Genomic DNA, 449,041 nt, shown 5'->3' with positions numbered 1-449,041 from the left:
CGATCAAACGCAAGACCGGTGCCCGCGGCCTGCGTTCGATCCTCGAAGCCTCGCTGCTCGACATCATGTACGACCTGCCCACGCTGGAAAACGTGGAGAAGGTCGTGGTGGACGAGTCCACGATCGAGGAAGGCGGAAAACCCCTGCTGATGTACGCCGAACAGCAGAAGGTCTCGGGCGCCAACTGAACCGGCTCCGACCGCACGAACGCCCGTCTGGCGGCGGGTTCGCACCCCGTCGCTTGAATTTCCAGGTCACGCCCATACATGGGGGTGACCTTTTGCTTAAGGAAAGAAAAAATGTCGGGTCCTGCTGACCTCCCCAACGAAGCGATGGAAATGCCGCTGTTGCCGCTGCGCGACGTGGTGGTGTTCCCGCACATGGTCATCCCGCTCTTCGTCGGCCGCCCCAAGAGCATCAAGGCGCTGGAAAACGCCATGGAGGCGGGCAAGAGCATCCTGCTCGTCGCCCAGAAATCCGCCGCCAAGGACGAACCGGCGGTCGAGGATCTGTATGCGGTCGGTTGCATCGCCAACATCCTGCAGATGCTCAAGCTGCCCGATGGCACGATCAAGGTCCTGGTCGAGGGCGTGCAGCGCGCGCACATCGACAAGGTCGAGGATCTGCGCAGCCTGTTCGTCGCCACCGTGCGCCCGGTGCCGGTGGTCGAGACCGGCAGTCACGAACTGGAAGCGATGCGGCGCGCGATCATCGCCCAGTTCGACCAGTACGTTAAGCTCAACAAGAAGATTCCGCCGGAAATCCTCAGCTCGCTCGCGGGCATCGAGGAAGCCGGCCGCCTCGCCGACACCATCGCCGCCCACCTGCCGCTCAAGCTCGAGCAGAAGCAGGAAGTGCTGGAGATGTTCGACACCGCCGAGCGCCTCGAGAAGCTGCTCAGCCAGCTCGAGGGCGAGCTCGACATCCTGCAGGTCGAGAAGCGCATCCGTGGCCGCGTCAAGCGCCAGATGGAGAAGAGCCAGCGCGAGTACTACCTCAACGAGCAGGTCAAGGCCATCCAGAAGGAACTCGGCGAAGGCGAGGAGGGCGCCGATCTCGAGGAAATGGAGAAGCGGATCAAGACCGCGGGCATGCCCAAGGACGCGCTCGCCAAGGCCGAGGCGGAGTTCAAGAAGCTGCGCCTGATGTCGCCGATGTCGGCCGAAGCCACCGTGGTGCGCAACTACATCGACACCCTGATCGGCCTGCCGTGGAAGAAGAAGTCGCGCGTCAGCAAGGACCTGACCGAGGCCGAGAAGGTGCTCGACAAGGACCATTACGGCCTCGAGCGCGTCAAGGAGCGCATCCTCGAGTACCTCGCCGTGCAGCAGCGCGTCGACAAGGTCAAGGCGCCGATCCTGTGCCTGGTCGGCCCCCCGGGTGTGGGCAAGACCTCGCTCGGCCAGTCGATCGCCAAGGCCACCAACCGCAAGTTCATCCGCATGGCGCTGGGCGGCGTGCGTGACGAGGCCGAGATCCGCGGCCATCGCCGCACCTACATCGGCTCGATGCCGGGCAAGATCCTGCAGAACATGAGCAAGGTCGGGGTCAAGAACCCGCTGTTCCTGCTCGACGAGGTGGACAAGCTCGGCATGGACTTCCGTGGCGATCCGTCGTCGGCGTTGCTCGAGGTCCTCGACCCCGAGCAGAACCACACCTTCCAGGACCACTACGTCGAGGTGGATTTCGACCTGTCGGACGTGATGTTCGTGGCCACGGCAAACACGCTCAACATCCCGCCGGCGCTGCTCGACCGCATGGAAGTGATCCGCCTGTCGGGTTACACCGAGGACGAGAAGGTCAACATCGCCCAGCGCTATCTGCTGCCCAAGCAGATGAAGAACAACGGCCTCAAGCAGGACGAGCTGTCGGTGACCGAGGAAGCGCTGCGCGACATCGTGCGCTACTACACCCGCGAGGCCGGCGTGCGCAGCCTCGAGCGCGAGATCTCCAAGGTCTGCCGGAAGGTGGTCAAGCAGCTGGTGCTCAAGAGCCGCAGCAGCAAGATCGTCGTCAATGCCAAGAACCTGGACAAGTTCCTCGGCGTGCGCAAGTACAGCTTCGGCATGGCCGAGAAGGAAAACCAGATCGGCCAGGTCACCGGCCTGGCGTGGACCGAGGTCGGCGGCGAGCTGCTGACCGTGGAGGCGGTGCAGCTGCCCGGCAAGGGCAAGGTGATGACCACCGGCAAGCTCGGCGAGGTCATGCAGGAGTCGATCCAGGCCGCGCTGTCGGTGGTTCGCCGCCGTGCGCGTTCGCTCGGCATCGATCCGGACTTCTACCAGAAGAGCGACATCCACATCCACCTGCCGGAAGGCGCGATTCCGAAGGACGGCCCGTCTGCCGGCATCGCCATCTCCACCGCGCTGGTGTCGGTGCTGACCGGCATCCCGGTGCGATGCGACGTCGCCATGACCGGCGAGATCACGCTGCGTGGGGAGGTGCTGGCGATCGGCGGCCTCAAGGAGAAGTTGCTCGCAGCGGTGCGCGGTGGCATCCGCACCGCGCTGATTCCGGAGGAGAACGTCAAGGATCTCGCCGAGATCGCGGACAACATCAAGAACGTGATCGAGATCGTGCCGGTGAAGTGGATCGATCAGGTGCTCGAGCTCGCCCTCGAGCGCCGACCCGAGCCGCTGGCGGACGAGTCCGCACCGGCGGAGGCTGCCGTGCCTGCCGTCGCGGAGGAGGAGGGCGCGAAGCCGGCCCGCCGGCGAGCGCACTGATTCCGCGGGCGTAGCGCACGGTCGCCACGCCGGATGGGACGGGCCGCAATGCATCGAGGTGCATTGCGGCCTTTTTCATTCGGGGTCGCCCGTCGTTGACAGGCCTGAATTTGGCGCGCTATAAAAACATGAAGTTTGCAAGGCGTCTCCCACGCCGTCGAATCCCGAGCCCAAAGGCGGAGGTCGCGGAGTTCTTCCCATTGCAGTTCATATCCGGAGGGTTCAAGTGAACAAACAGGAACTGGTTGCAAGCATCGCGGAGAAGGCATCGATGACCAAGGCGGACGCGGCGCGCGCACTGGATGCGACGGTGGCGGCCGTGACGGAGGCGCTCAAGAGCAATGACACGGTGACACTGGTGGGGTTCGGGTCCTTCTACGTCGGGGATCGTGCGGCCCGTACGGGCCGAAACCCGCGCACGGGAAAGAACATCAAGATCAAGGCGGCCAAGGTTCCGAAATTCCGCGCTGGCAAAGGTCTGAAGGATTCTGTAAACTAACGGACTTTGCTGTTCCGGCCGTGGCCGGAGGCCAGCGCGGGTGCTTAGCTCAGTTGGTAGAGCGTCGCCCTTACAAGGCGAATGTCGGCGGTTCGACCCCGTCAGCACCCACCAGGATATTCCCGAAGCCCGGAGCGCGTCTCCGGGCTTTGTCGTTCACGGCTACGACCTTTCCACTCCGTGCAGTTAGCGCCCGAATCGCCGTTGTGCTGCGCGGCCTGGGCATCAACCGAAACTGCGAAGGCCCCATGTCGGGGATGTGCTTTCCCGCCCCGATAGATGCATGAATCGTCCTGGATCAATTTTTTGTTCGACGATTTTTAATATCATGCCTTGATGTTTTTCCGGAGCGCGTCATGGCCAAGAAATTTCCACTTCATCCCAAGAATCCCGAGCGCATCTGCTGGGGCTGCGACAAGTACTGTCCCGCGGATGCGCTGGGCTGCGGGAACGGCTCGGGCCGGACCCTGCACCCGGCGGAGATGCTCGGCGAGGACTGGTACACCTACGGGGACTGGGGCATCGACCCCGAAGATCCGGCAACACCGGGAAAGAAGAAGACCTCCTGAGGGGGCGCAAGCTCGAGCGGATCTGATCGGGGCATGCGCAGGTACACGGGCACGGGAAGGAGGCGGCGGTCTCAAAGCGAGTAAGACCCGTGTCCTCGCTGGCCTCGCGCCAAGAATGGTGCAGTGCACAAACTTGTTGACGTGCGGACGCGACACCGTATAATTCAGCCCATGCTGCAACGCAACAAGTCGGATCGATGCCGGGCTTCAGTGTGCAGCCAGACGATTCTTCGCAGTGCAACATCCATCTCAAGGAACGCCCGTCATGACCAAGATCCAGACCCCCGAGCAACTCGCCGCCGTCGGCCAAGCCAACCTCGAAACGCTGATGTCGCTGGCCACCAGCGCCATCGCTCGCGCCGAGCGTCTGGCCGAGCTGAACCTCAACACCGTTCGCTCGGTGCTGGAAGACAGCGTCGCCACCACCCGCAAGCTGGCCGAAGCCAAGAACCCGCAAGAACTGGCAAACCTGCAGGCCGAGCTGACCAAGCCGATGATCGACAAGGCCGTCGCCTACGCCCGCAGCGTCCAGGAGATCGCGACCGAAGGCCAGCACGAAGTGTCGAGCCTGTTCGAGAAGCAGATTGCCGAGCTGAACAAGAACTTCGCTTCGATGCTCGAGCAGGCCGCCAAGTCGGCTCCGGCCGGTTCGGAAGGTGTGTTCGCCGCCGTCAAGTCGGCGATGGACACCGCCAACAGCCTGTACGACAACGCCAGCAAGGCCGCCAAGCAGGCTGCTGAAGTGGCCGAGGCCAACATGACCGCCGCCACCGAAGCGACCGTCAAGGCGATGACCGCGACCCAGAAGGCCGCCGGCAAGAAGTAATCGTACTTCGCGCGGGCGGAACGTCTAGCCCGCCCGATGAACAAGGGGCCAGCCCGTGTCATGCGGACTGGCCCCTTGTTTTTTCGCGGCGCCCCGCGCGAGCCGTTGCTGCACGGGGTGATGTGCGGATGGCCATTCGGCGCTTGCGGTCATATGGCGGATCGGCAAGTCCGTGCGCCGTGCTGTTCTGTGCGACGTGCTTGACGTTATCCTGGCCGCCTTCTAAAATGCGGCCTCTTTTCTGGAGGGCGGTTAGCTCAGCGGTAGAGCACTGCCTTCACACGGCAGGGGTCACTGGTTCGATCCCAGTACCGCCCACCACGGCAAAATTGTCGTGGATACCTCCGGAAAACCGATTGCAGTGCGTGCACATGCAGATCGGGCGGTTAGCTCAGCGGTAGAGCACTGCCTTCACACGGCAGGGGTCACTGGTTCGATCCCAGTACCGCCCACCAAATTACGAAAAAGCCGGCCATCGAGCCGGCTTTTTTCATTCCTGCGCGGCGAGGATCTCGTCAACTCAGGGGGAAATTCCGGATGTCGCCGGGGGCCATTGACTCGTGATTTCGCTCGACATAACCCGGCTCAACGCCAGCCAAGCCAGCGCGGCCTGATCGGAACCGGCTCGCTCGCAGGTTGGCGCACGTTTGCGTTCATGTGAGCGGGCGGGAAGGGGTTGGGAACGAACTTGCCGAGCGCCTCGCGTTGGCTTGGGGTCAGGCGCCGGTCGCCGGTGGATTGCGTAATGATCATGGTCTTGCTCCTCGCCCCCTGTTGAGCCGGCGTGACCGGCCTCGCGGGGGCGAAGAGGCGGTGACGCTTTAGCCGGAATTTGTCATCCGCCCCGGCAAGTTGTCGTTAATGCCGGCGGAGGGATCGGGTACCGATCCCGGTACTGCAAACGCAAAGAACCCGTTGGCCATGCAGGCTCAGCGGGTTCTTGACCGTCCGCTTTAGCTGCATTTGTAACGCGCCCGCAAGCTGTGCTTCAAATCGGCGCGATGTCGGGATTGAAGCGGACGGGCAGGGCAGTTGTCAAGGCGTCATGTCCGGGACGGCGGGCATTGCCGCTGATACAGTCCTGTTCTTCCATCAAAGGAAACCTCATGCTCAACGTTCTGATCGCCGGCGCCTCGCGCGGCATCGGCCTGGGTCTGGTCCGTGCGTACTTGGGGCGCGGAGACCGTGTGTTCGCCCTTGCGCGCGATCCTGCTGCCTCCGCCGGATTGGCGGAGATCTTAGGCCGATATGGCCGGCGCCTGCAGCTGATCGCATGCGACCTCAACGCTGCGGCCGCCCCGGAACAGGTCGTCGCCACGGTCGGGGACTGCCATCTGGATCGCGTGCTGCTCAACGCCGGCATCCCCGGTCCGCACAAGCAGGACGTGGCGAGCGTCAGCGACGCCGACGTTGCCCAGCTGTTCCTCACGAACGCGGTTGCGCCGTTGCGCCTCGCCCGTGCGCTGCGCCCACTGGTGCGCAGCGGGGGCGTTCTGACGTTCACGAGTTCCGTGATGGGAAGCCTGCAACTGAGTGTCGGCGCGAGCATGCCTTTGTACTCCGCCAGCAAGGCGGCATTGAACAGTCTGCTGCTCCATTGGGCGGCGGAACTCGGTTCATCGCGCGATTTCAGCCTGCTTGCCCTGCATCCCGGCTGGGTACGCACCGACATGGGGGGCGATCAGGCGCCGCTGAGCGTGGAGCAGAGTGTCGCGGGACTCGTTGACGTCATCGAAGCCGCCGCCGGCCTTGACCAGTGCCGCTTCGTCGATTACGAGGGCAACGCGTTGCCCTGGTAGGCGAAACACGCTCGGCCCGGCCTCCCTACTCGCACAGTCAACGAAGACGGTGACGTGCGACATGCCTGAACTTGGTTGAACAATGATGCCGCCCGTCACGCTCTCTCCCGACGAAATCGAGATCACCGCGATCCGTGCGCAAGGCGCGGGAGGGCAGAACGTGAACAAGGTGTCGAACGCGGCGCATCTGCGCTTCGACATCGCCGCATCCAGCCTGCCCGCAGAGGTTCAGGAGCGGCTGCTGGCCTTGCGCGACCATCGCGTCAGCAAGGACGGCGTCGTGATCATCAAGGCGCAGAAGTTTCGCAGCCTGGCGAAGAACCGCACCGAGGCGCTGCGCCGCCTGGAAGAGCTGATCGAGAGTGTCATGGCAACCCCGAAAGCGCGTCGTGCAACGCGGCCGACGCGTGCGTCCGTCGCCCGCAGGCTGGACGGGAAGGCGCGGCGGGCGTCGATCAAGGCTGGGCGGGGTAGGGTGGCCGAGTGAGCGACGTCCCCGGTCGGTGATCAGTCGGCGTCCAGCAAGCGCGCGCATTCGTCCATCATCGAGCGCGCCAGTTCCGAGTCGTGGTTCGGATCGAGCGCTTCCATCATCTCGTGCGCGGTGTAGAGGCCTGCTTCCCGTGAGAGCGAGCCGGCGATCTGGCGCGCGAGGCCGTCGCTGAGCGCGGACAAGTGGCGTCGATCCGCCAGCGACAGGCTGCGCTCGCTGCGCCGGAGCCAGTCGGCGATGAAGCTCGCGCCCTGGGCCTCGGTCAGCCACTGGCCGTGCTCGTAGAAGATCGTCAGGCGTTCGGCCGTCAGGGCAAAGATCAGCGCGGCGCGTGTTCCCCGACTGTCTGCAGGCGGCGTCGGGCGAGCTTGTGCGGGCATGGGCGTGTCTGCCATGAGGCGTGAAGTGAGGTCCGCATGCTAGCAGTCCCTGGCGTGCGGGTCCGAGGGGATTGGCATCATCGCCACCCAAGCGGGCCTATGGATACGGTCTGGCCGGACTCATGGAGTGGGCTCGGAGACCGCACAATCGGCGCAGTGGTCGATCGTTGAAGAAAATCTAGTTGCTGCGAGATTGGCGTAAGCATTTGTTTTACAAGAGTCCACTGTTCCTGCCGTACCACTATTCCTTGCCTGCTGTCAGAAGTAATAGTGGAAAAATATGAAAGCGTGAACTAAAAGTAGAAATACACGCATAGCGGGGATTTGCGATCTGATGCGCAACCAAGAACAACGACGGTTCACGATGCCAGCCGACAACACGCGGCCCTTCAAGAGCCACCGCTACGACGTCTTCGGCGTCAAAATCGCAAGACGTCTCACACTCTTCGGTGATCAGAACCTCTCTGCATTTATCGCACTTGAAGCTGATCCGTCCGTCCTTGCGTACTGCGAACGCCCGCTAGTAATCAATGACTTAAAGCCCAAGCGCGTTGTCGACTTCTGGGTGGAGCGCGAAAGCGGAGAAGAGCTATGGTTGCTGCTTCGGCCCACCGAGCGCACATGGCGTTCAGAGCCAAATCTGCCGAACGCCGCCTTCAACGTCTGGGCTGCGGCGAACGACCTGTCAATCGTGCTGCATCTGCCGGAAGACCTTGGGTTGCCCGACGAAGCGCGAAGAAACTGGGGTGAAATTCTCCGGTATCTAGGCGCGAATTCTCGGTTTGTTCATGCTGAACTTTCCGATCAGATCTATCGCATGTGCGGGGACGGCCGCACAATCGACGAGATTCAGAATCTGTTGGATGACGAAGATCCGATTCTAGTCCGCACCGCGATTTTTCGACTTGTACACGAAGGCCGCATTCAGATCCCAAGCATTCTCACGTCCGCGATCGGTCTTGATACCTTGGTGGTTTCGAGATGAAAACCTTCGCCTTCGGATCGCTTCGATTTCAAAGAGAATCCATCCCCGTCGAACTAAGGGACTGGTCGGTGTGGCCCATCGTTGATGATCTGAGCCTCGACGACGAGCAACGAAAGGCTTATCAATGCCGCGAGAAAGCCATCCGTTATTTTGTAGGCAATCCAGAGATGCGGATCGCCGACATTTGTCGCGCAACCGGAGTCTCGACCTCGACCCTGTATAGACTATTCGAAAGATGTTGTGAAAAGCATCCGGATGGACGGATATATGGCTTTCGAGGATTAATTCGATATCAGCGAGTCGCTCGGTATAGTCGCACCAAGCCCATAGCGCGAAGCGGCGTTAAAGAGAAAGGAGGGGCGGCAGGCGCGTTCTCCATGTTATTGGATCGGTACCCGTCCTTAGAAGTTTTCCTTGTCAAAGAGCTAAAAAGGCGCATTCGTCGAATCGACGCAGCAGAGGAAGTGCGAAAATCAGTTAAGAAGATTCATAAGGGATTTTTAGAGAAATGCAGGGAACTCGGGATTGGAGTGGATGATTATCCGTTCAATCAAGATTATTGTGGACTTCGATCGCTTGCAACGCATCTAAAAAGACTGGCAAATCAGTCATTCGAATTAGCGTCGCGAAACTCTGGAGCCAGTTCGGTCGGCGCGCCGATGACATCGAGTGAGCGGCGCGCGGCGCCTGCTGCTTTGAATCCGTTTGAAGTCGTCGAGTTTGACGGCCACAAAATTGACTTGCGCCTCGTTCTGACGGTTCAAGATCCTTACGGTCTCGAGACCCGCATGGAGCTCGGCCGAATCTGGATATTGGTCGTGCTAGATATACTAACCCGTGCTGTGCTCGGGTATACGCTGGCCTACGGCAAGGAATATACAAAGGACGATGTTGCGGCGGCACTGCAGGCAAGTCTGCTCCCGCATCAGCCTCGGAAGTTGAAAATTCCTGGTCTTGCCATACGGGCGGGCGGTGGCTTTCCCTCTGACGTCATTCCAGAAGCTGCCTTCGCGTGCTGGGAATGGTTCAGATTCGACAATGCGCAAGCAAACTTAGCCTACGATACGTTGGAACGCCTGTGTGAAGTGGTTGGATGCTGGACAGATGTGGGCCCACCGGGACAACCTAACCAGCGGCCATTCATCGAGCAGTTTTTCCGCGTAATAGCAGCACATTTTGCTCACCGCATTGCCGGCACGACGGGAAGTCGTCCCGACGATATCGTGCGACAACTGGGAGATCCAGGTTCAAAGGCTGAGTTGCTGATGAGTCTTGATGAACTGGAGGATCTTATTGAGGTAGTACTCGCAAATTATAACGGGGAAGTTGGGGCAAGCGGTAGGTCGCCCTTGGAGGCGATGGCGCATCACATAGCAAAACGAAGAGGTTTCATACGTTCAATTCCGAGAGAACAACGCGGGAAAATACGTTTAATTCAACAGGCGCGAATTGTTACAATTCGCGGAAGCATCAAGGATGGAGTGCGTCCGCATGTTAATTTCGAGCACGTAAGATACACAAGTGATGTACTCGGCAACAATCCAGGGCTAATCGGAAAAAAAGTCAGAATTTACTTTAATCCGTTTGATATAAGATGTTTAACAGCCTTTTTTATGGACGGAGCAGAGCTTGGCGTACTGACCGCATCTCGTCCCTGGTGTTACACCCCACATTCGCTGCGTGTCCGCCAAGATATTCGCCGGCTTAGGGCCCTTGGAAAGATAAAGATAGGCGAGGACGACGATCCGGTTGAGGCCTGGGTCAAGAACAAAAGAGCGGAGGCTGCTCGAAGCAAATCGGCGCGGCATCAACTCGCAAAGCATCGTCAGTCAGGGTCTAAGTTGCCGCGGGAAACTAATCTCCCGCAAGCGCCTGTAGAACCGAGGCACAATAGTGCACCCTCGCACTCCAACGAAACGAATCGCTCGAAAGCTGGCGAAGGCGGTCAGTCTCTAGTTGAGCATCCAAAGCCCCAGCCAAAGTCCCTCAAGATAAAGCGAACCATCGTTTTTTAGGAGGCGCCGGTGTCCTACGTTCGTCCTATACCGTTTGACCGGCATCCATTGGTCGAGCAGAAGTATATTCTTCCGACGCCATCCATCGAGGAGCTTTATCAACGCGTCAAGAAAATAATTCGCCTGCGCACTCCTGGGGCCATCATCTATGCACACCCGAGGTTTGGAAAGACGTACAGCATAAGATATATCCTTCGTGTTCTGAAAATGGACATGCCTGGTATCGTTACTTTTAGCTTCGGATGTAGAAAGAGCAAGAGTCATTCCGAGGACATGTTCTTCGCGACACTTTTACGTGCGGTTGGACATCCGGCAGCTGAGTCCGGATCTATTGCTCGCAAGCGCAGTCGGCTTGTCGAGCGGGTTTCAGAGCTCGTCGAACGGTCGCGTTATAACCTCGTCATTGCATTCGCAGACGAAGCTCAGCGCTTGGATATTATTGAATACGAGTGGCTTCGTGATGTTCACGATGAATTGGAGCGCGCCGGAATTCGGATGATCACACTCCTCGTCGGGCAACCTCAGCTCATTAATCAAAAGAACGCATTTCGAGAAGCGCGTCAGACGCAGATTGTTGCTCGATTCATGATAGACGAGATGCCGTTCCGCGGCATTCAGAGCCCAGATGACTTGGCGACCTGCTTGGCCGGCTATGATGAAGCTTGCTATCCGTTCTCTTCAGATTGGACATATACGCGGTTCTTTTTCCCCTATGCATTTTCGGACGGTTTGCGGCTCGTCGATCAGACTGAGGCGCTATGGGACGCCTTTGACGCAGCCCATTCGGAAGCGCGGTTTGATTTTTGCCTAGAAATACCGATGCAGTATCTAGCGCGTACCGTGGAAATCGCATTCATAGAGTACGCCGCATCTGATGCTGCAGACTTCAGATTCTCAAGAGCGATTTGGGATAACTGTGTCGAAGAGTCTAATTACGTTTCGGCCCAAGAAGAGCTTAAGCTTGTTATGGGCGACGGTTTTTACGAAGAAATATGAGGCCGTTTGCGAGAATCGTTCTTGATGAACCGATGCTCCCAGAGGTATCGTGGTGTTGGCGCGATACGTGGTCAACTGAACTCGACTCAATTTATGGAATGCTGTCGAAGTTCGCTGTTCTTAATGCCATCGGCGTCAAAGAGCTAGTAGACCTCTTCATAAGAAATGATCTTGGGGTTAAGAAGGCGACTCAAATGGATCCATACATCGATTTGCGAGTTGTCGGACCGTTTGATGTGCGTCGGATTGCACAAGAGTTCCGGTCTTCCGAGAAGGCAGTGCTCGGCGGTTTTGTTCTTGAGCGATTTCCAAATGCCCAGGCCAAGGCGCTCACTGACCTAAAGTGGTGCGAACGGTGCATGTGCCATGGATTGCATATTCCGTTTCATCAGCTCGATTACATAGGGGCCTGTCCAGTTCATGGCGTTTCCTTGACTCGCGGATGCCCTAAATGCAAGAGTCAGATCCCATATCGGCTGAGCCGCGATGTCTTTCGTAGTCCCTTCGCATGCCCAAAATGTGGATACGAATTAGCTGGGGCAATCAAACGACAGGCAGAGCGAAGCATACAACTCTCGGATGATCAGAGAAACCGTATCGAGGACATCAATAGGATTCTGACGGAAGAAGATAGGGTGGTGACCCTTGCATACGAATTCGATCGAGAATCGCGAGTGAGCGGATGCTCGAGGTTCGCCGTTGGTCGGGTCGATGTATTGAAGTCTCATCTAGACTATACGGGCTTCGTCGCCGCGGTCATGGATCATCTCAAAATTGATCATTCGTCGCAAATCCCCTTAGCGCTTGAAGGAATCAATGCGGTAACGCGCGGGATACCGGTTACCTTGATCGATGTGAAAAATGAAATCAGGCGTAGGCGTAGGTGGGTGAAGGCTCCGCCCAGAGCGGATCCGCTGCAATGGACGACGAGGCTGGATCAATTGGAAGTCGTATACCGAGCGGTGCGGCGTCACTTGTGGAGAAAGGTGCTCCGTTGGCATCGTCGCTGCGTCGATTCAGCGTGTCGCACCCTATGGTGGGATCTCAATGGAGAGACCACAGCAGACTTCTGCTCACAGGCAATTGCGTTTATTCGCTGGCGAATGTACTGGGAGGGATTGGCGGCGCCTTCGGATCTTTTCCGTGAGCCGAAGCGTCGTCCAAATGGACTTGTGGCGTGGAATCAAGCGTCGGTATCAATCATACGCTATAACTGGTCTGACGAGGGAGCGCATTGGGTAATGCAACATGCGTTCGCCGTAAGTCTGTTTGCGCGATTCTATCAATGTCTCGACGATGCCGTGATTGCCCGCACTACCGGGAAAGTCAATTGGGAACGTTTGGATTTCTCAGACGGAGCAGGTTCTCATTGGGCGATCTCTGGAAATGACAGCAAGCGATTTCCCTTGACATTCTTCAGTGATGCTCGTGCTCAGGCGGATCGTCGGAATCTTAACTATATGAGCGAGGGGCCGGCAGAGCATTTCCGTTGGCACTTAGACCGTGTGGCGAAAATTATGCGTTAGATTCCTTTGCGCAATGATCTCAAGTTGCGGACGGTCTTGCCATCGACGATGAGCATGTCGCTTCCTACCGCTCGAACGATGCCGCCCACCCAGCGCCGGAAGGCGTCCTCGAAGGTGCGTGGATCGAGAATGTGGAGGACCCTGCTGAAAGTCTCGCGCTACGGGATGCCATACCCCTTTACCGGTCCTCGCCAGCGATGTGAGGCTATCGAGCGGTTGCGTGTGCTGAGTGGGCGATCTTTGGACAGGCCTCGGTGGGGTGGCTGCTTGGCCGCGAGTAGAGACTTTCTGAAATCGGGAAGATAAGTCGTCGGCCCTGCAAAACGCAACAGCGCGCTCCACGATAGGCTTTTCGCCGATCCCGACCCGTTGGGTTCCCCGAGAAAGTAAAATACAACCCACTGAAACCTGAGAGATTTCACTCCGCACGGCCATAGCCACCGACGATTTTTTCCGTGCTCGCCTCGACCAGATGATCGATTTGCGTCACCAGCTAGCAGTGCTTGCGCAACGCATGCCATGGGCGCAGATCGGGGCGGCCTTGGCCCCGTCGTTCGCGCGCGAGGTGCGGACCGGCTCTCGCACGGAAGACGTCGATCTGTTTGGCCCGCGCGTGGAGCTCGTGGGCGCGGGTGTGAGTAACCCGGGACGGCCTCGATTGCCGATCCTGCTCATGGCTGCGCGGCTCTACCTCAAGCACGCCTTCAACTTGAGCGACGAGGAGTTGGTCATTCGCTGGTCGGAGAACGTGGTCTGGCTGTCACTGACCGCCACAATAGAGCCACCGATGATCGGCATATAGAAGCCACTCGAACCGGGCTCTGACGGACGTCGTTGGGGGGTCAAGAATCGATGTTTTTCGGGGTGCTGGCAAGGGCGTTTTTCGCCCGATTCGGCCCCTGTCGCGGGGCGCGGTAAGAGGCCCCGTCGAGCGTGAGGCAATAGGCGTTGTGGCGCAGCCGGTCGACGGTGGCCGAGGCGAGCAGCCGGTTGCCGGGGAAGGCCTGATCCCACTCGGTGAAGTCGAGGTTGCTGGTGACGAGGGTGGCAGCGCGCTCGCAGCGCTCGGCGATGAGGTCGTGCAGATCCTCGTCGGCGGGGGCGCGAAGGGGTTTGAGGCCGAAGTCGTCGATGATAAGCACCGGCACACGGGCCAGTTGCTGCAGCTTGCGCTCATAGGTGCCGACCGCGCGGGCGGCGTTCAGGCTGGCGAGCAATTGCGCGCAGGAGGCGAAGATGACGTCGTGCCCCTGACGCACGGCGCAGTGCCCGAGCGCCTGCGCCAGATGGCTCTTGCCCGTGCCGCAGGGGCCGACGATCAGCACCGGGGCGCGCTCGTCGATGTAGCGCCCGGTCGCGAGGTCATGGACCAGGGCGCGGTTGGTCGAGGGCAGGCGGTCGAACTCGAAGCCTTCGAGCGTCTTGCTGGCGCGGAAGGCTGCACGGCGTAGCCGGGTGCCGAACTTCTTCTGCTCGCGGCGGGCGATCTCGTCCTGGATCAGCAGGGCGAGAAACTCCGTGCAGGCGAGCTTGGCATCGATGGCCTGGCGGTTGCGGGCGTCGAGCGAGTCGAGGATGCCGGAGAGGCGCAACTGCTTGAGCTGCGGCGCCAGTTCGGTGGCGGGGTTCATGGTGAGGCTCCTTGGGTGAAGTGGGCGCGCGCTGCGCCCGGGTCAGTGGAACGTGGGGCCGTCGTCTTCGAACAGCGACGCGGTGGCGCGCGCGAAGCGGGCACGGCCGGCATAGGGCTCGTGGGTGATCGTGCGCATCGGGGCGAGGTCGTGACCGCCGGCGAGGATAGTCTTGACGGTGCGGTAGTGCGGGCTGTCGTGGGCAATGGCCCGCTCGCACGCGGCCTCGAGGCGCGCGGCGCCGTACGGGTCCTTGAGCGCGAGAACGCCCTGGGCGGCCCGCAGGCGCTCGCTGATGCGGTCTGAGAGCAGTTGCCCGATCAGCTGCGCGCACGCGTCTCCGATCTCGCGGGCCTGCTGCAGACACCAGCTGCGGTCGTGCGCGAAGAAGCGCTGGGCGGCCGGCGGCAGATGATCCGAGACGGTGCGCCGCTCACCAGGGCGCCGCGCGCGGGCATGCGTGGCGACGGGCTTGAAGTCGTGATAGACGGTGACCACGGCGTCGGTGGCCCGCAGCCACAACGCCTTGCCCACCAGCGCAAACGGCACCGAGTACAGCGCACGCTCGAAGCTGACGTGACAGTCGCGATGCACCGTCACGGCGTGCCAGGTGCCCAGGTCCGGCGGCACTTCGGGGAGCGGCAGCAAGGTGCTGCGCTCGAGGGCGAAGGTGTCGAGCGGGCGCACGCGGGTGGTGCCGTGAATGCGCAGCCCGGCCTCCTTCAGCACCCACTCGCGCACCTGCGCGTTGAGATCGGCCAGATCGCGGAAACTGCGCGTGGGCAGGAAGTTGCCCTTCACGTATTTGACGCCGGCCTCGACGATGCCCTTCTTCTGCGGGTCGTGCGGCGGGCAGGCGTCGATCCGGAAGCCGTAGCCTTCGGCGCACTCGGCGTAGGCGCGCTGCACCTGCGGGTCGTGCATGCACGCGCGGGTGATCGCGCACTTGGCGTTGTCGATGATGAGCCGCGCGGGCACGGCGCCGAACCACTCGAAGGCGCGACGGTGGCAGCCGAGCCAGGTGCGCACGCTCTGGTCCCAGACGAACTCCACGTACTGGTGACGCGAGAAGCAGAGTGTCATCACGAACGCCCAGGTGCGGCGGATCTCGCCTGTGGCGGGATCGACCAGGTGGGGACCGGCGCCGAAGTCCACCTGCGCGGCCTCGCCCGGTGCAAAGGTGAGGCGCACCGTGGCCTCGGGGGGCTGCTCGCGGCCGATCTGTGCGATCAGCCGGCGCACGCTCGAGTAGTGCCCGGTAAAACCGTGCTCGCGCTTGAGCGTGGTGTGGATCACCACGCCGGAGACGCCCTGTGCAAGCCACTGCTCGACCAGCGGCCGGTACGCGGCAATCGAGGACTGGGCCGTCACCGGCAACTTCGGCCGCCCGAGCGCGGCGGCGATCTCGGCGTCCTCGGGCAAAGGCCGCTCAGGATCGAGCCAACCCTGGGCGCGAGCCAGCTCGCGGAACCGGGCCGCCTTGCTGCGCCCCATCAGTTTCGAGCGCGCGATCTCGCGCTCGGAGTCGCCCTGGCGCATGCGCATCAGGGCCTGGCGGTACTCGTACATCTCGATGCTCCTGCGGGCCACCGCCTACCTCCTGCCAAACAAAAAGGCAGCAGGGTAGCGAGGGACCGTTCAAGGTCGAGACGTCCGTCAGAGGGGAAGTGGCTCCATTACGCCGATCCGGCGCTGGCCTCTATGTGCCGATCCGCGACTGGCTCCTATATGCCGATCACGGACTGGCCTCAATGTGCCGATCACGCGGTGGCTCCATTGTGCCGATCATCAACTGGCTCTAATGTGCCGGTCGGTGACAGTCTGGCAGTATTTCAGCGGCATGGACTACTACACGCCGGCGCTGCCGTGCGACGCCACGCAGATCGGACGCTTTCGCAAGGCGATCGGCGAAGCGGGGGTGGAGGAATTGCTGCGGGCGAGGATCGATGCGTCTGTGCAGATGAAGGCGACACCAGGTTTCTACCCTGAAGTCGTTCGCCATGAGCGCCGAGCGTTATCTCCGGCTCTTGCAAGAAGGCGCCTCGAATCACGTCGCTGACATCCACATCACCGAATTCGACAAGGAACAGCTCACGAGTCTGCTCGCATCCGAGCATCCCTCGGCAGTTTTCGAACTCGAGCGGGCCATCGTCGTCGAGCCGCGTCAAGTGCCGCAGAATGTCGTCACGATGAACTCAAGGACTTTGCTGCAACTGGACGACGAGGAAATGGAAGTGGCGCTGGACTACCCGGAGGACGCGGATGACAGCGCCGGGAAATTGTCGGTTTGCTCCGACATTGGTACCGCGATCCTGGGCTACAAGGTGGGCGATGCCTTCGACTGGCGCATGACCTCTCGCGAAACAAAGTGCGGGGTAATTTCGCGTTTGGGCCGTATTGGCGGGCTCATTTTTGTGCGCAGGCAGCATGAACGCCATGGTGAAGGTGAAACGCCCTCCGCAAGCTGTCTCTGGCAAGTGAAGCAAGACCCGACTGCAGGAGGGCAATCCAGGCAGGAAGAAGGTGCGGAAACGCGAGCCGTGACGACGATGTGATTGTGGGATGGTCTCTTTACGCAGTCACTCAGTTCGCCGCGGCACTGGTGAAGGTGTCAGGCATCTGCAACGCGACAATCTCGCCCTTGGCCGTGGCGATGCCATCGGCGAAGACGGTCGCTTCGACCACGACCTTGCGGCCCTTTATTTCCTTCACCTGACCCCGGATCTCGAGTTCCGGGCCAAGCGGGGTGGGCTTGAGATAGCTTACGTGCAGTGACCCGGTCACGAAGCGGAACGGGGGCTGGCTATCCATCGCCCTGTTTTCGGCGCGATACATGGCTGCCGCGGCCGTACCCGTGCCGTGGCAATCAATGAGCGAGGCGAGCAGGCCGCCATAGACGAAACCGGGAATTGCGGTGTGCTCCGGCTTCGGCTGATAACGGGTCACCGTTTCGTCGCCATCCCAGAGGGTCTTGATCTGGTGCCCGTGCTCATTGTTGCGGCCGCAGCCGTAACAGTGGGCAAGGTTCTCGGGGTAGTAGTCCTGGAATGCCTTCATGTTGTTGTCCTCTCGAGACGTCTGTGGTGCCTCGATGCTATGCGGAACTCGCCTCGCCGCGGATTGCGGGCGCGGACAAGCTGCGTGCAAATTCCGCCAATGATGCATCTCGGCGGTCGTATATGGCGACCGCCACCGACGCCACACCGCTTCTCTCCCTTTGCTGTCAGACGTGGAGTGTCTGATACGCTCACGAAAGCGCGGTCCGGGCGTGGCAAACCTATGATCACGCCCGTGATCAAGAAGGCGCGACCTTGCTGCGCGATGCAGAAGAGGAGTGCCACTTGAGTCGGCGATCGGTTTTCTTATTACCGGGCGCCTCGAAAAACCTCCGTCTCGCCCGCCCTTGGTAAAATTACGACGCCCTGAACGCCGCAGGCTGCACCGATGAAACCGCGTAGCGCTATCAAGACTGACCTGTTCGCTGACGAACACCACCGCAAGAAGCTCGACTCGCTGGGCGACCCGCTGGCCGACATCGAGTCGCACATCGACTTTGTGGCGTTGGCGGCCGAGGTGGATGAGGTTGCGCCGCGCCCGGCGAGCGCGCAGGGCGGGCGTCCGCCGTACCCGACCGAGACGATGGTACGGATCCTGGTGCTCAAGCGTCTGTACAACCTGTCCGATGAGCAGATGGAGTACCAACTGCTCGACCGCATGAGCTACAAGCGCTTCTGCGGACTGGTGAACGCGACCCACGTGCCGGACCGCACCACGGTGTGGATGTTCGAGAACCGGATCGGTGAAGCGGGCGCCAAGGCGCTCTTTGACGGAGTCTCGGCGCAGCTGTTGAAGCAGGGTTTCATCGCGCGCGGCGGTCAGATCATCGACGCCACCTTGGTCCCCGCCCCCAAGCAGCACAACAGCCGAGGCGAGAAGGCGCTGATCGAGCAAGGTGCGATGCCCGCCGACTGGAAGCCTGCGAAGCGGCGCCAGAAGGACATCAACGCGACCTGGACGAAGAAGCACGGCAAGAGCCACTTCGGCTACAAGCTCTCGATCAACGTCGACAAGAAATACAAGATCATTCGCCGAATCGAGACCGACACGGCGAGTACGCACGACAGCCAGCACTTCGACAACGTCTTCGATGCGGGCAACACGAGTCGGGACGTCTATGCCGACCGAGGCTACCCGTCCGAGGCGCGTGAAGCCTGGCTCAAAGAGAAGGGCTTCCGGAATCAGATCCAGAGGAAGGGCAAACGCAACAAGCCGCTGTCCGAGTGCCAGCAGCGGCGTAACCAGCGCATCGCCAAAACGCGCGTCCGGGTCGAGCATGTATTTGCCGCCATCGAGCAGATGGGCGGCAAGTTGCTGCGCACCATCGGTCAGGCGCGGGCGAACTTTGCGATGATGATGATGGCCGCCTGCTACAACTTGAAGCGGCTGGTCTACTTCCGGAAGGCCGGCATCGAGGCCTTCTGACGCCCGAAATGGGCCGAATCGCCGATGCCCGGGACGATTCGAGGCAAAAACGAGGCAACCCCGCCGAGAAACGCGGTGGTTTGCCAAAGAAATTGGGTCGAATTCGTTCGCGGTCATCATTGCGCGGCGGGATTCACTGAAAACCTCGGGTTATTCGAGGTCCCCTACCGATCGTGGCGACGCTGCTTCTGCCCGGTCAGTCTGCCGTTGCGTCGGCTGAACTGGCACGGGCGAAATACTGCATGAACTGCCATGGGTTCGGCGCCATGATTGTGGGGCCAGGCTATAGGGACATCGCCGCCTGTCGTGCCGGGGAACCGGGTGCTCAAGAGTTGCTTGCTGGCCGCATCCAGCGCGGTAGCGCTGGCGAATGGGGGCCGGTTGCCATGCCCGCGAATGCCGTCAGCGATGAGGACGCCCTGGTGCTTGCTCGGCAGATCTTATCTCTGGCGCCACATCGTCCGGACGCTTCAAGCGAGCGACTCGAAGCGGGGCCGCAGGCTGTCCGCTAGCAAGCGCGGCCCTGCAGGCGCAGGGCTTTACGGCAAGGGTCGTTCTGTAGAAGGGGGCACGCAACGTATCACGCCATCGAGGGAGTCCTCACCTTCCATAAATGGCCGACCAGATCTGGCTTGAGCGTCGGCTTTCTGGGCTCCCAACCGGCCAGTTTCGCTTCCTTGCCGGCCGTGGCGCGAACATGCTGGAGTGCTTTCACCTCGCTGACCGTTGCGGCGAGTTTCCGGCCGGAGGGAGGGGGATCACTTTCATGGGCGAACCTCACCATCGGAGTCGATGATGAAGCCGCTGGATAGCTCAATGACATGCTGGTCGCTATAGACGCCGCAGGCGCGCTCAATCGAATCTTTCATTCGTCTATGCTGGCAATGCGAGCCTCCCGCCCGATGAACAGCTTCCACGCCAGCCGCAGCAGGGCAAGCAGTGTCGCCAACTGGATCAGTGCAAGAAGACCGATACCGGCCCAGTATGCGGCGCCGTACTTGTCCACGAGCCCGGTTTCGACCCAGGCCAGGTGCCACCAGAACATGCCCATGACGAAGAGGGCGACGCCGGGGCAGATGAGGCCGAAGCTCACCGGATCCCGCCCCTCACCCGACAGATGCAGGCGGAGATAGCCGTTGAGCTGCATCACGCGATAGCCGATGAGCATCACGCCGATCTGGAGCATGAAGAGGGCGGTGAGCATGTAGAACAGCTCGCCGCCGTCCTGCGGAGACGCGAAGTGATGGACGAGTCCGTGGCGCAGTCGGACCCATTCGATGCCCAATAGGGTGAGGATCGGCACCAGCATCCAAATGCTCGGCGTGGCTCTTGGCTGCAGGCCGTGGGTCATCATCGCGGCAGCGCCGCCCACCAGTACGATCACGGCCACGATCACGGCGAGGACGAAGAAGAGAATGGACACCGTCGCCGCCAGCGCGGAGACCAGTTTCACATGGGACATCGCTGCCGGCGCAGCGAACCCGACCGAGAGCATGGCGAAGGTGAACACCGCTAGCAGGGGCGACAGATGGTTGTGCTCGCTGTCGCGATAGCCGCCATCGACGAGGAAGCGCGACAGGTAGCGGCCGTAGATCTGTAGCGCATGCCAGCCGATCGCGGCAAAGGCGAGCAGGGCGAAGGGGAAGAGGTATTCCACCACCGACCAAAGGCTGGGCACGAACAGCGCTCCGAGCACTAAACCGACGTTGACCGTCATCGCCAGCGTCAGGGGTACCGCCATCAGTTGCACCTCGCCGGGTGATGCGCGCAGCGATGCGAGATCGCGCTGGCCGGCGGCCGAGCGGTGAGCGCGGATGTTCCACCACAGCAGCGCGAAGTGGAGCAGCGCGAGCAGGACCACGGCGCCGGTGGCGATGAATGCAATCACGCGCACGACGACCGGTATCGCGACTTCGCCCGCCAGTGCGCTCTGCAGGTGTTCCCAGGTCGGCATCGGCGAGTCCGGATGCGGCAACAGCCACATCAGGTACATGAAGAACGAGACGGAGAGCCCACCTGCGCCGAGCGCGGCAAGCCAGTAACTCGGGTGATAGGGGGAAGCGGCGTTCGTGTTCGACATGGTTCCTCCTCGAATCCGTCAGTGACTCCAACCAGGAGTCGGTCTGGCGGTGATCTGGCAGATATGGCTGCCATGTGCGACAGTTTTGGCACTGGGGGCCGCTGTCCATTGTAGTGGGCGGCTGGACGCCTCGTTTTCCTGTTTCCACGTGTTGCGCCGGCTTCAGGACTAAGATTCATCAATCGGTCGCTACAGGCATGCGGCTTGCGTAGATGAACCATGCCGGCTTGGTGGAATGCGTTAGCAGGTTCCGTTCCATACAAGCCGCTTCGATCAGGGGCATGAACATGGATATCGCCTTCGGACCGGTTCCGTCGCGTCGTCTCGGGCGCAGTCTCGGCATCAACAACATTCCGCCCAAGCACTGCAGTTACGCCTGCGTCTACTGCCAGGTCGGCCCGACGCCCGATCAGGAGATCACGCCGCAACCGTTCTATCCGCCGGAGGAGATCCTGCGCCAGGTGCGTGGGCGGCTCGAGGCGGTGCGTGCCCGTGGCGAGGGTCGATTACCTCACTTTCGTTCCTGATGGCGAACCTACGCTGGACAGCCGACTGGGTGAGTCGATCGACGCGCTGCGCGAACTTGGCCTGCCGATCGCGGTGATCAGCAACGCCTCATTGCTCTGGTATCCGGAGGTGCGAGTGGCGCTCGCCCGTGCGGATTGGGTCAGCGTCAAGATCGACAGCGTCATCCCGCGGGTGTGGGACCAGATCAACCGCCCGCACGGCGTGCTGCGCCTTGTCGACATCCTGAGCGGCATCCAGCGCTTCGCGGCGGAATTCCGTGGGCGTCTGGTGAGCGAGACGATGCTGGTCGAGGGGCTCAATGACGCGGCGGAAGACATCGCGGCGCTCGGTCGCTTCATTGTCAGTACGGGCATCGGACGGGCCTATCTCGCGATTCCACATCGTCCGCCGGCCGTGGCCGGGGTGCGCGGCCCGGACGAATCCGTCATCCTCGCCGCGTTCCGGACATTGGCCGGGCAGGGCCTCGAGGTGGAGCTGCTGACCGCGTACGAGGGAGACGTGTTCGCCTACGCCGGCGACTTGCGCGCCGAGATCCTCGCGATCAGTGCGGTGCATCCCCTGCGCACGTCGGCCATCCGTGCGCTGGTGGAGAAGGCGGGCGGCAGCATGGCCGCGGTGGACGCGTTGCTCGCCGCCGGCGAGTTGCACCGGCTTGAGCATGAGGGCGAAACCTTCTACATGCGACGGCTTGGTGGCAAGGGATGACCACCGACCGGTGTGGGAATGTCCTCATCCAATATCCTGGAGGACCACGGAATGAATCAGCTTAGCGAACGAGAAAGAGCAGTGCTGCTCGAGGCGCTGGACGACGAGTACCACGCGTGGGCGACCTACGATCAGGTGATTACCGACTTTGGCGATGTGGCTCCTTTCACGAATATCAGGGAGGCAGAAGCCCGCCACATCGAGGCACTGCTGTCCCTGTTCCACCTGTTTAGCCTTCAGGCGCCGCACAACAGTTGGCCGGGACGGGTCGAGCGATACCCCAGCCTGCTCGCTGCCTGCGAGGCCGGTGTTTCCGCCGAGGTCGCCAACGCTGGACTGTATGATCGGCTTCTAGCGACGACCGAGAGTCCGGAGATCGCTGTGGTGCTGCGCCGGCTTCGGGATGCGTCGCAGCAACGTCACCTTCCGGCCTTCAGGCGGTGTGTTGAACGTCAGCGAGACGGTGGCGTGGCACAACAGGGGTGTAATGAGGGTAGCGGCCGCAGGTGGCGGGGTGGAAGGCTCTGACGCCAGGACGGCGCGTCAGAGGCGTTCTTTCGGAGACACGTAATGTCCGGGACTGCTGCGTTCGATGTGCATGCCGCGCGCTACGACGAGTGGTTCGAGCATCATCCCGGGGTCTATCAGTCGGAACTCATGGCGCTGCGGGCATTTCTTCCGGTGGCGGGCTTCGGGCTGGAGGTTGGCGTGGGTGGGGCACGTTTCGCGGCGCCCCTGGGCATCGCCGTCGGCCTGGATCCGTCGATGGCCATGCTGCGTCATGCCTGGCAGCGGGGTGTCGAGGTCGTGACCGGTCGCGCGGAGGCGCTGCCTTTCCGTGCGGAGTGCTTCGACAATGTCCTGGTCGTGACGACGCTGTGCTTCGTCGATTCACCCGCGCGCATGCTGTGCGAAGCCAGTCGGGTGCTCAAGCCGCAGGGACGATTGGTGATCGGCTTCATCGACCGTGATAGCCCGGATCGGTCGGGGCTATCTGGCACATCAGGCAGAGAGCGTCTTCTACCGCGATGCGCGTTTTCATTCGGCCGTCGATGTCCAGCAATTGCTGCAGGAAACGGATTTCCGGATCCTCGGCTGGGGCCAGACCCTGGGTGCATCCTTGCAGGAGACGGTCGCGGTCGACGCAGTGGAGGGCGGCTATGGACGCGGCGCCTTCGTGGTGGTCGCCGCAGAGAAGGGGACAGGTCGGCCCGGGCAGGGAGAGGCGTGATGGGTGTCGGTAACTTCTGGCTTCCGTTCTGCACCAGCCTGGTGGCGGCTGCCTTGACCTCGCTCGGCATCTATACCATCCGCCGTTTCGCCAACTGGGGGCAGCAGAACACGAGCTACTTCATCTGCTTTGCTGCGGGGGTGCTGATTTCGGCGTCCTTCTTGCACATCATCCCGAAGTCCCTGTCGATGAATACCGGTGCGCCGGCCTGGCTGCTTGCGGGATTCCTCGCCCTGCACCTCTTCAACCGGTTCGTGACGGCCTTCGTCTGCGAACGCAGCCCGGACAGCAAGGACTACGTGATCGGCGTGATTCCGTTGCTGGGCATCGGTTTCCACTCGTTCATCGATGGTTTCATCTATTCGATCGCCTTCAACGTCAGCGTCCTCACCGGGTCGCTGGCGACGCTGGGCATGGTGCTGCACGAGTTTCCCGAAGGCATCGTCACCTACCTGCTGCTGTTGCGCGCAGGGTTCGGCGAACGCAAGGCCCTGCTGCTGGCGGCGATTGCCGCGGCAGCCACGACGCCGCTTGGAATGGTGGTGTCTTTCCCGTTCGTGCGCACGGTAGGGCCGGATGTGCTCGGTGCGCTGCTCGCGCTCTCGGCCGGGGCGCTCGTGTATGTCGGCGCGACCCACCTGTTGCCGCGCGCCGAGCGGGAGGCGAAACGCTTCAGCCTGCTGGCCCTTGGCGGCGGGGTGCTCGTGGCGGCCATCATTGTTGTGTCGAAAGCCTGAGGGGCATTTGCAGTCGGTCCTTGTCAGGAATACGCCGACTGTCATCCGTGGCATGCAGTGACGGTGGTGGCGAGTTGTGGCAGTCAATATTGCGTTGAGCCGCGGCAATCTTCTCGCGTAGATCCCACTGTTTTCGGGTGAATCATGGGGCTCATCGGGGTGGCGCGAGTTTTGCTGACTGTCTCGTATCCGCACTGTCTGCCATGACCAGGCACGACGGGCTGATATCAAGAGGGAGCGCCCGCGAGCGCTGTCAGCGTTTGCCAGATGCGAGCGATGAACCTCTTTGCCGATCTACCCTGACACACGAGGATTACCATGGATCAGACGACTTCGACCCGCCGCAAATTCATCAAGATGACCGGCGTGCTTGCAGTCATTCCGCTGGTTGCTGCTGCAGGTTCGGCGCATGCGGCCAGAAATAGCGCGATGCGCTCGGCGTTGAAGTACCAGGAGACGCCAATGGGCGAGAAGAAGTGTGCGACCTGCTATCACTTCGTACCCGGCGCGGATGCCAACAGCCTTGGCGGCTGTAAGATGTTCCCCGGCGATGACGAGGTGAGTCCCAATGCCTATTGCGCTGCCTGGGCGCTGAAGAAGTAAGGCTTGCCAAACGGGCTTGTTTGACTCAGCCCCAGCCCACTACGCAGTGTGGGCTGGGGGCTTAGACGTTTACTGCCAGGGATTCGGCTTCGGCGTCTCGTTGGACGACGGCGGCAGCAACGGCATCACGAAGGTCGGCTGATCGCCGGTCAGCGTCTTCAGGAAAGCGACGATGTCGGAGATTTCCTGTTCGCTGTACTTGCGACCGAGTTGCAGGCGGCCCATGAGCTCCACCGCCTGTTCCAGCGTCGCGGCTTCGCCGTCGTGGAAGTACGGGTAGGTGAGCTCCACGTTGCGCAGTGTCGGCACCTTGAAGTTCATGCGGTCTTCATCCTTGCCGGTGACGCCCGCACGGCCTTCGGCCGGGTTGTTCGTCTTGTACGGCTCGAACAGACCCATCTTCTGGAACGAGGTGCCGCCGGCCGCCGGACCGTTGTGGCAGGCCACGCAGCCGCTTTCCTTGAACAGGCCGTAACCGGCAAGCTCGCGGTCGGTCAGCGCCTTGTCGTCGCCCTTCAGCCACTGGTCGAACGGCGAGTTCGGCGTGACCAGGGTTTCCTCGAAGGCGGCGATCGCCTGGGTGATTTTGTCGATGTTGATGTCGGCCGAGCCGAATACCTCATTACTCTTCAAGCAGGCTACGCAGTATCCATGCCGTCTTTTCGTGAACCTCGATCCGCTGTGTCAGGACGTCTGCCGTGGGCTGATCGTTTGCACTGTCGACGACCGGGAAAAGCGCGCGAGCGGTCCGCGCTACGGTCTCCTGTGCCGAAATCAGCAGCCGAATCATCTCGGGCGCCTTGGGCACGCCATCGACCTCCTCGACCGAAGCCAGTCGGGCGAACTCCTTGTAGGTGCCGGGTGCGGGGAAGCCGAGCGCCCGGATTCTCTCGGCAATCACGTCCAACGCGTTCCATTGTTCCGTGTACTGCGTCATGAACATGTTGTGCAGGCTGTTGAACTGTGGTCCCGTCATAAATGCAGATCGATTCGATCTGACTTGATATGTCTTGGGTGCTCCCTATCGCCGGCGGGTCTGTCGTCGTTGGGGAGCGCCGGCTTGGCATGTTTTTTTGCCAGTATTTCCGATGTCTGGCAGTTGGCAATGCCATAGTGGCAGTCTGACAGATTCGGCCGCCCAGAGGTAGAGCGCCAGCGGTCGAATGCGCTCTGATTGATGCGTTGCAATCTGTGGCACAGAGTTTGCTGAGTCTCTCTCAGGAGGCGGGGTTTTCGGGACAATCAGGCTGGCCGTATCCCTCTTGCGGCCACTCCCCCTACTGATTCGGTCCCTGCGAAGTGTCGAAGCCCCGCCCCTTTTTTCCGTCGTCTCGACGGATCCGTGTCCAACGAGAGAGCACATCATGTCCGATACCCTGAAAGAGCGCCGTCGACTCCTGATCGCAACTTCCGGTGTCGGTGCAGTCGCCGCTGCGGCCACCGCCGTTCCTTTTGTCGCTAGCTTGACGCCGTCCGACCGGGCTCGCGCGGCGGGTGCGCCCGTAGAGGCGGATGTCAGCAAACTGGCGCCCGGTGAAATGATGACCATCGAGTGGCGGGGGAAGCCGGTATGGCTGTTGCGTCGGACTCCCGAGATGCTTGCAGCCCTTGAAGGCCACGAGTCGCGTTTAGCCGATCCTGCGTCGGCCGAACCTCAACAGCCCGATTACGCGGCGAACCGTCACAGGTCGATCAACGCGGAATTCCTCGTCGTAATCGGGATTTGTACGCACTTGGGATGTTCGCCGTCCGAGAAGTTTGCGCCGGGTGCTACCAGTGGGATCGGAGAGGACTGGCCAGGAGGTTTCCTGTGCCCTTGCCACGGTTCGATCTTCGATCTGGCGGGGCGAGTATTCCTGAGCCAACCTGCGCCGACCAACCTCGAAATTCCCCCACACAAATGGTTGAGCGATAGCCTGGTTTTGATCGGCGAGGACGATAGCGCTGCAGCTTGACGACACACTCTCACCTATCTTTTATTGACCAAGCATAGTCTTTGAAGAGCGCACAAGAATGAAGATCGCGGTTACGAGCCAGAATTTTCGCACGGTCACTGCCCATGCGGGCAAGACGCGTCGCTTTCTGATCTTTGACATCAGCTGTCCTTGCTCTCCGCGCGAGGTTGACCGCCTAGACTTGGGCAAGGAAATGTCGTTTCACGAGTTCAGGGGAAGTCTTCACCCGATCGATGGGGTGGCCGCGCTGATTACAGGTGGGGCAGGGGAGGGGTTCCGTGTCCGTATGGCACAACGTGGTATCGAACTCATCGTTACGGGTGAGACCGATCCGGTCCAGGCCGTCATCGATTACACGCAAGGTATCGTCAAGCCGGCGCTCCCTCACGACGAGCACGAACATCGTCACTGATCATTGCCTTTGAGCTCTCCAGTGCAACTCGATGCACACCGTTGGGCGTAGATCTTTGCAGGCTTTGCTCGCGGTGCTGCTTGAGGTGAAGCCCGGCCTTTCCTCGATACATCGAGGAAGGGCCGGGTTTTTTCGTTTACGCCCGCGCGTACAGTACGATTGCGCTACGCTAGGAGTCTGCGCGACAGAAGCCAATCCTCGGTGACGTGAGCACTCGGGGCGCGGTGTGGCTGGTAGGCTCTCGACATGACGAGCTATCTGCCCTATTGCCCGCGGCAGCAGATGCCGCTGCCCCAGGCGCTGCAGGAGTGGCTGCCCGAAGGCCACGTGGCGTACTTCATCAGCGACGCCGTAGACGGGTTGAATCTGGGCGTGTTCCACGCCCGGTGTGACGGAGGCGGACCGCGCAACCAGCCGTTTCATTCGGCCATGATGGTCAAGGTGCTCTTGTGCGGCTACGCCACGGGCGTGTTCAGCTCGGGCAAGATCGCGCGCAAGTTGCACGAGGATTTGGCCTTCCGGGTGCTGGCGTCCGGCAACCTCCCGTCCCACCGCACGCTGAGCGACTTTCGCGCTTTCCACTTGAAGGTGCTGAGCGAGCTGTTCGTGCAGGTGGTGCGGCTGGCCCGCGAGATGGGGCTTGTCAAGCTCGGGGCGTTGGCCGTGGACGGCGCCAAGGTGAAGGCCAACGCCTGCCGCCACAAGGCGATGAGTTACGGCCACATGGTGAAGGCGGAGGCAGAGTTGAAACGGCAGATTGAGGCGGGGCTGGCGGCAATTGCCGAGGCTCGGCTGCGGCTCGAGCAGCGCCAGCGCGAGGCCGATCAGGCGCGCGGCCGCAGCGACGATGACGACCGTCGCCCGCGCGGGGGCGACGGCAAACCGAAGGGTGGGCGCTACAAGCGCGATTTCGGGGTGCCCGAGGACCAAGCGCAGAAGAACTTCGCCGATCCGGACAGTCGCATCATGAAGCGCGCAGGCGGCAGTTTTGATCTGAGCTACAACGCCCAGACGGCGGTCGACGAGCCCGCCCACATCATCGTGGTGGCCGAGCTGACCAACAACGCCAGCGACGCCGGGCAACTGGCGGGGGTGTTGCAGGCCGTGCGCGACAACATCGAACAACGACCGCGCAGCTGCTGGCCGATGCGGGCTACCGTTCAGAACAGACCTTCAAGGACTTGGACAACTGCGGCACTGAGCTGATGGTGGCGTTGGGCCAAGAGGGGAAACGCCTGCTGAGCTTTGAGCGGCATCGCGATCGGCACACAGCACAGATAACCGACAAGCTCGACAGCGAACCGGGCAAGGCCGCCTACCTACGACGAAAGTGGATCGCCGAGGCGCCCAACGGCTGGATCAAGAACGTGGTGGGATTCCGGAGTTTCAGCATGCGAGGCCTGGAGCGCATCCATGTCGTGTGGAAGCTCGTTTGCATGGCACTGAACCTGCGCCGGATGTGCTCACTGAGTGCGGCGTCAAGGACGAAGGGCCAGAAAAACCATCCCTGCTCCACGAAAACACAGCCATTCAACGCTCGCCAAGCGGTGCAACAGGTCCCGCGACTCCTGCGCCCGACGCCCCGCTTGCTGATCGCGTAGCACTACATCTCTCACTACACCCCTCTTTACCGCTCTGCCGCGCAGAATCCTAGCCTCGGGGCGCATGCCCAGCGCTGCAGTTTCTTTCTCTCCGTCGTCTGGCCGCCGCCCGCAAGGATCGGCGGCATGTTCTTCATCAGGCGTTCGAGGAGGGCGGGGATGCTCCCATAGTCTGAATGGGTGATGACCAAAGGAGTTTGGACCGGTAGCGTGTTTCGCCAAATTCACCTCCTTCGAAAACAAGCATGACGAAGCATCTTGGGCAAGACTACGACGAAGGGAAGATCCGAAGAGCCTTTCGAGTCAGCGTGCCGAGTGCCCTTGCACTGGGCTTCGTCATGGTGTGCTGGCCGGTCTGGTTCTGGGCCTTGCTTGGCATCGACCTGGGTGATGCACCCTATCCCGCAATCCTCTATGGAAGCGTGATTCTGGGCGTCGGCCTGGCGAGCATCGGTGGGATGCGCGCGCCGCGGTCGCATCTCGGCTTGCTGTTGTTCCTTGCTTGCTACAAGGGCGCGGCGGTCGTATTTCTCCTGGGGCACGGTGTGCATGCGCTGCTCGAGGGTCGGCACGTGCCCGTCGCCGTGTGGATCATCGCCGCGCTGTGGCTGCAACAGGCAATCAGCAACGCGCGTCTCTATCCGTGGGGATTGCGGGAGTGATGAAACGCCCGGACGACGACGCGTATGAGGCTGGCGCAGTCCCGATCGTGCGCAGCGCATGGGTTGCGGGCGATGTTCGCGCCTGGCCGGCGCTGAAGTCGGATCTCGATGTCGATGTCGCCGTGGTCGGCGCCGGCGTGGTCGGCGCCTCGGTGGCGCTGCATCTTGCCGAGCGCGGCGTACGTGTCGCACTGATCGAGGCGCGACAGCCGGGCGATGGCGCTTCGGGCCGCAATGCCGGGCAGGTCCTGCCCTATCTCGGCAAGCTCGTTGATCGTGCGTCGTGGCCCGATCGGGGAGAGCGCTTGCTGGATTACTTCGTGCAGCATCGAAACATCGTTTTCGATCTGTGCGAGCGGCATGGCATCGACGCCGATGCGGCACCTTGCGGCATGGTCGGGGCCGCGTATCGCGAATATGCCTCGATGACGAAGAATGTTCGCTACTGGCGTGGGCTGGGCTATGACGTCGATGTCGTGGACCGCGGCCGCCTGCGCGAGTTGCTCGGTACCGATCGCTACAGTTTTGGTGTGCATTGGCGTGAGGGCGGGCGCGTCAATCCGCATCGTTTCACCAATGGCATGGTCGATGCGGCGGCAAGGTCCGGGGCGCTGGTCTTCGGCGATTCCCCGGTGGAAAGCTGTATGCCTGCCGGCCGTCGCTGGTGTGTTCGCACGCCGCACGGAGGCGTCACGGCTTCAACCGTGGTCCTATGCACGAACGGTCATGCAGACAACGCATTCTTTCCCGAGCTGGCTGGCACCCACTATCCGTTACTGGCCTGCGGCGTCGCCACCACGCCGCTCCCCAAGCCGTTGCTCGATGTCATCGACCCCGGGCGGGTAGTCATGTCCCAATATCCGCTGGGCCTCTTCCCGCTGGTTCTTGATGGAATGAACCGCCTCATCAGCGCGACCATTCCTGCGCCGGGGCGGGCGAACGATGCCGGGCGCTACTTCGGCTACCTGCTGAGGTACCTGAATCGCACTTGGCCCGAAACGCGGGACCACCCGATCGGGCTCGATGCATACTGGACTGGAATGACAGCCAACTCGGCGCCCGCCTATCAGGCTGGCAGTCCCCGTCTTTACAGGGTGGCCGACGGCGTGTTCGCGCTGTTGAACTTCGGTGCCGGCGGCAATGTGATCGGCCCGATGCTGGGCATGAATCTCGCGCACGCGCTCGCCGATGACCGTCATCAGGATCTCCTCCTGCCCGTGCAGACGCCCGTGAGCGTTGCATCGCCCGGGCGCTTCGAGTGGAAGATCCGCCATCTGATGATCCCGTTTGCGCGCTTCATCGATCGCCTCGGTGGATTGCGCATCTGAGGTTCGCGCTACATTCCGCCTGGCCGTTTCCACACCGTACCGCATGAACTGGTGCCACGGTCCCCTCATTCGGGCGCATGTCGCAACCTGGCCGCAATCGCCCGGTTCAGCGTGGATGATGCGTAGTCTCAACGGACGATGATGGCGCGGCCGCCTCTTCGCACAATGTCCCCACGTATCCGACCAATCCTTGGGGGCAGCAATGATTTCGATTGGCTGTGGTCGACCGCAGCGCCATCCCTGTGCGTAGTCGACGGGGAAGTCGCGAAGTATCTCCACTTCGTTAACGCGTTCGATGCCCTCTGCCAGGATTTCGATTCCCAGCCCTTTGAGGGTGGCCGTGCTCTGGGCCAGATCGGCCAGCAGCGCGGGGTTGCGGCCCAGGCTGCGGATGATGGTAATGCACAGCTTGACGAAGTCCGGTTGCAGGGCCTTCGCGGCTTCCAGATCCGCATAGCCGCAACCCGTATCATCCAAGGCGACACGGGTGCCGCCGGCGCGCAATTCATCTAGAAGGGGTAGCAGCGCGCGGGCATTGTTGAGCGGCAGGTGTTCGGTGATTTCGACAACGATACCTGGCCGGCGCCAAGGCGCGGCGCAGGGCGTCATCTGTGAGGCCAGCACTGGAGAGGTTGATGGTGAGCCAGTAATGAGGTAGCAGGGCCTTCCCTTGTTCCAAAGCCTGCCAGGCGCAGGCGATCTCCAGCTCCCGACTTAGGCCGCAGCGGGCAGCGGTGTCAAAGAGCTGGTCGGCACGTTCCAGCGCGCTACCTGCTGGGCCGCGGGTAAGTGCTTCGTAGCCGAGCAGTTGTCCGTCAGGAAAGCCGACGATCGGCTGCACGAGAGTGCGTAGCCCCCCTTGGTGCAGCAGCGTTTGCAACTGGACTTCGGCGGAGGTACACCCCAAGCGAGGGGCAGATTCCAGTGTTTGCAACACCTGCTGCAGATCGGGGTAGCCGGGAAACTGATGTACTCGAAAGCGTGCCAGCGCCGCCGTGGCACTCCCGAAGATATCCCGTGCCAGCTGGCCAGCTAGTTGGGTCGTCGCAGTCAGCACGGCGACGTGATGGTTTTCGGGGCGGCCTCCGAGCAAGCGGCCGTTAAGATTGTCCGGAGTATCAAGAGTACGGCTGCGATAGGGGATCAGCCATATTCCCGGGGGCAAGTCGCGAGGCAGAGGACTCCGTTCACTGCCGGACAAGACTTCCCCGATGATGCTGGCTACGCCCTGATCCAGCTCGCTCAAGGCGCCTGCGACGGCTGCCGCACCCATGCTCGCCTCCAGGGCCTCCAGCCCCGCCAGGTGAAAGACCAGGCAATGGACTGGCATTGCTCAACCCAGCTTGAAGCGGCCCACCTGCTGGCGCAGGCGGCTGGAGATCTGTTCGAGGTCAGCGACGGCGGCCGTGTTTTCCTTCATTGCGCCATGGGTTTCCAGAGACATCGCGCTGATCTTTTCCATTTGCTGGGCGAGGTCGGTAGCGGTGCTCGCCTGCTGGACCGTAGCCCGGACCACGTCCTGCACGTTCCTGAGGGAGTCCTGTGCCTGTCGAGTGATTTCTCCCAGCATGCCGCTTGCCTCATTGGCCAGGGCCAAGCCTTGCTGTACCTGGGGCGCGGCGGTGTCCATGGCGGCGACGGACTGCTCCGTTTCGTGCTGCACCAGCTCGATCATGCGGGCGATTTCGGCGGTGGAGTTGCGGGTGCGCTCGGCCAGCTTTCGTACTTCGTCGGCCACCACGGCGAAGCCGCGGCCGGCCTCTCCGGCCCGGGCGGCCTCAATGGCGGCGTTGAGGGCAAGCAGATTGGTCTGTTCGGCAACTTCCCGGATTACGCTGGCTATTCCTCCAATCTCCTGGGAGCGTTGTTGCAGGCTGCGGATCTGGGTGGTGGATTCGACCACGGTACTGGCGATACGGGCCATCTCCGCCGCAGCCTGCTGCACCAGCTTCACGCCCTGTTCGGACAGTTCGGCAGTGCGGGCCGAGTTGGCCTCGGTCAGGTGGGCGATCTGGGATACCTCATTGATGCTCGTGGTCATCTCCGCGATGCTGGCGGCGGAGGCGGCAGAAGCATCCGCCTGGTTGGCGGCGGCGTCGCGGGCATTGTGCGAGGCCTCTGCGACTTGTTCAGCCTTGTGGAAGAGCTCGATGGCGGCCTGGGCGATATCGGTGAACAGGTTGCGCAGGTCGTCCTGCATGCGGGAGACCGCCGCCAGCATGCTGGCCGGGTGTTGGGCTCGCACCGGCATGCTCAGGTCGCCGCTGGCGATGAGGGTGACCGCCTGGGCCGCCTGGTTAGGCTCCCCGCCCAGGGCGCGGCCCAGTTGCCGCGTGATCTGGAAGGCAATGACGGAGCCGATGACGATGGCGAGGCTGCACAGGGTCACCATGAACAGGGCGAATTGACCGGCTACTTCCCGGGCATGGGCGGTCGCGGCCTGGTTGCGTTTTTCCTGATAGTCAATGAAGGCGTTGATGCGGGTCAGCCACTCGCTGAGGGCGGGACGGGCCTCTGCGAGCAGCAGGGCCTGGGCGCCGGCGACATCGTTGTCCTGACGGGCTTGGATCACCCGCTGCATCAGCGGTTGGCTGAGCGCTTCGCCTGTCTGAATCGCTGCCAGCAACTGTCGTTCCTCCTGGCTGATCTCCGGGTCGCTGGCAAAGAGCTTGTCCAGCGCGGCCGCAGAGTCCTGATAGAAGGCGGTCAGCCGCTCGATATCCTGCAGGGCGGCGGTTAGGCCGGCGGCGTCGCGCACCAGCGTCACATCGCGGAGGCTGATGGCCCGGTCATGGACGCTCCCACGGAAGTTGATGGCGTAGCGCTGCTTCACCGCATTCACATCGGTGATTTCGGTCAGGGTGTTGTCGATCAGGTTCACCTTCTGGATACCGAAGGCGGTGATCCCGATCATCAAAGCCAGCACCAAGCCAAAGCCCATGGCCAGGCGTTGTCCTGTGGTGAGGGAGGAGGATGACATGATGAGTTTGGCGAATTAGTGAAAATTAACTTTAATTTCAGGTGGTATAGCTTTCAAATCGTTAATAGGTATGGTTTCTATAGGACAGCGCTATGAAAGGCGCTCTGCCGCGAAGGCGGGTGTCGAGGTGGCCGGCGCGTTTATTCACCCTGGAGGTCGGTAGGCCATCGGAAATTCAGTCCTGTCGAAGTTCGATCGTCCCGCCAGCGTTACCGCAGTTTGGAAAGTAGGGCATTCCGCCCACCTCGACGGACTTGGCAAAGCAAAGCCCGGCACAGAGCCGGGCTTGCTGGCACGGGCGCCTTCGCGGGGTCAGCGCGGGTCGACGCGGTGGATCTTGTCCGCGTTCATCCTGGACGACCACGGCAAGCCGCTGTTCTGCCAGCCGTTCTTGAGGCGGAAGCCGGCCTGCGGGCCGTCCTTGATCGCGTCGCCCTGAAAGCCGTTGATGACGTAGCGTGCGTTGGGGAAGCCGCTCTCGCGCAGGAGGGCGGCGCTCGGTTCGCCGCGCTCGCTGCCCGAACGGCACATGGTGATGATCTCGGCATCGGCACTCAGACCGCGCCGGGCGAGTTCCAGCTTCACCTGATTGACGAAGTCCGGATTGCGGTACAGGCGGAACACGCCCTTTTCGGCATTCCATTGCGTGCGGTCGACCAGCATGAAGGGCACGTTCGCATGCACCGCATCGCTGAAGCCGACGAACATGATCTCGATCGGGTCGCGGACGTCGATGAACAGCACGTTCGGTTCGGCCTTCTGGATCTTGGCATAGGTTTCTGCCGCCGAGAGGCCGATGTCGGTCGCATGGGCGGTGAGGCTGGCGAAGCCGATGGCGGCAGCGGTCAGGAGCTTCTTCATCTGATGGGTTCTCCGGTGATGGGTTGGGTTCAGGCCTTGCGGTGCAGGCTGGCGGCGATCGGCCAGGCCAGCGCGGCAGCGACCGCGCCGAAGGCGGCGGCGTAGAAGAACAGGTTCATCCAGTCCACCCAGTAGCCCATGTTGCCGAAGGACGACTTGGTCATGGCCGGGGTGATGAAGAAGGTGATCGCCGTGGCGATGAGGCCGGTGATGAAGGCCGGGGCGAGGGCCTTCGTCCAGCTGGCGCCGGGTCGGGTGGCGGCGAAGACCATCAGCGCCAGCCACAGCACGACGGTGCCGACGACGGCGGGCAGGTACTGCATCCCGAGTTCGAACAGGATGTTCAGGGTCAGCCAGATCTCGTACATGTCGTCTCTCCCCTCAGACCCGGCCCTTGGCCACGGCCATGTAGGCGGGCTTGAGCAGGCGGTATTTCATGACCCAGGCGAAGTAGCTGTCCTGCAGCGGATCGATCATCGGCAGCGAGGGTGTGAGGTTGTTCTCGTAGTCGAACTCGACCAGCAGCGCCGAGCCTTCGCGCAGCAGCAGCGGGCAGGAGGTGTAGCCGTCGAACACCAGTGACGGTTCGCGGCCGGCGATCACCTCGATCAGGTGCTGCGCCACGATCGGCGCGCTCTTCTTGACCGTCGCGGCGGTTTTGCCCTTGGCGGTGCCGTTGATGTCGCCGATGCCGAAGACGTTGGGGAAGCGGCGGTGGCGCAGGGTCTTGGGGTCGACCTCCAGCCAGCCGCCGGCGGCAAAACCGCCTTCCTTCCACGACAATGGGCTGTTCTTCACCGAGTCGGGCGCGCGCATCGGCGGCACGACGTGGATGAAGTCGTAGTCGATCTCGCTGCGTTCGCCTTCCGGGCTGGTCACGGTGGCGCGGCGCGCGCCGATGTCGACCGCCACCAGCTTGCTGTTGAAGGTGACCGGGATGTCCAGTTCGGCCCAGCGGCGCAAGACCTCCTCGTTGATGCGCGGCACGCTGAAGATGTTGCCCAGCGCGGAGTGGAAGTCGATCCTGGAGGCCTCGCGCGTGCCGGCCTGCTGCAGGCGGTCGGCGATCATGAAGGTCATCTTCAGCGGCGCGCCAGCGCATTTGAGTGGGGTGGCGGGCAGGGTCATCAGCGCGTGGCCGCCCTTCTGGCGGAAGGCGTCCATCGCCTGCCAGGTGGCTTCGGCGGCGGCCGGACTGGGGTAGACGCAGCCCAGGCCGTGGGTGCCGATGGCGGCGACGTCCATGCCTTCGACCTGGGCGAAGTCCAGATGCAGGCCGGTGGCCACCACCAGGTAGTCGTACTCGATGCGCTTACCGCTGTCGGTGACGACCGCGTTGGCCTCAGGGTCGAACTCCGCCACCATCTCGCGCACCCATTCCACGCCGGCGGGAATCAGCTCGGCGTTGCGGTCGCTGACCTTGCTCACCGGCCAGATGCCGGTCGCCACGAGGGTGTAGCCGGGCTGGTAGTTGTGGATCTCCTTGCGATCGATGATCGTGATCTTTGCGCCGTCCAGCTCGCGCGACAGGCGGCTGGCAATGGCGAGGCCGCCCAGGCCGCTGCCGGCGATGACGATGCGGGCCGAGGTCTTCAGTGAAGCCTGTGCTGATTGGGGGCCGATTGACAGACCGGCACCAGCGACGACCGGCAGGGCGGACGCGCCGAACAGCAGGCGACGTCGCGTCTTGTCGACGTCGGGTGCTACGCAGGGGGGGGCAGGCGTGTGGGACATATGTCTCTCCTTCCCGGGCAGGGGCCTGTGCGGTGCGCACGGCGCCGGTTTTATCGTTGCTGCCTTTTCAATAATATAAGTAAATACTTAAATATACACACTGCAAGCAGCGCTATGTAACCGAGGTCACATAGCGCCGCCCTGCAGGAAGGCGAGGCGTACGACGGCCAGGGCGATGCCCAGCAGGCAGGCGCCCCCCGAGAACATCAGTCGCCAGGCCCGGTGCCGCGGCACGAAGCCGACGCCGCGCACGAAGCCCGCGCTCATGGCCCAGAACAGCGCCATGGCGGCCCAGTGGTTCGCACCGCCCTGCGGACCGGAGAGGGCGGCGGGCCAGGCGGTGATGCCGAGCATGATCGCGATGGCGGCCAGCAGCGGCAGCAGGCGGATGCCACCGGTCGGCGCGGCGGCCGGGCCGGCGAGCTTCGTGTTCATCATGGCCTCCTTGCTGCGGTCAGTGCGCACCACTGCCGTTCGGGTCGGCGGGCGCAGCGTCGAGACGGGCCTGCCGCAGCGCCTCGGCACGCGCCTCTTCATTCTCGCCCCACAGGGCGTTCAGGATGGCCAGCAGCACGGCGAAGCCGATGCCCAGGACCCAGGCGAAATACCACATGTCGTTCTCCTTGTTCGGTTTGCGGACGTTCAGTACGCGGAGTGTTCGTTCTCGCGGATGTAGGCGGTCGTGACCTTGCCCGCCATCACCTTGTAGGCCCAGCTGGTGTAGGCGACGATGATCGGCATGAAGATCAGCGTGGCCCAGAACATGATGCCCAGGGTGCGCTGGCTCGAGACCGCATCCCACACGGTCAGGCTCGCCGAGGGCACGGTGGAGGAGGGCATCACGAAGGGGAACATCGACACGCCCGCGGTGCCGATCACGCCCACGAGGGCGAGCGACGAAGCGACGAAGGCGGCCAGGGTGCGGCCCTTCCACACCAGCCACAGCGCGGCGATGCCGCCAGCGTAGGCCAGCGCCGGCACCAGCAGCGTCAGCGGCGAATTGGCGTAGTTGGCCAGCCAGGCGCCGGGCTGCAGTTCGACCGTCTTGGCGAGCGGGTTGGGCAGCGCCGCGGTGTCCACCGCCGAGGTGATGGCATAGCCGAAGCTGCCGTTGGCGATCCATAGCCCGGCGGCGCTGAAGCCGATCAGCATCAGGACGCCGAAGATCAGCGCGGCAGTAGTCGCGCGGCGCTGGATGTCGCCCTCGGTGCGGTGGGCGAGATAGATCGCGCCGTGGAAGGTGATCATCGCCGTGCTCACCACGCCGGCCAGGAGCGCGAAGGGGTTCAGCAGGCCCCAGAACGAGCCGGTGTAATAGGGCACCAGCGAGTCGTCGAAGTGGAAGGGCACGCCCTGCAGCAGGTTGCCGAAGGCCACGCCGAAGATCAGCGGCGGCACCGCCCCGCCGATGAAGAGCCCCCAGTCCCAGGTGCTGCGCCAGGTGGCGTTGTGGATCTTGCTGCGGTAGTCGAAGCCCACCGGGCGGAAGAAGAGCGCCCACAGCACCGCCAGCATCGCCCAGTAGAAGCCCGAGAAGGCCGTGGCATAGACGATCGGCCAGGCGGCGAAGATGGCGCCGCCGCCGGTGATGAACCACACCTGGTTGCCGTCCCAGTGCGGGCCGACGGTGTTGATGACGACGCGGCGCTCCTCGTCGTTCTGGCCGACGAAGGGCAGCAGCGTGCCCACGCCCATGTCGTGGCCGTCCATGATGGCGAAGCCGATGAGCAACACGCCCACCAGCAGCCACCAGATGAATTTCAGGGTCGGGTAGTCGAAGATCATGATGTCCGCTCCGGGATCAGGCGTGGGCGTGGTGGGTTTCGTTCATGTAGCGGCCGGTGCCGAGACTCCCCGGGCCCTGGCGGGCGAACTTCACCATCAGGTACATCTCGACGATCAGCAGCAGGGTGTAGAAGCCGACGAAGCCCGCGAGCGAGCCGTACAGGCTTTCCACCGTCAGCGTGGACACCGACAGGTGGGTGGGCAGCACACCGTAGATCGTCCAGGGCTGGCGGCCGTACTCGGCGACGAACCAGCCCATCTCGCAGGCCAGCCAGGGCACTGGCAGGAACCACAGCGCCCACCGGAGCAGCCACGGCCGCTGGGCGAAGTCGCCCTTGATCGAGTACCACAGGGCCAGGCCGAACAGCGCCAGCATCGCGAAGCCCAGCGCCACCATGATGCGGAAGGTCCAGAACAGCGGCGCCACCTTGGGCAGCGTGTCGCGTGCGGCGCGCTCGATCAGCGCGGGGGTGACGTCGTCCATCGAGGCGACGTACTTCTTCAGCAGCAGGCCGAAACCGAGGTCGGCCTTGACCTTGTCGAAGGCCTCACGCAGCGCGGCGTCCTGCGGGTTCCTGCGCAGCGCCTCGAGCAGCTTCACCGCCTCCACGCCCACCGTCACCCGCTCGCGGTTCAGTGCGTAGATCTGGTTGAGGCCGGGCAGCTCCTTGTCCAGCGAGCGCGTGCCGATGAGGCCCATCACCCAGGGAATGTGGAGGGCGAAGTCGTTCTTCATCTCGGCTTCGTTGGGCAGTGCGATAACGTTGAAGCTCGCCGGCGCCGGCTCGGTCTCCCACATCGCCTCCATCGCCGCGAGCTTGGTCTGCTGCGCTTCGCCGATCGCATAGCCCGACTCGTCGCCGAGCACGATCACCGAGCAGATCGAGGCGAAGCCGAAGGCCGCCGCGATGCGGAATGAGCGCTTGGCGAACTCCACGTCGCGCCCGCGCAGCAGGTACCAGGCCGAGATCGACAGCACGAACATCGCGCCGGTCACGTAGCCCGCCGACACCGTATGCACGAACTTGCCCTGCGCCACCGGGTTGAACACCACCGCCCAGAAGTCGGTGAGCTCCATGCGCATGGTTTCAAAACTGAACTCGGAACCCACCGGGTTCTGCATCCAGCCGTTGGCGATCAGGATCCACAGCGCCGACAGGTTGGTGCCCACCGCCATCAGGATCGTCACCAGCAGGTGCTGCTGGCGCGACAGGCGGTCCCAGCCGAAGAAGAACAGGCCGATGAAGGTCGATTCGAGGAAGAAGGCCATCAGCCCCTCGATCGCCAGCGGCGCGCCGAAGATGTCGCCCACGTAGTGCGAGTAGTAGGCCCAGTTGGTGCCGAACTGGAACTCCAACGTGATGCCGGTGGTGACGCCCAGCGCGAAGTTGATGCCGAAGAGCTTGCCCCAGAAGCGGGTCATGTCCTTGTAGATCGTCTTGCCGGTCATGACATAGACGCTTTCCATGATGACCAGCATCCACACCATGCCGAGCGTGAGCGGCACGAAGAGGAAGTGGTACATCGCCGTGGCGGCGAACTGCAGCCGCGACAGGTCGACGAGTTGCTCACTGACCATGGGTTTCTCCAGATGTCGTGTGTTGTTTTACGGTGGCCGGGGCGAGCACCTGCACGGCCATCGCGCCGGCGTCGACCGCCACCTTCGCGTCGCGGATGAACGCCCACCACAGCGCGGTGATCAGCGCCAGCTTGATCACGATGGCAAGGGTGAGATGACGTAACAGGCGTTGGTCGGACGGCTTCATGGGCGGGTACCAGTTGTTTCTGATCTGTCTCATATCAAACATCGTGCCAACGTGATATCCGGGCGCTAGTGCCCGGTAAAGCCTCTGTTGCGCGGCTTATTACAAGTCGAGCTTGTGCGGAGCACTGCCGCGCGACCACAATGGCGGTTAATTACTGCCACTTCTGACAGCGTCATGACAATCGATCCCCGCCCGCTTCCTGAACTCATCTCCTTTCTGGAAACGCTGCCCGAGCCCCATATCCTTTGCGATCGTGAGTACCGCATCATTGCGGCCAATACCGCCTATCGCAGTGCGAACGCGGGCGGGCGCAGCGTGATCGGTCGCACCTGCTACGAGGTCTCGCATCACTACAGCGTCCCATGCGACCGTGCAGGTGAATCCTGCCCGCTGGCGCGCAGCCTGCAATCGGGCCAGCGCGAGCGGGTGCTGCATCTGCATCACACCCCGCGTGGCGAGGAGTACGTGAATATCGAACTTTCGCCGGTGCGCGATGAAGCGGGCGAGATCGGTTGGTTCATTGAGAAGATGGAGCCGATGCAGGTGGCCCGCGGCGTGGCCGATCACCGCGCCATGATCGGCCGCGCACCCGCGTTCCAGCGCATGCTTGAATTGGTCTCCCGCGTTGCGCCGTCCGAGGCCAGCGTGCTGCTCCAGGGAGAGTCAGGTACGGGTAAGGAACTGGTGGCCACGGCGGTGCATGAAGCGAGTCGCCGTGCGGACCATCCCTTCGTCGTGGTCGATTGTTCGGGCTTGCCCGAGACGCTGTTCGAGAGCGAAGTGTTTGGTCATGAGCGTGGTGCCTTCACGGGGGCCGTAGCACGCAAGGCCGGCTTGGTGGAGGCAGCGAGCGGAGGCACCCTGTTCCTCGACGAGGTGGGTGATATTCCACTCAGCATGCAGGTGAAGCTGCTGCGGCTCCTGGAAACAGGCACTTACCGTCGGGTCGGCTCCACCGAACTGCGTCGTGCCGATATCCGCCTCGTCTCGGCGACGCATCGGCCCCTGCAACAAATGATCATCGATGGCAGTTTCCGGCAGGATCTCTACTTTCGTATCAACACCTTTCCGATCCGCGTGCCGCCCTTGCGCGAGCGCGCTGAAGACCTGCCTTTGCTTGTAGAGGCGCTGCTTGATCGGGTTGCGCCCCGCCGTGGCTTGAGTCTGTCCTCGGGGGCCATGCGCGTGCTGTCTGCTTATGCCTTTCCTGGGAATATTCGCGAGCTTCGAAACGTCCTCGAGCGCGCCAGCCTGATGTGTGATGGTGATGTGATCGGCCCGGAGCATCTGGCGGAAGAGGTGACCATTAATGACAACACGGGCGGCACTCGGCTGGATGGAGCGGTGGGCCGGGCCGCCATGGACGCCCGCGAGGCGCTATCGAACGGAGACGGTGTGGTCGACCTTGACGAACTGCAGCGTCAGGCCCTGCTGCGCGCCGTGCGTAGCCATACCGGAAGCCGGCGTGAGCTGGCGCGTAAGCTGGGGCTTAGCGAGCGGACCTTGTACCGGCGCTTGCAGGCGCTTGGTGTGCACGTCCCAAGGACTGAGTGAAGGCGTTCGCGGTGATTGCTTGGTTGAGCGCGGGTGAAGTTGGCATGTCGTTTGCTCTAGTTTCTTCTCCAACCAGTTCATGCCCACTCGCGTGTCGCCCTCCGCGCCACGCACGAACACCCTCATTATGAAGAAGGTGACAACCATCCCGATCAGAGACCAATCAACTTGGGCTAAGACCTTTCGCCGTCTTGTGGGCGCGGTCCTATTCGCTTGCGTAGCCGGCGGGGCCTTGATGGCCTTTCGTGGCGAAACCGTCACGGTTGTTGAGGTGCGCCAGGGGGAGTTGCGCCAGTCGGTGGTGGCTAGCGGGCGCGTGCGCACGCCCCTGCGCATCGAGATGTCGGCGCAGATTGCCGGGCGCGTGACGGAGGTCGGAGTGCGCGAAGGCGATGCCGTTCAGCCAGGCCAGACCCTGATCCGCCTCGACGAGCGTGAGTGGGAGGCGACCGTTAATCAGGCGCGTGCTGCGGTCGTGCAGGCCGAATCCAGGCTGCGTCAGCTCCAGGAGTTGGGGCTGCCAGTTGCCGAGCAGGCACTGCGGCAGGCCGAAGCCAATGCGGTGCAGGCGACACGCAACTATCAGCGGGTCAGCGAACTCGTCACCCGCGGCTTTTACAGCCAGGCGCAACTCGACGATGCGCTGCGCGCGCGCGAGGTTGCCGACAGTCAGTTGCGCAGCAACCGCCTGCAACTGGCCAGCCAGCAGGCGGGGGGCAGCGAGAGTGAGTTGGCGAGAAGCAGCCTTGAGCAAGCGCGTGCCGCACTGGCGGTCGCCGAGGCGAGGCTGGGCTATGCCACGCTGCGTGCGCCGGTCTCGGGCACCGTTTTGACGAGAACCGTGGAGCCCGGGGACACCGTGCAGCCGGCCCGGGCATTACTGACGATCGCTCCGCTGGGCGAGACGGAGCTCACCGTACAGATCGACGAGAAGAACCTCGGCCTGCTCAAACTGGGCCAGCTCGCGCTGGCCTCGGCCGATGCCTACCCGGGCGAGCACTTTGCTGCCGAACTCATCTACATCGCACCCTCGGTGGATGCGTTGCGGGGCTCGGTTGAAGTGCGCCTGCGCGTGCCCGAGCCGCCGCCTTACCTGAAGCACGAAATGACCGTATCGATCGACATTGAGACGGCTCGCAGGGAGCAGACGCTCATCGTTCCTTCAGAGGTCGTGCGAGGACTTGACGAGGGGCACCCCTGGGTAATGGTGGTAAGAGATGGGCGCACACAACGCCAGGCGGTGCGCCTCGGGCTGCGCGGCACGGGCAGCGTGGAGATCCTTGAGGGCGTCTCACAGAGCGATACGCTGTTGCCATCGACAGACGACAAGCCGGAGGGCCGTGCAGTTCGGACGCGTGCCGCATCATGAAGTCCTGGCTGCCTTTTGAGTGGATTGCTGCCTTGCGCTTTCTGCGCGAGGGCCGAATGCAGTCGCTGCTGATTGTCGTAGGTGTGGGCGTGGGGGTCGCTGTGATCGTATTCATGTCGGCTTTGCTGTCGGGGCTGCAGGCCAATCTCGTGCGCCGCACATTGAGCTCACAGGCCCATGTCGTGCTTTTGCCCGCTGAAGAGGTCGCACGCCCCCAAGGCACGACGGGGGAAGAGGCAATCCGCCTGCAAAAACAGGCGCAGCGCCTGCGCTCCATCGACCAGTGGCAGCAGATTCGCGACCGGTTACATGACTGGCAGGAAATCGCGGCGGTGTCGCCGGTGGCCTCTGGGCCGGCCTTTGTCGTGCGCGGGGACGCGAACAAGGCGATCACCTTGATCGGTATCGACCCCGCGCACTACAACCGGGTCATCTCGCTTAGCGATCGCCTTACCGCAGGCCAGTTGCGGGTCGGCGCGGGCGAGGCGGTCATCGGCATTGAGCTGGCCAAGGACCTCGGCGCCGACGTCGGTGACAAGCTGCGTATTAGCAGTGCAGGCAGCGCGGCGGAGACCCTGACCATCACCGGGCTGTTCGATTTGGGTAACAAGGGTGTCAATGCACGCAATGTGTATGTTGGACTGCGCACCGGACAGACGCTGCTTGACTTGGTCGGCGGCGTGTCCAGTATCGAACTGGCCTTGTACGACCTTGACGAGGCCGAGCGCGTTGCCCAACGCATTGCAGCACAAACCGGTTTGATCGCCGATAGTTGGATTCGCACCAATGCCCAGTTCGTTACCGCGCTGACCTCGCAGCGGGTGTCGAGTAACGTGATCCGGTTCTTTGTCGGCCTGTCGGTTGCCTTCGGCATCGCCAGCGTACTGGTCGTGTCGGTCATCCAGCGCAGCAGGGAGATCGGGATCTTGCGTGCGATGGGAGCCACCCAGGCACAGATGCGGCGCATCTTTCTGTTGCAAGGCGGAATTGTCGGGTTTTGTGGGTCCTTGCTGGGCTCGGGCTTGGCCTGGAGCTTCTTACTGATGTGGCAACTGATGGCGCGTAATCCCGATGGCACGCCGCTCTTCGTGATCGCGTTCGAGCCGCTCCTTGTCGGGGTTGCCGCCGGTGGCGCCAGCCTGGTCGGCATCCTCGCAGCACTGCTTCCGGCTCGTCGCGCGGCCAGCCTAGACCCAGTGGTGGCAATCCGTGGCTGAGCCCGTCCTGCACCTTGAGGGGATTCGCAAGGCCTACGGCAGCGGCGATACCGAGTACGAGGTATTACATGGCATCGATCTGCGCCTCGAGCGTGGTGAGTTCGCAGCGCTCATCGGCCCGTCCGGTTCAGGTAAGAGCACGCTGCTCAACCTGATCGGCTTGCTCGACCGCCCCACTGCGGGTCGCCTGGTGATCGACGGTGAGGAGACCTCTGCGCTGGATGATACCGGCCTGACGCGCTTGCGCGGGCAGCGCATCGGTTTCGTGTTCCAGCACCATCACCTGATACCCGCTTTCACCGCCGAAGAAAACGTTGCCATGCCGCAGTTGGTCGCGCTTGGTTGGCCGAATGCGGCCATGTTTGCACGGGCAGGGGCGTTGCTCGCACGGGTGGGGTTGGCGGAGCGCAGGCAGCAGCTTGCCAATCGGCTATCCGGGGGGCAACAGCAGCGCGTCGCCATTGCCCGCGCACTGATGATGGCGCCCTCGCTGGTCCTGGCCGATGAGCCCACCGGCAACCTCGACACGCACTCGGCAGACGAGGTCTTTGCACTGCTGCGCGAGGTCAATGAGCAGCTGGGGACGAGCTTTCTGATCGTGACCCACGATCCGCGTCTCGCCAAGCGTTGTGATCGCGTCATCGAGCTTATCGACGGGACAGTCGTCGCCGATCGTCCGAACGCACTGCGATAGGTCATCGCCATTACGCAGCACCGACACCTTCTTGCTTCGAAACTGCCAATCATGCCAATTCTGCGCCAGAAGAAACTCAAAATGGCAGGCCGTCCCTTAGTCCTGCGAGGCGCGTGAGCCTCGTGTTGCCTCGAAAGCCATCAGCGACGCATGGTGAATGCTGTGAGCTGGTTATGGCGCGAGAATTGCTTCGGGTCCGCGAGCCGGACTGCGTTGCAGCATATCGAAGCAGCTAACGCGTCCGGGCTAAAAGCGAGCCGCGGACTGATAAGACGAACTTCAGTCGTCGGCCGTCTTTGCTGTCGTTAGGGAGAACCATGTCGTGCATTTCCAGGCGATCGAAGGTCGTGACACAGGGCTGATTGGTTACCTGCTGAGTGATCCGGACGAACGCGTCTCCGTCATCGTCGATCCGCCGCGGTCGTGTGTCGATGTGGTTCTCGCTCTGCTCGCGGAACACCGTTTCCGCCTGCTTCGGGTATTGCGTACACACGTCCATGAGGACGACAGGGATGATTGCACAAGGCTGTGTGTGTGCACGGGCGCCTTGCTTTCGCCTCACGTCAATGATGCTGAGACCATGCAGATTGTTTTCGGGGGAGAGGTGCTTCGACCTATGGCGACGCCGGGTCATACCCCACGCTGTGTCAGTTACCTGTGGCGTGATCGTCTTCTATGCGGTGATCTTTTTAACTTTGGCTCATGTATCTCAGCCGAGCACCAAGCCGATCTTGGGCGCCTCTTCGATAGTCTTACGCGGCGCGTCTTCACTTTACCGGATTCGACACTCGTTTTTCCCGCGCATCCGGTACGTGGTCGACATGTTGCGACGCTGGCGGAACTTCGACAGAGGTATGCATCGATCCTAAGCCGTGGAAGGGAGGCGTTCATGACCGAGACGGCCCAGCGTCATGGGGCGCGTGCGCGCCCGCCGGGTTTTCAGAAGCTCCCGTAAGACCTTGACGACAGCAGATTGAACCTGGTGGTGTGTATAGAATGAAAGATGATTCTTCTCAACTTGGGAGGCTGCGATGAAGACGCGACTACACGGCTTTGCTAGATCGCTTATCGTCATCGCGACGGTGGCTTTCGGATCCGTTGCCATGGCCGCCACCGGCACAGCAGACCACACCAAGTTCAAGGAACTGCAGGGCCCCTTCACGAGTGGCGAGGAAGTGACCGCTGCCTGTCTTGCCTGCCACACCGAGGCCGCCAAGCAGGTGATGGCGACGCGGCACTGGACTTGGGAATACGTAAATCCGGATACCGGCCAGAAGCTGGGCAAGAAAACCATGCTTAACGGCTTCTGCATCGGCGACCGCTCCAACGAACCTTTCTGCCAGTCCTGTCACATCGGTTACGGCTGGAAGGACGCGAGCTTCGACTTCAAGGACGAGAAGAAGGTCGACTGTCTTGCCTGTCACAACACAGGCGAATACCGGAAGTTGGCTGGCTTTGCCGGACATCCGCCTTATGAACGCACGGAGTTCCCGGCCAAGTCGGGCAAGTTCGTCGAGGCCGTCAATCTGGCAAAGGTTGCGCAAAACGTAGGCGCGACGTCGCGCCAGACCTGCGGCGCGTGTCACTACTATGGTGGGGGCGGCGATGGCGTGAAGCATGGCGATCTCGACTCTTCGCTCAACAAGCCGTCGAAGGAGCTCGACGTGCACATGGCAGTGGACGGACTGAACTTCACTTGTGCGAGTTGCCACAAGACCGACCAGCACAAGGTGGCCGGCAGCCGTATCAGCATGACCGGCGCCGATCCGCATGGCGCGATCATTCGCGGCGAGAAGACCGACCGTAACCCGGCGACGTGCCAGGCTTGCCATGGCGAGCGTCCGCACAAGGGCGGCTTCGCCCACGCCGAGCGGCTCAATGACCATACGCGCACGCTGGCCTGTCAGACGTGCCACATCCCCGAATTCGCGCGCGGTGGCGTACCAACCAAGATGGGATGGGACTGGTCGACCGCCGGCAAGCTGACACCCGAAGGCAAGCCCTTCCAGAACAAGGACGAGAAGGGCCACGTCATCTACGACAGCAAGAAGGGCGACTTCGTCCTCGGCGAGAGCGTCACGCCTGACTACCTGTGGTTCGACGGCAAGGTCAGCTACACGCAGCCCGACACCAGGATCGATCCCTCCAAGCGGGTCGAGGTCAACAGTTTCCACGGTACGCCGGGTGCGGCGGATGCGCGGATCTGGCCGGTCAAGACCTTCCACGGCAAGCAACCTTACGACACCGAACACCTGACGCTGCTGGTGCCCCACACGGCCGTGCCGGACGACACCGCATTCTGGTTCAACTTCGACTGGGCCAAGGCCCTGAAGGCCGGCGCGGAAGCGACCGGTCAGCCCTACAGCGGCAAGTTCGATTTCGTCGAAACCTCGATGCTATGGCCGATCACGCACATGGTGGCGCCGAAGGAGAAGGCGCTCGAGTGCGCCCAATGCCATGCCGACAACGGCCGCCTAGCAGGCGTGCCGGGCGTGTGGATGCCCGGTCGCGACCGCTCTGGCCTGCTCGACAGGCTGGGTTTCGGGCTGGCAGGTCTGATTCTGCTGGGCGTCGCGGGGCATGGCGGCCTGCGCTTCCTGACGCGCAACAAGCACGCCCACCGCAAGGAGCACTGAGATGAACGAGCGCCTCTACCTCTTCACCCGCTTCGAGCGCTTCTGGCACTGGGCGCAGGCGGGGCTGATCATCACGCTGCTGTTTACCGGCTTTGCGATCCACGGCAGCCATGGGCTGGTGGGGTTCCGGAAGGCGGTAGAGATCCACGAGATTGCCGCATGGCTGCTGATCGCACTCTGGATCCTGGCGATCTTCTGGCACTTCACCACCGGGCAATGGAAGCACTACATCCCGACCGTCAGTAACATCGACCGTATGGTGCGCTACTACGCCTATGGGATTTTCATCGGTGCGCCACACCCCTACAAGGTGACGCAGGAGCGCAAGCACAACCCACTGCAACGTCTCGCCTACCTAGGGGTGAAGCTGTTCATCAACCCGCTGGTGTGGATCAGCGGCCTGGTGTACCTGTTCTGGGGCTCCCTGCAGGGCAGCCTGCCCGCCGGCTTGGGCTTGCAGCAGGTTGCCACGGCGCACACGGTGGGCGCATTCCTGATGCTCGCCTTCCTGATCGTACATGTGTATCTGGCGACGGCCGGGCATACGCCGCTGGCCCACATCAAGGCGATGATCACCGGCTGGGAAGATGTGCACTAGGCCGAAAATGGGGTGTCTGCAGGCAAGAAATCAGCCGATTAACGAAGGGTCAGCCCTTAGTCGGTGGATCTCTGCGGGGCTGACCCGAGCACCGTGAACGCTTCGGCCTGGGTCATGAAGATGCGGCCCGACAGCCACACCGTCACCCCGGCCCGGTCCAGGCGGTCACGCACCGGACCTTTCAGTTCCGAGAAATGCAGCTGCAGGCCTTTGGCGCGCAGCTCGCGGTCGAGCTGCATCAGGACCTCGAGGCCGGTGAGGTCGATGCCGTTGACCCCGCTCATCATCAGCACCACGTGGCGCAGGTTCGGGCGGCGCGCCAGGGCTGACGACAGGGTCTCGGAGATCCAGCGTGAGTTGGTGAACACCAGACTCTCATCGACCCGGATCGACAAGACCTCCGGCAGCGTCTCCACCTCGAAGCGATTGACGTTGCGGAACACGTCGGTGCCGGCCAGGCGCCCGACTTCGGTCCAGTGGGGGCGGGCGGTGCGCTGCAGCAGTAGGCCGACGGCACCGACCACACCGGCGAGCAAGGCCTCCTTCACCCCCACCGTCAGCGTCAGCGCCGCCACCATCAGCATCAGGGCGAACTCGGTGCGCGAGTAGCGCCACGCCAGCACGAAGGGCGTAAAATCCACCAGCGACAGCACGGCGATGACGATGGTCGCGGCGAGTACGGCGCGCGGCAGGTAGTGCAGCACGTCACCCAGCAGCGCGATCGCCACCGCCAGGAAGAGCGCGGTCCATACGCCGGCCATGCGCGTGCGCGCGCCAGCGTCGAAGTTGACGATGCTGCGCGCGAAACCGCCGGTGACCGGCATGCCGCCGGACACGCTGGCCGCGGCGTTGGCCGCTGCCAGTCCGAAGAGTTCGCGCCGGGGCGACACCCTCTCGCCGCGGCGTGCGCCGAGGGCCTCGGCCACGGCGAGGCTCTCGACATACGCCACCAGTCCCAGCAGTACGGCCGGTGCAAGCAGCTCACGCCACACCGGCAAGGGCGCCGTCCACGGCATCGGGAAAGCCAGGCCCTCGCCAAGGCGGATGCCTCCGGACAGGGCGACGCCCTCATTCAGTTGCGGGAAGCCGGCGACCCAGGCGATCGACGCTGCGACCACGACGATGGGCGCGGTACGCGCCAGCAGCTGTGCGGTCCGGGGCCTGACGCCCAGTGCTTGCAGCACAGCGCTGCCGTGCCGGCGCAAGGCCCACAGCATCGCGAGCGCCAGCACGCCGATGAGTGCGGTGGTCCCATGGGGCAGCGGATGACTGGCGCCGGCGAGCGACTGCCACAGTGCGAGCACCGTGCTACCGCCGGCCTGCACCCCCAGCAGTGCGGGGAACTGGCCGATCGCAATCACCAGTGAGGCTCCGGTGATGAAACCGTGCAGCACCGGGGCGCCGAGCAGCGCCGCCAGCGTCTCGAGGCGGAACAGTGCGGCGACGAGGAACACCACCGCCATCTCCAGCGCCAGCACCAGCGCAGCCAGGTGCGGCGTGACCTGATGCGAGGCGGCGACGCCGCCGACCGCCTGCGCCGTCATCATCGCCAGCACCGCGACCGGCCCCACGGCCAGGCTGCTGCTGGAGCCAAAGGCGGCGTAGGCGACGATCGGCAGCAGGCTCGCCATCACGCCCACCACCGGCGGCAGGCCGGCGAGCATGGCGTAGGCCAGACTCTGCGGCACCAGCAGGATGGTGACGATCGCCGCCGCGATCAGGTCGTCGCCCAGTACGCTGCGTCGATAGTCGTGCCAGCGTGTGAGCAGGGTGCGGGAGGTCGCGGCAGTCGTTGCGGGCATCGGGTAGCGGGCCTACAACAGGTCGATCGGGATCTTCAGATAGTGCACGCCGTTGTCCTCGGCCGGTGGCAGGTTGCCGGCACGCACATTGACCTGGATCGCCGGCAGGATCAGCGTCGGCATGGCCAGCGTGCGATCGCGTGCGGTGCGCATGGCGACGAAGTCGGCCTCGGTTACGCCGTCATGGACGTGGATGTTCTTCGCCCGCTGCTCGGCCACGGTGGTTTCCCACACCGGGGCGCGGTCGTCGGGCGGATAGTCGTGGCACAGGTGCAGGCGCGTCTCGGGCGGCAGCGACAGCACCTTGCGGATCGAGCGGAACAGCGTGGCCGCATCGCCGCCGGGGAAGTCGCAGCGCGCGGTGCCGTAGTCCGGCATGAACAGGGTGTCGCCGACGAAGGCGTCCTGCCCGACGATGTAGGTCAGGCATGCCGGCGTATGACCGGGGGTGTGCATCACCTCGACGTCCAGCCCGCCAATGCGGAAGCGCTCGCCGTCCTCGAACAGGTGGTCGAACTCGGCGCCATGGGTGTTCATGTCCTTGGCGTTGAAGATGTCCTTGAACACGCCCTGCACCTGACGGATATGCGCGCCGATGGCGATCCTGCCGCCAAGCTGCTGCTTGAGGTAGAGCGCGGCCGAAAGGTGGTCCGCGTGGGCGTGAGTCTCGAGCAGCCAGTCGACGTGCAGTCCGGCGTCACGCACGAAGGCGATGACGACGTCGGCCGAGGCGCGCGAGGTGCGTCCCGACTTGGGCTCGTAGTCGAGCACGCTGTCGATGATCGCGGCGCGTGCTGTCGCAGGGTCGGACACCACGTGAGTGACGGTGTTGGTGGCGGCGTCGAAGAAGGACCGGATGTCTGCCTGTGGCATTGGAAAGCTCCTCATGTCGGTTCGTGGCTGAGTGGGCCCTCACTCGGGCACGCAGATCTGGCCGCGGCTGGCGGCCCGTAGGGTCTTGAAGGCCAGCAGCGCGACGACGCCGCTCAGCACCGCGAGCATCAGCCAGGACAGCCCTGCATAGAAGGCCTGGCCGCTGCGCGCACTCATCTCGAAGGTGGCGATCGTCATGGCCGCCAGCGGGAAGGAATAGGCCCACGCCGAGATGAAGAAGGGCAGGCGGAAGAAGCGCACCGCATTGCTCGCCAGCAGCAGGGTCAGGAACAGCGCGGTGAAGTAGAGCACGCGGGCGAAGGCGTCGACCTGGCCGGTGAGTGCGACATAGGCCAGGAAGCCGACCGAGGGCGGGGCGATCAGGATGAAGAGCGTGGGGGTCAGGCGCGCGGGCAGCGGCTCGTGGAAGAACAGCCGGTACAGCACGATCGTCATCAGCACCAGCCAGAACACCAGCCCGATGCTGAAGAAGAACCAGCTGATGTCCGCCGGGGCGAAGCGCACGCCGGCGATTGGCACGATGATGTTGCCCACCACCGGGATGAACCAGGCCGGGTTGGCGTGCTTGATGTCGTAGTGGGTGTGGTGGATCCAGCTGCTCATGGCGAACAGCGTGAACATGAGATGCACGGCGGCGCCGATGCCCCACATCCATTGTGCGACGGCCGGGGCGTCCTGCGCCCAGCTGATCGACAGCAGCAGCAGGCCGATGGAGATGGCGGGGAAGAAATTGAGCCGCACCGGATGGGCGCGATCGGCCTTCACCGCCCCGGGGTGTCGCAGCAGCTTGGCTCCGTACATCGCCAGCAGGAACAGGTACAGCGCACTCGCCAGCCAGCGCAGCGCGACGCCGACCTCGACCGGCACGCCGCCGGTGTGATGGGCCTTGAGCCAGGCAATGGTGAGGCCCGCCATGCCCATCACGGTGGAGAACAGGGCGACCGGGAAATGCGCGAGCCGTCCGCCATGCGCATCGTGCGCAGCGGCGGGCCTGGTGGAGGAGGCGGGGGCGTTCATCGTTCTTCCTTGCAGGGCTGTCAGTAACGGAGGTCGATGCTGATCCGGGCGGTGCCCGCACCGGCAGCTACTTCGAAGGCACTGTCCGCGAACGCGGGCGGGCCGGACACGGTGGGATTGTTCGAGAGGCCGTAGCCTTCGGTCGGGAACATGCCGAAGCGGCGATTGAGTTCGCCGTTACCGTCCTCGTCGTGATAGACCATGATCGCGTAGCGACCGGGCGGCAGCGCACCGAAGCTCACCGTCACCGTACCGGCGCTGGCCGGCACCTGCTGTATGGCGACGGCCTGCGCTTCCTTGCGGAAGGTTTTCGGGTCGGAATACAGCCCCACGCGCAGGCTTCCGCGATCATGCTGGATTCCAGCCAGACTGACTTCAAGTGCGGACTCTTGCGCCAACACCGTGGTGGCGGTTGTGGCAGAGAGGAGGAACACGAGCAGATGAGAGCTCATGGCGTGGGACTCCCGTTGATGATTAAGTGCGATAAATCGTCAGAAGCCAATGACCTTGCGGTTCGGCTCCAGCAGGGCGGCGCCCATGTCGGCCGGCTTGGCCGGCTTGATGCCGTCCTTGAGGTCTTCGGGCTTCTTGCCGCTGTTGGGCAGGTAGAGCGCGCACACCGAGGCGGTGGCGCCCTTCTTCAGCGCGCCGTCGAGTAGTTGCGCTGGTGTCACGTTGTTGGGTTTGAGCGCTGCGCCGCCGGCATCCTTGAGTGCGAGGTCGCCGGCGTGGTCACACAGCAGGATGTCGACCTGTGCGCCCTGTTCCTGCATCTGGTTGGCCAGCACCATGGCCATGCCCTGGGTCATCGGGCTCTGGGCATTGAGGACGACGGTGACGGCGGGCCTGTCGGCGAGCGCGGCGGTGGGACCGAAGGCGATGGCGAGGGCAACGAGGGCTTTCTTCATGGCAATGCTCCTGTGGAATGAGTGATGTGTCGATGAATCAGGTCTGCAATTCCGGATAGGCCTGGCGCAGCTTGTGATCGGCGAGAAATGCGCCCAAGGGCAGGAGGGCACCGAGGAGCAGTAAAAGCGCGAGGCCGGGGCGGAGGATTCTGCGTGCGAGCGCGCTCAGCGTTGCAGTCGCAAGGGACAGGAACAGAGCCCCGTGCAAGGGTCCCAGCAGCTTCACGCCAAGTGGCTGGTCGAGCATGTACTTGACCGGCACGGCGACGAACACCAGGGCGAGCAGTGCGATGCCGTCCGAAAAGGCGAGCCAGTAGAGGATCTTGCGGTGGGACATGCTAGGCGACTCAACGTCAGAGGTGCTCGACGGGCTTAAGCCCGATCGGGTAGGGGTTGAGGGGCGGCAACTGCGCGGCGATGTCCTGCAGCGCTGTCTGCAGCATCTCCTCGACTACGGGGTGGTAGAAGGGCAAGGCCAGCAGATCGTGCGCCGTCTCGCCGCGCTGTATGGCCCAGGCAAGCAGATGGGCGAGATGTTCACCACCTGTCGCGACCATCGCGGCGCCGAGCAGTCGGCCATCGGTCGCGTCGGCATAGACGCGCAGCAGGCTGTCGGTGGCGCCGAGGATGCGGGCGCGTCCGTTCTTGTCGCCGCTGCCGGTGCCGACCACGACCCCGTAGGTGGGCAGGGCGTCGAAGCGCATGCCGACCGCGGCGATGTCCGGGTCGGAGAAGGCGATGCCGAGTGGCACCTTGCGCCAGAAGCGGGTGGGGGCTTCGCGGGCAGCGTTGTAGCCGGCAATCGCGCCTTCGTCGGCAGCCTCATGCATTAGCGGCCGGTCTGCATTGGCGTCGCCGGCGATGAAGACCGGCAACTCGCCAACCTGCATGGTTGTCGGGTCGAAGCGCGGGGTGCCGCGTTCGTCGAGCGGGAAGCCGGCGGCTTCCAGGCCCAGGCTGTCGACGTTGGGGCGCCGGCCGAGGGCGGCGAGCAGCAGTTCGACTTCGGCCTTCCGTCCGTCCGCGTGCATGACAATGCCGGATGTGCTGCGCTCGAGCCGGGTCTGCGTGCCCAGCCAGAGTTCGATCTCCTGGCCAAAACGTTCGCGTGCGCGCTGGCCGAGTGCAGGATCGACGATGCCGCCGACGTTCGGCGCGAGGTCTGCCCCGACCACGCGGATGCCGAGGCGGGACAGCGCGAGCCCCATCTCGAGCCCGATGGCACCGAGTCCGAGAATACCGATGCTGCGCGGAAGCGCATCGAGTTCGAAGAGTGCGTCGGTCGAGATCACGCGATCGCGCACGTCGTCCAGCCAGCCGGGCATGACCGGGCGCGAACCGGTGGCGATGACGACGGCACGGGCGCGCACGCGCTGCAGGCCGGCAGGCGACGAGACCTCGATGAGCGTGGGTTCTAGAAAGTGCGCCGTGCCTTCGATGAGTTTGTCGCCGGCGGCGGCCCGCGCCTTGCTGGCACCGCTGCTGGCGAAGAAGTCGCGTTGTTCGCGCAGCCCCGCCCAAGTCGCGGCAAGGTCGATGGACAGGGCCTCGACGCCGCTTGCGCCGATCCCGGCCATGGCTTTGCGTGTCGCCCACTCCGCACCGGCATGCAGTGCGACCTTCGAGGGCATGCAGCCCACCCGGGCGCAGGTGGTGCCAAGCGGGCCGCGGTCGATCAGCAGGAAGTCGCGCCCGGCACGACGCACCTCACGCAGCGCATAGAGCCCGGCGCTGCCCGCGCCGATGATAGCGACATCGGTCTGGATTTCGTTGGTCATACGATTTCTGTCTCATACCGGCATGGATGCCCTGCAGCGGGCCAGGCTCGCTGCAGGGCGGGGCGGTTTACAGCGACTTGGTGGAGAAGTACCAATCGACCGTGTTGTAACCCTCGGAGGCGCGCTTGTCGGCTGCCTCGGCGGTCTTCGGCGGGGAGACGATCACGTCCTTTCCCGGGCACCAGTTCTCGGGCGTGGCGACGCCGTGCGTGTCCGAGGTCTGCAGCGCCTGCAGCAGGCGGACGAACTCGTCGATGCTGCGGCCGTTGCTCATCGGGTAATACACCATGGCGCGCAGGATGCCATTGGGGTCGATGAAGAAGGTCGCGCGCACGGCCTGGGTGTCGGCGGCACCCGGATGGACCATGCCATAGGCGCGGGCGACGTCCATCTTGATGTCCTCGATGATCGGGAACGGGATGTCGACGCCGAATTTCTCCTTGATGTTGCGTGTCCAGGCCAGGTGCGAGAACAGGCTGTCGATCGACAGGCCGAGCAGGTCGCAATTCATCTCGGCGAACTTGGGTGCTGCATTGGCGAAACCGATGAACTCGGTGGTGCACACGGGGGTGAAGTCTGCAGGATGCGAGAACAGGATCAGCCACTTGCCGCGATAGTCCTCGAGCGAACGTTCACCATGCGTGGTGCGGACGCTGAAGGCAGGGGCTGGTTCGTTCAGGCGGGGGAAGCTGAATTGCTGTGCGGTTTCCATGATCGTGCTCCTAGGGTGAGGGAGGTGTCTTTCGACGGTTAAACATTAGAGAATACTAATATTTAAGGCAACATTATTTGAGAAATAAGGTCAATAGCGAAATATCATCAAGGCTTGGATAAGCTCTGCTGCGTCTTATCAAGACATACGCAATCGGCGTGCCAACTCTGTCGAAATGGCCTTGCTGTTGAAACGTCAGCGCTGGGGCCACAATCGTGACAAACCGCAGAGGCGGGTTTGTGCCATGCACTGCCGTCAGTGGCAGTGCATGTTGTGTGTATGGCGCATCAGCAGCCTATTGAGCACCCCCAATTCGGAAGGCATCAAACGATGCGATGCGCCCCCTCTAGGACGTCTCATCGCGCTCGCCAAACGAGCTGTACCGCGTCCGGATGCGTCCGCCTATGACGCTGTGCCGCGCGGAACCGGCCAGTTGACTGGCGCATTGCAGCCGGACAAAAGGTTGGATGCCAACGACCGCTCAGGCCGAGAAGCAGCAGATCAAGAACTACCGGGACCCTAGGAACTCCTGTGTTGGTCAGCGGCTACCAACCAATCCGATGCTTTTGCTCGGTTTCCCTGTGACGATCATCGTCATCCGCATGCAAGTACTGGCTGGTGGTCTTCAAGGACTCATGACCCAAGTTGTCGCGGATGGAGCGCAGGTCAATCTGTTGGTCAGCCATATGGGAGCCCGCGGTGTGCCTTAACCAATGCGCGGACGCCCGTTCAAGCAGAACCGCTCGAGCAGCGTGTCCCTCACCACGTTGCCGCAGCCGCGACGCTGCGCCGTCGAAAACCTTCTTCACGACTGCGTGCAATGCGGCTCGGGTGAGCGGCGCCCGTGATTTACCAATGGGAAGCACCAGTGGTGTGTCTTCGGCGGGCGTGGGGTAGGGGGCCAACCCGCATTCACGCCGATACCGGGCGAGTTCCACGATCATCTCAGTCGTTGCCGGCACTAAACGTTCCTTGTCGCCTTTGCCGAGCACTTCCAGCCACCAACGCTCCTCACCATCCCGATCGCGGCGACATAAGAAGGCGCCCATTGTGTTGCAAGCGACCTCCGAGATGCGCAAGCCACCTAGGTAGAGGAGGGTGAAGAGCCAGCGGTTGCGAAAATAGTGCGCACGCTCCCGATCGGTCTCGCACGGCATTCCCTCGATGTAGGCCTTAACCTCCTGCCAGAGATCGACGTCGAGGTAGCGCGTGATGCGAGGTTTCGGCCGACGGGTACGATGTCGAGACAAGGACAGCGGATTGCCGGCCAGATAGCCTGCCTGGACGAGCCACGCGAACATGACGTTGAGGATCACCATCGCTTGCCGTTGGCTCGCCGGGGCCAGTGGTCCATAGAACGGGCGCCAACGCGGATCCCCCCGCGGATGCTTCCGGCCAGGGCCGGCGACCCATTTGTCGCGCGGCTGCGGGTCGGCAAGAAAGCGCTGGTACCCGAGGAAGTCCTCGTGCGTCAGCGACGAGATCGGGCGTCCGAGCTGGAACACGGCCCAGAGATACAGCCGCTCGGCTTCCTTGCGGTAGTTGTCGAAGGTTGTGCGCGTGTCGGCAAAGCGCGCGAGCCAAGCCTGGATGGCCTGCAGGTCATTGGCAGCCGCAATCTGGCCAACCTTGCCGACGGCACGGTTGTGGCCGTGGCTGCCGTCCAGATCCGATGGCAGCCGAAGGCCCTCGAAGGGACCGGGAACCAAAAGGGAGTCAGCCATTTTGCGCATCCTCGGAGCGACCCCGAGTCTCACTATCTTATAAGTACGAATGCGCGATATTTTTCAACATTATAAACATAATGTCAAATCTTTTAGTGATATATCAAGAACTCATATGTTTTACGTTGTATTATTATTCACTGGCCTGAAATCGCTGCCTTCCCTGTAAGCCCCAATCGCAGACATGAACGTTGAAACTGAAATCCGTGAGGCTATCGACGCACTGCGCGACACGACGGCGACCACGCAAGACTTGTATCGCGAGACGTGCGCACTGTTGTTCTTCCGCTACGGCATCACGCCGACCGCCAATAAGCTCTACCAGCTTGTCCGCAAGGGCAGCATGTCGGCGCCGGCGGAAGCCCTGGCGCGCTTCTGGGAGGAGCTGCGCGAAAAGAGCCGAGTCCGCATCGAACACCCCGACCTTCCCGATACTCTAAAAATGGCCGCGGGGGAGCTTGTTGGACGGCTATGGAACGAGGCCCAAGCGGCAGCACACGAAAATCTGAACGCTTTCCGCGAGGAGGCCGTCGCCCGCGTCACAGCCGCTGACGCCGAAACGCAGCGGGCAGAGCAAGACGCTCAGGCAGCCAATGAGGAACTCGAGTATTTGCAGGAGGCACTCGACCGCGCCTCGGAGCGCATCCTTTCGCTGGAACGCGTTTTGGCGGCGGAGCGTGCGGAAAAGGAGGTACTTGCCGGACAGTTGTCGGCAGCGAGGCGACAGCATCAGGCGCTCGAAGGGGAACTATCGGCAGCACGCAAGGACTTCGCGTCCGAGCTCGAAAAGCAGCGCGATGCCTTGCGGTGGGCGGAGGATCGCCATGAAGCGGCCGAGAAGCGTGCGTTGCTGGAAATCGACCGCGAACGCACGACCACTGCGAAAGCGCAGAAGCAACTGGCGCAAGTCCGGCAGTCGAATGCCGATCTTGCTCAACGGCAACGGGACGAACTGAGAGCCCTTCAACAGGAGCTGGGAGACGTCCGCCAAAGTCTGGGAGCTGCAGAAGGCAGCCTCATCAAGATGAGGGAGGGTGCGGAACAGCACCTCGCACAGATGAACGTTATGCGCGAGCAACTTTCACAACGGACAACCGAGGCTGCGCTCCTGCAGCGCGAGTTGGAGCTCCGTGACGAGAAGATAAAGGCTATGGCGCAGCAAATGCTGCCCGCGCGAGAACCGAGCGATGCACAGCCTAGCACGCCAAAGACCAAACTGCGGAGACGGAAATCTTCGCCGCCGGATGGAGCCGCGGGTGCTGTGGCCCCGAAAGCGCGCTAGATGAGGATCGCTGTGCGAGTGGCCGCGGACTTTCACTTTCACTTCACAGCTAAACGCCGATTCTTGGACGGCATTTCCGTTATTACTTCCAAATCAGTACCACTTTTCCTTCACTCATCGGTGGTAGCCGTTCGGAGAGATTGGCGCTCGTCTGTGGCGGTAGTTCACATAACGCAGATTCTCAGGTTTTTAGGGAGACCTCACATCAAGCCACTTTCCCTGCCACGCCGGCGCAGAGCCGGAACCGGACAGAAAAAAAGCATGAGCCCTTGCGGTTGCTCATGCCTGTGCTGTCTGGTGCGGGGAAAGAGACTCGAACTCTCACGCCTTGCGGCGCTGGAACCTAAATCCAGTGCGTCTACCAATTCCGCCATCCCCGCGTTGCTGCGTCGAAGCGGCGAGCATTATACACGCCCGCCGCACGAAGCCGCCCTCGTGCAGACGCGAACGCCTCTGCCGGAGCGGCGGGCCCGGGTCACTTCGTTCCGCGTCCGTAGGTATCCTCGAAACGCACGATGTCGTCCTCGCCGAGATAGCTGCCCGACTGCACCTCGATGATCTCGAGCGGAACCTTGCCCGGATTGGCGAGGCGGTGCGTGCGGCCGAGCGGGATGTAAGTCGATTCGTTCTCGGCGAGCAGGAAGGTCTTGTCGCCGCTGGTGACCTCGGCGGTGCCGCGGACCACGATCCAGTGTTCGGCGCGGTGATGGTGCATCTGCAGGCTCAGCTTGGCGCCGGGGCTGACGACGATGCGCTTGACCTGAAAGCGCTCGCCGGCGTCGATCGAGTCGTACCACCCCCACGGGCGATACACCTTGCGATGCGTCTGCGTCAGGCTGCGGCCTTCGGCCTTCAGTCGCGCGACGACCTTCTTGACGTCCTGGGTGTGATCCTTGTGCGCGACCATGACCGCATCGGGGGTCTCGACCACGACCATGTCCTCGCAGCCGACCGCCGCGACCAGCCGGCTGCCGGCATGGACCAGGGTGTTGTGGCTGGATTCGAACAGCACCTCGCCACGTGCGGCGTTGCCGTCGGCATCCTTCGTGGAGACCGCCCACAGCGCGTCCCAGGCGCCCACGTCCGACCACCCGGCGGCGAGCGGCACCACCACGCCCTGGCCGAGCTCCGGCGCCGCGGCCAGTCTTTCCATGACCGCGTAGTCGATCGAATCGCTCGGGCTGCGCTCGAAGGCTGCGGTGTCGAGGCGGATGAAGTCGGCGTCGTGATTGCGGCCGGCAATCGCCGCGGTGCAGGCGCCGGCCATGTCGGGGTTGAAGCGCATGATCGCGCGCATCCAGACCGAGGCCTTCATCATGAAGATGCCGCTGTTCCAGTAATACTCGCCGCTGGCGACGTAGCGTTCGGCGGTGGCGCGATCGGGTTTCTCGACGAACTCCTGCAGCACGCGGGCGCCCTCCCCGGCCTGCAGCGCTGCGCCGGCACGGATGTAGCCGTAACCGGTCTCGGGGTGATCGGGAACCACGCCGAAGGTGACGAGCGCCCCGTCTGCCGCAGCCCTGGCGCCGACCGCGATGGCATGCTGGAAGGCGGCGAGTTCGGTGATGACATGGTCGGCCGGCATCACCAGCAGGATCGGGTCGCCCTCCTCCGCCGCCACCAGCGCGGCGAGCGTCAGCGCGGGGGCGGTGTTGCGGCCGACCGGCTCGAGCACGATCTGCGGCGAACGCACGCCAATCTGGCGCAATTGTTCGGCGATGATGAAGCGATACTCCTCGTTCGTGACCACCAGGGGCCGCGGATCGACATCGACCGCCGCAAAACCCTTCAGGCGCGCTGCGGTTTCCTGCAGCAGCGAGTGGTCGCCGGTGAGCGGCAACAGCTGCTTGGGATAGCTTTCGCGCGAGGCCGGCCACAGCCGGGTGCCGGAGCCACCGGAGAGAATCACGCTCTTGATCGTCATGACGATGTCGTCCTTGTTCGCTCTCGCCGCTGCATGGCGGCAGGCAGGTTGGCCGGCTGGGCGGCTTCCGTTCGGGCTGGCCTCAGCTCAGGATCTCGCGCAGCATGCGCGCCACGCCGTCGCGCCAGTCGGGCAGATTGAGGTCGAAGGTGGTGCGCAGCCGGCGGGTGTCGAGGCGGGAGTTCAGCGGCCGCGATGCCGCGGTCGGATAGTCGCTGGTGGCGATCGGGGCGATCTCGGCCACCTTCAGCGCCACGCCCAGCTCGCGCGCGGCTTCGATCACGAAGCAGGCATAGCCGTGCCAGCTCGTCTCGCCATCGGCGACGAGGTGGTAGGTGCCGCCCAGCGCCGGCGCCGCGACGGTGGCGCGGATCGCGTGCGCACTGACATCGGCGATCAGCTCAGCGCCCGTCGGCGCGCCGACCTGGTCGGCGATCACGGTCAGGCGTTCGCGCTCGGCCGCCAGGCGCAGCATGGTGCGGGCGAAATTGCCGCCACGCGCCGCGTGCACCCACGAGGTGCGGAAGACCAGGTGGCGGCAGCCGCTGGCGCGGATCGCCTCCTCGCCGGCGAGCTTCGTGCGGCCATAGACCGACAACGGCGCGGTGGGCGAATCCTCCCGCCAGGGCTGGTCGCCGCTGCCGTCGAAGACGTAGTCGGTGGAGTAATGCACCAGCAGCGCATCCAGCTCCGCTGCAACTGCAGCCAGCACGCCCGGCGCCTCGGCGTTGATGCAGTGCGCGCGGGCGACATCGGTCTCGGCCTTGTCGACCGCGGTGTAGGCCGCGGCATTGACGATCACGTCGGGGGCGAGCTGGCGCACCGTGCGCGCGAGGCCGTCGAGGTCCTCGAGATCGCCCCGCAGCCCGTCCGCGCCGGCCCGGTCGAGCGCCACCAGCCCGCCGAGCGGCGCCAGTGCGCGCTGCAGCTCCCAGCCGACCTGCCCGTTCTTGCCCAGCAACAGGATCTTCATGGCTGCACCTCGCGTCCGCCGTAGTTGCGCGCAACCCAGTCGCGGTAGGCGCCGCTCTGCACGTTGGCGATCCAGCCCGGATTGTCCAGGTACCACTGCACGGTCTTGCGGATGCCGGTGTGGAAGGTCTCCGCCGGCCGCCAGCCGAGTTCGCGCTCGATCTTGCGCGCGTCGATCGCGTAGCGGCGGTCGTGGCCGGGGCGATCCTTGACGTAGGTGATCAGCCGGCCATAGCTGCCGGCAGCACTCGGGCGCAGCTCGTCGAGCAGTGCGCACACCGTGTTCACGATGTCGATGTTGGCCATTTCGTTCCAGCCGCCGACGTTGTAGGTCTCGCCGACGCGGCCGCGCGCCAGCACCTCGCGGATCGCGGCGCAGTGGTCGCCGACGTAGAGCCAGTCGCGCACGTTCTGGCCGTCGCCGTAGATCGGCAGCGGCTTGCCGGCGAGCGCATTGACGATCATCAGCGGGATCAGTTTCTCGGGAAACTGGTAGGGGCCGTAGTTGTTCGAGCAGTTCGTCGTGAGCACCGGCAGGCCGTAGGTGTGATGCCAGGCGCGCACCAGGTGGTCGCTCGCCGCCTTGCTTGCCGAGTACGGGCTGTTGGGCTCGTAGGCCTTGGTCTCGGTGAAGGCCGGGTCGTTCGGGCCGAGCGAACCGTACACCTCGTCGGTACTGACGTGCAGGAAGCGGAAGGCCTCGCGCTCACCCGCCGGCAGCGCGCTCCAGTGCGCGCGCGCGGCCTCGAGCAGGGTGAAGGTGCCGTCGACATTGGTGCGCACGAAGGCGCCGGGGCCGTGGATCGAGCGGTCGACGTGGCTCTCCGCGGCGAAGTGCACCACTGCGCGCGGCTTGTGCTCGGCGAACAGTCGCTCGACCAGGGCACGGTCGCAGATGTCGCCATGCACGAAGAGGTGGCGCGCGTCGCCCTGGAGGCGGGCCAGGGTCTCGAGGTTGCCGGCATAGGTCAGCGCGTCGAGGTTGATCACCGGCTCGTTACCGGCTGCGAGCCAGTCGAGCACGAAGTTCGCGCCGATGAACCCGGCGCCGCCTGTCACGAGAATCACGTGGGAAATCCTGTTCGGGTCTGGAAGGGTCGCATTATCGCACTCGCCGGCAAGAGCCGACGAGGGAGGACGGCGCGGGCGAGGACGGGCGCCCACCTGGAAGTGGCGGCGGCCGCGAATCGGTCGAGCGGTGGCCATGAGCATCGTCAGGTACGGGGGCGGGGTATTCGCGCCTTCCGGCGCTCCCACGGGCACATGCAGCCGTTCCCACGGCCACGTATCGGCGCGCCCTCTGGCTCCGGCACCCGGCGCGCCTACATGCGCAGGCGGTCCGCGTAGCCGGTCATCTCCAGATAGCCCTGACCGACCTCGCGCTCGCCGCCGCCGGACTCCGCTCCCGTCAGCTCGAGCAGGCGCACCGCGCCCTCCCAGTAGATCGCACCGGTGGACGCGCGGCTGTCGAGTTCCTGGTCGTCCATCAGGGGCTGCAGGCGGAAGCGGCGACCGTCGACAAGCCTCAGCGTCCATTCCACCGGGTACTCGATGCCGGTGCGCGGCGAGTGCCAGCGCCGCACCGGGGTGAAGCGCAGGTCCTCGGGGCCGAACACGGTCGTCTTCCCGGAGGCATCGCTGAGCGTGCCCGCGCCCCACATCGCCCTGCCCTCGCCGTCGCGCATCTGGAAGCCCATCAGCCCGCCGCCGCCGTGCAGGTTGATGCCGATCCAGTCCCAGCCGTGCGCATCTGCGGGCAGGATCTCGCTCGACCATTCGTGATCCAGCCAGGCATGCCCGGTCACCGCCTGCGCCGCGCCATCGACGCGCAGCGTGCCGCTCACCGCAAGCTGCGGACGGCTGTAGTAGTAGCTGGCATTGAGCGGATCCGGCGCCTTCTGGCTGAAACCCGCCTTGCCGTTGAGCACCGGCGGGCGGTCGGGCATGAACTCGAGCTCGAAGGCGAAATCCTCGGCCTCGACGCGGCTGCGATAGGGCGCATCCGGCGTCTCGCCGCCGCTCAGGAACCAGTCGTCGACACGCACCGCGGTGCGCCCCTCCTCGGCCTCGACCAGGCCCGGGTAGGCGCGTCCCGAACGCTCGGCATGACGCAGACGCCCGCTTGCCGGATCGGCGACCGCGGCATGGGCGAGGATCAGCTGGCGGGGGGCGAAGCGGCTGGGGTTGTCCTCGCCGATGCGGGTGCGCACGCGGAAGAAGGTGAGCTGGAAACCGCGCTCGACGCCGGCCGCGTCGCGCAGCCAGCCGGTGATGTACCACCATTCGGTGCGGTAGTCGTTATGGGCGCCGAAGTCCTGCGGGAACGCCAGGGTTCGTCCGGCGACGACCGGCGGGTAGTCGGGCGTGGCACCATCGGCCTGGACAGGCGCAGCGCCGAACAGCTGCAATCCGGCGACGAGCGCGAAAAGAAGACGCATGCACAGCGCAATCACCCCGCCACTGCGGGAGCGTCGGCAGCCGCGATGATCTGCCGGACCACCCACCTGATCCGCCCCTTTCGCTTGCGTCGAATCGCGGCCGCCGCCGCTCGCGTACAAGGACGGGGTGCGCTCGATGGGCGAGCGCCCGGGGCGATGCGTGATCTGCCCCGGCGTGTCGAATACGATCTTCATCTTCCTCACCAGTCCGCCTTCACCGCCAGCACCGCCGAGCGCTGCATCGCGTGCCGTCCGGCCAGCCGCGCCACCGCCGCGGCAAGCACGACCAGCGTGGCCGCGAACAGCGCTAGGGCCCCCCAGGGCACGGCGAGGTCCATGCTCCAGTGGAAGCTCTGGCGGTTGATGATCTCGATCAGCACCCAGGCCATGGCGCCGCCGGCGATCAGGCCGGCGAGCACGCCGAGCCCGGCGGTCAGCGCGCCTTCGACGGCGATCAGGCGGCCGATCTCGGCGCGGGTGAAGCCGAGGTGGCGGAGCATGCCGAACTCGCCCTGGCGCGTGGTGGCGAGCGCGGCGAAGGTGGTGGCGATGCCGAACAGGCCGATCAGCACGGCGACCGCCTCCATCAGGTAGGTGATCAGGAAGCTGCGGTCGAAGATCTCGAGGCTGAGCGCGCGGATCTCGCCCGGCAGCGCGACGGTGATGTGCTCGGCGCCGAAGCGCGCGCGCAAGGCCTCGGCGACCGCGGCCGGCGGCGTGCCGGGTGCGACGCGCAACGCGGCGTCGTTGACCCGCTCGTCGCCGGTCAGGCGCACGTAGTCACGGCTTTCGATCAGCGCGGCGCCATGCTGGCGGGCGTAGTCGCGCCACACGCCGGCCACCACGAAGGCCTGCACGCGCCCGCCCAGCGGCAATTCGAAGCGGCTGCCCAACTGCAGGCGGTGGCGGTCCGCCGCGGCTTCGGACACCCACACCGGCGGCAGGCCGCCGGCTGACTCCACCGGCGTCATCGATCCGCTCACCAGCGGCAGCCCCCAGTTGCCGCGCGCGGGTCGGGCCAGGACGCTGAACACCGGTTCTTCGTCGGTCAGGCGCAGATTGACCAGCCGCGTCGTATCCACCGAGGCCACGCCCGGCACCGCCCCGATCTGCGCCAGCGCCTGCGGATCGAGGTAGCCACTGCCGGCAGACGAGGATGCGCGGACGTAGAGATCGGCCGGCAGCACCTGAGTCAGCCATTCATCCACCGACACGCGGAAGGAGCTGACCATGATCGCCATCGACACCGCGAGCGCGACGCTGGCGATCACCCCGGCCCCGGCCACCACCGCCTGCCCGGGCGTCGCCGCCAGGCGCGCGTGCGCCAGCCGCCAGACCACGCCACGCCCGCGCCCGAGCAGCGGCAGCACCGCGCGTGCCAGCGCTGGCAGCGCCAGAACGGCGCCCGCGAGCACGAACACCACCGCGGCGTAGCCGCCCACCGGGATGCCGCCGAGCGGCGGCAGCTGGCAGGCAAGCACTGCCAGCGTCAGCAGCGCGCCGGCGTGGCGGATGCGTACCCCGCCCTGCGGGCCGGCGCGCTCACCCTCGCCCGCCCGCAGGGCGCGTGCCGGCGGCACCCGGGCGGCCGCACGCGCCGGCAGCCAGGTGCCGGCCACACCGGCGAGCACCCCGAGCAGCAGGTAGCCCAGGCTCAGCCAGGCGTCGAACCGCAGTTCGGGCCTCAGTCCGCGGAAGAAACCGGCACCCAGATCGCCGCCGACCAGCTGGAAGGCGCCGGCGGCGAGCAGGTGGCCGAGCGCGATTCCGAACGCGCCGCCGATCAGCCCGACCGCGGCGCCTTCCGAGAGCAGTCCGTGCATCAGCTCGCGCCGCTCCAGTCCGAGCGCGCGCAGCAGCGCGAATTCCCGCCGCCGGCGTGCCACCGCCAGCAACTGGGTCGAGAACACCAGGAAGCCGCCGGTCAGTAGCGCGATCGCCGCCAGCATGGTCAGGTTGACCCGGTAGGCGCGCGACAGCGTGCCCACCTCCCCCGCGGCCGCCTCCGGAATGCGCAGCGCCAGGCCGGGCGGCAGCAAGGACGCCAGGGCCTCGATGCCCGCCTGCGGTGTCACGCCTTCGACGAGCTTGAGGTCCACCCGGCTGAGCACGCCGATGCGATCGAAACGCTGCTGTGCCGCGCCGATGTCCATGACCCCGAGGACTCCAGATGCCCCCGGCACCCGCCCGGCGAGCCTCAGCTCGAAGCTCCGCACGCCGGACTGCACCCGCAGCCCGCCGTCGACCAGCGCCGGCGCCTGGACCTTGCCGTCCGTCCCGCGCTGCGCTTCCGCGAGCCGGGTGCGGGCCTCGTCGGCGAGGAAGATGTTGTCCGGCTGCAGCGCGGCCAAGCGCCCATCCTCCGTCCCCGCCGACTCGGTGAGCGGCACGAGGCCGGGTTGCACGCGCAGCACGCGGAACAGATCCACGCCCAGGATGCGCAGGCTGTCGTCGCGGCCGGGCAGGCGGGCCTCGATCTCCAGCACCGGGCTGGCGACCGCCACCTCGGGACGACGTGCGAGCTGCGCGAACACGGCCTCGTCGAAGCCCTCGCGCGCGCCGATCACCTGCAGGTCGGCCTCGCCGGCGAGCAGCCGCATGCCGCGCCCGAACTCGTCGAGCGCAGCGGCATGGATCAGCTGCACCGCCAGCCCGAGGGCCACGCCGAGCGCGATCGCCAGCAGCGACAGCGCGGTCGCCAGGCGACGGCGCAGCAGGCTGGCGAGGAAGACGCGGCGCAGCGTGGCCTTCATGTCCGCGCGGTGATGTCGTGCAAGCCGTCGGCGCGCAGCTCCAGCACGCGGTCGGCGCGCGCGGCCGCGATGCGCGAATGCGTGACCAGCACCCCGGCCGCCCGGTTGTCGCGGATCTGGGCGAGCAGCAGGTCGAGCACCTCGGTCGCGCGCCCCGGGTCGAGGTTGCCGGTGGGCTCGTCGGCCAGCACCAGATGCGGCCGGTGCACGAGCGCCCGGGCGATCGCCACCCGTTGCAGCTCGCCGCCGGAGAGTTGCTGCGGCGGATCCTCCGCGCGCGCGCCGAGGCCGACGTGTTGCAGCATGGCGCGCGCGCGGCTGGCCGCGACACCCTCGGCTTCGCCCAGCAGCCACAGGGGCAGCGCCACGTTCTGCAGCAGGTTCAGATGCGGCAGGATGTGGAAGGCCTGGAACACGAAGCCGAAATGGCTGCGGCGCAGCCGCGCCATCGCGTCGTCGTCGAGATGGTCGATGCGCGAGGGGCCGACCCGGATCTCGCCGCCGTCGATCGGCTCGAGACCGGCGATGCAGTTGAGCAGCGTGGACTTGCCGACCCCGGACTCGCCGACGATCGCCACGCACTCGCCCGCCTCGACGCGCAGCGACAGCCGGTCGAAAAGCACGCGCGGCGGCATGCCGGGCAGGGTCTTGCGGACTTGGTGGAGTTCCAGCATGTGAAGTGCATCCTTGGGGGCGGCGCAGGCTGCGGTGGCCGTAACGCAGCAGCACGTGCCTGAAGATGCGATTCTGTCATCGCAGCGGCCCGAAAGTTGCACCGTAGGGCGAGTTTCCGGGCAATTGCAGGAGCACCGCGCGCGCCGTGCGGTCCCTCGAGCGCATCGGCCCGACACGCTGCGACCCGAGCCCCGCGGGCAAGGACGCGCCGCGGTATACTCGCCGCCCTTGCGATGCATTCACCGGCCTGCGGTGAGGTCCGCACCACAGCCCCCATGCCGGTCGAGCACTACGAAAACTTCCCCGTCGCCTCCCTGCTGCTGCCGGCGCGCCTGCGCGAACCGGTGGAGGCGATCTACGCCTTCGCGCGCAGTGCGGACGACGTCGCCGACGAAGGCGACGCGCCCGCGATCGCCCGCCTCGCGCGCCTGCACGACTACCAGATCGCGCTCGAGGCCTGCGCTCATGGCCATCCGGTGCACGATGCCGGGCTCGCGCCGCTGTTCGCCCGCCTCGGGCGCGCGATCGCGGCCCATGGCCTGCCCCTGCAGCCGCTGCGCGACCTGCTCGACGCCTTCATGCAGGACGTCGGCAAGACCCGCTACGCCAGCATCGACGAACTCCGCGACTATTGCCGGCGCTCCGCCGACCCGGTCGGGCGGCTGATGCTGCATCTGTACGGCGCCGCCACCGCGGAGAACCTGCGGCGCTCGGATGCGATCTGCACCGCACTGCAACTGATCAACTTCTGGCAGGACGTCGGCGTCGACTGGAACAAGCGGCGCATCTACCTGCCGCAGGACGACATGGCCCGCTTCGGGGTCGACGAGGCCAGGCTCGACGCGCTGGTGCGTGGCGAGACGGCGATCGACGACGACTGGCGCGCGCTCCTGGCCTTCGAAGTGCAACGCGCGCGGGCGATGATGCTTGCCGGCGCCCCGCTCGCCCGCGCCCTCCCGGGCCGCGTCGGCTGGGAGCTGCGCCTGGTGGTGCTCGGCGGCCTGCGCATCCTCGAACGCATCGAGGCGGTCGGCTACGATGTCTTCCGCCATCGGCCCACGCTCGGCCGCCGCGACTGGCTGCGCCTCGGCTGGCGCGCCCTGACTTTCGGAAAAACCGCATGAATCCGCACGACTACTGCCAGGACAAGGCCGCCAAGAGCGGCTCGAGCTTCTACTACAGCTTCATGTTCCTGCCCGCCGAGCGCCGCCAGGCGATCACCGCGCTGTACGCCTTCTGCCGCGAGGTGGACGACGTGGTCGACGAATGCCACGACCTGTCCCTGGCGCAGACCAAGCTCGAGTGGTGGCGGCAGGAGGTCGGGCGGATCTACTCCGGCACGCCGACCCACCCGGTCGGCCATGCGCTGAAGGACGTCATCAAGGGCTTCCGCCTGCCGCAGGAGCAGCTGCTCGAGATCATCGACGGCATGGCGATGGATCTGGCGCAGACGCGCTACCTCGACTTCAAGGGCCTGCAGCTCTACTGCTACCGTGTCGCCAGCGTGGTCGGCCTGCTCGCCGCCGAGATCTTCGGCTACCAGGACCGCCAGACGCTCAAGTACGCGCACGACCTCGGCCTCGCCTTCCAGCTCACCAACATCATCCGCGACGTCGGCGAGGACGCCCGCCGCGGCCGCATCTACCTGCCGATCGAGGACCTGCAGCGCTTCAACGTGCCGGCCAAGGACATCCTCGAGGCGCGCTACTCCGACGCCTTCCGCGAGCTGATGGCCTTCCAGACCGAACGCGCGGAGCGCTTCTACGACCAGGCCTTCGCCCAGCTGCCGGCGGTGGACCGCAAGGCGCAGCGCCCCGGCCTGGTGATGGCGGCGATCTATCGCACCCTGCTGCGCGAGATCGCCCGCGACGGCTTCCAGGTGCTCGACCGCCGCACCTCGCTGACCCCGCTGCGCAAGGTGTGGCTGGCGGGCACGACCTGGTTCCGCGCATGAGCGCGCCCGCACGGCCGTCCGAAGGGAAGCGCGCTCCTCCCCCGGGGAGGATGTCGCGCAGCGACAGGAGGGTCGTCCCATGAGCGTACCCACGGTCGCCATCATCGGCGCCGGCTACGCCGGCCTCGCCTGCGGCGTGGAGCTCGCGCGCGCCGGCGTGCATGTGACCGTGTTCGAGCGCTCGCACACCCTGGGCGGGCGCGCGCGCGTGGTGCACAAGGACCACCACTGGCGGGTGGACAACGGCCAGCACATCCTGATCGGCGCCTACAGCGAGCTCACTCGCCTGCTGCGCCTGACCGGCTGTTCGCCCAAGCAGCTCGCCCACCTGCCGCTGACGCTGCACGTGCCGGGCCAGCTGCACCTGAAGGCGGCGGCGCTGCCCGCGCCCTTCCACCTCGCCGTCGGCCTGCTGCGTGCCAAGGGGCTGGGCTGGGGAGACCGGCTGGCCATGCTGCGCCTGATGCGCTGGCTGAAGAAGCGCGACTTCCGCCTGCCGGTCGCGGACATGACCGTGGCGCAACTGCTGGCCGAGACGCGGCAGACGGCGAAGCTGAATACGCTGGTGTGGGCGCCGCTGTGCGTGGCCGCGCTCAACACGCCGGTCGCGGCGGCATCGGCCCAGGTCTTCGCCAACGTGCTGCGCGACAGCCTGGCCGCGGGTGCGTCGGCAAGCGAGCTGCTGCTGCCGCGCACCGACCTGTCCGAACTCTTCCCGGTGCCCGCCGCGCGCTATCTCGCCACCCGCCGTGGCAAGCTGCGCACCGGCAACGCGATCGACGCCATCCGGCCGGTGCCCGGCGGCTTCCGGCTCGAGGGCGACCCCGGCAGCCAGCCCTGGCCGCATGTGGTGCTCGCCACCGCGCCCTACCATGCCGCGCCGCTGCTCGCTTCGACCGGCGCCTGCGAGCGACTGGCGGAGCGGATCGGGGCGCTCGAGCACGAACCCATCGTCTCGGTGTATCTCGCGCTCGGCAGGGGCCAGAGCCTGCCCGAAGCGATGATCGGCCTGGTGTCCGAAGGCCCCTCGGATCCGGCGCAATGGGTTTTCGACCGCGGTCAGCTCGGCGGACCGGAAGGCTTGTTCGCGTGCGTGATCAGCGCCCACGGACCGCATGAGGCGCTGGAACGCGAGGACCTGATCCTGGCCGTCCATGCCCAGCTCGAACGCCAGCTCGGCAGGCGGCTGCCGGCGCCGGAGTGGTCGCAGGTCATCGTCGAGAAGCGCGCCACGATCGCCTGCCGCCCCGGCGTCTTCCGCCCGGGCATCCGTACCCCGCTGCCCGGGCTGTGGCTGGCAGGGGACTACCTCGATTCCGACTACCCGGCCACGCTCGAATCGGCGGTGCGCTCCGGCGTGGCCTGCGCGACCGCGATCCTGGCCGAGCTCGGACGCAAGGGCTGATCGCCCCGCCTCAGGCAGGGCGGCCGCTCGAGCTCCGGGCCCGCGCTTCGTCGGCGGGCTTGCCTGGACCCCTCGGGCACCCGGTTGCCGGGTTCGCGGGCGCACCCGCTCCCACAAGGCCCCGTCGCGCGTCGGCTCGCCGCCTCTGCTAGCGAGCCTGCCCGGCCTCCAGATGGCGCAGGATGGGATTCAGCATCGCCGCCCCCATCCGCTTGCTGCGCGCGCCGTTCCAGCCCACCTGGCCGTCGGGCAGGATCGCGTTGTCCTTGAACGGCATCTCCAGGGTCAGCGATACGCAGCCGAAGCGGTTGGCGACCCACTTGCTTGCGAGCGTCAGCAGTTCCTCGCCGAAGCGGCCGGGCTTGTAGCCCTCCTCGGTCTGGAAGTCCGGACTCACCGCGCGGAAGGTGTCGACGAACTTCGCCTGCGCCGCGGCGGCCTCGGGCGTGAAGCCCGGGACCTCCTCGGCGGTGGAGAAGAACACGTAGGGCAGCGCCTCGTCGCCGTGGATGTCGAGGAACAGCGTGCAGCCCGTGCGTTCCATCTCGGCGCGCACCAGGAATACCTCGGGGCTGGCAACCGGGTCCGGCTCGCGCCATTCGCGGTTGAGGTTGCGCCCGGCTGCGTTGGTGCGCAGGTTGCCGCGCACCCCGCCGTCCGGGTTCATGTTGGGGACGATGTACAGCACCGCACGCTCGCGCACCTTGCGCGCGACCGGGTCGGCGCCGTCGAGCAGGCGCTCGAGCAGGCCCTCGACGAACCACTCCGCCATCGTCTCGCCCGGATGCTGGCGGGCGATGATCCACACCGGCACGCGGCCGGGGGCGTCGCGGCCGACCACCACCAGGTCGAGATCGCGACCGTCGACCGTGCTGCCGAGGTTGCGCACCCGGGCGTAGGGCGACAGCTCGGCGCGCGCGAGCAGGTCGAGGTGGCGTTCGTGCGAATAGGGCTCGAAGTAGGCGTAGTAGATGCTGTCGCGCTCGGGCGTGTGCTCGACGATCAGCTCGCCGTTCTCGTAGCGCGTGCCGGCGATGCGGAACCAGTTCTGGCGATCGTAGGAGGCGACGCAGCGATAGTCGGGCCATCCATCCGGATAGGCTGCCGTCCCCGCATTCTCGAACACCATCCGCAGCGGCGTGCCCGCCGCGCCCATCAGGCGGAAGTGGAACCACTGGTGGAAGTCCGCCGCGTTGTCCTTGCGCAGGCGCAGGCGGAGGTTCGCCGGGTCGTCGAGGCCGACGACCTCGATCGCGCCGGAGTCGAAGGCAGAGCTGATCTTCAACACGCTCACTCCTCGCGGCGGCGGAAGACCAGGGTGTCGGCCTCCGAAGCGTCGGCGGCGAAAGCGTAGCCCTCGCTGTCGAAGCCCTTCAGCGCTTCGACCTCGTCGATGCGACGGGTGATCGCGTAGCGGCTCATCAGGCCGCGGGCGCGCTTGGCGTAGAAACTGATGATCTTGTAGCGTCCGCCCTTCCAGTCCTCGAACACCGGCGTGACGATGCGGCCCTTGAGCTTCTTCGGCTTGACCGACTTGAAATACTCGTCGGAGGCGAGGTTCACCAGCACGCGCTCGCGCCCGGCCTCCTCCTCGCGTGCGAGCAGGCGATCGAGTTCGTCGGTGATGCGCTCGCCCCAGAATTCATACAGGTTCTTGCCGCGCGGGTTCGCCAGGCGGGTGCCCATCTCCAGGCGATAGGCCTGCATCAGGTCGAGCGGCCGCAGCACGCCGTACAGGCCGGACAGGATGCGCAGGTGGTCCTGCGCCCAGGCAAGTTCGACCTCGCTCAGACTCCTGGCGTCCAGGCCCTCGTAAACATCGCCGTTGAAGGCGAGCACCGCCTGCCTGGCGTTGTCGGGCGCGAAGGGACGCGACCAGCTCGCATAGCGCGCGACGTTGAGCGTGGCGAGCGGGTCGGACAGCGCCATGAGCTCGGCGATGTCGGCCGGAGACTTCTCGCGCAGGACCGCGATCAGCGCGCTGGCGTCGTCGAGGAAATCGGGCTGGGTGAAGCGGGCGGTGGTCGGCGGCGTCTCGTAGTCGAGTGCCTTGGCGGGGGAGATGACGAGGATCATGGGTTTCGTTGTGCGAAGCGGCGGACTCGCCGGAGCGGGCGATGTTAACGCGAATCCGCACCAGCGGCCCAGACGGCGGACGCGGCGCAGGCGGCACGGAAGGCGGCGGGACGCGCAATTGACAGCCCCGGAGCGTTTGCCCACCATGGGCGCCCGTTTCGTTCCGCCGCCCGCCCCATGACCTCCGCCGACGATCTGCTCGCCCGCTCGCTCGCCGCCGTCTGGCACCCCTGCACCCAGATGAAGCAGCACGAGATCCTGCCGCTGGTGCCGATCGTGCGTGGCGAGGGCCCGTGGCTGATCGATGCCGAAGGTCGCCGGCTGCTGGACGGCATCAGCTCGTGGTGGGTCAATCTGTTCGGGCACTGCAATCCGCGCATCAACGCGGCGATCAAGGCCCAGCTCGACACGCTCGAGCATGCGATGCTGGCGGGCTTCACCCATGAGCCGGTGGTGGCGCTCTCGGAGCGCCTCTCCGCGCTGACCGGACATCGCCTCGGCCATGCCTTCTACGCCTCCGACGGCGCCTCGGCGACCGAGATCGCGCTCAAGATGAGCGTGCATTGCTGGCGCAACCGCGGAGAGCCGGGCAAGACCCGCTTCCTGAGCCTGGCCGGCAGCTACCACGGCGAGACGGTGGGCGCGCTCGCGGTCACCGACGTGGCGATCTTCCGCGACGCCTATGCGCCGCTGGTGCGCTCCGGCACGACCGTGCCCACCCCCGACGCCCGCCTGGCGTCGGCGGACGAGACGCCCGTCGACCTCGCCCGCCGCGCCGCGGCCGCCCTGGAGGCCGAGCTCGAGGCCCGTCATCACGAGATCGCGGCCCTCATCGTCGAACCGCTGGTGCAGGGCGCGGCCGGCATGGTGATGTACGACGCAGAATACCTGCGGCTTGCGCGCGCGCTGTGCGACCGCTACCGCGTGCACCTGATCGCCGACGAGATCGCGGTCGGCTGCGGCCGTACCGGCAGCTTCTTCGCCTGGGAACAGGTCGCGGGCCGCGCCGACCAGCCCGACGCCGGGACCGGCTGGCCGGATTTCGTCTGCCTGTCGAAGGGCATCTCCGGCGGCTACCTGCCGCTGTCCCTGGTGCTGACGACCGATGACGTCTACCGGGCCTTCTACGACGACAGCGCCAGCCGCGCCTTCCTGCATTCGCACTCCTACACCGGCAACCCGCTCGCCTGCCGCGCGGCGCTGGCGACGCTGGACATCTTCACCGAGGATGGGGTGCTGGAGGCCAACCGCACCCGCGCGCGCTGGCTCGGCGACGCGCTGCAGGCGCGCTTTGGCGATCACCCCGCGGTCCGCCACCTGCGCCAGACCGGGATGATCGCCGCCTTCGACGTCGCCGACGCCCCGGCGGGCTTCGCACGCCGCTTCTTCGCTGCCGGCCTCGATCTGGGCGTGCTGCTGCGGCCGATCGGCGACACGGTGTATTTCATGCCGCCCTATGTGGTCGGCGAAACCGAGATCGCGCACCTGGTCGATGGCGCCGCCGCGGCCCTCGACGCGGCGCTGGCCTGAGTGCCGACAAGGATGCGACTCCTCGACGAACTGCGCGCCGGTCTCGGCCGCCTGGACGATGAGGCGCTGCGTCGTCGCCGGCGCAGCAACGCCCTGCCCTGCGCGCCCCGCGCCACGGTGGACGGCCGCGAGCTGACCGCCTTTTGCAGCAACGACTACCTCGGGCTGGCCGGCGACCCGGCGCTTGCCGCGGCGCTCGCCGAAGGGGCGTCGCGCTGGGGTGCCGGCTCCGGCGCCTCGCATCTGGTGAGCGGCCACTACGCGGTGCACGACGAGCTGGAGCGCGCGCTCGCCAGTTTCGTCGGCTACGACCGCGCGCTGTACTTCTCCACCGGCTACATGGCCAACAGCGGGATCCTGCCTGCGCTGGCCGGACGTGGCGATGCGATCTTCGCCGACCGGCTCAACCACGCGTCCCTGGTCGACGGCATGCTGCTGTCGCGCGCCACGGTCCACCGCTACCCGCATGCCGACGTCGCTGCGCTCGAGCGCATGCTCGCCGGCAGCGCGGCGCCGCGGAAGCTCATCGTCACCGATGCGGTGTTCAGCATGGACGGCGACGTCGCGCCGCTCGCCGAGCTGCTGGCGCTCGCGGTTCGCCATGACGCCTGGCTGGTCGTCGACGACGCCCACGGTTTCGGCGTGCTCGGGCCGCAGGGCCGCGGCGCGGTCGCCGAGGCCGGCCTCGACACCCATCCCGAGGCCTGGCGCATCGTGCTGGTCGGCACCCTGGGCAAGGCCGCAGGCGTCGCGGGCGCCTTCGTTGCCGGTCATGCCGACGTGATCGAATGGCTGGTGCAGAAGACGCGCACCTACATCTTCACCACCGGCGCTCCGCCGGCGCTCGCCCATGCGCTGCTCGCCAGCCTGCGCCTGATCGAGGCGGGCGAAGCACGCCGGCAGCGCCTGCAGTCCCTGATCGCAAGCTTCCGCACCCACACCCGGCTGCAACGCTGGCGACTGCTGCCCTCGCGCACCGCGATCCAGCCGGTGCTGATCGGCGACAACGCGGAGGCGGTGGCGGTCGCCGGTGCTTTGTTCGATGCAGGGCTCTGGGTCCCCGCGATCCGCCCGCCCACCGTCCCGGCCGGCACCGCCAGACTGCGCGTGTCCCTGACGGCCGCCCACGACGAGACCGACGTCGTGCGCCTCGCCGAGACGCTGACACGCCTGGAGCGGGCGGGAGGGGGCGGATGAGCGCGCGCCCTGTTCCCACGGGCGCCGCTGGCGGTGAAGAGGCCGCGCTCGTGCTGGTGCACGGCTGGGCGATGACCCCGGCGGTCTGGGCGCCGATCCGCACGCTGCTCGCGGACCGGCCCACGCTCGCGCCGGCACTGCCGGGGCACGCCGGCGCGCCGGTGGCGGCCGCTGCCGACCTCCACACCTGGGCCGAGCCTATCGCGGCGCAGATTCCCGCCGCGGCAACCGTGGTCGGCTGGTCGCTCGGCGCCCTGCTCGCCCTCGAGCTCGCGCATCGCTACCCGGAGCGTGTCGCGCGGCTGGTGCTGATCGGCGGCACGGCGCGCTTCGTCGCTGCGGAGCCGCCGGCCGAGCAAGCCTGGCCGGGGCTCGCCGCGGCGACGGTCGACGCCTTCCGCAGCGGTTTTGCGGACGATCCACGCGCGACGCTCAAGCGCTTCCTGGCCCTGCAGTGCCTCGGCGAGGTCGACCGGCGCGGTGTCCAGACCTCGCTCGCGCATGCTCTGACGGCGCTCGACGACGCACCGGGAGATGACCCTGCCGATATGTCCGCACCGAACGCGGCGAATCAGCCCGCAGCACCGAGAGGGCGCCGCAACGCAGCGCTCGCCGACGGACTCGCCCTGCTCGCCACCACCGACCTGCGAGCGATCCTGCCGCGGATCACGCAGCCCTGCCTCGTCATCCACGGCGAACACGACGCGCTGATGCCGGTCGCGGCCGCTGGGGCGATGGCGAAGGCCCTGCCCCGCGCCCGCCTCGAGATCCTGAGCGACAGCGGGCATGCGCTGCCATTGTCGCGCAGCGCGGAATGCGCGCGCCTGATCGGGGACTTCGCCGATGCGTGAGCACGCCCGGCCCGACACCCGGCTGGCCCCCGGGCCGGAGAACGCCCCGACCGCGATCGCCGGGGCGGAGCGTCCCGACCTCGATCCTCGCGCCCGCCGGGCAGACATCCGCAGGGCCTTCGACCGGGCCGCGCACCACTACGACGCGGCCGCCCATGTCCAGCGCGAGATATGCACCCGGCTCGGCAACTTTGCGATGAGTCAGGACCTGCAGGCGGCACTGCGGCCGGGCGCCCCCGTCCTAGATGCCGGCTGCGGCACCGGATTCGGTTTCGCCGAACTGGACCGCCTGTGCCCGGACGCGCCCCGCATCGCGCTCGACCTCGCCCCGGCCATGCTCGCCCAGGCGCGACGGCGGCACTGTGGCTTGATCGAGATGCAAGACCCGGCAACCGCGGACGTCTCCCAGGGGACCGCCGGTCGCAGCGTCTGCAATGACCCGACCGGCTTGCACGCGGTCTGCGGCGACCTCGAGCATCTGCCCTTCGCCGACGACCGCCTGGGGCTGATCTGGTCCAGCCTGGCGATCCAGTGGTGCGATCCCGGCCGCGCGCTGGCGGAATGCGCCCGCGTGCTGGCGCCCGGCGGTATCGCGCTGATTGCCACGCTCGGCCCGCGTACGCTGTGGGAGCTGCGCGAGGCATTCGCGCCGATCGACGGCGCCCGCCACACCATCGACTTCCATCCGGCCACGCGCTGGATCGAGGCCGCGCGGGCGAGCGCGCTGGTGCCGCTGGCGCATGAGGGCGCCGAGGTGCATGCCTGCGCACCGGATCTGCGCGGCCTGCTCCAGGACATCAAGCGCATCGGTGCCGCCACCGTCGATGGCGGACGCCGGCGACGGCCGCTCGGCCGCGCAGCGTGGAGCCGCCTGCAGGCCCATTACGAAAGGCACCGTCGCCCCGACGGCCGCCTGCCGGCCACCTACGACCTCATCCTGCTTGCCCTGCACAGGCCCGACGACCCCGACCGACTCCGATGACGCAACAGAAGCCCCCTGCCCGCGCCTGGTTCATCACCGGCACCGACACCGAGATCGGCAAGACCCACTCGACCTGCACCCTCCTCCACGCCGCACGCGCGCAGGGTCTCACCGCGCTCGGCATGAAGCCGGTCGCCGCCGGCGCCGAGCTGGTCGACGGCGAGCGGGTGAACGAGGACGTCGCCGCCTTGCGTGCGGCGAGCAGCTTCGATCCCGGGCTCGCCCTGCTCAATCCGTGGTGCCTCGCCAGCCCGGTCGCGCCGCACATCGCCGCGGAGGAGGAAGGGGTTCGCATCACGCCCGGACCGATCCAGGACGCGCTTGGCGTGCTGCGCCAGCGCGCGGACGTGGTTCTGGTGGAGGGCGTGGGCGGGTTCAGGGTGCCGCTGGCGGACGGCTACGACAGCGCCGATCTCGCCACGGATCTCGCGCTGCCGGTGATCCTGGTGGTCGGCCTGCGCCTGGGCTGCATCAACCACGCCCTGCTGACGGTCGAGGCCATAGAGCGTCGCGGACTGCTGCTCGCCGGCTGGATCGCCAACCGGATCGATCCGCACATGCTGCGCCCGGAGCAGAACATCGACAGTCTGCGTGCGCGCATTCCGGCGCCCCTGCTCGGGGTGCTGCCGTGGTGCGAGACACGCGACCCGGCGGCGCATGCCGAGCGGTTGCGCCTGCCCGACTGAGGCGGACGCTGCGGCCGCGCTCAGCCCGGCATCACCTCGAGCAGGCGGGCCGACAGCTCGTCGGCGCGCTTGCGGCCGATACGGGTCTCGCTGATCGAATGCAGCCACTCGTCGAACAGCGTGCGCAATTCGTCGGCGTGGGTGGTGGCGTGGATGCGTTTGACGAGGTCGAGCTTGCCGTAGGGGCCGTGGAAGGTGCGCAGGGTGTTCATCATGAAATCCTGCGCCAGGCCGAGACTCGCCTGTCGCCCGCTGTGTGCCGTGGGGGGCGGGGCCGATCGGGCCGCCGGCGCTGCGACGGCGGGCGGCGGGGCGGCGAGCGCTTCGATGAAGCCAGCATCGGCCAGTGTCCGCAGCGTCTCCTCGACCTGGGAGTCGCCGGCGAGGCGGCCGAGTTCTTCGCTGTCACGCTGCCCGTCGATCAGGATCAGCAGTCGCCGGGCACGCAGGCCCAGGCCGCCGGAGCGCTCGCTGATTTCCTGATGCCCCTTGGCGGTCTTGCAGTACTTGACCATCGATCTTCGTCTCCTTGCCTGCGCGGCCTGTGGCCGTCTGCGTATCGTGTGCGTCCGCAAGGCTGCGGACATGCGCGAAGCATGGAAGCGGAGCGCACCCCGGGTCAACAACGGGCACGATTGGGTCGTGAGGCTTTTAACGGCCGTGCGTCTGTCGCGCCTGCTCGAACAGACACACCGCGACCGCGGCGCCGACATTGAGCGATTCGATACCCTCGGCCATCGGGATGATCACGCGCTGGTCGGCGCGCGCCAGCAGCGCCGGTGACAGGCCCTGACCCTCGGCGCCGAACAGCCAGGCCACCGGCCCGGACAGGTCGAGGGCATAGAGCGAACACGCGCCCGGACCCAGCGCGGTGGCGAGGCAGCGTCCGGGATAGGCGGAGAGGCGCGCACCGGGATCGACGCCTTCCTCGATCTCGAGCATGAAATGCGCGCCCATGCCGGCGCGCAGCACGCGCGGTGACCAGGCCTGTGCGCAGCCGGTACCGAGCAGGACGCGTCGCACCCCGGCGGCGGCGGCCGTGCGCAGGATGGTGCCGAGATTGCCGGGATCCTGCACGGCGTCGAGCACCACCACGCTGCCGCTGAGCGGCTCGGCGGCAACGGGTGGCGGCAGGTCGATGATGGCGAGCACGCCCGAGGGCGCATCCACCGGACTCACGTGGCGGAACAGCGTGTCGGGGAGCTGGTAGCGCTGGACATCCGCGTCGAGCGCGTCGAGCAGGCGCTGGTGCTCCGCGCGCGCCAGGCCGCTTTCGGAGCACACGACCGCCTTCAGCGGCCAGCGCGCCTCGATCGCAGCCTGGAGCAGATGGGCGCCGTCGAGCACGGTCTCGCCGCGCTGGCGGCGCTCGCGGCCGGAGTGGGCGAGCGCATGCAGGCGCTTGACCAGCGGATTGTCGCGCGAGGTGATCGTCTTCATCGCCGCTTCACCGCCCCGCCCCGCTCGCCAGCAGCTTCTTTACCGGCGCGAAGCTGCGGCGGTGAAAGTCGCGCACGCCGTGCGCCGCAAGCGCGGCGAGGTGGGCGGCGGTCGGATAGCCCTTGTGCGCGGCCAGCCCGTACTGCGGCCATTGCGTGTCGAGCACGCGCATGGCCTCGTCGCGGGCCGTCTTGGCGAGGATGGAGGCGGCGGAGATGGCGGGTTCGGTCGCGTCGCCCTTGACGATGGCGCGCGCCGGATAGGGCAGCTTCGGGCAACGGTTGCCGTCGATCAGCACCTCGCCCGGTGCGACACCGAGCGCCATCACCGCGCGCTGCATCGCCAGCATGGTGGCGTGCAGGATGTTCAGGCGATCGATCTCCTCGACGCTGGCTTCGGCCACCGCCCACGCCAGTGCACGTTCGCGGATCTGGGGCGCCAGGCGCTCGCGGGCGGCTTCGCTGAGCTTCTTGGAGTCGTTCAGGCCGGCAATCGGCCGCGCCGGATCGAGGATCACCGCCGCCGCCATCACCGGGCCGCACAGGGGCCCGCGCCCGGCTTCATCGACGCCGCACACGAGCAGTCCGTCGGCGGGCGGTGGCGCGAACAGGTCGAGCGTCATCGGTCGGCGGTCAGCGCTCGGTCGCGCCGAGGTAGGGCAGGATGGCTTCGGCGGCCCGCCGTGCGGTGTCCTGCTTCAGGGTGAGGTGGAGTTCCATGAAGCGCGCCTCGGCCGCGGCCCGGCGCGGCGCATCCTGCAGCCAGCCCTCGATCGCCTCTGCGAGCTTCTCCGGCTCCGCGTCGTCCTGCAGCAGTTCGGGCACGATGCCTTCGTTGCACAGGATGTTGGGCAGCCCGACCCAGGGCAGGTAGGCCATGCGCTTCATCAGGCGGTACTGCCACTTGCCGATGCGGTAGGTGATCACCATCGGGCGCTTGAGCAGCGCGGCCTCCAGGCTTGCGGTGCCGCTCGCCACCAGCACCACGTCGGCGGCGGTCATCGCATCGACGGCGTGGCCGAAGAGCATGCGGATCGGCAGCTCGGTGGCCTCGTTGCGATGCAGTGCCTCCTCGAAGATCTCCCGCGTCTCGCGGGTTGCGAGCGGGACCAGGAAGCCGAGCCCGGGGTCGCGTTCGAGCAGACGGCGCGCGGTCGCGATGTAGGTGTCGGCGAGATTGCGCACCTCGGACTGGCGACTGCCCGGTAGCATCGCGACCACCCTGTGCTCGAGCGGAATCCCGAAGCGTTCGCGGGTGCCGTCGCGGTCCGGATGTAGCGGAAACACGTCCGCCAGCGGATGGCCGACGTAGCTCACCGGGACGCCGGCGCGCTCGTAGATCTCGGGCTCGAACGGGAACAGGCACAGCATGTGCGAGACCGAGCGCGCGATGCGCTTGATCCGCCCGCCGCGCCAGGCCCAGATCGAGGGGCTGACGAAATGGATCGAGGGCATGCCGGCGTCGCGAACCTTGCCTTCCAGCCACAGGTTGAAGTCCGGCGCGTCGACACCGATGAAGGCCGTCGGGCGTTCGCGGCGGATCTGCGCCAGCAGTTCGCGACGGATGCCGGACAGCTCTCGGTAACGCTTGAGGGCGTCGACGTAGCCGTGGACCGCAAGCAGCTCGCACGGCCAGCGCACCTCGAAGCCTTCGGCCTGCATTTTCGGACCGCCGATGCCGAAGAACTCGGCATCCGGCAGATGCTGGCGCAGCGCGCGGATCAGGTGGCTGGCAAGCAGGTCGCCGGAGGTTTCACCGGCGACCATCGCGATGCGGACGGTCATTGCGTGGCCACGGTCTCAGCGCACGATGCCACGGCCGGATTCGGCGATGAACTCGGAGAAGAGGCCCACCTCCGGCTCGGCGGCGGCGATCTCGGCGACGCGCTGGCGCGCCTCGTCGAGCGACAGGCCCGAACGGTACAGCGCGCGGTAGGCGCGCTTGATCGCGGCGATGCCGGCGGCCGAGTAGCCACGGCGCTTCAGGCCTTCGCTGTTGATGCCGTGCGGCTTGGCGGGGTTGCCCGCCACGGTCACGAAGGGCGGCAGGTCCTGCAGCAGCACGGTGCCGACGCCGCAGAAGCTGTGTGCGCCGACGCGGCAGAACTGATGCACGCCGGTGAAGCCGCCGAGGATCGCCCAGTCGCCCACATGGACGTGGCCGGCAAGCGTGGCGTTGTTGGCGAAGATGGTGTGGTCGCCGACCTGGCAGTCGTGCGCGACGTGCACGTAGGCCATGATCCAGTTGTCGTTGCCGACGCGGGTGACGTGCGCGTCCTGGCTTGTGCCGACGTTGAACGAGCAGAACTCGCGGATCGTGTTGCGGTCGCCGATCTCGAGCCGGGTGGGCTCGGCGTCGTACTTCTTGTCCTGCGGGCTGGCGCCGATCGAGCAGAACTGGAAGATCTCGTTGTCGCGGCCGATGCGGGTGTGGCCTTCGACCACGACGTGCGGACCGATGCGGGTGCCTTCGCCGATCTCGACATGCTCGCCGATCAGCGAATAGGCGCCGATGCTGACGTTCGCGGCGAGCTTGGCGCCCGGATGGACGATGGCGGTCGGATGGATCATAGGGTCTTGATCGCGCACATCAGTTCGGCTTCGGCGGCGAGCTCGCCATCGACGCTGGCGCGCGCCTTGTACTTGTAGATATTGCGCTTGGCGTGGGTGATCTCGACGTCGAAGATCAGCTGGTCGCCCGGCACCACCGGACGCTTGAAGCGCGCGTTGTCGATGCCGGCGAAATAGACTACCGAATTGTCGTCGGGCTTGACGCCGGTGCTCTTGAACGACAGCAGCGCGGCGGCCTGCGCCATCGCCTCGATGATCAGCACGCCCGGCATCACCGGATGGTGCGGAAAGTGGCCCGGGAAGAAGGGCTCGTTCATGGTCACGTTCTTCAGCCCGCGCGCGCGCACCCCGGGCTCGATCTCCAGCATGCGGTCGACGAGCAGGAAGGGATAGCGGTGCGGCAGGTACTGCAGGATTTCCTTGATGTCCATGATGGCTCAGCCCGGCGTGCGGTCCTCGGGACCGTCGCTCTGTTGTTCGAGTTGACGGACGCGCTTGGCGAGCGCGTCCAGGTGGCGCAGATGGGAGAAGTTCTTCACCCAGTCGCCATGGGTTTGCAGCGGCAGGTTGCCGGTGTAGACGCCCGGCCTGGTGATCGACTTGGCCACCAGCGTCCACGCGGAGACGACCACGTCGTCGGCGATGCTGAGGTGGCCGGAGATGCCGGCCTGGCCCCCGACCATGCAGCGCGCGCCGATCTGCGCACTGCCGGCCACGCCGGCGCAACCGGCCATGATCGTGTGCTCGCCGACGCGCACGTTGTGCGCGATCTGGATCAGGTTGTCGAGCTTCACGCCGTCGCCGATCACCGTGTCGTCCAGCGCGCCGCGGTCGATCGTGGTGTTGGCGCCGATCTCGACGTCGTTGCCGAGGATGACGCGTCCGGTCTGCGGGATCTTGACCCAGGCGCCGGAGCGCTCACGCGCGAAGCCGAAGCCGTCGGCGCCGATCACCACCCCTGAATGCAGGATGCAGTCGGTGCCGATCACGCAGTCGTGATAGACGGTGACGTTCGGGTAAAGCCGGGTGCCGCGTCCGATCCGGGTGCCGCGGCCGACGAAGCAGTTGGCGCCGATCACCACGTCCTCGCCGAGCTCGACGCCCTCTTCCACGCAGGCTCCGGGCCCGATCTCGACGCTGGCGGGGACATCGCAGTCCACCGCGGCCAGACGGTGCACCCCGGGACGCGGTGCGGGCTGCGGGTTGAACAGCTGGCCGACGCGGGCGAAGTAGAGGTAGGGATCGGCGGTGACGATCAGTGCCCGGTCGGCGAGCTGTTCGCGCGCATCGGGACCGACGATCAATGCGCTGGCCGCGCAATCCTTGACCTGCGAGAGGTACTTGCGGTTGGCGAGGAAGGCGAGATCGCCCTCTCCCGCCTTCTCCAGCGTGGCGACGCGGGCGACGGCGACGTTGCCGTCACCGTGGAGCTCCCCGCCGAGGCGATCGACCAGTTCTTGCAGTCGGAACATGCGCGCCCAGGCTTACTTGGCGTCCGACAGCGACTGGATCACCTTCTCGGTGATGTCGATGCGCGGGTTCGCGTAGACCGCTTCCTGGAAGATGATGTCGTAGTTTTCCTGCTCGGCGATCTGCTTGACCGAGCGATTGGCCTTGTCGAGCACCGAGGCGAGTTCCTCGTTGCGGCGCTGGTTGAGGTCCTCGCGGAACTCGCGCTGCTTGCGCTGGAAGTCGCGGTTGAGCTCGTTGAAGGCGCGCTCCTTGTTGCGGCGGTCGCTGTCGCCCATGGTCGGGCCGTTGCGCTCGAGGTCTTCCTGCATGGACTTGAGGTCGCGGGCGAGGCGCTGAAGCTCCTGGTCGCGCTTCTCGAACTCCTTCTCGAGCCGCTGCTGCGCGCGCACGGCGGGCGCCGCCTCGCGCATCACGCGGTCGGAGTTCACGAAGCCGATCTTGGTCTCGGCGATTGCGGCCTGGGACATGCCGAGCAGTGCGGCTGCCAGCAGGGAGAGGGTACTGACTTTCACTTATGCCTCCGGATGAAACTGGGTTGCCGGCGCGTCAGAAGACGCTGCCGAGCTGGAACTGGAATCGCTGGACTTCGTCGTTTTCCTTCTTGTTGAGCGGATGGCCGAAGCTGAACTTGAGCGGGCCGATCGGGGAGCTCCACGAGAACGCGAGGCCGGTACTGTAGCGCAGGTCGTCCAGACGGACATCCTGCTCGACGAACTCGCCGTTCGCCACCAGGGGCTGCTGGTCGTCGCCCCACACGTAGCCGGCATCGAAGAAGGCCGAGATGCGGAAGGAACGGTCCTTGCCCGCCCCCGGCATCGGGAAGTAGAACTCGGCGTTGCCGACCACCTTGCGCGTGCCGCCGGTCGAGGTGATGTCGCCGTCGGTATCGATGAACTTCGGGCCGATGGAACCCTGGTCGTAGCCGCGCACCGAACCGATGCCGCCGACGTAGTAGTTCTTGTAGAACGGCACCTTCTCGCCACCGAAGCCCTTGGCCCAGCCGAAATCGGCATTCAGCATCAGTGCGTAGTCACGACCGATCGGGAACCAGTGCTGGTACTGGTAGCCGAGCTTGCCGTAGCGGAGGTCGGCGACCGGCACGGTGACCTCGCCGTACAGGCGCTGGTAGCTGCCCGAGCGCGGATAGGTGAAGCTGTCACGGCTGTCGCGGGACCAGCCGACCGTGGCCAGCACGCTGCGCACCGTCACCTCGCAGGTGCCGTCGCCAGCCAGAGAGCCGCCATTCTCGTCACAGAAACGCTGATACAGGAAAGGACTGTTCGTATAGGTCGAGATCTCGGTCTGGTCCGCGGTCAGGCCGAAGTTGATCTGGTCGTCCTCGGCGATCGGCCAGCCGAGGCGGATGCCGGCGCCGGTCGACACCGTCTTGTACGGCGACACGCTGTCGAGTTCGTCGGCATCGTAGGTGCGGTGGTACAGGTCCCAGCCCAGGCTGACGCCGTCCACCGTGTAGTACGGGTTCGTGAATGACAGCGCCGCGGTGCGGCTGGACTGGCTGGTGTTCAGCGCCAGGGTCAGCGCATTGCCGCTGCCGAACAGGTTCTGCTGCGCGATCGACGCCGACAGCACGATGTTCTCCGCGCTGGAGAAGCCCGCACCCAGCATCAGGTTGCCGGTGGGGCGTTCCTTGACGGTGAAGTTCACATCGACCTGGTCGGTCGTGCCGGGTACGGCGGGGGTCTCGACGTTGACCTCGTCGAAGAAGCCGAGGCGGTCGATGCGGTTGCGCGAGCGGTTGATCGCCGCGGCGTCGTACCAGCCGCCTTCCATCTGGCGCATCTCGCGGCGCACGACCTCGTCGCGGGTCTTGGTGTTGCCACCGACGTTGATGCGGCGCACGTACACCCGGCGGCCCGGATCGACGAAGACGGTGAAGGCGACCTCGCGCTTCTCCTTGTCGACTTCCGGCGCGGCGTTGACGTTGGCGAAGGCGTAGCCCTCGTTGCCGAGGCGGTCGGTGATCGCCTTGGTGGTCTCGGTCAGCCGTTCGCGCGAGAACACCTCGCCGGGGCGGATCTGCGTCAGCGCCACGTACTCGGATTCGGGCAGCACGAGATCGCCGGTGAAGCGCACGCCGGTCACGGTGTACTGCTCGCCCTCGGTGATGTTGACCGTGATGTAGATGTCCTTCTTGTCGGGCGTGATCGAGACCTGGGTGGAATCGATGTTGAAGTCGAGATAACCCTGGTTCAGGTAGAAGGAACGCAGGGTCTCGAGGTCGGCCGACAGCTTCTGGCGCGAGTACTGGTCGTTCTTGGTGTACCAGGTCAGCCAGCCGGGCGTGGTGAGCTGCATCTGCTCGACCAGGTCTTCGGAGTCGAAAGCCTTGGCGCCGACGATGTTGATCTGGCGGATCTTGGCGACGTCGCCCTCCTCGACCGCGAAGTTGATGCCGACCCGGTTGCGCTCGAGCGGCGTCACGGTGGTGGTCACGGTGGCGGCGTACTTGCCGCGCGACAGGTACTGGCGCTTGAGCTCCTGCTCGGCGCGCTCGAGCAGCGCGCGGTCGAAGATGCGCGATTCGGCCAGGCCGACCTCGCGCAGGCCGGCCTTCAGCGCATCCTTGTCGAACTCCTTGACGCCGACGAAGGTGATGTCGGCGATCGCCGGGCGCTCGTCCACGACGACGACGATCACGTCGCCCTCGGTCTCGATGCGCACGTCGCTGAAGAAACCGGTGGCGAACAGCGCGCGGATCGCATCCGCCGCCTGCTGCTCGCTGAAGGTTTCGCCCACCCGGACCGGCAGATAGTTGAAGACGGTGCCCGCCTCGGTGCGCTGGATGCCTTCGACCCGGATGTCCTTGACGACGAAGGGGTCGAACGCGAATGCCGGCGCAGCGGCAAGGAGGGCCATGATGAGCCCGGGCAGGAGCTTGCGATTCATGCGGGAATTCAGCCGGAAATGAGACGATTGATGTCGTTGTAGAAGGCGAATGCCATCAGCATCACCAGGAGGACGAGACCGATCTGCTGACCGATCTCCATGATGCGCTCCGGAATCGGACCGCCCTTGATGATTTCGACCGTATAGTACAACAAGTGTCCACCATCCAGAACCGGGATGGGGAGCAGGTTCAGGACCCCCAGGCTGATGCTGATCAGGGCCACGAACTTGAGGTAATGGCTCAGTCCGAGCTGTGCCGTCTGGCCCGCATAGTCGGCGATCGTGACCGGTCCGGAGAGGTTCTTCCACGACACCTCGCCGGTGAACATGCGGCCGATCATCTTCAGGCTCAGCACGCTGGTTTCCCAGGTCTGGCGCACCGCCTTCACCAGCCCCTCGACGACGCCGTAGCGCACCTCGCCGAACATCGAGATGCCGCCGGGCGCGGGCTCGGCCACGCCGACGCCGATGCGGCCGATGCGCTCGCCGTTCTCGCTGGCTTCGTCCGGGGTGACCTGGAAAGTCAGGACCGCACCGTCGCGCTCCACCTCGAAGGGCAGGCTGCGACCGGAAGCCTGGCGCACCGCGAGCACGAGGTCGCTCCAGGCCTCGATCTCCAGCCCGTCGATCGCGATCACCTCGTCACCCGACTGCAGGCCTGCGCGGGCCGCCGCGCCCTCCTCCGAGATCTTGCCGATCACCGCGGGAATATGGGGCCGCCAGGGCTTGAGACCGATGCGCGCGATGAGGTCGGCATCACCCTCGTCGATGGCGATGCCGCGCAGATCGAGGCGGCGGAAGGCCTCCACCTCCTCCAGCGTGCGCACCTTCAGCACCAGCTCGCGATTGTCGAGGGCGTGCTGCAGCAGCACCCAGCGCAGATCCTGCCAGCTGCGCACCGGCTCCTCATCGACCGATACCACCAGGTCGCCGTCGCGCACGCCGGCGGCCTGCGCGATCGCGGGCGTGTCGGACAGCGCCAGCCGCGGCCGCAGCTCGTCGGTGCCGGCGACGAACAGGCCCCAGTACAAGGCTATGGCGAGCAGGAAGTTCGCGATCGGCCCGGCGGCGACGATCGCGAAGCGGCGATAGACGCTCTGGCGGTTGAAGCTGCGGTGCAGCTCGGCCGGCGCCACCGGCCCCTCGCGCTCGTCGAGCATCTTGACGTAGCCACCGAGCGGGAAGGCCGCCAGTGCCCATTCGGTACCGTCGCGGCCGGCGCGCCTGACGAGCAATGGCTTGCCGAAACCGATCGAGAAGCGCAGCACCTTGACGCCGCACCAGCGTGCGACGAGGTAATGGCCGAGCTCGTGCACCAGGATCAGCAGGCCGAGCGCGAGCGCGAAGGGAACGAGGTAGTCGAGAAGATTCATCTGCAAACCGGACGTCGGGTGATTTCGGCACGCGCCCATTCGCGCGCGCAGGCGTCGGCGGCGAACACCGCCTCCAGCGAATCGACCGTCTGCGTGCCGCTGCGTTCCAGGCAGGCGGCGATGATGGCGGGAATGTCCAGGAAGCCGATGCGATGCTCGAGGAAGGCTGCGACCGCCTCCTCGTTCGCGGCATTGAGCACCGCCGGCGCGGCCCCGCCGGCACGCAGGGCCTCGAAGGCCAGGCGCAGGCAGGGGAAGCGTTCGAGGTCGGGGCGCTCGAAGTCCAGGCGCGCGATCTCGAACAGATCGAGCGGACGCACGCCGGCCTCGATGCGCTCCGGCCACGCCATCGCATTGGCGATCGGGGTACGCATGTCGGGGTTGCCGAGCTGGGCGATCACAGAGCCGTCGGCGTAGTCCACCATCGAGTGGATCACGCTCTGCGGATGGACGACGACCTCGATGATGTCGGCCGGAGCACCGAACAGCCAGTGCGCCTCGATGACCTCGAGGCCCTTGTTCATCATCGTGGCCGAATCGACCGAGATCTTGCGCCCCATCACCCAGTTCGGATGGGCGCAGGCCTGCTCCGGCGTCACCGCTGCCAGCGCGGCCAGCGGCGCGGTGCGGAACGGACCGCCCGAGGCGGTCAGCAGCACGCGCCGCACCCCGGCCGCGACCGGATCGCGCGCGTAGTCGACGGGCAGCGCCTGGAAGATCGCGTTGTGCTCGCTGTCGATCGGCAGCAGCGTGGCGCCGCCGGCGCGAACGGCGTCCATGAACAGCTGGCCGGACAGCACCAGTGCCTCCTTGTTGGCGAGCAGCACCTTCTTGCCGGCACGGGCAGCGGCCAGCGTCGGGCGCAGGCCGGCCGCGCCGACGATGGCCGCCATGACCATGTCGACCGCTTCGGCGGAAGCGATGTCGTCCAGCGCCGCCTCGCCGCACAGCACCTCGGTGCGGCTGCCGGCGTCACGCAGGCCCGCGGCGAGCTGCGCGGCGGCGGTAGGGTCGCCCAACACCGCGTAACGCGGGGCGAACTGAAGACACTGGCCTAGCAGTTTGTCGTGCTGGCGCTGCGCGCTGAGCGCGAAGACCTCGAAGCGATCGGGATGGCGCGCGACGACGTCGAGCGTGCTCTGCCCGATCGAGCCGGTGGCGCCCAGGACGGTCAGGCGCCGGGGAGCGGAGTGAGCCATTTCGGTGTGTTCCAGGTCGAAAGCCAGCGGCGCTGGCGGGCCTCAGGCAGCCAGCGCGACCGACACCAGCGCCACCAGCGGAAGGGTCGAGGTCAGGCTGTCGATGCGGTCGAGAATGCCGCCGTGGCCGGGAAGGATGTTGCCGCTGTCCTTGAGTCCGGCCTGACGCTTGAGCAGGGACTCGAACAGGTCGCCGATGATGCTGATCGCGGTCCACGCCAGCAGCGCCAGGCCGATCGCGAGCGCCCCGCCCGGTTGCCGTGCGCCGAGCGCGACCAGCACGCCGAAACCGAACAGCAGCACCGCGATGGCGGCACCGACCGCGCCTTCCCAGGTCTTGCCCGGGCTGATGCTCGGCGCCAGCTTGTGACGGCCTAAGGCGCGGCCGGAGAAGTAGGCGGCGATGTCCGCGACCCAGACCACGGCCATGGTGCCGAGCAGCACCCACGGCCCGAGCGCGCGCAGGTGCATCATCGCCAGCGCAGTCGGGATCAGGACGACGAAACCGACCAGCGAAGCCAGCGTCGGGCTGGAGAGCGACCATTTGCGCGCCAGCCAGGCCGGCACGACGAACACCCAGAACAGCCCGCTGACGATGTACAGCGGCATCAGCAGCACGGCGCCCGACAGGCTGCCGTCGCCCAGTCCGGCCATGAAGCCCACCATCAGGCAGGTCACGCCGAACACGATCGCGTTCATCACCCTCAGCGGGCGCTCGAAACGCGCGAGTGCGCCCCACTCCCAGGCCGCCGCGGCGCAGAGCGCCGCGCACAGCAGCATCCAGCCCGCCGCAGGCAGCAGGAAGACGGCGCCGAGCACGCCGGCGAGCAGCAGGATGGCGGTGATGACGCGGTCTTTAAGCATCGCTGCCCTGCCCCGGTGCGGAGTTGAGTTGTTCGCTCGTCCTGCCGAAACGGCGCTCCCGGCCCTGGTAGGACGCGATCGCATCGGCAAGCGCGTCGGCGTCGAAGTCGGGCCACAGCACGTCGGTGAAGAACAGCTCCGTGTAGGCCAGCTGCCAGAGCAGGAAATTGCTGATCCGCTTTTCGCCGCCGGTGCGGATGAAGAGGTCGGGCTCGGGTGCGAAGCTCATCGACAGCTCGCTCGCCAGCTCGTCCTCGCTGAAGCCGTCGCGCCGCTCGGGATGGCGGGCCATCAGGCGCGACATCGCATCGAGGATGTCCCAGCGCCCGCCGTAGTTGGCGGCGACCGTCAGGTTGAAGCGCGTATTGCCGGCAGTGAGCACCTCGGCCTCGCGGATGACCTTGACGAGGTGGGGGTCGAAGCGCGCGAGGTCGCCGATGACGCGGAAGCGGATGCCGTTGTCGTGCAGGCGGGCGACTTCCTTCTGCAGCGACTTGAGGAAGAGCTGCATCAGGAACGAGACCTCGTCCTGCGGCCGGCGCCAGTTCTCGGAGCTGAACGCGAACACGGTCAGGTACTCGACGCCCTGCTCGATGCAGCCGCGGATGACCGAACGCAGGGCCTCGACCCCGCGCGAGTGGCCGGCGACGCGCGGCATCAGGCGCTTGCGCGCCCAGCGCCCGTTGCCGTCCATGATGATGGCGATATGCCGCGGCACCGCCGACACCTCGGGGATCTCCCGGGTGGAGCTCCTGAAACGACGGCCGGTCATGATCTGCCTCCTGTCGAGCCCATTACGGGAACAGCCGATCCGGGCAGGATCAGATCTGCATCAGTTCCTGTTCTTTCTGGGCGAGCAGCTTGTCGATCTCGGCGACGTACCTGTCGGTGAGCTTCTGGATCTCGTCCTCGGCGCGACGCTCGTCGTCCTCGGAGATCGCCTTGTCCTTCACCGCGTCCTTGAGCTGCTGGTTGGCGTCGCGGCGCAGGTTGCGGATCGCGACCTTGGCGGTCTCGCCTTCGTGACGGACGACCTTGGTGAGGTCGCGGCGGCGCTCTTCGGTCAGCGCGGGCATCGGCACGCGCAGCAGCTCGCCCATGTTGGCCGGGTTGAGGCCGAGGTCGCTGTCGCGGATCGCCTTCTCGACCTTGCCGAGCATCGGCTTCTCCCAGGTCTGCACGCCGATCGTGCGGGCGTCGATCAGGGTGATGTTGGCGACTTGGTTCACCGGCACCATCGAGCCGTAGTACTCGACCATCACGTGGTCGAGCAGGCCGGTGTGGGCACGGCCGGTGCGCACCTTGGCGAGGTCGGTCTTCAGAGCCTCGACCGACTTCTGCATCTTCTGTTCGGTGTTCTTCTTGAGTTCGGGGATCATGCGCGCATTCTCCAGGGTTCAGGAATGGACCAGCGTGCCTTCGTCTTCGCCCATCACCACGCGCTTCAGCGCGCCGGGCTTGAAGATCGAGAACACGTTGATCGGCAGCTTCTGGTCGCGGCACAGCGCGAACGCGGTCGAATCCAGCACCGCCAGATTGCGGCCGATGGCCTCGTCGAAGCTGATGCGGTGATAGCGCTGGGCCTGGGGATCCTTCTTCGGATCGGCGGTATACACGCCATCGACCTTGGTCGCCTTGAGCACGATCTGGGCACCGATCTCCGCGCCACGCAGCGCGGCGGCGGTATCGGTGGTGAAGAAGGGGTTGCCGGTGCCGGCGGCGAAGATCACCACCCGCCCCTCTTCCAGATGACGGATCGCCCGCCCGCGGATGTAGGGCTCGACCACCTGGTCGATGCGCAGCGCCGACTGCACCCGCGCCGGCACGTCCATGCGCCGCATCGCGTCGGCCAGCGCCATCGCGTTCATCACGGTGGCGAGCATGCCCATGTAGTCGGCGGTGGCGCGATCCATGCCGGAAGCCGCGCCCTTCATGCCACGGAAGATGTTGCCGCCGCCGATCACCACACCGACCTGGACCCCGAGACGCGTGATCTCGGCGATTTCGGAAACGATGCGGGTGACCACGTCCTCGTTGATGCCGTAGGCGTCGTCACCCATCAGGGCTTCGCCGGAGAGCTTCAGCAGGATGCGCTTGTAGGCGGCGGACATGTCCATCTCCTTACTTCTTGGCGGCAGCGGCGGCCTGCTCGGCGACTTCAGCGGCGAAGTCGGTGACCTTCTTCTCGATGCCTTCGCCGACGATGTACAGCGTGAAGCCGGCCACCGAAGCGCCCTTGGCCTTGAGCAGCTGCTCGATGGTCTGCTTGCCGTCCTCGGCCTTGACGAAGACCTGGGCCAGCAGCGTGACATCCTTCAGGAACTTCTGCACGGTGCCGTCGGCGATCTTTTCCAGCATCGCTTCGGGCTTGTTGTCGGCACGGGCCTTCTCGATCGCGATGCGGCGCTCGGCATCGATCAGATCCTGCGACACGCCCGAGGCGTCCAGCGCCTTCGGCTTGGACGCGGCGATGTGCATCGCGATGTCCTTGCCCAGCTGCTCTTCGCCACCGACCAGGTCCAGCAGCACGCCGATCTTGGCGCCGCCGTGGATGTACGAGAACAGCTTGCCCTTGGCTTCGACGCGGGCGAAGCGGCGGATGCTCATGTTCTCGCCGATCTTGCCCACCAGCGCGGTGCGGGTCGACTCGACGGTGCCTTCGCCCAGCGGCAGCGCCGACAGCGCGGCGACGTCGGCCGGGTTCTTGGCCGAGACCAGGCCGGCGCAGTTCTGCACCAGCGCCAGGAAGTCGTCGTTCTTGGCGACGAAGTCGGTCTCGCAGTTGACCTCGATGATCGAGCCGAGCTTGCCGTCGGCCGAGATGTCGATGCCGACCACGCCTTCGGCGGCGATGCGGGTTGCAGCCTTGGAAGCCTTGTTGCCGAGCTTGACGCGCAGGATCTCTTCGGCCTTGGCCATGTCGCCGGCAGCTTCGGCCAGCGCCTTCTTGCACTCCATCATCGGCGCGTCGGTCTTCTCGCGCAGTTCCTTGACCATGCTCGCGGTGATTTCCGCCATGCTAGCTCCTGAGTATCTTGGTTTAACGTTCAAGGTCGCGGCGCGCAATGCCTCGCGAGAGCGAGCACGGCGCCGGAGAATTCGGGGGTCGCCTGCATTTCACCGCAGCGGCGACCCGGATTGCAAACGGGGCCTCGCGGCCCCGTATGTCATCGATCAGGCCTGTTCCTGCGAGCCTTCCTCGACTTCGACGAATTCGTCGCCGCCGGCATCGACGATTTCCTGCAGCACCTGGCTGCGGCCCTGCAGCACGGCATCGGCCACGCCACGGGCGTACAGGCGGATCGCGCGCGAGGAGTCGTCGTTACCCGGGATGATGTAATCCACGCCTTCGGGCGAGTGGTTGGTATCGACCACGGCCACGACCGGGATACCCAGCTTCTGGGCTTCGGTGATGGCGATCTTGTGGTAGCCGACGTCGATCACGAACAGCGCGTCGGGCAGGCCGCCCATTTCCTTGATGCCCCCGATCGACTTCTGCAGCTTGTCGAGCTCGCGGCGCACGGTCAGGGCCTCACGCTTGGACAGGCGCTCGATCGAGCCGTCTTCCATCATCGCCTCGACTTCCTTCAGGCGCTTGATCGACTGCTTGACGGTCTTGAAGTTGGTCAGCATGCCGCCGAGCCAGCGCTCGTCGACGAAGGGCATGCCGGCGCGCTGGGCTTCCTCGGCGATGATCTCGCGGGCCTGTCGCTTGGTGCTGACGAACAGGATGTTGCCGCGGTTCGCAGCCAGCTTGCGCACGAACTCCATCGCTTCGTTGTACTTCGCCATCGTCTTCTCGAGGTTGACGATGTGGATCTTGTTGCGCTGACCGAAGATGTAGGGGGCCATGCGCGGGTTCCAGAAGCGGGTCTGGTGACCGAAGTGGACGCCGGCTTCCAGCATCTGACGCATCGTGACGGACATGTGTATCACTCCAAACTTGTATAAAGGGTTCAAACCTCCGCCCCGTGGATGCGTGAGCAAACGGCGCCATGCGCCGCTTCGCTCCGCGAATACGCCAGCCGGGACGCGCTCGACGGACCGGATTCGGTGCCGTCGTCGGTGCGCTCCGGATGGACCCTTTGCCACAGGACGTGCGGATTTTGCCTGCCAGTGCAGACAAGCCGGCGATATTAGCACGCGCAGATGACGCGACTCAAGGCATGTTCGGTCCCCGGTTTGCCCGCCGGGGGCCGCTTGCGATAGCCTTGGCGCTTTCCAGCCCCATTTTCGAACAAAGACAGAATGAGCATCGTCATCAAGACTCCCGAGGAGATCGAGCACATGCGCGTGGCCTGCCGGCTCGCCGCCGAGGTCCTCGACTACATCGAGCCCCACGTCAAGCCGGGCGTGACCACCGGCGAGCTCGACCGCCTGTGCCACGACTACATGGTCAATGTGCAGAACACCATTCCGGCGCCGCTCAACTACGCCCCGCCCGGCTACAGCCCCTACCCCAAGTCGATCTGCACCTCGATCAACCATCAGGTCTGCCACGGCGTGCCCGGGGACAAGGCGCTCAAGAAGGGCGACATCGTCAACATCGACATCACGGTGATCAAGGACGGCTTCCACGGCGACACCAGCCGCATGTTCATGGTCGGCGGCGATGCCGCGGCCAGCATCATCGCCCGCCGCCTGACCCAGATCACCTACGAGTGCATGTGGCTGGGCATCGCCGCGGTCAGGCCGGGTGGCCGCCTGGGCGACATCGGCGCCGTCATCCAGAAGCATGCCGAAGGCAACGGCTTTTCCGTGGTGCGGGAGTTCTGCGGCCACGGCATCGGACGCAAGTTCCACGAGGAGCCGCAGGTGCTGCACTACGGCAAGGCCGGCACCGGCCCGGAGCTGAAGCCCGGGATGATCTTCACCATCGAGCCGATGATCAATGCCGGCAAGGCCGCCATCTCGGAACTGCCCGACGGCTGGACCATCGTCACCAAGGACCGCAGCCTGTCCGCGCAATGGGAGCACACGATCGTGGTTACCGAGACCGGGGTCGAGGTGCTGACGCTCTCCGCGAAGGCCCCGGCTCCGCCCGCGATGGTCGCAGACCGGTTCGCCTGACACCGCGCGCCGGACCTCCGCCATGAACGACGCGCTGACCACGTCCCTGCAACCCCTGCTGGCGGACGCCCGCAAGCGCATGATGGCGGGGATGGCGCGCTTGCGCGCCGAGTACGAGGCGCGTCCGCACACGGCAACGGTGCTCAAGGGCCGCGCGACGCTGGTCGACGACGAGATCACGCGGCTGTGGTCGTCCTGCGGCATGCCGGCCGCCGCGGCCGTCGTCGCCGTCGGTGGCTACGGGCGGGGGGAGCTGTTCCCGGCCTCGGACGTCGACCTGCTGATCCTGCTTCCCGAGCGGCCCGACGAGGCCCTGCAGTCGCGGCTGGCCACCCTGGTCGGCGGCCTGTGGGACATCGGGCTCGAGGTCGGCCACGCCGTGCGCACGGTCGACGAGTGCCTCCTGGGCGCCGCGGACGACATCACCGTGCAGACCAACCTGCTCGAGGCGCGGCTGCTGACCGGCAGCGCCGCCCTGTTCGGCGAGCTGGCGAGCCGTTATCGCGACGCGCTGGACGTGCGTGCGTTCTACAAGGCCAAGCTGCTCGAACAGGAGCAGCGCTATGCGCGCTTCAACGATACCCCGTATGCGCTCGAGCCCAACTGCAAGGAAAGCCCCGGCGGCCTGCGCGACCTGCAGATGCTGGGCTGGATCGCGCGCGCAGCCGGGCTCGGGCGAAGCTGGCGGGATCTCGCCCGCCGCCGCCTGATCACCGGCAGCGAAGCGGGCGAACTGCGCAACGTCGAGCGCTTCCTGCAGCACGTGCGCATCCGCCTGCACTACCTGACCGGCCGAGCCGAGGACCGCCTGCTGTTCGATCACCAGGAGAAGATCGCGCGCGTGCTCGACATCGAGCCGACCGCGACGCGCCGGGCATCCGAGGTGCTGATGCAGCGCTACTACGTCACCGCGAAGATGGTGATGCAGCTGAACACCGTGCTGCTGCAGAACTACGGCAGCGTGATCTTTCCCGACCGTGGCGCGGCGATCGTCGTCAATGCGCGCTTCCAGGTGGTGCGCGAGCTGCTCGACATTCGCCACGACGACATCTTCGAGCGTCATCCTGCCGCGATCCTGGAATGCTTCCTGCTGCTGCAGCAGCGCTCCGAGCTCAAGGGCATGACCGCGCGCACCCTGCGCGCGCTGTGGATCAACCGCAACCGGGTGAACGCCGCCTTCCGCGCCCGCCCGGAGCACCGCGAGCTCTTCGTTCAGATCCTGCAGCAGAAGCGCGGCATCGTGCGCGTGTTCCGCAAGATGAACGAGTACGGCATCCTGTCGCGCTACATCCCGGCCTGGCGGCGGATCGTCGGCCAGATGCAGCACGACCTGTTCCACGTCTATACGGTCGACCAGCACATCCTGATGGTGCTGCGCAACGTGCGCCGGTTCACGATGGGCGAGCACGCGCACGAGTACCCGCTGATGACGCGGCTGATCATCGCCTTCGACCGCCACTGGCTGCTGTACGTCGCCGCCCTCTTCCACGACATCGCCAAGGGCCGCGGCGGCGACCACTCCACGCTGGGCATGGTCGATGCACGCGAGTTCTGCACCCAGCACGGGCTCGCGCCCGAGGATGCCGCCCTGGTCGTGTGGCTGGTCGAGCATCACCTGACGATGTCGCGCGTCGCACAGAAGGAGGACACCTCGGACCCCGAGGTCATCCAGCGCTTCGCGCAGGTCGTCGGCGACGAACGCCGGCTGATCGCGCTCTACCTGCTGACCCACGCCGACGTGCGCGGCACCAGCCCCAAGGTGTGGAACGGCTGGAAGGGCAAGCTGCTGGAAGATCTGTTCTTCGCCACCCAGCGCCTGCTGCGCGGTGCGACGCCGCAGGAGGCGCTCGGTCTCGACGACCGCCAGGAGGATGCGCGCCGGCAGTTGCGCTTCCACGGCCTGCGCCCGGGGGTGGAGGACGAGCTCTGGAACTGGCTCGATCCGGTCTACTTCATGCGCCATTCGGCCGAGGAGATCGCCTGGCACACCCGCGTGCTCTACTACCGTCCCACCACCGATGAGCCGGTGGTCAAGGCGCGGGTGGCGGACGACGCCGACGGGGTGCAGGTCATGGTATTCACGCGTGACCAGAAGGACCTGTTCGTGCGTCTGACCGGCTTCTTCGGCCGCATGGGCTTCACCATCCTCGACGCCAAGGTGCACACCACCCGCCACGGTTACGCGCTCGACAGCTTCATGCTGCAGGATCCCGGGCAGCAGGCGGTCTACCGCGACATCGTCACGTTGATCGAGCACGAGCTGTGCGCGCGCCTGCAGCAGGCCGGGGCGCCCGAGCGCCCGGCACGCGGCCGCATGTCACGCCAGGTGAAGCATTTTCCGATCAGTCCCGAGGTCAGCATCCGCCCCGACGAGGCAGGGCGCCACCACGTGCTGTCGCTCACTGCGGCGGATCGTCCCGGCCTGCTGTTCGATGTCGCGTCGGTGCTCGCCGACCACGGCATCCGCCTCCACACCGCGAAGATCGCCACCCTGGGCGAACGCGTGGAGGACACCTTCCTGCTCACCGGCCAGGTGCTGAGCCAGGATGCACAGGTGCTGAAGATCGAGCGCGAGCTGCTCGATCGGCTGCAGGTCTAGCGACTGCGGAAAGCGCTCCTGCCTCTGCCGCCGCCCTGGCGAGCGTCAGTGCCCCTTGCCGGCGAGGCGGTCCATGGCGGCGTAAAGCAGGCCGGAAAACAGGAAGGTCACATGGATGCCGACCATCCAGCCGAGCTGGCGGTCGCTCAGGTTGTGCGCGTTCATGAAAGCCTTCAGCAGCTCGATCCCGGAGATCGCCACGATCGAGCCGATCAGCTTGAGCTTGAGATCGGAGAAGCCGATGTGGCCCATCCATTCCGGGCGATCCTGATGCGCGTGCAGGTCCTCCATCTTGGAGACGAAGTTCTCGTAGCCGCTGAACATGATGATGATCAGCAGGTTCATGATCAGCGCCACGTCCACCAGCGAGAGCACGCCGATGATCAACTCGCCGCCCGAGGCCGACCAGATGCCGGCGAACAGGCCCACGAGCTCCTTGGCGAACTTCACCAGCAGCAGAACCATCGCCAGCACCAGGCCGAAATAGACCGGCGCCATCAGCCAGCGGCTGGTGAACAGCACGTGTTCGAAAGCGGATTCCAGACGTTTCATCGTTTCCAGCCTCAAACCTGACAAAGACACTCGAGCACGTTGCGCACCCGCACCATGGATTCCTGCAGCACCACCTCGATGTCTTCGAAGTGGATGCCGTGCTCGCTCGAGGAGCGCCCGGCGGCGTAATTGACCACCACACCGATCGCCGCGTAGGGCAGTTCGAGCTCGCGGGCGAGCGCCGCCTCCGGCATCCCGGTCATGCCGACGATGTCGGCGCCGTCGCGTTCGAGGCGGTCGATCTCCGCCGCCGTCTCCAGCCGCGGCCCCTGGGTGCTGGCATAGACGCCGCCATCGACCGCGCTGTCGCCGGCCGCACGGATCGCCGCCAGCAGGCGGCTACGCAGGGTCTCGTCGTACGGATGCGTGAAATCGATGTGGCGAACCGGTGTGTCGCCGCCGTCGAAGAAGGTGCTCTTGCGGCCCCAGGTGTAGTCGATGATCTGGTCGGGCACGATCAGCGTGCCGGGGGCGAGATCGGCGCGGATGCCGCCGACCGAGGCCACCGAGACGATGCCGGAGACCTTCGCCTCCTTCAGCGCCCAGATGTTGGCGCGGTAATTGACCAGGTGCGGCGGGATCGTGTGGCCGTAGCCGTGGCGCGCGAGAAAGACCACCGGCTCGTTGCACATCCGGCCGAAGGCCAGGGCGCCGGACGGCTCGCCGTAAGGCGTGCGCGCAACCTCGCGGCGCTCGATCTCCATGTTCGACAACTGGGTGAGTCCGCTGCCGCCGATGATCGCTAGCATTCCTGAACCTCTTCACGCTGGGCGGGCGATTCTAGCATGCACCCCGGAGTCGCCGAGAATTCCATGTTGCGCTGCCGCAGCCCGTGATAGAATCCCCGACCTTTCAAAGACTTCGCCTGCCCTCCTCCATGTCCCGCGCCATTCGCAACATCGCCATCATCGCCCACGTCGATCATGGCAAGACCACCCTCGTCGACCAGCTTCTGCGCCAGTCCGGCACCTTCCGCGAAAACCAGCAGGTCGCCGAGCGCGTCATGGACTCCGGCGACATCGAGAAGGAACGCGGCATCACCATCCTCGCCAAGAACTGCGCGATCCAGTACGGCGAGACCCACATCAACATCGTCGACACCCCGGGCCACGCCGACTTCGGCGGCGAGGTCGAGCGCGTGCTGTCGATGGTCGACAGCGTGCTGCTGCTGGTCGACGCCCAGGAAGGCCCGATGCCGCAGACCCGCTTCGTGACCCGCAAGGCGCTCGCCCTGGGCCTGAAGCCGATCGTCGTCATCAACAAGATCGACCGTCCCGGCGCGCGTCCGGACTGGGTGATCAACCACACCTTCGACCTCTTCGACAAGCTCGGCGCCACCGACGAGCAGCTCGACTTCCCGGTCATCTACGCCTCGGGCCTCAACGGCTTCGCGGTCGAGAACCTGGACGACGAGCGCAAGGACATGCGCCCGCTGTTCGAGGCCATCCTCAAGTACGTGCCAGCGCCCGAAGTCGACGCCGACGGCCCGCTGCAACTGCAGGTGTGCTCGCTCGACTACTCGACCTACATGGGTCAGCTCGGCATCGGCCGCATCAAGCGCGGCCGCATCCGTCCGAACCAGGAGCTGGTCGTCATGTACGGCGAGGAGAACCGCGGCAAGGGCAAGGTCAGCCAGATCCTGACCTTCGAGGGCCTGGAGCGCAAACCGTCGGAATCCGCCGAGGCGGGAGACATCGTGCTGGTCGCGGGCATCCAGCAGGTCAATATCGGCGTCACCCTGTGTGATCCGGACTGCCTCGAAGGCATGAAGCCGATCGCGGTCGACGAGCCGACGCTGACCATGAACTTCATGGTCAACACCTCGCCGCTGGCCGGTCGCGAAGGCAAGTACGTCACCAGCCGCCAGATCCGCGAGCGCCTGGAAAAGGAACTGCTGAAGAACGTCGCCCTGCGCGTCAACTACACGCAGGACTCGGACGTGTTCGAGGTCTCGGGTCGTGGCGAACTGCACCTCACCATCCTGCTCGAGAACATGCGCCGTGAAGGCTACGAGCTGGCGGTTGGACGCCCGCGCGTGGTGTACAAGGAAATCGACGGCGTGAAGTGCGAGCCGTACGAGATGCTGACCGTCGACGTCGAGGAAGACCACCAGGGCAGCGTGATGGAAGAGCTCGGCCGTCGCCGCGGCGAACTGCAGGACATGCAGCCGGACGGCAAGGGGCGCGTGCGCCTCGAATACCGCATCCCGGCCCGTGGCCTGATCGGCTTCCAGGGCGAGTTCCTCACCATGACGCGTGGCACCGGCCTCGCCAGCCACGTCTTCGACGACTACGGCCCGATGGCCGGTGCGATGGCCGAACGCCGCAACGGCGTGCTGATCTCGCAGAACGACGGTGACGCGGTGGCCTATGCGCTGTGGAACCTGCAGGACCGCGGCCGCATGTTCGTGAGCCCGGGCGACGCACTGTACGAAGGCATGATCATCGGCATCCACACACGCGACAACGACCTCGTCGTAAACCCGATCAAGGGCAAGCAGCTGACCAACGTGCGCGCTTCGGGTACCGATGAAGCCGTGCGCCTGATCACCCCGATCCAGCTCACCCTGGAGTCCGCGATCGAGTTCATCGCCGACGACGAGCTGGTCGAGATCACGCCGAAGAGCATCCGCCTGCGCAAGCGCCACCTCAAGGAAACCGACCGCAAGCGCGCGGCGAAGGCTGCCGAAGCCTGATCACCGGCGAACGGTGCAGTGCCGTCCGGGCCTGCACCGACGCCGAAAATGCCGAGGCCCCGCCGGGATCGTCCCGCCGGGGCCTCGTTCTTGCCGGGCGCGGCGCATGCCCGGCCCTTGCCGCGCGACCTTCTTCCGCCTGATGGCGTCGAAGGCCGCTCGAAGCGTATGTTTATTTCTTCTTGCCGCCGCTCGCTTCGCCGCCGAAACGGCCGTGCAGATACTGCGCGAACTCGGGCCCGGTCTCGGGGTGGCGCAGGCCGAACTCGATCGTCGCCTTCAGGTAGCCGAGCTTGGAGCCGCAGTCGTAGCGCACGCCGTCGAACTGGTAGGCCAGCACCGCCTCTTCCTTCAGCAGTGAGGCGATCGCGTCGGTGAGCTGGTATTCGCCGCCGGCGCCCGGCTTGAGCGCGCGGATGTGGTCGAAGATGCGCGGGGTCAGGATGTAGCGGCCGACCACGGCCTGCGTCGTCGGGGCTTCCTCGGGCTTCGGCTTCTCGACGATGCCGGTCATGCGCTGCACCTGGCCCTTGTCGGTCTCCGTGCTGACGATGCCGTAGCTGCGGGTTTCCTCGCGCGGCACGTTCATGGTGCCGAGCACCGAGCAGCGGTGGTAGTTGTACACGTCCACCATCTGCTTCAGCACCGGCGTGCCGTCCTTGTTGTCGAGCAGGTCGTCGGCGAGGATCACCGCGAAGGCCTCGTCGCTGACGACGTGGCTCGCGCAACGCACCGCATGGCCGAGGCCGAGCGCCTCCGACTGGCGGATGTAGATGCAGTTGACGCCCTTGGGCACCGTCTGGCGCACGATCTCGAGCAGCTGCTTCTTGCCGCGCGCCTCGAGCTCGGTCTCGAGCTCGTAGGCCTTGTCGAAGTGGTCCTCGATCGAGCGCTTGGTACGGCCGGTGATGAAGATCATGTCGGTGATGCCGGCGGCGACCGCCTCCTCGACCGCGTACTGGATCAAGGGCTTGTCGACGATCGGGAGCATTTCCTTCGGGCTCGCCTTGGTGGCGGGCAGGAAGCGCGTGCCCATGCCGGCAACCGGGAAAATCGCCTTGGTGACTTTCTTCATTTTTATTGCTCTCCCATGAATAGAGGGTGTTGCGACGCAGCAGCGGGGGCGATCATGCGCCGATCGGCGCCCGGCCGCATCAGCCGTTTGTATCCGTTTCGTTCAGCAGTGCGCGCAGCCCGTCCTCGTCGAGGATGCTCACGCCGAGCGCCTGCGCCTTGTCGAGCTTGGAGCCGGCCTCGGCGCCGGCCACCACGTAGTGCGTCTTCTTCGACACCGAGCCGGCGACCTTGCCGCCCCTGGCCTCGATCATGGCCTTGGCCTCGTCGCGGGTGAGCGTCGGCAGGGTGCCGGTGAGCACGAAGGTCTTGCCGGCGAGCGCGCCGGCGACCGTACCCTGCGGCTCGCCCTCGGTCCAATGCACGCCGGCCGCGCGCAGTTGCTCGATCACCTCGCGATTGTGCGGCTCGGCGAAGAACTCGGCGATGGATTTCGCCACGATCGGGCCGACGTCGGGGACCTGCTGCAGCGCGTCGACACCGGCCGCCAGCAGCGCATCCAGATTGCCGAAGTGGCGCGCCAGGTCACGGGCGGTCGCCTCGCCGACGTTGCGGATGCCGAGCGCGAAGATGAACCGCGCCAGCGTCGTGCTGCGGCTGCTCTCGATCGCAGCCAGCAGCTTGTGCGCCGACTTCTCGCCCATGCGCTCGAGGTTCGCCAGCGCGAGCACGCCGAGGCGGTAGAGGTCGACCGGCGTCTTGACTATCGCCGCGTCGACGAGCTGGTCCACCAGCTTGTCGCCCAGGCCCTCGATGTCCATCGCGCGCCGGCCGGCGAAGTGCAGCAGCGCCTGCTTGCGCTGCGCCGGACAGAACAGCCCGCCGGTGCAGCGCGCGACCGCCTCGTCCTCGCCGCGCACGACGTGCGAGCCGCACACCGGGCAGGTGGGAAACCTGTCCAGCAGCACGAAGCGCGGCAGCTCGCCGCTGCGGCGTTCGACAACTGGCGCCACCACCTCGGGGATCACGTCGCCGGCGCGGCGCACGATCACCCAGTCGCCGATGCGCACGTCCTTGCGGTCGATCTCGTCCTGGTTGTGGAGCGTGGCGTTGGTGACCGTGACCCCGCCGACGAAGACCGGCTCCAGACGGGCGACCGGGGTCAGCGCGCCGGTGCGGCCGACCTGGACCTCGATGTCGCGCAGCATCGTCAGCGCCTCCTGCGCCGGATACTTGTGCGCCACCGCCCAGCGCGGCTCGCGGGTGACGAAGCCCATGCGCTGCTGCAGCGCGAGCGAATTGACCTTGTACACCACGCCGTCGATGTCGAAGGGCAGCGTGTCGCGCAGCGCGCCGATGCGGGCGTGGAAATCGGCCAGGCCCTGTGCGCCCTGCACCACCGCACGGTGCGCGCACACGGGCAGCCCGAACGCGGCGATGGCGTCGAGCACTTCGCCATGGGTCGCGGGCGGCGTCCACTCGCCGGTGTCGCCGAGCCCATAGGCGAAGAAGGAAAGCGGCCGGCGCGCGGCGATGCCGGGGTCGAGCTGGCGGACGCTGCCTGCAGCGGCGTTGCGCGGATTGACGAAGGTCTTGTCGCCAGCCTCGGCCTGACGGACATTCAGGCGCTCGAAGTCGTCGCGGCGCATATACACCTCGCCGCGGATCTCGATCACCGGCGGCGCCTCGCCGCGCAGGCGCAGCGGGATGACCTTGACCGTGCGTACGTTGCCGGTGACGTCCTCGCCGGTCTCGCCGTCGCCACGGGTCGCGGCCTGCACCAGCACGCCGTCCTCGTAGCGCAGGCTGATCGCCAGGCCGTCGAACTTGAGTTCGGCGGCGTATTCGACCGGCGGGTCCTCGTCCTTGAGGCCGAGCTCGCGGCGCACGCGCGCATCGAAGGCGAGCGCCCCGCTCGCCTCGGTGTCGGTCTCGGTGCGGATGGAGAGCATCGGGATGCGATGGCGCACCGCCGGGAACTGCGCGAGCGGCTTGCCGCCTACGCGCTGGGTCGGCGAGTCGGGTGTGCGCAGCGCGGGATGTTCGGACTCGAGTGCCTGCAGCTCGCGGAACAGGCGGTCGTACTCGGCATCCGGGATCGTCGGCGCGTCGAGCACGTAGTAGGCATGGTCATGGCGCGCGATCTCCGCCCGCAGCGCGGCCGCGCGCACTTCGGGCGCACCCGCCCCTGCGGCCGATTCGGGTGAATCGCCCCCGATCGAATCGAACAGATCCATTCCTTAGAGCGCGAACAGGCGTTGTGCGAGCGGGCCGCCGGCCGGGATCCCGGCTTCGTCCATGCGGGCCTGGAACTGCTCGATCTGGCCGCGGATGATGGCCGCGGCCTCGGCGCCGAAGGGCGCGCGGTTGTCGTCGACCACGTCGCCACCGAGTTCGCCGGCGAGCTCGCCGGCGGTGTGCATCATGCGCTCGAACGCGGCGCCGCCGCCCGCCACCCGGGGGACGTCGATCACCAGGGTCAGGCCGCGGCTGACCATGCCATCGAGGTTGTCGGGGGCGAAGGCACCCGCCTCCAGGTTGGCGAGCGAGAACAGGCTGGCCTCGCCCTCGACTGCATGGAAGGCGCCGTCGTGGCCCAGGCGCAGGCCCAGGCGTTCGGCGGCGCGCCGGATCGAACGCCCGTCGAAATGCCCATCGCGGGCAAGCACGTTCACCCCGATCTGCACATCGACGTCCGCGCAGAAACGGTCGAGCTCGGTCGCCCGGTGCAGGGTCTCCGCGCGCAGCGGCAGCCCGGGCGGCAGCGCCATCACCGCATCGGCGACACGCTGGACGCCGCCGGTGAAGCGCATGAAGTCGGTCTCGCCGATCGAGCCCTGCCGATTGACCAGCTGCAGCGCGGCGCAGAACCAGTGGCAGGCGCCGGTGCTCTCCGGGCCGAGCGGCATCCAGACGTTGTCCGCGTCATTGAAGCCGAACCAGCGCACCGGCTTGGTGAGGCCGGCGAGCTGCTCGGCCTGCATCAACCACACGGTGCCCACGTCGAGGGCCTCGATCGCCTCGAAGCGGATCGCGCAGTCGGCACGGGCGTCGAGCAGGCGGGGCAGTTCGGGCGCGGTACGGCTCACCGGCGCCTCGTTGAAGCGGCGGGACTCTTCCTCTTCACCGCCGAATCCGGGCTCGCGGCGCTCGGACGACTCGGGGTCGGCACGCGGTTCGAGCAGCACGTCGCGGTGCTCCGAGCGGAAGGCCCGCTCGGCGTCGCGCCGATGCTTGCGCTCCTGCCATTTGTTGTAGCCGACGACCAGCACCACGGCCGCCAGGCCCGCACCGATCAACGCGATCTGAAGTTCGCTGTCCATTTCGTTTCCCGAATTCCTGCTTCTTGCCCGGTATCTCTCAAGCTGTCTTAGGCTGCGGCCGGCTCGGCCAGGCGCAGCGCCTCTTCGATATCCACTTCAACCACCCGCGACACGCCCTGCTCCTGCATCGTCACGCCCACCAGCTGCTGGGCGAATTCCATCGTGATCTTGCTGTGACTGATGAAGATGAACTGCGTCTGCGATGACATGCGCTTGACCATGTTGGCGTAGCGCTCGGTGTTCGTATCGTCCAGTGGTGCATCGACCTCGTCAAGCATGCAGAACGGCGCCGGATTGAGCTGGAACATCGAGAACACGAGCGCGATCGCGGTCAGCGCCTTCTCTCCACCGGACAGCAGGTGGATCGATGCGTTCTTCTTGCCCGGCGGCTGGGCGACGATCTGGATGCCGGCGTCGAGGATCTCCTCGCCGGTCAGCACCAGTTCCGCGCGACCGCCGCCGAAGAGCTGCGGGAACAGCGCGCCGAACTGGCGATTGACCGTATTGTAGGTGTCCTGCAGTTGCTCGCGTGTTTCGCGGTCGATGCGCCGGATGGCGTCCTCGAGCGTCTCGATCGCCTGCAGCAGGTCCTCGGTCTGCGCATCGAGATAGCCCTTGCGCTCGGTGGCGGTCCTGAGTTCGTCGAGGGCGGCGAGGTTGACCGCGCCGAGCTCGGCGATTTCCCGCGCCAGGCGGGCGACCTCGCGCTGCAGCGTGGTCTCCTTGGGGTCGGCGGCGAGCAGCGGCGCGAGCGCGGCCTCGTCGGCCTGGGCCTCCTGCAGGCGCTCCTCGAACTGGGCGACCGCCAGCTCGGCGGCCTGCACCGCCAGCCGCAATTCGGCCACGCGGGCGCGCACCGGCGCCGCCTCGTGCTCGGTGCGCAGCCGCATCTCCTCGGCCTGCTTAAGGGCCGCGGTCGCTGCTTCCAGCGCATCGCGACGGCCCGCCAGCGCGGTCTCGCGGTTCGTGCGCAAGGCGAGCGCGTCCTGCAGCGCGGCGTGGCTGCGGTCGTCGTCGGTGGCGTCGAGCTCGGCACGCCGCGTTTCCGTTTCGCTCAGGATGCGCGCCAGTTGCTCGGCGGCCAGCTGCTGGTTGCGGGCGATGTCCTCGAGCTTGCCCGCGCATTCGCGCTCGGAGAAGCGCGCCTCCTGCAGCTCGCGCGCGGCGGCCTGCTCCAGCGCGCGGGCCTCGCGCAAGGCCTGTTCACGCTCGCTCATCACCGCCATGGCGGCATCGAGCCGCTCGCGCTGCAGCTCGGCGAGCTCCATCGCGCGCGCCTGCTCCATCTCGGCGCGCGCCAGGTGTTCGCGCTCGGTCGCCTCCAGATGGACCAGGTCCTCGAGGTCGCGCTCGAGCTGGCCGCGGCGCTCGTCGGCTCGGCTGCGCGCCTGGCTGAGCTTGAGCACCTCCACCTGCTCGGCATGCACCTGCGACTGCACCGACTGCTGCTCGCGGCGCAGCGCATTGATGCGCTCGTTCAGCGTACTGGCGTCCGTTTCTGCCGCGAGCAGCGCATCGTGGGCCTCGTGCGCCGCCTCCTCGAGTGCGGCCTGCTCGCCCTCGAGCGCGTCGATCTCGCGCTGGCGCTCGATCACGCCATGGGTACGCGCGTCGGGGGCGTGATGGACCAGCGCGTCGCGGGTCAGCAGCTGCCCGCGCGGGCCGACGAGGCACACGCCGGCCGGCAGGCGGTCGCGGGCGTCGAGCCAGTCGTCGAGCTTGTCCACCGCCCAGGCACCGGCCAGGAAATCGGCGACCAGGGCCTGGAACTCCGGGGCGCGGACCGTGACGAGGGTAGACAGCGGACGCGGCGGGGCGCCGTCGGTCGAGGGGAGATGCGGGAGGATCGCGGCTGCCGCCGCTCCCACGGGGGCGGGGCTTTCACCGGCCATCGGGGTCTCACCGGCGAGCGGGGCGTGGCCGCTCCTTGCCGCAGCGGCGGAAGCCGTGGGCAAGGGGGCGAACGCCACCGCCACCGTCTCCGGCGGCGCTTCTTCCAGAACCGTCCGCGCCGCTTGGGCGGCCGCGGCCGCATCGGTCGTGGTCAGCGCCGAAAGCCGTTCGCGCAGCACCGCCTGCACCGCTTCGTCCCAGCCTTCCTCGACCTGCAGGTACTTCCACAGGGGCGGGACCTGGTCTAGACCGTGGCGCTTGAGCCAGTCGCCCAGCTTGCCCTGGGACTGCACCCGGGCCTGGAGCTGGACCAGCGCCTCGCGCCGGGCACGCAGCTCGGTCAGACGACGCTGCACGGCGCGCTCGTGTTCGAGCGCGGACTTCAGCGCCCCCTGGGCGGCGGGCAGGCTGGCCTGCAGCTCAGCCAGTTCGCACTGGCGGGCATCGAGCGCATCCTGCATCGCCTCCAGCCGTGCCTCGCGTTCGGCGACCTCGCGCTCGTCCGGGCCGACGATGGCGCCGCGCTCGGCCTCCAGGCGCCCGCGTCGCTGCTGCAGTGCATCGAGCGCGCGCGTCGCGCTGGCGCGGTTCGCCTCCTCGACGCGCAGCTGCTGTTCGGTGTGGGCGAGCTCGTGCCGTGCGCTCGCGACCGTGGTCTCCGCCGCCTGGCGCGCGCCGTCGAGCTCGGGCAGACGGTCCGAGATCTCGCCGTGACGGGCCTCGGCCTGCTCGGCGCGCAGCGCGGCGTTCTCACCCAGGGCCTGCCAGCGCTCGTGCTCGGCGAGCATCGCCTCGCGGCGCGCCAGCCAGTGCTCGCGGTCGAGTTCGAGCTGGGACAGACGGGCTTCGAGACGCCTGCGCGCCTCGCCGAGGTGCTGCAACTCGGTTTCCAGGCGGGTGACCTCGGCGCTCACCGCGAACAGCTCGCTCTGCGCGCCATGGACCGCCTCCGAGGCCTCGAAGTGCGCCTCGCGGCAGGTTTCCACCGCGCCCTCCAGCTCCTGCAGGCGGGCGCTGTCGGCCTCGATGCGGCGCGTGGCCTCGTTGAGTTCGGCGGACACCCGAGCATGTTCCGCGCGCGCGTCGTTGCGCTTGACCAGCCACAGCAGCTGCTGCTTCTCGACGTGCGCCGCGCTCAGCTGCTGGTAACGGGCGGCGACCTCGGCCTGGGCCTCGAGATGCACGATGCGCTCGCCCAGCTCCATGCGGATGTCGTCGAGGCGGGCGAGGTTGTCGCGTGCGTCGCGCAGCCGGCCTTCGGTTTCCTTGCGGCGCTCGCGGTACTTGGTGACGCCGGCGGCCTCTTCCAGGAAGCCGCGGATGTCCTCCGGGCGCGCCTCGATGATGCGCGAGATCATGCCCTGCTCGATGATCGCGTAGGCGCGCGGACCGAGGCCGGTGCCGAGGAAGAGGTCGATCACGTCCTTGCGGCGGACGTGGACGTTGTTGATGTAATAGGTCGACTCGCCGGAACGGTCGAGCACGCGCTTGACCGAGATCTCCCCGTAGCGCGACCACTGCCCGGCAGCCTTGCCCTCGCTGTTGTCGAAGACGAGCTCGACGCTCGCGCGCGAAACCGGCTTGCGCGTGGTCGAGCCGTTGAAGATCACGTCCTGCATCGACTCGCCGCGCAGCGCGGAGGCGCGCGTCTCGCCGAGCACCCAGCGCACCGCGTCGATGATGTTCGACTTGCCGCAACCGTTGGGGCCGACCACGCCGACGAGGTTGCCGGGAGTGAGTACGGTGGTCGGGTCGACGAAAGTCTTGAAACCGGCGAGTTTGAGCTTGGAAAGACGCACGTCGAAGAAGAACGAAGAAGCAGTGAAGCCGCGCGGCAGGTCGGCCGGGAACGGGAAGCGGGCAAGAAGTCGCGACGCGACTGCGGACCCCACCCGGCGGGCGAAGCCCCCGATCCCGCACGGAACACGGCCCGGCTGTCGAAAAGGCGCGCCATGATACCATTTCCGCCCTTCCCCACTTCGCCGCAGGCGCGCTTGCGCGCAGGCAATCCGTATCAAAGTGAATCCGAACCTCGCCCGTCTCCAGCCCTACCCGTTCGAGAAGCTGCGCGCGCTGTTCGCCGGCATCGAGCCGCCTGCGCACCTTAAGCCGATCCGCCTGTCGATCGGCGAGCCGCAGCATCCGACACCCGGCTTCATCCGCCAGACCCTGGCCGACAACCTCGGCGGCCTGTCGAGCTATCCGGCCACGCTGGGCACCGACGCCCTGCGCGGCGCGATCGCGCACTGGCTCGAACGCCGCTATGGCCTGCCGAAGATCGACCCCGCGAGCCAGGTGATCCCGGTCGCCGGTACCCGCGAGGCGCTGTTCGCCTTCGCCCAGTGCGTGGTCGACGGCACGAAGCCGGGCGCCAAGGTCCTGTGCCCGAACCCCTTCTACCAGATCTACGAAGGCGCAGCCCTGCTCGCCAATGCCGAGCCGATCTTCATCAACAACCTGCCGGAGAACGATTTCGGCTCCGATTTCGGCGCAATCGACGAGGCCACCTGGCGCGACGTGCAGCTCGTCTACGTGTGCTCGCCCGGCAACCCCACCGGCCGCCTGCTCAAGCTCGAGGAATGGAAGACGCTGTTCGAGCTATCCGACCGCTACGGCTTCGTGATCGCCGCCGACGAGTGCTATTCCGAGATCTACTTCGACGACGACGCCAAGCCCATCGGCGGCCTGGAAGCGGCCTGGCGCCTGGGGCGCACCGACTTCCGCAACGTGGTGATGTTCTCCAGCCTGTCCAAGCGCTCGAACGTGCCGGGCATGCGCTCGGGCTTCGTCGCCGGCGACGCGCGCATCCTCAAGGACTTCCTGCTCTACCGCACCTATCAGGGCTGTGCCCTGAACCCGGCGGTGCAGGCGGCCTCGGTGGCAGCCTGGAACGACGAGGTCCACGTCGAGGAGAACCGCCGCCTGTACCGCGACAAGTTCGCACGCATCACGCCGCTGCTGCAACCGCACCTGCCGGTCGCGCTCCCGGATGCCGGCTTCTATTACTGGGTGCGCACGCCGCTGCCGGACACCGAGTTCGCCCGCCGTCTGCAGGCTGAATATAATGTGACCGTCCTGCCGGGCAGCTATCTCGCCCGCGAAGCCCATGGCGTCAATCCGGGCGCCGGCTTCGTCCGCATCGCGCTGGTGGCCGACACGCACGAGTGTGTCGAGGCCGCCGAGCGCATCATCGATTTCTGCAAAACCCTCTGAGAGAGAACCCCCAATGCACGCTCTGCAACAGATCATCGACGACGCCTTCGAAAACCGCGCGAACCTGTCGCCCGCCTCCGCCCCGGCCGAGATCCGCAATGCGGTCGAGGAAGTGATCGCCGGCCTCGATGCCGGCACGCTGCGCGTGGCCGAGAAGAAAGACGGCCAGTGGGTGGTCAACCAGTGGATCAAGAAGGCGGTGCTGATCTCCTTCCGTCTGCGCGACAACGAAGTGGTGCAGGCCGGCGGCCTCAACTTCTTCGACAAGGTCGCGACCAAGTTCGGCGACTACACCCCCGAGCAGTTCCGCGAAGGCGGCTTCCGCGTCGTGCCGCCGGCGGTGGCGCGCAAGGGCAGCTTCATCGGCAGGAACGTTGTGCTGATGCCGTCTTACGTGAACATCGGTGCCTATGTGGATGAAGGCTCGATGGTCGACACCTGGGCCACCGTCGGCTCGTGCGCACAGATCGGCAAGAACGTGCACCTGTCGGGCGGCGTCGGCATCGGCGGCGTGCTCGAACCGGTGCAGGCCGGCCCGGTGATCATCGAAGACAACGTGTTCGTCGGTGCGCGCTCGGAAGTGGTCGAGGGCGTGATCATCGAGGAGAACGCCGTGCTGTCGATGGGCGTGTATATCGGCATGAGCACCAAGATCTACGATCGTGAAACTGGCGAAATCACCTATGGCCGCGTGCCGGCTGGCGCCGTGGTGGTGCCGGGCAGCCTGCCCTCGGCCTGCGGCAAGTACAGCCTGTACTGCGCGGTGATCGTGAAGAAGGTCGACGCGCAGACCCGCGCCAAGACCGGCATCAACGAGCTGCTGCGCGGCGCCTGATTCGCCGGGTGCGGCGTCTGTCGCGCCCATGCATTGTTCGATCCCGAGGAGTCCGAAGGCATGATTTTCGACAATCTGTTCCAGTTGATGGCTGAAAAGAAGGCCTCGGACATCTTCATCACCGCCGGCGCCGCGATCCACATCAAGATCCAGGGCCAGACCATGCCGATCAACCAGCAGGTCATGGACCCGCAGATGATCCGGCGCATGGTGGTCGAAGCGGTCACCCCCGCACAGATGGAGACCCTCGAGCGCGAGCGCGAACTGAACCTGTCCTTCGGCCGGCGCGACCTCGGCAACTTCCGCGTCAACATGTTCTGGCAGCGCAACTCGCTCGCGGTCGTCGTGCGCTACATCCAGAGCGAGATACCCACCATCAGCGAGCTCGGCCTGCCCGAGGTGCTGAACGAGGTCGTGATGGAAAAGCGCGGCCTGGTCCTGGTGGTGGGCGCCACCGGCTCGGGCAAGTCGACGACGCTGGCGTCGATGATCGACCACCGCAACCGCAACCGCGGCGGGCACATCCTCACCGTCGAGGATCCGATCGAGTACCTGTTCAAGCACCGCAAGTCGGTGGTGAATCAGCGCGAGGTCGGCATCGACACGCTGAGCTGGAACGAGGCGCTGCGCAACGCGATGCGCCAGGCGCCCGACTGCATCCTGATCGGCGAGATCCGCGACCGCGAGACCATGCAGGCGGCGATCTCCTACGCGCAGACCGGGCACCTGTGCCTGGCGACCCTGCACGCCAACAACGCCTATCACGCGCTCAACCGGATCGTTAACTTCTTCCCGCTCGAGAACCGCCAGCTGCTCTACCTCGACCTCGCGGTCGCGCTGCGCTGCATCGCCTCCCAACGCCTGGTGCGCAAGCCCGACGGCAAGCGCATCCCCGCGGTCGAGATCCTGATGAACACCCGGCACATCGCCGAGCTGATCGAGAAGGGCGAGCTCAACGAGATCAAGGAGGCGATGGAGCAATCGCTGGCGCCGGGGTCGCAGACCTTCGAGCAGGCGCTTTACCGCCTGCATGCCGAGGAGACCATCACCCTCGACGAGGCGCTCGCCAATGCCGATTCGCCGAGCAACCTGCACTGGCTGATCAACAACGCGCAGATCCGTGCGGCGGGAGAACAGCCGGCGAACAACAAGTCCACCCAGGTGATGGACTTCGAAGCCACCAATACGGAAGGTGCTTCCTTCCGCGAATTCACCCTCAACGTCGACCACCACTGAGCCGTCGGCCCGCGGGCCGGCGAAAGCCAGAGCACTCCCCCACATGACCACCGAAGCCACGCTGGCCCTGGCCTGCGAACTCATTGCCCGTCCCTCAGTGACCCCCGAGGACGCCGGCTGCCTGGACCTGATCGCCGAGCGCCTGCGCCCCCTCGGCTTCACCCTCGAACGCATCGACAGCGGCGGCGTCTGCAACCTGTGGGCAAGGCGCGGCAGCGCGGCGCCGGTGCTGTGCTTCGCCGGCCACACCGACGTCGTTCCACCCGGTCCGGCAGAGGCCTGGAATACCCCGCCCTTCGAACCGACGCTGAAGGACGGCGTGCTCTACGGCCGCGGCGCCGCGGACATGAAGTCCTCGCTGGCCGCCTTCGTCACCGCGATCGAGCGCTTCGTCGCCACCCACCCCGATCACGCCGGCAGCATCGCGCTGCTGCTGACCTCGGACGAGGAAGGCGTGGCCACCCACGGCACGGTCAAGGTCGTCGAGGCGCTGGCCGCGCGCGGCGAGCGCCTCGACTACTGCGTGGTCGGCGAGCCGACCTCGGTGAAGACCCTCGGCGACATGATCAAGAACGGCCGCCGCGGCTCGCTGTCCGGCACGATGCGGGTCAAGGGTCGCCAGGGCCACGTGGCCTACCCGCACCTGGCACGCAACCCGATCCACCTGTTCGCGCCCGCACTGGCCGAACTCGCCGGGATCACCTGGGACGAAGGCAACGAGTTCTTCCCGCCCACGACCTGGCAGGTGTCCAACATCCACGCCGGCACCGGCGCGAACAACGTGATCCCGGGCGTGTGCGAGGTGATGTTCAACTTCCGCTTCGCCTCGGTGACCACCGCCGAGGAACTGAAGCGCCGTACCTGCGAGGCGCTCGATCGCCATGGCCTCGACTATGAGATCGACTGGCACCTGTCCGGCAAGCCCTTCATCACCGGGCGCGGCAAGCTGGTCGGCGCGCTGTCGGCTGCCATCCGCGACACGCTCGGCGTGGACACGGAACTGTCGACCACCGGTGGCACCTCCGACGGCCGCTTCATCGCCGAGATCTGTGCCGAGGTGGTCGAGTTCGGGCCGGTCAACGCCTCCATCCATCAGGTCAACGAGTGCATCGCCGCCGACGCGATCGAACCCCTGTCCGTCGTTTACGAGCGCACCCTGCAGGCGCTGCTCGGCGCCGACCGCTGACCGCCCCCACCCATCGAACACCGAGAGATTGCAGCCCATGTCCCAGCACGAGCACGACGAACACGAGCACCACGACGACGATCACGAACACGAGCACGGCCCGCTGGTCGAGCTCGTCACCGTGCGCGACTGGCTGCGCTACGCGGTCACCCGCTTCAACCGCGCCGGCATCTTCTGCGGCCACGGCGTGCAGGACAGCTTCGACGAGGCGGTATGGCTGATCCTCGGCACGCTCGCGCTGCCGCTCGATCGTCTGGAGCCCTTCCTCGACGCCTGCATTCCGGGCGAGGAGCGCATCGCGCTGCTCGAAGCCATCGAACAGCGTGCCGACGAGCGCCTGCCGACCGCCTACATCCTGGGCGAGGCCTGGCTGGGCGACTTCCGCTTCAGCGTCGACGAGCGGGTGATCGTGCCGCGCTCCTTCTTCGCCGAGCTGCTCGAGGACGGACTGGCGCCGTGGGTGGAGGATCCGGATGCGGTCGGCAGTGTGCTCGACCTGTGCACCGGCTCGGGCTGCCTGGCGGTGCTGATGGCACACGCCTTCCCGAATGCCGGGGTGGTCGCGGCCGACCTGTCGGAGGACGCGCTCGAGGTCGCCCGCATCAACGTCGCCGACTACGGCCTCGAGGACCGCATCGAGCTGGTGCGCAGCGACGTGTTCTCGGCGCTGGGCGGGCGCCGCTTCGACCTGATCCTCAGCAATCCGCCCTACGTGACCGCCGAGGCCATGGACGAACTGCCGCCCGAATATCTCCACGAGCCGCGCATGGCGCTGGCGTCGGGCGACGACGGGCTGGACGTGGTGCGCAAGCTGATCGCCGAGGGCGCCGCCCACCTGAATCCGGACGGCGTGCTGGCGGTGGAGGTGGGACACAACCGCCACATCGTCGAGGCGGCCTTCCCCGACCTGCCCTTCAACTGGCTGTCGACCCGCGGCGGCGACGACATGGTGTTCGTGCTGCGGCGCGAGGACCTGCCGGGGGCATAAACACCGCCGGCGGGGCCGCTGAGCCGGCGGCCCCTGGGGGGAAGTTCAAGAACGTTCGCGGCTTCCGCCGCTCCCACGCTGGTGCATTCGCCTGGGCTGTGGGAGCGGCGGAAGCCGCGAATTTTGTTGCCGGCCAGGCGTATTGCCGGTCAGGCTGCGAGCGGCTCGGGGCAATCCCGCGCGCCTCGCCGCCCTGCCGAATCAGGCGACCTCGTCGATCCAGGCCTGCTGGATACCCTCGAGGATGCGCTCTCCGCAGCGCTTGGGATCGTCGTCGAACTCGGGCAGTGCCATGACCCAGTTCATCAGGTCGACGAAGTTCACCCGCGTCGGATCCACGTCGGGGTGGGCGTCGGCGAGCTCGATGGCGATTTCCTGAACCTCGGTCCACTTCATGTCAGTGCTTTCCTTCGCGGGCCATGTTGATCGTGTAGCGCGGGATCTCGACCACCAGCGGGGCCTCGGCGACCACCGCCTGGCAGGACAGGCGCGACTGCGGCTCCAGGCCCCAGGCCTTGTCGAGCAGGTCTTCCTCTTCGTCCTCGGCCGGGTTCAGGGAGGCGAAGCCTTCGCGGACGATGACGTGGCAGGTGGTGCACGCGCAGGACTTCTCGCACGCATGCTCGATGTCGATGCCGTTCTCGAGCAGGCTGTCGCAGATGGTGGTGCCTGGGGCAGCCTCGATGACGCTGCCGTCGGGGCAGAGTTCGACGTGGGGCAGGACGATGATCTGGGTCATTGGGTTCGGATTCAGAGTTCGAGTTCGTCCACCTTGTGGCCAGCCAGCACCGAGCGGATGCTGTTGTCCATGCGGCGGGCGGCAAATTCGTCGGTGGCGCGGCCAAGGGCATCGATGCCGGCCTTGATCGCGCGGTGGTCGCTGCCCGCACGCAGGCGGCGCAGTTCGGCGATGGCGGCGTCGATCGCAGCGCGTTCCTGCGCGTCGAGCAGGCTGCCATCCTTTTCCAGCGCGTGCTCGCTGGCCTCGATCACTCGATCGGCCTCGACCTGCTGCTCACGCAGCGCACGCGCCATCATGTCGTCGCCGGCGTGCTCGACGCCGGACTTCAGCATCTCGGCGATCTCGTCGTCGGACAGGCCGTAGGACGGCTTCACCAGCACGCTGGCCTCGACACCCGAAGACATCTCGCGCGCCGAAACCGACAGCAGGCCATCGGCATCGACCTGGAAGGTGACGCGGATGCGCGCCGCACCGGCGACCATCGGCGGGATGCCGCGGAGCTCGAAGCGTGCCAGGGAGCGGCAGTCCGACACCAGCTCGCGCTCGCCCTGCACGACGTGGAAGGCCATCGCGGTCTGCCCGTCCTTGAAGGTGGTGAATTCCTGGGCGCGCGCGATCGGCAGCGTGGAGTTGCGCGGCACGACCTTCTCGACCAGGCCGCCCATTGTCTCCAGGCCGAGCGACAGCGGGATGACGTCGAGCAGCAGCCAGTCGTCCTGCTCCGGGCGGTTGCCCGCAAGCACGTTGGCCTGCATCGCCGCGCCGAGCGCGACCACCTTGTCCGGATCGAGGTTGGTCAGCGGCTCCTGCCCGAAGTAGTTCGCCACCGCGCGCTGGATGTGCGGCATGCGGGTCGCGCCGCCGACCATGACCACGCCCTTGATCTCGTCGGGCGACAGCCCGGCGTCGCGCAGCGCCTTGCGCACCGGCGTCAGCGTCTTCTGCACCAGGTGCTTGGTCATCTCCGCGAACTCGTCGCGGGTCACGACCAGGTCGACCTCCTCACCCGAGGCCAGGCGCAGGTGGATCGGCGCTTCCTCGCAGGTGGTCAGCAGTTCCTTGGCCTCGCGCGCCTTCATCTGCAGGCGGCGGGCATCCTCCATCGACGGCGGCGAGATGCGCGCCCTGTCCAGGATCCAGCAGAACAGGCGGTGATCGAAGTCGTCGCCGCCCAGCGCTGCATCGCCGTTGGTGGACAGCACCTCGAACACGCCGCGGGTCAGCTTGAGGATGGAGAGGTCGAAGGTGCCACCGCCGAGGTCATAGACCGCATAGACGCCTTCGGCGGCGTTGTCGAGGCCGTAGGCCACCGCGGCCGCGGTCGGTTCGTTGAGCAGGCGCAGCACGTCGAGGCCGGCCAGGCGCGCGGCGTCCTTGGTCGCCTGGCGCTGGGCATCGTCGAAATAGGCCGGCACCGTGATCACTGCGCCGACCAGTGCGCCGCCCAGGCTGGCCTCGGCGCGCTCGCGCAGCTTGCGCAGGATCTCGGCCGAGACCTCGACCGGGCTCTTGATGCCCTGCGCGGTGCGCAGCCGCACCATGCCGGCGCTGTCCTCGAAGTCGTAGGGCATGGTCTCGATGTGCGCCACATCCTTGAGTCCGCGCCCCATGAAGCGCTTGACCGAGACGATCGTGTTGCGCGGGTCGACGGCCTGGGCCTTCATCGCCCCGAGGCCGACCTCGATCGTGCCGTCGGTGCCATAGCGGACGACCGAGGGCAGCATGGTGCGGCCGGTTTCATCGGGCAGGCACACGGCGATGCCGTTGCGGACGGTGGCGACGAGCGAATTGGTGGTACCGAGGTCGATACCCACCGCCAGCCGGTGCTTGTGCGGCTCGGCGGACATGCCGGGTTCGGCGATTTGCAGCAGGGCCATCAGGTCTTGTTCCGTGCTCTCTAGTTTTCGAGGGCCAGCAGGGCCTCGTCGATTTCTTGCTGGAGTTTGTCGATGAACATCAGCCGGCGCACGGTGTCGGCCGCTGCTTCGTAATCCCGTTCATCGTCGAGCTGGGCAGCGAGTTCGCCACGCACCTCGCGGGCGTGCGCAAGCAGGCGCCGGTGAAGGGCCTCGAGCTCATCGACCTCGGCGGCTTCGCGCGCCTCCTCCACCGCCTCGCGCCACTCCATCTGCTCCATCAGGAACTCGGGGGACATCGCGGTATTGGTTTCGAGCCCGGCATCGACGCCGGCGAGCTCGAGCAGATACTGCGCCCGCGCCAGCGGCTGGCGCAGGATACGGAAGCCTTCGTTGACGCGGGTCGCCCACTGCATCGACACCCGCTTCTCGGCGTCGGAGAGGTGGGCGTGGCGATCGGGATGCACCTGCGACTGCAGCTCGTGCCACGCCGCCTCCAGCGCCGACTCGTCGAGCGCATAGCGGCGCGGCAGCCCGAACAAGGTGAAGAAGTCCTGCTTGAGGTCGATGCTCATCGCGCGCGGATCAGACGTTGAAGCTTTCGCCGCACCCGCACTGATCCTTCACGTTCGGGTTGTTGAACTTGAAGCCCTCGTTCAAACCTTCCTTGACGAAGTCGAGCTCGGTGCCGTCGAGATAGGCCAGGCTCTTGGGGTCGATGACGACCTTGACGCCATGGCTCTCGAACACCAGGTCTTCCATTTCGGTGTGGTCCACGAACTCGAGCTTGTAGGCCATGCCCGAGCAGCCCGAGGTCTTGACGCCGAGGCGGATGCCGAAACCCTTGCCGCGCTTGGCGATGAAGTTCGAGACGTGCTTGGCGGCAGATTCGGAAAGACTAACGGCCATGTCTGCTACTCCTGTTCACAAAACGCCGCTCAGGCGTCGTGCTTCTTCTTGTAGTCGGCGACGGCAGCCTTGATCGCATCCTCGGCTAGGATCGAACAGTGGATCTTGACCGGCGGCAGTGCGAGTTCCTCGGCGATCTGGGTGTTCTTGATCTCGAGGGCCTGGTCGATGGTCTTGCCCTTGACCCACTCGGTGACCAGCGAGCTCGACGCGATCGCCGAGCCGCAGCCGTAGGTCTTGAATTTCGCGTCCTCGATCACGCCGTCCTTGCCGACCTTGATCTGCAGCTTCATCACGTCGCCACAGGCCGGGGCGCCCACCATGCCGGTGGCCACGCCTTCCTCGTCCTTGGCGAAGGAGCCGACGTTGCGGGGGTTTTCGTAGTGGTCGAGGACCTTTTCGCTGTATGCCATGTTCGTTCTCCAGGGGATGTCGATTGATTCTTTGTCGTTGTCAGTGCGCGGCCCACTGCACGGTGTCGAGATCGATGCCTTCCTTGTACATGTCCCACAAGGGCGAGAGCTCGCGCAGCTTGCCGATCTTCTTGTGCAGCAGGTCGATCGTGTAGTCGATCTCTTCCTCGGTGGTGAAGCGGCCGATCGTGAACCGGATCGAGCTGTGCGCCAGTTCGTCGCTGCGACCGAGCGCGCGCAGCACATAGGACGGCTCCAGGCTCGCCGAGGTACATGCAGACCCCGAAGAAACCGCGATGTCCTTGATCGCCATGATCAGCGACTCGCCTTCGACGTAGGCGAAGGAGATGTTGAGGTTGTGCGGAACACGCTGCTCGACGTCACCGTTCACGTAGGTGGCCTCGATGTCGGTCAGGCCGGCGAGCAGCCGGTCGCGCAGCTTCTGGATGCGCGCATTTTCCGTCGCCATCTCCTCGCGTGCAATGCGGAAGGCCTCGCCCATGCCGACGATCTGATGGGTGGCCAGGGTGCCCGAGCGCAGGCCGCGCTCGTGACCGCCGCCGTGCATCTGCGCCTCCAGGCGCACGCGCGGCTTGCGACGCACGTAGAGCGCACCGATGCCCTTGGGCCCGTAGGTCTTGTGCGCGGAGAAGCTCATCAGGTCGACCTTGAGCTTGTCGAGGTCGATGTCGACCTTGCCGGTCGCCTGCGCCGCGTCGACATGGAACACGATGCCCTTCTCGCGGCAGATCTCGCCGATCTCGGCGATCGGCTGGATCACGCCGATCTCGTTGTTCACGAACATCACCGACACCACGATCGTGTCGGGGCGGATCGCCGCCTTCAGCACCTCGAGGTCGATCAGGCCGTTTTCCTGCACGTCGAGGTAGGTCGCCTCGAAGCCTTCGCGCTCGAGCTCGCGCACGGTGTCGAGCACCGCCTTGTGCTCGGTCTTCACGGTGATGAGGTGCTTGCCCTTGCCCTGGTAGAAGTGCGCGGCACCCTTGATCGCGAGGTTGTTCGATTCGGTGGCACCGGAGGTCCAGATGATCTCCTTGGGGTCGGCATTGACCAGTGCAGCCACCTGCTCGCGGGCCTCCTCGACCGCCTTCTCGGCCTCCCAGCCGAACGCGTGCGAACGGCTGGCCGGGTTGCCGAATTGCTCGGTCAGCCACGGGATCATCTTCTGCGCCACGCGCGGATCCACCGGGGTCGTCGCCGAGTAGTCGAGGTAGATGGGGAACTTCAGCATTCAATCTCTCCGCAGAGTCGTTGTTCGTGTATCCGGGTCGGCTTCGGTGGGCCTGCGTCAGGCGGCCACCGAGGCCAGGTTCTTCAGTTCGCCCACCACGTGGGCGAAGGTTTCGATGAAGCGGCGCACATCCTCCGCCACCGTGTCGCGACCGAGGCTGACTCGCACCGCGCCGCGGGCGATGCCCGGCTCGACGCCCATCGCCAGCAGCGTATGCGAGGGCTCGGGATTCGCACTCGAGCAGGCCGAGCCGCTGGCGCAGGCGAAGCCGGCGCGGTCGAGCTTGCCGACCAGGGTCTCGCCGTCGATGTCGGGAAGCGCGAAAAACACGGTGTTCGGCAGCCGCGGCGCACCTGCCGAAAAGATGCGCGCACCGAGCGCTCCGAGCGCCTGCTCGACCTCGTCGCGCAAGGTGGCCAGGCGCAGTGCCTCGTTCGCACGGCGCGCGAGGGCGCGCTCGCAGGCGACGCCGAAACCGACGATGGCGGCGACGTTCTCGGTGCCCGAGCGCAGTCCGCGCTCCTGGCCACCACCTGCGATCAGGGGCGCCAGCTCCACCCGTTTGTCGATCACCAGCGCGCCCGCGCCGAGCGGGCCGCCGATCTTGTGCGCCGACAGGGTCATGCCATGAACGCCGAGGGCGCGGAAATCGACCTCGATCTTGCCCAGCGCCTGCACCGCATCGGTGTGGAACCAGGCGCCGGCCGCCCTCGCCTGCGCGGCGAGCGTGGCGATGTCCTGCACCACGCCGGTCTCGTTGTTGGCGAGCATCACCGACACCAGGCGCGGCCGCGCGCCCAGCACGGCCTGCCAGTCCGCGTCATCGATCCGGCCCTCGGCGTCGACCGCGATCTCGCGCAGGGTCCAGTCGCCGCGCTGCAGCTGCCGGGCCGGCTCGCGCACGCAGGGGTGCTCGATGGCGCTGACGGCGACCAGCGCCGGTTTCATCGTCGCCGCGGCGCCCTTCAGGAACAGGTTGTTGGCCTCGGAGCCGCCGCTGGTGAAGATCACCTCCGTGGCGTGCGCCCCCGCGGCGGCGGCCACCCGCGCCCGCGCCTCATCGATCGCCGCGCGCGCCTGGCGACCGTACTCGTGCCGGCTCGAAGCGTTGCCGAAGCGCACCGGCTCGGCGGCACCGAGCCAGGGCAGCATCGCCTCGCGCACGACCGGGTCGAGCGGCGTGGTGGCGTTCCAGTCGAGGTAGACCGGGGCGAAGCTCATCGCCTTGCCTCAGATCGCCGCGATCTCGCGCACGCTGGCCAGCGTGGCGCGGCGGCGGATGTTGCGCAGCACGGCCATGTCGGCATCGGGCTGCACGCGGCGGTTCACCAGCGCGTCCAGCGTGACCGAGTCGAGATAGGCGTACATGCGCTTGTTGAGGTTGGCCCACAGGTCGTGGGTCATGCAGCGGTGGGCGTCGTGGCAGTTCTCCTTGCCGCCGCACTGGGTCGCATCCAGCGGCTCGTCCACCGCGATGATGATCTCGGCGACGGTGATCTCGCCCATGTCGCGCGCCAGGCGATAGCCGCCGCCCGGCCCGCGCACGCTGCTCACCAGATCGTGGCGGCGCAGCTTGCCGAACAGCTGTTCGAGGTAGGACAGCGAGATCTTCTGGCGCTCGGCGATGCCGGCCAGCGTGACCGGCCCGTCGGCCTGGCGGGACGCCAGATCGATCATCGCCGTCACGGCAAATCGGCCCTTGGTCGTGAGTCTCATGCTCGCTCCTGGAGAAGGTGCTGAAGTCGGGAGTGCTGAATTCGGGTCGGCCGGGATCGCCATGCGCATCGACGCGCGGGCGGGACTTCGAAGCCGGCGCACGACGGGCAGCGAATACCCGAACGTTTCGCTCAACTATACTTATCCCGACAAAAACGGTCAACTACTGCCGCAGGCACATTCCCCAAGAATTTCCATGATCCAGCTCAAGAATCGCCGCCATCGTCAATCGACCAGCTTCGACAACTTGCCGGCGTCGAAGTCGTCGCCCGGCGCCACCGCCTCGTCGAGCTTGATGCCGGCGGCCTCCAGGCGGGCGATGATCGCCTGCAGGCGGCGGTCGGTCTCCACCGAATGGTCGAGCAGCCCGTGCAGGGCCTTCGACACCGGGTCGTCCATGTCGCGCGTCACGCCATAGGCGCTGAAGCCGATCTGCTCGGCCTTCTGCTCGCGCGCGGCGTCGCGTTCGGGATCGATGATGCGGGCCGGGTTGCCGACCGCAGTGGTGCCGGCCGGCACGGGCTTGACCACCACCGCATTGGAGCCGATCTTCGCGCCGTCACCGACGGTGAAGCCGCCGAGCACCTTGGCGCCCGCCCCCACCACCACGCCCTTGCCGAGCGTGGGATGGCGCTTGGTGCCGCGATAGAGCGAGGTACCGCCCAGCGTCACCGCCTGGTAGATGGTGCAGTCGTCACCGATCTCCGCGGTCTCGCCGATGACCACCCCCATGCCGTGGTCGATGAACACGCGGCGGCCGATCACCGCGCCGGGGTGGATCTCGATGCCGGTCAGGAAGCGGCTGAGGTGGCTGATGAAGCGCCCCAGCCAGTGCCAGCCGCGCTGCCATGCGCCGTGGGCGAGGCGGTGGAACATCAGCGCGTGGATGCCCGGATAACAGGTCAGCACCTCGAGCGTGGAACGCGCAGCGGGATCGCGTTCGCGAACGCTGGCAAGGTCTTCGCGCAGGCGGCTGAACATGCTCGGGGACTCCATCATGAAGGGCTGTGAAACGGGGCGGGTGAAACGGGATTCCGGCTCGCGGCAGGCGCCGGTCGGGCGTCCGCCGAATTTCCGAGCATTTTAATCGACTATGCGCGGTGCGACCAAGCTGCAGCGCCCGCGTCAGGACTCAGCCGCGGCGCTTGGGCGTCTCGAAGGTGGTCAGCATGCCGCGCAGGATGGCGACCTCCTCCTTCTCCAGCCGCACCCGGTTGAACAGCCGCCGCATCCGCGGCAGCAGGCGCTTGGGGTTGGCGGGGTCGTGGAAGCCGCTGGCGGTGACCACCCGCTCCAGATGCGCCATGAAACCTTCGAAGTCGGCATGCGTGGCCGGCTCGGCCTGGGCGTCGGCCGGTGCCGCGGCGGCCTCGCCGAGCGCGGCCATGCGCAGCTCGTAGCTGAGCACCTGCACGGCGGCGCCGAGATTCAGCGACGAGAAGTCCGGATCGGTCGGGATCGTCACGGGCAGGCTGCACAGCCCGACCTCCTCGTTGGTCATCCCGCTGGTCTCGTTGCCGAACACCAGCGCGACGATGCCGTCAGTACTGCGCCCGACCAGCTCGCGGGCGGCGTCGCGCGCCTGCATGCGCGGCAGGGACAGCTCGCGCCGTCTCGCAGTCAGCGCCGCGGAGAACACCGTGTCGGCCAGCGCCTCCTGCAGCGTGCCGACGACGCGCGCGGATTCGAGCACATCCACCGCCCCCGAGGCGCGCGCGGTCGCCACCTCGTCGGGAAAGGACTCCGGCGCCACCAGCCACAGGTCGCGCAGGCCCATGGTCTTCATCGCGCGCGCTGCGGCGCCGATGTTTCCCGGGTGGCTGGTACGTGACAACACGACCCGGATACGGTCGAGCGCGAGGGGGCGATTCATATTAAAATTCCGCGTTTTCCGAATTTGCCGGGCCGTCTGCCCGGAACGTGTGCAGCCGGGCCGCCGCATCGCTTGTCGACGGGGCGCAGATGGCGACGCGTCGCAGGCACCCGATTCTTTAACCGAGACCGACCCGCATGCATCCCACCCTGAACATCGCCGTCAAGGCCGCCCGTCGCGCTGCGACCGTCATCAACCGCGCCGCGAACCAGCTCGACCTGCTGACCGTGCAGTCCAAGTCGCCCAACGATTTCGTCACCGAGGTGGATCGCGCCGCCGAGCAGGCGATCATCGATGTGCTGCGCGACGCGTTCCCGGGGCACGGGATTCTAGCAGAGGAGTCGGGGGAGTCCGCCCCGCTCAATGGTCAGGAGAGCGAGTTCAACTGGATCATCGATCCGCTCGACGGCACCACCAACTTCATCCACGGCTTCCCGCAGTACGCCATCTCGATCGCGCAGACGAAGAACGGCGTGCTCGAGCATGCGGTCGTCTACGATCCCAACACCAACGAACTCTTCACCGCCTCGCGCGGCAGCGGCGCATTCCTCAACGACCGCCGCATCCGCGTGTCGCGCCGCACCCGCCTGAACGAGGCGCTGATCGGCACCGGCTTCCCCTTCCGCCAGTTCGACAACGTCGACGCCTACCTGGGCATGTTCAAGGAGCTCACCCAGAAGACCGCCGGCATTCGTCGTCCGGGCGCCGCCGCGCTCGATCTCGCCTACGTGGCCGCCGGCCGCTTCGACGGTTTCTGGGAGATGGGCCTGTCGCCGTGGGACATGGCCGCCGGCGTGCTGCTGATCCAGGAGGCGGGCGGCCTGGTGTCGGATCTTTCCGGCGAAGCCAACTTCCTCACCACCGGCAATGTGGTCGCCGGCACGCCGAAGATCTTCGGCCAGCTGCTGCCGATCATCCAGGCCTGGCGTCCGGCCAACATGCAGGCCTGATCCCGCCTTGGCAGCGAGCAAGATTTCCCGGGGCGAGGCCGCCGCCCGCCCCGAGGGCCTGAGCGAGGCGGAGATCGCCGCGCACACGCCGATGATGCAGCAGTACCTGCGGCTGAAGCAGCAGCACCCCGACACCCTGCTCTTCTACCGCATGGGCGACTTCTACGAGCTCTTCTTCGAAGACGCCGAGAAGGCCGCCCGCCTGCTCGACATCACGCTCACCACCCGCGGCCAGTCGAGCGGCAAGCCGATTCGCATGGCCGGCGTGCCCTTCCATGCGGTCGAGCAATACCTCGCGCGCCTGGTCAGGCTTGGCGAATCGGTAGTGATCGCCGAACAGGTGGGCGAACCCGGCGCGACCAAGGGGCCGATGGAGCGCGCGGTGAGCCGCATCGTCACCCCCGGCACGCTGACCGACGCCGCGCTACTCGACGACCGCCGCGACGCGCTGCTGCTCGCCGCCAACCTGCACCGCGGCGTGCTCGGGCTGGCGTGGCTGAACCTCGCAAACGGCGACTTCCGCCTGATGCAGTGCCCGTCGGACGCGCTGCAGGCGCAGTTCGAGCGCCTGCGCCCGGCCGAGGTGCTGGTACCCGACGGCCTCGCCCTGCCCTTGCTCGATGCGCTCGCCCCGGCGCAGCGCCGGCTGGCCGACTGGCAGTTCGATGCCGAGACCGGCACCCGCCTGCTCACCACCCACTTCGGCACCCGCGACCTCGCCGGCTTCGGCGTCGAGGACCTGCCGGTGGCGCTCGGCGCGGCCGCCGCCCTGTACGACTACGCCCAGGCTACCCAGCGCCAGACGCTGGCCCACGTCACCGGCCTCGTCGTCGAGCGCGAATCCGAATACCTGCGCCTGGATGCCGCCACCCGGCGCAACCTGGAGCTCACCGAGACCCTGCGCGGCGAACCCTCGCCCACCCTGCTGTCGCTGCTCGACACCTGCGTCACCAGCATGGGCTCGCGCTGGCTGCGCCATGCGCTGCACCATCCGCTGCGCGAACGCGCCGAGCCCGCCGCGCGCCATACGGCAGTGGCCGAACTGGTGGGCGCAGTCGAGGGCGAGATGGACGTCGCCGGCAGCCAGGGCGCAGGCCCCACCCTCGCGGGGCGCGACGGCCGCGTCGCCTTCGCGGTACGCAGCGCGCTGCGCGGGGTGGCCGACGTGGACCGCATCACCGCCCGCATCGCGCTGCGCAGCGCGCGCCCGCGTGACCTCTCGGCGCTGCGCGAGAGCCTCGTCCGCCTGCCCGAGCTCGCCGCCGCCCTCGCCCCCTGCCGCGCGCCGCTGCTGGCGGATATCGTCGGCGCGCTCGCCATCGCCCCCGAGCCGCTGGCGCTGCTGCAGCACGCGATCGCCGCCGAGCCCGCCGCGATGGTGCGCGACGGCGGCGTTATCGCCCCCGGCTACGATGCCGAGCTCGACGAGCTGCGCGGCATCCAGACCAACTGCGGCGAATTCCTCATGGCGCTGGAGGCGCGCGAGCGCGAACGCAGCGGCATCCCCGGACTCAAGGTCGAGTTCAACAAGGTGCACGGCTTCTACATCGAGGTCAGCCGCGCCAACGCCGACAAGGTGCCCGACGACTACCGCCGTCGTCAGACGCTGAAGAACGCCGAGCGCTACATCACCCCCGAGCTCAAGGCCTTCGAGGACAAGGCGCTGTCGGCCAACGAGCGTGCGCTGGCGCGCGAGAAGCTGCTCTTCGACCAGGTGCTGGACGTACTCGCCGCCCACATCCCGGCGCTGCAGCGCATCGCGCGCGCGCTGGCCCTGCTCGACGGCCTCGCCGCCTTCGCCGAAGCCGCGCTGCGCTACGGCTACGTACAGCCGCGCTTCGTCGATACCCCGGGACTGAACATCGTCGGCGGCCGCCATCCGGTAGTCGAACGCCAGGTCGAGAACTTCATCCGCAACGACGCCCGCCTCGCCGCCACCCGCCGCATGCTGATGATCACCGGCCCCAACATGGGCGGCAAATCGACCTTCATGCGCCAGGTGGCGCTGATCTGCCTGCTCGCCCACGTCGGCAGCTTCGTGCCGGCGGACGCCGCCGAGCTCGGCCCGCTCGACGCCATCTTCACCCGCATCGGCGCCTCCGACGACCTCGCCTCGGGGCGTTCGACCTTCATGGTCGAGATGACCGAGGCCGCCGCCATCCTGCACGGCGCCACCGAGCGCAGCCTGGTGCTGATGGACGAGATCGGCCGCGGCACCTCGACCTTCGACGGCCTTGCGCTCGCGTTCGCGATCGCCCGCCACCTGCTGGAGAAGTCGCGCTCGCTGACGTTGTTCGCCACCCACTACTTCGAGCTCACCCGCCTCAACGCCGACTACCCCGAGTGCGCCAACGTGCATCTGGATGCCGTCGAGCATGGCCATCGCATCGTCTTCCTGCACGCACTGGAGGAAGGCCCGGCGAGCCAGAGCTACGGCATCGAGGTCGCCGCGCTCGCCGGCATCCCCGCCACGGTGATCCGCGACGCCAAGCGCCGCTTGCGCGCGCTGGAGAACCGCGAGATCGACGCCGGCCCGCAGGCCGACCTGTTCGCCACCCTGCCCGAGCCGGAGGACGCGCCGCTGTCGCACCCGGTGCTGACCGAACTCGCCGACATCGACCCGGACGCGCTCAGCCCGCGCGAGGCGCTCGAACGACTGTATGCGCTCAAGCGCCTGGCCGGAGACGCCACCGCATGAATCCGCCCATCGACATCTCCGAAGAAGCCGGCGTGCGCTACCTGCACTTCGGTTCCGACTGGATCCAGGGCGCGATGCGCATCCGCAAGCCGCACGCGCTGGAACTCGCGTACACCCGCGAGATGATGGCCGGCCTGCTGCTGCGCGATGGGCTGGCCGCCGACGGCGCGCACTGGCCGCGCAAGGTGCTGATCATCGGCCTGGGCGCGGCCTCGCTCGCGCGCTTCGTGCATCACCACCTGCCGCAGGCGAAGATCCGCGTGGTCGAGATCGCGCCTGCCGTGGTCGCCGCCGCGCGCCAGTTCTTCAGGCTGCCGGCGGAGGATGCACGCTTCTCGATCCACATCGGCTGCGGCGCGCAGTACGTGCTGGAGCACGACGGACAATGGGACTACGTGCTGGTCGATGGTTTCGACCGCAACGCCCGCGCCGGCGTCCTCGACACCGAGCCCTTCCACCAGGCGGTGCGCGCCCGGCTGTCCGCGCGCGGGATCATGGCGGTGAATCTCTTCGGCCGCTCGCGCGGCTACAAGTCGAGCCTGGAGCGCATCGTGCGTGCCTACGACGATCGCGCGATCGCCTTCCCGTCCTGCGACAGCGGCAACGTGGTCGCCTTCGGCGCGGCCGGCGAAGCGATCACGCGTACGGTCGATGAATTGCGCGAGCGCGCACGCCAGCTCAAGGCGGAGACCGGCCTGGACCTGGGGCCCACCGTCAGCCGGCTGGAACAGTCCGGTAACCTGCCGGGTGGCCAGCTGCTGCTCTGAGTAACGCGCGCGTGGCGGAGGGGCGTGGTCAGAAACCCCCGGCACGCGCTATTGTCCACATTGAAACGATTTCCGCGGAGCTCGCGGTTCGAGGTGCATGCAAATGAACACTTTCCTGATCACCGTGATCGTCGTCGGCATCGTCATTGCCGCAATGGCCATCGGCGTCATGTTCGGCCGCAAGCCGATCGCCGGCAGTTGCGGCGGCCTGGGCGCGATGGGACAGGACTGCGAATTCGGCTGCAAGAAGCCCTGCTCGAAGCGCAAGGCGCGTCTCGCTGCCCAGAACCCCGAACAACAACACTGAAAGCACCGGGAGCCCCAACATGCTCAGTTCGCTGCTGGTCAAGGACTACATGGTCGGTGATCACCTCTCCTTCACCGCCGACACCAATCTGCTCAAGGCGGTCCATACGCTGCTCGAGCACGGACTGAGCGGCGCGCCAGTGGTGGACGCCAACAAGCGACTGATCGGCTACCTGTCCGAGAAGGACTGCCTGAAGGCCGCCCTCGACGCGTCCTATTTCCGTCGCGAGGAAGGCACGGTGCAGGATTTCATGAGCCGCGACGTGACCGCAATCGCGGGCGATGCCAGCCTGATCGACGCCATCCAGCTCTTCGTCAGCAAGCATTACCGCTGCCTGCCGGTGGTTGAAGGTTCCCGCCTGGTCGGCCAGTTGTCGCGCAGCGACATCCTGAAGGGCCTGGAAAAGCTCAGGCACGAAGCGCGCTGATTCCTTGCGCCGACCGGCGCGGTCGATTCGTGCCAAGCCCCGGCCCGCGCTTGCTGCGGGCCGGGGGAACATGCCGATCGCGCTCAGGCCGTAGGCGCGGGCTCCGGCGGACGCCACAGGCACAGGCCCTTGTTCGCCTTGACGATCTCATCGAGCACCGCTTCGTGCGCCAGCGTCTCGGCCTCGGTCGCACGCAGCACCTTCAGTGCGATGCGGGCCACCGGAGCCTCGCCACCTTCGGCCTCGCGCGTGGCCGGCTCTTCCTCGAGTCCGATCATCAGGCTCTCCTGACCACGCGTCATGGCCAGGTAAACCTCCGCCAGCAGCTCCGCATCGAGCAAGGCGCCGTGCAGTTCACGGTGCGCGTTGTCGATCTCGTAGCGGTCGCACAGCGCGTCGAGCGAGGCCTTCTTGCCCGGATTCTGTTCCTTCGCGAGCTTCAGCGTGTCGATGACGCCCGCGCACAGCCCGGCAAGCCGGCCGCGGCCCAGCCGTTCGAGTTCGCTGTCGAGAAAGCCGACGTCGAAGCTCGCGTTGTGGATCACCAGCTCGGCGTCGCGCACGAACTCTTCGAAATCGCCGACGACATCCACGAACTTCGGCTTGTCGGCGAGGAACTCCTCGGTGATGCCGTGCACCGCGACCGCCTCGGCGTCGATGCCGCGCTCGGGGTTGATGTAGACGTGGTAGTGGCGGCCGGTGAGGCCGCGGTTGAGCAGTTCCACGCAGCCGATCTCGATGACGCGGTCGCCGTTGCGCCAGTCCAGGCCGGTGGTCTCGGTATCGAGCACGATTTGCCGCATCGCTCCTCCCTCCTCAAGCCTGGACCGCGGCACCGCCGCGGCGCACGGCGTCGACGCCGCGACGGGCAAGCTCGTCGGCGCGTTCGTTCTCGGGGTGACCCGAATGGCCGCGCACCCAAAGCCATTTGACCTGGTGGCGGGCCGCCGCCTCGTCGAGCGCACGCCACAGGTCGGCGTTCTTCACCGGCTCCTTGGACGCGGTCTTCCAGCCGCGCGCCTTCCAGCCGTGGATCCACTCGGAGATCCCCTTCTGCACGTACTGGCTGTCGGTATGCACCCGGGCCGCGACCGGGCGCTTGAGCGCCTCGAGCGCGCGGATCACCGCGAGCAGTTCCATGCGATTGTTGGTGGTCGCCGGCTCGCCGCCCCAGATCTCCTTCTCGTGGGAACCGGAGCGCAGGATCGCCCCCCAGCCGCCCGGTCCCGGATTGCCGCTGCAGGCACCATCGGTATAGATATCGACTTCTTCCATCTACTGCGTCTTCCTCGTGCCGCCGTCGCGCTGGGCGACCGGCGAAAGTCTTTTCGACGTGGCCTTGCGGTCACGCCAGTGCGGAGTGATCAGGCGCATGCCCTGCACGCGCTTGACCCCGTGAAGCAGGTAGCTCGCCCCGAGCACCGGCCACCATCTGGCCCCTGCCCGATCCATGAAGCGCCAGCGCTCGAGCCAGTGCGGACTGGCGGCCGGCGGCGCATAGCAGCCGAAGCCGCTGGCCTGCACCTCGAAGCCGAGCAGCGTCAGCCAGTCGCGGATGCGCATGGCCGAACGGAAGTGCCCGTTCCAGGGCGTCGCCGCAGCGCGGCGCGCGACCAGCCTCCGCAGCCCCCACAGGCTGAACGGATTGAAGCCGCTGATCACGACGCTGCCTTCCGGTACCAGCACGCGCTCGACCTCGCGCAGCACGCGGTGCGGATGGGGCGAGAACTCGAGCACATGCGGCAGCAGGACGAGATCGAGGCTGCCGCTGGCGAAGGGCAGCTCGAAGGCGTTCGCGCGCACGTCGGCATCCTCGGGCGCGCAGTACAGGCGATGCGGCATCCGGTTCGCGCGCAGCAGCGGCACCTGCGCGAGCCCGACCTGCACCGCGTGGTAGCCGAACAGGTCCGCCACCATGCGATCGAATTGCGCCTGTTCCCACCCGAGCAGGTAGCGGCCCTGCGGGCTCTCGAGCCAGTCCTTGAACCGGAGGATTGACATCGGCACTCACGTCCTCACAATTCGCGGGATGCACATTATCCCCGTTCCCGCCTTCCGCGATAACTACATTTGGCTGATGCACGACGGCCGTCACGCGCTCGTGGTCGATCCGGGCGATGCGGCGCCGGTCGAGGACGCGCTTGCGCGCCTCGGGCTGCAGCTCGGCGCCATCCTGGTCACACACCACCATGCCGACCATGTCGGCGGACTGGCCCGCCTGCGCACGCATTCCGGCATCCCGGTCTACGGTCCGGCGGGCGAGGCGATCGAGGGCATCAGCCAGCCGGTGCTCGAGGGCGACGAGATCGCCGTCGCGAACCCGGCGCTGCGCTTCCGCGTACTCGACGTGCCCGGCCATACCGCCGGTCATGTCGCCTACGTCGCGATGGACATCGAGCCCGGCCTCGTGTTCTGCGGCGATACACTTTTCTCGGCCGGCTGCGGCCGGCTTTTCGAAGGCAATCCGGCCCAGCTCGCCGCCTCGCTCGGCAAGCTCGCCGCCCTGCCCCCTGACACCCGGGTGTACTGCACCCACGAATACACGCTGTCCAACCTGGCATTCGCCCGCGTGGCCGAGCCCGACAACGTCGAACGGGACGCCTACGCCAGGCATTGCGAGACCTTGCGCGCGCGCGGCGAGCCCACGCTGCCCAGCACCATCGGGCGCGAGCGCGCGATCAATCCCTTCCTGCGCTGCGACCACCCGAGCGTCGCCGCCACGGTTTCGGCCCACCTCGGCCGACCGGTGCAGGACGCGACCGACTGTCTCGCCGCCCTGCGCGCCTGGAAGGACGGCTTCTGAGTCCGAGACCATGCTTTCTTCACATCGTGGTGCCGTGCCCGGCGCCACCGCACTGCGCCGTGGACTGTTCGCCGCCTGGCTGAGCCTGTTCACCTTCAGTCCGTTCGCCCATGCCCAGCTCGATGCCGACGCCGCCCCCGCCGGCCTCGCCATGCCGGACGCCGCCGCCCCGAGCGGACCTGCGCTGCAGGCCGGAACGGTGGCCCAGCCCGAGCGCGTGCTGACCCTCGACCTGACCCGCGACGCCAACGACATCTGGGACCGCATCCGCCGCGGTTTCGGCATGCCCGACCTGGACAGCGAACGCGTGGTCGAGCTGCAGTCCTTCTACATCAACCGCCCGCGCTTCCTGAAACAGGTGTTCGAGCGCGGCGGGCGCTATCTCTACTACATCGTGGACGAGCTCGAGCGCCGCGGCATGCCGACCGAGATCGCCCTGCTGCCGATGGTCGAGAGCAGCTACAACCCGATGGCCTACTCGCGCGCCCATGCCTCGGGCCTGTGGCAGTTCATCCCCTCGACCGGCAAGCACTACAACCTCACCCAGGACCACTGGGTCGACGAGCGCCGCGACGTCATCGCCTCCACCAACGCCGCCCTCGACTACCTGCAGCGCATCTACGAGATGCACGGCGACTGGCATCTGGCGCTCGCCTCCTACAACTGGGGCGAAGGCGCAGTGCAGCGCGCGCTCAGGCGCAACGCCGAAGACGGCCTGCCGCTCGAATACAAGCACCTGCGCATGCCCGAGGAGACGCGCAACTACGTGCCCAAGCTGCAGGCGATCAAGAACATCGTCTCGCAACCCGAACTCTTCCACTTCGAGCTGCCCTACGTCGCCAACGAGCTCCACTTCGTGACCGTGGACGCACCGGTCGGGGTCGATCTCGCCACCGCCGCCCGCCTGTCGGAGATGCCGCTGGATGAATTCATCGCCCTCAACCCGGGGTTCAACCGTCCTGCGGTGACCACGCCGGGCCAGACCTTCATCGTGCCGACCGACCGCGCCGAGCAGCTGCAGGCGGGCCTGGCCGAGCTCGACGAGGACGATCGCGGCTGGCGCATGCACGTGCTCGAAGCCGGCGAGAGCATCGAGGCCGTCGCCGCACGCCACGGCCTGAGCACGGCGGAATTGCTCAAGCTCAACGGCCTCGCCGCAGGCAGCCGGCCGGGTGCGGGCTACGCGCTGCTGGTGCCCGACGGGGTCGACCCCGACGGCGCGCTCGAGGCGAGCGGCCTGCTGCCGCTGGCCGCTGCCGTCGTGCGCCAGCCCGGCCTCAAGCTCAATCCGCCGGGAACGAGCCGCAGCGAGCCGCGACTCAAGTCGCCGAAGGCCAAGACCCGCGCGGCCGACAAGCGCGGCACCAAACGCAAGAACGGCCGCGCGCGCTGAACCGCGGCGCGGCGGGGCTCGCCCTCAGCCCTGGCCGCTTCCGCGCGGGCGGCCGTCCACCTGCGGCCAGTGGCAGCGGACCCGGTGTCCCTGGCCGAGCTCGATGACGGGCGGGTAACTGGCACGGCAGACGTCGGTCGCCTGCGGGCAGCGCGGATGGAAGTGGCAACCCGCCGGTGGATCGAGCGGCGAAGGCAGCTCGATCGCGGCCCCGGGCCCGGCGCGCTCCGCCGCATGGTGTCGCCCGTCTTCCGCCCCGTCCGCGCCCACCTTCGGCACCGCAGCCAGCAGCGCCCGGGTGTAGGGGTGGGCACGGACGCCGAGCACGCGCTCCACCGGCCCTTCCTCGACGATGCGGCCCAGATACATCACCGCCACCTCGTCGGCCAGGTATTCGACCACCGCCAGGTTGTGGGTGATGAAGAGGTAGGCCAGGCCCTGCTCGCGCTGCAGCGTGCGCATCAGGTTGAGCAGCTGGGCCTGCACCGACACGTCGAGCGCACTCGTCGGTTCGTCGCACACGATCACCCGCGGCGACACCGCCAGTGCGCGCGCGACCGCGATGCGCTGGCGCTGGCCGCCGGAGAACTCGTGCGGATAGCGCCAGCGCATCTCCGCGGACAGGCCGACGCGCTCGAGCAGCTCGACGACGCGGGCGCGGCGTTCGCGCACGTCGGCGCCGATGCCGAGCGCATTCAGCCCCTCCTCGATGATCTCGCCGACGCGCATGCGCGGATTGAGCGAGGCGAAGGGATCCTGGAACACCATCTGCACCGCGCGCCGCAGCGGCCCGAGCGCGTGCTCGGCCAGCCCGCCGATGGGCTCGCCATCGAGGTACACCTCGCCGGCGGTGGGCTCGATCAGGCGCAGGATGGCCTTGCCGACGGTGGTCTTGCCGCAACCCGATTCCCCGACCAGCGCGAGCGTGCGCCCGGGTGCCAGGCGCAGGCTGACGCCGTCGACCGCCTTCACATGGCCGACGGTGCGCTTGAGCAGGCCCTTGCGCACCGGAAAATGCACCGCGAGCTCGCGCACCTCCAGCACCGGCTGCGCGCCGCGCTGACGATGCAGCGCCGCGGCCCCGGTGACCGGCGGCGTGAGCGGACGCGGCACGCTGACGCCTTCGTACAGGTGGCAGCGCACCGCCTGCGCGCCGACGCGATGCCAGGCCGGTGCCTCCTCGTCGCAACGGTCGAAGGCGGCCGGGCAGCGTTCGGCGAAGCGGCAGCCGGGGAAATGGCGGTCCAGCGTCGGCACGCTGCCCTCGGGGGCGTCGAGCGCCGCCCCGCGCTTGGCCGACTCGGGCAAGGCGGCGAACAACTTGCGCGAATACGGATGCAGCGGTGCCGCGAAGAAGGCGTCCCGCCCGCCCGTCTCGACGACCTCGCCCGCATACATCACGCCCACCCGGTGCGCCATGCGCGCCACCACGCCGAGGTCGTGGGTGATCAGCAGCATCCCCATCCCTTCCCTGCGCTGGATGCCGGTCAACAGGTCGAGGACCTGGGCCTGGATGGTGACGTCGAGCGCGGTGGTCGGCTCGTCGGCGATCAGCAGCTGCGGACGGCCGGCCAGCGCCATCGCGATCATCACGCGCTGCTTCATGCCGCCGGAAAACTGGAAGGGATAGTCCTGTAGCCGCCGCGCGGGATCGGGAATGCCGACCGCCTCGAGCAGGCGGACGGCCTCGCCACGCGCGGCTTCGCCGTCCACGCCGCGCTGCGCCAGGGCCTCGACGATCTGCGCACCGACCGTCATGACCGGGTTCAGGCTGGTCGAGGGTTCCTGGAAGATCATCCCGATCCGCCCGCCGCGCACCCGGCGCATCGCGGCTTCGGGCAGGGCGAGCAGATCCTCCCCGGCGAGCGTGACGCTGCCGCCCGCGATGCGACCGGCGTCCGGCAGCAGGCGGGTGAGCGCGAGCGCGGTCATCGACTTGCCGCAACCCGACTCGCCGAGCAGGGCGAAGGTTTCTCCCGCCCCGATGCTGAAATCGACCCCGTCGACCGGGCGGATCTCGCCCCCGGTGCGGGCGATCGCCACGCGCAGGCCCGTGACCTGCAGCAGCGCCATATCGTGGTGGACGGCGCCCGTTTCCAGGACAGGAAGATTCATTCGCGGGTTCGGCAAGACAACGGAAAAAGGGCCGCTAGCGCGGCCCCTGGCTTCGATCAGTGATGGTGGTGGCCACCCGGGCCATGGACGTGGCCGTGGGAGATTTCCTCGGCGCTGGCGGCGCGCACTTCGGCGATGGTGACGTCGAACACCAGCGCCACGCCGGCGAGCGGGTGGTTGCCATCGACCACGACCTTGCCGTCGGCGATGTCGGTGATGCGGTAGACGAGGTCTTCCTCGCCATCGTCGGAGACGCGCTCGAAGCTCATGCCGATCTCGATGTTGTCCGGGAACAGCTTGGCGTCCTCGACCAGGATCAGCTCCTCGTCGTAGTCACCGAAGGCGTCCTCGGGCTGGAGCTTGACCTGCAACTTGTCGCCGACCTTCTTGCCGTGCAGTGCTTCCTCCAGCACCGGGAAGATGCCGTCGTAGCCGCCGTGCAGATACACGAGCGGGTGGGCGCCGTCGTCGATCACCGCGCCTTCCGGGTCGCGCACGGTGTAGTTGAGCGTCACGACGCTGTTCTTGGCGATTTCATTTTGCATGCTGGGGTTCCAGTTCCTTGACCAGTTCAAAAATGGCGGCCGCATGGCCACGCGGTGTCACATCGTAGAGGGCGTGGCGGATCCTGCCCTGTTTGTCGATGACGAAGGTCGATCGACGCACGCCCATCTTCTTCATCCCGTCGACTTCCCGCTCCTGCCACACCTTGTACAGCCGGCACACGTCGGTGTCCGAATCGGAGAGCAGGCGGATCGACAGTCCTTCCTGGTCGCGGAACTCGGCGTGCGTCAGACAATCGTCGGGGCTCACGCCGATCACGATGCAGTCGTAACGGGCGAACTCGTCCTCATGGTCGCTGAAGTCGGCGGCCTGGAGCGTGCAGCCCGGGGTATTGTCGCGAGGATAAAAGTAGAGGACGACATTCTGCTTGCCGGCGACCGACGCGAGGTCGAACATTTCCATGTCGGCGTCGGGCAATGAAAAGGCGGGGGCGATGTCTCCGCTCTGCAGCATGTGGTCTCCCTGATGTGGGGCGGATTCTAGCCGAGACCCCCGGCGAACACTACCGCTGCGGGCACGGGTCTGGACTTCGGACGGATCGAGCATGCGAGCCTTTCTCCCTGGCTTGTGTCGGACGATCGGGTGCCGCCAGCCGACACCGTCATGAACCAATAGCCCAGATCGGGCGATGGCTCAAGACGCAGTGCATCATTGGCGCAATGCTTCGTCGTCGGACCATAGTGAGCGACACCCATGACCAGGCCCCTTCACCCCCCGCAGCAGCACGCACACCCCGCCACCATGCGCGCCATGGTGCTCGAGCGCCCCGGCACCCCCCTGCAACTGCGCGAGCTGCCCGTCCCCCGTCCGGCCGCAGGCCAGGTCCTGCTGCGGGTCGAAGCCTGCGGCGTGTGCCGCACCGATCTCCACCTCGTCGACGGCGAGTTGCCCGATCCGGTGCTGCCGATGATTCCCGGACACGAGATCGTCGGTCGGGTGGTCGACGTCGGCCCGGGCGTGAACGGCGTCAGACACGGTCAGCGCATGGGCGTCCCCTGGCTGGGCTGGACCTGCGGCCACTGCGGTTTCTGCGCCAGCCATCGCGAGAACCTGTGCGACAGCGCGCGCTTCACCGGCTACCAGATCCACGGCGGCTATGCGCAATACACGGTGGCCGATGCGCGCTACTGCTTCCCAATGGCCGAGGCGCTGGACGCCGCCGAAGCCGCGCCGCTGCTGTGCGCCGGGCTGATCGGTTACCGCGCGCTGGCGATGGCGGGCGATGCGCGCAGGATCGGACTCTACGGTTTCGGCGCCGCCGCCCACATCATCGCCCAGGTCGCCGCATGGCAGGGACGCGAGGTCCATGCCTTCACCCGCAAGGGGGATGCCGAGAGCCAGGCCTTCGCCCGCCAGCTCGGCGCGTGCTGGGTGGGCGCGGGCGACGAATGCCCGCCCCAAGCGCTTGAAGCGGCGCTGATCTTCGCGCCCGCCGGCGAGCTCGTCCCCGCCGCGCTGCGCGCCACCGCAAAGGGCGGCACGGTGGTATGCGCGGGGATCCACATGAGCGACATCCCGAGCTTTCCGTACAGCATCCTGTGGGGCGAGCGCCGCATCGTCTCGGTCGCCAACCTGACCCGCCGGGACGGCGAGGAATTCCTCGCCCTCGCGCCGAAGGTGCCGGTGCGTACCGAAGTCACCCGCTTCGCCCTCGAGGCGGCCAACGACGCCCTCGAACGCCTGCGCCGCGGCGCACTGCAGGGCGCCGCGGTGCTGCTGCCCTGAGGAGGTCACCAAACCGCTCCTGCCGGGCACGGGTGCTTGCTCTCGACGAATAACTGTTTAAAATTACAGCCATCCCATGGAGGCCGTCATGAGCGCCCGTAGCGAATCCCTTACCGCACGCCAGCAGGAAATCCTCGACTTCATCCGCGCCACCGTCGAATCCGAAGGCCGCCCGCCGACGCGCGCCGAGGTGTGCACCGCGTTCGGCTTCCGCTCGCCGAACGCCGCCGAAACCCATCTGCGCGCGCTCGCCGCCAAGGGCGCGATCCTGCTCGAGGAAGGCCGCGCGCGCGGCATCCGCCTGGCCGAGGCGCTCGGCCTGCCGCTGGTCGGCCGCGTCGCCGCGGGCAGCCCGATCCTCGCCGCCGAACACGTCGAGGCACGCTACCAGCTCGACCCCGCGCTGTTCTCGCCCAGGGCAGACTACCTGCTGCGGGTGCGCGGCATGAGCATGCGCGACGCCGGCATCCTCGACGGCGACCTGATCGCGGTGCATCGCAGCACCGAGGCGCGCAACGGCCAGATCGTGGTCGCCCGCATCGACGACGACGTCACCGTGAAGACCCTGCAGCGCAAGGGCACGGTGGTCGAGCTGCTGCCGGCCAACCCCGATTACGAACCCATCGTCGTCGACACCCGGCGCGCCCCGGTGGTGATCGAGGGCGTGATGGTCGGCCTGATCCGCAAGGACCACTGAGCGCACCGTCGCCCGGGCCACCGGCTCATGCCGCTTCCTCATGGCCACCTCCGCGCTCCGCATCGCCGACGATGTCCGGCATGACACGCCCGACATCGACCCTCGGCACTCTTTCCTGGCCGGCCTGCCCGCCGGCCGCATATGGCAGGCCGACCGTTTCGCGCAGCGTCCGGGCGCAGTGCTGCCGACCGGCTTCAGCGCACTCGACGCGGAACTGCCCGGTGGCGGCTGGCCGGCCGGCGCCCTGATCGAACTGCTGCTCGAACGCCCCGGGGTGGGCGAACTGTCGCTGCTGCTGCCATTGCTCGGGCGCACTCCCCCCGAGCAATGGATCGTCTGGCTGGCACCGCCGCTGCTGCCCTATGCCCCGGCGCTGGCCCGCGCCGGCGTGCCGCTGGCCCGCCTGCTCATCGTGCGTCCCGAGCATCCGCACGCCCTGCTGTGGGCCGCGCGCCAGGCTGCCGTCTCGGGCAGCTGTTCGGCCGTCCTGGCCTGGATGCCGCGGATCGACAACACCGGCCTGCGCCGCCTGCAGCTTGCGGCCGAGGAGAGCGCCACGCCGCTCTTCCTGTTCCGCCCCGACGCGGTCGCGGGCCAGCCCTCGCCCGCGCCATTGCGCCTGATGCTCAGCGCGCGCAGCGCACAGCTCGAGGTGCGCATCCTGAAGCGGCGCGGCCCGCCGGCAGCACGCCCCCTGCTGCTCGACGTGCGCGCAGGGGAACAGACGCTGTCCGAAGCCGGGAATCCGCAGGGCGTCGTCGGCATGCTTGGCGTTGTCGGCGACCGGACACGCTGACGCCACATTGCCGCCATGCTCTGGCTCGCCATCCATCTCCCGGTCCTGGCGCTGCAGGTCTTCACCCGCGGCGCGCAGGCCCCTGCGCCACTTGCGATCATCGCCCCGCCGCCACGGGCGACGGTCCTCGCGGCAACCCCCGATGCCGAGGCGGCCGGCGTCCATTGCGGGCAACGCGGCGCCAGCGCGCTCGCCCTGCTGCCCGAGTTGCAACTGAGGACGCGCGACCCGGATCGTGAGGCCGAAGCCCTCGCCGAAATCGCCATCTGGGCGGGGCGCTTCAGCCCGCGCATCAGCCTGTCTCCCCCCGATGCGGTGCTGCTGGAGATTTCCTCCTGCCTGCGCCTGTTCGGCGGCGCCGAGCGGATCGAACGGGCGGTGCGGGACGGTCTGGATGAACTGGGCTTCGCAGCCCGCACCGCCTGCGCGCCCACCCCGCTGGCGGCACGCTGGTTCGCCCGCGCCGGGCTGGGCATGGATGCCGGAAGCGAGGCGCATGAAGAGTCCGGCGACACGCCGCCCGCCCGCTGGCAGCCGACCGCGCCTTCCGCTGCCCCCGGCGCCCTTCCACAACGTGACTGGCAGACGATGATCGACCACCTGCCGCTGGAACTGCTGGGCGACGACGGCAGTTGCGATGCGCCCACGCTGGAACTGCTCGCCGGCCTCGGGCTGCGCACGCTGGGCGAGGTCCGCCGCCTGCCGGCCGCCGGCCTCGCCCGCCGCCAGGCCCAGGCCGCCGGCCGCACGCTGGCCCGCGCCTGCGGCGACATCGCCGATCCCCGGCCCTGGTTCGTGGCGCCGCCCCGTTTCGATCACGGCCTCGTGCTCCCCGTACCCACCGCTCATGCCGACGCCCTGCTCTTCGCCGCCCGCCGCCTGTTCGCCAGCCTGGCGGCCTGGCTGCAGGCCCGTCATGCCGCGGTGGATCTGTGCACCCTGGTGCTTGAACACGCCTCCCCGCCCCACACCGCGCTGACGCTAGTGTTCGGCGAACCCAGCCAGGACGAGGCCCGGTTCATGCTGATCGCGCGCGAGCGCCTCGCGGCGATACGGCTGGCCGCCGAGGTCGGCGCCCTGCGGGTGCAGGCCGCGCAGTCGGTCCCCGCCGCGCCCCGCAGCACGGACCTCTTCGGCGATCCGGCCGCCCGCGCGGATGCCGCCTTGCTGCTCGCACGCCTGCAGGCACGGCTGGGTAACGAGGGGGTCTATCGGCTTTCCGCGCAGGCCGACCATCGTCCCGAGGCCGCGTGGATGGTCTGCGAAGCCGGCGCCGGGTCGAGCCGCCCGACCTCTCGTCCGCGATACCCCGAGCGCGCCAGAAACTCCGCCGATCTCGTCGAAGGCCCGCGCCCACTGTGGCTGCTGCCCGAACCCAGAGCGGTCTCGCCGGCTCGCCTGTCCCTGATCGGCGAGGCCGAACGGATCGAAACCGGCTGGTGGGACGGTCGTGCAGTGCGGCGCGACTACTATCTCGCGCACGACGAGCACCAGGCCCTGTGCTGGGTCTTCCATGCGCTGGACGCACCGGAGAACTGGTTCGTCCATGGCTATTTCGGCTGAGGCATCGCCGGCGAAGGCGCCGGCAGCCCGCAAGCGACGTAGTACACTCGCGCCCTGATCAACCTCCAGACAAGGAAGACCGCAGCATCCGTGCTGCCCGCGCCCGATGCCCCAGACTGCCTCATCACAGCCCGCTAACCTTTCCTCCGGTCCGCAGGCCCTTTCGCCCGGCGACCGCGCCCGCCGCAAGGCCCTGTTCAGCCTCCTGGTCGGCCTCGTCGCCCTGCCCGCATCCTGGCTGCTGTTCTCGCAACTCGAGCGCCTGTGGCCGGAGATCGTGCGCATGGAGGGCATCGCCTTCATGGCCGCCGCCACCCTGCTCGGCGGGGCGATGGCGATCGGCCCGCTGGCCGCGGCCATCGGCCTCCTGCTTGCGATCTGGTTCGGGGTGGACAGCGTGTACAAACCGCGCAGCAAGCCTTCCCCGCTGCTCGACCGCGTGATCGTCGGCGCAGGCCTGCTGGTCTGGTTCACGCCCGCCCTCGCCGCCTTCGCCATGATCGGCCAGGCGCTCGCGAGCGGACGCATCCACTTCGTGCGCCCGCCCCGCGATTATTTCCTCGCCACCGATCCGATCGCCTTCTGGCAGGGCGTGGGCTTCTGGCTGATCATGGGCGGGCTGTTCGCCTTCCTCGCCTGGCGCTACTGGCGAGGCAAGCTCTTTCCGCGCAGCGCGGACGCGGAATGAAGCGCCCCGTGGGGCGCCTCCGGCGCGGGCTCACCGCCCGCCAGAGCCCCCTCAGGCGCCGAGCCAGCCCTTGCGCAGCTCGAGCGCTTCCGGCCGCGCACGCTCCGCGCGCTTGAGGCTGAACTTGTCCGCGGGCGCGGCGGCGGGCGCGAGACGGAAGCTCATCAGCTCATCGCGCCGGAAAACGTGCAGGGTGAGCTCATCGCCCGCACGCCGCCTGGCCAGCATGTCGTCCATCGCCTTCGCCCCCGCCACCTTCAGCCCGTCCAAGGCCACCACCACGTCGCCTGCCGACACCCCCGCCGCCTGCGCCGGCCCGCCGTCGTAGACGTTGAGCACCTTGGCCTCGCCGTTGCCGCCGAGTTTCCAGCCGAGCACCGGGCTCGTGCTCGCCGCCGCGGCTTCCAGCGTCACCGCCACGGCCTCGAGCAGGCGAGCGAGCGGAAGATCGTCGCGGCCCTCGACCGCGCGCTCCAGCCAGCGCGCCAGCCGGGCGCCGAGACCGTCGCCGCCGACTTCGCGCACCGCGGCGTAGATCCCGTCCTCGGGTACGCCGACGCCGGTCAGGCCATGGCGCTGCCACAGCAGGCGCATCACGTCGTCCAGGCTGGTACGCCCCGCGCTGCCCGCACGCAGCTGCAGATCGAGCGCCAGTGCGATCAGCGCCCCCTTGGCGTAGTAGCTGACGATGGCATTGGGCGCGTTCTCGTCCTGGCGGTAGTACTTCGTCCACGCGTCGAAGGAGGACTCCGCCACGCTCTGCTTGAGGCGCCCGCTGCCGCGCATCACGTTCGAGATCGTCTTGGCGAGCAGTTCTAGGTATTCGTCCACCCCGATCACCCCGCTGCGCACCAGGGCCAGGTCGTCGTAGTAGGAGGTGAAGCCTTCGAAGGCCCACAGCAGGCGGGTGTGATTTTCGCGGCCGAGGTCGTAGGGGGTGAAAGCGGCCGGCTTGATGCGCTTGACGTTCCAGGTGTGGAAGTACTCGTGGCTGCACAGGCCGAGGAAGGTCCTGTAGGCTTCGGGCAGTCCCTCCATGCCCTTCCACGGCAGGTCGCCACGGCTGCAGATCAGGGCGGTCGAGGCGCGATGCTCGAGTCCGCCGTAGCCGTCGCCGACGACCATGGTCAGGAAGGCGTAATAGTCGACCGGGGCGGGCTTGCCGAAGAGGCCGATCTGCCATTCGCAGATGCGCGCGAGGTCGGCGCACAGGCGATCGAGGTCGCAGTCGTGGCGGCCGGTCAGCGCGATGTCGTGCGGCACGCCCGCGGCCTCGAAGCGCGCAACGGTGAAGTCGCCCATTTCCACCGGGTGGTCGATGAGCTCGTCGTAGTCGGCGGCGCGAAAGCGTCCGAAACGGCAGGACTCGCCGGGACGGCCGTGTTCTGGCGGCAGCGCGGTGATCAGCTTCCAGTGCCGGCACGCGTCGGCGTCGGGCTTGTCGATGGTGACGATGCAGGGCTCCTCGGTACGTCCGGCCACCGCGAGGAACACGCTGGTGCCGTTGAAGAAGCCGTGCGTGGTGTCCAGGTGCGCCGAGCGCACCGACAAGTCCCAGGCATAAACCTCGTAATGCAGCGCCAAGGTCTTGGTGCCGGGCCGGGATTTTGCGCGCCAGGTGTGCTTGTCGAGCTTTTCCACCGCGCAGGGCTCGCCATCGGCCTGCGCGGACAAGCGGACGATGTTGCGCGCGAACTCGCGGATCATGTAGCTGCCCGGGATCCAGGCCGGCAGGCTGAGCACCTGCCCCTGTGGATCGGGCTCGTGCACGATGCAGCTCACCTCGAACAGGTGCGCACCCGGATTGGCCGGACGGATCCGGTACTCGACGGGCGGCGGTTTTCTCGACCGGGGGCTCCCGACCGGGAGACTGGCTTGGGCGGTAGAAACGAGGCGTGCGGACATCGGCTTGCTCACGAACGATGAAGCGTCCGGCCCATCCGGCAGGCCCCGCCGATCCCGCCGATGGCGATGATGCGCAGAAGCCGCCCGGGCCAGGGCAGGGAAAAAGGGAAGCCGAACTATAGCGCCGCACGGGTCCGGTGCGAACCGACCAGATCATTGTGGTCGCGCGCCGGCCCCCCATCTGCCGGATGAGCGTCAATCTCGCGCAGCGCATCCACATTGGCGCCAGGTTTAGCCGCGTCTTTCTCGGATCAAGCCCCCCGATTGAAACGCGGGATAATTATTCAATGTGGAGCTGGAGTTTCCTCATGGGGATTTTCCAGCGATTACCGTCTCGGGATGTTATTCTTTTACGCGACTCCATTACCGGGGTCTTTTTTGTTCGGACACCACGAGACATCGATGACCACACTTCAAGAACTCCTCGCTCAAAAAGAAGCCCTTGAACAGCAGATCGCCCAGATCAAGAAAGCCGAACGCGAGGACGCGCTCCGCAGCGCGCGGACTCTGATCGAGACCTACGATCTTGCCGCCGACGAGCTCTTCGGCAAGCCGAAAGCCTTCGGGAAATCCGTCGCAGCCAAATACCGCAACCCCGAAACAGGTGAAACCTGGACCGGTCGTGGCCGTGCGCCGCGCTGGCTGGACGGCAGGAACCGCGAAGATTTCGCGATCTGAAAGAAAGCCGGCCCGAAAGAAAATGCCCGGATGCGAGCAAACGCATCCGGGCATTTTCACGTGTGCTTCGCGAATCTTCTCCCGGATGGGCTCGAATAAGCGGCACAAGCCTTGACCCGGAGAGAGGTGGATAACACGGCATCCCGTGCTTCTGGTTGAGGAAGCGATTCCCTCCGGGGTATTTCACGCAATGAGGTTTACCGCGAGGCTTTCCCGCAAGACCGAAGTGGCCTGAGCCATTAATCCGGCACCGGCAGAAACCAGGCCGCTCCACCAGGCAAAAGGGCAAAAAGAAGAAAGATCAGCAAAGCCCATTCCCGCGCCCGGTGCATCGCCTCTAGCGGTTCGGCGAAGTGTCCGCTGTCCTCCCGGACACATGCCCACTTTCGTCCGCGGCGCCGCATCATGTACCGACCGTCCGCGCAAGCAGCTTCTGCAATTGCCCCTTCGGCGCGCGCTAGATCCGCCGCAGCAGGTCGACCGACACCTCGTGCACCTGGTGGTGCAGCCGCAGTTCTTCCTCCAGGCGCACCAGCAAGCTCGCGGCCATCTCGGCGTCGGCCAGCGCGCGGTGGTAACGCCCGGCGACGGGCAGGCGTGCGTACTCGACCAGCGCGCCGAGCCTGTGGCTGGGCGCAAGCGGGAAAAGCCGTCGCGACAGCAGCAGCGAGCAAACGAAATCCTGCGTCCGCGAGCGCTGGATGCGGGCGAGCTCGGCATCCCAGAATTTCGCGTCGAATGCCGCGTTATGGGCGACGATCGGGATGTCACCGATGAAGTCGGACACCTCGCGCATCACTTCGCCCGCCGGCGGTGCGCTGCGGATCATGGCGTTGGAGATGCCGGTCAATGCCTCGATGTACGCCGGGACGCGCACGCCGGCGTTCATCAGGCTCTGGTACCGATCCACCACCCGCCCGCCTTCCACGATCACCGCCGCGATCTCGGTCGCCCGATCACCCTGTGCGGGCGAGAGCCCCGTGGTCTCGAAGTCGATGACGGCAACAACTTCCATGTTCCACACACTCCCCATCCCGTCACGCAGCCGCCCCATGCGGCCACCGTCTTCACCATCCCGACACGAATATTAATCGCTGCCTCAGGATCGCATCGATCTGATCGGCGCCCATGGTCCGCTGAAGGGCCGCCAGGCCGGGCCTCGATCCGCACATTGCACCGACCCCGGTCATCCCGGTAACGTACATGCGTCCGGTTCAGCCCATCATCCTTCGCTCACGAGCCACGCCTTGACCCAAACTGCCCTGCTCCCCGCGCTCGCCCACCAGGCCGCGCGCTGGATTCGTGACGCCGACGCCTTGCTCGTCGCCGCGGGCGCCGGCATGGGCGTGGATTCGGGCTTGCCGGATTTCCGCGGCCGCGAGGGTTTCTGGCGCGCCTATCCGGCACTGGGGCGCGCCGGCCTGGCGTTCGAGGAGATCGCGAATCCGGCGGCGTTCGAGCGCGATCCGATGCTGGCCTGGGGATTCTACGGTCACCGCCTTGCGCTTTATCGCCGCACGGCACCGCATCCGGGTTTCGGCATCCTGCGCGCGCTCGGCGACGCGCTTCCCGGTGGGGTCTTCGTGTTCACCTCCAACGTCGATGGCCACTTCCAGAAGGCGGGGTTCGATCACCAGGGCGTGGTCGAGATCCACGGATCCATCCATCACCTGCAGTGCCTGCAAGACTGCCGGCGGGCGATCTGGTCCGCCGACGGCTTCGAACCGGAGGTCGATCGCGAGGCGTGCAGGCTGCTCAACGCCGCGCCGCGCTGCCCGCACTGCGGCGGGATCGCCCGCCCCAACATCCTGATGTTCGACGACTGGCACTGGCTGGGCAGCAGGACGGCCGACCAGCTCGCGCGTTTCGAGGCCTGGCGTCTGGATCGCGGATGCAGGCCGCTGACGATCGAGCTCGGCGCCGGACGGCACGTCATCACCGTACGCCAGTTCGCCGAGCGCAGCGGCGGGCGCATGATCCGCATCAACCCGGAGGCGGAAGCTGCGTCCGGACCGGATGTCCTGCACCTGCGTTGCGGCGCGCTTGAAGGCCTGACGGCGATTCGCGAGGCGCTCGTCGGCGAAGCTTCTTCGACGCTGGACGGAACCGCGCCCCTTCCGCATCCGCCCTCGCGCTGAGTCAGGTTCCAGCATGGTGATGCGCCCACCCCTCTGCTCCGCAGCCTATCCACGCCTGATCGCCGACATCGGCGGCACCAACGCGCGTTTCGCGCTCATCGAGCGGCCGGGAGGCGAGCTGCTCGCCCTGCGCAGCCTGCCCTGCGCAGGCTTCGACGGGCCGGCAGAGGCCGTGCGGGCCTGGCTTGCGGACACCGGCGCCGCCCTGCCGGCAGTGGCCGCGTTCGGCATCGCCACCCCGGTGGGCGGCGACGCGGTGGCGATGACCAATCAGTGCTGGCGGTTCTCGGTCGAGGCGCTGCGTGCGACGCTCGGGCTGCAATGCCTGCGCGTGATCAACGACTTCACCGCCCTCGCCCTGGCCCTGCCCGGCTTGTCCGAGGACGTGCTCGAACGTGTCGGTGGCGGCGAGGCGCGGCCCGGTGCGCCCATCGGCCTGCTCGGTCCGGGCACCGGGCTGGGCATTTCCGGCCTGGTTCCGGCACCCGGCGGTCCGGTGCCGCTGCAGGGCGAAGGCGGCCATGTGAGCCTGCCCGCATGCACGGCGCGCGAGGCACAGGTGGTCGCCTGGCTGGCCATGCGCCACGGCCACGTGTCGGCCGAACGGGTGCTCTCCGGACCCGGCCTGGTCGCGCTCCATGACGCGCTGCGCGCGCTCGACGGCGCCCCGGCCGTCCCCCTGTCGGCCGAGGAAGTCGGCGCGCGCGGCCAGGCTGCCGCCTGCCGGTACTGCATGGATGCGCTGTCGATGTTCTGTGCCCTGCTCGGCACCGTCGCCGGCGATCTCGCCCTGACCCTGGGCGCGCGCGGCGGGATCTACATCGGCGGCGGGGTCGTGCCGCGCCTGGGTGAGTTCTTCGCGCACTCCGCCTTCCGTGTCCGCTTCGAGGCGAAAGGCCGCTTCCAGCCCTATCTCGCGCAGATCCCGACCTGGGTGATCCGTTCGCCGCATGCCGGGCTCCTCGGCGCATCGGCGGCACTCGACGTCGGCTTCGAGATCGGCTATACCGCCTGCGCCACGCTCCCGTAGCACTCCATCCTTGATTCCGGATCCCGACGCCTCCCGCCGAGGCCAGCACACCATGAGCATCCAGACCGTCACCACCCGCCCCATTCCTGGCCAGCGCCCCGGCACTTCCGGCCTGCGCAAGAAGGTCACCGTCTTCCAGCAGCCGCACTACCTCGAGAACTTCGTGCAGGCGGTGTTCGACACCCTGCCCGGCCACGAGGGCCAGACCCTGGTGCTGGGCGGCGACGGGCGCTTCCACAACCGCGCTGCGGTGCGCACCATCCTGCGCATGGCGGCCGCCAACGGTTTCGCCAGGGTGCTGGTGGGCCGCGGCGGGCTGCTGTCCACGCCGGCGGTGAGCGCGGTGATCCGCCGCCGCGGCGCCTTCGGCGGCATCATCCTGTCGGCCAGCCACAACCCGGGCGGTCCTGACGGCGACTTCGGCATCAAGTACAACGCCGCCAACGGCGGCCCCGCCCCGGAGAAGCTTACCGAGGCGATGTACGCGCGCAGCCAGGAGATCGCCGAGTACCGCATCGAGGACGAAGGCGAGGACATCGACTTCGACACCCCGGGCACACGCACGTTGGGGGGCATGACGGTGGAGGTGATCGACCCGGTCGCCGACTACGCGGAGCTGATGCAGCAGCTCTTCGACTTCGACGCCATGCGCGCGTGGTTCGCCGCCGGCCACCGCATGCGCTTCGACGCGATGAGCGCGGTGAGCGGTCCCTACGCGCGGGCGATCCTGGAGGGGATGCTCGGCGCGCCCGTGGGTACCGTGGTCAACGGCGAGCCGCTGGAGGACTTCGGCGGCCACCATCCCGACCCCAACCCGGCGCACGCCGCCGAGCTGATGGCGGCCATGGCCGGCGCCGGCGCGCCCGACTTCGGCGCCGCCTCGGACGGCGACGCCGACCGCAACATGATCCTCGGCCGCGATTTCGTGGTCACGCCGTCCGACAGCCTGGCGGTGCTCGCCGAGCATGCCACCCTGGTGCCCGGCTATCGCGCCGGGCTGGCCGGCATCGCGCGCTCGATGCCGACCTCGCGCGCTGCCGACAAGGTCGCCGCCGCGCTCGGCATCCCCTGCCACGAGACGCCCACCGGCTGGAAGTTCTTCGGCAACCTGCTCGACGCCGGCCAGGCCACGCTGTGCGGCGAGGAGAGCTACGGCACCGGCTCCAGCCACGTGCGCGAGAAGGACGGACTGTGGGCGGTGCTGTTCTGGCTCGACCTGCTCGCAGTCACCGGGCGCTCGGTGGAAGAGCTGGTGCGCGCGCACTGGGCGCGCTTCGGCCGCCACTATTACTCGCGCCACGACTGGGAGGGCATCCCCACAGAGCGCGCCGACGCGTTGATGGCCGCGCTGCGCGCGAGCCTGCCCGCGCTCGTCGGCCGCGACTGCGGCGCCGGGCTGCGTATCGAGGCAGCCGACGACTTCGCCTACACCGACCCGGTCGACGGCTCGGTCAGCACCCGTCAGGGCATTCGCCTGCTGTTCGCCGACGGCAGCCGCATCGTCTTCCGCCTGTCCGGCACCGGCACCGAGGGCGCCACGCTGCGCGTCTATCTCGAACGCTACGAGGCCGACCCCGTCCGCCACGACCAGCCGGTGCAGCGGGCGCTGGGCGAACTGATCCGCATCGCCGACGAGATCGCCGGCATCCGCCGCCACAGCGGCATGGAGGCGGCCACCGTGGTGACCTGAGTCCAGTCGGTGTGGCGCCTGTCATGACACCCACACAGGGGATGGGGTCATAATGGCGGCATCTCCGCAGGCAACGATCGGGAGCCGCCCGTGGCCACACCAGAACTGGAACGCATCCTTGCACGACACCGCCGGGATCCGCTGCAACTCCTGCAGATCCTCATCGAAGTGCAGGCTCGTGAAGCCTGGCTGGCGCCGGCCACGCTGAGCGCGATCGCCGATGCGCTCGGCGTGCCACGCGCGCGCGTCGAGAGCACGGCGAGCTTCTACAGCTTCCTGCACACCCGCCCGGCGGGCGAATTCCGCATCCTGTTCTCCGACAACATCACCGACCGCATGCTGGGCAACCAGGCGCTGATGAAGTCGCTGTGCGACAAGCTGTGGCTGGAGCCGGGCAAGGTCTCGGAAGACGGCCTGGTGAGCGTCGACACCACCTCCTGTACCGGCATGTGCGACCAGGGGCCGGCGGCGCTGGCCAACGGGCGCACGATCACTCGCCTGACGCCCGCGCGCATCGACGAGATGGCGCACCTGATCCGCCGCCGCGTGCCGGTGGGTGACTGGCCGCCGGAGTGGTTCCATGTCGATGACAACATCCGCCGCCGCGACGTGCTGCTCGACCACGGCCTGGCGCCGGGCAACGCGCTCGCGGCCGCTCTCGATCGCGGCCCGACCGGGCTGCTGGGGGAGATCGAACGCTCCGGCCTGCGCGGCCGCGGCGGTGCGGGCTTCGGCAGCGACATCAAGTGGCGCTCCTGCCGCGATGCCTGGGGCGACGCGCACTACGTCATCTGCAACGCCGACGAGGGCGAGCCCGGCACCTTCAAGGACCGCGTGCTGCTCGCGAGCCACTTCGACCTGGTGGTCGACGGCATGTGCATCGCCGGCATGGCGATCGGCGCCAACAAGGGCTTCATCTACCTGCGCGGCGAATACCGCTACCTGCTCGACCGCCTGGAAACCCGTCTTGCCCAGCGCCGCGAACAGGGCCTGCTCGGGCGCAACATCCTCGGCCGCGGGTTCTCCTTCGACATCGAGATCCACCTCGGTGCCGGCGCCTACATCTGCGGCGAGGAGTCGGCGCTGATCGAGTCGCTCGAGGGCAAGCCCGGCAAGCCGCGCATCCGTCCGCCCTTCCCGGTCACCAACGGCTACCGGGGCCAGCCGAGCACGGTGAACAACGTCGAGACGCTCGCGCTCGCGGCGCTGATCGCCGTGCATGGCGGCGAATGGTTCCGCGCCATCGGCACCCCGGCCTCGACCGGGACCAAGCTGCTGTCGGTGTCGGGCGACGTGGAGCGCCCCGGCATCTACGAATTCCCCTTCGGCGTCACCGTCGCCGAGGTGCTCGAGGCAGCCGGCGCGCGCGACACGCAGGCCGTGACCAGCGCCGGTGCGGCCGGCCATTGCCTGGCGGCCGACGAGTTCGATCGCCGCATCGCCTTCGAGGACGTCGCCACCGGCGGTTCGATCATGGTCTTCGACCACTCCCGCGACATGTTCGAGGTCGCGCGCAACTTCCTGCATTTCTTCGCCCACGAGAGCTGCGGTTTCTGCACGCCATGCCGCGTCGGTACCGCGGTCAATGCACGCCTGATGGACAAGCTCGCCGCCGACCGCGGCTCGCCTTACGACCTCGAGGAGATGGCGAGGATGCACCGCCTGATGCAGGGCGCCAGCCACTGCGGCCTGGGCAACACGGCGACGATCGCGCTCGAGGACATCCTCGCCAAGTTCCGCCCGGCCTTCGAGCGCCGCCTGCATTCGCCCGAGTACGAGCCGGCCTTCGATCTCGACGCGGCGCTGACCCAGGCGCGCCGCATGACCGGGCGCGACGATGCCGGCGCCCACCTCGGCGACAACCGCGAAGCGCTGGCCGCGGAGCGCGCGCATGGGCAGGGCAACCCCGCCTCCGCCGAGCCCGCCTCGGCAAAGGATCTGCAGCCATGAACGATTCATTCCTGCTCGATGGCGAGGACATCCCCTTCACGCCCGGCCAGACCGTGATGCAGGCCGCCACCGCCGCGGGCAAGTACATCCCGCACCTGTGCTGGCATCCGGACTTCGCCGCGCACGGTTCGTGCAAGCTGTGCACGGTCAAGATCGGCGGCCGCTTCGCCACCGCCTGCACGGTACGTGCCTCGGCCGGCCAGGAGGTGGAGAACCGCACGGAAGAACTCGACGCCAAGCGCCGCACGCTGCTGCAGCTGTTGTTCGTCGAAGGCAACCACTTCTGCCCCTCGTGCGAGAAGAGCGGCGACTGCGCGCTGCAGGCCACCGCCTACGAGATGGGCATGCTGACGCCGCATTTCGACCACTTCTACCCGGACCGCCCGGTCGACGCCTCGCATCCGGACGTGCTGCTCGAATTCAACCGCTGCATCATGTGCGAGCTGTGCGTGCGCGCCAGCCGCGACGTGGACGGCAAGAACGTGTTCGCACTCGCCGGGCGCGGCACGAAGTCGCACCTGATCGTCAATAGCGAGAGCGGACAGCTGGCCGACACCGACTTCGCCGCCACCGACCGCGCGGCCGAGGTGTGCCCGGTCGGGGTGATCCTGAAGAAGCGTGTGGGCTTCGCGGTGCCGATCGGACGGCGCACCTACGACCTGAAGCCGATCAGCGCAGCAGGCACGGAAGGCGAGCGCGAGGATGCGGCGGACAAGACCGCGCTGCGCGAGAAGGAGGCCGGATGATGGATCAGCAGAACCTCAAGGATTCGCCGCACGCGAGCCCTGCAGCCCCGCCGCGCAAGCTCAAGGTCGCGACCGTGTCGCTGGCCGGCTGCTTCGGCTGCCACATGTCCTTCCTCGACATCGACGAGCGCCTGCTGCCCCTGCTCGAGCTCGTCGAGTTCGACCGCTCGCCGCTCACCGACATCAAGCACTGCGGCCCCTGCGACATCGGCCTGATCGAGGGCGGCGTGTGCAACGCCGAGAACGTGCACGTGCTGCGCGAGTTCCGCGCCAACTGCAAGGTGCTGATCGCGCTCGGCGCGTGCGCGGTCAACGGCGGCCTGCCGGCACAGCGCAACCACCTCGAGCTGGCCGACATCCTGCAGCAGGTGTACCGCACCGGCCACGGCCTCGCCGAGGGCAGTGCGATCCCCGACGATCCCGAGCTGCCGCTGCCGCTCAACCAGGTCCATCCGGTGCACGAGGTGGTGAAGATCGACTACTTCCTCCCCGGATGCCCGCCCTCGGGCGACGCCATCTGGGCCTTCCTGACCCAGTTGATCGAGGGCAAGGAGCCAGCCCTGGGCCATGGGCTGCTGCACTATGACTGAGGCCAGGGGGATCGCGGCTGCCGCCGCTCCCACCGAGCTGCCGCTGTGCCTGACTGTGGGAGCGGCGGTAGCCGCGATCTTCACCGCCCAAGCCATCCAGTCCCTTGCCCCCGCCGCATCCCGTACTCACGTACGCGAAGGACACATGCCATGAGCTTCGAACTCGAAACCGCCACCGTCGCCAGCGAGAACCTGCGCCGCGTCGCCATCGACCCCGTGTCGCGCGTCGAGGGTCACGGCAAGGTCACCATCCTGCTCGACGAGGACAACAAGGTGCATCAGGTGCGCCTGCATATCGTCGAGTTCCGCGGCTTCGAGCGCTTCATCCAGGGCCGGCCGTACTGGGAAGTGCCGGTCATGGTCCAGCGCCTGTGCGGCATCTGCCCGGTCTCGCACCACCTCGCCGCGAGCAAGGCGCTCGACCTCATCGTCGGCGCTGCCAAGGTGACCCCGACCGCGGACAAGATGCGCCGCCTGATGCACTACGGCCAGATCCTGCAGTCGCACGCGCTGCACTTCTTCCACCTGTCCTCGCCCGACCTGCTGTTCGGTTTCGACTCCGAGGTCGGCCGGCGCAACATCGTCGGCGTGGCGGAGAAATATCCCGAGATCGCGAAGAAGGGCATCCTGCTGCGCAAGTACGGCCAGGAGGTCATCCGCCTGACCGCCGGCAAGCGGGTACATGGCACCGGTGCGGTACCCGGCGGCGTCAATCGCGCCCTGAGCATCGAGGAACGCAAGGACCTGCTGAAAGACGCCTACCAGATGATCGCCTGGAGCCGCGAGGCGGTGCAGATCATCAAGGAGCTGCACCAGCAGAACCCCGCGCTCTACGACCAATTCGGCACTTTCCGCTCCAACTTCATGGGCATGGTCGCGCCCGACGGCAGCCTCGACCTCTACCACGGCGTGCTGCGCGCCAGGGACGCCGACGGCAGGATCCTGTTCGACCAGGTCGATTACCAGACCTACGACCGCCTGATCACCGAGGAGGTCAAGCCCTGGAGCTACATGAAGTTCCCGTATTTCACGGCCATGGGGCCGGAGCAAGGCTGGTACAAGGTCGGCCCGCTCGCCCGCGTGCAGAACTGCGACAGCATCCCGACGCCGTTTGCCGAGCACGAGCGCCGCGAGCTCGTCGCCTACGCGGGCGGCAAGCCTTTGCATGCCACGCTCGCCTACCACTGGGCGCGCATGATCGAGATGCTGTTCGCCGCCGAGACCATCAAGGAACTGCTGCAGGACGACGACCTCTCCGGCCCCGAACTGATGAGCACCGGCGAGCGCCGGCGCGAGGGCGTCGGCGTCATCGAGGCGCCGCGCGGCACCCTCTTCCATCACTATCAGGTGGGCGACGACGACCTCGTCACCATGGCCAACCTGATCGTCTCCACCACCAATAACAACCAGGCGATGAACACCGCGGTGCGCGAGGTGGCGAAGAAGTACCTCGACGGCCAGCAGATCACCGAGGGCCTGCTCAACCACATCGAGATCGCCATCCGCGCCTACGACCCCTGCCTGTCCTGCGCCACCCACGCGCTCGGCAAGATGCCGCTCGAGGTCACCCTGGTGGATGCAGAAGGCACGGAGCTGGACCGGAAGTACAAGGCGTGACCGCGCCGGTGCTGGTCTTCGGCTGGGGAAACCCCAGCCGCGGCGACGACGCGCTGGGGCCCCTGTTCGTCGAGGCCGTCGAGGCCATGAATCTGCCCGGCGTGGAATGCCTCACCGACTTCCAGCTTCAGGTCGAGCATGCGCTGGACCTGAAAGGGCGGGAGCGGGTGCTGTTCGTCGACGCCTCGGCGAATGCGCCGGCGCCCTACGCCATCGACCGCATCGAACCCGCCCGCGACGCCAGCTTCACCACCCACGCGGTGTCGCCGCAGGCCATCCTGCAGGTGTACCGCGAGGTCGAAGGCGAGGCCCCTCCTCCGTGCTGGCTGCTGGCGATCCGCGGCGCGGCGTGGGAACTGGGAATGCCGCCGGGCGCCAGCGCTCGCCAGAACCTGGTGGCGGCGCTGGATGGGTTCAGGGACTGGCTGTAGAGCTCCGTCAAGAGCGGCGGCAAGGGCAAAACACGGCCGTGATCTGCCCTTGCCGTGTGAAGGACGCAGGGTCTGCAGTTCGCGCCGCGGTAACGGGCTCCGCTAAAGGGAGCGCAGCTGCTCCAGCGCCTCTTCGACTCTTTCCACAGCAATCACATTCAAGCCCTCGATCGGGTGCTTCGGGGCATTGGCACGCGGCACGATGGCGGTATCGAAGCCGAGCTTCGCAGCTTCCTTCAGTCGCTCCTGACCGCGCGGCGCCGGGCGGATCTCGCCGGCGAGGCCGACTTCGCCGAATACCGCCAGACCGCGCTTGAGCGGGCGGTCGCGCAGCGAAGAGACGATCGCGAACAGGATCGCGAGGTCGGCTGCCGGTTCGGTGATCTTGACCCCGCCCACCGCATTGACGAACACGTCCTGATCGAAGCACACGATGCCGGCGTGGCGGTGCATGACCGCCAGCAGCATCGCCAGCCGGGTCTGCTCCAGACCCACCGACAGCCGGCGCGGGTTGGGGCTCTGCGAGGCGTCGACCAGAGCCTGGATCTCGACCAGCAGCGGGCGGGTGCCTTCCTGGGTGATCAGCACGCAGCTGCCGGCGACCTGCTGCGAGTGCTGCGACAGGAAGATCGCCGAGGGGTTGGAGACCCCTCGCAGGCCGCGCTCGGTCATCGCGAACACGCCGAGCTCGTTGACCGCGCCGAAACGGTTCTTGAACGCGCGGATCAGCCGGAAGCTGGAGTGGGTGTCGCCCTCGAAGTAGAGCACGGTGTCGACGATGTGCTCGAGCACGCGCGGGCCGGCGAGCGTGCCGTCCTTGGTGACGTGGCCGACCAGGATCAGGCTGGTGCCGCTCTGCTTGGCGAAGCGGGTGAGTTGGGCCGCGCACTCGCGCACCTGGGCCACCGAGCCGGGGGCGGACTGCAGGGTTTCGGAATAGACGGTCTGGATCGAGTCGATCACCGCCACCCGCGGGCGCGCCTCGCGCAGGGTGTGCAGGATGCGTTCGAGGTTGATCTCGGCGAGCATCTGCAGGGGCGACGGCGGCAGTTGCAGGCGCTGCGCACGCAGCGCGACCTGCTCGCCCGATTCCTCGCCGCTGACGTAGATGACGGTGCTGCCCTGCGATCCTGACGCCGAGCCGGAACCGCTTCGCGCCGAGGCACGTGAAGCCCGCTCGCCGCCAGCGCTTGCGACCATGCCGGCCAGGTTCGACAGCGCCTGCAGCAAAAGCGTCGACTTTCCGATCCCCGGGTCGCCGCCGATCAGCACCACCCCGCCGCCGACCAGCCCGCCGCCGAGCACGCGGTCGAACTCATCGAGACCGGTGGGCTGGCGCGGCTCCTCGCGCGGTTCCAGCGCGGACAGCGGCTGCAGGCGGCTGGTCTCGCCGGCGAGCGCGGCGAAGCGGCTGCCCGCGGCCGGCGCCGCGGGCTCCAGCACGGTCTCGACCAGGGTGTTCCAGGCCTGGCACTGCGGGCACTGGCCCTGCCAGCGCACCGCCTGTGCGCCGCATTCGGTGCACACGAAGGCGGTCTTGCTGCGGGCCATCAGTGCGGCCCGCCGACAACATCAACGATCAGGCACGCCAAGGACTCAGGCCCCTTCTTCCTCGCGGGCGATGCGCGCGAACTCCTCGCAGGCGTAGTCGGCGAAGGCGGTGATCAGTCGCGAGCGGAACTTGTCGCGCGGAACGATGACTTCGAGCGGCGTGTAGATGCGCGGCTGCAGCGGAATGGCGACCAGCCGGCCTTCCTCGACGTCGCGGCGGATGGCGCGCCGGGAGGCGATCGCGAAGCCGAGCCCGGCCGCAGCGAGCTGCTTGATCGCGGCCAGGCTGCCAAGTTCGGCGCACAGCGTGATCTCGCTGCCGGCCACGCCGGCGGCCTCGAAGAACTCGTCGGCGATCTGGCGGACGCCGTTGCCCGGGTCGCGGTCGATGAAGGGATGTCCGACGAGGTCGCGGGCGGTGACCTGCTTGAACTTCGCCAGCGGGTGGTCCGGGCTGCAGATCACCAGCAGTTCGTCGCGCGCTGCGGAGCGGCGTTCGATCGTGTGCTGCTCGGTGGCGATCTCGATCAGGCCGATGTCGAGGTCGCGCGCGGCGACGCGATCCTCGGTGAGCTTGGAGTTGCCCACCACGACCCGCGGCAGCACGCCCGGGTAGCGGCGCTTGAAACCCTCGAGCATCTGCGGCAGCCAGTAGGCGGCGATCGTGGTGCTGGTGCCGATCTTGAGCTGGCCGGCGAGCTCGTCGGTGAGCTCCGACACTCGGGAATCCAGCTCGGCCGACAGACCGAGGATCTTTTCGGCGTAGGCCAGCACCAGCTCGCCTGCGGGTGTCAGGGTGATCTTGCCGTGGCCGCGGTCGAGCAGGCGGGTGTCGAAGTGCTCTTCCAGCTGCTTGATCTGGAAGGTGACGGCCGGCTGGGTCATGTGGAGGTGTTCCGCGGCACGGGTGAAGGACCCGTGCTTCGCCACCGCGTGGAATACCTGGAGTCTGCGATCTGCCATGATGTGGATAAGTACGATTTATTTTTCGAATTAAAGCACAGTCTGGCCCATTTTTGGACTTCGTGAAACCACGCACCATCGGGGTGCCGGTCGATCCCGATCACACCCTCGCGAACCTGCCGCAAACGACCTCACGACGCGCCTGCGGCAAGCTCGCCGGTGCCGTGAGGAAGATCATAACGGCGCAAACGGCTTCATGTTATAAACCGCGCTCCACACCCATCATCCGACCCTCGCGATGCCGCTCGGCTTCTACATCATCATGGCGGCGCAGTTCTTCTCTGCGCTTGCCGACAACGCCCTGTTGATCATCGCGATTGCAATGCTGCGGGACATGGCGTCCCCGTCGGAATTCGAGCCCCTGCTCAAGCTGTTCTTCACGGTGTCGTACGTCGCGCTCGCCGCCTTCGTCGGCGCCTTCGCCGACTCGATGCCGAAGTGGCGGGTGATGCTGATCAGCAACACGATCAAGATCGGCGGCTGCCTGCTGCTGTTCCTGGGCACGCATCCGCTGCTCGCCTACGCGGTGATCGGCCTTGGCGCCGCCGCCTATTCCCCCGCCAAGTACGGCATCCTCACAGAGTATCTGCCGCACCGCCTGCTGGTGGTCGCCAACGGCTGGATCGAAGGCCTCACGGTGGCGGCGATCATCGTCGGCACCGTACTGGGCGGGATCATGATCCGCAACGACGTGACGGCCTCGCTGATGGGACTGGGCCTGCCGCTGGTCGATACGCCCTTCGAGGCCGCCGTGTTCGTGATCGGCACGCTGTACCTGGTGGCGGCCATCTTCAACGCCTACATCCCCGACACCGGCGTCGACCACAAGCCGCTGAAGAGCAATCCGCTCTACCTGATCCACGACTTCAACCATTGCCTGCGCCTGCTATGGCGCGACAAGCTCGGCCAGATCTCGCTCGCCGTCACCACGCTGTTCTGGGGCGCGGGCGCGACCTTGCAGTTCATCGTGATCAAGTGGGCGGAGCACAACCTCGGCATGAACCTCTCGCAGGCCTCGATGCTGCAGGGCGTGGTCGCGCTCGGCGTGGCCACGGGATCGGTGCTCGCGGCGCGCTACATCTCGCTGCGGCGGGCGGTGAAGGTGATCCCGCTCGGGATCGCGATGGGCCTGGTCGTGATGACGATGGTGGGCGTGACCGAAGCCTGGATCGCGATGGTGCTGATGGTGCTGGTAGGCGGCCTGGCGGGCTTCTTCGTGGTGCCGATGAACGCCCTGCTGCAGCACCGCGGCCATATCCTGATGGGTGCGGGGCACTCGATCGCGGTGCAGAACTTCAACGAGAACCTGTCGATCCTGGTGATGACCGGCACCTATGCGCTGCTGATCATGCTCGGGCTGTCGATCAACATCGTGATCGTGATGTTCGGCCTGTTCGTGGCCGGCACCATGTGGCTGGTCAAGCGCCGCCACGAACAGAACCAGCGCGAGTTCGACAACGTCGCCCTGCTCGAAGACAGGCTGCACTGAGCGTCGCCGGTGCGGTGACCTTTGCTCCGGGCTCCGGCCGGAGCGTCGCGCTAGGTCTCGCCCGCCATCACCCGGCGCGCGAAACAGAGATCTTCCCAGGCCTTCGCCTTGTCCTGCGGATTACGCAGCAGGTAGGCCGGGTGATAGGTGACCACGACCGGGATGCCCTCGCGCTCGAAGCGCTTGCCGCGTGCCGCCGAGATCGCGAGCTCGCGATCGAGCAGTGCCTGCGCGGCCGGGCGGCCGAGCGCCACCAGCAGGCGCGGCCGCACGAGCGTGATCTGGCGCTCCAGGTAAGGCAGGCAGGCCGCCATTTCGGCACGCTCGGGCGTGCGGTTGTGCGGCGGACGGCATTTGACCGCGTTGGCGATATAGACGTCCCTGCCCCGCTCCAGGCCGAGCGCGGCGAGCATGTTGTCGAGCAGGCGCCCGGCCTGGCCGACGAAGGGTTCGCCGCGCTGATCCTCCTCCGCACCCGGCCCTTCGCCGACGAACATCCAGCGCGCCCCGCGGTCGCCCACCCCGGGCACGGCCTGCTTGCGACGCTCGCACAATGCGCAGGCGCGGCAGGCGCGGATGTCGTCCTCGAGCGCGTCCCAGTCCAGGGTCTGGATGCGCGCGATGCGTTCGGCCTGGCCGGGCACATCCGCACGGGAAGTGGCGGGTTTAGCGGCCTGGGGAGACGGGGCGTCTCGCCTGGTCGTGACAGGCACGTCCGGACGGGGCGCAGGCCTGGGCGCGACGCTCGGTGCCGGCGGCGCAGGCGTCCCTGAGCTCGGATCCCGCGCATCGCCCCGCCGAACTTCAGCGGGAAGCGGCGCGGGGACCGCCGGCTCGGCCAGGTCGAGTGCTTCGGGCTGACGATCGCGCCGTCGCCAGATCGGCCCCAGGCCCATCTCGCGCAGCGCGGCGTCTCGCCAGGACGAGAGGCGTGCCGCCATCAGAGCGCAAGCCTCATCACGATCGCATCCTCGCGGCCGCCGACGGCCGGGTAGTAGCCGCGCCGCCGGCCGATCTCGGCAAAACCGCAGCGCTCGTAGAGACGGAGCGCCGCGACGTTGGAAGGCCTCACCTCGAGGAAGAAGCTCTCCATACCGTGCTGCCGCGCACGCGCGCACAGCCAGTCCATGAATGCGCGCCCCAGGCCTCTGCCCTGCTGGGCCGCGACCACGCCGATGTCGAGCAGATGCGCTTCGTCGAGGACGTTGAGCACGATCGCATAGCCGATCGCCTCATCCGCGCGGCGCATGATCCAGGCGTCGTTGCCGGCAGCGAGTGCATCGACGAAGTTGCCGCGCGACCAGGGGTGCGCGTGCAGTTCGGCTTCGCGCGCGGCGACCCAGTCGAGGTCGTCGGAACTCATCACCGCGAACGACAGCTCGGGCATCAGGCCCGCCCTCCGCGCGCCAGCCTCTCGGCCGTGGTCAATGCCACCTTGTCTCGAACGTAGAGCGGCGCAGCCAGCTCCGGAGGGATCAACTCGCCGCGCGCCACCGCCACCGCGCCGAGGCGTGCGACTTCCTCGGCGCCGGGCACCATGTCGGGCCTGCAGCCGGTCAGGCGCCCGAGGAAGCGCGCCTCCAGTTCCTGTGGCCAGACCTTGAATGCGGAGCCGGCCGCGAACCAGTCGCCGGCCGGCAGTTCCAGCGCCAGGGGAGCGCAGCAGCCCGCCGCCCCGACCGCCATCGGCACGCCCTCGGCGTCCTGCTCGAACGCCGCATGGTAGGCCTCGCCCATGCGCGCATCGTTGACGACGAAGACGCGCGCGGCACCGGCCTGCAGTGCCACCGCCTGGAGGCTGCCGACCGCGGCGACCCCGAGGTCCGCGGCGAGCGCGATGCCCTGCGCCACGCCGCAGGCCAGGCGCAGGCCGGTGAATGCCCCGGGCCCCGCGCCGAAGGCAACGGCGTCGAGCTGTGTGATCGCGATCCCGGCTTCGCCGAGTAGTTCGCGCAGGTCGCGCAGGACCGCCTCGGAGTGATTCGCCGCACCCTGGATGCGGCGCACGAGCAGCTCGCCGTCGTGCAACAGCGCGACACTGCCATGCTCGGTGGCGGTTTCGATGGAGAGGATGTTCATGGGGCCGGTATTCTACCGGCTGGCGCCGAAAGCGGTGGCGAGGTGTCGATCGGCAGCGCCCGCCGGTTCAGCTGCCTGCGGGATTCCGGCCTGCTCGGGGGCGGGACATGCCCGACCAGCGGTCAGCGTCGTCCCTTGCGCGGAGGGGCCTCGTCCCGGTAGGCGCCGCGGGCCGCATCGCGCAAATGTTGGCGGAAATTGCTGCGCTCTTCCTCGCTCATCTTGCGCCGCTTCTGCTCACGCTCGTCAGCACGCCCCTGCCCGTCCAGGGTGTTGCGCCAGTCCTTGCGCCGCAGCTCGGCGCCCGACCGTCCCTGCTCCTCGCTGGCGAACAGGCCGCGTCCGGGCTGCGCATGAGCGAGTGGCGCGGCGAGCAGTGCGACGCCGAGCAGCACGATCCCTGCACCCTTGACCGCGAAGCGCTGAACGAGCCCGCGTACCGAGGGCGGGTAGCCGGGAACGCCGGCAGGAGACGAGAGGAAACGCATCATCGACAACACAATCACCGCTTGAACTTGAAAGGCAATGAGAAGATCGCCTCGATCGGACGAACAGACACCCGGAACATACGGCAATCGACCGTGCGCCGGAAGATCGAAATCGCAAGCCGGACGGGGATTTGTAAGTCGATATTGCGTGCGCGCAACGCACTTACGAAGGGTTACCCGGAGCGCTCGCGGGCGCCCCATCGACACGCTGGCAAGGGCTCGCGTCTCAGGCTAGCATCTCGGACATGAACCAGAAAACACGCTACCGGATTCTCGTGGTGGACGATGACGCCCGCTTGCGCGAGCTCTTGTCCCGTTACCTGCAGGAGCAGGGATTCGCGGTCAAGGCCGTGGGCGACGCGCCAATGATGGATCGCGCGCTGCACCGCGAGCATTACGACCTGATCGTGCTCGACCTGATGCTGCCCGGTGAGGACGGCCTGGCGATCTGCCGGCGCCTGCGCGCGGCGGAGGAACAGATCCCGATCATCATGCTCACCGCCAAGGGCGACGACGTCGATCGCATCGTCGGCCTGGAGATGGGTGCGGACGACTACCTCGCCAAGCCCTTCAACCCGCGCGAACTCGTCGCCCGCATCCAGGCGGTGATGCGTCGCCAGCCGCAGACCCTGCCCGGCGCCCCGACTCCCGAGGACGAGATCGTCGTGTTCGGGCGGGTGAAGGTCAATCTCGGCACGCGCTCGCTGGTCCGGGATGGCGAGGAAATCCAGCTCACGACCGGCGAATTCTCGCTGCTGAAGGTGCTGCTGACCCATCCCCGGCAGCCGTTGTCGCGCGACAAGCTGATGGAACTCGCGCGTGGGCGGGAGTACGGCGTGTTCGACCGCGCGATCGACGTCCAGGTCTCGCGCCTGCGCAAGTTGGTCGAGGATGATCCGGCCAAGCCGCGCTACATCCAGACCGTGTGGGGCTTCGGTTACGTGTTCGTGCCCGATGACCACAAGGCCGCCGCCGATGCGACCGAGGGTGGGAACGGTAGCGCGACCGGAAGCGGCGACACCGAGGGCAACTGACTGAAACATCCAGCATGACGCAAGCCACGAAGGCCCCGCCCGGGCCTGCGTCCCCGCCGCCTGCCCGCCGCCGATCCTGGCTGCCGGGCACCCTGCTGTGGCAGACCTTCCTGCTGGTCGCGCTGCTGCTGATCCTCGCGCTCGGGATCTGGTCGCAGATCTTCCGCTATTTCCAGGAGCCGGCGCGCGCAAGAGACGTGGCGCAGATGGTGGTGTCGGTGGTCAACCTGACCCGCACCGCGCTGATCAACGCCGATTTCGATCGCCGGATCGACCTCCTGATCGACCTCGCCGCCCTCGAGGGGATCCGCATCTATCCGGCCGAGGCCACCGACGAGCTGGTGCCGCTGGACGACACGCGGCCGCTGCAGCTGTTGATGGGCGACGTGCGGCGCCAGCTCGGCGACCACACCCGCTTCGCCGCGCGCTGGAAGACGCTCGACGGCTTCTGGGTGAGCTTCCGTCTCGATCCCGACGATGCGAACGACGAGTACTGGGTCATGCTGCCGCCCGAGCGCATCGACAACCCGGACAGCTTCGACTGGCTGGCCTGGGGAAGCGGTGCCCTGCTCGCGGCGCTGCTCGGTGCCTATCTGATCGTGGCCCGCATCAGCGCCCCGCTGCGCCAGCTCGCACGCGCGGCGCGCATCGTCGGCAGCGGCGAGACCCCGCCGCCGCAGGAGGAAAGCGGCCCGCAGGAGATCGCGATCGTCGCCCGCGCCTTCAACCAGATGACCAGCAACCTCGCACGCATGGACGAGGACCGCGCGCTGATCCTCGCCGGGGTGTCGCACGACCTGCGCACCCCGCTCGCACGACTGCGCCTGGGCATCGAGATGTCCGGCGCACCCGACAGCGAGGTCACCGCGATGGTGACCGACATCGAGGAGATGGACCGCATCATCGGCCAGTTCCTGGACTTCGGTCGCGGCGATTCGCAGGAAGTGCTCGCGCCGACCGATCTTGCCGCCCTGGTGCGCGAGGTTGCCGAACCCTATCGGCTGCGGGGAGTGGAACTCCGCCTCGACCTGCCCGATGCGCTGGTCGCGCCGGCGCGCGCGCTGTCGATCCGGCGTGCAATCGCCAACCTGATCGACAACGCCTTGCGCTACGCCGGTACCGATCAGCCCCTGGACATCAAGCTCGACATCGACCGCGAGTTCGCCCGCATCGAGGTCGCCGACCGCGGCCCCGGCATCCCCGAGAACGAAGTCGAGCGCCTGCGCCGCCCGTTCACCCGGCTGGAGAAGGCGCGCACGAACACCAAGGGCGCCGGGCTGGGGCTGGCGATCGTGGAGCGGGTCATGCGTGGACACCATGGCCGCCTCGACCTGCTGCCGCGCGAGGGCGGCGGCCTGCGCGCGGTGCTCTGCCTTCCGGTCGCGGCCAAGGACGGCGAAAGCGATAGAATGCGCCGTCCAGCATCAGGCAGTCCGCGTAAATCATGAAATTCCTCTTCGACCTCTTGCCGGTCATTCTCTTCTTTGCCGCCTACAAGATCGGCGGCGCCAACCCGGAAGGCGCCCATGCGCTCGCCTCGAGCTGGCTCGGTGACGGCATCGCCGTATCGCAGGCACCGATCCTGATCGCGACCTTCGTCGCAATTCTGGCGACCATGCTGCAGATCGCGCTGGTGTGGGCGAAGCATCGCAAGGTGGACACCATGCTGTGGGTCAGCCTGGCGATCATCGTCGTCTTCGGCGGCGCGACCCTGTTCTTCCATAACCCCACCTTCATCAAGTGGAAGCCGACCGCGCTGTACTGGATGTTCGGTGTGGTGCTGCTCGGCTCGGCCTGGCTGCTGCAGCGCAACCTGATCCGCAAGATGCTCGAGGCGCAGATCAAGCTGCCCGAGCCCATCTGGAATCGTCTGAACCTGGCCTGGGCCGGGTTCTTCATCGCGATGGGCCTGCTCAACCTCTACGTCGCCTACAACTTCAGCGAGGAGACCTGGGTCAACTTCAAGATGTTCGGCGGCATGGGCCTCATGCTGGCCTTCGTGCTTGCCCAGGGCTTTTATCTTTCCCGTCACATGGAAGAGGAAAACAACTGATGTACTACGCACTGATCGGCGAAGACGCCCCCGGCGCGCTGGAAACCCGGCTCGCGGTTCGTCCCGAGCACGTCGCCCGTCTCGAGGCTCTGCGTGACGAAGGCCGCCTGCTGCTCGCCGGCCCGATGCCGGCGATCGATTCGCCCGACCCCGGCCCGGCCGGCTTCAGCGGCAGCCTGATCGTCGCCGAGTTCGACTCCCTCGCCAGTGCCGAATCCTGGCTGCGCGAGGACGCCTATGTGCGCCACGGCGTGTTCGCCCGCACCACCGTCCGCCCCTTCCGGAAGACCCTGCCGTGAGCGCGGAAACGGTCGCGCGCATCCGTGAAACCCTGGTCGCTCGCTTCGAGGTCCACGACCTGGAGATCCACGATGACAGCGCGCTGCACGCCGGACATGCAGGCGCGCGCGACGGCGGGGGCCACTACCGCGTATTTATTGTTTCTCCCGCTTTCGAGGGCTGCAGCAGAGTTCATCGACAGCGTATGATCTACGACGCGCTGGGCGACATGATGAAGAAGGACATCCATGCTCTCGCCATCCGCGCGCTTTCGGCCGTCGAGGCCGCCAAACAAGCACACTGAAGGAATCTCCATGAAACATTTTCCGAGCCGTCTCGCCGTAGCCCTGCTGACCGGTTTCCTCGCCCTTCCCGCCCTTGCCGCCGACCCGGTCGCCAAGGTCAATGGCGTCGACATCCCTTCGGCCATGGCCGAGGCGATGCTCTCCGAGCAGCGCGCGCAGGGCGTGCCCGAGAACGATCAGCTCAAGAACGCGGTGCGCGAGGAGCTCATCCGCCGCGAGGTCCTGAGCCAGGAAGCCAACAAGAAGGGGCTCGACAAGAAGGCCGAGGTGCAGGCGCAGATGGACATGGCCCGTCAGGCCATCCTGATCCGCGCCTACCTGCAGGACTACGTGCGTGCGAATCCGATCACCGACGCCGACCTGAAGAAGGAATACGAGGTGATCAAGAGCCGCATGGGCGACAAGGAATACAAGCCCCGCCACGTGCTGGTCGAGACCGAAACCGAGGCCAAGGCGGTCATTGCCCGCCTGCAGAACGGCACCGCGTTCGAGGAAGTGGCCAAGGAGTCGCGCGACCCGGGTTCCAAGGATCGTGGCGGCGAGCTGGGCTGGAGCAACCCCGGCATGTTCGTGAAGCCGTTCTCTGAAGCGATGGTCAAGCTGCAGAAGGGCAAGTACACGACGACCCCGGTCAAGAGCGATTTCGGTTACCACGTGATCCAGCTCGACGACGTCCGTGACGTTCAGGCGCCCCCGTTCGACGAGGTCAAGCCGCAGCTGCAGCAGCGCCTGCAGCAGCAGAAGGTCGAGCGCCATGTGCTCGAGCTGCGCGAGAAGGCGAAGGTGGAGTAAGCACCGCGACGCTTCGAGACGCCCGGAAATGCCCGGGCGTCCAGCACCGGCGATGCCGGCAGCGCATGAAAAAACCGCCGTCGGGCCGAGCCCCACGGCGGTTTTTCTCGTTCCACGCCACGGGCCCGACGCCGCAGCATCGGGCCCGGGACGCTCAGAACTGCGCTTCGCTCAGCGCCAGCGCACCCGCAGCACCGTTGGCCACGGTGTAGGCCAGCCCCGGCGCCTGCGCCAGCACGTGGTCGGCGTAGAAGCGCGCGGTGACGATCTTGGTCCTGTAGAAGTCGGCATCGCCCTCGCCGGCCTCCAGCTTGGTCCGGGCGACCAGGGCGGCACGCGCCATCTGCCAGCCGCCGGCGACGATGCCGAGCAGCTTGAGGAAGGGCACCGAGCCGACCGATGCCGCCTTGATGTCCTTGCCGTAGGTGGCGAGGATGTAGGCGACCGCCTCTTCCACGGCCGAGATGCCGGCCTTGAGCGAACGCGCGATGGCGACGAAGGCTTCGTCCTGCACGCCGGCCACTTCGGCCTCGACCGCGCGCATCGTCTGCACCAGCGCGGCAACGGTCACCCCGCTCTCGCGGGCGATCTTGCGGCCGATCAGGTCGTTGGCCTGGATCGCGGTCGTGCCCTCGTAGATCGTGGTGATGCGCGCGTCACGGAAGTGCTGGGCCGCCCCGGTCTCCTCGATGAAGCCCATGCCGCCATGCACCTGCACGCCGTCGGAGGTGACGTCGATCGAGTTCTCGGTGCACCAGCCCTTGACCACCGGGATCATCAGGTCGACGAAGGCCTGGTTCTGCGCGCGGACCGCCTCGTCCGGGTGGTTGTGCGCCTTGTCGAAGGCGGCGCCGACCACGTAGGCGAGCGCACGCATGGCCTCGGTCTTGCTCTTCATGTTCATCAGCAGACGGCGCACGTCGGCGTGATGCAGGATATTGACCTTCGGGCCCCCGCGGACGCCGGCATCCGTGCCCTGGATGCGGTCCTTGGCGTACTGCAGCGCGTGCTGGTAGGCGCGCTCGGACAGCGCCAGGCCCTCCATGCCGACCGCGAAGCGGGCCTCGTTCATCATGATGAACATGTACTCGAGGCCGCGGTTGGGTTCACCCACGAGGGTGCCGATCGCGCCGCCCTTGTCGCCGAAGGCGAGCACGGCGGTGGGGCTGGCGTGGATGCCGAGCTTGTGCTCGATCGACACGCAGTGCACGTCGTTGCGCGCGCCCAGGCTGCCGTCGGCATTGACCAGGAACTTGGGCACGACGAACAGCGAGATGCCCTTCACGCCTTCGGGCGCGTCCGGCAGGCGGGCGAGCACGAGGTGGACGATGTTGTCGGTGAGGTCGTGTTCACCGTAGGTGATGAAGATCTTCTGGCCGAAGATCTTGTAGGTGCCGTCGCCCTGCGGTTCGGCCTTGGTGCGCACCGCGGCGAGGTCGGAACCGGCATTCGGCTCGGTCAGGTTCATCGTGCCGGTCCACTCGCCGGCGATCATCTTCGGCAGATACATGTTCTTCTGCTCGTCGGTGCCGCGCAGCATCAGCGCCTCGATCGCGCCGCTGGTCAGCATCGGGCACAGCGAGAAGGCCATGTTGGCCGACTTCCACATTTCCATGACCGCGGTCGCGAGCAGCTTGGGCAGGCCCTGGCCGCCGAACTCGGGGTCGCAGGGCAGCGCGGTCCAGCCCGACTCGGTGAACTGCTTGTAAGCGTCCTTCCAACCCGGCGCGGTGGCGACCTCGCCATCGTTCCACTTCGCGCCTTCCTGGTCGCCGGTCCAGTTCAGCGGGGCGAGCACGCCGCTGGCGAACTTGTCCGCCTCTTCGAGGATCGCGTCCACCAGGTCGGCCGACACTTCCTCGTTTCCGGGAAGCTGCATGACTTCATCGAGACCGGCGAGTTCGCGCATCACGAACTGCATGTCGCGGATGGGGGCGTTGTAGTTACTCATTTGTCTTGGCGCTCCAGAAAAAAGTGGGTCGGACTTACTTGTCGAGGAGATAACGGCGATCGTCGAATGCGGCGACCCAGTCGGGCCGATACACCACAAGCAGCGTGATCACCGCGCCGCTGATCCAGGCCTCGGAAAACCCGAGCAGCAGGAAGAACGGCAGGTATTCGGTGAATAGAAATCCGGCGGAATAGGCTCCGGCCGCGACCATCACGGCGGACGCCAGCAGGCCCTGCGCCATCACCGTCAGGGCCGCCCCAGCGAAGCTGGTCACGAACACGAAGATGAAGAAGTGCGCCGGCAGCCAGCGCTCCACCGCACGCTGGAAGCCGTAGGCGAAGCCCACGGGCATCAGGACCATCAGCACGAAGTTGATCGGCCAGTCGGTCCATTGGATCGCCCCGTTCAGGGTGATGCCACTCAGTGCGATCCCCAGCGCCAGCACCGCGAACCGGGGTCCGAGGGCCAGCGTCGCGGCCATGGCGCCGAGCATGTGCAGGTTCAGGCCGGGCTTGACCCCCGCCCGCATGCTCCACATCAGCATCAGCCCCACCCCGAAGCCGAGCAGCAGGTTGAGCTGTGCCGGCGCACGCAGCCGCACCCAGGGCGCGCGGCGCAGGGTCAGGTACAGACCCAGCACCGCGAGCGCAAGCAGCACTCCCTGCCCTGCTTCGGAAAACAGCGTGGCGGGAAGATCCATGCCCGTGGGTGAGGCCGTGCGCGATCAGAGCGCGCCGGTCAGTTCCGGCACGACCTGGAACAGATCCCCCACCAGACCGTAGTCGGCGACCTGGAAGATCGGCGCCTCCGGATCCTTGTTGATCGCCACGATCACCTTGGAATCCTTCATGCCCGCCAGGTGCTGGATCGCGCCCGAGATGCCCACCGCGATGTAGAGCTGCGGGGCGACGATCTTGCCGGTCTGGCCGACCTGATAGTCGTTCGGCACGTAGCCCGCATCGACCGCGGCGCGCGAGGCACCCAGCGCGGCGCCGAGCTTGTCGGCCAGCGGCTCGAGCAGCTGGTGGTAGGCGTCGCCGCTGCCCAGGCCGCGACCGCCGGAGACGATGATCTTGGCGGCACCGAGCTCGGGACGCGCGCTCTTGACGATCTCGCGACCGACCAGCGCGGTCACGCCCAGGTCGGCGGCGGCGGCGACCGCCTCGATGGCGGCGGCGTTACCTTCGGCGGCAGCGGCGTCGAACGCGGTGGTGCGCACGGTGATGACCTTCACCGCGTCGGCGCTCTTGACCGTGGCCAGCGCGTTGCCGGCGTAGATCGGGCGCACGAAGGTGTCCGCGGCGTCGACCGCGACGATGTCGCTGATCTGCGCCACGTCGAGCAGCGCGGCCACGCGCGGCAGCATGTTCTTGCCGGCCGGGGTCGCCGGGGCGAGCACGTGGCTGTAGCCGCCGGCCAGGCCCTTGACCAGCTCGGCGACGTTCTCGGCGGTCTGCGCCTCGTACTGGGGCGCATCGCACACCAGCACCTTGGCCACGCCCGCGACCTTGGCCGCGGCCTCGGCCACCGCGCCGCAGCCGGCACCGGCCACCAGCACGTGGATGTCGCCCCCGAGCCTGGCCGCCGCGGTCACGGTGTTGAGCGTGGCGGCCTTGAGCGCCTGGTTGTCGTGTTCAGCAATGACGAGAATGGCCATGTTCAGATCACCTTCGCAACGTTCTTGAGTTTGTCGACCAGCTGGGCCACGTCGGCCACGCGCTCACCGGCGCTGCGCTTGGGCGGCTCGGAGACCTTGAGCGTGGTCAGGCGCGGCGTCACATCGACGCCCAGGTCGCCCGGCTTGACGGTGTCGAGCGGCTTCTTCTTGGCCTTCATGATGTTGGGCAGCGTGGCGTAGCGCGGCTCGTTCAGGCGCAGGTCGGTGGTTACCACCGCCGGCAGCTTCACCGCCAGGGTCTCGAGACCGCCGTCGATCTCGCGGGTGACCGCGGCCTTGCCGTCGGCGATCACGAGCTTGGAGGCGAAGGTCGCCTGCGGCCAGCCCGCCAGCGCGGCCAGCATCTGGCCGGTCTGGTTGGCGTCGTCGTCGATCGCCTGCTTGCCGCAGATCACCAGGTTCGGCTGTTCCTTGTCGCACACCGCCTTGAGCAGCTTGGCCACCGCCAGGGGCTGCAGTTCCACGTCGGTCTCGACCAGGATGCCGCGGTCGGCACCGATGGCCATCGCCGCGCGCAGCGTCTCCTGGCAGGCGGTGACGCCGCAGCTCACCGCCACGACTTCGGTGACCACGCCGGCTTCCTTCAGACGCACCGCTTCTTCCACGGCGATCTCGTCGAAGGGGTTCATGCTCATCTTGACGTTGGCCAGATCCACGCCGCTGCCGTCGGCCTTCACGCGAACCTTGACGTTGTAGTCCACAACGCGTTTGACGGGTACGAGAACTTTCACTCTGCCGCGCTCCTTATTAGTGCTGATTGTCTTGAAGGTCCGTTTTGGCGGACACCGGAATTATGTCACCGCCCCTCCCTGAAGGCACTGCTGCGGAGCAGCACGGCCATACGGGAAAGTATGTCGCATACGGTAGCGTATGGAAGAAGAATCGTCAATACTACGCCGTATGGAAAACACTGTAAAAAAACCGCGCACCCAGCTCGATCGCGATGCCTGGGTCGCAGGTGCCACCGAAGTGCTGGCCGAGGAAGGCATCGCCGGCCTGCGCGTCGAGGTACTCGCCAAGCGCCTGAAAGTGACCAAGGGCAGCTTCTACTGGCACTTCGCGGACCGCCGCGACCTGTTGCTGGCCGTGCTCAGCCACTGGAAGGAAGGCCGGATCCGCGACATCATCAAGCAGACCCGCGCCCAAGCCGGGCGCGAGCTCGAACAGATCTACCACGTCATCGACGTCTACAGCGCCAGCCGCAGCCGGCGCGGCATGATGATCGAGCTGGCGGTGCGCGACTGGGCTCGCCGTGACCCGGAAGCGGGGGCGATCGTCGCCGAGGTGGATGACGTGCGCCTGCGCTGCGCGCGCGAGCTCTTCCTCGCCTGCGGCGTGCCGATGGAAGAGGCCTCCAGCCGCTGCATGCTGCTCTACGCCTACGTGTTCGGCGTATCGCTGATGATCTACGAGAAGTTCGACACCGACGTCGCCCGCCTCAAGCGCGACATCGCCGATCTGATCGCGCGTTCGCTGTCGATGGCGCCCAAGAACGAGGCGGCCTGAGACTCAGCCAGGCGTCCACCCGCCGAGCACCTCGCGCACGTTGCGCCCGGTCGTCCCTACCACCTCCTCGAGGGAATTCCCGCGCAACTCGGCAAGCAGCGCGGCATAGCGCGCAAGGTTGGCGGGGAGGTTGCGCTCGCCCTGCCCCCACGCCGGGGCCATGTCGGGCGCATCGGTCTCGAGCACGATGGCCGACAGCGGCAGCGTGCGTGCCAGCTCGCGGATCCGGCTCGAGCCGGCGAAGCTCATCGCCCCGCCGAAACCGAGCCGGAAACCCAGGTCGATGAACATCTGCGCCTGCTGTCGGCTGCCGTTGAAGGCGTGGGCGATGCCGCCACGCACGCCGATGCGGCGCAGCTGCTTGAGCACCGCATCGACCGCCCGACGCACGTGCAGGATGACCGGCAGATCGTGACGGCGGGCGAGCCTGAGCTGGGCGACGAAGAAATCGAGCTGGCGCGCGGGATCGATGTCGGTAACGAAATGATCGAGGCCGATCTCGCCGACCGCCCTCGCCTCGCCGCGCGCCAGATGCTCGTCGAGTCGCTCCAGATCGTCCTCGTGCGCGTCCATCACATAGAGCGGATGGATGCCAAGGGCCGGACAGACGTCGCAATGCGCCGCTGCCAGCGCGCGCACCGCAGCGAAGCTGCCGCGGTCCACCGCCGGCACGACGAAACCCTGCACGCCGGCTGCGCGCGCCGCGCGCATGACCTCGTCGCGGTCCGGAGCGAACTCGGCGGCGTCCAGATGGACGTGGGAATCGATCAGCATCGCCAGTCACCAGCCGACCAGGCCGGACTCAGCGCCCCTTGAACTCCGGCTTGCGCTTGGCGATGAAGGCGTCGATGCCCTCTGCGGCGTCCTCGCACATCGCGTTGCAGGCCATGGTCTCGGAGGCGAGCTGGTAGGCGGCATCCAGCCCCATCTCGAGCTGCTTGTAGAACATCTGCTTGCCCATGCGGATCGCCACCGGCGACTTGGCGACGATGGCCGCGGCCAGGCCGGCCACCTCGGCGTCGAGCTGCTCGAGCGGGACCACGCGATTCACCAGACCACGACGCCGGGCCTCCTGGGCGTCGATGAAATCGCCGGTCACCAGCATCTCGAAGGCTTCCTTGCGCCCCATGTTGCGCGACAGGCCGACACCGGGCGTGGCGCAGAACAGGCCGACGTTGATGCCCGACACCGCGAAGCGCGCACCCTCCGCGGCAACGGCGAGGTCGCACATCGACACCAGCTGGCAGCCAGCCGCGGTGGCGATGCTGTGCACCCGCGCGATCACCGGCTGCGGCAGCTCGGTCAGCTTCATCATGAACTTGCCGCACAGGCGGAACAGGCGCTGCTGGAATTCCAGCGTGTGGTTGCCGCGCATCTCCTTGAGGTCGTGGCCGGCACAGAAGGCCTTGCCCTCGCCCGCCAGCACGACGACGCGCACGCTGTCGTCGCGCGCGATCTCGTCGACCGCGGCGATCAGCGCCTCGAGCATCTCGAAGGACAGCGAGTTGAACTGCTGCGGGCGGTTCAGCGTCAGTGTCGTCACGCCGCCTTCGTCGCGGCGCAGCAGGATGGATTCACGGGTATCGGTGGTGGTGCTCATGCGGTGGTCTCCTCGCGGTGTGCAGCGGGCATGGGAAAGCGGCCCGGCAATTCCAGTTAACGTTAACGTCAATCGACAATGGACGCCAGCCCCGCGTGATGCGCCGGGGAGTCGGCCTCCCCGGCGTCGCCGAGTCACTCGAACGAGGCGGCGGACTTCGCCTGCTCACGCAGCACGAACTTCTGGATCTTGCCGGTCGAGGTCTTCGGGAGCTCGCCGAAGATGATCCTCTTCGGTACCTTGAAGCCGGCCAGGTGCTCGCGACAGTGGGCGACGATCGCATCGGCACTCGCCTCGACGCCCTCGCGCAGCTCGACGAAGGCACACGGCACCTCGCCCCACTTCTCGTCGGGCAGCGCGACGACCGCCGCCGCCATCACCGCCGGATGCTTGTACAGGGCATCCTCGACCTCGATCGACGAGATGTTCTCGCCGCCGGAGATGATGATGTCCTTGGAGCGGTCCTTGATCTTGACGTAGCCGTCGGGCTGCATCACGGCAAGGTCGCCGGTGTGGTACCAGCCGCCGCGGAAGGATTCGGCGGTCGCGTCCGGATTCTTCAGGTAGCCCTTCATCACCAGGTTGCCGCGGAACATGATCTCGCCCATGGTCTCGCCGTCCCAGGGCACCGGCTCCATGGTGGCGGGGTCCATGACCGTGATGCCTTCCTGGGCGTGATAGCGCACGCCCTGGCGACCGTTCAGCGCCACCTGCTCGGCGAGCGGTAGCGCGCGCCATTCGTCGTGCTTGGCGCACACCGCGGCCGGCCCGTAGGTCTCGGTGAGGCCGTATACGTGGGTGATGTCGAAGCCGATCTTCGCCATGCCCTCGATGACCGCAGCCGGAGGCGGTGCCGCGGCGACCAGGCCGGAAACCTTGTGGTCGATCCCCTTGCGCCACTCAGCCGGGGCGTTGGCCAGCATCGAATGCACGATCGGCGCGCCGCAGTAGTGGGTGACGCCATGCTCGCGGATGGCGTCGAAGATCAGGCGCGGATCGACCCGGCGCAGGCAGACGTTGATGCCGGCGTTGGCCGCCATGGTCCACGCGAAGCACCAGCCGTTGCAGTGGAACATCGGCAGCGTCCACAGATACACCGAATGCGGCGGCATGCCCCAGGACACGATATTGGACATCGCGTTGAGGTAGGCGCCGCGGTGGTGATAGACCACGCCCTTGGGATTGCCCGTGGTGCCCGAAGTGTAGTTGAGCGAGATCGCCTCCCACTCGTCCGCCGGCTGCTCATAGACGAAATCGGGGCTGCCGGACGCGAGCAGCGCCTCGTACTCCAGCGTGCCGATGCGCTCGCCCGGGCCGGTGTATTCGGGATCGTCCACGTCGATGACGATCATGTCGGCGCGGCCCGAGAGCTCGACCGCCTTCTTCACCATGCGCGCGTACTCGCGGTCGGTCAGCAGCACCTTCGCTTCGCCGTGGTTGAGGATGAAGGCGACCGCCTCGGCATCGAGGCGGGTGTTGATGGTGTTGAGCACCGCACCGCAGGCCGGCACACCGAAGTGCGCCTCGAACATCTCCGGCGTGTTGTTGAGGATTGCCGCGACCGTGTCGCCCTTGCCGACGCCGAGCTGCTTGAGCGCGGAGGCCAGGCGCCGCGTGCGGGTGTAGCTCTCGCGCCAGGTGAAGCGCCGCGCGCCGTGGATGACCGCGACCCGATCGGGATAGATGTAGGCGCTGCGCTCGATGAACGTGAGCGGCGTCAGCGCCACGTAGTTCGCCGCATTCTTCTCCAGCCCCGCCGCATAGGGCGACTGTGCGCTTTCGCTCATGTTCGAATCTCCTCCTCGTCCTGGATTGCCGCCGCTAACGGCAGGCTGTTGGTATTGGGGACGCCGTTCGGGGGCCGCGGCATCCGCACGCATTCAACCCGCCGTCGCGTGCGCGGTCAAGCGCACGGGTGCGTTCCGCGGGCGCCACATCCGGATCACGGATGCGTGCCGACGAGGCCCGAGGGGAGACGATTCGACGCGGCCGGCGATCAGGCCGCCGGCGCGCGCACGCTCAATGCGCGGATGTACAGCGCACGCCCGAGCCCCTGCCACTGCCGGCGCTCCTCCTCGAGCGCGGCGGCGGTCAGCGGCAGCTTCTGCAGCCAGCCGGGCGCCGCCGTCACCGTGAAGCCGCGTCCCTCGCGCTGCATGGTGACCGGCGGCAGGCCGCGGGCGTCGCGCGCACGATGGATCACGACCGCCAGCCGCATGCAGGCGATGAGTAGCCAGTCCACGCTGCCCGGGTCGATCGAGGCCACCCGCTCCAGCTTGCCGCGGTGCGACAGCACCAGCCGCGCCAGGCGCGCCTGATCCATGCGCGAGAAGCCGGGCATGTCGGCGTTGGCCACGATGTAGGCGCTGTGCTTGTGATAGCTGGAATGCGCCACCGAAATGCCGATCTCGTGCAGCATCGCCGCCCAGCGCAGGAAGCGGTGGTCGATGTGCGCGGGATCGGCCATCTCCGGCTCGAGCTGGCCGAGCAGCGTGCACGCGGTGTCGGCCACCTGCTGCGCCTGGCGCAGGTCGACGTTGTAGCGCCGCATGAAGGCGCTGACCGTGGCGTCGCGCAGATCGTGGTGGTGGTAGCGCCCGAGCAGGTCGTAGAGCACGCCGAGCCGCAGCGCGCCCTCGGAGAACACCATGTGCTCGAGCTCGAACTCCTTGAACACCGCGCTCATGATCGCGAAGCCGCCCAGGATCACCGGCAGGCGATCGCCCTTCAGACCGGCGAGATCGACCGCATCCACGCTGCCCGCACGCAGCAGCGCCGCCTTCAGCTGCTCCAGCCCTTCGCGGGTGATGCCGCCGCGCGAGAAGCCGTTCTGCTCGAGGATTTCCACCAGCGCCTTGGCCGTGCCGCTCGACCCCACCGCCTCCTCCCAGCCCGCCTCGCGGTAGCTGGCGGAGATCGTCTGCAGTTCGCGGCGAGCGGCGAGCTCGGCCTCCTTCAGGCCGCGCTTGTCGATCCGGCCGTCGGGGAAGAAGCGCAGGCTGAAGCCGACGCAGCCCATGTAGCGCGATTCGAGCAGCAAGGGCTCGAAGCTCTTGCCGACGATGAACTCGGTCGAGCCGCCGCCGATGTCGACGATCAGTTGCTGCTTGTGCGGATCGGGGAGCGTGTGCGCGACGCCGACGTAGATCAGCCGCGCCTCCTCGCGCCCGGCGATGACCTCGATCGGGAAGCCCAGCGCAGCCTCGGCGCGGATCAGGAACTCCGGGGCGTTCTTGGCGACGCGCAGGGTGTTGGTCGCCACCGCCCGCACCCGACCGGCGGGAAAGCCGCGCAGGCGCTCCTGGAAGCGCTGCAGCGCCGCCACCCCGCGCTGCTGCGAGGCGAGATCGAGCTTCTTGTCCGGCGACAGGCCGGCCGCGAGGCGAACCGCCTCCTTCAGTCCGTCGAGGGGATAAATCTGGTCGTTGACGATGCGCCCGACCTGCAGCCGGAAACTGTTCGAACCCAGGTCAATCGCTGCAATCAGATCTTGCATCATCGTTTCGGAAGCTGACGCTCGATGCGCCGAGGGGAACGATTCTATCACCGGCACCGTTCCGGCCGCGGCGTGCGACGAAGCGCATCGGAACGCACGGACACCGCGCCGCTCAAGGCGTACACCGTCATCAAGCTGCAACGAAAGTGTCACATAATCATGAATGCCGCATCGCGCACAGGAATTCCAATGTACACGCCCCGCTCGCCGCTATCCTACCCGCCCGAACACTTCCTCAACCGCGAACTGACCCTGCTGCAGTTCCAGCGCCGCGTGCTCGCCCAGGCCGCCGATGCCACCGTTCCGCTGCTCGAGCGCCTGCGCTTCCTGTGCATCGTGTCGAGCAACCTCGACGAGTTCTTCGAGATCCGCGTCTCCGGCATCAAGGAGCAGATCCGCATCGGCAGCCGCAAGTCGGGCGAGGACGGCATCGCGCCGGCCGAACTGCTCGAGCGCGTCAGCGACGAGGTGCACGAGATCATTTCGGAGCAGTACGAACTGCTCAACGACGACATCCTCCCCGCGCTCGAAAAGGAAGGCGTGGTGTTCCTGCGCCGCAGCCTGTGGACGGAGGCGCAGCGCGCCTGGATCCACGACTACTTCATGCGCGAGGTGATGCCGGTGCTGACGCCGATCGGCCTCGACCCCGCCCACCCCTTCCCGCGCGTGCTCAACAAGAGCCTGAACTTCGCCGTCGAACTCGAGGGCCGCGATGCCTTCGGCCGCGACTCGGGGGCCGCGATCGTTCAGGCGCCGCGCGCGCTGCCGCGGGTGATCCGGCTGCCGCGCGAACTGTGCGCCCAGGAATACACCTACGTGTTCCTGTCCTCGGTGCTGCACGCCCACGTCGGCGAGCTGTTCACCGGCATGAACGTGCTCGGCTGCTATCAGTTCCGCGTCACCCGCAACTCCGACCTGTTCGTCGACGAGGAAGAGGTCAAGGACCTGCGCGCCTCGCTCAAGGGCGAACTGCAACAGCGCCACTTCGGCGACGCCGTGCGCCTGGAGGTTGCGGACAACTGCTCGGACGAGATGGCGAGCTTCCTGCTGCAGCACTTTCACCTGACGCCCGACGACTTGTACCGCACGCCGGGCATCGTCAACCTGGTGCGCCTGATGCAGGTGCCCGACTGGGTCGAGCGGCCCGATCTCAAATACACGCCCTTCGTTCCCGGCCTGCCCAAGGCGCTCGACAAGCGCCGCCAGATCTTCACTGCGATCCGCAGCGGCGACATCCTGCTCCACCACCCCTTCCAGAGCTTCGGCCCGGTGATCGAGCTGCTGCGTGCGGCCGCGGACGATCCCAAGGTGCTGGCGATCAAGATGACCGTGTATCGCACCGGCACCGACTCGGTGCTGATGGAGCACCTCGCCCGCGCCGCGCAGAAGGGCAAGGAGGTGACCGTCGTGCTGGAGCTGATGGCGCGCTTCGACGAGGAAGCCAACATCACCCTCGCCAACCGCCTGGAAGAAGTCGGCGCGCACGTCGTGTACGGCGTGTTCGGCTACAAGACCCACGCCAAGCTGCTGATGATCGTGCGCCGCGAGGACGACGGCCTGCGCCGCTACGTGCACATGGGCACCGGCAACTACCACCCGCGCACCACCCGCTTCTACACCGACTTCGGCCTGCTGACCTGCAACCAGGAGATCGGCGAGGACGTCGCCGCGGTGTTCAAGCAGCTGACCGGGCTGGGCACCGCCACCGAACTGCGCCACCTGTGGCAAGCACCGTTCACCCTGCAGCCCAACGTGGTCGCAGCCATCCGTCGCGAGGCGGAAATCGCCCGCGAGGGGCGGCGCGGCCGCGTGATCGCGAAGATGAATGCGCTGCTCGAACCGGAAACCATCGAGGCGCTATACGAGGCCTCGCAGGCCGGGGTCGAGATCGACCTGATCGTGCGCGGCCCCTGCGCGCTGCGCCCGGGGGTACCGGGTCTGTCCGACAACATCCGCGTGCGCTCGGTGGTCGGCCGCTTCCTCGAGCACCACCGCATCTTCCACTTCCATGCCGACGGCGAAGACCGGATGTACCTGTCGAGCGCGGACTGGATGGACCGCAACTTCTTCCGCCGCATCGAGATCGCCTTCCCGGTGCTCGACCCGCGCCTCAAGCGCCGCGTCATGAAGGAAGGCCTGCGCCCCTACCTCGGCGACAACTGCCAGGCCTGGGACATGCAGTCGGATGGCAAGTACCGCCGCAAGCACCCGCGCAGCATCCGCCGGGCGGCGCAGCTGATCCTGCTGAAGGAACTGGCGGCGAGCAGCTGAAGCCCCTGCCCCGCGGCCACGAAACAGCGGCGGCGCCCTCGGGGCGCCGCCGACTCGAATCGCGCCGGCGGGCGAGTGCCTACTTGCGCTGCGCGTCGATCACGCCCGACACCTCGCGGATCAGCGTGATCGCGCGCTGCACCTGCTTGATGCCGCCGACTTCCATCGTGAAGCGCATGTAGGCGGTGCCCTTCTTGGTCAGGGTATTGACCGCGATCACGTTGAGCTTCTCGCGCGACAGCACTTCCGAGATGTCGCGCAGCAGGCCCTGGCGGTCGCTCGCCTGCACGCTGATGTCGACCTGGTAGAGCGCGCTGCGGTTGTCATGCGCCTTCTCGCCCCACTCGGCGGGGATCACGCGCTCGGGATGCTTACGCGCCAGTTCCTGGAAGTCGGCGCAATCCACGCGGTGGATCGAGATGCCGCGACCGCGGGTCACGAAGCCCTCGATCGCATCCGGCGGCGCCGGCTTGCAGCAGCGCGACAGCGAGGTCATCAGCTTGCCGACGCCGACGATGAGGATCTTGTCCTGGTTGTCACCCGAGCGGCTGCGGCTGACCACGAACTCCGGCTGCACCTCGGCCGCCGGTTCCGGCGCATGGCCCTCGCGCAGCGCGGTCTGCACCGCGCGCGGCCCGACCTCGCCGCGCCCCGCGGCCAGGTACAGTGCTTCGGCGTTCTTGAAGCCGAGGCGCTCGGCCAGGCCGTCGATGTTGGCCTGGCCGTGGCCGTCGCGCTGCATCTCCTTGGTGACGAAGCTGCGCCCGCGATTCAGCAGTTCCTCTTCGTCGAGCTGGGCGAAGTACTGCTTGATCTTGGTGCGCGCACGCGAGGTCGCGACGTAGCCCTGGCGCGAATCGAGCCAGTCGCGCGAGGGCCCGCCTTCCTTGGCGGCGACGATCTCCACCGTCTGTCCGCTGTCGAGCCGGGTGTTGAGCGGCACCAGATGCCCATCGACCTTGGCGCCACGGCAGTGATGGCCGAGGTCGGTATGCAGGCGGTAGGCGAAGTCCACCGGCGTGGCGCCGCGCGGCAGGTCCACCACCTTGCCTTGCGGCGTCAGCACGTAGAGCGTGTCGTCGAGCGACGCACGCTTGAACTGCTCCATCCAGTGCGCCGAGTCGGTGACCTCGTCCCGCCACGACAGCAGGTTGCGCAGCAGCGCGATCTTCTCGTCGTAGTCGCCGCCGTCCTTCGCGCCTTCCTTGTAGCGCCAGTGCGCCGCGACCCCGAGCTCGGCGTGCTTGTGCATGTCGAAGGTGCGGATCTGCACCTCCAGCGCACGCCCGTCGCCCGCCAGCACCGCGGTATGCAGCGACTGGTAGTTGTTGCCCTTGGGCTTGGTGATGTAGTCGTCGAACTCCTGCTGGATCGGCTGCCACATCTGGTGGACGATGCCGAGCACCGTGTAGCAGTCCTTGATCTCGGGCACCAGCACGCGCAGCGCGCGGATGTCGAAGACCTGCGAGAAGTCGAGCCGCTTCTTCCGCATCTTGTTGTAGATGCTGTAGATGTGCTTGGCCCGTCCGGTGATGTCGGCCTCGATGCCGACCGCGGCGAGCTCGCGCTTCAGGCGCTCGATCGCGTCGTGGATGAACTGCTCGCGCTCGACGCGACGCTCGTCGAGCATCTTGGCGATGCGCTTGTAGGTCTCGGGCTCGATGAAGCGGAAGGACAGGTCCTCCAGCTCCCACTTGATCTGCCACACGCCCAGCCGGTTGGCGAGCGGCGCGTAGATGTCCAGGCTCTCGCGCGCCACATCGACGCGGCCCTCGCCCGGCAGCTCGGTGTAGTAGCGCAGGGTCTGGGTGCGCGAGGCCAGCCGCACCAGCACGACGCGGATGTCCTCCACCATCGCCAGCAGCATCTTGCGCAGCACCTCGGTCTGCGCGCGGATCTCCGGGGCCGAGGTGGTCGCGGTGAGACGGGTGAGCACGCGCAGGCCGTTGAGCTTGTGCAGGCCGCGAACCAGCCCGGCGACGGCGGCGCCGAAACGCGTGCCGATCTCCTCGTTCGGATCGTCGAGTTCGTCCCACACCGCGAACAGCAGCGCGGCGAGCCGCGTTTCGGCGTCCATGCGCAGCGAGGCGACGATCAGCGCCGCGCCCAGTGCGTGCGTCCAGGTCGATTCGCCTGTGCCGAGGACCTTGCCCTCGTACAGGTCGGCGATCCAGTCCAGGGCCTGCTCGATGCGCGCGCGCTCCTGCGGCTCCAGGCCGGCGGCGAGCAGGTCGATCGGGGGCGCGGTATCGCCCGGGGCGATGGCATGAGTGACGGAAACCATGGCTGCAATTATCCCACATCGGGCAGTCGCTCGATGCGGGCATCCGTCACCGCCGCGCGGTCGGCTGCGTGCGCCGGCGTTCCGCCACCACGTCCGCCCTGTGCGATGATCCCCGCACATCGCCGCCCATCCTGCCCCGCCACGCCGACTCCATCGACATCCAATGCTAGGCTTCGTCCGCCGCCTCCTGGGCCTCACGCCGACCGCCCCCGAAGTACCCGCCGAGCAATGGCGGCGGGTCGAGCGCACCCTGCCCTTCCTCGCCCGCTTACGGCCGGAAGAGCGCCAGCGCCTGCGCGAGATGGCGCTCGAGTTCCTGCGCCGCAAGGAATTCCACGGCGCACAGGGCCTGCAGCTCGACGACGACGTGCTGCTCGCGATCGCGCTGCAGGCCTGCCTGCCCGTCCTCAACATCGGCCTGCAGGCCTACGACGGCTGGGTCGGGGTCGTGGTCTACCCCGGTGACTTCGTGATTCCCCGCCGCACCGTGGATGAGGCCGGCGTGCTCCACGAGTACGACGACGAGGTGCTCGGCGAGGCCTGGGAGGGCGGGCCGGTGCTGATCGCGTGGTTCGACGAGGCGGATGGCCCCTCTGGGGTGAACGTGGTGATCCACGAGTTCGCGCACAAGCTCGACATGGAGAACGGCGGCGTCGACGGCCTGCCCCGCCTGCGCCCGGGCATGTCCCGCCAGGCCTGGGCCGAGGCCTTCGGCCGCGCCTACGAGGACTTCTGCGCCGAGGTCGACAGCGGCGTCGACACGGAAATCGATCCCTATGCAGCCGAACACCCGGCGGAGTTCTTCGCCGTGGTCTCCGAGGTGTTCTTCGAGGCGCCCGACCTGCTCAAGCGGCGCTTTCCCCAGGTCCATGCGCAGCTGAGCCTGCTCTACGGCCTCGACCTCGCCGCCCGGCCCCCAGCGGATCCGTTCTCCGACGAGGCCCCTTCACCCTCTCCGGGAGCGCCCTCATGAGCGAGCGCAGGCGCCTGCTGATCGTCTTCCACACCCAGAGCGGCAACACCGGACGGCTCGCCGATGCGGTGGTGAACGGCGCGCACCGCGTCGACGACGTCGACACCGTGATGAAGCGCGCCTTCGATGCCGGCACCGCGGACCTGCTCGCCTGCGACGGCCTGCTGCTCGGCACCCCGGAAAATTTCGGCTACATGTCGGGCGCACTCAAGGATTTCTTCGACCGCAGCTATTACCCCTGCGAGGGCAGGCTCACCGGCCTGCCCTACGCGGTGTTCGTCAGCGCCGGCAACGACGGCACCGGCGCGGTGCGCGAGATCGGCCGCATCGCCCGCGGCTATGGCTGGAAGGAAGTCGCCGAGGCACTGATCGTCCGCAAGGGGATCACGCCCGCAGACCTTCTGCACGCGGAGGAGCTCGGCGAGGGCTTCGCCGCCGGGCTGGCGATGGGTGTGTTCTGAGCCCGCTTGCATTTCGCGCAAGCCTGTTTCACAAAATGGAAACGAACGGGATTGGCAGACGCTACCGACCTGGCCTAAGCTGCAAGTGCTTCTTTCGCTCGAATGCATCGCGTCCGCAGCCGCGGACGAACCGATTGAAATCGAAAGGGAGATCTTTTATGGCCATTACCTGGATTCTGGTTGCCAACGCCAGCCTGGCAAAGTTGTACGAGAACATGGGTCCCAACAAGGGACTGAAGCTGGTCAGGGAACTGATCCATCCGGAAAGCAGGCAAAAGAACGGCGAGCTCGTTTCCGACCGCTCGGGCGCCATGGCGGCGACCGGGGCAGGAGGCGGATCGATGCAGCCGCAGACGATGCCGAAGCAGCACGAAGCCAAAGTATTCGCACAGGAGATCGCCCAGGCGCTCTACCAGGGCCGCACCAGCAACGCGTTCAAGCGCGCCATCGTGGTCGCCCCGCCCGCCTTCATGGGTCTGCTCAATGCGGTCATCGACGGCCCGACCGCGCAACTGATCACCGACCGCTTCGAAAAGGACTACACCAAGACACCCGAGAACGAACTCGGCGAACGACTCGGCTCCACGATCTTTCTCTGACCCGGGAGGACCTTTCGCAAGTGTTTCAGACCTGCCCTGACACTCGCCGAAGGCCGGATGGCCAGACGCAAAGGAGGACGTGTTTGAACGTAGCGCAGAGGATTGGACTGACCTGCTGAACGCAACACCAGATCAAGGATATCGTCTCCACTCGCGAGACCGGAGCGCCGGAAGGCGGCTCCAAAGAAAACGGGGCGCTGTGCGCCCCGTGCCCTTTTCAGGGCTTCAATCTCGGGCCGTTTCCGGCCTGCCATCGGCGAGAGCCCAGCGTCCAAGCACCCGATAGTGCGCGCCATCCGCGGAACGCTCGGATGCGACCAGCACGAAGCTCGCCACCGGCCAGCGCAGCGGCGGCGCCTCGGCGTGCCCGGGCGAACGCAAGGCATTGCGGACCAGGGTCACGTGCGGATTGAACGCACGCGCGTCGAGCTCGAACCCGGCTGCGCGCAGGCGCGCGGAAAGCTCCGCGGCCAGCGCCTGCAAGGGCGGCGGGACCGTCTCGCAGCCCGACCACAGGACACGGTGACCGTGCCAGCCACCCACCCGGTCAAGCTCGAGTGCGAAACGCTCACCGCGTACCGCGCCCGCGACCTCTTCGAGCACTTCCAGCCGCGCCGTGGCGACATCGCCCAGGAAGGCGAGGGTCATGTGAACCGTGTCGCGCCGCATCAGCCGCCCGCCGCATTCGGCCCGCAGGGCGCGTCCGCGCGCATGCAGGGCCGCCGCGGTGGCGGCATCGGGCCACAGCGCGAAAAAGGCGCGCATCCGCTCCGCCGGCATCGGACCCGATCGCAGCGCGGCGGGCGGACGCGCGTTCACGCCGCGCGCGCGAGCATCGCCACCACCTGGGCGGCGATGCCCTCGCCGCGCCCGGTGAAGCCGAGCTTCTCGGTGGTCTTGCCCTTGATGTTGATCGCAGCAGGATCCATCGCCAGGTCGGCGGCGATGTTGGCCACCATCGCCGGCGCATGGGGCAGCACGCGAGGCGCCTTGCAGATCACGGTCGCATCGATGTTGACCACCTGCCAGCCCGCCGCGCGCACGCGGGCGAAGGCCTCGCGCAGCAGCACGCGGCTGTCGGCGCCGGCATGGGCGGGATCGGTGTCGGGGAACAGGCGGCCGATGTCGCCCAGTCCGGCGGCGCCCAGCAGTGCGTCGGTGAGCGCGTGCAGCAGCACGTCGGCGTCGGAATGGCCGAGCAGGCCGTGCGCGAAGGGAATGCGGACGCCACCGACGATCAGCGGACGGCCGGGGACCAGGGCGTGCACGTCGAAGCCCTGGCCGATGCGGAACGGAAAACTCATCTGTCGTGTCCCTGGCGATGTTTGAGGATCCACTCGGCCAGATGCAGGTCGAGCGGATAGGTGACCTTGAGGTTGGTCGCGTCGCCCTGCACCAGGCGCGGACGCAGGCCGGCAGCCTCGATCGCGCTCGCCTCGTCGGTGACGTCCTTGGCGTGCTCGAGCGCGCGGCGCAGCATCACGTAGCGGAACATCTGCGGCGTCTGCGCCTGCCACAGGCTGTCGCGCGGCACCGTCTGGAGCACATGGCGGCGCTCGTCGGCGCGCTTGAGGGTGTCGGCGACCGGGACGGCGAGCAGACCGCCGACCTCGTCGTGCGCCAGCTCGCGCACCAGCGCCTCGATGTGCCAGTGCGCCAGGCACGGACGCGCCGCGTCATGGACGAGGATCCAGTCGGTCTGCGCCACCTCGCCGGCGATCGCGCGCAGGCCGCCGAGCACGCTGTCGGCCCGGGTGGCGCCACCGCAGAACAGCGGCCGCAGCTTGGGGCCGAGCATCGACCAGTCGTGCCGCGCCCACTCGGCATCGTCCACCGAAAGCACGACGAAGACCTGGTCGATCTCCGGCGCCGCGCACAGCACCGCCAGCGCATGGTGGATCAGCGGCCGCCCGAGCAGCGGCAGGTACTGCTTGGGTCGTGCCGCGCCCATGCGCGAGCCGCTTCCGGCCGCGGGCACGATGGCGAAATGTCGGGGCTGGAAGTTGTGCATGGGCGGCATTCTATCCGGGCACGGCCGGTGTGCGCCGCCTGCACGCCGGCGGCGAAGGCCTATAATGAATTCGTTCCCCGACAGGCTCCGTTTCGAGGCAAACCGATGGCGCTGGCTTCCATTCGTCCTCCGGCCGTGGCCGGGCAGTTCTACCCCGGCGACGACCGCGTGCTGCGCACGCAGCTCGCCGAGATGCTGAGCACCGCGGTCGCGCTCGAAGACGCGCCGACGCCCAAGGCGATCGTCGTGCCGCACGCCGGGTACATGTATTCCGGCCCGGTGGCCGCGAGTGCGTATTCGCTGCTCGCACCGATGCGCCACATCGTCCGCAGGGTGGTGATGCTGGGCCCGACCCACCGCGTGGCGATCCGCGGCTTCGCCCTGCCCGCGGCGCAGGTGTTCGCAACTCCGCTCGGCGAGGTGCCGCTGTCGCGCGCCGACTGGATGGCCCTGCAGGCGCGTGACGACGTCATGGTGGACGACCGTCCGCACGCCCTCGAGCACTGCCTCGAGGTACAGCTTCCCTTCCTGCAGATGACCCTGGAGCGCTTCGAGATCGTCCCGGTGCTGGTCGGCGACGCCCCGGCACAGGCGGTCGCAAGCCTGATCGAGCAGCTGTGGGGCGGCCCGGAGACGCTGATCCTGATCAGCTCGGACCTGTCCCACTACCTGAGCTATCGCGAGGCGCAATGGTCCGACCGCGCGACCGTGGAGCAGGTCCTCGAGCTGCGCCCCGGGCTGGATCACGAGCAGGCCTGCGGCGCGACGCCGATCAACGGCCTGCTGATCGCCGCCCGCGACCACCACCTGCGGCCGCACCTGCTCGACCTGCGCAATTCCGGCGATACCGCGGGCGATCGCTCGCGGGTCGTCGGCTACACCAGCATCGCCTTCTGTGAAGCGGAACCCTCCAACCATGCCCGACACTGAGCTCGGCCCCATCCTGCTCGGCCTCGCCCGCCGGGCGATCGCCCACCGCCTCGGTCGCGGTCCCGCACCGACGATCCCCGACGACCCGCGCCTGCGCGAGAAGGGCGCCACCTTCGTCACGTTGACCATGGACGGCGAACTGCGCGGCTGCATCGGCAGCCTGCGACGCTCGCGCGCACTTGGGGAGGACGTGATCCACAACGCGGTCGCCGCGGCGATGGAAGATCCGCGCTTTCCGCCGCTGTCCGCGGCCGAGTTCGACGCGGTGACGGTCGAGGTTTCGCTGCTGTCCGAGCCCGAGTTCCTCGATTTCTCCGGCGAGCAGGCGCTGCTCGCCCAGCTGCGCCCCGGCGACGACGGCCTGATCATCTTCTCCGGCTGCCGCAGCGCGACCTTCCTGCCCCAGGTGTGGGAGCAGCTGCCCGAACCGCAGCAGTTCCTCGCCGCGCTCAAGCACAAGGCCGGCCTGCCGACCAACCGCGAGGTGGCCGGGCTGATGGCCGCGCGTTACCACGTGCGGAAATGGAAGGAGACCGAGGCGGAGGCGTCATGACATCCATCGCTGCGCCCATCGCCGACATCGGCAGCCGCCATCCCGCGCGCTACTGGCACCGCCTCGACGATGGCCGCTACCAGTGCGACCTGTGCCCGCGCCTGTGCAAGCTGCACCCTGGCCAGCGCGGCGCCTGCTTCGTGCGCATGCGCGAAGGCGACGACATGCTGCTGACCACCTACGGGCGCAGCTCGGGCTTCTGCATCGACCCGGTCGAGAAGAAGCCGCTCAACCACTTCTACCCCGGCAGCAAGGTTTTCTCCTTCGGCACCGCGGGCTGCAACCTGGCGTGCAAGTTCTGCCAGAACTGGGACATCTCCAAATCGCGCGACCTCGACACGCTGATGGACCAGGCCTCGCCGCAGGAGATCGTCGACACCGCGTTGCACTGGGGCTGCCACAGCGTCGCCTTCACCTACAACGACCCGGTGATCTTCGCCGAGTACGCGATGGACGTCGCCGACCTGTGCCGCGAACGCGGCCTGAAGACCGTGGCGGTGACCGCCGGCTACATCTCCGAATGCGCGCGCACTGACTTCTTCTCTCGCATGGACGCGGCCAACGTCGACCTCAAGGGCTTCACCGACGACTTCTACGTCAAGCTGTGCGGCGCCCACCTGCAGCCGGTGCTCGACACCCTGGTCTGGCTGCAGCACGAGACCGAGGTCTGGGTGGAGCTCACCACCCTGCTCATCCCCGGACACAACGACTCGGACGCCGAGATCGCCGCGCTGTCCGCCTGGGTGCGCAAGGAGCTGGGGGCGGACGTGCCGCTGCACTTCAGCGCCTTCCATCCCGACTTCAAGATGGCCGACGTCCCGCCGACGCCGCCCGCGACGCTGAGCCGCGCACGCCGGATCGCGCTCGATGCCGGCCTGCACCATGTCTATACCGGCAACGTCCATGACACCGAAGGCGACACCACGCACTGCGCGCGCTGCGGCGAAACCCTGATCGTGCGCGACTGGTACGAGATCCGCCGCTACCGGCTGAACGCCGACGGCGCCTGCCCGAACTGCGGCGCGCACCTGGCGGGTCGGTTCGGCGCGGTGGGCGCCGCGGTCGACGACGCCTTCGGCGCGCGCCGCATTCCGGTCGCCATCCATCGCCAGGCGGGCGGAGACCGGCCGCAGCCCTGAAGCGCTGCGCGCGCCGTTTCAGATCAGTCGCGGAAGCGGACCCACGCCTCGAGCGGCTCGCGCTCGGTCCGCAGGCCGTTTTCCGGTGCGTCCGGGTCGGCGTAGCCGAGTGACATGCCGCAGATCAGCGTCTCGCTGTCCGGAATGCCGAGCTCCTGGCGGATGATGCGATGGAACTGGATCAGCGCGACCTGCGGGCAGGTGTCGAGGCCGCGCGCCTTTGCCGCCAGCATCACGTTCTGCAGGAACATGCCGTAATCGAGCCAGGAGCCCTGCTCCATCACGCGATCCACGGTGAAGATCAGCCCCACCGGCGCATCGAAGAAGCGGTAGTTGCGCGCGAACTGCTCGTGCATGCGCTTCGCGTCGCCCTTCTGGATGCCCAGCAGGCCGTAGAGCTGCATGCCCACCTTGCGCCGGCGGTCGATGTAGGGCGAGACCCACTGCTTCGGGTAGTACTGGTAGGGATCCGAGTGCGTCGCCGCCTCCTCCGGATCGTCGAAGGCCGCGAGCAGGCGTTCGCTGACCCGGGCCTTGGTTTCCCCGCTCAGCGCCCACGCCTTCCACGGCTGGATGTTGGTGCCCGAGGGCGCACGGGCCGCCACGGAGAGGATCTCGGCGACCGTTTCCCGCGCCACCGGCTGCGGCAGGAACGCGCGGCAGGAGTAGCGGCTGGTGATGACCTCATCGACTGTGGACTGGCGGGACGTCGTCATGTTCGAACCTTTCTGTCTGGGCCGGCTGCAGCGGCAGCCGACCGATGTGGGGGCGTCGAATGGTCGGTCGATGTGACGTTAACGTCAACGCCGCGAGACGAAACAAGCCCGCATGAGCGGCCAGCCGCTCTCCTATAATCGAGACCTTCGAACGCCGGACAGGCGCGCTTGTCTCCTGTGTCCGGCCGCGCTTTCCTCCCGCCCCATGCCCACTTCGCTCGATTCGCTACTCGCCCGGCTCGCCACCCAGAAGCCGCCCAAGCCCGGTGCCCGCCTCGACCTCGATGCCCTCGCCGGCTCCGCCGACGCGCTCGCCATCGCCCAGCTCGCCGCCCGCGGCCGCATGCTGGTGGTGATCACCGCCAACCCGCTCGACGCCCAGCGCCTGCAGGAAGAAATCGCCTGGGTCGCGCCCGGCCTGCGCGCGCACCTGCTGCCCGACTGGGAGACCCTGCCCTACGACAACTTCTCCCCCCACCAGGACCTGATCTCGGAGCGACTGTCCACGCTCTATGCGATCTCCCGCGGCGAGACCGACCTGGTGCTGGTGCCGGCCTCGACCGCGCTCTACCGCATGGCGCCACCCGCCTACCTCGCCGCCTACACCTTCTTCCTCAAGCAGGGCGAGAAGCTCGACGTCGAGCAGTTCAAGGCGCAGATGGCGCTCGCCGGCTACGCCCACGTGACGCAGGTGGTGAGCCCGGGCGAATTTTCGGTGCGCGGCGGGCTGGTCGACCTGTTCCCGATGGGTTCGCCGCTGCCCTTCCGCATCGACCTCTTCGACGACGAGGTCGAGAGCATCAAGACCTTCGACCCCGACACCCAGCGCACGGTGTATCCGACCAAGGAGATCCGCCTGCTGCCGGCGCGCGAGTTCCCGCTCGACGACAAGGGGCGCACGCGCTTTCGCAGCCGCTTCCGCGAGACCTTCGAGGGCGACCCGACACGGGCCTCGATCTATAAGGACGTCTCCAACGGCATCGCCCCGGCCGGCATCGAGTACTACCTGCCGCTGTTCTTCGACGACACCGCCACGCTGCTCGACTACCTGCCCGCCGAGACGCCGGTGCTGCTGCACCGCGACGTGCCGGCGGCGATCGCGGAGTTCTGGAAGGACACCCGCTCGCGCCACGACCTGCTCAAGGGCGATCGCACCCGGCCGGTTCTGGCGCCCGAGCAGCTCTTCCTGACCGACGAGGCCTTCTTCGTCGCGCTGAAGAACCTCCCGCGGCTGGCGATCGGCACCGAAGCCACCGGTGAGACCGCCGATGCCCTTGCCCTGCCCCCGCCCGAGGTCGCAGTCGAGCGCAAGGCCAGCGACCCGCTGCACAAGCTCAAGGCCTTCCTCGACGGCTTCGATGGTCGCGTGCTCCTGCTGTCGGATTCGCCCGGCCGGCGCGAGACCATGGCCGAGTTCTTCGCCGAATACGGCGTCAAGCCCGAGGTCAGCGCCGATTTCGGCGCCTTCCTGGATTCGGACGCGCGGCTCGCGCTCGGCGTCGCGCCGCTCGCGCGCGGCTTCGTGCTGCCCGCGGCGAAGCTGGCGGTGCTCACCGAGACCGAGCTCTACGCCGCCACCGCCCGCAGCCGCGCCCGCCGCGACGCGCGCAAGGCCGCCACCATGGAGGGCTGGCTGCGCGACCTGTCGGAACTCAAGATCGGCGACCCGGTGGTGCACGTCTCGCACGGCATCGGTCGCTACCTCGGCCTCATCCACATGAATCTCGGCGAGGGCGACACCGAGTTCCTGCACCTGGAATACAACGGCGGCGACAAGCTCTACGTGCCGGTGTCGCAGCTGCACGTCATCACCCGCTATGCCGGCGCCGACCCGGAAGCGGTCGACCTGCACCGCCTCGGCTCCGGCCAGTGGGAAAAGGCCAAGAAGAAGGCCGCGATGCAGGTGCGCGACACCGCCGCCGAGTTGCTCGCGCTCTACGCCCAGCGTGCCGCGCGACCGGGCCATCGCTTCGACTTCAAGCAGCACGACCTCGAAGCCTTCGCGGAAGGCTTCGGCTTCGAGACCACGCCCGACCAGCAAGCGGCCATCGACGCGGTGGTGACCGACATGAAGTCCGGTCGCCCGATGGACCGCCTGGTGTGCGGCGACGTCGGCTTCGGCAAGACCGAGGTCGCGCTGCGCGCCGCCTTCATCGCGGTGGCCGACGGCAAGCAGGTGGTGGTGCTGTGCCCGACCACGCTGCTCGCCGAGCAGCACTACCAGACCTTCGCCGACCGCTTCACCGACTGGCCGATCAGGATCGCCGAGCTGTCGCGCTTCAAGTCCGCCAAGGAGCAGGCCGAGGCCCTGCAGCAACTCTCCGAAGGCAAGGTCGACATCATCATCGGCACCCATCGTCTGCTGCAGAAGGACGTGGTGTTCAAGCGCCTCGGCCTGGTGATCATCGACGAGGAGCATCGCTTCGGCGTACGCCAGAAGGAGGCCTTGAAGCAGTTGCGCTCCGAGGTCGACATCCTGACGCTCACCGCCACCCCGATCCCGCGCACGCTGGGCCTGGCGATGGAGGGCCTGCGCGAGTTTTCGGTGATCGCCACGCCGCCGCAGAAGCGCCTGTCGATCAAGACCTTCGTGCAGCCCTCCAGCCGCGGCGTGATCCGCGAGGCGGTGCTGCGCGAGTTCAAGCGCGGCGGCCAGGTGTACTTCCTGCACAACGAGGTCGACACCATCGACAACATGCGTAACGACCTCGAGGAGCTGCTGCCCGAGGCGCGCATCGTCGTCGGCCACGGCCAGCTGCCGGAGCGCGAGCTCGAGCGCGTGATGCGCGACTTCACCCAGCAGCGCGCCAACCTGCTGCTGTGCACCACGATCATCGAGACCGGCATCAACATCCCCACCGCCAACACCATCATCATCAACCGCGCCGACCGCTTCGGCCTCGCACAGCTGCACCAGTTGCGCGGCCGCGTCGGGCGCAGCCACCACCAGGCCTACGCCTACCTGCTCACCATGCCCGGTGCCAAGCCCACCGCGCAGGCGCAAAAAAGGCTGGAAGCGATTGCGATGATGGAAGACCTCGGCTCCGGCTTCTACCTGGCGATGCACGACCTCGAGATCCGTGGCGCCGGCGAGGTGCTGGGCGAGAACCAGTCGGGCGAGATCCAACAGGTCGGCTTCAGCCTGTACACCGAGATGTTGAAGCGCGCGGTCAAGGACCTGCAGGCCGGCAAGGAGCCCGACCTGTCGCAGCCGCTGGAGGTCGTGTCCGAGATCAACCTGCACACCCCGGCCCTGCTGCCCACCGACTACTGCCCCGACGTGCAGGAGCGCCTGACCCTGTACAAGCGCTTGGCCAACTGCGACACCGAGGACGATCTGCGCGCCCTGCAGGAAGAACTGATCGACCGCTTCGGCGAACTGCCTGCGCAGACCGCCGCGCTGATCGAGACCCACCGCCTGCGCATGCTGGTCAAGGACTACGGGGTGAACAAGCTGGATGCCTCCGACGCGCAGATCAGCGTGCAGTTCGCCAAGGACGCGCCGATCGACCCGGTCAAGGTGATCTTCCTGATCCAGAAGGACCGCAGCACCAAGATGGCCGGCCCCGAGAAGCTGGTGCGCCGCGCCAGCCTGCCCAACCTCAAGGAGCGGGTGAAGGCGGTGAGGGACCTGCTCGACGCGGTGAAGGCATAAGCAACGGACGCCGACCATGCTCATCAACTGTACCGCCTACCAGCACGGCCGCAAGCTCGCCGACATCCCGGTCGAGGACATCAGCGACTACCTGCAGCAGCCCGACACCTTCGTCTGGGTCGCGCTCAAGGACGCGACAGCGGAAGAGCTGGCGGTGATGAAGGAGGAGTTCGGCCTGCACGAGCTCGCCGTCGAGGACGCCAACCACGGTCACCAGCGCCCCAAGGTCGAGGAATACGACGACGAGCTCTTCGTGGTCATGCACCTGATCGAGGAGCGCGAGGGCAAGCTCGAGGTCGGCGAGGTGCATGTCTTCGTCGGCGCCAACTACATCCTGTCGGTGCGCAACAACAGCGCGCGCGATTTCCTCGGCGTGCGTGCGCGTTGCGAGCGCGAGCCGAAGATGCTCGCCAAGGGCGCCGGCTACGTGCTCTACGCGCTGATGGACGCGGTGGTCGACCGCTACTTCCCGCTTATCGAAAAGCTGGAGAACGAGGTCGAGGCGCTCGAGGAGCGCATTTTCACCAAGGGCGCGGGCAACACCAATATCCGCCGCCTGTACCGCCTCAAGCGCAAGGTCACCGTGCTCAAGCACGCCGTCCTGCCACTGATGGAAGCCGCCGGCAAGCTGCACAGCGGGCGTGTGCCCGAGGTCTGCGCCAAGAGCCGGCACTATTTCCGCGACGTGTATGACCACCTGACGCGCATCAACGCCTCGCTCGACAGCATCCGCGAAACCATCGGCACGGCGATCCAGGTCAACATCTCGCTGGTCACCATCGACCAGACCGAAGTCAGCAAGCGCCTGGCGGCCTGGGCCGGCATCTTCGCGGTCGCCACCGCCTTCGCCGGCATCTGGGGCATGAACTTCAGCCATATGCCCGAGCTGGAATGGGAGTACGGCTATTTCGTCGGCCTCGGCGTCATCGTCGGCGCCAGTGCCTTCCTGTGGTGGCGTTTCCGCAAAGCCAGGTGGCTTTGAGCCGCAAGGCGACTCACCCGCGACACTCGCCTACAATCCGGCTTACGCCCGTAGAGCGGACAAGCCCATGAACTTCTTCGACGATCTGGCACGCAGCCTCGAACGTAATCGCATTACCCGCCGCCAGGCGATGTGGCTGATCGGGGCCGGGGCGGCGGCGGGCCTCTCCGGCTGCGCGACCTCGCCCGTCACCGGCGAAACCATCCTGGTCGGCATGAGCGAGGCCCAGGAGAAACAGGCCGACGCCCAGGTCGCGCCGCACCAGTTCTCGCAGGACCTCGGCGCCATCCAGGACGAGGCGGTGAACCGCTACGTCGCCGGGGTGGGCCAGCGCATGGGCGCACTCACCCATCGCCCGCAGATGCCCTACTCGTACCGGGTGCTCAACGCCAACTACGTCAACGCCTACACCTTCCCCGGCGGGGCGATGGGCGTCACCCGCGGCATCCTCGCCGACCTCGACGACGAGGCCCAGCTCGCCGCCCTGCTCGGCCACGAGCTCGGCCACGTCAACGCCCGCCACGCCGCCCAGCGCCAGGGCCAGAACCTGATCGCACAGGCGGCGCTCGCCGGCCTCAACGTGGCGGCGCAGAACGCCGACTGGGGCGGGCTGATGAACATCGGCGGGCAGATCGGCGCCAGCGCGCTGCTCGCGAGCTACTCGCGCGAGCACGAGCGCGAAGCCGACGCCCTCGGCCAGGAATACCTCGTCAAGGCCGGCTACCCGGCCACCGGCATGGTGCGCCTGCACCAGCTGCTGGTCGCCGAGGAAAAGACCGCGCCCTCGCTGCTGCAGACCATGTTCTCCACTCACCCGATGAGCAGCGAGCGCATGCAGGCCGCCCAGGCCGCCGCCGATTCGCGCTACCGCATCAGCAACAGCCTCGATGCGCGCCGCGAGCGCTTCATGGACAGTACCGCCAGCCTGCGCCGCATCCGCCCCACCATCGAGGCCTGCAAGAACGGCGAGACCGCGATGGCGGCCAAGCAATACGCCAAGGCCCAGGCCGAATTCCAGACCGCGCTGGCGAAAACTCCCCGCGACTACGCCAGCAACCTGCGCATGGCGCAGTGCCTGCAGGCCCAGGGCCAGACCGCGCGTGCCGTCTCCTACGCCGACAGCGCGCGCGAGATCTACCCGCAGGAAGCGCAGGCCTACAAGCTCGCCGGCGTGCTCGCCCTGCAGCAGCGTGACGCCGGCCGCGCCTTCCAGCACCTCGACCGCTTCGACCGCCTGCTGCCGGGCGACGCCGGCATCACCTTCCTCAAGGGCGTCTCGCTCGAAGGCATGGGTGATCGTCGCGCCGCCGCCCAGCACTACGCGGCCTATCTGCGCCAGAGCCAGCAGGGCAACGCCGCGCAGTATTCCTACAACCGGCTCAAGGCCTGGGGCGTGGTGAAATAGCGTGCGCCGCGCGTAATCGCCGGCGCAGCCGGCAAGCCCTTACGCCGGCTGCGAAACCGCCAGCTTCAGGCCGAAGCCCAGGAACACCACGCCGGTGAGCCGGTCGAGCACGGCGACCACCGATGGCTTCTGCAGGAAGTGCACCGAGCGCCGGGTGAGCGCGATCAGCAGCACGAACCACAGCAGCGACATCGCCACGTGGATCGAGGCGAGCAGGAAGCTGAAGCTCGCGACCTCGACTCCGGCCGGCACGAACTGCGGCAGCAGGGTCAGGTAGAAGATGCCGACCTTGGGGTTGAGCGCATTGGTCAGGAAGCCCTTGGCGAAGGCCGAACCGGCGGTCTCGCCGTGCGCCGCGCCCACGGGCGCATCGGCGCGTTCTCCACGGCTGCGCAACAGCAGCACGCCCTGCCACACCAGATAGGCCGCGCCGAGAAACTTCACCGCGGTAAAGAGCGTGCCGGAGGCCGCCAGCAGCGCCCCCAGCCCGGTCGCCACCACCGCACCCCACAGCAGGCACCCGGCCGCGATGCCGAAGGCCGCGCTCAGGCCGCGCCGGGCACCTGCCGGAATCGACATGCGCAGCACGAGCGCGGTGTCGATACCGGGCGTGGCCGCGAGCACGATGGCCGCCAGGGTGAAGGCTAGGAGACTCTGCGCGACGGTCATGATGTTCGGGGTCGGGTGTGAAGCGCCGGCGCGGAGTATAGCCCCGGCCGCAGGCTCAAGGCTGCGCCGCCCCCTGCGCGTCGCGAATCTCGCGATGGCGGAAGCAGTCCGCGACATGGTCATTCACCATGCCCACCGCCTCCATGAAGGCGTAGCACACCGTCGGCCCGACGAAGCGAAAGCCGAGGCGCTTCAGCTCGCGACTCATCGCCTGCGACTCGGCCGTCTCGGCCGGCACATCGGCCAGCGTCGCGCGTGCGCCGTCGCGCGGCGCTCCATCCACGAAGCGCCAGATCAAGGCATCGAGCGACCCGAAGCGCTCGCGCACCTGAAGCGTCGCGCGCGCATTGGCGATCGCCGCCTCGATCTTCAGCCGGTTGCGAACGATGCCCGGGTCGGCGAGCAGGCGCGCCACGTCCTCGTCCGTGTAGCGCGCGACACGCTCGGCGTCGAAGCCGTCGAAGGCCCGCCGGTAGTTCTCGCGCTTCCTCAGGATGGTGATCCAGCTCAGCCCCGCCTGCGCCCCTTCCAGCACCAGCATCTCGAACAGGTGGCGGTCGTCATGGTGGGGCACGCCCCACTCGGTGTCGTGATAGGCGACGTACAGCGGATCGTCGCCGCACCAGGCGCAGCGCTGGGGCATCGTCAGGCCGCCACGCTCGCCCGCGCCCGGTGCAGCTTCCTGTAGCTGTCGATCAGGCGCTGGTGCCGGTCGAGCCCTTCCAGCTTGATGCTGGTCGGCGTCAGCCCGTGGAAGCGCACGCTGCCATCCACCGACCCCAGCACCGCGTCCATCCGCTCGTTGCCGAACATGCGGCGGAGATTGGCCTCGTAGTCGTCCAGTTCGAGTTCCTCGTCCAGCACCACCTCAAGCACCACGTTCAGGGCCTGATAGAACAGCACGCGATCGACCGTGTTCTCGTTGTACTGGAGGAAGGCTTCGACGCGCTCCTTCGCCTCTTCGAACTGCTGCAGAGCGAGGTTGATCAGCAGCTTCAACTCCAGAATCGTCAGCTGCCCCCACACCGTATTCTCGTCGAACTCGATGCCGATCAGGGTGATGATGTCCGTGTAATCGTCGAGCTCGCTCTCTTCCAGGCGTTCGAGCAGCGCTTCCAGGCCCTCGTCGTCGAGGCGGTGCAGGTTCAGGATGTCTTCGCGGAAGCCGAGCGCCTTGTTGGTGTTGTCCCAGATCAGGTCCTCCACCGGATAGACCTCGGAATAGCCCGGGACCAGGATGCGGCAGGCGATTGCGCCGAGCTGGTCATGCACCGCCATGTACACCTCCTTGCCCATGTCCGCGAGGATGCCGAACAGGGTCGCGGCCTCGTCGGCGTTGGAATTCTCGCCGTGACCGGAGAAATCCCACTCGACGAAATCGTGATCGGCCCTGGCGCTGAAGAAGCGCCACGACACCACGCCGCTGGAATCGATGAAGTGCTCGACGTAGTTGTGCGGGTCGGTGACGACCGCCGTCTCGAAGGTGGGCGGCGGCAGGTCGTTCAGGCCCTCGAAGCTGCGCCCCTGCAGCAATTCGGTCAGGCTGCGCTCCAGCGCCACCTCCATGCTGGGGTGGGCGCCGAAGGAGGCGAACACGCCGCCCGTGCGCGGGTTCATCAGGGTGACACACATCACCGGATACACCCCGCCCAGCGACGCATCCTTCACCAGTACCGGGAAACCCTGACTTTCCAGCCCTTCGATGCCGGCCACGATGCCCGGATACTTCGCCAGCACTTCCTGCGGCACGTCTGGCAGCGCGATTTCACCTTCGATGATTTCGCGCTTCACCGCGCGCTCGAAGATCTCCGAAAGGCATTGCACCTGTGTTTCCGCCAGCGTATTGCCGGCACTCATGCCGTTGCTGAGGAACAGGTTGTCGGTGAGGTTGGTGGGGAAATACACCACCTCGCCGTCGGACTGGCGCACATAGGGCAGCGCGCAGATGCCACGTTCGATATTGCCGGAGTTGGTGTCGTACAAGTGCGAGCCGCGCAACTCGCCATCGGGGTCGTAGATCTCCAGGCAGTACTCGTCGAGAATTCCGGCCGGCAGCGCATCTCCCGGGCCGGGCTTGAACCAGCGCTCGTTCGGGTAATGCACGAAGGGCGCGTTGGCGATGTCCTCGCCCCAGAACTGGTCGTTGTAGAAATGGTTGAAGTTCAGACGCTCGATGTATTCGCCCAATGCCGACGCCAGGGCGCTTTCCTTGCTCGCGCCCTTGCCATTGGTGAAGCACATCGGCGAATGCGCATCGCGGATATGCAGCGACCACACGTTGGGAACGAGATTTCGCCACGACGCGATCTCGATCTTGATGCCAAGGTCCGCCAGCACCTTCGACATGTTGGCGATCGTCTGTTCCAGCGGCAGATCCTTGCCGAGGATGTAGGTGTGGGCGTCCGGATCCGGATTCAGCGTCAGCAAGGCCTGGGCATCGGCGTCCAGGTTCTCCACTTCCTCGATCACGAACTCGGGCCCCGTCTGCACGACCTTCTTGACCGTGCACCGCTCGACGGAGCGCAGGATGCCCTGGCGGTCCTTGGCGGAGATATCCTCCGGTAGCTCGATCTGAATCTTGAAGATCTGCTTGTAGCGGTTCTCCGGATCGACGATGTTGTTCTGCGACAGCCGGATGTTGTCGGTGGGAATGTCGCGCGTTTCGCAGTACAGCTTCACGAAGTAGGCCGCGCACAAGGCCGACGAAGCCAGGAAGTAATCGAACGGCCCCGGCGCCGAGCCGTCGCCCTTGTAGCGGATGGGCTGATCGGCGATGACCGTGAAGTCGTCGAACTTGGCTTCGAGACGAAGCTTGTCGAGAAAATTGACCTTGATTTCCATGAGGGAATGCAGACGTGGCGCTGAAAATGAATTGGGCGCCATTATCGTCGTTTTCCCGGTCGCAGAACCGCGCGGCTCCGACTGATGTCGCTGCGGCCCCTCGACCCCATTGCAGGCTTCAGCTCCCCAGACCTCATTGCCGTCGGGCTCGGTCCGGCGACACGTCAGGCCGCGCGAATCCACTCCGCGATCGTCGCCGCCGTCGGAATCCGTCCCGAAGAAACGAGCTTCTCGTTGATCACCAGGCCCGGCGTCTTCAGGACGTCGTAGGCGACGATCTGGCCCATGTCCGTGATCTTGGTGACTTCCGCCTCCACGCCGGTGGCGGCGAGCGCCTCGTGCACGATTTCTTCCAGCTTGCGGCAGTTGGCGCAGCCGGGACCGAGAACCTTGATGCTGAGCATGATCAGACTCCTTTGAGTGAAGAGGCAGTCGCACGGCGGCTGGCGACCGCCAGCAGCACCGCGAGCACGGCGATGAAGCCCGCCAGGTAGAGCGCGAGCGCGAACAGCGAGGCGCCGTCGATCCAGGCACCGTAGATGAGACCCGCGGCTGCACTGAACAGCGCGACCAGGCCGACGTAGGTGAAGGTCTTCCTGCGGCCGATGATCGCCGAGATGATCAGGATGCTCTGCAGCGACAGCTCGGGGTCGGACATCAGGTAGGCGAGCAGCGGGCCGCGGTGCATGCCGAGCTCGAGGAACATCTTGGCGATCGGCACCTCGACCAGGGTCGGGAAGTACATGAACACGCCGAACACCACGCCCGCCAGGTTGCCGGTGAGCGAGTTGGTGCCGGCCAGCATCTCGATCCATTCCGGGTGAATCAGCACCCGGATCATGCCGACCACGAACACGCCCACCACCAGCAGCGGAAAGATCTGCTTCACGAATCGCCACGACTCCCACAGCCAGTCGCGCAGTTCCTCCTCGTTCAGATGGTGGCGCACGATGAAGTGCAGCACGGAGAGTGCGACGGCCACGCCGAAGAACTTGCCGGTCAGGCCGACGCGCAGCCCGCCTTCTACCGGCTGCACCGACAGCGCAGCCACCAGCAGGGTCGCCGCGATCAGCGCCAGGCTGATCCAGGTCCATGCGTTGGCGCCGTCGGCGATGTTCTCCAGCCCACGCCAGGCGGCAAAGCCGATCGCGCCGAGCAGCCCGATCAGCACCACGCCCTGCACCGACACGCCCTCCTCGCCCCTGGCGGCGTCGTAGGGCACCAGGCGGTCGAGCGCGGCCTGCCAGCCTTGCGCGTCACCGAGCGGCAGCTCGAAATTGAGGTAGGTCCCGGTCAGCACGTCGAGCTTCAGCGTCCCCGCGAGCAAGAGCGCCACCCACACGAACAGGAACACCAGCGCCATGCGCCCCATCCCGGCACCCTGCGCACCGAAGGCCGTGTCCGTTGCGCGGTCGTGCGCGGCATCGTCGCTGCGGAAGATCAGCGCCATGATCAGGCCGATGCCGATCCCGAAGGTCAGCGAGAGCAGAAAGCGCGCGACCGCGAGATCGGGACCGATGATGCCGCCGGTGTAGACCAGTGCCAGGATGTTGGCCGCCGGCGCGAAGAACAGGAAGGTGATCGCAGGTCCGAGGCCGGCGCCCTTCTTGTAGATCCCGGCGAAGAGCGGAACGATGGTGCACGAGCACACCGCCAGCAAGGACCCGGCGGCAGCGGCAGCGGGGTACGACACCGCCTTGCTGGAGTTGCGACCGAGAAAGCGGGTGACGGTCTCCTTGGGGATCAGCGCCGACATCGCGCCGGCGATGAAGAAGGCCGGCAGCAGGCACAGCAGCACGTGGGCCGCGAGATAGGCGGCCAGATTGCCCAGCCCGCCGTGGAAGACCGGGAGAACCGCAGAAAGCAGGGTGTCCATGATGCGAACTCCGGCGAGAAAGGAGAAATCCTGCTGCCAAGCCTGAACCTGACCAAAGCTAGTGGAGAGTCTGTTCGACTACAAGCCATCTATCAATGAAGACGTTCGTGCGACGAAAAGGATGCAGGCGCGGACGGACGCCGAAGTCGCAGAAAGACCTTCCGGAGCTCCCCGAACCACAGGACGGTGCTGGCCATGGCGAGGCAGACGAGCCATTGCTCCGCCGACAGCGGCACCGTCCCGAACGCGCGGTTGAGCAGCTCGACATGCACGACCGCCCCCTGCAGGAGCGCGGATAGGCCGACCGCCGCCCACAGCCAGGGATTGGCGAAGGGCCGATGGAATGCGCTGCTTGTCGCAGAGCGCGCATTGAAGCAGTTGAACAGCTGGGCGAACACCAGCACCGTGAAGCCGGCCGTGCGGGCGGTTCCGATCTCGTACGTGCCCTGGATCAGCCCGCCGGGCAGGAACAGGTCGATCGTCAGCAAGGTGGCAACTGCCATCACCAGGCCCATCTGCACGACCCCGACCCACATCCGCGCGTCGATGACGCGTTCATCCGTCCGCCGTGGCGGGCGGGCCATCACGTCGTCGGCGTGCGGATCGACGCCCATCGCCATCGCCGGCCACGAGTCGGTGAGCAGATTGATCCAGAGGATCTGTGTCGCCAACAACGGCAATACCAGCGTCGCGCCGCCCGTCTGCAGGCCGATCACACCGGCGCCGACCACGCCGAGGAAGATCGTCAGCACCTCGCCCATGTTGGACGACAGCAGGTAGCGCAGGAACTTCTCGATGTTGTCGAAGATGCCGCGCCCCTCGCGCACAGCCGCGACGATGGTGGCGAAGTTGTCGTCGGCGAGGATCATCTTCGCGGCCTCCTTCGTCACCTCGGTGCCGGTGCGCCCCATCGCCACGCCGATGTCGGCCGACTTCAGTGCCGGCGCATCATTGACGCCGTCCCCGGTCATCGCGACGACGTGCCCGTCGGCCTGCAACGCATCGACGATACGCAATTTGTGCGCGGGCGCGACGCGGGCAAAGACGGACGTCGTCCTGACCGCCTCGGCAAATGCCGCGTCGTCCATCGCATCGATCTCGACGCCCGAGATCGCCTTCGCACCCGGGTGGGTGATGCCGAGATCGGCCGCGATGCGCGCCGCGGTGCGCGGATGATCGCCGGTGATCATGATCACGCGGATGCCCGCGCGCAACGCGTCGCCGATCGCCTGCTTCGCCTCCCCACGTGGCGGATCGATGATGCCGACCGTACCGACGAAGATCAGCCCCTGCTCCAGCGCCTCCCCGGCCTGCGCATCCTCGCCCGCGGCGAGTGGCCGATAGGCGACCGCCAGGGTGCGCAGGGCTGCATCGGACATTGCATCCACATCGGCCAGCAGACGGCTTCGGGTCTCGTCGTCGAGCGCCACGACATCGAGCCCGATCCGGGCCTGCGTACAGCGCCCCAGCAGCACATCCGGCGCGCCCTTGGCGATCACCACGAGGGTATCGTCGCGCTCGTGGTCGATTGCGATCACCGACATCATCTTGCGTTCGGACGTGAACGGCACTTCCGCGACGCGCTCGAAGCGGCGGTAGCGGCGCTCGTGCACGCCGAGCTTGCGCTCGGCGACGAGAAAGGCTGCCTCGGTCGGATCGCCCTGGATCTGCCAGGTGCCGTCCTCGGTCTGGCTCAGATCCGCATTACCGGCAAGGCTGCCGCCGGAAAGCACGACGACATGCTCGGCATGCAACGGGCCCTGCGACAGCGCCTCACCCGCCTGATGAACCTCGCCCTCGGGCGCATAACCGACACCGCTGACCTCGGTGGTACCCGACAGCGTGGCGACGCGCACGATCGTCATCTCGGACCGCGTCAGGGTGCCGGTCTTGTCCGAGCAGATCACCGAGGCCGACCCGAGCGCCTCGACCGAGGACAGCCGCTTCACGATCGCATTGCGCGCTGCCATGCGTTGCACGCCAATCGCGAGCACGATCGACAGGACCGCAGGCAGCCCCTCCGGCACCGCCGCGACGGCAAGCGACACACCGAGCAGCAGCACGTCGAGCAGGTCGCGTGCGCTGCGGATCTCGAACTCCAGCACCACCGACGCCACCACGATGAGCGCGATGATGAGCACCGCCGCGCCGAGCATGCGACCGATCCGCGCCATCTCGCGCTGCAGCGGGGTCGGATCTTCCTCGGTGCGCTCGAGCAAGGCCGCGATCGCGCCCATCTGCGTGTCCATGCCGGTCGCGGTGACCAAGGCGAGGCCGCTGCCCCGCACGACCCCCGTGCCCTTGAACACCATGTTGCGCTGATCGGCCACGGGCACTGTGCTGGCCAGCGTTGCCGCGTCCTTGAGCACCGGTTCGCTCTCGCCGGTCAGCGACGCCTCCTGTACGAACAGCGTCGCCGCGCGCACGAGGCGGGCATCGGCACCGACGGCATCCCCTTCGGCCAGCACCAGCAGGTCGCCGCACACCAGCTCAGTGCTCGGAATGCGCTGCAGATGACCATCACGGATGACGCTGACGATCACCTCGCTGAGCTTCGCCAATGCGGCAGCCGCATTCTCTGCCCGCGCCTCCTGCACGAAGCCCAGGATCGCGTTGAGCGCGACGATCACTGCGATCGCGATCGCGTCGAATGGCCAGCCCGCCTGCCCCTCGATCTCCCACACCACGAGCGTGACGACGATCGCGCCCAGCAGCAGGTAGATCAGCGGGTCGTGGAACTGCGCCAGCAGGCGCTTCCATGCCGGCGCCGGGGGCAGGCTGCGCAGCGCGTTGCGACCGCCCCGTGCAAGTCGCTGCTCGACCTCGGCCGAGCCCAGGCCATTCTCGCAGTCCGTGCGCAAGGCCGCCGCGATCTCGACGACGCCGAGCTGGCTGGCATCAGTGCAGGTGCATTCCCGGGCCATGATCGAGTGGGTTCTCCAGCGTCAGCGGGGACCATCGCACCCTTGTCGCTCGCCGCCAGCGAACCTTCCCGTCGGCGTAGGGCGCCTCACAATGATGACGCAGCGGGGACGGAATGGATGCACGAACTAGCCGGACTTCAGGCGGGGGGTGGCCTCGGCACGAAGCAACACACGGCGCCGGTCTCGTCGAGCTGTACCTGGCAGGACCGCAGCAATTGCGCTCGCAGCCGCTGCCGTGCGCGCTGAATGCGCGACTTTGCCCCGGGCAGCGACAAGCCCTTCAGCGCTGCGAAACACCCCTGGGTCATCCCGCCGAGATCGCAGAGTTCGATGGCTTCGCGATCCTCGTCAGCAAGCTCGCGCAGCACCCTCGGCAGGCAGGCCGACAACCCGTCGACCGCCGCGAGTTCGAACACGGGCGCCGCCAGATCTTCCGGCAGCGGCTCGCTGCTACGCGCCCCCCGTGCACGGTCGACGACGACGTTGCGCGCCACCTCGAACAGCCAGGCGCGCGGATTGTTCACCGCGCAGAAGCGCTCACCCTGGCGCAAGGCCTTGAGGAAAAGATCGTGCAGCACATCCTCAGCCTCCGACGGCGGGCGGACGTGGTGGCGCAGGTAGCGCAGCAGCTCGGCTTCGTGTGCCGACCAGGCGGAGAGCAGGCAGGGGACCGTCACCTTGGAGCGCTCACTTCGGGGCAATGGTTGTTGATCGTTCGCCAAGGAAAGCGGGGGCTGGGCCGTCGAGGTCAGATCGACGCCTGATTCACCCGCTTCGACAGTTCCCCGGCGCTCTCCTTGCGTTCACTGTAGCGGTCGACGAGGTGGGAGGCGATGTCGCGCGTGAGCAGGGTGAATTTCACCAGCTCCTCCATCACATCGACAACGCGGTCGTAATAGGCCGAGGGCTTCATGCGGTCGTGGTCGTCGAACTCGAGAAACGCCTTGGCCACGGAGGACTGGTTGGGGATGGTCAGCATGCGCATCCAGCGTCCGAGCACGCGCATCTGGTTGACCGCGTTGAAGGACTGCGAGCCGCCGCACACCTGCATCACCGCCAGCGTCTTGCCCTGGGTCGGACGCACGGCGCCCACCGACAGCGGAATCCAGTCGATCTGCGTCTTCATGATGCCGGTCATCGCGCCGTGGCGCTCGGGCGAGCACCACACCATGCCCTCGGCCCACTGCGTGAGCTCGCGCAGCTCGACCACCTTGGGGTGGCTGTCTGGCGCGTCGTCCGGCAGCGGCAGGCCGCTCGGGTTGAAGATCCGCGTCTCGGCGCCCATGGCGCGCAGCAGGCGGGCGGCCTCCTCGGCCAGCAGGCGGCTGAAGGAGCGCGCGCGCAGCGAGCCGTAGAGCAGCGCGATGCGCGGCGGATGGGTCGATGGCTGCATGGCGCGCAATTGCGCGGGATCGGGCACGCGGAACAGCGCGGGGTCGATGTTGGGCAGATCGGTGGCTTGCATACGCTGAGCGGACTCAGACACGACGCCCCTCCGCATCGACCACCTGCTCGCCGTCCTCCTTGGCGAAGGCGCCGCGCTGCGGCTGCGGCAGGATGTCCAGCACGACCTCCGAGGGCCGGCACAGGCGCGTGCCGAGCGGGGTGACGACGATCGGGCGGTTGATCAGGATGGGGTGCGCCATCATGGCGTCGACCAGCTCCTCGTCACTCTTGGCCGGGTCGGCGAGGCCGAGCTCGGTGAAGCGCGCCTCCTTCGCTCGCATGATGCCGCGCACGCCGAGGCCCGCTGCGGCGATCAGCTCGACGAGCCGTTCGCGGCTCGGCGGGGTCTTGAGGTATTCGATGACGGTCGGCTCTTCGCCGCTGTTGCGGATCATCGCGAGCGTGTTGCGCGAAGTGCCGCAGCGCGGGTTGTGGTAGATCGTGATGTCGCTCATCAGCGTGCCTCCTCTTTCATGACGCCCTGCCCTGCCGGGATGGCGGCGGGGACGAACCAGTGTCGCGTGCGGTTGACAATGGCCACCAGCGACAGCATCACCGGCACCTCCACCAGCACGCCGACCACGGTCGCCAGCGCCGCGCCCGAATTCAGGCCGAACAGCGAGATCGCCACCGCCACCGCCAGCTCGAAGAAGTTCGAGGTGCCGATCAGGCACGCCGGGCCGGCCACGTTGTGCGGCAGCTTCAGCGCCTTTGCGGCGACATAGGCGATCAGGAAGATGCCGTAGCTCTGCACGATCAGCGGCACCGCGATCATCGCGATCACCAGCGGCTGCTCGACCAGGGTGCGCGCCTGGAAACCGAACAGCAGCACCACGGTGGCGATCAGGCCGACGATGGACCACGGCTTCAGGCGCGCGACGAAATCGCCCACCGCCGTCGACGAACGGCGCTCCAGCGCATGCCGCGTCGCCATGCCGACCGCAAGCGGCAGCACGACGTAGAGCACGGTCGACAGCAGCAGCGTCTCCCACGGCACGGTGATGTCGGTGACGCCGAGCAGGAAGGCGGCGATCGGGGCGAAGGCGAAGATCATGATGATGTCGTTCACCGACACCTGCACCAGGGTGTAGTTGGCGTCACCCTTCACCAGCTGGCTCCACACGAAGACCATCGCGGTGCACGGCGCCACCCCGAGCAGGATCATGCCGGCGATGTATTCGCTGGCCGAAGCCGGATCGACCCAGGGCGCGAACACATAGTGGAAGAACAGCACGCCCAGCGCCGCCATCGTGAACGGCTTGATCAGCCAGTTCACCACCAGGGTGAGGATCAGGCCCTGCGGCTTCTTGCCGACGTCCTTCACCGCGTGCCAGTCGATCTGGATCATCATCGGGTAGATCATCACCCAGATGAACACCGCCACCACCAGGTTGACCTGCGCGAACTCGAGGCCGGCGATGGACTGGAAAGCGCCCGGCGCGACCAGCCCCAGGCCGACGCCGGCGAGGATCCCCAGCCCGACCCAAACCGTCAGATAGCGTTCGAACAGCCCCATCTCAGGCCTCCGCCGGCGTCTTGCCGATATGGTCGATCTCGTGCTTGATGGCCAGGCGGTCGAGCCTGGCCAGCGGCAGGCTCAGCAACAGGCGCAGCCGGTTCGCAATCTGATGCTGGACCTGGCTGAAGGCGTCGAGCTGGCGCTGCTCGCTGCCCTCGACCTTGACCGGATCGGCGAAGCCCCAGTGCGCGGTCAGCGGCTGACCGGGCCATACCGGACACACCTCGCCAGCGGTCTGGTCGCACACGGTGAACACGAAGTCCATCTGCGGCGCGTCGGGGCGCGCGAACTCTTCCCAGCTCTTGCTGCGCAGCGCGCTGGTGTCGTAACCCTGCCCCTGAAGCACCTTCAGCGTCAGCGGATGCACCGCGCCGCTGGGCTGGCTGCCGGCGCTGAAGGCGCGGAAGCGGCCCTTGCCGAGCTGGTTGAGCACGACCTCGGCGATGATGCTGCGCGCCGAGTTGGCCGAGCACAGGAAGAGCACGTTGTAGATCTTGTCGGACATGGGAGACTCCTTTGTCGTTATGAGCCCGATCGGGCGCTCGTTCAGTTCAGCAGTTCAGTCCCGAAGCGCAGGCGTCGACGCCGCACAGCTCGGGCATGCCACCACAGCATTCTTCGGTGAGGTAGGCGATCAGCTCGCGCATCAGCGCCATGTTGGCGCGGTAGCGCTGGAAGCGGCCTTCCTGCTCCGCCGACACCAGGCCGGCATGCGCCAGGGTCTTGAGGTGGAAGGACAGGTTGGTGGGCGGGATGTCGAGCGCGGTCGACAGCTCGCCTGCCACCATGCCTGCGGGGCCGACGCGCACCAGCAGGCGAAAGACGTCCAGACGGATGCCCGAGGACAGCGCTTCGAAGATCGGCAGTGCAGCGTTCTTTTCCATGTTCGTTCTCCAGGCCGTCGGCTCAGGGTGCGGAGCCGACGGCGTCGTGACGCGCCAGCGGCAAGGCCAGCGTCGCCAGCCAGCACAGCAGCAACATCACGGCCGAACCGACGAGCGCGTAAGACAACCCGCCCCACTGGTACAGCAGCCCCGACAGCAACGTGCCGATGAAGCGGCCGAGCGCGTTGGCGGCGTAGTAGAAGCCGACGTCCTCGGCCGCCTTCTCCGAGCCGGCATAGGCCAGCACCAGGTAGGAGTGCACCGAGGAGTTGACCGCGAATGCAAAACCGAACAGTCCGAGCCCGCCGACCACCACCCATTCCAGATTCGGTGCCTGCAGCCACACCGCGACCGCGAGCGCAGCCGGGATCAGCGCGAGCAAGGCCGACCACAGGCGCGCGGCCGGCACTTCACGGCTCAGGCCGTCGGCGCTGCGGCGCACGATGTGCGGCGCCAGCGCCTGCACCAGGCCGTAGGCGATGGTCCATACGGCGAGGAAGGTGCCGACCATGGTGAAGGTCCACCCCGCCGAATACAGGAACACCGGCACCCCGACCACGAACCATACGTCGCGCGCGCCGAACAGTACCACCCGCGCGGCGGCCAGCGCGTTGATGCCAGGGTTCTTGGCGAACAGCTCGCGCACCGACTTCGAGGCCTTTTTCTTCCCCATCATCGGCGGCAGCGAGGCGACAACGCCGATCAGCACCAGCGCCAGCAGCCCCGCCATCGCCCACAGCGCGCCGCGAAAGCCCAGGGTTTCCAGCAGCAGGCCGCCAAGGAAGAAGCCGATGCCCTTCATCGCATTCTTGCTGCCGGTGAACCACGCCACCCACTTGAAGAGCTGGCCCTGGCTTCCACCGTGAGCCTGCTCCTTCGCCTCGGCCTGGACCTGGGCCTGAGTGAGCTTGATCGCCGACTTGCTCGCGGTCTTGGTCAGGTCCTTGGCCACGCCGCAGATGCCCTGCGCCACCACCACCCACGCCACCGCCATCGCCGCCGTCCACCCGGGGTCCAGGAGCGAAAGCAGCACGAAGCCGATGATCTGCGTCACCAGGCCAACCGTGAGCATGCGCGCGATGCCGTAGTGCGTCGCCAGCCAGCCGCCCACCAGGTTCGCCAGCACGCCCGCCGCCTCGTACAGCAGGAACAGGAAGGCGAGCGTGAACGGCGAGTAGCCCAGCCGGTAGAAGTGCAGCAGCACCAGCATGCGCAGCGCGCCGTCGGTGAGCGTGAAGCCCCAGTAGGCGGCGGTGACGATGGCGTAGTTGCGCGCGGCGTGTTGCATGGTCTTCAGATGCCTGCGCTTTCCATGTGGCAGGCGAGGTCCACCATGCGGCAGGCGTAGCCCATCTCGTTGTCGTACCAGGCATAGACCTTGAGCAGCGTGCCGTCGGTGACCATGGTGGACAGCGCATCGACGATCGAACTGCGGGTATCGCGGGCGTAATCCACGCTCACCAGCGGGCGCTCCTCGTAGCCGAGGATGCCGGCAAGTTCGCCTTCCGCTGCCGCCTTGAACAACGCGTTCACTTCCTCCACCGTGGTCGCGCGCTGCAACTCGAACACGCAGTCGGTCAGCGAGGCGTTCAACACCGGCGCGCGCACGGCGTGGCCGTTTAGCTTGCCCTTGAGCTCGGGGTAGATCAGCGCGATCGCGGTGGCGCTGCCGGTGGTCGTCGGCGCCAGGCTCATCAGCGAGCTGCGCGCGCGGCGCAGGTCCTTGTGGGGCGCGTCTACCACCAGGTTGGTGTTGGTCGGATCGTGGATGGTGGTGATCTGGCCGTGGCGGATGCCCAGGTTCTCATGCACCACCTTCACCACCGGCGCGAGGCAGTTCGTGGTGCACGAGGCCGCGGTGACGATGCGGTCGCGCGCCGGGTCATAGAGCTCGTGGTTGATGCCGACCACGATGTTGAGCACGCCGCCGGTCTTGACCGGCGCGGCGACGATCACGCGCTTGGCCCCGCGGTCGAGATGGCCCTGCAGGGTCTCGGGCGTCAGGAACTTGCCGGTGCATTCCAGCACCACGTCCACACCCAGTTCGCCCCAGGGGATCTCGGCGGCGGTGGCGTGCGACGAGAACGACAGCTTGCGGTCGTCGATGCGGATCGTGTCCTCGCCCTCGGCGCGGATGTCGGCGCGCCACTTGCCCTGCACGCTGTCGAAGGCGAGCAGATGTGCCGTCGCCGCCGCGCCACCCTTAAGCTCATTGAGATGCACGACCTCCAGCCGGTTACCTGCGCGCGGATCGTCCGCCTGCCGCTCGGCCGCGCCCATCGCCGCCCGCAGCGCCAGCCGCCCGATGCGGCCCATGCCGTTGATCCCAACTCTCATGTCACGCCCCAACAAGGTGATATTTTTAGAAGTATTGAATTATAGAGCGCAAAATGTGAAGGAAAGATGAAGATGACGTGACGACACCGCTGCACCAGGCCGATCCAGGCGGCCTCGTCCACGCCCCGCTCTACTACACTGACGAAACTGCCGAACCCACATTTCGAACCGATGACATTTCCCATTCACGCGCTGACACGGCGCTTCGTCAGCCTCCTGCTGGTGTTTGGTCTCGGTTCGCCAGCGCTTGCCGACGAGGACTTCAAGCTCGCACACCAGGAGGTCACGCACGGCGTCCACGCCCTGATCGGCCCCACGGGCCCACGGAGCTACGAGAATCACGGTTTGAATGCGAACTTCGGGATCATCGACACCACCGGCGGCGCGGTGCTGATCGACAGCGGCGCATCGCAGCAAGGCGCCCGCCTGCTCGAAGCCGAGGCGTTCCGGCTGACCGGCAAGCCGGTACGCTGGGTCATCAACACCGGCGCCCAGGATCACCGCTGGTTGGGCAATGGGCATTTCCGCGATCGCGGCGTCCAGGTAATCGCTCACGCACTCACCGTCGCGACGCAGCAACGCAATGCCCGGGCGCAACTCGACAGCCTGCGCCCGGTGCTCAAGGAGCGGCTCGATGGCACCGAAGCGGTCACCGCCGACCGCCCTCTCGAAGGCGCACACACGAGGCTGAATCTCGGCGGCCGGCAGATCGAGATCCGTTACTTCGCCGATGCCCACTTCCCGGGCGATGTGGTCGTCTGGCTGCCGGAGGAGCGCATCCTCTTCGCCGGCGATCACGTCTACGTGGAGCGCCTGCTCGGGATCCTGCCGCAGAGCAACGCCGAGACCTGGCTTGCGGCCTTCGAGGCGCTCGCGGCGCTCGGTCCGCGACGGATCGTCCCGGGTCATGGCTCCGTAAGCGATCTGGCCAGGGCACGGGCCGACACCGGCGACTACCTCGCCTTCATCGTCAATGGCGTCAGGCCGCTCGCTGGCGACATGGTGGGTGTCGACGAGGCGGTCGCGCAGCTGGGCGACGCGACCCAGTTCGCGCGCCTCGCCAACTACGGCGAGCTCCATCGAGGCAATGTGAGCCGCGCCTACCTGCGCCTCGAAGCCGCGCAATAGGGACGAACATGGACGCGGGCGATTTCAGTTTCACCAGACAGGTCGGCGCGCGCCGGGTCGCGGAGGCGATCAACCGCGCCTGCGACTGCCGCAGCCTCGATCCGGAACGTCTGCGCCTGCAACTCGAGGCAGAGCCCAGCCTGTTCGGGCTGGCCGCAGAGATCGGACGCAGCCGTCCGCACCTGTTCTCGGCAACCGCCGTGTTCATCGCGCCCGAAACGCTCCGGTCGATGGCAGACATGATCGCCGCGATCGAATCGGTCCTCGCCCTGCCCGCCTATCAGGCCACGGCGCTCGATCGCGCGCCACCGATCGCCCGTATCGACCACGGGCCGAGATCTGTCTTCATGGGGTTCGACTTCCACCTGGGCGAAGCCGGCCCTCAGCTCATCGAGATCAACACCAATGCCGGCGGCGCCGTGCTCAACGGTGTCCTGGCGCGTGCGCAGAGGGCCTGCTGCGAACAGATCCGGCCCTTCCTGCGACCTACCGCCGAGCTCGAGGCGCTCGACCAGCGCTGGGTGGACGACTTCCTGGCCGAATGGTCGCTGCAGGGGCGCAGCGGCAGGCCCGCCCGTGTCGCCATCGTCGACGAGCATCCCGCTGCACAGTACCTGTACCCCGAGTTCCTGCTCTTTCGCCACCTGTTCCGCAACGCCGGCATCGAGGCCGTGATCTGCGACCCCGCCGAGCTCTCATTCGAATCGGGCCGCCTGATGCATGGCGGCGTACCGATCGATCTGGTCTACAACCGCCTGACCGATTTCTACCTCCAGACCGGGGCCTTGGCCCCCCTGCGCACTGCCTACGAGACGGGTGCGATCGTGCTCACCCCGCACCCGCGTGCCCATGCGCTGTATGCGGACAAGCGCAATCTCAGCGTGCTGAGCGATGCCGCGCGGCTTGCGGAGCTCGGCGTCCCGCAGCCCCTCATCGACCGCCTGCTCGCCGGCATTCCCCGCACGGTCGAGGTCACGCCAGCGCGTGCGGACGCCTTGTGGGCGGCCCGGCGCAGCCTGTTCTTCAAACCCTTCGCGGGTTTCGGCAGTCGCGCGACCTACCGCGGGGACAAGCTCACGCAGCGTGTCTGGCAGGAGATTCTCGCCGGCGGCTACGTGGCGCAGAGCCTCGCCCTCCCCTCGGAGCGACGGGTCGCGCTCGACGGACAGAGCAGCGACCTGAAGCTCGATGTCCGTGCCTATGCCTACGCAGGCGCCATCCGCCTGGTCGCGGCGCGGCTGTACAGGGGACAGACGACCAACTTCCGCACGCCCGGCGGGGGCTTTGCGCCGGTGTTCGTGGCCGGCACGAACGATCTCGCCACAGGAAGGAAGGGCGCTGCCGCATGAACCGCCGTCATGACGAAGTCCGCATCACGGGCACGTTGGCGCAGGCTGACGGGCGGATGATGGGCGGCAGCGTGCAGTTGGCCCCGGACTTCATCAAACACTGCCCGGTGCCACCGTCAGGCCGCGCGAACTCGGCGACCGCCTGCCGATCACAGGGCACAGTTCGAACACACGCACATCATCCGCCCGGACCGGTCCTCCGCCAGCGCTGCAGCGCCGCGCCTGCGGCCCCGCGCCGTGAATGCAAGGAAACCGAACCGCATAGCCCGCCTCCGACAGACAGACGACGCGCCCATGATCACGCTCACCGACTTTTCCGACCCGATGGAGATCGCGCGGTGGACACCGGTCGACGATGTCGTGATGGGCGGCAGATCGCGCAGTCGCCTCGCCTTCGACCCGGCAGGCCATGCCGTCTTTTCGGGTCACGTCTCGTTCGAGAACAACGGCGGCTTCGCATCCGTGCGCCGCGCACCCGACACACTGGGCAGAGCGCACGTGATCGCCTACCTGCTCGAGGTGTACGGGGACGGCAAGGCGTACAAGTTCAACCTGCGCACCGACGCCCGCTTCGACGGGATCAATTACCAGTGCCGATTCACCCCGCCTGCCGGGGCCTGGACGACGTGCCGACTGTCCTGCGCCGATTTCCTGCCGAGCCGGCGCGGCCGCGTCGTGGCCGGCGCGCCACCGCTCGACCCTGCCTGCGTCCGCCAGGCCGGCCTGATGATCGCCGACGGGCAGGACGGTCCATTCGCACTCGCGATCCGGGCGATCGGGATCGAGACTTCAGACTGACCACACGCCAGGAGCCCCCATGCCCAGACCCATTCCTAGACCCCTGCTCGCAAGCCTGCTCGCCTTGATTGCCCTCGGCCTCCCCGTGCCCTCCTCGGCATCCTCGGGCGCCGGCGCCGAACCCCTGACCACGATCGCCGCGCTGGACGTGCCGCGCTACATGGGCGAATGGTTCGAGATCGCGCGCTACGCGAACCGCTTCCAGCGCAAATGCGTCGGCGATACCCGTGCCGAATACAGCCTCAAGGAGAACGGCCGGCTGCGGGTGGTCAACCGCTGCCGCGAGGAGGACGGAAGCGTCTCCGAGGCCGTGGGCGAAGCCCGCCAGATCGGCGGCCCGACCTCGCCGCGGCTCGAAGTGCGCTTCGCGCCCGCCTGGCTCTCGTTCATCCCGGCGGTGTGGGGCGACTACTGGATCGTCGACCTCGACCCGGCCTACGGACTGGTCGCGATCAGCGAGCCGACGCGGACCTACCTGTGGGTGCTGTCGCGAAGCCCGCGGGTCGCCCCGGCGGACTACGAGGCGCTGCTTCAGCGCCTGCGCGCCAAGGGTTTCGACACCGACAAGCTGCTCAGGGCCGTGCACACCGGCGCATGAGGCCGGCGCCCCGCGGCCTGCGGGGCTGAACCCCACGGCCGCAGCCAAATCCGCAAGGACAGCGCCCAGCGCGGGCGTTACAATTGCGAGCTTTCCAGGCCGCAACCGGAGCCCCCAGCAATGCCGCTCACCCAGACCGAAAACCTCAACGTCCTCGCCTTCGACCACATGCCCTCCCCCGAGGAGATCAAGGCGCGCGTGCCGCTCACCGAGCGCGCGGCGGCTTCGGTGGTCGCGGGCCGCAAGGCGGTGATGGACATCCTCGACCGCAAGGACCCGCGCGTGTTCGTGGTGGTCGGGCCGTGCTCGATCCACGATCCGGTGGCCGGTCTGGACTATGCGCGCCGGCTCAAGAAGCTGGCCGACGAGGTCTCCGACACGCTGCTGCTGGTGATGCGCGTCTATTTCGAGAAGCCGCGCACCTCGACCGGCTGGAAGGGCTTCATCAACGATCCGTTCATGGACGACTCCTTCCGCATCGACGTCGGCATGGAGTGCGCGCGCAAGTTCCTGCTCGACGTGTGCGAGATCGGCCTGCCCACCGCCACCGAGGCGCTCGACCCGATCGCGCCGCAGTACTACGGCGACCTCATCGCCTGGACCGCGATCGGTGCCCGCACCTCGGAATCGCAGACCCACCGCGAGATGGCCTCGGGCCTGTCCACCCCGGTCGGCTTCAAGAACGCCACCGACGGCGACATGGACGTGGCGATCAACGCCATCATCTCGGCAGCCAGCCCGCACAGCTTCCTCGGCATCAACAGCCAGGGCCAGTCGGCGGTCACCCGCACGCGTGGCAACCCTTATGGCCACGTGGTGCTGCGCGGCGGCGGCGGCCGTCCGAACTACGACACGGTGTCGATCTCGCTCGCCGAGCAGGCGCTGGCCAAGGCCAAGCTGCCCAGGAACATCGTCGTCGATTGCTCGCACGCCAACTCGTGGAAGAAGCCCGAGTACCAGCCGCTGGTGATGAAGGACGTGATGCACCAGATCCGCGAGGGTAACCAGTCGGTGGTCGGCCTGATGATCGAGAGCAACATCGAGGCCGGCAACCAGCCGATTCCGGCCGACCTGTCGCAGCTCAAGTACGGCTGCTCGGTGACCGACGCCTGCGTGGGCTGGGACACCACCGAGGAGATGATCCGCAACGCCGCCGCCCTGCTGCGCGACGTGCTGCCCCGTGCGGAGCGGCGCGCATGAACCTGGTCGTGCTGGCCGCCGACGTCGACAGCGTCGCGCTGAAGAACGTCGCCAAGCTCACCGAGACGCGCGAGATCGAGCAGATCACCACGCGCTCCTTCCGCCTCCTGGGCGCCAAGCCCCACGAAGCGCTGGTCGCCACCTGCGCCGCGGGCGGGCTCGATCACGTGTGGTTGCCCGAGGGCCGCAAGCTGAGCGACTTCGGCCTCTTCGTCACCGACATGGACTCGACCCTGATCAACATCGAGTGCATCGACGAGATCGCCGACATGCAGGGCCTCAAGCGCGAGGTGGCGGCGATCACCGAGGCGGCGATGCAGGGCGAGATCGATTTTCGCGAATCGCTGACGCGGCGCGTGAGCTTGCTGGCCGGACTGCCGGAAAGCGCGCTCGCCGAGGTCTTCGACCACCGCCTGCAGCTCAACCCTGGCGCCGAGCGCCTGCTGCAGGGCCTGCAGCGCGCGGGCATCCGCAGCATGCTGGTGTCGGGCGGCTTCACCTTCTTCACCGAACGCCTCAAGGCCAGTCTCGGCTTCGACTACGCCTTCGCCAACGAACTCGAGGTCATCGACGGCAAGCTCACCGGCAAGGTGATGGGGGACATCGTCGACGGCGAGGCCAAGGCCGCGCATCTGCAGCGCGTGCGCGACGAACTCGGCCTCAAGCCGGAGCAGGTGATCGCGGCCGGAGACGGCGCCAACGACATTCCGATGCTGCGCGCGGCCGGTTTCGGCGTCGCCTTCCACGCCAAGCCGGTCCTGCGCGACGTAGCGCACTGCTGCCTGGATCACAGCGGGCTGGACGGGATCCTCGACATCTTCGGCTAGAGGGCGGCGACCAACGACTCCTCCAGACGGCCGGCGCTCATGCGCAGCACGCGCCCGCAACGGCGCGCCAGCGACTCGTCGTGGGTGACCAGGATCAGGGTCGTGCCCGCCTCGCGGTTGAGCGAGAACATCAGCTCGATGATCGCCTTGCCGGTCTCGGCGTCGAGGTTGCCGGTCGGTTCGTCGGCGAGCAGCACGCGCGGATCGGGCGCGAACGCACGCGCCAGCGCGACGCGCTGCTGCTCGCCGCCCGAGAGGTGCTTCGGATAATGGCGCAGCCGACTGCCGAGGCCGACGCGCTCCAGCCACTGGGTTGCGACCGCGCGCGCATCGGCGGCGCCCGCCAGTTCCAGCGGCAGCATCACGTTCTCCAGTGCAGTGAGCGCAGGCAAAAGCTGGAAGGACTGGAACACGAAGCCGATCGACTCGCCGCGCAGCGCCGCGCGCGCATCCTCGTCGAGGCCGAACAGATCGGTGCCCTGTAGCCGCACAGCACCCCGACTGGGAACATCGAGGCCGGCGAGCAATCCCAGCAGGGTCGATTTTCCCGACCCGGACGCGCCGACGATCGCCACCGACTCGCCCGCGCCCACCGCAAACCGGATGTCCTGCAGAATCTGCAGCTCGCCCTGGCCGTCGGCCAGCGTGACCTGCTTGCACAGGCCATCGACCTCGATGACCGGACTGGAGAGCTCAATGCCGCTGCGTTTCATCATTCCCTTCGTGTTCATGTTCTTCTTCGCCGCCCTCGCCCGCGCCGACACCATCCTGGTTTGGGGCGACAGCCTGTCGGCGGGCTATGGACTGCAGAAGGGCCAGGAATGGCCCGCCCTGTTGCAGACGCGTCTGCAGGCCGAAGGGTTCCGCCATGTGGTCGTCAACGGCAGTGTATCCGGCGAGACCTCGTCGGGTGGCAGGACGCGCCTGCCCGACGCGCTCGCCGAGCATGCGCCCAGGGTGGTGATCCTGGAGCTGGGCGCCAACGACGGCCTGCGCGGCCTGCAGCCCGGGCTGCTCGCCGACAACCTCAAGGCGATGGTCGCCGCGGCGAACGGCGCCGGCGCCCGTGTGCTGCTGGTCGGCATGCACATGCCGCCGAACTACGGCCCGGCCTACACCCGCCGCTTCAGCGCGGTGTATCGCGAGCTGGCCGAGCGCGAGGACCTGCCGCTGGTGCCCTTCCTGATGGAGGGCTTCGCCGACCGCCCCGAGATGTTCCTCGCCGACGGCATCCACCCGACGGCGGAGGCGCAGGGGCTGATCCTCGACAATGTATGGGTCGAGCTGAAGCCGCTGCTCGCCGCAGAAGGTGCGAAGTCGGCGCGCAAGTAAGCCCGGGCGCGCAATCCGGCTGCAGCCATCGCGGCTGCCGCCGCGCCCACAGGAAACGCGCCTGGGCCTGCGCTCAGGCGACCACCACGCGCGCCGGACCGGGCTGCATCGCGCCGACCACCGTGCCGGCCTCGCCCTGGAACTCGCGGATCGCGGCCTGCACCGCCTCGACCGTCTCCGCTGCGCAGGCGATCAGCAGGCCGCCCGAGGTCTGCGGATCGGTGACCAGCTTGCGCTGCCACTCCGGCGCATCCGCCGGCAGCTCGACCTCCGCGCCGTAGCTCGCCCAGTTGCGCGTCGACGCGCCGGTGGCGACACCGTCCTGCACCAGCGCGCGCGCCTCGTCGATCACCGGCAGCGCATCGAAGCGCACCGTACCGGTCAGACCGGCGCCGCGGCACATCTCGAGCAGGTGGCCGGCGAGGCCGAAGCCGGTGACGTCGGTCACCGCATGCACGCCGTCGATGTCGGCGAGCTTCGCGCCGACGCGGTTGAGCGTCGTGGTCCAGCGGATCATCTGCGCGTAGCCATCGGTCGACAAGCGGCCCTTCTTGAGCCCCGCCGACAGGATGCCGATGCCGAGCGGCTTGGTCAGGATCAGCACGTCGCCCGCCTTGGCGCCGGCGTTGGTGCGCACGCGGGCGGGGTCGACCACGCCCAGGCCGACGAGGCCGTAGATCGGCTCGAGCACGTCGATCGAGTGCCCGCCGGCGACCGGGATGCCGGCCTCGCGGCAGACCTCGGCGCCACCCTTGAGGATCTCGCCGATGACCTCGGGCGGCAGCTTGTCGAGCGGCATGCCGACGATGGCCAGCGCCATGATCGGCGTACCGCCCATCGCATAGACGTCGGACAGCGCGTTGGTGGCGGCGATGCGGCCGAAGTCGCGCGGGTTGTCCACGATCGGGGTGAAGAAGTCGGTGGTGGCGACGACGGCCTGGCGCTCGTTGAGCTTGTACACCGCGGCGTCGTCGGCGGTGTCGGTACCGACCAGCAGCTCGGGCGGCACGAGGCCGGCGGGCATGGTGGCCAGCAGATCGGAGAGCACGCCGGGGGCGATTTTGCAGCCGCAGCCGCCGCCGTGGGAGAATTCGGTCAGTCTGATTTCGTTCATGTTTCCGAGGGAGAAAAGCGACACGCGGCGCAAGTTGGCGCCGCGTGTCGTGTCAACATCATGCAAAAAGGCGTCGCGACCGTAGCACAGCTGTCCGGCTTTGACGAGATCATCGACGCGCGCACGCCCGCCGAGTTCGCCGAGGACCACATCCCGGGCGCGATCAACCTGCCGGTGCTCGACAACGAGCAGCGCGTCATCGTCGGCACCATGTACAAGCAGCAGTCGGCCTTCGACGCGCGCCGGCTGGGCGGCGCGCTGGTGGCGGCCAACATCTCGCGCCACATGCTCGAGGTGCTGAAGGACCGGCCGAAGAACTGGCGCCCGCTGATCTACTGCTGGCGCGGCGGCCAGCGCAGCGGCTCGTTCACCACCTGGCTGCGCATGGTGGGCTGGGACGCCTGCCAGCTCGAGGGGGGCTACAAGGCCTTCCGCCACCTGGTGATCGCCGAGATCGAACGCATCGTGCCCACCCTCGACCTGCGCATCGTGTGCGGACCCACCGGCAGCGCCAAGACGCGCGTGCTCGAGGCGCTCGCCGCGCAGGGCGCGCAGGTGCTCGACCTGGAGGATCTCGCCGCGCACAAGGGTTCGGTGCTGGGGGCACTGCCCGACCGTCCGCAGCCGGCGCAGAAGCACTTCGAGACCCAGCTGTGGGCGCGCCTGCGCACGCTGGATCCCGCGCGCCCGGTGTATGTCGAGGCCGAAAGCCGCAAGATCGGCCTCGTCTTCGTGCCCGAGCCGCTGATCATGGCGATGCGGCGCTCGCCCTGCGTCATGATCGACGCCAGCCGCGACGCGCGCCTGGAATTCCTGGTGCGCGATTACGCCTACCTCGGCGACGACGTCGCCGCGCTGCAGGACAAGCTCCACCGCCTGCGCGAGCACCAGAGCCACGAAACGCTCGCGCGCTGGAAGACGCTCGCCGCCGAGCATGCGCTACCCGAGCTCTTCGGCGAGCTGATCGACCTGCACTACGACCCGCTGTATCGCCGCTCGCAGAACGGCAACTACGCCGCCTACGCCGACGCCCCGCAGGTCGTCACCGACGACCTCAGCGAGTCGGGCATCGGGCGCCTTGCCGCCGCCATCCTGGCGCTGGAAGCGGCCTCCGCCGGCACGCCCGCCGCGACGAGCTGAGCGCGCGACCGGGTAGCGCGACGGCTCAGGGCAGGCGGGCCATGGCGTCGCCCTTCACCGCACACACGCGCTGCACCACCGCCGGGCGCGGCACGGCAACCTCACCCTGCTCGAAGGCGAGCGGCGTCCAGCCCGTGGGCAGACGCGCAAGCAGTTCGCCGGGCTGGAGCAGGAAGGCCGGGCTCGAGGGCTTGCCGAAGCGCTCGTTGCCGAGCATGAAGGTCTCGTAGATCAGCACGCCGCCCGGCGCCAGCAACGCCAGCAGCGCATCGAAGCGCGGCCGATGCAGATAGTTGGTGACGACCACCGCGTCATAGCGCTCGCCGGCGAGCGGCCAGCTCTCCCCCTCCAGATCCAGTTCGCGCACCCGCACGCCGTCCACGCCCCGCAGTGCGGCGAGCGCCGCCGGGTCGCGATCGACCGCATCGACCTGCATGCCCAGCCCGGCGAGCCAGCGGGCATGGCGGCCGCTGCCGCAGGCGTAATCGAGCACCCGCGCCCCCGGGACGAGCAGCGACGCGAAGCGCACGACCCAGGCGGACGGCGCGGGCAGCGCCTGGTGGGAGGCGTCGGACGCGTTCAGCGCGGACACGGGTGGAACGGAGGGAGTGGCGGGCATGGCAGTGGCCTCAGTTGCGGGATTTCGGCGGCGGGCGGAGAGCCTTCCCGGCAAGGGTGTGGATCGGGTTCGCCCCCACCGGCCCCGGAGCTGGACCGCATTTTATGCGCGGCAATCCCGCCATGGGCGTACGCTTGTCCTTTAGCGTCGACCACTGGCCTAAAATGATGGCATCGCGCGACGGCGCCGGCCGGCGCCAGGTGGCCAGTCGTTAGAAATTAACGGAAATGCTATAAATAGCACGCATGCAGATTGTGCACTGCAGTATAATTTTGATTTGATCCAGTAGACTGACGCGCCTCGTCGCGCTCTGCTGGCCGTACCGAATTCAACTAGCCAGTCGGGTTCCAATCATGAAAGACAAGCACTACCTCACTCCGCTTCTGGAACCGCGCTCCGTCGGCATCATCGGCGCCAGCGAACGCGAAGCCTCGCTCGGCGACGTGCTGATGCGCAACATGCTCAGCGCCGGCTACAAGGGCAAGCTGTTCGCGATCAACCCCAAGCACGACAAGGTGCACGGGGTGACCTGCTACAAGTCGGTCGAGGACGTGCCGCAGCGTCTCGACCTGGTGGTGATCGCGGTGCGCGCCGAGAAGGCCCCCGCCATCGTCGATGCCTGCGGCCGCGCCGGCGTCAAGGCCGCGATCCTGCTGTCCTCGGGTTTCTCCGAGGCCGGTCCGCGCGGCGCGCTGCTCGAGCGCCAGGTCATCGAGGCCGCCCACCGCCACCGCATCCGCCTGCTCGGCCCCAACTGCCTGGGCATCATGCGCCCGCAGCTCGGCGTCAACGCCACCTTCGCCCACGCCAGTGCGCTCAAGGGCAGCATCGGCCTGATCTCGCAATCGGGCGCGCTGTGCGCAGCCATCCTCGACTGGGCCAAGCCGAACAACGTCGGCTTCTCGGCGGTGGTGTCGCTGGGCTCCTCGTCCGACATCGACTTCGGCGAGGTGCTCGAATACATGATCTCGGACCCGCGTACCGAGAGCATCTTCCTCTACGTCGAAGGCATCCGCGACGCCCGTCGCTTCATGAGCGCGCTGCGCGGCGCAGCGCGCGTCAAGCCGGTGCTGCTGATCAAGGCGGGCCGCCACCCCAACGCCTCGCGCGCGATCCTTTCGCACAGCGGCGCGCCCCTGGGTGACGACGCGGTGTTCGATGCCGCGCTGCGCCGGTCCGGCGTGATCCGCCTGTACAACATGGGCCAGCTGTTCGCCGCCGCCAACGCGCTGTTCTCGCACTTCCGTCCGCGCGGCAACCGCCTGGCCATCATCACCAACGGCGGCGGACCGGGCGTCATGGCCGCCGACCGCGCCTCCGACATCGGCATCCCGCTCGCCGAGCTCTCCGAAGGCACGATCGAGAAGCTCAATGCGGTGCTGCCCAGCGGCTGGTCGCACAGCAACCCGATCGACATCCTCGGCGACGCCGATCCCGAGCGCTACCAGAAGGCCCTGCGCGCGGTGCTCGACGGCCCCAACGTCGACGGCGTGATGGTGATGCTGACGCCGCAGGCCATGAGCAACCCCACCGGCGTGGCCGAGGCGGTGATCGAGCTCGAGAAGACCGCCGACAAGCCGGTGGTCACCTGCTGGATGGGCGAGGAGCTGGTCAAGGAGGCACGGCAGAAGTTCAACCTCGCCGGCATCCCCAACTTCCGCACGCCCGAGCCGGCGGTCGAGCTCTTCAGCCACATCTCGGCCTACTACCAGAACCAGAAGCTGCTGATGCAGACCCCGGCCTCGCTGTCGCACCTGCCGCCGCCTTCGGTCGAGAGCGCGCGCCTGGTGATCGAGATGGCGCTGTCCGAGCGCCGCAAGAAACTCAACGAGATGGAGTCGAAGGCGCTGCTGGCCGCCTTCCGCATCCCGATCGCGCAGACCGTCATCGCCCGCTCGGCCGCCGAAGCCATGGTGCTGTCGGCCGAGATCGGCCTGCCGGTGGTGATGAAGATCGACTCGCCGAGCATCGTGCACAAGTCGGACGTCGGCGGCGTGCGCCTGAACATCCGCAGCCTGGCCGCGGTGCGCTCGACCTACCAGGAGATCCTGGACGAGGTGAAGCGCGTGCAGCCCGACGCGGTCATCAACGGCATCGCGATCGAGCCGATGATCCAGAAGCGCAATGGCCGCGAGCTTGTGGTCGGCGTCAAGCGCGATCCGGTGTTCGGCCCGGCGATCACCTTCGGCGAGGGCGGCAACCAGGTCGAGGCCAACAGCGACATCGCCGTCGCCCTGCCGCCGCTCAACAGTTTCCTGGTGGCGGACATGATCCGCTCCACCCACATCGCCACCCGCCTCGGCGAGTTCCGCAACATGCCGGCGGTGGACATGAACGCGCTCGAGCTGGTGCTGCTGCGCATCTCCGAGATGGTCTGCGAGCTGCCGTGGATCACCGGGATGGAGATCAACCCGCTGATCGTGGACGAGAACGGCGTGGTCGCGGTGGATGCCAGCATCACGGTGGATAACGTCTCGCCGACCGCGGACCGCTACGACCACATGGCGATCCACCCGTATCCGTCGCACCTGATCAACACGTGGACGGTGCCCGACGGCACCACGGTGACGATCCGCCCGATCAAGCCGGAAGATGCCGAGCTCGAGGTCGACTTCGTGCGCCGGCTGTCGGCCGAGACCAAGTACTACCGCTTCATGAACACCATGCGCGAGCTGCCGCCCGCGATGGTGGCGCGCCTGACCCAGATCGACTACGACCGCGAGATGGCCTTCGTCGCCACCCTCGACGTGGACGGCGTCGAGAACGAGATCGGCGTGTGTCGCTACGCGGTGAACCCGGACGGCGAATCCTGCGAGTTCGCGGTGGTGGTGGCCGACGACTGGCAGCACCGCGGGCTGGCGCGCAAGCTGATGGGCGTGCTGATCGAGACCGCGCGCAGCCGTGGCATCCAGTACATGACCGGAGTCTTCCTCGCCAACAACGAGCGCATGCTCAAGTTCGTGCAGAAGCTCGGCTTCGTGCTCAGCAACGACCCCGAGGACAGCTCGGTCAAGCTGGGCGTGCTCACGCTGCAGGACTGAGCGATGCCGGCGACGATCGAACACATCGACTTCCATGGCCTGCCCGCCCTGCGCCTGCGCACCGCGGGCGGTGCCGCGGCCGTGGTCAGCCTGTACGGTGCGCAGGTGCTGTCGTGGTCGCCGCCCGGCGGCGGCGAGCGCCTGTACCTGAGCCCGCAGGCCGTCTTCGACGGCAGGACGCCGATCCGCGGCGGCATTCCGGTCTGCTTCCCGCAGTTCGCCGATCTCGGTACGCTGCCGGCGCACGGCTTCGCCCGCACCGCCACCTGGTCGGTGGTCACCGAGCGCACCGGGGCCGATTTCGCGCTGCTGACGCTGGCGCTGAGCGACGACGCGACCACGCGCGCGGCCTGGCCCCACCCCTTCCGTGCCGAGCTCGGCATCCTGATCGAGGACAGCCGCCTCGATCTGGAGCTGGAAGTCGAGAACACCGGTGATCAGGCGCTGGCGTTCACCGCCGCGCTGCACACCTATCTCGCGGTGCGCGAGGTCGAGGAGTCCCGTCTCGAAGGCCTGCACGGCTTCGAGTACCGCGACAAGCTCGACGCCAACCGCATCAAGCGCGACAGCGGCGACGTGCTGCTGATCGAGGCCGAGACCGATCGCGTCTATCACGACGTCAAGCGCCCCCTGCTGCTGCGCGAATACGACCGCAGCCTGGGGATCAACGCCGACGGCTTCCCGGACGTGGTGGTGTGGAACCCCTGGGTCGAGCGCAGCGCCGCGATCGCCGACCTCCCCGACGACGCCTTCCGCCGCATGCTGTGCGTGGAAGCCGCCGCCGCGCATGAACCGGTGCGCCTGCCCGCCGGCGAAACCTGGTGGGGACGGCAGACGCTGGTGGCGCTGTAGCCCGAGCGCAGGACCATCGCGGCTGCCGCCGCTCCCACAGGCGCTCCCACAGGCGCCTCCCAGAGCCGCTCCGACAGCCGCCTCCGACAGCCGCCCCGACAGCCGCCTTCCACGGCCGCCTACGTCAGGCGCGCCCAGACAGCAGCCGCCGACAGGCGCCCCCGACAGACGCCTCCCGATCGGCCGCACGCTCAGTGGCGGCGCCCGCTGTGGGAGCGGCGGCAGCCGCGATTGCGTTCCGCCCCCGCCGCCTCCGTCCCGACGCGGGTTGATCTCGCCACGCGGCATGCTGCACTATCCGGCCCTTCCCTTTCGCAACACCGCCTCATCCTCATGCTCCCCCCGATCGAACATCGCATCGCCGAAGAGCTCGGCGTCTCGCCGCGCCAGGTCATCGCCGCCGTCCAGCTCCTCGACGACGGCGCCACCGTGCCCTTCATCGCCCGCTACCGCAAGGAAGTGACCGGCGGCCTCGACGACACCCAGCTGCGCAACCTCGAAGAGCGCCTCGGCTACCTGCGCGAGCTCGAGGATCGCCGCGCCACCGTGCTGGCCTCGATCGAGGAACAGGGCAAGCTCACTGCCGAGCTGCGCGCCGAGGTCGAGCACGCCGACACCAAGCAGCGCCTGGAAGACCTCTACCTGCCCTACAAGCCCAAGCGCCGCACCAAGGCGCAGATCGCGCGCGAAGCCGGCATCGGCCCGCTCGCCGAGGCGCTGCTGGCCGACCCGATGCTGACGCCCGAGGCCGAAGCAGCGAAATACCTCAACGCCGAGGCCGGCTTCGCCGACACCAAGGCGGTGCTCGACGGCGCGCGCCAGATCCTGATGGAGCACTTCGCCGAGGACGCCGCGCTGCTCGGCGAGCTGCGCAGCTACCTGCACGAGCACGGCCAGGTGCGCTCGGCGGTGATCGAGGGCAAGGAGAACGAAGGCGCGAAGTTCCGCGACTGGTTCGACTTCGCCGAGCCGATCGCCACCATGCCCTCGCACCGCGCGCTGGCGCTGCTGCGCGGGCGCAACGAGGGCGTGCTGCGCCTGACGCTGGATGTGGACCGCCCCGACCCCGACGCGCCGCATCCCTGCGAGGGCCGCATCGCCGTGCGCTTCGGCATCCGCAACCAGGGCCGCCCGGCCGACCGCTGGCTCGCCGAGACCGCGCGCTGGGCGTGGAGCGTGAAGATCTCGATCCATCTCGAGCTCGAGCTGATGAGCGAGCTGCGCGAGCGCGCCGAGGAAGAGGCGATCCGCGTGTTCGCGCGCAACCTCAAGGACCTGCTGCTCGCCGCGCCTGCCGGCACGCGCGCCACGATCGGCCTCGATCCCGGCATCCGCACGGGCGTCAAGGTCGCGGTCGTCGACGCCACCGGCAAGCTGGTGGATACCGCCACCGTCTACCCCTTCGAGCCGCGCCGCGACCGCGAGTCCTCGATCGCCACCATCGCCGCGCTGGCGAAGAAGCACGCCGTCGAGCTGATCGCGATCGGCAACGGCACGGCCTCGCGCGAAACCGACGCGCTGGCGGCCGAGCTGATCAAGCGCCATCCCGAACTGCAGCTGACCAAGGTCATGGTGTCCGAGGCCGGCGCATCGGTGTATTCGGCGTCCGAGCTGGCGGCGAAGGAGTTCCCCGACGTGGACGTCAGCCTGCGGGGCGCGGTGTCGATCGCCCGCCGCCTGCAGGACCCGCTCGCCGAGCTGGTCAAGATCGATCCCAAGTCGATCGGCGTCGGCCAGTACCAGCACGACGTCAACCAGGGCCGCCTGGCGAAGAGCCTGGACGCGGTGGTCGAAGACTGCGTGAACGCGGTCGGGGTGGATGTGAACACCGCCTCGGCGCCGCTGCTGGCGCGCATCTCGGGGCTCAACGCCACCCTCGCCGGCAACATCGTCGAGCACCGCAACGCCAAGGGCCCGTTCCGCAGCCGCGATGCGCTGAAGGACGTGCCGCGCCTCGGCCCCAAGACCTTCGAGCAGGCCGCGGGCTTCCTGCGCATCCCGAGCGGCGACAACCCGCTCGACGCCTCCTCGGTGCACCCGGAGGCCTACCCGGTGGTCGAGCGCATCCTCGCCCGGGTGCAGAAGAGCGTGCGCGAGCTGATGGGCAACGGCAGCTTCCTGAAGTCGCTGAAGCCGGTCGAGTTCACCGACGAGCGCTTCGGCCTGCCCACTGTGCAGGACATCCTCGCCGAGCTCGAGAAGCCCGGCCGCGACCCGCGCCCCGAGTTCCGCACCGCCAGCTTCCGCGACGGCGTGGAGACGCTGAAGGACCTGCAGCCGGGCATGCTGCTCGAGGGCGTGGTCACCAACGTCACCAACTTCGGCGCCTTCGTGGACATCGGCGTGCATCAGGACGGCCTGGTGCACATCTCCGCGCTGTCGAACACCTTCGTCAAGGACCCGCACAGCGTGGTCAAGGCCGGCCAGGTGGTGAAGGTCAAGGTGCTCGAGGTCGACATTCCGCGTAGCCGTATCGCGCTGACCATGCGCCTGGGCGACGAGCCCCCGCGCCGCGAGGGCGGTGCGCGCAACGAGGCCCGCGGCCCGCAGCCTGCCCGCGACGGCAACCGCGACCGCCGGCCGGCCGACGGCGCCCGGGGCAAGGGCAAGCCCGCCGTGCGGAACAGCCCGCCCGCCGGCGGCAACGCCCTGGCGGAAGCCTTCGCCCGTGCCCGCGGAGGGAAGTGAGCCATGCCCCCGACGATCTACGGCATCAAGAACTGCGACACCATGAAGAAGACCTTCGCCTGGTTCGAAGGCGCCGGTGTCGCCTACGGTTTCCATGATTACAAGAAGGCCGGCATCGATGCGGCCACGCTGGCGCGCTGGTGCGACACGCTCGGCTGGGAGGCGCTGGTCAACAAGCGCGGCACCACCTGGCGCAAGCTCGCGCCCGAGCAGCAGGCCGTCGCCGACCGCGCCGCCGCCATCGCGCTGATGCAGGCCCAGCCCAGCCTGATCCGCCGCCCGGTGATCGACTTCGGCGCGGGCGGACTCGTTGTCGGCTTCGACCCCGAGGCCTTCGCCGCCCGTACCGCATAGCGCCACCGCCCCATCTGGAACGAAAACGAATGAGCGACACCCTTCCCACCAGTTACGTCCAGCGCTTCCTGCTGGAAGATCTCGACATCCGCGGCGCCGTGGTGCGCCTGACCGACGTCTGGCAGGCCATGCAGGCCGGGCGCGACTACCCGCAGGTGGTGGCGCGCCTGCTCGGCGAGATGAGTGCGGTGTCGGCGGTGATCGCCGGCAACCTCAAGCAGCCCGGCCGCCTGACCTTCCAGATCACCGGCCACGGTCCGGTGAGCCTGCTCGTCGTCGACTGCGCCGAGACGCTGAACCTGCGCGGCTACGCCAAGGCCGACTCCGTACCGACCGGCAGCACCCTGGGCGAGCTCGTCGGCGACGGCCGCCTGCAGCTCTCGCTCGACATCGAGGGCCTGGACCAGCCCTACCAGAGCCTGGTGCCGCTCGAGGGCGACAGCATCGGCGAGGTCTTCGAGCACTATCTGGCGCAGTCCGAACAGCAGCCCGCCGGCCTGTGGCTGGCCTGCAGCCCGCAGGCTGCGGTCGCGCTCTTCGTGCAGAAGCTGCCCGGCGCCGACCTCAAGGACCTCGACGGCTGGTCGCGCGTGCAACAGCTCGCCCACACGGTGCGCGACGACGAGCTGCTCGGCCTGGATGCCGCGGAAATCCTGCGCCGCCTGTTCGCGGAGGAGAACGTGCGCCTGTTCGACGCCCGCGCGGTCACCCACGACTGGCCGGCGGATCCCGAGAAGGTGGCGGGCATGCTGCGCGCGCTCGGCGAGGACGAGGTGCGTGCGATCCTGGCCGAACACGGCGAGATCGTGGTGCACGACGACCTCTCCAACCACAGCTACCACTTCGACGCGGTCGACGTGGACGCGCTGTTCCGGCCGCCGACGCTGCATTGATCGTCCGCGCGGACGGCCTGGTCCATGCGCCTCGCGTGACGGTCGCCGCCCTTGCCCGATCGCCCGTCGATCAGTACACTTCCTTGATTTTGAAGACCCTTCCGCCCATGTCCGCCAACGCGTCCGCACGCCCGATCGAGTTCCGCAACACGACGCTTGGCGCAACCCTCGCCGTGATCCAGGCCGCCGAACCCACGACGCTGGCCGATGCGATGCACAAGATGCTCGGCGGCATGCCGGACTTCTTCAACGGCGAGACGGTGATCCTCGATTTCGGCGCGGTCGCCAGCATGCCCGAACGCATCGACTGGCCCGGGCTGCAGTCGCTGCTGCGGCGCTATCGCCTGCAGCCGATCGGCGTCATCCGCCTGCCCGAAGCGCATCACGAGTCCGCCCGTCGCGCCGGCCTCGCGTTGATCGATCCCGCACAGCTGGCTGCCCAGCCGCCGGCCGAAGCCCGTGCCAGACCCGTCGCTGCCACCGCTCCGGCCCCGGCGCCCGCCGCGCCGGAGCGCGCGCCGGCACCCCCGCCCGCCCCCGCAGCAGCAACGCCGACGATGTTCGTCGACCGCCCGCTGCGCTCGGGCCAGCAGGTCTATGCACGCGGCACCGACCTGGTGCTGCTCGGCGGCGTCAGCCCCGGCGCGGAAGTCATCGCCGACGGCAGCATCCACTGCTACGGCCCGCTGCGCGGCCGCGCGATCGCCGGCGCCCAGGGCGACCACGGCGCACGCATCATGGCCAGCAACTTCGGCCCCGAGCTCGTTTCCATCGCCGGTGTGTATCGCACCTTCGATCGCGGCATCCCGGAAGCCTACGCCGGCAAGCCTACCCAGGTGCGCCTGAACGGCACCGACCACACGCTCAACATCGACGTGCTGCAGCTCGACTGAGCCAGCCATACAGCATCAACAAGGGGAAACCGTGAAAGTCATCGTCGTAACCTCCGGCAAGGGCGGTGTGGGCAAGACCACCACCAGTGCGGCCTTCGCCTCCGGCCTCGCCCTGCGCGGCTTCAAGACCGCGGTCATCGACTTCGACGTCGGCCTGCGCAACCTCGACCTGATCATGGGCTGCGAACGCCGCGTCGTGTATGACCTGGTGAACGTGGTCAATGGCGAAGCCCGCCTGAACCAGGCGCTGATCAAGGACAAGCACTGCGAGAACCTCTTCGTCCTCCCCGCCTCGCAGACCCGCGACAAGGACGCGCTGACCGAGGAAGGCGTGCAGAAGGTGCTCGACGAACTCGAGCACATGGCCTTCGACTACGTGGTGTGCGACTCCCCCGCCGGCATCGAGCGCGGCGCGGTGATGGCGCTGACCTTCGCCGACGAGGCGATCGTCACCACCAACCCGGAAGTGTCGTCGGTGCGCGACTCCGACCGCATCCTCGGCATCCTGCAGAGCAAATCCAAGCGCGCGCGCGACGGCGGCGAGCCGGTCAAGGAGCATCTGCTGATCACCCGCTACTCGCCCAAGCGCGTGGACGACGGCGAGATGCTGTCGTACAAGGACGTGCAGGAACTGCTGCGCGTGCCGCTGATCGGCGTGATCCCCGAGTCCGAATCGGTGCTGCACGCGTCCAACCAGGGCACGCCGGCGATCCACCTCAAGGGCACCGACGTCGCCGAGGCCTATGCCGACGTGGTAAGCCGCTTCCTCGGCGAGGACCGCCCGCTGCGCTTCGTCAACTACGAGAAACCCGGCCTGATCAAGCGCCTGTTCGGAGGGAAGTGACATGTCCTTCCTGTCCAAACTGTTCGGCGAGAAGAAGAAGACCGCGGAGATCGCCAAGAACCGCCTGTCGCTGCTGATCGCCCACGAACGCGCGGGCGGAAGCCCGACGGCGGATTTCCTGCCGGCGCTTCAGCGCGAGCTGATCGAGGTCATCTCGAAATACGTCGCGGTCAACCCCGACGACATCAAGGTCCAGCTCGACAAGCAGGACAACTTCGAGGTGCTCGAGGTCAACATCGTGCTCCCCGAGCAGAAGCCCTGACTTTCCGGAAGCACTGACGCCCGACCGGCACCGCGCCCGGCGCCTCGCACCTCACGCCTGGCGCTCCCCGGCATTCACCGGGATCCAGAAGCGGAACACGCTACCTTCGCCGGGCGTCGAGCGCACCGTGATGCCGCCGCCCATCAGCTCGGCGAGTTCGCGACATAGCGCGAGGCCCAGCCCGGCGCCGCCGTGCTGCCGGGTTTCGAACGCATCCGCCTGGCGGAAACGCTCGAAGATCAGTTCATGCTGGCTCGGATCGATCCCGCAGCCGGTGTCGCTGACCTCGAACACGCAGTCGCTCCCTTCCCGCCCCGCCTCGACGCTGACCCGCCCGTGGTCGGTGAACTTCAAGGCGTTGTGCACCAGGTTGTTCAGCACCTGCGTCACCCGCGTGCGATCGCAATGCAGCGTGAAGGCATCCCTGGCCGAGTACACGAGTTCGACCCCCTTGCCCAGCGCGATCGGCCGGTAGGTCGAGCACACGTCCTCGACCACCGTCTTCAGCTCCACGTCGGCGGGCCGCAGACGCATCTCGCCCGCCTCCACCCGCGCCATGTCCAGGATGGAGTTCAGCAGCGCGAGCAGATGCTGGCTGTTCTCCACGATCACTTTCGCGAAACCGCGGTTGTCCTCGCTCTCCTGCGTCTCCGTCAACAGCTCGGCATAGGCGATGACGCCATTGAGCGGCGTGCGCAGTTCATGCGACACCGCGGCGAGGAACTCGGTCTTGAGCCGGTTGGCCGATTCCGCACGCGTCTTCAGGTCGTGCAGCCTGGCCGAAATGCGGCGCTGGCGCTGCAGCAGGCCGATTGCCAGCACGCTGAAGGCGACGATCACCGCACTCATGCCGGCCCCGAACGCGAGGTAGCCCTCGCGCCGCGAGCGCCATTCTGCGAGCGCCTCCTCGCGCTCGACACCCACCAGCACGACCAGGGGCAGGTCGCGCACCTTGCGGTAGCTCACCGAGCGCACCAAACCATCGACCACGCTGGCCCCCGAGTAGTAGCCCGCCAGCGACTCCGCCAGGCTGCGGAACAGCGGCCCCTGGGACAGGTCCTGCCCGATCGCGGTGGACTCTCCCGCACGACGCGCGCGCACCACGCCATCGAGGCCGACCAGGGTGACGACGCCCCGCTTTCCGATATTCACCTCGTTGTAGAAGCTGACGAAATAGAAGGGATCGACCGAGATCACCGCCACCCCGCCGAAGCTGCCGTCCGGGCGATTGATCCTGCGCGTCAGCTGGATCGACCACTTTCCGGTGGCGCGCCCCAGGACCGGCTTGCTGACGAAGACCTGCCCGGTGTCGGCCTCCTTGTGCACCCGGAAATGCTCGCGATCCTTCAGGTCGACACGGGCGAAGTCCGCCAGATTGGACTTGTGGTAGATGCCCTCGGCGTTGATGATCCCGACCTGGTTGAACAGGCTGTTGACGATCATGCCCTGCCTGACCGCCGATCCGATGTCGAGCGCGTCGCCGATCGCCTCGTACTGGAACTTCACGAACAGCAGCGCCTGATCCACGCTGGCCAGCGTACGGATGGTGTGCTCCTCGAACACCCGGGCCAGGCTCATGGTGCGTTGCCGGATCAGTTCCTCCTCGGCGGCGGCCTCGGAGGAGATCTTCAGGCTGACCGCGGTCCACAGGCTCACGATCAGCACCAGGCCGATCGCGGCGATCGACCACAGCGACCAGCGTCCGTCCGCGAACGACTCCTCGACGTACGCGGCGTTGCCGCGAGCGACCTCCGTGCCCTGCGACACCCTCGTGCCAGCCTCGTTCCGTTCGTTCGCGGCAGTCCCTGCAGAAGTCATCACGTTTCTCGATCAGTACGACGGTTCGCATCATATGGGCTTCGTCCATCAGCGGCCGTGGCATTTGCAACATCGGGACTGCCTTGTCACGAGCGGATCCGTGTGTGATGGATCACGCTCGCCGCTCGTCGCTCATTGCGTAAGTTTACCTTGAGCACGAGAATTCCAACACCAGTCTGCTGGCTGCAGACACCACCCACTCCATCCCCGCCGCCATGGACCTGTCCGACCTGACCCCGCACCCCGGCATCGCAGACGCACCCCACCACGGCCCCGTTTCGCGCCCGCACAAGGCGGGAAGATCGCACTGCCACGATCGCCCCCACGGACGCGCGCAGGCAAAGGAACTCAGCGCGGCCTATCTGCAGATGTTCCGCATCAGCAGCGACCTCAAGGCGCTGATCATGGAGCGCAACCGGGCACTGAAAGCGGTGCGTGCGGCACAGCGGCAGGCCATGCGCCATCTCGTCCTCGTCGCCGCGCAGCGGGAAGCCGGCGGTCTCGAACATTGCCTGCGCGTGGGGGCGATCTCCGCGCTGCTGGCAAGGATGCTGGGCAAGCCCGAGACCTGGTGCGACATGCTGTGCGAGGCTGCGGCCGCACACGACATCGGCAACCTGGCCGTCCCGGACGCGATCCTGCACAAGAAAGGACCGCTGACGGCGCGCGAATGGGCGGTGGTGCGCGACCACCCGATCGCCGGCGCAAGGCTGCTCGACAGCGCGCACAACCCGATCCAGCAGCTGGCGGCACAGGTCGCCCTCAATCACCATGAAAAATGGGATGGCAGCGGCTACCCGGCACGCCGCCAGGGCGACAACATTCCATCGGCGGCACGAATCGTCGCGGTCGCCGATTTCGTCGACTCCCTCGCCCTCGAGGCCCATGGCCGCAACGGCGTGGATGAGGAGCGCATCTTCGCCCTTTTGCGCCTTGCCAGTGGCGCGCAGTTCGACCCCCGGGTAGTCCGCGCGATGTGCAAGCTGCGTCCCCGACTGGCGCAGATCCGGGCGCTCGCGGCCGCGAACCGGAGCGCCTTTCCCGGCGAGGACGAAGCCTGCTCGTGGTGGCGCCAGATCGATCTGCCCGTCCGGGCGACGGTTCGCTCGCCGGAACGGGAGGCGAGAACGGCAGCCGCTCAGCGCGGGTGACCCGGCATCGGCCAGAAGCTCGGACGGCTTTGCTCGGGCGCCATGCGCCACACCTCGAACGCATCGACGAGTCCGAGGATCTGCATGGCCGTGAACGGCTTGATCACGTAGCCGTCGGCACCGAGCGCGCGCGCCTGCTCGCTCGTGCGCGGGTCGTTGTCGGCGGTGAGCATGACCACGACCGGGGCCGCCGGCTGCCCATTCCCCTTGAGCAGCGCGCACAGTTCGAGACCCTTTTGTCGCCCACCGGGTAGTCCGATGTCGAGCAGGACGACGTCGGGCATACGCTCGGCGACCTGGCCCAGAGCTTCTTCCGCGTCGGATGCGAGCCGCACGCTGCAGCCCTGTCTGGCCAGGATCAGCCGCAGCAACTCCCGAATTTCGGGAGCGTCATCGACCACCAGCACGGAAAGTTCCTGCCGATCGAGCTCTGAAGCCATGGCCATCTCCTTCGCACATGGGGTACCGCAGGCCATTGTCCGCCTTCATGCAGTATTTAACGGGCCGAGTGTCCACGCGTCGCTAGAATCCCGGCGTACGGATCGCCCCCATACGGATGCCTGATTTCGAAGGGACATTCGAAGGCATGATGCCGTAACATTACGCCGTTCCGATCGAAACCCGCAACCGTATCCCGAAAGCATGAAACGAATCATTCTCGTCGTCGAAGATCAACCCGAAATCCGCAAGCTGATCTGCATGACCATGGACTACGACGGGTTCGAGGTCCACGAGGCGGACAATGGCGAAGCCGCACTGAAGCTGATCACGGCACTGCGCCCGAACATCGTCCTGCTCGACGTGATGATGCCGGGCAAGCTCGACGGTTTTCAGGTCTGCGAGCGCGTGCGCGCCGATCCCGAGCTCGCCGACACGCCGATCGTGATGCTCACCGCGCGCGGCCAGCAGGCCGACATCGAGGCCGGGCGGCGGGCGGGGTGCTCGGCCTATCTGACCAAACCGTTCAGCCCGCTGCAACTGATCGAAACCGTCGAACGCCTCACCGGCACCACGCTGAGCTGAGCGCCTCGCAACACGATGCCCATGCCGTCGCCCCACCGCCGTGGAATCCTGCGGGCAGGATGTGCCGCGCTGCTCGCGCTCGGCCTTCCTCCCCGCGCCTTCGGCAAGGCGGCGCCGGTGCTGATCGGACTGGACGCGGAGTTCTCCGACCGCAACAGCACCGCGGACGACGGGATACGTCTGGGGATGCAGACCGCGATCGACGACATCAACGCCGGGGGTGGCGTGCTCGGGGGGCGACCGCTGCAGCTCGTGACCACCGACAACCGCAGCGTGCCGGCGCGCGGCCTCGCCAACGTGGAGTACCTGGCGGCCCTGCCCGACATGACGGCCTACCTGTGCAGCAGGTTCTCCCTGGTGGCGCTCGAGCAGTTGGCCCGCATCCATGACCTGCAGCTGCCGCTGCTCGCAGCCGGTTCGGCGGCCGATTCAATCGTCGACAACCATCGTTCGCCAAACTACGCCTTTCGTCTCGGTCTGCGCGACAGCATCGCCATCGAGGCCCTGCTGAAGGCGATCGCAGCCCGCGGCTTGCGCAGGATCGGGCTCATGCTCCCCGCCACGGCCTGGGGGCGGAGCTGCCTGTTCTTCGCCGAACGCCAGTTCGCCCGCGACCGGGGACGTGCGCTGGAGATGGTGGGCGTCGAATGGCATCGCTGGGGCAGCGAGCGGCTGATCGACGAAAGCTATCGAAGCCTGCACGCCAAGGGTGCGCAAGCCGTCCTGCTGGTCGCCAACGAGCACGAGGGGGCCGCCCTGGTGAAGTCCCTTGCGCAGATGCAGGTCGCCGACCGCCGGCCGATGTTCAGCCACTGGGGCATCACCGGTGGCGATTTCCCCGAGCTATGTGGCCCCGCCCTCGCGGAGGTGGATCTGGAAGTCGTGCAATCATTCAGCTTCGCCCGCGCGCAGGGTCCCCGCGGCGCACGCCTGGCACAGCTTGCGGCTGCGCATTTCGGTGTGGACGATCCACTCCAGGTGCCCTCGGCGACCACCATCGGCCCTGCGTACGACCTGGTGCATCTGCTCGCGCTCGCCATCGACCAGGCCGGCAGCACGCAGCGGCCGGCGATCCACGCAGCCCTCGAGAGCCTGCCCGCATACTCGGGCGTGGTCCGCCGCTTCGCCCCGGCGTTCACGCCCACCCGCCACGAGGCACTCGACATCGATGATGCGTTGATGTGCCGCTTCGACCCGAACGGCCGCCTCGTCCCCGGCAGGTTCAGGAGCTGATCGCCTTGGCCCTGACGCCATTCACCCGCTCCGGACGCTGGAAGCGCGCCGGCCTCGCTACCCGCATCACCATGCTGTCGGCACTGCTGACGGCGGTGGTCATGGTGCCGGTGCTGATCCTGTCCTACGCAGCGCTGCATTCGCTGATGCGCGACAAGATCGAGGCCAATCTGCGCGAATCGGCCACCGTGGCCCGTCTCGCCTTCGAGGCGCAGCTCGATGCACTCGTCGACAAGATCGCTTCCGCCTCGAAGCAGACGATCTTCAGCGACGCGCTGGCCGACTCCGGGGCGCGCAGTCAGTACACCCTGCCGATCCTGCAGGACATCTGCGACGCCTCACCCAAAATCACCGCGCTCGTGCTCACCGATTTCCGCGGACAGCTGCTCGAGGAGGGCTGCGACCGCGAACAGCGCTGGCATGCCGAGCAAGGTCTGCAATTGCAGCGGATCATCGAGGAGGGACGCTTGACCCTCACCCTGGCCCACCCGGATCACGCGCTGCACCTGAACCTGGCTGCACCGATCGTCTTTCTCCCGAGCGGCAGTTTCGAAGGCGCGCTCGTGGCCGATCTCGATCTCGAGTCCATGTTCGCGGCAGCGACGAAGGCAGTCGATGGACGCTACGCCTTTCGCCTGAAACGAACCGACGCGGGAGCAGGAAGCGGCGGCGCCGGCGAAGGCGACGAACTCGCCCATCTGGCCCCCCTGTTCGCCATCTCCGGCTGGAATCTACCGCTCGCCATCGAAGTCGCCATCGACCGCCAGCTCGCCAACCGCCCGATCTACTGGCTGATGGCCGCCTTCCTCGCCATCGGCGTCGGCATCTTCGCCCTGATCGCCTGGCAGAGTCGTCGCCTCGCTCTGATCGTCGCCGCACCGCTCAACGAACTCGAGCACACCGCAGCCCGGGTCGCAGCCGGCGAGCTCGACGCGCTGCCGGTGGTGGCCGAGATCCCTGGCGATGGGGACCGCTTCCGGCTGCTCACGGCCACGGTGTATCGCATGATCGCCGCGCTCCGCGACACCCAGCGCCAGCTCGCCGCTACACTCGAGGCGCGCACCATCGAGGTCGCGCACTCGGAACGCGAACGCGTGCTCAAGGAACAGGCGCTGGCGTCGACGGAAAGCGGCGTGCTGATCCTGCGCCAGGCCGATGACGGCCAGCGCGTGCACTACGCCAATCCCGCCTTCCTCCACATCACCGGCTTCGCCGCCGCCGCGGTGCTCGGTGCGCGCTGGCCCGCGGAGGTCTTTCCGGGCAGTGCCGGGGCGGCGATCGAGGCCGAACGTGCGCCCGGCGAGGCGGTGCTGTTGGCGCATCGGCGCGCCGATGGCAGCGAGGCGTTCATCGAGGTCTCGGTCTCGCGCGTGATGGTCGAGGACACGGCGCAGGCGCCGCACGCCATCGTCCTGGTCACCGACGTCACCCGGCGCCACGAGGCCAGCCTCGCCATCGCCCTGCGCGACCGGGCGCTGCAGGCGGTGCAGAACGGCATCGTCATCACCGACCTGCAGCAGCCGGACAACCCGATCATCTATGTCAACCACGCCTTCGAGAACATCACCGGCTACTGCTTCGCCGAGGTGGCCGGCAGGAATCCGCGCCTGCTCCATCGCGACGACCGCGAGCAGCCCGAGATCGCCCAGCTGGACGAGGCGGTGGCCACCCGCCAGCCTTGTTCGGTGACGCTGCGCAACTACCGCAAGGACGGCACCCTGTACTGGAACGAGCTGTCCATTTCACCCCTGGCCAATCCGCTCAGCGGCGAGGTGACGCACTACGTGGGCGTGCAGAGCGACATCACCGAGCGGCGTCGGACCGAGGATCTGCTGCTCGAGTGGTTGTCGCGTTTCGACGCCGTGTTCACCCTCAGCCCCGACCCGCTGATCTGTTTCGACAAGGACGGACGGCTCAGCTATGTCAACGCCGCCGCCGAACGCAGCTTCGGCACCAGCATCGGCGCACTCACGGGGATCACGCTCGCCGAATTCGGCGAGCATGTCCACGGCCTGCTCGAGAACGGCCACGGTCTGCTCCACCTTCCCGATCCCGCGCCCAATCCGGCCAGGAGCGGAGAAGACCTGGCCCAGGACTGCCTGCTGCGCCTCGCCCGGCCCAAGCCCTGCATGCTGCGCCAGACCTACCGCTACTGCGGCGCGAGCTCGGCCTCGCTGGTGCTCTATTACCGCGACGTCACCCGCGAAGCCGAACTCGACCGCATGAAGAGCGAGTTCCTGTCGACCGCGGCCCATGAACTGCGCACCCCGATGTCGAGCATCATGGGCTTCTCCGAACTGCTGATGATGCGCAGATACGACGAGGCCAAGACCCGGGAAGTGCTCGCCACGATCAACAGCCAGGCCCACCGCCTCACCGACCTGCTGACCGACCTGCTCGACCTCGCCCGAATCGAGGCAAGGCGCGCGGAGAGCTTCCGCTTCGACGACATGCCGCTGCGCCAGGCGATCGACGAAGCGCTTGCCGCCTTCCTGATCCCGGACCACACCCATCGGCTGGTGCTCGAACTGCCGGCGGAGCTGCCGACGATCCGCATGGACCGCGCGAAGTTCCAGCAGGCGCTGCTCAACCTGCTCTCCAACGCCTGCAAGTTCTCTCCCGGCGGGGGCGACATCGAACTCGCCGTCCACAGCGCGCATCCGGAGGGGCTGGGCTTCATCGGTGTGGCGGTGCGCGACCAAGGCATGGGCATGGATGCCGAGGAATGCAGCCACGCCTTCGAACGCTTCTATCGTAGCGATCGCTCGGGCCACATCCCCGGCACCGGCCTCGGCCTGCCGCTGGTCAAGGAGATCATGAAGGTTCACGGCGGCAGCGTGACCCTGGAAAGCGTTCCCAAGGTCGGGACCTGCGTTACCCTATGGTTCCCGCTCACCCCCGCACACACCGAAGACATGCGAGCCGCCCCCCCCGACATCCAGACCACCCCGTCCGCCTGATCCCGCATGGAAGCCCCTTCACCCCCTCCGGCCAACGATCTCGACCAGTCCCAGCTGCTGCGCTACGTGCAGGACATGCACCAGTTGCGCAAGCAACGGGAGCAGGCCTACCAGCGGCTCGCACATGCGCATCGGATCACCCTGTCGAAGCTGGCCCTCGCTGCCGAGTACAAGGACGGCGACACCGGCGCGCACATCGAGCGCATCGGCGCCCTGTCCGGCGCGATTGCGAAGGCGCTCGGACAGCCGGCCGAGTGGTGCGAACTGATCGCCCAGTCGGCACCGATGCACGACGTCGGCAAGATCGGCATCCCGGACGACATCCTCAAGAAGCCCGGTCCGCTGACAACCGACGAGCGCAGGATCATGGAAACCCACTCGCTGATCGGCGCCCAGATCCTCGGCGGCACCGACGTTCCCGTGCTGCGGATGGCCGCCGAGATCGCCCTCGGCCACCATGAGCGCTGGAATGGCACCGGCTATCCATCCGGGCTCCGTGCGCTGGAGATCCCGCTGTGCGCACGCATCGTTGCGGTCGCGGACTTCCTCGATGCGCTGATGATGGACCGCTGCTACCGCCCGGCACTCGGCGAGGATGAGGTGTTGGCCCTGATCAAGGCCGGCCGCGGCTCGCACTTCGACCCCGCCATCGTCGATGTCGCGGTCACGCTCTTTCCCCAGCTCGTGGCGCTGCGGAAACGGATCGACCAGCGCACGGCTGCGGAGCAACTCGACGGTGCCGCCGCCACCCCCTCCCAATAGACCAGGTATCCCGAACTCATGGACAGGCCGAGCACCGCAAGCGACCAACCCCGGGCCCTCGTGGTCGAGGACGATCCGCTGTACGCGACCTTCTACCGCGAGACGCTGCTCTCGGCGGTGCCCGGGATCAGCATAGCGAGCGCGGAGAACGGCTATGACGCCCTGCTCTACCTGGCGCAGAACTGGCCCGACCTCGTCATCCTCGACCTGCACATGCCGGGCTTCGACGGTTTCGAGTTTCTCGACATCGTCAAGCGCAAGTACGGCCTGGTCGAGGTGCCGATCCTGGTCGTCAGCGCGGCCAGCCACGAGAGCATGCGCCCGCTGCTCAATCTGCCGCAGGTCCACGTGTTCACCAAGCCCTTGCGGCCGGCGCTGCTGAAGAAACTCATCCGGCAGATCCTTCCGGAAGCCGGCGCCACGCCTTCCAAGCCGGCGCCCTCGGGCTTCGACGCCCCCTCCTTCGAGGCTTTCGTCGGCCCCGACTGGCAATTGCAGCGCGAGATCGCGCGCCAGTTCTACGAACTCGCCCCCGACCGCATCGCCAGGCTCGAGCTCGCCTCGCGCACCCTCGACCATCGCGACCTGCAGGCCTGGTGCCAGACCCTGACCGGCACCGCGGCCATGATCGGCGCCGACAGGCTCGACGAGTGCCTCGGGCGGCTTCAGCGCGCCCTCGATCGCCGGGACATCCACGCCATCCGTGCCGAAGTCGCCGCGACCACCGACGAGCTGCGCCACCTTTCGATCATTCTGGATCACGAGTTCGACCTCGACGATGCGAATCGATGACAACGGCCTCAGCCGGTTGGCCAACGCCGTAATCCTTCGGTAAATTGACGAAGCGCAGCGAAATCTTGACCTCGCGCGGGTCGCGATGCAGACTGGTTGCCAGCTCGACGGGCCCGCGCCGCAACGGCCGTCGGCTCGTCGTAGAGCCCACCTGAACTTCGGCGACCCAAATCGTCAAGACGGGCGTGCAAGCCCTCGATTCCCATGACCAATATTGTCGAAGACCCGGCATCGGCCACGACCGATGCGCAGCACCCGGAGTGGATGCCGGCGAGCGATCGCAAGCAGCTCCTGGAAAATCGGCGCCTCAACCTGATCATGCTGACGGGCGCACGCGGAACCAAGAACCGGCTCGCCCAACTGGCCGGCACCTCGGGCAGCCGCATCAGCCTGATGACCTCGGCACGCAAGCCGGTGTCGGACCCGTTCGCCGTCGCGATCGAGGACGGGCTGGGTCTGGTACGCGGCTGGCTGGATCAGCTACGCAGCGAAGGCGAGGTCCCCGAAGCGGTATGGCGAAGCCTGCGTGCCGACGGCGCCGCAGCGCCCGCCCAGCAGGCTCCGTCGGAGCAACGCGGGCAGGAATTCCGTCCGGCAGGCGGCGCGCAGGTACCGGCCGCGCGAACGACCGCCCACCGCCTGTTCGACAAGACCGCGGGGACCAGCGGCCCGATTGCCGAGGCGCTGGCCAAGACCATCCTCAACCTGTCCGCCGCCGACAAGCTCTCCGAGGAGAAGGCGTTCCAGCTGCTCGGCGAGCTGATCGCGGAAACGCAGCGGCTCGACTGAGCGCGCCGCTATCGTTCACTCCGGCCGTGCCACGGCGGAGATGACGAGCGGATGGTGGTGCCCGGGACGGGGGTCGAACCCGTAAGCCTTGAGGCGGCGGATTTTAAGTCCGCTGCGTTTACCAGTTTCGCCACCCGGGCAGCGGCGCGCATTGTACCGCGGCGGCGCCGCGAACACGCAGCGATGGCCGCAATCAGCCCGGGATGCGACAATTGGCGCGACTCATCCAGCCCGCACCCGAATGCCATGATCGTCCTCGACCTGTCCTGCGCCAACGAACACCGCTTCGAAGGGTGGTTCGCGTCCAGCGCGGCGTTCGAGGCCCAGCTGGCGCGCGGCCTGGTGAGCTGCCCGGTGTGCAATGGCACCGAAGTCCGCCGCCTGCCGAGCGCGCCCTACGTGCAGACGCGCAGCACGCCCGCGGCCGAGGCGCCATCCGGCCGCCCCTCGGTCGCTTCCCCGCAGACTGCGGCCGCGATCGCCGCATCGCCCTCACCCGCCCCGGGCACAGCCACGCCCGCAGCCGTTGCGGAGCTGCTCGGCGCACTGCGCCGGATGGCGAAGGCTGCGGAGGACGTGGGCGAGCGTCTGCCCGAGGAGGCGCGCCGCATCCATCATGGCGAAGCCGAGGCGCGCGACATCCGCGGCGCGGCCTCGCGCGACGAGATCGAGGAACTACTCGAGGAAGGCATCATGGTGCTGCCGGTGCCGCCGCTCGACGACGAACTGCACTGATCGCTGCAGCGCTCAGGTTCGCGCCACGATCAGGGGCACGAGCATCTCGTCGGCGCTGAGCCCACCGTGCACGCCGATCATCTCGTGCTGGGTCTCTCCCTCTACGTGATCGACGATCGTCCAGCCGGGCTCCATGAGCAGCACGTGGGTGCCGACGCGTTCGCGCAGCCGCGGATTCCGACTACCGGGGCCAAGCAGGCCGGAGTTCAGCACGGACTCGCCCGATACCACCACCGCCTTGCCCGCGAGTGCGTCGCCAGCCCAGGATTCGAACTCGCCCGCGGCGCCCTCCCTGAGCTTGCAGAAGGCGAGGCGACGCTCGCCGAACAGGGCCGCGGCCAGCATGCGCGCGACCTCGCCGTCGGGCGGCAGGTCCACGCAACGCGACGGATCCGCATCGGTGAAGCCATGGTCGGCGGTGACCACGATGCGCACGTCGCGCCCGGCAAGCGCACGCTGCAGGCGCACGAACAGGTCGTCGAGGCGACCGAAGCAGGTCCTGGTCGCGGCCGAGCGGCTGCCGTAGGCATGGCTCAGGGCGTCGAAACTGGCGTAATAGGCGTGGATGAGACCGCCGCTCCCGGCAAGCGCGTCGGCCATCGCGACGATGGCGGCGCCAAGTCCCTCCATCCCCTCGTAAGGCTCGATATGGGCGCCGCGGGCGTGGTGCAGGGAAAAGCGCGAGAACGCGATCTCTGCCGGGGAAACCACATTCACCGGCCGACAGGCATGGTGGAACATGGACGGCGCCGGACACAGCCTGGGCAGCAGGCGGAAGGCATCGAGCGCCGGGCCAGCGCGCTGCATCAGCGGCAGCGGCGCGATCACGCCGCCGAAGCGGTGATCGTGGATGAACCAGCCGTTGAGCCCATGGACGGCCGGCGCCACGCCGGTCAGCAGGGTCGTGACCGCGCTCGCGGTCGTGCTCGGGCATACCGAGGTCAGCGCACGCCGACGCGCGGCATGCAGCGCCGAGCCCTGCCCCTCGCTGGCGAGAAAGCGGTCCCCGAGTCCGTCGATGACCAGCAGCACGACCAGCGCCCGTTCGCCCGCAGCCACCTCGGCGAACGGCCAGGCCGCGCCGGGATCGTGCAACCAGTGGCGCAGGCTGCTGGCGAGGCCGTACAGGCCGTCGGCACCGTAATCGGGAAGGACCGTGCCTGTGGGGAGCGGAAAGCGGATATCGAGCATGGTGGGCTGCACGAACCGCGCTGCAGCGCCGGGCGGCGCTAGAAACAGCACGGTGAACGGAAAAGCCGGATGCGCACATTGTACGCATCCGGCTTCATGTTCTGGAGCGGGAAACGAGTCTCGAACTCGCGACCTCAACCTTGGCAAGGTTGCGCTCTACCAACTGAGCTATTCCCGCTTTGACGACAGGGCGCGAAATATAGCAACTTCCGCACCGCATCGCAACTACTTCAAAACCACTTTACTTCTGGAGGCGCGACTCGGAATCGAACCGGGGTACACGGCTTTGCAGGCCGCTGCATAACCACTCTGCCATCGCGCCACGACCGTTTCGGCCGGTTGCTCCGCTACCGCTGGAGCCTCCGGGCCAGGCATTCGCCTGACCTGCGAATTCTTGGAGCGGGAAACGAGTCTCGAACTCGCGACCTCAACCTTGGCAAGGTTGCGCTCTACCAACTGAGCTATTCCCGCTCGGGAAAGACCGCCATTATAGGCAAGAATTTTCGGGTGTCAACTTTTTTGATTATTTTCCGATCTTTCCCTGCAACAGCGGCATCGCACGATGCAGGTAGTAACCCATCGACCACAGCGTGAGCGCGGCGGCGACGTAGATCAGGATGTTGCCGAGGATGCGCAGGTCCACCCCGTACAGTGGCGCATTGAACAGCAGCAGCGGGATCGCGACCATCTGCGCGGCGGTCTTGAGCTTGCCGACATAGGCAACCGCCACGCTCGCCGACTGGCCGACCCGCGCCATCCACTCGCGCAGCGCGGAAATCGTGATCTCGCGGCCGATGATGACCACCGCGATCAGCGCATCGACGCGGGAAAGCTGGACGAGCAGGATCAGCGCGGCGGCCACCATCAGCTTGTCCGCGACCGGATCGAGGAAGGCGCCGAAGGCCGAGGTCTGCCCGAGCGCGCGCGCCAGATAGCCGTCGAACCAGTCGGTGACCGCCGCCGCGATGAAGATCAGCGTGGCGACCAGGTTCTTGGTCGCCATCGGCATGATCGCGTCAGGCAGGTAGAAGATGCCGACGAAGATCGGGATCAGGACGATGCGCGCCCAGGTCAGCGCATTCGGGATATTGAGCGGCATGCCGTTGCGCATCTCGCATGAATTCGGGAAAGCCGAGTATATATCCGCTCGCGCCTCCCGACCCGCACAGATGGTGCAGACAGGCCGGAAGGCTGTCTGTAACATCACGGTTCGACTGCGATCCATACCGCATCCTCCCGCCTCCTCCCCGTTCTACTTCCCCGCTTGCCCTCCGCGATGCACGACATCCTGCAATCGGCCGCCTGGACCGCCCTGTCGTCCCGGCGCGACGCCCTCCTCTCGACCACGCTGCGCGAACTGTTCCACACCGATCCGCTGCGTGGCCGGCACATGCAGGCGAGCGCCTGCGGGCTGACGCTGGACTACTCGAAGAACCTGCTGTGCGCGGACAGCCTGGGCTTGCTGCTGAAGCTCGCCGACGAGGCCGGACTGCAGGGGGCCATCGCCGCCATGTTCACGGGCGAGCGCATCAACACCACCGAGGAGCGCGCGGTGCTGCACGTGGCCCTGCGCTGCCCCCCGGAGACGCGCTGGCTGGTCGATGGCGTGGATGTCGGCGCGGAGGTGCATGCGGTACGCCGGCGCATGGCCGCCTTCGCCGCCCGGGTGCGTGCAGGAGAGTGGCGCGGCTGGCGCGGCGACGCGATCACCGACGTGGTCAACATCGGCATCGGCGGCTCGGACCTCGGCCCGGCGATGGTGTGCGAGGCGCTGAAGGACGAGATCCATCCAGGCCTGCGCATGCATTTCGTGTCGAACGTGGACGGCGTGCACATCGGCGACGTGCTGCGCCGCTGCCGGCCCGAGACGACGCTCTTCATCGTCGCCTCGAAGACCTTCACCACCCAGGAAACCCTGGCCAACGCCCGCACCGCCCGCGCCTGGCTGCTCGCGCATGCCGGCGACGAGGGCGCGATCGCCCGTCATTTCGTCGCGGTGTCGACCAGCGCCGCCGCGGTGCGCAGCTTCGGTATCGACACCGAGAACATGTTCGGCTTCTGGGACTGGGTCGGCGGGCGCTTCTCGCTGTGGAGCGCCATCGGCCTGCCGATCATTCTCGCGCTCGGGGCGGAGCGCTTCGACGCACTGCTCGCCGGCGCGCACGCGATGGACGAGCATTTCCGCTCCACGCCATTCGCTACCAACCTGCCGGTGCTCATGGCCCTGATCGGCATCTGGAACGTCGATTTCCTCGACGCCCCCAGTCAGCTGATCGCCCCCTACCACCAGCGCCTGCATCGCCTGCCCGCCTACCTGCAGCAGCTCGACATGGAGTCGAACGGCAAGTCGGTGCGCCACGACGGCAGCCCGGTGCCTTGCCGCACCAGCCCGATCCTGTGGGGCGAACAGGGCATCAACGGCCAGCATGCCTACTTCCAGCTCGTGCACCAGGGCACCCAGCGGGTGGCGGTGGATTTCATCGGCGTGCTCGACGCCGGGCGCGAGGACGAGCGCCTGCACCGCATTGCCTTTGCCAACCTGATCGCCCAGGCCGAGGCGTTGATGCGCGGCCGCAGCGCCGACGAGGCCGAAGCCGAGATGCGCGCCGCCGGCCTGCCCGAGGCCCGCATCCGCGCCCTGCTGCCGCACCGCATCTTCCCCGGCAACCGCCCGAGCAACACCCTGCTGCTCGAACGCCTGGACGCCTTCACCCTCGGCGCGCTGATCGCGGCCTACGAGCACCGCACCTTCGTCCAGGGCGTGATCTGGGGCGTCAACAGCTTCGACCAGTGGGGCGTGGAACTCGGCAAGCAGCTCGCCGCGCGCGTGCTGGACGAACTCGACCCGCAGGCAGCCCCCGTCGCCGAAGGCGTGCACGACAGCAGCACGCAGGGGCTGATCGAACGCTACCGCGCAGCGCAGCGCGAGGACTCGCTCAGGGCTTGAGCGCCACCCAGCCCGGGTGATCGTATTCGCGGCCGTAGAAGTTCAGGGTTTCGACCACGCGCAGGAAACCCAGGCGCTTGCCCGCCACGCGCGGGGCGGTGCGCATCAGCCCCGCGCCGTCGCCGATGTCGCCCAGCGTCCATTGCAGATGCCGCCCGGCGCGACTGTGGAAGTCGCGTCCGGCAGTGATCGCAGCGAGCTGGCGGTCGATCTCGGCGGCGAGCGCCACATAGTCCGCTTCCGCCATCGGCTGGGTCGCGTCGGCGCGCAGGCGGTCATCGACCGTATCGCGCAGCGCGCTCATCGCCGTGCGCAGCGCCTCGTCGGTCGGACGTGGCAGCTGATCGGCGGGCGACTGCAATTTCGGCGACGTACGCGCATCAGCGTCGGCAAGCGCCGGCACCGGGCCGGCGATGAGAGCGGCGAACGCCAGCGAGGCGGCAACAAGGGTGGAACGCATGCGGGGTCTCCGGACGGAAAATCGTACGGACCCCATGCTAGTCCCGCGCACGCCAGCCGGCATTGAAGTGGATCAAGCACGGGCGGATGCGTGGATCGTTCGCTGCCAACGGAACTTTATTGCTGCACCGCATCCCTTAAACTCCGTCCCGTCTTCGTGGCTGCATCGAGCGCGACACTGCTTGCCCCGGAATCACAGTTTCCAGCCGCGCATGCTCGCACCGCCACCCGACCGCACACACAACGCCAAAAATGGACTCAACGATGCCCCGAACGAAGTTCGCCACCCGTCTCGCCCTCGCCGCCCTGTCCGTCCTCATCCTCGCCGGCTGTTCCAGCGAAGTCGCCGACACTCATCCCGAGCAGCCCGTCACCAAGCGCCGGGAAGCCTTCAAGGCGATCCTGCGCAGCTTCGAACCGATGGGCACGATGCTCAAGGACAAGCGCTACGACGCCGACGCCTTCGCGCGGCTGGCGGACGAGTTCGGTCGCCTGCGCGACGCGCCGTGGTCGCACTTCGGCGCCGACACCAACTACCCCCCGACCAAGGCCAAGCCGGCCGTATGGGAGAAGCCCGCGGAATTCGATCAGCGCCGCCAGGCGTTCGCCACCGCCTCCGAGCGCCTGCTCGCCGCAGCGGCTGAACGCAACGAGGCCGCCGTGCGTACCGCCTATGCGGCCGCGCAGGACAGCTGCAAGGCCTGCCACCGCGACTTCCGCAAATAGGCGACTACGCTCTTCAGCCTGCGGGCGTGGCGAAGCGCGCGCCCTGCCAACTGCCGCGGCGGGCCAGTTCGGCGCTCAGCCGGGGCGCCAGCTCGGACAGGCGCATGTTCCATTGCGGCGCCAGCTTCAGGGTCGGCGGCACCTCGCTGCCCAGGCGCTGCAGCAGGATGTCGGGCGACAGGCGCTCCACGAAGTCGGCCAGCAGGCCGATGTAGCTCTCCTCGTCCAGCAGCGGAACGCTGGCCGGGTCGCGTTGCCAGTCGCGCGCCATCGCCGTCCCGCGCACGAGCTGCAGCTGGTGCAGCTTGAGCGCCTTGAGCGGCAAGGCCGACAGCCGCGCGGCGCCGTCGAGCATCGACTCCCGCGTCTCACCCGGCAGTCCGAGGATCAAGTGCGCCGTCACCGCCAGCCCGCGTGCCGCCGCGCGCTCGATCGCGTCGACGCTGCAGGCGAAGTCGTGGCCGCGATTCACGCGCTGCAGCACCGCGTCGTCACAGGACTCGATACCGATCTCGAGCTCGATGATGTGGCTGGCGGCGAGCTCGGCGAGATAGTCGAGCACGGTGTCGGGCAGGCAGTCCGGCCGCGTGCCGATCGCCAGCCCGCTGATCCGCGGATGCGACAGCGCCTCCTCGTAGCAGGCGCGCAGACGCGCGAACTCGCCATAGGTATTGCTGTAGCTCTGGAAATAGGCGATGAAATGCCGCGTTCCCGGATAGCGCCGGTCAAGAAAACCAAGTCCGGTGTCGATCTGGGCGTGGATGCCGTCGCGGCGATCGAGATAGCCCGGGGTGAAGCCGGCGTTGTTGCAGAAGGTGCAGCCACCGGCGCCGAGCGCGCCGTCGCGATTGGGGCAGGTGAAGCCCGCCGCCACCGAGACCTTCTGCACGCGCCCGCCATGTTGCCGCCGGACATGATCGTTCCAGGCGTTGTAGCGCCGCGCGCCGAAGGGCGATCCCGACGCCTCCGCCAAGGAGGTCGCGGATGGATGGTCGGATGGGCGGTCGGGGCGGACGAGCATGGTGGTCGGGCTGCGATGCGATGAATGCGGCGAAGGGCACGCAGTGTGCCCGACCGGAGCGCAACCGCCTTGACCCGGCGCAAACGTGGCTCAGCACGCCCACCTGAGGCAGGCGAATGGACCCCACGCGGCGAGACACCCGGCTGGCGCCGCACTGCAGACGGGGAAAAAGGCGAAGCGGGCCGGAGAGTTCCATCGCGCCGACACTGCCGGGGGCAAGACCGTTGAGGGGGGACGATCACGCAGCGTTCGCGACTCGACCCTGCTTCGCACATGGATCTTTAAGCAAAGGCCATGCCAGCCATTCCTACCCCCGCAGACAAGCCACTTCTGCTCCGCGCCCGGGCGCCATCCACTGCCATCGGCTGCCGGGTTGGACTTTTCTCTGCCAATCCGGCAGTCATGGCAGCCGCCCGCTCCGGGCGCGATCGCGGCGCCCGATCAGGGCTCCTTCACCCCCGGTGTCGCGCCGTCGGTCGCCGACCCGGCACGCCCCTCCACCAGCCCCAGTTCGCGAAGCCGGCGATAGAGGGTGCGCTCGCTGATGCCGAGCCGGCGGGCGAGTTCGCGACGGCTGCCGCGATGGGTGCGCACCGCACGCAGCAGCGCCTGGCGCTGCACCTCCTCGAGGTCGAACGGCTCGCCCTTCACCACGGCGCGGCCCGGCTGCCCGGCCATCGGACCGGAATCCTCGCAGCCGCCTAACTCCGGGTGCAGGATCTCCTCGGGCAGATGCTCGGGTCCGATGAGCTCGCCGTCGCACATCAGGCTGGCGCGTTCGAGCACGTTGCGCAGCTCGCGCACGTTGCCCGGGAAGGGATAGGCGCACAGCAGTCGCAGCGCCGCCGGCGACAGCGCCAGGCGACGCTTGGGCGCCACGCGTTCGAGCAGGGAGTCGATCAGCAGCGGCAGGTCGCCCTCGCGCTCGCGCAGGGGCGGCACGGCGATCGGGAAGGTGTTGATGCGGAAGTAGAGATCCTGGCGGAAGCCGCCCTCGGCGATCATGCGCTTGAGCGGGCGGTGGGTGGCCGAAACCAGGCGGATGTCGGCGCGGCGCAGCTCGGTCGACCCCACGCGCCGATAGGTGCCGGTCTCCAGCAGGCGCAGCAGCTTGACCTGCATTGCGAGCGGGATGTCGCCGACCTCGTCGAGGAACAGCGTGCCGCCGCTGGCCGCCTCGATCAGCCCGGGCTTGCGCGCGGTGGCGCCGGTGAAGGCACCGCGCTCGTGGCCGAAGACCTCGCTCTCGAACAGGGTCTCGGGCAGTCCGGAGCAATCGACCACCACGAAGGGCCCCTCCGCACGCCGGCTCGCTTCATGCACGGCGGTGGCGAGCAGTTCCTTGCCGGTGCCGGACTCGCCCTGCAGCAGCACGCTCGCGTCCGAGGGCGCCACGCGCGCGATCAGCTCGAGCATGTGCTGGAAGGCGGGCGAGCGCCCGATCAGGCCGCGATGGTCCGACACCCCACGAGCGACGTGCATCGGCTCCATCTTCTCGATGAACCATGCGATCTCCCCGCTCGCGTCGCGCACCGGGGAGAGCTCGATGTTCACATACTCCTTGCCGCGCGGCGTGTGATGCAGATGCAGCACGCGCTCGCGCTGGCCCGAAGCCAGGCTGCGCGCCAGCGGGCAGGACTCGCCCGCACGGTCGCACGGCACGCTGTAGTGGTGGCTGACGTCGTAACAGGTGCGCCCCACCACGTTGCGCCCGTCCGGCCACGACGCCCGGTAGGCGGCATTGGCGGCGATGATCCGGTAGTCGCGGTCGCACAGGATGTGGGGCTCGGACAGGGTCTCGAGAAAGGACACCAGCTCGGGCAAGGGGCGCGTATCGGGCGGCATGATCTGTCACCAATGGCGGACGTTCTGCCAGCAGTCTGTCGTGCTGACAGCACGCTCGTCAATGGCCTTGTCCAAGCCATTCGGAATCACCCGGCTCCCGGGCGACCCCGGCACTGGCCAGCAGCGCGGCGCGGCAGCCCGCAGTCGGATTTGCGCCGCGCCCGCCGTAGCACATGGCTACAACATGGCACGCCGATTGCGTCAGCTGCGTCACGGCCGATTTCGACCACGCCCCACGCGCTGCAACACAGCCCCTCCCATCCCGCACGCCGATCGCGACGACGCGCTGCATTCCCGCCTACCGACTCCCGAAGGACGCCACCATGAAGAAAACCCTCCTCGCCCTCGCCATTGCCCTCGGCTCCACCGCAGCGCTCGCCGACAAGCCCGAAGTCACCGTGGTCCTCAACGCCCAGAGTCCGATGACCCAGGGCATGGCCATGGTGCTGGCCAACCAGATGCAGGAACAGGGCGCACAGGTCGACATCCTGCTGTGCGATCACGCCGGCGACCTCGCACTCAAGGGTGCCGGCGGCGAAGCGCTCAAGCCCAACAACGTGACACCGGCGCAGTTGCTCGATGGCGCGCTGAAGAAGGGAGCCACCGCCTCGGTGTGCGCGCTCTACCTGCCCAACAGCGGCAAGAAGCCCGAAGACCTGAAGGACGGCATCAAGCCGGCCAAGCCGGCCGACATGGGCGCCGCCCTGCTGGAGACGAACCGCAAGGTCATCGGATTCTGATCAAACCCTCTATTGCAACTTTGTTGCTATAGAGGGCGCCTCACCCTAGAATGCGGCGATGTCCTGCGCCGCATCCGCGCCCCGGCCCCGCGCCGGGCCGCGTGCTTTCCTCCTGTCCCTTCCGCACCCCCGCCGACTCGCCCACGGCATCCGCGATGGTCACGCGCATGCCGGCCGGGCGCTGCTGCTCGTATTGGTGCTCGCGCTGCTCGCTCTGCAGATCGAGGTGCACGCGCACACCCTGTCCCACCTCCGCGGGCCAACCCAGGCCCTCGCGGACACGGTGGCGAACGGCGCGTCGCCTGGCGCAGAAGAAGAGCGCCAGGCCGACGCCGTCTGCCTCGAATGCCTGGCGCTCGCCGCGCTCGATCTTCCTGCGGCCGCGCCGAAGTCCTTCAGCTTCGACGACCACGGCGCCGCGTCCCCGCCCGTCGCCCTCCCTCCGGCCGCGTCGGCCTGCAGCCCACTGCGGCCGCGCTGCCGCGCGCCGCCCTCATCGGCCCTTCGCCACATCGCCCACTGAAACCGTCGGGTCCGTGACCCGGCATGCATGACGTCGTCCCGCCCGGTGCGCTTGCCCGGACGAAGGACGGCCCTTGCCTTGCGCAAACCAAACACGAAGGAAGAACACCGATGTCCAGGCTTCAAACCACCCCCACCCCGCTCATGCTGAGCCTCGCCCTCGCTTTCGGGCCCGCCGTCGCGTACGCGGACGACACCGCGCTTGCCCCGGTCACGGTCTCGGCCAGCGCGCTCGCGCTCGGCAGCGATCAGATGAGCACCCCGGTCAGCGTGCTCGCCGGCGACGAACTCGTGCGCCGTCGTGCCGCCACGCTCGGCGAGACGCTGGCCGGCGAACCCGGCATCGCCGCCAGCCACTTCGGCGCTGGCGCCAGCCGGCCCATCATCCGCGGCATGGATGGTCCGCGCGTCAAGCTGCTGTCGGACGGCAGCGAGATCATGGACGCATCCACGATCAGCCCCGACCACGCAGTGGCGCTCGAACCGATACTGAGCGAACAGATCGAGGTGCTGCGCGGCCCGTCCGCGCTGGCCTATGGCGGCGGCGCGATCGGCGGCGTGGTGAATGTGCTCGACAAGCGCGTCCCCACCGCGGTCCCCGAACGCGGGGTCGAAGGCAGCGTGGAACTGCGCGCCGACAGTGTCGCGAATGGCGTCGCCGGCGCGTTCGAAGTCACCGCGGGCAGCGGCAACCTCGCCTTCCACGCCGAAGGGCTCAAGCGCGACGCGCGCGACTACCGTGTCGGCAGCGGCTGGGACCACAGCCGGGTCGACGGCAGCCACAACCAGACCGAGACCAGCAGCCTCGGCGTGTCATGGGTGGGCGCACGCGGCTATCTCGGCCTCGCCTATACCCGTCAACAGAACGAGTACGGGCTACCCGGGCACAGCGATGAATACGAGGCCTGCCACCCGGACGGCGACCGTCTGCATTGCGGCCTCCACGGCGAGGAAGACGGGCACGAGCATGAACACGACGAACACGGCGCCACCCCGTACGTGAAGCTCGACAGCGAACGCTGGGACCTGCGCGGCGAACTGCTGGAGCCCTTCGCCGGCTTCACCCGCGCCCGCCTGCGCGCGTCCTACACCGATTACGGCCACGACGAGATCGAGCAGGACGAAGGGATCGACAGCGTCGGCACCCGGTTCCGCAGCAAGGCCAGCGATGCCCGCGTCGAACTCGAACATGCGCCGCTCGGCGGCTGGCGCGGCGTGATGGGCCTGCAGACGGGCCGCCGCGACTTCCACGCCGATGGCGACGAAGCCTATGTGCCCCCCACCGTGACGATCAAGCACGCGGCCTTCGTGATCGAGGAATACACCCTGGCCGACTGGCGCTTCGAAGCCGGCCTGCGTCACGAATGGCAGGACATCGAAGTTGACAGCAGCACCCAGCGCGACCGCAACCACCATGGCAACTCCGTGTCGCTGGGCGCGGTGTGGGACTTCGCCCCGCAGTACAGCCTGGGCATGACGCTGTCCCGCACCCGGCGCCTGCCGACGGCCGAGGAGCTCTATGCGCGCGGCCTGCACATGGCGACCAGCACCTGGGAACGCGGCACCCCCGAGCTGAAGGCGGAAACGGCCAACAACGTCGACCTGACGCTGCGCAAGCTCGCCGGTCCCACCACCTTCTCCGTCAGCGTGTTCCACAACCGCATCGACGACTACATCCACGCCCGCACGCTCGACGCCTACGAGGACTTCCAGCTCATCGAGTACGCCCAGCGCGACGCCAGCTTCACCGGCATCGAGGGCGCCATCCGCCAGCAGCTCGACGCCACCTTCGGCCTGACCCTGTTCGGCGACTACGTGCGCGCCAAGCTCGAGGCCGGCGACGGCGACCGCGACCTGCCGCGCATCCCGGCACATCGCGTCGGCCTGCGGCTGGATGCCAAATGGAACGCCTGGCGTGCCGAGGCCGAGGTCTATCGCGTCGGTCGCCAGGACGATATCGCCGAGTTCGAGCTTGAGACGCCAGGCTACAACATGGTCAGTGTCGGCCTGAGCTACGGCGGCCTCTACAAGGGCACGCCCTGGCAGCTCTACGTCAAGGGCAACAACCTCGGCAACCAGCTGGCCTACGCGCACACCTCGTTCATCAAGAACGCTGCGCCGCTCGATGGCCGCAACCTCACGGTCGGCGTGAAGCTCGCGTTCTGAGCAGGGGCGAGTGGCGGATGATCAAGGTCGCGCCGCCACTCGCGAGCTGACATGAATGCCACAGTCGGTGACGCATGGCAGCGCACAACCCGTCGAGGCAGGACTGAGGATCACCGAAGAGTACTTCCTTTCCACTGATTTTATTTAACTTTATTCGGCACTCTGGACATTGCCCGGCGATGGCACGTAGTTTGCTGCGCTCACTCCCATTGATAGGCCCTCTCGGCAAGGACGACGCATGCACGCCAACGCTTCCGCCACCTCGACCGCTACGACGTCGCATCACGTACGGCTGGCGCATTTCCCGGTCGCCCTGTTCTCCACCGTGATGGGCATTGCGGGCCTCACTATCGCCTGGCTCAAGGCCCATCACACCGGCGGCGTGCCGGTCGAGATCGGCGTCGCGCTGCGCTGGCTGGCGAGCGCGCTGTACCTGTTCCTGCTGCTGATGTACGGCGCCAAGCTGCTGCGACACCCCGAGGCGGTGAAGGCCGACCGCGCCCATCCGATACGCCTGAACTTCTTCCCCGCCATCTCCATCGGCCTGCTGCTGCTGTCGATCGGCTGGGCGCAGGATGCCCCGGCCGGCGCGCGATGGATGTGGGGCATCGGTGCCGCGGTGCATCTCATTTTCACGCTGTTCGCCATGAGCAGCTGGATCCATCACACCCACTACGACATCAAGCACGCCAACCCGGCCTGGTTCATCCCGGTCGTGGGCAACATCATCGTGCCGATCGCCACCTTCGAGATGAGTGCCCGCAGCGGCCAGGTGTTCTACGCGGGACTATCATGGCTGATGCTCGCGGTACTGAGCGGCGTCGTCGCGCTGCTGGCCTTCAAGACCCTGCTCGCCGCCAGCCGAAAACAGATCTGCGTACCCGAGTGAGCGCTGCACCCCGCCACGAGCCGACATGAGCAGCGCCCCCATGCCCCAGGCAGACATCCGGTCCTTCTTCGACGCGGCCACCAATACCGTCACCCACGTCGTGTCCGACCCCGCGACGGCGCGCGCCGCGATCATCGACAGCGTGCTCGACTACGATCCAAAGTCGGGGCGCACCTCGCGCGCCTCCGCCGACGCAGTCATCGCCTACGTGCGTCAAGCGGGGCTGCACGTGGACTGGGTGCTCGAGACCCACGCCCACGCCGACCACCTGTCGGCTGCGCCCTATCTGAAGCGACAGCTCGGCGGCAGGATCGCCATCGGCGTGCACATCCGCCAGGTGCAGGCCGTGTTCAAGGACGTCTTCAACGCCAGGGACATGAACAGCGATGGCGCCGAGTTCGACCACCTGTTCGAGGACGGCGAGCGCTTCCGCATCGGCGAGCTCGAGGTCGAGGTGATGCATACGCCCGGCCACACGCCGGCCTGCCTGACCTACGTCGTCGGCCAGGACGCCTTCGTCGGCGACACCCTGTTCATGCCCGACTACGGCACCGCGCGCTGCGACTTCCCCGGCGGGGACGCGGCCACGCTGTTCCGCTCGATCCGCAAGCTGCTATCGCTACCGCCCGAGACACGCCTGCACCTGTGCCACGACTATCCGCCCGACGACCGCGCGCCGGTGTGGGAAACCACGGTGGCCGAGCAGCGGGCGAAGAACATCCACGTCCATGACGGGGTGGCCGAGGCCGACTTCGTAGCCATGCGCACCGCGCGCGACCGCACGCTCGCCATGCCGACGCTGATCCTGCCGGCGATCCAGGTCAATGTGCGTGCCGGCAATCTGCCGCCGGCGGAGGACAACGGCGTCCGTTACCTGAAGATCCCGATCGACCTGCTGTAAGAGCGGCGCCCTGCGAGGTCGCGACCAGCCAAGACTTTGCCAACCAGATCTCGCGGGCAGTCTGGGCACGGCGAGACGAAGCCCTGACGACCGGAATCGCACGCTTTACCGGATGAGCTTCCCCTATCCCGCTGGGCTTTGTGACCACGGTCACAAAGCCCAGTCGAGCTTATGGCTATTTCAGAAAGTGCTCATATGATTTAACAAAGAGCACAAATGCAGAGGCCGTGAATCGAGCACCGCACCCACCCCGGGAAGGAGACGAACATGTCGCACATGCCTGAACACCCCGCCGCATCGCCCTCGACCGCGCCGCTCGCCCCGGCCGTATCGTCGGTGGACGCCGGACGCCGCCGCCTGCTGTTCGGGGCTTCCGTGCTGCCGGTCGTCGCCGGCACCAGCCTGACGGTCGGTGCAGCGCCCGCGCGGGCGGCACTGAAGACCTCCGCGCGCATCGTCATCGCCGGCAGCGGCCTGGGTGGACTTGCCGCGGCCAGCCGGCTCGCACGCGAGCTCGACGGCGCCCGGATCACGATCGTGGACCGCAAGGAGATCCACAACTACCAGCCCGGCTACACCCTGGTCGCCACCGGGATATGGCCGGTCGAGAAGGTCAGCGACCGCAATGCCGACCTGATCCCCGGGGGCGTGGAGTGGGTCAGGGAAATGGTCGCCGAGTTCGATCCCGAGGCCAACGCGGTCGTCACCGACAGCGGGCGTCGCATCGAATACGACTACCTGATCGTCGCCACCGGCCTGCAGATCGACTTCGGCCAGATCGAGGGCATGGACGTCGCGGCCATCGGCAGCAACGGCCTGGGTTGCGTCTATCCGAGCCCGCAGGCCGCCGAAGCCACCTGGCGGGCGATGGACGCGTACCGCCAGAAAGGCGGCAAGGCGCTGATGACCCTGCCCGCGACGCCGCTCAAGTGCGCCGGCGCGCCGCTGAAGATGACCTTCATGGTCGTGGACCGCCTCCGCCAGGCGGGCACGCGCGAGCGGTCGCAGGTGGAGTTCCACTCGGCGCTCGACAACATCTTCAGCGTGCCACGCATCAACCAGGAGGTGCTCGCACGCTGGGAGAAGCTGGGCGTGCCGGTCACCTTCAACAGCAAGCTGGTGGCGATCGACATCGGCGCCCGCCGCGCCACCTTCGCCAGTCCCGAGGGCGAACGCAGCGCGCTCGACTACGACTTCATCCACGTCGTGCCGCCGATGCGTGCGCCCGACGTGGTGAAGAACAGCCCGCTGTCGTGGAAGGAAGGCGGCTTTGCCGCGGGCGGCTGGCTCGAGGTGGACAAGGAGACCCTGCGCCACCGCCGCTTCCCCAACGTGTTCGGGATCGGCGACATCAACGGCACGCCCAAGGGCAAGACCGCGGCGACGGTGAAGAAGAGCACCCCGCTGGTGGTGAACAACCTGCTCGACGTCATCGCCGGCCGCGAGCCCACGCAGAAGTTCGACGGCTACACCTCGTGCCCGCTGCTGCTGCGCGAGGGCGCCGCGCTGCTGGTCGAGTTCGACTACGAGAACCGCCTCATCCCCTCGCTGCCGATGATCGATCCGCTGCAGGACAGCTACTTCGCCTGGGTCATGAAATACCGCCTGCTCAAGCCCGCCTACATGGCGGTGGCCAAGGGCCGGGTCTGAGGGAGGAAACGACATGTACGAGATCTGGCTGACCCTGAACATCCTTTTCGAACTCGCCCTGCAGTACTTGCCGGCGGTGGTCGGCACCGCGGTGCTGTGGGTGGCGTTGATGGGCCTCGCGGCGAGCCGCGGCAACGCGGGCTGGGGCAAGGCGCTGAAGCCGGCACTGGTGATCTTCGTGGTGGTGACCGCCATCACCTTCTTCATCACCCCCGCAATGACCAAGTCCTCCTTCGCCAACATGGGCTACTGGGTGGACTGGGGCAATCTCTTCCTCTATGCCGCCGGCTTCGGCGGTGTCGCCGCAGCGCTCGTCTGGCCCCTCGCCGCGATGATGCGCCGCGCCGGCTGAGCTGCACCATCAGGCGTCGCTGCGTCCATCGCGGCGCCGCGACCGTTCTCCGGTCACCCGGGGGCCGTGCCCCATCGCGCCCCAGGGCGCCTGCCGCCGCCAACGGTGTAGCTACGCGGGCGACGCAAGCCGCGATGGGCGCGCTCCGTCAGCGTCGGCTGCGGTAGACTCCGCCCCTGACCGGCGTGTCACACGCCCCCTTGAACACCGGCGCGGAGGCCCGCATCGCACGCCTCCCCAGCCCGATCCCACCGGAGACCCCGATGAGCCTGCTCGCCCAACTGAAGAAGGATTCCCTGCTTGCCCGCAAGGCCGCCGACGGCGTGCGCGCCACCCTGCTGTCCACGCTGATCGCCGAGGCCGAGATGGTGGGCAAGAATGCCGGCAACCGCGAGAGCACCGACGACGAGGTCCAGCAGACGATCCGCAAGTTCCTGAAGAACAACCAGGAAGCCGTGGCGGTGATCAAGGACGCCGACCGCCTCGCCGTGCTGGCGCAGGAATCGACGATCCTGACGTCCTACCTGCCGCCGATGGCGAGCGAGGCCGAGGTGAAGGCCTTCATCGCCGAGACCGTCGCCGGCCTGGCCGAGCGCTCGCCCAAGCAGATGGGCGCCGTCATGGGCGCGCTGAAGGCAAAGTACGGCAGCAGCTTCGACGCCAAGCAGGCCAACGCCTGGGTGAAGGAAGCGCTCGCCGGCTGAGCGAAGCTGGGGGGCGCGATCGCTCTCCGCCCCCCCGTGGGGGCGGGCTTGCCCGCGAACTGCCGGCGTTTCAGCGCAGCGCGGCGTGGATTTGCTCGGCGAGCTTGCGGCTGACCCCCTCGACCCGGCACAGGTCCTCCACCGTCGCCTCGCGCACGCCGTCCAGCCCGCCGAAGGCGGCCAACAGGTTGCGGCGGCGTGAGGGGCCGACGCCGGGGATGTCCTCGAGCTTGGAGCCCACCCGCGCCTTGCCGCGCTTGGCCCGGTGACCGGTGATGGCGAAGCGGTGGGCCTCGTCGCGGATCTCGACGATCAGGTGCAGCGCCGCCGACTCGCCGCCGAGCGCCAGGCCCTCGCGACCGTCTGGGAAGATCAGGGTCTCCAGCCCCGCCTTGCGCCCTTCGCCTTTCGCCACGCCCACCATCGCCACAGATTCCAGGCCGACCTCGGCGAGGATCTCGCGCGCCGCGCTGACCTGGCCCTTGCCGCCGTCGATCAGGATCAGGTCGGGGCATACGCCCTCGCCGGCCGCGACCTTGCCGTAGCGCCGCTCGAGCGCCTGGCGCATCGCGGCGAAGTCGTCGCCCGGGGTGATGCCGGTGATGTTGTAGCGCCGATACTCGGCGCGCTTCATCGCCCCGGCCTCGCACACCACGCAGGAGGCCACCGTGGCCTCGCCCATGGTGTGGCTGATGTCGAAGCACTCGATGCGTTGCGGCGCATCGTCCATGCCGAGCGCCTCGCGCAGGGCCTCCAGGCGCTGCTCGATGCGGCCGGTGTCGCGCGCGCGCGCCTGGATGGCGAGGCGGGCGTTCTTCTCGGCCATCTCCATCCACGCCTTTTCCGCCTCGAAGCGCGGCGACACCACGCCCGGCGGGCGCTCGGTGATCTCGGCGAGCGTCTCCCTGACCGCTTCGGGCGGCAGGTTCACCAGGATGCGTGCCGGGATCGGGTGCTGGCTGTAGTGCTGCTCGACGAAGGCGAGCAGGCTGTCCATCGCCCCCGAAACCGCCGCGCCGCTGGGGAACTGCGGACGGTCGCCGAGGTGGCGGCCGCCGCGCACCATGGCGATGTTCACGCAGGTGAGGCCGTCGGCCTCGATCGCCGCGAGGATGTCGACGTCCTCGTCCTTGCGGCTGTCGACGAACTGCTTGTGCAGCACGGCCTGCAGCACCCGTACCTGATCGCGGCAGGCAGCGGCCTCCTCGAAGGCGAGGCGCTCGGCGGCCGCCTGCATGCGGTTCGTGAGATCGTCGATGACCTCGCTGGCCTGGCCGTCGAGGAAGCGGGTGGCGAGCCTGACGTCGGCGGCGTAGGCCGCGGGTTCGACCAGGCCGACGCAGGGCGCGGTGCAGCGCTTGATCTGGTGCAGCAGGCAGGGGCGCGAGCGGTTGGCGAAGACGGTGTTCTCGCAGGTGCGCAGCTGGAAGGTCTTCTGCAGCAGGTGGATGCTCTCGCGCACCGCCCAGGCGTTCGGAAACGGTCCGAAGTAGCGCGCGCCCTTGGTGAAGGCGCCGCGGTGGTAGGCCAGGCGCGGGAATTCGTCGGCGGAGAGCTCGATGTAGGGGTAGGTCTTGTCGTCGCGGAACAGGATGTTGTAGCGCGGCGCCAGGCTCTTGATGAGGTTGTTCTCGAGGATCAGGGCCTCGGCCTCGGAACGCGTGGCGGTGATGTCCACACGCAGCACCTGGGCGACCATCATCGCGATGCGCGGGCTGGAGACGGTCTTCTGGAAGTAGCTGGACACCCGGCGCTTGAGATTCTTGGCCTTGCCGACGTAGAGCACCTTGTCGTCGGCGCCGATCATGCGATAGACGCCGGGCTCCTCGGTGAGGGTGCGCAGGAAGGGCTTGGGGTCGAAGGCGTTAGAGGACGTCGGATCGGTCATGAGTGATGATGCAGAATAGGGCTTGAAACCATCTATGCCTCCGAGCGGACACGGGGCATTCCTTCCATGGGCTGCGGAACTCGCTCGCTACGCTCACTCAGACAGTCCTCGCCCATTCCAGGAACGCCCCGCATCCACTCCAGCGCAGTTCATGCTCCACGGTCCGTAGGAAACGTCCTGTCGATTATCCGTGCTTATGGAGGACCTCGGTGCGCTGCTCGCCGATGGTGGCGGCGGTCATGGTGGGTGCGGCGCTGCTGTCGTCGGGGATGGCGGCGACGCGGTCGCGGGCGTGGACATAGGCGGCATGGAGTTCGAGCGCGAAGGGGTCGGCGAGCCAGGCTGGCTGCGGGGCGGAAGGCACGATCGCGGCGAGCCTTGCGAGATTGTCCGGATCGGGCGCGGGCGCCCAGCGGTCGAGCAGTTCGACGGCGAGGTCCGGGCGGTTGCACACCAGCAGCATGTCGCAGCCGGCGGCGTACGCGGCTTTCGCACGACCAACGATGTCGCCGGCGACGCGGGCGCCTTCCATGTTGAGGTCGTCGCTGAAGATCACGCCCTGGAAGCCGAGGCGGTCGCGCAGCACGTCCTTGAGCCAGAAGGGCGAGAAGCCGGCGGGCTGGGGCTCGGAGCTGGGGTCGGCGTTGGGGTAGATCACGTGCGCGGGCATCACCCCGGCGAGCTGGCGGCCGAGACGGTGGCGGTAGGGGGCGATGTCCTCGTTCCACACGGTGTCGAAGTCGCGTTCATCCACCGGCACGTCGTGGTGCGAGTCGGCCTCGACGAAGCCGTGACCGGGGAAGTGCTTGCCGACCGCGCCCATGCCCGCCTCCGCCATGCCGGCGACCAGTGCCTGGGCGAGTGCGGCGACGGTCTGCGGGTCGCGGTGGAAGGCGCGGTTGCCGATCGCGCGGCAGCAGCCGTAGTCGAGATCCAGCACCGGGGCGAAGCTGAGGTCGACGCCGTGCGCGCGCAGTTCAGAAGCGAGCACGAAGCCGGTGGCACGCGCCACGTCGAGCGCGGCGAGGTGATCCTGCTCCCACAGCGTGCCCAGGCTGCGCATCGACGGCAGGCGGGTGAAGCCGTCGGTGCGGAAGCGCTGCACCCTACCGCCTTCGTGGTCGACCGCGATGATCAGCGCCGGATCGCGCAGCGCACGGATGTCGGCCGTGAGCGCGCGGAGTTGATCGGAGCCGGTGAAGTTGCGCGCGAACAGGATCACGCCGCCGACCAGCGGGTCGAGCAGGCGCTCGCGCTCCTCGTCGGTCAGCGCGGTGCCGGCGACATCGATCATGACGGGGCCGCGGGGGCGCTTGGTGCTTGGGTTCATGTTGGAGATCTCGCTTTCAGAACGAGCGTTGAATCACCGCAATTTTCGCGGCGAATGAAGCCGCTAATCACCACAGCGCTCGATCAGTGCGAACGCGACGATGTGCTCGTCCTCGTCGCTGATGCTGAGGTGGGCGCGCAGCCCGTTGTCGCGCATGTGCGCCGCGAGACGCTCGTCATAGTGGTATTCGGGCTTGCCGCGCGCGTCGTGGCCGACGGCAACCGCGTGCAGCGTGGCCGGCACGGCGACGCCCGTACCGAGGGCCTTGCCGAAGGCTTCCTTGGCGGCGAAGCGCTTGGCGAGGAAACGCGCCTGGTCGCGATGGGCACGCCAGCCCTCGACCTCGCTCGCCGCCAGGATGCGCAGCGCGAAGCGCTCGCCGTGACGCTCGAGCGCCTCGCGCATGCGCCGCAGTTGCACGAGATCCGTGCCGATGCCGTGGATCATGCCTCGCCCTGCCCCGCTCCCTGGCCGCCGCTCATCGCCTGCGTTCCGTGCCCGCGCTGCTCAGGCCGCCTGCACCGCTTCGCGCATCAGGCGCTTCATCTCGGCCACCGCCGCGCGCAGGCCGACGAAGACCGCACGGCTGACGATCGAGTGCCCGATGTGCAGCTCGCGGATGCCGTGCAGGCGGGCGATCGGTTCGACGTTGTAGTAGTTGAGCGCGTGGCCGGCGTTGAAGCGCATGCCCAGGCTGCGCACCACTTCACCCGCCGTGCGGATCTTGTCCAGCTCGGCGAGCACCGCCGGCGCCTCGGCGTCGCGGCCGGCGGCGTGAAAGGCGTGGGCGTAGGGGCCGGTGTGGATCTCGCACACGCGCGCGCCGATGCGGGCGGCGGCTTCGATCTGTGCGGGCTCGGCGTCGATGAACACGCTGGTGACGATACCGGCGTCGGCCAGGCGGGCGATCACGTCCTGCAGGCGCGCCTCCTGCGACAGCACGTCGAGCCCGCCCTCGGTGGTGATCTCGTGGCGGCCCTCGGGCACCAGCATCGCCATCTGCGGCCTGGTGCGGCAGGCGATCGCGACCATCTCGTCGGTGGCCGCCATCTCGAGGTTGAGCTTGACCTGGGTGAGCTCGGCCAGCCGGCGCACGTCCTCGTCGCCGATGTGGCGGCGGTCCTCGCGCAGGTGGATGGTGATGCCGTCGGCGCCACCGAGGTGGGCCTCCACCGCGGCCCACACCGGATCGGGCTCCCAGGTGCGGCGCGCCTGGCGCAGCGTGGCGACGTGGTCGATGTTGACGCCGAGTTCGATCATCAGAGCTCCTGCAGTTCCTTGAGCACCCGGCGCGACTGCAAGGGCTGGCCGCCCAGGGTGTGGTTGATCAGCATGCGCAGCAACTGCTTGGACTGGGCCAGCGTCTCCGCGCGCGCGAAGTCGTCGGCCGCCATGTCAAGCAGGGTCTGGCCGGACACGAGGGGCTGGTCGCCGAGCGCGACCGCATCGGCCGCGACGCCCTGCCCCGCCATTTCATCTTCCAGCGTTTCCAGCCTGACCGGGCCGCGTTCGATTATATAAAGGTAGCGCCCGTCGGGCCGCACCGGCTGGCCGCTGTCCGCCTCATGATCGAGTCCGGCCTCGTAGCCGAGATCCTGCAGCAGGGCGAGTTCGAAGCGGCGCAGGATGGGCGACTCGGGCTCGCCGCGACCGAGTGCGCGCACCGCCCCGGCGTAGGCATCGAAGAGGCGCGGATGGGCGTCCTCGCGCGCGGTCAGGCGCACCAGCAGTTCGTTGAGGTAGTAGCCGCAGATCAGCGCGCGCCCGGTCAGCAGCGGCTGGCCGCCCTGCCACTCGGCGCGCACCAGGGTCTTGACCTCGCCGCCGCCCGACCAGTCCATCCACAGCGGCTGGAAGGCCATCAGCACGCCGCGCAGCTGCGAATGCGGACGGCGCGCGCCCTTGGCGACCAAGGCGACCCGGCCGTGGTCGCGCGAGAACACCTCGACGATCAGGCTGGTCTCGCGCCAGGGATAGGTGTGCAGCACCCATGCGGGCTGCTGCTCGACGCGCTGCTTGGCTCCCGCCATGACCCGGCGTCCGGATTACTCGTAGCCGAGGCTCTTCAGCGCGCGCTCGTCGTCTGCCCAGCCGCTCTTGACCTTGACCCAGACCTCGAGGAAGACCTTGCCGTCGAAGAGCTTCTCGAGCTCGACGCGGGCCTCGGAGGAGATGCGTTTCAACTTCTCGCCGCCCTTGCCGATCACCATCGACTTGTGGCCCGGCTTGTCGACGATCACCGCGGCATGGATGCGGCGCAGGTTGCCCTCGACCTCGAACTTCTCGATCTCGACCGCGATGCCGTAGGGCAGCTCGTCGCCGAGCAGGCGGAAGAGCTTCTCGCGCAGGAATTCGGAGGCGAGGAAACGCTCGCTGCGGTCGGTGATCTCGTCTTCCTCGAACATCGGCGCGGCGACCGGCAGCAGCGGGGTGGCGGCCTTGACCAGTTCCTCGACGTTGCGCCCCTTCTCCGCCGACAAGGGCACGATCTCGGTGAAGTCGCGCACCTGGCGCACCTGGTCGATGAAGGGCAGCAGGCGCGACTTGTCCTTCAACTGGTCGACCTTGTTGATCACCAGGATGAGCTTCGAAGACTCGGGAATCACCGCCAGCACCTTGCGATCGTCGTCGGTGAAGCGGCCGGCCTCGATGACGAAGAACACCAGGTCGACGTCGGCCAGCACCTGCGATACGGTGCGGTTCATCGAGCGGTTGAGCGCGTTGCGGTGATGCGTCTGGAAGCCCGGGGTGTCGACGAACACGAACTGCACGCCCGGCTCGGTGAGGATGCCGGTGACGCGGTGGCGAGTGGTCTGCGCCTTGCTGGAGACGATGCTGATCTTCTGCCCGATCAGGCGGTTGAGCAGCGTGGACTTGCCGACGTTGGGGCGGCCGACGATGGCGACGAAGCCGGCGCGGAAGCCGTCCGCCTCGTGCTCGCTGCCCGGCACGTCGTCGTGTTCGGGCATGGAAGGGATTTCGCTCATTTCTTTCTCACTGCGGCGAGCGCGAGCTCGGCCGACTGCTGTTCCGCGATCCGCCGGCTGGGGCCGCGCCCCAGCGTGCGCACGCCGAGTTTGGGGATGTCGCAGGCGACCTCGAATTCCTGCGCATGGGCTTCGCCCAGCGCCTGCACCATGGTGTAGGTCGGCACCGGCATCCTGCGCCCCTGCAGCCACTCCTGCAAGGCGGTCTTGGGATCCTTGCTCGGCTTGCGTGGATCGACCTCGGCGAGCAGCGGCACGTAGAGACGGTCGATGACCGCCTTCGCGGCGCCGAAGCCGGCATCGAGGAAGACCGCGGCGAACACCGCCTCCAGCGCATCGGCCAGGATCGAGGGTCGCCGGCTGCCGCCGGATTTCAGCTCGCCCTCGCCCAGCCGCAGGCAGTCGCCGAGCTCGAGCCCGAGCGCGATGCGGTGCAGGGCATCCTGCCGCACCAGCGAGGCGCGCACCCGCGACAGCTCGCCCTCGCGCAGTTCGCCGAAGCGCTCGAAGAGCGCGATCGACATCACGCAGTTGAGGATGGAGTCGCCGAGAAACTCGAAGCGCTCGTTGTTCGGCTGGCCGAAGCTGCGGTGCGTCAAAGCCTCCTGCAGCAGGCGCGCGTCGATGAAGACGTGCCCGATCCGGGTCTGGAGCTGGTCGACCGTCATCGGGTCAGCGTTGCTCGGTGCTCGGGTGCAGGTCGAAGAGCAGGCTGACGTTGGCGATCAGTGGCACGCTGCGGCTGTACTCGACCTCGATCACCGTCCGCGTGCCCGTGCGGTCGATGACCAGATCCGCCCCCTTCACGCTCGAGACGTCGTCGATCTGACCGCGGCGATCGAAGCTGCGGCGCAGCTCCAGCACCGGGGTCCCGTTGTCCGCCTCTTCGGCCAGGATGCCGATGATGCGCTTGACCGACATGTATTCGTTGATCACCGGCACGGTCCGAAAACCGACGACCAGCACGAATGCCGCCAGGGCGCCGACGACGAGTACGCCGAGCAGGCTCAGGCCGCGTTGGGATTTGATGCGCATGCGTGTCCCCCGATCTCAGTGAAAGCCGCCGATCCGCTTCATGTCGCCGAAGTTGAACCAGATGAAGAAGGCGCGACCGACGATGTTCTCTTCGGGCACGAATCCCCACACCCGGCTGTCGCTGCTCGCGTCGCGATTGTCGCCGAGGACGAAGTAATGCCCGTCGGGCACCGTACAGCTCACGCCGGAGTGGGTGTAAGTGCAGTTTTCACGCTGGGGGAAATTCAGCACCTGCGGCACGAAGGCCGGCGCGTCGCGCTCGATCAGCACCGAGTGCTCGACCTCGCCGAGCTTCTCGGTGAATTGCGGCGAGTAATACAGGCGGTCGGGGTGCAGGTAGGTGCCCGCTTCCGCGATCGGCACCGACTGGCCGTTGATGGTGAGGCGCTTGTCGATGTACTCGACGCGATCACCCGGCAGGCCGACCACGCGCTTGATGTAGTCCATCGACGGGTCCGCCGGGTAGCGGAACACCATCACGTCGCCGCGCTGGGGGTCATTGACGTCGATGATCTTGGCGTTGATCACCGGCAGGCGGATGCCGTAGGTCCACTTGTTGACCAGGATGAAGTCGCCCACGAGCAGGGTCGGGATCATCGAGCCGGAGGGGATCTTGAACGGCTCGACGACGAAGGAGCGCAGGCCGAACACGATCAGGATGACCGGAAAGAAGCTCGCGCCGTACTCCACCCACCACGGACTGGGCGCACCGGCCGGGCGCAGCTTGCGCGCGTGAAAGCGGTCGTAGAACCACAGCACGCCGGTGGCGATCAGCAGCAGGAACAGGGTCAGGGCGAAATTCATGCGGTATCCGTCGTCGGCCGGCCCCTCACAGCGGGCCGGCGGGTTCGATCACTTGCCTTCGTCGGTGCGCAGCACGGCGAGGAAGGCTTCCTGCGGGATCTCGACGTTGCCGACCTGCTTCATGCGCTTCTTGCCTTCCTTCTGCTTCTCGAGCAGCTTCTTCTTGCGCGAGATGTCGCCGCCGTAGCACTTGGCGAGCACGTTCTTGCGCAGCGCCTTGATCGTCTCGCGGGCGATGATGTGCGCACCGATCGCCGCCTGCACCGGCACGTCGAACATCTGGCGCGGGATCAGCCCGCGCAGTTTGCTCGCCAGCTCGCGGCCGCGGTACTGCGCGCTGGCGCGGTGCACGATCACCGACAGCGCATCGACCTTCTCGCCGCCCACCATCAGGTCGAGCTTGACCAGATCGGCCGTGCGGTATTCCTTGAAGTCGTAGTCCAGCGAGGCATAGCCGCGGGACACCGACTTGAGCTTGTCGAAGAAGTCCATCACCACTTCGTTCATCGGCAGCTCGTAGATCAGCTGCACCTGGCGGCCGTGGTAGCGCATGTCGATCTGGCTGCCACGCTTCTGGTTGCACAGCGTGATCACCGGGCCGACATAGTCCTGCGGCAGGAAGATGGTCGCGGTGATGATCGGCTCGCGGATCTCCTGGTACTTGCCGGGGTCGGGCAGCTTGGCCGGGTTCTCGATGCGGATGATCGAGCCGTCGTTGAGCACGACCTCGTACACCACCGTCGGCGCGGTGGTGATCAGGTCCATGTCGAACTCGCGCTCCAGGCGCTCCTGCACGATGTCCATGTGAAGCAGGCCGAGGAAGCCGCAGCGGAAGCCGAAGCCCAGCGCCTGCGAGACTTCCGGCTCGAACTGCAGCGAGGCGTCGTTCAGGCGCAGCTTCTCGAGCGAGTCGCGGAGCTGGTCGTACTCGGAGGATTCGACCGGATACAGGCCGGCGAACACCTGCGGCTTGATTTCCTTGAAGCCAGGCAGCGCCTCGGCCGCGGGGCGGTTGGCGAGCGTCACCGTGTCGCCCACCTTGGCGGCTTCGATTTCCTTGATGCCGGCGATGATGAAGCCCACCTCGCCCGCACGCAGTTGCTCGCGCGCCACCGAGCGCGGCGTGAACACACCGACCTGGTCGCACGGATACTGCAGGCCGTTCGACATCAGCAGGATGCGGTCCTTGGGCTTGAGCACCCCATCGACCACGCGCACCAGCATCACCACGCCGACGTAGTTGTCGAACCACGAGTCGATGATCAGCGCCTTCAGCGGCCCTTCGGGCTCGCCCTTGGGCGGCGGGATACGGGCAACGATGGCCTCGAGCACGTCCTCGACGCCCAGGCCGGTCTTGGCCGAGCACAGGATGGCCTCGGAGGCATCGACGCCGATCACGTCCTCGATCTCGCCACGGGCGTTGTCGGGGTCGGCTGCAGGCAGGTCGATCTTGTTCAGCACCGGCACCACCTCGACGTCGAGGTCGAGCGCGGTGTAGCAGTTGGCCACGGTCTGCGCCTCGACGCCCTGCGAGGCGTCGACCACCAGCAGCGCGCCCTCGCAGGCGGCCAGCGAGCGGCTGACCTCGTAGGAGAAGTCGACGTGTCCCGGGGTGTCGATCAGGTTCAGGTTGTAGACCTGCCCATCCTTCGCCTTGTAGTGCAGGGCCGCGGTCTGCGCCTTGATCGTGATGCCGCGCTCGCGCTCGATGTCCATCGAGTCGAGCACCTGCTCCTCCATCTCGCGCTCGGACAGGCCGCCGCAGAAGTGGATGAGTCGGTCGGCCAGGGTCGATTTACCGTGGTCGATGTGGGCAATGATGGAGAAGTTTCGGATGTGATTCATGCGAAACGAAAAGGGTGCCTTGCAGCACCCGTTTCGGAAAGAGTTCGGGGGTTCGGAGCCAGGGGTGGCCAGACCACCCCATCTGCGTCAAGCCCGTGATTCTAGCGGAAAACCACTGCAATAAGCGCGCACGGCCGCTTCGTCGAGGTGGTAGTGGCATAGTTCCTGATCGCCATGCAGCAGCACGGGCACCAGTTCGTCCCAGCGCGCTTCCAGCTCGGGATGCAGGTCGACATCGACGACCTCGATCTCCCAGCCGTGTTCGGCGGCGATCGGCTGCAGCGCCTCGACCAGGTCGTGGCACAGGTGGCACCACTCCCGGCTCATCACCGTGAAGCGCTTTCCGGCACCGGCTTCGCACTTCGCGCGCGTTCCGTCGCTCGTCGTCTTGCCGCTCATTTCGCCGCTCACTTGGCCGCCCGCAAGCTGACGTAGGACGTGGCATCGGCACGGCGGACCAGCAGCGTCACCTGTTGTCCCGGCGCGAGCTCCACAGCGATGCGCTCGAAATCCTCGACCTTGTCGAGCATGAGCTGCCGGCCACCGACCACAATCGCCAGCACGATGTCGCCCGGCACGATCTCGGCGCGAGCGGCGGCGCCATCGGCACGCTGCACCACCAGGCCGCGCTCGACGCCGCGCTCCCGGCGCTGCGCCGGGGTGGGCAGCGCGAGTTCCAGGCCCAGCCGGTTCGATGCTGCGGCGGCACCGACCGCGCGGCTCGCCTCCGGTTCGGCCTCCGGATCCTGCCACTCGCCGACGGCTACGCTCAGCTTGCGTACTGCGCCGCCGCGGTAGATCTCCACCGCGACCCGGGAGCCCGGCTGCGCGGCGGCGACGATGCGCGGCAGGTCGGCGGAATTCTCCACCGCACGGTCGTTGAAGCGCACGATCACGTCGCCCTGCTCGATGCCCGCCTGCGCCGCCGGACCGTCGGCCTCGACCGAACTCACCAGCGCCCCCGCCGCGCGCGGCAGGCCGAAGCTGTCGGCGAGGTCGCGCGTGACCTCCTGGATCGCGACGCCGATCCGGCCGCGCTCGACCCGGCCCTTGATGCGCAACTGCTGCTGCACGTCCATCGCGACGTCGATCGGGATCGCGAACGACAGCCCCATGAATCCGCCGGTGCGACTGTAGATCTGCGAGTTGATGCCGATCACCTCGCCCCGCAGGTTGAACAGCGGCCCGCCCGAGTTGCCCGGATTGATGGCGACATCGGTCTGGATGAATGGTACGAAATTCTCGTCCGGGAGACTGCGCCCCATGGCGCTGACGATGCCTGCCGTCACCGATTGCTCGAAGCCGAAGGGCGAACCGATCGCCAGCACCCATTCGCCCACCTTCAGCGCCTCGGGATTGCCCAGCACGACATGCGGCAGCCCGCTGGCCTCGATGCGGATCAGGGCGACGTCGCTGCGCGCGTCGGCACCGATCACCACCGCGTCGAACTCGCGCTTGTCGGCCAGGCGGACCTTGATCTCGTCAGCCTCCTCGACCACGTGCGCATTGGTCAGGATGTAGCCGTCCGCGCTGATGATGAAGCCCGAACCCAGCGACTGGTCATCCGGATCCGGCCCCGGATACTCGGGGGTGCGCGGGATGAACTTGCGGAAGAAGTCGAACATCGGGTCCGACTCGTCCAGCTCCGGAATCTGGAACGGTTGCCGCGCCGGTGTCCGGCGCGCCTGGGAGGCGCTGATGTTCACCACCGCCCTTCCCTGACGCTCGGCCAGCTCGGTGAAGTCGGGGAGCGTCACCGTGGCGGCATGGGCAGCGGACGCGATCACGCATGCCCACAGCAAGCCGACCAGGGCGATCAGGTAAGCACTCGCGGGCACGCGCCGGGCCGTCAGGGAGGAAATCATCGAAGGGTTTGAAGTGATTGCACGCATGCGCCCTCGGGCGCGAGTTCCATGCGCAGGCGATGCCGCCAGTTGCGGCTGCGCGGGAGCGCCCTGTTGATCGACCACGCCAGGGCAAGACCCGCGACCCCGCCGACGAGGCCGTAGAGATCCGCCCGCCCGTCGCCGCCCAGCAGGCTGCCGACCGCCGCCCCCGCCAGCAGCAGCACGGTGGCCAGCCCATACGCCGCGAGTGCCGCGGTCAGCGGCGCTCCGTCCGGAATGCTGATCACGACCTGATCGCCGGGCTTGACCGGAAAGCTCAGCGGCAAGGCGAAGACCTTCTCCGCTCCGCCGAAGGCATGGGCAAGCTGCATCGAGCGGCAGCCGCCCGGTTCATCGCAACGCCCGCATCCGCCGGCGACATCCGCAAGTTCGAGCCAGGCCACATCGTTCTCGACCCGCAGGATGCGCGCGCGCGCCTGCATCACCGCTCCACCGCGCGGATGTTGTCGCCGATCAGGCGTACCGCGCGCTCCGGCGCCTCACCGAGCGCGGTGACCAGGTGGCCGTTCACCGTGCGCTTGAAGATGTTGATCGCGCCGTTCGAGACCGGCCCCAGCCCGATCGCCGAGCCCTTGCCCACCGGCTCGATGAACACCGAGATCGCCGCCAGCCCGTCGCTGAACACCATGTGCACCGCCTGGCCGCGCTCGCGCCCCAGCGGCCGGCGCATCACCGAACTCAGGCTGTAGCCGGGGAGCGGCTCGGCCAGCACCCAGCCCACGTCATCCTCGGGCATGGCACTGCCGCGCGCATTCACCACGCGCCAGCCCTCGCCGGGCTCGAAGCGCGACTCCAGCAGTTCGGCGTCGACGTCGCCGCCGATGCGCACGTCGCTGAAGCTGAACTGCTCGATCAGGCCGCCCTTCTCGTCCATCATCCGCGCTTTGAGCAGCAGGCCGGTCTGCATTTCGGCCCACAACGTATGGCCATAGCGGAGATCGTCCTTCGGCTCCAGCACCAGTTCCTGCGCCTCGAAGCCCGCGACCCGGCTGATACCGCCCTTGCGGATGCGATAGCTCTCGGCCAGGCCGCTCAGCGATGCCGGCAGGCGCGCCGGGAAAGCCCTTCGGCCACCCGCTTCGTCGATGATGACGGTACGTTCGTCCGGCAGCACGCACTGCACTTCATTGCCGCGCCGGATCACCTCGCGCGGGCTGCCGTCGAGCACTTCCAGCCGCTCGTGCTCGCCGCTGGCATCGACCCGATGCGCGATGCGCGAGGTCTCGACATGCCCGCCCGACTGATAGACGAAGGTGCCCACGTAATTGAGCCGCTGCCCGGCCGAGGAGATCCGGCCAAGCCAGGACAGGGGATCGGAAGGCACTTCGGCAAAGGCAGGGCCCTGCGCCAGCAAGGCACAGAGCCCCAGCGCTGCAGCGAAAAACCTCATCGGCCGATACCCTGACGCTGATCAGACACCGTGCGAACGTACTGCACGCCCGCCGGCAGTGGACCACCGCGCGACAGGCCCTGGTGGGCGAACACGTATTCGCGCAGGACATCCTCGTTGCCCGGCTGGGCGACCGGGCGCACCGGCGCGGTGGCGCTCACCACCTTCACTGCGGGCGCCCCAGCCAGCACCTGCGGCGCCGGGGCCTCCTGCTTGTACAGCGTGGCCGCGACCAGACCGACCGCAGCGACCCCCATGACCGATGCAGCGATCGGCATCAGGGACTGCCACACTTGCCGCGTCGCCGAGGCCGGCGCGGCGCGCGGCGCGAGCACCGTCGGCTCGGCATCCAGATTGGCCATCACGCGGGAGACGAAATCGTCCGAACCCTCACGGTCGCCGCGCAACACATCGCCGATCAGGCAGTAGGCTTCCCAGTCCCGCCTCAAGTCCGGGTCGCGCCTGAGGCCGTCGAAGACCATGCGCGTTGCCTGTTCGTCGAGATCACCGTCGAGCAGCGCCGACACTTTGTCCTTCATGCTTGCCACCTACCAACGTTTGTCCGGGGCCGTATCGAGCAAGGGCCGCAGACGTTCTGCAATCGCTTCGCGCGCACGGAAGATCCGCGAACGCACCGTGCCAATCGGGCATTCCATGATGTTGGCGATCTCCTCGTAGCTCAGGCCTTCGAGTTCGCGCAACATGATGGCGGTTCTCAGTTCCTCGGGCAGCGCAGCCATCGCTTCATCGACGGTTTCTCCGATCTGTCGCGTCATCATCAGGCGCTCTGGCGTGTTGATGTCACGCAACTGATCGCCGTCCTCGAAAGTCTCCGCCTCTTCCGAATCGAAACTGGTCGAGGTCGGCGCCCTGCGCCCTTGGGATACAAGGTAGTTCTTCGCCGTATTGATGCCGATACGGTACAACCACGTGTAAAACGCACTATCTCCGCGGAACGAACCGAGTGCGCGGTAGGCCTTGATGAAGGTCTCCTGCGCAACGTCCTCGACTTCTGCGGAGTCGCGGATCAGCCTGGATAGCAAGCGATTCAGCTTGCGCTGGTACTTGGATACCAGCAGACCGAATGCCTGCTTGTCGCCGCGCTGGACGCGCTCGACGAGTTGCTGATCGATTTCACGATCGCTCATGGGATCTGGGTTCTTCCGGATATTCAAAAATCAAGACACCCGGATTATAAGCGACCGGCCGCAGCCACGACCGAAATCGAAGACACTCAAGAGACACGGGACCCCTGAAATAGTTCAGGGGGCGCCCCTGTCACGACGTGCTATATTCCCCCGCGTTCCTTCCGACACGTCAGGGCGACATCTTGCTGAAACAGTACGACGTACTCATCCTTGGCAGCGGCACGGCCGGCCAATCCATGGCGCTGCGCCTCGCCGACCATCTGCGCGTTGCCCTCGTGACCAAGCGCGAGCTCGCCGACAGCGCGAGCAACTGGGCGCAGGGAGGGATCGCGGCGGTGCTCGACACCGCCGACAGCGTGGAAGCCCACATCCAGGACACCTTCGTCGCCGGTGCCGGCCTGTGCAATCCGGAATCGACCCGCTTCGTGGTCGAGAACGGAAAGCACGCCATCGAATGGCTGATCGACCGTGGCGTTCCCTTCACCCGCGAGGCGGACTCCCAGCTCGGGTATCACCTGACCCGCGAAGGCGGACACTCGCATCGCCGCATCATCCACGCCGCCGACGCCACCGGCGCCGCGGTGCAGACCACGCTCGGCGAGCATGTGCGCAACCACCCGAACATCGACATCTTCGAACACCACATCGCGGTCGATCTGGTGATCGGCGACAAGATCGGCCAGCCCGGCGCAGGTTGCCTGGGCGCCTACGTGCTCGACATCGAGGCCGACAAGGTCGTCACCTTCGCCGCGCGCAACACCGTGCTCGCCACCGGTGGCACCGGCAAGGTCTATCTGTATACGACCAACCCAGACGTCGCGACCGGCGACGGCGTGGCGATGGCCTGGCGGGCGGGCTGCCGGGTCGGCAACATGGAGTTCATCCAGTTCCACCCGACCTGCCTCTACCACCCGCAGGCCAAATCCTTCCTGATTTCCGAAGCCGTCCGCGGCGAGGGCGGGCTGCTGAAGCTGCCTGACGGCACCCGCTTCATGCCCGAGCACGACCCGCGCGAGGAACTCGCCCCACGCGACGTCGTCGCCCGCGCGATCGACTTCGAGATGAAGAAGCGCGGCCTCGACTGCGTCTACCTCGACATCAGCCACAAGCCTGCCGACTGGCTGCGCGGCCACTTCCCGAACATCTACGCGCGCTGCCTGGAACTGGGCATCGACATCACCCGGGAGCCGATCCCGGTGGTGCCGGCGGCGCACTATTCCTGCGGCGGCATCGTCACCGACCTCGCCGCGCGCACCGACGTGCCCGGACTCTATTCGGTGGGCGAATCGGCCTTCACCGGCCTGCACGGCGCCAACCGCCTGGCGAGCAACTCGCTGCTGGAGTGCCTGGTATTCGGCGAGGCCGCAGCGCGCGACATCCTCGCCAAACCGCGCCAGACCGCCCCGGTGCTGCCCGACTGGGACGAGAGCCGGGTGACCGACGCCGACGAGGAAGTGGTCATCTCGCACAACTGGGCCGAGCTGCGGCGGGCGATGTGGGATTACGTCGGCATCGTGCGCACCACCAAGCGCCTGCGCCGTGCGCAGCACCGTATCCGCCTGCTGGCGCGCGAGATCCACGAGTTCTACTCGAACTTCCGGGTCAGCAACGACCTCATCGAGCTGCGCAACCTGGTGGTGACCGCCGACCTGATCGTGCGCTGCGCGCTCAAGCGCAAGGAAAGCCGCGGCCTGCACCATTCGAGCGACTACCCCGATACCCTCGTTCGCGCGCGCGACACCATCCTGCGCCCCCCGGCCAGGAGCGGGAAGGCACGCTGAGCCATCGCGAGCGGCGCGCGCTGCCCGGCAGCGAGCGCCCGACCTGAACGCTCAGCCGGGCTGGTCCGCCGCGTCAGCAGCACGGTCGGCACGGTGGCGCAGCCAGATGCGCAGCCGGCGCCAGTCGTCTCCGTCATGCGGTTCTTGAAAATCGCGTTGCTGCACGTTGGACGCCAGCAGCATCATGCCGGCCGGAACGCGCGCCCGAACAGCTGTCGCACCTGAGATATTTTCCAGCACCTGCAGGCTGAACCATACCGCCCGCGGCAGCACGACCGCCGAATGGGGACGGATGCGGCAGAGGACGCCCTGTTCCGCGCCTGCGGCGAACACCTCGACCAGCCCGTCTTCCTCCAGCCAGAGTATGAGGCCGTCCTTGGCCTGCTCCGCGCGCAGCGCGCGCAGCGCCGACAGCGCCAGCGCGGCCCAGGCCAGCACCGCGCCCAGCGAGCGCGCGAGCGACACCTCATCGCCCGCGGCAAACGCATGCAGCGCGGGGACATGAAAAAGCGCCAGTGCGGCCGCAACATGCGCGACCAGCACCGACGCCATCAGGATTCGGGACGGCTGCAGCCTCAGTTCAACCGGAAACCGCATGCCACGCCCGGGAGAGCGGGATCAGACGCGACGGAAAACCAGCGTGCCGTTGGTACCGCCGAAGCCGAAGTTGTTCTTCAGCGCCACGTCGATCTTCATCTCGCGCGCCACGTTGGCGCAGTAGTCCAGATCGCACTCTGGATCCTGTTCGAAGATGTTGATCGTCGGCGGCGAGATCTGGTTGTGCACCGCGAGGACGGTGAACACCGACTCAAGGCCGCCGGCGCCACCGAGCAGGTGCCCGGTCATCGACTTGGTGGAGTTCACCACCAGCTTGCGGGCGTTGTCCTCACCGAAGGCGAGCTTGATCGCATCGGTCTCGTTCTTGTCGCCGAGCGGCGTGGAGGTGCCGTGGGCATTCAGGTAATGCACCTGATCCGGATTCACGCCGGCGTTCTTGAGCGCGTTGAGCATGCTGCGCCGCGGGCCATCGGTGTTCGGGGCGGTCATGTGATAGGCGTCGCCGCTCATGCCGAAGCCGGACAGCTCGGCGTAGATCTTGGCGCCGCGCCTGACCGCGTGCTCGTACTCCTCGATCACCATCACGCCGGCGCCCTCGCCGAGCACGAAGCCGTCGCGATCCTTGTCCCACGGACGGCTGGCGGTCGCCGGATCGTCGTTGCGGGTGGACAGCGCCTTGGCGGACGCGAAGCCGCCGATGGCCAGGTTGGTGACGGTCGACTCGGCGCCACCGCACACCATCACGTCGGCATCGCCGTATTCGATCATGCGCGCGCTCATACCGATCGCATGGAGTCCGGTGGTGCAGGCGGTTACCACCGCCAGGTTGGGGCCCTTCATGCCGAACATGATCGACAGGTTGCCGGAGATCATGTTGATGATCGTGCCGGGAATGAAGAAGGGCGAAATCTTGCGCGGGCCGCCGCCGAGGAAATCGTCGTGCGTTTCCTCGATCATCGGCAGGCCGCCGATGCCGGAGCCGATATTGACGCCGATGCGGTCGGCGTTGGCTTCGGTCACTTCGATGCCGGAGTCGCGGATGGCCTGGATGCCCGCCGCCATGCCGTAGTGGATGAAGACATCCATGCGGCGCGCTTCCTTGGCGGAGAGGTATTCGGCAACGTCGAAGCCCTTGACCTCGCCGGCGATGCGGGCGGCGAAATTGCTTGCGTCGAAACGCGTGATCGGACCAATGCCGCTCTTGCCAGCGATCAGGTTTTCCCAGGCTTCGGGAACAGTATTGCCGACCGGCGAGATCACGCCGAGACCGGTGACGACGACTCTACGACGCGACACGGGCGACTCCGTCTAAATCATTGAAAAAATGAAGCCTGCCCGGATGCCGCAGGAAACTGCAGGCGCCGGACAGGGTACGCTGGAACAGCGCGGGATGCTTACTTCTTGAGGTGGGCGTTGACGTAGTCGATCGCCTGCTGGACGGTGGTGATCTTCTCGGCCTCTTCGTCCGGGATCTCGCACTCGAACTCTTCTTCCAGCGCCATGACCAGTTCCACGGTGTCCAGCGAATCCGCGCCCAGATCATCGACGAACGAAGACTCGGTCTTGATCTCCGATTCGTTCACGCCAAGTTGCTCAGCGACGATCTTCTTGACGCGCTGTTCGATGTTCTCCATGAACCAACTCCTTCCTGAGGGTGACAGGTGAATGTAAAAAGCCGGCGTATTCTACCAAAACGCCGCGGAACCGCTATCCCGACGCAAATCAGGACATGTACATGCCGCCATTGACGTGCAGGGTGGTCCCAGTCACGTAGGCGGCAGCGGGGGAAGCGAGGAACGCCACGGCGCCGGCGATTTCTTCCGGACGGCCGAGGCGACCCAGCGCGATGTTGCCGAGCAGGGCGTCGCGCGCCGCTTCGGGCAGCGCACGCGTCATGTCGGTGTCGATGAAACCGGGAGCGACACAGTTCACGGTGATGTTGCGGCTGCCCAGCTCGCGCGCCAGCGCGCGCGTCATGCCCGCCACGCCCGCCTTGGCGGCCGCGTAGTTGGCCTGGCCCGGGTTGCCGGAACTGGCCACCACCGAGGTGATGTTGATGATGCGGCCGTTGCGCGCCTTCATCATGCCGCGCATGACCAGCTTGCTCATGCGGAAGACCGCGCGCAGGTTGGTGTCGAGCACCACATCCCACTCCTCGTCCTTCATGCGCATGGCGAGGTTGTCGCGGGTGATGCCGGCGTTGTTCACCAGGACGCCGATCGCACCGAAGCGCTTCTCGACCTCGCCGACCAGCGCCTCGCAGGCAGCGGCGTCGGTGACGTCGAGCGCCAGGCCGGCACCCTTGATGCCGGCCTCGGCGAGCGCCTTGTCGATGTCGGCGGCGCCGGACTCCGAGGTCGCGGTACCGACCACGGTCGCACCCAGGCGACCCAGTTCCAGCGCCACGGCACGACCGATGCCGCGCGATGCTCCGGTGACCAGCGCGACCTGCCCTTCGAGCGAAAAACTCATGTCTTACCTCACTGCCGCAATGGCTTGTTCGAGACTGGCGGCGTCGTGCGCCGAGCCGCCTTCGACGTCCTTGGCGATGCGCTTGGTCATGCCGGCCAGCACCTTGCCCGGGCCGCATTCGATGACGGGGCTCATGCCGCGCGCGGCCATCGCCTGCACCAGCTCGATCCAGCGCACCGGCGAGAAGGCCTGGCGCACCAGCGCGTCGCGGATCTTCTCGGGATCGTCATACACGGCGACGTCGACGTTGTTGATGACCTCGATCTCCGGCTTGACGATGCTCACCCCGGCGAGGCGCTCGGCAAGACGCTCGGCCGCCGGACGCATCAGCGCGCAGTGGAAGGGAGCGGACACCGGCAGCAGCACCGCACGCTTGGCACCCTTGGCCTTGGCGATCTCGCTCGCGCGCTCGACCGCGGCCTTGGCGCCGGCGATCACGATCTGGCCGGGCGCGTTCAGGTTCGCGGCCTCGACCACGTCGCCCTGCGCCGCCTCGGCACAAGCTTCGCGCACCGCATCGGCCTCCAGGCCCATCACCGCAGCCATGGCGCCCTCGCCCGCCGGCACCGCTTCCTGCATCGCCTGCGCGCGGAAGCGCACCAGCGGCACGGCGTCCTTGAAGGCCATCGCGCCCGCGGCGACCAGCGCGGAGTACTCGCCCAGGCTGTGGCCGGCGACCATGGCCGGCTTCGGACCTCCCGCAGCCAGCCAGGCGCGGTAAGCCGCCACGCCTGCGGCCAGCATCAACGGCTGGGTGTTGACGGTGAGCGCGAGACGTTCGGCGGGGCCGTCATTGACCATCGCCCACAGGTCTTCGCCCAGCGCGTCCGAGGCCTCGGCGAAGGTGTCACGAATCACGGCCGACTCGCCGTAGGCGGCCATCATGCCGACCGACTGCGAACCCTGGCCAGGAAAAACCAGCGCAAATGCCATGCTGTTCTCCGCTTTGTCAGAAAAGATCTGGAATCAGAAATCGATCAGGGCCGCGCCCCAGGTGAAGCCGCCGCCGACGCCTTCGACGATGACGCGCTGCCCTTCGCGCAGCTTGCCGCTGCGGACCGCCTCGTCGAGAGCGAGCGGAATCGACGCCGCCGAGGTATTGCCGTGGTGATCGAGCGTGGTGATCACCCGCTCCATCGGCAAGCCGAGGCGCTTGGCCGTGGCCTGGATGATGCGGATGTTGGCCTGGTGCGGAATCAGCCAGTCCACGCTGTCGGCCGGGACGCCGGCCTGGTCGAGCACTTCCTGTGCGACCTCGCCGAGCACCTTGACCGCAAACTTGAACACCGCCTGGCCGTCCATGCGCAGGAAGGGATCGCCGATCACCTGGCCCGAGGCCACGCCGCCGGGCACGCACAGGATGGGGTGATGGCTGCCGTCCGCATGCAGCGCGGCGGCGCGGATGCCGGGACGCTCCGAGGCTTCGAGCACGACTGCACCGGCGCCGTCGCCGAACAGCACGCAGGTCGCGCGATCCGACCAGTCGAGGATGCGCGAGAACACTTCGGCGCCGATGACCAGCGCGCGCTTGTGGCTGCCCGAACGGATGAACTTCTCCGCCACCGTCAGCGCATACACGAAGCCGCTGCACACCGCCTGCACGTCGAAGGCCGGCCCGCCGTTGCGGATGCCGAGCTTGGACTGCACCAGCGCGGCGGTACTGGGGAAGATGTAGTCGGGCGTGGAGGTGGCGACGATGATGAGGTCGATGTCATCGGCCTCGCAGCCCGCCGCCTCGATCGCACGCTCGGCGGCGACGCGCGCCAGATCGCTGGCGCCGACGTCGGCGGCGGCGAGATGGCGGCTGCGGATGCCGGAGCGGCTGACGATCCATTCGTCCGAGGTATCGATCCCGCGCGCCACCAGGTCGTCGTTGCTGACTGGGTCGCCCGGCAGGCAGCTTCCGGTTCCCGCGATCCGTGCGTAGATCATGCCTTCACCTCGTTCATGCTGGCCATTCGTTCGGTAATGCGCTCGATCAGCCGGTTGGACGCCGCCTCGGCCGCACGCGAAAGCGCGTTCCCGAAGGCCACCGCATCGGCCGAGCCATGGCTCTTGAGGACCACGCCGCGCAAGCCGAGCAGCGGCGCCCCGTTGTACAGCCGGTGATCGACGCGCTGCTTGAAGCGCTTGAGCACCGGCAGGGCGACGACCGCCATCAGCCGCGTCAGCAGCGAGCGCTTGAACTCCTGCTTGAGGAAGGCACCGATCATCTGCGCCAGACCTTCCGAGGTCTTGAGCGCGACGTTGCCGACGAAACCGTCGCAGACGACGACGTCGACCGTGCCCTCGTAGATGTCGTTGCCCTCGACGTTACCGTAGAAGTTGAGACCGCTGTTGCGCAGCAACTCCCCCGCTTCCTTGACGACGTCGTTGCCCTTGATGACTTCTTCGCCGATGTTGAGCAGGCCGACCGACGGGCGCTCGGTGTGCTCGATCGCGGCGACGAGCATGGCGCCCATCACCCCGAACTGGAGCAGGTGTTCGGCGCTGCAATCGACGTTGGCACCGAGGTCGAGCACATAGGTGTGCCCCTTCATCGACGGCAGCACGGTGGCGATCGCGGGACGGTCGATCCCGGGCAGGGTCTTGAGCACGAAGCGCGAAATCGCCATCAGCGCGCCGGTATTCCCCGCCGAAACGGCGGCCGCAGCCTCGCCCGACTTGACCAGGTCGATCGCGACCCGCATCGAGGAGTCTTTCTTGTTGCGCATGGCGATCGCAGGCGGATCGTCCATGGCCACGACTTCGCTCGCCGCATGCAGGCGCAGGCGCGCGCCGAATTCGGCTGCCGCGTTGCCGAGCAGGGGTTGAATCGCTTCCGCGCGCCCGACGAGGATCGCACTCGCGTCGGCGTGCGTACGCAAAAAGGACAGCGTGGCAGGCACGGTCACGGCTGGGCCGTGATCGCCACCCATGCAGTCGATCGCAATGGTGACACCCATCGGCATCCTGCGTGATTTCTGGTTTTCGAGGTCGGAAAAAAGGCGGCGCAGGCGCATTGCGCCTTGCGCCGCCCTGATCTTCACGGGCCGCAGTATTACTCGCCCTTGGCCTTCAGCACCTTCTTGCCACGGTAGAAACCGTTGGGGCTGATGTGGTGACGCAGGTGGACTTCACCCGTGGTCGGCTCGACGGCCAGCGCCGGGCCGGTGAGGAAGTCGTGGGCACGGTGCATGCCACGCTTGGAGGGGGACTTCTTGTTCTGTTGAACGGCCATGAGTAAGACTCCTAAAACAAATATCGCGCCTATTTCGCGCTGTGACTGCCTCGCAGCGACGCCAGCGCAGCGAAAGGCGATTCTTCGGACACCCCGCCTTGCGGCTTTGGTGCCTCACAAACCTGGTGTCGCGGAGCGATCGGCAGTGCCAGAAGCACCTCGTCCTCGAGCAAGGCGAGCACGTCGAGCTCGCCGTCGATCTCGATCGCGTCGACCTCGTCGTCTTCGAGCTCGTCTTCCGGAATCGGCTGCCCGCTCCTGACCGGCTGCAGCAGCGTGTCGATCCGCAGCGGCCACTCCAGCCCGCCCAGACAACGCTGGCAGCGCAGGTCGAGCGTACCCTCGACCTGAAGACGCAGCCTCGGCTCCGAGCCTGCTGCACCCTCGACCATGAAACCCTCGAGCCGCCACCGCACGCTGCCATCCGAAGACGCGAGCGCATCGGACAGACGCAGCAAATCCGCCGCTACGAGCACCCCTTCGACCGAACGGGACTCTGCGGCAAACCGGAACGGGTCCGATACGACTCTGGACGGAACGCCTTGTTGCGACATAAGCCGCGCATGATATTATTTTTTCGAGTCGCGTGTAAAGCCTTCAATTGGCTTGAAAACGGACCCGCGCGCACCACCGAGCCTCCCTCCCCAGCCCGAACGCATCCCAACTGATGAAAGTCGTCCTCGCCTCGACCTCGGCCTACCGCAAGATGCTGCTCGAGCGCCTGCACCTACCCTTCGAGACCGATCGCCCCGAAACCGACGAAACCCCGCTGCCCGGCGAGGCGCCTGCGGCGATCGCCGAGCGCCTGGCCGCGGAGAAGGCGCGCGCCGTCGCCGCGCGCTGGCCGGACGCACTGGTCATCGGCAGCGACCAGGTCGCCTATCTCGGAGACGAGATCTTCGGCAAACCCGGCACCGAGGCGCGTGCGATCGCCCAGCTGCAGCGCATGCGCGGACAGACAGTGGTGTTCCACACCGCACTGGCGCTGCTGAACACCCGCAGCGGCCACCTGCAGGTCGAGGGCATTCCCACCCGTGTACGCTTCCGCGATCTCAGCGACGAAGAGATCCGCCGCTACGTCGCCAAGGAACGCCCGCTGGACTGCGCCGGCAGCGCCAAATCCGAGGGCCTCGGCATCACCCTCCTCGACGCCATGCCGGGCGAGGACCCGACCGCACTGATCGGCCTGCCGCTGATCGCGCTGTCGCGCATGCTGCGCGCCGAAGGCCTGCAACTGCCGTGACCTGGTCCGCGGATCACCACCTTCCCGGCCGCTGACGCGTCTGCCTGAAGACGACACCAACAACAAATCCGGAACCGCACACATGCAGCACGACAAGCGCGGCACGCTCTACCTGATCCCGGTCGCGCTCGGCGAAGCCACGCCCTGGGCGGCCTTCCTGCCCACCCAGGCGCAGGCTATCGCGGCAGGACTGCGCCGCTTCGTGGTCGAGACCGCGCGCGCCGCACGCGCGCACCTGAAGCAACTCGACTACCCGCACCCGCTGCGCGAGACCGACATCCGCGAACTGCCCGAGGACGGCCCCGGCGCGATGGCCGCGCTCGACACCCTGCTCGCGCCCGCGCTCGCCGGCGAAGACATCGGACTCATGTCGGACGCCGGCTGCCCGGCGGTGGCCGACCCCGGCGCCCGCCTGGTGGCGCGCGCGCACGCCCTCGGGATCCGCGTCGCACCCCTGGTCGGACCGTCCTCGATCCTGCTCGGCCTGATGGGCTCGGGGCTCAACGGCCAGAGCTTCGCCTTCCACGGTTACCTGCCGGTGAGCGAAGGCGAACGCGATACCGCACTGCGCGCGCTCGAGGACGAATCGCGCAGGCTCGGACGGACGCAGATCTTCATCGAGACGCCCTACCGCAACGAACGCATGCTCGAGGCCCTGCTCAAGTTGCTCAAGCCGGACACCCGGCTATGCGTGGCCTGCGAGCTCAACACCGCGAACGAAACCCTGCTCACCCGCAGCGTACGCGACTGGCGCAAGGCCGAGCGCCCGGCCCTGGCCAAGCGCCCCGCCCTGTTCCTGCTGCTGGCCTGAGGCCCGGCTCAGGCGTTCGCCAGCAACCAGCGCGCCAGCTCGCCCGGCGTATGCACGCAGGCGAGCGGCGACTCGGCCTCGAGCGCCGACACCGGATGCGCGCCGAAGCTGACCGCCAGCCCGGCGGTGCGCGCGTTCTTCGCCATCTGCAGGTCGTGCGTGGTGTCGCCGATCATCAGCGTGCGCTCGGGCACCGTGCCCAGCTCCTCCATCAGCTCCTCGAGCATCGCCGGGTGCGGCTTGGAGAAGCATTCGTCGGCGCAACGCGTGGCATGGAAATACGCCCCCAGCCCGGAATGGCCGAGCGCGCGATTCAGCCCGAGCCGGCTCTTGCCGGTCGCCACCGCGAGCAGGTGTCCGCGCTCGGCGAGCGCATCGATCATCGCGCTCACGCCGTCGAACAGCGTCAGCTCGTGATCCGACGACAGGTAGTGATGGCGGTAGCGCTCGACCATGCGCGGATAGGCCGACTCGTCCAGATTCGGCACCGCGTGACGCAGTGCATCACCCAGGCCGAGGCCGATGACGTAGCGCGCCCGCTCCTCCGGCGGCTCGGCCAGCCCGAGGTCGCGCGCTGCGGCCTGCATCGCGCGCACGATCGCGCCCGCCGAGTCCATCAGCGTGCCGTCCCAGTCGAACACGATCAGGTCGAAACGCTCAGCCATGTCTTTTCTCCCCGGCGTCGAGCCGGTCGATGAAGGATTGCAGGTCTTCCGGCAGCGGCGACGCGAAGGCCAGCGTCTCGCCGGTCAGCGGGTGAGCGAAGCTCAGCTGCGCCGCATGCAGGAACATGCGCTTCAGCCCCTCGCCTTCCAGGCGCTTGTTGAGCGCGAAATCGCCGTACTTGTCGTCACCGCACAGCGGAAAGCCGAGGTGGGTCAGATGCACGCGGATCTGATGGGTGCGGCCGGTCTTCAGTTCCACCTCGAGCAGGCTGTATTCGCGCCAGCGCCTGACCAGGCGCACGATGCTGTGCGCCGGCTTGCCGTCCTCGCTCACACGCACCCGGCGTTCGCCGTCCGGGGTCAGGAATTTGTGCAGCGCCGCCTTGACGTGCTGCAGCGGGTTCGACCAGCGCCCCGGCACCAGGGTGAGGTAGCGCTTCTCCACCCTGCCTTCGCGCATCATGTCGTGCAGCACGGTCAGCGCCGAACGCTTCTTGGCGACGATCAGCAGACCCGAGGTCTCGCGGTCGAGGCGATGCGCAAGCTCGAGCATGCGCGCGTCCGGGCGCTGCGCGCGCAGCTGCTCGATCACGCCGTAGCTGACGCCGCTGCCGCCGTGCACCGCCTTGCCCGAAGGCTTGTCGATGACCAGGATCGCATCGTCCTCATAGACGACCGGCAGCGCCTTGCCCACCGGCGCCGGCGCGCTGCGCGTGGGCTCGGCCACCCGGATCGGCGGAATGCGCACCTCGTCGCCTTCTTCCAGGCGGTAGGTTTGCTGCACCCGCCGGCCGTTGACCCGCACCTCGCCGCTGCGCAGGATGCGATAGACGTGGCTTTTCGGCACCCCCTTGGCGATGCGCATCAGGTAGTTGTCGATGCGCTGCCCGGCCGCGGCCTCGTCGATGCGCTCGTGCCGGACTGCAATGGCTTTGCCTTCAATGATCGTCATGAAATATACTTCTGCGCGGTTAAACCGGTCGCGGCCAGCCAAGTGCGGCACGTCGAACAATCCGTCAGGTCGAAACACCTGCTCCGGAGGACGCGCGCAGACTGCTGGCAAAGAGCCCTGAAGAGCGCTCCCGGTTCAACCGTTGCCCGCCATCCAAGGCCGAAAAGGCGCCGATGGTAACGCAACAGACCCCCTTCGACATACCCATCCAGCCCACGGGTTGGATTTTGATGCGCAAGCCACATACGCAGGATCAAATGCTCCGGCCCGAAGCCCACACGGCACGCCGGGCGGGAGCAAGAGAATTTCGACCAGCCGACCCATCACAGCCCGACAAACCCACCGGATGAAAGCAGCAGTCCTACCCAATCGCTCCTGATCCCGGAAAGCGCGATGGTGCGCGCCGTTCGTCCTGCCCGTGTGACTTCTCGCGGGAGAACGATCCAAATGAAGCGCATGCTTTTCAATGCGACGCAGGCCGAAGAACTGCGCGTCGCGATCGTGGACGGTCAGAAACTGATCGACCTCGATATCGAATCGGCCGCCAAGGAAGAACGCAAGAGCAACATCTACAAGGCGGTCATCACCCGCATCGAGCCCAGCCTCGAAGCGGCTTTCGTCGACTATGGCGCGGACCGTCACGGCTTCCTGCCGTTCAAGGAAATCTCCCGCTCCTACTTCCAGCCTGGCGTTGACGCCAGCAAGGCCTCCATCAAGGAAGCGCTGAAGGAAGGCCAGGAGCTGATCGTCCAGGTCGAGAAGGACGAGCGCGGCAACAAGGGCGCGGCGCTGACGACCTACATCTCGCTCGCCGGCCGCTACCTCGTGCTGATGCCGAACAATCCGCGCGGCGGTGGCGTCTCGCGTCGCGTCGAGGGTGACGAGCGCGCCGAACTGCGCGATGCGATGGACCAGCTCGACGTGCCGCAGGGCATGAGCATGATCGCGCGCACGGCCGCGATCGGCCGCAGCGCCGAAGAGCTGCAGTGGGACCTGAACTATCTGCTGCAGCTGTGGACGGCGATCGAAGGCGCGGCCCAGGGCCAGTCCGGTGCGTTCCTGATCTATCAGGAAGGCAGCCTGGTGATCCGCGCCATCCGCGATTACTTCCAGCCCGACATCGGCGAGATCCTGATCGACACCGACGACATCTACGAGCAGGCGCGCCAGTTCATGGCCCACGTCATGCCCGGCAACGTGTCGCGGGTGAAGCGCTACAGCGACGACGTGCCGCTGTTCTCGCGCTTCCAGATCGAGCACCAGATCGAGTCGGCCTACTCGCGCCAGGTGAACCTGCCCTCGGGCGGCGCCGTGGTCATCGACCACACCGAAGCCCTGGTGTCGATCGACGTCAACTCGGGCCGCGCCACCAAAGGCTCGGACATCGAGGAAACCGCCTTCCGCACCAACTGCGAGGCCGCCGACGAGATCGCCCGCCAGCTCCGCCTGCGCGACCTCGGCGGCCTGATCGTCATCGACTTCATCGACATGGAGTCGGCCAAGAACCAGCGCGAGGTCGAGAACCGCCTGCGCGACGCGCTGCGCCATGACCGCGCCCGCGTGCAGACCGGCAAGATCAGCCGCTTCGGCCTGCTCGAGCTGTCGCGCCAGCGCCTGCGCCCGGCGCTCGCCGAGACCAGCTACATCACCTGCCCGCGCTGCAACGGTACCGGCCACATCCGCAGCACCGAATCGTCCGCGCTGCACATCGTCCGCATCCTCGAAGAAGAGGCGATGAAGGACAACACCGGCGCGGTGCATCTGCAGGTGCCGGTCGACGTCGCCACCTTCCTGCTCAACGAGAAGCGCGTCGATATCGCCCGCATCGAGATGCGCCACAAGGTTCAGCTCATCATCGTGCCGAACCGCCACCTCGAAACGCCTGCGCACGAGATCATCCGCCTGCGCCACGACCAGCTCAACGCCGAGGACATCGCGCTGGCCAGCTACCAGATGGTGCAGAAGCCGGCCGAGGACGACGCCCGTCTGCCGTCCAAGGCCAACGAGCGCCCGGCGCGCCCCGAGGCTGCGGTCAAGGGCATCGCCCCCGCCCAGCCCGCCCCGGTCGCCGCACCCGAGGCTGCCCCCGCTCCGACCCCGGCCCCGGCGGCCCCGGCTGCGAAGGGCCTGTTCGCCCGCATCCTGAGCTGGTTCGGCGGCAGCAAGCCCGAGGCCGCACCGGCACCGGCGGCAGTCGTCGAGGAAACGCCCAAGCGCGAACAGCGCGGCCGTGGCGAGCGCAGCGGCGAAGCCCGGCGCGGCAACGGCAACCGCGGGCGTCGCGGCGAGCGTGGCGATCGTGAAGCCGACACCCAGCAGCAGGCCGGTCGCGGCGCACGCCCCGAGCGTGGCGAGCGTGCCGAAGGCGGCGAAAAGCCGCAGCGCGCCGCGGGCGAGCGTCCGGAGCGTGCCGAACGCGCGGAACGCGGCGAACGCCCCGAGGGCGGTCGTGGTCGTGGCCGCAACCAGCGCGGCAATCGCGCCGAGGAAGCCGGCGAACGCATCGAGAAGCCGGTCGAGGAACGCGCCGCAGCCGAAGAGGAACTGCTGAAGGCCGGTGCAGCGGGAGCCGCTGTCGTGGTGGCCACCGCCGCCGCTGTCGGCGAAGCCGGGGCTGCGGAAGCAGGTGCCACTACCGAAACCGCTGGCGAGGAAGGTGCGCCGACCGAGAAGCGTCGTCGCCGTGGCCGCGGCCGTGGCCGTCGCGCGGGCGAAGGCCAGGCCGCAGCGACCACCGACATGGAAGCGGGTGAAACCGGCGAGGAAGCGCGCGACGAGGATCTGACCCAGACCGCGGCCGATGCTGGCGCCGGCGAAGTCGCCGCACCCGAAGCCATCCAGCTCGCCGTCGAGACGTCAGCGGAAACCTCCGCAGCCGAGCTGCCGGTCGTCGCCTCTGCACCCGAGGCGGTGGAAGCCGCTCCGGCAGAGGCCATCGAGCAGGCGCTCGCGCCCTTGCCGGTCGCGACCGAGAGCAGCGTTGCCGAGACCGAATCCGTGCAGGCAGCGGTCGAAGCGCCCGCCGAGCCCGCGCTTGCGGCGATCGTCGAGGCCGTCGAAGCGTTCGAAACCGCGGTGAGCCTCACCGAGGCGGAAGCGGTCGAAACCACCGCCGCCCCGGTCGAGAGCGAGGCGGAAGCAGGCAGCGCGGCCGCTTCGGCGGCAACGAGCGAGACCCTTGCGGCCGCAGCGGAACCGGCTGTCGAGGCCGCGCCCGCCATCGCGCCGGCTCAGGAAACCGCAGGTGAAACCAGGCCCGAGCAGGCGCCGAGCGCACCGATCATCGTCTCCGCCCAGGACACGGGCAGCGACCTGATCAAGATCGAGACCGATCCGACGAAGCTCGCGCAGTTCAGCACCGGCGCCGTCGAGCCGCCGGCGCGCCTCGGCCGCAAGCCGCGGCCCGCCGCGGTGATCGCCGAAGAGCCGCTGCAGCAGGTCGAGACCCGCAAGTAAGACGCGGCGTCACCGATGAGAAAGGCCATCCCTCGGGATGGCCTTTCTCGTTTCCGCAGTATGTAGCGGCGTCCCCGGAAAACCGGGTCCTACGCCCGCACCGACACCGTTTCCAGCAAGCCCCGAACGCCGTGCTCGCACATGTCGAGCACCAGATCGAAGCCGCGCGGGCCACCGTAATAGGGATCCGGCACTTCATCCTCGAACTGCCCCGAGCCGTCGAACGCCATGAACAGGCGCAGGCGCGGCTGGTACACAGGCGGACACAGCCGCCGCATGGATTCCAGATGCCCGCGATCCATCGCCAGCAACAGGTCGAATTCCTGGAAATCGCGCACCTCCAGCTTGCGTGCGCGCAGCCCGGACAGATCGTAGCCGCGCAGCCTGGCCGCCTTCTGCGTGCGCGGATCGGGCGCCTCGCCGACGTGGTAACCATGCGTCCCGGCGGAATCGACCTCGACCCGATCGCCCAGCCCTGCGGTCGCGATCAGATGGCGCGCCACGCCTTCCGCGGTGGGCGACCTGCAGATGTTTCCGGTGCACACGAACAGGACTCTCGTCATCTTCCCTCTCCCCTGATCATCAGACACTGCCGTGCTGGTCTGCGCCAAACGCGCGCTGACGAAGCTTGAACAACTCGTCGCGCGCTGCAGCGGCCTTTTCGAACTCCAGATTGCGGGCGTGTTCCTGCATCTCCTTTTCCAGGCGCTTGATCGCCCGCGCCAGCGCCTTCTCGTCCATCACCGCATAGTCGGCGCCCTTCTCGGCCACGCGCGCCACGTCGCGCCTGGCCCCATCCGCATCATAGACCCCGTCGATGATGTCCTTGATGCGCTTCGTCACCGACTTCGGCACGATGCCGTTGGCCTCGTTGAAGGCGATCTGCTTCTGGCGGCGGCGCTCGGTCTCGCCGATCGCCGCCTTCATCGAATCGGTGATGCGGTCGGCGTAGAGGATGGCAGTGCCGTGCAGGTGGCGCGCGGCGCGGCCGATGGTCTGGATCAGCGAACGCTCCGAGCGCAGGAAGCCCTCCTTGTCCGCATCCAGGATCGCCACCAGCGACACCTCGGGAATGTCCAGGCCCTCGCGCAGCAGGTTGATGCCCACCAGCACGTCGAACTCGCCCAGGCGCAGGTCGCGGATGATCTCCACCCGCTCGACGGTGTCGATGTCCGAGTGCAGGTAGCGCACGCGGATGCCGTTGTCGGCCAAATAGTCGGTCAGGTCCTCGGCCATGCGCTTGGTGAGCACGGTGACCAGCACGCGCTCGTTCACCGCCAGGCGCTTCTTGATCTCGCCGAGCAGGTCATCCACCTGCGTCATCGCCGGGCGCACCTCGACCAGCGGGTCGATCAGGCCGGTCGGGCGCACCACCTGTTCCACCACCTGGCCCTGGTGCTCCTCCTCGTACTTCGCCGGCGTGGCGGAGACGAACACGGTCTGCGGCATCAGGCGCTCGAACTCGTCGAACTTGAGCGGCCGGTTGTCCAGCGCGGAGGGCAGGCGGAAGCCGTAGCCGACCAGGTTCTCCTTGCGCGAGCGGTCGCCCTTGTACATGCCGCCGACCTGGCCGATGGCGACGTGCGACTCGTCGATGAACAGCAGCGCGTCCTGCGGCAGGTAGTCGATCAGGGTCGGCGGCGGCTCGCCCGGACCGCGACCCGACAGATGGCGCGAGTAGTTCTCGATGCCCTTGCAGAAGCCCATCTCGTTCAACATCTCGAGGTCGAAGCGGGTGCGCTGCTCGATGCGCTGCGCCTCCACCAGCTTGCCCTCGCGCTGGAAGAAGGCGATGCGCTCCTTCAGCTCTTCCTTGATCGCCTCGATCGCCTGCAGCACGGTGGCGCGCGGGGTGACGTAGTGGCTGGACGGATACACGGTGAAGCGCGCCAGCTTGTGCTTCAGATGCCCGGTGAGCGGATCGAACAGCGTCAGGTGCTCGATCTCGTCGTCGAACATCTCGATGCGCACCGCGAGCTCGGCGTTTTCCGCGGGGAAGACATCGATCACGTCGCCGCGCACGCGGAAGGTGCCGCGGCGGAAGTCGATGTCGGCGCGGGTGTACTGCATCGCCACCAGGCGCTGGATGAGGTCGCGGTGCGCCATGCGCTCGCCCTCGCGCAGGTGCAGGATCATGGCGTGGTAGTCGACCGGGTCGCCGATGCCGTAAATGCACGACACCGTCGCCACGATCACCACGTCGCGGCGCTCCATCAGGCTCTTCGTCGCCGACAGCCGCATCTGCTCGATGTGCTCGTTGATCGACGAATCCTTCTCGATGAAGAGGTCGCGCGAGGGCACGTAGGCCTCGGGCTGGTAGTAGTCGTAGTAGCTGACGAAATACTCGACCGCGTTCTCGGGCAGGAACTCCTTGAACTCGGCGTAGAGCTGCGCAGCGAGTGTCTTGTTCGGCGCCAGCACCAGCGCCGGCCGCCCCATGCGGGCGATGACGTTGGCCATGGTGTAGGTCTTGCCCGAGCCGGTCACGCCGAGCAGGGTCTGGTACATCAGGCCGTCCTCCAACCCTTCGCACAGCAGGCGGATCGCCTCGGGCTGGTCGCCGGCGGGCGGAAAAGGCTGGTGCAGGCGGAAGGGGCTGCCCTCGAAGGAGATCACCGTCCCGCCTTGCTGCGGTGCATCGTTTGCGCCGCTATTGCCTTGACTCGTCATGCTAAAATTCCTGTTCCATTCCGGTGCGTCGCCACACGGCGGCACCGGACGAAAACGTCGATTATTTCCCAAATCGCGTGACAAGGCACGGCGCAAGTCCGTTCCCGCCACGCGCATCTACCGCTGCCCTACTGGAACGACTGGAGTCCTCATGTCCGCTTCGATCTTCGCCGCCGTCGAGATGGCGCCCCGTGACCCGATCCTTGGCCTGAACGAGGCCTTCGCCGCCGACACCCGCGCCGAGAAGGTCAACCTCGGCGTCGGCGTGTACTACGACGACAACGGCAAGATCCCGCTGCTCGCCGCCGTCCGCGCCGCCGAGAAGGCCCGCCTCGAAGCCATGCCGCCGCGCGGCTACCAGCCGATCGAAGGTCCCGCCGCCTACAACAACGCGGTCCAGGGCCTCCTGTTCGGCAAGGACTCGCAGCTCGCCACCAGCGGCCAGACCGTCACCATCGAGGCCCTCGGCGGCACCGGCGCGCTCAAGGTCGGCGCCGACTACCTCAAGCGCCTGGTGCCCGGCGCCACGGTGTACATCTCCGACCCGAGCTGGGAGAACCACCGCGCGCTGTTCGAGTCCGCCGGCTTCCCGGTCGAGAACTACCCCTACTACGACGCCGCCACCCGCGGCGTGAACTTCGCCGGCATGAAGGCCAAGCTCGACAGCCTGCAACCGGGCTCGATCATCGTCCTGCACGCGTGCTGCCACAACCCGACCGGCGCCGACCTGTCGGACGCGCAGTGGGACGAAGTGGTCGCCGTGTGCCGCGAGCGTGGCCTGATCCCCTTCCTCGACATGGCCTACCAGGGCTTCGCCGAGGGCATCGACGCCGACGCCGTCGCCGTCCGCGCCCTGTCGTCCAGCGGCCTGCAGTTCTTCGTGTCGAGCTCGTTCTCGAAGAGCTTCTCGCTCTACGGCGAGCGCGTCGGCGCGCTGTCCATCGTCACCGCCAGCAAGGAAGAAGCCGGCCGTGTGCTGTCGCAGGTCAAGCGCGTGATCCGCACCAACTACTCCAACCCGCCGATCCACGGTGGCGCCATCGTCGCTGCGGTGCTGAGCTCGTCCGAGCTGCGCCAGATGTGGGAAGACGAGCTGGGCGGCATGCGCGAGCGCATCCGCGCCATGCGCACCGGCCTGGTCGAGCAGCTCAAGGCCGAAGGCGTGGCGCAGGACTTCTCCTTCGTGATCAAGCAGCGCGGCATGTTCTCCTACACCGGCCTCACCGCCACCCAGGTCGAGAAGCTGAAGTCGGACTTCGGCATCTACGCCGTGTCGACCGGCCGCATCTGCCTGGCCGCGCTCAACTCCAAGAACATCGGCTACGTCGCCAAGGCGATCGCGCAGGTGGTCAAGGGCTGAGTCTCTTCCCGCGTCCGGGCGCAGGCGGCGGTCCTCAAAAAATTGCCGCCTTCGCCTTGACGCAAGCGCGTTCCCTGCCTAGAATGCGCGCCTCTGTTCCCCGATAGCTCAGTCGGTAGAGCGCCGGACTGTTAATCCGTAGGTCCCTGGTTCGAGCCCAGGTCGGGGAGCCAAGTTTCAGGACTTGGTGTTTCTCCAAGGAACAGCGAGTCGCAGCATGCGCTGCAAAAAGGTAATTCCCCGATAGCTCAGTCGGTAGAGCGCCGGACTGTTAATCCGTAGGTCCCTGGTTCGAGCCCAGGTCGGGGAGCCAAAACACGAAAAAGCCAATCCTTCGGGGTTGGCTTTTTCCGTTTGCCGGTCGGCTCCGCGTGGAGCCGAGTGCCTGCGCACAGCTCCGGTTCCCGTAGAAGGACGCGGCAATCGCGAATGCCGTCCGACGAGACCGCCCGCCTCCCCCGCCCCCTCCGCCTCAGTCGCACCGATAAACATCGGCCTCGGCAGGCAGGCGGGCCACCAGCCGGTCGAACACCAGCCTGATGCGCGCCGCGACCGGGCCACGCTGAGGCCGGTACACCGACAGGCTCCACGGCTCGGGTCGCAACTCCGGCAGCACCTCGACCAGGCGCCCCGCACGCAGGTGGGGCTGGGCGAGGAAGGCCGTCAGCTGGCCGAAGCCGATTCCCGCCACCACCGCGTCGGCCTCGGCCCGCGTGTCGTCGGTCGCAAAGGCTGGGGCGCGCGGCAGCCATTGCTGGCCGCGGGCGAGGAACCAGGCCCAGGGCTTGCCGGTGTTGGGGTCGATGGCGACGGTGCAGGGCCGCTCGGCCAGCTCCTGCAGGCTCCGCGGCGCCCCGCAGCGCGCAATCAGGGCGGGCGAAGCGACGATGTGGAACGGCACCTGCACCACCGCCCTGGCAACGAAACGACTGTCGCGCAGCGAGCCCAGGCGGATGCCGATGTCGATCTGCTCATCGACCACGTCGGCGAACTGGTCCGACAGGCGCAGGTCGAGTTGCAGGCCGGGGTGTTCGGCACAGAGCTCGCCAAGGACGGGCGCCAGCCAGCCGCGCTCGAGCCCGCGCGGCGCGGTGATGCGCACAAGCCCGGCCAGGGCCTCCTGCCGCACCTCGCTGCGCGCGCTGAACAGCGCATCCACGCCCTGCAGGCCGAGCCGCGCGCGCGCTGCGAACTGCTCGCCGAATTCGGTGATACGGGTGTGGCGCGTGTTGCGGTGGAACAGCAGCTCCCCGACGTGGGCTTCGAGCTCCTTCACCGCCCGCGTCACCGCCTGCGGCGACACCCCGAGCCGCGTCGCCGCCTCCTTGAAGTTGCGCGCCTCCGCCGCGGCGCAGAAGATCCTCAGCATTTCCAGACGGTTCAGCATTGCACGCCCCCGGCGCATGACGATCCCGCCATTATTCCATTCAACGGAATTCTGAAATCAAAAAGCATTCATTCCTTGGATCAATCACATTTGGAATACTGCACCCTGTCGCGCGCCTGCCGCGCCGTACCGTTCTGGAGTCTTCCTGCCATGACCATCAAATCCCGCGCCGCCGTCGCCTTCGGGCCGAACCAACCGCTGCAGATCGTCGAAGTGGACGTCGAGCCGCCCAGGAAGGGCGAAGTCCTGGTACGCATCGTCGCCAGCGGCGTGTGCCACACCGACGCCTACACTCTGTCCGGCGACGACCCCGAAGGCGTGTTCCCGGCCATCCTCGGCCACGAAGGCGGCGGCATCGTCGAAGCCGTGGGCGAAGGCGTGACCTCGCTGGAAGTCGGCGACCATGTGATCCCGCTGTACACCGCCGAATGCCGCGAGTGCAAGTTCTGCAAGTCGGGCAAGACCAACCTGTGCCAGGCGGTGCGCGCCACCCAGGGCAAGGGCCTGATGCCCGACGGCACCAGCCGCTTCTCCTACCAGGGCCAGCCGATCTACCACTACATGGGCACCTCGACCTTCTCCGAATACACCGTCGTGCCGGAGATCTCGCTCGCCAAGATCGACAAGGACGCGCCGCTGGACAAGGTCTGCCTGCTCGGCTGCGGCGTCACCACCGGCATCGGTGCGGTGCTCAACACCGCCAAGGTGGAAGAAGGCGCCACCGTCGCCATCTTCGGCCTCGGCGGCATCGGCCTGGCGGCGATCATCGGCGCCAAGATGGCAAAGGCTTCGCGCATCATCGCCGTCGACATCAACCCGGGGAAGTTCGACATCGCGAAGAAGCTGGGCGCGACCGACTTCGTCAATTCCAAGGACTACGACAAGCCGATCCAGGACGTGATCGTCGAGCTGACCGACGGCGGCGTGGATTACTCCTTCGAGTGCGTGGGCAACGTCAAGCTGATGCGCGCCGCGCTCGAGTGCTGCCACAAGGGCTGGGGCGAATCGACCATCATCGGCGTGGCCGGGGCCGGGCAGGAGATCAGCACCCGCCCCTTCCAGCTCGTGACCGGCCGTGTGTGGCGCGGCAGCGCCTTCGGCGGCGTCAAGGGCCGCACCGAGCTGCCGAGCTACGTGCACAAGGCGCAGAAGGGCGAGATCCCGCTCGACGACTTCATCACCCACACGATGCCGCTCGAGGACATCAACAAGGCCTTCGACCTGATGCACGAGGGCAAGAGCATCCGCACCGTCATCCATTTCTGATCACGGAGGCCGCCCATGAGTCTCGAAACACTCGGCACCCAGCGCTGCTTCGGCGGCTGGCTGCAGCGCCTGCGCCACCGCTCGAGCACGGTGGATTGCGACATGACTTTCGCCGTCTATCTGCCACCCCAGGCCGAAAGCGGTGAAAAACTGCCGGTACTGTACTGGCTGTCCGGCCTCACCTGCACCGACGAGAACTTCATGCAGAAGGCGGGAGCCCAGCGTCTGGCGGCGGAGCTCGGCCTGATCCTCGTCGCCCCCGACACCAGCCCGCGGGGGCCGGACGTCCCGGGCGACCCGGACGGCGCCTGGGACTTCGGCCACGGCGCGGGCTTCTACGTCAACGCCACCCGGGCCCCGTGGGCGCGCCATTACCGCATGCACGACTACGTGGTGCACGAACTGCCGGCCCTGATCGAAGCCCACTTCCCCGCCTCCGACCGGCGCGGCATCAGCGGCCATTCGATGGGCGGCCACGGCGCGCTGGTGTGCGCGCTGCGCAATCCGGGCCGCTACCGGTCGGTGTCGGCCTTCGCCCCCATCGTCAATCCGATGCGCTGCCCCTGGGGCGAGAAGGCCCTGTCGCACTACCTGGGCGAGGACCGCGAGCACTGGCGGCAATGGGACGCCTGCGCACTGCTTGCCGAGGCCACCGAACGCCTGCCGCTGCTGGTCGATCAGGGCGACAAGGACGGCTTCCTGGTCGAGCAGCTCAAGCCCGAGGCGCTGCAGGCCGCGGCCGACGCCGCCGGCCATCCGCTGACGCTGCGCATGCAGCCCGGCTACGACCACAGCTACTACTTCATCGCCAGCTTCATCGACGACCACCTGCGCCATCACGCGCAGGCACTCGCCGATCGGTAGCGAGGCGGAAGCCGCTCCCCGATCGGGGGCCGTGCACAACTTGCGCGCTTCGGCACTGGACTCGCGCCGGATCGAACGTAGCCCGTTAGAATCGAAGGCCAGCACCGCACCCGATCACGTGGGAGGCGTTCCATGAAGCTCAGCCGGATCCAGGCGCACTCGCTGCCGCTTGTCACCTGCCTGGTCGTGGCGGGGTGCTCGAGCGCGCGCATGGACAGCCAGTGGCTCGACCGAAGCTTCCACGACGGCCTGGCAGCCGGCGCGCGCGTGTTCGTCGCCTGCGAGACCGCAGTCGACAGCCTGCGCCGGCTGTGCGAAGACGCGTGGACCGAACGCATGCGCGCCGAGGGCATCGCGGTGGTGCGCAGCTATGGCGCCGCCACCCTCCCCGCGGACGCCGGCAACGACCCGGCGCGGATCGACGATGCCGCGCGTGCGACCGGGGCGAGCGCGGTGGTACGCATGAAGCTCGCACAGGGCAGCCATGCGGTGTTCCAGCCCGGCCCGCAGGTCGGATTCGGCATCGGTGGCGGCAGCGGCGGTTTCAGCTTCGGCGGCATCGGCGTCTCGCTGCCGATCGGCGGCGGTGGCGTGAGCCAGCGCCAGGAGATGTCCTCCAGCACCACGCTGACCGATCTCGGGCGCGGCACGGTGGTATGGGCGGGCAGCGCGCGCACCGAAGTCGATGGCGACGCCGGCGCGCAGGTATCGGCACTGACCAGGGTCACCGTCGAGGCGATGAAGGAAGCCGGAGTGATCCGCTGACATGAGCCTGCGCGTCGTCCTGCTGATCCTCGTCCTCGCCGCCCTCCTCGCCTCGGGCGTGGCCCCCCACGACCGCGGCGTGTGGTGGGCGGAGGTGATGCCGGTGCTGATCGCACTGCCGATCCTCGTCCTCACCGCGCGGCGTTTCCCGCTCACCCCGCTCACCTACGGCCTGATCGCCTTCTTCGCGCTGATCCTGATCCTGGGCGGCACCTACACCTATGCGCGCGTGCCGATCGGCTTCGTGGTGCAGGACTGGTTCGATCTCGCGCGCAACCCCTACGATCGCTTCGGCCATTTCTTCCAGGGCGTGACCCCGGCCATCCTCGGCCGCGAGCTGCTGCTGCGCACCTCGCCGCTGCGCCCCGGCAAGTGGCTGTTCGCGCTGCTCTCGCTGAGCTGCCTCGGCATCAGCGCGCTGTACGAACTGATCGAGTGGGCGTCGGCCGTATTCTGGGGCGGCGGTGCGGTGGAGTTCCTCGGCACCCAGGGCGACCCGTGGGACGCCCAGGCCGACATGCTGATGGCGCTGCTGGGGGCGATGCTGGTGCAGTTGCTGCTCGCCGGCACACACGACCGCCAGCTGGCGCGACTGACGCGGACGAAGGTCTCGCGATAGGGGCTGTGCGCTGGGTCGGCGCTGCCCGAACGCGGGGTACCGCAGGCGCCGAGTCCGATCGGCGTGCAGGTGACCCGGGTCGGCACCGACGGAAGCCACCTGCCCGCAGAGGAACATCGATCGTCGTCACCACCGGCACGAAATCGGCGCGTGCTGGTCTACTTTTCCACGGTGTGCCCGTGACCGGGCGTAACCGTGATGAAGAGGAGAACCGGGACACAAGGAGACGATCATGCATGTGCATAAGCTTCCCAAGATGCTGTACTCCTACAGCGAAGGCTGGTCCGACCTGATCAGCATCCACCCGTCGGTGACGAGGATGTTCACGATGTTCGTGATGCCGATGTCGCTGATTCCGCCGGCCATGTTCCTGTACTCGATGTACGTGACGCCCGGCGCCATCTTCCCCGCTGCGGTGCCACAGATCACCGGCTTCGAGGCCACCCTGCTGTTCGTCTGCTTCTACGCCGCGCAGCTGGTGATGGTGCCGCTGATGGCCTCGGTCATCCAGCAGCTCGGCGATGTCGCGAACGCACGCCCCGACTATCACGACGCCTTCATGCTCGCCGCGGTGGCACCGGCACCCTTGTGGCTGTGCGCGCTGGCACTGTTCGTGCCGTCGGCCTGGTTCGCCGTCGCGGCGATGGCCGTGGCCTGGGTGGCTTCGGCAGCGCTCATCTATCACGGCATCGAACCGCTGTTCAAGCTCGAAGACCATTCGCGCTCGCGGCTGCTGGGCAGCTTCGTGCTCACCACCGGCGTCGTCGCCTGGCTGGCGCTGATGGTGGTGCTCGCCCTGCTGCTGAGCATGATCGTCGGCCTGCGCTGAGGCCTTCACCGGCGGCGCCCGCCCTGCGGGGCGGGCGCCGGCTACACCCCGTGCCGCCGCCGATGCTGGCGCGAGCCGGCCGAGCCGTCGCCGTCGGCGTGGGCGTTGCGCGCCGCCGTCATCTCCGCCAGTACGGTGGCGACCTTGTGGTTGAGCGTGCCCTTCGGGATCACGCCCTTGGCGTCCGGCTCGCCAGCCTCGACGCCGGTCAGCACCGTCATCGCCTCGTCCACGGTCTGCACCGCATGGATGTGGAAACGGCCGTCGGCCGCCGCCTGGACCACGTCCTCGCGCAGCATCAGGTGGCGCACGCTGGCGGCGGGGATCACCACGCCATGCGATCCGTCGAGCCCGCGCGCCTTGCACAGGTCGAAGAAACCCTCGATCTTCTCGTTCACGCCGCCGATCACCTGCACCTCGCCGAACTGGTTCACCGAGCCGGTGATCGCGAAGCGCTGGCGGATCGGAATCTGCGTCAGCGCCGACAGCAGCGCGCACAGCTCGGCGAGCGAGGCCGAGTCGCCCTCGACCGGCGCGTAGGACTGCTCGAACACCAGGCTCGCCGACAGCGACAGCGGCTGGTGGCGGGCGTAGCGCGCGGCTAGGAAGGCGGACAGGATCAGCACGCCCTTGGAGTGGATCGCGCCGCCGAGCTCGGTCTCGCGCTCGATGTCGACCACGTCGCCCTCGCCCATGCGCACGGTGGCGGTGATGCGCACCGGATGGCCGAAGTGCTCGCCGGCGAGCTCGATCACTACCAGGCCGTTGATCTGGCCGGCGCGCTCGCCGTCGGTGGAAATCAGCGTCGTGCCTTCGAGGATGGACTCCAGCACCCGCGTGGGATAGCGGTTGGCGCGCCGCGCGCGCGCCGCCAGCGCGTCCTCGACCTCGGCGCGGCCGGTGGCGGCCAGGCCCTTCTGACGGGCGTGGAAATCGGCCTCCCGCATCAGGTCGGAGAGCGCGCGGGTGTTGAGCGACAGGCGGCCGGCGTCCTCGGCCAGGCGCGAGGCCTCCTCGACCAGGCGGGCGACGCCGCAGCGCGCCACCGGCAGCAGCTTCGCGCCGCGCGCGAGCAGCGCCATCAGGCGGGCGTACTCGCATTCGTTCTCGGGGGTGCGCGGCAGGTCGTCGTTGAAGTCGGCGGCGACCTTGAACAGATCGGCGAACTCCGGGTCGTGCTCCATCAGCAGGTAGTAGACCTCGCGGTCGCCGATCAGCACCACCTTCAGCTCGCTCGGCACCGCCTCCGGCTCCAGCGTCAGCGCCCCGCTCCAGCCCTGCGCCTCGGCCGGCGGCTCGATGCGGATCTCGCCCGCGCGCAGGGAGCGCTTGAGGCCTTCCCAGGCGAAGGGCTGCGACAGCAGGCGCTCGGCGTCGAGCACCAGGTAGCCGCCGTTGGCGCGATGCAGCGCGCCGGCACGGATGAGGTTGAAGTGGCTGACCTGGTTGCCCTGCTGCACGATGTGCTCGATGCGGCCGATGAGGTTGCCGTAGCCGGGGTTGTTCTCGAACACCACCGGCGCGCCCTGCGAGGCGGCATGGTCCACCAGCAGCTTGACCTGGTAGCGGTGGTAGCGGGTGTTCTCCTCGGGCTCGGGCGCCTCGTCGTCCTCCTCTTCCAGCATGGTGCCGCGCACCGCGCTGTCGATGACGTCGCGCTCGACCGCATCGAGGAAGGCGAGCACCTCGGGCAGGTCCTCGTGCGCCTCGCGCACCTCGCGCAGCAGGTGGGCCACCGCAGGGCCGAGCACCTCGCGCTCGGCGCGGTCGATCGACTCGCGCACCGACTTTCGCCAGCCGGGGAAGTCGTTGAGCAGATCCTCGAGGCGGTCGCTCCATTCGCCGATGCGCACCTCGATCGCCTTGCGCGCGTCCTCGGGCAGGGCCTCGAAGGCTTCCGGCGACATCGCCTCGCCATCCTTGGTGGGCGCGAACACGAAGCCCTCGGGGGTCTGCAGCAGCGCGATGCCTTCCGCGTTGCAGGCCTGGCCGAGCTCGCGCAGCGCGGCCTCCTCGCGCGCCTTGTGCGCACTCTGCAGGGATTCGACGCGCTCGACGTGGGCATCGCTGTCGAGCGCGGCGCCGAGCGCCGGGCCGAGGTCGCGGATGAAGGTCTGCATGCAGGTCCGCAGCGCACCGCCGCGCCCGGCGGGCAGAGTCAGCAACTTCGGCTTCAGCGCCTCGTCGAAGTTGTGCAGGTAACACAGGTCGGGCGGCACCGCCTCGCGCGCCGCACGCTCGCGCAGCAGACGGAAGGTGGTCGCATGCTTGCCGCTGCCGGCATCGCCGAGCACGAACACGTGGTAGCCGGTATGGCCCATCGCGAGACCGAAGCGGATCGCCTCGACGGCGCGCTCCTGGCCGAGGTCGCCGGCATGATCGACAAGGGATTCGGTGGTTTCGAAGCTGAAACAGGCGGGGTCGCAGCGCTTGCGCAATGCCGTCGCCGGCAGCGGCACGAGATCGGCCATGGAGTTGATCTTTCTTCTGGTGCCGGATCGGCAGGGAGCGCAATGATACACCCCGCCCCGGGGCACGATCAGAAACCCGCCCGCGCGAACCTCGCCTTGCGCCGCGCGGTCCACGAATCGATAATCCCCCAACCCCAACCCGCCGCCGAACATGAAAGTCATCCCGATCCAGCAGGCTGCGTCCGCCATCGCCACGCCCGACATGACGCTGCGCCCGCCCGCCGGCGAACTGCTGTTCGATCGCCGCGGCCGCAGCGTGCGCGATCTGCGCATCTCGGTCACCGACCGCTGCAACTTCCGCTGCGTGTATTGCATGCCGCGCGAGGTCTTCGGCGACGACTACGCCTTCCTGCCCCGGCGCGAACTGCTCAGCTTCGAGGAGATCGTGCGCGTGGCCCGCCTGTTCGTCGCCCGCGGCGTGCGCAAGATCCGCATCACCGGCGGCGAGCCGCTGCTGCGCAAGGATGTCGATCGCCTGATCGGCATGCTGGCCGCGCTCGACGGCGTCGAGATCACGCTCACCACCAACGGCGTGCTGCTGCCCAAGCTGGCGCGCCGGCTCAAGGACGCCGGGCTGCACCGCGTCACCGTCAGTCTGGACGCGCTCGACGACACCCTGTTCCGGCGCATGAACGACGCCGACTACCCGGTCGCCCGCGTGCTGGAAGGCATCGAGGCGGCCCGGGCGGTGGGCCTGGGTCCGATCAAGGTCAACATGGTGGTCAAGCGCGGCACCAACGATTCCGACATCGAGGCCATGGCCGGGCACTTCCGCCACAGCGGCCACATCCTGCGCTTCATCGAATTCATGGACGTCGGCGCTTCCAACGGCTGGAAGATGGACGAGGTGCTGCCCTCGCGCGAGGTCATCGCCCGTATCGACCGCCTGTTCCCGCTCGAACCCATCGATCCCAACTACGAGGGCGAGGTCGCCGAGCGCTGGCGCTACAAGGACGGCGCCGGCGAGATCGGCGTGATCTCCTCGGTCACCCAGGCCTTCTGCTCCACCTGCACCCGCATCCGCCTGTCCACCGAAGGCCAGATCTACACCTGCCTGTTCGCCCAGCACGGTCACGACCTGCGCAGCCTGCTGCGCACCGGTGCCGAGGACGAGGCCCTCGACGCGGCCATCGCCCAGGTCTGGCAGGCGCGCGAGGACCGCTACTCCGAGATCCGCACCGCCGACACCGCCGCGCTGCGCAAGATCGAGATGTCCTACATCGGCGGCTGAACGGCACCCGCGCCGAGCCGTCGCCAGGACGGACGCGGCGCTCGTCGCGGCTTCAGTCGCGCATCGCCTCGAGTTCGAAGCTGAGCAGCACCTCGTCGCCGACCATGCCGCGGTCGACCCCGTAGCTCATGCCCCACTGGCTGCGCAGCAGGCTGGTGCGAGCCGAGACCCCCAGCGTGTGCTTGCGATGGCCGAATGGGTAGGTCGCCGCCTTGTTCAGCGACACCTCCAGCGTCACCGGATGAGTCTGGCCGAGCAGTGTGAGCTTGCCGCTCAGGCGTCCGTCCAGCCGCCCATCGTTCTCCATCAGCAGCTCGAAGGCGGTGGCCTCGAACACGATCTCGGGATGACGGTCGGCATCGAGGAAATCGCTGTCCCGCACGTGCCGGTCGCGCGCCTTGTGGTTGCTGAACACGCTGTCCGCGGCCACCACCACGCGCCCGGATGACAGCGTGCGTGTCGCCTCGTCATAGACGAAGCTGCCGCTGCCCTTCAGGAACATGCCGATCACGTCCGCATAGCCCAGGTGCTCGACCTGGAAACCGATCGAGAAATGATCCGGATCGATCGTGTAGGTGCGTGGCTCGGCCCAGGCCGGGCCCGCACCGACCGCGGCCAGGGCCAGACCCGCGGCCAGCAGCCGGCGCAGGGCGGGAAAAGCGGTGGTTCTTGTGTTCATCGTGTCCTCCTCCTTGGCACTTCGTCGATTGGTCGGGCGTGACTCACCGCACCACCTCATCCGCCGCGCTTTCCCTCGGGGCGGCCGTTCACGTAGCGCCAGCGCACATCGACTGCGAACGACCACGCCAGCAGGCCGAGTGCGGCCGCCAGCAGCACCGCCGCCGACGTCGCATCGACGACCGGCAACAGGCACAGCAGCAGGCTGGCGACCTGCCAAACGCACACCAGCTTGCGCCGGCCGCTTTCGGGCAGCGGACCATCGAGCCAGGGCCACACCCGCATCGCGGCGACGAATCCATAACGCATCGCCCCGATCACCAGCACCCAGCTCCCCGCCTTGCCCATCAACAGCAGATGCGCGCACAGCACCAGGATCAGGAAGGCGTCGAGCTCCATGTCGAAGCGCGCACCGAAGGCACTGGCACAGCGCCAGCGGCGCGCCACCCAACCGTCCACACCATCGAGGGCGAGCGCGATACCCGCCACCACTGCGACCCAGGCCGCATGGTGCTGCGCCCACACCGGTGCCGCGAGCGTTCCGGCCACCAGCGCCACCAGCACCGCCCGCCCCAGCGTGACCCGGTTCGCCGGTCCCAGCGTGGTACGCGGATCGGGCCATCGGCTCAGCACCAGCGCGCACGCCGCCACCAGCACGCCAGCGGCCGCCCACATTGCCCGGCCGGGCAGCGCGACGAACGTCGCACCGAGCGCACACAGGCCGAGCAGCATTCCGAGTGCGGCCAGCAGCTCCAGCACCGCGACCGGCAAGGACCTGCGCCCCGAAGCCAATCCGCCTTCCTCGATCAATCCTCAGCCCTCGCCGCGTTGCCGCCCGGTCCGCAGCCCCGGATCCCGGGCCCCTGCTACCATGTCCGCTTCGATCATCCGCCGCGGCAAAGGGTTCGCACAAGCGCTGCGCGATCCACCACGCGGCGGCGCCGACACTCCGCCGGGCGCGCGGGCACCCCATACGCGCCGGGTTCGATCCGAGGACCACAGGATGGCCGACACCAATCTCGCCTTCTGGACCGTATGCCCCGGCCATGGCGAACTGCGCCCCGCGACCTTGCACCCGCCCGCTGCGGGCGAAGTCCTCGTGCGCAGTCTATACGGCGCGGTCAGCCGCGGCACCGAGAGCCTGGTCTTCCGCGGCGAGGTGCCCGAGAGCGAGTACCAGCGCATGCGTGCGCCCTTCCAGGAGGGCGATTTCCCCGGGCCGGTGAAGTACGGCTACATCAGCGTTGGCGTCGTCGAGGACGGCACCGGGGCCCAAGCCGCCGCGCTGCGCGGCCGCGTGGTGTTCTGCCTGCACCCGCACCAGACGCGCTATGTCGTGCCCGCGCGCGCCGTCATCCCGCTGCCGCCCGGACTGCCGCCGGCGCGCGCGGTGCTCGCCGCAAACATGGAAACCGCGCTCAACGCGTGCTGGGACGGTGCACCGGGAATGGGCGACCGCATCGCCGTCGTCGGCGCCGGCGTGGTGGGCAGCCTGGTCGCGTGGCTGTGCGCGCGCATTCCCGGCGCCGAAGTCGAGCTGATCGACATCGATCCCGGCCGCGCCCGGCTCGCCGACGCCCTCGGCCTCGGCTTCCGCCTGCCCGCGGCCGCCGGCGCGGAATGCGATCTCGTCTTCCACGCCAGCGGCCACCCGGCCGGGTTGGCCACTGCGCTCGAACTCGCCGGACAGGAGGCGACCGTCATCGAGATGAGCTGGTACGGGCGCACGGCGGTGAGCGTGCCGCTCGGCGGCGCCTTCCACGCCCGCCGGCTCGGCATCAAGTCGAGCCAGGTCGGTCACGTCCCGCCGCAGAAGAGCCCGCGGTGGACGTATCGCCGACGCATGGAACTTGCGCTGTCCCTGCTCGTCGATCCCCGGCTCGATGCGCTGATCAGCGGCGAAACCGCTTTCCAGGACCTGCCGGCGCTGATGCAGCGCCTCGCCTTCGAGCCGGCGGGCGCACTGTGCGAACGCATCCGCTACCCGGACGCCGGCACCCGGGACGACCCCACCACGAACTCCGGAGACGATTCATGTACAGCCTGACCGTCCGCGACCACATCATGATCGCCCACAGTTTCCAGGGCGCCATCTTCGGCCCCGCGCAACGCGTGCACGGCGCCACCTACATCGTCGACGCCTGCTTCCAGCGCGGCGAGCTCGACGCCGACGGCCTGGTGGTCGACATCGGCCTCGCCGGCGACACCCTCGAGGCGGTGCTCGCCGGACTCAACTTCCGCAACCTCGATGAAGAGCCGGCCTTCCGCGGCCGCAACACGACCACCGAGTTCATGGCGCGGGAAATCTTCGAGCGCCTGGCGGCGGCGATCCGCGACGGCCGGCTGGGCGGCGGCGCACAGGGCCTGGAGCGCCTGAAGGTCACCCTGCACGAATCGCACATCGCCTGGGCGAGCTACGAGGGCGCGCTGTGATGCAGGCGACGGCAGCCCCGGACCACGCGCTGCGCGCAGCGGCCCGGGCCGCCGGGGAGGACACCGCCCGTCGCGCGGGCGGCGCCTTCGCAAGCCCAGCGGCGTCGAGCGCATGACGCCGCGCCTCGACTTCATCGTGCCGGGCGACCCCGGCCAGCGCACCGGCGGCTATCTGTACGACGCCCACATCGTCGCCGAGCTGCGCCGGCTGGGGTGGACGGTCGATGTGCATGGCCTCCCCGGACGCTTTCCCGAGGACGATGCGGGCGCGCGCGCCGCCCTCGAGCGCACCCTCGCCGCACTGCCCGACGGACGCCAGGTGATCGTCGATGGGCTGGCCCTCGGCGGCCTCCCCGAGGTCGCGATCCGCCACGGCCACCGTCTCGCGCTCGTCGCCCTGGTGCACCACCCGCTCGGCGACGAACGCGGGCTGAGCGTGGCGCGCCGCCACTGCCTGCTCGCCAGCGAGCGCGCCGCGCTTGCGGCCGTCCGCCAGGTGATCACCACCAGCCGCTTCACCGCACGACGGATCGCCGACTTCGGCCTCCAGCCCGCCCGTGTGCGCACGGTCGAACCCGGGGTGACGCCGCTGCCGCTGGCCATGGCCGAGGGCGAGCCGCCCCGGCTGCTGTGCATCGGCACCCTCAGCCCGCGCAAGGGCCAGGACCTGCTGGTGCGCGCCTTGCACCGCGTGTGCGGGCTGTCCTGGCAGTGCGACATCATCGGCAGCCGCACGCGTGATCCGGATTTTGCCCGTGCGCTCGCGGCGCTCGTCACCGAAACCGGTCTCGACGAACGCATCCGGCTCCACGGCGAATGCGACGACGCGCGCCTGCGGGCGGCCTACACCGGCGCCGATCTGTTCGTGCTGCCCTCGCACTACGAGGGCTACGGCATGGTGGTGACCGAGGCGATCTCGGCCGGGCTGCCGGTCCTCACCACCACCGGCGGCGCCCTGGCCGAGACCCTGCCCACGGGCGCCGGGCTCGCCGTCCCGCCCGGCGACGTCGATGCGCTCGCCGACGCGCTGGCCGCCCTGATCAGGGACCGCGGGCGCCGCCACGCCCTGCGCGACGGCGCCCGCAGGGCACGCGCGGCGCTGCGCGACTGGCCGCGCGCCGGCGCCGAGTTCGCCGCCGTGCTGACCGCGCTGGAGCGCTCGCCGTGCTCCACCCCGAGCCGGCCCTGAACGCCCCGCAAGCCCGCACGAGTCATCCGATGAGCCTCAACGATCACGCCCAGCCTCACTCCGATGCCTGCTTCGACGCGAGCTGGCTCGCCCTGCGCAAGGCGGCGGACAGTGCTGCGCGCGCGCAGGAACTGGAGGCGCGCGCCGCCGACTGGCTGTGCCAGCGCCTGGCGGCCGCGCCCGCGGGCCAGGCGCTCCGCCTCATCGACCTGGGTAGCGGCGCCGGCGCCAACCCCTGCCACCTAGCCCCGCGCCTGCCCGGCCCCCAGGCCTGGACCCTGATCGATCACGATGCCGGCCTCCTCGCCCGGGCGCGCGCCGGGTGCGCCGTGTTGCGCGCTGCCGATGGCACAGCGGTCGATGTGATGACGCGCCACCAGGATCTTGCCCGGCTCGATGCACCGACGCTGGCCGGCGCGGACCTCGTCTGTGCGTCGGCCCTGCTCGACCTGGTGGAGGCCGCCTGGCTCGAGCGTCTCGCCGCCGCCTGCGCCGAGACCGGCAGCGCGGTGCTGGTGACCTTGAGCGTGGACGGGACCTGGCGCTTCCTGTCCGGCACCGCGACGAGCGCCGCAGAGGCCTCGCTCGTCAATGCCGACGACGACTTCGTGCGCTCGACCTTCAACGCCCACCAGCGCCGCGACAAGGGCCTGGGCGCCGCGCTCGGCCCGGACGCCGCGCCCGCGCTCGCCGCATGCCTGGAGCGGCGCGGCTTCGAGGTCCGGCTCGCGGCGAGTCCGTGGCGGCTTCGTCTGGCCGAACCCGCACATGCCGCACTCGCCCGCGCGCTGATCGACGGCTGGCGCGACGCCGCCTGTGCCCAGCGCCCGGACGCGCGTGCGCGCATCACGGCGTGGCACGCCCGGCGCATTGCGGACTGCGAGGCCGGCGGCGGTCCTCATGGCGGAGCCGGCGGCAGCACGCTCGAGGTCGGCCACATCGACCTGTTCGCCACCCCGCCCCACCCCGCGCGCTGAACCGGCGCGCACAAGCTCGGATGTCTTCGCCCACCCCCTCACCCACCACGTTGCCCACCTCTTTGCCCACGCCTGCGCAGCCTTCGTCGCGTTCGCCCGCTGCCGCCCCGCGCACCGGCACCCATCCGCCCATGGCCGCGCGCCGACTGAAGCGGGCCTTGCGTCCGGCCGCGAGCCTGGGCCTGCTGGCCGCGATACTGCTCTGGCTCGAGCCGCGAACGCTCGCTGCGGCCTTCTCCGCGCCGGAGCCAGCATGGCTGGCGGCGGCGCTGGCCCTGAGCTTTCCCCAGCTCGCCCTGTCCGCCTGGCGATGGCGGCTCACAGCCGCGCGCCTCGGGTCGCCGCTCCCCTTCGGCGAGGCGCTGCGCGAATACTACGTCGCCACCTTCCTCAACCAGATCCTGCCCGGCGGCGTCATGGGCGACGCCGCGCGCGCCTGGCGCCACGCCCGTCGCCCCCGGACCGAGGCGGAAGGCGGGACACCGGTCGGGATCGCGGCCTGGCATGCGGTCATTATCGAGCGCGCCTCGGGTCAGCTGGCCTTGCTGGCCGTGGTGCTGGCGACGCTGCCCTTTGCGCCCGCACTGCAGGCGGCGGGCGCAAGGCTGTTCGCCTCGTCCGCCGGCGGATCGGGCTCGTCCTTGCCGCTCGCGCTTGCGCTGCTGCCCGTGCTCGTCGGCGTGGCGCTGTGGCGGGGCCGGCGCCAGCTCGTCCGTCTGGGACAGGCGGTTCACCAGGCCTTGCTCGCGCGCGAGGTGCTCCTGCGCCAGCTGCTCGCCTCCTTGCTGATCGTGGCCAGCTATGTCGGCGTCTATCTGTGCTGCATGCGCATGATCGGCATCGACACCCCGGCGGCGACCGCGGCGCCGCTGGTGCCCTGGGTGCTGCTGGCGATGGCGATCCCGCTGTCGGTGGCGGGCTGGGGCATCCGCGAGGGCGCAGCCGCCCTGGTGTGGACGGCCGCCGGCCTCGACCCCGCGCAGGGCGTGGCGATCTCCATCGCCTACGGCGTGGTCGTGCTGCTGTCGAGCCTGCCGGGCGCGCTGCTGCTCCGCCACCCGGTCCGGCGCGCCCCACCCACTGAACGCGCCGCGCCGCGGCCCTAGTGCGCGCCCGTGCCGTCCGCGCCCTGCCCGGCGCTTCGGCGCAGGTCGAGATCGAACAGCATGTCCCCGCCACAGGCAAAAGTCCGCGCGGCCGGACGGATCGCCTCGCCCAGCGTATCGATCGGCGGCAATACCAGGCCGGGCCGACCCGAACCGAACAGCAGCGGCGCCACCATCACATGCAGACGGTCGAGCACACCCGCCTGCAGGAAACGCGACACGGTCACGCCGCCGCCTTCCACCAGCACCCGCCGGTATCCGGCCGCATGCAGCCAGCGCAGCACCGCCGCAGGTTCGAAGCCCCCGTCTGCGCAGGGCAGGACGCAATGCCGGACTTCCTCGGGAGACAACGGCGCGGGACGGACCACGGCAGGCGCCGGGCACGCGGGCACCGGCAAGTCATGCCGGCGCGCCCAAGCGGCGCCGGACGAAGGCATCGCAGCGCCCGTCGCGGCCGGTGCGTCCCCATCGTCCGCGACCAGATGCAGCGTGGGCGCGGCGCCGTCGCAAAAGACGCGCGCCCGCGCCATCGCCCGCCGCCGTGGATCGAGCACCACGCGCAGCGGATTGGCGCCGGGCACATGGCGCACGGTCAGCTGCGGGTCGTCCGCATTCACCGTGCCCACGCCCACCACCACCGCATCGACCAGCGCGCGCAGGCGATGCAGGTGCGTGCGCGCCTCGACGTCGTTGATGTAGTGCGACGCGCCGCTCTCGGTGGCGATGCGCCCGTCAAGGCTCTGCCCGAGCTGGGCGATCACCAGCGGGCCCGCCTGCGCCACCAGCGGCAGGAAGAGGTCGAGCAGCGCGGCCGTGTCCGCGGCCACCCCCGCGGCGCAGCGCCAGGCGCCGCCGGCCTGAATTTCGATCTCGACGCCGTCGACGATGAAACTTGTCGCGCGCCGCGCGGCCCAATCACTCCCATGCGCTTGCAGGATGCAGGCCCAGCCCCAATCTGGTAGAAGTCTTCCCGACATTCATCATTCCTTAAAATACGGTCTGCACCCGCGCAGCTCGCACCGAATGCACATCGCGCGCGGGCGACCGTACTCATCCCGACGGAGAAAAACAAATGCGCCAAGCCGAGCGTGCCCTCTTCGACCTGCGACGCGGACTTCCGGTCCTGCTTCGCCAACCCGCCGGCGACATCGTGATCCAGGCGGTCGAGGGCCTCGATGACGACGCGCTCGCCGCGCTCCAATCCCTGAGCGGCTCGCCCGCGCGGCTGGTGCTCAGCCAGCATCGCATGGCCGCCCTCGGCCACCGCGGCGCCCCCGAGGCGCGCGCGCTCACCCTGTCGCCGCTGCCCTCGGCCCAAACCCTGCGCGATCTCGCGTGGATGCGCGGTGCCACCCTGCCCGCCGGCAGCACCGAAACCCCGGCCACCGCGGCCGAACGCACCGCCCTGCGCCTGCTCGGCCGCGCCCAGCTCGTCCCCGCCGCACTCGCCTGCACCGTGGCCCCCGCGCAAGCCGAGGTCGTGGCCGCCGAGGTGGCCAGCGGCAACCTGCTCGCCGTCGGCGCCGCCGAGGCGCTGCGCTTGTGCGAGACCGGTCCGGGCGCCCTCACCCGCATCAGCGAAGCCCGCGTCCCGCTCGCCGAAGCCGAGAACAGCCGCTTCGTGCTCTTCCGCGAGGCCGACGGCGTGCACGAACACGTGGCGATCGTCATCGGCGACGCCACCCGCTGGCCCGAGGCGGTGCCGGTGCGCCTGCACTCGTCCTGCCTCACCGGCGACCTCTTCGGCAGCCTGCGCTGCGATTGCGGCGAGCAGCTGCGCCGCGGTGTGGCCGCGATCGACGCCCAGGGCGGCGGCATCCTGCTCTACCTGTCGCAGGAGGGCCGCGGCATCGGACTGGCCAACAAGCTGCGCGCCTACGGGCTGCAGGACGAGGGCCTGGACACCATCGACGCCGACCAGGTGATCGGCTTTTCCAAGGACGAACGCGACTTCCGCGTCGCCCACGAGATGCTCGACCAGCTCGGCGTGCAGAAGGTTCTGCTGCTGACCAACAACCCGAGCAAGGTCGAGGCCCTGCAGCACGCGGGCATCAACGTCGTCGCCCGCCAGGCGATCTACGGCGAGGTCACGACCCAGAATCAGCGCTACCTGCGCACCAAGGCCAATCGCCATGGCCACTGGCTGCACGAGCTGCTCTCGGAGCAGGACGAGCCGGCCTCGGCCGAACCCGAGCGCCTGCCAGCGCCGGGCGCCGCCAGCCACCTCTGAGCGTGCCGATCCGGCGGCGACCATGGTGATGCGGGAGCCCGGCGAAGCAGGCAGCGGAGCCCGCCGCACTGCCGCGTCAGCCTCCCGGCGCTGCACGCCCCGCGGCCGCGACCAGGCTTGCAAGCTCGAAATCGCGCGCATCCTCGATGACGCGCGCGAGGGTGCCCGCAAAGTGATCGACCAGACGCGCGCCGAGGACGGCATCGCCGAGGCGGGCGTCGCCGGTCGCGCCGCCCGCGTTCAGGTCCTGCGCCATCCAGCCGAAACCGGCCTCGCCCTCCGGCCCGAGCACGCCCGCCTGCGCGGCCATGTCGCGGCCGATCGACGCGAAGTCGGCGATCGCCTCGGTGCGCACCTTGTGCGGCGCGAGGTGCAGCATCATCGCCGTCTCCAGCGCGCCGCCATGCAGGCCGTGGCGCAGTTCGGCCGCGGGCAGCGCGTCGGGCGGGGGCGCGAAGCGGAAATAGTTCGCGCGCACCACCAGTATCCGGTGCGCCACGCGCAGCTTCAGGGCGGCGAGGTCGACGACGGCCTTGTTGCCGCCATGGCTGTTGAACAGCACCAGGCGCCGGAAACCCGCGCGCGCCACGCTGTCGCCCAGTTCCACCAGGCTCGCGAGCGCGGTCTCTGGGCTCAGGCTCAGCGTTCCCGCGAAGGCACAGTGCTCGAGGCTCAGCCCCACTGCGAGCGGCGGCAGCACGCACAGCGGCAGCCCCGGGCGGAGCTTGGGCAGGGCGGCCTCGAGCAGGCCGAGCGCGATGTCGAGGTCGGTGGACAGCGGCAGATGTTCGCCGTGCTGTTCGATGGCCGCCAGCGGCAGGATCGCGACACCGTCCGCATCGGCAATCCTGGCGATCTGGCGCGGCGTGAGGTCCTGCCACCAGGGCAGAGCAGTTTCGGCAATCATGCTTGCGGTTTCCATGCGAGGCTGTCGACGCCAGCGATCATAGCCTGCCGGCACCGCGGCGAACCGTGGCGCGCACGGGAAGCCGCATGAACCCCGCGCCGCGCTCGCGCCTCGGTCCGCTGGCCGGCGTCGCGCTCGCGTTGGGCGTGCTGAACCTCCTGCTGGCCCACGGCAACGCCTGGCCGACGCTGTGGCCTGCGCTGGAATGGCGGCTCGCGCTCGAGCTCGCGCCCGCGGTGGCGCTGATCGCCGCCTGGGCCGTGGTGCGAACGCGGGTGCCGCGCCGGCTGGAGACCTTGCTCGCGGTCATCGGCACGCTGTGGGTGGTGCTGCACTACCTCGACGTTACCGTGCCCGCCGTGCTCGGGCGCCGCATCAATCTCTACTGGGATGCACCCCACCTGGGCGCGGTCCTCAACATGAGCGGCAGCGCCGGCGCGACGGTCCAGGTGCTCCTGGCGCTGGCCGGCGCCGTCCTGGTGCTCGCCGCCCTGTACCTGATCGTGCGCCGCTGCGTCGCCCTCCTCGCCCGCGGCGCGGAAGGGCGACCCGGGCGCTGGCTGATGCTGGCCTTCGCGGGCGTCACCCTGGTGTTGTGGCTGGCGCAGGCCGTCAGCGGCCGACCGCAGACGCAGCTCTTCGCAGCGCCCGTCACCGCCATGGTGCTCGAACAGCACCGGCTGCTGTCGACAGCCCTTTCGCGCACCGCCGGCGCCGCGCGTCTCGGCCCCGGTCCGAATTTCGCCGGCACGCTCGCCGGGCTGCGCGGCGCGGACGTGCTGATCGTGTTCGCCGAAGCCTACGGTGCGGTGACCCTCGACCGCCCCGAGATCGCCCGCGAACTGGGCGGCCACCGCGCGCGGCTCGCCGCTGCGATCACCGCCAGCGGCCGCCAGGTGGTCTCCGCACGGCTGGTGTCGCCCACCTTCGGCGGCGCCTCCTGGCTCGCCCATGCCAGCCTGCTCTCCGGCCTCGACATGCGCGACCCGGGCGATTACCAGCTGCTGCTCACCACCGACCGCCCCACCCTGGTACGCCACTTCGCGGCCAACGGCTATCGCACCGTCGGCTGGTTGCCGGGGATCCAGCTAGCCTGGCCGGAGGGCGTCTTCTACGGCTTCGAGCGCTACGCCGACGCCGAACGCATCGGCTACCGCGGTCGGCCCTTCGGCTTCTGGCGCATCCCGGACCAGGCCTCGATGGCGCTGATCCATGCGCAGGAATTCGGCGGGGACTTCCAGACCACGTACGACGCGAACTCCGAGTCTGGTACTGGTGCGGCTGCGGGCAAGACAGCCGACGCGGACAAGGCCGACGAGTTGGCCGCATCCGGCCGGCGGACTGCGATCGCTGGCGGCCCCACACGTCCGCCGCGGCTGATCGTGTTTCCGACCGTCACCACGCACGCGCCTTTTCGCGCGCTGCCGCCTTTCCGCGCCGACTGGACGAGCCTGCTCGGCCCCGAGGCCTTCAGCGCCGAGGAGGTGGAGGCGGCCGAAGCGGAGCCGACGAGCTGGTCGAACCCGCTGCCCGCCTACATCGACTCGATGCGCTACCAGTTCGACTGGCTTGGGGACTATCTCGCCCGCCACGCGCCCGCAAACCTGGTGACGATCGTGATCGGCGACCACCAGCCGATCGGCACGGTGAGCGGCCCCGACCAGCCCTGGGACGTGCCGGTGCACGTCATCGCCGACAACCCCGCGCTGCTCGAACGCTTAGAAGCCGCCGGATTCGTCGCCGGACTGCAGCCGCCGGCCACCCCGCTCGGGCCGACCCATGCGCTGACGCCGATCCTGGTCGACGCCTTCGACCGGACCGATTGAAGCCTCGGCCCGGGCGCGCGGATGCGCTCAGCGCGCGACCGGCTTGACCCGGCTCGCCGCCAGTTTCGCGCGCTCGCGCGCCTCGGCGACATCCGCGCCATTGGCCACCGCGACGCCCATGCGGCGCTTGACGAAGGACTCGGGCTTGCCGAACAGGCGCAGGTCGCTGCGCGGCACCGCGAGCGCCTCGGCCACGCCCTCGAAGCGCATCGTCTGCGCATCGACGCCGCCATAGATCACCGCCGACGCCCCCGGCTCGCGCAGCGCGGTATCCACCGGCAGGCCGAGGATGGCGCGCGCATGCAGCTCGAACTCGGAGAAGCGTTGCGAGCACAGCGTGACCAGCCCGGTGTCGTGCGGACGCGGGCTGACCTCCGAGAACCATACCTCGTCGCCCTTCACGAACAGCTCCACGCCGAACACCCCGCGCCCGCCCAGGTTGCCGGTCACCGCCGCGGCGATCTCCTTCGCCCGCGCCAGCGCCGCCGGGCGCATCGCCTGCGGCTGCCAGGACTCGACGTAGTCGCCGGCGACCTGCACGTGGCCGATCGGCTCGCAGAAATACGTCCGGACCTCGCCGCCGGCGTCGCGCGCCCGCACCGTGAGCAGCGTGATCTCGTACTCGAAGTCGACGAAACCCTCGACGATGATGCGGCTCTGCGCCACCCGGCCGCCCTGCATCGCGTAGTCCCAGGCCTTCTTCACGTCCTCCGGCCCGCGCAGCATCGACTGCCCCTTGCCGGAGGACGACATCACCGGCTTGACGATGCACGGATAGCCGATGCCGCCATCGATCGCCGCCTGCAGCTCCTCGAGCGAATCGGCGAAGCGGTAGGGCGAGGTCGGCAGGCCGAGCGCCTCCGCGGCCAGGCGGCGGATGCCTTCCCGGTTCATCGTGAGCTGGGCGGCGCGCGCGGTGGGGATGACCTCGGCCAGCCCGGCGGCCTCGATCTCGGCCAGCATGTCGGTGGCGATGGCCTCGATCTCGGGCACGATCAAGTGCGGGCGCTCACGCTCGACCAGCGCGCGCAGCGCGGCGCCGTCGGTCATCGGGATCACGTGGGCGCGGTGCGCCACCTGGTGGCCGGGTGCGTTCGGATAGCGATCGACCGCAATCACCTCCACACCCAGGCGCTGCAGCGCGATGATGACTTCCTTGCCGAGCTCGCCGGCGCCCAGCAGCATCACGCGCAGGGCGGCCGGCGACAGCGGGGTTCCGAGATTCATCGAGGGTCTCCTTCCGTGCTTGTCGGTACAGCTCAGGTGGATTGTTCCGGCGGGTTGAAGCGGTAGAGCATGGTGTTGCAGCGGGCGCAGGAGATGATACGGCGCTCGTCCTTGCCGTGGGTCAGCCCCTCGTCCTTGAGTTCGGTCGCGTCGCAGGCGTGGCAACGCGCCTCGGTCTGGTTGTTGGCGTAGAGGTAGCCGTTGAGGTCGGGCAGCGATCGCTTCTTCTGCTCCAGGCGGTGGAACTTGCGCAGGATCAGCCAGAAGACGAAGAACACCGCCATGATGAAGAGGATCGGGAAGGGAATCGAGGACATCGGTTCGGGTATCTCGTGAAAAATTTCAAGGTTTCAGGACCATACGGAGGTCCGGCGCGCGCGTCCCTGTTCCCGGTCAAGTCTGGCGGTCGGTCGCCGGCAGCGCGTAATTCGCAGTCGCTTCGCCGCCCTCGATCGCCGGTGCGCCACCGGGCGTGTCGGCATCGTCCTCCTCCAGCTGCACCGACTCGATCTTGCGGAAGTGCGCGGTGATCTTGCGGCTGGAGGTGTGCACGTCCTGCACGTCGCGGCTGGCCTGCTCGATGTGGCGCGCCAGCGCCGCCATGCGTTCATCGAAGCGGCGGAAATCCTTCGCCAGCTTGCCGAGCGCGTCCTGGATGACGTGGATCTGCTTGCGCGTCTCGACGTCCTTCAGCACCGCGCGCGCGGTGTTGAGCACCGCCATCAGCGTCGTGGGCGACACGATCCACACGCGCCTGCCCTGCGCGTAGGCGACGACCTCGGGGTGGTAGGCGTGCAGCTCGGCGAACACCGCTTCGGCGGGCAGGAACATCACCGCGCCGTCCGAGGTGGTGCCGGGCAGGATGTACTTGGACGCGATGGCGTCGACGTGGCGCTTCACGTCGGCGCGGAAGGCCTGCTGCGCGGCGCGGCGGTCGAGTTCGGCCGCCTCGGTGTCGAACATGCGGTGGTAGTTCTCGAGCGGGAACTTGGCATCGACCGCGACCTTGCCGGTGGGGGCCGGCAGGGTCAGCAGGCAGTCGACGCGGGTGTTGTTCGGCAGCACCGCCTGGAAGGCGTAGGCGTCGGGCGGCAGCGCGTTCTGCACCAGGGCCTCGAGCTGGACCTCGCCGAAGGCGCCGCGCGCGCGCTTGTCGCCGAGCAGCTCCTGCAGGCTGACGACGTTGGTGGTGAGGCCGTCGATCTTCTTCTGCGCCTCGTCGATCGTCGCCAGGCGCGCCATCACGCTGGCGAAGGTCTCGTTGGTCTTGCGGAAGCCCTCGTCCAGGCGCTGGTTGACCTGGCCGGACAAGGTGTCGAGGCGGCCGTCGACGCTCTGCGTCAGCGCCTGCATGCCGCGCGACAGCTGCAGCGAGGCGGCGGTGAGGCCACGCTGCAGCAGCTCGCGGTCGGCACGCGCATGCTCGCCGATGCGGTCGGTCTGGCGGCCAAGGCCGTCGTGCAGGTCGCGCAGCAGTTCGCGGTGCTGGGCGGCGAGCTGCTGCTCCATCAGTTCGGAAAGTTCGTCGCCGAGCTGGGTCGTCAGCCGTGTCGTCAGCGCGCGCCCGCTGGTGTAGCTGCGCACCAGCAGCCACGCCAGCAGCACCAGCACCGCGGCCAGCAGGCCGGCGAGCAGCATCTCGGATGGGCTCAGTTGCAGCATGCCCACCCGTCAGCCCAGCGCACGCAGGCTCGCCAGCGGCGGCCGGTTCAGCAGCGCGCGCGTGCCCAGCCAGCCGCCCGCCACGACACCGGCCGCGCCCAGCACCACCGCCACCACGACCGGCAGCAGCGCCGGCACGTAGGCCATGCGGAAGACCTGTTCGGCGAGCACCCAGCCGATCGCGCTCGCGCCGATGCCGGCCAGCACGCCGGCCACCCCGCCGAGCACCAGGAACTCGGCGAACAGCGCCTGGCGCACCTGGCGGTTGCGCGCACCCAGCGTGCGCAGCATGGCGAGCTCGTAGTCGCGCTCGTCGTGCGTCGACTGCAGCGCGGCGTAGAGCACGACCAGCCCGGCGAGCACCGCGAAGCCGAACACGAACTGCACGATCACGATCAACTTGTCGGTCATCGCCTGCACCTGGGCGATCACCGCGGCGATGTCGATCACGGTGAGGTTGGGGAAGGCGGCGACCAGCCTGGTGGTGAAGTCGTGGCGCTCGGGCGGCAGGTGGAAGCTGGTGATCAGGCTCGCCGGGTAGTTCTCCAGCACGCCCTCGGAAGCGATGAAGAAGAAATTGACCCGCATCGAGTCCCAGTCGAGCTTGCGCACGCTGGTGATCGGCGCCTCGACGCGCCGGCCGGCGATCTCGAAGCTCACACGGTCGCCGACCGCGAGCCCGAAGGTCTGCGCCAGCCCGGCTTCCACCGAGAACTGGGGCACGGTCGCCTCGTCATGCCAGCGTCCGGCCTGCACCTCGTTGCCGGCGGGCAGCGCCGCGCCGTAGGACAGGTTGAACTCGCGCTCGGCGAGCCGGCGCGTGCGCTCGTCCTCGAACTGCGCGGGGACGACGGCCTCGCCGTTGATCGCCACCATGCGGCCGCGGATCATCGGCTGGATCGCCGGCACCGGCAGGCCTTCGGTGGCGAACGCGGCGGCGATGCCCGCGCGCTGGTCGGGCTGGATGTTGATGACGAAGCGGTTGGGCGCGTCCGGTGGCGCCATCCGCCGCCAGTTGTCGAGCAGGTCGGCGCGCACCAGGGTGAGCAGCAGCAGCGCGGTCATGCCGAGGCCGAGCGCGGCGGCCTGGATCACGCTGCTGCCCATGCGCCGGCCGAGCGCGGCGATGCCGTAGCGCCAGCCACCGCCGCGCAGGCTGCCCTGTCCTTTAAGCCGACCGGCCAGGCGCAGCACGCCCCAGGCCGCGAGCGCGAACACGCCGAGTGCGACCGCGAAGCCCGCTGCCACCATCGCCCCCAGGCGCGCATCGGCGGCGATCCAGAAGATCAACCCGAGCAGCGCCGCGAGGCCCAGCGCCCAGGCCGCGCCCGACACCGGCTCGGCGAACTCGAACTCGCGCCGCAGCACGCGCAGCGTGCTGACCTTGCCCAGGCGCAGCAGCTGCGGCAGCACGAAGCCGGCGAGCAGCGCCATGCCGACCACCAGCCCATGCGCCAGCGGCAGCAGCGAGGGCGCGGGCAGCTCGGTGGCGAGGATCTCGCGCAGCCCGCCCGCCAGGCCCCACTGCACGCTCCAGCCGAGCGCGCTGCCGGCGACCGCCGCGGCAAGGCCGAAGATCAGGAACTCGCCGACCACGATCCCGAGCACCTGCGCCTGACGCGCGCCCAGCACCCGCATTACCGCGCAGCCGTCAAGGTGACGCGCCATGAAGCGGCGCGCCGACAGGCCGACCGCGACCGCGGCCAGGATCACCGCGAGCAGCGCCGCCAGGCGCAGGAAACGCTGGGCCTGGTCGAGCGCGGCGCGCACTTCGGGGCGGGCGTTCTCGACCGTTTCCACGCGCTGGCCGCGGCCGAGATTGGCGCGCACCCATTTCTCGTAGCCCTCGACCGCCTGCGGCGTACCGGCGACATGCAGGCGCCAGGTGGCGCGGCTGCCCTCGGCGATCAGGCCGCTGCGCTCGAGATCGGCGAGGTTGAAGATCGCCCGCGGCAGCAGGCTGAAGAAGTTGGCGCCGCGGTCGGACTCGAAGCTGACCATCGCGCCGACGCGGAACTCGACTTCGCCCAACCCGACGGTGTCGCCGACCTTGACGCCGAGCTCGGCGAACAGGCGCTCGTCCAGCCACAGTTCGCCCGCCGCCGGCGCCCGCCCGGCAGGCGCGTCCGGCTGGTTGGGTCCGGGTGCGATGCGGATCGCGCCGCGCAACGGGTAGCCGTCTTCCACCACCTTGACCCCGCCCAAGGCCGCGGTTTCTGCGGTGCTCGCCATGCTGGTGAACAGCACCGTCTTCGCCGTCTGCAGGCCGCGTTCGCGCGCCGCGTCGACGAAGGCCTCCGGCCACGGGCGATCGGCGCGCAGCAGCAGGTCGCCGCCGAGCAGCTGATTGGCCTCGCGGTCGAGCGCGCGCCCGACACGATCGGCAAGGAAGCCGACGCTGGTCAGGCTCGCCACCGCGATCACGATCGCCAGCCCGAGCAGGTGCAGTTCGCCCGCGCGCAGGTCGCGCAGCATCATGCGCAGGGCGAGGCGCAGCGTTCGCATCATCGGCCAGCGCTCACTTCACGCTGCCCAGCAGGCGCTGCACCAGCGCGCACCAGTAGGCGACGCCGGCCGGCATCACCTCGTCGTTGAAGTCGTAGTTGGGGTTGTGCAGCATGCAGCCGCCCTCGCCCGGGCCGTTGCCGATCCACACGTAGGCGCCCGGCTTTTCCTGCAGGAAATAGGCGAAATCCTCCGCGCCCATGCTCGGCCGGCGGTCGGTGAACACCCGGTCCCCACCGACCACGCTACGTGCGGCCTCGGCGCACAGCGCGGCCTCGGCGGCGGTGTTGATGGTCGGGGGATAGCCGCGGCGGAACTCGAAATCGACCTGCACGCCGTGGCTCTGCGCGATGCCCTCGGCCACCTGGCGCAGGCCGCGCTCGAGGCGGTCCCGCACCTCGGCGGAGAAGGTGCGCACCGTGCCGCACAGCTCGGCGCGGTCGGGGATCACGTTGTAGGCCTCGCCGGCGTGGAACTGGGTCACCGACACCACCCCGGCGTCGATCGGGTCGAGCACGCGGCTCACCAGGGTCTGCGCCGCCTGCACGAAGGCCGCGCCCGCCACCACCGGATCCACGCCCAGGTGCGGCATCGCCGCGTGCGCGCCGACGCCGGTGAAGCGGATGTCGAAGCGGTCCGCGCTGGCCATCACCGGGCCGGCGTGGATGGCGAAGCTGCCCGCCTCCATGCCCGGCCAGTTGTGCATGCCGAACACCGCCTCCATCGGGAAGCGCTCGAAGAGGCCGTCGGCAATCATCGCCGGCGCGCCGCCCTCGCCTTCCTCGGCGGGCTGGAAGATCAGATAGACGATGCCGTCGAAGTCACGGCGCGCGGCGAGCGCCTCGGCCGCGCCGAGCAGCATCGTCGTATGACCGTCGTGGCCGCAGGCGTGCATGCAGCCCTGGATGGTGGACTTGTGCGCGAACTCGTTGCGCTCGGTGATCGGCAGCGCGTCCATGTCGGCGCGCAGCCCGATCGCGCGCAGGCCGCGGCGGCCGCGCACCACGCCGACCACGCCGGTGCCGCCGATGCCGCGATGGGTCTCGATGCCCAGCGCCTCCAGATGGCGCGCCACCAGTTCGGCGGTGCGGTGCTCCTCGAAGGCGAGCTCGGGGTGGGCGTGGATGTCGCGGCGGATGGCGGTCAGCTTGTCCTTGAGGGGGCGGACGCTTTCGATGAGGCTCATGGCTGCACCGTGTTGTCGTGTTCTGTGTCGGGGAGGTCGAGTGTATTACAGGCGGGCGGGGGTGGATCCTTCGGCGCCGGGAATCGGGGTGCTGCGGGCGGGCATCTCAGGCACGCCATTGCTGCGGGCGGCTGCAACACGGGCCAGGACGATGGCTTCCTGGCCACGTGCGCTGTCATCGCGACTTCCGTCGCTCCCACAAGCACCCGGATCTGAAGCGCGATGCCGCGCTAAGTTCCCGCCCCTCGGAAGGGCCGGTTCGCCCCGCCCGCGGAAAGTTTTGTGCGGCGGCTCTCGGATCAGGCCTGATAATTGCGCATGACCGAATTCACCGACACCTCCTCCCCGCGCCCCGCGCACACTCCGATCGACACCTTGGCGCAGCCCCCTGCGCCTGATCCCGGCCTGCCCTTCGACGGCCTTCCCCTCTCCGCGGCCATGCTGGACACCCTGCGCCAGCTCGACTACCGGACGATGACCCCGATCCAGGCCGCCAGCCTGCCGCTGGCGCTCGCCGGGCACGATCTCATCGCGCAGGCGAAGACCGGCAGCGGCAAGACCGCGGCCTTCGCCCTGCCGCTGCTCGCCCGGCTCGATGTGCGCAAGCTCGCCGTGCAGGCCATGGTGCTGTGCCCGACCCGCGAGCTCGCCGACCAGGTCACGCAGGAGATCCGCCGCCTGGCGCGCTTCGAGGCCAACATCAAGGTGCTGTCGCTGTGCGGCGGCACGCCGATGCGGCCGCAGCGCGAGAGCCTGGCGCACGGCGCCCATGTCGTGGTCGGCACGCCCGGGCGCATCATGGACCACCTCGAGCGCGGCAGCCTGGCGCTCGACGCCCTCGACACCCTGGTGCTGGACGAGGCCGACCGCATGCTGGACATGGGTTTCCACGACGACATCGCCTTCGTCGCCAGCCGTTGCCCGTCGGCACGCCAGACCCTGCTGTTCTCCGCCACCTACCCCGAGGGCATCGCGCGACTGGCCGCGCGCTTCCTGCGCCAGCCGCGGGAAGTGAAGCTGCTCGAGCAGCACGCCCACGGCAAGATCCGCCAACGCTTCTACGAGGTCGAGCACGCCGCGCGGCTGGAGGCGGTCGGACGGCTGCTGCGCCACTACCGCCCGCTCAGCACGCTGGCCTTCTGCAACACCCGCCAGCAATGCCGCGACCTCGTCGAGCTGCTGCGCGCCCAGGGCTTCGCCGCCCTCGCCCTCAACGGCGAGATGGAGCAGCGCGAGCGCGACCAGGTGCTGATCCAGTTCGCCAACCGCAGCTGCTCGGTGCTGGTCGCCACCGACGTCGCCGCCCGCGGGCTGGACATTGCCCGGCTCGAAGCGGTGATCAACGTCGACGTCACCCCCGATCCGGAAATCCACATCCACCGCATCGGCCGCACCGGCCGCGGCGACGAGGACGGCTGGGCGCTGAACCTGTGCAGCAGCGCGGACAGGCGCCGAGTCGCAGGGATCGCGCAGATGATGGGCTTCGAACCCGAGTGGCACGCGCTCGACGAGATGCAGGACGACGCCCCGCAGCCGCTGCTCGCGCCGATGGTCACCCTGCTGATCCTGGGCGGGCGCAAGGACAAGATCCGCCCCGCGGACGTGCTCGGCGCGCTCACCGGCGAGGCCGGCTTCGCACGCGAGCAGGTCGGCAAGATCACCGTCACCGACCAGCTCACCTATGTCGCCGTCGAGCGTGCGATCGCGCGCGATGCGGTGCGCCGCCTGTCGGCGGGCAAGCTCAAGGGCAGGAAGGTGAAGGTGCGCGCACTCGAGGTCTGAGCTTCGAAACTGAATGCCGCGCGCCGGGTCCCAAGGCGCGCGGGAACGAAGCGCCCGCCGACGCCCCCGCCGCCCCGAGCGGGCTCAACCGGAAGCCGCCCACCTTGAAGCTGTACTACGCCGACCATTTCGTCCTGCCCCTGCCCGAGGGCCATCGCTTTCCGATGGAGAAGTACTCTCGCCTGCGCGCGCGCCTGCTCGAGAGCGGCCTGTTCGCCGATGACGACTTCCGCGTCCCCGCCGCCGCCAGCGACACCGAGATCCTGCGCGCCCACGACGCCGGCTACCTCGCCCGCGTCGCCGGCGGCACGCTCGATGCCGCGGAAGTGCGGCGCATCGGTTTCCCGTGGAGCGCTGCGATGGTCGAGCGCTCGCGGCGCTCGGCCGGGGCCACGCTGGCCGCCTGCCGCAGCGCGCTCGAGCGCGAGGGCGGCAGCGCCTGCGCGGCCAATCTCGCCGGCGGCACGCATCATGCGCACCGCGATTTCGGCTCGGGCTTCTGCGTGTTCAACGACGCCGCCATCGCCGCGCTGGCGATGCGCGCCGAGGGCCGCGCAGGACGCATCGCGATCGTCGATTGCGACGTGCACCAGGGCGACGGCACCGCCACCATCCTCGCCGACACCCCCGAGGTGTTTACCTGCAGCCTGCATGGCGCCAAGAACTTCCCCTTCCGCAAGCAGGTGAGCGACCTCGACGTCGAGCTGCCGGACGACACCGGCGACGAGGCCTACCTCGCCGCGCTCGACGCGGCGCTCGACATTGTCTTCACGCGCGCCCGGCCTGAGCTGGTGATCTACCTCGCCGGCGCGGACCCCTACGCCGGCGACCGCCTCGGCCGCCTCGCGCTGAGCATCGACGGCCTGCGCCTGCGCGACGAACGCGTGCTCGGCGCGTGCAGCGCCGCCGGCGTGCCGGTCGCGGTGGCGATGGCCGGCGGCTACGCGCAGCCGATCGAGGACACGGTGACGATCCACTTCAACACCATCTGCAGCGCGGCGCGGGGCGCCGGTGCGCGCTGAGGGCCGCACCGCTTGCGCCGCATCGAGGAGCCCGGAATGAGGCCGCTGCTGTTCGGCGTGGACTTCACCTCCGCGCCCCGTCGCGCCAAGCCGATCACCGTCGCCCGCGGCCACCTGCAGGAGACACGCGTCGTGCTCGACGGCTTCGAGACCTGCCCGGACTGGCCGGCGTTCGAGGCCCTGCTCGCCCGTCCCGGCCCGTGGATCGGCGCCTTCGACTTCCCCTTCGGCCTTCCCCGCGAGGCGGTCGTCGACCTCGGCTGGCCAGGGGACTGGGCCAGCCTTGTCGGTCACTGCGCGCGGCTCGGCAAACCCGCCTTCCGCGCCGCGCTCGACGCCTATCGCGAATCTCGCCCGGTCGGCCGCCGCTACGCCCACCGCGCCACCGACCTGCCGGCGCGCTCGCACAGTCCGCTGAAGCTGGTCAACCCGCCGGTCGGGCTGATGTTCCTGGAAGGCGCGCCACGCCTGCTCGCCGCCGGCGTGCATGTGCCCGGGATGCATGAGGGCGATCCGCAGCGCATCGCCGTCGAGGCCTATCCCGGCCTGCTCGCGCGCACGATCAGCAGCGTGTCGTACAAGAGCGACGATCGCCGCAAGCAGACCGCGGCGCGACGGAGCGCGCGCCAGCGCCTGGTCCAGGCGCTGCTCGACGGCATCACCCCGGCGCGACTGGGCCTGCAGGCAAGCCCGGCGCAATGCCTGGCACTGGTCGAGGATGGAAGCGGCGATCTGCTCGACGCGACCCTCGCCCTGTTGCAGGCCGCGGCGTGCGCCACGCATGGCGCGCCGCACTACGGGCTGCCGCTCGACATGGATCCGCTCGAGGGCTGGATCGCCGGCTGCCCCACGCCCTGAAGCGGGCACGGCCGTCCAAGAACGCCCCCTCCGCGCGCGCCGGACGCATCGCACCGCGGAGCACGCTTGCACGACCTGGCACGGGAACTGCTTGATCATCGGGCACGCATTCGTTATATGCCCATAAAAATTACACATGCACGCCATCTGATTTTGGGCACAATACGAGCGCGTTTCTGCTTCACCCAAACACCATTCCCGATCACCCCGGAGATCCAGAGCATGAAGAGAACCGTCGTCGCAGTCGCACTGATGAGCATCGGCATGACCGCCGCCCACGCGGAAATGGTCGTCAAGCTGGGCGGGGCCGCCCCGCTGACCGGCAACCAGTCCCACCTGGGCAAGGATCTCGAGAACGGCAGCCGCCTCGCCATCGAGGAGGCCAACGCCAAGGGCATCACCATCGGCGGCAAGAAGGTGAAGTTCGAGCTGATCGGCGAGGACGACCAGGCCGACCCGCGCACCGGCACCACGGTGGCGCAGCGTCTGGTCGATGCGGGCGTCAAGGGGGTGATCGGCCACCTCAACTCGGGCACCTCGATCCCGGCCTCGCGCATCTACGACCAGGCAGGCATTCCGCAGGTGTCGCCGGCGTCGACCAACCCCAAGCTGACCCTGCAGAACTTCAACGGCGTGTTCCGCACCATCGCCAATGACGTGCAGCAGGGCGCCGGCCTGGGCAAGTACGCCACCGGGGCGCTCGGCGCCAAGCGCGTCGCGATCATCGACGACCGCACCGCCTACGGCCAGGGCCTGGCCGACGAGACCGCGAAGGCGGTCAAGGGGTCCGGTGGCGAGGTCGTGGCACGCGAGTTCACCACCGACAAGGCCACCGACTTCAACGCCATCCTGACCAAGATCCGCGCCACCAACCCCGAGGTGATCTTCTACGGCGGCATGGACGCCCAGGCCGGCCCGATGCTGCGCCAGATGAAGCAGCTCGGCATCACCGCCAAGTTCCTCACCGGCGACGGCGGCTGCAGCCCGGAGATGATCAAGCTCGCCGGCGACGGCATGTCGTCGAACGCCTACTGCTCGATGCCCGGCCTGCCGCTCGAGAAGATGCCCGGCGGCGCCGACTTCCGCGAGCGCTACAAGAAGCGCTTCAACGCCGACGTGCAGGTGTATTCGCCCTACGCCTACGACGCCGCGATGGCGATCATCACCGCGATGCAGAAGGCCGATTCGGTCGAGCCGGCCAAGTACCTGGCCGAGCTCAAGAAGAGCGACTTCCCGGGCGTGATCGGCAACGTCTCCTTCGACGCCAACGGCGACATCAAGGAAGGCGCGGTGACGATCTACAACTTCAAGGATGGCGCCTGGGTCCCGCTCTGAGCGTCCTGACCGCCTCCCGCGCCCCCTGAACGGGGCGCGGGAGGCGGTCCCAAGCACTTCGCCCACATCGGCGGACCAGGGATCGGTCCCGCGTCCGCCGCCGGCACACGCTCCCGCGGCCCCCGAAAACAAGAAGGCAGCATGGAAACCCTGATCCAGCAATTCATCAACGGGCTGGTGATCGGCAGCGTCTACGCCCTGATCGCGCTCGGCTACACGATGGTCTACGGCATCCTCGGCCTGATCAACTTCGCCCACGGCGACGTGCTGATGGTGGGCGCGCTGGTCGCGCTGCAGACCATGATGTTCCTGATGGGCATGGCGCCCGGCATGTCGCCGCTGGTGATGCTGGCGATCGCGCTCGCGGTGGCGATGGTGATCTGCATGCTGCTCGGCTTCACGATGGAACGGCTCGCCTATCGACGGCTGCGCAACGCACCGCGCCTGGCGCCGCTGATCACCGCGATCGGCGTGTCCTTCCTGCTGCAGACCCTGGCGATGATCATCTGGGGCCGCAACTACCACACCTTCCCGCAGCTGATCCCGACCACCCCGCTGCAGCCGATTCCCGGCGTGTTCGTGACCCCGGTGCAGATCACCATCGTGGTGGTGTCGGCGCTGCTGATGAGCGGCCTGCTGCTGCTCGTCAATCGCACCCGGATCGGGCGTGCGATGCGCGCTACCGCCGAGAACCACCGCGTCGCCAGCCTGATGGGGGTGGACACCAACGCGGTGATCGCCCTCACCTTCGTGATCGGTGCGGCGCTGGCCGCGGTGGCCGGGGTGATGTTCGCCAGCAACTACGGCATCGCCCACTACGGCATGGGCTTCATGCCGGGGCTCAAGGCCTTCACCGCCGCGGTGCTGGGCGGCATCGGCAACCTCGGCGGCGCCATGCTCGGCGGCGTCGTGCTCGGCCTGGTCGAATCCTTCGGCGCGGGCTACATCGAGCACCTCACCTTCGGCTTCCTCAACTCCTCCTACCAGGACATCTTCGCCTTCATCATCCTCGGCCTGGTGCTGATCTTCCGTCCCACTGGCCTGCTCGGCGAACGCGTGTCGGACCGGGCCTGAGCGAGCGCGCACCATGAACGAACTCGTCGCCGCCGTGCCCTGGCTGGGCAAGCGCAACCCCACCGCCGCGCGCTGGCTGATCATCATCGTCGCCATCGCCGCGCCCTTCATCGCCTGGCAGTTCGGCCGCAGCTGGGTGCGCATCCTCGACTTCGCGCTGCTGTACATGATGCTGGCGCTGGGGCTCAACCTGGTGGTCGGCTTCGCCGGCCTCCTCGACCTCGGCTACATCGCCTTCTACGCGGTGGGCGCCTACACTTTCGCCTTTCTGGCCTCGCCGCACTTCGACGTGCATCTGCCGTTCTGGGTGATCCTGCCGCTGGGCGCCGCCTTCGCCGCGCTCGCGGGCGTGATGCTGGGCTTTCCGGTGCTGCGATTACGCGGGGATTACCTCGCCATCGTGACGCTCGGCTTCGGCGAGATCGTGCGCATCTTCATGCTCAACCTGAACTACCCGGTCAACATCACCAACGGGCCGCAGGGCATCAACATGATCGACCCGATCAGCCTGTTCGGCTGGGACCTGTCGCGCAACATCCGCATCGGCGAGGACTTCACGATCAACTCGCTGTTCCTCTACTACTACTTCTTCCTGGCCGCGGTGGCCGCCTCGATCCTGTTCATCCAGCGCCTGCAGATCTCGCGCATCGGCCGGGCGTGGGCGGCGATGCGCGACGACGAGCTCGCCGCCAAGGCGATCGGCATCAACACCCGCAACATGAAGCTGCTCGCATTCGCCCTCGGCGCCACCTTCGGCGGCGTGGCCGGCGCGCTGTTCGGCGCCTTCCAGGGCTTCGTCAGCCCGGAGAGCTTCAGCCTGATGGAGTCGATCGCGGTGCTGACCATGGTGGTGTTCGGCGGCATGGGCAACATCGCCGGCGCGGTGGTCGGCGCCTTCGTGCTCGCCCTGCTGCCCGAGGTGCTGCGCGACGTCGCGGTGCCGCTGCAGCAGACGCTGTTCGGCCACGTGCTGCTCGACCCCGAGGTGCTGCGCATGCTGCTGCTGTCGCTGGCGATGATCCTGATGATGCTGCTGCGCCCGGCCGGAATGATTCCGGCGCGGGCACGCTACTGCCATGACCGCCACCTAAACCATCACCTGAGCAACACGCTGAAGCGGGAGGCCGCGAAGTGATCACCCTGCTCGAGGCCCGCAGCATCGGCAAGCGCTTCGGCGGCCTGCAGGCGCTCTCCGACGTCTCGCTGACCATCCGCAAGGGCGAGGTCTATGGCCTGATCGGCCCCAACGGCGCCGGCAAGACCACCTTCTTCAACGTGCTCACCGGCGCCTACACGCCCGACGGCGGCGAGTTCGTGTTCAACGGCAGCCTGCTGCCCACCGGCAAGCCGCACAAGGTCGTCGGCCGCGGCATCGCCCGCACCTTCCAGAACATCCGCCTGTTCCGCGACCTCACCGCGCTCGAGAACGTCATGGCCGGCCACCACATCCGCACCCGGGCCGGCGTGTGGGGCGTGCTGCTGCAGAGCCGCTTCACCCGCGAGGAGGAGCGCCTGACTACCGAGCGCGCCTACGAGCTGCTGCGCTATGTCGGCATCGAGCGCTTCGCCGACGTGGTGTCCAAGAACCTGTCCTACGGCGACCAGCGCCGGCTCGAGATCGCGCGCGCGCTCGCCACCGAACCGCAGCTGCTGGCGCTCGACGAACCCGCCGCCGGCATGAACGCCACCGAGACCGGGCAGCTCAAGCAGCTCATCCAGCAGATCCGCAATGACGGCATCACCGTGATGCTGATCGAGCACGACGTGAAGCTGGTGATGGGCCTGTGCGACCGCGTCGCGGTGCTCGACTTCGGCAAGAAGATCGCCGAGGACGTGCCCGCGGTGGTGCAGAAGGACGACGCGGTGATTGCCGCCTACCTGGGCGGAGGCAAGCATGCACACTGAACAAGGCACACCGCTGCTGCGCCTGCAGGGGCTGAAGATCGCCTACGGCGGCATCCAGGCGGTCAAGGGCATCGATCTCGAACTGCTCGCCGGCGAGACCGTGTGCCTGATCGGCGCCAACGGTGCCGGGAAGACGACCACGCTCAACGCCATCGCCGGCGTGCTGCCGATCGCCGGCGGCGACATCGAATACCGCGGCGAGCGCATCAACGCCCTGCCCGCCCACCGCCGCCTGCGCGCCGGCATCGCGCTGGTGCCCGAGGGGCGCGGCATCTTCACCCGCCTGACGGTGGAAGAGAACCTGCGCATGGGCGCCTACAGCCGCAACGACACCGCCGCCATCGAGGCCGACCTGGAGCGCGTCTACACTATGCTGCCGCGCGTCAAGGAACGCCTGCCGCAGGTCGCCGGGACGCTCTCGGGCGGCGAGCAGCAGATGGTGGCGATCGGCCGCGCGCTGTTGTCGCGCCCCCGCCTGCTGCTGCTCGACGAACCCTCCATGGGTCTGGCGCCGCTGGTGGTGGAGAAGATCTTCGAGGTCGTGCAGTCGGTCGCACGAGAGGGCGTGACCATCCTGCTCGTCGAGCAGAACGCCAACCTCGCGCTCGAGTTCGCCCAGCGCGGCTACGTCATGGAGTCGGGACGGATCACGCTCACCGGCACCGGCAGCGCCTTGCTGCAGGACCCGAAGGTGCGCGCGGCCTATCTGGGCGAGGAAGCATAGGCGGTCGCAGGGAAAGCCGATCTCCAACCGGGGAGCGCGCGGGGAGCACACGCGAAGGGAAAGCGCTAACATTGCGCACCTTTTTCCCGCGCCCTCCCCATGCAGAACCTCAAGTACTTCACCTGGTCGATCGGCTTCACCGTGCTCGGCCTCATCGGCGGCTACCTGGTCGACGGCTGGCCGGCCGTCTTCATCGTCGCCGTGCTCGCGGTGCTGGAAACCTCGCTGTCCTTCGACAACGCGGTGGTCAACGCCACCGTGCTGCGCCACATGGACGAGAAGTGGCGCCAGCGCTTCCTGCTGTGGGGCATCCTGATCGCCGTCTTCGGCATGCGCATCGTGTTCCCGCTCGCGATCGTCGGCGTGGTCGCCAACCTCGGGCCGGTGGCGGTGGTCGATCTGGCGCTGTTCAACCCGGACGAGTACGCGCGCATCCTCACCTCGGCACACCACGAGATCGCGGCCTTCGGCGGCGCCTTCCTGATGATGGTGTTCCTCAAGTTCTTCATCGACGTGAACAAGGACACCCACTGGCTCGCCCCGATCGAGGCCCCGCTGACCCAGCTCGGCCGCCTGGAAGCGGCGCAGATCATGTTCACCCTGCTCGCCATCCTCGCCAGTTCGGCCTGGCTCGACGGCGCCGAGCGGCGCATGGAGTTCATCGTTGCCGGCGTGTGGGGGCTGATCGTCTACATCCTCGCCGATGGCATCGGCGCGATCATGGGCGGCGAGGAAGGCGAAGGCGGCAAGGTCGTCGCCAAGACCGGCTTCGCCGGCTTCATGTACCTCGAGCTGCTCGACGCCTCGTTCAGCTTCGACGGCGTCATCGGCGCCTTCGCGCTGACCAACAGCCTGCCGATCATCGCCATCGGCCTCGGCGTCGGCGCCATGTTCGTGCGCTCGTTCACGCTGATGCTGGTCTATCGCGGCACGCTGGAGGCCTACCGCTACCTGGAGCACGGCGCCTTCTGGGCGATCGGCGCGCTGGCGGCGATCATGTTCATAGGCGTGCATGTGCACATCCCCGAGACCATCACCGGCCTGATCGGCGCGGTGCTGATCGGCGCCGCGTTCTGGAGCTCGATCCGCCACAACCGCGCCGCGCTCGCCCGCTGAACGCGGCGCGCACGACCGCCATGCTCGCCCCCGACCAGTTCCTCGCCTTCCTGCTCGCCGCGGTCGTGGTCACCGTCTCGCCCGGCCCGGACAACCTGATGGTGCTGGCGATGGGCATGGCCAGGGGACGCAGCCGCGGCATCGCCTTCGGCCTGGGCTGCGCGCTCGGCTGCCTGAGCCACACCGCGCTCGCGGTGATCGGCGTCAGCGCGCTGATCGCCGCCTCGCCGCCCGCCTTCACCGCGCTGCGGGTCGTCGGCGGGCTCTATCTGCTGTGGCTCGGCATCCAGGCCCTGCGCAGCACCGGCGGCGCGCAGGTCGGCCGCGCCGAGTTCACCGACCAGCCGCTGTCGGCGCTGTTCCTCAAGGGCGTGCTCGCCAACGCCGTCAACCCCAAGGTCGCGCTGTTCTTCATCGCCTTCCTGCCGCAGTTCGTCGTCCCGGCGCAAGGCAGCGTCGGCCTGCAGATGGCGCTGCTGGGCCTGGTATTCACGCTGCAGTCCGCCCTGCTCTTCGGCCTCCTCGGCTACTTCGCCGGCGCCATCGGCCAGTGGCTCCAGCGCAAGCCGCGCGTGGGCCTGTGGCTGGACCGCATCGCCGGCTCGATCTTCGTCGCGCTCGGGCTGAGGCTGATCGTCACCCGCTAGGCGGACCGCGATGCGCGCGGCCTGCACGCCGCGGCGCCGGGTCGCCCGCGCGCGTCAAGGGCAAGCTGATCAGGGCCGGCAGGGGCTTCGCGTAATCCGGCTTTCCGGCGATGGTGCCGAGCGAGGACATCGAAGGGCACGTCTTCGAGTCCGTGAAGCTCACGGAGCACCGGAAGACGCTGGGCGAATTCGAGGGTGCGGACTACGTGCGCGTGCTGACCAAGGCGACGCTGGACAGCGGCGAGGGGTGGAGGCGTATGTGTATGCGCTGGCGGCGGGGGAAGCGGGGGGTGAAGCAGGAGTTCGGCCTGACCCGACGCTCACCATCTGCCTCGACTCGCGATCAACGGCAGCTATGAGGATGCGGTTTCCAATAACGGCAGCCGGCCACCAGGCCGTCTTTCAATTCCCAAGCGTTCCTGTCGCCAGAATGGCAGCTTCGACCACGAACTTGCCGTAGAGCCCGTGCGCGTCGGGATGAGCAGTGCGCAAGCCTGTCGCACGTACGACCTCAAGCAACCGAGAGCGCGGCCTACGCATCACCATCCACCGCTTCACGTTTACCGGCACGAAGATTTTGACGCGGGCAATTCACACCAGCCGGGCGTATGATTCGCACCCGATGTGCGCTGTTTTTCCGCGCCGCAACATGACTCGAAGGATGGTGCGAATTGAAGATTCGCGAGGTCCAGCACCCGGCTCGTGTCGTTCCGCTCGCGTTCCTGATCACGGTCCTGATCGGAACCGGGCTGCTCATGTTGCCGATCGCTCGCGCAGATGCTGTCGCCACGCCTTGGCTTACCGCGCTGTTCACCTCGGTATCGGCGGTATGCGTGACGGGCCTGGTGACGGTCGACACCGGCACCTACTGGTCGTCGTTCGGGCAGTGGGTGATCATGGCGCTGTTCCAGATCGGCGGCTTCGGCATGATGACAGCCGCCACGCTGCTCGGGCTCATGGTCAACCGATCTTTCCGCTTGCGCTCGCGGCTCACCGCGCAGGCTGAAACACACGCCGTCGGTATCGGCGACATCACCAGCGTGGCCAAGCTCGTGCTGATCGTGACCCTGATCGTCGAGCTGTTTGCGGCGCTGACCTTGATGCTGCGTTTGCGCACCGCTTACGAGTTGCCCTGGGGCGATGCCGCCTGGAGCGGACTCTTCCACGCCGTGTCCGCTTTCAACAACGCGGGATTCTCGATCCACGCAGACGGGCTGGTGCGCCATGCGACCGACGTCTTCATCCTTGCCCCCATCATGCTGGCGATCGTGATCGGCGGTCTGGGCTTTCCTGTCCTGCATGACCTACGCCGGAAGTTCGCCAGCCCGCACCGCTGGTCGGTGCACACCAAGCTTACGCTCGTAGGCACGGCCGTGCTGTTGGTAGGCGGCGCGATTCTGCTGCTTGGCTTCGAGTGGTCCAACCCGCGCACGCTCGGCCCCATGGCCGCCGGGGACAAGCTGCTATCGGCGATCTTTGCCTCTGTCTCGGCACGCACCGCTGGCTTCAATGCAATCGACATCGGCGGGCTGACGCACGAAAGCCTCGGATTGCACTACTTCCTGATGTTCATCGGAGGGGGCAGTGCCGGCACGGCCGGCGGCGTCAAGGTGGGCACTGCAATGATCCTGGTGTTGCTGGTCATCGCGGAGATCCGGGGCCGGATGGACACGGAGGCCTTTGGTCGGCGGATCAGCCATTCGGCACAGCGTCAGGCCATCACCGTGCTCGTCCTCAGCAGCGCAGTGGTCGTGGCGGGCACCGTGTTCATCCTGCACACCACGGAGATCGCGACCGACAGGGTAATCTTCGAGGTGATCTCGGCTTTCGCAACCGTCGGCCTGTCTACCGGCATCACTGCCGAACTGCCTGAATCCGCCCAACTGGTGCTGGTCGTGCTGATGTATGTCGGCCGGGTTGGAACGATCACACTGGCCGCATCGCTTGCGCTGGGCGAGCATCGCATGCCGTTCCGCTATCCAGAGGAGCATCCCGTTGTTGGCTAGGCTATTTACAGAGCAGTTCGCCTTCTCGAAGGGCGATAGTGTCGTCGTGATCGGCTTGGGGCGCTTTGGTGGTGCCGTTGCTGACTCCCTGATGCAACTCGGGCACGACGTGATGGGCATCGACCGCGATGCCGAGCCGGTGCATGCATGGGCGGACCTGCTGACCCACGCAGTCCAGGCCGATTCGACCAACGCGATGACCATGCGTCAGCTCGGCGTGGCGGACTTCTCGCACGCCATCGTGGGTATCGGCGGCGATCTGGCCGCGAGCCTGATGACCGTGATGGCGCTGACCGAATTGGAAATTCCGGATATCTGGGTCAAGGCCATGACGCCTGAGCACGGCAAGATCGCCGAGCGCATCGGCGCACATCACGTGGTCTACCCGGAGGCGGACATGGGAGAGCGCGTCGCCCACCTCATCAGCGGGCGAATGATGGACTACATTGAATTCGACGACGGCTTTGCAATCGCCAAGATCCAGGCGCCGCCAGCGACGCACGACCTTTCGCTCGCCGAGTCCTTGGTGCGCGAGCGGTTCGGCGTCACGGTCGTCGGGATCAAGCGCGCGCACGAGGACTTCCAGCACGGCAAGCCGGGTAGCGTCGTGCGGCCCGGCGACCTGCTGATCGTCTCCGGGCCCACCAAGAAGGTGGAAGCCTTTGCCGCCAGTGGTCGCAGACGCTAGCCGGCCAACCCGTTGATGGGAGCAGACCCATAGTCCGACGACCCGTTCCATCATGTCGTCTCCCAAAAGGCCTCCGCGAAATGCTCAACTGGGTCCTGAGTCAATTCAAGCGACAGTCGGCTGAAGATCTCGAGCGGGCGCGAGAACTGGTCAAGGCTGCCGAGCCGCGAGGGGCACACGTGAACCTTGCGAAGGCACGTGAGCTTGCTCGGGCGCTCGGGATCGAAGTGGAGGCTCATGCAAGCGCCGACGAGGTCGTTCACGCAATCAAGCGTTACCTCAGTCATCACGGCGAGTTGTGAGTCTGGCAGTGCGTACCGCTGAATAAAAACCTGGGCGAGCAGCGCTGCGCAACTGCGCCTTGTCTTGAAGGTCGTCTCCGCTTAGAAACCCGCCGCTGCACCATCGAGATGACGAATGTCTCTTCCGGGTCGTTAGGGTGACTTGGGAATTTCGGCAACCGCTCATCCCTTTCGCATATGGCCGAGCGGAATCGAGCGACACCATTGGCCGATACGCGGCAGGTCGACAGCATTCCCTGCCCAGTGTCGACAAGCTCCATCACCCTCTGGGCAGACGCCCCTCCCCGCCTGGTTTATCCTCCACACGGCTCACGGCATTCGTCATGGCCCCCTGTGCCCACCCCTCACCCGACCCAACTCACCCCCATGCGCCATCAAGGACGAATCACCACCTGGAACGACGATAAAGGCTTCGGCTTCATCACGCCCAACGGCGGAGGTGAGCGCGTCTTCGTGCACATCAGCGCGCTGTCCAGCCGGCAGCGCCGGCCGCAGGGGAACGAGCTGGTGACCTACGAGTGCGTCACCGACGGCAAGGGGCGCGCGCAGGCGAAAGCCGTCGCCTTCGTCGGCGAGCGTGCGGTGGCACCGGCTTCTTCCGGGCGCAGCGCGCTGCCCGCGGTGTTTGCGATCGGCTTTCTGGCGTTCGTCGTCCTGAACTGTGCCGCGCTCGGCTGGCTGCTGTCGCCGGCCGGTGCGCGCACGCTTCAGTCGGTGCTCGGCGCCGCCTGAGGGCGGGCCGGCAGCTGCTCGGGCCGGTCGACGTCCATCAGCACGCCCGGATCATCGACCGGGCGCAGCACGAGCTGCGCGCGATGCGCGCTCAGGATGTCGCGGCCGCCATGGTCGCCGGTCAATGCGGACAAGGCCTCGCGCCACTGGCGGGCGAAGCCGACCGGGTGTCCGCGCTGCCCCTGGTACTGCGGGGCGGCAAGGCTGGCGCGGGCGCGCAGCGCGGCGGCGATCGCACGGTGGGTGGACGGCTGGATGAAGGGCATGTCGGCCAGGGCCACGATCCAGCCCGCCGCATCGGCGGTGGCGCGCACGCCCGCGGCGAGGCTGTGCCCCATGCCGCCGTCCGCCTCGGGACAGGCGAGGATCTCGCACCCCGCCTCCACCAGGCGCGCGGCCAGGGGGTGATCGGCCGCACGCAGCACGACCACCACCCGATCGCAGGCCGGGCGCAGATTCGCCGCGGCGGCCAGCGCCATCGTCCGGCCATCGGCCAGCGGGTGCATCAGCTTGTCGCTGCCGAAGCGCCGTCCCCTGCCGGCGGCGAGCAGGATGCCGACGATCTCGCCGCTGCTGGCGCCGCGCACCACCCCGCTCATGGGCAGGCGCCGACCGGCGCGGCTGCGGCCGGTCCGTCCGCCGATGAAGCCGGCGCCGCAACCGCGTGTGCGAAGGGCGTGCCGACGCCATTACGCACCGCGGTCATCTCGGCGAGGATCGCGACCGCGATCTCGGGCGGCGTGCGGCTGCCGATCTGAAGCCCGACTGGGCCATGCAGGCGATCGACTTCGGCCGGCGTGAGGTCGAAATACCGCAGCAGGCGCTCGCGCCGGCGCTGGCTGTTCACCGTGGAGCCGAGCGCGCCGACGTAGAAGGCCGGCGACTTCAGCGCCTCGAGCAGCATCATGTCGTCGAGCTTGGGGTCGTGGGTCAGCGCGACCACCGCGCTGTGCGGGTCGAGTCGGAGTTCCAGCACCGCGTCGTCGGGCATGCCGGGCACGATCGTGGTGCCGGGCACCTGCCACTCGGCCGCATACTCCTCCCGCGGGTCGCAGACGAAGACCTGGTAGTCGAGCGCCTGCGCCATCTGCGCCAGATAGCTGGAGATCTGCCCGGCGCCGACGATCAGCAGGCGCCAGGCCGGGCCGTGGGGCGTGCTCAGCGTCCGCCCGTCCCACTGCACCCGATCGCCCGCCGTGCCGGCCGCGATCCGGTTACCCGCCTCGCCGATCGTGACGCTGCGGCGCACCAGCTCGCCGCGGGCGATGCGTTCGGTCAGGGCCTGCAACGCGGCGACGTCGGGCTGCGGCTCGATCACCAGCTCCATCGTCCCGCCGCAGGGCAGGCCGAAGCGGCGCGCCTCGTCCTGGGTGAGGCCGTAGGCGTGCACGAGCGCTGCGCTCGACATGAACTCGCCGCCCAGCATGCGCTCGATGAGGTCGGTCTCGAGGCAGCCACCGGACACCGAGCCCTGTACCACGCCGTCCGCGCGCAGCGCCATCCACGCGCCCGGCGGGCGCGGCGCCGAGCCCCAGGTGCGCGCCACCGTGACCAGGGCGAAACGCTGCCCCGCCGCGGCCCAGCGGCACGCCGCGTCGAGCACTTGTCGGTCGGTGCTGTGCATGTGCGCCTCCTCAGCCGAGCTGGTCGCGGATCGGCAGGCTGCGGATGCGCTTGCCGGTCGCGGCGTAGATCGCATTGCACAGCGCCGGCGCGACCGGCGGCAGGCCGGGCTCGCCCACGCCGCCGAGTGGCGCATCGAAACCGGTGGGCGTCAGCAGATGGGTGCGGATCTGCTTGGGCGCCCCATCGATGCGGGTCACCGGGTAGTCGTGGAAGTTGCCCTGCACGACGCGTCCGGCCTTGAAGCTGATCTCGCCCTCCGTCGCCAGGCTGATGCCCTGGATCACCGCGCCTTCGAGCTGGGCGCGCACCCGATCGGGGTTGATCACCGCGCCGCAGTCGAAGGCGATGTCCACGCGCGGGATCCTCAGCCTACCCTCGGCATCGACCGCCGCCTCGACCACTACCGCTGCATAGCTGACGAAGCTGCGATGCGCGGCGATGCCCAGGCCGTGGCCTTGCGGCAGGCTGCGGCCCCAGCCCGCTTCGGCCGCCACGCGCTCGATGACGCCGCGCAGGCGCGCGGTGTCGTAGGCGTAGCGCTTCGGGTCCTCACCGTACAGCCACTGGTCGGACACCGAGGCGGGATCGATCACCCGGTCCGGGCCGAGCAGCTCGAGCAGGTAGTCCTTGGGGTCGCGCCCGGCGGCCGCTGCCAGCTCGGCGACAAAGCTCTGGATCGCGAACGCGTGCGGGATGTTGGACACCGAGCGGAACCAGCCGATGCGCGTGTGCGCGGGCGCAGGCGGGTTCTCGACGCGCACGTTGGGGATGGCGAAAGGCATGTCGACCGCGCCCATCGCCAGCTCGAAGGTCCCGGCCTGCTGCGCGTCAGGCACGAAGATCGACTGGATGGTCGGCGCCACCGTGCGGTGCAGCCAGGCCTGCGGCCTGCCACCGGCGTCCAGCGCCGCCTCCAGGCGCGCGACCGAGACCGTGTGCAGGTAGCCGTTGTGCAGGTCGTCCTCGCGGGTGAACGTTAGCTTGACCGGCCGCCCGTCCATCGCCCGCGACAGGATCGCCGCCTCGCTGGCGAAGTCCGGCTTGGACTTGCGCCCGAAGCCGCCCCCGAGCAGCAGCGTGTTCACGATCACCTTGTCGAGCGGCAGGCCGAAGCGCTTGGAGAGGTCGGCACGGATCGCCTCCTGGTTCTGCACGCTGCACCAGACCTCGCACAGGTCCGCGGTGACGCGGGCGGTTGCGGTCGGCGGCTCCATCGGTGCCTGGGCCAGATGCGGGATGTAGTAGCTCGCCTCGACGCGGCGGTCGGCATTGGCCAGCGCGGCATCGACGTCGCCGTTGCTGCGCACCACCTTGCCCGACTGGCGCGAAGCGGCTTCCAGCGCCTCGCGGTAGCGCGCCGAGTCGTAGCCGGCGTTGGGGCCGTCGTCCCATTCGATGTCGAGCAGCCCGCGGCCCTTGATCGCGGCGTAGGTGTTGTCGGCGATCACCGCCAACCCGCCGAGCGGCTGGAAGGCCGAGGGGATCGGCGTTTCCTCGATCGGCACCACCTTCAGCACCCCCGGCACCTGCAGCGCACGGGCGGCGTCGAAACGCCTGAGCCTGCCGCCATAGACCGGCGGACGCGCGATCACCGCGTAGGCCATGCCCTCGATGCGGGCGTCGATGCCATAGACGGCCTTGCCGGTGGTGATGTCGAGGTTGTCGACCAGTGCGACGCCGTCGCGGCCGATGTAGCGGAAATCCGCCGGCTTCTTGAACACCAGCGCGTCCGCGGCCGGCACCGGGCGCAGCGCCGCGGCGCGGGCGAGGTCGCCGAAGCCGATGCGCCGGCCGCTGGCCGCATGCACCACCTCGTGACGCTCGGCGCGCACCTCCGCGACCGTCACCTTCCAGCGCGCCGCCGCCTCCTGCTCGAGCATCTGCCGGGCGGCCGCGCCGATGCGGCGCAGGGCCTGGAAGTGATGGCGCATGCTGCGCGAGCCGTCGGTGTTCTGGTTGCCGAAGCGCGCCTCGTCGCCCGGTGCCTGCAGCACCTTCACCCGCGCCAGCTCGGCCTCGAGCTCGTCGGCCACCACCATCGCCCAGCTGGTGCGCACGCCCTGCCCCATCTCGGCGCGATGGCACAGCAGGCTCACCGTGCCGTCGTCGGCGATGGCGAGGAAGATGCGCGGGTCGTCCTTCAGGCCGCCGCTCATGGCCTCGGCGCCGTACCTGGTTTCCTGCGCGCGCGCGGGGCGGATGCCGGTCGCCAGCACGAAGCTGCCGGCCGCGAGGCCGCGCAGGAAGCCGCGGCGGCTCAGGCTCAGGTTGGCGATCCCACTCATGATGATGGCGCTCATTTCGCGGCTCCCTTGGCCGCTTGCCTGATCGCGGCACGGATGCGCGGGTAGGTGCCGCAGCGGCAGAGGTTGCCGCTCATCGCGGCGTCGATCTCGGCGTCGCTCGGGTCCGGGGTCTTCGCCAGCAGGGCCGCCGCCTGCATGATCTGCCCGCTCTGGCAGTAGCCGCACTGCGCGACGTTGAGTTCGCGCCAGGCTTCCTGCACCGGATGCATGCCGTCGGGCGACAGGCCTTCGATGGTGGTGATCGCCCGCCCTTCGAGCTCGCCCATCGGCAGCAGGCAGGCGCGCGCCGGCTGACCGTCGACCAGCACCGTGCACGTGCCGCACAAGCCCAGGCCGCAGCCGTACTTCGTGCCGGTCAGCCCGGCGAGGTCGCGCAGATACCAGAGCAAGGGCATCTCGGGGTCCCCATCCGCCTGATGGGTGCTGCCATTGACGATGAATTTGGTCATGACTCCTCCTTTGTCTCGTTGCCTGCGATGACCGCCCACATCCCGCCGACGCCGCCAGCATGCAAGGGTGCGCCCGGCGGGCAGGATGACGCCATCGGGTAAACACCTGTGTCGGGCTGGCCGCTCAGGGCCTCATCGACGCCGGTCTACTCCCTCGGGTCGGGAGGGCGGCGCCAGGAACGGATGCGCTCCTCTATTGACGTGCACGTCAACGCAGGGTGGAATGCAGCCTTCTCCAACAGCTTTCCCGCCCGACCAGGTCGAGTCCCCCCAGCCGAAGATGATCGCCACCAGCCCCCCGGTTCAGGATCACCGTATCGACACGCCGGATGGCGTTCTGTTCTGCCGGGTGTGGTCGCCGGCCGTTTCCGGCGCACGCGCGCCCATCGTCCTGCTGCACGACTCGCTGGGCAGCGTCGAGCTGTGGCGCGGCTTTCCGGAGGCCTTGTGCGCGGCGACCGGCCGCCAGGTCGTCGCCTACGACCGCCTCGGCTTCGGCAGGTCCGACGCCCATCCGGCGACGCTGGCGCTGGACTTCATCGCCCGCGAGGCCGAGAACGGTTTCGACACCGTGCTCCGCCACCTCGGCATCGAAGGCTTCATCCTCTTCGGTCACAGCGTCGGCGGCGGCATGGCGGTGAACTGCGCCGCCCACCACGCCGGGACCTGCGTCGGGCTGGTCACCGAGTCGGCGCAGAGCTTTCTCGAGGAGCGGACGGTGAAGGGACTGGAGGAGGCGCGCGAGTTCTTCAAGGATCCGGCCCAGATCGCCCGCCTCGAGCGCTACCACGGCGACAAGGCGCGCTGGGTCCTGGATGCCTGGATCGAGTCCTGGCTGCATCCCGAGTTCGAGACCTGGTCGCTGCGCGAGGTGCTGCCGCAGCTGCGCTGCCCCGCTCTCGCCATTCACGGCATCGAGGACGAATATGGCACCACGCGCCATCCGGAACTGATCGCCGAACTCAGCGGCGGGCCGACGCGGCTCGCCCTGATGCCGGACACCCGCCACGTGCCGCATCGGGAGAAGGAAGCGGAGGTGATCGCGATGGTCGCCGAGTTCGTGCGCGAACTGCCCTGAGCGCTCGCCCGCTCAGCGGCCGGCCTCCGCGCCGCTAGCCCGAGGCTTCCGCTCGCCCGGCGCGTCCATGACCAGGGTCCCCAGCGCCTCGTCGTACCAAGCGATCCAGCCCGCCTCGTACTGGATGCCGGCCTTCAGGATCAGGTGATGGATGCGGCGCTGGCGCGAGGCTTGGGCGCCGGACGGAAAATCGCGCGCCTCGATCGCGCGATAGGCGCGCAGCTTGTCGGCGTGCAGGGCGCGGCGGCGCTCGAGTTCGGGAATCAGGCCGAGCGGGCCGATGACGGCGTCGGCGCGCAGGCGGACGAGGAACTCGTCGCGCAGCTCGGCCAGCGGCGCGGATTCGCCCGCCCAGCGCATCAGCTCCGCCTCGCCCGCCGGCAGCACGCTGTAGCTGCGCTTGCGGCCGCGGCCGGCTTCGGGGTCGGGCTCTGAGCGGATCCAGCCGGCCTTCTCCATGCGCCCGAGCTCGCGGTAGATCTGCTGGTGGGTCGCCTGCCAGAAGTGGCCGATGGACTTGTCGAAGCGCCGCGCCAGCTGGTAGCCGGACGAGGGTTGTTCGAGCAGGGAAGTGAGCAGTGCATGGGCGAGCGACATGGCCCGAGTCTATCCGCGCCGCCTCGCACCATGCAACGCGTTGCATAGTTCGCAGCGATCTTCTACAGTACTGCAACTGGTTGCATAGTCGGACGCCGGCTCCTGGTCTGTCCGCCGGTCCGTGCGTATCTCCCTCCCCTCGCGCGCGCGGGCCGGCCACCCGCTCCGGCGGCCACGCCGGAGACACCCCCGCCGTCGTCCGGCCATGCGACCAGCCCCCATCAAGAATCACCCAGAACGACCGCGAGCGAGACGATGGCTACCTATCCGCACCTGTTCCGTCCCCTGGACCTCGGCTTCACCACCCTGCCCAACCGCTTCCTGATGGGCTCGATGCACGTCGGCCTGGAAGAAGTCGAAGGCGGCTTCGAGCGCATGGCAGCCTTCTACGCCGAGCGCGTGCGCGGCGGCGTGAGCCTGATCGTCACCGGCGGCATCGCCCCCAATGCCGAGGGCCGGCCGTGGAGCGGCGGCGCCACGCTGACCACCTCGGAGGAAGCCGCGCACCACCGCGTGATCACCGACGCGGTGCATCGCGAAGGCGGCAGGATCGCGATGCAGATCCTGCACTTCGGCCGCTACGCCTATCACCCCGAGCTGGTCGCACCCAGCCCGATCCAGGCCCCGATCTCGCCCTTCGTGCCGCGCGAACTGTCCGCGGCGGACGTCGAGCGCACGATCGAGGACTTCGTGCGCTGTGCGGAGCTCGCCCGCGAGGGCGGCTACGACGGCGTCGAGATCATGGGCTCCGAGGGCTACCTGATCAACGAGTTCATCGTCGCCCACACCAACAAGCGCAGCGACGACTGGGGCGGCGCCTACGAGAACCGCATCCGCTTCGCCACCGAGATCGTGCGCCGCACCCGCGAACGCCTCGGGCGCGACTTCATCATCATCTTCCGCCTGTCCCTGCTCGACCTGGTCGAGGACGGCTCGACCTTCGAGGAGGTGGTGCAACTCGCACAGGCGATCGAGGCCGCCGGCGCCACGCTGATCAACAGCGGCATCGGCTGGCACGAGGCGCGCATCCCCACCATCGCCACCTGCGTGCCGCGCGCCGGCTTCGCCTGGGTGACGAAGAAGCTCAGGGACCACATCCGCATCCCGCTGATCGCCACCAACCGCATCAACACGCCCGAGGTCGCCGAGGCCATCCTCGCCGAGGGCAAGGCCGACATGGTGTCGATGGCCCGGCCCTTCCTCGCCGACGCCGAATTCGTGCGCAAGGCTGCCGAGGGCCGCGGCGCCGACATCAACACCTGCATCGCCTGCAACCAGGCCTGCCTCGACCACACCTTCAGCGGCAAGATCACCTCCTGCCTGGTGAATCCGCGCGCCTGCCACGAGACCGAGCTGGTGATCGAGCCCGCCGCCACGCCGCGCACCATCGCGGTGGTCGGCGCCGGCCCGGCGGGCCTGGCCTTCGCGACGACCGCTGCCGAGCGCGGCCACCAGATCACGCTGTTCGAGGCCGGCGAACGCATCGGCGGCCAGTTCAACATCGCCATGCAGATCCCCGGCAAGGAGGAGTTCGCCGAGACCCTGCGCTACTTCGGCCGTCGCATCGAACAGACCGGCGTGACGCTCAGGCTCAACACCCGCGTCTCCGCCGCGGAGCTGGCCGGCCGGTTCGACGAGGTCGTGCTCGCCAGCGGCATCGTGCCGCGCGTGCCGGAGATCGAGGGCGTGGAGCATCCCAAGGTGCTCGGCTACCTCGACGTGCTGCGGGACAGGAAACCGGTCGGCCGCCGAGTCGCCATTCTGGGCGCGGGCGGCATCGGCTTCGACGTCGCGGAATACCTCAGCCACGAGGGCGTGAGCCCCAGCCTGGCGCCGGAAAAGTTCTATGCCGAATGGGGCATCGACGCGAAATACGCCCGCCGTGGTGGCCTGATGCCACCGCAGCTGGACGCCGCCCCGCGCGAGATCGTGCTGCTGCAGCGCAAGGCGAGCAAGGTCGGCGAAGGCCTGGGCAAGACCACCGGCTGGATCCACCGCACCGCACTCAAGAACCGCGGCGTGAAGATGATCCCCGGCGTGAGCTATCGCCGCATCGACGATGCCGGACTGCACGTGACGATAGCCGGCAAGGACGAGGTCTTCCCGGTGGACAACGTGATCCTGTGCACCGGCCAGGAGCCGCAGCGCGAACTGCAGGCCGCGCTGATCGAGGCCGGCATGCGGGTCCATCTGATCGGCGGCGCCGACGTCGCCGCCGAGCTCGACGCCAAGCGCGCGATCAAGCAGGGGATCGAGCTCGCCGCGAGCATCGAGAAGAGCGCCTCCGCCCCGGCCCTGGTCGCCGGCCAGCTCCCCGCCTCCCCCGGCGTCGCCGGCATCCCGCTGCCTCAGTTCGACACGCTGCGCATCGGCCTCGACGGCCAGGTCGCCGTCGTGACCCTGAACCGCCCCGACAAGGCCAACGCACTGAACATGCAGATGTGGCAGGACCTCCGCGCCGCGATGCAGTGGGCGGATCGCACGCCGGCAGTGCGCGTGGCGGTGGTGCATGGCGCGGGCGCCAACTTCTGCGCGGGCATCGACCTGCAGATGATGATGAGCATCCTGCCCACGGTGAAGGACAGCTGCGAGGCGCGGACGCGCGAGAACCTGCGCAACCTGATCCTCGACCTGCAGGACACGCTGAGCAGCCTGGAACGCTGCCGCAAGCCGGTGCTCGCCGCCATCCACGGCGCCTGCGTCGGTGGCGGGGTGGACCTGGTGGCCTGCGCCGACATGCGCTACTGCGCCGCGGACGCGTATTTCTCGGTCAAGGAGATCGACCTCGGCATGGTCGCCGACGTCGGCAGCCTGCAGCGCCTGCCGCGCCTGATCGGCGAGGGCATGGTGCGCGAGCTCGCCTACACCGGTCGCAAGCTCGGCAGCGCGGAAGCTGCGCGCGTCGGCCTGGTCAATCGCGTGTTCGACACGTCCGATGCCTTGATGGAAGGCGTGATGACCGTTGCCCGGCTCATCGCCACCAAATCGCCGCTGGCGATCCGCGGCACCAAGGACACGCTCAACCACGCCCGCGACCACAGCGTAGCCGACGGCTTGGACCGCGTCGCCACCTGGAACGCGGCGATGCTGATGTCCGAGGACCTGCAGGCGGCGATCCGCGCCGGGATCACCAAGCAGCCGGCGAAGTTCAGGGACTGAACGCGGCCGACATCGCGGCTGCCGCCGCTCCCACGGGAACCGGTGTGGCAGCCGGCGCGCGTGCAGCAACGGGCACGCCCGCCACCGCTCCTGCATGGCTCGAGAGCGCCGCAGCCTGCCGTGGGAGCGGCGGAAGCCGCGGACCCGACCCCTCCGCCCCCGCCGCAGCCCCTTGCCGCCGCGCCGCCCGGCGCTACACGCTCAGCTCTTCTTCACGAACTCCGACTTCAGCTTCATCGCGCCGATGCCGTCGATCCTGCAGTCGATGTCGTGGTCGCCCTCGACCAGGCGGATGTTCTTGACCTTGGTGCCGACCTTCACGACCAGCGACGAGCCCTTGACCTTGAGGTCCTTGATCACGGTGACGCTGTCGCCATCCTGCAGCACGTTGCCGTTGGCGTCCTTCCACACCTTCTGCGCCTCGACCGCCTCGGTGGCGGCGTGCTTAGGCCACTCGTGCGCGCATTCCGGACAGACGTAGTTGTCGCCGTCCTCGTAGGTGTATTCGGAGTTGCACGCAGGGCATCTGGGCAGGCTGGTCATCCTGTTTCCTCGTCGTGTTCTTTTCGGGTGGTATCGCGATCACTCGATCGTGAGCGTCATCGCCGGCGGGCGCAGGCCGCGGCGCTTGCGCTCGGCCGCGATCAGCTCGGCGATGTCGGTGTTCTTGTTCTGCAGCGCGAAGGCATCGGCGGACAGGCCGGTGTCGCTGAGCGCGTTGACATTGGTCTGCGCCACGGCCAGCAGGCGGCGGACGACGCCGATGTGGCCGTTGCGCGCGGCCAGCATCAGCGCGGTGGCCTTGTTGGGCGCCGGCGCATTGACGTCGGCGCCGGCGGCGAGCAGCCGGTCGAGAATCGCCTCGCGACCTTCGAACGCGGCGTAATGCAGCGGGGCCCAGCCCTCGTGGTTCACCTGCGCGCCGGCCTCGATCAGCTTCTGCGCCACCGCGTCGTGACCGCGCAGCACCGCGAGCATCAGCGCCGAATCGCCGGCGAGGTTGCGGTAGTCGAGCTTCGGACGGTATTTCAGCAGCGCCCCGACGGTGTCGAGCTGGCCCTCGCGCGCGGCGAGGATCAGCAGCGAGTTGCCCTGCCCGTCGACCGTGTTCGGGTCGATGCCGCGGTCGAGCAGGCCGGCGAGCTGGGAGGTGTCGCCCAGGCTGGCGGCGCCGAGCGCGTCCTCGTAGCTGCCGGCGATGGTGGCGCACGAGAACAGGGTGCTGGCCGCGACCACGGCGGCGGCCAGCACCTTGCGCGACGGCTTGGGCGACGGGCGGCGCGCCGTCGTCATTTCAGGCAGGTCTTTGTACATGGCGGAACAGGCGGAAGAAGTTGTCGGTGGTGGCCTGCTCGATGGCGGCCAGCGGCAGTTCGCGCAGGCGGGCGATTTCCTCGGCCACATGCACGACCCAGCCGGGTTCGTTGGTCCTGCCCCGGTGCGGCACCGGGGCGAGGTAGGGGGAATCGGTCTCGATCAGCAGGCGTTCGAGCGGCACGCGCCGGGCGACCTCCTTGAGATCCTTCGCGTTGCGGAAGGTGACGATGCCCGAGAAGGAGATGTAGAAGCCCTGCTCGAGCGCCGCCTCGGCCACATCCCAGCTCTCGGTGAAGCAGTGCATGACGCCGCCCGCCTCGCCGGCCCGCTCCTCGCGCATCAGGCGCAGGGTGTCGTGCGCCGCGCCGCGGTTGTGGATGACCAGCGGCTTGCCGGTCTCGCGCGCCGCGCGGATGTGGGTGCGGAAGCGCGCGCGCTGCCACTCCGGAGCGTCCTTCTGCCAGTAGTAGTCCAGCCCGGTCTCGCCGATCGCCACCACCTTGGGATGGTCGGCGAGCGCGACCAGGCGCGCCACGTCGGGCTCCTCGACGCCGTCGTTGTCGGGATGCACGCCGACGGTCGCCCACAGGTGGGCGTGGCGCTCGGCCAGGCCGAGCACGCGCGGAAAATCCTCCAGCTTCACGCCGATGCACAGCGCGGTGCCGACGTCGTTGGCGGCCATGGTGGCGAGGATCTCGTCCTCGCGCGCGGCGAGGTCGGGGAAATCGAGGTGGCAGTGTGAATCGACGAACATCCGGGTCCTGCGGGTTGGGGGCGAATCGTGGCGGGTCGAGGAATCAGAGCGTATGCGTGGGCCGGTTCGACCCCAGGTGCCCGGCCAGCACCTGCTCGATGCGGCTGCGCAGCACCTTGCTCGATTCGTCGGCGGAAAAATGCACCCCGATCCCCTGCGTCTTGCCACCCTGGGCGCCGTGCGGGGTGATCCACGCCACCGTGCCGGCCACCGGATGACGCGTCGGGTCGTCCATCAGCTGCAGCAGCATGAAGACCTCGTCGCCGATCCTGTAGGCCTTCGGGGTGGGCACGAAGATGCCGCCGTTGGCGAGGAAGGCCATGTAGGACGCGTAGAGCGCCGACTTGGAGTTGATGTTGAGCGACAGCACGCTCGGGCGGGCGACGGCGGGGCGGGCGGCTTCGGTCATCCTCGGGCTCCGGCAATGGCGCGGGCGTAGCGCATCAGCATGTCTTCGAGCACCAGCCGCAGACTGAGCGGATGGCGCGACACCTTGTGGATCTGGACGAGCTCATTGTAGCAGCCGCTCGCCGCCGCCACGGTCATGCGGCTGGCCAGCGCCGACAGCACGCCCTCCTGCGCCGGAAAGAAGCGCGTCCGGCCGCCCAGGCGCAGTGCGGCGAGATCGCCGACCCAGCGCAGCATCCAGTCGGAGAGCTCGGGCAGGCCGAAGCCGGCCGCGGCGGCCTCCTTGGATTTCAGCCAGGCTTCCCACTGCCCGGCCACGCGCAACGCGTCGGCCGCCTGCAGCCCGCCGATGTCGCGCACGAACCGCGCCAGCAGCGCGCCGCCGCCGGCCTGCGCCAGGCGCTCGGCCGCCAGCGGCATGCCGCCGCCGAGCGCCAGCAGGGTTTGCGTATCGCGGTCGGCCTGCGCCGTCCAGTGCGCGAGCTCGGCCTCGGCGGGGCGGGCGAAATGCCACTGCTGGCAGCGGCTGCGGATGGTGGGCAGCAGCCGGCGCGGCGCCGAGGACACGAGCAGGAAGACGCACCCGGCGGGCGGCTCCTCGAGCAGCTTGAGCAGGGCGTTGGCGGTGAACACGTTCATCGCCTCGGCGGGGTCGAGCACCACCACCCGGCGCGAGCCGTGGTGGCCGGTGATGCTGAGCGCAGCCTGCAGGTCGCGGATCTGCTCGATGACGATCTGCTCGGAGGCGGCCTTGGCGGGGGTCTCGCGCGCGGGCGTCTCGCTCTCGCCCGCCCCTTCGGCGGCGGCGACGAGCTCGGCCGCCGGCACCACGCGGATCAGGTCCGGATGGTTGCCGGTGAGCCGCCACTGGCAGGGTTCGCAATGGTCGCAGGCGTGGCCGTCGGGGCGCGGCGCATCGCACAGCAGGCGGGCGGCGAGCGCCTCGGCCAGCTCGCGCTTGCCCAGCCCGGCGGGGCCGACGAAGAGCAGCGCGTGCGGCAGGCGCTCGCCGAGTTCGACCAGGCGCTGCCAGGTCGGCTGCAGCCAGGCGTGGATCATGAGAAGAAGCGCTCGCGCACGATGCGCTCGATCTCGGCGCGGATGACTTCCGGCGGGCGGTCGGCGTCGATCACGCGCATGCGCTCGGGCGCACGCGTGGCGCGCTCCAGATAGGCCGTCCGCACGCGCACGAAGAAGTCGCGCTGCTCACGCTCGAAGCGATCGGGATCGACGCCGGTCGAGGCCACGCGCGCCGCGGCCACCGCCGGGTCGAGGTCGAACACCAGGGTCAGGTCGGGTTGCAGACCGGGATGGACCCAGGCCTCCAGCGCGTCGAACTTGTCGCGGTCGAGACCGCGGCCGCCGACCTGATAGGCGAAGGTCGCGTCCGAGAAGCGGTCGCACACCACCCAGCGCCCCGCTTCCAGCGCCGGCTCGATGCGCGCGGCGAGATGTTCGCGGCGGGCGGCGAACATCAGCATGGCCTCGGTCTCGAGGTGCATCGGCTCGTGCAGCAGCAGTTCGCGCAGGCGCTCGCCGAGCGCGGTGCCGCCCGGTTCGCGGGTCTGGTCCACATCGATGCCGGCCGCCTGCAGCAAGGCGACGGTGGCGGCGATCTGGCTGCTCTTGCCGGCGCCGTCGATGCCCTCGAAGGTGATGAAGCGGCCGCGTGCGGGTGCGAGCGCCGGCCGGGGTTCAGGATCACCCGCGGACGCGGGGGTGGTCGGATCGGTATGGCGCATGGGAAGGTCTGACAGGGGCCGGACGGGCGGCATCTTGCTCACTGGCCCCCTCCGTTGCGAATGAACTTGTTCACCGCGCGGTTGTGGTCGGCGAGATTCCGGGAGAACTCGCTGCTGCCGTCACCGCGGGCGACGAAATAGAGGAACTCGCTCTTCTCCGGCTGCACCGCGGCACGCAGCGCGGCCTCGCCCGGTATCGCGATCGGGGTCGGCGGCAGGCCGGCGCGCGTGTAGGTGTTCCAGGGATGATCGGTGTCGAGATGGACGCGACGCAGGCGGCCGTCGAAATCCGGCCCCAGGCCGTAGATGACCGACGGGTCGGTCTGCAGGCGCATGCCGATGCGCAGCCGGTTGGCGAACACCGAGGCCACCATCCGGCGGTCCTCCGGGCGACCGGTCTCCTTCTCGATGATCGACGCCAGGATCAGCGCCTCGTAAGGCGAGCCGAGCGGCGTCTCCGGGTCGCGCTCGGCCCAGGCCCGCTCCAGGCGCACATGCATCGCGCCATAGGCGCGCCTGAGCACGCCGAGCGCACCCGAGCGCTTGTCGAACAGATAGGTATCGGGGAAGAACAGGCCTTCGGGATGCTCCTCGCCGGCGCCGATGCGGGCGAGGATCTCGGCGTCGCTGAGGCCGGCGGTGTCGGGTTCGAGGTCGGGATGCGACTCCAGCGCCTGGCGCACCTGGCGGAAGGTCCAGCCCTCGGGCAGCAGCAGCTCCCCTTGCGAGACATCGCCGTCCGACAGCTTCAGGATCAGCTGCCAGGGAGTGATGCCGGCATGGACCTCGTAGCTGCCGGCCTTGATGCGATGGGCGCGGCCGCTGACGCGGGCGAACAGCGTGAGCACGCGCGCATCCACCGGCACGCCGGCACGCTCGATCAGGCCCGCGGCCTGGCGCATGCCCACGCCGCGCGGCACGGTGAAATCGACCGCCTCGGCCCGCAGCGCGAGCGGGCGATGCGCGTACCACCACCCTGCTCCGGCGACCAGCGCCGCGGCAAGGATCAGGAACAGCACGAGACGGAGGACAAGACGCTTCATCGGCGCTCGCAATCGACGGAAAATCCCTGCCGGCGCCATGGGCGACCGGGCTGCGGAGGGCGCTTATAATACTTCATCGCACCAACCCCCGAGCCCGAACCCCGATCATGACAGTCTGGACCGAACACCTCGCCCGCCTGGGCGCCACCCTTGGCGAAGCCTCCCTGCACTTCAGCGACGCGGCCAGCGAGGCCCGCGCCGCGACCGAGTCGACCATCGCCGTGCCGCTGCTGCACCTCGGCACGATCCGCTCCGTGGGCCCGGATTCCGCGGTTTTCCTGCACAACCTCGTGTCCAACGAGGTCAGGAAGCTCGAAGCCGACGCCGCGGCTTGGAACAGCTTCAACTCGCCCAAGGGGCGCATGATCGCCAGCTTCCTGATGTGGCCCGAGGCCGAAGGCCATGCGCTGGTGCTGTCGGCCGACATCCTGCCGGCCTTCCTGAAGAAGTTCTCGATGTACGTGCTGCGCAGCAAGGTCAAGCTGTCGGATGCCAGCGCCGACGTGGCCCTGATCGGCGTCGCCGGCCCGGACGCGGGCGCTGCGGTGCAGGCCGCCGGCGCCGAACTGCCCGCCGCGGACATGAAGCAGACCCTGGCCGCCTCCGGCCTGCGCTGCATCCGCCTCGGCGAGACGCGCTACGTGCTCGCCGTGCCGGCGGAGGCCGCGCCGTCCGCCTACGACGCCCTGCTCGCTGCCGGCGCCCAGCGCGCAGGCACCGCTGCCTGGCAATTGACGATGATCCGCGCCGGCCTGCCGCTGATCACCGCGCCGACGCAGGAAGAGTTCGTCGCCCAGATGCTCAACTACGAGCTGATCGGCGGGGTCAATTTCCACAAGGGCTGCTACCCGGGCCAGGAGATCGTGGCCCGCACCCAGTACCTCGGCAAGCTGAAGAAGCGCACCTACCGCGTCGCACTGCCGGCCGGCGTGGCCGCCGCCGCGGGCACGGACCTGTATGCACCGGACTTCGGCGAGCAGTCGGCCGGCAAGCTGGTCAACGTCGCCCCCACCGCCGACGGTGGCGCCGAGGCGCTGGCGGTACTGCAGTCGAGCAGCGCCGAAGCCGGCGACATCCGCCTCGGCACGCCCGACGGCCCGCGCCTGAGCCTGCTCGCCCTGCCCTACGCGCTGAGCTGAACGCCGGAGCGCTGCCGCCATGTGCCTGGTCGTGTTCGCGTGGCGGATGCACCCGCGCTATCCGCTGGTGCTCGCCGCCAACCGCGACGAGTTCCTGAACCGGCCGGCGGCGCCCGCGCACTGGTGGCCCGACGCCCCGGACCTGCTCGCCGGCCGCGATCTCGAAGCCGGCGGCACCTGGATGGGCTTCAGCCGCAGCGGACGCTTCGCCGCGCTGACCAACTACCGCGACCCCAGCCGCCACGTCGCCGGCGCGCCCTCGCGCGGCGCCCTGGTGCGCGGCGCACTGGAAGATCAGCGCGACGCCGCCGCCTGCCTGCACGCGCTGGCGACGCAGGCCGATGCCTACGCCGCGTTCAACCTGCTGGTCGGCGACGGCGAGCGGCTCGGCGTGCTGGAGAGCACGACCGGCACGGTGCGCATGCTGCAGCCGGGCGTATATGGGCTGTCCAACCACCTGCTCGACACGCCCTGGCCCAAGCTGGTGAAGGCGCGCAGCGGCCTTCAGCGCCAGCTTGCCGCCTGCGCGGAGACACCCGCGGCGGAGGGCGCAGCCGGCGAGGACGGGCTGATCGAGTCGCTGCTGCAGCTGATGCGCGACCCCACGCCCGCCGCCGATCCGCATCTGCCCGAGACCGGCGTCAGCCTGGAATGGGAACGCTGGCTGTCCCCCGCCTTCATCCGCGCCCCCGGCTACGGCACGCGCTGCAGCAGCGTGGCCGTGCACGGCGAGGCCGCGGGAACGCGTTTCGTGGAATGGACCTGGGACGCGCACGGCGAGTTGCGCAGCCGCGTCGAGCACCGCTTCAAGCCGGCCTAGATCCGGCGGTGCATGGCGCGGTGCGCGATCCCCGCCTCCATGAACACCGCGCCGTGCTCGACGAAGCCGTGGCAGCGATAGAAGTCGAGCGCATGCACCTGCGCATTCAGCGCCACCTCGCACAGCCCGCGGCGAACCGCTTCCGCGACCAGCGCCTCCAGCACCGCGCCGCCCACGCCCTTGCCGCGCATCGGCGCGAGCACCGCCATGCGCCCGATGTGGCCGTCGGGAAGCAGGCGCCCGGTGGCCACCACCGCACCCGTCCCGTCGCGCGCGATCGCGTGCCGGCTGAGGGGATCGAAGGCGTCGCGCTCGATCTCCTCGGGCACGCCCTGCTCGTGCACGAACACCGTCATGCGCACCGGCATCACCGGCGCCGCGGCCGTCTCCCAGTCGGCGATCTCGATCCGCAGGCCGGGGGCGCAAACCGGCGGCGGGACCTGCGCCCGACCTTCCCGCAGCGGGCTCATTCGACGATCTCCACCGGGGTGCCAACGGGCAGCAGTTCGAACAGCTCGATGATGTCGCGGTTGCGCATGCGCACGCAGCCGTGCGAGCGCGGCGCGCCCATCGGCTGGTCGTCGCCGGTGCCGTGGATGTAGATGTAGCGCCGCATCGAATCGACGTCTCCGCCGCGGTTGCGCCCGGGTTCCTCGCCGCACAGCCACAGGATGCGGGTCAGCACCCAGTCCCGGCCGGGATGAGCGGCAGCGAACGCCGGGTTCCACAGCTCGCCGGTCGGCCGGCGGCCGCGGAACACCGCGCCGTACGGCGCACCGGCGCCGATCCGGGCACGGATGCGGTGGCGTCCGCGCGGCGTGCGGTAGCTGCCGCTCTCCTCGCCCGCCCCGTTGGCCGCGGTCGATACCGGGTAGCGGCGGATGCAGGCGCCGTCCTCGCCGAACAGCGCCAGCACCTGCGCGCCGATGTCCACACGCACCCGCATTCAGGCCACCAGGGTCCTGCCGCGGCGCGCGGCGAAGAAGTTCGACAGCATGCTGCCGCATTCCGCGGCGAGCAGGCCGCCCTCGATGCGGGCGTGGTGGTTGAGGCGCGTCTCGGCGAACAGGTCGAGCACGCTGCCGGCCACGCCGGTCTTCGGGTCGCGGGCGCCGAAGACGACGCGGGCGACGCGCGCGTGCATGATCGCGCCGGTGCACATCACGCACGGCTCCAGGGTCACGTAGAGCTCGCAGCCGGGCAGGCGGTAGTTCCCCAGCCGCGCCGCGGCGTCGCGCAGGGCCATGATCTCGGCGTGGGCGGTGGGGTCGTGGCGGCCGATCGGCTGGTTGAAGCCGCGGCCGACGATCTCGCCGTCGAGCACCACCACCGCGCCCACCGGCACCTCGTCGCAGGCCCCGGCCTGGCGCGCCTGTTCGAGCGCGGCGCGCATGTAGTCTTCGTCGTTCATTGCATCAATCGTGTGCACGGGCCGCCAATTCTAGCCCGAACCGGCGCCGCGTCCCGCATGCCCTGCTCGCCGCCGCCGGCTTGGGCTAGAATCCGCGCGACCTGCCCCCGGCCCAGGGGGCGTTCTCGTTTACGGACTTGCGCATGAACGTCGATCCCACCCTCATCCGCCCCTACGCGCCGCTGGTGCGCCGCATCGAAGCCGAAGCCACCGTGATCGGCGACCAGATCCTGAAGATCGACCACTTCCTCAATCACCGCATCGAGCCCAGCTTCATCACCGAGATGGGCCAGGAGCTCGCCCGCCGCCTGGCGCACTTCGAGCCCACGGTGGTGCTCACCGCCGAGGCCAGCGGCATCGCCCCCGGCCTGGTGGTGGCGCAGGCGCTGAACGTACCGCTGGTGTATGCGAAGAAGTACGCGCCGCAGGTCGAGTCGCCGGCGATCGCGCGCGTGATCCCCTCGCCCACCAAGGGCGGCGAGACCAAGCTGGTGCTGTCGCAGCGCTACATCGTCCCGACCGACCGCGTGGTGATCGTCGACGACTTCCTGTCCAACGGCCGCACCGCGGTCGCGCTGGTGGAGATGGCGCGCGAAGCGGGCGCGACCGTGCTGTGCGCGAGCTTCATCGTCGAGAAGCGCTTCAAGAAGGGCCACGCCAGCATCGAGGCGCTCGACGTCCCGGTGTGCACCCTGGCCCAGGTCGAGGCGCTCGAGAACGGCCGCGCCGTGCTCACCCAGCCCTGAGGCCGCGCCGCGGTTCAGTCGCGCTCGTCGCGCAGATGCCGGCGCAGCGCCGCGGCGCACATCTCCACTGCCTGGCGCGCCTCCGGGAACACCTTGCCGAGCGTGAAGAAGCCATGCACCACGCCCGCGAAGGCGTGGTAGCGCACCTCGCCGCCCTCGGCCGCGACGCGGGCGGCGAAGGCCTCGCAGTCGTCCACCAGGGGATCGAACTCGGCGCCGATCACCAGCATCGGCGGCAGGCCCGCGAGCGAGGCTGCGCGCATCGGCGACGCGCGCCAGTCCTCGGTGTCGCCCGCCGGCAGGTAGCGCTCGAAGAACCACTGCAGGGTCTCGCGATCGAGGAAGAAGCCGTCGGCGTAGCGCTCCCGCGAGGGGCGTTCGCTGCGGATCTCGGTGCTCGGATAGACCAGCATCAGGAAACGCGGCCGGATCGCGGCCTCGCGCAGCGCGAGCGCGGTCACGATGGACAGGTTGCCGCCTGCGCTGTCACCGCCGAGCGCGATCCGCTCCGCATCGATCTCGAGCAGGTCGGCGTTGTCCACCGCCCACTCGAAGGCGAAGCGCGCATCGTCCGGCGCCGCCGGGAACGGGTGCTCGGGCGCGAGCCGATACTCCACCGACAACACCGCGCACCCCGAGTCATTGGCGAGCTCGCGGCACACCACGTCGTAGCTCGCGACGTCGCCGACGCACCAGCCGCCGCCGTGGAAATAGATCAGCAACGGCAGGCGCTCGCCGACATGGCACGCCAGCGGCCGGTAGTAGCGAGCCAGCAGCGCCGTGCCATCCGGCCGCGGCATCGGCACCTCGATGGTGGATGCGACCGCCGGCGCTTCCGGGCGGAAGGCGAACTGCAGCTTCTCGAACGAGTGGCGCGCCTGCGCCGCGGACAGGTGATGAAAGCGCGGCGCACCGACACGGTAGGCCATGTCCAGCAGGGAGCGGGCTTCGGGGGTCAGGGGCATGGGCAGCAGGGGGGACGGGACGAGGCCCGCGCGATGAACTGAATGGGGCGCAATTCTAGCGTTCCTTTGCGGCACGACGCGCACTCCCGCGGCGCGCGCCGTGCCCCCGCGGGCATCGGCCACGCGCCGCTCACCGCGCCCGACGCCGGGCACGGACGGCAGGATTACACTACGGGAACGCAAGAGGAGAACCGTAATGAGCAAGGCCGAAGACCTTCAAGCCCCCGCCACCGACACTGCGCAGACGCCTGCTGCCGGCGCGAAGAAACCACCGCGCAGGAAGCCCGCGAGCCGCCGTGCGCGAGACGGTGACACCGCGCCCGAGCTGAGCCCCGAAGGCATCGAGCACTTCGAGGTCGAGCAGGCCATCGCGGCCGCCGAGAGCTCCAAGCTCGTCGCCGTCTCCGACATCCTCAAGACCGAGACCGGGCGCGACCCCAGGCGCGCGGCACGCGCCCTCGACGCCATCCTCGCCGGCGCCTCGCCCGACGACATCCATGTGCTGCGTCGCGCGCTGATGCGCGCCGACACCGGCACCACCGGCGCCGTCGCCAACCCGGACGACGAGCTCGCGCCCGACTGGCGCCAGGGCGGCTACCCCTATCGCAACCTGATGTCGCGCAAGGCCTACGAGAAGCAGAAGTACCGCCTGCAGGTGGAGCTGCTCAAGCTCCAGGCCTGGGTCAAGGACACCGGCCAGCGCGTCGTGATCCTGTTCGAAGGTCGCGACGCCGCCGGCAAGGGCGGCACCATCAAGCGCTTCATGGAACACCTGAACCCGCGCGGTGCGCGTGTGGTGGCGCTGGAAAAGCCCTCCGAGATGGAGCGCGGCCAGTGGTACTTCCAGCGCTACATCCAGCACCTGCCCACCGCCGGCGAAATCGTGCTCTTCGACCGCTCCTGGTACAACCGCGCCGGGGTGGAGCGCGTGATGGGTTTCTGCACCAACGACGAGTACAACGAGTTCATGCGCCAGGTGCCCGAGTTCGAGCGCAACCTGGTGCGCAGCGGCATCCACCTGATCAAGTTCTGGTTCTCGGTCAGCCGCGAGGAGCAGCGCCGCCGCTTCAAGGAGCGCGAATCGCACCCGCTCAAGCAGTGGAAGCTGTCGCCGATCGACCTCGCCTCGCTGGACAAATGGGACGACTACACCAAGGCCAAGGAGGCGATGTTCTTCTACACCGACACGGCGGATTCGCCATGGACGGTGGTGAAGTCCGATTGCAAGAAGCGCGCGCGCCTCAACGCACTGCGCTACGTGCTGCACAAGCTGCCCTATGCCAACAAGGACATCGAGCGCATCGGCCCGCTCGACCCGCTGCTGGTCGGTCGCGCCAACGTGGTGTATGAGCGCGGCGAGAAGGACGCCGTTCCGCTGCTCTGAACGGCTTCACAGCCGCCACGAAACCTGTTTTTTCGCATCAATTCGCCGGCGCCGGTGACAAGACGTAAGCATGCAGCCGCCGGATGGCGGGGAATTGGCTAGACTGGCGTCATGCCGTCCGCTCGGGGCCGGCAGGACATGCAAGGGGAGAAACGAGATGGCCAAGCTTCGTTCGAAAACCATGACCGTCCTGGCGATGGCCCTGGCCGGTTCGCTGCTCGCAACGCCGGTGCTGGCCGAAAAGCCGCCACATGCCGGCGGAGGCAAGCCCGATCGCGTGCAGAACGATCGCGGACCCGGCGCGAAGGGCGAGCAGCGCAAGAACCAGCAGCGCGTCGACCAGCGCGAACGCGGCAGCGATGTCGACCGGCGCGACGGGCGCGACAACGACCGTGACCGCGACCGCGATCGGGATGGCGACCGTGATCGCGACCGCGATCGTGACCGCGACTACCGCGACGGCTCGCCACGCGCCGGCGCCTACTTCACCGAGCGCCACCGCGAAGTCGTGCGCAGCTACTACGGCGAGCGCTATCGCAGCGGCAGCTGCCCGCCGGGACTCGCCAAGAAGCGCAATGGCTGCATGCCCCCGGGCCTGGCGAAGAAATGGCGGATCGGCTATCCGCTGCCGCGCGACCTGGTCTATTACGATGCCCCCGGTGACATCGTGCTGCGCTTCGGCATGCCGCCCGAAGGCCATCGCTACGTCCGCGTCGCCGCCGACATCCTGCTGATCGCAGTCGGCACCGGCATGGTGGTCGATGCGCTCGAGGATCTGAACCGGTTCTGACCGGCCCCTGTCCGACCACGGCACGGCGCCCGCGGCCATCCCGCCGGCGCCGTTTCCTCATGGAACGCGAACCACCGCGCCCGCGGGCAGTCTATCGGGCAGCCTCGTCCGAACCTCCAGCGGAGATGACCGCAATGATTCGCCACGCCCTTCGACGCACCACCCTCCCCGCGGCCTTCGCCGCCCTCGCCCTGTGCGGCACCGCCGCCTTCGGCCAGGCGCAGACAGACGCCCCTGCCACCTCGACCAGCCGCCCCGGCGCCGAGTCCGCCGCCCTGTTCGATCACGCGCTGCGCCGCCTGCACGCCGACGAGGTCGTTCGCCTCGCCGACCGCTTCGCCGGGCAGCCGGTGCTGGTGGTCAACACCGCCAGCCACTGCGGCTTCACCCGCCAGTTCCGGGAACTCGAGGCGATCCACCAGAAGTACAAGGACCGCGGGCTGAAGGTCGCCGGCTTCCCGTCCGACGACTTCCGCCAGGAGGCCGACGACGAAGCCAAGACCGCCGAGGTCTGCTTCGAGAACTTCGGCGTCACCTTCGACATGTTCGCGCCCATCCCGGTCACCGGCGACAAGGCGCACCCGCTGTTCCGCGAGATCGCGCGCCAGTCCGCGGCGCCGGAGTGGAACTTCCACAAGTACCTGATCGACCGCAACGGCCGCGTCGTCGCAACCTTCCCGAGCCGGGTGAAGCCCGACGCCCCGGAGGTGCAGGCCGCGATCGAAAAGATCCTGTAAGCCCCTGCCCGCGCGGCACGCGGCCGGGCGACAATAGGGCCTTCGCGAACCCGGTGCGGCACGGGCGCGGCCTTGCGCCGCCGGAGCCCGACAGGATTGGAGCAAGGAATGAAGAACTACGATTACATCGCCATCGGCGGCGGCAGCGGTGGCGTGGCCACGGCCCGGCGCGCGGCGGAATACGGCGCCCGTGCGCTGGTGGTGGAAGCGGCGCGCCTGGGCGGCACCTGCGTCAACGTCGGCTGCGTGCCCAAGAAGGTGATGTGGTACGCCTCGAACATCGCGCAGGCGATGCGCGACGCGCCCGGCTACGGCTTCGGCGTGGGTGAGGTCCGTTTCGACTGGAGCACCCTCAAGGCCCGCCGCGACGCGTACATCGCGCGCCTGAACGGCATCTACGGCGGCATGCTGGAGAAGGCCGGCGTCGACGTGGTGCGCGGCTTCGCCCGCTTCGTCGATGCGCACACGATCGAGGTGAACGGCGAGCGCTTCAGCGCCCCGCACATCGTCATCGCCACCGGCGGCCGGCCGCTGGTGCCGGACATTCCGGGAGCCGAACTGGGCATCGACTCCGACGGTTTCTTCGCGCTCGAGGAGCAGCCGCGCCGCGTCGCGGTGGTCGGCGCCGGCTACATCGCGGTCGAGCTGGCGGGCGTGTTCAACGGCCTGGGCAGCGAGGTCAGCATGCTGGTGCGCGGCCCCCACCTCCTGCGCCCCTTCGACGCCATGCTGCGCGACGAACTGATGGCCCAGATGCAGGAGGACGGGGTTAAGCTGCACTTCGGCACCCAGGTGCGCAGCGTCGCCCGCCAGGCCGACGGCGCGCTGCGCGTCGAATGCGACGACGGCAGCACGCTGGAAGTGGACGCGCTGGTATGGGCCACCGGCCGCCGCGCCAACACCGATCGGCTCGATCTCGCTGCTGCGGGTCTCGCCGCCGACGACAAGGGCGTGATCAGCACCGACGCCTTCCAGAACACCGCCGTGCCCGGCATCTACGCCATCGGCGACATCACCGGCCGCGCCGAGCTGACGCCGGTCGCGATCGCTGCCGGCCGCCGCCTGGCCGCACGCCTGTTCCTCGACAGGCCGGACAGCAAGCTCGACTACGACAGCATCCCCACGGTGATCTTCAGCCATCCGCCGATCGGCACCGTGGGCCTGAGCGAGGACGAGGCGCGCCGCCGCCACGCCGACGTCAGGGTGTACAGGACCCGTTTCACCGGCATGTACCACGCCCTCACCGAACATCGCCCCAAGACCTCGATGAAGCTGGTGTGCGTCGGTGCGGACGAGCGCATCGTCGGCGCGCATGTGATCGGCGAAGGCGCGGACGAGATGCTGCAGGGCTTCGCGGTGGCGGTGAAGATGGGCGCGCGCAAGGCGGATTTCGACGACACGATCGCGATCCACCCGACCAGCGCCGAAGAATTCGTCACTCTGCGCTGACAAGGAGCGAGCGATGCCGATGACCTACGAACAGCACCTCGACGAAGTCGCCACCCTGCTCTACGAGCGCTACGACCAGAGCGAAGAGGCGGCCATCAAGCTGGTGATGGCCGCCCAGGCGGACGACTTCTTCAGCGGGCACGACGACGATCCGTCGATCTGCACGCTGGAACGCGCGCAGGCAGACGCCCGCGCGGTTTTCCGCAAGTACGGGAAGGCTTAGGAGCAGCAGCCGTGACCGCCACCGCCACCGCAGCCACCGCCGACGGCGGCAGCTGCGGCCGCGGGCGCACCCACGGCAGCCGGCGCGCCGAGCTGGATGGTGAAGTCGATGACGATGTTGCCCGGCTCGCGCGCAACATAGTTGATGCCGACCTGGTTGCCGTAGCGCTGCTGGATCTGGTTCAGCAGCGGCAGCGGGTCGTGGTCGTTGACGAAGCGCATCACCTCGCCGTCCTCGAGCGACTCGAGCGCACCGAAGATCGCGGCATGGCGGAAGCGCTTGGCGACGCCGCGCGCATCGAAGGGGTGAACAGCATTCTCGAACATCGTGGTCTCTTCCATCGGTTGGGCTCCGGTCTCGTTCTGCGGCCGGAATCGCAGCGTGTGGAGCTTATTTGCTGTCGCACCCCGAATCCTTGAGCAAGAACAAAAACGCCTTTCGCGCTGCTAGAGTGCGCCATATAACCACGGCATGAGCCGGAGGATCCCCATGTTCACGCCCCTCAGACGCTTCCCCGTCATCCTCGCCTTCACCGCCGCGCTCGGCCTGTCTGGCTGCGGCTACAACGACTTCCAGCGTCTGGACGAGCAGACGAAATCGGCCTGGGCCGAGGTCCTGAACCAGTACCAGCGCCGCGCCGACCTGATCCCCAACCTGGTGGAGACGGTCAAGGGCGAGGCGAACTTCGAGCAGGAAACGCTGAGCCGGGTGATCGAGGCGCGGTCGCGCGCGACCGCGATCCAGGTCACGCCGGAGATGCTCGACGACCCACAGGCGATGGAACGCTTCCAGCAGGCCCAGGGCCAGCTCGGCAGCGCGCTGTCGCGCCTGCTCGCGGTGTCGGAGAACTACCCCAACCTGAAGGCCAACCAGGGCTTCCAGGACCTGCGCGTGCAGCTCGAGGGCACGGAAAACCGCGTCACCGTGGCGCGCAACCGCTACATCGAGGCGGTGCAGGAGTACAACGTGCTGGCGCGCAGCTTCCCGACCAATCTCACCGCAATGGTCTTCAGCTACAAGCCCAAGGCGGGCTTCACGGTCGCCAACGAAGCCGAGATCTCCGCACCGCCGCGGGTCGATTTCGGTACTCAGGGCGGCCGTTGAAGCCCCCGATGCGGAACGCCGTGAGCGCGTCCTGCCGCATGGCACGCACTGCCGCTCCGCACGGGTGCTCATCGCGCCCCTTGCCGTCCCCGCTCGGGATCCGCACGCTGCTGATGTGGGTCCTGCTGTGGGCGTCGGCGCTGTTCGCCCCCGTCGTATGCGCCCAGTCCCTGCAGGCCGTGCCGCCGCTCAGCGCCCGGGTCATCGATCGCAGCGCGAGCCTGAGCACCGCCGAGCGCCAGGCGCTGGAAGACAAGCTCGCCGCGTTCGAAGCCGCACAAGGCAGCCAGATCGTCGTCCTGCTGGTGCCGAGCACGCAGCCGGAGGACATCGCCGCCTACGCCTTCCGCGTCGCCGACACCTGGAAGATCGGCCGTCGCGAGGTCGGCGACGGCGTGCTGATCGTGGTGGCCAGGGAAGACCGCAAGGTGCGGATCGAGCTCGCCCGTGCCCTGGAGGGCGCGATCCCCGACCTCGCCGCCTGGCGGATCATCGACGGCGCCATCACCCCCGCCTTCCGCCGCGGCGACTTCGCCGGCGGCCTGAACGCCGGCGTCGACGCGCTGAGCGCGCTGATCCGCGGCGAGGGACTGCCCCTTTCGGCGCCGGAGCGCGCCGCGGATCGCGGCACCAGCCTGGAGGATCTCGGCGCCCTGCTCTTCGTCGGCGTGCCGATGCTCGGCGCGGTGCTGATCGGCCTGTTCGGGCGCAAGCCGGGCTCGCTGCTGACCGGCGGCCTCACCGGCCTCGTGGTCAATGTGCTGACGGCCAGCCTGCTGCTCGCCATCGTCGCGGGCGTGCTGGCGGTGGTGTTCGTGCTCGCCCTCGGGGTCGGCAGTGGCGGTCGTGGCGGACCGCCGCACCGCGGCGGCGGGCCGCTCATCGGCGGCGGCGGTTTCGGCGGCAGCGGGGGGCGCGGTGGCGGCGGCTTCCGCTCGGGCGGCGGCGGCAGCTTCGGCGGCGGCGGCGCATCGGGAGGATGGTGATGAAGCGCCTGCTGCGTTGCCTGCGCCATCTGTGGCTGGATGCCGACGACGCGCGACGCGCCCTCGGCGACGACGCCATCGGTCGCCTCGAAGCCCGCGTCAGCGCCAGCGAACGCACGCACACCGGCCAGATCTGCCTGTGCGTAGAGGCCAGCCTGCCGCCAAGCTACCTGTGGCGCCACCTCGTGCGCGGCGAGACGATCGAGGACGTGGTGCGCGACCGCGCGCTCACGCTGTTCGGCAAACAGCGGGTATGGGACACCGAGTTCAACAACGGCGTCCTCGTCTACCTGCTCCTCGCCGAGCATCGCATCGAGATCGTCGCCGACCGCGCCCTCGCCCGCTGCACCGGCGAGGATCAATGGCGCGCGCTGGTCGAGCGCGTCGCCGCGGCCTGCCGCAACGGACGGATCGAGGAAGGGCTCGGCTCGGCGCTCGATGTCGTGCACACACGACTCGCCGAGCATTTCCCGCGCCCCCCCGAAGACGCCCCCCGACCCAGCGATGGCGGACTGCCGGACCGCCCCCTGATCCGCTGAACAGCGGGCTCGACGAGCGTCGTGGGTCGGGCCGCCAGGGCGGCGTATGCTATCGTATAAAAGGGATCGTGTTCCGCTGCACCGCATCTGCCCGATGAAGGCACGAGCGGCGGACGGCGGGTGCCTTCTCGAATCGAACCAGACAATCAATGAACGCGAGTGGAGAGGACCTTATGGCCAGCAAGCAAGAACAGTTGAACGAACTTCAGAAGAAGAACCTGGAGGCCGCGATGCGGCTGGCTCAGTTGTCCATCGAGAACTCGCAGCGCATCATGGAAATCCAGGTGAACACCGCCAAGCGGCTGTTCGAGGAAGGCGTCGAGAATGCCAAGGCGCTGTCGGCCACCAAGGATCCGAAGGACATGATGGATCTGCGCACGCACTACGCGCAGAGCACCACCGAGCAGATGCTCGCTTGCGCCCGTCAGATCGCCGAGATCACCGCCTCGACGCAGGCCGAATTCGGCAAGCTCATCGGCGAGCAGCTCTCCAGCGGCAGCACCGACATCTTCGAAGCCATGCAGAAGATGTTCAAGGGCATGCCGATCTCCGACCAGAACGCCCTCGGTGCGATGCAGACCGCGATGGACACCACCCGCGCGGCCTTCGAGCAGATGACGCGCGCCTCGACCGAGGCCTTCCAGGCCTTCACCCAGCAGGGCGGTCGCGGCCGTCGCTGAGCCACTGCCGGCTCGATGAGAAACGGCGCCGCAAGGCGCCGTTTGTGCGTTCACGGCACCGCAATCGCACCCTGCGGCACGGCGGTCCCTTCCGGTCCCGCTCAGCCCTGCCCGTCCGCCACGCCCTCGTCCCAGCGCGCCGCAGCCGAATCGTCGGTCTCGCGTGCGTCGACCCAGCGCGCGCCCTCCGGCGTTTCCTCGAGCTTCCAGAACGGCGCCCGCGTCTTCAGGTAGTCCATGATGAACTCGCAGGCGGCGAACGCGTCGCCGCGGTGGCTGCTGGCGACGCCGACGAACACGATGCGGTCGGTCGGCTCGAGCCGCCCGTAGCGGTGGATCACGCGCACGCCGAACAGCGCCCAGCGCGCCTTCGCCTGGTCGACGATCTCCTCGAGCGCGCGCTCGGTCATGCCCGGATAGTGTTCCAGGGTCATCGCATGCACGCCGCTGCCGTCGTTCACGTCGCGCACCAGGCCGACGAAACTCGCGATCGCGCCGACATCGCGCCGGCCCGCGCCGAGCCCGCCGATCTCGGCGCCGACATCGAAATCGGCTTCCTGCACACTCACCTCGGGATGGCGGTCCATGACTCAGCCCCCGGTGACCGGCGGGAAAAACGCGACCTCGTCGCCGGCCGCGACCGGCGCCTCGGCGCCGACCATGCGCTGGTTGAGCGCGGCACGCACGTTGCGCCCTGCATCCAGGGCCTGCCAGCCCTCGCCGCGTTCGGCCAGATGGGCGCGCAGCGCACCGACCGTGCTCACCCCCGCGGGCAGCGCGAACTCCTCGGCCGATCGCCCGACCGCCTCACGCAGGCTCGCAAAGTAGAGGACCTTCACCTTCGTCGTCATCGCTCGAACATCCACAGTCGATTTCCGGAACACATGGCCGCGAAGCGGCTCAGTGCATCAGCTCACCATAGGGCAGGAAGCGCACCGACTCGCCACGCGCGATCGCGGTGCCGGCCGGGATATCGACCAGGCCGTTGGCCCACACGGTCGAATTCAGCGCCGCCGAGCCCTGGTTGGCGAACAGCTCCACCCCACCCTGCGCATTCATGCGCGCGCGCAGGAACTCGCGCCTGCGGTCGGGCTTCGGCCAGTCGAAATCCGCACGCAGCATGATGGAGGTCGGTGCCACCTCGCGCACGCCCTGGGTGGCGAGCAGGAAGGGGCGCACCATCATCAGGAAGGTCACGAAGCTCGACACCGGGTTGCCCGGCAGGCCGATGAAGGCCGCGCCGTGCACATGGCCGTAGGCCAGCGGTTTGCCCGGCTTCATCGCGATCTTCCACATGTCGAGGCTGCCCTCGGCCTCCACCGCCGGCTTGACGTGATCTTCCTCGCCCACCGACACGCCGCCGCTGGTGAGGATCAGGTCGTGGCCGTGCGCGGCGCGGCGCAGCACCTCGCGGGTGGCGTCGAGGCGGTCGGGCACGATGCCGAAGTCCTCGACCTCGCAGCCCAGGTCGGCGAGCAGGCTGCGCAGCATGAAGCGGTTGGAGTTGTAGATGCCGCCCGGCGGCAGCGGCTCGCCCGGCATCACCAGCTCGGAGCCGGTGGAGAACATCGCCACCTTCACCCGGCGCAGCACCGGCAGCTGCGCCAGCCCGATCGAGGCGGCGAGCGCCACCGCCTGTGGCGTCAGGCGCTCGCCCGCGGGCAGGATCAGGTCGCCGACCGCGATGTCCTCGCCCGTCCTGCGCACCGCCTCTCCGACGCGCGGCACGGTGTTGACGATCACGTGCTCGCCGTCGTGCTCGCACAGCTCCTGCATCACCACGGTGTCGGCGCCCGGCGGCAGCGGCGCGCCGGTGAAGATGCGCGCGGCGGTGCCGGGTGCGAGCTCGTGGCCGACGCTGCCGGCCGGAATGCGCTGACTCACCGGCAGACGGGTGCCGGCGGCGGGCACATCGGCCGCGCGCAGCGCGTAGCCGTCCATGCCGGAGTTGTCCATGGGCGGCTGGTCGATGGTGGAGTGCTGGGCCACCGCGAGCACGCGGCCGGCGGCGAACATCGTATCCACCTGCTCGATCTCGCGCACCGGGCGCACGAAGCCGAGCAGCTTGGTGTAGGCCTCGTCGAAGGAAAGCATGTTGGGGTTCATCGGGTCTTCAGATAATCCAGGATGAAGTCGGCAATCGGTGCCGGCTCGTTGAGCGGCAGGCGCGGCAGCGGACAGTCGAGCCTCGCGCCCTCGCCGGCGTCGGTGGCCACCGCGACCACGTGCGGATTCTCCGGCCACAGCGGCGGCTTGCCGTGCGACGGGCGGTGGATCTCGATCTTGGGCACCGCGGCGGCCTTGTAGCCTTCGATCAGCACCAGGTCGCAGGGTTCGAGCAGGCGCAACTGCTCGTCCAGCGTTGGCTCGCGCTCGCCGCGCAGCTCGTGCATCAGCACCCAGCGCTCGTTGGACAGCATCAGCACCTGGGTGGCGCCGGCCTCGCGGTGGCGCCAGGAATCCTTGCCGGGCTTGTCGAGATCGAAGCCGTGGTGCGCATGCTTGATCACCGACACGCGCAGGCCGCGTGCGGTGAACTCGGGGATCAGCTTTTCCACCAGGGTGGTCTTGCCGGAGCCGGACCAGCCGGCGAAACCGAAAACTTTCATCGAAAAGCCGCTTCGGGTTCGGGTTGCGTGACCCGAGAGGATACAACAGAGCGCGCTCAGCCGCCCTGTCGCGGCGGCGGCAGGGATTCGAGGAAGGCCACCGCATCGGCCTCCACGCGGGTGCGGCGCATCGGCGGCAGGCTGCGCCACACCACCTTGCCGTAGGACTTGTCGATCATGCGCGGGTCGCAGATGCACAGCACGCCGCGGTCGCGCTCGGTGCGGATCAGGCGCCCGGCACCCTGCTTCATGTTGATCACCGTCTTCGGGAGCTGGTGATGCACGAAGGGACTCAGGCCCTGCTTCTGCATGTGCTCGACGCGCGCCGCCAGCACCGGATCGTCGGGCGGCGCGAACGGCAGCTTGTCGATCACCACCAGCGACAGCGCATCGCCAGGCACGTCGACGCCTTCCCAGAAGCTCTGGCTCGCCACCAGCACGGCGTTGCCCAGGCGGCGAAAGCGTTCGAGCAGTTCGGTACGCGAGCCCTCGCCCTGCAACAGCACCGGCAGCGCGTCGCCGCTCTGCTGCAACCCATCGAGGATCAGCTCGTGGATCCGGCGCATCGCGCGCAGCGAGGTGCACAGCACGAAGGCGCGCCCGCGCGCGGCGCGGATCAGCGGCAGTGCGACCCGGGCGACACGCTCGGTGTAGTCGGGTGAATTCGGCTCGGGCATGCCGGCGGGCGCGTACAGCAAGGCCTGCTCGGCGTAGTCGAAGGGGCTGCCCCACACCGCGGTGAGCGGCGGCGGGTCCATCCACGCCAGGCCCATCTCCCGGCAGTAGTGGCCGAAGTCGGCCTTGCCGACCGCAAGCGTGGCCGAGGTGAAGATCCACGCCCGCGGATGGCCCTCGAGCTGGCGCTTGAACACGTCCGACACGTGCAGCGGGGTGGCGTTGAGCGCGAGCGACTGGGTGAACACCTCCACCCAGCGGATCACGTCCTTGTCCTCGGGCTTGCGCCAGCTCGCCAGGCGCTCGGCCATCTCCTCGGTGCGGCGCAGGCAGTTGCCCAGGCCCTCGGAGCGCTCGGCCTGGGTGTCGAGCACCGCCTGGAAGTCGGCCAGCGCCTTCTCCAGCGCCTCGACCATGGCATCGAAGTTCTCGCGCTCGGCGGCCTGCGCGGCGGACATCCGCGCGCTCTCGCTGCCGAACACGAGGCGCAGGTCGCGCGCGGCCTTCTCCAGGTTGCGCGTCTGATCGATCATGGGCACGCAGTCGCGCGCCGCGGCCACGGTCTCGGAGCGCGTGTCGCGCGCCAGCTCCAGCACCTGCGCAGTCGATACGCTGTCGCCGAAGAACAGGCTCGCGGTCTCGGGCAGCTGGTGCGCCTCGTCGAAGATCACCGCGTTGCAGGCCGGCAGCAGCTCGCCCATGCCCTCGTCGCGCAGCATCACGTCGGCGAAGAAGAGGTGGTGGTTGACCACCACCACGTCGGCGTCCATCGCGTTGCGCCGCGCCTGCATCACGAAGCACTCCTCCTTGTACGGACAGTCCTGGCCGAGGCAGTTGTCGCGCGTCGAGGTGGCGGCCATCCAGGCTGGCGAATCCTCCCGCACGTCGGTGCATTCGGCCTTGTCCCCGCTCTGCGTGACCTGGGCGAAGCGGCCGATCGCGCGCAGGTCGGCGGCGTCCTGGGCGGTGAGGAAGCGCCCGTCGCGCGCATTGCGCTCGAGGTGGTAATGGCAGACGTAGTTGGCGCGGCCCTTGAGCAGCGCGATCGACACCGGCACCTTGAGCGCGGCCCGAACCGTGGGCAGGTCGCGGTTGAAGAGCTGGTCCTGCAGGGTCTTGGTGCCGGTGGAGATGATGACCTTGCCGCCGGCCAGCAAGGCCGGCACCAGGTAGGCGAAGGTCTTGCCGGTGCCCGTCCCCGCCTCGGCCACCAGCACACGGTTCTCACGCAGCGCCGCGGCGATCTGCTGCGCCATCTCGATCTGCTGCGGACGGGCGCGGAAGCCGGGGATCGCGGCGGCGAGCGGGCCGTCGGCGGCGAAGATCGGGGCGGGGTCGGACATCGACTCGGGGAAACGATGAAAACGCGAGAGTATAGCGCCCACCGGGTCACTACCGCCCGCTTCCGCAAATTCATTTGTCCTAGCACGCGGCATTGCTGGCGCGAGATCTTCACACGCCGGTCACGGAACTGAAATCCACAGCCGGGAGAATCCCGCTTCCCCTTCAGTCACCCGACCCGTGGAGCATCCAATGAGTCAGTTCGACCTCGACGACCTGCCCAGCAACCTTTCCGACAACGAGCACTTCCAGCACGTCGTGGATCGCGTCGTGTCGCGCCGCGGCTTCCTCAAGAGCGGTCTCGGCCTCGGCGCCGCCGCCTTCCTCGCCGCCCCGCTCGCCGCGCAGGCCGCCCAGCACGCCCATCAGCACATGGATGCCGGTTACGGCCACACGGGCGCCCACAAGGCGCCGAAGATCGGCTTCGCGCCGGTCGCGGCCGCGAGCGGCGATGCCATCGTCGTGCCGCCGGGCTACCGCGCGCAGGTCATCGCCCCCTGGGGCGACGCGCTGTTCCCCGACTCGCCGGCGTGGAAGCCGGACGGCACCAACACCGGCGCCGAGCAGGCCCGCCAGATCGGTGACAACCACGACGGCATGCACTTCTTCCCGCTCCATGGCAAGTCGAGCCAGGAAGGCCTGCTGGTGATGAACCACGAGTACTGCAACTACGAATACCTGTTCGGCGCCGAGTTCATGGAGCCGTGGACCGCGGACAAGGTGCTGAAGGCGCAGAACGCGCACGGTGCCTCGGTCATCCACATCCGCCAGCAGCGCAACAAGTGGGAGATCGTGCTCGGCTCGAAGTACAACCGCCGCATCACCGGCAACACGCCGATGCGGATCAGCGGCCCGGCCGCCGGCCATGCGCTGATGAAGACCCAGGCCGACCCCAGCGGCAGCACCGTCCTCGGCATGCTCAACAACTGCGCCAACGGCTTCACGCCCTGGGGCACCTACCTCACCTGCGAAGAGAACTTCAACGGCTACTTCGGCACCACCTCGGGCGTCGATGGCCGCGACGAGTCGATGAAGCGCTATGGCATCAGCGCCCGCGGCACCGTCTACCGCTGGGAAGAGTTCGACGATCGCTTCGATTACGCGAAGGAGCCGAACGAGTCCAACCGCTTCGGCTGGGTGGTGGAGATCGACCCCTTCGACCCCGAGTCGATGCCGGTCAAGCGCACCGCCCTCGGCCGCTTCAAGCACGAGAACTGTGCCTACGCCCTCACCGCCGATCGTCGCGTCGTGGTCTACATGGGCGACGACCAGACCAACGACTACATCTACAAGTTCGTGTCCGACGGCCGTTTCGTGCCGGGCAAGGACGCCGCCAACCGCCACCTGCTCGACCACGGCAAGCTCTACGTCGCGAAGTTCGGCAACGGCGCGAGCGCGGGCGACTTCATGGGCAACGGCGAATGGGTGCTGCTCGACAAGCAGGCCAACCCGGTGCTGGCTGCCGACGCCCGCTTTGCCGACCAGGCCGAGGTGCTGATCAAGACCCGTCTGGCCGCCGACGCGGTGGGCGCGACCAAGATGGACCGCCCGGAATGGATCGCCGTGCATCCGGCCACCAAGGAGGTCTACTGCGCGCTGACCAACAACAGCGGCCGCAGCGCCGCCGCGGTCGATGACGCCAACCCCCGGGCCGCCAACCGCTTCGGCCAGATCGTGCGCTGGCGCGAGGCCGGCAACGACGCCGGCGCGATGAGCTTCGACTGGGATCTGTTCGTGATCGCCGGCAACCCGAACGTGTATGCGGCGGGTGACCTCAACGCCGGCTCGGCGGCCATCGACACCTCGAACACCTTCAACAGCCCCGACGGCATCGGCTTCGACGCCGACGGCCGGCTGTGGATCCAGACCGACGGCAACTTCAGCAACACCGGCGTCTATGCCGGTCAGGGCAACAACCAGATGCTGTGCGCCAGCCCGGAAACCGGCGAGATCCGCCGCTTCCTGGTCGGCCCCGCGGGCTGTGAGATCACCGGCCTGACCTTCACCCCGGACGGCAGGACGATGTTCATCAACGTCCAGCATCCGGGCGAGGTCGGCAGCCACCCGAACCGCCCGGCGGTCCCCGCAGGCACCTCGATGGACGACTACATCGCCGCCAACCCGCTGGCCTTCAGCCGGTGGCCGGACGCCGCCGGCGGCCGCCCGCGCTCGGCGACCGTCATCGTCACCAAGGACGACGGCGGCGTGATCGGCACCTGAGTCTCAGGCGCTTCCCCGGGCCTGCGCAGCGGGCTCGGGGCCCTCGAGCAATCTCACGTGGGCCGACGGCGCCTTGCCGTGCTTGTCCTCGCCGAAATAGAGCGTCATGTGCGGGAACGGAATCTCGATGCCCGCAGCGTCGAAGTGGCGCTTGACCAGGCGGTTGTAGGCCCGGCCGACCGCGAACTGCGAGCCCGCCAGGGTCTTGATCCGCACCCGGACGTTGACCGCGCTGTCCGCCAGGGCGGTGACGCCGTGCACCTCCAGCGTGTCGCCGAGGATCTGTTCGCGCAGCGCCGGGTCCTGCAGCAGTTCGTCGAAGGCCGCGCGCAGGTGCACGATCGCCTCGTCGGTGTCCTCGCGGTAGCCGATGCCGTACTCGCCGACGTGGTAGGCGAAGTCGCGGTTGTAGTTCGATACCGTATCCACCGAGGAGAAGGGCAGCAGGTGATAGGTCCCCGACAGATCGCGCAAGCCCAGCGAGCGGATGGTCATGCGCTCCACGGTGCCGGTGATGCCACCCGCGGTGACGACGTCGCCGACGTCGATCGCGCGCTCGAGCTGGATGAAGACGCCGGTGATCACGTCCTGCACCAGCTTCTGCGCGCCGAAGCCGATCGCCAGGCCGAGCACGCCCGCCCCCGCCAGCAGCGGCGCGATGTTGATGCCGATCTCGGCCAGCACCACCATCGAGGTCACCACCACCAGCGCGATCGCCACCGCATTGCGGAAGATCGTGAGCAGCGTTCGCGCACGCGGGTTGGGCGCCGCGCCAGCGTCCGGGTTGAGGCGGAACTCGATCCAGCTCGCGACCACCAGCCAAACCAGCAGGGCCAGCACGACGATCAGCGCCACCGACAGCAGGCGGCCGATGACGCTCGCCCCTGCGTCCGAGCTCACCCAGGCGCCCAGGTCGAACGGCGTCCACGCATCGGCGATGAATGCCACCACGACACCAAGAATCGCGAAGCGAGCGATTTTCAGCGCGGTCGGCACATAGGCGTTGAGGCGCGACTCCAGCAGCGGGAACTTGGTGCGCAGCTCTTCGCCGAGGCGTATGCGGCGCAGGATCACCTGGGTCAGCAGGGCCGCGAGTGCGATGCCGACGACCACGGCGACGATCGTCTGTCCGGTCGCCGCGAGCATGAAGGGCAGCGCCTCCTCCGGATACAGGATCGCCGTCACCAGGATGGCGGCGAGATAGACGATGGCCGCGATGTGCCAGATGCGCGCGCCGATCGCCAGGCTCACACGCGCGAACGGCGAACCCATGCGCTCGCCCAGGGCCTCGAGCGCGGCGCGGACGCGCGCCCGGTTCTGCATCACGATCACTACCGCGCGCAGCAGCGCGCTGAGCATGATCACGATCGCGACGGTGCGCGCCAGCCCGGCCGTCACGAAGCGGTCCAGCATCGGCACGACCAGCATCAGCCCGTAGCCGAGGAAGAACACCATGCGCGATATCCACGCATACCAGTAGGCCTTCTCCTCTGCGGCAGGCGGCAGAATGCGCAAGTGCTCGCCATGGCGCGAGAGCAGGATGCGCAGCACGGCACGCAGACTCTCGACGACGAGGAAGGCATTGAGGAAGAGCGACGCCTCCGCGCGCAACTCGCCCGGCGCGCCGAGCACGAAGACCGCCACCGCATGACCGGCCAGCCATGCCAGCGCGATCGCCGCCAGGTCGCACAGCAGCGCCCCCGCGAGGCCGAGGCCGCGCCTCAAGCAGGCAAGCGCGCCCGGCCCGTCGGGGCGCGCCGCAAGACGGTCGAGCGCGCGGATGAGCGAGCCGGTCGCGGCCGACAGCAGGCGAAAGGCAAGCAGCGCCACTGCCATAAGCAGCACGAACTCCCCCACCAGCCAGGCCAGCACCTGGGGCTCGGCGGCGAGCAGGAGCTGCCAGGCGTCGCCGACCGCGTCGAGTGCATTGTGCGTCTCGCCCACCACCCCCTGCGCCACGCGCTGCGACAAGTCGGCGACGCGCGCGGCGAGCGAAGGCCCGGCGCCTTCGGCCGCGAGCGCGTCCGCGCTGTCCTGTTCGCCGAGCTTGCGCAGCTGCTCGATCAAGGCGGACCGGGCGGCATCGTCCTCGAGCAGATCGGCGAGGCGCTGGTGGCCGGGTTCGCCGGCGGCGCCCTGCGCGGCCGTCTCCGCGGCCGATGAAAAGGAGGGGAAGAGGCCTGCGAGAACGAACGCGAAGATCAACGTCCGGCAGGCCACGAGCGCATGCATCATGGCGGGGCTCCTGCAATCGGGATTGTCGGGGTACGGTACCCGAGGGTGGTACCGGGGCCGCACGGTGTCGCGGGGGCAACCTGCGCCGTGAAGCGCGACAGATTCACGATGCCCGTCCGCAGAACGCGGGCACCCGAAGCGTGCGGCATTTAGTTTTGGGCAATCATATCATGCCCGTCCGTCCCATTCCCGCCAGCGCCCGGCCCGCCGCCGGGCCGGCGCCCGCGTCCTCACTCGGTGCGGTGTGCTTCCGCGAGATAGTCGCGCGTGCGCATCTCCATCAGCCGGCTGACGGTACGCACGAATTCGTGGGCGTTGTGGCCCTCGGTGTAGAGCTCGTGGGCCTCGACCGCGGCGCTCATGATCAGCTTCACGCGGTGGTCGTAGAGCACGTCGATCAGCCAGGTGAAGCGACGCGCCTCGGAGGCGTTGCCGACGAGCATCTTCGGCACCTCGGAGAGGATCACGGTGTGGTGCTCGCGCGCGATCTCCAGGTAGTCGTTCTGCGAGCGCGGGCCGCCGCACAGCGTGGCGAAATCGAACCAGATCACGCCCGACGCCTGGCGCATGACCGGCAGGCTGCGGCCGAGCACCTCGACCGCGCCACCGCGCCCCTCGCTCGCCGCCAGGCGGCGGAAGTCCTCGGCCATCTTGCGCTGGGCGGCCTCGTCGTGCGGGACGAGGTACATCTCCATGTTCTCCAGCGTGCGCAGGCGGTAGTCGGTACCGTTGTCGACCTCGATGACGTCGAAGCGCTGCTTGATCATCGCGATCGTGGGCAGGAAGTTGATGCGCATCAGCCCGTTCGGGTACAGGCCGTCGGGCGGGTAGTTCGAGGTCATCACGAAGATGACGCCGCGCGCGAACAGCGCCTCGAGCAGCCGCCCGAGGATCATCGCGTCGGCGATGTCGGAGACGTGGAACTCGTCGAAGCACAGCAGCCGGGTCGCCCTGGCGATGCGATCGGCCACCTTCTGCAGCGGATCGGGCTCGTGGTTGTGGTCCTTGAGGTCGTTCTGCACTTCCTGCATGAAGGCGTGGAAGTGCACCCGGCGCTTGCGCCTGTAGGGCACGGCGTCGAAGAAGCAATCCATCAGGAAGCTCTTGCCGCGCCCCACCCCGCCCCAGAAATACACGCTGCGCGGCATCTGCGGCTTGTTGAAGAACTGCTTGATCCGGCTGCCCTGGCGCGCGGCCTTGAAGCCGATCAGCTCCGTATAGAGCCCCTGCAGGCGCTGGGCAGCGGCGCGCTGGGCGGGGTCGGACTTGAATCCGCGCGCCTTCAACTGGCTTTCGTAGGCGTCGATCATCCCGTGCTGGGGAACGTTCAGGATGCGGTGGGGCATGATGAGTCGATGGTCGGCTTTGATCGGGGGCAGCAGGTTAACGCAAGAAGGGGTGGGCGCGAGAATGCCTCGCGCCTCACCCCTCACGCTTCACGCGTCGCTCAGAAGTGCAGCGGGCGCTTGTCGCAGGCGAGCGCGGCCTCGTGCACCACTTCCGACAGCGTCGGGTGGGCGTGGCAGATGCGCGCCAGGTCTTCCGAGCAGCCGGCGAACTCCATCGCCACCACGGCTTCCGAGATCAGCTCGGAGGCGTTGGCGCCGATGATGTGCACGCCGAGGATGCGGTCGGTGGCGGCATCGGCCAGCATCTTGACGAAGCCGGTCGAGTCGCCCATGCCGAGCGCGCGGCCGTTGGCCAGGAACGGGATCTTGCCGACCTTGTAGGCCACGCCGGCGGCCTTGAGCTGCTGCTCGGTCTTGCCGACCCAGGCGATCTCCGGGCTGGTGTAGATGACCCAGGGCACGGTGTCGAAATTGCAGTGCCCGGCCTGGCCCGCCATCAGCTCGGCGACCATCACCGCCTCTTCCATGGCCTTGTGCGCCAGCATCGGGCCGCGCACCACGTCACCCACCGCCCAAACGCCCGGCAGGTTGGTGCGGCAGTGGCCGTCGACCTCGATCTGGCCGCGCTCGTTCACCTTGAGGCCGACCGCGTCGGCGTTCAGGCCCTGGGTGTTGGGCACGCGGCCGACGGACACGATCAGGCGGTCGGCGTCGAGCTTCTGGTCGGCGCCGTCCTTGTCCTTGTAGGCGATCGTGACGTTCTTCTTGCCGACCTTGACCTCGCCGATCTGCACGCCGAGGCTGATCTTGAGGCCCTGTTTGGTGAAGACCTTCAGCGCTTCCTTGGCCACGTCCTGGTCGGCAGCACCGAGGAAATCCGGCAGGGCTTCGAGCACGGTCACTTCCGCACCCAGGCGGCGCCACACCGAGCCCATCTCCAGGCCGATGACGCCGGCACCGATCACGGCGAGCTTCTTCGGCACCGCGTCGAGCTCGAGCGCACCGACGTTGTCGCACACCATCTTGTTGTCCACCGGGATGCCGGGCAGATGGCGCGGCGACGAGCCGGTGGCGACGATGACCTGCTTGGCGACGACGAGCTGGTCACCCACGTTCACGTGCCAGCCCGCATCGCCCTTGCCGGCGAAGGAACCGTGGCCGTTCAGCAGCGTCACCTTGTTCTTCTTGAACAGGCCCTTGATGCCACCGGTGAGCTGGTCGACGATGCCGGCCTTGCGCGCGATCATCTTCGGCACGTCGATCTTCGGGGTGCCGACGCTGATGCCCTGGCCTTCGAAGGCGTGCCCCGCTTCCTCGAACAGGTGCGAGGTGTGCAGCAGCGCCTTGGAGGGGATGCAGCCGACGTTCAGGCAGGTGCCGCCCAGACGCGGCTCACCCTTGGGGTCGGCATAGGGGTTGGATTCGCAGCAGGCGGTCTTGAAGCCGAGCTGCGCCGCGCGAATGGCGGCGACATAGCCGCCAGGGCCGCCGCCGATGACGAGGACGTCGAATTCTTTGGACATTCATCTCTCCCTACAGGAAAACGGGGCGCTGCCCCACCGCCCGGACGATGAGCCCGGCAGCGTGACGCGCCCCTGTGCGTTGTGATCAGACGTCGAGGATCAGGCGAGCCGGATCTTCCAGCGCTTCCTTCATCGTGACCAGGCCCAGCACCGCCTCGCGACCGTCGATGATGCGGTGGTCGTAGGACATCGCCAGGTAGTTGATCGGACGAACGACGACCTGGCCGTTCTCGACCACGGCACGATCCTTGGTGGCGTGAATGCCGAGGATGGCCGACTGCGGCGGGTTGATGATCGGGGTCGACATCATCGAGCCGAACACACCACCGTTGGAGATCGAGAAGGTGCCGCCCGACAGGTCGTCGAGCGACAGCTTGCCGTCCTTGGCCTTCTGGCCGAACTCGGCGATCTTGAGTTCGATCTCGGCGATCGACATCGATTCGGCGTTGCGCAGGATCGGCACCACCAGGCCACGCGGCGAACCGACCGCGATGCCGATGTCGATGTAGCCGTGGTAGACGATGTCGTTGCCATCGACCGAGGCGTTCAGGATCGGGAACTTCTTCAGCGCGGCCACGGCGGCCTTGACGAAGAAGCCCATGAAGCCCAGGCGCACGCCGTGGGCCTTCTCGAACTTGTCGCCGTACTGCTTGCGCAGGGCCATCACCGGCGCCATGTTGACCTCGTTGAACGTGGTCAGGATGGCGTTCTCGTTCTTCGACTGGATCAGGCGCTCGGCGATGCGGGCACGCAGGCGGGTCATCGGCACGCGCTCTTCCGCACGATCGCCGACCGCGGCGATCACGGCCGGGGCAGCGGCGGCGGCAGCCTTGGGCTGGGCGGCGACGGCGTCTTCCTTGGTCACGCGACCGCCACGGCCCGAGCCGGCGACGTCGGCGGCGGCGATGCCCTTCTCGTCGAGGATCTTGCGCGCAGCGGGGCTGGCGGCGCCGGCGGCCGACGATGCGGCGGGCGGCGGGGTCACGGCCGGCACCGGCTCGGCGGCCGGGGCAGCGCCGGCGGCGGCCTTGGCTTCGGTATCGATCTGGGCGATCAGCTCGCCGGAGGTGACGGTGTCACCCCCCTGCTTGATGATCCTGACCAGCACGCCGTCGGCCGGCGCCGGGGTCTCGAGCACGACCTTGTCGGTCTCGATGTCGATCAGGTTCTCGTCGCGCGAGACGGCTTCGCCTTCCTTCTTGTGCCAGGTGACCAGGGTGGCTTCGGACACGGACTCGGAAAGCTGCGGTACTTTGACTTCGATCAGCATGAATATCTCTCCCTAGTTGTCTTATCGGTTCGGGGACTGCGGGGTGGTGTCCTGGATCGGACCGAAGGCATTCTCGATGACCGCCTTCTGCTGTGCGTTGTGCACCGCGTAGTAGCCGACGGCGGGCGACGCGGCGGCCGGACGGCTGACGAGCAGCAGCTTGCGCTTGGTGCCGAGCACGTTGACCAGGTGCTGACGCGAGGCCAGCCAGTACCACGCACCCTGGTTACGCGGCTCTTCCTGGCACCAGACCACTTCCTTGGCGTTCGGGAACTGCTCGATCGCCTTGGCGAAGGCGTCGGCCGGGAACGGATACAGCTGCTCGATACGCACCAGCGCGGTGTCGGTGATCTTGTTCTCGCGGCGATGGGCCAGCAGCTCGTAGTAGATCTTGCCCTGGCACAGCACGACGCGCTTGACCTTCTTGGCGTCGAGCTTCTCGACCTCGGGGATCACGGTCTGGAACTGGCCGTTGGCGAGTTCGTCCATCGACGAGATCGCTTCCTTGTGACGCAGCAGCGACTTCGGCGTGATGATGATCAGCGGCTTGCGCAGCTTGCGCAGCATCTGGCGACGCAGCAGGTGGAAGATCTGCGCCGGCGTGGTCGGCACGCAGATCTGCCAGTTGTGCTCGGCGGCGTTGTTCATGTAGCGCTCGATACGCGCCGACGAGTGCTCCGGACCCTGACCCTCGTAGCCGTGCGGCAGCATCAGCGTCAGGCCGGACAGGCGGCCCCACTTCGCTTCGCCCGAGCTGATGAACTGGTCGAGCACGACCTGGGCGCCATTGACGAAGTCGCCGAACTGGGCCTCCCACACCACGAGCTGGTCCGGTTCGGTGGTCGAGTAGCCGTATTCGAAGGCGAGCACGCCCTCTTCCGACAGCACCGAGTCATAGCACTGGAAGCCCGCCTGGCCGTCCTGGATGTGCTCCAGCGGCTTGAAGATGCCCTCGTCCCAGCGCTCGCGCTTCTGGTCGTGGAGCACCGCGTGACGGTGGAAGAAGGTGCCGCGGCCGACGTCCTCACCGGAGATGCGCACGCCGTAGCCCTGTGCGAGCAGGCTCGCGTAGGCGAGGTTCTCGCCCATGCCCCAGTCGAGCGGGAGCTCGCCACGGCCCATCGCCGCGCGGTCGTCGATGATCTTCTTGACGCGCGAGTGGAGCGTGAAGTTCGCGGGCACGTCGGTCAGCCGCGCAGCCAAGCGCCTGATCTCCTGCACCGGCACGGTGGTGTCGCAGTCGTCGGTGTACGGCTGCTTGAGGTACGGCGACCAGTCGGCGGCGAACTGACGGTTGTGGCCGGACAGCACCGGGTTGTACAGCAGCTCGCCCTTGTCGAGGTGCTCGCGGTACTGGGCGATCATCTGCTCGGGTTCGTCGGACTTCAGCGTGCCTTCGGCGACCAGACGGTCGGCGTAGAGCTTGCGGGTGCCCGGGTGCTTCTGGATGGTGCGGTACATCAGCGGCTGGGTCACCATCGGCTCGTCCTGCTCGTTGTGGCCGAGCTTGCGGAAGCAGATGATGTCCACCACGACGTCCTTCTTGAACTGCTGGCGGAACTCGACGGCCAGCGCGGTCACGAAGGCTACGGCCTCCGGATCGTCGCCGTTCACGTGGAAGATCGGCGCCTCGACCATCTTGAAGATGTCGGTGCAGTACAGCGAGGAGCGATAGTCGCGCGGGTCGGAGGTGGTGAAGCCGATCTGGTTATTGACGACCAGATGCACCGTGCCGCCCGTGCCGTAGCCGCGGGTCTGGGAGAAGTTCAGCATCTCCTGGTTCACGCCCTGGCCGGCCACGGCCGCGTCACCATGGATCAGCACCGGCAGGACCTGGCCCTTGTCGGCGTCGTTGCGGCGAACCTGGCGGGCATAGACCGAACCTTCGACCACCGGGTTGATGATCTCGAGGTGGGACGGGTTGAAGGCGAGCGTCAGGTGCATCGGGCCGCCCGGGGTCATCACGTCGCTGGAGAAGCCCATGTGGTACTTCACGTCACCTGCGGTGAGGTCGGCCGCGGCCTTGCCCTCGAACTCCGAGAACAGCATCGACGGCGACTTGCCCAGGGTGTTGACCAGCACGTTGAGACGGCCGCGGTGGGCCATGCCGATCACCGTCTCGGCGACGCCCAGGCCGCCGGCGACGCGGATGATCTCGTCCATCGCCACGATCGCCGACTCGCCGCCTTCGAGCGAGAAGCGCTTCTGGCCGACGTAACGGGTGTGCAGGTAGCGCTCGAGGGTTTCGGCCGCGGTGGTGCGCTCGAGGATGCGCTTCTTCATCTCGACCGAGAACTTCGGCGTACCGCGGACGCTTTCCAGACGGCTCTGGATCCAGCGTTTCTGCGCGATGTCGGTCAGGTACATGTACTCGGCGCCGATCGAGCTGCAATAGGTCTGGCGCAGGGCTTCGAGGATCTCGCGCAGGGTGGCGCGCTCGGTGCTGAAGCCGTGGAAGGAGCCGACGTTGAAGCCCTTCGACAGGTCGGCCTCGGTGAAGCCGTAGTAGGACGGCTCGAGCTCGGCGATCTGCGGACGCTCGGTGCGCTTGAGCGGGTCGAGGTTGGCCCAGCGGTTGCCGAGGAAACGGTATGCGTTGATCAGCTGCAGGACCGAGACCTGCTGCTTGTCCTCGCCGCCGCCGGCGACGACGGTGCGGACCGGGCCGCGCTTGGCCATCTGCTCGAAGGCGGCGATGATCGGGCCATGGGCCACGTCGCGCTCCGCGGCGCCGGCCTGGCTCTGCAGCTTGTCGAAGTATTCGCGCCATTCGGCGGACACCGACGACGGGTCGGCGAGGTAATTTTCGTACTGCTCTTCGATGAACGGCGCGTTCGAGCCGAACAAGTGAGAAGTCTGTTCGAGTTGCTTCATCATGATGAAAGCCACCTGTTATGTGCTATTGCCCCGATTGGGGGGTGATGCGGTGTTCGGGAACGGCCTGGCGCCCCTCCGAAGGAAAAACGGGATGGCCACGCACGCGCAGCCACCCCGTATACCTCAGAGTCGGCGAAGCCTTCCTCCCCTCTCCATCGTCTCTTACGGACGCTGTGCGAGTGCCGGCACGTCGCGGCGCGCGGCGCCGACGTAGAGCTGGCGCGGACGGCCGATCTTGTACTCCGGATCGGTGATCATCTCTTCCCACTGGGTGATCCAGCCCACGGTGCGCGCGAGCGCGAAGATGCAGGTGAACATCGAAGTCGGGATGCCCAGCGCCTTCTGCACGATGCCCGAGTAGAAGTCGACGTTCGGGTAGAGCTTCTTCTCGACGAAGTACTCGTCTTCCAGCGCGATCTTCTCGAGTTCCTTGGCGAGCTTGAACAGGCGGTCGTTCTCGAGGCCCAGTTCGCCGAGCACGTCGGCGCAGACCTTGCCCATCAGCTTGGCACGCGGATCGAAATTCTTGTACACGCGATGGCCGAAGCCCATCAGCTTGAAGCTGTCGTTCTTGTCCTTGGCGCGCTTGATGTACTCGCCGACGCGCGACACGTCGCCGATCTCTTCCAGCATGTTCAGGCAGGCTTCGTTCGCGCCGCCGTGCGCCGGGCCCCACAGGCAGGCGATGCCGGCCGAGATGCAGGCGAAGGGGTTGGCACCGGAGGAACCGGCCAGGCGGACGGTCGAGGTCGAGGCGTTCTGCTCGTGGTCGGCGTGCAGCGTGAAGATGACGTCGAGCGCACGCACCAGCACCGGATTCGGCTCGTACTTCTCGCACGGCGTGCCGAACATCATGTGCATGAAGTTCGCGGTATAGTCGAGGTCGTTGCGCGGGTACATGAAGGGCTCGCCCTTGTTGTACTTGTAGGCCATCGCAACGATCGTCGGCAGCTTGGCGATCAGGCGGTTGATCGACACGCTGCGGTGTTCGGCGTCGGAGAAGTCCATCGCCTCGTGGTAGAAGGCCGACAGGGCACCGACCACACCGACCATGACCGCCATCGGGTGCGCATCACGACGGAAGCCCGAGTAGAACTTCGTGATCTGGTCGTGCAGCATCGTGTGGTTCTTGATCGTGCTCTCGAACGTGGTGCGCTGTTGGGCGTTCGGCAGTTCGCCGTTCTTCAGCAGATAGGCGACCTCGAGGAAGTTGCACTGTTCGGCAAGCTGCTCGATCGGGTAGCCGCGATAGAGCAGCTCGCCCTTGTCACCATCGATGAAGGTGATCTTCGACTTGCAGCTGGCCGTCGACAGGAAGCCCGAGTCGTAGGTGAAGAGGCCGGTCTTGCCGCCCAGGGTCCGAATGTCGATGACATCCTGGCCATGGGTGCCGGTCATGACCGGGAATTCGACGGTCTTGCCATCGACGGTGAGGGTTGCAGTGCGTTCAGTGCTCATAGATCGTCCCTTCTACTTGCCGGTTTAACTGCTTGTCGTCGTACTCCGACCGGAAGCGCTGCGTCAGCCCTGACGCAGCAATCCGATCATCTCCTTCCAGCGGTCGTTGTCGCATGCCTTGCTGCCATTGACCCACGCCCAGATGTCGTAGTCGTCGCAGCGCAGCAGGTCGTCCAGATCCGCCACCTGATCGTCGGTCAGACGATCGAAATGCCTTTCGAGAAAGCGCGTGAACACAAGGTCGAGCTCGAGCAAGGCTCGACGGCACTGCCAGCGCACGCGCCCCCTGTTGATCGTCATGCCGTCGGCCTGCCCTTAGACCGCGCGGCGGACCATCATGTCCTTGATCTTGCCGATCGCGCGGGTCGGATTCAGACCCTTCGGACAGACGTCGACGCAGTTCATGATGGTGTGGCAGCGGAACAGACGGTAGGGATCCTCGAGGTTGTCGAGGCGCGCATTGGTGTCCTGGTCGCGGGTATCGGCGAGGAAGCGGTAGGCCGCCAGCAGGCCGGCCGGGCCGACGAACTTGTCCGGGTTCCACCAGAACGACGGGCACGAGGTCGAGCAGCACGCGCACAGGATGCACTCGTACAGGCCGTTGAGCTCCTCGCGGTCCTCGGGCGTCTGCAGACGCTCGCGCTCGGGCGCCGGGTCGTCGTTGACCAGGTAGGGCTTGATCGAGTGGTACTGCTTGAAGAACTGCGTCATGTCGACGATCAGGTCGCGGATGACCGGCAGGCCGGGCAGCGGGCGCAGCGTGATCGGCTGCTGCAGGCTGTCGATGTCGGTCAGGCAGGCCAGGCCGTTCTTGCCGTTGATGTTCATCGCGTCCGAACCGCACACGCCTTCGCGGCAGGAGCGGCGGAAGGACATCGAATCGTCCTTGGCGCGCAGGCGGACGAGGGCGTCGAGCAGCTTCTTGTCGGAAGCCTCGAGCTCGACCGAGATGTCCTGCATGTAGGGCTTCTCGTCCTTGTCCGGATCGTAGCGGTAGATCTTGAATTGAACGGTACGCTTGGTCATGTGTGTTTCTCCCGGGCGCTCAGTAGGTGCGCTTGGCGAGCGCGATCGGCTCGACGTCGTCGGACAGCGGCTTCAGGTTCACCGGCTTGTAATCCAGGCGGTTGCCTTCGCTGTACCACAGGGTGTGCTTGAGCCAGTTGGCGTCGTCACGGCCGTTCGGGTTCTCGGCGGTATCCGGCGCGTCGTCGCGCACGTGGGCGCCGCGCGACTCCTTGCGGGCCTCGGCCGACACCATGGTGGCGCGCGCGACTTCGATCAGGTTGTCGAGCTCCAGCGCTTCCATGCGGGCGACGTTCCAGACCTTGGACTTGTCCTTGATCTCGGTGCGCTTGGCACGCTCGGCCACTTCGCCGATCTTCTGCACGCCTTCCTTGAGCAGGTCGTCGAAGCGGAACACGCCGGCGTGCTTCTGCATGGTGCGGCGCATCTCGAGACCGACGTCGAACACGCTCTCGCCGTTGGTCTGGCCCTCCAGGCGCGCCAGGCGGGCGAGCGACATGTCGGCGGCATCGACGGGCAGCGGCTTGAGCTTGAGCTGGCCGGACTTGAAGTCCTCGACCACGGTTTCGCCGGCGGACTTGCCGAACACCAGCAGGTCGAGCAGCGAGTTGGTACCGAGGCGGTTGGCGCCGTGCACCGAGGCGCAGGCACACTCGCCCGCGGCGTAGAAGCCGGCTACCGGGCTGTTCGGGTTGCCGTCCTTGGGCACCACGACCTGACCCTTGTAGTTGGTCGGAATGCCACCCATCTGGTAGTGGCAGGTCGGCACGACCGGGATCGGCGCCTTGATCGGGTCGACGCCGGCGAACTGGATCGCGATCTCGCGAATGCCCGGCAGGCGCTTCATGATGGTGTCGGGCGACAGGTGGGTGATGTCGAGCAGCACGTGATCCTTGTCCGGACCGGCGCCACGCCCCTCGTTGATCTCGGTGGTCATCGCGCGCGAGACGACGTCGCGCGAGGCGAGGTCCTTCAGGTTCGGCGCGTAGCGCTCCATGAAGCGTTCGCCCGACGCGTTGCGCAGGATGCCGCCCTCGCCGCGCACGCCCTCGGTGATCAGCACGCCCGCGCCGGCCACGCCGGTCGGGTGGAACTGCCAGAACTCCATGTCCTCGAGCGGGATGCCGGCGCGCGCCGCCATGCCCACGCCGTCACCGGTGTTGATGAAGGCGTTGGTCGAGGAGTAGTAGATGCGGCCCGCACCGCCGGTGGCGAAGATGGTGGCCTTGGCGTGGAAGATCGAGACCTCGCCGGTCTCCATTTCCATCGCGGTGACGCCGAGCACGTCGCCGTCGGCGTCGCGGATCAGGTCGAGCGCCATCCACTCGACGAAGAACTGGGTGTTCGCGCGCACGTTGCGCTGGTACAGCGCGTGCAGCATGGCGTGGCCGGTACGGTCGGCCGCGGCACAGGAGCGCATGACCGGCGCCTGGCCGTAGTTCATCGAGTGACCGCCGAACGGGCGCTGGTAGATCTTGCCGTTGTCGGTGCGGTCGAAGGGCATGCCGTAGTGCTCGAGCTCGACGACGACCTCGTTGGCCTTCTTGCACATGAACTCGATGGCATCCTGGTCGCCCAGCCAGTCCGACCCCTTCACGGTGTCGTACATGTGCCAGTGCCAGTTGTCCTCGGTCGAGTTGCCGAGCGAGGCCGCCACGCCACCCTGCGCCGCAACCGTGTGCGAGCGGGTCGGGAACACCTTGGTCAGCACGGCGGTCTTGAGGCCGGCTTCGGAGAGTTGCAGGGCCGCACGCAGGCCGGCACCGCCGGCGCCCACGATGACCGCATCAAAGGTACGCTTCGCGACGTTCACGCTTAGAGCCTCCACAGGATCTGGGCAGCCCAGCCGGCATAGCCGACGAGCAGGAAGAGGGTGACCAGGTGCAGCGCGAGGCGCACACCATCGGGCTTGATGTAGTCCATCCACAGGTCACGCACGCCGATCCAGGCGTGATAGAACACCGACAGGAAGAACAGGAAGCTGAGGAACTTGAACAGCCCGTGCGAGAACAGGCCCGACCACGACTCGTAGCTCAGCTCGGGCAGGCTGAACGCACAGAGCGCGAAGATGATCGTGTAAAGCGCCATGTAGACGGCGGTGGCGCGCTGTGCGATCCAGTCCTTAAGACCGTAATGCGCACCGACGACGATGCGTTGCTTCACCATAGTGTCACCCCAATGATCACGGTGAGCGTGAGGCTCACGGCCAGGACGATTTTCGAGGACTTGCGGGCGGGCTCGAGATCGACGCCCTTGTGCATGTCGAGGAGCAGGAAGCGGATGCCGGCGCAGAAGTGGTGCAGGTAAGCCCACAGCAGGCCGAACAGGACGAGCTTGATGAACCAGTTGTCGACCACGGCTGCGAAGGTCTCGAAGGTCTCCGGCGAGCCTAGGCTGCGGTCCAGCAGATACAGCAGGAAGGGCAGCATCAGGAAGATGCCCACGCCGCTGATCCGGTGAAGGATCGACACGATGCCCGGCAAAGGCAGCCGGATCTGATTCAAGGCCAGGTGCTTCGGCCTTTGTTTACGCACTGTCGCTTCTGACATGAAGACTCCCCTCTACATGTGCAACGGACACCCGTCGCTGACTTCGAAAAGACATAATTATAGCGCCGGAGATCGGCGGCGACTTACAAATGGATACGTCAGTTCAGCTCGTTCAGATAGAAATGCTCCGCGGTCGAATACAGTCCGCGCCGCCACTCCACCGGCTTGTCGCCATAGGTATAGGTCACGCGTTCCACCGACAACAGCGGCGTACCTTCGGAAACTTTCAGCGCCTCGCTCGCACCGCGGTCGGCCGCGACCGCGCGGATGCGCTCCTGCGCGCGGATCATGCGCACGCCGAAGCGGGTCTCGAACAGGCTGTAGAGGGAGCCGTTCCAACCCTGCAGGGTTTCTGCGCTGAGCCCCTGGAACACCTCTCCGGGAAGATAGATCTCGTCGATGACCACCGGCTTGTTGGCGAACTTGAGCAGGCGGCGGACGATGATGATCGGCGCGCCCGGCTCGATGCCGAGCATCCGCGAAGCCTCCTGCCCGGCCTTTGCCCGCCAGCAGTCGAGGGGTATGCTTTGCGGTGGCGACAGGTCGCCGTCGATCGGCGCCAGGCGCAGGAAGCGGAACAGCGCGCGCGGGTCGTTGTGCGAGGCGACGTAGGTGCCCTTGCCCTGCTTGCGCACCAGCAGGTTCTCGGCCGCCATCTCGTCGATGGCCTTGCGCACGGTACCCTGAGACACGCTGAAGCGCGAGGCGAGTTCCTGCTCGCTGGGAATGGCCTGCCCGGGACGCCATTCACCCGCCTCAAGCGCCTGAAGAATCAAGGCCTTGATCTGGCGGTACAGCGGGCTGAAGGTGGGCGACTCATGCGACATGCGCGCATTTGAGCATAAAAAATCACGAACGTCTATCACTCCTCTTATATCTTATATAAGACATAAGATGCCATTTGACACGATCACAGCGATTCTTTAGTATTCCCGCGCCTGATCGGGCCCCCTGGCACAAGCGGGTTCGGATCGCTGCAGGACATACACGGCGCGCGACAGAAGCATCCGCGGGCCGTGTCCTTCATCAATCAGGGCAGGATTCCAGCACATTAACGACCGTCTCACTCGAGGGAGTATCTACATGAGCAAAGCCCCCATGCGCGTCGCTGTCACCGGCGCCGCCGGCCAGATCGGCTACAGCCTGCTGTTCCGCATCGCCAGCGGTGAAATGCTGGGCAAGGACCAGCCCGTCATCCTGCAACTGCTCGACCTGCCCCAGGCGCAGAAGGCGGTCAAGGGCGTCATGATGGAGCTCGAGGACTGCGCCTTCCCGCTGCTCGCCGGCATGGTCGCCACCGACGATCCCAATGTCGCGTTCAAGGACGCCGACGTGTGCCTGCTGGTCGGCGCCCGTCCGCGCGGCCCCGGCATGGAGCGTGCCGACCTGCTGACCGCCAACGGCGCCATCTTCACCGTCCAGGGCAAGGCCATCGCCGAGAACGCCAAGGAAGACGTGCGCGTTCTGGTCGTGGGCAACCCCTGCAACACCAACGCCTACATCGCCCGCGCCGCCGCCATCAAGGTCGGCCGCACCAACCCGAACAACTACCACGGCATGCTGCGCCTGGACCACAACCGCGCGCTGTCGCAGCTCGCCGCCAAGTCCGGCCGTGAAGTGTCGTCGCTGAAGAAGATGGTGGTGTGGGGCAACCACTCGCCCTCGATGTACGCCGACTACCGCTTCTGCGAGTCGAACGGCGACAGCGTCAAGGCGCTGATCAACGACCACGCCTGGAACAACGACGTGTTCCTGCCCACCGTCGGCAAGCGCGGCGCCGCCATCATCGAGGCCCGTGGCCTGTCGTCGGCCGCCTCGGCCGCCAACGCCGCCATCGACCACGTGCATGACTGGGTGCTCGGCTCGAACGACTGGGTCACCATGGGCGTCCCGTCCGACGGCTCCTACGGCATCCCCGAAGGCGTTGTGTTCGGCTTCCCCTGCGAGTGCAAGGACGGCCAGTTCAAGATCATCCAGGGCCTGGAGATCGACGAGTACTCGAAGGGCAAGATCGCGATCACCCTCAAGGAACTCGAGGACGAGCGCGCGGCCGTCGCCGACATGCTGAAGTAATCCACGCGCAAGCGCGGCTTCGGGCCGCCTTCGCCGAGAGCCACGGGGGTAAAATCCCGTGGCTTTTTTCATTTCCCGCCCGCATCGCGCGGCGCCCATCGAGGAATCCGACATGCACCTGCACCCTGCCGAAGTCCTGTTCGCCGGCGAGAAGCCCTTCCCCGCCCTCCCCGCCGTCGATCACTACGCCGGCGCCGAGAAGCTGATGCTGAAGGCGCTCAGGCTGCAGCAGGAACTCGGCCCGGTGTTCGACATCACCTGCGACTGCGAGGACGGCGCCCGCGCGGGGGCCGAGGCCGAGCACGCGCAGATGGTGGTCGAGGTCGTCAATGGCGCCGAGAACCACTTCGGCCGCGTCGGCGCCCGCATCCACGACATCACCCACGCGCACTGGCAGCGCGACCTCGAGATCCTCGTCGGCGGCGCCGGCCATCGGCTGGCCTTCGTCACCATCCCGAAGGCGCGCTCCGCCGCCGATGCCGCCGCGCAGATCGGCGAACTGCGCCGCGTCGAGGCCGCCTGCAAGCTCGAACGCGCGCTGCCGGTGCACGTGCTGATCGAGACCCACGGCGCGCTGCGCGAGGCCTGGGAGGTCGCCGCGCTCGACGGTGTCGAGTCGCTCGACTTCGGCCTGATGGACTTCGTCTCCGGCCACCACGGCGCCATCCCCGGCAGCGCGATGAAGAGCCCCGGCCAGTTCGAGCATCCGCTGATCGTGCGCGCCAAGGCCGACATCGCCGCCGCCGCGCTCGCCAACGGCGTCGTGCCCGCGCACAACGTCACCACCGAACTGCAGGATGTCGCGGTGATCCGCCACGACGCCGAACGCGCCCGCCGCGAGTTCGGCTACCTGCGCATGTGGAGCATCCACCCCAACCAGATCCTGCCGATCATCGCCGCGATGCAGCCCGACTTCACCGAGGTCGAGGAAGCCGCCGAGATCCTGATCGCCGCCCAGGACAAGGCCTGGGGTCCGATCCAGCACAAGGGCCGCCTGCACGACCGCGCCTCCTATCGCTACTACTGGGAGCTGCTGCAGCGCGCGCGCAATACCGGCATGGAACTGCCCGGCGAGGCGAAGCAGCGCTTCTTCGCAGCCTAGGCCCGCGGCTGGGCGAGCGTCTCGATCACCTCCAGGAAGCCTCCGAGCAAGGGGGCAACCGGCCCCGCCGCGGTGGCCACCGCAAGGCGGAAGTGCGCCTCGGGATCGGTGAGCGGCAGGTAGCGCACCCGCGCCATGCGCACGGTCTCGAGCGGCGCCGGCAGCACCGCGATGCCCAGCCCCGCGGCCACCAGGCCGATCTGCGTCGTCGCCTCGCGCGCCGTCTGCACGATGCGCGGCTCGAAGCCGGCCTGACGACAGAAGCCGCGCAGCACCGCCGGCAGATCGGTGCCGACGTCGGCCGGAAAGCCGATGAAATCCTCGTCGCGCAGATCGGCGAAGGACACCGCCCCGCCCCCCGCCAGCCGATGGCCGGCATTGACCACCACGCGCAGCGGATTGCGCGCGATCTCGCGCAGCACGATGCCCTCGGGCGCGCGTCCGCCCTGCAGGCGCACGAAGCCGACGTCGAGCTCGCCGCGAGCGATCGCACCGAACTGCTCGGGCGTGAACATCTCGCGCAGATGCAGGCGCACCGCCGGATAGCGGCGGCGGTAGGCATGCAGCGCGTCGGGCAGCAGGTCGGTGAAGGGCAGCGAGGACGTGAAGCCCACCCGCAGCTCGCCCGACTCGCCGCGCGCCGCACGCTGCGCCTCGGCCACCGCCTCGCCGACGCCCGCGAGGATGCGGTAGGCGTGGTCCAGGAAACGCTGTCCGGCCGGCGTCAGCGCCACCCTGCGCTGGGTGCGCTCGAACAGCCGCACGCCGATCTCGCTCTCGAGGTTGCGGATCTGCATCGACAGCGGCGGCTGTCCGATGTGCAGCCGCGCCGCGGCCCGGGTGAAGTTCAGCTCCTCGGCCACGGCGACGAAATAGCGCAGGTGACGCAGCTCCATCAATCTCTTCCATATATCAATGTCACCTGTCGAATATATTGGACCGACACTCTGAGGGCAAATAAGATCGGTCCATCGCGGCACCCTCGTGAGAGCGGCGGCAGCCGCGACAACGCACGCCCCACACTCCACCCCGCCCTGGCAGCCGCCGCACATGCCCCCGCTCCTACCCTCGACCGCTGCCGACGCACCGTCCACCCATCTCGAGGCCGGCACGCCCGCCTACCGCCGCGCCAACCTGGCGATGTTCGTCGGCGGCTTCGCCACCTTCGCGCTCGTCTACAGCACCCAGCCGCTGCTGCCGCTGCTCGCCGGCGAGTTCGGGGTCAGCGCCGCCAGCGCCAGCCTCACCGTGTCGGCCACCACCGCCGGCCTCGCGCTGATGCTGATCCCGGGGAGCGTGCTCGCCGACCGGCTCGGGCGGCAGCAGGTCATGAAGCTGTCGCTGGCGATCGCCGCCGTGCTCGCGCTGGCGACCGCGTTCGCGCCCGACTTCCTCTCCCTGCTGGTGCTGCGCGCCCTGCTCGGCGCGGTGATCGCCGGCCTGCCGGCGGCGGCGATGGCCTACATCGGCGAGGAAGTCGCCCCCAACGCCCAGGCGCGCGCGATGGGTCTCTACATCGCCGGCAACGCGCTCGGCGGCATGAGCGGGCGCTTCGTCACCGCGCTGCTGACCGATCTCGGCTCATGGCGAACGGCACTGGCCGTGATCGCCGTCTTCGGGCTGCTGTCGGCGGTCGTGTTCTGGCGCCGCCTGCCGGATTCGCGCCACTTCCAGCCGCGCGCGGCCACGCCGGCGCGCATCCTGCGCGACACCGTCGCCATCTACCGCGATCCCGGCCTGCCCTGGCTGTTCCTGGTCGCCTTCCTGGCCATGGGCGCCTTCGTCGGCCTGTACAACTTCCTCGGTTTCCGCCTGCTGGCGTCACCCTACCTGCTCGGCCAGAGCGCGATCGGCGCGATCTTCCTGCTCTACCTGCTCGGCACCTGGGCGTCGGCCCTCAGCGGCCGGCTGGCCGAGCGCCATGGGCGGCAGAAGACGATGTGGCGAATGGTCGCGATCATGGGCACCGGCCTGGCGCTGACGCTTGGGCAGCCGCTGTGGCTGATCATCGCCGGCGTGGGCGTGTTCACCTTCGGCTTTTTCGCCGCGCATGCGCTGGCCAGCGGCTGGGTGGGACGGCGCGCGGGGGAACGCCGCGCGCTGGCCTCGGCGCTCTACCTGTCGAGCTACTACCTCGGCGCCAGCGTGATCGGCAGCCTCACCGGCACCGCGTGGACCGCCGGACACTGGCCCGGGCTCGCCGCGCTGCTCGGCGCCTGCGTGCTGGGAACCGGAAGCGTCGCGCTGTGGCTGCGCCGCCTGCCTACTTGAGGTTGCCGGACAGGAACTGACGCAGGCGCTCGCTCTTCGGCTGCCCGAAGACCTGCGCCGGCGGGCCGCTCTCCTCGGCCAGCCCCTGGTGCAGGAACATCACCTGGCTGGACACCTCGCGCGCGAAACCCATCTCATGGGTGACGACCACCATGGTGCGGCCCTCCTCGGCCAGGCCGCGCATCACCTTCAGCACCTCGCCCACCAGTTCCGGGTCGAGCGCCGAGGTCGGCTCGTCGAACAGCAGCACCGCCGGCTCCATCGCCAGCGCACGCGCGATCGCCACGCGCTGCTGCTGGCCGCCCGAAAGATGCGCCGGATAGCTGTCCTTGAAGCGGCTGATGCCGACCTTGTCGAGGTAGGCCATCGCGCGCTCGAGCGCCTCCTTCTTCGGCACGCCGAGCACATGCACCGGCGCCTCGATGACATTCTCCAGCACGGTCATGTGCGCCCACAGGTTGAAGTGCTGGAACACCATCGCCAGCCGGGTGCGCAGACGCTGCAGCTGCTTCGCGTCGGCCACCTTCAGGTGCCCGTCCTTGCCGCGCACCAGGCGGATCTCCTCGCCCGCGACGCTGATGCGCCCGGCATCGGGCTGCTCGAGGAAGTTGATGCAGCGCAAGAAGGTGCTCTTGCCCGAGCCGGACGAACCGATGATGGTGATCACGTCGCCGGCCTCGGCCGACAGCGACACGCCCTTCAGCACCTCGTGGTCGCCGTAGCGCTTGTGCAGGTCTTCGACGGTAAGCTGGGTCATGAAAACGAATCCTTGAAGCGGGCTCAGGCGCCCTTGCGCAGCGGCTTGCGCGGCTGCAGGTGGGCGAGCCAGCGCCGCTCGGCGATACGGAACAGGCCGACCAGCGCAAAGGTGATGGCGAGGTAGATCAGGCCGGCGAAGATGAAGGCCTCGAAGGGCGCGAAGAACTGCGAATAGGCATTGCGCGCGGCGCCGGTCAGGTCCACCAGGGTCACGGTGGACGCGATCGCCGTGCCGTGCAGCATGAAGATGATCTCGTTGCTGTAGGCCGGCAAGGCGCGGCGCAGCGCGCCCGGCAGCAGGATGCGGCGCAGCATGGTGAAGCGGCTCATGCCGCAGGCGCGCGCGGCCTCGATCTCGCCATGCGGCATCGCGCGCAGCGCGCCGGCGATGATCTCGGTGGTATAGGCGCCGGTGTTGAGCGCGAAGGTCAGCAGCGCACAGCCGTAGGGATCGCGGAACACCAGCCAGAAGCGGCTGCCCGCGTCCCACTGCGCCTGGATCCACTCGAACTGCCCGAGCCCGTAGTACATCAGCAGCAGCTGCACCAGCATCGGCGTGCCGCGGAAGAAGTAGCTGTAGGCCCACACCGGCCCCGACACCCAGCGATTGGGCGACACCCGCAGCACGGCGAGCGGAATCGCCAGCACCAGGCCGGCGATCAGCGACAGCGCGGTGAGCTGCAGCGTCAGCCACAGGCCGGACGCGTACGACGGCCAGCTCTCGGCGAACAGGCTCCACTCGATCATGCCTGCGCCCTCCGCACGCCCACCGAGTAGCGCCGCTCCAGCCAGTTGAACACCAGTCCGGACACCGCCGTCATCGCCAGGTAGAAGGCGCACACCACGGCATAGAACAGGAAGGGCTCGTGCGTGGTGCGGCCGGCCTGGTCGGCCAGCCAGGTGATGTCCGACAGGCCGATGATCGACACCAGCGCGGTGCTCTTCTGCATCACCTGCCAGTTGTTGCCCAGGCCCGGCAGCGCGTGGCGCAGCATCTGCGGAAACAGGATGCGATGGAACACCTGCCAGCGGCTCATGCCGTAGGCCCGCCCGGCCTCGAGCTGGCCGGCCGGTACCGCCATGAAGGCGCCGCGGAAGGTTTCGGTGAAGTAAGCGCCGAAGATGAAGCCCAGGGTCGCCACGCCGGCGACGAAGGGATTCACGTCGACGTACTCCATGCCAAGCGCGTCGGTCACCAGGTTGATGCCCACCTGCCCGCCGTAGAAGATCAGCAGCATCATCACCAGGTCGGGAATGCCGCGCACGATGGTGGTGTAGGCGGTCGCAGGCAGGCGCAGCAGGCGGTTGGGCGACAGTCGCGACGACGCGCCGAGCAGGCCGAGCACGAGCGCGAGCAGCAGCGAGAACAGCGCCACGCGCAGCGTCACCCAGGCGCCATCGAGAAGGGAAGGTAGATAACCGTGGAGCATCGGAAAGGCCGTGCGCTCAGCCGCGGCAGCGGCGATCGCGGCGTTCAGAAACATGACGGCGGCCACATGGCCGCCGACGCATCGGACGACGGGCGGACCGGACTTCGCCGTCCGCCCGCTCGCCGCACTCACTCACCGTAGATGTCGTAGTCGAAGTACTTCTTGCGGATCTCGTCGTACTTGCCGTTGGTGCGGATCGCCGCCAGCGCCTTGTCGAGCTTCTGCTTGAGCTCGGCGTCCTGCTTGCGGATCGCGATGCCCACGCCCTCGCCGATCACGCCCTTCTCCTCCGCGGTCCGGCCGTGGTATAGGCCGCCGACGAAGGCGTACTCGGCACCGGCCGGCTGCTTCAGGAAGCCGCCGTCGGCCACCAGCGCATCCGCCCACGCCGCGTCGATGCGCCCGGCGGACAGGTCGAGATAGGCCTCTTCCTGGCGCGCGTAGCGCACGACGGTCACGCCCTGCTCCGCCCAGAAGCGGGTGGCGAAAGTGTCGGCCACGGTGCCGCGCTGCACGCCGATGCGCTTGCCCTCGAGCACGCCCAGCTCGGGCACCAGGGGGCTGCCCTTCTTCGCCACCAGCGCGAGCGGGGTGGCGTAGTACTTGTCGCTGAAATCGACGCGCTTCTTGCGCTCCTCGGTGATCGACATCGAGGCCGAGATGGCGTCGAACTTGCGGCTCAGCAGCGCCGGGATCATGCCGTCCCACTCCTGCTTCACCCAGGTGCACTTCGCCTTCATCTCCTCGCACAACGCGTTGGCGATGTCCACGTCGAAGCCCTGCACCGCACCGCTGGTGTCCACGGTGTTGAACGGAGGGTAGGCGCCCTCGGTCGCGAAGCGGATGCTGTCCCAGTCCTTGGCCATCGCGCCCTGCGCGGCAAGGGCCAGCGCGGCGAGCATCAGCGTGCGTCGGATCATATCGAGTCCTCGGAATCTGAAAAATGTTGCAATTCTAACCGCAGCGCCGCGCGGCGCATGCGGATTTCGGCCGGCATGGTGATGCTGCGCCGCAATAAGCTCCTTGATTCAACGCAGCTTTTCGGCGAGCGCCGCGGCCAGCACCGCCGCCGCCGGCGGATGGAAGCGGAAGAACAGCTCGGGCTCGACCAGTTCGAGCTCCATCAGCCGGAAGCCCCCACCGCCATCGCGCACGAAATCCACCCGCGCATACAGCGGCAGGGACGGACAGGCGGCGACCGCAGCCTCGGCGAAGGCACGCTCGTCCGCGGATGGCGCATGCGCATGCACGGTGCCGCCGTGGTCGTCCTGCACCCGGAAGTCCCCCGCACGCGCGGTCTTGCGGATGGCGTGGGTGCTGCGGCCGTCGATCACGATCAGCGACAGCTCGCCGTCGGCGAGGATGCCGGGCTCGAAGCGCTGCACCATCATCGCCTCCTGCGCCAGGCAGCGCGCGAACACCGGCTCGTGCTCGGCCAGCGACGCCCGGTCCGCCCTGTAGGTCAGCCGCGCCGCGCCCGACACCACCGGCTTGAACACGATCTCGTCCCAGCCCTGCGCCGCCATGATGGACGCCAGGGTCGCCGCCTCGCCGCACGCCACGAAGCGCGTCGGCACGATCGCGACGCCGCGCGCGGCCAGGTCGGCGAGGTAATGCTTGTCGACGTTCCAGCGGACCAGGCCGGCGTCGTTGAACAGCCGGGTCTGCGCCGATACCGCGTCCAGCCACGGGGAGAACTCGGCGAAGCGGTCGAAGTAGTCCCAGGTCGAGCGGAACAGCAGACTGCGGCACCTCCCCCAGTCCATGTCCGGATCGGACCAGGAGCGCCGCGCCACGGCGAGGCCCAGCGCCTGCAGCGCATCGGCGACGAGGCCGTCCTCGCGCGCGATCTGCGCCTGGTACCAGTCGTCTAGGTCGGGACGGGCATAGCGATCCTCGGTCAGGATCACCACGTCGAATGGCTTGGCAGTCATCGGGGGGCTGTGGCGTAATGAAAGGCCGCGATTCTAGCAACAGGCCGATGTCCACTCCCTCCGTCCCGCTTTCCGTCCTCGATCTCGCCCCCATCACGCTCGGCAGCACCGCCGCCGACGCGCTGCGCAACACGCGCGAACTCGCCCAGCTCGCCGACCGCAACGGCTACACGCGCTACTGGCTGGCCGAGCACCACAACATGACAGGCATCGCCAGCGCCGCCACCGCGGTGGTCATCGCCCACATCGCCGGCGCGACCGAGCGCATCCGCGTCGGCGCGGGCGGCGTCATGCTGCCCAACCATGCCCCGCTGGTGATCGCCGAACAGTTCGGCACCCTCGAGTCGCTGTTCCCGGGGCGCATCGACCTCGGCCTCGGCCGCGCGCCCGGCACCGACCAGAACACCGCCCGCGCCCTGCGTCGCCGCCTCGCCGGCAGCGACGACAGCTTCCCGCAGGACGTGCTCGAGCTGCAGTCCTACTTCAAGCCCGTGCAGCCCGGCCAAGCGGTGCGCGCCGTGCCCGGCGCCGGGCTCGACGTGCCGATCTGGCTGCTCGGCTCCAGCCTCTACAGCGCGGAGCTCGCCGCCCACCTCGGCCTGCCCTTCGCCTTCGCCTCGCACTTCGCGCCGCGCTTCCTGCTCCGCGCGATCGAGCTCTACCGCAGCCGCTTCCAGCCCTCGGCGCAGCTCGAAAAGCCGTATGTGGCGGTAGCCGCCAACGCCATCGCCGCCGACACGGACGAGGCCGCGCACCACCTGATGCGCTCGCTGCGCCTGCGCTTCGCCGCCATGGCGCGCGGCGTGCGTGGCCAGCTGCCGCCGCCCGAAGCCTTCGTCGAGTCCGAATGGTCGCCCGCCGAACTCGCCTTCGCCGACGAGTCGCTGGCCTGCTCGGCCGTCGGCGCGCCGGACACCGTGCGCAGCCAGCTCGAAGGCCTGATCGCGCAGACCGGTGCCGACGAACTGATCCTCACGGCGCAGATCTTCGATCACGCGGCGCGGCTGAAGTCGTTCGAGCTCGTGGCGCAGGCGTGGGGGCTGGCGGGCAGCGGGACCGGCGCGGGCGGCTGACGTCCACAAGGCCCTCAGGAGGGCTGCCGCCCCGCCCAGCGTGCGACGATCTCCGCCAGCGCCGGCAGCCCCGCGCGGATCGCCACCGGCCCCGGTGCCAGGATCAGCGCCGACTTCACCTCGTGCAGCTCGCCGTCGCGCACCGCCGGAACGTTCTCCCAGCCTGCACGCGCGGCCACGCGCTCGGGGCGGAAGCGCTTGCCGCACCACGACCCCACGATGATGTCCGGCGCCCGCCGCGCCGCCTCCAGCGGATCGGCCAGGATGCGCTGCGCCGCGCCCGGATGGCGCGCACGCTCGGCGAAGACGTCCGCGCCGCCGGCGATCCCGATCAGCTCCGACACCCAGCCCACCGCGCTGATCGGCGGCTCGTCCCACTCCTCGAAATACACCCGCGGCCGCCGCGGCAACAGCGCCGCCCGCGCGCGTACCGCGTCCATCGTCGCCTCCAGCTCCGCCACCAGGGCCAGCGCGCGCGCCTCCGCCCCCACCAGCCGGCCGACGGTCCCGATCATCGCCAGGATGCCCTCGACGCTGCGCTGGTTGAACACATGCACGGCGACGCCCGCCTTGATCAGGTCGCGCGCCACATCCGCCTGCATGTCCGAGAAGCCCAGCACCAGGTCCGGCTCGACCGCGAGGATCTTCTCCAGGTCGCCGCTGGAGAAGGCGAACACCTTCGGCTTCTCCTTGCGCGCACGCGGCGGGATCACGGTGTAACCGCTGATGCCGACGATGCGGCCCTCCTCGCCCAGGGCGTAGAGGACCTCGACGGTCTCGGTGGTCAGGCAGACGATGCGGGAAGGGAGGCGGCGTGTAGTCATAGACGGATTATCCCCCATCCCCGCCGGCCCGCCTCCTGTGCGACCCGCCCAGCCCCCGTGGGAGCGGCGGAAGCCGCGAACCCCGGCCCTGAAACGAGGGCGACGTGTTCGGCAGCAGCGGTCGACGAAGCAGAAGAAGGCGCAGTCGAGACTGGCCGCCTGACGGCCGCCGCCGTGCTCGGCGCGCGAGGCTACGCCCTGCGCACCGAGCACGGCAACCCGGAATCAACCGATTACCTGATCAACTCCTTTGCACAACTTGACGCAGACAAATACGTGACCCGGCGTAACGAAAGCGTTTCATCTGCGAACCAGATTCTGAACCACCGTCACTGAAGCAGAGGCAGCGCACAACCGATAAGTAAGGACCCACCTGCCGGTTGGCGGCGTCCTCACTCGATCCCGAGGGCCTTGAAGGCGGCTTTGCGGGTAACGGGCTTGATGAGCACCGCATCGAACCCGGCCTCTTGAAACCCGCTCACAAGCTCGGGTTGAAGGTAGGCGGTGTAGGCGACGATCCGCATGTCGGCGTGTTCCGGCTGCTCGCGCAACTGCCGGCATACCTCTGTACCCGACAATCCCGGCATGCTCAGGTCCAGCAACATGGCGTCGTACCGACCGCCGCCGAGGCGCTCGAGTGCCTCGTACCCGCTACAGCACTCCACGGCCTCGTGACCTGCGTTTCTCAACCATGTGATCGGGAGCAGCCGGTTGACCGGATTGTCGTCGACCACCAGTACTTTCATGATTTTGGACCTCCCCGATTGTGCGGCAAGCAGAAGCGGAAAATGCTTCCTTCCCCCGGTGCGGAGCGGACGGTGACGGCCCCCCCCATCAGCGCTGCAAGCTCTCGACAGAGCGCGAGACCGAGCCCCGCGCCACCCTGCTGACGGGTCTCGAACGTATCGCCCTGACGGAAACGCTCGAAGATCTCCTCATGGAACTTCGGATCGATCCCGCACCCGCTGTCACTGACCTCGAACACGCAGTCCTCGCCCTCGAGGCGCGCCTCAACACCGACTCGACCACGGTCGGTAAACTTGAGTGCGTTGTGCACCAGGTTATTCAGTACCTGCACCACGCGCACCCGGTCGCAATGCAGGGTCACGTCGTCCTGCGCCGAGTACGCCAGGGCCAGATTCTTGCTCCGTGCGACGGGCAAATACGTGTTGCAGGCCTCCTCGACCACCGCGCGCAGATCGACATCCTCGAGCCGTAGGCGCATCTCGCCCGCGTCCACCCGCGCCATGTCCAGGATCGTATTCAGCAGCGCAAGCAGATGCTGGCTGCTATCAAAGATCACCTGCGCGTAGCCGCGATTTTCTTCGCTTTCGAGCGTCTCGCTCAGCAACTCCGCGTAGCCGATCACGCCGTTCAGGGGCGTACGAAGTTCGTGCGACACCGCAGCCAGAAACTCGGACTTGAGGCGATTTGCCGACTCGGCGCGTACTTTCAAGGTACGCAGGCGGGTAGAGATGGCACGTTGCCGCTGAACTAGACCGATCGCGAGCGCGCAGAAAGCCAGGATCACGACAGTCATGCCAGCGGCAAAGCCGAAATAGCCCCGGCGCCGAGACCGGTACTCGGCAAACGCCTCGCTTCGCTCTATGCCGACCGTCACCACCAGCGGCAAGTCGCGCACGCGACGGTAGCTCATCGAGCGCTGCACCCCATCAACTGGGCTCGTCGTTTGGTAGTGCCCAGTAGGAGCGTGAACCAACTCACGAAATAGCGTGGAGCCGGAAATATCCTGACCGATCGCCATCGAGTCGCCAGCACGGCGTGCCCGAACGACCCCGTCCAAGCCAAGCAACGTTATCGCACCCTGTGTCCCGACGTCGACATCGTTATAGAAACTCGTGAAATAGAACGGATCGATCGAGATCACCGCCACGCCGTCAAAGCTTCCATCAGGACGATTTATTCGCCGCGTCAATTGGATCGACCACTTGCCACTCGCCCGCCCGAGCACGGGCTTGCTGACGAACAAAGCCCCCGAATCAGACGCCTTGTGGAAGCTGAAGTGCTCCCGGTCGCTCAGATCCACCAGCGAGACATCAGGCAGGTTCGAGAGATGGTAGATCCCATCCGCGTTGATCACGCCAATCTGGTTGAACAGGGCGCTGTCGATCATGCCGTGGTCGACGGCTGAAGCGATGTCGAGCCGGTCACCAATCCCTTCATACTGGAACTTCAAGAACCGCAGCGCCTGATCGACGCCGGCGATCGTACGGATGGTGTGCTCTTCGAAGACGCGGGCGAGACTCATGGTGCGCTGCTCGATTGCCGCCTCCTCCGCAGCCGCTTCCCACGTCAGTTTGACGATCACGGCTGTCCATAAGGCGCCAATCAGCAGCAGGGCCGCCACTACGATCAACCAGGCCGAGCCACCGCCACCCGCGCAGGAGGTCTCGTCACCGTCGGCCGAATCGGGCACGGACACAGCGCTCCGGCGTCGCTCCTCAGCCCCGTCACGCGCGCGCGCGCCGAACCCGCGACGACTCATAAACCTCTCGATCAGCAATGGAAGGGACATTCTAAGGGCCGTCTAGATACGCTGATGGATGATTCGCAACATCGGCGAACGCCGGCATTCCATACATCGAAAGCGACTACATCCGCTTGTATGGCTCGCACCATTATGTAATCTTTACGTCTAGCACAGCAAGTATTCCCCACCGATGGTAGCGGGCCGGGCACCGCGTGCCCGAAAGTGCGAGATCATGCCTTTCAGACGACTCTTTGGCTGCACTCTCCTTGGCGCATCGCTGGCGATCGTTCATGCCACTGACGGACTATCAGGGCATGAAGCGGCACATTTCATCGCATGGTTACTGGTGGTCCCCTTTCTCGACACCGTGGCCACGGCTTACCAGAGTCGGCCACGAGACGCCCGCCAAAAGCGCGCACCGAACCAAGACCTGCGCGGCCTCCTTCTGGCTTGCGGGTACAGCCCTGCGCAAGGCAGCTGGATCAGGACGGCTATCTGCGTTCAATGTGCGCTTGCCGGGCTGGCGCTTTGGTATGCACGGGCGCCGGGCTGGGTATCCGTAGTCGGACTAACTCTTCTGAGCGGCCTTTATCTATTCTGGTTCACTCGGCGTCAACAAGCTCTCGAACAAGCATCGACACCGGACTGGGCCGGAAAAGGACCAAATAGATGCAACCCTACATTTCCGCAGGAAAAGTGATCATCGACGGCGAGCGCGAAGAGGCCCTGCGCGTGTTGGCTCCCAAGATGCAGCTCCCGCCGCCACCGCAGCGGACCCTCGAGACGATGCTGGTGTGGTTCGATACCGCCATCGCTCAGCTCGACCCCCTGGACGAAGACCATGCCCTGCGCTACATCGGCCTGGCGCTCGAAAAGCACCTCCTGCGCCTTGTCGAGGCGGGGCTCACCCCCTGCGACGGCGGCGGCATGAGCACGCCAGCGCCGTGCGACGCGACAGGGAAGCAATGATCGTCGTCACCACCACGGGGAGCGGGCGGAAAGTTCGCGCCTCTGCTGCGCCGCGCCGCATCATGTTTCTGAAGAATGGCGTGATGCAGACCTGGTGGCGTGAGTTCGAGCAGCCCAGGCCATCCAGGTCTGCCCCCGTCCGTGTCCAGGCCCCGACACCGGCTCAACGATCATGACTACAAATCGGCCAGAAGGCCGGCACACGTCTCGCCGGGCGCAGGCGCCAAGCGTCGAAAGCGTCCACCAGACCCAGAATCTGCGTTGGGGTGAACGGCTTGACCACATAGCCATCGGCGCCGAGCGCTCGCGCACGCATGATCGTTCGCGGATCATCATCGGCGGTCAACATGACCACCACGGGCAACGGGTCTTGGCTGTCAGTCTTGATTCTTGCGCACAGGTCCAGGCCCTGCTGTGCGCCCGGCAGCCCATTGTCGAGCAGCAAAAGATCGGGCACATCGCCGACGATAAGATCGAGCGCCTGCTCGACATCCTCGGCAAAGCGGACTCGGCAGCCCGTCTCCGCAAGGATCAAGCGGAGCAGCTCGCGAATCTCAGTGGCATCGTCGACGACGATAACCGAGAGCGGGCCTACCGAGGCGTCTTCGCCAGAGTAGCCCCCTTCCCCGTTTGCCGGCTGGCTGCTGAAGATGGTTACACAAGCCATATTTACCTCAACTGAGCTCAGCAAAACGCTAGAATAGTTACCATCGTCCGGTAGGCGCCTCGGCGCAGCCGGTCATAAAGCCTGACACACGGCGATGTGTAATTTTACTTTGAACCCCTTGATATCGGCAGCCGCCACCACGCGATCATGAAGAAGATCATTCTCGTCGTCGAGGACCAGCCTGAGATTCGCCAGCTGATCTGCATGACCATGGACTACGACGGCTTCGAGGTACACGAAGCCGACAATGGCGAGACCGGCCTCAAGATGGTCAACGCCCTGCGCCCGAGCGTCATTCTGCTGGACGTCATGATGCCCGGCCAACTCGACGGCCTTCAGGTTTGCGAGCGAGTGCGTGCCGACCCCGAGCTCGCACACACGCCTATCGTCATGCTTACCGCACGCGGCCAGCGATCCGACATCGAAGCCGGTCAGCGCGCCGGCTGCACCTCGTACCTCACCAAGCCTTTCAGCCCGCTGCAGTTGATCGAGACGGTCGAACGCCTGACTGGCTCGAGCCTGAACTGACCGACTTTGCCGCTCATGCACCCCGCGTCCCCCAGCCGCCGTCGCTTTCTCACGGCGGGCAGTGCCGGCCTTGTAGCACTGACCGTTCCATCGCATGTCTTCGGCAGCGCCCCTCCTGTCCTGGTCGGGCTCGATGCCGAGTTCTTCGACCGTACCAGCACGTCCGACGAGGCCGTGCAGCTCGGTGCGCAAACCGCCATCGACGATATCAACGCCATGGGCGGCGTTCTGGGTGGGCGCCCGCTCCAGCTCATCACCACCGACAACCGCAGCTTACCGGCGAGAGGCGTCGCCAACGTAGAGCAACTCGGCAACCTGCCTGACATGACGGCTTACCTGGGCGGCAAGTTCTCGCCGGTTGTTCTCGAGCAGTTGGCGCACATCCACGCCGTGCGCCTGCCCTTGCTCGCCCCGTGGTCGGCCGCAGACGCCATCGTCGACAACCAATACCGGCCCAACTATGCCTTTCGGGTTGGTCTCCGCGACAGCATCGCCATGGAGGCCTTGCTCGAGGCAATCGCCGCCCGCGGTCTGCAAAGGATGGGCCTCATTGCCCCGTCCTCCGCCTGGGGGCGCAGTTGCCAGTTCTTCATCGAGCGCCATCTGATCCACCGAACAGATCGATCGCTCGAGCTTGCCGGCGTCGAATGGCATCGCTGGGGCAGCGACCGACTGATCGACGAAGGCTACCGCGCCCTCGTACAAAAGGGTGCCGAAGCGATCGTGCTGGTAGCCAACGAACCCGAAGGCGCCACCCTGGTAAAGGCGGTGGCACAGCTCTCGGACGCGAACCGCCGCCCGATCTTCAGTCACTGGGGCATCACCGGCGGCCGCTTCACCGAGCTCTGCGGCCCCGCCCTGCAGGAGGTCGATCTGGAGGTTGCGCAGTCTTTCAGCTTTGCCCGCGTGAAGAGCCCCGAAGGCGTACGCCTCGCCCAGCGCGCCACGGAGCATTTCGGGGTCGATGATCCGCTCAAAGTGCCGTCGGCAACCGGCATCGGCCCCGCCTACGACCTTGTCCGCCTCCTCGGGCTCGCCATCGAGCAAGCCCGGAGCACCACGCGGGCTGCCATCCACGAAGCGCTGGAGCACCTGCCCCCTTACTCGGGGGTCGTGGGACATTTCGCCCCCGCCTTTACCCCCTTGCGCCACGAAGCACTCCGCGCTCGGGACGTGCTGATCTGTCGCTTCGATGCCGACGGCCGGCTCGTCCCGCGGAACATAGGGGGGTAATCGAGTTGTCCTTCAGCCTCTTGATCCAGTCAGAACGATGGAAACGTGCGGGCCTGGCGTCTCGAATCACCGTGCTGTCCTTGCTGCTCACGGTAAGCGTGATGCTGCCCATCCTCGGCATGTCTTACGCCGCGCTGCATTCCCTGCTGGCCGGCAAGATCGAAGCGGATCTATATGCCTCGGCCACGACGACTCGGCTCGGGTTCGAGGCGCGGCTCGCCGCCGCCGTCGACAAGATCACGTCGGCCTCCCGACAGACGATCTTCAGCAACGCCTTGGCCGATTCTGCCGAGCGCAAGCAATACATCCTTCCGATCCTGCGCGAGCTCTGCGACACCATTCCCTTCGTCGACACACTGGCCCTTGCAGATTTTCGTGGACGTCCATTGGAACGAGGGTGCAGGGACGTACGGGCGTGGACCAACGAACAGACCGATTCGATGCAAAGGTCGATCGACGACGGCAGGAGAATCATCACCGTAGTCGGCCCCGAGACCGCGCTGCGCATGAACCTGGCGGCGCCCATCGTCTATCTGCCCACGGCAAGTTTCGAAGGTGGCCTGACCGCAGAGCTCGACCTGGAGGCGATGTTCCGGAGCGTCGCCAAGGGTATCGACAGCCCATACGCGTTTCGCCTGCGCCACCTTGCTGCCAACGAATCCGGACAGGCCTCCACCCTTTACGACGCGCTCAGTCATGTCGAACCTCTGTCCATGATCGATGGCGACGTACTTCCCCTTGCAGTCGAAGTCTCGATCGACCGCCAGCTTGCCTATCGCCCCCTCTACTGGCTACTGATCGGGTTCTTGGCGATGGGGGCGGGCGTCCTCGCGCTTGTCGCCTGGCAAAGCCGACGGCTGGCGCGCATCATCGCGGAACCGCTTGCCGAGCTCGAACGCACCGCTGCCCGGGTTGCAACAGGCGATCTGGAGGCGATCCCGGTGCCGAGCGCCCCCGATGATGGCGACAGCTTCCAGGTGCTTACCACTTCGGTGCATCGCATGATCGCAGCGCTTCGTGACACCCAGCAGCGCCTCACCGCCACAGTCGAATTGCGGACTACCGAGGCAGAGCACGCAGAACAGGAACGCGTTCTCAAGGAACACGCGCTCGCCTCGACCGACAGCGGCATCCTCATCCTGAGGTGGAACGGCAACCGCCAGTACGTGCATTATGCCAACCCCGCCTTCCTGAGCATCACAGGACTCACGTCAAGCCAGGCGCAGGGCGCTCCCTGGCCCTGCAGTGTCTTTCCCGACAGTGTCGGCGGCTTGATAGAGGCTGGCACCGCGGGTAGCGAGCCGATCTCGTTCACCCACCGTCGAGTCGACGGAAAGTCCGTATATATCGAGCTTTCCGTCTCGCGCGTTGCCGAAGACGCCAGTCTGCCGCATCTGCACACCATCGTCGTGGTGAATGACGTCACCCGACGCGTGCACACCCTGCGCGCCCACAAGGCTCGCCTGGAGAGCCTGCGCGAAATTGTGTTCGAGCTCGATTGCGACCTGCGCTACGTGTTCCTCAATCGGTCGTGGGAGCGCATCACTGGCCATCCGGTCGAGACTACGCTGCGACAGGACCTGCGTACCTCCATCCACGTCGACGATCTGCTTCAACACCAGCCGCAGCTCGTGGCGCTGAGCCACGGAACCCTACAGGCATACGAAGCCGAGATACGCATTCACTGCCTTGACGGCAGCATCCGCTGGCTCTGGATCGACATAGCCACGATGCGGGACGACACCGGGCAGGTCACCGGCTACAGCGGCACCATGACGGACGTCACCGAACGACACGACGCAAATGTTGCGATCGCCCTGCGCGACCGGGCCCTGCAGTCCGTCACCAACGGGATCGTGATCACCGACCTGGAACAGCAGGACAACCCGATCATCTATGTCAACCCTGCCTTCGAGAGAATCACGGGCTACGCCAGCGACGACGTGATCGGCAAGAATTGCCGGCTGCTCTCGAAACACGACCGGGACCAACCCGAGGTGTCGATGTTGCGCAACGCCGTCGCTGCGCGAAAGCCCTGCACTGTCACCCTGCGTAACTGCCGCAAGGATGGCACCGAGTTCTGGAGCCAGATCTCGATCTCGCCGCTGATCAACCCGCTGACCGGCGCGGCGACGCACTTCGTGGGCGTACAGACCGACATCACCGAACGCAAGCGCAGTGATGACCTGCTGCTCGAATGGCTGTCCCGACTCGACGCGGTATTCACACTCGGCCCCGACCCGGTCGTCTGCTTCGACGACCAAGGCAGGCTCAGTTACGCCAACGTCGCAGCCGAACGCGTCTTCTCGACGACCATGGGGACACTGACCGGCATGAGCCTCGCCGACTTTGGCGCGCACTTGACAGGCATGCTGGACCGCACATGCGGGAGCCTCCGGCTGCCGCATGTGCTCCCGCAGGAAGACCAAGCGCCCAGCATGTCGGACGACGACGCCCAGGACTGCCTGATCCACCTCGCGCATCCCAAACCATGCACCCTGCACCAGACTTATCGCTACTGCGGAGCAAGCTCGTCCTCGCTGGTACTTTATTACCGCAACGTCACGCGAGAAATTGAACTCGACCGCATGAAGAGCGAGTTCCTGTCCACCGCAGCACACGAGCTGCGTACGCCCATGGCGAGCATCATGGGCTTCTCCGAACTGTTGATGTTGCGCAAGTACGACGAAGACAAGACGCGTGAACTGCTCGGCACGATCAATCGCCAGGCCCAACGCCTCACCAACCTGCTGACCGATCTGCTCGACCTCGCCCGTATCGAAGCGCGCCGCGCCGAAGGCTTCCACTTCGAGACCCTGCCCCTGCAGCAGGCGATCGACGAGGCTGTCCACGCATTCTTGGTGCCAGACGACACGCACCGGCTCGTGCTCGATCTGCCCGCTTCGCTGCCGCCCCTCCGCATGGATCGCGCCAAGATCCAGCAAGCCATGCTCAACCTGCTCTCGAACGCGTGCAAATTCTCACCGGATGGAGGCGACGTGGAAGTGACGGTACGTGCCGAACATCCGGAGGGCCTTGCCTTCATCGGAATTTCGGTCCGCGACCACGGAATCGGCATGGACGCCACGGAGTGCAGCCGAGCCTTCGAGCGCTTTTACCGCAGCGATCGCTCGGGGCATATTCCCGGCACCGGCCTCGGACTGGCGCTCGTGCACGAAATCATGAGGATCCACGGCGGTACCGTCACCCTCGAAAGCCAAGTCAATAGCGGCACCTGCGTCACCCTCTGGTTTCCGCTCGACCGTGCCACGGACGAGCGGACACGCTCTGAAACCACCGTCCCTCAGATACCCTAGCAGGCCCGAAGCCCCATGGACATCACTACGCCCACTGCCTCCAGCGATCTAGACCAGCGTCAGCTGCTCCGTTTCGTTCAGGACATGCACCAGTTGCGCCGCCAGCGCGAAGAAGCCTACGACCGCCTGAAACACGCCCATCAAATCACCCTCTCCAAGCTCGCGCTAGCTGCCGAGTACAAGGACGGCGACACCGGTACGCACATCGATCGCATCGGCATCCTCTCGGGCGAGCTCGCTCGGGTACTGGGCCAGCCTCCCGAATGGTGCGACCTGATCATCCAAGCCGCCCCGATGCACGACATCGGCAAGATCGGGGTACCCGACAGCATCCTCAAGAAACCGGGTTCGCTCACGTCGACCGAACGCCAGATCATGGAAACGCACCCGCTCATCGGTGCCCAGATCCTGGGCAACACCGATGTCCCCGTCTTGAAGATGGCAGCGGACATCGCGCTTGGGCACCACGAGCACTGGGACGGCGGCGGCTATCCGCGCAAGCTCGAAGGCGAGGCGATTCCCCTGTCCGCGCGCATCGTGGCGGCAGTCGACTTCATCGATGCCCTCATGATGGACCGCTGCTACCGCAAAGCGCTCAGCGAGGACGAGACGCTTGCCATGCTCAAGGTTCGCCGCGGCACCCATCTCGACCCCGAAATCGTCGACGCCGCAATCGCGGGCTTTCCGCGTCTCGTGGCGCTCCGGAAAATGATCGACGAGCGCAAGGTATCGGCGCGTGCCCTCGGCATGGGCACTTCCGATGTCGTCTCCCACTGAGCCGAAGGTCACGGCATCATGCAGGATCAACCCACTGACAGCACTCAGCCGCAGGCGCTCGTCGTCGAAGACGATCCCCTCTACGCGACTCTTTACCGCGAAATCCTGGTCTCGATGGTCCCCGGCATCGAGGTCATGGTCGCTGAGAATGGTTACCTTGCGCTGCTCCATCTCGCGCAACACCGTCCGGGCGTCGTCATCCTAGATCTGCACATGCCCGGTTTCGATGGCTTCGAGTTTCTCGACATCGTCAAGCGCAAGCGTACCTTGGTCGACGTCCCCGTCATCGTGGTGAGTTCGGCGACCGACACCGCGACGAAGCGGCTGCATGATCTGCCCTCGGTCCACGTCTTCGCCAAGCCCTTGCGCCCAGCGCTTCTGCAAAAGCTCGTCCGCCAGGTCCTGCCTTCAGCCGCTTCCGCAACGCCGCCTCGCCACATCCCGTCTGCCTTCGACGCCAGCCAGTTCGAGGCCTTCGTCGGTCCAGACTGGCATCTTCAACGCCAGATCGCACGCCAATTTTACGAGCTCGCTCCAGATCGCATCGCCAAACTCGAGCAGGACGCCCACAGGCTCGACTACGAAGCCCTGCTCGGCTGGTGCCACACGCTGACCGGCACGGCCGCCATGATCGGCGCCAACGCGCTCGGCGACTGCGTCGAGCGTCTCCACCATGCGGTCGAATGCCGCGATCCTGCTGCGATTCGGACCGAAGCGGACCTTGTCATCCGCGAGCTGCGCCATGTGGCTGTCGTATTCGATCACGACTTCGCCCTCGACGATGCTGACTCGTGACCTTACCTGACGGCCGACTGCTGGCCCGGCCCGTCGGCAGGACCGTGTCGTAATTCATTGGAAATTATTAGAAAACTTGACCTGCGTCCGCCAGCAATGCCAGACTCCTTACCAATCCATCAGGCATTCATCGGGACAATGATCGAACCATGGACAAAGCCGCGTTCAAGAAGGGCCGTTACCCCGCTGCGCATGGGGAAAAGGCATGCACGCCCCGATCGCGAGCCGGTGCGCGACGCGCCTGATCCACTTGCATCTTCCGATATCCGTACAACGGTAAAGCGACGGGAGATGCTCGCACGTTACATTGCAGAAGCCGGCCTCGACGTCGAACGGCTCGCCGTCCGCCTCATGCTCGCCCCGGCCCGCATCGAAGAACTGATCTCGGGCCGTTCGCCGATCGGGAACGAGTTGGCCACCCACATCGAGGAAATGCTGCGATTACCCGCCTCCTGGCTGGACCAAGGCGGTCCCCTCGTCATTGGAGATTCCACCATGACCCATCACTTGGACGACACGGCAGTGGCCACGGCCAATGCACAGGCCCACACACACACTCAGGCAACCGACCGTACGCAGGTCATGGAGAATCGACGCCTCAACCTGGTCATGCTCACCAGCGAGCGCGGCACCAAGAACCGGCTTGCGCAACTGGCTGGCACCTCGGGCAGCCGCATCAGCCTGATGACCTCCGCGCGCAAGCCGGTTTCCGACCCGTTCGCCTACGCCATCGAAGACGGCCTCGGTCTCCCGCGTGGCTGGCTGGACCAGCTTCATGTCGAGAACGAGGTACCACCCGCGGCCTGGCAAAGTCTGCGCGCGGCGGATGGCGCCGCGCCCGAGCATGCGCCGCGGGCCGCGCCACGTGCTGCGCCCGCCCCTCGCCCCGCGCGCCGCACGGCGGTCGCACCTGCAGCCAGCCAGAGCACGACAGTCGAGCCCGTCGGTACGGTGGCTACCTCCGGCCCCGTGCCCTGCACCGCGCACGCAAGCGAGGGCGGCGCAACCGGCCTGTTCGACAAGACGCCCGGAAGCTGCGGCCCCATTGCGGAAGCGCTCTCCAAGACCATCCGCTACCTGTCCGCGACGGACAAGCTGTCCGAGGCGAGGGCCTTCCAGCTGCTGGGCGTCCTGATCGCCAAAGCCGAGCGCCCGAACTGAATGAAGACCCCGTGCTCGGCTAACGGCGCCGAGCGCTCGCTCGCACCGCTTCAGAACAGCAAGAAGTGCTCGTCGTCGACGCTGTCGAACAAGCGCGCCGACGACCAGCCCCCGTCGCGCGACAGTGATAGTTCATACAAGTCCCTGATCGCGTTGGTGCGCGAGGCCAGATCGAAGGTCCTGGACACGACGATCAGGCTGAGTGCGCCCTCCGGCCTGATTTCCACGTCGTCGATCAACACCGCATCGCCCACCTCGAGTTCGCTGCGCTCGCCGGCGGTCAGCATGAACAGCGTCGGCGCATACACGCAGCTCAGCGCACCGACCAGGCGCCCGCGCACCCCGTAGTTGCTCAGCAGCCGCGCCATCGGAACGCGATGCAACTCGAGGATTGCACCATCGACCATCTCAGTCTGGCCGACGCGCTCGCCCTCGCGGAAAACATGCACGTATTGCAGCCACGCATGATCGGGATCGTTCGAACGGATGCTGCGGAACAGCCCGTGTGGCGGCGGTGTGAGATCGTGCCAGAGCAGCTCCACGCAGCACGCTGAAACATCCGCCACGAACCAGCGCTCGAAGCCGCCGCCGTTGCACAGGTCGAGCATCGCCAGCCGCGCCAGCAGCAGATCACGGCCTATCCAGCGCTGCTCAATGACCTGCTCCACGCTGTGGCGCCCCTCGCCGACAGCGACTGCAAGGGCTGGCAGCCCGGCCGCAGGCTCCCCCCCGTTCAGGCCGAACACCAGCCCACCATTCACCAGCGCTGGAATAGGCAGCGACCGGCACGGATCTGCCCCGTCGGGCCGCAAGCGCTCGCCCGCAGGCAACATCCGCGTGAGCCGAACGGGTCGTACCCCCGTGGCATCGACAAAGCCGATCTTCATGGCAATGGACCCTGGTGAAATAGGCGACCGAACGTGTGCGCACTGCAGACGCGTTCCGGGATAACATCGCCTTGTGCGACCGTGATTGATAACGTAACGTTACCTTAAAATCTAAGTTTACACACAACACCCCGACCTGGCCACAATCGCACCGGCCTGCGCTGCCTGCGCCCGATCCCCCACGGAGCCTGTCCGATGATTCTCCATCCATCCATCCTCGTGATCGAGGACGATCCGCTCTATCGCACGCTGTACAAGGGGAGGATCGGGCAGATCGTGCCCTACGCCCTGCTGCGCATCGCAAGCGACGGGGAGGAGGCGCTCGCGGCGCTCGCTGACGGCCGCCCCGAGCTCCTCATCCTCGACCTGCACGTGCCCGGCATCGACGGCAAGCGCCTGCTCGAACTCATCAGATCCGACCACGCCAATGACGGGATGGTGGTCCTCGTCATCAGCGCGTTCGACGAGGACCTGAGCGAGATCGGCCGCCATGCGTACCCGGACGTCTTCGCATTCGACAAACCGATGCGGGCCGACGAGTTCGAGCTCGCGCTGCGCCAGTGCATGGATCAGTTGAACGCCCTGCGCTACTCCCCCGCTCAACCGGCGGATTCGCCGGTCGATCACAGCCACATGCGCCTCTACATCGGCGACGACCTGCGACTGCACCGCGCGTTCGCCACTCAATTCCTGGACAACACCAAGGGCTGGACCGACGCGCTGCGCCAGCACCTCGAGGCCGGCGACCATGTCGCGCTCGGCGAGTGCGCACGCAATATCTGGGCCGCCGCGGCCACCATCGGCGCCCACGACGCAGCCAGGCTCGCGCACCGCCTCGAATTCGCCACCCGGGATCGCAATCGCGACCTGACCCAACGCCTGGCCGCGGAGCTCAACGGCGCGCTGGACAGCTACTGTGCCGCGCTCGCGGGCGCACTCATCTGAGCGAGCGCAACGCACGGAGCTCGAGCGCACAAAAAACCCGCTACGACTTGCGCCGTAGCGGGTAAAGCACCTCAAGTGTCAGTATGCAGTGGCGTGCCGATACTCACCAGAAGAGGAGCCTCCAAATTCATAATTACCCTACCTATTAAATTAATTACCGTCAAGCTGAGGGCCTTGGCTTCTACCCGTGCTGACGCCCGCCAGTCCGCCACTACGGCATATCGAGCATCCGCCCAACGCTCCGCAACAGCCTTCGGGTCTCGTCACTTACCCCTTTCACTCCGCCGTGGAGTTTGAGCCGATGGGCTATCGCCCTGGCGACCTGGGGCGACTCCACGCCGAGGCCGTGCGCCAGGACGAAGACGAGTTCCTCCAAGGCGTCAAGTCTTTCCAGAACCAGTCCGCACTCACAATCAGCACACATTCACGCTCCTTGCCGTCCGACGATCGCGCGCGAACCCTGCATTGAGCTCGCGGCATATGGAGAAGAAACCTACGCGCGCTAGTCAGGCACGTAGATTATCCAATTGGCGTTTTTTGTAATTGACGCGTAATCTTTGCATTCGACATTGCTGCCCTGAATCGCCACTCTCCCGGAGGCGGATAATGAACGTAGAGAAGCCTACCGAGCGCAACCGCCTTGCAACGTTTCCGTCTACAACGGCGGCACGCCAGAACCACAGTGTCCTGCTCAAGCGCAGCCGCCAGGTACGTTATGAATCGATCGGACGCGCAACCGGCCACGACAAGAGCTGGGTATCACGCTTCCTGTCCGGGTCGGCACTGATCTCCTTCCCGGAGCTTCTTGCCTGGCTGGATCTGTGCGATCTGCATCTGATATCCCCTGAGGGCGCGCACGAGTCCGGCGCAAGCCCGGAAGAGTGGGTCGAACGCCTCCAGCTGGCGATCGAAGCGCTCGACGTGATCCGCCTGGAGCTGGGTACCAAATCGCACGCCGAACACGAGCTCATCCTTGCGCTTATCGAGTTCGCCCGGATCGGACTTACGTCTCTGCTCGAACGACACACCCAGGCGGCTTACGACGTGGGGAGAGATGGCAGCGAGGAGCTTACCGCTCCCGATTCCGGGAAATAGGGTAAACTCTTACCTACTACTCACCGGAGGCGTCGCCATGTTCCCCGAATATCGTGAACTCATCACCAAACTGAAGACCACGGACCGCCACTTCCTGCAGCTCTTCGATCGTCACAACGAACTCGACCAACGCATCAAGAACTTCGAGTTGCATCTCGAGCACCGCACGCACGAAGAAATCGAGACCCTGAAAAAAGAAAAGCTGCACCTCAAGGACCAACTCTACGCAGTCCTTCAAGGTGCAGCAGCGCAGTCGCGCACAAGCGCCTGAACGCGTCCGTTCAATCAGGCGGGGCTGCGGCCGGCGTCGCACCCGGCTGTGTCCCCGCTCCCACTTTCCGCCAGTTCGAAGCGACAACGCTCGAAACCGCCCCATCACGCAGCCGCTTTCCGGGTTTGAACCGCACCACATAACGCGCTGGAACACTTACAGCCTCGCCAGTCCTCGGATTGCGTCCGAGCTTGCCGCCCAGACGGCGGACACGCAATGAGGCAAAGTCCCGCACCTCAATGCGACTTCCCTGCGCAAGCTGATTCATCATCGCCTTGAGGATGGTCGACACAGACGCCTCGACTTCCCTCCGCGTCAAAGCGGGAGAGCGTTCGATGAGCCGGTCGACGAGATCACTTTTTTTCATGAAGCACCCCCTGGTGAAATGAACACACCCGAACACCGCAGGTGTCGGAGAAGTTGCGTAATCAAACGAAAAGCGTGGATCCAACCCAGAAGCGGGGGGCACTATCCAAACGGCGGATGATCGTCGCCACACTCGGCTCGCGAACGAATAGGCACTTACGCCCCAGTGCGGTAAGCATCCGGCGAACCCACCTTCCCCCAGCCGCTTAGGCCATTGAAGATCGTGTCCATCAAAGTCGATGGCGGACACTATGGATGTGGTTATCCCGCGCCGAGGCCGGCGTACGCACAGCGAAGCCTTCAAGCGGTCGGTGGTCTCGGCGTGTTGTGAGCCAGGCGTCTCGGTGGCTGGGATTGCCTTGGCCAACGGCCTGAACGCCAATCAGGTCCATCGCTGGATGCGCGAGCGCGGCATCGAGCCGCCGAGCCGGCGCAAGGCTGACAGCGCAGCGCTCACCGCGACGGCTGAGCGGGGCTTTGTCCCGGTGCAGTTCGCCTCCGCAGTCGAGGCGCTGGTGATCCGCCTCGAGGCGCAGCGTGGCAACGGCCGCGTCAAGCTCGAGTGGCCGATCCAGGCGGCCGATGCCTGTGGCGCGTGGTTGCGCGAGTGGCTGGCATGATCCGCATCGAGGCGCTGTGGCTGTCGGTGGCGCCTTTGGACATGCGCGCAGGCATGGACACGTTGCTCGCGCAGGTGGTGCGCGTGTTCGGCGAGGCGCAGCCCCATCACGCCTATCTCTTCAGCAACCGGCGCGGCTCCCGCTTGAAGGTGCTGGTCCATGACGGCTTCGGGGTGTGGCTCGCATGCCGGCGCCTGAACCAGGGCCGGTTTCACTGGACCGAGGGCCAGGACGGTGTCGCACTCACCCGAGCGCAGTTCGACGCGCTGGTGCTCGGGCTGCCATGGCAGCGGCTGGGCGACGGCGGTGTGATCCGGACACTCTGAACACGCGCTATCGGCGGATGCCCCGATGGTGGCGGATGCGTGCAGCGGACATGATCGATTCATGCCGCTGCCCGCCGACCTCGATCAACTGGATGCCGACGCCTTGCGTCGCCTGCTCATCGAGCAGGAGCGCGAACTCGTATGGCGCCAGACCAAGATCGAGCGGCTCACGCATGAGCTGGCGCTGCACAAGCGTCATCGCTTCGGCGTGAAGGCCGAGCGCCTGTCCACCGAGCAGGTGCAGCTCTTCGAGGAGACCGCCGAGGCCGATCTTGCGGCGATGAGCGAAGAGCTCGAGCAATTGCAACCGGATACCAGCAAGAGCCAGCAGCCCAAGGGGCAGGCCCGGCGCAAGCCGTTGCCGCCCGAGCTGCCGCGCACCGAGATCCGTCACGAACCTGACTCGACCACCAGTGCCTGCGGCTGCCCGATGCGCCGCATCGGCGAGGACGTGGCCGAGAAGCTCGACTACACCCCGGGCCGCTTCACCGTCGAGCGCCACATCCGGGGCAAGTGGGCGTGCGCTGCGTGCGAAACCCTCGTGCAGGCGCCGGTGCCGGCGCACATCATCGACAAGGGCATCCCGACCGCCGGGCTGCTCGCCCAGGTGCTGGTGGCCAAGTATCAGGACCATCTGCCGCTCTACCGCCAGGAGGGCATCTTCGGTCGGGCCGGGTTGGCGATCCCGCAATCGACGCTGGCCCAGTGGGTCGGTCAGAGTGGCGTGCACCTGCAGCCGCTAGTCGATGCGCTCAAGGCCGACCTGCTGGCGCACCCCGTGCTGCACGCGGACGAGACTCCGGTGGCGATGCTGGACCCCGGAGCGGGCAAGACGCACCGCGCCTACCTGTGGTCCTACAGCGTCGGCGCGTTCGATCCGATCAAGGCGGTGGTCTACGACTTCGCCGACAGCCGCGCGGGCCGTCATGCCCAGGCGTTTCTGGGCGACTGGCGCGGTACGCTGATCTGCGACGACTACGCCGGGTACAAGGCGCTGATCGCCCAAGGGGTGACCGAAGCCGGCTGCATGGCGCACGCGCGGCGCAAGTTCTTCGATCTCGCTGCCCAGGGCCAGAGCCAGATCGCCGGCGAGGCGCTCGAGGCCATTGCCCAGCTCTACGGTGTCGAACGCGAAGCGGCTGAACTCGACATCGACGCCCGGCAGCGCTTGCGGGAAGCGAAAGCCCGCCCCATCCTCGAACGCCTGCATGCATGGCTGCTCGCGCGCCGCACCCAGGTCCCCAACGGCTCGGGCATCGCCCGCGCCATCGACTACAGCCTCAAGCGCTGGGCCGCGCTCACGCACTACGTGGGCGACGGTCGCGTACCCATCGACAACAACTGGATCGAGAACCAGATTCGGCCGATTGCGCTCGGGCGCAAGAACTGGCTGTTCGCGGGGAGCCTGCGGGCGGGCCAGCGGGCCGCTGCGATCATGAGCCTGATCCAGTCCGCGCGGCTCAACGGCCACGAACCATTTGCGTACCTGAAGGATGTGCTCGAACGCCTGCCGACGCAGCCCTACGGCAGGATTGGGGAGTTGCTGCCGCATCGCTGGCAGCCGGTCGCCTGCGCCTGAGCGAAACGGCAAGACGGGTTCGCCGGGTGCTTACCAAGCACAGCCAGCTGGTGCGGTACGAAAGCATTGGGCTCGCGACCGGACACGACAAAAGCTGGGGGTCCCGTTTCCTCTCCGGAACGGCCCTCGCCTCAATGCCCGAGCTTCTTGCCTGGCTGGATCAGTGCGATCTGCGGTTCGTAAGCCCTGAGGGCGAGGAAGATGTGCTGGGGGTGACCGATCAGGAGCGCATCGAGCGGCTTCAATCGGCGATCAACGCACTCGAGCTGACGCGCGGCGAACTGCGCACTGCGGCGAATATCAACCGCGAATTCATCCTCGCGCTAATCGAGATCGCGCGTGTTGGACTGGATGCATTGTTCGAGAAACACCTTACTCAGCCCGACAATTCGCACGACGACGACACGACCGCACGCTCCCTTGATGAATGATGTAACCTTACATAACTTTTCTCAGGAGGCACTCCCCATGTTCCCCGAGTACAGAGATCTCATCACTGAGCTCAAGCGCGCCGACCGCCACTTCCTTCAGCTCTTCGACCGCCACAACGAGCTCGACCAGCGCATCAAGAACTACGAAACGCACCTTGAGCACCGCACACACGAAGAGATCGAGACCCTGAAAAAAGAAAAGCTGCACCTGAAAGACCAGCTCCATGCCGTCCTTCAGCGTGCAGCGGCGCAGTCACGTACGAGCGCTTGAAGATATCTGCTCAAGCAGGCGGGGCTGAGTTCGGCCCCGCTCCCATCGACACGCCCAATCCCGGCCAGCTCGGCACCGCAACCTTCGAGATCGCGCCGGCTCGAAGCCGCTTGCCGGGTTTAAAGCGCACCACGTAGCGCGCAGGCACAACAACGGGCTCGCCCGTCCTGGGGTTGCGCGCGAGCTTGCTGTCCAGCCTACGGACACTCAAGGCAGCGAAGTCGCGCACCTCAAAACGCCGCCCCTGCGCAAGCTGGGTTGTCATGGCCTTGAGTATGGCCGACACGGACGCCTCCACCTCGCGTCGCGTCAAAACGGGCAATCGCTTGATCAGTTGGTCAATCAGATCACTCTTGTTCACTCACTAGCTCCGCGGAACTCAATACAGCTGCATGGCGCTGGCACCGTACAGCTGATAGCAGCCTGCCAATCGAAAGGACACGCTAACTTGACAATGATGAACCACGACCAGCCCGTGCCGCCTGAAGAGGACTTCCAACCAATCGGCCTGAGGCAGTTCCTCGAGCACCTGTGTCCAGCCATGCATCAGCTCGACCAGCCTGACGCACCGACTAAGAGAAGCGACCGGCAGAGCTGTCCGTTGCAGGAGATCCCTCCACCCGGCGCTGAGTGAGCCACGCCCTACTTGCCCAGCGACGCCGACGCGTTACGTGACGCCGGTAGGGCCTTTTGTCTTCGCGAAGAAGTCCGCCCAGTACGCAGTCTCATTACCGCCGACCAATCCCGCCACAGCGAGCGTGATAGTCCAGGCTTGCAGCAACCTTACCCGTTGCCGTCACAGGCTTACGGCGCAGACAGCGGTTTTCAACGGTAACGTGTATGCTCCTGTTCAAACGCCGTTCGGGGGCGACGGCGCCTTAGCACCAGCAATTCAGCGCTTGCGCGTGCGCAACCTTACCCTATTGACGAATCCATCATGACACTTCTGCGTTGTTATGGCCGCGCGGTTGGTGCGACTGTGCTCGCGGTATTCAGCGCCGTGGCGAGCGCCATCGACCTCACGCCAGGCGAGTTGGCGGCACCGCGTCCCGGTCTGAACATCATGCAGATTTCGTACCAGCTAAACACCCGTGGCGCACTTTATGCCGACGGTGAAAAAGTGGACGACAAGACCGAGCTTGCTTACCGCTACCTCCAGCTGCGCGTAGGCCGCACCTTCGCCCTGCGCGACACGCCCGGCATCTTTTATGTCGAGCAGCCGATCGGTTCGGTCCAGCCGGGTGGGCGCCTTGCGCCGCTCAAGGCCAGCGAAGGGCTGGCCGACACCACGCTGCTGCTCGCGTTGTGGCCCTATACGGACCGCGAGCGCGACCGCCATCTTGCCGTTGGCGGCTATCTCATTCTTCCCACTGGGCGCTACCGGCACGACCAGCGCATCAACCTGGGCAGCAACCGGTTCGGAGCTGCGCTGCAGTTGGGCTACCACATGGCACTGAGTCCGACGCTGTCGTGGTCTTCCGCATGGGACATGGTCGCGTTCGGGCCAAACGACGCCTACGGTCCGCTCAAGCGACGGCTCAAACAAGACCCCCTGTACACAGTGCAAACGGGTCTGCGGTATCAACTCAACAGCCGCTACGCGGTGGCGGCAAACCTCATCCACTCCGAGGGCGGGCGCACTAGCGTGGATCAGGTTCCGCGCCGCAACCGCATCAACGTGGATCGGTATCTACTCACCGCCAGTGCAGACACGGCGACCGGCCGCGTTTCGCTGCAATACGGACGCGACCTCCGCACCCGCAACGGCTTTCTGGAAGAGCAGCGCTTGCTGCTGAGGTACACAGTGCTCTTCTGAATCGCGCCCCGCGCGCGCAAGCGCCTACCAGTAACCTAGGCTTACCACCGCAGCGCCGTTGGGGGATCGGTGGACCTGTCGAGCGCTGCCGCACCCGCATCGCCCAGCGCTCCGCCATTATTCCCATTCCCGCCACCCGCCGCGCGGCGTTGGCGATCAAGCGCGGCCTGCCATTCGCCCTGAGTCGGTGTGTCGATCTGGAAGGCCTGCAGCATCCACACGCCGTCCACCCGGCGATAACCCAAATTGAAATGCACCACCCGCGGCTGCATCGGAAACACCCCGTTCAACAGCAGCGTGCCCTCTTCGTTGATCGTCGGCTGGCGCAGGAATTGCGGCTCGATCTGCGCAACGCCGGACATATCCAGGCCATTGCGCCGGAAGCCCGAGAACGCCTCGCTCAGCTTCTGCGGCGTCACACTCAGCTGCATCTGCGGCGTCAGGTGCTCGTGCAACTCTTCGTAATGATTAGTCTTGTTGTTACGGTTGAGCTTGCGCAGCGTCGTACGCACGATCGCGGTGAGCTCGCCGGCAGCCGGGATCGGCTGGGTGGCTCTTTTCGCAGCCTTAGCCGGTGGAGAGGATTGCGAAAGCGCAGACACGGGCACCGAAGACGCCATGATAAAGATGAGCGCGGCGAGGGCTGCAGGTGTTTTCAAATATCTGATCATGTCGGCTGTCAGCATCGAGCGCATTGCCGATGCCCTTATGAACGTTGTGACGGATTCTGCCGCGAGACAACTCGGGTGGCCCCGCCGCAGCGTGACCACCCTCACCGCTTACTTCACCGCGCGGTAAGACACCGAGGCCGCCGCACCGGTCGCCGCAACCGAGGCGTTGGTCCCGGCCGACAGGCTCGCCACCTGGATGCTGCCGGTGTTCGACACCGCGCCGCCGTAGTTGCTCGCGGACTGCGTCACGGCACCGATCGTGGTCCTGCCCAGCGTGCCGGAGTCGGCGATGCTGCTCACCGAGAACGACGCCGCCGCACCGGTCGCGCTGACCGAAGCCGAAGCGCCCAGCCCATCCAGCGATGCGACCGTGATGGTGCCGCTGTTGGTGATGTTGCCCACGATGCTGCCATCGGCCCTGCCGTTCGACGCGGTCTGGGTGACATCGTCGAATTGCGCACCCGGGTTCGTGCCAGCATCACCCGCCAGGCTGGAGTACGAGGTCGAGGCCACCGCACCGGAAGCACCGACAGACACGGAGGAGCCGATCGCGTAAAGGCTGTCCGCCTGGATCGAGCCGGTGTTGCTTACAGTCGTCAGGTTCGTATCGGCATTGCTCGCCGTCTGCGTGATCGCGCCGAAGCCGACCGGCGTTGCTGCCGAGGGCGATCCGCTCTCGGTCCAGGAGCTGCCCACCAGGCTGGCGCTGACCGAAGCCACCGCGCCCGTCGAGCTGATCGACGCCGAAGTGCCCGCACCCGACAAGGCCCCGGCCACGATGCTGTTGGCGCCCGTGTTGCTGACGTTGCCGTTGTTCGCAGAGGTCTGCGTGATCGCACCGCTCGTCGAGCCGGTGACCGCAACGTCATAGGCGCTGATACCGAACGAGGACACCGCACCGCTCGCGCTGATCGACGCCGACGCGCCAGTGCCGCTGAAGGCGTAGTCGGTCGTATCCGGGCTCGCGTCGATGCTGCCCGTGTTGGAGATCACCGCGGTGTTGGTCGCCGACTGCGTGGTCGCGCCGTAAGTGGGTAGCACCACTGAATCGCCATCACCCACAGCGCTTGTCGCCACCGACGCCACCGCACCGGTCGCGCCCACCGACACCGAGCTCGCCAGGCCGCTGAGCGCGCTCGGGTTGCTCTCCGCACCGTCGCCGCCAAGCGTGACTTGGCCAATGTTGGTCACCGCGGCACCATTGGTCACCGTCTGGCCCGTGGCGCCAAAGCTCAAGGTGCCGAGGCTGGAGTTGACAACGCTGGTGCTCACTGAGGCCACTGCGCCGGTCGCGCTCACCGAAGCGGAGGTGCCGGTACCGCTCAGGGCGCCGAGCGTGATGGTGTTGGCGGCGTCATCGGTCTTGTTCGCCACGGCGCCGGTGTTGCTGACGTCCTGCGTCACGGAAGCGACACTGGTGCCACCGCCGGTGATCGAGGTATCGATACCCGACACGGAAACCGAGCCCACCGCACCGGTGGCACTGATCGAGACCGAAGCACCCATGCCGCTCAAAAGGGCCGGCAATATCTCGGTCTCGCCGCTCGTTCCTCCGATATTGTCGTACCCCTCACCTTCGGCATAGGGCTGCGCCAGCTCTTCACCCCTTTGGCTGTAGGCAATCGTGGATGTCCCCTGCAACTCGATCGTGCCCGAGTTTGAAACGGAGCCGCTGTTTGAGACGATACCTTGCGTGACGTCGCCGATCTGCGGCACCACCAGGCTGTCCAGTCCCACACCAATACCACTGACACCCACCGAGGCGACCGCGCCGGAGGCGCCGATGCTCGCCGAGGCACCGTCGCCGCTGATGTCACCGAGTGTCAACGCGCCCTCGTTGCCGACGCTCCCCGTGTTGCTCGCTGCCTGGCCGACGGTGCCGACGGTGCTGCCGGTGAAGGTGCCGACATCGATGGACGACATGCTCATCGAGGCAACCGCGCCGGTCGCACTCACCGACGCGGAAGCGCCGCTACCGCTCAAGGCGGACGACATGGTCGTCTGCGTCCAGTAGTTGATCGTGGTTGCACCCGTCTCGCTAGCCACGTCCTCCCGTGCCCCTGTCACCGCAGTCGAGATCGTCCCGTCGTTCGACACCGCTACGTCGTTGGTCGAGCTCTGCGAGACGGCGCTGATGGCAGGCGAGCTCATCGCCGTGCTGCCAATGCCGCCGACCGAGACCGAGGATACGGCGCCAGTCGCGCTGACCGCAGCCGAGCTGCCTGCGCCCGAGATCGCCCCGCTGAGGTTGAGCGTGCCATCGTTACTCACGCTGCCACCTGCAAGGTTGCTGGTGGTCTGGCCCACCGGGCCGATACTGCCACCCGACATGTCGATGTTGCCCCCCGACACGCCCACCGAGGCCACCGCACCACTGGCGCTCACCGAGGTGGCTGCACCTGCACCCGACAGCGTGCCGATCGAGACCGTGCCCACGTTGGTGATTGCGCCGCTGTTGCTGACGGCGTCGAACGAGTCCCCTTGAGTGATGGCACCGATTGCCGGCGGGGTCATCGTCTGGGTGCCGGTGCCGACCCCCGAAACGGACACCGAAGCCACCGCACCCGTGGCGCTGACAGATGCCGACCCACCCGTGCCTACGCTGCCCGTGCCGGTGATGTCACCGTAGTTGGAAACCGCGCCAGCGTTGCTCACCTCGCTCGCATCCGCTACGACGTCGGCGTCCTGCGCGATGCTGGTGACCGAAAAGGTGTCGAAGCTCTGGTCTGTGTTGGTGGAGTCGGCCACACCCGACACCGACACCGAGGCGACCGCACCGACCGCGCTGTTGCTCACCGAGGCGCCTGCGCCGATGTTGCCACTGCCCAGGGTGATCGACGTCGGCGTAGCACTGCCACCGTTGCCCACGACGCCCGTGTTGATGGACGACTGCTTGACGTCGTTGAAACCCAATGTGACGGTTTCGGAGCCGAACGAGGGCACTGGCAGTTCGGTGTTGAAGGCGCTGACCCCCAAAGAGGCTACGGCGCCGCTTGCACCGGTGGATACCGACGAGGTCAGGCCGAGGTTGCCAGTAACGGTCACCGATGAGGAGCCACTCTCGAGGTTGCTCACTTGCGCGTCGTTGACGGCGCGCTGGGTCACATTACCGTCCTCCGGCAACGGATCTGCCAGCGCACCGGAGCTCAGTACGGCTATCACGGCCATCGCCACTGGCGTGCGCATAAGACAAGACTTTTTCATGATTGCTCTCCAGGGATCTGCTTTCGTAAGGTTGCGGTTGGGGGGGCACATCAGTTCTGCACATTGGGCTTTGGCTGCTGCGCAGTGGGCATCGGAACCGGCGTCAGCAAGTCGGCCACCAGCGGCTTGCACACCTCTCTTGCAACGGGAAACTCCTTCATCAGCACATCGACCACGCCGAGCGCCACCGGCCCGTTGAGCGCCTCGAACTGCAGGCGCTCCTGGTTCTGCATGCCGGCCTGGCCGGTGACCAGGTTGCCGTTGATCGACTTGCCGGCCGTCAAGCCCAGCTGCGAATAGCGCACCGGGCGCTGGATCATGCTCATCTGGCGGTTGAGCCGCGTTCCCGCCTCGTCGAGCTGGATCGACAGCGATAGCTGCGCCCAGCCGATCTGCACCACCGGGCCGATGCCGGCCACCTGCAGGTCGGCGTAATACGCGGTGCCGAAGTCCAGCGTGTTGAAGATGCCGTTGATCATGTACTGCGCGGGGGCCTGGATCGCCGGCGGCCCGAAGTAGGTCGAGATCACCCGCCCGCCCGCCTTGGCGATCGCGTCGGTGATGTAGGACGCGCTGCCGCCCTGCGGCACGAAGGCGCCGGTCGCGCCGTTCGCCACCGCGTTGATCTTGCCAGTGCTATCGGCGAACGGCCCCACCACAAAGGTCTTGCCCGCAAGCGCGCCGGTGCTACGCACGCACTCAAGGACCTGTTCGATGCGCGGATAGGGCTGCACCACGCTCGGCAGCCGGGCGATCGTCACCGGCACTTCAACAGCCCGGCCCTCACCCTGCATCGCACCTAACGTCGATTGGCAGCCGGGCAGGCTAAGCAGCGCGCCCGCAGCCAGCGCTGCCTGGCCCCATCTCATCAAAGAATTCGTCATCGCCCGCCACCCTCTCCCTGTGTGGTCTCGACCTGGCGCGGATCAGGCATCACAGCCCGATGTCGCTGATCGACACATCCCGCACACTTACATCACCCGTGTTCAGCGCGTCCTGCACCGCATCGACATCCACCGCGTTACCGTCGCCGATAATCGTCGTGCTGACGATCGTCTGCGCCCCGATGGCCTGCACTGAAATCGATGCGCCATTCAGGTAAAGGATTCCCTTCTTGGCCATCTCGACCGCTGCCGCGCTATCGCCCGCCAACTGGTGCATCTGCATGGAGGTGAGGTTGCTGCCACTGCTGCTTGTTGCCCACATGATCGAGGCCGAAACCGAACCGCCCGAGCCGTTCGTGCTCATCGACCCCACATAAGACGCACTCCCGGGCTGCGCCCAGGCTGTGGCCCCTGGCAAGGTCAGCGCAAGCGCGAGCGCAAGCTGTTGCCCTTGAAACAGTTGGCGACCCTGCACTTTCGAGTATTGAGGACGCGCATTCATAGTTCGCTCTCCCTGTCATGGTCTTGTCGGTATGCCGGCGCCGTGTTGCTACGCCTTGCAGGCAGATTCTCATCACCGAGTCGATGCATACATTTGCTAGAACGCGAAAATGTTTTGGAAAAATAAAAACTTTACGACCATCAACATTGATTACTAGCTAAATACTTACCTCGCTGGAACAATCGCACCCATGCTCAGCAGGCCACGCCCCCCTCTATCGGCACGCATTCTTCTGGTCGATGATCGCGAGGAGGATCGCCAACTCCTCGTCGACCTTCTACGCCGACAGGGTTATCGCCTTTACATCGGCACCGACGGTCATGACGCCGTCGAAAAAGCGCGCTACGTCCTGCCCGACCTCATCCTTATGGACATCCGCATGCCCGGCTGCGATGGCATTGCCGCCTGCCGCTTGCTCAAGGCCGATCCCACTACGGCCGCCATCCCGCTCATCTTCCTGACCGCTGCAGCGCTACCCGAAGAAAGGGTGCTCGGCCTGTCAGAAGGCGCCGTTGACTACATCACGAAGCCTTACCACTTCGATGAGGTGCGACTCCGCGTCGCCATCCACCTTGCCCCGCAGAGTCCAGATGCACGCCCTGCAAAAGGGTCGACGAGCGATGGGCAAATGACAGATCCGCAGAGTGGCAACGGGCAGTCCGCGTCATCGGTCGAGCACAGCGTGTACAGGGCCGCACAACGGCTGCTGCTCGCCGACCTGGCCGAAACGCCAGAGCTGTCGGAACTCGCGCGTGCTGTCGGCACCAACACGCGCAACCTCAACGAAGCTTTCCGCAAATTCACTGGCGTCACCGCGCTCAACTACCTGCGCGAGGTGCGCATGAAGGAAGCCGGCCGGCTACTGCGCGAGACCGGGCTGGACATACAGACCATTGCCACCGACCTTGGCTACGGCAATGCAGCCAACTTCTCCACCGCCTTCCGCGAGCGCTTCGGCATGCCGCCCCGCCAGTTCCGCAACGCCCGGCCGGAAGGCGCGGGCAGCCGCGACAAGGCCGGCAAGGACGCCGGCGACGATGTACCTTCGGAGGCGAAGCCAGCCGGCGGCCCCGGCCATCCGTCCGGCGCCGCGTGATGCGCCCCTTAACTCGCGGCACTTGGCGCACACCCAACCTTGCGCAAATCCTTGTGATCATCCTCTGCCTTGCCTGGCTTGCAAGCCCGCCTGCCCACGCGGCCAGCGTGGACATCAGCACCGTGACGCAGTCGAGAAATCTGCTCGGTGCGATGTCTGTTCACCGCGACGCCAGCGGCCAGTTCACCCCAGAAGAAGCCGCACGCCGTCCTGGTGTCGTTCCCGCCTCGCCACTCGCGCTGCGCTTCGGCTTCACGACTGCCACACTCTGGCTGCAGCTACGCGTCGGCAACGCATCTCGCGGTGCGGTAACGCGCTGGCTGTCGCTCGGGCATGCCCGCCTGGAATATGTCGATGTTTACCGCCTCGACGCCAGCGGCAGCCGCGTCGAAGCCTCGTGGCCCGGGGGCGTCGCCCGCCCACTCACCGCCCGCCCCATCCCCGGCAAGGAATCGCTGTTCCCGGTAACACTCGCCCCTGGCGAAGAGGCACTGCTCCTCCTGCGCATCCACGGGCGCACCCTGACAGCCCTGGATGTGAGCATCTGGGACCCCACCCACTACCGCGAACGGGAAGCCGCTGCAGACCTCCAGCTCCTCGTACCCGCGGGCGCCTTGCTCGCCGTAGCGATATACCTGCTGGTCAGCGCGCTCTACCGTCGCGACCTGCCCTTCATCATGCTCGCGCTGTGGATGTGTTCGGCCGTCGCATGCGAGCTTGCCATCAAGGGATACCTTTACCGCTTCCTGATTACTGCGGGTGGCGAGCCAGCAATCCGAGCACCGGTCTTCTTCCTGAACATGTCGCTGGGCTTGGCGGCGGCTTTCATCCACAGCTTCCTGGCCGCCGACAAAGCATCGGTCTTGGGCAAAGTCTTGCTTGGCATCAGCCTTGCAGGCTTCGCGCTCGCGCTTGGCGCTCCCTTCGGCGACGTACAGGTGCTGGCGACGGCCTTCCTCGGCTGCCTCACGGTGCTATGCTTGGCCTATCCCTTTCTACTCGTGTCGGCCTGGCGCAGGCGCCATCCGAACTTCGGGCTGTTCATCGTCGCCCTGAGCGGGCTGTGGGGGACCGTCCTGGCGCGCATGCTCGTCATGCTCGGCATCCTCCCGCCCAGCGAGATCTCCAACGTAACCCTGTCGATGGTGTATGCCGCGGGCCTGGGTTGCGCCGCGATGCTTGGTGTCGTCCGCCGCACCATCACCCAACACCAGGACACACTGAGTCGGCAAAACGCCCGCTTGCAAGCCCAGCAGAAGGAGCACGCACGGCTCGAGGCCGCCATCGAGCGCCGTACGCGCGCCCTGCAGAACGCCCTCATTGACGCCGACGAGGCCAACCGCGCCAAAAGCGACTTTCTCGCCCGCGTCAGCCACGATCTGCGCGCGCCGCTCACCGCCATCCTCGGCTACGCCGACCTCATCATTGGCAATGGCGGCGGCCAGGCCGACAACGGCCGCGTCATTCGCCGCAGCGCCCAGCACCTGCTCGGCCTGCTCAACGACCTCATCGACTACGCCCGCGGCAGCAGCCAGCCCGACGCCCTCCAGCCGCTCCCGGTGTACACCGCGAGCCTGCTCAACAGCATCGCCGCCGAGGGCGAATCACTCGCCCGCCGCACCCACAACCGCTTCGACTACCAGTTAAGCTGCGCGCTGCCGGCGGTCATCGAAGTCGACGAAAAGCGGTTGCGCCAGATCCTCATCAACCTGCTCGACAACGCCGCCAAGTTTACCCACCACGGCCACATCCGCTTCAGCGTGCAGTGCCAGGGCGAGGGCAACGCCGACGAGCCCCTGCCCATCGTTTTCATGGTTGAAGACACCGGCCCCGGCATGGCGCCCGGCGAGCTCGACCACATCTTCGAGCCCTTCCAGCGCCTCAAGGCCACCGAAAGCCACGAAGGCCTCGGGCTCGGCCTGGCCATCGCCAAGCAATGGGCAGACTGCATGAACGGGCACATCCAGGCCGAAAGCACGTCCGGCCAAGGCACGCGCATGCGCGTCACCATGCACATCAAGCCCGCCTCCGAAGATGCCCTCTCCTACCCCCACCAAACCTGCCGCGAAGACAACCTGCCCGAACTCGACGGCGATGGCCGCCGCGTCTGGGTCGTCGAAGACAGCCACGAGATCCGCAACCTGCTGTGTGTCGAACTACGCAGCCAGGGCTTCACCGCGCTGCCCATCGCCAACGGCCACGACGCCCTCACCCTGCTCGCCAACCCGGCCACGCCCGTACCGGACCTGGTGCTGACTGACCTCAAGATGCCCTTCGCCAGCGGCGAGGACGTGCTGGCCGGGGCGCGCGGGAAATGGCCCGAGCTGCCGGTCGTGCTGCTGACCGCGACGCCTGACGCGGCGATCGCCGCTGCCGCGTCGACGCTGCTGCAGACGCAATCGATGGACGCCGCGGCACGCACGGCCAGCTCGCCCGACGCCGCCAAGCCCGCACGCGAGCACTTCTCCGCCATCCTCTCGAAGCCGGTCAGCCTGCTGCTCTTGCGGCAGACCCTTGCCGACCTGCTCGGCCTCGAATGCGCCTCACCCGCATCCACCGCGGAAGACACTGCCGCCCTCGCGTACCCCGATGCAGCTCGCCTCGCCGAAGCGCTCGCCCTGGTCCGCATGGGCGCCATCTCCGATCTCATCGACTGGGCCGACACCCTCACCGCCGAAAACCCCGCCTGGTCGGACTTCGCCACACAAGCCCGCGCACTCGCCGAACGCGGCGAAATGCCCCGGCTGCTGAGCCTGTGCCAGCCCCTCCTGCCGGCCGCGCCCCCTTAGCCTCCCTGTAGGCGCGCCGGCAGGCGCGACCACGGCGGCCCGCCCTCAACCACGCGCCGCGCCCACGGGGCGGGCGTATCCATGTGGGAGCGGCAGCCGCGAACGGCGTCAGCTCAAAAGCGTCGGAAATTTTTACAGCCCGGCCCGCGCCCAAACCGCGAAAACCGGCCAACCCCTTGACCTAAAACACCTTTCAAAACACGGCATATCCCTTGCGTCGACGCGCTCATCACCCCCTCTTCGGTGACCCGACCGCTCGCGGCGTGCAAGCTGGCAACCTGCGCACCACGGGCAGCGGTCCCTCACCGCGCGCCCGATGCTCGCCAAACTCGCCGCCATCCTTGCTCCGCTCGCCCTCACCGTCCTATCCGCCTGCACCACCGTCGGCGCCCACCACCCGCCACTGCGCGACAGCCTCGACTTCGGCCCGGCCGAAGCGGTCCGCATCTGCCTTCAGGCCGACGACGGCATCAGCGAAGAGCAGGCACGGCGCATCATCGCTCCGGCCCAGGCCGAGTTCGCCGCCTACGGCATCGACATCACAGTCCCCTGGGTGCGCCCCTGGCGGCGCGAAGGCTTCGGCGCCGACGCCCTGTTCGCCGCCGTGGTCATGCAGCCGCTCGAAGCGCCCTGCGACCGCCAGCTCACCCTCGTTGGCCGCAATCTCGGCGACGTGCTGTGGGGCCTGGTTGGTGTGGAGGTGCTCGGCGCCGTCGATCTCGCCACCCATACTCGCGGCTACGTCGTTGGCCAGCGCGGCTCGCTCAACCAGCTGCTGCAGAGCCCCGCCCAGGTCGCCGTGCATGAGACCTACCACCTCCTCGGCTGCCACCACGACCTCGTGCTCTCCGACTGCTACCACCGCATCCGCGAGCTCAAGCGCCTCACCCGCCAGAACCGCGCGGCCGGCAACGACTTCTTCGCCGCCATCACCGTCGGCGGCAAGCCGATCCTCAGCCGCCACCGCGCCGACCAGCTCGCCCACAACGCCAACCGCACGCTCGCCGGCAACGCCACCCCCAAGCCCGCCAGCCCCTGCATCACCGCCGGCACTGGTACCGGCTGCTGAGCTGAGCGACCATTCGCGCCTGCCGGCGCTCCTACATACACCAACCACCTCCGGACCGAACCACGTCCGGGCCGCCCTGTAGGAGCGGCGGCCGCCGCGATCGGAGCGGTCCGGCAATCAACGTGGCCGACGCAGCCCACCGCCGCCGACGCAGCCCACCGCCCCAATCGCGCCTGCCGGCGCTCCTACATACACCAACGCGATCCGGGCCGAACCACCTCCGGGCCGAACCGTAGGAGCGGCGGCCGCCGCGATCAGCTCGGTCCAGCAACCACCGCCGCCAACGCAGCCCACCGCCCCAATCGCGCCTGCCGGCGCTCCTACACACACCAACGCGATCCGGGCCGAACCACCTCCGGGCCGACCTGTAGGAGCGGCGGCCGCCGCGATCAGCTCGGTCCAGCAACCACCGCCGCCGACGCAGCCCACCGCCGCCAACGCAGCCCACCGCCCCAATCGCGCCTGCCGGCGCTCCTACATACACCAAGACGTCCGGAGCGAACTGTAGGAGCGGCGGAAGGCGTGGTCGGCGCTCGCCGGACCGAACGTATCTGCCGCTGGGCATTGACGACCGCGTTGATGGTTCGCTCAACCCGCTCGACGCCGCTAACTCAACAACTCCTTGTACACCGCCAAGGTCCGTGCGATGACATGGCGTTCGTCGAACTCCGTCAAGGCCCTCGAGCGGGCTGCAGAGCCGAGTCGTTTGCGCAGGCCGGGATCGGCCTCGAGGCGCGCGATTGCCCGGGCAAGGGCCACCGCGTCCTTCGGCGGCACCAGCAGGCCGTTCGCCTCGTGGGTGACGACTTCACGGCAGCCCGGAGCATCGGTCGTTACCAGCGCCAGACCACAGGCCCCGGCCTCGATCAGTCCCTTGGGCAAGCCTTCGCGGTAACTCGGCAACGCCACCACGTCGACCGACGCAAAAAGCGCTGGCATGTCGTCCACATGCCCCAGCCACGTCAACACGCCGTCGGCCACCCAGCCACGCACGGTCGGCTCGGGCACGGCGGCCGGATTCCCCGGGTCCGGGTCGCCCGCGAGCAAGAACTCCACCGCCCTGCCCTCCGCACGCAGCAGCCGCGCGGCCTCGACGAACTCCGCTACCCCCTTGTCCCATAGCAACCTGGCCGGCAACAGCACGCGCAGGCGCGCGCCGGCATCGCGGACGACCTCAACATGCGGCGGCGCAAACCGGCGGCAGTCTACGCCCGACCCCGGGATAAGCCGCATCTGCTCACGCCGCACCAGCCCCGCGTCATCGAACAGCGCCACGTCGTCCGGGTTCTGCAGAATCAGCCGCGATCGCCTGCCTCCCAGGGCCACGCGCATCAGCGTGCGCACCAGCGGACGCAGCATGCGGGCACGGGTGTCGGCGCTGGTGAACACATAGCCCATGCCGGCCACCGCATTCACCCGCGCGCGCCCGGCGCAGCGCGCCGCCAGCGATCCATACACCGCACACTTGATAGTGAAGCCGTGCACCAAGTCCACACGCTCGGCCCGCACCAGGCGGTGCAGCCAGGCGACGAGCGCCAGCTCGCGCAGCGGATTCAGGCTGCGGCGCTCCATCGGCGCCGCGATCCAGCGGAAACCGAGCGCCTGCAGGCGCGCGCCATAGGGGCCGGGCGGCGACACCAGCAGCACCTCATGCCCCGCATCGCGCAGCGCCGCCGCCAGCGAGCGGCGAAAGTTATACAAATACCACTCGGTATTGGCGAACAGCAGCAGCTTCAAAGGGACGATTCCGGCAGAAACGTGGCGGGTTCGACACCCCGCGGGCTGCGCACGCGCGCAGTCAACGCACGGGGGCTAGACAAGCCCTTCCAGCAGATAGAAGCGGTACGGCACCCAGGCGTACGCGTGCGCGGCGTAGTTCAGCCACACGAACTGCACCACCGCGTAATACCCCAGCACCAAGGCCACCCAGCCCTGGTTGTTGGCTTTGGCCGTGCCGAACACGTCCGGCAGCTGCGAAAAAACCACCAGCTGCAAGGGCAGCAGATACAAGCCGATCCGGTCCAGTGCCGTGGTCGCCGGGCTCACGAACAGCAGCGCCATCAGCACCAGCGACAAGATCGCAAACCAGCGCCACAAGGCCCCATCCGCCCCTGAAAAACGGAAGCGCGGCCACCACAGCAGCAAGACCGCCGCCGGCACCGCATTCATCGCCAGCCGCACCAGCGCACCCTGCGACTGGTATTCCGCGTCGAGATAGTTCGTGATCAGCGCGTCCACCGCATCGGCCAGCAGCAGGAAATACGCCAGCAGCGTGATCAGCCCCACCCAGAACAGCGTCCATAACTTGTTGCGCGTGGCCGCCAGCGCCGCGATCGGCAGCAGCAGCACAGCCGACTTGTGAAACGTCGCCCCCAGCACCACCCACAGCACAAAGCCCGCCACGGACCCCCGCCGCAAGGCCACCAGGCCCAGCATCGCCAGCCCCAAGGCCACGCCCTGGCGCGAATACCCCATCGCCACCACGATCACCAGGTAAGGCACGGCAACCGCCAAGGCCAGCCACGGGCGCTGCAAGCTGCGGCAAAAGTGCAGCAGGCCCGCCGAGAACAACAGGCCGCTCACCACGTTCACCCCGAAGATGCCCCAGCCGAACTCCACGCTCAGCCAGTTCAGCAGGTGATAGCCCGGGTCGCCCATTGCCAGCACCTCATCGAGCGTGGCGCCGCGCACGCTGAAGAAGTTGCGCAGATAGTTGCCCCAGTCGCCGCCCACCTGGAAGCGGTAGCCAATCACCAGCGTCAGCAGGCACAGCAGCACCCCCCAACCCGCGCTCCAGCGCACATCCATGGCGCCCTGCGCCGCCGCACCGGGGCGGGCGGCATTAAGCGCCCCCAGTGCCGGAATCAGGAACAACAGCCAATAGGGCCACATCTCAGCGACTCGCCTCCAACCAGGCTTGAAACATCAACACGCTCCACAAACGCGCAGTCCAGTCGTATCGACCACTCAAGTGCTGCCGCCACGCCACCCCAATGGGGCGGGGATCCAGATAGCCCTGTTCGCGCAGCACACACTCGTCCAACAAGGCCTCGGCCCAGTCGCGCAGCGCCCCCCGCAACCACTGCCCAACGGGGATCGCGAAGCCCGCCTTCGGCCGCTCGATCAGCGCGCGCGGCACGTGCTCGTAGAGCACCTCGCGCAGCGCCCATTTCCCCACATCGCCGCTCAGCTTCGTGTGCATGGGCATGCGCCACACCAGCTCGGCCACCCTGTGGTCAAGAAACGGCGTGCGCGTCTCCAGGCTCACCGCCATCGCCGCGCGGTCCACCTTGCACAGGATGTCGTCAGGCAGGTAAGTCATCGCGTCGCGATACATCATGCGCGCCGCAGCATCCTCGATGCCGGCATCGGGCTGCGGCAACGGCAGGTCTGTAATCTTACCAGCCCCCAGCACCAATCCGTGCCCCGCCGGCCACTCGCTCACCAGATTGGCGTACAGCTCATCCACCGTGTTTGCGCCCTGCAAGGCACGCCCCAGCTTGTGCAGCTTCTCGCCCGGGCGCACCAGCCCTGCCCTGCTCAGCCACGCGTCCCACCGTCCGGGCGACACCGCCAGCAGGCCCCGCGCGCCCGCCTGGCGCAGCCCATGGGGCCACGCCCCCACCCGCTGCCAGATCCGCGGCCCCCAGAAATAGCGGTTGTAGCCACCGAACAACTCATCCCCGCCGTCGCCGCTCAAGGCCACGGTCACCTGCCGGCGCGCGGCCTGGCACACCAGGTAGGTCGGGATCTGCGACGAATCCGCAAACGGCTCGTCGAACATCTGCGGCAGCAGCGGAATCACCTCGCGTGTCTGCGCGGCGGCCACGAACAACGCCTGGTGATTCGTCCCCAGATGCTGCGCCACCGCGCGCGCATGGGGCGACTCGTCGAAGCCCGCCTCCTCGAAACCGATGGTAAAGGTCTGCACCGGCCGGCTCGCCTGCGCCTGCATCAGGGCAACGATAGTCGCCGAATCCACCCCGCCGCTCAGGAAGGCCCCCAGCGGCACATCGGCCAGGCTCTGCAGGCGCACGGCCTCGCGCAACTGCGCCGCCAGCGCAGGCACGGCCTCGGCTTCGGCCAGCGGCGCGCGCGCGCCATCGGACACCGCGCGGGCTAGCGACCACCAGCGCTGCAGCGCCAGCGTGCCGTACTCCTCGCCGGGCAACAGCGGCGCGTCCGGCCCCTGCCCTGGCGGCGCATCACGCAGCGTCAGCAGGCAGCCCGGCTGCAGCTTGTAGATCCCCTGGTAAATGCTCAGCGGCGCCGGCACGTACATCAGCCGCAAATACTGCGCCAGCGACTCGCGGCACACCCCCGCATCGAAGCCCGGATAGGCGCGCAAGGCCTTGAGCTCGGACCCGAACACGAAGGCCCGCTCCGCCCCCCTACCCGCCCAGCCGTAATACAGCGGCTTCTCGCCGAAGCGGTCACGTGCCAGCGTCAGCGTGCGGGCATGCACGTCCCACAGCGCGATCGCGAACATCCCCACGCTGCGCTCGAGCGTGCCCGCCACCCCCCAGTGCTCGAAGCCCGCCAGCAGCGTCTCGGTGTCCGAATGCCCACGCCAGGGCGGCGCCGCCCCTGCCGCCTGCAGCGCGGCGCGCAACGCGAGGTGGTTGTAGATCTCGCCGTTGAAGGCGATCACATACCTCCCCGAGTCCGACGCCATCGGCTGGTGCCCCGCCGGCGACAGATCCAGAATCGCCAGGCGCACGTGTCCCAGTGCCACCCCCGCCTGCTCGTCCGCCCACGCACCCGCATCGTCCGGCCCGCGATGCCGCAGCGCCGCCGCCATGGTCGCCGCCGTCGCGCGCAAGCGCGCCCCGCTCATGCCCGCATGCGCGAGCACAAACCCGGTCATTCCACACATACGCGCAATTTCCTCTAGCTGCCGGACGGTGCGAAGCGCCCCGCCAGCAGGCCCACGATCTCCTTCATCGCGCGTGCGCTGGCCTGCAGCGCGCCGGCATCCGGCACGATGCGCAGCACATCGAACGGCACGTCGATCACCTCGAAGTCCGTCGGGGCCGGGAGGATCCTCAGGCCTGCGCGCTCGAAGGCCTGGCGGGCGCGCGGCATGTGCAGGGCCGAGGTCACCAGCACCGCGCTATCGATGCCCTGCGCCAGCAGCAAGCGCGCGGTGTGGGCCGCGTTGGTGGCGGTGTCCTCACTCGCCGCCTCGATGAGCAGCGCCGCATCCGGCACCCCCAGATCGAGCAGAAAGGCCCGCATCGCCTCGGCCTCGCTGCCGTCACCGGTACGCACCGTACCGCCCGACAGCACCAGCGCGGGCGACTTGCCCGCCCGGTACAGGCGAGCGGCGTGCCACATGCGGTCGGCGGACGCCCCCAGGTCCGGGTGGGGCCGCAGGGGAAGCCGCGGCCCGCTCACGCCGCCCCCCAGCACCACGATCACCGGCGCCGTGGCCACCGCATCGATATCACGTGGCCCGGCCTTCGCCTCGATGGCGCCTCGCAGCGCATCGCTCACCAGCGGCGTCGACCACAACCACAGCCAGGCCAGCGCCACGACGCCCAGGCCCATGCCCAGCCTTCGCCACGCGGCACGGCCGGCGCAGGCCAGGAGCACGGCGCACAAGAGCCCCAAGGCCAGTGAGGTGCCGAGGGGCGAAATGAAGGCTGCCAAGAGTTTTCCGAACATCGAGATTTCCTGTTGCCGGCGCTCCCACCGGGGGCTGTTATCGCGGCTGCCGCCGCTCCTACAGAGTAGAGCTGCCTCCCCGGTGGGAGCGGCGGCAGCCGCGATCCTTGCCACATGCGGGAACACCAACAGCCGCGATCCCGACGAACTGTAGGAGCGGCGGCAGCCGCGATCCTTGCCACATGCGGGAACACCAACAGCCACGATCCCGACGAACTGTAGGAGCGGCGGCAGCCGCGATCCTTGCCACATGCGGGAACACCAACAGCCGCGATCCCGACGAACTGTAGGAGCGGCGGCAGCCGCGATCAGGGCGGTTCAGCAACCTCCTCGCAGCGACTGTGACCGAGACCTGCATTGCGCCGGTGTGAGCCCACCCGAGCACCGCATAAACCTTGATGAACCTTTCGTCGATCTCGACCGTTTCAAACGCTTCTGCCACCGCCTGCAGCACACCAGCGTCACCAAATCCCTTCAGCGGCTTTGCTTGCCCCTGCTTCTTTCCCGATCGTAATTATACCCATCCAGGTACATTACCAAACTGATCACCGCACCCTGCGGCGTACCCCCCGGTCGGCCTCCAACCCGAAGACCGCGAGCGCGGCCTGGAGGCCGACATGAACGACCACATCGCCAAACCGATCATGCCGGCGGCGCTGGCGAAAACGCTCAAGAGCGGGCTACCGCAACGGTCGACACCAGCAAGGCCCGCCTGAGCGACAGAATCCATACCTTGTCGAAACCCTCGCGCGAGCGCACGCCTGAACGCAGGCGACCGCCACCGCCCCAATCGCGCCTGCCGGCGCTCCTACACACAACAACGCGATCCGGGCCGAACCACCTCCGGGCCGAACCGTAGGAGCGGCGGCCGCCGCGATCAGCTCGGTCCAGCAACCACCGCCGCCAACGCAGCCCACCGCCCCAATCGCGCCTGCCGGCGCTCCTACATACACCAATCACCTCCGGGCCGACCTGTAGGAGCGGCGGCCGCCGCGATCAGGGGTTCAGCCGGCGGTCGGTATCGTCACGCGTGCGACATGACCCATCCCAACCGCAACCCCGCTACACCCACACCGCGTCCCAATGCGGATAATCGCCCACCCTCCGCACCAAACCCGCGCGCATCGGGTTGGCAACGATGTACCGCGCCAACGCCGCGAGGTCTTCCTCCCGTCGCACCGCATGATCATGAAACCCGCGCTGCCACCGCTGCACCCCGGTCACGCCCAGTCTCCGATTCACAGCAGCGGCAACGCTGGCCTTGAACTGCCCGACCAACCCCGACAACTCGCCCGCACGCAGCTCGACCAGCCAATGCAGGTGATCGGGCATCAGCACAAATGCAAGGGTCCTGCATCGTCCACTGTGGTCGCTGCAGCGCAGCTGCTGGACGGCGGCACGAGCCAGATCGAAGTCCGCGAATAGGCGGGCGCGACGGTGGGTTACCGTCGTCACGAGATAAATCCGTCCGCTCTCGGAAAATCTGCCGGCTCGCAGTGCGTGGCCATTTCTCTTCATGCGATTAGCATATATCGCGGCGACGCCCCTGAAAAGGGCGACGCTCGAATCAAGCGCCCAATCGCGCCTTCCGGCGCTCCTACACGACCCATCAAGCCCTGCCGCCCCCTGTAGGAGCGGCGCCAGCCGCGATCACAGCCGCTCCGCACGCAACGCCCGCCGGCCGGCCCCCCAACCGCCCCAATCGCGCCGTCCGGCGCTCCTACACGACCCACCCCGCCTCGCCGCCCCCTGTAGGAGCGGCGCCAGCCGCGATCACAGCCGCCCCGCACGCAACGCCCGTCGGCGGGCCCCCAAGCGCCCAATCGCGCCTTCCGGCGCTCCTACACGACCCATCAAGCCCTGCCGCCCCCTGTAGGAGCGGCGCCAGCCGCGATCACAGCCGCCCCGCACGCAACGCCCGCCGGCGGGGCCCCAAGCGCCCAATCGCGCCGTCCGGCGCTCCTACACGACCCACCCCGCCCCGCAGCCCCCTGTAGGAGCGGCGCCAGCCGCGATCACAGCCGCCCCGCACGCAACGCCCGCCGGCCGGCCCCCCAAGCGCCCAATCTCGCCGTCCGGCGCTCCTACACGACCCACCCCGCCCCGCAGCCCCCTGTAGGAGCGGCGCCAGCCGCGATCACAGCCGCCCCGCACGCAACGCCCGCCGGCCGGCCCCCCAAGCGCCCAATCGCGCCATCCGGCGCTCCTACACGACCCATCAAGCCCTGCCGCCCCCTGTAGGAGCGGCGCGCGAGGTCGATCACCGTGGGAGTCACTTCCACCCGCGGCGTGCCGGCGCGGCACCCGTGGGCGAGCGGCCCCACCACGTCTCATTTGCTTCACCCAGACACCCTGGCTCGGTGACGCGCTAGAATCAAACTCCTTACTTCATTACTTTCGGAGACTGCCATGCTGGCCAAGCGCACGAGCAAAAACCAGGTCACCTTGCCCAAGGCCATCGTCCAGAGCGCCGGGGAAGCGGATTACTACGACGTCACCGTTCAAGACGGCAAAATCGTGCTGACCCCGGTCCGTTTGCAGCAGGCGGATGCGGTACGCGCCAAACTGCAAGAGTTGGGCATCACGCAAGACGATGTGGACGACGCGGTCACGTGGGCGAGAAAAGGCGCATGAGCCTTCCGCACGTTGTCCTCGACACCAACTGCCTTGTCTCCGCCCTGATCTTTTCGCGGGGCAGGTTCGCCTGGCTGCGGCACGCCTGGCAGACCAGGCGCTTCATCGCCCTGGCCAGCCACGACACGGTCAGCGAACTGCTGCGGGTTCTTGCCTACCCCAAGTTCAAGCTCACGCGTGACGAGCGGGAAACGCTACTGGCCGACTTCCTGCCTTACGTCGAGACCGTCAAGATCGACCAGACACCCGAGGGCTTGCCCGACATCCGCGACGCGGACGACATCATTTTCCTGGTGCTCGCTGACGTTGGCCGTGCCGATGCGTTGGTGAGTGGCGACGGTGACATTCAGGCCGTTCGGGATCAGTTCCACATTCCAATCCTGACCGTTGCGGAATTTGCCGATTGGCTGCTTGCGCACTGACGACCACGCTCCAGCCGACCTGTAGGAGCGGCGCCAGCCGCGATCACAGCCGCCCCGCACGCAACGCCCCCCGGCGGGGCCCCCAAGCGCCCAATCGCGCCGTCCGGCGCTCCTACACGACCCATCAAGCCCTGCCGCCCCCTGTAGGAGCGGCGCCAGCCGCGATCACAGCCGCCCCGCACGCAACGCCCGCCGGCGGGGCCCCCAACCGCCCCAATCGCGCCGTCCGGCGCTCCTACACGACCCATCAAGCCCTGCCGCCCCCTGTAGGAGCGGCGCCAGCCGCGATCACAGCCGCCCCGCACGCAACGCCCGCCGGCGGGGCCCCCAACCGCCCCAATCGCGCCGTCCGGCGCTCCTACACGACCCATCAAGCCCTGCCGCCCCCTGTAGGAGCGGCGCCAGCCGCGATCACAGCCGCCCCGCACGCAACGCCCGCCGGCGGGGCCCCCAACCGCCCCAATCGCGCCGTCCGGCGCTCCTACACGACCCATCAAGCCCTGCCGCCCCCTGTAGGAGCGGCGCCAGCCGCGATCACAGCCGCCCCGCACGCAACGCCCGCCGGCGGGGCCCCCAACCGCCCCAATCGCGCCGTCCGGCGCTCCTACACGACCCATCAAGCCCTGCCGCCCCCTGTAGGAGCGGCGCCAGCCGCGATCACAGCCGCCCCGCACGCAACGCCCGCCGGCGCGCGCCCCAACCGCCCCAACCGCCCCAATCGCGCCTTCCGGCGCTCCTACAACCCCCCCATCACCCCCGCACCACCGCCACCACCTGCGCCCCCGTCACCTGCACGCAATACCGCGCCTCCACCTTCTTCCTCCCCGCCTTCCCCAACCGCCCACCCAACCCCGCATCCCCCTTCAACCGCACCAGCGCCACCACCCACTCACCCGCGTCGCGCGCCAGAAACCCATTCGCCCCGTCCTCCACGATCTCGGCATTCACCCCCACCGGCGAGGCCACCACCGGCAGGCCGCAGGCCATGTACTGGATCAGCTTGAAGCCGCACTTCCCGCGCGCCCAGGGCTCGTCGGGAAGCGGCATGATGCCGACGTCGAAGCCGCGGATCTCATCCACCTCGGTGTCCTCGTCAGTAGCCTTGAAACAAGAAATCCAGAGCGGCCATGATCTGGTCTTGCTGCTGGGTTAACGAGGTCACGGGCGCCTTCAGTAACCGCTGGGGCACGGCGCCCATCTTCGGAGTTTCAAGCAAAAAGTCCTCACCTTCGATCGTGAAGATGGGCGTCAAGCGAGACGATAACTTCACTTTCGGAAATGTTTTAAGGCTGCGCAGCGGGACCACCATCCGGCTATCCAGGCCATCGAGCAAATCGCTTTGCACATCCAGCAAGTACGGTGTCGTGGCGGCGTGACTTCCCGGGTTGGCATAGACATCAAAGCGTGCCATCAGAAGCTTCTCCACTCGGCCAGTGGCAGTCCTTCGGCTTCAATGGTGGCGTTGTAGGCAGCAATGAAATCGGCGTGATCCTCTCGCCATTTGCGTTCCTGCTCACGGCGCACCACCTCGCGCAGATAGTTATCGCAGATCTGCGAAATGTTGATGTCCAGTTGCTTGGCGGCATCCAGCACATCGCTGCTCAGACTTAGATTGATGGCGCGTTTACCGGGAACGCCAGTGCGTGTACGGCGGACGGTCTGTGTGGCTGGCATAGCACCCTCAATGCGCATTTAAGTGTGCGCATATTTTAACCCGCATTGATTCCTGAGTCGATGGCCGAACGCAAGCTCTCCATCCGCCCCGCTGACAAAGACCTCTACCCCGTCCAGCCCGGCAGTACGGTGGCCAGCTGGATGCGGATGCGCTCGCACTCCATCACCGAATTCCCGCTGCCCATCGTCTGCATGGTCAACGGCCAGCCCCAGCGCAAGCGCCAGCCGCGCCTCGCCGCCCGCCGCTCGCCGACAGCGCCGGCGCTCCTACACGACCCACCCCGCCCTGTAGGCGCGGCGCCAGCCGCGATCACAGCCGCCCCGCACGCAACGGCCGTCGGTGCGCCCCCAAGCGCCCAATCCCGCCGTCCGGCGCTCCTACACGAACCACCCCGCCCTGTAGGAGCGGCGCCAGCCGCGATCACAGCCGCCCCGCACGCAACGGCCGTCGGTGCGCCCCCAAGCGCCCAATCGCGCCGTCCGGCGCTCCTACACGAACCACCCCGCCCTGTAGGAGCGGCGCCAGCTGCGATCACAGCCACCCCGCACGCAACGCCCGTCGGCGGACCCCCAAGCGCCCAATCGCGCCTTCCGGCGCTCCTACACGAACCATCTCTACCGCATGCAGGACCGTGGCGCAGTTTCAAGAACCGCGCCACTTTCCGGGTCAAATTTGGCGCCGTTTGATAAACGACGCCATAATATGCGCCACATGAACCTAGAACGGCGCCACAACGCGATGTCGTCTACAACAGACTTACTGAACAGCATCCGGGCATCCGAGAACGGATTGACGCTGGCCGGACTGCTGACCGCGCACCCTCACATTGCCAGGCGAACAGCACAACGCTTGATCGCGAGGCTGATTGAGAGCGGGCAAGTCGCTGCGACGGGTGAAGGTCGCGCCCGTCGCTATTTTCGTACAGATGCCCAACCTGGCAGCCGTGTCCTGGCCACCAGAGGGGATCGCTTCCCGTCTTTTATTCCCCTGTCTGCTGACAGCCAGGACATCCTTGCCTATATCGATCAACCGCCGGAGGCACGCAAGCCGGTAGGCTATCAGCGTGATTTTCTGGATGCTTACCGCCCCAATGAGACCTGGTATCTGTCGGAATCGCTGCGCCGCCAATTACACAAGATGGGCAGAACCACTGACGTCGACGAACCAGCGGGCACCTACAGCCGCGCCATTCTCAACCGACTGCTAATCGACTTGTCATGGGCATCAAGTCATCTGGAGGGCAACACCTACTCCCGGCTCGACACGCGTGAACTCATCGAGCATGGCAAAGCCGCACGAGGCAAGGCGGCCATCGAAACACAGATGATCCTGAACCATAAGACGGCGATCGAATTGCTGGTCGAAAACATCGACAGTGCGGAGTTCAACCGCTACACGCTGATGAACTTGCACAGCGCTTTGGCGGAAAACTTGCTGCCCAATCCAGCCGATGAGGGGCGAATTCGCCAGCACGCCGTCGATATCGGTAAAAGCGTTTATCGCCCGCTCTCAACACCACAACAAATCGAAGACGCGTTGGAAGCGCTTCTGGGTAAAGCTAACCAGATTGGAGACCCGTTTGAGCAATCCTTCTTCATGATGGTGCATCTGCCCTACCTGCAGCCCTTTGCCGACATCAACAAGCGCACATCACGATTGGCCGCGAACCTGCCGCTGTTTCGTGCGAATCTTTGTCCGCTGACTTTTCTGGATGTGCCGGAGCAGGCCTACAGCCGGGCTACCCTCGGCGTGTACGAAATGACCCGCGTGGAGCTGTTACGTGACCTTTACGTTTGGGCCTACGAGCGTTCTACGCAGGAATATCTGGCGATCAAGCAAGACTTGGCAGAGCCCGACCCCCTTCGCTTGGCGTGGCGTGACTTCATCAAGCAGACGATCCGCGAAGTCATCACGCATCCGGAACTTGAGCCGCTTTCCTGTATTCAGCGAGCCGTGGCAGAGCGTGTACCTGAGGGTGAACAAGCAAGCGTACAGGCACTGATTGTCGAAGAGCTCCGCAGGCTGCACGAGGGTGTGCTGGCACGCTACGGTTTGCGACCGTCCGAGTACACAGCCTGGAAAGCCGTTTACGGGCATTGACCAGCTGGAAGTGAACAGTCTGCTGTCGCAACGTATTGAAAAATGGGCGAAAGAATTCCAGGCCGAGGGTGAGCGGAAGGGCCGTCTGGAAGGCCGGCAGCAAGGCCGTCAGGAAGGCCGGCAGCAAGGCCGTCTGGAAGGCGAAGCCCGTGTGCTCGAACGCCAGCTCACGCGCCGTTTCGGCGATTTGCCCGCGTGGGTTCGCGAGCGCCTCGGCTCGGCCACTGAGGCTCAGCTCGAAACCTGGACCGAGGCCGTGCTCGATGCCGCGATTCTCAGCGCGATTTTCGGCGCGCGCTCAACCGCCCCAATCGCGCCTGCCGGCGCTCCTACAAAAAACCGACCAGGCCTGGTGCCCCCTGTAGGAGCGGCGCCAGCCGCGATCACAGCCGCCCCGCAAGCAACGCCCGTCGGCGTGCGCCCAACCGCCCAGATCGCGCCTGCCGGCGCTCCTACACAAACCATCCCGCCCCGCAGCCCCCTGTAGGAGCGGCGCCAGCCGCGATCACAGCCGCCTCGCAAGCAACGCCCGCCGGCGTGCGCCCAACCGCCCAGATCGCGCCTTCCGGCGCTCCTACACAAACCATCCCGCCCCGCAGCCCCCTGTAGGAGCGGCGCCAGCCGCGATCACAGCCGCCTCGCAAGCAACGCCCGCCGGCGTGCGCCCAACCGCCCAGATCGCGCCTGCCGGCGCTCCTACACAAACCATCCCGCCCCGTAGCCCCTGTAGGAGCGGCGCCAGCCGCGATCACAGCCGCCCCGCACGCAACGCCCGCCGGCGCGCGCCCAACCGCCCCAATCGCGCCTTCCGGCGCTCCTACACAAACCATCCCGCCCCGTAGCCCCCTGTAGGAGCGGCGCCAGCCGCGATCACGGCCGCCCCGCACGCAACGCCCGCCGGCGCGCGCCCAACCGCCCAGATCGCGCCTGCCGGCGCTCCTACGGCGCGGCTCAGGTAGGCGATAGGAATATTCATATAGAATGCAGAGCCCAGCCTCCCGCACCCCCCCGCCCACATGCCCGCCCATCACGACACCGGCTACAAGCTGCTCTTCTCCGACCCGCTGATGGTGCGCGATCTGTTGCTCGGGTTCGTCGATGACCCGTGGCTGGCGCGGCTGGATTTCTCCACCCTCGAGCTCGTCAACAGCCACTACGTCAGCGAAGACCTGCGCAACCGCGCCGATGACGTGGTGTGGCGCGTCCGCGCCGACGAGCGCTGGGTGTACCTGTACCTGCTGATCGAATTCCAGAGCAGCGTCGACCGCTTCATGGCGCTGCGCATGCTGGTCTATGTCGGCCTGCTGTACCAGGACCTCGTGCGCCGCAAGCAACTCGGCCCCGACGGCTTGCTGCCGCCGGTGCTGCCGATCGTGCTCTACAACGGCGAGCGTCGCTGGAAAGCCCCGGTCGAACTCGAAGCCCTGCTGCCCAAGGTCCCCGTCTTTCTTGCCCCGCTGCAGCCGAAGATGCGCTACCTGCTGATCGACGAAGGCGCGCAGTCGGCCGAGACCTTTGCCCGCCTGCCGCGCAACCTGGTCGCGGCGATCTTCCAGCTCGAGCAACCACAGACGCTCGAGGCGGTCCAAACCATCGTCACCGAGGTCGAGTCCGCCACGCGCAGTCCCGAATACGCCACCGCACGTCGGCTGATCGCCATCTGGCTACGTGCCGCCTTGCGGCGCAACCGCAAATCCCCCATCCTTCTCCCCGAGCTCGATGACCTGCAGGAACTGAACAGTATGCTGTCGCAACGTATTGAAAAATGGGCGAAAGAATTCCAGGCCGAGGGCAAGCGGAAAGGCCGTCTGGAAGGCGAAGCCCGTGTGCTCGAACGCCAGCTCACGCGCCGTTTCGGCGATTTGCCCGCCTGGGTTCGCGAGCGCCTCGGCTCGGCCACCGAAGCGCAGCTCGAAACCTGGACCGAGGCCGTCCTCGACGCCCCGAGTCTCAGCGCGATTTTCGGCGAGCCCCCCGCACCGCATTAATCCGCCCGGCAGCCCCGGGCGCGCCGGTTTCGTGTAGGAGCGGCGGCCGCCGCGATCACAGCCTTCCCGCACGCACCACCCCCCGGCGCCCCCAACCGCCCAATCGCGCCTTCCGGCGCTCCTACACAAACCACCCCGCCCCGCAGCCCCCTGTAGGAGCGGCGGCAGCCGCGATCACAGCCGCCCCGCACGCAACGCCCCCCGGCGCCCCCAACCGCCCCAATCGCGCCTGCCGGCGCTCCTACACAAACCATCCCGCCCCGCAGCCCCTGTAGGAGCGGCGGCAGCCGCGATCACAGCCTTCCCGCACGCACCACCCGCCGGCGTGCGCCCAACCGCCCAGATCGCGCCTTCCGGCGCTCCTACAAAACCCCCATCACCCCGCCGACATCGCCCCCCGCACCACCTCCACCACCTGCGCCGCCGTCACCTGCAGGCAGCCGCGGATCTCATCCACCTCGGTGTCCTCGCGCCAGGCCACCACCCCCACCGGCACGCCCGGCAGGTCCACCGGCCCCGAGCCCACGAGGCGCACCCACGGGTTGGGATGCGCGTCGTACTGGTGGAAGAGGGCGACGTCTCGCCGGCTCAGGCATGTACGAACTCACTGTTTGCGCAATGTAGCACCGAAGTGCTACATTGACTTTCGGTGCCACACTACGGAGGTTGCCATGCCCACGACCACCATTCGCCTGCCGGATGACCTGAAAGCCCGACTTGCAACTGCTGCAAAGCACGCCGGAATGACGGCTCATGGCTTCATTCTCCAAGCGATCGTCGAGAAGACCGAGCAAGCGGAACGTCGTGCTGATTTCGATGCGGTAGCGGAAGCTCGCTATGAACGCATTGTGGTCACCGGTAAGACCATCCCGTGGCAGGAAATGCGCGGCTATCTGGAAGCGCACATGGCCGGCAAGGCAGCGAAGCGCCCCGTTGCGCGCAAACTGGCACGCTGAAGGTGTCCTGCATCGAGTTGGCGCCGGAGGTTGCAGAGGATTTTGATCGTATCCTCGATCATCTGACCAACCACGAGGTAGAGGATCCTGGGCAGCGCATTGGCGAAATCATTGCTGCCTTGGAAATTCTGGTGCAGAACCCGTTGATCGGTCGTCTGGTGGCGAATGCCAAGCGCGAGCTGGTGATTGGCCGTCGTTCGCATGGGTATGTAGCCTTGTATCGCTATGTGCCCGAGATTGATACGGTGTTCGTGCTAGCGATACGAAGCCAGCGTGAGGCCGGGTACGCCGAGCGGGATTCTGCCGGGTAATACGCTTGCCACCGTAAGCCGGTCGGCGGCCTCGACGCTGTCCCCGGCGATGAACAGCCACCGCCGCCACGCCCCGCCCCACCTGCAGGCTATGGATCACGTCCCTGCCAGCCCGCCTATCCACGTTTTTCACCCTCGCCATCCGGTTCTCGCCCAATCGCGCCTTCCGGCGCTCCTACACAAACCATCCCGCCCCGCAGCCCCTGTAGGAGCGGCGCCAGCCGCGATCACAGCCGCCCAGCACGCAACGCCCGCCGGCGTGCGCCCCAACCGCCCAATCGCGCCTTCCGGCGCTCCTACACAAACCATCCCGCCCCGTAGCCCCCTGTAGGAGCGGCGCCAGCCGCGATCACGGCCGCCCAGCACGCAACGCCCGCCGGCGTGCGCCCCAACCGCCTATCCACGTCTTTCACCCTCGGCATTCGCCTCTCGCCCATTCGCGCCTGCCGGCGCTCCTACGGCGCGGCTCAGGTAGGCGATAGGAATATTCATATAGAATGCAGAGCCCAGCCTCCCGCACCCCCCCGCCCACATGCCCGCCCATCACGACACCGGCTACAAGCTGCTCTTCTCCGACCCGCTGATGGTGCGCGATCTGTTGCTCGGGTTCGTCGATGACCCGTGGCTGGCGCGGCTGGATTTCTCCACCCTCGAGCTCGTCAACAGCCACTACGTCAGCGAAGACCTGCGCAACCGCGCCGATGACGTGGTGTGGCGCGTCCGCGCCGACGAGCGCTGGGTGTACCTGTACCTGCTGATCGAATTCCAGAGCAGCGTCGACCGCTTCATGGCGCTGCGCATGCTGGTCTATGTCGGCCTGCTGTACCAGGACCTCGTGCGCCGCAAGCAACTCGGCCCCGACGGCTTGCTGCCGCCGGTGCTGCCGATCGTGCTCTACAACGGCGAGCGTCGCTGGAAAGCCCCGGTCGAACTCGAAGCCCTGCTGCCCAAGGTCCCCGTCTTTCTTGCCCCGCTGCAGCCGAAGATGCGCTACCTGCTGATCGACGAAGGCGCGCAGTCGGCCGAGACCTTTGCCCGCCTGCCGCGCAACCTGGTCGCGGCGATCTTCCAGCTCGAGCAACCACAGACGCTCGAGGCGGTCCAAACCATCGTCACCGAGGTCGAGTCCGCCACGCGCAGTCCCGAATACGCCACCGCACGTCGGCTGATCGCCATCTGGCTACGTGCCGCCTTGCGGCGCAACCGCAAATCCCCCATCCTTCTCCCCGAGCTCGATGACCTGCAGGAACTGAACAGTATGCTGTCGCAACGTATTGAAAAATGGGCGAAAGAATTCCAGGCCGAGGGCGAGCGGAAGGGCCGTCTGGAAGGCCGTCTGGAAGGCCGGCAGGAAGGCCGTCAGCAAGGCCGTCTGGAAGGCGAAGCCCGTGTGCTCGAACGCCAGCTCACGCGCCGTTTCGGCGATTTGCCCGCGTGGGTTCGCGAGCGCCTCGGCTCGGCCACCGAAGCGCAGCTCGAAACCTGGACCGAGGCCGTCCTCGACGCCCCGAGTCTCAGCGCGATTTTCGGCGAGCCCCCCGCACCGCATTAATCCGCCCGGCAGCCCCGGGCGCGCCGGTTTCGTGTAGGAGCGGCGGCCGCCGCGATCACAGCCTTCCCGCACGCACCACCCCCCGGCGCCCCCAACCGCCCCATTCGCGCCTTCCGGCGCTCCTACAAAAACCGACCACGCCTGGCGCCCCCTGTAGGAGCGGCGCCAGCCGCGATCCCGGCCGCCCCTCACCGCCCCCCCATCGCCCCCCGCACCACCTCCACCACCCGCCCCCCCGTCACCTGCAGACAATACCGCGCCTCCACCTTCCTCCTCCCCGCCTTCCCCAGCCGCCCACCCAACGCCGCATCCCCCTTCAACCGCGCCAGCGCCGCCACCCATTCACCCCCGTCGCGCGCCAGAAACCCATTCCCCCCGTCCGCCACGATCTCGGCATTCACCCCCACCGGCGACGCCACCACCGGCAGGCCGCAGGCCATGTACTGGATCAGCTTGAACCCGCACTTCCCGCGCGCCCAGGGCTCGTCGGGCAGCGGCATGATGCCGACGTCGAAGCCGCGGATCTCATCCACCTCCGTCTCCTCGCGCCAGGCCACCACCTCCACCGGCACGCCCGGCAAGTCCACCGGCCCCGAGCCCACCAGGCGCACCCGTGCGCGTCCGTCGCGGCACACCTGCGCCAGCGCCGGGGCGATGTCGCGCAGGTAGCGCGCGGTGCTGGGCGAACCGATCCAGCCGATGGTGAACACCCCCGATGCGTCCGCCGCGTCCTTCACCGGGTAGCGCGCCAGGTCGATCACCGTGGGAATCACCGCCACCCGCGGCGCGCCGGCGCGGCGGGCGTAGTCGGCCAGATAGGCGTTGCCCGCCACCACGGTATGCGCCAGCCGCATCACGGTGGCGATCTTGCGCCCGAGCAGGCGGCGCACCCACGGGTTGGGATGCGTGTCGTACTGGTGGAAGAGGGCGTCGTCGTAGTCCACCACCATCCGGCACCCGCGCCACGCCAGCCAGCGCTCGAGCACGGCGGGGAACCAGGGCAGCAGCTCGTACTCGATGACCACCACCGCCGCGCGCGGCACCGTCAGCACCGCCCACAGACGCCGGGCGAAGGCGCGCAGCACGTCGCCGATGCGGGCGCGGCCGTGGGCGTACTTGTGCGCGAGGTAGGCGGCGTCGAAGAGCGGCGAGACGGTAAAACGCAGGCCGGCGGCTTCGAGGGCGGGGAGGTACTGGAAGCTGCGGTAGCGGCTGCTGGCGCCGGCTCGGGTGTATTTGGGGAAGATTAGGAGGGGCAAAGCTCGGGGTTGATCGGCGTTTAGACTAAAGCCGATCTATTAGGTTAGGGTAAAGGAGTGGCTCGAAGCGGTTTCCACTGGAAACGGCATAGAGCCGCGCAAGGTCGGCGTCAGCTTCGGGCGGTTCTACCACCTACCGTCATGTTTGTTGAGAAGTCAATTTCCACTGGAAACGGCCTAGAGCCGGCCAGCGGGTCGCCCAGCGAGTCGATCTTATTGTGGTGATGCTCGTCAGCGAACGGGTCAGTCTTGATAGCGCTACGCGGTTTCATCGGTGCAGGCTGCAGGATTCAGGACGTCGTAATTTTGCCAAGGGCGGGCGAGGCGGAGGTTTTTCGAGGCGCTCCAAAGGCTTAGTCAAAGGCTGCGATTCAGGTGGCAAGCTTCATCGTGGTGCCTTGAGCTACTAATTAATCTTACTGCTTTGATGAAATAGCTGTCGTCCGAGAATTGAGTTGTAAATAAATCGAGGTATGGATTCCTCGAAAGGCGGTTTAGGCACTTGTCCAATAAATTGAATTTTATTCCCTGAAAGTGAAACTTCGTACGTGATTGAGTCATCTTTTAAGTGAACATTCAAAGTTTGCCGATCATTCGAAGATGAATACAAAACGAAGTTGGGCGGTTGAGGTTCATGAACAAGAAAATTGCCTGTCGGTTCGTTCCAGCACCACTCCAAGCCCATCGCAGTGAAGACGCTAGGTAGGACATCAAGCTGTGAGTAGTTCCCGTTCGATACGCGCCCAAATTTGTTCATCCCGATTAAAATTCCAGGAACTAATGAAAAGCTTTTTCTGCCGTATCTTGAGTATTCCTCTTTTGAGATTGGAGTCATGGCACGATGATCGCCGGTAATAAAGAGAGCGCCATTCTTGAAGAAGTTGCGGCTTTCCAGCCCCTGAACGAAGTGAGTAAGGGCACTGTCAGCGTATTCAAAAGCTTCTCGTTCGGTCGTTCTTCCTTGTCCAGGAACAATGAATGGTGGGTGAGTCGTGATGGTCTGGATGACTGAGAAATTTCTTGAGTAGTATGCTGAATTGCTGTCATACCAAGTGAGAAACCGGTTGAACAAATGGTAGTCACCAGGATCTCCACTTGCCCCACCGCGCCCGCGAGGCAGGCCATCATAGTATGAGTTCTCGGGACCCTCGATATAATTGAAACCGATTGCTTTAACCCACTCGCCAATCGAGTATGTTCTCAAATTTTCCGAGGTAAAATATTGTGTATTTATTTTCTCGGCGCGCAATCGAGATATCGGCCCTAGGAAATTCGCTTCGGTATTTGGCGAAATTTTTTCTATATCTACAATCCCGTGAATAGGCTGTCTTCCAGTGAGAAGGGCATACATCCCCGCAAATGTATTAGCTCCATTCGCGTGAAAGCTTTCTATTGTTAGGTTATTCTTAGAAAGTTGTGCAAGCCCCTGCATTAAAGGAGGGGCTTCAGGGTTATTTGGGAATACATGCGTATGAGACAAGGATTCAATAATTACTAAAATGAAGTGATCGATTCTTTCTTCTCTTGCCTCAAAACAGCGGGCTGGTGCCTTGGCGTCGAATGCCAGATTTGCATCGGTGTCGAATTTATTCATCCGATTAAGCAAGTGCCTGTAATTATTTGAGGCGATGTTACGGTAGTAGCCTTCATGTACAAAGTGAGGCTCTTCAAGTGTTAATGAAATAAGAAATAGTGGTGATGCAAGCACTATGGCAGTAGATGGTTCGGCTTTAGGGAGAATCCGCGCCCAGGTAGTGACTGTCGCTACGATCGCGACAAGCAAAGCGATTCCGGTGGGGGAGGAAAGAAAAGGAAATCCTATTTCTCGTATTCCATCAATATCCCTAATATAGAAAAATAGATCATCTAAATAGAGTCGTTGCTTAAGTGTCGCCGTTACGCCTATGTCAATAGCGTAAAAAATTAAGTATGTGGAGCCCGCAGCAAAAATGATCGTGGAAATAAACTTTTGTTTAATGAATTTTGAGGTTAATAAAAGAGAAAGTAGTAATCCAGTAAGAGGGAGGTCGGCTTTAATTACGCCAATGTCGAGGCAGTCATAGCATCCGGTATAAGTGCCAATTGACTCTCGAGTGACATGTATCCTAAGAAAAAGAAGTAAAAGTGTTAGTGTTAAGAATATTAGGCCGTACCAGTGGCTAATATTAATCTTAAGACTGAGTTTGGAGAGGTTCATCGCAATTCACTATTCTCGGTCGGCGCCCAATTCGGTGATCGTAGAAGGCGCCTCTACTCGCGCCACCCAATCATTGCTTTAGGCAAGAGGCAGGCATAGCAGCGGCGTTTTCTTTATGGGCAGGACCTGCGCGGCGCCGCGGAGTTATTTTTAACAAACAGTAAATACTATCGGTAACTTAATGGTGGCATTCATTTTTTACACTGCCAGACAAAAACGCTGCCTTTTGTGCACGAGCCGACCTTTGCGTCGAATACTGTTATTAGTTCCGTTTTTAATCTGCGGGTCCAGCCGTTAAATATTGTTTGTGGGACCCGGTCGCCGAAGTCTGGGAAATAAGAGTTTAGTTAAGTGTTGCTTAACGTACCCGCAGCTTTTAAGGTTGTTCTCTCGAAAAGGCTAGAGAAAGCTAACCTCTGCTGCTCTTGTTGTGAGGAATGGGGGTGAGGAGTGTCAAATAATGAGGCTAGTGCGGCAGAAGTTCCGCCTAAAACCACAAAATTTGCGCACAAATTTGACGTTCTGGAGAGGCTCTATGCCGTTTCCAGTGGAAACGGCTCAGAGCCTCGGGGCGTTGTCACCGATCACACGGTTTGTTGTTGAGTCTACGGCTGCGAAGCAGCCGTTGCGCTCCATGGCTTTGTTAGGGATTCTTGCTTCTTATCTTAACCAGATGCTCGATGGTTTCGACCACTGTAAGGGCCTTGTACACGATACCGAGATCAATCATCTCCTTCGACAGCGCAACCGCCCTCTGGTTGTTGGTCGGGATGGGAATGCTCACGATGTCATGGACATCGTTGCGGAAAAACACCGCCGCAACGACACCCACGAACAGCAATCTTGTGCCGACAGTCGTGTTTCCGCTCTTGGAGAAGTACATGCCCGGGTTGTACAGGAAGACCGGGCTGCCGCTGGAACCTGGGAAAACCGAGGCATCCATCAGAAACGTAGGTTGGCCCTCAAAGTCTAGGGCAAGCGGTGTGCCGGTAGTTCCAGTACGCATCACTGGCAATAAGTTCTTCTTGTCCCAGATGCCGTTGGGATAGCCGATGAAAACCAGCTCCTCGAAGGCATCCAGTTCCTCTAACTGCTGCGCGCTCGGAACAATGTCTGGCGAGACAGCCTTGTAGAACACCTGAACGCCCATCTGCTCGATATGGCTTTCCAGCGGAGCCAAGGGGATGACCGCAACATCAACGGCAAGATCCGGATGGCCCGTCCATGCATTGGAAAAATCCTCGATATCGAGCCGGAAGCCATGTCCAAGCTTTGGTTCTTGGCCTTCCCGGACCGTGAAGGTGATGCTGCCTTTTGGGAAGCCTTGAACGACATGCTTGTTCGTGACAATTACTGGGATGTGTTGGTCGCCGGCCTTATGCACATATACGAATCCGGTACCTGAGCCGGACTGGCCGTCGGCGGTCTTCGTATCGATTCGCACCGTCGTGTACAACAGATTTTCGGCTAGCGACTGAACTTTCATTCGACGACTCCAAAGTCTCTAACGTTAGACGTCACCAGACGGCAAAAAGCGCAGCTTTTTGATGGTCCGTTTAACGGATTTGTTATATGCGTTTACCCATGCCATTGATTCACAGTGACGGAAAATTGAATTCGCGAAACAGCTTGCTCAGATGTGGCAAGTTTCCCACCGAGATCGACTTCTACCACCGCCAACTTGACTTTAGTGCCGCCTTTTCCTTCACTTTCCATTTGTGATGTTATTGCAACATCGAAATGAACTCCATTGCCTTGCTCTTGCTTTTTTCCCGGAGAGAGTAGATAGAGCTTCGGCAACTCTGTCCCATCATCTTTTTCTCGGCTTGGTGCTAGCACCTCGTTTGCAGACTGGATCCCGTTCGAGATCTGAACGAGTGCCTCTTTTATAAACGCGTCAAGCTCCATTAGTGCTCCGTCCTTGCATATAAGGGCACCTCGAATACCTTAGGTTTGAGCAGCTGCGCCGAGACACCGCCAAAGAGCGCCTTGGCGACCACGATCCGCACCATCGTCTCGGTCGGGTACGGAGGACGCCCGCCCTGCGCGCTCACCGGGCGCGGCGCAACCGTATCTGAATCGCCCCGGGTTTCGAGGAGGCCGGTTGGTTTAAGTTAAGACTGCGGTCTCTGTCTTCTCGGCGAGTTGCCGGAAGTAGTTTGCCTCAGCTTCGGCCGGTGGAATATAACCAATCGGCTCGAGCAGTCGGGTGTGGTTGAACCAGTGCACCCATTGCAGGGTGGCCAACTCCACCGATTCCCTGCTCTTCCAGGGCGCGCGGCGGTGAATCAGCTCAGTCTTGTACAAGCCGTTGATGGTCTCGGCCAGTGCGTTGTCGTAGCTGTCGCCACGACTGCCCACCGACGGTTTCACGCCAGCCTCGGCCAGCCGCTCGGAGTAGCGGATGGACAGGTACTGAGCGCCTCGGTCCGAGTGATGAACCAAGCCGTTGGCATCGGGCCGCCGTTCGTACAAAGCCTGCTCCAGCGCGTCGAGGACGAAATCGGTCTGCATGGTGCGACTGACGCGCCAGCCCACGATGCGCCGGGCGAACACGTCGATGACGAAGGCGACATACAACCACCCCTGCCAAGTCGAAACGTAGGTGAAGTCCGACACCTACAGCTCATTGGGGCGGCGGGCCTCCTCAAAACCCGGGGCGATTCAATCCACCTCGGCCGCCAACGACCCAAAGTCGATGTGCGACTCAATGTCGGCCAGCGGGTCGCCCATCGAGTCGATCTTCTTGCGGTGATGCTCGTCAGCGAACAGGTCAGTCTTCATAGCGCTACGCGGTTTCATCGGTGCAGGCTGCAGGGTTCAGGACGTCGTAATTTTACCAAGGGCGGGCGAGGCGGAAGTTTTTCGAGGCGCCCCTTATTGAAAGATTAGTATTGAAAAGTTAGTAAGAGGTTTGACTAGCTGTTGAATACGGTCACTGCAACTCTCGGTTTTGGCTTGATGCATAAGCGCCTAAAAATTGTACGCCATAAGGGGCGGCGAGAATCAATAACAGATCAGGGATAAGCATGTATCTTATTTCAACATGAACAAAATGCAATGCGAAAAGAGCTGAAAGAGCAAACCAAGTACAGAGGAATGCTAAAGCAGCGCTGCGAAGCTCATTGTCTTTTTTAGAAAGCAAGAAAATAATTGCTGCTATTCCAAGGATTAAAACAATAAATCTATATGCGTATAGAACTCTATGACTTAAGCGTGGATCATTTTCTATGTTTCCTACGAAAATCTTGGCGACGGCTTCGATGCGAGTTTGTAGAAGACTAATTAACGGAAGTTCGCTCCAGGCCAGTCGCGTTAGATCTTGAAAGCGACTGATAACTTCATCGGTGCAGTCAATCTCGTAAACTCGATTGCGCTCAACGCCTCTGAGGGACGTGAAGCTTGCACCACATTCGTATGCCAGATTCGAAGCCGAATCTATCGCTTGTTTATGTTTTTCAACAAATTCCTCATGCCTGCTGAGCTGTAGTGTGCCCTCGTGAGCGACAGCACTTCGGTAAGGAGTGACGTTCTGATCGAACAGATTAACGAAGCGCTCAAATGCTTCGAAGTCTCGACCTACGTATATGATGCCTGTGCTCTCGCCCCGACTGATTATCAACTCGCCAGAAACGATGTAATTCCTAAGTATCCAGGGTGTTAAGATTGAAGCCAAACCAAACCCCAAGGCTCCTATCAAAAAAGCCTTCTGTTTGATTCGCCAATTGCGAAGCAGAATAAACGTGATCGGGAAAATCGCTAGCAGGATCATGTATTGTTTCGTGAGGAACAATATGCCCGCTAGGGCGCCTAAGCATAAGCACGAAAGCCACTTTTTGTGGCCTAGGCCGAGGGAGATATAAATTATCAATAAGGTAAGGTGTGCAATAAGCGCTTCAACGTAAAGAATTGGTACCCATACAATAAGAAACGGATAAGTTGCGTAAATTGCACATCCGAGAATCGAATAATTGAAGCTCTTTGTTAGCTTTCGCACTATCAGGAAAGATAGCAAGCAACTGGCTGTGTCAATTAGCACCTGAGCCAAAGCAGCAATGCGCTCGTAGTTTTCGGTCAGAAGGTAGAAGAGCCCAAGGAAAAGCGGGTAACCAGGTGGGCGAAAGAATCGTGAATCAGGTTCTTGTAGATCAAACTGATAACTGCCTAGGTGCCACCAGTTCTTGAAAGAGTCTAGATAGGTGTACGTGTCTTTCCACGTGTGAACAACTTCGCCAAAGTAGAAACGCGATCCGTCAAGAGCAAAATAAATGCGAATTGAGAGCGCAGCTAAGATTAGCGCTCCTAGTATTTTTTGCTCCTTTGATGGTTTTGTTAGTTTAAAAATCATGGCGTGCTTTGTTTTATTATTTAGAGTTGTATTGATCAAATATTAATTAAAATTGGCTCGGGCGATTATTAATCAGTAGATCTCAAGTCGTTTCGGTATTTTCTGACTGACTCAATGATGTAAAGAGGGCGATTTTTGGATTCGCCAAAAATCCTCCCGATGTACTCTCCAATAACGCCAATAAACATAATTTGCAGTCCGCTGAGAAATAGCAAGCTTACGATTAGCGTTGGGTAGCCCTGAACTACCTCGCCCCAGTACAACGTTTTAAATATTATCCATATTCCCGCGAGGAATGAAAAAAAGGCTAGAAAGAACCCTATATATGAAGCCATTTTTAAAGGCGCTGTGGTGAAGGAGGTAATGCCTTCGAGTGCAAAATTCCAAAGCTTAAAGTAATTAAATTTCGTTGTACCGGAAATGCGTGGGTCGCGGACGTATTCAACAGCTATCGCTGGGAAGCCCACCCAAGCAAATAGGCCTTTCATGAATCGGTGATGCTCTCGGAGCTTGATAAGCTCGTCAACAACCCTTCTGCTCATTAGACGGCAGTCGCCAGTGTTTGGTGGAATCGAAACATGCGAGATCTTTGCGATCAATTTGTAGAACAGTGTGGCCGTTGTTTTCTTGAGCCACGTTTCTCCCTCCCGGCGAGTTCTTTTCGCGTAGACGGTGTCGTAGCCTCTCTCCCAGTGCTCAACAAACTGAATTAGTAATTCAGGGGGATCTTGGAGATCAACGTCAAATATTGCAACCGCATCACCTTCAGCGAAGTCCAAGCCTGCCGACATTGCAGCTTCTTTGCCAAAATTTCTCGAAAGGTGAATAGCGCACACTCGTTTATCTTGCTCTAAAAGTCTATTTATAATCTGCCGTGTCGAGTCAGAGCTTCCGTCGTCGATAAAGAGGAGTTCAAACTGATAATTTGGGATCTGTTTCATGACCTCAGAGACTCGAAAATAGAACTTTTCGATGGTTGTCTCTTCGTTGTAGGCCGGCACAATTATCGATATCAGCTTTTGGTTGTGTTTATTTATTAAAGATGACATTTTTTGATACCAGATAATTGAATATAAAACTAGTTGCTGTAGCTATTACCTGTGCGAACCAAGCGGAAAGCTTAAATGTGTCTGTTAGCAGGTAGACCACAGTCGCGTTTATCATGAATCCGGTTGCGACCATTAGAAAAAAAATAAAAATTGTATGGCTATGTTGTTTTCTGCTCTTAAATGTGTAGTGATAATTAGTGATGTAACTACAAAAAGAGCCTGTAAGATAACCAAGTGATGATGCCGCTGCAGGGTGAAATGGTGTAGCCACTAGCATAGACCAGTAGATAAAATAATGAATGCCGGTCGATAGTGCGCCTGATAGGATAAATCTTTTTAAATACTGGTTCTTGAGGTGTGAGATCAATTTTATGGAGCGAGAAACCGAGTAAGTTATATTTATAATTTAAAGTTAGCTAAGCTCTTAAGTCGTATATAGAATTTCAGTGCTCGGCTAAGCTGACCTCGCCGCAACCAACTCCGCACCAGAATCCTCCGTATCCTTCGATACAGATACGCTAGATCCTCGGCCGTAGCCTCCTCAAGCAACCGGCAGCGCCCGTACAAATACAAATACCCGCTCTCCAGCCCCTCCAGATCACTCATCGCCGACCCCGCCCCCGTGCGATACAAATACACAGCCTCATCCACTGCCCCATAAACCCAGTCCCTTTTGTTGGCTGCCTCCAACAGAAACAACAAGTCCTCGCAGTGACTCAATCCGTTCTCAAAGCGTGTCGTCCCAATGGCTGCCCGGCGAACCATCACGGCCACACCAAAGAACACCGACGAATCCAGCCGGATAAGCCGCGAAAAATAAGGGCCCCGATTGCCGCCAACCCGTTCGCGCAGCGTCGTCGCAAGCGCCGCATCCTTGATCGTGATCCGCCCATCCACAACGGTCACTTCGGGATGAGCATCGAGATAGCGCACTCGCACCGCCAGACTCCCCCGCGGCAGTGCGTCATCCGCATCCATAAACGTCACGAACGCCCCCCGCGCACACTCCAGGCCCGCATTGCGCGCGCGGCTCACGCCCCCATTCTCCTGATGGATAACGCGAATCCTGGGGTCGGTCAGGGTGTCGAGGTAGTCGCGCGTGGCGTCCGTACTACCGTCGTTGATGATGATCAGCTCCCAGTTCTGGAAGCTCTGTTCGATCACAGAGGCGACTGCCTGCGGAAGGTAGCGCGCGGCGTTGTATGCAGGGGTGATGATCGAAACGCGTGGCGCGTTCATGTCCGGCGCAGCGGTCGAATCAGGCGGCACACAGCTCCCGCGCGACCAGGTTGCGGATCTCTTCCACGCTCAGCCACTGCTCGTTGCTGCCCGAGTCGTATTCGCGCTGCGGGTCCACCGCAACGGCGCCAGTCGCAGCGGCAAACTCCGGTGCCTTCCAGCGCCCGCTCACGGGCGAGATCACCACGTAACGGCCGAGGCGCACGGTGTTGGGCGCCTCGACCAGGCTGTACATCGCCTCGTGCTTCTTCTCGCCAGGCCGTGCGCCGATGATCCGGTGCTCGGCCTCCGGGGCGATCGCCATCGCCATGTCGGCGACCCGGTACGACGGGCACACCGGACACACGATGTCGCCGCCCCAGCCCTGCGTCAGCGCATGCATGATCAGGTCCGTGCCTTCGCGCATGGTGATCGAGAAGCGCGTCATCGTCGGGTCGGTGATCGGCAACACGCCCGTGGTGCGCAGGCGCAGGAAGAGCGGCGCGACCGAGCTGCGGCTGCTCAGGATGTTCGCGTAGCGCACCATCGAGAACCGGGTGTCGCCCTCGCGGTCCGCCTCGATGAGCAGCCGTTCCATCAGGAACTTGGTCGAGCCATAGGCGGTGGTGGGGGCCACTGCCTTGTCGGACGAGATCCCGACCACCTTTTTCACGCCCGCCTGCTTTGCCGCGCGGATCAGGTTCCGCGTGCCTTCCACATTCGTATTCACGCACTCGAACGGGTTGGCTTCTGCAGCGGGCACCAGGCGCATTGCAGCCGTGTGGATCACGGCATCCACACCACTCAGCGCCTCGGCGATGCGCGCAGGGTTGCGGATGTCGCCAATCACGAAGCGCAAGCGCGACGCATACGCACCCAGCTCCTGCGCCATATCCGTCTGCTTGTGTTCGTCGCGCGAAAAGATCGTGATGCGCTCGACCTCGGGGTGCTCCTCGAGCAGGCGCACGATCATCGATCGGCCAACCGAGCCCACGCCTCCGGTAACCAGGATATGCGGAAAATTGACGTGCATTGTTTCTCTATTCCTTTACCAGTTCGTCGATAGCCGACTTGAAGATCGGGTTGAGCGAGGAGAAACCCCGGTACTCAACCCCGAAGGTGCGGCAGCGGGCACGGCGCTCGTCGCGATCCAGCTGCAGATAGCGCTGGATCTCCGGCCAAGCGGCGCGAATCGAGCGCTCGCTGAAGTCGTCCACCACCACACCCACATCCCGCTCGCGCGCATGCAAGTAATCTTCCGACACCCCGGTCGGCGTCAGGAAAGGCATGCCCGCGCAAAGGTACTCGCCCACCTTGATGCTCGACCGGAACTTCTGGCCCGGTCCCGGCGGAATGGTGATCAGCCCCAGGTCGCCCGCAAAGTAAAAGCGCTCGATCTGGTCGTAGGCGCTGTGGCACACCGAGTAGTGCGCCTGATCGACGCCCGCGCTGGCAAAGAGGCCATGCACGTAGGCGTCGTCGTTGGGCGTCACAATCAGCAGGTGCAGATTCGGGTCGTACTCGCGCAGCCAGGCAAATGCACGGGCGATCTCTTCGGCGTAATACAGCCCGCCGAACTTGCCGGTGTAGAACAGCACCGGTTGTTCGTGCCCGATGCCGAGCTCGGCGCGCACCTGCTGGCCGACCGCTGCGTCGAAGTGGAACTTGTCCTCGTTGACGACGGTGGGGATGCGGAAGAAACGCGCGCGCACCCCCCACTCGTCATGCAGCCGCTCGCCCATGAAGCGGGTGCCC

General features: G+C 67.2%; 425 protein-coding genes, 10 tRNA genes, 8 pseudogenes and 1 riboswitch (2 of these 444 only partly in view). Of the genes and pseudogenes, 206 read left to right on the top strand and 237 right to left on the bottom strand.

What is annotated here, in order from left to right; genetic code table 11:
- The 8 genes from clpX to CKCBHOJB_RS10610 form a co-directional block, all read left to right on the top strand.
- Positions 1–188 carry the end of an ATP-dependent Clp protease ATP-binding subunit ClpX gene (clpX, locus tag CKCBHOJB_RS10645; protein WP_281048644.1) on the top strand. It extends 1,081 nt beyond the left edge of the window, so 188 of the gene's 1,269 nt are visible here — the last part of the coding sequence; its start codon lies beyond the left edge, outside the window; it ends in the stop codon at positions 186–188.
- A gap of 111 nt (positions 189–299) precedes the next feature.
- Positions 300–2,726 (top strand): endopeptidase La, encoded by a 2,427-nt coding sequence (gene lon, locus CKCBHOJB_RS10640; protein ID WP_281048643.1) that lies wholly within the window; start codon positions 300–302, stop codon positions 2,724–2,726.
- Positions 2,727–2,952: 226 nt separating this feature from the next.
- Positions 2,953–3,225: an HU family DNA-binding protein gene (locus CKCBHOJB_RS10635; protein WP_281048642.1), complete on the top strand. Its 273-nt coding sequence runs from the start codon at positions 2,953–2,955 to the stop codon at positions 3,223–3,225.
- 38 nt (positions 3,226–3,263) lie between these two features.
- A tRNA-Val gene (locus CKCBHOJB_RS10630) sits at positions 3,264–3,339 on the top strand.
- 242 nt (positions 3,340–3,581) lie between these two features.
- Positions 3,582–3,794 (top strand): DUF3079 domain-containing protein, encoded by a 213-nt coding sequence (locus CKCBHOJB_RS10625; protein WP_281048641.1) that lies wholly within the window; start codon positions 3,582–3,584, stop codon positions 3,792–3,794.
- A 265-nt stretch (positions 3,795–4,059) separates the two neighbouring features.
- Positions 4,060–4,620, top strand: coding sequence for a phasin family protein (locus tag CKCBHOJB_RS10620; RefSeq protein WP_281048640.1), 561 nt, complete (start codon positions 4,060–4,062; stop codon positions 4,618–4,620).
- 246 nt (positions 4,621–4,866) lie between these two features.
- Positions 4,867–4,941 (top strand) — tRNA-Val (locus CKCBHOJB_RS10615).
- A 59-nt stretch (positions 4,942–5,000) separates the two neighbouring features.
- Positions 5,001–5,075, top strand: a tRNA-Val gene (locus CKCBHOJB_RS10610).
- Positions 5,076–5,205: 130 nt separating this feature from the next.
- Here CKCBHOJB_RS10610 and CKCBHOJB_RS10605 read toward each other — a convergent pair.
- The gene (locus CKCBHOJB_RS10605) at positions 5,206–5,373 is read right to left on the bottom strand and encodes a hypothetical protein (protein WP_281048639.1); all 168 of its coding nucleotides are present in this window, start codon (positions 5,371–5,373) and stop codon (positions 5,206–5,208) included.
- A 179-nt stretch (positions 5,374–5,552) separates the two neighbouring features.
- Positions 5,553–5,630, bottom strand: a riboswitch (SAM riboswitch).
- 96 nt (positions 5,631–5,726) lie between these two features.
- Here CKCBHOJB_RS10605 and CKCBHOJB_RS10600 point away from each other — a divergent pair.
- Positions 5,727–6,419 carry an SDR family oxidoreductase gene (locus CKCBHOJB_RS10600; RefSeq protein ID WP_281048638.1) on the top strand — a complete coding sequence of 231 codons (693 nt, stop codon included), beginning with the start codon at positions 5,727–5,729 and terminating at the stop codon, positions 6,417–6,419.
- A gap of 82 nt (positions 6,420–6,501) precedes the next feature.
- Positions 6,502–6,906 carry an alternative ribosome rescue aminoacyl-tRNA hydrolase ArfB gene (arfB, locus tag CKCBHOJB_RS10595; protein WP_281048637.1) on the top strand — a complete coding sequence of 135 codons (405 nt, stop codon included), beginning with the start codon at positions 6,502–6,504 and terminating at the stop codon, positions 6,904–6,906.
- 20 nt (positions 6,907–6,926) lie between these two features.
- Here the strand turns inward: arfB and CKCBHOJB_RS10590 are convergent, their stop codons facing one another.
- Positions 6,927–7,292, bottom strand: coding sequence for a hypothetical protein (locus CKCBHOJB_RS10590; RefSeq protein ID WP_281048636.1), 366 nt, complete (start codon positions 7,290–7,292; stop codon positions 6,927–6,929).
- A 334-nt stretch (positions 7,293–7,626) separates the two neighbouring features.
- On the opposite strand from CKCBHOJB_RS10590, the gene CKCBHOJB_RS10585 reads away from it, so the two are divergent.
- The 4 genes from CKCBHOJB_RS10585 (at position 7,627) to CKCBHOJB_RS10570 (ending at position 12,814) form a co-directional block, all read left to right on the top strand.
- Positions 7,627–8,277, top strand: a complete 651-nt coding sequence (locus CKCBHOJB_RS10585) for a hypothetical protein (protein ID WP_281048635.1) — start codon at positions 7,627–7,629, stop codon at positions 8,275–8,277.
- Positions 8,274–10,292 (top strand): hypothetical protein, encoded by a 2,019-nt coding sequence (locus CKCBHOJB_RS10580; protein ID WP_281048634.1) that lies wholly within the window; start codon positions 8,274–8,276, stop codon positions 10,290–10,292. The genes CKCBHOJB_RS10585 and CKCBHOJB_RS10580 overlap by 4 nt, the downstream gene beginning before the upstream one ends.
- A 9-nt stretch (positions 10,293–10,301) precedes the next feature.
- Entirely contained in the window at positions 10,302–11,288 is a 987-nt protein-coding gene (locus CKCBHOJB_RS10575; RefSeq protein ID WP_281048633.1) for an ATP-binding protein, read from the top strand.
- A 98-nt stretch (positions 11,289–11,386) separates the two neighbouring features.
- Positions 11,387–12,814, top strand: a complete 1,428-nt coding sequence (locus CKCBHOJB_RS10570) for a hypothetical protein (RefSeq protein WP_281048632.1) — start codon at positions 11,387–11,389, stop codon at positions 12,812–12,814.
- A gap of 26 nt (positions 12,815–12,840) precedes the next feature.
- Here CKCBHOJB_RS10570 and CKCBHOJB_RS10565 read toward each other — a convergent pair.
- A pseudogene (locus tag CKCBHOJB_RS10565) lies at positions 12,841–12,984 on the bottom strand (ISAs1 family transposase); the annotation flags it as partial.
- Positions 12,985–13,286: 302 nt separating this feature from the next.
- On the opposite strand from CKCBHOJB_RS10565, the pseudogene CKCBHOJB_RS10560 reads away from it, so the two are divergent.
- Positions 13,287–13,571 (top strand): annotated as a pseudogene (locus CKCBHOJB_RS10560) (transposase); the annotation flags it as partial.
- 85 nt (positions 13,572–13,656) lie between these two features.
- Here the strand turns inward: CKCBHOJB_RS10560 and istB are convergent.
- On the bottom strand, positions 13,657–14,445 hold the full coding sequence (gene istB / locus CKCBHOJB_RS10555) for an IS21-like element helper ATPase IstB (protein ID WP_281048631.1): 789 nt from the start codon (positions 14,443–14,445) through the stop codon (positions 13,657–13,659).
- 42 nt (positions 14,446–14,487) lie between these two features.
- The gene (gene istA / locus CKCBHOJB_RS10550) at positions 14,488–16,014 is read right to left on the bottom strand and encodes an IS21 family transposase (protein ID WP_281051675.1); all 1,527 of its coding nucleotides are present in this window, start codon (positions 16,012–16,014) and stop codon (positions 14,488–14,490) included.
- A gap of 250 nt (positions 16,015–16,264) precedes the next feature.
- On the opposite strand from istA, the pseudogene CKCBHOJB_RS10545 reads away from it, so the two are divergent.
- Together CKCBHOJB_RS10545 and CKCBHOJB_RS10540 are read left to right on the top strand one after the other, a co-directional pair.
- Positions 16,265–16,414 (top strand): annotated as a pseudogene (locus tag CKCBHOJB_RS10545) (transposase); the annotation flags it as partial.
- A 31-nt stretch (positions 16,415–16,445) separates the two neighbouring features.
- On the top strand, positions 16,446–17,000 hold the full coding sequence (locus CKCBHOJB_RS10540; protein ID WP_281048630.1) for a GreA/GreB family elongation factor: 555 nt from the start codon (positions 16,446–16,448) through the stop codon (positions 16,998–17,000).
- Between the two features lie 28 nt (positions 17,001–17,028).
- Here the strand turns inward: CKCBHOJB_RS10540 and CKCBHOJB_RS10535 are convergent, their stop codons facing one another.
- On the bottom strand, positions 17,029–17,502 hold the full coding sequence (locus tag CKCBHOJB_RS10535) for a PaaI family thioesterase (protein WP_004291330.1): 474 nt from the start codon (positions 17,500–17,502) through the stop codon (positions 17,029–17,031).
- A gap of 387 nt (positions 17,503–17,889) precedes the next feature.
- Between CKCBHOJB_RS10535 and CKCBHOJB_RS10530 the strand changes: the two genes are divergently transcribed.
- Entirely contained in the window at positions 17,890–18,927 is a 1,038-nt protein-coding gene (locus CKCBHOJB_RS10530; protein WP_048709013.1) for an IS5 family transposase, read from the top strand.
- Between the two features lie 865 nt (positions 18,928–19,792).
- Here the strand turns inward: CKCBHOJB_RS10530 and CKCBHOJB_RS10525 are convergent.
- The gene (locus CKCBHOJB_RS10525) at positions 19,793–21,007 is read right to left on the bottom strand and encodes a hypothetical protein (protein ID WP_281048629.1); all 1,215 of its coding nucleotides are present in this window, start codon (positions 21,005–21,007) and stop codon (positions 19,793–19,795) included.
- Positions 21,008–21,288: 281 nt separating this feature from the next.
- On the opposite strand from CKCBHOJB_RS10525, the gene CKCBHOJB_RS10520 reads away from it, so the two are divergent.
- The 5 genes from CKCBHOJB_RS10520 to CKCBHOJB_RS10500 all read left to right on the top strand — a co-directional run bounded on the left by CKCBHOJB_RS10520 (position 21,289) and on the right by CKCBHOJB_RS10500 (position 24,811).
- The gene (locus tag CKCBHOJB_RS10520; protein ID WP_281048627.1) at positions 21,289–21,534 is read left to right on the top strand and encodes a hypothetical protein; all 246 of its coding nucleotides are present in this window, start codon (positions 21,289–21,291) and stop codon (positions 21,532–21,534) included.
- A complete protein-coding gene (locus CKCBHOJB_RS10515; protein WP_281048626.1) occupies positions 21,500–22,240 on the top strand; it encodes a radical SAM protein in 741 nt (246 codons plus the stop codon). Before CKCBHOJB_RS10520 ends, CKCBHOJB_RS10515 begins: the two co-directional genes overlap by 35 nt.
- A gap of 51 nt (positions 22,241–22,291) precedes the next feature.
- A complete protein-coding gene (locus CKCBHOJB_RS10510) occupies positions 22,292–22,768 on the top strand; it encodes a hypothetical protein (protein WP_281048625.1) in 477 nt (158 codons plus the stop codon).
- Between the two features lie 42 nt (positions 22,769–22,810).
- Complete coding sequence (locus tag CKCBHOJB_RS10505) at positions 22,811–24,208, top strand: ZIP family metal transporter (RefSeq protein WP_281048624.1); 1,398 nt, start codon at positions 22,811–22,813, stop codon at positions 24,206–24,208.
- 318 nt (positions 24,209–24,526) lie between these two features.
- On the top strand, positions 24,527–24,811 hold the full coding sequence (locus CKCBHOJB_RS10500) for a high-potential iron-sulfur protein (protein WP_281048623.1): 285 nt from the start codon (positions 24,527–24,529) through the stop codon (positions 24,809–24,811).
- Between the two features lie 69 nt (positions 24,812–24,880).
- Here CKCBHOJB_RS10500 and CKCBHOJB_RS10495 read toward each other — a convergent pair.
- Positions 24,881–25,462, bottom strand: a pseudogene (locus CKCBHOJB_RS10495) (cytochrome c peroxidase); the annotation flags it as partial.
- Positions 25,434–25,787: pseudogene (locus tag CKCBHOJB_RS10490) on the bottom strand (DNA starvation/stationary phase protection protein); the annotation flags it as partial. The pseudogenes CKCBHOJB_RS10495 and CKCBHOJB_RS10490, both read right to left, overlap by 29 nt.
- A 388-nt stretch (positions 25,788–26,175) precedes the next feature.
- Between CKCBHOJB_RS10490 and petA the strand changes: the two are divergent.
- From petA to CKCBHOJB_RS10460, 6 genes and pseudogenes are all read left to right on the top strand, one after another.
- Positions 26,176–26,766: a ubiquinol-cytochrome c reductase iron-sulfur subunit gene (gene petA, locus CKCBHOJB_RS10485; protein ID WP_281048622.1), complete on the top strand. Its 591-nt coding sequence runs from the start codon at positions 26,176–26,178 to the stop codon at positions 26,764–26,766.
- Positions 26,767–26,824: 58 nt separating this feature from the next.
- Positions 26,825–27,178, top strand: a complete 354-nt coding sequence (locus tag CKCBHOJB_RS10480) for a NifB/NifX family molybdenum-iron cluster-binding protein (protein WP_004291335.1) — start codon at positions 26,825–26,827, stop codon at positions 27,176–27,178.
- A 246-nt stretch (positions 27,179–27,424) separates the two neighbouring features.
- Positions 27,425–28,656, top strand: a pseudogene (locus CKCBHOJB_RS10475) (IS1182 family transposase); the annotation flags it as partial.
- Between the two features lie 368 nt (positions 28,657–29,024).
- On the top strand, positions 29,025–29,441 hold the full coding sequence (locus CKCBHOJB_RS10470; RefSeq protein ID WP_281048621.1) for a hypothetical protein: 417 nt from the start codon (positions 29,025–29,027) through the stop codon (positions 29,439–29,441).
- Positions 29,441–30,769 carry an FAD-dependent oxidoreductase gene (locus tag CKCBHOJB_RS10465; RefSeq protein ID WP_281048620.1) on the top strand — a complete coding sequence of 443 codons (1,329 nt, stop codon included), beginning with the start codon at positions 29,441–29,443 and terminating at the stop codon, positions 30,767–30,769. The genes CKCBHOJB_RS10470 and CKCBHOJB_RS10465 overlap by 1 nt, the downstream gene beginning before the upstream one ends.
- 165 nt (positions 30,770–30,934) lie before the next feature.
- Entirely contained in the window at positions 30,935–31,282 is a 348-nt protein-coding gene (locus tag CKCBHOJB_RS10460; protein ID WP_281048619.1) for a hypothetical protein, read from the top strand.
- Here CKCBHOJB_RS10460 and CKCBHOJB_RS10455 read toward each other — a convergent pair.
- From CKCBHOJB_RS10455 to cydP, 10 genes are all read right to left on the bottom strand, one after another.
- A complete protein-coding gene (locus tag CKCBHOJB_RS10455; protein WP_281048618.1) occupies positions 31,275–32,042 on the bottom strand; it encodes an EAL domain-containing protein in 768 nt (255 codons plus the stop codon). The genes CKCBHOJB_RS10460 and CKCBHOJB_RS10455 overlap by 8 nt on opposite strands.
- Before the next feature lie 60 nt (positions 32,043–32,102).
- A complete protein-coding gene (locus CKCBHOJB_RS10450; RefSeq protein ID WP_281048617.1) occupies positions 32,103–33,749 on the bottom strand; it encodes a methyl-accepting chemotaxis protein in 1,647 nt (548 codons plus the stop codon).
- A 312-nt stretch (positions 33,750–34,061) separates the two neighbouring features.
- On the bottom strand, positions 34,062–34,610 hold the full coding sequence (locus tag CKCBHOJB_RS10445; RefSeq protein WP_281048616.1) for a rhodanese-like domain-containing protein: 549 nt from the start codon (positions 34,608–34,610) through the stop codon (positions 34,062–34,064).
- A 29-nt stretch (positions 34,611–34,639) separates the two neighbouring features.
- Entirely contained in the window at positions 34,640–34,978 is a 339-nt protein-coding gene (locus tag CKCBHOJB_RS10440) for a hypothetical protein (RefSeq protein WP_281048615.1), read from the bottom strand.
- 13 nt (positions 34,979–34,991) lie between these two features.
- Positions 34,992–36,344, bottom strand: coding sequence for an FAD/NAD(P)-binding oxidoreductase (locus CKCBHOJB_RS10435; RefSeq protein WP_281048613.1), 1,353 nt, complete (start codon positions 36,342–36,344; stop codon positions 34,992–34,994).
- A gap of 126 nt (positions 36,345–36,470) precedes the next feature.
- The gene (locus CKCBHOJB_RS10430) at positions 36,471–36,782 is read right to left on the bottom strand and encodes a cyd operon YbgE family protein (RefSeq protein WP_281048612.1); all 312 of its coding nucleotides are present in this window, start codon (positions 36,780–36,782) and stop codon (positions 36,471–36,473) included.
- A gap of 16 nt (positions 36,783–36,798) precedes the next feature.
- Positions 36,799–36,957, bottom strand: a complete 159-nt coding sequence (gene cydX / locus CKCBHOJB_RS17980; protein ID WP_048706801.1) for a cytochrome bd-I oxidase subunit CydX — start codon at positions 36,955–36,957, stop codon at positions 36,799–36,801.
- A 29-nt stretch (positions 36,958–36,986) separates the two neighbouring features.
- A complete protein-coding gene (gene cydB / locus CKCBHOJB_RS10420; RefSeq protein WP_281048611.1) occupies positions 36,987–38,129 on the bottom strand; it encodes a cytochrome d ubiquinol oxidase subunit II in 1,143 nt (380 codons plus the stop codon).
- A 16-nt stretch (positions 38,130–38,145) separates the two neighbouring features.
- Positions 38,146–39,708, bottom strand: a complete 1,563-nt coding sequence (locus tag CKCBHOJB_RS10415) for a cytochrome ubiquinol oxidase subunit I (RefSeq protein ID WP_281048610.1) — start codon at positions 39,706–39,708, stop codon at positions 38,146–38,148.
- Positions 39,698–39,895, bottom strand: coding sequence for a cytochrome oxidase putative small subunit CydP (gene cydP, locus CKCBHOJB_RS10410; protein ID WP_281048609.1), 198 nt, complete (start codon positions 39,893–39,895; stop codon positions 39,698–39,700). The genes CKCBHOJB_RS10415 and cydP overlap by 11 nt, the downstream gene beginning before the upstream one ends.
- A gap of 174 nt (positions 39,896–40,069) precedes the next feature.
- Between cydP and CKCBHOJB_RS10405 the strand changes: the two genes are divergently transcribed.
- The 6 genes from CKCBHOJB_RS10405 to CKCBHOJB_RS10380 all read left to right on the top strand — a co-directional run bounded on the left by CKCBHOJB_RS10405 (position 40,070) and on the right by CKCBHOJB_RS10380 (position 47,963).
- On the top strand, positions 40,070–41,449 hold the full coding sequence (locus CKCBHOJB_RS10405; RefSeq protein ID WP_281048608.1) for a sigma-54-dependent Fis family transcriptional regulator: 1,380 nt from the start codon (positions 40,070–40,072) through the stop codon (positions 41,447–41,449).
- A 235-nt stretch (positions 41,450–41,684) separates the two neighbouring features.
- Positions 41,685–42,818, top strand: a complete 1,134-nt coding sequence (locus tag CKCBHOJB_RS10400; RefSeq protein WP_038012283.1) for an efflux RND transporter periplasmic adaptor subunit — start codon at positions 41,685–41,687, stop codon at positions 42,816–42,818.
- Positions 42,815–44,035, top strand: a complete 1,221-nt coding sequence (locus CKCBHOJB_RS10395; RefSeq protein ID WP_004291418.1) for an ABC transporter permease — start codon at positions 42,815–42,817, stop codon at positions 44,033–44,035. Before CKCBHOJB_RS10400 ends, CKCBHOJB_RS10395 begins: the two co-directional genes overlap by 4 nt.
- Positions 44,028–44,729 carry an ABC transporter ATP-binding protein gene (locus CKCBHOJB_RS10390; RefSeq protein WP_281048607.1) on the top strand — a complete coding sequence of 234 codons (702 nt, stop codon included), beginning with the start codon at positions 44,028–44,030 and terminating at the stop codon, positions 44,727–44,729. The genes CKCBHOJB_RS10395 and CKCBHOJB_RS10390 overlap by 8 nt, the downstream gene beginning before the upstream one ends.
- Before the next feature lie 1,031 nt (positions 44,730–45,760).
- Positions 45,761–47,365: a tetrathionate reductase family octaheme c-type cytochrome gene (locus CKCBHOJB_RS10385; RefSeq protein WP_281048606.1), complete on the top strand. Its 1,605-nt coding sequence runs from the start codon at positions 45,761–45,763 to the stop codon at positions 47,363–47,365.
- A gap of 1 nt (position 47,366) precedes the next feature.
- Positions 47,367–47,963: a cytochrome b/b6 domain-containing protein gene (locus CKCBHOJB_RS10380; protein WP_004291414.1), complete on the top strand. Its 597-nt coding sequence runs from the start codon at positions 47,367–47,369 to the stop codon at positions 47,961–47,963.
- Between the two features lie 56 nt (positions 47,964–48,019).
- Here CKCBHOJB_RS10380 and CKCBHOJB_RS10375 read toward each other — a convergent pair whose 3' ends face one another.
- The 9 genes from CKCBHOJB_RS10375 to CKCBHOJB_RS10335 all read right to left on the bottom strand — a co-directional run bounded on the left by CKCBHOJB_RS10375 (position 48,020) and on the right by CKCBHOJB_RS10335 (position 56,798).
- Complete coding sequence (locus tag CKCBHOJB_RS10375; protein WP_281048605.1) at positions 48,020–49,765, bottom strand: SulP family inorganic anion transporter; 1,746 nt, start codon at positions 49,763–49,765, stop codon at positions 48,020–48,022.
- A gap of 12 nt (positions 49,766–49,777) precedes the next feature.
- Positions 49,778–50,638, bottom strand: coding sequence for an MBL fold metallo-hydrolase (locus tag CKCBHOJB_RS10370; protein ID WP_281048604.1), 861 nt, complete (start codon positions 50,636–50,638; stop codon positions 49,778–49,780).
- A 39-nt stretch (positions 50,639–50,677) separates the two neighbouring features.
- A complete protein-coding gene (locus CKCBHOJB_RS10365; RefSeq protein WP_281048603.1) occupies positions 50,678–51,676 on the bottom strand; it encodes an SLAC1 anion channel family protein in 999 nt (332 codons plus the stop codon).
- 20 nt (positions 51,677–51,696) lie between these two features.
- On the bottom strand, positions 51,697–52,128 hold the full coding sequence (locus CKCBHOJB_RS10360; RefSeq protein WP_281048602.1) for a DUF2141 domain-containing protein: 432 nt from the start codon (positions 52,126–52,128) through the stop codon (positions 51,697–51,699).
- 39 nt (positions 52,129–52,167) lie between these two features.
- Positions 52,168–52,584: a hypothetical protein gene (locus tag CKCBHOJB_RS10355; RefSeq protein WP_281048601.1), complete on the bottom strand. Its 417-nt coding sequence runs from the start codon at positions 52,582–52,584 to the stop codon at positions 52,168–52,170.
- A 37-nt stretch (positions 52,585–52,621) separates the two neighbouring features.
- Positions 52,622–52,921: a DUF3817 domain-containing protein gene (locus CKCBHOJB_RS10350; RefSeq protein WP_281048600.1), complete on the bottom strand. Its 300-nt coding sequence runs from the start codon at positions 52,919–52,921 to the stop codon at positions 52,622–52,624.
- A gap of 16 nt (positions 52,922–52,937) precedes the next feature.
- Entirely contained in the window at positions 52,938–54,362 is a 1,425-nt protein-coding gene (locus tag CKCBHOJB_RS10345; protein ID WP_281048599.1) for a dihydrolipoyl dehydrogenase, read from the bottom strand.
- A 67-nt stretch (positions 54,363–54,429) separates the two neighbouring features.
- Complete coding sequence (locus CKCBHOJB_RS10340; protein ID WP_004291406.1) at positions 54,430–55,074, bottom strand: peroxiredoxin; 645 nt, start codon at positions 55,072–55,074, stop codon at positions 54,430–54,432.
- 545 nt (positions 55,075–55,619) lie between these two features.
- Complete coding sequence (locus CKCBHOJB_RS10335; protein WP_281048598.1) at positions 55,620–56,798, bottom strand: tyrosine-type recombinase/integrase; 1,179 nt, start codon at positions 56,796–56,798, stop codon at positions 55,620–55,622.
- A 184-nt stretch (positions 56,799–56,982) separates the two neighbouring features.
- Between CKCBHOJB_RS10335 and CKCBHOJB_RS10330 the strand changes: the two genes are divergently transcribed.
- Complete coding sequence (locus CKCBHOJB_RS10330) at positions 56,983–58,080, top strand: DNA-binding protein (RefSeq protein ID WP_281048597.1); 1,098 nt, start codon at positions 56,983–56,985, stop codon at positions 58,078–58,080.
- 295 nt (positions 58,081–58,375) lie between these two features.
- Here CKCBHOJB_RS10330 and CKCBHOJB_RS10325 read toward each other — a convergent pair.
- The 7 genes from CKCBHOJB_RS10325 to CKCBHOJB_RS10295 form a co-directional block, all read right to left on the bottom strand.
- Positions 58,376–58,460, bottom strand: a tRNA-Leu gene (locus CKCBHOJB_RS10325).
- A gap of 95 nt (positions 58,461–58,555) precedes the next feature.
- On the bottom strand, positions 58,556–60,004 hold the full coding sequence (locus CKCBHOJB_RS10320) for a mannose-1-phosphate guanylyltransferase/mannose-6-phosphate isomerase (RefSeq protein ID WP_281048596.1): 1,449 nt from the start codon (positions 60,002–60,004) through the stop codon (positions 58,556–58,558).
- A gap of 82 nt (positions 60,005–60,086) precedes the next feature.
- Positions 60,087–60,977: a dTDP-4-dehydrorhamnose reductase gene (rfbD, locus tag CKCBHOJB_RS10315; protein WP_281048595.1), complete on the bottom strand. Its 891-nt coding sequence runs from the start codon at positions 60,975–60,977 to the stop codon at positions 60,087–60,089.
- The gene (rfbB, locus tag CKCBHOJB_RS10310) at positions 60,974–62,044 is read right to left on the bottom strand and encodes a dTDP-glucose 4,6-dehydratase (RefSeq protein ID WP_281048594.1); all 1,071 of its coding nucleotides are present in this window, start codon (positions 62,042–62,044) and stop codon (positions 60,974–60,976) included. The genes rfbD and rfbB overlap by 4 nt, the downstream gene beginning before the upstream one ends.
- 254 nt (positions 62,045–62,298) lie before the next feature.
- Positions 62,299–63,414 (bottom strand): carotenoid 1,2-hydratase, encoded by a 1,116-nt coding sequence (locus tag CKCBHOJB_RS10305; protein ID WP_281048593.1) that lies wholly within the window; start codon positions 63,412–63,414, stop codon positions 62,299–62,301.
- 200 nt (positions 63,415–63,614) lie between these two features.
- Positions 63,615–66,167, bottom strand: a complete 2,553-nt coding sequence (locus CKCBHOJB_RS10300) for an ABC transporter permease (protein ID WP_281048592.1) — start codon at positions 66,165–66,167, stop codon at positions 63,615–63,617.
- Positions 66,164–66,841, bottom strand: a complete 678-nt coding sequence (locus tag CKCBHOJB_RS10295; protein ID WP_281048591.1) for an ABC transporter ATP-binding protein — start codon at positions 66,839–66,841, stop codon at positions 66,164–66,166. The genes CKCBHOJB_RS10300 and CKCBHOJB_RS10295 overlap by 4 nt, the downstream gene beginning before the upstream one ends.
- 276 nt (positions 66,842–67,117) lie before the next feature.
- Here CKCBHOJB_RS10295 and hpnC point away from each other — a divergent pair, with 276 nt between their 5' ends.
- The 3 genes from hpnC to hpnE all read left to right on the top strand — a co-directional run bounded on the left by hpnC (position 67,118) and on the right by hpnE (position 70,201).
- Positions 67,118–67,966 carry a squalene synthase HpnC gene (gene hpnC / locus CKCBHOJB_RS10290; RefSeq protein ID WP_281048590.1) on the top strand — a complete coding sequence of 283 codons (849 nt, stop codon included), beginning with the start codon at positions 67,118–67,120 and terminating at the stop codon, positions 67,964–67,966.
- Positions 67,963–68,796, top strand: a complete 834-nt coding sequence (gene hpnD, locus CKCBHOJB_RS10285; protein WP_281048589.1) for a presqualene diphosphate synthase HpnD — start codon at positions 67,963–67,965, stop codon at positions 68,794–68,796. The genes hpnC and hpnD overlap by 4 nt, the downstream gene beginning before the upstream one ends.
- 79 nt (positions 68,797–68,875) lie before the next feature.
- Positions 68,876–70,201 carry a hydroxysqualene dehydroxylase HpnE gene (hpnE, locus tag CKCBHOJB_RS10280; RefSeq protein ID WP_281048588.1) on the top strand — a complete coding sequence of 442 codons (1,326 nt, stop codon included), beginning with the start codon at positions 68,876–68,878 and terminating at the stop codon, positions 70,199–70,201.
- 148 nt (positions 70,202–70,349) lie between these two features.
- Here hpnE and CKCBHOJB_RS10275 read toward each other — a convergent pair whose 3' ends face one another.
- On the bottom strand, positions 70,350–71,486 hold the full coding sequence (locus CKCBHOJB_RS10275) for a M14-type cytosolic carboxypeptidase (RefSeq protein ID WP_281048587.1): 1,137 nt from the start codon (positions 71,484–71,486) through the stop codon (positions 70,350–70,352).
- A gap of 5 nt (positions 71,487–71,491) precedes the next feature.
- Complete coding sequence (yaaA, locus tag CKCBHOJB_RS10270) at positions 71,492–72,277, bottom strand: peroxide stress protein YaaA (protein WP_281048586.1); 786 nt, start codon at positions 72,275–72,277, stop codon at positions 71,492–71,494.
- 177 nt (positions 72,278–72,454) lie between these two features.
- Between yaaA and bioA the strand changes: the two genes are divergently transcribed.
- From bioA to bioD, 5 genes are read left to right on the top strand one after another with little or no spacing between them, the layout of a single operon-like run.
- Positions 72,455–73,807, top strand: a complete 1,353-nt coding sequence (gene bioA / locus CKCBHOJB_RS10265; RefSeq protein WP_281048585.1) for an adenosylmethionine--8-amino-7-oxononanoate transaminase — start codon at positions 72,455–72,457, stop codon at positions 73,805–73,807.
- Between the two features lie 12 nt (positions 73,808–73,819).
- Positions 73,820–75,004: an 8-amino-7-oxononanoate synthase gene (gene bioF / locus CKCBHOJB_RS10260; protein ID WP_281048584.1), complete on the top strand. Its 1,185-nt coding sequence runs from the start codon at positions 73,820–73,822 to the stop codon at positions 75,002–75,004.
- Positions 75,001–75,855, top strand: a complete 855-nt coding sequence (locus tag CKCBHOJB_RS10255; protein ID WP_281048583.1) for an alpha/beta fold hydrolase — start codon at positions 75,001–75,003, stop codon at positions 75,853–75,855. The genes bioF and CKCBHOJB_RS10255 overlap by 4 nt, the downstream gene beginning before the upstream one ends.
- Entirely contained in the window at positions 75,848–76,837 is a 990-nt protein-coding gene (locus tag CKCBHOJB_RS10250) for a methyltransferase domain-containing protein (RefSeq protein ID WP_281048582.1), read from the top strand. The genes CKCBHOJB_RS10255 and CKCBHOJB_RS10250 overlap by 8 nt, the downstream gene beginning before the upstream one ends.
- Positions 76,834–77,523, top strand: coding sequence for a dethiobiotin synthase (bioD, locus tag CKCBHOJB_RS10245; RefSeq protein WP_281048581.1), 690 nt, complete (start codon positions 76,834–76,836; stop codon positions 77,521–77,523). Before CKCBHOJB_RS10250 ends, bioD begins: the two co-directional genes overlap by 4 nt.
- Positions 77,524–77,543: 20 nt before the next feature.
- Here bioD and CKCBHOJB_RS10240 read toward each other — a convergent pair whose 3' ends face one another.
- From CKCBHOJB_RS10240 to rpsB, 17 genes are all read right to left on the bottom strand, one after another.
- Positions 77,544–78,038 (bottom strand): hypothetical protein, encoded by a 495-nt coding sequence (locus CKCBHOJB_RS10240; protein ID WP_281048580.1) that lies wholly within the window; start codon positions 78,036–78,038, stop codon positions 77,544–77,546.
- A gap of 136 nt (positions 78,039–78,174) precedes the next feature.
- Positions 78,175–78,963, bottom strand: a complete 789-nt coding sequence (locus CKCBHOJB_RS10235; RefSeq protein ID WP_281048579.1) for an RNA methyltransferase — start codon at positions 78,961–78,963, stop codon at positions 78,175–78,177.
- 7 nt (positions 78,964–78,970) lie between these two features.
- A complete protein-coding gene (gene rnhB, locus CKCBHOJB_RS10230) occupies positions 78,971–79,585 on the bottom strand; it encodes a ribonuclease HII (RefSeq protein ID WP_281048578.1) in 615 nt (204 codons plus the stop codon).
- Positions 79,586–79,595: 10 nt separating this feature from the next.
- Positions 79,596–80,747, bottom strand: a complete 1,152-nt coding sequence (lpxB, locus tag CKCBHOJB_RS10225; RefSeq protein WP_281048577.1) for a lipid-A-disaccharide synthase — start codon at positions 80,745–80,747, stop codon at positions 79,596–79,598.
- A gap of 15 nt (positions 80,748–80,762) precedes the next feature.
- Positions 80,763–81,533 carry an acyl-ACP--UDP-N-acetylglucosamine O-acyltransferase gene (lpxA, locus tag CKCBHOJB_RS10220; protein ID WP_281048576.1) on the bottom strand — a complete coding sequence of 257 codons (771 nt, stop codon included), beginning with the start codon at positions 81,531–81,533 and terminating at the stop codon, positions 80,763–80,765.
- Positions 81,530–81,967: a 3-hydroxyacyl-ACP dehydratase FabZ gene (gene fabZ, locus CKCBHOJB_RS10215; protein WP_346765770.1), complete on the bottom strand. Its 438-nt coding sequence runs from the start codon at positions 81,965–81,967 to the stop codon at positions 81,530–81,532. The genes lpxA and fabZ overlap by 4 nt, the downstream gene beginning before the upstream one ends.
- Positions 81,968–81,970: 3 nt before the next feature.
- Positions 81,971–83,005 carry a UDP-3-O-(3-hydroxymyristoyl)glucosamine N-acyltransferase gene (gene lpxD, locus CKCBHOJB_RS10210; protein WP_281048575.1) on the bottom strand — a complete coding sequence of 345 codons (1,035 nt, stop codon included), beginning with the start codon at positions 83,003–83,005 and terminating at the stop codon, positions 81,971–81,973.
- A 12-nt stretch (positions 83,006–83,017) separates the two neighbouring features.
- Positions 83,018–83,518 (bottom strand): OmpH family outer membrane protein, encoded by a 501-nt coding sequence (locus tag CKCBHOJB_RS10205; protein ID WP_281048574.1) that lies wholly within the window; start codon positions 83,516–83,518, stop codon positions 83,018–83,020.
- Positions 83,519–83,552: 34 nt separating this feature from the next.
- Positions 83,553–85,913, bottom strand: a complete 2,361-nt coding sequence (bamA, locus tag CKCBHOJB_RS10200; protein ID WP_281048573.1) for an outer membrane protein assembly factor BamA — start codon at positions 85,911–85,913, stop codon at positions 83,553–83,555.
- A gap of 8 nt (positions 85,914–85,921) precedes the next feature.
- Positions 85,922–87,286 (bottom strand): RIP metalloprotease RseP, encoded by a 1,365-nt coding sequence (gene rseP, locus CKCBHOJB_RS10195; RefSeq protein ID WP_281048572.1) that lies wholly within the window; start codon positions 87,284–87,286, stop codon positions 85,922–85,924.
- Positions 87,283–88,485, bottom strand: a complete 1,203-nt coding sequence (gene ispC / locus CKCBHOJB_RS10190) for a 1-deoxy-D-xylulose-5-phosphate reductoisomerase (RefSeq protein WP_281048571.1) — start codon at positions 88,483–88,485, stop codon at positions 87,283–87,285. The genes rseP and ispC overlap by 4 nt, the downstream gene beginning before the upstream one ends.
- A gap of 42 nt (positions 88,486–88,527) precedes the next feature.
- Positions 88,528–89,349, bottom strand: coding sequence for a phosphatidate cytidylyltransferase (locus CKCBHOJB_RS10185; protein ID WP_281048570.1), 822 nt, complete (start codon positions 89,347–89,349; stop codon positions 88,528–88,530).
- A complete protein-coding gene (gene uppS, locus CKCBHOJB_RS10180; protein WP_281048569.1) occupies positions 89,342–90,121 on the bottom strand; it encodes a polyprenyl diphosphate synthase in 780 nt (259 codons plus the stop codon). Before uppS ends, CKCBHOJB_RS10185 begins: the two co-directional genes overlap by 8 nt.
- Positions 90,122–90,170: 49 nt before the next feature.
- Positions 90,171–90,728 (bottom strand): ribosome recycling factor, encoded by a 558-nt coding sequence (gene frr / locus CKCBHOJB_RS10175; RefSeq protein ID WP_281048568.1) that lies wholly within the window; start codon positions 90,726–90,728, stop codon positions 90,171–90,173.
- Between the two features lie 18 nt (positions 90,729–90,746).
- Positions 90,747–91,460, bottom strand: coding sequence for a UMP kinase (pyrH, locus tag CKCBHOJB_RS10170; protein ID WP_281048567.1), 714 nt, complete (start codon positions 91,458–91,460; stop codon positions 90,747–90,749).
- A gap of 10 nt (positions 91,461–91,470) precedes the next feature.
- Positions 91,471–92,367 (bottom strand): translation elongation factor Ts, encoded by an 897-nt coding sequence (gene tsf, locus CKCBHOJB_RS10165; RefSeq protein ID WP_281048566.1) that lies wholly within the window; start codon positions 92,365–92,367, stop codon positions 91,471–91,473.
- 156 nt (positions 92,368–92,523) lie between these two features.
- Complete coding sequence (rpsB, locus tag CKCBHOJB_RS10160) at positions 92,524–93,276, bottom strand: 30S ribosomal protein S2 (RefSeq protein ID WP_281048565.1); 753 nt, start codon at positions 93,274–93,276, stop codon at positions 92,524–92,526.
- Positions 93,277–93,597: 321 nt separating this feature from the next.
- Between rpsB and map the strand changes: the two genes are divergently transcribed.
- Together map and CKCBHOJB_RS10150 are read left to right on the top strand one after the other, a co-directional pair.
- Positions 93,598–94,419, top strand: a complete 822-nt coding sequence (gene map, locus CKCBHOJB_RS10155; RefSeq protein WP_281048564.1) for a type I methionyl aminopeptidase — start codon at positions 93,598–93,600, stop codon at positions 94,417–94,419.
- Between the two features lie 22 nt (positions 94,420–94,441).
- The gene (locus tag CKCBHOJB_RS10150; RefSeq protein ID WP_281048563.1) at positions 94,442–97,018 is read left to right on the top strand and encodes a [protein-PII] uridylyltransferase; all 2,577 of its coding nucleotides are present in this window, start codon (positions 94,442–94,444) and stop codon (positions 97,016–97,018) included.
- A gap of 45 nt (positions 97,019–97,063) precedes the next feature.
- Here the strand turns inward: CKCBHOJB_RS10150 and CKCBHOJB_RS10145 are convergent, their stop codons facing one another.
- Together CKCBHOJB_RS10145 and CKCBHOJB_RS10140 are read right to left on the bottom strand one after the other, a co-directional pair.
- Positions 97,064–97,570, bottom strand: a complete 507-nt coding sequence (locus CKCBHOJB_RS10145; RefSeq protein ID WP_281048562.1) for a TIGR00645 family protein — start codon at positions 97,568–97,570, stop codon at positions 97,064–97,066.
- An 11-nt stretch (positions 97,571–97,581) separates the two neighbouring features.
- Positions 97,582–98,319 (bottom strand): S-methyl-5'-thioinosine phosphorylase, encoded by a 738-nt coding sequence (locus CKCBHOJB_RS10140; protein WP_281048561.1) that lies wholly within the window; start codon positions 98,317–98,319, stop codon positions 97,582–97,584.
- A gap of 128 nt (positions 98,320–98,447) precedes the next feature.
- Here CKCBHOJB_RS10140 and typA point away from each other — a divergent pair, with 128 nt between their 5' ends.
- Entirely contained in the window at positions 98,448–100,265 is a 1,818-nt protein-coding gene (gene typA / locus CKCBHOJB_RS10135) for a translational GTPase TypA (RefSeq protein WP_281048560.1), read from the top strand.
- Between the two features lie 172 nt (positions 100,266–100,437).
- Here typA and galU read toward each other — a convergent pair whose 3' ends face one another.
- From galU to CKCBHOJB_RS10115, 4 genes are all read right to left on the bottom strand, one after another.
- The gene (gene galU / locus CKCBHOJB_RS10130; RefSeq protein WP_281048559.1) at positions 100,438–101,340 is read right to left on the bottom strand and encodes a UTP--glucose-1-phosphate uridylyltransferase GalU; all 903 of its coding nucleotides are present in this window, start codon (positions 101,338–101,340) and stop codon (positions 100,438–100,440) included.
- A 79-nt stretch (positions 101,341–101,419) separates the two neighbouring features.
- Positions 101,420–103,516, bottom strand: a complete 2,097-nt coding sequence (ligA, locus tag CKCBHOJB_RS10125) for an NAD-dependent DNA ligase LigA (RefSeq protein ID WP_281048558.1) — start codon at positions 103,514–103,516, stop codon at positions 101,420–101,422.
- A 3-nt stretch (positions 103,517–103,519) separates the two neighbouring features.
- On the bottom strand, positions 103,520–104,602 hold the full coding sequence (locus CKCBHOJB_RS10120; protein ID WP_281048557.1) for a cell division protein ZipA C-terminal FtsZ-binding domain-containing protein: 1,083 nt from the start codon (positions 104,600–104,602) through the stop codon (positions 103,520–103,522).
- Between the two features lie 47 nt (positions 104,603–104,649).
- On the bottom strand, positions 104,650–108,294 hold the full coding sequence (locus CKCBHOJB_RS10115; protein ID WP_281051674.1) for a chromosome segregation protein SMC: 3,645 nt from the start codon (positions 108,292–108,294) through the stop codon (positions 104,650–104,652).
- Between the two features lie 220 nt (positions 108,295–108,514).
- Between CKCBHOJB_RS10115 and dapC the strand changes: the two genes are divergently transcribed.
- The 5 genes from dapC to prmB are packed head-to-tail and all read left to right on the top strand — an operon-like array spanning position 108,515 to position 113,953.
- Complete coding sequence (gene dapC, locus CKCBHOJB_RS10110) at positions 108,515–109,708, top strand: succinyldiaminopimelate transaminase (protein ID WP_281048556.1); 1,194 nt, start codon at positions 108,515–108,517, stop codon at positions 109,706–109,708.
- Between the two features lie 13 nt (positions 109,709–109,721).
- A complete protein-coding gene (gene dapD, locus CKCBHOJB_RS10105) occupies positions 109,722–110,543 on the top strand; it encodes a 2,3,4,5-tetrahydropyridine-2,6-dicarboxylate N-succinyltransferase (protein WP_281048555.1) in 822 nt (273 codons plus the stop codon).
- Positions 110,544–110,603: 60 nt separating this feature from the next.
- Positions 110,604–111,779: a PilT/PilU family type 4a pilus ATPase gene (locus CKCBHOJB_RS10100; RefSeq protein ID WP_281048554.1), complete on the top strand. Its 1,176-nt coding sequence runs from the start codon at positions 110,604–110,606 to the stop codon at positions 111,777–111,779.
- 43 nt (positions 111,780–111,822) lie between these two features.
- Positions 111,823–112,965 carry a succinyl-diaminopimelate desuccinylase gene (gene dapE, locus CKCBHOJB_RS10095; RefSeq protein WP_281048553.1) on the top strand — a complete coding sequence of 381 codons (1,143 nt, stop codon included), beginning with the start codon at positions 111,823–111,825 and terminating at the stop codon, positions 112,963–112,965.
- Between the two features lie 37 nt (positions 112,966–113,002).
- Positions 113,003–113,953 carry a 50S ribosomal protein L3 N(5)-glutamine methyltransferase gene (prmB, locus tag CKCBHOJB_RS10090; protein ID WP_281048552.1) on the top strand — a complete coding sequence of 317 codons (951 nt, stop codon included), beginning with the start codon at positions 113,003–113,005 and terminating at the stop codon, positions 113,951–113,953.
- 201 nt (positions 113,954–114,154) lie between these two features.
- On the opposite strand, the gene iscX is transcribed toward prmB, so the two are convergent.
- The 11 genes from iscX to CKCBHOJB_RS10035 all read right to left on the bottom strand — a co-directional run bounded on the left by iscX (position 114,155) and on the right by CKCBHOJB_RS10035 (position 122,714).
- Positions 114,155–114,349 (bottom strand): Fe-S cluster assembly protein IscX, encoded by a 195-nt coding sequence (gene iscX / locus CKCBHOJB_RS10085; RefSeq protein ID WP_281048551.1) that lies wholly within the window; start codon positions 114,347–114,349, stop codon positions 114,155–114,157.
- A 1-nt stretch (position 114,350) separates the two neighbouring features.
- Positions 114,351–114,692: an ISC system 2Fe-2S type ferredoxin gene (gene fdx, locus CKCBHOJB_RS10080; RefSeq protein ID WP_281048550.1), complete on the bottom strand. Its 342-nt coding sequence runs from the start codon at positions 114,690–114,692 to the stop codon at positions 114,351–114,353.
- An 11-nt stretch (positions 114,693–114,703) separates the two neighbouring features.
- Complete coding sequence (hscA, locus tag CKCBHOJB_RS10075; protein ID WP_281048549.1) at positions 114,704–116,572, bottom strand: Fe-S protein assembly chaperone HscA; 1,869 nt, start codon at positions 116,570–116,572, stop codon at positions 114,704–114,706.
- Between the two features lie 20 nt (positions 116,573–116,592).
- Positions 116,593–117,126 (bottom strand): Fe-S protein assembly co-chaperone HscB, encoded by a 534-nt coding sequence (hscB, locus tag CKCBHOJB_RS10070; protein ID WP_281048548.1) that lies wholly within the window; start codon positions 117,124–117,126, stop codon positions 116,593–116,595.
- Positions 117,127–117,136: 10 nt separating this feature from the next.
- Complete coding sequence (gene iscA, locus CKCBHOJB_RS10065; protein WP_281048547.1) at positions 117,137–117,460, bottom strand: iron-sulfur cluster assembly protein IscA; 324 nt, start codon at positions 117,458–117,460, stop codon at positions 117,137–117,139.
- A 29-nt stretch (positions 117,461–117,489) separates the two neighbouring features.
- A complete protein-coding gene (gene iscU, locus CKCBHOJB_RS10060; protein ID WP_281048546.1) occupies positions 117,490–117,873 on the bottom strand; it encodes a Fe-S cluster assembly scaffold IscU in 384 nt (127 codons plus the stop codon).
- 40 nt (positions 117,874–117,913) lie between these two features.
- Positions 117,914–119,122 (bottom strand): IscS subfamily cysteine desulfurase, encoded by a 1,209-nt coding sequence (locus CKCBHOJB_RS10055; RefSeq protein WP_348634868.1) that lies wholly within the window; start codon positions 119,120–119,122, stop codon positions 117,914–117,916.
- 60 nt (positions 119,123–119,182) lie between these two features.
- Positions 119,183–120,346 (bottom strand): cysteine desulfurase family protein, encoded by a 1,164-nt coding sequence (locus CKCBHOJB_RS10050; protein ID WP_281048544.1) that lies wholly within the window; start codon positions 120,344–120,346, stop codon positions 119,183–119,185.
- A 9-nt stretch (positions 120,347–120,355) separates the two neighbouring features.
- Positions 120,356–120,841 (bottom strand): Fe-S cluster assembly transcriptional regulator IscR, encoded by a 486-nt coding sequence (gene iscR / locus CKCBHOJB_RS10045; RefSeq protein WP_281048543.1) that lies wholly within the window; start codon positions 120,839–120,841, stop codon positions 120,356–120,358.
- A 225-nt stretch (positions 120,842–121,066) separates the two neighbouring features.
- Positions 121,067–121,822 carry a serine O-acetyltransferase gene (gene cysE / locus CKCBHOJB_RS10040; protein WP_281048542.1) on the bottom strand — a complete coding sequence of 252 codons (756 nt, stop codon included), beginning with the start codon at positions 121,820–121,822 and terminating at the stop codon, positions 121,067–121,069.
- 151 nt (positions 121,823–121,973) lie between these two features.
- Positions 121,974–122,714 (bottom strand): RNA methyltransferase, encoded by a 741-nt coding sequence (locus CKCBHOJB_RS10035; RefSeq protein WP_281048541.1) that lies wholly within the window; start codon positions 122,712–122,714, stop codon positions 121,974–121,976.
- Positions 122,715–122,851: 137 nt separating this feature from the next.
- Between CKCBHOJB_RS10035 and CKCBHOJB_RS10030 the strand changes: the two genes are divergently transcribed.
- From CKCBHOJB_RS10030 to CKCBHOJB_RS10010, 5 genes are all read left to right on the top strand, one after another.
- Positions 122,852–123,664, top strand: coding sequence for an inositol monophosphatase family protein (locus tag CKCBHOJB_RS10030; protein WP_281048540.1), 813 nt, complete (start codon positions 122,852–122,854; stop codon positions 123,662–123,664).
- Between the two features lie 91 nt (positions 123,665–123,755).
- Complete coding sequence (gene mutS / locus CKCBHOJB_RS10025) at positions 123,756–126,362, top strand: DNA mismatch repair protein MutS (RefSeq protein ID WP_281051673.1); 2,607 nt, start codon at positions 123,756–123,758, stop codon at positions 126,360–126,362.
- On the top strand, positions 126,359–127,129 hold the full coding sequence (locus CKCBHOJB_RS10020) for a fused MFS/spermidine synthase (protein WP_281048539.1): 771 nt from the start codon (positions 126,359–126,361) through the stop codon (positions 127,127–127,129). Before mutS ends, CKCBHOJB_RS10020 begins: the two co-directional genes overlap by 4 nt.
- A gap of 103 nt (positions 127,130–127,232) precedes the next feature.
- Positions 127,233–127,436 carry a (Na+)-NQR maturation NqrM gene (gene nqrM / locus CKCBHOJB_RS10015; RefSeq protein WP_281048538.1) on the top strand — a complete coding sequence of 68 codons (204 nt, stop codon included), beginning with the start codon at positions 127,233–127,235 and terminating at the stop codon, positions 127,434–127,436.
- A 19-nt stretch (positions 127,437–127,455) separates the two neighbouring features.
- Positions 127,456–127,863 (top strand): CBS domain-containing protein, encoded by a 408-nt coding sequence (locus CKCBHOJB_RS10010; RefSeq protein WP_281048537.1) that lies wholly within the window; start codon positions 127,456–127,458, stop codon positions 127,861–127,863.
- Positions 127,864–127,946: 83 nt separating this feature from the next.
- On the opposite strand, the gene dnaQ is transcribed toward CKCBHOJB_RS10010, so the two are convergent.
- Genes dnaQ through CKCBHOJB_RS09995 form a run of 3 tightly spaced genes read right to left on the bottom strand, consistent with a single transcriptional unit; the run spans position 127,947 to position 129,864 of the window.
- Entirely contained in the window at positions 127,947–128,666 is a 720-nt protein-coding gene (gene dnaQ / locus CKCBHOJB_RS10005) for a DNA polymerase III subunit epsilon (RefSeq protein ID WP_281048536.1), read from the bottom strand.
- Positions 128,667–128,679: 13 nt separating this feature from the next.
- On the bottom strand, positions 128,680–129,138 hold the full coding sequence (gene rnhA / locus CKCBHOJB_RS10000) for a ribonuclease HI (RefSeq protein ID WP_281048535.1): 459 nt from the start codon (positions 129,136–129,138) through the stop codon (positions 128,680–128,682).
- Complete coding sequence (locus tag CKCBHOJB_RS09995) at positions 129,139–129,864, bottom strand: class I SAM-dependent methyltransferase (protein ID WP_281048534.1); 726 nt, start codon at positions 129,862–129,864, stop codon at positions 129,139–129,141.
- A 28-nt stretch (positions 129,865–129,892) separates the two neighbouring features.
- Between CKCBHOJB_RS09995 and gloB the strand changes: the two genes are divergently transcribed.
- Together gloB and CKCBHOJB_RS09985 are read left to right on the top strand one after the other, a co-directional pair.
- Positions 129,893–130,666 carry a hydroxyacylglutathione hydrolase gene (gene gloB, locus CKCBHOJB_RS09990; protein ID WP_281048533.1) on the top strand — a complete coding sequence of 258 codons (774 nt, stop codon included), beginning with the start codon at positions 129,893–129,895 and terminating at the stop codon, positions 130,664–130,666.
- A gap of 10 nt (positions 130,667–130,676) precedes the next feature.
- Complete coding sequence (locus CKCBHOJB_RS09985) at positions 130,677–132,059, top strand: transglycosylase SLT domain-containing protein (protein ID WP_348634840.1); 1,383 nt, start codon at positions 130,677–130,679, stop codon at positions 132,057–132,059.
- Between the two features lie 24 nt (positions 132,060–132,083).
- Here CKCBHOJB_RS09985 and CKCBHOJB_RS09980 read toward each other — a convergent pair whose 3' ends face one another.
- From CKCBHOJB_RS09980 to CKCBHOJB_RS09970, 3 genes are read right to left on the bottom strand one after another with little or no spacing between them, the layout of a single operon-like run.
- Entirely contained in the window at positions 132,084–134,174 is a 2,091-nt protein-coding gene (locus CKCBHOJB_RS09980) for a dipeptide ABC transporter ATP-binding protein (RefSeq protein WP_281048532.1), read from the bottom strand.
- A 56-nt stretch (positions 134,175–134,230) separates the two neighbouring features.
- On the bottom strand, positions 134,231–134,719 hold the full coding sequence (locus CKCBHOJB_RS09975; RefSeq protein WP_281048531.1) for a peptidylprolyl isomerase: 489 nt from the start codon (positions 134,717–134,719) through the stop codon (positions 134,231–134,233).
- Positions 134,709–135,191 (bottom strand): peroxiredoxin, encoded by a 483-nt coding sequence (locus CKCBHOJB_RS09970; RefSeq protein ID WP_281048530.1) that lies wholly within the window; start codon positions 135,189–135,191, stop codon positions 134,709–134,711. The genes CKCBHOJB_RS09975 and CKCBHOJB_RS09970 overlap by 11 nt, the downstream gene beginning before the upstream one ends.
- Positions 135,192–135,431: 240 nt before the next feature.
- On the opposite strand from CKCBHOJB_RS09970, the gene CKCBHOJB_RS09965 reads away from it, so the two are divergent.
- The 5 genes from CKCBHOJB_RS09965 to CKCBHOJB_RS09945 all read left to right on the top strand — a co-directional run bounded on the left by CKCBHOJB_RS09965 (position 135,432) and on the right by CKCBHOJB_RS09945 (position 140,207).
- A complete protein-coding gene (locus tag CKCBHOJB_RS09965) occupies positions 135,432–136,463 on the top strand; it encodes a zinc-dependent alcohol dehydrogenase family protein (protein WP_281048529.1) in 1,032 nt (343 codons plus the stop codon).
- A gap of 88 nt (positions 136,464–136,551) precedes the next feature.
- Positions 136,552–137,160, top strand: a complete 609-nt coding sequence (gene lexA / locus CKCBHOJB_RS09960) for a transcriptional repressor LexA (RefSeq protein ID WP_281048528.1) — start codon at positions 136,552–136,554, stop codon at positions 137,158–137,160.
- A gap of 40 nt (positions 137,161–137,200) precedes the next feature.
- On the top strand, positions 137,201–137,956 hold the full coding sequence (gene imuA, locus CKCBHOJB_RS09955) for a translesion DNA synthesis-associated protein ImuA (protein WP_281048527.1): 756 nt from the start codon (positions 137,201–137,203) through the stop codon (positions 137,954–137,956).
- Between the two features lie 15 nt (positions 137,957–137,971).
- Entirely contained in the window at positions 137,972–139,519 is a 1,548-nt protein-coding gene (locus CKCBHOJB_RS09950) for a DNA polymerase Y family protein (RefSeq protein ID WP_281048526.1), read from the top strand.
- A 106-nt stretch (positions 139,520–139,625) separates the two neighbouring features.
- Positions 139,626–140,207, top strand: a complete 582-nt coding sequence (locus CKCBHOJB_RS09945; protein WP_281048525.1) for a hypothetical protein — start codon at positions 139,626–139,628, stop codon at positions 140,205–140,207.
- Between the two features lie 51 nt (positions 140,208–140,258).
- Here the strand turns inward: CKCBHOJB_RS09945 and CKCBHOJB_RS09940 are convergent, their stop codons facing one another.
- Positions 140,259–142,112 carry a M61 family metallopeptidase gene (locus CKCBHOJB_RS09940; RefSeq protein WP_281048524.1) on the bottom strand — a complete coding sequence of 618 codons (1,854 nt, stop codon included), beginning with the start codon at positions 142,110–142,112 and terminating at the stop codon, positions 140,259–140,261.
- Positions 142,113–142,514: 402 nt separating this feature from the next.
- Here CKCBHOJB_RS09940 and CKCBHOJB_RS09935 point away from each other — a divergent pair, with 402 nt between their 5' ends.
- Positions 142,515–142,790 (top strand): H-NS histone family protein, encoded by a 276-nt coding sequence (locus CKCBHOJB_RS09935; protein ID WP_281048523.1) that lies wholly within the window; start codon positions 142,515–142,517, stop codon positions 142,788–142,790.
- Between the two features lie 457 nt (positions 142,791–143,247).
- Here CKCBHOJB_RS09935 and CKCBHOJB_RS09930 read toward each other — a convergent pair whose 3' ends face one another.
- A complete protein-coding gene (locus tag CKCBHOJB_RS09930; protein ID WP_281048522.1) occupies positions 143,248–143,805 on the bottom strand; it encodes a 3'-5' exonuclease in 558 nt (185 codons plus the stop codon).
- A gap of 232 nt (positions 143,806–144,037) precedes the next feature.
- On the opposite strand from CKCBHOJB_RS09930, the gene CKCBHOJB_RS09925 reads away from it, so the two are divergent.
- From CKCBHOJB_RS09925 to CKCBHOJB_RS09890, 8 genes are all read left to right on the top strand, one after another.
- Positions 144,038–144,928 (top strand): Sir2 family NAD-dependent protein deacetylase, encoded by an 891-nt coding sequence (locus tag CKCBHOJB_RS09925; RefSeq protein WP_281048521.1) that lies wholly within the window; start codon positions 144,038–144,040, stop codon positions 144,926–144,928.
- 19 nt (positions 144,929–144,947) lie between these two features.
- Positions 144,948–145,958 carry a glucokinase gene (locus tag CKCBHOJB_RS09920; RefSeq protein WP_281048520.1) on the top strand — a complete coding sequence of 337 codons (1,011 nt, stop codon included), beginning with the start codon at positions 144,948–144,950 and terminating at the stop codon, positions 145,956–145,958.
- Positions 145,959–146,010: 52 nt separating this feature from the next.
- A complete protein-coding gene (locus CKCBHOJB_RS09915; protein WP_281048519.1) occupies positions 146,011–147,648 on the top strand; it encodes an alpha-D-glucose phosphate-specific phosphoglucomutase in 1,638 nt (545 codons plus the stop codon).
- Between the two features lie 90 nt (positions 147,649–147,738).
- A complete protein-coding gene (locus CKCBHOJB_RS09910; RefSeq protein WP_281048518.1) occupies positions 147,739–149,598 on the top strand; it encodes an NAD(P)H-dependent oxidoreductase subunit E in 1,860 nt (619 codons plus the stop codon).
- Positions 149,595–150,344, top strand: coding sequence for a 2Fe-2S iron-sulfur cluster-binding protein (locus CKCBHOJB_RS09905; RefSeq protein ID WP_281048517.1), 750 nt, complete (start codon positions 149,595–149,597; stop codon positions 150,342–150,344). The genes CKCBHOJB_RS09910 and CKCBHOJB_RS09905 overlap by 4 nt, the downstream gene beginning before the upstream one ends.
- Positions 150,341–150,934 carry an NADP oxidoreductase gene (locus tag CKCBHOJB_RS09900; RefSeq protein ID WP_281048516.1) on the top strand — a complete coding sequence of 198 codons (594 nt, stop codon included), beginning with the start codon at positions 150,341–150,343 and terminating at the stop codon, positions 150,932–150,934. Before CKCBHOJB_RS09905 ends, CKCBHOJB_RS09900 begins: the two co-directional genes overlap by 4 nt.
- A 150-nt stretch (positions 150,935–151,084) precedes the next feature.
- Complete coding sequence (locus CKCBHOJB_RS09895) at positions 151,085–152,551, top strand: Ni/Fe hydrogenase subunit alpha (RefSeq protein WP_281048515.1); 1,467 nt, start codon at positions 151,085–151,087, stop codon at positions 152,549–152,551.
- Entirely contained in the window at positions 152,548–152,982 is a 435-nt protein-coding gene (locus CKCBHOJB_RS09890) for a hydrogenase maturation protease (RefSeq protein WP_281048514.1), read from the top strand. The genes CKCBHOJB_RS09895 and CKCBHOJB_RS09890 overlap by 4 nt, the downstream gene beginning before the upstream one ends.
- Before the next feature lie 102 nt (positions 152,983–153,084).
- On the opposite strand, the gene radA is transcribed toward CKCBHOJB_RS09890, so the two are convergent.
- Positions 153,085–154,533, bottom strand: coding sequence for a DNA repair protein RadA (gene radA / locus CKCBHOJB_RS09885; RefSeq protein ID WP_281048513.1), 1,449 nt, complete (start codon positions 154,531–154,533; stop codon positions 153,085–153,087).
- A 45-nt stretch (positions 154,534–154,578) separates the two neighbouring features.
- Positions 154,579–155,496, bottom strand: a complete 918-nt coding sequence (locus CKCBHOJB_RS09880; protein WP_281048512.1) for a LysR family transcriptional regulator — start codon at positions 155,494–155,496, stop codon at positions 154,579–154,581.
- 238 nt (positions 155,497–155,734) lie between these two features.
- On the opposite strand from CKCBHOJB_RS09880, the gene lplT reads away from it, so the two are divergent.
- Positions 155,735–156,985, top strand: a complete 1,251-nt coding sequence (gene lplT, locus CKCBHOJB_RS09875) for a lysophospholipid transporter LplT (RefSeq protein WP_281048511.1) — start codon at positions 155,735–155,737, stop codon at positions 156,983–156,985.
- A 50-nt stretch (positions 156,986–157,035) separates the two neighbouring features.
- On the opposite strand, the gene CKCBHOJB_RS09870 is transcribed toward lplT, so the two are convergent.
- From CKCBHOJB_RS09870 to CKCBHOJB_RS09855, 4 genes are all read right to left on the bottom strand, one after another.
- Positions 157,036–157,926, bottom strand: a complete 891-nt coding sequence (locus CKCBHOJB_RS09870; protein ID WP_281048510.1) for a uracil-DNA glycosylase — start codon at positions 157,924–157,926, stop codon at positions 157,036–157,038.
- Positions 157,926–158,372, bottom strand: a complete 447-nt coding sequence (rimI, locus tag CKCBHOJB_RS09865; RefSeq protein WP_281048509.1) for a ribosomal protein S18-alanine N-acetyltransferase — start codon at positions 158,370–158,372, stop codon at positions 157,926–157,928. Before rimI ends, CKCBHOJB_RS09870 begins: the two co-directional genes overlap by 1 nt.
- On the bottom strand, positions 158,372–159,064 hold the full coding sequence (tsaB, locus tag CKCBHOJB_RS09860; RefSeq protein WP_281048508.1) for a tRNA (adenosine(37)-N6)-threonylcarbamoyltransferase complex dimerization subunit type 1 TsaB: 693 nt from the start codon (positions 159,062–159,064) through the stop codon (positions 158,372–158,374). The genes rimI and tsaB overlap by 1 nt, the downstream gene beginning before the upstream one ends.
- A gap of 122 nt (positions 159,065–159,186) precedes the next feature.
- Positions 159,187–159,555, bottom strand: coding sequence for a hypothetical protein (locus tag CKCBHOJB_RS09855; RefSeq protein WP_281048507.1), 369 nt, complete (start codon positions 159,553–159,555; stop codon positions 159,187–159,189).
- A gap of 242 nt (positions 159,556–159,797) precedes the next feature.
- Between CKCBHOJB_RS09855 and ompR the strand changes: the two genes are divergently transcribed.
- Genes ompR through CKCBHOJB_RS09825 form a run of 6 tightly spaced genes read left to right on the top strand, consistent with a single transcriptional unit; the run spans position 159,798 to position 164,015 of the window.
- On the top strand, positions 159,798–160,586 hold the full coding sequence (gene ompR / locus CKCBHOJB_RS09850) for a two-component system response regulator OmpR (protein ID WP_281048506.1): 789 nt from the start codon (positions 159,798–159,800) through the stop codon (positions 160,584–160,586).
- 14 nt (positions 160,587–160,600) lie between these two features.
- Positions 160,601–162,034, top strand: coding sequence for an ATP-binding protein (locus tag CKCBHOJB_RS09845; RefSeq protein WP_281048505.1), 1,434 nt, complete (start codon positions 160,601–160,603; stop codon positions 162,032–162,034).
- On the top strand, positions 162,031–162,639 hold the full coding sequence (locus CKCBHOJB_RS09840) for a septation protein A (protein WP_281048504.1): 609 nt from the start codon (positions 162,031–162,033) through the stop codon (positions 162,637–162,639). Before CKCBHOJB_RS09845 ends, CKCBHOJB_RS09840 begins: the two co-directional genes overlap by 4 nt.
- Positions 162,639–162,938 (top strand): YciI family protein, encoded by a 300-nt coding sequence (locus CKCBHOJB_RS09835; protein ID WP_281048503.1) that lies wholly within the window; start codon positions 162,639–162,641, stop codon positions 162,936–162,938. The genes CKCBHOJB_RS09840 and CKCBHOJB_RS09835 overlap by 1 nt, the downstream gene beginning before the upstream one ends.
- On the top strand, positions 162,935–163,222 hold the full coding sequence (locus CKCBHOJB_RS09830; RefSeq protein ID WP_281048502.1) for a BolA family protein: 288 nt from the start codon (positions 162,935–162,937) through the stop codon (positions 163,220–163,222). Before CKCBHOJB_RS09835 ends, CKCBHOJB_RS09830 begins: the two co-directional genes overlap by 4 nt.
- A 10-nt stretch (positions 163,223–163,232) precedes the next feature.
- A complete protein-coding gene (locus tag CKCBHOJB_RS09825) occupies positions 163,233–164,015 on the top strand; it encodes a peptidylprolyl isomerase (protein WP_281048501.1) in 783 nt (260 codons plus the stop codon).
- A gap of 154 nt (positions 164,016–164,169) precedes the next feature.
- Here the strand turns inward: CKCBHOJB_RS09825 and CKCBHOJB_RS09820 are convergent, their stop codons facing one another.
- Genes CKCBHOJB_RS09820 through CKCBHOJB_RS09805 form a run of 4 tightly spaced genes read right to left on the bottom strand, consistent with a single transcriptional unit; the run spans position 164,170 to position 168,375 of the window.
- Positions 164,170–165,966 (bottom strand): acyl-CoA dehydrogenase, encoded by a 1,797-nt coding sequence (locus CKCBHOJB_RS09820; RefSeq protein ID WP_281048500.1) that lies wholly within the window; start codon positions 165,964–165,966, stop codon positions 164,170–164,172.
- A gap of 34 nt (positions 165,967–166,000) precedes the next feature.
- Complete coding sequence (locus CKCBHOJB_RS09815) at positions 166,001–166,666, bottom strand: energy-coupling factor ABC transporter permease (RefSeq protein WP_281048499.1); 666 nt, start codon at positions 166,664–166,666, stop codon at positions 166,001–166,003.
- Between the two features lie 24 nt (positions 166,667–166,690).
- Positions 166,691–167,623 carry an FAD-binding protein gene (locus tag CKCBHOJB_RS09810; protein ID WP_281048498.1) on the bottom strand — a complete coding sequence of 311 codons (933 nt, stop codon included), beginning with the start codon at positions 167,621–167,623 and terminating at the stop codon, positions 166,691–166,693.
- A gap of 2 nt (positions 167,624–167,625) precedes the next feature.
- Positions 167,626–168,375, bottom strand: coding sequence for an electron transfer flavoprotein subunit beta/FixA family protein (locus tag CKCBHOJB_RS09805; protein ID WP_281048497.1), 750 nt, complete (start codon positions 168,373–168,375; stop codon positions 167,626–167,628).
- A 169-nt stretch (positions 168,376–168,544) separates the two neighbouring features.
- Here CKCBHOJB_RS09805 and CKCBHOJB_RS09800 point away from each other — a divergent pair, with 169 nt between their 5' ends.
- Positions 168,545–169,150, top strand: coding sequence for a TetR/AcrR family transcriptional regulator (locus tag CKCBHOJB_RS09800; RefSeq protein ID WP_281048496.1), 606 nt, complete (start codon positions 168,545–168,547; stop codon positions 169,148–169,150).
- A 3-nt stretch (positions 169,151–169,153) separates the two neighbouring features.
- On the opposite strand, the gene CKCBHOJB_RS09795 is transcribed toward CKCBHOJB_RS09800, so the two are convergent.
- From CKCBHOJB_RS09795 to ppx, 4 genes are all read right to left on the bottom strand, one after another.
- Positions 169,154–169,924 (bottom strand): TatD family hydrolase, encoded by a 771-nt coding sequence (locus CKCBHOJB_RS09795; protein ID WP_281048495.1) that lies wholly within the window; start codon positions 169,922–169,924, stop codon positions 169,154–169,156.
- 28 nt (positions 169,925–169,952) lie between these two features.
- A complete protein-coding gene (locus tag CKCBHOJB_RS09790) occupies positions 169,953–170,750 on the bottom strand; it encodes an enoyl-CoA hydratase (RefSeq protein WP_281048494.1) in 798 nt (265 codons plus the stop codon).
- Between the two features lie 134 nt (positions 170,751–170,884).
- Complete coding sequence (locus tag CKCBHOJB_RS09785) at positions 170,885–172,537, bottom strand: acyl-CoA synthetase (RefSeq protein ID WP_281048493.1); 1,653 nt, start codon at positions 172,535–172,537, stop codon at positions 170,885–170,887.
- A gap of 209 nt (positions 172,538–172,746) precedes the next feature.
- Positions 172,747–174,249, bottom strand: a complete 1,503-nt coding sequence (gene ppx, locus CKCBHOJB_RS09780) for an exopolyphosphatase (protein WP_281048492.1) — start codon at positions 174,247–174,249, stop codon at positions 172,747–172,749.
- A gap of 186 nt (positions 174,250–174,435) precedes the next feature.
- Between ppx and ppk1 the strand changes: the two genes are divergently transcribed.
- On the top strand, positions 174,436–176,517 hold the full coding sequence (gene ppk1, locus CKCBHOJB_RS09775; RefSeq protein WP_281048491.1) for a polyphosphate kinase 1: 2,082 nt from the start codon (positions 174,436–174,438) through the stop codon (positions 176,515–176,517).
- Positions 176,518–176,596: 79 nt separating this feature from the next.
- Here ppk1 and CKCBHOJB_RS09770 read toward each other — a convergent pair whose 3' ends face one another.
- The gene (locus CKCBHOJB_RS09770; RefSeq protein ID WP_281048490.1) at positions 176,597–178,801 is read right to left on the bottom strand and encodes a bifunctional (p)ppGpp synthetase/guanosine-3',5'-bis(diphosphate) 3'-pyrophosphohydrolase; all 2,205 of its coding nucleotides are present in this window, start codon (positions 178,799–178,801) and stop codon (positions 176,597–176,599) included.
- A gap of 163 nt (positions 178,802–178,964) precedes the next feature.
- Here CKCBHOJB_RS09770 and CKCBHOJB_RS09765 point away from each other — a divergent pair, with 163 nt between their 5' ends.
- The 3 genes from CKCBHOJB_RS09765 (at position 178,965) to CKCBHOJB_RS09755 (ending at position 180,834) form a co-directional block, all read left to right on the top strand.
- Positions 178,965–179,774 carry a M90 family metallopeptidase gene (locus tag CKCBHOJB_RS09765; RefSeq protein WP_281048489.1) on the top strand — a complete coding sequence of 270 codons (810 nt, stop codon included), beginning with the start codon at positions 178,965–178,967 and terminating at the stop codon, positions 179,772–179,774.
- A complete protein-coding gene (locus CKCBHOJB_RS09760) occupies positions 179,771–180,235 on the top strand; it encodes an NAD(P)H-dependent oxidoreductase (RefSeq protein WP_281048488.1) in 465 nt (154 codons plus the stop codon). The genes CKCBHOJB_RS09765 and CKCBHOJB_RS09760 overlap by 4 nt, the downstream gene beginning before the upstream one ends.
- A gap of 158 nt (positions 180,236–180,393) precedes the next feature.
- Positions 180,394–180,834 (top strand): host attachment protein, encoded by a 441-nt coding sequence (locus CKCBHOJB_RS09755; protein WP_281048487.1) that lies wholly within the window; start codon positions 180,394–180,396, stop codon positions 180,832–180,834.
- Positions 180,835–181,059: 225 nt separating this feature from the next.
- Here CKCBHOJB_RS09755 and thpR read toward each other — a convergent pair whose 3' ends face one another.
- Genes thpR through ispD form a run of 3 tightly spaced genes read right to left on the bottom strand, consistent with a single transcriptional unit; the run spans position 181,060 to position 182,845 of the window.
- Positions 181,060–181,599 (bottom strand): RNA 2',3'-cyclic phosphodiesterase, encoded by a 540-nt coding sequence (gene thpR, locus CKCBHOJB_RS09750; RefSeq protein WP_281048486.1) that lies wholly within the window; start codon positions 181,597–181,599, stop codon positions 181,060–181,062.
- Positions 181,600–181,649: 50 nt separating this feature from the next.
- Positions 181,650–182,138 carry a 2-C-methyl-D-erythritol 2,4-cyclodiphosphate synthase gene (gene ispF, locus CKCBHOJB_RS09745; RefSeq protein ID WP_281048485.1) on the bottom strand — a complete coding sequence of 163 codons (489 nt, stop codon included), beginning with the start codon at positions 182,136–182,138 and terminating at the stop codon, positions 181,650–181,652.
- Entirely contained in the window at positions 182,135–182,845 is a 711-nt protein-coding gene (ispD, locus tag CKCBHOJB_RS09740) for a 2-C-methyl-D-erythritol 4-phosphate cytidylyltransferase (RefSeq protein ID WP_281048484.1), read from the bottom strand. The genes ispF and ispD overlap by 4 nt, the downstream gene beginning before the upstream one ends.
- A 105-nt stretch (positions 182,846–182,950) precedes the next feature.
- Between ispD and amrB the strand changes: the two genes are divergently transcribed.
- The 3 genes from amrB to amrS are packed head-to-tail and all read left to right on the top strand — an operon-like array spanning position 182,951 to position 185,467.
- Complete coding sequence (gene amrB / locus CKCBHOJB_RS09735; protein WP_281048483.1) at positions 182,951–183,775, top strand: AmmeMemoRadiSam system protein B; 825 nt, start codon at positions 182,951–182,953, stop codon at positions 183,773–183,775.
- A complete protein-coding gene (gene amrA, locus CKCBHOJB_RS09730) occupies positions 183,762–184,328 on the top strand; it encodes an AmmeMemoRadiSam system protein A (RefSeq protein ID WP_281048482.1) in 567 nt (188 codons plus the stop codon). Before amrB ends, amrA begins: the two co-directional genes overlap by 14 nt.
- The gene (gene amrS / locus CKCBHOJB_RS09725) at positions 184,325–185,467 is read left to right on the top strand and encodes an AmmeMemoRadiSam system radical SAM enzyme (protein ID WP_281048481.1); all 1,143 of its coding nucleotides are present in this window, start codon (positions 184,325–184,327) and stop codon (positions 185,465–185,467) included. The genes amrA and amrS overlap by 4 nt, the downstream gene beginning before the upstream one ends.
- Positions 185,468–185,490: 23 nt before the next feature.
- Here amrS and CKCBHOJB_RS09720 read toward each other — a convergent pair whose 3' ends face one another.
- Entirely contained in the window at positions 185,491–186,183 is a 693-nt protein-coding gene (locus tag CKCBHOJB_RS09720) for a nitroreductase (protein WP_281048480.1), read from the bottom strand.
- 205 nt (positions 186,184–186,388) lie between these two features.
- On the opposite strand from CKCBHOJB_RS09720, the gene mfd reads away from it, so the two are divergent.
- The 3 genes from mfd (at position 186,389) to CKCBHOJB_RS09705 (ending at position 192,225) form a co-directional block, all read left to right on the top strand.
- Positions 186,389–189,838 carry a transcription-repair coupling factor gene (gene mfd, locus CKCBHOJB_RS09715; RefSeq protein ID WP_281048479.1) on the top strand — a complete coding sequence of 1,150 codons (3,450 nt, stop codon included), beginning with the start codon at positions 186,389–186,391 and terminating at the stop codon, positions 189,836–189,838.
- Between the two features lie 16 nt (positions 189,839–189,854).
- On the top strand, positions 189,855–190,820 hold the full coding sequence (gene corA, locus CKCBHOJB_RS09710) for a magnesium/cobalt transporter CorA (RefSeq protein ID WP_281048478.1): 966 nt from the start codon (positions 189,855–189,857) through the stop codon (positions 190,818–190,820).
- Positions 190,821–190,887: 67 nt separating this feature from the next.
- Positions 190,888–192,225 carry a M48 family metalloprotease gene (locus CKCBHOJB_RS09705; protein WP_281048477.1) on the top strand — a complete coding sequence of 446 codons (1,338 nt, stop codon included), beginning with the start codon at positions 190,888–190,890 and terminating at the stop codon, positions 192,223–192,225.
- 39 nt (positions 192,226–192,264) lie between these two features.
- On the opposite strand, the gene CKCBHOJB_RS09700 is transcribed toward CKCBHOJB_RS09705, so the two are convergent.
- The 14 genes from CKCBHOJB_RS09700 to CKCBHOJB_RS09635 all read right to left on the bottom strand — a co-directional run bounded on the left by CKCBHOJB_RS09700 (position 192,265) and on the right by CKCBHOJB_RS09635 (position 206,721).
- Positions 192,265–192,894, bottom strand: coding sequence for a LysE family translocator (locus tag CKCBHOJB_RS09700; RefSeq protein WP_281048476.1), 630 nt, complete (start codon positions 192,892–192,894; stop codon positions 192,265–192,267).
- Between the two features lie 55 nt (positions 192,895–192,949).
- Complete coding sequence (locus tag CKCBHOJB_RS09695) at positions 192,950–193,537, bottom strand: DNA-3-methyladenine glycosylase I (RefSeq protein ID WP_281048475.1); 588 nt, start codon at positions 193,535–193,537, stop codon at positions 192,950–192,952.
- A 2-nt stretch (positions 193,538–193,539) separates the two neighbouring features.
- Positions 193,540–195,735, bottom strand: a complete 2,196-nt coding sequence (locus tag CKCBHOJB_RS09690; protein ID WP_281048474.1) for an OsmC domain/YcaO domain-containing protein — start codon at positions 195,733–195,735, stop codon at positions 193,540–193,542.
- Positions 195,736–195,899: 164 nt separating this feature from the next.
- Positions 195,900–196,139, bottom strand: coding sequence for a thioredoxin family protein (locus CKCBHOJB_RS09685; RefSeq protein WP_281048473.1), 240 nt, complete (start codon positions 196,137–196,139; stop codon positions 195,900–195,902).
- 2 nt (positions 196,140–196,141) lie between these two features.
- Complete coding sequence (locus tag CKCBHOJB_RS09680) at positions 196,142–197,611, bottom strand: permease (protein WP_281048472.1); 1,470 nt, start codon at positions 197,609–197,611, stop codon at positions 196,142–196,144.
- A 92-nt stretch (positions 197,612–197,703) separates the two neighbouring features.
- Positions 197,704–200,535 carry a cation-translocating P-type ATPase gene (locus tag CKCBHOJB_RS09675; RefSeq protein WP_281048471.1) on the bottom strand — a complete coding sequence of 944 codons (2,832 nt, stop codon included), beginning with the start codon at positions 200,533–200,535 and terminating at the stop codon, positions 197,704–197,706.
- 137 nt (positions 200,536–200,672) lie between these two features.
- Positions 200,673–201,212 (bottom strand): sigma-70 family RNA polymerase sigma factor, encoded by a 540-nt coding sequence (locus CKCBHOJB_RS09670; RefSeq protein WP_281051671.1) that lies wholly within the window; start codon positions 201,210–201,212, stop codon positions 200,673–200,675.
- Between the two features lie 71 nt (positions 201,213–201,283).
- Positions 201,284–202,000, bottom strand: a complete 717-nt coding sequence (arsH, locus tag CKCBHOJB_RS09665) for an arsenical resistance protein ArsH (RefSeq protein WP_281048470.1) — start codon at positions 201,998–202,000, stop codon at positions 201,284–201,286.
- A gap of 13 nt (positions 202,001–202,013) precedes the next feature.
- Entirely contained in the window at positions 202,014–202,436 is a 423-nt protein-coding gene (arsC, locus tag CKCBHOJB_RS09660; protein ID WP_281048469.1) for an arsenate reductase (glutaredoxin), read from the bottom strand.
- Complete coding sequence (arsB, locus tag CKCBHOJB_RS09655) at positions 202,436–203,497, bottom strand: ACR3 family arsenite efflux transporter (protein WP_281048468.1); 1,062 nt, start codon at positions 203,495–203,497, stop codon at positions 202,436–202,438. Before arsB ends, arsC begins: the two co-directional genes overlap by 1 nt.
- Before the next feature lies 1 nt (position 203,498).
- The gene (locus CKCBHOJB_RS09650; RefSeq protein WP_281048467.1) at positions 203,499–204,005 is read right to left on the bottom strand and encodes an arsenate reductase ArsC; all 507 of its coding nucleotides are present in this window, start codon (positions 204,003–204,005) and stop codon (positions 203,499–203,501) included.
- Positions 204,006–204,051: 46 nt separating this feature from the next.
- A complete protein-coding gene (locus CKCBHOJB_RS09645; RefSeq protein WP_281048466.1) occupies positions 204,052–204,384 on the bottom strand; it encodes a metalloregulator ArsR/SmtB family transcription factor in 333 nt (110 codons plus the stop codon).
- 22 nt (positions 204,385–204,406) lie between these two features.
- Complete coding sequence (gene arsJ / locus CKCBHOJB_RS09640) at positions 204,407–205,672, bottom strand: organoarsenical effux MFS transporter ArsJ (protein WP_281048465.1); 1,266 nt, start codon at positions 205,670–205,672, stop codon at positions 204,407–204,409.
- 5 nt (positions 205,673–205,677) lie between these two features.
- Positions 205,678–206,721 carry an ArsJ-associated glyceraldehyde-3-phosphate dehydrogenase gene (locus tag CKCBHOJB_RS09635; protein WP_281048464.1) on the bottom strand — a complete coding sequence of 348 codons (1,044 nt, stop codon included), beginning with the start codon at positions 206,719–206,721 and terminating at the stop codon, positions 205,678–205,680.
- Positions 206,722–206,892: 171 nt separating this feature from the next.
- Here CKCBHOJB_RS09635 and CKCBHOJB_RS09630 point away from each other — a divergent pair, with 171 nt between their 5' ends.
- The 6 genes from CKCBHOJB_RS09630 (at position 206,893) to serB (ending at position 212,621) form a co-directional block, all read left to right on the top strand.
- Complete coding sequence (locus tag CKCBHOJB_RS09630) at positions 206,893–207,849, top strand: MBL fold metallo-hydrolase (protein ID WP_281048463.1); 957 nt, start codon at positions 206,893–206,895, stop codon at positions 207,847–207,849.
- An 8-nt stretch (positions 207,850–207,857) separates the two neighbouring features.
- Complete coding sequence (locus CKCBHOJB_RS09625) at positions 207,858–209,198, top strand: hypothetical protein (protein ID WP_281048462.1); 1,341 nt, start codon at positions 207,858–207,860, stop codon at positions 209,196–209,198.
- 294 nt (positions 209,199–209,492) lie between these two features.
- Positions 209,493–209,996, top strand: coding sequence for a CIA30 family protein (locus CKCBHOJB_RS09620; protein ID WP_281048461.1), 504 nt, complete (start codon positions 209,493–209,495; stop codon positions 209,994–209,996).
- Between the two features lie 19 nt (positions 209,997–210,015).
- Positions 210,016–210,594 carry a lipocalin family protein gene (locus CKCBHOJB_RS09615; protein ID WP_281048460.1) on the top strand — a complete coding sequence of 193 codons (579 nt, stop codon included), beginning with the start codon at positions 210,016–210,018 and terminating at the stop codon, positions 210,592–210,594.
- 120 nt (positions 210,595–210,714) lie between these two features.
- On the top strand, positions 210,715–211,794 hold the full coding sequence (locus CKCBHOJB_RS09610; protein WP_281048459.1) for a 3-deoxy-7-phosphoheptulonate synthase: 1,080 nt from the start codon (positions 210,715–210,717) through the stop codon (positions 211,792–211,794).
- Positions 211,791–212,621, top strand: coding sequence for a phosphoserine phosphatase SerB (serB, locus tag CKCBHOJB_RS09605; RefSeq protein ID WP_281048458.1), 831 nt, complete (start codon positions 211,791–211,793; stop codon positions 212,619–212,621). Before CKCBHOJB_RS09610 ends, serB begins: the two co-directional genes overlap by 4 nt.
- Here serB and CKCBHOJB_RS09600 read toward each other — a convergent pair.
- A complete protein-coding gene (locus CKCBHOJB_RS09600) occupies positions 212,618–213,334 on the bottom strand; it encodes an ABC transporter ATP-binding protein (protein ID WP_281051670.1) in 717 nt (238 codons plus the stop codon). The genes serB and CKCBHOJB_RS09600 overlap by 4 nt on opposite strands.
- Between CKCBHOJB_RS09600 and CKCBHOJB_RS09595 the strand changes: the two genes are divergently transcribed.
- Positions 213,318–213,953: an arylesterase gene (locus CKCBHOJB_RS09595; RefSeq protein ID WP_281048457.1), complete on the top strand. Its 636-nt coding sequence runs from the start codon at positions 213,318–213,320 to the stop codon at positions 213,951–213,953. The genes CKCBHOJB_RS09600 and CKCBHOJB_RS09595 overlap by 17 nt on opposite strands.
- 73 nt (positions 213,954–214,026) lie before the next feature.
- Here CKCBHOJB_RS09595 and selD read toward each other — a convergent pair whose 3' ends face one another.
- On the bottom strand, positions 214,027–215,067 hold the full coding sequence (gene selD / locus CKCBHOJB_RS09590; RefSeq protein WP_281048456.1) for a selenide, water dikinase SelD: 1,041 nt from the start codon (positions 215,065–215,067) through the stop codon (positions 214,027–214,029).
- Between the two features lie 60 nt (positions 215,068–215,127).
- Between selD and mnmH the strand changes: the two genes are divergently transcribed.
- Positions 215,128–216,207 (top strand): tRNA 2-selenouridine(34) synthase MnmH, encoded by a 1,080-nt coding sequence (gene mnmH / locus CKCBHOJB_RS09585; protein ID WP_281048455.1) that lies wholly within the window; start codon positions 215,128–215,130, stop codon positions 216,205–216,207.
- Between the two features lie 25 nt (positions 216,208–216,232).
- On the opposite strand, the gene CKCBHOJB_RS09580 is transcribed toward mnmH, so the two are convergent.
- Positions 216,233–216,826 carry a class I SAM-dependent methyltransferase gene (locus CKCBHOJB_RS09580; protein WP_281048454.1) on the bottom strand — a complete coding sequence of 198 codons (594 nt, stop codon included), beginning with the start codon at positions 216,824–216,826 and terminating at the stop codon, positions 216,233–216,235.
- 353 nt (positions 216,827–217,179) lie between these two features.
- Between CKCBHOJB_RS09580 and CKCBHOJB_RS09575 the strand changes: the two genes are divergently transcribed.
- The 8 genes from CKCBHOJB_RS09575 (at position 217,180) to minE (ending at position 226,653) form a co-directional block, all read left to right on the top strand.
- The gene (locus CKCBHOJB_RS09575) at positions 217,180–219,867 is read left to right on the top strand and encodes a GNAT family N-acetyltransferase (protein ID WP_281048453.1); all 2,688 of its coding nucleotides are present in this window, start codon (positions 217,180–217,182) and stop codon (positions 219,865–219,867) included.
- A 3-nt stretch (positions 219,868–219,870) separates the two neighbouring features.
- The gene (locus CKCBHOJB_RS09570) at positions 219,871–220,719 is read left to right on the top strand and encodes a D-hexose-6-phosphate mutarotase (protein WP_281048452.1); all 849 of its coding nucleotides are present in this window, start codon (positions 219,871–219,873) and stop codon (positions 220,717–220,719) included.
- 333 nt (positions 220,720–221,052) lie between these two features.
- Positions 221,053–223,407 (top strand): Tex family protein, encoded by a 2,355-nt coding sequence (locus tag CKCBHOJB_RS09565; protein ID WP_281048451.1) that lies wholly within the window; start codon positions 221,053–221,055, stop codon positions 223,405–223,407.
- Between the two features lie 3 nt (positions 223,408–223,410).
- A complete protein-coding gene (locus CKCBHOJB_RS09560; RefSeq protein WP_281048450.1) occupies positions 223,411–223,761 on the top strand; it encodes an ArsC family reductase in 351 nt (116 codons plus the stop codon).
- Between the two features lie 29 nt (positions 223,762–223,790).
- Entirely contained in the window at positions 223,791–224,654 is an 864-nt protein-coding gene (locus CKCBHOJB_RS09555) for an Hsp33 family molecular chaperone HslO (protein WP_281048449.1), read from the top strand.
- A 107-nt stretch (positions 224,655–224,761) separates the two neighbouring features.
- A complete protein-coding gene (gene minC / locus CKCBHOJB_RS09550) occupies positions 224,762–225,547 on the top strand; it encodes a septum site-determining protein MinC (RefSeq protein ID WP_281048448.1) in 786 nt (261 codons plus the stop codon).
- 31 nt (positions 225,548–225,578) lie between these two features.
- Positions 225,579–226,391, top strand: a complete 813-nt coding sequence (gene minD, locus CKCBHOJB_RS09545) for a septum site-determining protein MinD (RefSeq protein ID WP_281048447.1) — start codon at positions 225,579–225,581, stop codon at positions 226,389–226,391.
- Position 226,392: 1 nt separating this feature from the next.
- On the top strand, positions 226,393–226,653 hold the full coding sequence (gene minE / locus CKCBHOJB_RS09540; RefSeq protein ID WP_281048446.1) for a cell division topological specificity factor MinE: 261 nt from the start codon (positions 226,393–226,395) through the stop codon (positions 226,651–226,653).
- Positions 226,654–226,704: 51 nt separating this feature from the next.
- Here minE and CKCBHOJB_RS09535 read toward each other — a convergent pair whose 3' ends face one another.
- Entirely contained in the window at positions 226,705–228,420 is a 1,716-nt protein-coding gene (locus tag CKCBHOJB_RS09535; protein ID WP_281048445.1) for an ATP-binding protein, read from the bottom strand.
- Between the two features lie 266 nt (positions 228,421–228,686).
- Here CKCBHOJB_RS09535 and CKCBHOJB_RS09530 point away from each other — a divergent pair, with 266 nt between their 5' ends.
- Positions 228,687–229,622 (top strand): HD domain-containing phosphohydrolase, encoded by a 936-nt coding sequence (locus CKCBHOJB_RS09530; protein ID WP_281048444.1) that lies wholly within the window; start codon positions 228,687–228,689, stop codon positions 229,620–229,622.
- Here CKCBHOJB_RS09530 and CKCBHOJB_RS09525 read toward each other — a convergent pair.
- Complete coding sequence (locus CKCBHOJB_RS09525; protein WP_281048443.1) at positions 229,610–230,062, bottom strand: response regulator; 453 nt, start codon at positions 230,060–230,062, stop codon at positions 229,610–229,612. The two genes, CKCBHOJB_RS09530 and CKCBHOJB_RS09525, sit on opposite strands and share 13 nt — an antisense overlap.
- Before the next feature lie 202 nt (positions 230,063–230,264).
- Between CKCBHOJB_RS09525 and CKCBHOJB_RS09520 the strand changes: the two genes are divergently transcribed.
- From CKCBHOJB_RS09520 to CKCBHOJB_RS09495, 6 genes are all read left to right on the top strand, one after another.
- Positions 230,265–230,645, top strand: a complete 381-nt coding sequence (locus tag CKCBHOJB_RS09520) for a response regulator (protein ID WP_281048442.1) — start codon at positions 230,265–230,267, stop codon at positions 230,643–230,645.
- Between the two features lie 21 nt (positions 230,646–230,666).
- Positions 230,667–231,878, top strand: coding sequence for an ABC transporter substrate-binding protein (locus CKCBHOJB_RS09515; protein ID WP_281048441.1), 1,212 nt, complete (start codon positions 230,667–230,669; stop codon positions 231,876–231,878).
- A 5-nt stretch (positions 231,879–231,883) separates the two neighbouring features.
- A complete protein-coding gene (locus CKCBHOJB_RS09510; protein ID WP_281048440.1) occupies positions 231,884–234,838 on the top strand; it encodes a PAS domain S-box protein in 2,955 nt (984 codons plus the stop codon).
- Between the two features lie 6 nt (positions 234,839–234,844).
- Positions 234,845–235,600, top strand: coding sequence for an HD domain-containing phosphohydrolase (locus CKCBHOJB_RS09505; protein ID WP_281048439.1), 756 nt, complete (start codon positions 234,845–234,847; stop codon positions 235,598–235,600).
- Positions 235,601–235,618: 18 nt separating this feature from the next.
- Positions 235,619–236,392: a response regulator gene (locus CKCBHOJB_RS09500; protein ID WP_281048438.1), complete on the top strand. Its 774-nt coding sequence runs from the start codon at positions 235,619–235,621 to the stop codon at positions 236,390–236,392.
- Between the two features lie 204 nt (positions 236,393–236,596).
- On the top strand, positions 236,597–237,181 hold the full coding sequence (locus tag CKCBHOJB_RS09495) for a hypothetical protein (protein ID WP_281048437.1): 585 nt from the start codon (positions 236,597–236,599) through the stop codon (positions 237,179–237,181).
- Between the two features lie 55 nt (positions 237,182–237,236).
- On the opposite strand, the gene CKCBHOJB_RS09490 is transcribed toward CKCBHOJB_RS09495, so the two are convergent.
- A tRNA-Leu gene (locus CKCBHOJB_RS09490) sits at positions 237,237–237,321 on the bottom strand.
- Positions 237,322–237,427: 106 nt separating this feature from the next.
- Between CKCBHOJB_RS09490 and CKCBHOJB_RS09485 the strand changes: the two genes are divergently transcribed.
- Positions 237,428–237,916, top strand: a complete 489-nt coding sequence (locus tag CKCBHOJB_RS09485) for a DUF1178 family protein (RefSeq protein ID WP_281048436.1) — start codon at positions 237,428–237,430, stop codon at positions 237,914–237,916.
- Positions 237,917–237,928: 12 nt separating this feature from the next.
- On the opposite strand, the gene CKCBHOJB_RS09480 is transcribed toward CKCBHOJB_RS09485, so the two are convergent.
- The 5 genes from CKCBHOJB_RS09480 to pgsA form a co-directional block, all read right to left on the bottom strand.
- Positions 237,929–239,107: an alkaline phosphatase family protein gene (locus CKCBHOJB_RS09480; RefSeq protein ID WP_281048435.1), complete on the bottom strand. Its 1,179-nt coding sequence runs from the start codon at positions 239,105–239,107 to the stop codon at positions 237,929–237,931.
- 102 nt (positions 239,108–239,209) lie between these two features.
- A tRNA-Gly gene (locus tag CKCBHOJB_RS09475) sits at positions 239,210–239,285 on the bottom strand.
- A 70-nt stretch (positions 239,286–239,355) separates the two neighbouring features.
- Positions 239,356–239,429 (bottom strand) — tRNA-Cys (locus tag CKCBHOJB_RS09470).
- A 73-nt stretch (positions 239,430–239,502) separates the two neighbouring features.
- Positions 239,503–239,578, bottom strand: a tRNA-Gly gene (locus CKCBHOJB_RS09465).
- 52 nt (positions 239,579–239,630) lie between these two features.
- On the bottom strand, positions 239,631–240,206 hold the full coding sequence (pgsA, locus tag CKCBHOJB_RS09460; protein ID WP_281051669.1) for a CDP-diacylglycerol--glycerol-3-phosphate 3-phosphatidyltransferase: 576 nt from the start codon (positions 240,204–240,206) through the stop codon (positions 239,631–239,633).
- A 177-nt stretch (positions 240,207–240,383) separates the two neighbouring features.
- Here pgsA and pgi point away from each other — a divergent pair, with 177 nt between their 5' ends.
- Entirely contained in the window at positions 240,384–242,054 is a 1,671-nt protein-coding gene (pgi, locus tag CKCBHOJB_RS09455; protein WP_281048434.1) for a glucose-6-phosphate isomerase, read from the top strand.
- Here pgi and CKCBHOJB_RS09450 read toward each other — a convergent pair.
- Positions 242,044–242,514, bottom strand: coding sequence for a hypothetical protein (locus CKCBHOJB_RS09450; protein ID WP_281048433.1), 471 nt, complete (start codon positions 242,512–242,514; stop codon positions 242,044–242,046). The genes pgi and CKCBHOJB_RS09450 overlap by 11 nt on opposite strands.
- Before the next feature lie 263 nt (positions 242,515–242,777).
- On the opposite strand from CKCBHOJB_RS09450, the gene CKCBHOJB_RS09445 reads away from it, so the two are divergent.
- Complete coding sequence (locus CKCBHOJB_RS09445; protein ID WP_281048432.1) at positions 242,778–243,239, top strand: cytochrome c; 462 nt, start codon at positions 242,778–242,780, stop codon at positions 243,237–243,239.
- Between the two features lie 13 nt (positions 243,240–243,252).
- Here CKCBHOJB_RS09445 and CKCBHOJB_RS09440 read toward each other — a convergent pair whose 3' ends face one another.
- The gene (locus CKCBHOJB_RS09440; protein ID WP_281048431.1) at positions 243,253–244,128 is read right to left on the bottom strand and encodes a TIGR01212 family radical SAM protein; all 876 of its coding nucleotides are present in this window, start codon (positions 244,126–244,128) and stop codon (positions 243,253–243,255) included.
- A gap of 573 nt (positions 244,129–244,701) precedes the next feature.
- Positions 244,702–246,105: a sigma-54-dependent Fis family transcriptional regulator gene (locus tag CKCBHOJB_RS09435; protein WP_281048430.1), complete on the bottom strand. Its 1,404-nt coding sequence runs from the start codon at positions 246,103–246,105 to the stop codon at positions 244,702–244,704.
- Between the two features lie 323 nt (positions 246,106–246,428).
- Between CKCBHOJB_RS09435 and CKCBHOJB_RS09430 the strand changes: the two genes are divergently transcribed.
- From CKCBHOJB_RS09430 to CKCBHOJB_RS09395, 8 genes are all read left to right on the top strand, one after another.
- Positions 246,429–246,845 carry a hypothetical protein gene (locus CKCBHOJB_RS09430; RefSeq protein ID WP_281048429.1) on the top strand — a complete coding sequence of 139 codons (417 nt, stop codon included), beginning with the start codon at positions 246,429–246,431 and terminating at the stop codon, positions 246,843–246,845.
- A gap of 58 nt (positions 246,846–246,903) precedes the next feature.
- On the top strand, positions 246,904–247,368 hold the full coding sequence (locus CKCBHOJB_RS09425; RefSeq protein ID WP_281048428.1) for a hypothetical protein: 465 nt from the start codon (positions 246,904–246,906) through the stop codon (positions 247,366–247,368).
- Between the two features lie 110 nt (positions 247,369–247,478).
- Positions 247,479–249,533, top strand: coding sequence for a TonB-dependent receptor (locus CKCBHOJB_RS09420; protein WP_281048427.1), 2,055 nt, complete (start codon positions 247,479–247,481; stop codon positions 249,531–249,533).
- A 238-nt stretch (positions 249,534–249,771) separates the two neighbouring features.
- A complete protein-coding gene (locus CKCBHOJB_RS09415; protein ID WP_281048426.1) occupies positions 249,772–250,422 on the top strand; it encodes a hypothetical protein in 651 nt (216 codons plus the stop codon).
- A gap of 25 nt (positions 250,423–250,447) precedes the next feature.
- On the top strand, positions 250,448–251,323 hold the full coding sequence (locus CKCBHOJB_RS09410; RefSeq protein WP_348634837.1) for an MBL fold metallo-hydrolase: 876 nt from the start codon (positions 250,448–250,450) through the stop codon (positions 251,321–251,323).
- Positions 251,324–251,590: 267 nt separating this feature from the next.
- The gene (locus tag CKCBHOJB_RS09405; RefSeq protein WP_281048425.1) at positions 251,591–252,973 is read left to right on the top strand and encodes an FAD/NAD(P)-binding oxidoreductase; all 1,383 of its coding nucleotides are present in this window, start codon (positions 251,591–251,593) and stop codon (positions 252,971–252,973) included.
- Between the two features lie 13 nt (positions 252,974–252,986).
- Positions 252,987–253,325, top strand: a complete 339-nt coding sequence (locus CKCBHOJB_RS09400; RefSeq protein ID WP_281048424.1) for a hypothetical protein — start codon at positions 252,987–252,989, stop codon at positions 253,323–253,325.
- 263 nt (positions 253,326–253,588) lie between these two features.
- Complete coding sequence (locus CKCBHOJB_RS09395) at positions 253,589–254,029, top strand: GatB/YqeY domain-containing protein (protein ID WP_281048423.1); 441 nt, start codon at positions 253,589–253,591, stop codon at positions 254,027–254,029.
- Positions 254,030–254,099: 70 nt separating this feature from the next.
- On the opposite strand, the gene uvrC is transcribed toward CKCBHOJB_RS09395, so the two are convergent.
- From uvrC to rpoE, 16 genes are all read right to left on the bottom strand, one after another.
- Complete coding sequence (gene uvrC, locus CKCBHOJB_RS09390) at positions 254,100–255,917, bottom strand: excinuclease ABC subunit UvrC (RefSeq protein ID WP_281048422.1); 1,818 nt, start codon at positions 255,915–255,917, stop codon at positions 254,100–254,102.
- A gap of 184 nt (positions 255,918–256,101) precedes the next feature.
- Positions 256,102–257,247, bottom strand: coding sequence for a beta-N-acetylhexosaminidase (gene nagZ, locus CKCBHOJB_RS09385; RefSeq protein WP_281048421.1), 1,146 nt, complete (start codon positions 257,245–257,247; stop codon positions 256,102–256,104).
- A gap of 63 nt (positions 257,248–257,310) precedes the next feature.
- On the bottom strand, positions 257,311–257,694 hold the full coding sequence (gene acpS / locus CKCBHOJB_RS09380) for a holo-ACP synthase (protein WP_281048420.1): 384 nt from the start codon (positions 257,692–257,694) through the stop codon (positions 257,311–257,313).
- Between the two features lie 60 nt (positions 257,695–257,754).
- Positions 257,755–258,507, bottom strand: coding sequence for a pyridoxine 5'-phosphate synthase (locus tag CKCBHOJB_RS09375; RefSeq protein WP_281048419.1), 753 nt, complete (start codon positions 258,505–258,507; stop codon positions 257,755–257,757).
- On the bottom strand, positions 258,507–259,277 hold the full coding sequence (recO, locus tag CKCBHOJB_RS09370) for a DNA repair protein RecO (protein ID WP_281048418.1): 771 nt from the start codon (positions 259,275–259,277) through the stop codon (positions 258,507–258,509). The genes CKCBHOJB_RS09375 and recO overlap by 1 nt, the downstream gene beginning before the upstream one ends.
- 15 nt (positions 259,278–259,292) lie before the next feature.
- The gene (era, locus tag CKCBHOJB_RS09365; protein ID WP_281051667.1) at positions 259,293–260,216 is read right to left on the bottom strand and encodes a GTPase Era; all 924 of its coding nucleotides are present in this window, start codon (positions 260,214–260,216) and stop codon (positions 259,293–259,295) included.
- A 14-nt stretch (positions 260,217–260,230) separates the two neighbouring features.
- Entirely contained in the window at positions 260,231–260,902 is a 672-nt protein-coding gene (rnc, locus tag CKCBHOJB_RS09360) for a ribonuclease III (protein WP_281048417.1), read from the bottom strand.
- Between the two features lie 4 nt (positions 260,903–260,906).
- A complete protein-coding gene (locus tag CKCBHOJB_RS09355; protein WP_281048416.1) occupies positions 260,907–261,269 on the bottom strand; it encodes a DUF4845 domain-containing protein in 363 nt (120 codons plus the stop codon).
- A 15-nt stretch (positions 261,270–261,284) separates the two neighbouring features.
- Positions 261,285–262,073, bottom strand: a complete 789-nt coding sequence (gene lepB, locus CKCBHOJB_RS09350; RefSeq protein ID WP_281048415.1) for a signal peptidase I — start codon at positions 262,071–262,073, stop codon at positions 261,285–261,287.
- Positions 262,074–262,121: 48 nt separating this feature from the next.
- Positions 262,122–263,918 (bottom strand): translation elongation factor 4, encoded by a 1,797-nt coding sequence (gene lepA, locus CKCBHOJB_RS09345; RefSeq protein WP_281048414.1) that lies wholly within the window; start codon positions 263,916–263,918, stop codon positions 262,122–262,124.
- Between the two features lie 87 nt (positions 263,919–264,005).
- Positions 264,006–264,317, bottom strand: coding sequence for a glutaredoxin family protein (locus CKCBHOJB_RS09340; RefSeq protein ID WP_348634836.1), 312 nt, complete (start codon positions 264,315–264,317; stop codon positions 264,006–264,008).
- Between the two features lie 8 nt (positions 264,318–264,325).
- Positions 264,326–265,783, bottom strand: coding sequence for a DegQ family serine endoprotease (locus CKCBHOJB_RS09335; protein ID WP_281048413.1), 1,458 nt, complete (start codon positions 265,781–265,783; stop codon positions 264,326–264,328).
- A complete protein-coding gene (locus CKCBHOJB_RS09330; RefSeq protein ID WP_281048412.1) occupies positions 265,780–266,247 on the bottom strand; it encodes a SoxR reducing system RseC family protein in 468 nt (155 codons plus the stop codon). Before CKCBHOJB_RS09330 ends, CKCBHOJB_RS09335 begins: the two co-directional genes overlap by 4 nt.
- On the bottom strand, positions 266,247–267,215 hold the full coding sequence (locus CKCBHOJB_RS09325; RefSeq protein WP_281048411.1) for a MucB/RseB C-terminal domain-containing protein: 969 nt from the start codon (positions 267,213–267,215) through the stop codon (positions 266,247–266,249). Before CKCBHOJB_RS09325 ends, CKCBHOJB_RS09330 begins: the two co-directional genes overlap by 1 nt.
- Positions 267,212–267,754: a sigma-E factor negative regulatory protein gene (locus tag CKCBHOJB_RS09320; RefSeq protein ID WP_281048410.1), complete on the bottom strand. Its 543-nt coding sequence runs from the start codon at positions 267,752–267,754 to the stop codon at positions 267,212–267,214. The genes CKCBHOJB_RS09325 and CKCBHOJB_RS09320 overlap by 4 nt, the downstream gene beginning before the upstream one ends.
- A gap of 9 nt (positions 267,755–267,763) precedes the next feature.
- Entirely contained in the window at positions 267,764–268,363 is a 600-nt protein-coding gene (rpoE, locus tag CKCBHOJB_RS09315) for an RNA polymerase sigma factor RpoE (RefSeq protein ID WP_281048409.1), read from the bottom strand.
- Between the two features lie 182 nt (positions 268,364–268,545).
- On the opposite strand from rpoE, the gene nadB reads away from it, so the two are divergent.
- Positions 268,546–270,144, top strand: coding sequence for an L-aspartate oxidase (gene nadB, locus CKCBHOJB_RS09310; RefSeq protein ID WP_281048408.1), 1,599 nt, complete (start codon positions 268,546–268,548; stop codon positions 270,142–270,144).
- A 51-nt stretch (positions 270,145–270,195) separates the two neighbouring features.
- Here nadB and CKCBHOJB_RS09305 read toward each other — a convergent pair whose 3' ends face one another.
- From CKCBHOJB_RS09305 to CKCBHOJB_RS09265, 9 genes are all read right to left on the bottom strand, one after another.
- The gene (locus CKCBHOJB_RS09305) at positions 270,196–270,696 is read right to left on the bottom strand and encodes a hypothetical protein (RefSeq protein WP_281048407.1); all 501 of its coding nucleotides are present in this window, start codon (positions 270,694–270,696) and stop codon (positions 270,196–270,198) included.
- Positions 270,697–270,762: 66 nt separating this feature from the next.
- The gene (gene fabF / locus CKCBHOJB_RS09300; protein ID WP_281048406.1) at positions 270,763–271,998 is read right to left on the bottom strand and encodes a beta-ketoacyl-ACP synthase II; all 1,236 of its coding nucleotides are present in this window, start codon (positions 271,996–271,998) and stop codon (positions 270,763–270,765) included.
- A gap of 98 nt (positions 271,999–272,096) precedes the next feature.
- Entirely contained in the window at positions 272,097–272,336 is a 240-nt protein-coding gene (gene acpP, locus CKCBHOJB_RS09295) for an acyl carrier protein (RefSeq protein WP_002930040.1), read from the bottom strand.
- Between the two features lie 88 nt (positions 272,337–272,424).
- Complete coding sequence (gene fabG, locus CKCBHOJB_RS09290) at positions 272,425–273,174, bottom strand: 3-oxoacyl-ACP reductase FabG (protein ID WP_281048404.1); 750 nt, start codon at positions 273,172–273,174, stop codon at positions 272,425–272,427.
- Positions 273,175–273,177: 3 nt separating this feature from the next.
- Positions 273,178–274,107: an ACP S-malonyltransferase gene (fabD, locus tag CKCBHOJB_RS09285; protein WP_281048403.1), complete on the bottom strand. Its 930-nt coding sequence runs from the start codon at positions 274,105–274,107 to the stop codon at positions 273,178–273,180.
- Between the two features lie 33 nt (positions 274,108–274,140).
- Positions 274,141–275,106 carry a beta-ketoacyl-ACP synthase III gene (locus CKCBHOJB_RS09280; RefSeq protein ID WP_281048402.1) on the bottom strand — a complete coding sequence of 322 codons (966 nt, stop codon included), beginning with the start codon at positions 275,104–275,106 and terminating at the stop codon, positions 274,141–274,143.
- Positions 275,103–276,119, bottom strand: coding sequence for a phosphate acyltransferase PlsX (plsX, locus tag CKCBHOJB_RS09275; protein ID WP_281048401.1), 1,017 nt, complete (start codon positions 276,117–276,119; stop codon positions 275,103–275,105). Before plsX ends, CKCBHOJB_RS09280 begins: the two co-directional genes overlap by 4 nt.
- 95 nt (positions 276,120–276,214) lie before the next feature.
- Entirely contained in the window at positions 276,215–276,394 is a 180-nt protein-coding gene (gene rpmF, locus CKCBHOJB_RS09270) for a 50S ribosomal protein L32 (RefSeq protein ID WP_281048400.1), read from the bottom strand.
- A gap of 29 nt (positions 276,395–276,423) precedes the next feature.
- On the bottom strand, positions 276,424–276,948 hold the full coding sequence (locus tag CKCBHOJB_RS09265) for a YceD family protein (RefSeq protein WP_281048399.1): 525 nt from the start codon (positions 276,946–276,948) through the stop codon (positions 276,424–276,426).
- A 113-nt stretch (positions 276,949–277,061) separates the two neighbouring features.
- Here CKCBHOJB_RS09265 and CKCBHOJB_RS09260 point away from each other — a divergent pair, with 113 nt between their 5' ends.
- Together CKCBHOJB_RS09260 and CKCBHOJB_RS09255 are read left to right on the top strand one after the other, a co-directional pair.
- Complete coding sequence (locus tag CKCBHOJB_RS09260) at positions 277,062–277,637, top strand: Maf family nucleotide pyrophosphatase (protein ID WP_281048398.1); 576 nt, start codon at positions 277,062–277,064, stop codon at positions 277,635–277,637.
- An 82-nt stretch (positions 277,638–277,719) separates the two neighbouring features.
- Entirely contained in the window at positions 277,720–278,448 is a 729-nt protein-coding gene (locus CKCBHOJB_RS09255) for an SAM-dependent methyltransferase (protein WP_281048397.1), read from the top strand.
- A gap of 8 nt (positions 278,449–278,456) precedes the next feature.
- Here CKCBHOJB_RS09255 and CKCBHOJB_RS09250 read toward each other — a convergent pair whose 3' ends face one another.
- Entirely contained in the window at positions 278,457–279,113 is a 657-nt protein-coding gene (locus CKCBHOJB_RS09250) for an HAD-IA family hydrolase (protein ID WP_281048396.1), read from the bottom strand.
- Entirely contained in the window at positions 279,106–280,065 is a 960-nt protein-coding gene (locus CKCBHOJB_RS09245; RefSeq protein ID WP_281048395.1) for an RluA family pseudouridine synthase, read from the bottom strand. Before CKCBHOJB_RS09245 ends, CKCBHOJB_RS09250 begins: the two co-directional genes overlap by 8 nt.
- Positions 280,066–280,512: 447 nt before the next feature.
- Here CKCBHOJB_RS09245 and CKCBHOJB_RS09240 point away from each other — a divergent pair, with 447 nt between their 5' ends.
- Positions 280,513–283,521, top strand: a complete 3,009-nt coding sequence (locus CKCBHOJB_RS09240) for an Rne/Rng family ribonuclease (protein WP_281048394.1) — start codon at positions 280,513–280,515, stop codon at positions 283,519–283,521.
- Positions 283,522–283,610: 89 nt separating this feature from the next.
- Here the strand turns inward: CKCBHOJB_RS09240 and CKCBHOJB_RS09235 are convergent, their stop codons facing one another.
- Positions 283,611–284,084, bottom strand: a complete 474-nt coding sequence (locus CKCBHOJB_RS09235; protein WP_281048393.1) for a low molecular weight protein-tyrosine-phosphatase — start codon at positions 284,082–284,084, stop codon at positions 283,611–283,613.
- Positions 284,085–284,103: 19 nt separating this feature from the next.
- Positions 284,104–286,191, bottom strand: coding sequence for an excinuclease ABC subunit UvrB (uvrB, locus tag CKCBHOJB_RS09230; protein ID WP_281048392.1), 2,088 nt, complete (start codon positions 286,189–286,191; stop codon positions 284,104–284,106).
- 151 nt (positions 286,192–286,342) lie between these two features.
- On the opposite strand from uvrB, the gene CKCBHOJB_RS09225 reads away from it, so the two are divergent.
- From CKCBHOJB_RS09225 to CKCBHOJB_RS09215, 3 genes are all read left to right on the top strand, one after another.
- Positions 286,343–287,551, top strand: a complete 1,209-nt coding sequence (locus CKCBHOJB_RS09225) for an amino acid aminotransferase (protein WP_281048391.1) — start codon at positions 286,343–286,345, stop codon at positions 287,549–287,551.
- Between the two features lie 97 nt (positions 287,552–287,648).
- Positions 287,649–287,724: transfer RNA gene (locus tag CKCBHOJB_RS09220), tRNA-Asn, on the top strand.
- A gap of 64 nt (positions 287,725–287,788) precedes the next feature.
- Positions 287,789–287,864: transfer RNA gene (locus CKCBHOJB_RS09215), tRNA-Asn, on the top strand.
- Positions 287,865–288,023: 159 nt separating this feature from the next.
- On the opposite strand, the gene CKCBHOJB_RS09210 is transcribed toward CKCBHOJB_RS09215, so the two are convergent.
- On the bottom strand, positions 288,024–288,938 hold the full coding sequence (locus CKCBHOJB_RS09210; RefSeq protein WP_281048390.1) for a LysR family transcriptional regulator: 915 nt from the start codon (positions 288,936–288,938) through the stop codon (positions 288,024–288,026).
- A gap of 150 nt (positions 288,939–289,088) precedes the next feature.
- Here CKCBHOJB_RS09210 and CKCBHOJB_RS09205 point away from each other — a divergent pair, with 150 nt between their 5' ends.
- The 5 genes from CKCBHOJB_RS09205 to CKCBHOJB_RS09185 all read left to right on the top strand — a co-directional run bounded on the left by CKCBHOJB_RS09205 (position 289,089) and on the right by CKCBHOJB_RS09185 (position 293,281).
- Positions 289,089–290,204 (top strand): S-(hydroxymethyl)glutathione dehydrogenase/class III alcohol dehydrogenase, encoded by a 1,116-nt coding sequence (locus tag CKCBHOJB_RS09205; RefSeq protein WP_348634835.1) that lies wholly within the window; start codon positions 289,089–289,091, stop codon positions 290,202–290,204.
- Positions 290,205–290,219: 15 nt separating this feature from the next.
- On the top strand, positions 290,220–291,068 hold the full coding sequence (gene fghA, locus CKCBHOJB_RS09200; protein WP_281048389.1) for an S-formylglutathione hydrolase: 849 nt from the start codon (positions 290,220–290,222) through the stop codon (positions 291,066–291,068).
- Between the two features lie 132 nt (positions 291,069–291,200).
- Positions 291,201–291,833 (top strand): hypothetical protein, encoded by a 633-nt coding sequence (locus CKCBHOJB_RS09195; RefSeq protein ID WP_281048388.1) that lies wholly within the window; start codon positions 291,201–291,203, stop codon positions 291,831–291,833.
- A gap of 1 nt (position 291,834) precedes the next feature.
- Positions 291,835–292,452 (top strand): DUF2238 domain-containing protein, encoded by a 618-nt coding sequence (locus tag CKCBHOJB_RS09190; protein ID WP_281048387.1) that lies wholly within the window; start codon positions 291,835–291,837, stop codon positions 292,450–292,452.
- 232 nt (positions 292,453–292,684) lie between these two features.
- A complete protein-coding gene (locus CKCBHOJB_RS09185) occupies positions 292,685–293,281 on the top strand; it encodes a Yip1 family protein (protein ID WP_281048386.1) in 597 nt (198 codons plus the stop codon).
- Positions 293,282–293,322: 41 nt separating this feature from the next.
- Here CKCBHOJB_RS09185 and CKCBHOJB_RS09180 read toward each other — a convergent pair whose 3' ends face one another.
- Positions 293,323–295,752 carry an AAA family ATPase gene (locus CKCBHOJB_RS09180; RefSeq protein ID WP_281048385.1) on the bottom strand — a complete coding sequence of 810 codons (2,430 nt, stop codon included), beginning with the start codon at positions 295,750–295,752 and terminating at the stop codon, positions 293,323–293,325.
- 151 nt (positions 295,753–295,903) lie between these two features.
- Between CKCBHOJB_RS09180 and moaA the strand changes: the two genes are divergently transcribed.
- A complete protein-coding gene (gene moaA, locus CKCBHOJB_RS09175) occupies positions 295,904–296,983 on the top strand; it encodes a GTP 3',8-cyclase MoaA (protein WP_281048384.1) in 1,080 nt (359 codons plus the stop codon).
- A gap of 52 nt (positions 296,984–297,035) precedes the next feature.
- On the opposite strand, the gene CKCBHOJB_RS09170 is transcribed toward moaA, so the two are convergent.
- On the bottom strand, positions 297,036–297,662 hold the full coding sequence (locus tag CKCBHOJB_RS09170; RefSeq protein ID WP_281048383.1) for a YceI family protein: 627 nt from the start codon (positions 297,660–297,662) through the stop codon (positions 297,036–297,038).
- Positions 297,663–297,718: 56 nt separating this feature from the next.
- Positions 297,719–298,453: a CDP-alcohol phosphatidyltransferase family protein gene (locus CKCBHOJB_RS09165; protein ID WP_281048382.1), complete on the bottom strand. Its 735-nt coding sequence runs from the start codon at positions 298,451–298,453 to the stop codon at positions 297,719–297,721.
- 211 nt (positions 298,454–298,664) lie between these two features.
- Here CKCBHOJB_RS09165 and CKCBHOJB_RS09160 point away from each other — a divergent pair, with 211 nt between their 5' ends.
- The 5 genes from CKCBHOJB_RS09160 (at position 298,665) to CKCBHOJB_RS09140 (ending at position 303,366) form a co-directional block, all read left to right on the top strand.
- Entirely contained in the window at positions 298,665–299,708 is a 1,044-nt protein-coding gene (locus CKCBHOJB_RS09160; protein ID WP_281048381.1) for a zinc-binding alcohol dehydrogenase, read from the top strand.
- Positions 299,696–300,094, top strand: a complete 399-nt coding sequence (locus CKCBHOJB_RS09155; protein ID WP_281048380.1) for a 6-carboxytetrahydropterin synthase — start codon at positions 299,696–299,698, stop codon at positions 300,092–300,094. The genes CKCBHOJB_RS09160 and CKCBHOJB_RS09155 overlap by 13 nt, the downstream gene beginning before the upstream one ends.
- A gap of 112 nt (positions 300,095–300,206) precedes the next feature.
- Positions 300,207–301,283 (top strand): glycosyltransferase family 4 protein, encoded by a 1,077-nt coding sequence (locus tag CKCBHOJB_RS09150; protein ID WP_281048379.1) that lies wholly within the window; start codon positions 300,207–300,209, stop codon positions 301,281–301,283.
- Positions 301,284–301,312: 29 nt separating this feature from the next.
- Entirely contained in the window at positions 301,313–302,260 is a 948-nt protein-coding gene (locus CKCBHOJB_RS09145; RefSeq protein WP_281048378.1) for a class I SAM-dependent methyltransferase, read from the top strand.
- A 131-nt stretch (positions 302,261–302,391) separates the two neighbouring features.
- Entirely contained in the window at positions 302,392–303,366 is a 975-nt protein-coding gene (locus tag CKCBHOJB_RS09140; RefSeq protein WP_281048377.1) for a lysylphosphatidylglycerol synthase transmembrane domain-containing protein, read from the top strand.
- Here CKCBHOJB_RS09140 and CKCBHOJB_RS09135 read toward each other — a convergent pair.
- Positions 303,363–304,343: a dihydrofolate reductase family protein gene (locus CKCBHOJB_RS09135; RefSeq protein WP_281048376.1), complete on the bottom strand. Its 981-nt coding sequence runs from the start codon at positions 304,341–304,343 to the stop codon at positions 303,363–303,365. The two genes, CKCBHOJB_RS09140 and CKCBHOJB_RS09135, sit on opposite strands and share 4 nt — an antisense overlap.
- Positions 304,344–304,438: 95 nt before the next feature.
- On the opposite strand from CKCBHOJB_RS09135, the gene ribA reads away from it, so the two are divergent.
- Positions 304,439–305,596 (top strand): GTP cyclohydrolase II, encoded by a 1,158-nt coding sequence (ribA, locus tag CKCBHOJB_RS09130; RefSeq protein WP_281048375.1) that lies wholly within the window; start codon positions 304,439–304,441, stop codon positions 305,594–305,596.
- Between the two features lie 76 nt (positions 305,597–305,672).
- Here the strand turns inward: ribA and CKCBHOJB_RS09125 are convergent, their stop codons facing one another.
- Entirely contained in the window at positions 305,673–306,503 is an 831-nt protein-coding gene (locus CKCBHOJB_RS09125; protein ID WP_281048374.1) for a creatininase family protein, read from the bottom strand.
- A gap of 86 nt (positions 306,504–306,589) precedes the next feature.
- Here CKCBHOJB_RS09125 and CKCBHOJB_RS09120 point away from each other — a divergent pair, with 86 nt between their 5' ends.
- On the top strand, positions 306,590–308,329 hold the full coding sequence (locus CKCBHOJB_RS09120; RefSeq protein WP_281048373.1) for a hypothetical protein: 1,740 nt from the start codon (positions 306,590–306,592) through the stop codon (positions 308,327–308,329).
- Between the two features lie 27 nt (positions 308,330–308,356).
- Here the strand turns inward: CKCBHOJB_RS09120 and purT are convergent, their stop codons facing one another.
- The 5 genes from purT to CKCBHOJB_RS09095 form a co-directional block, all read right to left on the bottom strand.
- The gene (gene purT / locus CKCBHOJB_RS09115; protein WP_281048372.1) at positions 308,357–309,556 is read right to left on the bottom strand and encodes a formate-dependent phosphoribosylglycinamide formyltransferase; all 1,200 of its coding nucleotides are present in this window, start codon (positions 309,554–309,556) and stop codon (positions 308,357–308,359) included.
- 32 nt (positions 309,557–309,588) lie between these two features.
- Entirely contained in the window at positions 309,589–309,873 is a 285-nt protein-coding gene (locus CKCBHOJB_RS09110) for a hypothetical protein (RefSeq protein WP_281048371.1), read from the bottom strand.
- 76 nt (positions 309,874–309,949) lie between these two features.
- Positions 309,950–311,218: a DNA recombination protein RmuC gene (locus CKCBHOJB_RS09105; RefSeq protein WP_281048370.1), complete on the bottom strand. Its 1,269-nt coding sequence runs from the start codon at positions 311,216–311,218 to the stop codon at positions 309,950–309,952.
- A 9-nt stretch (positions 311,219–311,227) separates the two neighbouring features.
- Positions 311,228–313,726: an FtsX-like permease family protein gene (locus CKCBHOJB_RS09100; RefSeq protein WP_281048369.1), complete on the bottom strand. Its 2,499-nt coding sequence runs from the start codon at positions 313,724–313,726 to the stop codon at positions 311,228–311,230.
- 10 nt (positions 313,727–313,736) lie between these two features.
- The gene (locus tag CKCBHOJB_RS09095; protein WP_281048368.1) at positions 313,737–314,909 is read right to left on the bottom strand and encodes a M20 aminoacylase family protein; all 1,173 of its coding nucleotides are present in this window, start codon (positions 314,907–314,909) and stop codon (positions 313,737–313,739) included.
- 438 nt (positions 314,910–315,347) lie between these two features.
- On the opposite strand from CKCBHOJB_RS09095, the gene dbpA reads away from it, so the two are divergent.
- The 14 genes from dbpA to CKCBHOJB_RS09025 all read left to right on the top strand — a co-directional run bounded on the left by dbpA (position 315,348) and on the right by CKCBHOJB_RS09025 (position 329,100).
- Entirely contained in the window at positions 315,348–316,691 is a 1,344-nt protein-coding gene (gene dbpA / locus CKCBHOJB_RS09090) for an ATP-dependent RNA helicase DbpA (RefSeq protein WP_281051664.1), read from the top strand.
- Between the two features lie 104 nt (positions 316,692–316,795).
- Positions 316,796–317,713, top strand: a complete 918-nt coding sequence (locus CKCBHOJB_RS09085; protein WP_281048367.1) for a histone deacetylase — start codon at positions 316,796–316,798, stop codon at positions 317,711–317,713.
- A 36-nt stretch (positions 317,714–317,749) separates the two neighbouring features.
- Positions 317,750–318,571 carry a DUF429 domain-containing protein gene (locus CKCBHOJB_RS09080; RefSeq protein ID WP_281048366.1) on the top strand — a complete coding sequence of 274 codons (822 nt, stop codon included), beginning with the start codon at positions 317,750–317,752 and terminating at the stop codon, positions 318,569–318,571.
- A 222-nt stretch (positions 318,572–318,793) separates the two neighbouring features.
- Positions 318,794–319,906 carry a branched-chain amino acid ABC transporter substrate-binding protein gene (locus tag CKCBHOJB_RS09075; RefSeq protein ID WP_281048365.1) on the top strand — a complete coding sequence of 371 codons (1,113 nt, stop codon included), beginning with the start codon at positions 318,794–318,796 and terminating at the stop codon, positions 319,904–319,906.
- Between the two features lie 141 nt (positions 319,907–320,047).
- The gene (locus CKCBHOJB_RS09070; protein WP_281048364.1) at positions 320,048–320,980 is read left to right on the top strand and encodes a branched-chain amino acid ABC transporter permease; all 933 of its coding nucleotides are present in this window, start codon (positions 320,048–320,050) and stop codon (positions 320,978–320,980) included.
- A 13-nt stretch (positions 320,981–320,993) separates the two neighbouring features.
- The gene (locus CKCBHOJB_RS09065) at positions 320,994–322,115 is read left to right on the top strand and encodes an ABC transporter ATP-binding protein (RefSeq protein WP_281048363.1); all 1,122 of its coding nucleotides are present in this window, start codon (positions 320,994–320,996) and stop codon (positions 322,113–322,115) included.
- Complete coding sequence (locus CKCBHOJB_RS09060) at positions 322,112–322,885, top strand: ABC transporter ATP-binding protein (protein ID WP_281048362.1); 774 nt, start codon at positions 322,112–322,114, stop codon at positions 322,883–322,885. Before CKCBHOJB_RS09065 ends, CKCBHOJB_RS09060 begins: the two co-directional genes overlap by 4 nt.
- Entirely contained in the window at positions 322,875–323,609 is a 735-nt protein-coding gene (locus CKCBHOJB_RS09055; protein WP_281048361.1) for an ABC transporter ATP-binding protein, read from the top strand. Before CKCBHOJB_RS09060 ends, CKCBHOJB_RS09055 begins: the two co-directional genes overlap by 11 nt.
- Before the next feature lie 99 nt (positions 323,610–323,708).
- Complete coding sequence (locus CKCBHOJB_RS09050) at positions 323,709–324,725, top strand: DUF475 domain-containing protein (RefSeq protein WP_281048360.1); 1,017 nt, start codon at positions 323,709–323,711, stop codon at positions 324,723–324,725.
- Positions 324,726–324,745: 20 nt separating this feature from the next.
- The gene (locus CKCBHOJB_RS09045) at positions 324,746–325,372 is read left to right on the top strand and encodes a LysE family translocator (protein ID WP_281048359.1); all 627 of its coding nucleotides are present in this window, start codon (positions 324,746–324,748) and stop codon (positions 325,370–325,372) included.
- A gap of 671 nt (positions 325,373–326,043) precedes the next feature.
- Positions 326,044–327,378, top strand: coding sequence for a potassium transporter TrkG (locus tag CKCBHOJB_RS09040; protein ID WP_281048358.1), 1,335 nt, complete (start codon positions 326,044–326,046; stop codon positions 327,376–327,378).
- Positions 327,371–328,066, top strand: coding sequence for a TrkA family potassium uptake protein (locus tag CKCBHOJB_RS09035; protein ID WP_281048357.1), 696 nt, complete (start codon positions 327,371–327,373; stop codon positions 328,064–328,066). The genes CKCBHOJB_RS09040 and CKCBHOJB_RS09035 overlap by 8 nt, the downstream gene beginning before the upstream one ends.
- Positions 328,067–328,146: 80 nt before the next feature.
- Positions 328,147–328,368, top strand: coding sequence for a hypothetical protein (locus tag CKCBHOJB_RS09030; protein ID WP_281048356.1), 222 nt, complete (start codon positions 328,147–328,149; stop codon positions 328,366–328,368).
- A gap of 366 nt (positions 328,369–328,734) precedes the next feature.
- Positions 328,735–329,100, top strand: coding sequence for a cold shock domain-containing protein (locus tag CKCBHOJB_RS09025; protein ID WP_281048355.1), 366 nt, complete (start codon positions 328,735–328,737; stop codon positions 329,098–329,100).
- Here CKCBHOJB_RS09025 and CKCBHOJB_RS09020 read toward each other — a convergent pair.
- From CKCBHOJB_RS09020 to CKCBHOJB_RS09005, 4 genes are read right to left on the bottom strand one after another with little or no spacing between them, the layout of a single operon-like run.
- A complete protein-coding gene (locus CKCBHOJB_RS09020) occupies positions 329,076–329,699 on the bottom strand; it encodes a nucleotidyltransferase family protein (RefSeq protein WP_281048354.1) in 624 nt (207 codons plus the stop codon). The genes CKCBHOJB_RS09025 and CKCBHOJB_RS09020 overlap by 25 nt on opposite strands.
- Complete coding sequence (locus CKCBHOJB_RS09015; RefSeq protein ID WP_281048353.1) at positions 329,696–330,724, bottom strand: XdhC family protein; 1,029 nt, start codon at positions 330,722–330,724, stop codon at positions 329,696–329,698. The genes CKCBHOJB_RS09020 and CKCBHOJB_RS09015 overlap by 4 nt, the downstream gene beginning before the upstream one ends.
- 10 nt (positions 330,725–330,734) lie before the next feature.
- Positions 330,735–333,026 (bottom strand): molybdopterin cofactor-binding domain-containing protein, encoded by a 2,292-nt coding sequence (locus CKCBHOJB_RS09010; protein WP_281048352.1) that lies wholly within the window; start codon positions 333,024–333,026, stop codon positions 330,735–330,737.
- Positions 333,023–333,481, bottom strand: a complete 459-nt coding sequence (locus CKCBHOJB_RS09005; protein ID WP_281048351.1) for a (2Fe-2S)-binding protein — start codon at positions 333,479–333,481, stop codon at positions 333,023–333,025. Before CKCBHOJB_RS09005 ends, CKCBHOJB_RS09010 begins: the two co-directional genes overlap by 4 nt.
- A gap of 223 nt (positions 333,482–333,704) precedes the next feature.
- On the opposite strand from CKCBHOJB_RS09005, the gene CKCBHOJB_RS09000 reads away from it, so the two are divergent.
- Entirely contained in the window at positions 333,705–334,559 is an 855-nt protein-coding gene (locus CKCBHOJB_RS09000) for an alpha/beta hydrolase (RefSeq protein WP_348634832.1), read from the top strand.
- 12 nt (positions 334,560–334,571) lie between these two features.
- On the opposite strand, the gene CKCBHOJB_RS08995 is transcribed toward CKCBHOJB_RS09000, so the two are convergent.
- Positions 334,572–335,156, bottom strand: a complete 585-nt coding sequence (locus CKCBHOJB_RS08995) for a PadR family transcriptional regulator (protein WP_281048350.1) — start codon at positions 335,154–335,156, stop codon at positions 334,572–334,574.
- A 255-nt stretch (positions 335,157–335,411) separates the two neighbouring features.
- Here CKCBHOJB_RS08995 and CKCBHOJB_RS08990 point away from each other — a divergent pair, with 255 nt between their 5' ends.
- Positions 335,412–338,315: a crotonase/enoyl-CoA hydratase family protein gene (locus CKCBHOJB_RS08990; protein WP_281048349.1), complete on the top strand. Its 2,904-nt coding sequence runs from the start codon at positions 335,412–335,414 to the stop codon at positions 338,313–338,315.
- Positions 338,316–338,516: 201 nt separating this feature from the next.
- Here the strand turns inward: CKCBHOJB_RS08990 and CKCBHOJB_RS08985 are convergent, their stop codons facing one another.
- Genes CKCBHOJB_RS08985 through mltG form a run of 7 tightly spaced genes read right to left on the bottom strand, consistent with a single transcriptional unit; the run spans position 338,517 to position 343,579 of the window.
- Positions 338,517–338,858, bottom strand: coding sequence for a zinc ribbon domain-containing protein YjdM (locus CKCBHOJB_RS08985; RefSeq protein ID WP_281048348.1), 342 nt, complete (start codon positions 338,856–338,858; stop codon positions 338,517–338,519).
- 39 nt (positions 338,859–338,897) lie between these two features.
- Positions 338,898–339,608: an ankyrin repeat domain-containing protein gene (locus CKCBHOJB_RS08980; RefSeq protein WP_281048347.1), complete on the bottom strand. Its 711-nt coding sequence runs from the start codon at positions 339,606–339,608 to the stop codon at positions 338,898–338,900.
- A gap of 1 nt (position 339,609) precedes the next feature.
- Complete coding sequence (locus CKCBHOJB_RS08975) at positions 339,610–340,386, bottom strand: TatD family hydrolase (protein ID WP_281048346.1); 777 nt, start codon at positions 340,384–340,386, stop codon at positions 339,610–339,612.
- 43 nt (positions 340,387–340,429) lie between these two features.
- Positions 340,430–340,795 (bottom strand): PilZ domain-containing protein, encoded by a 366-nt coding sequence (locus CKCBHOJB_RS08970; protein ID WP_281048345.1) that lies wholly within the window; start codon positions 340,793–340,795, stop codon positions 340,430–340,432.
- A complete protein-coding gene (holB, locus tag CKCBHOJB_RS08965) occupies positions 340,792–341,853 on the bottom strand; it encodes a DNA polymerase III subunit delta' (protein WP_281048344.1) in 1,062 nt (353 codons plus the stop codon). Before holB ends, CKCBHOJB_RS08970 begins: the two co-directional genes overlap by 4 nt.
- Positions 341,850–342,536 (bottom strand): dTMP kinase, encoded by a 687-nt coding sequence (gene tmk, locus CKCBHOJB_RS08960; protein WP_281048343.1) that lies wholly within the window; start codon positions 342,534–342,536, stop codon positions 341,850–341,852. Before tmk ends, holB begins: the two co-directional genes overlap by 4 nt.
- Positions 342,537–342,574: 38 nt before the next feature.
- The gene (gene mltG / locus CKCBHOJB_RS08955; RefSeq protein WP_281048342.1) at positions 342,575–343,579 is read right to left on the bottom strand and encodes an endolytic transglycosylase MltG; all 1,005 of its coding nucleotides are present in this window, start codon (positions 343,577–343,579) and stop codon (positions 342,575–342,577) included.
- Between the two features lie 107 nt (positions 343,580–343,686).
- On the opposite strand from mltG, the gene CKCBHOJB_RS08950 reads away from it, so the two are divergent.
- Both CKCBHOJB_RS08950 and CKCBHOJB_RS08945 read left to right on the top strand, forming a co-directional pair.
- The gene (locus CKCBHOJB_RS08950) at positions 343,687–344,718 is read left to right on the top strand and encodes a folate-binding protein (RefSeq protein ID WP_281048341.1); all 1,032 of its coding nucleotides are present in this window, start codon (positions 343,687–343,689) and stop codon (positions 344,716–344,718) included.
- Positions 344,719–344,737: 19 nt separating this feature from the next.
- Complete coding sequence (locus CKCBHOJB_RS08945) at positions 344,738–345,538, top strand: NRDE family protein (RefSeq protein ID WP_281048340.1); 801 nt, start codon at positions 344,738–344,740, stop codon at positions 345,536–345,538.
- On the opposite strand, the gene CKCBHOJB_RS08940 is transcribed toward CKCBHOJB_RS08945, so the two are convergent.
- Genes CKCBHOJB_RS08940 through tadA form a run of 3 tightly spaced genes read right to left on the bottom strand, consistent with a single transcriptional unit; the run spans position 345,535 to position 346,949 of the window.
- Entirely contained in the window at positions 345,535–346,008 is a 474-nt protein-coding gene (locus tag CKCBHOJB_RS08940) for a GNAT family N-acetyltransferase (protein ID WP_281048339.1), read from the bottom strand. The two genes, CKCBHOJB_RS08945 and CKCBHOJB_RS08940, sit on opposite strands and share 4 nt — an antisense overlap.
- Complete coding sequence (locus CKCBHOJB_RS08935) at positions 346,005–346,484, bottom strand: L,D-transpeptidase (protein WP_281048338.1); 480 nt, start codon at positions 346,482–346,484, stop codon at positions 346,005–346,007. Before CKCBHOJB_RS08935 ends, CKCBHOJB_RS08940 begins: the two co-directional genes overlap by 4 nt.
- Positions 346,485–346,949, bottom strand: a complete 465-nt coding sequence (gene tadA / locus CKCBHOJB_RS08930) for a tRNA adenosine(34) deaminase TadA (protein ID WP_281048337.1) — start codon at positions 346,947–346,949, stop codon at positions 346,485–346,487.
- Between the two features lie 143 nt (positions 346,950–347,092).
- On the opposite strand from tadA, the gene xpt reads away from it, so the two are divergent.
- Positions 347,093–347,695: a xanthine phosphoribosyltransferase gene (gene xpt / locus CKCBHOJB_RS08925; protein WP_281048336.1), complete on the top strand. Its 603-nt coding sequence runs from the start codon at positions 347,093–347,095 to the stop codon at positions 347,693–347,695.
- Positions 347,696–347,709: 14 nt separating this feature from the next.
- Here the strand turns inward: xpt and CKCBHOJB_RS08920 are convergent, their stop codons facing one another.
- Positions 347,710–348,660 (bottom strand): alpha/beta hydrolase, encoded by a 951-nt coding sequence (locus tag CKCBHOJB_RS08920; protein WP_281048335.1) that lies wholly within the window; start codon positions 348,658–348,660, stop codon positions 347,710–347,712.
- Between the two features lie 196 nt (positions 348,661–348,856).
- On the opposite strand from CKCBHOJB_RS08920, the gene ppk2 reads away from it, so the two are divergent.
- From ppk2 to CKCBHOJB_RS08895, 5 genes are all read left to right on the top strand, one after another.
- Positions 348,857–350,044 carry a polyphosphate kinase 2 gene (gene ppk2 / locus CKCBHOJB_RS08915; RefSeq protein WP_281048334.1) on the top strand — a complete coding sequence of 396 codons (1,188 nt, stop codon included), beginning with the start codon at positions 348,857–348,859 and terminating at the stop codon, positions 350,042–350,044.
- A gap of 157 nt (positions 350,045–350,201) precedes the next feature.
- Positions 350,202–350,834: a hypothetical protein gene (locus CKCBHOJB_RS08910; protein WP_281048333.1), complete on the top strand. Its 633-nt coding sequence runs from the start codon at positions 350,202–350,204 to the stop codon at positions 350,832–350,834.
- Between the two features lie 125 nt (positions 350,835–350,959).
- Positions 350,960–351,571: a glutathione peroxidase gene (locus CKCBHOJB_RS08905; protein ID WP_281048332.1), complete on the top strand. Its 612-nt coding sequence runs from the start codon at positions 350,960–350,962 to the stop codon at positions 351,569–351,571.
- 108 nt (positions 351,572–351,679) lie between these two features.
- Complete coding sequence (gorA, locus tag CKCBHOJB_RS08900) at positions 351,680–353,020, top strand: glutathione-disulfide reductase (protein WP_281048331.1); 1,341 nt, start codon at positions 351,680–351,682, stop codon at positions 353,018–353,020.
- Positions 353,021–353,033: 13 nt separating this feature from the next.
- Positions 353,034–353,243, top strand: coding sequence for a hypothetical protein (locus CKCBHOJB_RS08895; RefSeq protein WP_281048330.1), 210 nt, complete (start codon positions 353,034–353,036; stop codon positions 353,241–353,243).
- Here CKCBHOJB_RS08895 and CKCBHOJB_RS08890 read toward each other — a convergent pair.
- Complete coding sequence (locus tag CKCBHOJB_RS08890) at positions 353,240–353,584, bottom strand: DUF2249 domain-containing protein (protein WP_281048329.1); 345 nt, start codon at positions 353,582–353,584, stop codon at positions 353,240–353,242. The genes CKCBHOJB_RS08895 and CKCBHOJB_RS08890 overlap by 4 nt on opposite strands.
- 148 nt (positions 353,585–353,732) lie before the next feature.
- On the opposite strand from CKCBHOJB_RS08890, the gene CKCBHOJB_RS08885 reads away from it, so the two are divergent.
- The 4 genes from CKCBHOJB_RS08885 (at position 353,733) to CKCBHOJB_RS08870 (ending at position 356,552) form a co-directional block, all read left to right on the top strand.
- On the top strand, positions 353,733–354,347 hold the full coding sequence (locus CKCBHOJB_RS08885) for a LemA family protein (protein ID WP_281048328.1): 615 nt from the start codon (positions 353,733–353,735) through the stop codon (positions 354,345–354,347).
- A 113-nt stretch (positions 354,348–354,460) separates the two neighbouring features.
- On the top strand, positions 354,461–355,333 hold the full coding sequence (locus CKCBHOJB_RS08880) for a TPM domain-containing protein (RefSeq protein WP_281051662.1): 873 nt from the start codon (positions 354,461–354,463) through the stop codon (positions 355,331–355,333).
- Positions 355,333–355,872, top strand: a complete 540-nt coding sequence (locus CKCBHOJB_RS08875) for a TPM domain-containing protein (protein WP_281048327.1) — start codon at positions 355,333–355,335, stop codon at positions 355,870–355,872. Before CKCBHOJB_RS08880 ends, CKCBHOJB_RS08875 begins: the two co-directional genes overlap by 1 nt.
- A 173-nt stretch (positions 355,873–356,045) precedes the next feature.
- A complete protein-coding gene (locus CKCBHOJB_RS08870) occupies positions 356,046–356,552 on the top strand; it encodes a phasin family protein (protein ID WP_281048326.1) in 507 nt (168 codons plus the stop codon).
- 101 nt (positions 356,553–356,653) lie between these two features.
- Here the strand turns inward: CKCBHOJB_RS08870 and moaE are convergent, their stop codons facing one another.
- From moaE to CKCBHOJB_RS08845, 5 genes are read right to left on the bottom strand one after another with little or no spacing between them, the layout of a single operon-like run.
- Positions 356,654–357,139, bottom strand: coding sequence for a molybdopterin synthase catalytic subunit MoaE (moaE, locus tag CKCBHOJB_RS08865; RefSeq protein ID WP_281048325.1), 486 nt, complete (start codon positions 357,137–357,139; stop codon positions 356,654–356,656).
- A gap of 3 nt (positions 357,140–357,142) precedes the next feature.
- Complete coding sequence (gene moaD / locus CKCBHOJB_RS08860; RefSeq protein ID WP_281048324.1) at positions 357,143–357,403, bottom strand: molybdopterin converting factor subunit 1; 261 nt, start codon at positions 357,401–357,403, stop codon at positions 357,143–357,145.
- Positions 357,404–357,452: 49 nt separating this feature from the next.
- Positions 357,453–358,658, bottom strand: coding sequence for a gephyrin-like molybdotransferase Glp (gene glp, locus CKCBHOJB_RS08855; protein ID WP_281048323.1), 1,206 nt, complete (start codon positions 358,656–358,658; stop codon positions 357,453–357,455).
- Positions 358,655–359,161, bottom strand: a complete 507-nt coding sequence (mobB, locus tag CKCBHOJB_RS08850; RefSeq protein WP_281048322.1) for a molybdopterin-guanine dinucleotide biosynthesis protein B — start codon at positions 359,159–359,161, stop codon at positions 358,655–358,657. Before mobB ends, glp begins: the two co-directional genes overlap by 4 nt.
- 56 nt (positions 359,162–359,217) lie before the next feature.
- Positions 359,218–361,179 carry an ATP-dependent DNA helicase gene (locus tag CKCBHOJB_RS08845; protein WP_281048321.1) on the bottom strand — a complete coding sequence of 654 codons (1,962 nt, stop codon included), beginning with the start codon at positions 361,177–361,179 and terminating at the stop codon, positions 359,218–359,220.
- Between the two features lie 190 nt (positions 361,180–361,369).
- Between CKCBHOJB_RS08845 and CKCBHOJB_RS08840 the strand changes: the two genes are divergently transcribed.
- Complete coding sequence (locus CKCBHOJB_RS08840) at positions 361,370–363,397, top strand: PhoX family phosphatase (RefSeq protein ID WP_281048320.1); 2,028 nt, start codon at positions 361,370–361,372, stop codon at positions 363,395–363,397.
- A 3-nt stretch (positions 363,398–363,400) separates the two neighbouring features.
- On the opposite strand, the gene CKCBHOJB_RS08835 is transcribed toward CKCBHOJB_RS08840, so the two are convergent.
- From CKCBHOJB_RS08835 to CKCBHOJB_RS08780, 12 genes are all read right to left on the bottom strand, one after another.
- Entirely contained in the window at positions 363,401–365,632 is a 2,232-nt protein-coding gene (locus tag CKCBHOJB_RS08835) for a mechanosensitive ion channel domain-containing protein (protein WP_281048319.1), read from the bottom strand.
- A gap of 230 nt (positions 365,633–365,862) precedes the next feature.
- On the bottom strand, positions 365,863–366,978 hold the full coding sequence (gene zapE / locus CKCBHOJB_RS08830; RefSeq protein WP_281048318.1) for a cell division protein ZapE: 1,116 nt from the start codon (positions 366,976–366,978) through the stop codon (positions 365,863–365,865).
- Between the two features lie 101 nt (positions 366,979–367,079).
- A complete protein-coding gene (gene lpdA, locus CKCBHOJB_RS08825; protein ID WP_281048317.1) occupies positions 367,080–368,504 on the bottom strand; it encodes a dihydrolipoyl dehydrogenase in 1,425 nt (474 codons plus the stop codon).
- 85 nt (positions 368,505–368,589) lie between these two features.
- The gene (gene odhB / locus CKCBHOJB_RS08820) at positions 368,590–369,774 is read right to left on the bottom strand and encodes a 2-oxoglutarate dehydrogenase complex dihydrolipoyllysine-residue succinyltransferase (protein WP_281048316.1); all 1,185 of its coding nucleotides are present in this window, start codon (positions 369,772–369,774) and stop codon (positions 368,590–368,592) included.
- Between the two features lie 21 nt (positions 369,775–369,795).
- Positions 369,796–372,651 (bottom strand): 2-oxoglutarate dehydrogenase E1 component, encoded by a 2,856-nt coding sequence (locus CKCBHOJB_RS08815; RefSeq protein ID WP_281051596.1) that lies wholly within the window; start codon positions 372,649–372,651, stop codon positions 369,796–369,798.
- A 162-nt stretch (positions 372,652–372,813) separates the two neighbouring features.
- A complete protein-coding gene (gene gltA, locus CKCBHOJB_RS08810) occupies positions 372,814–374,109 on the bottom strand; it encodes a citrate synthase (RefSeq protein ID WP_281051595.1) in 1,296 nt (431 codons plus the stop codon).
- A gap of 63 nt (positions 374,110–374,172) precedes the next feature.
- The gene (locus CKCBHOJB_RS08805; RefSeq protein WP_281051594.1) at positions 374,173–374,409 is read right to left on the bottom strand and encodes a succinate dehydrogenase assembly factor 2; all 237 of its coding nucleotides are present in this window, start codon (positions 374,407–374,409) and stop codon (positions 374,173–374,175) included.
- 15 nt (positions 374,410–374,424) lie between these two features.
- Positions 374,425–375,135, bottom strand: a complete 711-nt coding sequence (locus CKCBHOJB_RS08800; RefSeq protein ID WP_281051593.1) for a succinate dehydrogenase iron-sulfur subunit — start codon at positions 375,133–375,135, stop codon at positions 374,425–374,427.
- A gap of 19 nt (positions 375,136–375,154) precedes the next feature.
- Complete coding sequence (gene sdhA, locus CKCBHOJB_RS08795) at positions 375,155–376,948, bottom strand: succinate dehydrogenase flavoprotein subunit (protein ID WP_281051592.1); 1,794 nt, start codon at positions 376,946–376,948, stop codon at positions 375,155–375,157.
- Between the two features lie 2 nt (positions 376,949–376,950).
- Positions 376,951–377,301, bottom strand: coding sequence for a succinate dehydrogenase, hydrophobic membrane anchor protein (gene sdhD, locus CKCBHOJB_RS08790; RefSeq protein ID WP_281051591.1), 351 nt, complete (start codon positions 377,299–377,301; stop codon positions 376,951–376,953).
- Positions 377,295–377,684 carry a succinate dehydrogenase, cytochrome b556 subunit gene (gene sdhC / locus CKCBHOJB_RS08785; RefSeq protein ID WP_281051590.1) on the bottom strand — a complete coding sequence of 130 codons (390 nt, stop codon included), beginning with the start codon at positions 377,682–377,684 and terminating at the stop codon, positions 377,295–377,297. Before sdhC ends, sdhD begins: the two co-directional genes overlap by 7 nt.
- Before the next feature lie 98 nt (positions 377,685–377,782).
- Positions 377,783–378,511, bottom strand: coding sequence for a GntR family transcriptional regulator (locus tag CKCBHOJB_RS08780; protein ID WP_281051589.1), 729 nt, complete (start codon positions 378,509–378,511; stop codon positions 377,783–377,785).
- A gap of 256 nt (positions 378,512–378,767) precedes the next feature.
- On the opposite strand from CKCBHOJB_RS08780, the gene CKCBHOJB_RS08775 reads away from it, so the two are divergent.
- Positions 378,768–379,757, top strand: coding sequence for a malate dehydrogenase (locus tag CKCBHOJB_RS08775; RefSeq protein WP_281051588.1), 990 nt, complete (start codon positions 378,768–378,770; stop codon positions 379,755–379,757).
- Between the two features lie 112 nt (positions 379,758–379,869).
- The gene (locus tag CKCBHOJB_RS08770) at positions 379,870–380,859 is read left to right on the top strand and encodes an aldolase/citrate lyase family protein (RefSeq protein WP_281051587.1); all 990 of its coding nucleotides are present in this window, start codon (positions 379,870–379,872) and stop codon (positions 380,857–380,859) included.
- Here CKCBHOJB_RS08770 and CKCBHOJB_RS08765 read toward each other — a convergent pair.
- Positions 380,856–381,755, bottom strand: coding sequence for a LysR substrate-binding domain-containing protein (locus tag CKCBHOJB_RS08765; RefSeq protein ID WP_281051586.1), 900 nt, complete (start codon positions 381,753–381,755; stop codon positions 380,856–380,858). The two genes, CKCBHOJB_RS08770 and CKCBHOJB_RS08765, sit on opposite strands and share 4 nt — an antisense overlap.
- A gap of 244 nt (positions 381,756–381,999) precedes the next feature.
- Between CKCBHOJB_RS08765 and CKCBHOJB_RS08760 the strand changes: the two genes are divergently transcribed.
- Positions 382,000–383,130, top strand: a complete 1,131-nt coding sequence (locus tag CKCBHOJB_RS08760) for an MFS transporter (RefSeq protein WP_281051661.1) — start codon at positions 382,000–382,002, stop codon at positions 383,128–383,130.
- Here CKCBHOJB_RS08760 and CKCBHOJB_RS08755 read toward each other — a convergent pair.
- The 5 genes from CKCBHOJB_RS08755 to CKCBHOJB_RS08735 all read right to left on the bottom strand — a co-directional run bounded on the left by CKCBHOJB_RS08755 (position 383,123) and on the right by CKCBHOJB_RS08735 (position 387,253).
- Positions 383,123–383,887 carry an ABC transporter ATP-binding protein gene (locus tag CKCBHOJB_RS08755; protein ID WP_281051585.1) on the bottom strand — a complete coding sequence of 255 codons (765 nt, stop codon included), beginning with the start codon at positions 383,885–383,887 and terminating at the stop codon, positions 383,123–383,125. The two genes, CKCBHOJB_RS08760 and CKCBHOJB_RS08755, sit on opposite strands and share 8 nt — an antisense overlap.
- Before the next feature lie 23 nt (positions 383,888–383,910).
- Complete coding sequence (locus tag CKCBHOJB_RS08750; protein WP_281051584.1) at positions 383,911–384,636, bottom strand: ABC transporter permease; 726 nt, start codon at positions 384,634–384,636, stop codon at positions 383,911–383,913.
- Positions 384,633–385,319, bottom strand: a complete 687-nt coding sequence (locus CKCBHOJB_RS08745) for an ABC transporter permease (RefSeq protein ID WP_281051660.1) — start codon at positions 385,317–385,319, stop codon at positions 384,633–384,635. The genes CKCBHOJB_RS08750 and CKCBHOJB_RS08745 overlap by 4 nt, the downstream gene beginning before the upstream one ends.
- 128 nt (positions 385,320–385,447) lie before the next feature.
- Positions 385,448–386,239, bottom strand: a complete 792-nt coding sequence (locus tag CKCBHOJB_RS08740; RefSeq protein WP_281051583.1) for an ABC transporter substrate-binding protein — start codon at positions 386,237–386,239, stop codon at positions 385,448–385,450.
- Between the two features lie 108 nt (positions 386,240–386,347).
- Positions 386,348–387,253, bottom strand: coding sequence for a hypothetical protein (locus CKCBHOJB_RS08735; protein ID WP_281051582.1), 906 nt, complete (start codon positions 387,251–387,253; stop codon positions 386,348–386,350).
- Between the two features lie 47 nt (positions 387,254–387,300).
- Here CKCBHOJB_RS08735 and CKCBHOJB_RS08730 point away from each other — a divergent pair, with 47 nt between their 5' ends.
- Complete coding sequence (locus CKCBHOJB_RS08730; RefSeq protein WP_281051581.1) at positions 387,301–388,326, top strand: LLM class flavin-dependent oxidoreductase; 1,026 nt, start codon at positions 387,301–387,303, stop codon at positions 388,324–388,326.
- 14 nt (positions 388,327–388,340) lie between these two features.
- Here CKCBHOJB_RS08730 and CKCBHOJB_RS08725 read toward each other — a convergent pair whose 3' ends face one another.
- Positions 388,341–389,150, bottom strand: a complete 810-nt coding sequence (locus CKCBHOJB_RS08725; RefSeq protein WP_281051580.1) for an ABC transporter substrate-binding protein — start codon at positions 389,148–389,150, stop codon at positions 388,341–388,343.
- A 57-nt stretch (positions 389,151–389,207) separates the two neighbouring features.
- On the opposite strand from CKCBHOJB_RS08725, the gene CKCBHOJB_RS08720 reads away from it, so the two are divergent.
- Positions 389,208–389,486 carry a hypothetical protein gene (locus tag CKCBHOJB_RS08720; RefSeq protein ID WP_281051579.1) on the top strand — a complete coding sequence of 93 codons (279 nt, stop codon included), beginning with the start codon at positions 389,208–389,210 and terminating at the stop codon, positions 389,484–389,486.
- Between the two features lie 56 nt (positions 389,487–389,542).
- On the opposite strand, the gene CKCBHOJB_RS08715 is transcribed toward CKCBHOJB_RS08720, so the two are convergent.
- Together CKCBHOJB_RS08715 and CKCBHOJB_RS08710 are read right to left on the bottom strand one after the other, a co-directional pair.
- Entirely contained in the window at positions 389,543–389,896 is a 354-nt protein-coding gene (locus tag CKCBHOJB_RS08715; RefSeq protein WP_281051578.1) for a response regulator, read from the bottom strand.
- Positions 389,893–391,587, bottom strand: a complete 1,695-nt coding sequence (locus CKCBHOJB_RS08710) for a hybrid sensor histidine kinase/response regulator (protein ID WP_281051577.1) — start codon at positions 391,585–391,587, stop codon at positions 389,893–389,895. Before CKCBHOJB_RS08710 ends, CKCBHOJB_RS08715 begins: the two co-directional genes overlap by 4 nt.
- 723 nt (positions 391,588–392,310) lie before the next feature.
- Between CKCBHOJB_RS08710 and CKCBHOJB_RS08705 the strand changes: the two genes are divergently transcribed.
- Complete coding sequence (locus tag CKCBHOJB_RS08705) at positions 392,311–392,610, top strand: hypothetical protein (RefSeq protein WP_281051576.1); 300 nt, start codon at positions 392,311–392,313, stop codon at positions 392,608–392,610.
- Between the two features lie 163 nt (positions 392,611–392,773).
- Here the strand turns inward: CKCBHOJB_RS08705 and CKCBHOJB_RS08700 are convergent, their stop codons facing one another.
- Positions 392,774–393,277, bottom strand: coding sequence for a response regulator (locus CKCBHOJB_RS08700; protein ID WP_281051575.1), 504 nt, complete (start codon positions 393,275–393,277; stop codon positions 392,774–392,776).
- A gap of 147 nt (positions 393,278–393,424) precedes the next feature.
- Here CKCBHOJB_RS08700 and CKCBHOJB_RS08695 point away from each other — a divergent pair, with 147 nt between their 5' ends.
- The 6 genes from CKCBHOJB_RS08695 to CKCBHOJB_RS08670 all read left to right on the top strand — a co-directional run bounded on the left by CKCBHOJB_RS08695 (position 393,425) and on the right by CKCBHOJB_RS08670 (position 401,088).
- Positions 393,425–393,805, top strand: coding sequence for a response regulator (locus CKCBHOJB_RS08695; protein WP_281051574.1), 381 nt, complete (start codon positions 393,425–393,427; stop codon positions 393,803–393,805).
- A 15-nt stretch (positions 393,806–393,820) separates the two neighbouring features.
- On the top strand, positions 393,821–395,038 hold the full coding sequence (locus CKCBHOJB_RS08690; RefSeq protein WP_281051573.1) for an ABC transporter substrate-binding protein: 1,218 nt from the start codon (positions 393,821–393,823) through the stop codon (positions 395,036–395,038).
- 5 nt (positions 395,039–395,043) lie between these two features.
- The gene (locus CKCBHOJB_RS08685) at positions 395,044–398,355 is read left to right on the top strand and encodes a PAS domain S-box protein (RefSeq protein ID WP_281051572.1); all 3,312 of its coding nucleotides are present in this window, start codon (positions 395,044–395,046) and stop codon (positions 398,353–398,355) included.
- A 15-nt stretch (positions 398,356–398,370) separates the two neighbouring features.
- Complete coding sequence (locus CKCBHOJB_RS08680) at positions 398,371–399,132, top strand: HD domain-containing phosphohydrolase (protein ID WP_281051571.1); 762 nt, start codon at positions 398,371–398,373, stop codon at positions 399,130–399,132.
- 18 nt (positions 399,133–399,150) lie between these two features.
- Positions 399,151–399,927, top strand: coding sequence for a response regulator (locus CKCBHOJB_RS08675; protein ID WP_281051570.1), 777 nt, complete (start codon positions 399,151–399,153; stop codon positions 399,925–399,927).
- Positions 399,928–400,218: 291 nt separating this feature from the next.
- Complete coding sequence (locus CKCBHOJB_RS08670) at positions 400,219–401,088, top strand: hypothetical protein (RefSeq protein WP_281051569.1); 870 nt, start codon at positions 400,219–400,221, stop codon at positions 401,086–401,088.
- A 50-nt stretch (positions 401,089–401,138) separates the two neighbouring features.
- On the opposite strand, the gene CKCBHOJB_RS08665 is transcribed toward CKCBHOJB_RS08670, so the two are convergent.
- Entirely contained in the window at positions 401,139–401,975 is an 837-nt protein-coding gene (locus CKCBHOJB_RS08665) for a hypothetical protein (RefSeq protein WP_281051568.1), read from the bottom strand.
- 195 nt (positions 401,976–402,170) lie between these two features.
- Here CKCBHOJB_RS08665 and CKCBHOJB_RS08660 point away from each other — a divergent pair, with 195 nt between their 5' ends.
- From CKCBHOJB_RS08660 to CKCBHOJB_RS08650, 3 genes are all read left to right on the top strand, one after another.
- Positions 402,171–402,920: a response regulator gene (locus CKCBHOJB_RS08660; RefSeq protein WP_281051567.1), complete on the top strand. Its 750-nt coding sequence runs from the start codon at positions 402,171–402,173 to the stop codon at positions 402,918–402,920.
- 606 nt (positions 402,921–403,526) lie between these two features.
- Positions 403,527–404,015 (top strand): hypothetical protein, encoded by a 489-nt coding sequence (locus tag CKCBHOJB_RS08655; protein ID WP_281051566.1) that lies wholly within the window; start codon positions 403,527–403,529, stop codon positions 404,013–404,015.
- Between the two features lie 37 nt (positions 404,016–404,052).
- A complete protein-coding gene (locus tag CKCBHOJB_RS08650) occupies positions 404,053–404,286 on the top strand; it encodes a YdcH family protein (RefSeq protein ID WP_281051565.1) in 234 nt (77 codons plus the stop codon).
- Positions 404,287–404,296: 10 nt separating this feature from the next.
- Here CKCBHOJB_RS08650 and CKCBHOJB_RS08645 read toward each other — a convergent pair whose 3' ends face one another.
- Positions 404,297–404,653 (bottom strand): HU family DNA-binding protein, encoded by a 357-nt coding sequence (locus CKCBHOJB_RS08645; protein WP_281051564.1) that lies wholly within the window; start codon positions 404,651–404,653, stop codon positions 404,297–404,299.
- A gap of 250 nt (positions 404,654–404,903) precedes the next feature.
- On the opposite strand from CKCBHOJB_RS08645, the gene CKCBHOJB_RS08640 reads away from it, so the two are divergent.
- The 5 genes from CKCBHOJB_RS08640 (at position 404,904) to CKCBHOJB_RS08620 (ending at position 407,879) form a co-directional block, all read left to right on the top strand.
- Entirely contained in the window at positions 404,904–405,272 is a 369-nt protein-coding gene (locus CKCBHOJB_RS08640) for a transposase (protein WP_281051563.1), read from the top strand.
- Entirely contained in the window at positions 405,269–405,598 is a 330-nt protein-coding gene (tnpB, locus tag CKCBHOJB_RS08635; RefSeq protein ID WP_281051562.1) for an IS66 family insertion sequence element accessory protein TnpB, read from the top strand. Before CKCBHOJB_RS08640 ends, tnpB begins: the two co-directional genes overlap by 4 nt.
- A 61-nt stretch (positions 405,599–405,659) precedes the next feature.
- Positions 405,660–407,177 (top strand): IS66 family transposase, encoded by a 1,518-nt coding sequence (locus tag CKCBHOJB_RS08630; protein WP_281051561.1) that lies wholly within the window; start codon positions 405,660–405,662, stop codon positions 407,175–407,177.
- A 26-nt stretch (positions 407,178–407,203) separates the two neighbouring features.
- On the top strand, positions 407,204–407,608 hold the full coding sequence (locus CKCBHOJB_RS08625) for a hypothetical protein (RefSeq protein ID WP_281051560.1): 405 nt from the start codon (positions 407,204–407,206) through the stop codon (positions 407,606–407,608).
- A 37-nt stretch (positions 407,609–407,645) separates the two neighbouring features.
- On the top strand, positions 407,646–407,879 hold the full coding sequence (locus CKCBHOJB_RS08620) for a YdcH family protein (RefSeq protein ID WP_281051559.1): 234 nt from the start codon (positions 407,646–407,648) through the stop codon (positions 407,877–407,879).
- A 10-nt stretch (positions 407,880–407,889) separates the two neighbouring features.
- Here the strand turns inward: CKCBHOJB_RS08620 and CKCBHOJB_RS08615 are convergent, their stop codons facing one another.
- Positions 407,890–408,240 carry an HU family DNA-binding protein gene (locus CKCBHOJB_RS08615; RefSeq protein WP_281051558.1) on the bottom strand — a complete coding sequence of 117 codons (351 nt, stop codon included), beginning with the start codon at positions 408,238–408,240 and terminating at the stop codon, positions 407,890–407,892.
- Between the two features lie 576 nt (positions 408,241–408,816).
- On the opposite strand from CKCBHOJB_RS08615, the gene CKCBHOJB_RS08610 reads away from it, so the two are divergent.
- A complete protein-coding gene (locus CKCBHOJB_RS08610) occupies positions 408,817–409,695 on the top strand; it encodes a transporter (protein WP_281051557.1) in 879 nt (292 codons plus the stop codon).
- A gap of 41 nt (positions 409,696–409,736) precedes the next feature.
- Here the strand turns inward: CKCBHOJB_RS08610 and CKCBHOJB_RS08605 are convergent, their stop codons facing one another.
- The 4 genes from CKCBHOJB_RS08605 to CKCBHOJB_RS08590 form a co-directional block, all read right to left on the bottom strand.
- On the bottom strand, positions 409,737–410,390 hold the full coding sequence (locus tag CKCBHOJB_RS08605; protein WP_281051556.1) for a hypothetical protein: 654 nt from the start codon (positions 410,388–410,390) through the stop codon (positions 409,737–409,739).
- Positions 410,391–410,474: 84 nt separating this feature from the next.
- On the bottom strand, positions 410,475–413,570 hold the full coding sequence (locus CKCBHOJB_RS08600) for a hypothetical protein (RefSeq protein WP_281051555.1): 3,096 nt from the start codon (positions 413,568–413,570) through the stop codon (positions 410,475–410,477).
- A gap of 50 nt (positions 413,571–413,620) precedes the next feature.
- Positions 413,621–414,439 (bottom strand): hypothetical protein, encoded by an 819-nt coding sequence (locus CKCBHOJB_RS08595; RefSeq protein ID WP_281051554.1) that lies wholly within the window; start codon positions 414,437–414,439, stop codon positions 413,621–413,623.
- A gap of 64 nt (positions 414,440–414,503) precedes the next feature.
- Positions 414,504–414,956 carry a hypothetical protein gene (locus CKCBHOJB_RS08590; protein WP_281051553.1) on the bottom strand — a complete coding sequence of 151 codons (453 nt, stop codon included), beginning with the start codon at positions 414,954–414,956 and terminating at the stop codon, positions 414,504–414,506.
- Positions 414,957–415,146: 190 nt separating this feature from the next.
- Here CKCBHOJB_RS08590 and CKCBHOJB_RS08585 point away from each other — a divergent pair, with 190 nt between their 5' ends.
- The 3 genes from CKCBHOJB_RS08585 to CKCBHOJB_RS08575 all read left to right on the top strand — a co-directional run bounded on the left by CKCBHOJB_RS08585 (position 415,147) and on the right by CKCBHOJB_RS08575 (position 419,910).
- On the top strand, positions 415,147–416,052 hold the full coding sequence (locus tag CKCBHOJB_RS08585) for a helix-turn-helix domain-containing protein (protein ID WP_281051552.1): 906 nt from the start codon (positions 415,147–415,149) through the stop codon (positions 416,050–416,052).
- A 107-nt stretch (positions 416,053–416,159) separates the two neighbouring features.
- Positions 416,160–418,841, top strand: a complete 2,682-nt coding sequence (locus CKCBHOJB_RS08580; RefSeq protein ID WP_281051551.1) for an ATP-binding protein — start codon at positions 416,160–416,162, stop codon at positions 418,839–418,841.
- Between the two features lie 316 nt (positions 418,842–419,157).
- Positions 419,158–419,910 (top strand): hypothetical protein, encoded by a 753-nt coding sequence (locus CKCBHOJB_RS08575; RefSeq protein ID WP_281051550.1) that lies wholly within the window; start codon positions 419,158–419,160, stop codon positions 419,908–419,910.
- A gap of 606 nt (positions 419,911–420,516) precedes the next feature.
- Here the strand turns inward: CKCBHOJB_RS08575 and CKCBHOJB_RS08570 are convergent.
- From CKCBHOJB_RS08570 to CKCBHOJB_RS08550, 5 genes are all read right to left on the bottom strand, one after another.
- Positions 420,517–421,647 (bottom strand): glycosyltransferase family 4 protein, encoded by a 1,131-nt coding sequence (locus CKCBHOJB_RS08570; RefSeq protein WP_281051549.1) that lies wholly within the window; start codon positions 421,645–421,647, stop codon positions 420,517–420,519.
- Between the two features lie 75 nt (positions 421,648–421,722).
- A complete protein-coding gene (locus tag CKCBHOJB_RS08565; RefSeq protein ID WP_281051548.1) occupies positions 421,723–422,802 on the bottom strand; it encodes an EpsG family protein in 1,080 nt (359 codons plus the stop codon).
- 1 nt (position 422,803) lies between these two features.
- Positions 422,804–424,786: an asparagine synthase (glutamine-hydrolyzing) gene (gene asnB / locus CKCBHOJB_RS08560; RefSeq protein WP_281051547.1), complete on the bottom strand. Its 1,983-nt coding sequence runs from the start codon at positions 424,784–424,786 to the stop codon at positions 422,804–422,806.
- A 14-nt stretch (positions 424,787–424,800) separates the two neighbouring features.
- On the bottom strand, positions 424,801–425,577 hold the full coding sequence (locus tag CKCBHOJB_RS08555; protein ID WP_281051546.1) for a YdcF family protein: 777 nt from the start codon (positions 425,575–425,577) through the stop codon (positions 424,801–424,803).
- Between the two features lie 1,062 nt (positions 425,578–426,639).
- Positions 426,640–427,032 (bottom strand): transposase, encoded by a 393-nt coding sequence (locus CKCBHOJB_RS08550; protein WP_281051545.1) that lies wholly within the window; start codon positions 427,030–427,032, stop codon positions 426,640–426,642.
- A gap of 954 nt (positions 427,033–427,986) precedes the next feature.
- Between CKCBHOJB_RS08550 and CKCBHOJB_RS08545 the strand changes: the two genes are divergently transcribed.
- Positions 427,987–428,211 carry an AbrB/MazE/SpoVT family DNA-binding domain-containing protein gene (locus tag CKCBHOJB_RS08545; RefSeq protein WP_281051544.1) on the top strand — a complete coding sequence of 75 codons (225 nt, stop codon included), beginning with the start codon at positions 427,987–427,989 and terminating at the stop codon, positions 428,209–428,211.
- Positions 428,208–428,633 (top strand): putative toxin-antitoxin system toxin component, PIN family, encoded by a 426-nt coding sequence (locus CKCBHOJB_RS08540; protein ID WP_281051543.1) that lies wholly within the window; start codon positions 428,208–428,210, stop codon positions 428,631–428,633. The genes CKCBHOJB_RS08545 and CKCBHOJB_RS08540 overlap by 4 nt, the downstream gene beginning before the upstream one ends.
- Before the next feature lie 750 nt (positions 428,634–429,383).
- Here the strand turns inward: CKCBHOJB_RS08540 and CKCBHOJB_RS08535 are convergent.
- The 3 genes from CKCBHOJB_RS08535 to CKCBHOJB_RS08525 are packed head-to-tail and all read right to left on the bottom strand — an operon-like array spanning position 429,384 to position 430,307.
- Positions 429,384–429,713 (bottom strand): glycosyltransferase, encoded by a 330-nt coding sequence (locus CKCBHOJB_RS08535; RefSeq protein WP_281051542.1) that lies wholly within the window; start codon positions 429,711–429,713, stop codon positions 429,384–429,386.
- A gap of 13 nt (positions 429,714–429,726) precedes the next feature.
- Complete coding sequence (locus CKCBHOJB_RS08530) at positions 429,727–430,044, bottom strand: CcdB family protein (protein WP_281051541.1); 318 nt, start codon at positions 430,042–430,044, stop codon at positions 429,727–429,729.
- Positions 430,044–430,307 carry a type II toxin-antitoxin system CcdA family antitoxin gene (locus tag CKCBHOJB_RS08525; protein ID WP_281051540.1) on the bottom strand — a complete coding sequence of 88 codons (264 nt, stop codon included), beginning with the start codon at positions 430,305–430,307 and terminating at the stop codon, positions 430,044–430,046. The genes CKCBHOJB_RS08530 and CKCBHOJB_RS08525 overlap by 1 nt, the downstream gene beginning before the upstream one ends.
- A 703-nt stretch (positions 430,308–431,010) precedes the next feature.
- On the opposite strand from CKCBHOJB_RS08525, the gene CKCBHOJB_RS08520 reads away from it, so the two are divergent.
- The 3 genes from CKCBHOJB_RS08520 (at position 431,011) to CKCBHOJB_RS08510 (ending at position 434,396) form a co-directional block, all read left to right on the top strand.
- Positions 431,011–432,408 carry a Fic family protein gene (locus CKCBHOJB_RS08520; protein WP_281051539.1) on the top strand — a complete coding sequence of 466 codons (1,398 nt, stop codon included), beginning with the start codon at positions 431,011–431,013 and terminating at the stop codon, positions 432,406–432,408.
- Between the two features lie 10 nt (positions 432,409–432,418).
- A complete protein-coding gene (locus CKCBHOJB_RS08515; protein ID WP_281051538.1) occupies positions 432,419–432,895 on the top strand; it encodes a DUF4351 domain-containing protein in 477 nt (158 codons plus the stop codon).
- Between the two features lie 529 nt (positions 432,896–433,424).
- Positions 433,425–434,396: an Rpn family recombination-promoting nuclease/putative transposase gene (locus tag CKCBHOJB_RS08510; protein WP_281051537.1), complete on the top strand. Its 972-nt coding sequence runs from the start codon at positions 433,425–433,427 to the stop codon at positions 434,394–434,396.
- A gap of 376 nt (positions 434,397–434,772) precedes the next feature.
- Here CKCBHOJB_RS08510 and CKCBHOJB_RS08505 read toward each other — a convergent pair whose 3' ends face one another.
- Positions 434,773–434,931, bottom strand: coding sequence for a hypothetical protein (locus tag CKCBHOJB_RS08505; RefSeq protein WP_281051536.1), 159 nt, complete (start codon positions 434,929–434,931; stop codon positions 434,773–434,775).
- Positions 434,932–435,067: 136 nt separating this feature from the next.
- Here CKCBHOJB_RS08505 and CKCBHOJB_RS08500 point away from each other — a divergent pair, with 136 nt between their 5' ends.
- The 3 genes from CKCBHOJB_RS08500 (at position 435,068) to CKCBHOJB_RS08490 (ending at position 437,215) form a co-directional block, all read left to right on the top strand.
- A complete protein-coding gene (locus CKCBHOJB_RS08500) occupies positions 435,068–435,352 on the top strand; it encodes a CopG family transcriptional regulator (RefSeq protein WP_281051535.1) in 285 nt (94 codons plus the stop codon).
- A gap of 2 nt (positions 435,353–435,354) precedes the next feature.
- A complete protein-coding gene (locus CKCBHOJB_RS08495) occupies positions 435,355–435,663 on the top strand; it encodes a type II toxin-antitoxin system RelE/ParE family toxin (protein ID WP_281051534.1) in 309 nt (102 codons plus the stop codon).
- 532 nt (positions 435,664–436,195) lie between these two features.
- Positions 436,196–437,215 (top strand): Rpn family recombination-promoting nuclease/putative transposase, encoded by a 1,020-nt coding sequence (locus CKCBHOJB_RS08490; RefSeq protein WP_281051533.1) that lies wholly within the window; start codon positions 436,196–436,198, stop codon positions 437,213–437,215.
- Between the two features lie 188 nt (positions 437,216–437,403).
- Here the strand turns inward: CKCBHOJB_RS08490 and CKCBHOJB_RS08485 are convergent, their stop codons facing one another.
- From CKCBHOJB_RS08485 to CKCBHOJB_RS08435, 11 genes and pseudogenes are all read right to left on the bottom strand, one after another.
- Positions 437,404–438,474: a glycosyltransferase family 4 protein gene (locus CKCBHOJB_RS08485; protein WP_281051532.1), complete on the bottom strand. Its 1,071-nt coding sequence runs from the start codon at positions 438,472–438,474 to the stop codon at positions 437,404–437,406.
- 406 nt (positions 438,475–438,880) lie between these two features.
- A complete protein-coding gene (locus CKCBHOJB_RS08480; protein ID WP_281051531.1) occupies positions 438,881–440,671 on the bottom strand; it encodes a sulfatase-like hydrolase/transferase in 1,791 nt (596 codons plus the stop codon).
- A gap of 643 nt (positions 440,672–441,314) precedes the next feature.
- Positions 441,315–442,157 (bottom strand): trypsin-like peptidase domain-containing protein, encoded by an 843-nt coding sequence (locus CKCBHOJB_RS08475; protein WP_281051530.1) that lies wholly within the window; start codon positions 442,155–442,157, stop codon positions 441,315–441,317.
- 92 nt (positions 442,158–442,249) lie between these two features.
- Positions 442,250–442,579 (bottom strand): hypothetical protein, encoded by a 330-nt coding sequence (locus CKCBHOJB_RS08470; protein WP_281051529.1) that lies wholly within the window; start codon positions 442,577–442,579, stop codon positions 442,250–442,252.
- 201 nt (positions 442,580–442,780) lie between these two features.
- Positions 442,781–443,308, bottom strand: a pseudogene (locus CKCBHOJB_RS08465) (IS3 family transposase); the annotation flags it as partial.
- 30 nt (positions 443,309–443,338) lie between these two features.
- Positions 443,339–443,473, bottom strand: a pseudogene (locus tag CKCBHOJB_RS08460) (IS5/IS1182 family transposase); the annotation flags it as partial.
- Positions 443,474–443,606: 133 nt separating this feature from the next.
- The gene (locus tag CKCBHOJB_RS08455) at positions 443,607–445,019 is read right to left on the bottom strand and encodes a glycosyltransferase family 39 protein (protein WP_281051528.1); all 1,413 of its coding nucleotides are present in this window, start codon (positions 445,017–445,019) and stop codon (positions 443,607–443,609) included.
- Between the two features lie 68 nt (positions 445,020–445,087).
- Positions 445,088–446,068: a glycosyltransferase family 2 protein gene (locus CKCBHOJB_RS08450; protein ID WP_281051527.1), complete on the bottom strand. Its 981-nt coding sequence runs from the start codon at positions 446,066–446,068 to the stop codon at positions 445,088–445,090.
- 399 nt (positions 446,069–446,467) lie between these two features.
- Positions 446,468–447,307 (bottom strand): glycosyltransferase family 2 protein, encoded by an 840-nt coding sequence (locus tag CKCBHOJB_RS08445; protein WP_281051526.1) that lies wholly within the window; start codon positions 447,305–447,307, stop codon positions 446,468–446,470.
- Between the two features lie 19 nt (positions 447,308–447,326).
- Positions 447,327–448,319 carry an SDR family NAD(P)-dependent oxidoreductase gene (locus CKCBHOJB_RS08440; protein ID WP_281051525.1) on the bottom strand — a complete coding sequence of 331 codons (993 nt, stop codon included), beginning with the start codon at positions 448,317–448,319 and terminating at the stop codon, positions 447,327–447,329.
- Between the two features lie 7 nt (positions 448,320–448,326).
- Positions 448,327–449,041, bottom strand: partial view of a hypothetical protein gene (locus CKCBHOJB_RS08435; protein WP_281051524.1) — the 3' portion only. Its footprint extends 497 nt past the window's final position; only the last 715 of its 1,212 coding nucleotides appear in the window; the start codon falls outside the window, past its right edge; it ends in the stop codon at positions 448,327–448,329.

The sequence above is a fragment of the Thauera sp. GDN1 genome (assembly GCF_029223545.1).
GTDB lineage: Bacteria > Pseudomonadota > Gammaproteobacteria > Burkholderiales > Rhodocyclaceae > Thauera.
Note: the sequence above shows the minus strand (reverse complement) of the source record. Positions and strands in the feature narration are given on the sequence as shown.

Bases quoted from the DNA above. Each gene is read 5' to 3' on its own strand.
- CKCBHOJB_RS09795 (WP_281048495.1), bottom strand. From the start codon at position 169,924: ATGCTGATCGATTCCCACGTCCATCTGGACGCCGCCGAGTTCGCTCCG.
- CKCBHOJB_RS09020 (WP_281048354.1), bottom strand. From the start codon at position 329,699: ATGAGCGGGGTGGTGCGCGGCGCCAGCAGCGGCGAGATCGTCGGCATC.
- mltG (WP_281048342.1), bottom strand. From the start codon at position 343,579: ATGAAGCGTCTTGTCCTCCGTCTCGTGCTGTTCCTGATCCTTGCCGCG.
- tsaB (WP_281048508.1), bottom strand. From the start codon at position 159,064: ATGAACATCCTCTCCATCGAAACCGCCACCGAGCATGGCAGTGTCGCG.
- CKCBHOJB_RS10430 (WP_281048612.1), bottom strand. From the start codon at position 36,782: ATGATGAACACGAAGCTCGCCGGCCCGGCCGCCGCGCCGACCGGTGGC.
- CKCBHOJB_RS09915 (WP_281048519.1), top strand. From the start codon at position 146,011: ATGAGCATCCAGACCGTCACCACCCGCCCCATTCCTGGCCAGCGCCCC.
- rpsB (WP_281048565.1), bottom strand. From the start codon at position 93,276: ATGTCCGTCACGATGCGTCAGATGCTGGAAGCCGGCGTCCACTTCGGT.
- CKCBHOJB_RS10185 (WP_281048570.1), bottom strand. From the start codon at position 89,349: ATGCTTAAAGACCGCGTCATCACCGCCATCCTGCTGCTCGCCGGCGTG.
- CKCBHOJB_RS09015 (WP_281048353.1), bottom strand. From the start codon at position 330,724: ATGCACAGCACCGACCGACAAGTGCTCGACGCGGCGTGCCGCTGGGCC.
- xpt (WP_281048336.1), top strand. From the start codon at position 347,093: ATGAACGTCGATCCCACCCTCATCCGCCCCTACGCGCCGCTGGTGCGC.
- CKCBHOJB_RS09420 (WP_281048427.1), top strand. From the start codon at position 247,479: ATGTCCAGGCTTCAAACCACCCCCACCCCGCTCATGCTGAGCCTCGCC.
- CKCBHOJB_RS08540 (WP_281051543.1), top strand. From the start codon at position 428,208: ATGAGCCTTCCGCACGTTGTCCTCGACACCAACTGCCTTGTCTCCGCC.
- holB (WP_281048344.1), bottom strand. From the start codon at position 341,853: ATGATCCACGCCTGGCTGCAGCCGACCTGGCAGCGCCTGGTCGAACTC.
- CKCBHOJB_RS08990 (WP_281048349.1), top strand. From the start codon at position 335,412: ATGGCTACCTATCCGCACCTGTTCCGTCCCCTGGACCTCGGCTTCACC.
- arsC (WP_281048469.1), bottom strand. From the start codon at position 202,436: ATGAGCGACATCACGATCTACCACAACCCGCGCTGCGGCACTTCGCGC.
- prmB (WP_281048552.1), top strand. From the start codon at position 113,003: ATGTCCCAGCACGAGCACGACGAACACGAGCACCACGACGACGATCAC.
- zapE (WP_281048318.1), bottom strand. From the start codon at position 366,978: ATGCCCCACCGCATCCTGAACGTTCCCCAGCACGGGATGATCGACGCC.
- lplT (WP_281048511.1), top strand. From the start codon at position 155,735: ATGCCGCTCGGCTTCTACATCATCATGGCGGCGCAGTTCTTCTCTGCG.
- CKCBHOJB_RS08970 (WP_281048345.1), bottom strand. From the start codon at position 340,795: ATGACCGAAGCCGCCCGCCCCGCCGTCGCCCGCCCGAGCGTGCTGTCG.
- CKCBHOJB_RS09880 (WP_281048512.1), bottom strand. From the start codon at position 155,496: ATGGCAGATCGCAGACTCCAGGTATTCCACGCGGTGGCGAAGCACGGG.
- CKCBHOJB_RS09720 (WP_281048480.1), bottom strand. From the start codon at position 186,183: ATGACGACGTCCCGCCAGTCCACAGTCGATGAGGTCATCACCAGCCGC.
- arfB (WP_281048637.1), top strand. From the start codon at position 6,502: ATGATGCCGCCCGTCACGCTCTCTCCCGACGAAATCGAGATCACCGCG.
- lpxB (WP_281048577.1), bottom strand. From the start codon at position 80,747: ATGACCGTCCGCATCGCGATGGTCGCCGGTGAAACCTCCGGCGACCTG.
- CKCBHOJB_RS09485 (WP_281048436.1), top strand. From the start codon at position 237,428: ATGATCGTCCTCGACCTGTCCTGCGCCAACGAACACCGCTTCGAAGGG.
- CKCBHOJB_RS09140 (WP_281048377.1), top strand. From the start codon at position 302,392: ATGGCCGCGCGCCGACTGAAGCGGGCCTTGCGTCCGGCCGCGAGCCTG.
- CKCBHOJB_RS09900 (WP_281048516.1), top strand. From the start codon at position 150,341: ATGATGGATCAGCAGAACCTCAAGGATTCGCCGCACGCGAGCCCTGCA.
- CKCBHOJB_RS09905 (WP_281048517.1), top strand. From the start codon at position 149,595: ATGAACGATTCATTCCTGCTCGATGGCGAGGACATCCCCTTCACGCCC.
- CKCBHOJB_RS08650 (WP_281051565.1), top strand. From the start codon at position 404,053: ATGTTCCCCGAATATCGTGAACTCATCACCAAACTGAAGACCACGGAC.
- recO (WP_281048418.1), bottom strand. From the start codon at position 259,277: ATGGCGGGAGCCAAGCAGCGCGTCGAGCAGCAGCCCGCATGGGTGCTG.
- acpS (WP_281048420.1), bottom strand. From the start codon at position 257,694: ATGATCCACGGCATCGGCACGGATCTCGTGCAACTGCGGCGCATGCGC.
- CKCBHOJB_RS08585 (WP_281051552.1), top strand. From the start codon at position 415,147: ATGCTCAGCAGGCCACGCCCCCCTCTATCGGCACGCATTCTTCTGGTC.
- rfbD (WP_281048595.1), bottom strand. From the start codon at position 60,977: ATGAAGATCCTGTTGCTGGGCAAGAACGGGCAGGTCGGCTGGGAGCTG.
- lon (WP_281048643.1), top strand. From the start codon at position 300: ATGTCGGGTCCTGCTGACCTCCCCAACGAAGCGATGGAAATGCCGCTG.
- CKCBHOJB_RS08520 (WP_281051539.1), top strand. From the start codon at position 431,011: ATGCGCCACATGAACCTAGAACGGCGCCACAACGCGATGTCGTCTACA.
- CKCBHOJB_RS08480 (WP_281051531.1), bottom strand. From the start codon at position 440,671: ATGAACCTCTCCAAACTCAGTCTTAAGATTAATATTAGCCACTGGTAC.
- nagZ (WP_281048421.1), bottom strand. From the start codon at position 257,247: ATGAACCCAAGCACCAAGCGCCCCCGCGGCCCCGTCATGATCGATGTC.
- minE (WP_281048446.1), top strand. From the start codon at position 226,393: ATGTCCTTCCTGTCCAAACTGTTCGGCGAGAAGAAGAAGACCGCGGAG.
- selD (WP_281048456.1), bottom strand. From the start codon at position 215,067: ATGAACGAAATCAGACTGACCGAATTCTCCCACGGCGGCGGCTGCGGC.
- fabG (WP_281048404.1), bottom strand. From the start codon at position 273,174: ATGAGTTTTTCGCTCGAAGGGCAGGTCGCGCTGGTCACCGGAGCATCG.
- CKCBHOJB_RS10395 (WP_004291418.1), top strand. From the start codon at position 42,815: ATGAAGTCCTGGCTGCCTTTTGAGTGGATTGCTGCCTTGCGCTTTCTG.
- CKCBHOJB_RS10295 (WP_281048591.1), bottom strand. From the start codon at position 66,841: ATGCTGGAACTCCACCAAGTCCGCAAGACCCTGCCCGGCATGCCGCCG.
- frr (WP_281048568.1), bottom strand. From the start codon at position 90,728: ATGATCCCCGAACTCAAGAAGAACACCGAACAGAAGATGCAGAAGTCG.
- sdhD (WP_281051591.1), bottom strand. From the start codon at position 377,301: ATGGTGAAGCAACGCATCGTCGTCGGTGCGCATTACGGTCTTAAGGAC.
- mobB (WP_281048322.1), bottom strand. From the start codon at position 359,161: ATGAAAGTTTTCGGTTTCGCCGGCTGGTCCGGCTCCGGCAAGACCACC.
- CKCBHOJB_RS08870 (WP_281048326.1), top strand. From the start codon at position 356,046: ATGGCCAGCAAGCAAGAACAGTTGAACGAACTTCAGAAGAAGAACCTG.
- CKCBHOJB_RS10340 (WP_004291406.1), bottom strand. From the start codon at position 55,074: ATGGAAACCGCACAGCAATTCAGCTTCCCCCGCCTGAACGAACCAGCC.
- galU (WP_281048559.1), bottom strand. From the start codon at position 101,340: ATGAAGAAAGTCACCAAGGCGATTTTCCCGGTTGCCGGCATGGGCACG.
- CKCBHOJB_RS10120 (WP_281048557.1), bottom strand. From the start codon at position 104,602: ATGGACAGCGAACTTCAGATCGCGTTGATCGGTGCGGGCCTGGCGGCC.
- CKCBHOJB_RS09595 (WP_281048457.1), top strand. From the start codon at position 213,318: ATGCCGCTGCGTTTCATCATTCCCTTCGTGTTCATGTTCTTCTTCGCC.
- CKCBHOJB_RS08590 (WP_281051553.1), bottom strand. From the start codon at position 414,956: ATGAATGCGCGTCCTCAATACTCGAAAGTGCAGGGTCGCCAACTGTTT.
- CKCBHOJB_RS08745 (WP_281051660.1), bottom strand. From the start codon at position 385,319: ATGCTCCACGGTTATCTACCTTCCCTTCTCGATGGCGCCTGGGTGACG.
- dbpA (WP_281051664.1), top strand. From the start codon at position 315,348: ATGCTGGACACCCTGCGCCAGCTCGACTACCGGACGATGACCCCGATC.
- CKCBHOJB_RS09695 (WP_281048475.1), bottom strand. From the start codon at position 193,537: ATGCCCCAGCGCTGCGCCTGGTGCGGCGACGATCCGCTGTACGTCGCC.
- CKCBHOJB_RS09405 (WP_281048425.1), top strand. From the start codon at position 251,591: ATGTCGCACATGCCTGAACACCCCGCCGCATCGCCCTCGACCGCGCCG.
- fabD (WP_281048403.1), bottom strand. From the start codon at position 274,107: ATGGCATTTGCGCTGGTTTTTCCTGGCCAGGGTTCGCAGTCGGTCGGC.
- tmk (WP_281048343.1), bottom strand. From the start codon at position 342,536: ATGCGCCATACCGATCCGACCACCCCCGCGTCCGCGGGTGATCCTGAA.
- CKCBHOJB_RS08715 (WP_281051578.1), bottom strand. From the start codon at position 389,896: ATGAAAGTACTGGTGGTCGACGACAATCCGGTCAACCGGCTGCTCCCG.
- CKCBHOJB_RS09945 (WP_281048525.1), top strand. From the start codon at position 139,626: ATGCCCCAGACTGCCTCATCACAGCCCGCTAACCTTTCCTCCGGTCCG.
- CKCBHOJB_RS09755 (WP_281048487.1), top strand. From the start codon at position 180,394: ATGGCCATTACCTGGATTCTGGTTGCCAACGCCAGCCTGGCAAAGTTG.
- CKCBHOJB_RS08600 (WP_281051555.1), bottom strand. From the start codon at position 413,570: ATGAAAAAGTCTTGTCTTATGCGCACGCCAGTGGCGATGGCCGTGATA.
- CKCBHOJB_RS09010 (WP_281048352.1), bottom strand. From the start codon at position 333,026: ATGAGCGCCATCATCATGAGTGGGATCGCCAACCTGAGCCTGAGCCGC.
- CKCBHOJB_RS08645 (WP_281051564.1), bottom strand. From the start codon at position 404,653: ATGAAAAAAAGTGATCTCGTCGACCGGCTCATCGAACGCTCTCCCGCT.
- hpnC (WP_281048590.1), top strand. From the start codon at position 67,118: ATGCCGGTCGAGCACTACGAAAACTTCCCCGTCGCCTCCCTGCTGCTG.
- CKCBHOJB_RS09515 (WP_281048441.1), top strand. From the start codon at position 230,667: ATGCCGTCGCCCCACCGCCGTGGAATCCTGCGGGCAGGATGTGCCGCG.
- CKCBHOJB_RS09600 (WP_281051670.1), bottom strand. From the start codon at position 213,334: ATGAAACGCAGCGGCATTGAGCTCTCCAGTCCGGTCATCGAGGTCGAT.
- CKCBHOJB_RS09250 (WP_281048396.1), bottom strand. From the start codon at position 279,113: ATGGCTGAGCGTTTCGACCTGATCGTGTTCGACTGGGACGGCACGCTG.
- CKCBHOJB_RS10350 (WP_281048600.1), bottom strand. From the start codon at position 52,921: ATGTCCCACCGCAAGATCCTCTACTGGCTCGCCTTTTCGGACGGCATC.
- uppS (WP_281048569.1), bottom strand. From the start codon at position 90,121: ATGACCGGCCGTCGTTTCAGGAGCTCCACCCGGGAGATCCCCGAGGTG.
- uvrB (WP_281048392.1), bottom strand. From the start codon at position 286,191: ATGACGAGTCAAGGCAATAGCGGCGCAAACGATGCACCGCAGCAAGGC.
- mfd (WP_281048479.1), top strand. From the start codon at position 186,389: ATGCCCACTTCGCTCGATTCGCTACTCGCCCGGCTCGCCACCCAGAAG.
- CKCBHOJB_RS08985 (WP_281048348.1), bottom strand. From the start codon at position 338,858: ATGACCAGCCTGCCCAGATGCCCTGCGTGCAACTCCGAATACACCTAC.
- CKCBHOJB_RS08610 (WP_281051557.1), top strand. From the start codon at position 408,817: ATGACACTTCTGCGTTGTTATGGCCGCGCGGTTGGTGCGACTGTGCTC.
- CKCBHOJB_RS08910 (WP_281048333.1), top strand. From the start codon at position 350,202: ATGGCCAAGCTTCGTTCGAAAACCATGACCGTCCTGGCGATGGCCCTG.
- CKCBHOJB_RS09430 (WP_281048429.1), top strand. From the start codon at position 246,429: ATGAAGAAAACCCTCCTCGCCCTCGCCATTGCCCTCGGCTCCACCGCA.
- gloB (WP_281048533.1), top strand. From the start codon at position 129,893: ATGCACATTATCCCCGTTCCCGCCTTCCGCGATAACTACATTTGGCTG.
- CKCBHOJB_RS10020 (WP_281048539.1), top strand. From the start codon at position 126,359: ATGAATCCGCCCATCGACATCTCCGAAGAAGCCGGCGTGCGCTACCTG.
- CKCBHOJB_RS09930 (WP_281048522.1), bottom strand. From the start codon at position 143,805: ATGGAAGTTGTTGCCGTCATCGACTTCGAGACCACGGGGCTCTCGCCC.
- fdx (WP_281048550.1), bottom strand. From the start codon at position 114,692: ATGACCCAGATCATCGTCCTGCCCCACGTCGAACTCTGCCCCGACGGC.
- CKCBHOJB_RS09495 (WP_281048437.1), top strand. From the start codon at position 236,597: ATGACCAATATTGTCGAAGACCCGGCATCGGCCACGACCGATGCGCAG.
- CKCBHOJB_RS09030 (WP_281048356.1), top strand. From the start codon at position 328,147: ATGCTCAACTGGGTCCTGAGTCAATTCAAGCGACAGTCGGCTGAAGAT.
- CKCBHOJB_RS09560 (WP_281048450.1), top strand. From the start codon at position 223,411: ATGCCCCCGACGATCTACGGCATCAAGAACTGCGACACCATGAAGAAG.
- CKCBHOJB_RS09170 (WP_281048383.1), bottom strand. From the start codon at position 297,662: ATGAACACAAGAACCACCGCTTTTCCCGCCCTGCGCCGGCTGCTGGCC.
- CKCBHOJB_RS09810 (WP_281048498.1), bottom strand. From the start codon at position 167,623: ATGGCCATTCTCGTCATTGCTGAACACGACAACCAGGCGCTCAAGGCC.
- CKCBHOJB_RS08995 (WP_281048350.1), bottom strand. From the start codon at position 335,156: ATGTCGCTCGCCCATGCACTGCTCACTTCCCTGCTCGAACAACCCTCG.
- CKCBHOJB_RS10450 (WP_281048617.1), bottom strand. From the start codon at position 33,749: ATGTCATCCTCCTCCCTCACCACAGGACAACGCCTGGCCATGGGCTTT.
- CKCBHOJB_RS08675 (WP_281051570.1), top strand. From the start codon at position 399,151: ATGCAGGATCAACCCACTGACAGCACTCAGCCGCAGGCGCTCGTCGTC.
- CKCBHOJB_RS09190 (WP_281048387.1), top strand. From the start codon at position 291,835: ATGAGCCTGCGCGTCGTCCTGCTGATCCTCGTCCTCGCCGCCCTCCTC.
- bioF (WP_281048584.1), top strand. From the start codon at position 73,820: ATGCGACTCCTCGACGAACTGCGCGCCGGTCTCGGCCGCCTGGACGAT.
- CKCBHOJB_RS09445 (WP_281048432.1), top strand. From the start codon at position 242,778: ATGCCCCGAACGAAGTTCGCCACCCGTCTCGCCCTCGCCGCCCTGTCC.
- CKCBHOJB_RS08750 (WP_281051584.1), bottom strand. From the start codon at position 384,636: ATGATCGAGTGGAGCCTGTTCGCCGAGAGCTGGCCGTCGTACGCGTCC.
- CKCBHOJB_RS09975 (WP_281048531.1), bottom strand. From the start codon at position 134,719: ATGCAAAATGAAATCGCCAAGAACAGCGTCGTGACGCTCAACTACACC.
- CKCBHOJB_RS10465 (WP_281048620.1), top strand. From the start codon at position 29,441: ATGAAACGCCCGGACGACGACGCGTATGAGGCTGGCGCAGTCCCGATC.
- yaaA (WP_281048586.1), bottom strand. From the start codon at position 72,277: ATGATCCTCGTCATCTCCCCCGCCAAGGCACTCGACTACGAGACGCCG.
- CKCBHOJB_RS09970 (WP_281048530.1), bottom strand. From the start codon at position 135,191: ATGCTGCAGAGCGGAGACATCGCCCCCGCCTTTTCATTGCCCGACGCC.
- CKCBHOJB_RS09305 (WP_281048407.1), bottom strand. From the start codon at position 270,696: ATGGCGTCGGTGCTGGTCGCGCATGTTGCGGCCGCACTGGCGCTTTTT.
- CKCBHOJB_RS09620 (WP_281048461.1), top strand. From the start codon at position 209,493: ATGATCACGCTCACCGACTTTTCCGACCCGATGGAGATCGCGCGGTGG.
- CKCBHOJB_RS09335 (WP_281048413.1), bottom strand. From the start codon at position 265,783: ATGATTTCCTCCCTGACGGCCCGGCGCGTGCCCGCGAGTGCTTACCTG.
- CKCBHOJB_RS10320 (WP_281048596.1), bottom strand. From the start codon at position 60,004: ATGACGATCAAGAGCGTGATTCTCTCCGGTGGCTCCGGCACCCGGCTG.
- CKCBHOJB_RS09940 (WP_281048524.1), bottom strand. From the start codon at position 142,112: ATGTCCGCACGCCTCGTTTCTACCGCCCAAGCCAGTCTCCCGGTCGGG.
- ispF (WP_281048485.1), bottom strand. From the start codon at position 182,138: ATGAGTTTTCCGTTCCGCATCGGCCAGGGCTTCGACGTGCACGCCCTG.
- CKCBHOJB_RS10305 (WP_281048593.1), bottom strand. From the start codon at position 63,414: ATGCGTCTTCTTTTCGCGCTCGTCGCCGGATTGCAGCTGTTCGGCGCT.
- tsf (WP_281048566.1), bottom strand. From the start codon at position 92,367: ATGGCGGAAATCACCGCGAGCATGGTCAAGGAACTGCGCGAGAAGACC.
- CKCBHOJB_RS10455 (WP_281048618.1), bottom strand. From the start codon at position 32,042: ATGGGTGCGGCAGCCGTCGCAGGCGCCTTGAGCGAGCTGGATCAGGGC.
- CKCBHOJB_RS09145 (WP_281048378.1), top strand. From the start codon at position 301,313: ATGAGCCTCAACGATCACGCCCAGCCTCACTCCGATGCCTGCTTCGAC.
- CKCBHOJB_RS09800 (WP_281048496.1), top strand. From the start codon at position 168,545: ATGGAAAACACTGTAAAAAAACCGCGCACCCAGCTCGATCGCGATGCC.
- tadA (WP_281048337.1), bottom strand. From the start codon at position 346,949: ATGAACGACGAAGACTACATGCGCGCCGCGCTCGAACAGGCGCGCCAG.
- dapD (WP_281048555.1), top strand. From the start codon at position 109,722: ATGCACGCTCTGCAACAGATCATCGACGACGCCTTCGAAAACCGCGCG.
- CKCBHOJB_RS08670 (WP_281051569.1), top strand. From the start codon at position 400,219: ATGCTCGCACGTTACATTGCAGAAGCCGGCCTCGACGTCGAACGGCTC.
- CKCBHOJB_RS10625 (WP_281048641.1), top strand. From the start codon at position 3,582: ATGGCCAAGAAATTTCCACTTCATCCCAAGAATCCCGAGCGCATCTGC.
- CKCBHOJB_RS09480 (WP_281048435.1), bottom strand. From the start codon at position 239,107: ATGCTCGATATCCGCTTTCCGCTCCCCACAGGCACGGTCCTTCCCGAT.
- CKCBHOJB_RS10345 (WP_281048599.1), bottom strand. From the start codon at position 54,362: ATGACCAACGAAATCCAGACCGATGTCGCTATCATCGGCGCGGGCAGC.
- CKCBHOJB_RS09235 (WP_281048393.1), bottom strand. From the start codon at position 284,084: ATGACGAGAGTCCTGTTCGTGTGCACCGGAAACATCTGCAGGTCGCCC.
- CKCBHOJB_RS08945 (WP_281048340.1), top strand. From the start codon at position 344,738: ATGTGCCTGGTCGTGTTCGCGTGGCGGATGCACCCGCGCTATCCGCTG.
- CKCBHOJB_RS09680 (WP_281048472.1), bottom strand. From the start codon at position 197,611: ATGGACACCCTGCTTTCTGCGGTTCTCCCGGTCTTCCACGGCGGGCTG.
- CKCBHOJB_RS09110 (WP_281048371.1), bottom strand. From the start codon at position 309,873: ATGTCCTCGATTCCCTTCCCGATCCTCTTCATCATGGCGGTGTTCTTC.
- dnaQ (WP_281048536.1), bottom strand. From the start codon at position 128,666: ATGCGGCAAATCGTGCTCGATACCGAGACCACCGGCCTGGACTGGCGC.
- rpoE (WP_281048409.1), bottom strand. From the start codon at position 268,363: ATGAGCGATCGTGAAATCGATCAGCAACTCGTCGAGCGCGTCCAGCGC.
- CKCBHOJB_RS09855 (WP_281048507.1), bottom strand. From the start codon at position 159,555: ATGATGCGTTTCCTCTCGTCTCCTGCCGGCGTTCCCGGCTACCCGCCC.
- CKCBHOJB_RS09635 (WP_281048464.1), bottom strand. From the start codon at position 206,721: ATGAGAGTTGGGATCAACGGCATGGGCCGCATCGGGCGGCTGGCGCTG.
- CKCBHOJB_RS08595 (WP_281051554.1), bottom strand. From the start codon at position 414,439: ATGAGATGGGGCCAGGCAGCGCTGGCTGCGGGCGCGCTGCTTAGCCTG.
- CKCBHOJB_RS10605 (WP_281048639.1), bottom strand. From the start codon at position 5,373: ATGATCATTACGCAATCCACCGGCGACCGGCGCCTGACCCCAAGCCAA.
- CKCBHOJB_RS10240 (WP_281048580.1), bottom strand. From the start codon at position 78,038: ATGGTCAAGTACTGCAAGACCGCCAAGGGGCATCAGGAAATCAGCGAG.
- CKCBHOJB_RS09765 (WP_281048489.1), top strand. From the start codon at position 178,965: ATGCTAGGCTTCGTCCGCCGCCTCCTGGGCCTCACGCCGACCGCCCCC.
- CKCBHOJB_RS10440 (WP_281048615.1), bottom strand. From the start codon at position 34,978: ATGTACGAGATCTGGCTGACCCTGAACATCCTGTTCGAACTCGGGATG.
- asnB (WP_281051547.1), bottom strand. From the start codon at position 424,786: ATGTGTGGAATGACCGGGTTTGTGCTCGCGCATGCGGGCATGAGCGGG.
- CKCBHOJB_RS09210 (WP_281048390.1), bottom strand. From the start codon at position 288,938: ATGCTGAACCGTCTGGAAATGCTGAGGATCTTCTGCGCCGCGGCGGAG.
- CKCBHOJB_RS10470 (WP_281048621.1), top strand. From the start codon at position 29,025: ATGACGAAGCATCTTGGGCAAGACTACGACGAAGGGAAGATCCGAAGA.
- purT (WP_281048372.1), bottom strand. From the start codon at position 309,556: ATGAATCTCGGAACCCCGCTGTCGCCGGCCGCCCTGCGCGTGATGCTG.
- CKCBHOJB_RS09760 (WP_281048488.1), top strand. From the start codon at position 179,771: ATGAGCGAGCGCAGGCGCCTGCTGATCGTCTTCCACACCCAGAGCGGC.
- CKCBHOJB_RS09965 (WP_281048529.1), top strand. From the start codon at position 135,432: ATGACCAGGCCCCTTCACCCCCCGCAGCAGCACGCACACCCCGCCACC.
- CKCBHOJB_RS09950 (WP_281048526.1), top strand. From the start codon at position 137,972: ATGCTCTGGCTCGCCATCCATCTCCCGGTCCTGGCGCTGCAGGTCTTC.
- CKCBHOJB_RS08980 (WP_281048347.1), bottom strand. From the start codon at position 339,608: ATGACGACGGCGCGCCGCCCGTCGCCCAAGCCGTCGCGCAAGGTGCTG.
- CKCBHOJB_RS09895 (WP_281048515.1), top strand. From the start codon at position 151,085: ATGAGCTTCGAACTCGAAACCGCCACCGTCGCCAGCGAGAACCTGCGC.
- fghA (WP_281048389.1), top strand. From the start codon at position 290,220: ATGAGTCTCGAAACACTCGGCACCCAGCGCTGCTTCGGCGGCTGGCTG.
- rseP (WP_281048572.1), bottom strand. From the start codon at position 87,286: ATGAATCTTCTCGACTACCTCGTTCCCTTCGCGCTCGCGCTCGGCCTG.
- CKCBHOJB_RS09135 (WP_281048376.1), bottom strand. From the start codon at position 304,343: ATGTCGGGAAGACTTCTACCAGATTGGGGCTGGGCCTGCATCCTGCAA.
- CKCBHOJB_RS09080 (WP_281048366.1), top strand. From the start codon at position 317,750: ATGAGGCCGCTGCTGTTCGGCGTGGACTTCACCTCCGCGCCCCGTCGC.
- CKCBHOJB_RS09575 (WP_281048453.1), top strand. From the start codon at position 217,180: ATGAAAGACAAGCACTACCTCACTCCGCTTCTGGAACCGCGCTCCGTC.
- CKCBHOJB_RS08730 (WP_281051581.1), top strand. From the start codon at position 387,301: ATGTCCACTCCCTCCGTCCCGCTTTCCGTCCTCGATCTCGCCCCCATC.
- bioD (WP_281048581.1), top strand. From the start codon at position 76,834: ATGACGCAACAGAAGCCCCCTGCCCGCGCCTGGTTCATCACCGGCACC.
- petA (WP_281048622.1), top strand. From the start codon at position 26,176: ATGTCCGATACCCTGAAAGAGCGCCGTCGACTCCTGATCGCAACTTCC.
- moaE (WP_281048325.1), bottom strand. From the start codon at position 357,139: ATGGACCGCCATCCCGAGGTGAGTGTGCAGGAAGCCGATTTCGATGTC.
- CKCBHOJB_RS08530 (WP_281051541.1), bottom strand. From the start codon at position 430,044: ATGGCACGCTTTGATGTCTATGCCAACCCGGGAAGTCACGCCGCCACG.
- CKCBHOJB_RS10365 (WP_281048603.1), bottom strand. From the start codon at position 51,676: ATGAACGCCCCCGCCTCCTCCACCAGGCCCGCCGCTGCGCACGATGCG.
- CKCBHOJB_RS09505 (WP_281048439.1), top strand. From the start codon at position 234,845: ATGGAAGCCCCTTCACCCCCTCCGGCCAACGATCTCGACCAGTCCCAG.
- CKCBHOJB_RS09825 (WP_281048501.1), top strand. From the start codon at position 163,233: ATGAAACATTTTCCGAGCCGTCTCGCCGTAGCCCTGCTGACCGGTTTC.
- CKCBHOJB_RS10570 (WP_281048632.1), top strand. From the start codon at position 11,387: ATGCTGTCGAAGTTCGCTGTTCTTAATGCCATCGGCGTCAAAGAGCTA.
- CKCBHOJB_RS09180 (WP_281048385.1), bottom strand. From the start codon at position 295,752: ATGGCCGATCTCGTGCCGCTGCCGGCGACGGCATTGCGCAAGCGCTGC.
- CKCBHOJB_RS08940 (WP_281048339.1), bottom strand. From the start codon at position 346,008: ATGAGCCCGCTGCGGGAAGGTCGGGCGCAGGTCCCGCCGCCGGTTTGC.
- lpdA (WP_281048317.1), bottom strand. From the start codon at position 368,504: ATGTCCAAAGAATTCGACGTCCTCGTCATCGGCGGCGGCCCTGGCGGC.
- CKCBHOJB_RS08805 (WP_281051594.1), bottom strand. From the start codon at position 374,409: ATGACGATCAACAGGGGGCGCGTGCGCTGGCAGTGCCGTCGAGCCTTG.
- hpnD (WP_281048589.1), top strand. From the start codon at position 67,963: ATGAATCCGCACGACTACTGCCAGGACAAGGCCGCCAAGAGCGGCTCG.
- lepA (WP_281048414.1), bottom strand. From the start codon at position 263,918: ATGAATCACATCCGAAACTTCTCCATCATTGCCCACATCGACCACGGT.
- ppk2 (WP_281048334.1), top strand. From the start codon at position 348,857: ATGAGCAAGGCCGAAGACCTTCAAGCCCCCGCCACCGACACTGCGCAG.
- CKCBHOJB_RS09785 (WP_281048493.1), bottom strand. From the start codon at position 172,537: ATGAGCGAAAGCGCACAGTCGCCCTATGCGGCGGGGCTGGAGAAGAAT.
- CKCBHOJB_RS09330 (WP_281048412.1), bottom strand. From the start codon at position 266,247: ATGCAGGCGCGCGCGCGCATCCTGCGGGTCGAGAACGATGTGGCCTGG.
- CKCBHOJB_RS08665 (WP_281051568.1), bottom strand. From the start codon at position 401,975: ATGAAGATCGGCTTTGTCGATGCCACGGGGGTACGACCCGTTCGGCTC.
- mnmH (WP_281048455.1), top strand. From the start codon at position 215,128: ATGCAAAAAGGCGTCGCGACCGTAGCACAGCTGTCCGGCTTTGACGAG.
- CKCBHOJB_RS09185 (WP_281048386.1), top strand. From the start codon at position 292,685: ATGCATGTGCATAAGCTTCCCAAGATGCTGTACTCCTACAGCGAAGGC.
- CKCBHOJB_RS08875 (WP_281048327.1), top strand. From the start codon at position 355,333: ATGAAGCGCCTGCTGCGTTGCCTGCGCCATCTGTGGCTGGATGCCGAC.
- CKCBHOJB_RS10035 (WP_281048541.1), bottom strand. From the start codon at position 122,714: ATGAATCGCCCCCTCGCGCTCGACCGTATCCGGGTCGTGTTGTCACGT.
- dapE (WP_281048553.1), top strand. From the start codon at position 111,823: ATGACCACCGAAGCCACGCTGGCCCTGGCCTGCGAACTCATTGCCCGT.
- gltA (WP_281051595.1), bottom strand. From the start codon at position 374,109: ATGAGCACTGAACGCACTGCAACCCTCACCGTCGATGGCAAGACCGTC.
- CKCBHOJB_RS10585 (WP_281048635.1), top strand. From the start codon at position 7,627: ATGCGCAACCAAGAACAACGACGGTTCACGATGCCAGCCGACAACACG.
- CKCBHOJB_RS09685 (WP_281048473.1), bottom strand. From the start codon at position 196,139: ATGCTCAGCATCAAGGTTCTCGGTCCCGGCTGCGCCAACTGCCGCAAG.
- CKCBHOJB_RS09005 (WP_281048351.1), bottom strand. From the start codon at position 333,481: ATGACCAAATTCATCGTCAATGGCAGCACCCATCAGGCGGATGGGGAC.
- CKCBHOJB_RS09815 (WP_281048499.1), bottom strand. From the start codon at position 166,666: ATGGATCTTCCCGCCACGCTGTTTTCCGAAGCAGGGCAGGGAGTGCTG.
- CKCBHOJB_RS10370 (WP_281048604.1), bottom strand. From the start codon at position 50,638: ATGCCACAGGCAGACATCCGGTCCTTCTTCGACGCCGCCACCAACACC.
- CKCBHOJB_RS09690 (WP_281048474.1), bottom strand. From the start codon at position 195,735: ATGGAAATCAAGGTCAATTTTCTCGACAAGCTTCGTCTCGAAGCCAAG.
- hpnE (WP_281048588.1), top strand. From the start codon at position 68,876: ATGAGCGTACCCACGGTCGCCATCATCGGCGCCGGCTACGCCGGCCTC.
- moaA (WP_281048384.1), top strand. From the start codon at position 295,904: ATGAAAGTCATCCCGATCCAGCAGGCTGCGTCCGCCATCGCCACGCCC.
- CKCBHOJB_RS08450 (WP_281051527.1), bottom strand. From the start codon at position 446,068: ATGTCATCTTTAATAAATAAACACAACCAAAAGCTGATATCGATAATT.
- CKCBHOJB_RS09425 (WP_281048428.1), top strand. From the start codon at position 246,904: ATGTCCTGCGCCGCATCCGCGCCCCGGCCCCGCGCCGGGCCGCGTGCT.
- ribA (WP_281048375.1), top strand. From the start codon at position 304,439: ATGCGCCAAGCCGAGCGTGCCCTCTTCGACCTGCGACGCGGACTTCCG.
- CKCBHOJB_RS09870 (WP_281048510.1), bottom strand. From the start codon at position 157,926: ATGGCGGCACGCCTCTCGTCCTGGCGAGACGCCGCGCTGCGCGAGATG.
- istB (WP_281048631.1), bottom strand. From the start codon at position 14,445: ATGAACCCCGCCACCGAACTGGCGCCGCAGCTCAAGCAGTTGCGCCTC.
- corA (WP_281048478.1), top strand. From the start codon at position 189,855: ATGCTCATCAACTGTACCGCCTACCAGCACGGCCGCAAGCTCGCCGAC.
- CKCBHOJB_RS09650 (WP_281048467.1), bottom strand. From the start codon at position 204,005: ATGTCCGACAAGATCTACAACGTGCTCTTCCTGTGCTCGGCCAACTCG.
- ompR (WP_281048506.1), top strand. From the start codon at position 159,798: ATGAACCAGAAAACACGCTACCGGATTCTCGTGGTGGACGATGACGCC.
- CKCBHOJB_RS09280 (WP_281048402.1), bottom strand. From the start codon at position 275,106: ATGATCTACGCACGGATCGCGGGAACCGGAAGCTGCCTGCCGGGCGAC.
- ispC (WP_281048571.1), bottom strand. From the start codon at position 88,485: ATGGCTCACTCCGCTCCCCGGCGCCTGACCGTCCTGGGCGCCACCGGC.
- CKCBHOJB_RS09105 (WP_281048370.1), bottom strand. From the start codon at position 311,218: ATGCTGCAACTGAGCCCATCCGAGATGCTGCTCGCCGGCCTGCTGGCC.
- CKCBHOJB_RS10505 (WP_281048624.1), top strand. From the start codon at position 22,811: ATGTCCGGGACTGCTGCGTTCGATGTGCATGCCGCGCGCTACGACGAG.
- CKCBHOJB_RS10435 (WP_281048613.1), bottom strand. From the start codon at position 36,344: ATGTCCCACACGCCTGCCCCCCCCTGCGTAGCACCCGACGTCGACAAG.
- CKCBHOJB_RS08690 (WP_281051573.1), top strand. From the start codon at position 393,821: ATGCACCCCGCGTCCCCCAGCCGCCGTCGCTTTCTCACGGCGGGCAGT.
- iscU (WP_281048546.1), bottom strand. From the start codon at position 117,873: ATGGCATACAGCGAAAAGGTCCTCGACCACTACGAAAACCCCCGCAAC.
- rpmF (WP_281048400.1), bottom strand. From the start codon at position 276,394: ATGGCCGTTCAACAGAACAAGAAGTCCCCCTCCAAGCGTGGCATGCAC.
- CKCBHOJB_RS09205 (WP_348634835.1), top strand. From the start codon at position 289,089: ATGACCATCAAATCCCGCGCCGCCGTCGCCTTCGGGCCGAACCAACCG.
- amrA (WP_281048482.1), top strand. From the start codon at position 183,762: ATGCCCGACACTGAGCTCGGCCCCATCCTGCTCGGCCTCGCCCGCCGG.
- CKCBHOJB_RS10255 (WP_281048583.1), top strand. From the start codon at position 75,001: ATGAGCGCGCGCCCTGTTCCCACGGGCGCCGCTGGCGGTGAAGAGGCC.
- CKCBHOJB_RS08775 (WP_281051588.1), top strand. From the start codon at position 378,768: ATGAGCAAAGCCCCCATGCGCGTCGCTGTCACCGGCGCCGCCGGCCAG.
- CKCBHOJB_RS10330 (WP_281048597.1), top strand. From the start codon at position 56,983: ATGAACGTTGAAACTGAAATCCGTGAGGCTATCGACGCACTGCGCGAC.
- tnpB (WP_281051562.1), top strand. From the start codon at position 405,269: ATGATCCGCATCGAGGCGCTGTGGCTGTCGGTGGCGCCTTTGGACATG.
- CKCBHOJB_RS09530 (WP_281048444.1), top strand. From the start codon at position 228,687: ATGGACCTGTCCGACCTGACCCCGCACCCCGGCATCGCAGACGCACCC.
- radA (WP_281048513.1), bottom strand. From the start codon at position 154,533: ATGGCCCGCAGCAAGACCGCCTTCGTGTGCACCGAATGCGGCGCACAG.
- CKCBHOJB_RS09065 (WP_281048363.1), top strand. From the start codon at position 320,994: ATGAACGAACTCGTCGCCGCCGTGCCCTGGCTGGGCAAGCGCAACCCC.
- CKCBHOJB_RS10355 (WP_281048601.1), bottom strand. From the start codon at position 52,584: ATGAAGAAAGCCCTCGTTGCCCTCGCCATCGCCTTCGGTCCCACCGCC.
- CKCBHOJB_RS08760 (WP_281051661.1), top strand. From the start codon at position 382,000: ATGTTCGTCGGCGGCTTCGCCACCTTCGCGCTCGTCTACAGCACCCAG.
- CKCBHOJB_RS09840 (WP_281048504.1), top strand. From the start codon at position 162,031: ATGAAATTCCTCTTCGACCTCTTGCCGGTCATTCTCTTCTTTGCCGCC.
- CKCBHOJB_RS09325 (WP_281048411.1), bottom strand. From the start codon at position 267,215: ATGAGGTTTTTCGCTGCAGCGCTGGGGCTCTGTGCCTTGCTGGCGCAG.
- amrS (WP_281048481.1), top strand. From the start codon at position 184,325: ATGACATCCATCGCTGCGCCCATCGCCGACATCGGCAGCCGCCATCCC.
- CKCBHOJB_RS08845 (WP_281048321.1), bottom strand. From the start codon at position 361,179: ATGTCCGACCCCGCCCCGATCTTCGCCGCCGACGGCCCGCTCGCCGCC.
- CKCBHOJB_RS09195 (WP_281048388.1), top strand. From the start codon at position 291,201: ATGAAGCTCAGCCGGATCCAGGCGCACTCGCTGCCGCTTGTCACCTGC.
- CKCBHOJB_RS08605 (WP_281051556.1), bottom strand. From the start codon at position 410,390: ATGCGCTCGATGCTGACAGCCGACATGATCAGATATTTGAAAACACCT.
- CKCBHOJB_RS09070 (WP_281048364.1), top strand. From the start codon at position 320,048: ATGGAAACCCTGATCCAGCAATTCATCAACGGGCTGGTGATCGGCAGC.
- CKCBHOJB_RS10375 (WP_281048605.1), bottom strand. From the start codon at position 49,765: ATGCCCGCAACGACTGCCGCGACCTCCCGCACCCTGCTCACACGCTGG.
- CKCBHOJB_RS08920 (WP_281048335.1), bottom strand. From the start codon at position 348,660: ATGCCCCTGACCCCCGAAGCCCGCTCCCTGCTGGACATGGCCTACCGT.
- CKCBHOJB_RS08770 (WP_281051587.1), top strand. From the start codon at position 379,870: ATGCACCTGCACCCTGCCGAAGTCCTGTTCGCCGGCGAGAAGCCCTTC.
- lepB (WP_281048415.1), bottom strand. From the start codon at position 262,073: ATGAATTTCGCCCTGACCCTGTTCCTGCTGCTGATCGCCACCGGCGTG.
- CKCBHOJB_RS09050 (WP_281048360.1), top strand. From the start codon at position 323,709: ATGCAGAACCTCAAGTACTTCACCTGGTCGATCGGCTTCACCGTGCTC.
- CKCBHOJB_RS09675 (WP_281048471.1), bottom strand. From the start codon at position 200,535: ATGGCCCGGGAATGCACCTGCACTGATGCCAGCCAGCTCGGCGTCGTC.
- CKCBHOJB_RS09320 (WP_281048410.1), bottom strand. From the start codon at position 267,754: ATGAAGGACAAAGTGTCGGCGCTGCTCGACGGTGATCTCGACGAACAG.
- CKCBHOJB_RS08630 (WP_281051561.1), top strand. From the start codon at position 405,660: ATGCCGCTGCCCGCCGACCTCGATCAACTGGATGCCGACGCCTTGCGT.
- iscA (WP_281048547.1), bottom strand. From the start codon at position 117,460: ATGGCCGTTAGTCTTTCCGAATCTGCCGCCAAGCACGTCTCGAACTTC.
- CKCBHOJB_RS09980 (WP_281048532.1), bottom strand. From the start codon at position 134,174: ATGAATCTTCCTGTCCTGGAAACGGGCGCCGTCCACCACGATATGGCG.
- CKCBHOJB_RS10520 (WP_281048627.1), top strand. From the start codon at position 21,289: ATGAACATGGATATCGCCTTCGGACCGGTTCCGTCGCGTCGTCTCGGG.
- uvrC (WP_281048422.1), bottom strand. From the start codon at position 255,917: ATGACCGATCCGACGTCCTCTAACGCCTTCGACCCCAAGCCCTTCCTG.
- CKCBHOJB_RS09790 (WP_281048494.1), bottom strand. From the start codon at position 170,750: ATGAGCACCACCACCGATACCCGTGAATCCATCCTGCTGCGCCGCGAC.
- CKCBHOJB_RS08680 (WP_281051571.1), top strand. From the start codon at position 398,371: ATGGACATCACTACGCCCACTGCCTCCAGCGATCTAGACCAGCGTCAG.
- CKCBHOJB_RS08905 (WP_281048332.1), top strand. From the start codon at position 350,960: ATGACCGCAATGATTCGCCACGCCCTTCGACGCACCACCCTCCCCGCG.
- plsX (WP_281048401.1), bottom strand. From the start codon at position 276,119: ATGGGTGTCACCATTGCGATCGACTGCATGGGTGGCGATCACGGCCCA.
- bioA (WP_281048585.1), top strand. From the start codon at position 72,455: ATGACCTCCGCCGACGATCTGCTCGCCCGCTCGCTCGCCGCCGTCTGG.
- CKCBHOJB_RS08725 (WP_281051580.1), bottom strand. From the start codon at position 389,150: ATGACTACACGCCGCCTCCCTTCCCGCATCGTCTGCCTGACCACCGAG.
- CKCBHOJB_RS08800 (WP_281051593.1), bottom strand. From the start codon at position 375,135: ATGACCAAGCGTACCGTTCAATTCAAGATCTACCGCTACGATCCGGAC.
- CKCBHOJB_RS09770 (WP_281048490.1), bottom strand. From the start codon at position 178,801: ATGGTTTCCGTCACTCATGCCATCGCCCCGGGCGATACCGCGCCCCCG.
- CKCBHOJB_RS09645 (WP_281048466.1), bottom strand. From the start codon at position 204,384: ATGGAAAAGAACGCTGCACTGCCGATCTTCGAAGCGCTGTCCTCGGGC.
- cysE (WP_281048542.1), bottom strand. From the start codon at position 121,822: ATGTTCAGCCGCCTGCGCGAAGACCTTGCCAGCGTTCGCGAACGCGAT.
- CKCBHOJB_RS10540 (WP_281048630.1), top strand. From the start codon at position 16,446: ATGAGCGCCGAGCGTTATCTCCGGCTCTTGCAAGAAGGCGCCTCGAAT.
- CKCBHOJB_RS09000 (WP_348634832.1), top strand. From the start codon at position 333,705: ATGCAGCCTTCTCCAACAGCTTTCCCGCCCGACCAGGTCGAGTCCCCC.
- CKCBHOJB_RS09500 (WP_281048438.1), top strand. From the start codon at position 235,619: ATGGACAGGCCGAGCACCGCAAGCGACCAACCCCGGGCCCTCGTGGTC.
- CKCBHOJB_RS09450 (WP_281048433.1), bottom strand. From the start codon at position 242,514: ATGCGTTCCACCCTTGTTGCCGCCTCGCTGGCGTTCGCCGCTCTCATC.
- CKCBHOJB_RS09025 (WP_281048355.1), top strand. From the start codon at position 328,735: ATGCGCCATCAAGGACGAATCACCACCTGGAACGACGATAAAGGCTTC.
- rnhA (WP_281048535.1), bottom strand. From the start codon at position 129,138: ATGGAAGAAGTCGATATCTATACCGATGGTGCCTGCAGCGGCAATCCG.
- acpP (WP_002930040.1), bottom strand. From the start codon at position 272,336: ATGGAGAACATCGAACAGCGCGTCAAGAAGATCGTCGCTGAGCAACTT.
- CKCBHOJB_RS08565 (WP_281051548.1), bottom strand. From the start codon at position 422,802: ATGTGGCCCTATTGGCTGTTGTTCCTGATTCCGGCACTGGGGGCGCTT.
- arsH (WP_281048470.1), bottom strand. From the start codon at position 202,000: ATGCAAGCCACCGATCTGCCCAACATCGACCCCGCGCTGTTCCGCGTG.
- mutS (WP_281051673.1), top strand. From the start codon at position 123,756: ATGATGCAGCAGTACCTGCGGCTGAAGCAGCAGCACCCCGACACCCTG.
- CKCBHOJB_RS08490 (WP_281051533.1), top strand. From the start codon at position 436,196: ATGCCCGCCCATCACGACACCGGCTACAAGCTGCTCTTCTCCGACCCG.
- imuA (WP_281048527.1), top strand. From the start codon at position 137,201: ATGGCCACCTCCGCGCTCCGCATCGCCGACGATGTCCGGCATGACACG.
- CKCBHOJB_RS08740 (WP_281051583.1), bottom strand. From the start codon at position 386,239: ATGATCCGACGCACGCTGATGCTCGCCGCGCTGGCCCTTGCCGCGCAG.
- CKCBHOJB_RS08525 (WP_281051540.1), bottom strand. From the start codon at position 430,307: ATGCCAGCCACACAGACCGTCCGCCGTACACGCACTGGCGTTCCCGGT.
- CKCBHOJB_RS08890 (WP_281048329.1), bottom strand. From the start codon at position 353,584: ATGGAAGAGACCACGATGTTCGAGAATGCTGTTCACCCCTTCGATGCG.
- CKCBHOJB_RS09395 (WP_281048423.1), top strand. From the start codon at position 253,589: ATGAGCCTGCTCGCCCAACTGAAGAAGGATTCCCTGCTTGCCCGCAAG.
- CKCBHOJB_RS08510 (WP_281051537.1), top strand. From the start codon at position 433,425: ATGCCCGCCCATCACGACACCGGCTACAAGCTGCTCTTCTCCGACCCG.
- CKCBHOJB_RS10360 (WP_281048602.1), bottom strand. From the start codon at position 52,128: ATGAGCTCTCATCTGCTCGTGTTCCTCCTCTCTGCCACAACCGCCACC.
- CKCBHOJB_RS09225 (WP_281048391.1), top strand. From the start codon at position 286,343: ATGTCCGCTTCGATCTTCGCCGCCGTCGAGATGGCGCCCCGTGACCCG.
- CKCBHOJB_RS09055 (WP_281048361.1), top strand. From the start codon at position 322,875: ATGCACACTGAACAAGGCACACCGCTGCTGCGCCTGCAGGGGCTGAAG.
- CKCBHOJB_RS08440 (WP_281051525.1), bottom strand. From the start codon at position 448,319: ATGCACGTCAATTTTCCGCATATCCTGGTTACCGGAGGCGTGGGCTCG.
- CKCBHOJB_RS10530 (WP_048709013.1), top strand. From the start codon at position 17,890: ATGAAACCGCGTAGCGCTATCAAGACTGACCTGTTCGCTGACGAACAC.
- CKCBHOJB_RS09355 (WP_281048416.1), bottom strand. From the start codon at position 261,269: ATGCGCATCAAATCCCAACGCGGCCTGAGCCTGCTCGGCGTACTCGTC.
- era (WP_281051667.1), bottom strand. From the start codon at position 260,216: ATGCCCGAACACGACGACGTGCCGGGCAGCGAGCACGAGGCGGACGGC.
- CKCBHOJB_RS10620 (WP_281048640.1), top strand. From the start codon at position 4,060: ATGACCAAGATCCAGACCCCCGAGCAACTCGCCGCCGTCGGCCAAGCC.
- CKCBHOJB_RS10335 (WP_281048598.1), bottom strand. From the start codon at position 56,798: ATGGCTGACTCCCTTTTGGTTCCCGGTCCCTTCGAGGGCCTTCGGCTG.
- pyrH (WP_281048567.1), bottom strand. From the start codon at position 91,460: ATGTCCGCCGCCTACAAGCGCATCCTGCTGAAGCTCTCCGGCGAAGCC.
- CKCBHOJB_RS09615 (WP_281048460.1), top strand. From the start codon at position 210,016: ATGCCCAGACCCATTCCTAGACCCCTGCTCGCAAGCCTGCTCGCCTTG.
- CKCBHOJB_RS08780 (WP_281051589.1), bottom strand. From the start codon at position 378,511: ATGTCGCATGAGTCGCCCACCTTCAGCCCGCTGTACCGCCAGATCAAG.
- CKCBHOJB_RS08545 (WP_281051544.1), top strand. From the start codon at position 427,987: ATGCTGGCCAAGCGCACGAGCAAAAACCAGGTCACCTTGCCCAAGGCC.
- pgi (WP_281048434.1), top strand. From the start codon at position 240,384: ATGCACGACATCCTGCAATCGGCCGCCTGGACCGCCCTGTCGTCCCGG.
- thpR (WP_281048486.1), bottom strand. From the start codon at position 181,599: ATGCGCGCCTTTTTCGCGCTGTGGCCCGATGCCGCCACCGCGGCGGCC.
- CKCBHOJB_RS10145 (WP_281048562.1), bottom strand. From the start codon at position 97,570: ATGAAACGTCTGGAATCCGCTTTCGAACACGTGCTGTTCACCAGCCGC.
- CKCBHOJB_RS09835 (WP_281048503.1), top strand. From the start codon at position 162,639: ATGTACTACGCACTGATCGGCGAAGACGCCCCCGGCGCGCTGGAAACC.
- CKCBHOJB_RS09565 (WP_281048451.1), top strand. From the start codon at position 221,053: ATGCTCCCCCCGATCGAACATCGCATCGCCGAAGAGCTCGGCGTCTCG.
- CKCBHOJB_RS09820 (WP_281048500.1), bottom strand. From the start codon at position 165,966: ATGAGTAACTACAACGCCCCCATCCGCGACATGCAGTTCGTGATGCGC.
- CKCBHOJB_RS10140 (WP_281048561.1), bottom strand. From the start codon at position 98,319: ATGCTAGCGATCATCGGCGGCAGCGGACTCACCCAGTTGTCGAACATG.
- CKCBHOJB_RS09435 (WP_281048430.1), bottom strand. From the start codon at position 246,105: ATGCCGCCCGATACGCGCCCCTTGCCCGAGCTGGTGTCCTTTCTCGAG.
- CKCBHOJB_RS09610 (WP_281048459.1), top strand. From the start codon at position 210,715: ATGCCGCTCACCCAGACCGAAAACCTCAACGTCCTCGCCTTCGACCAC.
- cydP (WP_281048609.1), bottom strand. From the start codon at position 39,895: ATGAAGCCGTCCGACCAACGCCTGTTACGTCATCTCACCCTTGCCATC.
- CKCBHOJB_RS09265 (WP_281048399.1), bottom strand. From the start codon at position 276,948: ATGTCGCAACAAGGCGTTCCGTCCAGAGTCGTATCGGACCCGTTCCGG.
- CKCBHOJB_RS09095 (WP_281048368.1), bottom strand. From the start codon at position 314,909: ATGAGCCTCATCGAAAGCGTCCGCCCCCTCAAGGACAAGCTGACCGCC.
- CKCBHOJB_RS09570 (WP_281048452.1), top strand. From the start codon at position 219,871: ATGCCGGCGACGATCGAACACATCGACTTCCATGGCCTGCCCGCCCTG.
- CKCBHOJB_RS08695 (WP_281051574.1), top strand. From the start codon at position 393,425: ATGAAGAAGATCATTCTCGTCGTCGAGGACCAGCCTGAGATTCGCCAG.
- CKCBHOJB_RS08975 (WP_281048346.1), bottom strand. From the start codon at position 340,386: ATGTTCGTCGATTCACACTGCCACCTCGATTTCCCCGACCTCGCCGCG.
- CKCBHOJB_RS09700 (WP_281048476.1), bottom strand. From the start codon at position 192,894: ATGACCGTCGCGCAGAGTCTCCTAGCCTTCACCCTGGCGGCCATCGTG.
- odhB (WP_281048316.1), bottom strand. From the start codon at position 369,774: ATGCTGATCGAAGTCAAAGTACCGCAGCTTTCCGAGTCCGTGTCCGAA.
- CKCBHOJB_RS10400 (WP_038012283.1), top strand. From the start codon at position 41,685: ATGGCCTTTCGTGGCGAAACCGTCACGGTTGTTGAGGTGCGCCAGGGG.
- CKCBHOJB_RS10480 (WP_004291335.1), top strand. From the start codon at position 26,825: ATGAAGATCGCGGTTACGAGCCAGAATTTTCGCACGGTCACTGCCCAT.
- rnc (WP_281048417.1), bottom strand. From the start codon at position 260,902: ATGACGGTCGACCAGCTCCAGACCCGGATCGGGCACGTCTTCATCGAC.
- CKCBHOJB_RS09525 (WP_281048443.1), bottom strand. From the start codon at position 230,062: ATGGCTTCAGAGCTCGATCGGCAGGAACTTTCCGTGCTGGTGGTCGAT.
- CKCBHOJB_RS10510 (WP_281048625.1), top strand. From the start codon at position 22,292: ATGAATCAGCTTAGCGAACGAGAAAGAGCAGTGCTGCTCGAGGCGCTG.
- rimI (WP_281048509.1), bottom strand. From the start codon at position 158,372: ATGCCCGAGCTGTCGTTCGCGGTGATGAGTTCCGACGACCTCGACTGG.
- CKCBHOJB_RS08705 (WP_281051576.1), top strand. From the start codon at position 392,311: ATGCAACCCTACATTTCCGCAGGAAAAGTGATCATCGACGGCGAGCGC.
- iscX (WP_281048551.1), bottom strand. From the start codon at position 114,349: ATGAAGTGGACCGAGGTTCAGGAAATCGCCATCGAGCTCGCCGACGCC.
- CKCBHOJB_RS10500 (WP_281048623.1), top strand. From the start codon at position 24,527: ATGGATCAGACGACTTCGACCCGCCGCAAATTCATCAAGATGACCGGC.
- CKCBHOJB_RS09625 (WP_281048462.1), top strand. From the start codon at position 207,858: ATGGACGCGGGCGATTTCAGTTTCACCAGACAGGTCGGCGCGCGCCGG.
- CKCBHOJB_RS09240 (WP_281048394.1), top strand. From the start codon at position 280,513: ATGAAGCGCATGCTTTTCAATGCGACGCAGGCCGAAGAACTGCGCGTC.
- CKCBHOJB_RS09995 (WP_281048534.1), bottom strand. From the start codon at position 129,864: ATGTCAATCCTCCGGTTCAAGGACTGGCTCGAGAGCCCGCAGGGCCGC.
- CKCBHOJB_RS10380 (WP_004291414.1), top strand. From the start codon at position 47,367: ATGAACGAGCGCCTCTACCTCTTCACCCGCTTCGAGCGCTTCTGGCAC.
- CKCBHOJB_RS10580 (WP_281048634.1), top strand. From the start codon at position 8,274: ATGAAAACCTTCGCCTTCGGATCGCTTCGATTTCAAAGAGAATCCATC.
- cydX (WP_048706801.1), bottom strand. From the start codon at position 36,957: ATGTGGTATTTCGCCTGGGTCCTGGGCATCGGCTTCGCCGTGCTGCTG.
- CKCBHOJB_RS09160 (WP_281048381.1), top strand. From the start codon at position 298,665: ATGGCCGACACCAATCTCGCCTTCTGGACCGTATGCCCCGGCCATGGC.
- CKCBHOJB_RS08655 (WP_281051566.1), top strand. From the start codon at position 403,527: ATGAACGTAGAGAAGCCTACCGAGCGCAACCGCCTTGCAACGTTTCCG.
- CKCBHOJB_RS08815 (WP_281051596.1), bottom strand. From the start codon at position 372,651: ATGATGAAGCAACTCGAACAGACTTCTCACTTGTTCGGCTCGAACGCG.
- CKCBHOJB_RS09705 (WP_281048477.1), top strand. From the start codon at position 190,888: ATGAACTTCTTCGACGATCTGGCACGCAGCCTCGAACGTAATCGCATT.
- CKCBHOJB_RS10535 (WP_004291330.1), bottom strand. From the start codon at position 17,502: ATGAAGGCATTCCAGGACTACTACCCCGAGAACCTTGCCCACTGTTAC.
- CKCBHOJB_RS09845 (WP_281048505.1), top strand. From the start codon at position 160,601: ATGACGCAAGCCACGAAGGCCCCGCCCGGGCCTGCGTCCCCGCCGCCT.
- glp (WP_281048323.1), bottom strand. From the start codon at position 358,658: ATGAACCCCAACATGCTTTCCTTCGACGAGGCCTACACCAAGCTGCTC.
- map (WP_281048564.1), top strand. From the start codon at position 93,598: ATGAGCATCGTCATCAAGACTCCCGAGGAGATCGAGCACATGCGCGTG.
- CKCBHOJB_RS08620 (WP_281051559.1), top strand. From the start codon at position 407,646: ATGTTCCCCGAGTACAGAGATCTCATCACTGAGCTCAAGCGCGCCGAC.
- ppk1 (WP_281048491.1), top strand. From the start codon at position 174,436: ATGTACACGCCCCGCTCGCCGCTATCCTACCCGCCCGAACACTTCCTC.
- CKCBHOJB_RS09155 (WP_281048380.1), top strand. From the start codon at position 299,696: ATGTACAGCCTGACCGTCCGCGACCACATCATGATCGCCCACAGTTTC.
- CKCBHOJB_RS09410 (WP_348634837.1), top strand. From the start codon at position 250,448: ATGAGCAGCGCCCCCATGCCCCAGGCAGACATCCGGTCCTTCTTCGAC.
- CKCBHOJB_RS10590 (WP_281048636.1), bottom strand. From the start codon at position 7,292: ATGCCCGCACAAGCTCGCCCGACGCCGCCTGCAGACAGTCGGGGAACA.
- CKCBHOJB_RS10100 (WP_281048554.1), top strand. From the start codon at position 110,604: ATGATTTTCGACAATCTGTTCCAGTTGATGGCTGAAAAGAAGGCCTCG.
- cydB (WP_281048611.1), bottom strand. From the start codon at position 38,129: ATGATCTTCGACTACCCGACCCTGAAATTCATCTGGTGGCTGCTGGTG.
- CKCBHOJB_RS08500 (WP_281051535.1), top strand. From the start codon at position 435,068: ATGCCCACGACCACCATTCGCCTGCCGGATGACCTGAAAGCCCGACTT.
- hscB (WP_281048548.1), bottom strand. From the start codon at position 117,126: ATGAGCATCGACCTCAAGCAGGACTTCTTCACCTTGTTCGGGCTGCCG.
- CKCBHOJB_RS09935 (WP_281048523.1), top strand. From the start codon at position 142,515: ATGACCACACTTCAAGAACTCCTCGCTCAAAAAGAAGCCCTTGAACAG.
- gorA (WP_281048331.1), top strand. From the start codon at position 351,680: ATGAAGAACTACGATTACATCGCCATCGGCGGCGGCAGCGGTGGCGTG.
- CKCBHOJB_RS10030 (WP_281048540.1), top strand. From the start codon at position 122,852: ATGCATCCCACCCTGAACATCGCCGTCAAGGCCGCCCGTCGCGCTGCG.
- nqrM (WP_281048538.1), top strand. From the start codon at position 127,233: ATGAACACTTTCCTGATCACCGTGATCGTCGTCGGCATCGTCATTGCC.
- CKCBHOJB_RS10460 (WP_281048619.1), top strand. From the start codon at position 30,935: ATGTCCCCACGTATCCGACCAATCCTTGGGGGCAGCAATGATTTCGAT.
- lpxA (WP_281048576.1), bottom strand. From the start codon at position 81,533: ATGATCCATCCGACCGCCATCGTCCATCCGGGCGCCAAGCTCGCCGCG.
- CKCBHOJB_RS08445 (WP_281051526.1), bottom strand. From the start codon at position 447,307: ATGAACGCGCCACGCGTTTCGATCATCACCCCTGCATACAACGCCGCG.
- CKCBHOJB_RS09075 (WP_281048365.1), top strand. From the start codon at position 318,794: ATGAAGAGAACCGTCGTCGCAGTCGCACTGATGAGCATCGGCATGACC.
- CKCBHOJB_RS08735 (WP_281051582.1), bottom strand. From the start codon at position 387,253: ATGACTGCCAAGCCATTCGACGTGGTGATCCTGACCGAGGATCGCTAT.
- CKCBHOJB_RS08840 (WP_281048320.1), top strand. From the start codon at position 361,370: ATGAGTCAGTTCGACCTCGACGACCTGCCCAGCAACCTTTCCGACAAC.
- typA (WP_281048560.1), top strand. From the start codon at position 98,448: ATGTCCCGCGCCATTCGCAACATCGCCATCATCGCCCACGTCGATCAT.
- CKCBHOJB_RS10385 (WP_281048606.1), top strand. From the start codon at position 45,761: ATGAAGACGCGACTACACGGCTTTGCTAGATCGCTTATCGTCATCGCG.
- istA (WP_281051675.1), bottom strand. From the start codon at position 16,014: ATGTACGAGTACCGCCAGGCCCTGATGCGCATGCGCCAGGGCGACTCC.
- minC (WP_281048448.1), top strand. From the start codon at position 224,762: ATGTCCGCCAACGCGTCCGCACGCCCGATCGAGTTCCGCAACACGACG.
- amrB (WP_281048483.1), top strand. From the start codon at position 182,951: ATGGCGCTGGCTTCCATTCGTCCTCCGGCCGTGGCCGGGCAGTTCTAC.
- CKCBHOJB_RS09245 (WP_281048395.1), bottom strand. From the start codon at position 280,065: ATGACGATCATTGAAGGCAAAGCCATTGCAGTCCGGCACGAGCGCATC.
- CKCBHOJB_RS08555 (WP_281051546.1), bottom strand. From the start codon at position 425,577: ATGTTCGGAAAACTCTTGGCAGCCTTCATTTCGCCCCTCGGCACCTCA.
- CKCBHOJB_RS09375 (WP_281048419.1), bottom strand. From the start codon at position 258,507: ATGATCGAACTCGGCGTCAACATCGACCACGTCGCCACGCTGCGCCAG.
- CKCBHOJB_RS09555 (WP_281048449.1), top strand. From the start codon at position 223,791: ATGAGCGACACCCTTCCCACCAGTTACGTCCAGCGCTTCCTGCTGGAA.
- CKCBHOJB_RS08700 (WP_281051575.1), bottom strand. From the start codon at position 393,277: ATGGCTTGTGTAACCATCTTCAGCAGCCAGCCGGCAAACGGGGAAGGG.
- CKCBHOJB_RS10050 (WP_281048544.1), bottom strand. From the start codon at position 120,346: ATGAGCTTCGCCCCGGTCTACCTCGACTGGAACGCCACCACGCCGCTC.
- CKCBHOJB_RS08640 (WP_281051563.1), top strand. From the start codon at position 404,904: ATGGATGTGGTTATCCCGCGCCGAGGCCGGCGTACGCACAGCGAAGCC.
- CKCBHOJB_RS10525 (WP_281048629.1), bottom strand. From the start codon at position 21,007: ATGTCGAACACGAACGCCGCTTCCCCCTATCACCCGAGTTACTGGCTT.
- CKCBHOJB_RS08950 (WP_281048341.1), top strand. From the start codon at position 343,687: ATGACAGTCTGGACCGAACACCTCGCCCGCCTGGGCGCCACCCTTGGC.
- CKCBHOJB_RS10300 (WP_281048592.1), bottom strand. From the start codon at position 66,167: ATGAAGGCCACGCTGCGCCGCGTCTTCCTCGCCAGCCTGCTGCGCCGT.
- CKCBHOJB_RS09630 (WP_281048463.1), top strand. From the start codon at position 206,893: ATGACATTTCCCATTCACGCGCTGACACGGCGCTTCGTCAGCCTCCTG.
- moaD (WP_281048324.1), bottom strand. From the start codon at position 357,403: ATGACGACGAAGGTGAAGGTCCTCTACTTTGCGAGCCTGCGTGAGGCG.
- CKCBHOJB_RS08885 (WP_281048328.1), top strand. From the start codon at position 353,733: ATGTTCACGCCCCTCAGACGCTTCCCCGTCATCCTCGCCTTCACCGCC.
- CKCBHOJB_RS10600 (WP_281048638.1), top strand. From the start codon at position 5,727: ATGCTCAACGTTCTGATCGCCGGCGCCTCGCGCGGCATCGGCCTGGGT.
- CKCBHOJB_RS08880 (WP_281051662.1), top strand. From the start codon at position 354,461: ATGTGGGTCCTGCTGTGGGCGTCGGCGCTGTTCGCCCCCGTCGTATGC.
- CKCBHOJB_RS08470 (WP_281051529.1), bottom strand. From the start codon at position 442,579: ATGGAGCTTGACGCGTTTATAAAAGAGGCACTCGTTCAGATCTCGAAC.
- CKCBHOJB_RS10405 (WP_281048608.1), top strand. From the start codon at position 40,070: ATGACAATCGATCCCCGCCCGCTTCCTGAACTCATCTCCTTTCTGGAA.
- CKCBHOJB_RS09125 (WP_281048374.1), bottom strand. From the start codon at position 306,503: ATGATTGCCGAAACTGCTCTGCCCTGGTGGCAGGACCTCACGCCGCGC.
- CKCBHOJB_RS10235 (WP_281048579.1), bottom strand. From the start codon at position 78,963: ATGAAGACGATCACCTCGCGCGACAATCCGCTGGTCAAGCGCCTGCAT.
- lpxD (WP_281048575.1), bottom strand. From the start codon at position 83,005: ATGTTCCGACTGCAAGAACTGGTCGATCGCCTCGGCGGGGAGCTCCAC.
- CKCBHOJB_RS08755 (WP_281051585.1), bottom strand. From the start codon at position 383,887: ATGACCCAGCTTACCGTCGAAGACCTGCACAAGCGCTACGGCGACCAC.
- rnhB (WP_281048578.1), bottom strand. From the start codon at position 79,585: ATGACGCTCGACCTGTTCGCGCCACCGCCCGCCGACGGACTGCTCGTG.
- CKCBHOJB_RS09150 (WP_281048379.1), top strand. From the start codon at position 300,207: ATGACGCCGCGCCTCGACTTCATCGTGCCGGGCGACCCCGGCCAGCGC.
- CKCBHOJB_RS08895 (WP_281048330.1), top strand. From the start codon at position 353,034: ATGCCGATGACCTACGAACAGCACCTCGACGAAGTCGCCACCCTGCTC.
- ispD (WP_281048484.1), bottom strand. From the start codon at position 182,845: ATGCACAACTTCCAGCCCCGACATTTCGCCATCGTGCCCGCGGCCGGA.
- sdhC (WP_281051590.1), bottom strand. From the start codon at position 377,684: ATGTCAGAAGCGACAGTGCGTAAACAAAGGCCGAAGCACCTGGCCTTG.
- CKCBHOJB_RS08455 (WP_281051528.1), bottom strand. From the start codon at position 445,019: ATGATTTTTAAACTAACAAAACCATCAAAGGAGCAAAAAATACTAGGA.
- CKCBHOJB_RS09100 (WP_281048369.1), bottom strand. From the start codon at position 313,726: ATGATGCGAACGCTGCGCCTCGCCCTGCGCATGATGCTGCGCGACCTG.
- CKCBHOJB_RS08935 (WP_281048338.1), bottom strand. From the start codon at position 346,484: ATGCGGGTGCGTGTGGACATCGGCGCGCAGGTGCTGGCGCTGTTCGGC.
- CKCBHOJB_RS10445 (WP_281048616.1), bottom strand. From the start codon at position 34,610: ATGAAGAAGCTCCTGACCGCTGCCGCCATCGGCTTCGCCAGCCTCACC.
- bamA (WP_281048573.1), bottom strand. From the start codon at position 85,913: ATGAATCGCAAGCTCCTGCCCGGGCTCATCATGGCCCTCCTTGCCGCT.
- CKCBHOJB_RS10010 (WP_281048537.1), top strand. From the start codon at position 127,456: ATGCTCAGTTCGCTGCTGGTCAAGGACTACATGGTCGGTGATCACCTC.
- arsJ (WP_281048465.1), bottom strand. From the start codon at position 205,672: ATGCAACACGCCGCGCGCAACTACGCCATCGTCACCGCCGCCTACTGG.
- CKCBHOJB_RS09920 (WP_281048520.1), top strand. From the start codon at position 144,948: ATGCGCCCACCCCTCTGCTCCGCAGCCTATCCACGCCTGATCGCCGAC.
- ppx (WP_281048492.1), bottom strand. From the start codon at position 174,249: ATGATGCAAGATCTGATTGCAGCGATTGACCTGGGTTCGAACAGTTTC.
- CKCBHOJB_RS10415 (WP_281048610.1), bottom strand. From the start codon at position 39,708: ATGGTCAGTGAGCAACTCGTCGACCTGTCGCGGCTGCAGTTCGCCGCC.
- CKCBHOJB_RS09260 (WP_281048398.1), top strand. From the start codon at position 277,062: ATGAAAGTCGTCCTCGCCTCGACCTCGGCCTACCGCAAGATGCTGCTC.
- CKCBHOJB_RS08575 (WP_281051550.1), top strand. From the start codon at position 419,158: ATGCTCGCCAAACTCGCCGCCATCCTTGCTCCGCTCGCCCTCACCGTC.
- CKCBHOJB_RS08835 (WP_281048319.1), bottom strand. From the start codon at position 365,632: ATGATGCATGCGCTCGTGGCCTGCCGGACGTTGATCTTCGCGTTCGTT.
- CKCBHOJB_RS08660 (WP_281051567.1), top strand. From the start codon at position 402,171: ATGATTCTCCATCCATCCATCCTCGTGATCGAGGACGATCCGCTCTAT.
- CKCBHOJB_RS09415 (WP_281048426.1), top strand. From the start codon at position 249,772: ATGCACGCCAACGCTTCCGCCACCTCGACCGCTACGACGTCGCATCAC.
- ligA (WP_281048558.1), bottom strand. From the start codon at position 103,516: ATGGATCTGTTCGATTCGATCGGGGGCGATTCACCCGAATCGGCCGCA.
- CKCBHOJB_RS09985 (WP_348634840.1), top strand. From the start codon at position 130,677: ATGCTTTCTTCACATCGTGGTGCCGTGCCCGGCGCCACCGCACTGCGC.
- lexA (WP_281048528.1), top strand. From the start codon at position 136,552: ATGAGCGCCCGTAGCGAATCCCTTACCGCACGCCAGCAGGAAATCCTC.
- CKCBHOJB_RS09580 (WP_281048454.1), bottom strand. From the start codon at position 216,826: ATGCCCGCCACTCCCTCCGTTCCACCCGTGTCCGCGCTGAACGCGTCC.
- CKCBHOJB_RS09120 (WP_281048373.1), top strand. From the start codon at position 306,590: ATGAACCCCGCGCCGCGCTCGCGCCTCGGTCCGCTGGCCGGCGTCGCG.
- CKCBHOJB_RS10250 (WP_281048582.1), top strand. From the start codon at position 75,848: ATGCGTGAGCACGCCCGGCCCGACACCCGGCTGGCCCCCGGGCCGGAG.
- CKCBHOJB_RS10150 (WP_281048563.1), top strand. From the start codon at position 94,442: ATGAACGACGCGCTGACCACGTCCCTGCAACCCCTGCTGGCGGACGCC.
- arsB (WP_281048468.1), bottom strand. From the start codon at position 203,497: ATGGGGCTGTTCGAACGCTATCTGACGGTTTGGGTCGGGCTGGGGATC.
- CKCBHOJB_RS09045 (WP_281048359.1), top strand. From the start codon at position 324,746: ATGCTCGCCCCCGACCAGTTCCTCGCCTTCCTGCTCGCCGCGGTCGTG.
- CKCBHOJB_RS08765 (WP_281051586.1), bottom strand. From the start codon at position 381,755: ATGGAGCTGCGTCACCTGCGCTATTTCGTCGCCGTGGCCGAGGAGCTG.
- CKCBHOJB_RS08475 (WP_281051530.1), bottom strand. From the start codon at position 442,157: ATGAAAGTTCAGTCGCTAGCCGAAAATCTGTTGTACACGACGGTGCGA.
- CKCBHOJB_RS09255 (WP_281048397.1), top strand. From the start codon at position 277,720: ATGCAGCACGACAAGCGCGGCACGCTCTACCTGATCCCGGTCGCGCTC.
- CKCBHOJB_RS09520 (WP_281048442.1), top strand. From the start codon at position 230,265: ATGAAACGAATCATTCTCGTCGTCGAAGATCAACCCGAAATCCGCAAG.
- CKCBHOJB_RS09400 (WP_281048424.1), top strand. From the start codon at position 252,987: ATGTACGAGATCTGGCTGACCCTGAACATCCTTTTCGAACTCGCCCTG.
- pgsA (WP_281051669.1), bottom strand. From the start codon at position 240,206: ATGCCGCTCAATATCCCGAATGCGCTGACCTGGGCGCGCATCGTCCTG.
- serB (WP_281048458.1), top strand. From the start codon at position 211,791: ATGAACCTGGTCGTGCTGGCCGCCGACGTCGACAGCGTCGCGCTGAAG.
- hscA (WP_281048549.1), bottom strand. From the start codon at position 116,572: ATGGCCCTGCTGCAAATCGCCGAACCCGGCATGTCCGCCGAGCCGCAC.
- iscR (WP_281048543.1), bottom strand. From the start codon at position 120,841: ATGAGACTCACGACCAAGGGCCGATTTGCCGTGACGGCGATGATCGAT.
- CKCBHOJB_RS09340 (WP_348634836.1), bottom strand. From the start codon at position 264,317: ATGAGCGGCAAGACGACGAGCGACGGAACGCGCGCGAAGTGCGAAGCC.